At 58.7% G+C, this 461,373-nt stretch carries 405 protein-coding genes, 1 tRNA gene, 20 pseudogenes and 2 riboswitches (2 of these 428 only partly in view); of the genes and pseudogenes, 211 read left to right on the top strand and 215 right to left on the bottom strand.

All coding sequences use genetic code 11. The features are described from left to right. A protein-coding gene (gene mexE, locus AB4O11_RS22040) for a multidrug efflux RND transporter periplasmic adaptor subunit MexE (RefSeq protein ID WP_150734412.1) crosses the window boundary here: on the bottom strand, positions 1-724 show its 5' portion. It extends 536 nt beyond the left edge of the window; 724 of the gene's 1,260 nt are visible here — the first part of the coding sequence; its start codon is at positions 722-724; the stop codon falls past the left edge of the window. Positions 725-865: 141 nt separating this feature from the next. Further along, the gene (locus AB4O11_RS22035; protein WP_092280725.1) at positions 866-1,144 is read right to left on the bottom strand and encodes a LysR family transcriptional regulator; all 279 of its coding nucleotides are present in this window, start codon (positions 1,142-1,144) and stop codon (positions 866-868) included. A gap of 168 nt (positions 1,145-1,312) precedes the next feature. Between AB4O11_RS22035 and AB4O11_RS22030 the strand changes: the two genes are divergently transcribed. Beyond that, a complete protein-coding gene (locus AB4O11_RS22030; RefSeq protein ID WP_150734413.1) occupies positions 1,313-1,888 on the top strand; it encodes a TetR/AcrR family transcriptional regulator in 576 nt (191 codons plus the stop codon). A gap of 62 nt (positions 1,889-1,950) precedes the next feature. Here the strand turns inward: AB4O11_RS22030 and AB4O11_RS22025 are convergent, their stop codons facing one another. Genes AB4O11_RS22025 through AB4O11_RS22015 form a run of 3 tightly spaced genes read right to left on the bottom strand, consistent with a single transcriptional unit; the run spans position 1,951 to position 3,301 of the window. Further along, positions 1,951-2,280, bottom strand: coding sequence for a YciI family protein (locus AB4O11_RS22025; RefSeq protein WP_092280721.1), 330 nt, complete (start codon positions 2,278-2,280; stop codon positions 1,951-1,953). 47 nt (positions 2,281-2,327) lie between these two features. Beyond that, positions 2,328-2,657, bottom strand: coding sequence for a YciI family protein (locus AB4O11_RS22020; protein WP_092280719.1), 330 nt, complete (start codon positions 2,655-2,657; stop codon positions 2,328-2,330). Between the two features lie 41 nt (positions 2,658-2,698). Then, the gene (locus tag AB4O11_RS22015; protein WP_150734414.1) at positions 2,699-3,301 is read right to left on the bottom strand and encodes an NADPH-dependent F420 reductase; all 603 of its coding nucleotides are present in this window, start codon (positions 3,299-3,301) and stop codon (positions 2,699-2,701) included. Positions 3,302-3,411: 110 nt separating this feature from the next. Here AB4O11_RS22015 and AB4O11_RS22010 point away from each other — a divergent pair, with 110 nt between their 5' ends. After that, a complete protein-coding gene (locus tag AB4O11_RS22010; protein ID WP_212621874.1) occupies positions 3,412-4,047 on the top strand; it encodes a TetR/AcrR family transcriptional regulator in 636 nt (211 codons plus the stop codon). Here AB4O11_RS22010 and AB4O11_RS22005 read toward each other — a convergent pair. Beyond that, on the bottom strand, positions 4,044-4,955 hold the full coding sequence (locus AB4O11_RS22005; RefSeq protein WP_150734415.1) for a LysR family transcriptional regulator: 912 nt from the start codon (positions 4,953-4,955) through the stop codon (positions 4,044-4,046). The two genes, AB4O11_RS22010 and AB4O11_RS22005, sit on opposite strands and share 4 nt — an antisense overlap. Positions 4,956-5,105: 150 nt before the next feature. Between AB4O11_RS22005 and AB4O11_RS22000 the strand changes: the two genes are divergently transcribed. Beyond that, on the top strand, positions 5,106-5,771 hold the full coding sequence (locus AB4O11_RS22000) for a glutathione S-transferase family protein (protein WP_460128529.1): 666 nt from the start codon (positions 5,106-5,108) through the stop codon (positions 5,769-5,771). 48 nt (positions 5,772-5,819) lie between these two features. On the opposite strand, the gene AB4O11_RS21995 is transcribed toward AB4O11_RS22000, so the two are convergent. Next, entirely contained in the window at positions 5,820-6,797 is a 978-nt protein-coding gene (locus tag AB4O11_RS21995) for a zinc-dependent alcohol dehydrogenase family protein (RefSeq protein WP_150734417.1), read from the bottom strand. 126 nt (positions 6,798-6,923) lie between these two features. Between AB4O11_RS21995 and AB4O11_RS21990 the strand changes: the two genes are divergently transcribed. Beyond that, positions 6,924-7,517, top strand: coding sequence for a TetR/AcrR family transcriptional regulator (locus AB4O11_RS21990; protein WP_212621872.1), 594 nt, complete (start codon positions 6,924-6,926; stop codon positions 7,515-7,517). On the opposite strand, the gene AB4O11_RS21985 is transcribed toward AB4O11_RS21990, so the two are convergent. Next, on the bottom strand, positions 7,514-8,089 hold the full coding sequence (locus AB4O11_RS21985; RefSeq protein ID WP_150734419.1) for a TetR/AcrR family transcriptional regulator: 576 nt from the start codon (positions 8,087-8,089) through the stop codon (positions 7,514-7,516). The two genes, AB4O11_RS21990 and AB4O11_RS21985, sit on opposite strands and share 4 nt — an antisense overlap. Before the next feature lie 105 nt (positions 8,090-8,194). Between AB4O11_RS21985 and AB4O11_RS21980 the strand changes: the two genes are divergently transcribed. From AB4O11_RS21980 to AB4O11_RS21960, 5 genes are all read left to right on the top strand, one after another. Then, entirely contained in the window at positions 8,195-9,076 is an 882-nt protein-coding gene (locus AB4O11_RS21980) for an NmrA family NAD(P)-binding protein (RefSeq protein WP_460128527.1), read from the top strand. Between the two features lie 254 nt (positions 9,077-9,330). Continuing rightward, positions 9,331-10,338 carry an alpha/beta fold hydrolase gene (locus AB4O11_RS21975; RefSeq protein ID WP_460128525.1) on the top strand — a complete coding sequence of 336 codons (1,008 nt, stop codon included), beginning with the start codon at positions 9,331-9,333 and terminating at the stop codon, positions 10,336-10,338. 147 nt (positions 10,339-10,485) lie between these two features. Next, entirely contained in the window at positions 10,486-11,235 is a 750-nt protein-coding gene (locus AB4O11_RS21970) for an SDR family NAD(P)-dependent oxidoreductase (RefSeq protein WP_092280701.1), read from the top strand. Between the two features lie 48 nt (positions 11,236-11,283). Beyond that, positions 11,284-12,030: an SDR family NAD(P)-dependent oxidoreductase gene (locus tag AB4O11_RS21965; RefSeq protein WP_150734421.1), complete on the top strand. Its 747-nt coding sequence runs from the start codon at positions 11,284-11,286 to the stop codon at positions 12,028-12,030. A 314-nt stretch (positions 12,031-12,344) separates the two neighbouring features. Continuing rightward, a complete protein-coding gene (locus AB4O11_RS21960) occupies positions 12,345-13,637 on the top strand; it encodes an MFS transporter (protein WP_150652900.1) in 1,293 nt (430 codons plus the stop codon). A gap of 276 nt (positions 13,638-13,913) precedes the next feature. Here the strand turns inward: AB4O11_RS21960 and AB4O11_RS21955 are convergent, their stop codons facing one another. The 6 genes from AB4O11_RS21955 to AB4O11_RS21930 all read right to left on the bottom strand — a co-directional run bounded on the left by AB4O11_RS21955 (position 13,914) and on the right by AB4O11_RS21930 (position 19,005). After that, a complete protein-coding gene (locus tag AB4O11_RS21955; RefSeq protein WP_150652899.1) occupies positions 13,914-14,516 on the bottom strand; it encodes a terminase small subunit in 603 nt (200 codons plus the stop codon). A gap of 330 nt (positions 14,517-14,846) precedes the next feature. Further along, positions 14,847-15,179, bottom strand: a complete 333-nt coding sequence (locus AB4O11_RS21950; protein ID WP_008080174.1) for a phage holin family protein — start codon at positions 15,177-15,179, stop codon at positions 14,847-14,849. A gap of 529 nt (positions 15,180-15,708) precedes the next feature. After that, positions 15,709-16,068 carry a PA0613 family protein gene (locus AB4O11_RS21945; RefSeq protein WP_460128522.1) on the bottom strand — a complete coding sequence of 120 codons (360 nt, stop codon included), beginning with the start codon at positions 16,066-16,068 and terminating at the stop codon, positions 15,709-15,711. Continuing rightward, complete coding sequence (locus tag AB4O11_RS21940; RefSeq protein ID WP_460128520.1) at positions 16,061-18,280, bottom strand: VapE domain-containing protein; 2,220 nt, start codon at positions 18,278-18,280, stop codon at positions 16,061-16,063. The genes AB4O11_RS21945 and AB4O11_RS21940 overlap by 8 nt, the downstream gene beginning before the upstream one ends. Next, positions 18,270-18,494, bottom strand: a complete 225-nt coding sequence (locus AB4O11_RS21935; RefSeq protein ID WP_116254822.1) for a TraR/DksA family transcriptional regulator — start codon at positions 18,492-18,494, stop codon at positions 18,270-18,272. The genes AB4O11_RS21940 and AB4O11_RS21935 overlap by 11 nt, the downstream gene beginning before the upstream one ends. Then, complete coding sequence (locus AB4O11_RS21930; RefSeq protein WP_019649393.1) at positions 18,487-19,005, bottom strand: phage regulatory CII family protein; 519 nt, start codon at positions 19,003-19,005, stop codon at positions 18,487-18,489. Before AB4O11_RS21930 ends, AB4O11_RS21935 begins: the two co-directional genes overlap by 8 nt. Before the next feature lie 660 nt (positions 19,006-19,665). On the opposite strand from AB4O11_RS21930, the gene AB4O11_RS21925 reads away from it, so the two are divergent. The 6 genes from AB4O11_RS21925 (at position 19,666) to AB4O11_RS21900 (ending at position 23,393) form a co-directional block, all read left to right on the top strand. Next, the gene (locus AB4O11_RS21925; protein ID WP_108224734.1) at positions 19,666-20,448 is read left to right on the top strand and encodes a S24 family peptidase; all 783 of its coding nucleotides are present in this window, start codon (positions 19,666-19,668) and stop codon (positions 20,446-20,448) included. 254 nt (positions 20,449-20,702) lie between these two features. Further along, on the top strand, positions 20,703-21,293 hold the full coding sequence (locus tag AB4O11_RS21920; RefSeq protein ID WP_460128517.1) for a hypothetical protein: 591 nt from the start codon (positions 20,703-20,705) through the stop codon (positions 21,291-21,293). Between the two features lie 10 nt (positions 21,294-21,303). Then, complete coding sequence (locus AB4O11_RS21915) at positions 21,304-21,585, top strand: phage antirepressor KilAC domain-containing protein (protein WP_460128515.1); 282 nt, start codon at positions 21,304-21,306, stop codon at positions 21,583-21,585. Positions 21,586-21,743: 158 nt separating this feature from the next. Further along, entirely contained in the window at positions 21,744-22,100 is a 357-nt protein-coding gene (locus AB4O11_RS21910) for a pyocin activator PrtN family protein (protein ID WP_460128513.1), read from the top strand. Next, positions 22,087-22,323: a DUF4224 domain-containing protein gene (locus AB4O11_RS21905; RefSeq protein ID WP_460128511.1), complete on the top strand. Its 237-nt coding sequence runs from the start codon at positions 22,087-22,089 to the stop codon at positions 22,321-22,323. Before AB4O11_RS21910 ends, AB4O11_RS21905 begins: the two co-directional genes overlap by 14 nt. A 2-nt stretch (positions 22,324-22,325) precedes the next feature. Continuing rightward, a complete protein-coding gene (locus AB4O11_RS21900) occupies positions 22,326-23,393 on the top strand; it encodes a tyrosine-type recombinase/integrase (RefSeq protein WP_460128509.1) in 1,068 nt (355 codons plus the stop codon). Positions 23,394-23,596: 203 nt separating this feature from the next. Here AB4O11_RS21900 and AB4O11_RS21895 read toward each other — a convergent pair whose 3' ends face one another. From AB4O11_RS21895 to AB4O11_RS21880, 4 genes are all read right to left on the bottom strand, one after another. Beyond that, complete coding sequence (locus AB4O11_RS21895; RefSeq protein WP_460128507.1) at positions 23,597-27,445, bottom strand: glycosyltransferase; 3,849 nt, start codon at positions 27,443-27,445, stop codon at positions 23,597-23,599. A gap of 413 nt (positions 27,446-27,858) precedes the next feature. Continuing rightward, positions 27,859-29,841: a UvrD-helicase domain-containing protein gene (locus AB4O11_RS21890; protein WP_460128505.1), complete on the bottom strand. Its 1,983-nt coding sequence runs from the start codon at positions 29,839-29,841 to the stop codon at positions 27,859-27,861. Continuing rightward, positions 29,838-31,901 carry an ATP-dependent nuclease gene (locus AB4O11_RS21885; RefSeq protein ID WP_460128503.1) on the bottom strand — a complete coding sequence of 688 codons (2,064 nt, stop codon included), beginning with the start codon at positions 31,899-31,901 and terminating at the stop codon, positions 29,838-29,840. Before AB4O11_RS21885 ends, AB4O11_RS21890 begins: the two co-directional genes overlap by 4 nt. Before the next feature lie 656 nt (positions 31,902-32,557). Further along, entirely contained in the window at positions 32,558-32,938 is a 381-nt protein-coding gene (locus AB4O11_RS21880) for a hypothetical protein (RefSeq protein ID WP_099759015.1), read from the bottom strand. Positions 32,939-33,087: 149 nt separating this feature from the next. On the opposite strand from AB4O11_RS21880, the gene AB4O11_RS21875 reads away from it, so the two are divergent. Genes AB4O11_RS21875 through AB4O11_RS21865 form a run of 3 tightly spaced genes read left to right on the top strand, consistent with a single transcriptional unit; the run spans position 33,088 to position 34,638 of the window. Next, positions 33,088-33,195, top strand: coding sequence for a hypothetical protein (locus AB4O11_RS21875; RefSeq protein WP_460092206.1), 108 nt, complete (start codon positions 33,088-33,090; stop codon positions 33,193-33,195). A 47-nt stretch (positions 33,196-33,242) separates the two neighbouring features. Continuing rightward, complete coding sequence (locus AB4O11_RS21870; protein WP_460128500.1) at positions 33,243-34,454, top strand: MFS transporter; 1,212 nt, start codon at positions 33,243-33,245, stop codon at positions 34,452-34,454. Then, positions 34,429-34,638, top strand: a complete 210-nt coding sequence (locus AB4O11_RS21865; RefSeq protein WP_194935924.1) for a hypothetical protein — start codon at positions 34,429-34,431, stop codon at positions 34,636-34,638. The genes AB4O11_RS21870 and AB4O11_RS21865 overlap by 26 nt, the downstream gene beginning before the upstream one ends. A 241-nt stretch (positions 34,639-34,879) precedes the next feature. Here the strand turns inward: AB4O11_RS21865 and AB4O11_RS21860 are convergent, their stop codons facing one another. Beyond that, entirely contained in the window at positions 34,880-35,293 is a 414-nt protein-coding gene (locus tag AB4O11_RS21860) for a cupin domain-containing protein (protein ID WP_460128498.1), read from the bottom strand. Positions 35,294-35,416: 123 nt separating this feature from the next. Then, positions 35,417-36,316 (bottom strand): transcriptional regulator GcvA, encoded by a 900-nt coding sequence (locus AB4O11_RS21855; protein WP_460128496.1) that lies wholly within the window; start codon positions 36,314-36,316, stop codon positions 35,417-35,419. 107 nt (positions 36,317-36,423) lie between these two features. On the opposite strand from AB4O11_RS21855, the gene gstA reads away from it, so the two are divergent. Both gstA and AB4O11_RS21845 read left to right on the top strand, forming a co-directional pair. Next, complete coding sequence (gene gstA / locus AB4O11_RS21850; RefSeq protein WP_093433103.1) at positions 36,424-37,035, top strand: glutathione transferase GstA; 612 nt, start codon at positions 36,424-36,426, stop codon at positions 37,033-37,035. Between the two features lie 86 nt (positions 37,036-37,121). Next, positions 37,122-37,502 (top strand): RidA family protein, encoded by a 381-nt coding sequence (locus AB4O11_RS21845; RefSeq protein ID WP_093433106.1) that lies wholly within the window; start codon positions 37,122-37,124, stop codon positions 37,500-37,502. An 84-nt stretch (positions 37,503-37,586) separates the two neighbouring features. On the opposite strand, the gene AB4O11_RS21840 is transcribed toward AB4O11_RS21845, so the two are convergent. Continuing rightward, positions 37,587-38,096 (bottom strand): hypothetical protein, encoded by a 510-nt coding sequence (locus tag AB4O11_RS21840; RefSeq protein WP_093433109.1) that lies wholly within the window; start codon positions 38,094-38,096, stop codon positions 37,587-37,589. A gap of 209 nt (positions 38,097-38,305) precedes the next feature. Between AB4O11_RS21840 and AB4O11_RS21835 the strand changes: the two genes are divergently transcribed. Next, the gene (locus AB4O11_RS21835) at positions 38,306-40,294 is read left to right on the top strand and encodes a peptidase U32 family protein (RefSeq protein ID WP_320336892.1); all 1,989 of its coding nucleotides are present in this window, start codon (positions 38,306-38,308) and stop codon (positions 40,292-40,294) included. A gap of 114 nt (positions 40,295-40,408) precedes the next feature. Here AB4O11_RS21835 and AB4O11_RS21830 read toward each other — a convergent pair. Beyond that, positions 40,409-40,483 (bottom strand) — tRNA-Gln (locus AB4O11_RS21830). 320 nt (positions 40,484-40,803) lie between these two features. Between AB4O11_RS21830 and AB4O11_RS21825 the strand changes: the two genes are divergently transcribed. Further along, entirely contained in the window at positions 40,804-41,832 is a 1,029-nt protein-coding gene (locus AB4O11_RS21825) for an alpha/beta fold hydrolase (protein WP_460128493.1), read from the top strand. Between the two features lie 204 nt (positions 41,833-42,036). Here the strand turns inward: AB4O11_RS21825 and AB4O11_RS21820 are convergent, their stop codons facing one another. From AB4O11_RS21820 to AB4O11_RS21800, 5 genes and pseudogenes are all read right to left on the bottom strand, one after another. After that, a complete protein-coding gene (locus AB4O11_RS21820) occupies positions 42,037-42,393 on the bottom strand; it encodes a DUF6124 family protein (RefSeq protein WP_099759009.1) in 357 nt (118 codons plus the stop codon). A gap of 118 nt (positions 42,394-42,511) precedes the next feature. Next, positions 42,512-42,877 carry a DUF6124 family protein gene (locus AB4O11_RS21815; protein WP_093433121.1) on the bottom strand — a complete coding sequence of 122 codons (366 nt, stop codon included), beginning with the start codon at positions 42,875-42,877 and terminating at the stop codon, positions 42,512-42,514. A 597-nt stretch (positions 42,878-43,474) separates the two neighbouring features. Continuing rightward, on the bottom strand, positions 43,475-44,500 hold the full coding sequence (locus AB4O11_RS21810; RefSeq protein WP_460090756.1) for a GlxA family transcriptional regulator: 1,026 nt from the start codon (positions 44,498-44,500) through the stop codon (positions 43,475-43,477). A 109-nt stretch (positions 44,501-44,609) separates the two neighbouring features. Further along, positions 44,610-45,770 (bottom strand): radical SAM/SPASM domain-containing protein, encoded by a 1,161-nt coding sequence (locus tag AB4O11_RS21805; protein WP_460090755.1) that lies wholly within the window; start codon positions 45,768-45,770, stop codon positions 44,610-44,612. A gap of 124 nt (positions 45,771-45,894) precedes the next feature. After that, positions 45,895-46,789, bottom strand: a pseudogene (locus tag AB4O11_RS21800) (LysR family transcriptional regulator). Between the two features lie 115 nt (positions 46,790-46,904). Here AB4O11_RS21800 and AB4O11_RS21795 point away from each other — a divergent pair. The 8 genes and pseudogenes from AB4O11_RS21795 to AB4O11_RS21760 all read left to right on the top strand — a co-directional run bounded on the left by AB4O11_RS21795 (position 46,905) and on the right by AB4O11_RS21760 (position 53,676). Continuing rightward, entirely contained in the window at positions 46,905-47,297 is a 393-nt protein-coding gene (locus AB4O11_RS21795; RefSeq protein WP_116255582.1) for a RidA family protein, read from the top strand. 89 nt (positions 47,298-47,386) lie between these two features. Next, positions 47,387-48,106, top strand: coding sequence for an SDR family NAD(P)-dependent oxidoreductase (locus AB4O11_RS21790; protein ID WP_460090753.1), 720 nt, complete (start codon positions 47,387-47,389; stop codon positions 48,104-48,106). A gap of 129 nt (positions 48,107-48,235) precedes the next feature. Beyond that, on the top strand, positions 48,236-49,099 hold the full coding sequence (locus AB4O11_RS21785; RefSeq protein ID WP_093433140.1) for a putative selenate ABC transporter substrate-binding protein: 864 nt from the start codon (positions 48,236-48,238) through the stop codon (positions 49,097-49,099). Beyond that, entirely contained in the window at positions 49,096-49,893 is a 798-nt protein-coding gene (locus tag AB4O11_RS21780) for a phosphonate ABC transporter ATP-binding protein (protein ID WP_460128489.1), read from the top strand. The genes AB4O11_RS21785 and AB4O11_RS21780 overlap by 4 nt, the downstream gene beginning before the upstream one ends. Then, positions 49,887-50,711: a PhnE/PtxC family ABC transporter permease gene (locus tag AB4O11_RS21775; RefSeq protein WP_093433144.1), complete on the top strand. Its 825-nt coding sequence runs from the start codon at positions 49,887-49,889 to the stop codon at positions 50,709-50,711. The genes AB4O11_RS21780 and AB4O11_RS21775 overlap by 7 nt, the downstream gene beginning before the upstream one ends. After that, positions 50,708-51,475: a phosphonate ABC transporter, permease protein PhnE gene (gene phnE / locus AB4O11_RS21770; RefSeq protein WP_460128486.1), complete on the top strand. Its 768-nt coding sequence runs from the start codon at positions 50,708-50,710 to the stop codon at positions 51,473-51,475. Before AB4O11_RS21775 ends, phnE (AB4O11_RS21770) begins: the two co-directional genes overlap by 4 nt. Positions 51,476-51,663: 188 nt before the next feature. Beyond that, a pseudogene (locus AB4O11_RS21765) lies at positions 51,664-53,344 on the top strand (MFS transporter). A gap of 116 nt (positions 53,345-53,460) precedes the next feature. Further along, positions 53,461-53,676, top strand: coding sequence for a hypothetical protein (locus AB4O11_RS21760; RefSeq protein WP_460090751.1), 216 nt, complete (start codon positions 53,461-53,463; stop codon positions 53,674-53,676). A 185-nt stretch (positions 53,677-53,861) separates the two neighbouring features. On the opposite strand, the gene AB4O11_RS21755 is transcribed toward AB4O11_RS21760, so the two are convergent. The 3 genes from AB4O11_RS21755 to AB4O11_RS21745 form a co-directional block, all read right to left on the bottom strand. Then, positions 53,862-54,632, bottom strand: coding sequence for a DUF72 domain-containing protein (locus tag AB4O11_RS21755; RefSeq protein WP_460092205.1), 771 nt, complete (start codon positions 54,630-54,632; stop codon positions 53,862-53,864). 77 nt (positions 54,633-54,709) lie between these two features. Then, entirely contained in the window at positions 54,710-56,497 is a 1,788-nt protein-coding gene (locus AB4O11_RS21750; protein WP_460128483.1) for a thiamine pyrophosphate-requiring protein, read from the bottom strand. 271 nt (positions 56,498-56,768) lie between these two features. Next, positions 56,769-57,044 (bottom strand): DUF2798 domain-containing protein, encoded by a 276-nt coding sequence (locus AB4O11_RS21745; RefSeq protein ID WP_460128481.1) that lies wholly within the window; start codon positions 57,042-57,044, stop codon positions 56,769-56,771. A gap of 124 nt (positions 57,045-57,168) precedes the next feature. On the opposite strand from AB4O11_RS21745, the gene AB4O11_RS21740 reads away from it, so the two are divergent. The 7 genes and pseudogenes from AB4O11_RS21740 to AB4O11_RS21710 all read left to right on the top strand — a co-directional run bounded on the left by AB4O11_RS21740 (position 57,169) and on the right by AB4O11_RS21710 (position 64,802). Continuing rightward, positions 57,169-58,080, top strand: coding sequence for a LysR family transcriptional regulator (locus tag AB4O11_RS21740; RefSeq protein ID WP_460128479.1), 912 nt, complete (start codon positions 57,169-57,171; stop codon positions 58,078-58,080). Positions 58,081-58,168: 88 nt separating this feature from the next. After that, a pseudogene (locus AB4O11_RS21735) lies at positions 58,169-59,246 on the top strand (alpha/beta hydrolase family protein). Between the two features lie 2 nt (positions 59,247-59,248). Next, a complete protein-coding gene (locus AB4O11_RS21730) occupies positions 59,249-59,659 on the top strand; it encodes a GFA family protein (protein WP_099758983.1) in 411 nt (136 codons plus the stop codon). 48 nt (positions 59,660-59,707) lie between these two features. After that, the gene (locus AB4O11_RS21725; RefSeq protein WP_093433186.1) at positions 59,708-60,091 is read left to right on the top strand and encodes a hypothetical protein; all 384 of its coding nucleotides are present in this window, start codon (positions 59,708-59,710) and stop codon (positions 60,089-60,091) included. A 106-nt stretch (positions 60,092-60,197) separates the two neighbouring features. Then, positions 60,198-61,037 (top strand): glutathione-dependent disulfide-bond oxidoreductase, encoded by an 840-nt coding sequence (gene yghU / locus AB4O11_RS21720; protein WP_460128477.1) that lies wholly within the window; start codon positions 60,198-60,200, stop codon positions 61,035-61,037. 256 nt (positions 61,038-61,293) lie between these two features. After that, entirely contained in the window at positions 61,294-63,471 is a 2,178-nt protein-coding gene (locus AB4O11_RS21715; protein WP_460128475.1) for a TonB-dependent siderophore receptor, read from the top strand. Between the two features lie 137 nt (positions 63,472-63,608). Continuing rightward, complete coding sequence (locus AB4O11_RS21710) at positions 63,609-64,802, top strand: GAF domain-containing sensor histidine kinase (RefSeq protein ID WP_257354796.1); 1,194 nt, start codon at positions 63,609-63,611, stop codon at positions 64,800-64,802. Here the strand turns inward: AB4O11_RS21710 and AB4O11_RS21705 are convergent. The 3 genes from AB4O11_RS21705 to AB4O11_RS21695 all read right to left on the bottom strand — a co-directional run bounded on the left by AB4O11_RS21705 (position 64,799) and on the right by AB4O11_RS21695 (position 67,512). After that, the gene (locus AB4O11_RS21705; RefSeq protein WP_093433198.1) at positions 64,799-65,440 is read right to left on the bottom strand and encodes a LysE family translocator; all 642 of its coding nucleotides are present in this window, start codon (positions 65,438-65,440) and stop codon (positions 64,799-64,801) included. The two genes, AB4O11_RS21710 and AB4O11_RS21705, sit on opposite strands and share 4 nt — an antisense overlap. Before the next feature lie 999 nt (positions 65,441-66,439). Continuing rightward, the gene (locus AB4O11_RS21700; RefSeq protein WP_095126388.1) at positions 66,440-66,781 is read right to left on the bottom strand and encodes a hypothetical protein; all 342 of its coding nucleotides are present in this window, start codon (positions 66,779-66,781) and stop codon (positions 66,440-66,442) included. Between the two features lie 86 nt (positions 66,782-66,867). Beyond that, complete coding sequence (locus AB4O11_RS21695; protein ID WP_093433203.1) at positions 66,868-67,512, bottom strand: ATPase; 645 nt, start codon at positions 67,510-67,512, stop codon at positions 66,868-66,870. Between the two features lie 171 nt (positions 67,513-67,683). Between AB4O11_RS21695 and AB4O11_RS21690 the strand changes: the two genes are divergently transcribed. From AB4O11_RS21690 to AB4O11_RS21680, 3 genes are all read left to right on the top strand, one after another. Then, the gene (locus AB4O11_RS21690) at positions 67,684-67,932 is read left to right on the top strand and encodes a hypothetical protein (protein WP_093433206.1); all 249 of its coding nucleotides are present in this window, start codon (positions 67,684-67,686) and stop codon (positions 67,930-67,932) included. A 147-nt stretch (positions 67,933-68,079) separates the two neighbouring features. Beyond that, positions 68,080-69,237: a GGDEF domain-containing protein gene (locus AB4O11_RS21685; protein WP_460090743.1), complete on the top strand. Its 1,158-nt coding sequence runs from the start codon at positions 68,080-68,082 to the stop codon at positions 69,235-69,237. Between the two features lie 8 nt (positions 69,238-69,245). Beyond that, on the top strand, positions 69,246-69,740 hold the full coding sequence (locus AB4O11_RS21680; protein ID WP_320336918.1) for a PaaI family thioesterase: 495 nt from the start codon (positions 69,246-69,248) through the stop codon (positions 69,738-69,740). Positions 69,741-69,795: 55 nt separating this feature from the next. On the opposite strand, the gene AB4O11_RS21675 is transcribed toward AB4O11_RS21680, so the two are convergent. From AB4O11_RS21675 to AB4O11_RS21645, 7 genes and pseudogenes are all read right to left on the bottom strand, one after another. Then, on the bottom strand, positions 69,796-70,059 hold the full coding sequence (locus AB4O11_RS21675; RefSeq protein ID WP_093433215.1) for a PAAR domain-containing protein: 264 nt from the start codon (positions 70,057-70,059) through the stop codon (positions 69,796-69,798). 54 nt (positions 70,060-70,113) lie between these two features. Further along, the gene (locus AB4O11_RS21670; RefSeq protein WP_093433218.1) at positions 70,114-70,521 is read right to left on the bottom strand and encodes an Imm1 family immunity protein; all 408 of its coding nucleotides are present in this window, start codon (positions 70,519-70,521) and stop codon (positions 70,114-70,116) included. A 5-nt stretch (positions 70,522-70,526) separates the two neighbouring features. Beyond that, positions 70,527-75,254, bottom strand: a complete 4,728-nt coding sequence (locus AB4O11_RS21665) for an RHS repeat-associated core domain-containing protein (protein WP_460128471.1) — start codon at positions 75,252-75,254, stop codon at positions 70,527-70,529. Further along, positions 75,251-75,871 (bottom strand): hypothetical protein, encoded by a 621-nt coding sequence (locus AB4O11_RS21660; protein WP_460128469.1) that lies wholly within the window; start codon positions 75,869-75,871, stop codon positions 75,251-75,253. The genes AB4O11_RS21665 and AB4O11_RS21660 overlap by 4 nt, the downstream gene beginning before the upstream one ends. Positions 75,872-75,959: 88 nt before the next feature. Further along, entirely contained in the window at positions 75,960-78,176 is a 2,217-nt protein-coding gene (locus tag AB4O11_RS21655; protein ID WP_460128467.1) for a type VI secretion system Vgr family protein, read from the bottom strand. Positions 78,177-78,302: 126 nt separating this feature from the next. Further along, the gene (locus tag AB4O11_RS21650; protein ID WP_008084998.1) at positions 78,303-78,818 is read right to left on the bottom strand and encodes an Hcp family type VI secretion system effector; all 516 of its coding nucleotides are present in this window, start codon (positions 78,816-78,818) and stop codon (positions 78,303-78,305) included. Positions 78,819-79,271: 453 nt separating this feature from the next. After that, positions 79,272-81,477 (bottom strand): annotated as a pseudogene (locus tag AB4O11_RS21645) (OsmC domain/YcaO domain-containing protein). 221 nt (positions 81,478-81,698) lie between these two features. On the opposite strand from AB4O11_RS21645, the gene AB4O11_RS21640 reads away from it, so the two are divergent. Continuing rightward, the gene (locus AB4O11_RS21640) at positions 81,699-84,311 is read left to right on the top strand and encodes a bifunctional diguanylate cyclase/phosphodiesterase (RefSeq protein ID WP_460128465.1); all 2,613 of its coding nucleotides are present in this window, start codon (positions 81,699-81,701) and stop codon (positions 84,309-84,311) included. A gap of 44 nt (positions 84,312-84,355) precedes the next feature. On the opposite strand, the gene AB4O11_RS21635 is transcribed toward AB4O11_RS21640, so the two are convergent. Then, the gene (locus AB4O11_RS21635) at positions 84,356-84,571 is read right to left on the bottom strand and encodes a hypothetical protein (RefSeq protein ID WP_093433233.1); all 216 of its coding nucleotides are present in this window, start codon (positions 84,569-84,571) and stop codon (positions 84,356-84,358) included. 242 nt (positions 84,572-84,813) lie between these two features. After that, the gene (ppk2, locus tag AB4O11_RS21630) at positions 84,814-85,629 is read right to left on the bottom strand and encodes a polyphosphate kinase 2 (RefSeq protein ID WP_460128463.1); all 816 of its coding nucleotides are present in this window, start codon (positions 85,627-85,629) and stop codon (positions 84,814-84,816) included. A gap of 189 nt (positions 85,630-85,818) precedes the next feature. On the opposite strand from ppk2, the gene AB4O11_RS21625 reads away from it, so the two are divergent. From AB4O11_RS21625 to AB4O11_RS21615, 3 genes are all read left to right on the top strand, one after another. Then, positions 85,819-87,948 carry a TonB-dependent receptor family protein gene (locus AB4O11_RS21625; protein ID WP_460128461.1) on the top strand — a complete coding sequence of 710 codons (2,130 nt, stop codon included), beginning with the start codon at positions 85,819-85,821 and terminating at the stop codon, positions 87,946-87,948. A gap of 236 nt (positions 87,949-88,184) precedes the next feature. Continuing rightward, complete coding sequence (sseB, locus tag AB4O11_RS21620) at positions 88,185-88,976, top strand: enhanced serine sensitivity protein SseB (protein ID WP_460128459.1); 792 nt, start codon at positions 88,185-88,187, stop codon at positions 88,974-88,976. Between the two features lie 91 nt (positions 88,977-89,067). Then, the gene (locus AB4O11_RS21615) at positions 89,068-89,271 is read left to right on the top strand and encodes a hypothetical protein (RefSeq protein ID WP_460090735.1); all 204 of its coding nucleotides are present in this window, start codon (positions 89,068-89,070) and stop codon (positions 89,269-89,271) included. A 130-nt stretch (positions 89,272-89,401) separates the two neighbouring features. Here the strand turns inward: AB4O11_RS21615 and msrA are convergent, their stop codons facing one another. Further along, positions 89,402-89,908 carry a peptide-methionine (S)-S-oxide reductase MsrA gene (gene msrA, locus AB4O11_RS21610; protein WP_460128457.1) on the bottom strand — a complete coding sequence of 169 codons (507 nt, stop codon included), beginning with the start codon at positions 89,906-89,908 and terminating at the stop codon, positions 89,402-89,404. A 93-nt stretch (positions 89,909-90,001) separates the two neighbouring features. Here msrA and AB4O11_RS21605 point away from each other — a divergent pair, with 93 nt between their 5' ends. Beyond that, positions 90,002-90,379 carry a hypothetical protein gene (locus AB4O11_RS21605; RefSeq protein ID WP_460090733.1) on the top strand — a complete coding sequence of 126 codons (378 nt, stop codon included), beginning with the start codon at positions 90,002-90,004 and terminating at the stop codon, positions 90,377-90,379. Positions 90,380-90,523: 144 nt separating this feature from the next. Next, positions 90,524-90,991, top strand: coding sequence for a hypothetical protein (locus AB4O11_RS21600; RefSeq protein ID WP_099758969.1), 468 nt, complete (start codon positions 90,524-90,526; stop codon positions 90,989-90,991). A gap of 53 nt (positions 90,992-91,044) precedes the next feature. Here AB4O11_RS21600 and AB4O11_RS21595 read toward each other — a convergent pair whose 3' ends face one another. After that, the gene (locus AB4O11_RS21595; protein ID WP_460128454.1) at positions 91,045-92,262 is read right to left on the bottom strand and encodes an MFS transporter; all 1,218 of its coding nucleotides are present in this window, start codon (positions 92,260-92,262) and stop codon (positions 91,045-91,047) included. Positions 92,263-92,393: 131 nt separating this feature from the next. Between AB4O11_RS21595 and AB4O11_RS21590 the strand changes: the two genes are divergently transcribed. Then, entirely contained in the window at positions 92,394-93,008 is a 615-nt protein-coding gene (locus AB4O11_RS21590; protein ID WP_460128451.1) for a TetR/AcrR family transcriptional regulator, read from the top strand. Positions 93,009-93,182: 174 nt separating this feature from the next. Here the strand turns inward: AB4O11_RS21590 and AB4O11_RS21585 are convergent. Beyond that, positions 93,183-93,489, bottom strand: a pseudogene (locus AB4O11_RS21585) (hypothetical protein). Positions 93,490-93,722: 233 nt separating this feature from the next. Here AB4O11_RS21585 and AB4O11_RS21580 point away from each other — a divergent pair. The 5 genes from AB4O11_RS21580 to AB4O11_RS21560 all read left to right on the top strand — a co-directional run bounded on the left by AB4O11_RS21580 (position 93,723) and on the right by AB4O11_RS21560 (position 99,805). Further along, a complete protein-coding gene (locus tag AB4O11_RS21580; RefSeq protein ID WP_460128449.1) occupies positions 93,723-94,784 on the top strand; it encodes a fimbrial protein in 1,062 nt (353 codons plus the stop codon). A 284-nt stretch (positions 94,785-95,068) separates the two neighbouring features. Then, on the top strand, positions 95,069-95,617 hold the full coding sequence (locus tag AB4O11_RS21575; RefSeq protein ID WP_460128447.1) for a fimbrial protein: 549 nt from the start codon (positions 95,069-95,071) through the stop codon (positions 95,615-95,617). Between the two features lie 91 nt (positions 95,618-95,708). Further along, entirely contained in the window at positions 95,709-96,449 is a 741-nt protein-coding gene (locus AB4O11_RS21570; RefSeq protein WP_460128445.1) for a fimbrial biogenesis chaperone, read from the top strand. Positions 96,450-96,524: 75 nt separating this feature from the next. Continuing rightward, positions 96,525-99,029 carry a fimbria/pilus outer membrane usher protein gene (locus AB4O11_RS21565; protein WP_460128443.1) on the top strand — a complete coding sequence of 835 codons (2,505 nt, stop codon included), beginning with the start codon at positions 96,525-96,527 and terminating at the stop codon, positions 99,027-99,029. A 413-nt stretch (positions 99,030-99,442) separates the two neighbouring features. After that, positions 99,443-99,805 (top strand): DUF6124 family protein, encoded by a 363-nt coding sequence (locus AB4O11_RS21560; RefSeq protein WP_099758963.1) that lies wholly within the window; start codon positions 99,443-99,445, stop codon positions 99,803-99,805. 493 nt (positions 99,806-100,298) lie between these two features. Here AB4O11_RS21560 and AB4O11_RS21555 read toward each other — a convergent pair whose 3' ends face one another. From AB4O11_RS21555 to AB4O11_RS21540, 4 genes and pseudogenes are all read right to left on the bottom strand, one after another. Continuing rightward, the gene (locus AB4O11_RS21555) at positions 100,299-100,655 is read right to left on the bottom strand and encodes a DUF7079 family protein (protein ID WP_460128441.1); all 357 of its coding nucleotides are present in this window, start codon (positions 100,653-100,655) and stop codon (positions 100,299-100,301) included. After that, positions 100,640-101,422, bottom strand: coding sequence for a hypothetical protein (locus tag AB4O11_RS21550; RefSeq protein WP_460128439.1), 783 nt, complete (start codon positions 101,420-101,422; stop codon positions 100,640-100,642). The genes AB4O11_RS21555 and AB4O11_RS21550 overlap by 16 nt, the downstream gene beginning before the upstream one ends. Before the next feature lie 10 nt (positions 101,423-101,432). Continuing rightward, entirely contained in the window at positions 101,433-101,978 is a 546-nt protein-coding gene (locus tag AB4O11_RS21545) for a PAAR domain-containing protein (protein WP_460128438.1), read from the bottom strand. A 209-nt stretch (positions 101,979-102,187) separates the two neighbouring features. Continuing rightward, positions 102,188-103,350: pseudogene (locus tag AB4O11_RS21540) on the bottom strand (IS3 family transposase). Positions 103,351-103,568: 218 nt separating this feature from the next. Between AB4O11_RS21540 and AB4O11_RS21535 the strand changes: the two are divergent. After that, positions 103,569-106,583 (top strand): reverse transcriptase domain-containing protein, encoded by a 3,015-nt coding sequence (locus AB4O11_RS21535; RefSeq protein WP_460128436.1) that lies wholly within the window; start codon positions 103,569-103,571, stop codon positions 106,581-106,583. 237 nt (positions 106,584-106,820) lie between these two features. Here AB4O11_RS21535 and AB4O11_RS21530 read toward each other — a convergent pair whose 3' ends face one another. Further along, positions 106,821-107,624, bottom strand: a complete 804-nt coding sequence (locus tag AB4O11_RS21530) for a 2OG-Fe(II) oxygenase (protein WP_460128434.1) — start codon at positions 107,622-107,624, stop codon at positions 106,821-106,823. A gap of 267 nt (positions 107,625-107,891) precedes the next feature. On the opposite strand from AB4O11_RS21530, the gene AB4O11_RS21525 reads away from it, so the two are divergent. Continuing rightward, a complete protein-coding gene (locus tag AB4O11_RS21525) occupies positions 107,892-108,863 on the top strand; it encodes a helix-turn-helix transcriptional regulator (protein ID WP_460128432.1) in 972 nt (323 codons plus the stop codon). 352 nt (positions 108,864-109,215) lie between these two features. Here AB4O11_RS21525 and AB4O11_RS21520 read toward each other — a convergent pair whose 3' ends face one another. Next, positions 109,216-111,135 (bottom strand): tyrosine-protein phosphatase, encoded by a 1,920-nt coding sequence (locus tag AB4O11_RS21520; protein WP_460128430.1) that lies wholly within the window; start codon positions 111,133-111,135, stop codon positions 109,216-109,218. A 615-nt stretch (positions 111,136-111,750) separates the two neighbouring features. Between AB4O11_RS21520 and AB4O11_RS21515 the strand changes: the two genes are divergently transcribed. Then, positions 111,751-112,767: a CSS-motif domain-containing protein gene (locus AB4O11_RS21515; protein ID WP_460128428.1), complete on the top strand. Its 1,017-nt coding sequence runs from the start codon at positions 111,751-111,753 to the stop codon at positions 112,765-112,767. Next, entirely contained in the window at positions 112,760-113,335 is a 576-nt protein-coding gene (locus AB4O11_RS21510; RefSeq protein ID WP_460128426.1) for an EAL domain-containing protein, read from the top strand. The genes AB4O11_RS21515 and AB4O11_RS21510 overlap by 8 nt, the downstream gene beginning before the upstream one ends. A gap of 63 nt (positions 113,336-113,398) precedes the next feature. Here AB4O11_RS21510 and AB4O11_RS21505 read toward each other — a convergent pair whose 3' ends face one another. After that, positions 113,399-113,665, bottom strand: a complete 267-nt coding sequence (locus AB4O11_RS21505) for a hypothetical protein (RefSeq protein ID WP_093433290.1) — start codon at positions 113,663-113,665, stop codon at positions 113,399-113,401. A gap of 142 nt (positions 113,666-113,807) precedes the next feature. On the opposite strand from AB4O11_RS21505, the gene tspO reads away from it, so the two are divergent. The 4 genes from tspO to AB4O11_RS21485 all read left to right on the top strand — a co-directional run bounded on the left by tspO (position 113,808) and on the right by AB4O11_RS21485 (position 116,457). Then, entirely contained in the window at positions 113,808-114,248 is a 441-nt protein-coding gene (gene tspO, locus AB4O11_RS21500) for a tryptophan-rich sensory protein TspO (RefSeq protein WP_007916213.1), read from the top strand. After that, positions 114,248-115,249: an alpha/beta hydrolase gene (locus AB4O11_RS21495; protein ID WP_460128422.1), complete on the top strand. Its 1,002-nt coding sequence runs from the start codon at positions 114,248-114,250 to the stop codon at positions 115,247-115,249. The genes tspO and AB4O11_RS21495 overlap by 1 nt, the downstream gene beginning before the upstream one ends. A gap of 93 nt (positions 115,250-115,342) precedes the next feature. Then, the gene (locus AB4O11_RS21490; protein WP_414925870.1) at positions 115,343-115,969 is read left to right on the top strand and encodes a DUF3885 domain-containing protein; all 627 of its coding nucleotides are present in this window, start codon (positions 115,343-115,345) and stop codon (positions 115,967-115,969) included. Positions 115,970-116,046: 77 nt separating this feature from the next. After that, complete coding sequence (locus AB4O11_RS21485) at positions 116,047-116,457, top strand: hypothetical protein (RefSeq protein WP_095049920.1); 411 nt, start codon at positions 116,047-116,049, stop codon at positions 116,455-116,457. A 55-nt stretch (positions 116,458-116,512) separates the two neighbouring features. Here AB4O11_RS21485 and AB4O11_RS21480 read toward each other — a convergent pair whose 3' ends face one another. Next, entirely contained in the window at positions 116,513-116,707 is a 195-nt protein-coding gene (locus tag AB4O11_RS21480) for a hypothetical protein (protein ID WP_095049919.1), read from the bottom strand. A gap of 235 nt (positions 116,708-116,942) precedes the next feature. On the opposite strand from AB4O11_RS21480, the gene AB4O11_RS21475 reads away from it, so the two are divergent. Beyond that, positions 116,943-118,802, top strand: coding sequence for an ABC transporter ATP-binding protein (locus AB4O11_RS21475; RefSeq protein ID WP_116255724.1), 1,860 nt, complete (start codon positions 116,943-116,945; stop codon positions 118,800-118,802). A gap of 284 nt (positions 118,803-119,086) precedes the next feature. On the opposite strand, the gene AB4O11_RS21470 is transcribed toward AB4O11_RS21475, so the two are convergent. Next, positions 119,087-122,170: an autotransporter outer membrane beta-barrel domain-containing protein gene (locus AB4O11_RS21470; protein WP_460128420.1), complete on the bottom strand. Its 3,084-nt coding sequence runs from the start codon at positions 122,168-122,170 to the stop codon at positions 119,087-119,089. A gap of 401 nt (positions 122,171-122,571) precedes the next feature. Here AB4O11_RS21470 and AB4O11_RS21465 point away from each other — a divergent pair, with 401 nt between their 5' ends. Next, positions 122,572-122,973 (top strand): hypothetical protein, encoded by a 402-nt coding sequence (locus tag AB4O11_RS21465; protein ID WP_460090723.1) that lies wholly within the window; start codon positions 122,572-122,574, stop codon positions 122,971-122,973. 106 nt (positions 122,974-123,079) lie between these two features. Beyond that, positions 123,080-123,523 (top strand): GNAT family acetyltransferase, encoded by a 444-nt coding sequence (locus AB4O11_RS21460; RefSeq protein ID WP_186624211.1) that lies wholly within the window; start codon positions 123,080-123,082, stop codon positions 123,521-123,523. 133 nt (positions 123,524-123,656) lie between these two features. Here the strand turns inward: AB4O11_RS21460 and AB4O11_RS21455 are convergent, their stop codons facing one another. The 5 genes from AB4O11_RS21455 to AB4O11_RS21435 form a co-directional block, all read right to left on the bottom strand. Further along, the gene (locus AB4O11_RS21455) at positions 123,657-124,070 is read right to left on the bottom strand and encodes a PaaI family thioesterase (RefSeq protein ID WP_095049916.1); all 414 of its coding nucleotides are present in this window, start codon (positions 124,068-124,070) and stop codon (positions 123,657-123,659) included. A 134-nt stretch (positions 124,071-124,204) separates the two neighbouring features. Further along, positions 124,205-125,305 (bottom strand): choline metabolism transcriptional regulator GbdR, encoded by a 1,101-nt coding sequence (gene gbdR, locus AB4O11_RS21450; RefSeq protein WP_460128417.1) that lies wholly within the window; start codon positions 125,303-125,305, stop codon positions 124,205-124,207. Positions 125,306-125,392: 87 nt separating this feature from the next. Beyond that, the gene (gene gabP / locus AB4O11_RS21445; protein ID WP_093433314.1) at positions 125,393-126,793 is read right to left on the bottom strand and encodes a GABA permease; all 1,401 of its coding nucleotides are present in this window, start codon (positions 126,791-126,793) and stop codon (positions 125,393-125,395) included. Between the two features lie 300 nt (positions 126,794-127,093). Next, on the bottom strand, positions 127,094-132,562 hold the full coding sequence (locus AB4O11_RS21440) for a trifunctional serine/threonine-protein kinase/ATP-binding protein/sensor histidine kinase (RefSeq protein ID WP_460128414.1): 5,469 nt from the start codon (positions 132,560-132,562) through the stop codon (positions 127,094-127,096). Between the two features lie 48 nt (positions 132,563-132,610). Beyond that, the gene (locus AB4O11_RS21435; RefSeq protein ID WP_258709754.1) at positions 132,611-133,282 is read right to left on the bottom strand and encodes a response regulator transcription factor; all 672 of its coding nucleotides are present in this window, start codon (positions 133,280-133,282) and stop codon (positions 132,611-132,613) included. 202 nt (positions 133,283-133,484) lie between these two features. Between AB4O11_RS21435 and AB4O11_RS21430 the strand changes: the two genes are divergently transcribed. From AB4O11_RS21430 to AB4O11_RS21410, 5 genes are all read left to right on the top strand, one after another. Continuing rightward, positions 133,485-134,492 carry a GlxA family transcriptional regulator gene (locus tag AB4O11_RS21430; protein WP_186624206.1) on the top strand — a complete coding sequence of 336 codons (1,008 nt, stop codon included), beginning with the start codon at positions 133,485-133,487 and terminating at the stop codon, positions 134,490-134,492. A gap of 130 nt (positions 134,493-134,622) precedes the next feature. Next, positions 134,623-134,988: a response regulator transcription factor gene (locus AB4O11_RS21425; RefSeq protein ID WP_460128412.1), complete on the top strand. Its 366-nt coding sequence runs from the start codon at positions 134,623-134,625 to the stop codon at positions 134,986-134,988. 217 nt (positions 134,989-135,205) lie between these two features. Then, positions 135,206-136,408 carry an NAD(P)/FAD-dependent oxidoreductase gene (locus tag AB4O11_RS21420; RefSeq protein WP_460090719.1) on the top strand — a complete coding sequence of 401 codons (1,203 nt, stop codon included), beginning with the start codon at positions 135,206-135,208 and terminating at the stop codon, positions 136,406-136,408. A gap of 54 nt (positions 136,409-136,462) precedes the next feature. Continuing rightward, a complete protein-coding gene (locus tag AB4O11_RS21415; RefSeq protein ID WP_460128409.1) occupies positions 136,463-137,392 on the top strand; it encodes an MBL fold metallo-hydrolase in 930 nt (309 codons plus the stop codon). 159 nt (positions 137,393-137,551) lie between these two features. Continuing rightward, positions 137,552-138,025 carry a short chain dehydrogenase gene (locus AB4O11_RS21410; protein WP_460128407.1) on the top strand — a complete coding sequence of 158 codons (474 nt, stop codon included), beginning with the start codon at positions 137,552-137,554 and terminating at the stop codon, positions 138,023-138,025. 44 nt (positions 138,026-138,069) lie between these two features. On the opposite strand, the gene AB4O11_RS21405 is transcribed toward AB4O11_RS21410, so the two are convergent. Then, positions 138,070-138,504, bottom strand: a complete 435-nt coding sequence (locus AB4O11_RS21405) for an HhH-GDP family DNA glycosylase (protein WP_099758936.1) — start codon at positions 138,502-138,504, stop codon at positions 138,070-138,072. Positions 138,505-138,699: 195 nt separating this feature from the next. Here AB4O11_RS21405 and AB4O11_RS21400 point away from each other — a divergent pair, with 195 nt between their 5' ends. Both AB4O11_RS21400 and AB4O11_RS21395 read left to right on the top strand, forming a co-directional pair. Next, complete coding sequence (locus AB4O11_RS21400; protein WP_077572547.1) at positions 138,700-138,948, top strand: DUF6555 family protein; 249 nt, start codon at positions 138,700-138,702, stop codon at positions 138,946-138,948. Between the two features lie 2 nt (positions 138,949-138,950). Beyond that, positions 138,951-139,121 (top strand): hypothetical protein, encoded by a 171-nt coding sequence (locus AB4O11_RS21395; protein WP_175559598.1) that lies wholly within the window; start codon positions 138,951-138,953, stop codon positions 139,119-139,121. Here AB4O11_RS21395 and AB4O11_RS21390 read toward each other — a convergent pair. Then, positions 139,103-140,110: an NAD(P)-dependent oxidoreductase gene (locus AB4O11_RS21390; RefSeq protein WP_460128405.1), complete on the bottom strand. Its 1,008-nt coding sequence runs from the start codon at positions 140,108-140,110 to the stop codon at positions 139,103-139,105. The genes AB4O11_RS21395 and AB4O11_RS21390 overlap by 19 nt on opposite strands. Positions 140,111-140,604: 494 nt before the next feature. Here AB4O11_RS21390 and AB4O11_RS21385 point away from each other — a divergent pair, with 494 nt between their 5' ends. Continuing rightward, positions 140,605-140,967, top strand: coding sequence for a DUF6124 family protein (locus tag AB4O11_RS21385; RefSeq protein WP_460128403.1), 363 nt, complete (start codon positions 140,605-140,607; stop codon positions 140,965-140,967). A gap of 132 nt (positions 140,968-141,099) precedes the next feature. On the opposite strand, the gene AB4O11_RS21380 is transcribed toward AB4O11_RS21385, so the two are convergent. The 4 genes from AB4O11_RS21380 to AB4O11_RS21365 all read right to left on the bottom strand — a co-directional run bounded on the left by AB4O11_RS21380 (position 141,100) and on the right by AB4O11_RS21365 (position 149,203). Continuing rightward, positions 141,100-145,473: a response regulator gene (locus AB4O11_RS21380; protein WP_460128401.1), complete on the bottom strand. Its 4,374-nt coding sequence runs from the start codon at positions 145,471-145,473 to the stop codon at positions 141,100-141,102. Positions 145,474-145,516: 43 nt separating this feature from the next. Further along, a complete protein-coding gene (locus AB4O11_RS21375) occupies positions 145,517-146,674 on the bottom strand; it encodes an HD-GYP domain-containing protein (protein ID WP_460128399.1) in 1,158 nt (385 codons plus the stop codon). A 366-nt stretch (positions 146,675-147,040) separates the two neighbouring features. Continuing rightward, positions 147,041-148,339, bottom strand: a complete 1,299-nt coding sequence (locus tag AB4O11_RS21370; RefSeq protein WP_460128395.1) for an SLC13 family permease — start codon at positions 148,337-148,339, stop codon at positions 147,041-147,043. 30 nt (positions 148,340-148,369) lie between these two features. After that, positions 148,370-149,203 (bottom strand): amidohydrolase family protein, encoded by an 834-nt coding sequence (locus tag AB4O11_RS21365; RefSeq protein WP_093433353.1) that lies wholly within the window; start codon positions 149,201-149,203, stop codon positions 148,370-148,372. Positions 149,204-149,416: 213 nt separating this feature from the next. Here AB4O11_RS21365 and AB4O11_RS21360 point away from each other — a divergent pair, with 213 nt between their 5' ends. Continuing rightward, a complete protein-coding gene (locus AB4O11_RS21360) occupies positions 149,417-150,154 on the top strand; it encodes a GntR family transcriptional regulator (RefSeq protein ID WP_093433356.1) in 738 nt (245 codons plus the stop codon). Positions 150,155-150,333: 179 nt separating this feature from the next. Here AB4O11_RS21360 and AB4O11_RS21355 read toward each other — a convergent pair. Beyond that, positions 150,334-150,480: pseudogene (locus tag AB4O11_RS21355) on the bottom strand (MFS transporter); the annotation flags it as partial. A 193-nt stretch (positions 150,481-150,673) separates the two neighbouring features. Between AB4O11_RS21355 and AB4O11_RS21350 the strand changes: the two are divergent. Then, on the top strand, positions 150,674-151,675 hold the full coding sequence (locus AB4O11_RS21350; protein ID WP_460128393.1) for an acyltransferase family protein: 1,002 nt from the start codon (positions 150,674-150,676) through the stop codon (positions 151,673-151,675). 135 nt (positions 151,676-151,810) lie between these two features. After that, entirely contained in the window at positions 151,811-152,272 is a 462-nt protein-coding gene (locus tag AB4O11_RS21345; protein WP_093433359.1) for a thiol-disulfide oxidoreductase DCC family protein, read from the top strand. Here the strand turns inward: AB4O11_RS21345 and AB4O11_RS21340 are convergent. The 7 genes from AB4O11_RS21340 to AB4O11_RS21310 form a co-directional block, all read right to left on the bottom strand. Beyond that, positions 152,256-152,747 (bottom strand): DUF2269 family protein, encoded by a 492-nt coding sequence (locus AB4O11_RS21340; protein ID WP_093433362.1) that lies wholly within the window; start codon positions 152,745-152,747, stop codon positions 152,256-152,258. The genes AB4O11_RS21345 and AB4O11_RS21340 overlap by 17 nt on opposite strands. 1 nt (position 152,748) lies before the next feature. After that, complete coding sequence (locus AB4O11_RS21335) at positions 152,749-153,876, bottom strand: saccharopine dehydrogenase family protein (RefSeq protein ID WP_460090708.1); 1,128 nt, start codon at positions 153,874-153,876, stop codon at positions 152,749-152,751. A 175-nt stretch (positions 153,877-154,051) separates the two neighbouring features. Then, positions 154,052-156,715, bottom strand: a complete 2,664-nt coding sequence (gene mdeB / locus AB4O11_RS21330) for an alpha-ketoglutarate dehydrogenase (RefSeq protein ID WP_460128391.1) — start codon at positions 156,713-156,715, stop codon at positions 154,052-154,054. Positions 156,716-156,751: 36 nt separating this feature from the next. Next, entirely contained in the window at positions 156,752-157,060 is a 309-nt protein-coding gene (locus AB4O11_RS21325; protein ID WP_095049901.1) for a putative quinol monooxygenase, read from the bottom strand. A 27-nt stretch (positions 157,061-157,087) separates the two neighbouring features. Next, positions 157,088-157,741 (bottom strand): oxygen-insensitive NAD(P)H nitroreductase, encoded by a 654-nt coding sequence (gene nfsB, locus AB4O11_RS21320; RefSeq protein ID WP_093433370.1) that lies wholly within the window; start codon positions 157,739-157,741, stop codon positions 157,088-157,090. Between the two features lie 54 nt (positions 157,742-157,795). After that, positions 157,796-158,968: an L-dopachrome tautomerase-related protein gene (locus AB4O11_RS21315; protein ID WP_460128389.1), complete on the bottom strand. Its 1,173-nt coding sequence runs from the start codon at positions 158,966-158,968 to the stop codon at positions 157,796-157,798. Positions 158,969-159,016: 48 nt separating this feature from the next. Further along, positions 159,017-160,024, bottom strand: a complete 1,008-nt coding sequence (locus tag AB4O11_RS21310; protein WP_460128387.1) for a zinc-binding alcohol dehydrogenase family protein — start codon at positions 160,022-160,024, stop codon at positions 159,017-159,019. A gap of 110 nt (positions 160,025-160,134) precedes the next feature. Between AB4O11_RS21310 and AB4O11_RS21305 the strand changes: the two genes are divergently transcribed. The 9 genes from AB4O11_RS21305 to AB4O11_RS21265 all read left to right on the top strand — a co-directional run bounded on the left by AB4O11_RS21305 (position 160,135) and on the right by AB4O11_RS21265 (position 168,941). Beyond that, positions 160,135-161,028: a LysR family transcriptional regulator gene (locus tag AB4O11_RS21305; RefSeq protein ID WP_460128385.1), complete on the top strand. Its 894-nt coding sequence runs from the start codon at positions 160,135-160,137 to the stop codon at positions 161,026-161,028. A gap of 46 nt (positions 161,029-161,074) precedes the next feature. Continuing rightward, positions 161,075-161,280, top strand: a riboswitch (cobalamin riboswitch). A 92-nt stretch (positions 161,281-161,372) separates the two neighbouring features. Then, positions 161,373-163,310, top strand: a complete 1,938-nt coding sequence (locus AB4O11_RS21300; RefSeq protein WP_460128383.1) for a TonB-dependent receptor plug domain-containing protein — start codon at positions 161,373-161,375, stop codon at positions 163,308-163,310. Beyond that, the gene (locus AB4O11_RS21295) at positions 163,310-163,669 is read left to right on the top strand and encodes a (2Fe-2S) ferredoxin domain-containing protein (protein ID WP_460128381.1); all 360 of its coding nucleotides are present in this window, start codon (positions 163,310-163,312) and stop codon (positions 163,667-163,669) included. Before AB4O11_RS21300 ends, AB4O11_RS21295 begins: the two co-directional genes overlap by 1 nt. Further along, a complete protein-coding gene (locus AB4O11_RS21290; RefSeq protein ID WP_460128379.1) occupies positions 163,666-164,586 on the top strand; it encodes an ABC transporter substrate-binding protein in 921 nt (306 codons plus the stop codon). The genes AB4O11_RS21295 and AB4O11_RS21290 overlap by 4 nt, the downstream gene beginning before the upstream one ends. Positions 164,587-164,636: 50 nt before the next feature. Continuing rightward, a complete protein-coding gene (locus AB4O11_RS21285) occupies positions 164,637-164,840 on the top strand; it encodes a PLD nuclease N-terminal domain-containing protein (RefSeq protein WP_007916127.1) in 204 nt (67 codons plus the stop codon). Positions 164,841-165,023: 183 nt separating this feature from the next. After that, positions 165,024-166,112, top strand: a complete 1,089-nt coding sequence (locus AB4O11_RS21280) for an NAD(P)/FAD-dependent oxidoreductase (RefSeq protein ID WP_460128378.1) — start codon at positions 165,024-165,026, stop codon at positions 166,110-166,112. Positions 166,113-166,150: 38 nt separating this feature from the next. Beyond that, complete coding sequence (locus tag AB4O11_RS21275) at positions 166,151-166,633, top strand: GNAT family N-acetyltransferase (RefSeq protein ID WP_460128376.1); 483 nt, start codon at positions 166,151-166,153, stop codon at positions 166,631-166,633. Between the two features lie 19 nt (positions 166,634-166,652). Beyond that, entirely contained in the window at positions 166,653-167,363 is a 711-nt protein-coding gene (locus AB4O11_RS21270; protein WP_460128374.1) for a phytanoyl-CoA dioxygenase family protein, read from the top strand. Positions 167,364-167,399: 36 nt separating this feature from the next. Beyond that, the gene (locus tag AB4O11_RS21265; protein WP_460128372.1) at positions 167,400-168,941 is read left to right on the top strand and encodes a methyltransferase regulatory domain-containing protein; all 1,542 of its coding nucleotides are present in this window, start codon (positions 167,400-167,402) and stop codon (positions 168,939-168,941) included. A gap of 34 nt (positions 168,942-168,975) precedes the next feature. Here AB4O11_RS21265 and AB4O11_RS21260 read toward each other — a convergent pair whose 3' ends face one another. After that, positions 168,976-169,443, bottom strand: coding sequence for an anti-virulence regulator CigR family protein (locus AB4O11_RS21260; protein ID WP_175559608.1), 468 nt, complete (start codon positions 169,441-169,443; stop codon positions 168,976-168,978). A 125-nt stretch (positions 169,444-169,568) separates the two neighbouring features. Between AB4O11_RS21260 and AB4O11_RS21255 the strand changes: the two genes are divergently transcribed. The 3 genes from AB4O11_RS21255 (at position 169,569) to AB4O11_RS21245 (ending at position 171,242) form a co-directional block, all read left to right on the top strand. Beyond that, the gene (locus AB4O11_RS21255; protein WP_460128370.1) at positions 169,569-170,030 is read left to right on the top strand and encodes a VOC family protein; all 462 of its coding nucleotides are present in this window, start codon (positions 169,569-169,571) and stop codon (positions 170,028-170,030) included. 66 nt (positions 170,031-170,096) lie between these two features. Beyond that, positions 170,097-171,005 carry an alpha/beta fold hydrolase gene (locus tag AB4O11_RS21250; RefSeq protein WP_460128367.1) on the top strand — a complete coding sequence of 303 codons (909 nt, stop codon included), beginning with the start codon at positions 170,097-170,099 and terminating at the stop codon, positions 171,003-171,005. 78 nt (positions 171,006-171,083) lie between these two features. After that, a complete protein-coding gene (locus AB4O11_RS21245; protein WP_093433404.1) occupies positions 171,084-171,242 on the top strand; it encodes a DUF2986 domain-containing protein in 159 nt (52 codons plus the stop codon). A gap of 126 nt (positions 171,243-171,368) precedes the next feature. On the opposite strand, the pseudogene AB4O11_RS21240 reads toward AB4O11_RS21245, so the two are convergent. Further along, positions 171,369-171,515 (bottom strand): annotated as a pseudogene (locus AB4O11_RS21240) (AraC family transcriptional regulator); the annotation flags it as partial. A gap of 175 nt (positions 171,516-171,690) precedes the next feature. Here AB4O11_RS21240 and AB4O11_RS21235 point away from each other — a divergent pair. Beyond that, positions 171,691-172,236 carry a GNAT family N-acetyltransferase gene (locus tag AB4O11_RS21235; RefSeq protein WP_460128365.1) on the top strand — a complete coding sequence of 182 codons (546 nt, stop codon included), beginning with the start codon at positions 171,691-171,693 and terminating at the stop codon, positions 172,234-172,236. 42 nt (positions 172,237-172,278) lie between these two features. On the opposite strand, the gene AB4O11_RS21230 is transcribed toward AB4O11_RS21235, so the two are convergent. The 7 genes from AB4O11_RS21230 to AB4O11_RS21200 form a co-directional block, all read right to left on the bottom strand. After that, entirely contained in the window at positions 172,279-172,995 is a 717-nt protein-coding gene (locus AB4O11_RS21230; protein WP_460128363.1) for a class I SAM-dependent methyltransferase, read from the bottom strand. 117 nt (positions 172,996-173,112) lie between these two features. After that, positions 173,113-173,544, bottom strand: coding sequence for an SRPBCC family protein (locus AB4O11_RS21225; RefSeq protein ID WP_320336949.1), 432 nt, complete (start codon positions 173,542-173,544; stop codon positions 173,113-173,115). Between the two features lie 65 nt (positions 173,545-173,609). Next, positions 173,610-173,996 (bottom strand): nuclear transport factor 2 family protein, encoded by a 387-nt coding sequence (locus tag AB4O11_RS21220; protein WP_095049886.1) that lies wholly within the window; start codon positions 173,994-173,996, stop codon positions 173,610-173,612. Between the two features lie 81 nt (positions 173,997-174,077). Continuing rightward, positions 174,078-174,821 (bottom strand): SDR family oxidoreductase, encoded by a 744-nt coding sequence (locus tag AB4O11_RS21215; RefSeq protein WP_460090698.1) that lies wholly within the window; start codon positions 174,819-174,821, stop codon positions 174,078-174,080. Positions 174,822-174,878: 57 nt separating this feature from the next. Further along, positions 174,879-175,982 (bottom strand): alkene reductase, encoded by a 1,104-nt coding sequence (locus AB4O11_RS21210; protein ID WP_460090697.1) that lies wholly within the window; start codon positions 175,980-175,982, stop codon positions 174,879-174,881. A 122-nt stretch (positions 175,983-176,104) separates the two neighbouring features. Continuing rightward, positions 176,105-177,361, bottom strand: coding sequence for a cation:dicarboxylate symporter family transporter (locus AB4O11_RS21205; protein WP_099758914.1), 1,257 nt, complete (start codon positions 177,359-177,361; stop codon positions 176,105-176,107). A 112-nt stretch (positions 177,362-177,473) separates the two neighbouring features. Next, the gene (locus tag AB4O11_RS21200) at positions 177,474-177,899 is read right to left on the bottom strand and encodes a VOC family protein (protein WP_026000724.1); all 426 of its coding nucleotides are present in this window, start codon (positions 177,897-177,899) and stop codon (positions 177,474-177,476) included. A 157-nt stretch (positions 177,900-178,056) separates the two neighbouring features. Here AB4O11_RS21200 and AB4O11_RS21195 point away from each other — a divergent pair, with 157 nt between their 5' ends. The 3 genes from AB4O11_RS21195 (at position 178,057) to AB4O11_RS21185 (ending at position 181,855) form a co-directional block, all read left to right on the top strand. Then, on the top strand, positions 178,057-178,935 hold the full coding sequence (locus AB4O11_RS21195) for a LysR family transcriptional regulator (protein ID WP_099758913.1): 879 nt from the start codon (positions 178,057-178,059) through the stop codon (positions 178,933-178,935). A gap of 136 nt (positions 178,936-179,071) precedes the next feature. Continuing rightward, on the top strand, positions 179,072-179,302 hold the full coding sequence (locus AB4O11_RS21190; protein ID WP_460128357.1) for a hypothetical protein: 231 nt from the start codon (positions 179,072-179,074) through the stop codon (positions 179,300-179,302). A gap of 168 nt (positions 179,303-179,470) precedes the next feature. Next, a complete protein-coding gene (locus tag AB4O11_RS21185) occupies positions 179,471-181,855 on the top strand; it encodes a DUF3772 domain-containing protein (RefSeq protein WP_460128355.1) in 2,385 nt (794 codons plus the stop codon). Between the two features lie 508 nt (positions 181,856-182,363). Here AB4O11_RS21185 and catA read toward each other — a convergent pair. From catA to AB4O11_RS21135, 10 genes are all read right to left on the bottom strand, one after another. Next, on the bottom strand, positions 182,364-183,281 hold the full coding sequence (gene catA, locus AB4O11_RS21180) for a catechol 1,2-dioxygenase (protein WP_460128353.1): 918 nt from the start codon (positions 183,279-183,281) through the stop codon (positions 182,364-182,366). Between the two features lie 172 nt (positions 183,282-183,453). Continuing rightward, on the bottom strand, positions 183,454-183,744 hold the full coding sequence (gene catC / locus AB4O11_RS21175) for a muconolactone Delta-isomerase (protein ID WP_116255671.1): 291 nt from the start codon (positions 183,742-183,744) through the stop codon (positions 183,454-183,456). A gap of 15 nt (positions 183,745-183,759) precedes the next feature. Continuing rightward, the gene (locus tag AB4O11_RS21170) at positions 183,760-184,881 is read right to left on the bottom strand and encodes a muconate cycloisomerase family protein (protein ID WP_460128351.1); all 1,122 of its coding nucleotides are present in this window, start codon (positions 184,879-184,881) and stop codon (positions 183,760-183,762) included. 22 nt (positions 184,882-184,903) lie between these two features. Further along, positions 184,904-185,665: a 1,6-dihydroxycyclohexa-2,4-diene-1-carboxylate dehydrogenase gene (locus AB4O11_RS21165; RefSeq protein ID WP_460128349.1), complete on the bottom strand. Its 762-nt coding sequence runs from the start codon at positions 185,663-185,665 to the stop codon at positions 184,904-184,906. A gap of 21 nt (positions 185,666-185,686) precedes the next feature. Continuing rightward, positions 185,687-186,700: a benzoate 1,2-dioxygenase electron transfer component BenC gene (gene benC, locus AB4O11_RS21160; RefSeq protein WP_460128347.1), complete on the bottom strand. Its 1,014-nt coding sequence runs from the start codon at positions 186,698-186,700 to the stop codon at positions 185,687-185,689. Between the two features lie 20 nt (positions 186,701-186,720). After that, positions 186,721-187,209, bottom strand: a complete 489-nt coding sequence (gene benB / locus AB4O11_RS21155; protein ID WP_460090686.1) for a benzoate 1,2-dioxygenase small subunit — start codon at positions 187,207-187,209, stop codon at positions 186,721-186,723. Further along, positions 187,209-188,564 (bottom strand): benzoate 1,2-dioxygenase large subunit, encoded by a 1,356-nt coding sequence (benA, locus tag AB4O11_RS21150; RefSeq protein WP_460128345.1) that lies wholly within the window; start codon positions 188,562-188,564, stop codon positions 187,209-187,211. Before benA ends, benB begins: the two co-directional genes overlap by 1 nt. 142 nt (positions 188,565-188,706) lie before the next feature. Further along, positions 188,707-189,663, bottom strand: a complete 957-nt coding sequence (locus tag AB4O11_RS21145; protein WP_186624174.1) for an AraC family transcriptional regulator — start codon at positions 189,661-189,663, stop codon at positions 188,707-188,709. 879 nt (positions 189,664-190,542) lie between these two features. Next, a complete protein-coding gene (locus tag AB4O11_RS21140; RefSeq protein ID WP_460128343.1) occupies positions 190,543-191,466 on the bottom strand; it encodes a bifunctional helix-turn-helix transcriptional regulator/GNAT family N-acetyltransferase in 924 nt (307 codons plus the stop codon). 67 nt (positions 191,467-191,533) lie between these two features. Continuing rightward, positions 191,534-191,809, bottom strand: coding sequence for a hypothetical protein (locus AB4O11_RS21135; RefSeq protein ID WP_186624172.1), 276 nt, complete (start codon positions 191,807-191,809; stop codon positions 191,534-191,536). Positions 191,810-191,946: 137 nt separating this feature from the next. Here AB4O11_RS21135 and AB4O11_RS21130 point away from each other — a divergent pair, with 137 nt between their 5' ends. After that, the gene (locus AB4O11_RS21130; protein WP_116255677.1) at positions 191,947-192,783 is read left to right on the top strand and encodes an AraC family transcriptional regulator; all 837 of its coding nucleotides are present in this window, start codon (positions 191,947-191,949) and stop codon (positions 192,781-192,783) included. Positions 192,784-192,838: 55 nt separating this feature from the next. Then, positions 192,839-193,435: a LysE family translocator gene (locus AB4O11_RS21125; protein ID WP_460090681.1), complete on the top strand. Its 597-nt coding sequence runs from the start codon at positions 192,839-192,841 to the stop codon at positions 193,433-193,435. 48 nt (positions 193,436-193,483) lie between these two features. Here the strand turns inward: AB4O11_RS21125 and AB4O11_RS21120 are convergent, their stop codons facing one another. Continuing rightward, a complete protein-coding gene (locus AB4O11_RS21120) occupies positions 193,484-194,401 on the bottom strand; it encodes a LysR family transcriptional regulator (RefSeq protein ID WP_460090680.1) in 918 nt (305 codons plus the stop codon). A gap of 103 nt (positions 194,402-194,504) precedes the next feature. Here AB4O11_RS21120 and AB4O11_RS21115 point away from each other — a divergent pair, with 103 nt between their 5' ends. The 3 genes from AB4O11_RS21115 to AB4O11_RS21105 all read left to right on the top strand — a co-directional run bounded on the left by AB4O11_RS21115 (position 194,505) and on the right by AB4O11_RS21105 (position 199,055). Continuing rightward, positions 194,505-196,247 (top strand): amidohydrolase, encoded by a 1,743-nt coding sequence (locus AB4O11_RS21115; protein ID WP_460128341.1) that lies wholly within the window; start codon positions 194,505-194,507, stop codon positions 196,245-196,247. 189 nt (positions 196,248-196,436) lie between these two features. Next, positions 196,437-197,174 carry a TorF family putative porin gene (locus AB4O11_RS21110; protein WP_257358355.1) on the top strand — a complete coding sequence of 246 codons (738 nt, stop codon included), beginning with the start codon at positions 196,437-196,439 and terminating at the stop codon, positions 197,172-197,174. A 228-nt stretch (positions 197,175-197,402) separates the two neighbouring features. Beyond that, positions 197,403-199,055: a phosphoethanolamine transferase gene (locus AB4O11_RS21105; RefSeq protein ID WP_437182489.1), complete on the top strand. Its 1,653-nt coding sequence runs from the start codon at positions 197,403-197,405 to the stop codon at positions 199,053-199,055. A gap of 127 nt (positions 199,056-199,182) precedes the next feature. On the opposite strand, the gene AB4O11_RS21100 is transcribed toward AB4O11_RS21105, so the two are convergent. From AB4O11_RS21100 to AB4O11_RS21050, 11 genes and pseudogenes are all read right to left on the bottom strand, one after another. Continuing rightward, positions 199,183-199,461: a DUF971 domain-containing protein gene (locus AB4O11_RS21100; RefSeq protein WP_460128339.1), complete on the bottom strand. Its 279-nt coding sequence runs from the start codon at positions 199,459-199,461 to the stop codon at positions 199,183-199,185. Beyond that, positions 199,458-200,420 carry a HEAT repeat domain-containing protein gene (locus AB4O11_RS21095; protein WP_460128337.1) on the bottom strand — a complete coding sequence of 321 codons (963 nt, stop codon included), beginning with the start codon at positions 200,418-200,420 and terminating at the stop codon, positions 199,458-199,460. The genes AB4O11_RS21100 and AB4O11_RS21095 overlap by 4 nt, the downstream gene beginning before the upstream one ends. Beyond that, positions 200,417-201,265: an ABC transporter ATP-binding protein gene (locus AB4O11_RS21090; RefSeq protein ID WP_427120567.1), complete on the bottom strand. Its 849-nt coding sequence runs from the start codon at positions 201,263-201,265 to the stop codon at positions 200,417-200,419. Before AB4O11_RS21090 ends, AB4O11_RS21095 begins: the two co-directional genes overlap by 4 nt. Then, on the bottom strand, positions 201,265-202,044 hold the full coding sequence (locus tag AB4O11_RS21085; RefSeq protein ID WP_460128335.1) for an ABC transporter permease: 780 nt from the start codon (positions 202,042-202,044) through the stop codon (positions 201,265-201,267). The genes AB4O11_RS21090 and AB4O11_RS21085 overlap by 1 nt, the downstream gene beginning before the upstream one ends. Positions 202,045-202,312: 268 nt before the next feature. Then, positions 202,313-203,737, bottom strand: a complete 1,425-nt coding sequence (locus tag AB4O11_RS21080; protein ID WP_460128333.1) for an ABC transporter substrate-binding protein — start codon at positions 203,735-203,737, stop codon at positions 202,313-202,315. Positions 203,738-204,013: 276 nt separating this feature from the next. Continuing rightward, on the bottom strand, positions 204,014-204,259 hold the full coding sequence (locus AB4O11_RS21075) for a 4Fe-4S dicluster domain-containing protein (RefSeq protein ID WP_460128331.1): 246 nt from the start codon (positions 204,257-204,259) through the stop codon (positions 204,014-204,016). A gap of 26 nt (positions 204,260-204,285) precedes the next feature. Beyond that, the gene (locus tag AB4O11_RS21070; protein ID WP_460131135.1) at positions 204,286-206,016 is read right to left on the bottom strand and encodes a fumarate reductase/succinate dehydrogenase flavoprotein subunit; all 1,731 of its coding nucleotides are present in this window, start codon (positions 206,014-206,016) and stop codon (positions 204,286-204,288) included. A gap of 9 nt (positions 206,017-206,025) precedes the next feature. After that, a pseudogene (locus tag AB4O11_RS21065) lies at positions 206,026-206,766 on the bottom strand (GntR family transcriptional regulator); the annotation flags it as partial. A gap of 221 nt (positions 206,767-206,987) precedes the next feature. Next, complete coding sequence (locus AB4O11_RS21060; RefSeq protein ID WP_460128329.1) at positions 206,988-207,956, bottom strand: Gfo/Idh/MocA family protein; 969 nt, start codon at positions 207,954-207,956, stop codon at positions 206,988-206,990. A gap of 10 nt (positions 207,957-207,966) precedes the next feature. Further along, positions 207,967-208,854 carry a Dyp-type peroxidase gene (locus AB4O11_RS21055; RefSeq protein WP_460128327.1) on the bottom strand — a complete coding sequence of 296 codons (888 nt, stop codon included), beginning with the start codon at positions 208,852-208,854 and terminating at the stop codon, positions 207,967-207,969. A gap of 454 nt (positions 208,855-209,308) precedes the next feature. Continuing rightward, positions 209,309-210,406: an AraC family transcriptional regulator gene (locus AB4O11_RS21050; protein ID WP_460128326.1), complete on the bottom strand. Its 1,098-nt coding sequence runs from the start codon at positions 210,404-210,406 to the stop codon at positions 209,309-209,311. 290 nt (positions 210,407-210,696) lie between these two features. Here AB4O11_RS21050 and AB4O11_RS21045 point away from each other — a divergent pair. The 3 genes and pseudogenes from AB4O11_RS21045 to AB4O11_RS21035 all read left to right on the top strand — a co-directional run. After that, positions 210,697-211,566: pseudogene (locus AB4O11_RS21045) on the top strand (SphA family protein); the annotation flags it as partial. A gap of 254 nt (positions 211,567-211,820) precedes the next feature. Further along, positions 211,821-212,015 carry a type II toxin-antitoxin system RelB family antitoxin gene (relB, locus tag AB4O11_RS21040; protein WP_122600383.1) on the top strand — a complete coding sequence of 65 codons (195 nt, stop codon included), beginning with the start codon at positions 211,821-211,823 and terminating at the stop codon, positions 212,013-212,015. Beyond that, positions 211,948-212,268, top strand: coding sequence for a type II toxin-antitoxin system RelE/ParE family toxin (locus AB4O11_RS21035; RefSeq protein ID WP_460131132.1), 321 nt, complete (start codon positions 211,948-211,950; stop codon positions 212,266-212,268). The genes relB and AB4O11_RS21035 overlap by 68 nt, the downstream gene beginning before the upstream one ends. A gap of 68 nt (positions 212,269-212,336) precedes the next feature. Here the strand turns inward: AB4O11_RS21035 and AB4O11_RS21030 are convergent. From AB4O11_RS21030 to AB4O11_RS20980, 11 genes and pseudogenes are all read right to left on the bottom strand, one after another. Next, positions 212,337-224,830 (bottom strand): annotated as a pseudogene (locus AB4O11_RS21030) (filamentous haemagglutinin family protein). Positions 224,831-225,046: 216 nt separating this feature from the next. Next, a complete protein-coding gene (locus tag AB4O11_RS21025; RefSeq protein WP_460128323.1) occupies positions 225,047-226,159 on the bottom strand; it encodes a substrate-binding domain-containing protein in 1,113 nt (370 codons plus the stop codon). A 96-nt stretch (positions 226,160-226,255) separates the two neighbouring features. Continuing rightward, positions 226,256-227,365 carry a substrate-binding domain-containing protein gene (locus AB4O11_RS21020; RefSeq protein ID WP_460128321.1) on the bottom strand — a complete coding sequence of 370 codons (1,110 nt, stop codon included), beginning with the start codon at positions 227,363-227,365 and terminating at the stop codon, positions 226,256-226,258. Between the two features lie 472 nt (positions 227,366-227,837). Continuing rightward, a complete protein-coding gene (gspF, locus tag AB4O11_RS21015) occupies positions 227,838-229,049 on the bottom strand; it encodes a type II secretion system inner membrane protein GspF (protein ID WP_016985711.1) in 1,212 nt (403 codons plus the stop codon). Beyond that, a complete protein-coding gene (gene gspE / locus AB4O11_RS21010) occupies positions 229,049-230,455 on the bottom strand; it encodes a type II secretion system ATPase GspE (protein WP_460128318.1) in 1,407 nt (468 codons plus the stop codon). Before gspE ends, gspF begins: the two co-directional genes overlap by 1 nt. Further along, positions 230,452-232,839 carry a type II secretion system secretin GspD gene (gene gspD, locus AB4O11_RS21005; protein WP_460128317.1) on the bottom strand — a complete coding sequence of 796 codons (2,388 nt, stop codon included), beginning with the start codon at positions 232,837-232,839 and terminating at the stop codon, positions 230,452-230,454. The genes gspE and gspD overlap by 4 nt, the downstream gene beginning before the upstream one ends. Continuing rightward, positions 232,836-233,384 carry a type II secretion system protein GspM gene (gene gspM / locus AB4O11_RS21000; protein ID WP_460128315.1) on the bottom strand — a complete coding sequence of 183 codons (549 nt, stop codon included), beginning with the start codon at positions 233,382-233,384 and terminating at the stop codon, positions 232,836-232,838. The genes gspD and gspM overlap by 4 nt, the downstream gene beginning before the upstream one ends. Further along, the gene (gene gspL / locus AB4O11_RS20995; protein WP_460128313.1) at positions 233,377-234,555 is read right to left on the bottom strand and encodes a type II secretion system protein GspL; all 1,179 of its coding nucleotides are present in this window, start codon (positions 234,553-234,555) and stop codon (positions 233,377-233,379) included. The genes gspM and gspL overlap by 8 nt, the downstream gene beginning before the upstream one ends. Further along, positions 234,552-235,511, bottom strand: a complete 960-nt coding sequence (gene gspK, locus AB4O11_RS20990; protein ID WP_460090658.1) for a type II secretion system minor pseudopilin GspK — start codon at positions 235,509-235,511, stop codon at positions 234,552-234,554. The genes gspL and gspK overlap by 4 nt, the downstream gene beginning before the upstream one ends. Before the next feature lie 8 nt (positions 235,512-235,519). Continuing rightward, positions 235,520-235,978 carry a type II secretion system major pseudopilin GspG gene (gspG, locus tag AB4O11_RS20985; protein WP_008087930.1) on the bottom strand — a complete coding sequence of 153 codons (459 nt, stop codon included), beginning with the start codon at positions 235,976-235,978 and terminating at the stop codon, positions 235,520-235,522. 142 nt (positions 235,979-236,120) lie between these two features. Continuing rightward, positions 236,121-237,038: a halovibrin HvnC gene (locus AB4O11_RS20980; RefSeq protein ID WP_460128310.1), complete on the bottom strand. Its 918-nt coding sequence runs from the start codon at positions 237,036-237,038 to the stop codon at positions 236,121-236,123. A 253-nt stretch (positions 237,039-237,291) separates the two neighbouring features. On the opposite strand from AB4O11_RS20980, the gene gspI reads away from it, so the two are divergent. After that, positions 237,292-237,678: a type II secretion system minor pseudopilin GspI gene (gene gspI / locus AB4O11_RS20975; protein ID WP_460128307.1), complete on the top strand. Its 387-nt coding sequence runs from the start codon at positions 237,292-237,294 to the stop codon at positions 237,676-237,678. Positions 237,679-237,996: 318 nt separating this feature from the next. Here gspI and AB4O11_RS20970 read toward each other — a convergent pair whose 3' ends face one another. Further along, positions 237,997-238,455, bottom strand: a complete 459-nt coding sequence (locus tag AB4O11_RS20970; protein WP_460128304.1) for a winged helix-turn-helix transcriptional regulator — start codon at positions 238,453-238,455, stop codon at positions 237,997-237,999. A 96-nt stretch (positions 238,456-238,551) separates the two neighbouring features. Between AB4O11_RS20970 and AB4O11_RS20965 the strand changes: the two genes are divergently transcribed. After that, entirely contained in the window at positions 238,552-239,493 is a 942-nt protein-coding gene (locus AB4O11_RS20965) for an aromatic alcohol reductase (RefSeq protein ID WP_460128300.1), read from the top strand. Between the two features lie 177 nt (positions 239,494-239,670). Here the strand turns inward: AB4O11_RS20965 and AB4O11_RS20960 are convergent, their stop codons facing one another. Next, a complete protein-coding gene (locus tag AB4O11_RS20960; protein ID WP_460128297.1) occupies positions 239,671-240,030 on the bottom strand; it encodes a DUF6124 family protein in 360 nt (119 codons plus the stop codon). A gap of 1,064 nt (positions 240,031-241,094) precedes the next feature. Between AB4O11_RS20960 and AB4O11_RS20955 the strand changes: the two genes are divergently transcribed. Further along, entirely contained in the window at positions 241,095-241,484 is a 390-nt protein-coding gene (locus AB4O11_RS20955; RefSeq protein ID WP_257358318.1) for a hypothetical protein, read from the top strand. A 157-nt stretch (positions 241,485-241,641) separates the two neighbouring features. On the opposite strand, the gene AB4O11_RS20950 is transcribed toward AB4O11_RS20955, so the two are convergent. The 3 genes from AB4O11_RS20950 to AB4O11_RS20940 all read right to left on the bottom strand — a co-directional run bounded on the left by AB4O11_RS20950 (position 241,642) and on the right by AB4O11_RS20940 (position 244,342). Then, positions 241,642-242,001 (bottom strand): DUF6124 family protein, encoded by a 360-nt coding sequence (locus tag AB4O11_RS20950; protein WP_460128294.1) that lies wholly within the window; start codon positions 241,999-242,001, stop codon positions 241,642-241,644. A gap of 513 nt (positions 242,002-242,514) precedes the next feature. After that, the gene (locus tag AB4O11_RS20945; RefSeq protein WP_460128291.1) at positions 242,515-243,228 is read right to left on the bottom strand and encodes a putative phage abortive infection protein; all 714 of its coding nucleotides are present in this window, start codon (positions 243,226-243,228) and stop codon (positions 242,515-242,517) included. Between the two features lie 640 nt (positions 243,229-243,868). Then, the gene (locus tag AB4O11_RS20940; RefSeq protein WP_427119450.1) at positions 243,869-244,342 is read right to left on the bottom strand and encodes a hypothetical protein; all 474 of its coding nucleotides are present in this window, start codon (positions 244,340-244,342) and stop codon (positions 243,869-243,871) included. Between the two features lie 496 nt (positions 244,343-244,838). Here AB4O11_RS20940 and AB4O11_RS20935 point away from each other — a divergent pair, with 496 nt between their 5' ends. Continuing rightward, positions 244,839-245,831 carry a hypothetical protein gene (locus tag AB4O11_RS20935; protein ID WP_460128289.1) on the top strand — a complete coding sequence of 331 codons (993 nt, stop codon included), beginning with the start codon at positions 244,839-244,841 and terminating at the stop codon, positions 245,829-245,831. 569 nt (positions 245,832-246,400) lie between these two features. Here the strand turns inward: AB4O11_RS20935 and AB4O11_RS20930 are convergent. The 3 genes from AB4O11_RS20930 to AB4O11_RS20920 form a co-directional block, all read right to left on the bottom strand. Further along, a complete protein-coding gene (locus tag AB4O11_RS20930) occupies positions 246,401-248,275 on the bottom strand; it encodes a UvrD-helicase domain-containing protein (RefSeq protein WP_460128288.1) in 1,875 nt (624 codons plus the stop codon). Further along, a complete protein-coding gene (locus tag AB4O11_RS20925) occupies positions 248,272-250,581 on the bottom strand; it encodes an AAA family ATPase (protein WP_427119446.1) in 2,310 nt (769 codons plus the stop codon). The genes AB4O11_RS20930 and AB4O11_RS20925 overlap by 4 nt, the downstream gene beginning before the upstream one ends. A gap of 453 nt (positions 250,582-251,034) precedes the next feature. After that, positions 251,035-251,466: a type II secretion system protein N gene (locus AB4O11_RS20920; protein WP_460128285.1), complete on the bottom strand. Its 432-nt coding sequence runs from the start codon at positions 251,464-251,466 to the stop codon at positions 251,035-251,037. A 118-nt stretch (positions 251,467-251,584) separates the two neighbouring features. Here AB4O11_RS20920 and gspH point away from each other — a divergent pair, with 118 nt between their 5' ends. After that, on the top strand, positions 251,585-252,031 hold the full coding sequence (gene gspH / locus AB4O11_RS20915) for a type II secretion system minor pseudopilin GspH (protein ID WP_064392940.1): 447 nt from the start codon (positions 251,585-251,587) through the stop codon (positions 252,029-252,031). Further along, positions 252,028-252,636, top strand: coding sequence for a prepilin-type N-terminal cleavage/methylation domain-containing protein (locus AB4O11_RS20910; protein ID WP_460128284.1), 609 nt, complete (start codon positions 252,028-252,030; stop codon positions 252,634-252,636). The genes gspH and AB4O11_RS20910 overlap by 4 nt, the downstream gene beginning before the upstream one ends. Before the next feature lie 131 nt (positions 252,637-252,767). Here the strand turns inward: AB4O11_RS20910 and AB4O11_RS20905 are convergent, their stop codons facing one another. The 4 genes from AB4O11_RS20905 to AB4O11_RS20890 all read right to left on the bottom strand — a co-directional run bounded on the left by AB4O11_RS20905 (position 252,768) and on the right by AB4O11_RS20890 (position 256,935). Next, positions 252,768-253,841 (bottom strand): hypothetical protein, encoded by a 1,074-nt coding sequence (locus AB4O11_RS20905; RefSeq protein ID WP_093437958.1) that lies wholly within the window; start codon positions 253,839-253,841, stop codon positions 252,768-252,770. Between the two features lie 910 nt (positions 253,842-254,751). Next, positions 254,752-255,690 (bottom strand): FecR family protein, encoded by a 939-nt coding sequence (locus AB4O11_RS20900; protein WP_460128281.1) that lies wholly within the window; start codon positions 255,688-255,690, stop codon positions 254,752-254,754. Positions 255,691-255,721: 31 nt separating this feature from the next. Further along, a complete protein-coding gene (locus AB4O11_RS20895) occupies positions 255,722-256,273 on the bottom strand; it encodes an RNA polymerase sigma factor (protein ID WP_093437948.1) in 552 nt (183 codons plus the stop codon). Further along, positions 256,270-256,935, bottom strand: coding sequence for a secretin and TonB N-terminal domain-containing protein (locus tag AB4O11_RS20890; RefSeq protein ID WP_095122850.1), 666 nt, complete (start codon positions 256,933-256,935; stop codon positions 256,270-256,272). The genes AB4O11_RS20895 and AB4O11_RS20890 overlap by 4 nt, the downstream gene beginning before the upstream one ends. 207 nt (positions 256,936-257,142) lie before the next feature. Between AB4O11_RS20890 and AB4O11_RS20885 the strand changes: the two genes are divergently transcribed. Continuing rightward, on the top strand, positions 257,143-257,457 hold the full coding sequence (locus AB4O11_RS20885; RefSeq protein ID WP_460128279.1) for a hypothetical protein: 315 nt from the start codon (positions 257,143-257,145) through the stop codon (positions 257,455-257,457). Positions 257,458-257,910: 453 nt separating this feature from the next. On the opposite strand, the gene AB4O11_RS20880 is transcribed toward AB4O11_RS20885, so the two are convergent. Continuing rightward, entirely contained in the window at positions 257,911-258,351 is a 441-nt protein-coding gene (locus AB4O11_RS20880; protein WP_008087990.1) for a carboxymuconolactone decarboxylase family protein, read from the bottom strand. Positions 258,352-258,662: 311 nt separating this feature from the next. Here AB4O11_RS20880 and pdxR point away from each other — a divergent pair, with 311 nt between their 5' ends. From pdxR to AB4O11_RS20855, 5 genes are all read left to right on the top strand, one after another. Further along, positions 258,663-260,096 (top strand): MocR-like pyridoxine biosynthesis transcription factor PdxR, encoded by a 1,434-nt coding sequence (gene pdxR, locus AB4O11_RS20875; RefSeq protein WP_460128277.1) that lies wholly within the window; start codon positions 258,663-258,665, stop codon positions 260,094-260,096. A 123-nt stretch (positions 260,097-260,219) separates the two neighbouring features. After that, the gene (locus tag AB4O11_RS20870; protein WP_093437926.1) at positions 260,220-260,513 is read left to right on the top strand and encodes a putative quinol monooxygenase; all 294 of its coding nucleotides are present in this window, start codon (positions 260,220-260,222) and stop codon (positions 260,511-260,513) included. A 239-nt stretch (positions 260,514-260,752) separates the two neighbouring features. Continuing rightward, a complete protein-coding gene (locus tag AB4O11_RS20865; RefSeq protein WP_116255707.1) occupies positions 260,753-261,157 on the top strand; it encodes a cupin domain-containing protein in 405 nt (134 codons plus the stop codon). A gap of 216 nt (positions 261,158-261,373) precedes the next feature. Further along, complete coding sequence (locus AB4O11_RS20860) at positions 261,374-262,087, top strand: ATPase (RefSeq protein WP_460090631.1); 714 nt, start codon at positions 261,374-261,376, stop codon at positions 262,085-262,087. A gap of 366 nt (positions 262,088-262,453) precedes the next feature. Continuing rightward, positions 262,454-263,752, top strand: a complete 1,299-nt coding sequence (locus AB4O11_RS20855; protein WP_460090630.1) for an NHL repeat-containing protein — start codon at positions 262,454-262,456, stop codon at positions 263,750-263,752. 61 nt (positions 263,753-263,813) lie between these two features. Here AB4O11_RS20855 and AB4O11_RS20850 read toward each other — a convergent pair. Next, positions 263,814-268,710, bottom strand: a pseudogene (locus AB4O11_RS20850) (NAD-glutamate dehydrogenase). A gap of 504 nt (positions 268,711-269,214) precedes the next feature. On the opposite strand from AB4O11_RS20850, the gene AB4O11_RS20845 reads away from it, so the two are divergent. From AB4O11_RS20845 to AB4O11_RS20810, 8 genes and pseudogenes are all read left to right on the top strand, one after another. Further along, a complete protein-coding gene (locus AB4O11_RS20845) occupies positions 269,215-269,568 on the top strand; it encodes a hypothetical protein (RefSeq protein WP_320337003.1) in 354 nt (117 codons plus the stop codon). A gap of 272 nt (positions 269,569-269,840) precedes the next feature. Next, positions 269,841-270,800 carry an AAA family ATPase gene (locus AB4O11_RS20840; RefSeq protein ID WP_007913915.1) on the top strand — a complete coding sequence of 320 codons (960 nt, stop codon included), beginning with the start codon at positions 269,841-269,843 and terminating at the stop codon, positions 270,798-270,800. Positions 270,801-270,805: 5 nt separating this feature from the next. Then, on the top strand, positions 270,806-271,750 hold the full coding sequence (locus tag AB4O11_RS20835) for a DUF58 domain-containing protein (RefSeq protein ID WP_093437905.1): 945 nt from the start codon (positions 270,806-270,808) through the stop codon (positions 271,748-271,750). Beyond that, positions 271,747-272,244 (top strand): DUF4381 domain-containing protein, encoded by a 498-nt coding sequence (locus tag AB4O11_RS20830; RefSeq protein ID WP_460090629.1) that lies wholly within the window; start codon positions 271,747-271,749, stop codon positions 272,242-272,244. The genes AB4O11_RS20835 and AB4O11_RS20830 overlap by 4 nt, the downstream gene beginning before the upstream one ends. Further along, entirely contained in the window at positions 272,237-273,316 is a 1,080-nt protein-coding gene (locus AB4O11_RS20825; protein WP_093437901.1) for a vWA domain-containing protein, read from the top strand. The genes AB4O11_RS20830 and AB4O11_RS20825 overlap by 8 nt, the downstream gene beginning before the upstream one ends. Next, positions 273,313-274,663: pseudogene (locus AB4O11_RS20820) on the top strand (tetratricopeptide repeat protein); the annotation flags it as partial. The gene AB4O11_RS20825 and the pseudogene AB4O11_RS20820, both read left to right, overlap by 4 nt. Before the next feature lie 178 nt (positions 274,664-274,841). After that, positions 274,842-275,051 (top strand): annotated as a pseudogene (locus AB4O11_RS20815) (hypothetical protein); the annotation flags it as partial. Further along, positions 275,048-276,685, top strand: coding sequence for a BatD family protein (locus AB4O11_RS20810; RefSeq protein ID WP_460128274.1), 1,638 nt, complete (start codon positions 275,048-275,050; stop codon positions 276,683-276,685). The pseudogene AB4O11_RS20815 and the gene AB4O11_RS20810, both read left to right, overlap by 4 nt. A 112-nt stretch (positions 276,686-276,797) precedes the next feature. Here the strand turns inward: AB4O11_RS20810 and AB4O11_RS20805 are convergent, their stop codons facing one another. The 5 genes from AB4O11_RS20805 to AB4O11_RS20785 all read right to left on the bottom strand — a co-directional run bounded on the left by AB4O11_RS20805 (position 276,798) and on the right by AB4O11_RS20785 (position 280,000). Further along, a complete protein-coding gene (locus AB4O11_RS20805; RefSeq protein WP_460128272.1) occupies positions 276,798-276,989 on the bottom strand; it encodes a hypothetical protein in 192 nt (63 codons plus the stop codon). A 213-nt stretch (positions 276,990-277,202) separates the two neighbouring features. After that, the gene (locus tag AB4O11_RS20800; RefSeq protein ID WP_460090623.1) at positions 277,203-277,643 is read right to left on the bottom strand and encodes a hypothetical protein; all 441 of its coding nucleotides are present in this window, start codon (positions 277,641-277,643) and stop codon (positions 277,203-277,205) included. A gap of 211 nt (positions 277,644-277,854) precedes the next feature. After that, a complete protein-coding gene (locus tag AB4O11_RS20795; protein ID WP_175554550.1) occupies positions 277,855-278,157 on the bottom strand; it encodes a hypothetical protein in 303 nt (100 codons plus the stop codon). Positions 278,158-278,443: 286 nt separating this feature from the next. Then, positions 278,444-278,785 carry a hypothetical protein gene (locus tag AB4O11_RS20790; protein ID WP_134173654.1) on the bottom strand — a complete coding sequence of 114 codons (342 nt, stop codon included), beginning with the start codon at positions 278,783-278,785 and terminating at the stop codon, positions 278,444-278,446. 738 nt (positions 278,786-279,523) lie between these two features. Further along, positions 279,524-280,000 carry a hypothetical protein gene (locus AB4O11_RS20785; protein ID WP_427119435.1) on the bottom strand — a complete coding sequence of 159 codons (477 nt, stop codon included), beginning with the start codon at positions 279,998-280,000 and terminating at the stop codon, positions 279,524-279,526. Between the two features lie 211 nt (positions 280,001-280,211). On the opposite strand from AB4O11_RS20785, the gene AB4O11_RS20780 reads away from it, so the two are divergent. Genes AB4O11_RS20780 through AB4O11_RS20770 form a run of 3 tightly spaced genes read left to right on the top strand, consistent with a single transcriptional unit; the run spans position 280,212 to position 285,675 of the window. Beyond that, positions 280,212-281,456, top strand: coding sequence for an exonuclease SbcCD subunit D C-terminal domain-containing protein (locus AB4O11_RS20780; protein WP_460128269.1), 1,245 nt, complete (start codon positions 280,212-280,214; stop codon positions 281,454-281,456). Continuing rightward, positions 281,453-285,094, top strand: coding sequence for an SbcC/MukB-like Walker B domain-containing protein (locus AB4O11_RS20775; RefSeq protein ID WP_460128265.1), 3,642 nt, complete (start codon positions 281,453-281,455; stop codon positions 285,092-285,094). Before AB4O11_RS20780 ends, AB4O11_RS20775 begins: the two co-directional genes overlap by 4 nt. Then, positions 285,091-285,675 (top strand): glutathione S-transferase, encoded by a 585-nt coding sequence (locus AB4O11_RS20770; RefSeq protein WP_460128263.1) that lies wholly within the window; start codon positions 285,091-285,093, stop codon positions 285,673-285,675. Before AB4O11_RS20775 ends, AB4O11_RS20770 begins: the two co-directional genes overlap by 4 nt. Before the next feature lie 137 nt (positions 285,676-285,812). Here the strand turns inward: AB4O11_RS20770 and AB4O11_RS20765 are convergent, their stop codons facing one another. The 8 genes from AB4O11_RS20765 to AB4O11_RS20730 form a co-directional block, all read right to left on the bottom strand. Continuing rightward, the gene (locus AB4O11_RS20765; RefSeq protein ID WP_093437845.1) at positions 285,813-286,070 is read right to left on the bottom strand and encodes a hypothetical protein; all 258 of its coding nucleotides are present in this window, start codon (positions 286,068-286,070) and stop codon (positions 285,813-285,815) included. After that, the gene (locus AB4O11_RS20760; protein WP_093437841.1) at positions 286,067-286,279 is read right to left on the bottom strand and encodes a hypothetical protein; all 213 of its coding nucleotides are present in this window, start codon (positions 286,277-286,279) and stop codon (positions 286,067-286,069) included. The genes AB4O11_RS20765 and AB4O11_RS20760 overlap by 4 nt, the downstream gene beginning before the upstream one ends. A 360-nt stretch (positions 286,280-286,639) precedes the next feature. Continuing rightward, positions 286,640-286,819, bottom strand: coding sequence for a hypothetical protein (locus AB4O11_RS20755; protein ID WP_007917967.1), 180 nt, complete (start codon positions 286,817-286,819; stop codon positions 286,640-286,642). A 156-nt stretch (positions 286,820-286,975) separates the two neighbouring features. Beyond that, positions 286,976-288,151 carry a lactonase family protein gene (locus AB4O11_RS20750; protein WP_460128260.1) on the bottom strand — a complete coding sequence of 392 codons (1,176 nt, stop codon included), beginning with the start codon at positions 288,149-288,151 and terminating at the stop codon, positions 286,976-286,978. Continuing rightward, on the bottom strand, positions 288,138-288,449 hold the full coding sequence (locus tag AB4O11_RS20745) for a DUF5629 family protein (protein WP_186624256.1): 312 nt from the start codon (positions 288,447-288,449) through the stop codon (positions 288,138-288,140). The genes AB4O11_RS20750 and AB4O11_RS20745 overlap by 14 nt, the downstream gene beginning before the upstream one ends. A 100-nt stretch (positions 288,450-288,549) precedes the next feature. After that, positions 288,550-290,130 carry an aldehyde dehydrogenase (NADP(+)) gene (locus tag AB4O11_RS20740; protein ID WP_460128256.1) on the bottom strand — a complete coding sequence of 527 codons (1,581 nt, stop codon included), beginning with the start codon at positions 290,128-290,130 and terminating at the stop codon, positions 288,550-288,552. Positions 290,131-290,139: 9 nt separating this feature from the next. Next, positions 290,140-291,132 carry an AraD1 family protein gene (araD1, locus tag AB4O11_RS20735; protein ID WP_460090616.1) on the bottom strand — a complete coding sequence of 331 codons (993 nt, stop codon included), beginning with the start codon at positions 291,130-291,132 and terminating at the stop codon, positions 290,140-290,142. Positions 291,133-291,285: 153 nt separating this feature from the next. Further along, entirely contained in the window at positions 291,286-292,608 is a 1,323-nt protein-coding gene (locus AB4O11_RS20730; protein WP_038368111.1) for an MFS transporter, read from the bottom strand. 193 nt (positions 292,609-292,801) lie between these two features. Here AB4O11_RS20730 and AB4O11_RS20725 point away from each other — a divergent pair, with 193 nt between their 5' ends. After that, positions 292,802-294,538 carry an IlvD/Edd family dehydratase gene (locus AB4O11_RS20725; protein ID WP_093437804.1) on the top strand — a complete coding sequence of 579 codons (1,737 nt, stop codon included), beginning with the start codon at positions 292,802-292,804 and terminating at the stop codon, positions 294,536-294,538. A gap of 185 nt (positions 294,539-294,723) precedes the next feature. Further along, on the top strand, positions 294,724-295,443 hold the full coding sequence (locus AB4O11_RS20720) for a FadR/GntR family transcriptional regulator (protein ID WP_093437799.1): 720 nt from the start codon (positions 294,724-294,726) through the stop codon (positions 295,441-295,443). Between the two features lie 277 nt (positions 295,444-295,720). Here the strand turns inward: AB4O11_RS20720 and AB4O11_RS20715 are convergent. Together AB4O11_RS20715 and AB4O11_RS20710 are read right to left on the bottom strand one after the other, a co-directional pair. After that, a pseudogene (locus tag AB4O11_RS20715) lies at positions 295,721-298,106 on the bottom strand (efflux RND transporter permease subunit). Then, positions 298,103-299,146, bottom strand: a complete 1,044-nt coding sequence (locus AB4O11_RS20710) for a WD40/YVTN/BNR-like repeat-containing protein (protein ID WP_093437789.1) — start codon at positions 299,144-299,146, stop codon at positions 298,103-298,105. The pseudogene AB4O11_RS20715 and the gene AB4O11_RS20710 overlap by 4 nt, the downstream one beginning before the upstream one ends. A 438-nt stretch (positions 299,147-299,584) precedes the next feature. Here AB4O11_RS20710 and AB4O11_RS20705 point away from each other — a divergent pair, with 438 nt between their 5' ends. From AB4O11_RS20705 to AB4O11_RS20675, 7 genes are all read left to right on the top strand, one after another. Next, complete coding sequence (locus tag AB4O11_RS20705) at positions 299,585-300,175, top strand: amino acid synthesis family protein (RefSeq protein ID WP_460128248.1); 591 nt, start codon at positions 299,585-299,587, stop codon at positions 300,173-300,175. Positions 300,176-300,205: 30 nt separating this feature from the next. After that, positions 300,206-301,039, top strand: a complete 834-nt coding sequence (locus AB4O11_RS20700; RefSeq protein ID WP_320337015.1) for an alpha/beta fold hydrolase — start codon at positions 300,206-300,208, stop codon at positions 301,037-301,039. Next, on the top strand, positions 301,036-302,517 hold the full coding sequence (locus tag AB4O11_RS20695; RefSeq protein ID WP_093437780.1) for an aldehyde dehydrogenase: 1,482 nt from the start codon (positions 301,036-301,038) through the stop codon (positions 302,515-302,517). Before AB4O11_RS20700 ends, AB4O11_RS20695 begins: the two co-directional genes overlap by 4 nt. Positions 302,518-302,529: 12 nt before the next feature. Beyond that, the gene (locus AB4O11_RS20690; protein WP_093437777.1) at positions 302,530-303,015 is read left to right on the top strand and encodes a flavin reductase family protein; all 486 of its coding nucleotides are present in this window, start codon (positions 302,530-302,532) and stop codon (positions 303,013-303,015) included. Positions 303,016-303,150: 135 nt separating this feature from the next. Beyond that, positions 303,151-303,540 (top strand): carboxymuconolactone decarboxylase family protein, encoded by a 390-nt coding sequence (locus AB4O11_RS20685; RefSeq protein WP_007968634.1) that lies wholly within the window; start codon positions 303,151-303,153, stop codon positions 303,538-303,540. A 58-nt stretch (positions 303,541-303,598) separates the two neighbouring features. Beyond that, complete coding sequence (locus AB4O11_RS20680) at positions 303,599-304,351, top strand: GntR family transcriptional regulator (RefSeq protein ID WP_116256671.1); 753 nt, start codon at positions 303,599-303,601, stop codon at positions 304,349-304,351. 1 nt (position 304,352) lies between these two features. Next, complete coding sequence (locus AB4O11_RS20675; protein ID WP_414925801.1) at positions 304,353-304,916, top strand: NUDIX hydrolase; 564 nt, start codon at positions 304,353-304,355, stop codon at positions 304,914-304,916. Between the two features lie 123 nt (positions 304,917-305,039). On the opposite strand, the gene AB4O11_RS20670 is transcribed toward AB4O11_RS20675, so the two are convergent. After that, complete coding sequence (locus tag AB4O11_RS20670; RefSeq protein ID WP_460128240.1) at positions 305,040-305,336, bottom strand: DUF1330 domain-containing protein; 297 nt, start codon at positions 305,334-305,336, stop codon at positions 305,040-305,042. Positions 305,337-305,404: 68 nt separating this feature from the next. Between AB4O11_RS20670 and ribBA the strand changes: the two genes are divergently transcribed. From ribBA to AB4O11_RS20645, 5 genes are all read left to right on the top strand, one after another. Then, positions 305,405-306,514, top strand: coding sequence for a bifunctional 3,4-dihydroxy-2-butanone-4-phosphate synthase/GTP cyclohydrolase II (ribBA, locus tag AB4O11_RS20665; protein WP_460128236.1), 1,110 nt, complete (start codon positions 305,405-305,407; stop codon positions 306,512-306,514). A gap of 380 nt (positions 306,515-306,894) precedes the next feature. Next, on the top strand, positions 306,895-307,920 hold the full coding sequence (locus AB4O11_RS20660; RefSeq protein WP_093437763.1) for an ABC transporter substrate-binding protein: 1,026 nt from the start codon (positions 306,895-306,897) through the stop codon (positions 307,918-307,920). After that, complete coding sequence (locus AB4O11_RS20655; protein ID WP_414926168.1) at positions 307,917-308,864, top strand: ABC transporter permease; 948 nt, start codon at positions 307,917-307,919, stop codon at positions 308,862-308,864. Before AB4O11_RS20660 ends, AB4O11_RS20655 begins: the two co-directional genes overlap by 4 nt. Before the next feature lie 6 nt (positions 308,865-308,870). After that, positions 308,871-309,680 (top strand): ABC transporter permease, encoded by an 810-nt coding sequence (locus tag AB4O11_RS20650; protein WP_007918021.1) that lies wholly within the window; start codon positions 308,871-308,873, stop codon positions 309,678-309,680. A 17-nt stretch (positions 309,681-309,697) separates the two neighbouring features. Continuing rightward, positions 309,698-310,852, top strand: coding sequence for an ABC transporter ATP-binding protein (locus AB4O11_RS20645; RefSeq protein WP_099758787.1), 1,155 nt, complete (start codon positions 309,698-309,700; stop codon positions 310,850-310,852). Positions 310,853-311,054: 202 nt separating this feature from the next. On the opposite strand, the gene map is transcribed toward AB4O11_RS20645, so the two are convergent. From map to AB4O11_RS20630, 3 genes are all read right to left on the bottom strand, one after another. Beyond that, on the bottom strand, positions 311,055-311,846 hold the full coding sequence (gene map, locus AB4O11_RS20640) for a type I methionyl aminopeptidase (protein WP_460128232.1): 792 nt from the start codon (positions 311,844-311,846) through the stop codon (positions 311,055-311,057). Then, complete coding sequence (locus tag AB4O11_RS20635) at positions 311,843-312,070, bottom strand: ParD-like family protein (RefSeq protein WP_007918027.1); 228 nt, start codon at positions 312,068-312,070, stop codon at positions 311,843-311,845. Before AB4O11_RS20635 ends, map begins: the two co-directional genes overlap by 4 nt. Positions 312,071-312,134: 64 nt before the next feature. After that, complete coding sequence (locus AB4O11_RS20630; protein ID WP_427119426.1) at positions 312,135-312,992, bottom strand: LysR substrate-binding domain-containing protein; 858 nt, start codon at positions 312,990-312,992, stop codon at positions 312,135-312,137. A 109-nt stretch (positions 312,993-313,101) separates the two neighbouring features. Between AB4O11_RS20630 and phnD the strand changes: the two are divergent. The 11 genes and pseudogenes from phnD (at position 313,102) to AB4O11_RS20575 (ending at position 324,439) form a co-directional block, all read left to right on the top strand. Then, positions 313,102-313,969 (top strand): annotated as a pseudogene (gene phnD / locus AB4O11_RS20625) (phosphonate ABC transporter substrate-binding protein). Beyond that, positions 313,966-314,757 carry a phosphonate ABC transporter ATP-binding protein gene (gene phnC, locus AB4O11_RS20620; RefSeq protein WP_460128229.1) on the top strand — a complete coding sequence of 264 codons (792 nt, stop codon included), beginning with the start codon at positions 313,966-313,968 and terminating at the stop codon, positions 314,755-314,757. The pseudogene phnD and the gene phnC overlap by 4 nt, the downstream one beginning before the upstream one ends. Before the next feature lie 2 nt (positions 314,758-314,759). Beyond that, positions 314,760-315,578, top strand: a complete 819-nt coding sequence (phnE, locus tag AB4O11_RS20615) for a phosphonate ABC transporter, permease protein PhnE (RefSeq protein ID WP_460128226.1) — start codon at positions 314,760-314,762, stop codon at positions 315,576-315,578. Positions 315,579-315,688: 110 nt separating this feature from the next. Next, positions 315,689-316,780, top strand: a complete 1,092-nt coding sequence (psrA, locus tag AB4O11_RS20610; protein WP_093437740.1) for an iron-containing alcohol dehydrogenase PsrA — start codon at positions 315,689-315,691, stop codon at positions 316,778-316,780. A 130-nt stretch (positions 316,781-316,910) separates the two neighbouring features. After that, a complete protein-coding gene (locus tag AB4O11_RS20605) occupies positions 316,911-318,206 on the top strand; it encodes an MFS transporter (protein ID WP_093437737.1) in 1,296 nt (431 codons plus the stop codon). Between the two features lie 10 nt (positions 318,207-318,216). After that, positions 318,217-319,086 (top strand): LysR substrate-binding domain-containing protein, encoded by an 870-nt coding sequence (locus tag AB4O11_RS20600; RefSeq protein ID WP_460128220.1) that lies wholly within the window; start codon positions 318,217-318,219, stop codon positions 319,084-319,086. Positions 319,087-319,160: 74 nt separating this feature from the next. Beyond that, complete coding sequence (phnX, locus tag AB4O11_RS20595; RefSeq protein WP_257358284.1) at positions 319,161-319,988, top strand: phosphonoacetaldehyde hydrolase; 828 nt, start codon at positions 319,161-319,163, stop codon at positions 319,986-319,988. Between the two features lie 347 nt (positions 319,989-320,335). Beyond that, entirely contained in the window at positions 320,336-321,271 is a 936-nt protein-coding gene (locus tag AB4O11_RS20590; protein ID WP_460128216.1) for a Ppx/GppA phosphatase family protein, read from the top strand. Positions 321,272-321,313: 42 nt separating this feature from the next. Then, a riboswitch (cobalamin riboswitch) is annotated at positions 321,314-321,507 on the top strand. 144 nt (positions 321,508-321,651) lie between these two features. Further along, complete coding sequence (locus AB4O11_RS20585; protein ID WP_460128212.1) at positions 321,652-322,665, top strand: ABC transporter substrate-binding protein; 1,014 nt, start codon at positions 321,652-321,654, stop codon at positions 322,663-322,665. 8 nt (positions 322,666-322,673) lie between these two features. Further along, positions 322,674-323,678 carry a FecCD family ABC transporter permease gene (locus tag AB4O11_RS20580; protein WP_175559651.1) on the top strand — a complete coding sequence of 335 codons (1,005 nt, stop codon included), beginning with the start codon at positions 322,674-322,676 and terminating at the stop codon, positions 323,676-323,678. Beyond that, positions 323,675-324,439 (top strand): ABC transporter ATP-binding protein, encoded by a 765-nt coding sequence (locus AB4O11_RS20575; RefSeq protein WP_460128209.1) that lies wholly within the window; start codon positions 323,675-323,677, stop codon positions 324,437-324,439. The genes AB4O11_RS20580 and AB4O11_RS20575 overlap by 4 nt, the downstream gene beginning before the upstream one ends. Here AB4O11_RS20575 and AB4O11_RS20570 read toward each other — a convergent pair. Both AB4O11_RS20570 and metE read right to left on the bottom strand, forming a co-directional pair. Then, positions 324,423-324,929: a GNAT family N-acetyltransferase gene (locus tag AB4O11_RS20570; RefSeq protein ID WP_116256659.1), complete on the bottom strand. Its 507-nt coding sequence runs from the start codon at positions 324,927-324,929 to the stop codon at positions 324,423-324,425. The two genes, AB4O11_RS20575 and AB4O11_RS20570, sit on opposite strands and share 17 nt — an antisense overlap. A gap of 207 nt (positions 324,930-325,136) precedes the next feature. Continuing rightward, positions 325,137-327,425 (bottom strand): 5-methyltetrahydropteroyltriglutamate--homocysteine S-methyltransferase, encoded by a 2,289-nt coding sequence (gene metE / locus AB4O11_RS20565; RefSeq protein ID WP_460128204.1) that lies wholly within the window; start codon positions 327,423-327,425, stop codon positions 325,137-325,139. A 424-nt stretch (positions 327,426-327,849) separates the two neighbouring features. On the opposite strand from metE, the gene AB4O11_RS20560 reads away from it, so the two are divergent. From AB4O11_RS20560 to yecR, 4 genes are all read left to right on the top strand, one after another. Then, complete coding sequence (locus tag AB4O11_RS20560) at positions 327,850-329,226, top strand: pyridoxal-phosphate dependent enzyme (protein WP_460128200.1); 1,377 nt, start codon at positions 327,850-327,852, stop codon at positions 329,224-329,226. Beyond that, entirely contained in the window at positions 329,223-330,395 is a 1,173-nt protein-coding gene (locus AB4O11_RS20555; RefSeq protein ID WP_099758775.1) for a cystathionine gamma-synthase, read from the top strand. The genes AB4O11_RS20560 and AB4O11_RS20555 overlap by 4 nt, the downstream gene beginning before the upstream one ends. A 508-nt stretch (positions 330,396-330,903) precedes the next feature. Next, complete coding sequence (locus AB4O11_RS20550; protein ID WP_116256656.1) at positions 330,904-331,218, top strand: hypothetical protein; 315 nt, start codon at positions 330,904-330,906, stop codon at positions 331,216-331,218. A 32-nt stretch (positions 331,219-331,250) separates the two neighbouring features. Next, positions 331,251-331,559, top strand: a complete 309-nt coding sequence (gene yecR / locus AB4O11_RS20545; protein ID WP_007918065.1) for a YecR family lipoprotein — start codon at positions 331,251-331,253, stop codon at positions 331,557-331,559. An 85-nt stretch (positions 331,560-331,644) separates the two neighbouring features. Here the strand turns inward: yecR and AB4O11_RS20540 are convergent. After that, positions 331,645-333,273 (bottom strand): annotated as a pseudogene (locus AB4O11_RS20540) (ATP-binding response regulator). A 114-nt stretch (positions 333,274-333,387) separates the two neighbouring features. Between AB4O11_RS20540 and AB4O11_RS20535 the strand changes: the two are divergent. After that, a complete protein-coding gene (locus AB4O11_RS20535; protein WP_099758772.1) occupies positions 333,388-333,993 on the top strand; it encodes a LuxR C-terminal-related transcriptional regulator in 606 nt (201 codons plus the stop codon). A gap of 19 nt (positions 333,994-334,012) precedes the next feature. Here the strand turns inward: AB4O11_RS20535 and AB4O11_RS20530 are convergent, their stop codons facing one another. After that, positions 334,013-335,011: a bile acid:sodium symporter family protein gene (locus tag AB4O11_RS20530; protein WP_460128190.1), complete on the bottom strand. Its 999-nt coding sequence runs from the start codon at positions 335,009-335,011 to the stop codon at positions 334,013-334,015. An 84-nt stretch (positions 335,012-335,095) separates the two neighbouring features. On the opposite strand from AB4O11_RS20530, the gene AB4O11_RS20525 reads away from it, so the two are divergent. After that, positions 335,096-335,884: an AraC family transcriptional regulator gene (locus AB4O11_RS20525; protein WP_322374359.1), complete on the top strand. Its 789-nt coding sequence runs from the start codon at positions 335,096-335,098 to the stop codon at positions 335,882-335,884. On the opposite strand, the gene AB4O11_RS20520 is transcribed toward AB4O11_RS20525, so the two are convergent. Beyond that, positions 335,885-336,829 carry a Dyp-type peroxidase gene (locus tag AB4O11_RS20520; protein WP_460128186.1) on the bottom strand — a complete coding sequence of 315 codons (945 nt, stop codon included), beginning with the start codon at positions 336,827-336,829 and terminating at the stop codon, positions 335,885-335,887. Positions 336,830-336,993: 164 nt separating this feature from the next. On the opposite strand from AB4O11_RS20520, the gene AB4O11_RS20515 reads away from it, so the two are divergent. Beyond that, positions 336,994-337,968 carry a TerC family protein gene (locus AB4O11_RS20515; protein WP_460128183.1) on the top strand — a complete coding sequence of 325 codons (975 nt, stop codon included), beginning with the start codon at positions 336,994-336,996 and terminating at the stop codon, positions 337,966-337,968. A gap of 126 nt (positions 337,969-338,094) precedes the next feature. Here the strand turns inward: AB4O11_RS20515 and AB4O11_RS20510 are convergent, their stop codons facing one another. Continuing rightward, complete coding sequence (locus AB4O11_RS20510) at positions 338,095-339,195, bottom strand: polyamine ABC transporter substrate-binding protein (RefSeq protein ID WP_099758767.1); 1,101 nt, start codon at positions 339,193-339,195, stop codon at positions 338,095-338,097. 248 nt (positions 339,196-339,443) lie between these two features. Then, a complete protein-coding gene (locus AB4O11_RS20505; protein WP_102902122.1) occupies positions 339,444-340,850 on the bottom strand; it encodes a purine-cytosine permease family protein in 1,407 nt (468 codons plus the stop codon). 324 nt (positions 340,851-341,174) lie between these two features. Between AB4O11_RS20505 and AB4O11_RS20500 the strand changes: the two genes are divergently transcribed. Together AB4O11_RS20500 and AB4O11_RS20495 are read left to right on the top strand one after the other, a co-directional pair. Beyond that, complete coding sequence (locus tag AB4O11_RS20500; RefSeq protein WP_016987069.1) at positions 341,175-341,660, top strand: flavin reductase family protein; 486 nt, start codon at positions 341,175-341,177, stop codon at positions 341,658-341,660. Between the two features lie 152 nt (positions 341,661-341,812). Further along, positions 341,813-342,856 (top strand): LLM class flavin-dependent oxidoreductase, encoded by a 1,044-nt coding sequence (locus AB4O11_RS20495; RefSeq protein WP_460128175.1) that lies wholly within the window; start codon positions 341,813-341,815, stop codon positions 342,854-342,856. A 116-nt stretch (positions 342,857-342,972) separates the two neighbouring features. Here AB4O11_RS20495 and AB4O11_RS20490 read toward each other — a convergent pair whose 3' ends face one another. The 3 genes from AB4O11_RS20490 to AB4O11_RS20480 form a co-directional block, all read right to left on the bottom strand. Continuing rightward, positions 342,973-343,137 carry an Imm74 family immunity protein gene (locus tag AB4O11_RS20490; protein ID WP_080761988.1) on the bottom strand — a complete coding sequence of 55 codons (165 nt, stop codon included), beginning with the start codon at positions 343,135-343,137 and terminating at the stop codon, positions 342,973-342,975. Continuing rightward, positions 343,106-343,630 carry a hypothetical protein gene (locus tag AB4O11_RS20485; protein ID WP_016987067.1) on the bottom strand — a complete coding sequence of 175 codons (525 nt, stop codon included), beginning with the start codon at positions 343,628-343,630 and terminating at the stop codon, positions 343,106-343,108. The genes AB4O11_RS20490 and AB4O11_RS20485 overlap by 32 nt, the downstream gene beginning before the upstream one ends. A 224-nt stretch (positions 343,631-343,854) precedes the next feature. Beyond that, entirely contained in the window at positions 343,855-344,304 is a 450-nt protein-coding gene (locus tag AB4O11_RS20480; protein ID WP_460128167.1) for a winged helix-turn-helix transcriptional regulator, read from the bottom strand. A gap of 186 nt (positions 344,305-344,490) precedes the next feature. On the opposite strand from AB4O11_RS20480, the gene AB4O11_RS20475 reads away from it, so the two are divergent. Continuing rightward, positions 344,491-345,309, top strand: coding sequence for an alpha/beta fold hydrolase (locus tag AB4O11_RS20475; protein WP_320337039.1), 819 nt, complete (start codon positions 344,491-344,493; stop codon positions 345,307-345,309). A 119-nt stretch (positions 345,310-345,428) separates the two neighbouring features. Here the strand turns inward: AB4O11_RS20475 and AB4O11_RS20470 are convergent, their stop codons facing one another. Beyond that, positions 345,429-351,374 (bottom strand): peroxidase family protein, encoded by a 5,946-nt coding sequence (locus tag AB4O11_RS20470; RefSeq protein WP_460128159.1) that lies wholly within the window; start codon positions 351,372-351,374, stop codon positions 345,429-345,431. Positions 351,375-351,447: 73 nt separating this feature from the next. Between AB4O11_RS20470 and AB4O11_RS20465 the strand changes: the two genes are divergently transcribed. Then, entirely contained in the window at positions 351,448-352,926 is a 1,479-nt protein-coding gene (locus AB4O11_RS20465; protein WP_320337041.1) for a sensor histidine kinase, read from the top strand. Here the strand turns inward: AB4O11_RS20465 and AB4O11_RS20460 are convergent, their stop codons facing one another. After that, positions 352,927-353,625, bottom strand: a complete 699-nt coding sequence (locus AB4O11_RS20460; RefSeq protein WP_320337042.1) for a response regulator transcription factor — start codon at positions 353,623-353,625, stop codon at positions 352,927-352,929. A gap of 315 nt (positions 353,626-353,940) precedes the next feature. On the opposite strand from AB4O11_RS20460, the gene AB4O11_RS20455 reads away from it, so the two are divergent. The 7 genes and pseudogenes from AB4O11_RS20455 (at position 353,941) to argE (ending at position 362,291) form a co-directional block, all read left to right on the top strand. Beyond that, positions 353,941-355,677: a type I secretion system permease/ATPase gene (locus AB4O11_RS20455; RefSeq protein ID WP_460090588.1), complete on the top strand. Its 1,737-nt coding sequence runs from the start codon at positions 353,941-353,943 to the stop codon at positions 355,675-355,677. Beyond that, complete coding sequence (locus AB4O11_RS20450; RefSeq protein WP_460128150.1) at positions 355,678-357,024, top strand: HlyD family type I secretion periplasmic adaptor subunit; 1,347 nt, start codon at positions 355,678-355,680, stop codon at positions 357,022-357,024. 10 nt (positions 357,025-357,034) lie between these two features. Then, positions 357,035-358,369, top strand: a complete 1,335-nt coding sequence (locus tag AB4O11_RS20445) for a TolC family outer membrane protein (RefSeq protein ID WP_460131128.1) — start codon at positions 357,035-357,037, stop codon at positions 358,367-358,369. A gap of 187 nt (positions 358,370-358,556) precedes the next feature. Continuing rightward, positions 358,557-359,875 (top strand): annotated as a pseudogene (locus AB4O11_RS20440) (flavin-containing monooxygenase). Positions 359,876-359,932: 57 nt separating this feature from the next. Next, positions 359,933-360,349, top strand: coding sequence for a RidA family protein (locus tag AB4O11_RS20435; RefSeq protein ID WP_007910844.1), 417 nt, complete (start codon positions 359,933-359,935; stop codon positions 360,347-360,349). A 119-nt stretch (positions 360,350-360,468) separates the two neighbouring features. Then, entirely contained in the window at positions 360,469-361,146 is a 678-nt protein-coding gene (locus tag AB4O11_RS20430; RefSeq protein WP_257358262.1) for a DUF1028 domain-containing protein, read from the top strand. After that, on the top strand, positions 361,143-362,291 hold the full coding sequence (gene argE / locus AB4O11_RS20425) for an acetylornithine deacetylase (RefSeq protein ID WP_460128144.1): 1,149 nt from the start codon (positions 361,143-361,145) through the stop codon (positions 362,289-362,291). The genes AB4O11_RS20430 and argE overlap by 4 nt, the downstream gene beginning before the upstream one ends. Before the next feature lie 18 nt (positions 362,292-362,309). Here the strand turns inward: argE and AB4O11_RS20420 are convergent, their stop codons facing one another. Beyond that, positions 362,310-363,221, bottom strand: coding sequence for a LysR family transcriptional regulator (locus AB4O11_RS20420; RefSeq protein ID WP_116255455.1), 912 nt, complete (start codon positions 363,219-363,221; stop codon positions 362,310-362,312). Positions 363,222-363,454: 233 nt separating this feature from the next. On the opposite strand from AB4O11_RS20420, the gene AB4O11_RS20415 reads away from it, so the two are divergent. Beyond that, positions 363,455-364,870 carry a purine-cytosine permease family protein gene (locus AB4O11_RS20415; RefSeq protein WP_460128140.1) on the top strand — a complete coding sequence of 472 codons (1,416 nt, stop codon included), beginning with the start codon at positions 363,455-363,457 and terminating at the stop codon, positions 364,868-364,870. Positions 364,871-364,969: 99 nt separating this feature from the next. Continuing rightward, entirely contained in the window at positions 364,970-365,593 is a 624-nt protein-coding gene (locus tag AB4O11_RS20410) for a glutathione S-transferase (RefSeq protein WP_460090583.1), read from the top strand. A 6-nt stretch (positions 365,594-365,599) separates the two neighbouring features. Here the strand turns inward: AB4O11_RS20410 and AB4O11_RS20405 are convergent, their stop codons facing one another. Next, the gene (locus AB4O11_RS20405; RefSeq protein WP_460090582.1) at positions 365,600-366,097 is read right to left on the bottom strand and encodes a winged helix-turn-helix transcriptional regulator; all 498 of its coding nucleotides are present in this window, start codon (positions 366,095-366,097) and stop codon (positions 365,600-365,602) included. A gap of 98 nt (positions 366,098-366,195) precedes the next feature. Here AB4O11_RS20405 and AB4O11_RS20400 point away from each other — a divergent pair, with 98 nt between their 5' ends. Next, complete coding sequence (locus tag AB4O11_RS20400; protein WP_093437504.1) at positions 366,196-366,834, top strand: cysteine hydrolase family protein; 639 nt, start codon at positions 366,196-366,198, stop codon at positions 366,832-366,834. Further along, the gene (locus AB4O11_RS20395) at positions 366,831-368,396 is read left to right on the top strand and encodes an aldehyde dehydrogenase (NADP(+)) (RefSeq protein WP_460128136.1); all 1,566 of its coding nucleotides are present in this window, start codon (positions 366,831-366,833) and stop codon (positions 368,394-368,396) included. The genes AB4O11_RS20400 and AB4O11_RS20395 overlap by 4 nt, the downstream gene beginning before the upstream one ends. Before the next feature lie 27 nt (positions 368,397-368,423). Here AB4O11_RS20395 and ptrR read toward each other — a convergent pair whose 3' ends face one another. Beyond that, complete coding sequence (ptrR, locus tag AB4O11_RS20390) at positions 368,424-369,302, bottom strand: putrescine utilization regulator PtrR (protein ID WP_093437993.1); 879 nt, start codon at positions 369,300-369,302, stop codon at positions 368,424-368,426. A 103-nt stretch (positions 369,303-369,405) separates the two neighbouring features. Between ptrR and AB4O11_RS20385 the strand changes: the two genes are divergently transcribed. Further along, positions 369,406-370,797, top strand: a complete 1,392-nt coding sequence (locus tag AB4O11_RS20385) for an aldehyde dehydrogenase family protein (RefSeq protein WP_320337052.1) — start codon at positions 369,406-369,408, stop codon at positions 370,795-370,797. Between the two features lie 114 nt (positions 370,798-370,911). Here AB4O11_RS20385 and AB4O11_RS20380 read toward each other — a convergent pair whose 3' ends face one another. Continuing rightward, on the bottom strand, positions 370,912-371,109 hold the full coding sequence (locus AB4O11_RS20380) for a hypothetical protein (protein ID WP_460090578.1): 198 nt from the start codon (positions 371,107-371,109) through the stop codon (positions 370,912-370,914). A gap of 58 nt (positions 371,110-371,167) precedes the next feature. Here AB4O11_RS20380 and AB4O11_RS20375 point away from each other — a divergent pair. Then, positions 371,168-371,278: pseudogene (locus tag AB4O11_RS20375) on the top strand (LysR family transcriptional regulator); the annotation flags it as partial. 4 nt (positions 371,279-371,282) lie between these two features. Here the strand turns inward: AB4O11_RS20375 and AB4O11_RS20370 are convergent. Beyond that, on the bottom strand, positions 371,283-372,449 hold the full coding sequence (locus AB4O11_RS20370) for a DUF1624 domain-containing protein (RefSeq protein ID WP_460128133.1): 1,167 nt from the start codon (positions 372,447-372,449) through the stop codon (positions 371,283-371,285). A 218-nt stretch (positions 372,450-372,667) separates the two neighbouring features. On the opposite strand from AB4O11_RS20370, the gene AB4O11_RS20365 reads away from it, so the two are divergent. Both AB4O11_RS20365 and AB4O11_RS20360 read left to right on the top strand, forming a co-directional pair. Beyond that, complete coding sequence (locus tag AB4O11_RS20365) at positions 372,668-373,264, top strand: paraquat-inducible protein A (protein WP_093437478.1); 597 nt, start codon at positions 372,668-372,670, stop codon at positions 373,262-373,264. Further along, entirely contained in the window at positions 373,261-373,950 is a 690-nt protein-coding gene (locus AB4O11_RS20360) for a paraquat-inducible protein A (protein WP_095125707.1), read from the top strand. The genes AB4O11_RS20365 and AB4O11_RS20360 overlap by 4 nt, the downstream gene beginning before the upstream one ends. Here the strand turns inward: AB4O11_RS20360 and ydiJ are convergent. Further along, positions 373,883-376,909, bottom strand: a complete 3,027-nt coding sequence (gene ydiJ, locus AB4O11_RS20355; RefSeq protein WP_460128130.1) for a D-2-hydroxyglutarate dehydrogenase YdiJ — start codon at positions 376,907-376,909, stop codon at positions 373,883-373,885. The genes AB4O11_RS20360 and ydiJ overlap by 68 nt on opposite strands. 157 nt (positions 376,910-377,066) lie before the next feature. Here ydiJ and AB4O11_RS20350 point away from each other — a divergent pair, with 157 nt between their 5' ends. Next, positions 377,067-377,951 carry a LysR substrate-binding domain-containing protein gene (locus tag AB4O11_RS20350; RefSeq protein WP_093437464.1) on the top strand — a complete coding sequence of 295 codons (885 nt, stop codon included), beginning with the start codon at positions 377,067-377,069 and terminating at the stop codon, positions 377,949-377,951. A gap of 111 nt (positions 377,952-378,062) precedes the next feature. On the opposite strand, the gene AB4O11_RS20345 is transcribed toward AB4O11_RS20350, so the two are convergent. Together AB4O11_RS20345 and AB4O11_RS20340 are read right to left on the bottom strand one after the other, a co-directional pair. After that, the gene (locus AB4O11_RS20345) at positions 378,063-379,337 is read right to left on the bottom strand and encodes a glucarate dehydratase family protein (RefSeq protein WP_460128127.1); all 1,275 of its coding nucleotides are present in this window, start codon (positions 379,335-379,337) and stop codon (positions 378,063-378,065) included. A 30-nt stretch (positions 379,338-379,367) separates the two neighbouring features. Continuing rightward, positions 379,368-380,735 carry an MFS transporter gene (locus tag AB4O11_RS20340; protein WP_460128125.1) on the bottom strand — a complete coding sequence of 456 codons (1,368 nt, stop codon included), beginning with the start codon at positions 380,733-380,735 and terminating at the stop codon, positions 379,368-379,370. Between the two features lie 118 nt (positions 380,736-380,853). On the opposite strand from AB4O11_RS20340, the gene AB4O11_RS20335 reads away from it, so the two are divergent. Next, positions 380,854-381,753: a LysR family transcriptional regulator gene (locus AB4O11_RS20335; protein WP_460128122.1), complete on the top strand. Its 900-nt coding sequence runs from the start codon at positions 380,854-380,856 to the stop codon at positions 381,751-381,753. Between the two features lie 126 nt (positions 381,754-381,879). On the opposite strand, the gene AB4O11_RS20330 is transcribed toward AB4O11_RS20335, so the two are convergent. From AB4O11_RS20330 to AB4O11_RS20305, 6 genes are all read right to left on the bottom strand, one after another. Further along, positions 381,880-382,485 (bottom strand): DUF6338 family protein, encoded by a 606-nt coding sequence (locus AB4O11_RS20330; RefSeq protein ID WP_460090572.1) that lies wholly within the window; start codon positions 382,483-382,485, stop codon positions 381,880-381,882. 102 nt (positions 382,486-382,587) lie between these two features. Beyond that, positions 382,588-384,201 carry a GMC family oxidoreductase gene (locus AB4O11_RS20325; RefSeq protein WP_460090571.1) on the bottom strand — a complete coding sequence of 538 codons (1,614 nt, stop codon included), beginning with the start codon at positions 384,199-384,201 and terminating at the stop codon, positions 382,588-382,590. A 163-nt stretch (positions 384,202-384,364) separates the two neighbouring features. Then, positions 384,365-385,582, bottom strand: coding sequence for a mandelate racemase/muconate lactonizing enzyme family protein (locus tag AB4O11_RS20320; protein ID WP_116255444.1), 1,218 nt, complete (start codon positions 385,580-385,582; stop codon positions 384,365-384,367). Between the two features lies 1 nt (position 385,583). After that, positions 385,584-386,903, bottom strand: coding sequence for an MFS transporter (locus tag AB4O11_RS20315; RefSeq protein WP_460128118.1), 1,320 nt, complete (start codon positions 386,901-386,903; stop codon positions 385,584-385,586). Positions 386,904-386,985: 82 nt separating this feature from the next. Then, positions 386,986-388,410, bottom strand: a complete 1,425-nt coding sequence (gene aldA, locus AB4O11_RS20310) for an aldehyde dehydrogenase (RefSeq protein WP_460131126.1) — start codon at positions 388,408-388,410, stop codon at positions 386,986-386,988. Positions 388,411-388,644: 234 nt separating this feature from the next. Further along, the gene (locus AB4O11_RS20305) at positions 388,645-389,577 is read right to left on the bottom strand and encodes a LysR substrate-binding domain-containing protein (RefSeq protein WP_320337061.1); all 933 of its coding nucleotides are present in this window, start codon (positions 389,575-389,577) and stop codon (positions 388,645-388,647) included. Between the two features lie 186 nt (positions 389,578-389,763). Here AB4O11_RS20305 and AB4O11_RS20300 point away from each other — a divergent pair, with 186 nt between their 5' ends. Next, positions 389,764-390,942 (top strand): hypothetical protein, encoded by a 1,179-nt coding sequence (locus AB4O11_RS20300; RefSeq protein WP_186623579.1) that lies wholly within the window; start codon positions 389,764-389,766, stop codon positions 390,940-390,942. 208 nt (positions 390,943-391,150) lie between these two features. Beyond that, positions 391,151-392,026: a LysR substrate-binding domain-containing protein gene (locus AB4O11_RS20295; protein ID WP_093437416.1), complete on the top strand. Its 876-nt coding sequence runs from the start codon at positions 391,151-391,153 to the stop codon at positions 392,024-392,026. A 205-nt stretch (positions 392,027-392,231) separates the two neighbouring features. Here AB4O11_RS20295 and AB4O11_RS20290 read toward each other — a convergent pair whose 3' ends face one another. The 5 genes from AB4O11_RS20290 to AB4O11_RS20270 form a co-directional block, all read right to left on the bottom strand. Further along, positions 392,232-393,596 (bottom strand): MFS transporter, encoded by a 1,365-nt coding sequence (locus AB4O11_RS20290; protein WP_116255441.1) that lies wholly within the window; start codon positions 393,594-393,596, stop codon positions 392,232-392,234. Between the two features lie 169 nt (positions 393,597-393,765). Continuing rightward, a complete protein-coding gene (locus AB4O11_RS20285) occupies positions 393,766-395,199 on the bottom strand; it encodes an NAD-dependent succinate-semialdehyde dehydrogenase (RefSeq protein WP_460090569.1) in 1,434 nt (477 codons plus the stop codon). Further along, on the bottom strand, positions 395,196-396,230 hold the full coding sequence (locus AB4O11_RS20280) for an aldo/keto reductase (protein WP_093437404.1): 1,035 nt from the start codon (positions 396,228-396,230) through the stop codon (positions 395,196-395,198). The genes AB4O11_RS20285 and AB4O11_RS20280 overlap by 4 nt, the downstream gene beginning before the upstream one ends. A 10-nt stretch (positions 396,231-396,240) precedes the next feature. Beyond that, complete coding sequence (gene fae, locus AB4O11_RS20275) at positions 396,241-396,753, bottom strand: formaldehyde-activating enzyme (RefSeq protein WP_093437400.1); 513 nt, start codon at positions 396,751-396,753, stop codon at positions 396,241-396,243. A 333-nt stretch (positions 396,754-397,086) separates the two neighbouring features. Continuing rightward, positions 397,087-397,422, bottom strand: coding sequence for a hypothetical protein (locus AB4O11_RS20270; protein WP_099758716.1), 336 nt, complete (start codon positions 397,420-397,422; stop codon positions 397,087-397,089). A 184-nt stretch (positions 397,423-397,606) separates the two neighbouring features. Here AB4O11_RS20270 and AB4O11_RS20265 point away from each other — a divergent pair, with 184 nt between their 5' ends. Then, positions 397,607-397,846, top strand: a complete 240-nt coding sequence (locus tag AB4O11_RS20265) for a hypothetical protein (protein WP_016983018.1) — start codon at positions 397,607-397,609, stop codon at positions 397,844-397,846. A gap of 67 nt (positions 397,847-397,913) precedes the next feature. Here the strand turns inward: AB4O11_RS20265 and AB4O11_RS20260 are convergent, their stop codons facing one another. Next, entirely contained in the window at positions 397,914-398,111 is a 198-nt protein-coding gene (locus tag AB4O11_RS20260) for a DUF2188 domain-containing protein (RefSeq protein WP_116255438.1), read from the bottom strand. A gap of 224 nt (positions 398,112-398,335) precedes the next feature. On the opposite strand from AB4O11_RS20260, the gene AB4O11_RS20255 reads away from it, so the two are divergent. Then, complete coding sequence (locus tag AB4O11_RS20255) at positions 398,336-398,698, top strand: NUDIX hydrolase (protein ID WP_093437386.1); 363 nt, start codon at positions 398,336-398,338, stop codon at positions 398,696-398,698. Between the two features lie 4 nt (positions 398,699-398,702). Here the strand turns inward: AB4O11_RS20255 and AB4O11_RS20250 are convergent, their stop codons facing one another. The 3 genes from AB4O11_RS20250 to AB4O11_RS20240 all read right to left on the bottom strand — a co-directional run bounded on the left by AB4O11_RS20250 (position 398,703) and on the right by AB4O11_RS20240 (position 401,033). Beyond that, positions 398,703-398,945: a DUF1652 domain-containing protein gene (locus AB4O11_RS20250; RefSeq protein ID WP_093437383.1), complete on the bottom strand. Its 243-nt coding sequence runs from the start codon at positions 398,943-398,945 to the stop codon at positions 398,703-398,705. A gap of 109 nt (positions 398,946-399,054) precedes the next feature. Continuing rightward, positions 399,055-399,954: a polysaccharide deacetylase family protein gene (locus AB4O11_RS20245; RefSeq protein WP_460128114.1), complete on the bottom strand. Its 900-nt coding sequence runs from the start codon at positions 399,952-399,954 to the stop codon at positions 399,055-399,057. A gap of 131 nt (positions 399,955-400,085) precedes the next feature. Beyond that, the gene (locus tag AB4O11_RS20240; protein WP_460128112.1) at positions 400,086-401,033 is read right to left on the bottom strand and encodes an ABC transporter substrate-binding protein; all 948 of its coding nucleotides are present in this window, start codon (positions 401,031-401,033) and stop codon (positions 400,086-400,088) included. A gap of 294 nt (positions 401,034-401,327) precedes the next feature. On the opposite strand from AB4O11_RS20240, the gene AB4O11_RS20235 reads away from it, so the two are divergent. The 4 genes from AB4O11_RS20235 to AB4O11_RS20220 all read left to right on the top strand — a co-directional run bounded on the left by AB4O11_RS20235 (position 401,328) and on the right by AB4O11_RS20220 (position 404,528). Continuing rightward, on the top strand, positions 401,328-402,308 hold the full coding sequence (locus AB4O11_RS20235) for an aliphatic sulfonate ABC transporter substrate-binding protein (RefSeq protein ID WP_116255436.1): 981 nt from the start codon (positions 401,328-401,330) through the stop codon (positions 402,306-402,308). A gap of 62 nt (positions 402,309-402,370) precedes the next feature. Further along, positions 402,371-403,213, top strand: a complete 843-nt coding sequence (locus AB4O11_RS20230; RefSeq protein WP_460128109.1) for an ABC transporter permease — start codon at positions 402,371-402,373, stop codon at positions 403,211-403,213. Positions 403,214-403,242: 29 nt separating this feature from the next. Beyond that, the gene (locus AB4O11_RS20225) at positions 403,243-403,923 is read left to right on the top strand and encodes an SOS response-associated peptidase (protein WP_460128108.1); all 681 of its coding nucleotides are present in this window, start codon (positions 403,243-403,245) and stop codon (positions 403,921-403,923) included. A 332-nt stretch (positions 403,924-404,255) separates the two neighbouring features. Then, positions 404,256-404,528, top strand: a complete 273-nt coding sequence (locus AB4O11_RS20220; RefSeq protein ID WP_093437355.1) for a hypothetical protein — start codon at positions 404,256-404,258, stop codon at positions 404,526-404,528. A 45-nt stretch (positions 404,529-404,573) separates the two neighbouring features. Here the strand turns inward: AB4O11_RS20220 and AB4O11_RS20215 are convergent, their stop codons facing one another. The 3 genes from AB4O11_RS20215 to AB4O11_RS20205 all read right to left on the bottom strand — a co-directional run bounded on the left by AB4O11_RS20215 (position 404,574) and on the right by AB4O11_RS20205 (position 405,793). After that, on the bottom strand, positions 404,574-404,720 hold the full coding sequence (locus AB4O11_RS20215; RefSeq protein ID WP_177413101.1) for a hypothetical protein: 147 nt from the start codon (positions 404,718-404,720) through the stop codon (positions 404,574-404,576). 63 nt (positions 404,721-404,783) lie between these two features. After that, positions 404,784-405,095: an AzlD domain-containing protein gene (locus AB4O11_RS20210; protein WP_174244501.1), complete on the bottom strand. Its 312-nt coding sequence runs from the start codon at positions 405,093-405,095 to the stop codon at positions 404,784-404,786. Next, positions 405,095-405,793: an AzlC family ABC transporter permease gene (locus AB4O11_RS20205; RefSeq protein ID WP_194934375.1), complete on the bottom strand. Its 699-nt coding sequence runs from the start codon at positions 405,791-405,793 to the stop codon at positions 405,095-405,097. Before AB4O11_RS20205 ends, AB4O11_RS20210 begins: the two co-directional genes overlap by 1 nt. A gap of 153 nt (positions 405,794-405,946) precedes the next feature. Here AB4O11_RS20205 and AB4O11_RS20200 point away from each other — a divergent pair, with 153 nt between their 5' ends. Further along, positions 405,947-406,321, top strand: coding sequence for a DUF2784 domain-containing protein (locus AB4O11_RS20200; protein WP_093437340.1), 375 nt, complete (start codon positions 405,947-405,949; stop codon positions 406,319-406,321). On the opposite strand, the gene AB4O11_RS20195 is transcribed toward AB4O11_RS20200, so the two are convergent. Beyond that, positions 406,322-406,846, bottom strand: a complete 525-nt coding sequence (locus AB4O11_RS20195; protein ID WP_099758710.1) for a DUF3087 domain-containing protein — start codon at positions 406,844-406,846, stop codon at positions 406,322-406,324. It lies immediately after the preceding gene. A gap of 223 nt (positions 406,847-407,069) precedes the next feature. Between AB4O11_RS20195 and ppnN the strand changes: the two genes are divergently transcribed. Further along, complete coding sequence (gene ppnN, locus AB4O11_RS20190) at positions 407,070-408,443, top strand: nucleotide 5'-monophosphate nucleosidase PpnN (protein ID WP_034152412.1); 1,374 nt, start codon at positions 407,070-407,072, stop codon at positions 408,441-408,443. A 200-nt stretch (positions 408,444-408,643) separates the two neighbouring features. Here the strand turns inward: ppnN and AB4O11_RS20185 are convergent, their stop codons facing one another. The 3 genes from AB4O11_RS20185 to AB4O11_RS20175 form a co-directional block, all read right to left on the bottom strand. Further along, positions 408,644-410,071: an FAD/NAD(P)-binding protein gene (locus AB4O11_RS20185; protein ID WP_460128100.1), complete on the bottom strand. Its 1,428-nt coding sequence runs from the start codon at positions 410,069-410,071 to the stop codon at positions 408,644-408,646. 186 nt (positions 410,072-410,257) lie between these two features. Continuing rightward, positions 410,258-410,599, bottom strand: a complete 342-nt coding sequence (locus AB4O11_RS20180) for a hypothetical protein (RefSeq protein WP_460128098.1) — start codon at positions 410,597-410,599, stop codon at positions 410,258-410,260. Between the two features lie 160 nt (positions 410,600-410,759). Next, positions 410,760-411,323: a helix-turn-helix domain-containing protein gene (locus AB4O11_RS20175; RefSeq protein ID WP_186623556.1), complete on the bottom strand. Its 564-nt coding sequence runs from the start codon at positions 411,321-411,323 to the stop codon at positions 410,760-410,762. Between the two features lie 85 nt (positions 411,324-411,408). Between AB4O11_RS20175 and AB4O11_RS20170 the strand changes: the two genes are divergently transcribed. The 7 genes from AB4O11_RS20170 to AB4O11_RS20140 all read left to right on the top strand — a co-directional run bounded on the left by AB4O11_RS20170 (position 411,409) and on the right by AB4O11_RS20140 (position 418,649). Continuing rightward, entirely contained in the window at positions 411,409-412,344 is a 936-nt protein-coding gene (locus AB4O11_RS20170; protein WP_460128092.1) for a DMT family transporter, read from the top strand. Positions 412,345-412,591: 247 nt separating this feature from the next. Continuing rightward, complete coding sequence (locus tag AB4O11_RS20165; RefSeq protein ID WP_093437315.1) at positions 412,592-415,510, top strand: monovalent cation/H+ antiporter subunit A; 2,919 nt, start codon at positions 412,592-412,594, stop codon at positions 415,508-415,510. After that, entirely contained in the window at positions 415,510-415,854 is a 345-nt protein-coding gene (locus AB4O11_RS20160; protein ID WP_007910763.1) for a Na+/H+ antiporter subunit C, read from the top strand. The genes AB4O11_RS20165 and AB4O11_RS20160 overlap by 1 nt, the downstream gene beginning before the upstream one ends. Continuing rightward, on the top strand, positions 415,851-417,530 hold the full coding sequence (locus AB4O11_RS20155; RefSeq protein ID WP_038366448.1) for a monovalent cation/H+ antiporter subunit D: 1,680 nt from the start codon (positions 415,851-415,853) through the stop codon (positions 417,528-417,530). The genes AB4O11_RS20160 and AB4O11_RS20155 overlap by 4 nt, the downstream gene beginning before the upstream one ends. Then, positions 417,527-418,015 carry a Na+/H+ antiporter subunit E gene (locus AB4O11_RS20150; RefSeq protein WP_460128088.1) on the top strand — a complete coding sequence of 163 codons (489 nt, stop codon included), beginning with the start codon at positions 417,527-417,529 and terminating at the stop codon, positions 418,013-418,015. Before AB4O11_RS20155 ends, AB4O11_RS20150 begins: the two co-directional genes overlap by 4 nt. Then, complete coding sequence (locus AB4O11_RS20145; RefSeq protein ID WP_007910754.1) at positions 418,012-418,290, top strand: K+/H+ antiporter subunit F; 279 nt, start codon at positions 418,012-418,014, stop codon at positions 418,288-418,290. Before AB4O11_RS20150 ends, AB4O11_RS20145 begins: the two co-directional genes overlap by 4 nt. Next, on the top strand, positions 418,287-418,649 hold the full coding sequence (locus AB4O11_RS20140; RefSeq protein ID WP_093437301.1) for a Na+/H+ antiporter subunit G: 363 nt from the start codon (positions 418,287-418,289) through the stop codon (positions 418,647-418,649). The genes AB4O11_RS20145 and AB4O11_RS20140 overlap by 4 nt, the downstream gene beginning before the upstream one ends. 157 nt (positions 418,650-418,806) lie before the next feature. On the opposite strand, the gene AB4O11_RS20135 is transcribed toward AB4O11_RS20140, so the two are convergent. Then, positions 418,807-419,247, bottom strand: coding sequence for a DUF3995 domain-containing protein (locus AB4O11_RS20135; RefSeq protein ID WP_093437296.1), 441 nt, complete (start codon positions 419,245-419,247; stop codon positions 418,807-418,809). 94 nt (positions 419,248-419,341) lie between these two features. Between AB4O11_RS20135 and AB4O11_RS20130 the strand changes: the two genes are divergently transcribed. Together AB4O11_RS20130 and AB4O11_RS20125 are read left to right on the top strand one after the other, a co-directional pair. Further along, entirely contained in the window at positions 419,342-419,731 is a 390-nt protein-coding gene (locus tag AB4O11_RS20130) for a DUF2946 domain-containing protein (RefSeq protein ID WP_016982997.1), read from the top strand. A gap of 92 nt (positions 419,732-419,823) precedes the next feature. After that, positions 419,824-421,956 carry a TonB-dependent receptor gene (locus AB4O11_RS20125; RefSeq protein ID WP_186623552.1) on the top strand — a complete coding sequence of 711 codons (2,133 nt, stop codon included), beginning with the start codon at positions 419,824-419,826 and terminating at the stop codon, positions 421,954-421,956. Between the two features lie 96 nt (positions 421,957-422,052). Here the strand turns inward: AB4O11_RS20125 and AB4O11_RS20120 are convergent, their stop codons facing one another. From AB4O11_RS20120 to AB4O11_RS20110, 3 genes are all read right to left on the bottom strand, one after another. Next, positions 422,053-423,069: an ABC transporter substrate-binding protein gene (locus AB4O11_RS20120; protein ID WP_186623549.1), complete on the bottom strand. Its 1,017-nt coding sequence runs from the start codon at positions 423,067-423,069 to the stop codon at positions 422,053-422,055. A gap of 127 nt (positions 423,070-423,196) precedes the next feature. Then, positions 423,197-423,394 carry a hypothetical protein gene (locus tag AB4O11_RS20115; RefSeq protein WP_116255428.1) on the bottom strand — a complete coding sequence of 66 codons (198 nt, stop codon included), beginning with the start codon at positions 423,392-423,394 and terminating at the stop codon, positions 423,197-423,199. Continuing rightward, a complete protein-coding gene (locus AB4O11_RS20110) occupies positions 423,391-423,840 on the bottom strand; it encodes a hypothetical protein (RefSeq protein WP_186623547.1) in 450 nt (149 codons plus the stop codon). The genes AB4O11_RS20115 and AB4O11_RS20110 overlap by 4 nt, the downstream gene beginning before the upstream one ends. 419 nt (positions 423,841-424,259) lie before the next feature. Between AB4O11_RS20110 and AB4O11_RS20105 the strand changes: the two genes are divergently transcribed. Continuing rightward, the gene (locus AB4O11_RS20105; RefSeq protein WP_116255426.1) at positions 424,260-424,511 is read left to right on the top strand and encodes a hypothetical protein; all 252 of its coding nucleotides are present in this window, start codon (positions 424,260-424,262) and stop codon (positions 424,509-424,511) included. Positions 424,512-424,561: 50 nt separating this feature from the next. Next, complete coding sequence (locus tag AB4O11_RS20100; RefSeq protein WP_116255425.1) at positions 424,562-424,798, top strand: DUF2789 family protein; 237 nt, start codon at positions 424,562-424,564, stop codon at positions 424,796-424,798. Between the two features lie 6 nt (positions 424,799-424,804). On the opposite strand, the gene AB4O11_RS20095 is transcribed toward AB4O11_RS20100, so the two are convergent. From AB4O11_RS20095 to AB4O11_RS20085, 3 genes are all read right to left on the bottom strand, one after another. Then, on the bottom strand, positions 424,805-425,008 hold the full coding sequence (locus tag AB4O11_RS20095; RefSeq protein ID WP_116255424.1) for a hypothetical protein: 204 nt from the start codon (positions 425,006-425,008) through the stop codon (positions 424,805-424,807). A 113-nt stretch (positions 425,009-425,121) separates the two neighbouring features. Then, positions 425,122-426,345, bottom strand: a complete 1,224-nt coding sequence (locus tag AB4O11_RS20090) for a methyl-accepting chemotaxis protein (RefSeq protein ID WP_460131124.1) — start codon at positions 426,343-426,345, stop codon at positions 425,122-425,124. A gap of 608 nt (positions 426,346-426,953) precedes the next feature. Then, positions 426,954-427,358, bottom strand: a complete 405-nt coding sequence (locus AB4O11_RS20085) for a TraR/DksA family transcriptional regulator (RefSeq protein ID WP_003225981.1) — start codon at positions 427,356-427,358, stop codon at positions 426,954-426,956. Positions 427,359-427,759: 401 nt separating this feature from the next. Between AB4O11_RS20085 and AB4O11_RS20080 the strand changes: the two genes are divergently transcribed. From AB4O11_RS20080 to AB4O11_RS20065, 4 genes are all read left to right on the top strand, one after another. Beyond that, a complete protein-coding gene (locus AB4O11_RS20080) occupies positions 427,760-428,668 on the top strand; it encodes a MurR/RpiR family transcriptional regulator (protein WP_460128083.1) in 909 nt (302 codons plus the stop codon). 61 nt (positions 428,669-428,729) lie between these two features. Then, a complete protein-coding gene (locus tag AB4O11_RS20075; RefSeq protein ID WP_460128081.1) occupies positions 428,730-429,335 on the top strand; it encodes a glutathione S-transferase in 606 nt (201 codons plus the stop codon). 2 nt (positions 429,336-429,337) lie between these two features. Continuing rightward, positions 429,338-430,444: a DNA alkylation repair protein gene (locus AB4O11_RS20070; protein WP_460128079.1), complete on the top strand. Its 1,107-nt coding sequence runs from the start codon at positions 429,338-429,340 to the stop codon at positions 430,442-430,444. Positions 430,445-430,838: 394 nt separating this feature from the next. Then, positions 430,839-432,002, top strand: a complete 1,164-nt coding sequence (locus AB4O11_RS20065) for a hypothetical protein (RefSeq protein ID WP_460128077.1) — start codon at positions 430,839-430,841, stop codon at positions 432,000-432,002. A gap of 378 nt (positions 432,003-432,380) precedes the next feature. Here the strand turns inward: AB4O11_RS20065 and AB4O11_RS20060 are convergent, their stop codons facing one another. From AB4O11_RS20060 to dapF, 9 genes are all read right to left on the bottom strand, one after another. Beyond that, positions 432,381-436,061, bottom strand: coding sequence for a YobI family P-loop NTPase (locus tag AB4O11_RS20060; RefSeq protein WP_460128076.1), 3,681 nt, complete (start codon positions 436,059-436,061; stop codon positions 432,381-432,383). 331 nt (positions 436,062-436,392) lie between these two features. Beyond that, on the bottom strand, positions 436,393-437,049 hold the full coding sequence (locus AB4O11_RS20055; protein WP_460131122.1) for a DUF2931 family protein: 657 nt from the start codon (positions 437,047-437,049) through the stop codon (positions 436,393-436,395). Positions 437,050-437,059: 10 nt separating this feature from the next. Further along, positions 437,060-437,719 carry a DUF2931 family protein gene (locus AB4O11_RS20050; protein WP_460128073.1) on the bottom strand — a complete coding sequence of 220 codons (660 nt, stop codon included), beginning with the start codon at positions 437,717-437,719 and terminating at the stop codon, positions 437,060-437,062. A gap of 11 nt (positions 437,720-437,730) precedes the next feature. Beyond that, positions 437,731-438,387: a DUF2931 family protein gene (locus tag AB4O11_RS20045; protein WP_460128071.1), complete on the bottom strand. Its 657-nt coding sequence runs from the start codon at positions 438,385-438,387 to the stop codon at positions 437,731-437,733. After that, positions 438,387-439,928 (bottom strand): phospholipase effector Tle1 domain-containing protein, encoded by a 1,542-nt coding sequence (locus AB4O11_RS20040; RefSeq protein WP_460128069.1) that lies wholly within the window; start codon positions 439,926-439,928, stop codon positions 438,387-438,389. The genes AB4O11_RS20045 and AB4O11_RS20040 overlap by 1 nt, the downstream gene beginning before the upstream one ends. Before the next feature lie 140 nt (positions 439,929-440,068). Further along, complete coding sequence (locus AB4O11_RS20035; RefSeq protein WP_016982978.1) at positions 440,069-440,431, bottom strand: DUF6124 family protein; 363 nt, start codon at positions 440,429-440,431, stop codon at positions 440,069-440,071. 394 nt (positions 440,432-440,825) lie between these two features. After that, the gene (locus AB4O11_RS20030; protein WP_026000442.1) at positions 440,826-441,332 is read right to left on the bottom strand and encodes a GIY-YIG nuclease family protein; all 507 of its coding nucleotides are present in this window, start codon (positions 441,330-441,332) and stop codon (positions 440,826-440,828) included. Between the two features lie 180 nt (positions 441,333-441,512). Next, positions 441,513-441,875: a DUF6124 family protein gene (locus tag AB4O11_RS20025; RefSeq protein ID WP_016982978.1), complete on the bottom strand. Its 363-nt coding sequence runs from the start codon at positions 441,873-441,875 to the stop codon at positions 441,513-441,515. 567 nt (positions 441,876-442,442) lie between these two features. After that, complete coding sequence (gene dapF / locus AB4O11_RS20020) at positions 442,443-443,261, bottom strand: diaminopimelate epimerase (protein WP_460128067.1); 819 nt, start codon at positions 443,259-443,261, stop codon at positions 442,443-442,445. Positions 443,262-443,487: 226 nt separating this feature from the next. Between dapF and AB4O11_RS20015 the strand changes: the two genes are divergently transcribed. Continuing rightward, positions 443,488-443,889, top strand: a complete 402-nt coding sequence (locus tag AB4O11_RS20015; RefSeq protein WP_460098701.1) for a carbohydrate-binding module family 20 domain-containing protein — start codon at positions 443,488-443,490, stop codon at positions 443,887-443,889. Positions 443,890-443,913: 24 nt separating this feature from the next. Here AB4O11_RS20015 and AB4O11_RS20010 read toward each other — a convergent pair whose 3' ends face one another. From AB4O11_RS20010 to AB4O11_RS20000, 3 genes are all read right to left on the bottom strand, one after another. Further along, the gene (locus AB4O11_RS20010; protein WP_460128064.1) at positions 443,914-444,408 is read right to left on the bottom strand and encodes a GNAT family N-acetyltransferase; all 495 of its coding nucleotides are present in this window, start codon (positions 444,406-444,408) and stop codon (positions 443,914-443,916) included. 13 nt (positions 444,409-444,421) lie between these two features. Next, positions 444,422-444,634: a DUF4287 domain-containing protein gene (locus AB4O11_RS20005; RefSeq protein ID WP_150730017.1), complete on the bottom strand. Its 213-nt coding sequence runs from the start codon at positions 444,632-444,634 to the stop codon at positions 444,422-444,424. Positions 444,635-444,864: 230 nt separating this feature from the next. Beyond that, the gene (locus tag AB4O11_RS20000) at positions 444,865-445,413 is read right to left on the bottom strand and encodes a cytochrome b (protein WP_460128061.1); all 549 of its coding nucleotides are present in this window, start codon (positions 445,411-445,413) and stop codon (positions 444,865-444,867) included. A 208-nt stretch (positions 445,414-445,621) separates the two neighbouring features. Here AB4O11_RS20000 and AB4O11_RS19995 point away from each other — a divergent pair. The 8 genes and pseudogenes from AB4O11_RS19995 (at position 445,622) to AB4O11_RS19960 (ending at position 452,684) form a co-directional block, all read left to right on the top strand. Next, positions 445,622-446,298: pseudogene (locus tag AB4O11_RS19995) on the top strand (thermostable hemolysin). After that, entirely contained in the window at positions 446,288-447,769 is a 1,482-nt protein-coding gene (locus AB4O11_RS19990) for an AMP-binding protein (protein ID WP_460128059.1), read from the top strand. Before AB4O11_RS19995 ends, AB4O11_RS19990 begins: the two are co-directional and overlap by 11 nt. Continuing rightward, positions 447,766-448,440 carry a TenA family transcriptional regulator gene (locus tag AB4O11_RS19985; RefSeq protein ID WP_186623509.1) on the top strand — a complete coding sequence of 225 codons (675 nt, stop codon included), beginning with the start codon at positions 447,766-447,768 and terminating at the stop codon, positions 448,438-448,440. Before AB4O11_RS19990 ends, AB4O11_RS19985 begins: the two co-directional genes overlap by 4 nt. Then, positions 448,427-449,236, top strand: coding sequence for an SDR family oxidoreductase (locus AB4O11_RS19980; protein WP_460128057.1), 810 nt, complete (start codon positions 448,427-448,429; stop codon positions 449,234-449,236). The genes AB4O11_RS19985 and AB4O11_RS19980 overlap by 14 nt, the downstream gene beginning before the upstream one ends. Beyond that, a complete protein-coding gene (locus tag AB4O11_RS19975; RefSeq protein WP_460128055.1) occupies positions 449,233-449,877 on the top strand; it encodes a tetratricopeptide repeat protein in 645 nt (214 codons plus the stop codon). The genes AB4O11_RS19980 and AB4O11_RS19975 overlap by 4 nt, the downstream gene beginning before the upstream one ends. An 11-nt stretch (positions 449,878-449,888) precedes the next feature. After that, positions 449,889-450,551 (top strand): response regulator, encoded by a 663-nt coding sequence (locus tag AB4O11_RS19970; RefSeq protein ID WP_007910671.1) that lies wholly within the window; start codon positions 449,889-449,891, stop codon positions 450,549-450,551. After that, entirely contained in the window at positions 450,548-451,963 is a 1,416-nt protein-coding gene (locus AB4O11_RS19965) for an ATP-binding protein (protein WP_460128053.1), read from the top strand. Before AB4O11_RS19970 ends, AB4O11_RS19965 begins: the two co-directional genes overlap by 4 nt. Before the next feature lie 157 nt (positions 451,964-452,120). Further along, positions 452,121-452,684: a GNAT family N-acetyltransferase gene (locus tag AB4O11_RS19960; RefSeq protein ID WP_099758680.1), complete on the top strand. Its 564-nt coding sequence runs from the start codon at positions 452,121-452,123 to the stop codon at positions 452,682-452,684. A 94-nt stretch (positions 452,685-452,778) separates the two neighbouring features. Here the strand turns inward: AB4O11_RS19960 and arsH are convergent, their stop codons facing one another. From arsH to AB4O11_RS19940, 4 genes are all read right to left on the bottom strand, one after another. After that, a complete protein-coding gene (gene arsH / locus AB4O11_RS19955; RefSeq protein ID WP_401042606.1) occupies positions 452,779-453,471 on the bottom strand; it encodes an arsenical resistance protein ArsH in 693 nt (230 codons plus the stop codon). Positions 453,472-453,483: 12 nt separating this feature from the next. Then, complete coding sequence (locus AB4O11_RS19950; protein ID WP_460128050.1) at positions 453,484-453,954, bottom strand: arsenate reductase ArsC; 471 nt, start codon at positions 453,952-453,954, stop codon at positions 453,484-453,486. A gap of 13 nt (positions 453,955-453,967) precedes the next feature. After that, positions 453,968-454,315, bottom strand: coding sequence for a metalloregulator ArsR/SmtB family transcription factor (locus AB4O11_RS19945; RefSeq protein ID WP_460128048.1), 348 nt, complete (start codon positions 454,313-454,315; stop codon positions 453,968-453,970). 173 nt (positions 454,316-454,488) lie between these two features. Beyond that, positions 454,489-455,388 carry a LysR family transcriptional regulator gene (locus AB4O11_RS19940; RefSeq protein ID WP_099758677.1) on the bottom strand — a complete coding sequence of 300 codons (900 nt, stop codon included), beginning with the start codon at positions 455,386-455,388 and terminating at the stop codon, positions 454,489-454,491. Between the two features lie 133 nt (positions 455,389-455,521). Between AB4O11_RS19940 and AB4O11_RS19935 the strand changes: the two genes are divergently transcribed. Both AB4O11_RS19935 and AB4O11_RS19930 read left to right on the top strand, forming a co-directional pair. Then, positions 455,522-457,186, top strand: coding sequence for a GMC family oxidoreductase (locus AB4O11_RS19935; protein WP_460128047.1), 1,665 nt, complete (start codon positions 455,522-455,524; stop codon positions 457,184-457,186). Between the two features lie 134 nt (positions 457,187-457,320). Then, on the top strand, positions 457,321-458,943 hold the full coding sequence (locus AB4O11_RS19930) for an MFS transporter (RefSeq protein WP_460128044.1): 1,623 nt from the start codon (positions 457,321-457,323) through the stop codon (positions 458,941-458,943). A 54-nt stretch (positions 458,944-458,997) separates the two neighbouring features. On the opposite strand, the gene AB4O11_RS19925 is transcribed toward AB4O11_RS19930, so the two are convergent. Beyond that, positions 458,998-459,366, bottom strand: a complete 369-nt coding sequence (locus AB4O11_RS19925) for a DUF427 domain-containing protein (protein WP_093437143.1) — start codon at positions 459,364-459,366, stop codon at positions 458,998-459,000. A gap of 291 nt (positions 459,367-459,657) precedes the next feature. After that, positions 459,658-461,064: a serralysin family metalloprotease gene (locus tag AB4O11_RS19920; RefSeq protein WP_460128042.1), complete on the bottom strand. Its 1,407-nt coding sequence runs from the start codon at positions 461,062-461,064 to the stop codon at positions 459,658-459,660. Positions 461,065-461,341: 277 nt separating this feature from the next. On the opposite strand from AB4O11_RS19920, the gene AB4O11_RS19915 reads away from it, so the two are divergent. Then, on the top strand, positions 461,342-461,373 hold the beginning of the coding sequence (locus AB4O11_RS19915; RefSeq protein WP_460128041.1) for a DNA topoisomerase III. Its footprint extends 1,912 nt past the window's final position; only the first 32 of its 1,944 coding nucleotides appear in the window; it begins with the start codon at positions 461,342-461,344; its stop codon lies beyond the right edge, outside the window.

Below are 461,373 nucleotides of genomic sequence, written 5' to 3'. Positions count from 1 at the left end.
GGCCCATGTACACCGGAGTGGCTTGACCGCGCTGTCCTTGGCGGGAAAGCAGACTGTATTTAAGGAACATGCGCTCGTCAGCATCGAAATAGGCGTAGACCTTATCGGTGGAGACAACGCTGGTAAGCGGCGTGGTGTCAGCGGTGACGATGTTGCCGGCGGTGATTTCCGCCCGACTGACTCGACCGGTGATCGGTGCGGTAACGCGGGTGAAACTGAGGTTCAAGCGTGCGAGATCCAGCTGCGCCTGAATGGCATCGACACCGGCCCGCGCTTCTTGTGCAGTGGTAGTACGAGTGTCGGCTAACTCTGCGGAAATCGCGTTGCTGCTTAACAAGCGCTGGCCGCGCTGAGCTTCATTGCCTGTGCGAACCAAAGTTGCTCGGGCTTGTTGCAGCTGCGCTTCGATGCGATGGACTTCATGTTCGAACGGACGTGCATCAATCTGAAACAGCAAATCACCTCTTTTTACCAGCGCACCATCGGTGAAGGCCACACGGTCGATCTGACCCGAAACCCGAGGACGAACCTCGACGGTTTCTGGCGCCTCCAGTCGAGCGGTGACTTCATCCCACTCGGTGATGGGCTGTTCGAGCACCTTGGCAACGGTGACGTGTGGCGCTGCTGAAGCCAACGCTGCATCAGGTGTGCGGTCACACGCTGCCAGAACTGTCAGGGCCAACGCAGCAAGAGGATAACGCAAAGGTTTTAGTGACTGTTCCATGGGATGTGTCCGCCAGACGGGTTTAGGGATTTGTGGATTCTCGGCCTCACGCGAGGCCTCGACGAATTGAACGGAGTGAACTTAGGTATCACTATTAATTATAGGCATCATGTTTAAAGCCGAAAGAAGAATTGGCCCTGTTCAACCCTTGGTATCCGCAAGAGCAACACAAACAGAATCAAGCGCCGGGCCCAGCATTTGCGCTGCACTTAAAGCTCTAGGCGTTGGCACCATTGTGCGACCATTGCGCTCAAACAATGGGTCGTTGAACAGCCTACGAAGTCGGATCAACGCAGCGCTCACCGCTGGCTGGCCGAGCGATAGCCTCTTACCTGCACGAGTTAAGTTACGTTCCTGGATGAGCGTTTCGAAGACAACGAGCAGGTTCAAATCGATACTGCGCAGCTCATTACGTTTCATGGGACAGATCCCCGTATAGATTTTGACTAGAGTCGCAGACTCGGGACACGCCTAGCATCGCGGAGGCCCGATAGACGTTCGTCTACGACGTTATATGATCACCGTAATCAATGCTAGCATCGCAGCAAACCGGTCCAAGCAGGTTCGCCTGTCCTAGAGGAACACCTCATGAAAGTCACGAAAGAACAAGCGGCGGCGAATAAGGAGGCGATCCTCACCGCTGCATCCCGCCTATACCGCGAAAAAGGTATAGATGGAATTGGCATTGGTGAACTCTCACGATCAGTGGGTCTGACCCATGGCGGATTTTACGGACAGTTTCCTGGCGGAAAAGAACAGCTAGCATCGGAAGCCGTCAGCAGAACCTTCGAGTCAAACATCCAGGAGTGGCAGAGCGCAAAATCCATCTCGGAACTCATACAGGGTTACTTGACGCAAGCGCATCTGGATAACTGGATGGAGGGCTGCCCCATCCCCGCTTTAGGTGCAGACGTCGCTCGCACTGGCGGTGCAGTCAGCAGTGCGTTTACCAAAGGTATTGAGGACTTGATTGAAACGCTGATGGCGCTGGTCAAAGGCGAAACTCATGACGAGAAGTACCGGGAATCTCTTCGCATACTTTCCTCAATCGCTGGTGCAATGCTGATTGCCAGAGCGCTGGACAGCCCTCAATTATCTGAGCAGTTCTTGCAGTCGGTCATCAGTGGCTGGCCTGCCGCGCCTGAAAAAAAGAGCGGGCTGTAAAGCGCCGCTCAAAGGATGAAAACTAAACCCCGAAGAACATCATATGAGTCTTCCTGGGCTTATCAGGTATGGAACGGCACCCACATCATCTTCACTTCGACATTCAGTAGGCCTGACTTAACCGTTGGATCGTCAGTGCCGATCTTGATGGCTTCTTCGAGGTCAGCGGCCTTGAAGATCGTCATGCCACCGTCTGCCAGCACACCGTTGAGGCCACCGGCTTTCTCCATGAACGGCCCGCTGAGCACGGTGAGACCTTTCTCCTGCATTTCGATCATGTAGCCCACGTGATCCATGAACCCAGGCTGTTCGTTGTACTTAACGCCTTGAACCCAGTTCGGGCCCGGCGATTGGAAGGCGACAAAGTAGTGCGGGCCGTTTTCGTCAATCATGATTGTTACTCCAAAAGGAAAATGGGGGATTCAAAAGCGATGTGCTGTCAGGTATGGAATGGGACCCACATCATTTTGACTTCGAGGTTTAGGAAGCCGGACTTGACCGTTGGATCGTCGCCGGCGATTTTTTTTGCGTCTTCAAAATCAGCGGCCTTGAAAATCGACATGCCGCCGTTTGCCAACACTCCATTGAGCCCGCCCGCCTTTTCCATGAAAGGGCCGCTGAGCACAATCAGCCCCTTCTGATGCAGTTCGATCATGTAATTCACATGAGTCATAAATTCAGGTTGTTCGTTGTATTTCACGCCCGGTACCCATTTCGGCCCTGGGGTGTGAAAGGCTACAAAATAGTGTGGCCCGTTTTCGTCAATCATCGTTTTGCACTCCAGAAGGATAGTTTGTTTAGAAAGAATGATTATTGAGGGAGTAAGAAGTCGTGCCCGGCCAGAGGGCCGCCGGCCTGTTGCATTTTTCCACCCTCTTTGAGTTCCCCGAGATCGACGGTGCGAAAGCCAATCTTGTGAATAAACTCGGTCACGAATTCTTTGGCTTCGCTGTCATCGCCTGACACGAACAGCACCCTTCGGCCTTGGTTGTGGACGGGGCCAGCATTGAAGTTAGCCATTTCAAGATTGTTGAACGCCTTAACCACCCTCGCTCCCGGTGCCAGTTCGGCAACAATTTCACTCGCGCCACGCCCTCCAAGGTCGTCAAACACCCACTCGGGCGTTGTCTCCAAAAACGGGTTAGTAGCATCAATTAGGATTCGGCTGTTCCAAGCTGGCAGTCCGTTGAGAACTGTCTTGATAGTTGTCCAAGGCGTAGCTAGCAGCACCACTGGTGCTGCGGCGGCTTCGGCGAGCGTGACGACGGAAGCCTTAGGCCCCAACTGCGACAGTGCATCGCCCAATTTAGTCGCTCCGCTGCGATTACTCAGCAAGACCTCATGGCCCTGATCAATCGCGTGCTTAGCAATGGACAGCGCCACAGTGCCCGAGCCCAACATCCCAATTTTCATAAAAGCGACCTCATAAGCGATGCGTTAAATCGGGGGAAATGTTTTTTGGAGTGATCACTCCGATATGCAATACTATGGCGATGGAAATCCCCTCGTCAAGGAATATTGGAGTGATTGAACCAAAATTATCTGAACCCAAAAAACGTGGTCGCGGGCGGCCATCGAATTTCGACCGGGCGATTGCCGTACACCAAGCAATGAAATTGTTTTGGGAGTCAGGCTACGAAGGCACATCCTTCGAAAGCCTGATTGCGGTTATGGGAATCAGTGCGTCGAGCTTTTACAACTCGTTTGGGGGTAAAGAGCAGCTCTACGCAGAGGCGACTAATGCCTATCTGGCAGCGTCAGGTGAGTGGTTTCTCGGCATCTTGAATGATGCGACTGACACGCGAACCGCCTTCAGACGATTGATGGAGGCGACCGCTACCGAGTTCACCCGAGACGATCTACCCTCCGGCTGCATGATTTCCGTAGCATGCGTTCACGTTCCTCCAGCGTTGCATTCGGTTCGCGAAATGATGACCGAGCACAGATCGATGGCACGCCATGCAATGGAGGCGAGGATTCAGCGCGGCATCGATGAAGGTGACGTGTCCGCCGACACCAATGTCAAAGCATTAGCCGCCTACTTCAATGTGCTGGCCCGAGGATTGGCTGTGCAAGCCAGAGATGGTGCAACTTCTGACCAACTTCTGGAGATCGTGCAGATCGCCATGCAAGCGTTTCCAGCTGGCCCAGAGCTTTAGTCTGGCCCTCTAAGCCACGGATTGTTCTGGAACTCTTCCACTAGGAAATCCACCATCACGCGGGTCTTCTGTGGGATCCAGGATGAGGCAGGCATCACCGCATAGATGGGAACGAAAGCGGCGTCGTAATCTGTCAGGAGCCTAACCAATCTACCGGCCTCCAGATCCTCGCCGCAGGCCGACAATGGCGCTCTCAAAACTCCAAGCCCTGCGATCGCGGCTTCGCAAAGCGCTTCAAACACGTTCACCCGATAGGATCCCTGAACTTCAACCGACACTATCTCACCGTTGACATCGCTGAACGTCCACTCGAAAGGCGTCGGGTTGCGCAGGTAAATCAGGCACGGTACGCGAGCCAAATCGCGAGGATGAAGAATCGCTGGATGGTCCTCCAGGAACGCCGGCGAGGCTACGGTGACCGGTTGCAGAGCACCAAGTTTTCGCGCTTGGTGAGAGCTATCTTTCATTTCGCCAACGCGGATAGACACGTCTACGCCATCGCGAATCAGATCTGTCGCCGAATCACTCAGGAAATGCTCCAACACAATGTCGGGGTAGCGCTGGAAAAAGCGCGGCAGTAACGGAGTCAATTGCTTTCGCCCGAGCAGAATTGGTGTAGCGATACGTAAGGTGCCTGAAGGCGTCTGACGGGTATTGAATACATCTCCTAAAGCCATGGCGTATTGCTCAAGAATAAGCTTCGCCTGCTCATAAAACCGCTCACCGGCATCGGTCAAAAACAACCGGCGGGTGGTACGTGAAAATAGCTTCGCCTGTAACTGTTTTTCCAAATCGGTAATTTGCTTGCTGACCGTAGATTGACTGATCGACAGCTCAATCGCCGTGCGCGAAAAGCTGCCGATCTCGACAACCCTCACGAAGATTTCTAACGCCGAAAATCTGTCCACACCGCCCCTCTACCGCTGTCATACCCGGCCTGCATATATATTCCGGCCGGCGATAAATTTTATCGCCGGCCAACCAATTATCACTTTTGAACCGCTCTATTAGTCTGGCTCTGCGCAACGCCCTTAACATTCAGTTTTATGGAGTCAGTCATGACCATCAGCATCTACGGCGACAGTGGTTCCGGCAGTTTTCGCCGCGTATGGACCGCTGCAAAACACATGGGCATTCAGTTCGAACATATCCCGGTCGACTTGTTGAAAGGCGAAAGCCAAGCGCCGGAATTTCTGGCGATCAGCCCGGTCGGTCGCGTACCGGTCTTGGTCGATGGCGATATCGTCATCTCCGAAGCTTCGGCCATCAACCTCTACTTGGCGGAGAAGTTCGACTCGCCGCTGTTGCCCAAGGGCACCGCCCGGTATGAAACCTTGCAGTGGATGTTCTGGTCCACTGAACACTGGCGCGTATTTTCGTCCTACCTGTTCAACGAACGCATCGGCAAACGCGTGATGGGCGTGGCGGAAGACCCGACTATGGTCGAGTTCATCTTCACCAACATCCGCAGCAACGCCGCCATGCTCGACAAACACCTCGAAGGCAAAAAATACATCGTCGGTGACCAGGTGACGCTGGCGGACTTCGATATCGCAGCACCGTTCTCGCAGATGGCCAGAACCAAAACGCCGTACGATGAATTCCCGAACATCATGGCTTGGCAGCAACGCCTGCTGGATGAAGTTCCGGCCTGGAAAGAAACCAAAGAGCTGCTGGACGACCGCATGGACCGAGCGTTTTCCGCGTTCGGTATCACGTTCTGATCTGACTGTGCGGGGGCGCCGAACATCGGCGCCTCCTCAACCAAACCGTCAGTGAGCCCCGTTGATCTCTAACAACACCTTGCCGCCTTTTTGAGTGTGGACGATGGCGTCCTTAAAGGCTGCCAGCGGATACACCTTTGCAACCGGTACTTGCAGACTTCCGGATCTGATCAACTCGACCGCTTCATGCAATATTTCAGGCACTTTCACCCTGAATGCGGGTTTGTTCTGATAAAAGTTGTGCATCGTGATGCTCTTTCTCATCAGCGGCCTGAGATCTCCCGGTGCAGACATGTCGCCGCTCATTTGTGCGTAGTTGACCAACGATCCCCCAGCCGATAACGCGCTAACCAATCGCGCAGTCGCCACTCCGCTGATGCCGCAGAGCGCCAAGCGCACTGCACCGTCACCGACCATGTCTTGAACGCGCTCAGTCGCATCATTTTCATCCACCAAAACAATGTCTCCACCAGCCGCTTCCACCTCAGCGACTTGCTCCTGTCGCCGCACAAAATTGACCGTCCGTAACCCGCGCCCCTTGGCGATGGCGATCACCGCCCTACCCACCCCGGAGTTCGCGCAATTCTGCACCACCCAATCGCCGGGTTTTAGGTCAACGAATTCACTCAGCAAAAGTGCCGCTGTGGGCGGATTGATACGCAACATGGCGAGCTGCTGAATATCCGCGTCCACGGGCAAAGCGAAGAGATCTGCGGCGGGAATGACCATCCGCTCGCGCCAGGTAAAGCTATAGAGCGGTGGCGTCACGCGATCCCCGACCTTTACATTGTCCACGCCCGCTCCAACGACCAACACGATACCAACGCCTTCGTTGCCGACAACACTCGGTAATGGCGGATGCACCGGAAACTTACCGCCAAACAACAGTAAATCGTTGTGGTTAACTGGGGCGAACTCTAGACCGATCAGCACCTCGCCCGATCCGGGTGGCGGTGGCTCAGCGATGTCGACCAACTCCAGACTTTCGAGGGGGTTGCCGTAAGCGTTGATCTGGATCGCTTTCATGTGGGAGTACCTGCGTGAGGGTTTAAATGTCCATGCCGGACACCTATCATAGTGATCGCCCGCAAAAGTATCCATTCTATTGGAAGCGATCACAATGAATGGATCAGTGTAGTTCAGGAGTGATGCGTGAAGGTTTCAAAAGAACAAAATGCTTACAACCGTGAAGCGCTCACTGCTGCGGCTTCCAGCCTGTTCCAGACGCAGGGCTTCGCCGCCACTGGCGTCGCGCAAATCAGCGAGGAGGCGGGACTGACCCAGGGTGGTTTTTACGGACATTTTAAATCTAAGAGCCGGTTGGTCGAAGCTGCTTGCCGGAAAGCTATGGCCAACGGTCGCGACTCATGGCGCGCCATGATGGGCACGGCTGCGAACGACTTGGAAACGCTAATTGACGCCTATGTGTCCCCCGAGCACGTCGAGGCCGTCGCTGAGGGCTGTCCGATGGCTGCTTATACATGCGAAATCAAAAGTCAGGATGAAGCCATCCAAAACACTTTCACCCACGGTTTTGAGGACATGGTCGCAATCCTCCAGGAAGTGCTGGCTCGGGATTTCGCGGATGAAACTGCTCGTCGCGAAGCATTGTTTTTCATGTGCAGTATGGTCGGCAGTGTCGCCATCGCGCGGGCGACCAAAACCACGAACCCTCTGCTTGCTGATGAAATCATTACGGCAACTAGACAGAATCTGAAGGCGGTTGCCAACTCAGCCGGTTCCTAAGCATCTGACAGCTCGGCGTGAGTCAGATGAGTTACCGCTGTCTCCAAAATTTCAGCTGACAGCGCCGAGCGCGATGCCATTCTCGACAAGGTGAGCGCCCCCATCATCGTGCACATCGCGACGAGTGCACGAGCGCGTTCCGACTCGCCTTTCTCAGATTTGGACTGAGCGACCAATAACTCGATGATCCTTTCCAGACCTTGGGTCGCGACCTGCTTTACCTGCTCGTTGCTCCGGACCAGTTCGCTCCCAAGCGCCGCATAGGGGCAGCTTTGCTCCAAGGCATCCCGGTGTAGAGGCGAAAGGTAATGGCCCACGATTGCATCAAAGCCTCCGTCGTCAGCGACCTTCTCCAGCTCTGACATTAGTCCGTCAACTGCTGCGCCGCATGCCTCTGCCACGACCTGATCCTTGGATTGAAAGTGGCGGTAGAAGCCGCCGTGCGTCAGGCCCGCCGCAGACATCAAACCAGAAAGTCCCGTCCCGCCAATACCGTTCTTGCGAAACTCGACGCTGGCAGCATCAACGATTCGTTGCCGGGTCTCGCTGGTTTCCTGCCGTGATTTGCGCATGCCAAAAATCCTGATCAATGGTGTTTGACTTAGATGTTACTTAACATCTATATTTATGACGAGCGTAATATTTAACCTTTCGCACCATAACCTGAGGCTACCAACATGACGCAAGCTATCATTCTCGTAACAGGCGCTACTGGTTACACCGGTCGTAGAACCGTCGAAATCCTTACCTCTAAAGGTGTTCCGGTTAGAGCCTTGGTGCACAAGGAAGATGAACGTTCGGCAGAGCTTCGTGCAATGGGCGCCGAAGTGGTGCTCGGTGATCTGCTGGACCTGAATGCCGTGCGCAGCGCACTCGAAGGTATTCGCACCGCCTACTTCGTGTACCCGATTACTCCGGGTTTGATTGATGCGACCGCTCGTTTCGCTCAAGCAGCGAAGGAAGCCGGCGTCGAAGCCGTCGTCAACATGTCGCAGATTTCCGCGAGACGCGAAGCCAAGAGCAATGCGGCGCTTGATCATTGGACGGCAGAGCGGGTTTTCGATTGGTCAGGACTGGCAATGACTCACCTACGCCCAACCTATTTTGCACAGTGGCTGATCTATCCCCATTTCCGCTCGCACATCCTGGAAAAAGGTGAGATCCGCCTACCGTTTGGTGAAGGCCGGCACGCCCCAATCGCCGCTGAGGATCAAGCTCGTCTGATTGCCGCCATTCTCGAAAATCCGAGCCAGCATGAAGGCCAAACCTACACCCTGCATGGCCCTACCGAGTTGAACCAGCAAGGTGTCGCCGACGCTATCGGCGAAGTGCTGGGGCGCAAAATCGCCTATCAGCAAATCAGCCTTGAAGAATACAAACACGAACTGCTTGAAGCAGGTTTACCTCCATTCGTCGTTCAACATCTGGTCGAAGTAGCGTTGGATTACCAGCATGGTGTGTTCGAAGGCGAAGACAAGATCATTCGAGAAGTCACCGGACAAGCGCCAATGACCGTGCAAGAGTTCGTCACTCTTCACAAAGATCTGTTCGACGTATGAAGACGGTGAGTTGAGCCTGTGTCATGCGCGGGCTCATCCTCTCTGAAAAACTTCGCGCTTGATCACGTTGATCGCGGGGCGCCCCGATGACGACGTTCTGCCTTGACACATTCATAGTGACCGCCTTCAATAAATCATGAAGGCTATTGCTCGTTACCTGTTGCTGAGCAATCGCAGGTGCTGCTGGATTTCCATTGAACTGGAAACCCATTCCCAAGTGGCTGATTTGCACGGGAACAAAACGGGGAAGAAAAATGAAAAGCCTCAAGCGCAGTGAGTTGTCACGCCGCGACGTACTCAAGCAATCCATGCTCTTGGCCGCAGCAATGGCGGCGATCAATCATGGCTCCGCTTGGGCAGCCACTTCAGAGTCGCCGGCACCTCCCAGTAACCCAAAACTCGCATCAGGTTTCACTGAAAAAATCGTATTGAGGGACAACCATCGAATCTACGTTCGCGACTATCCCGGCAAAGAACCTGCTTATGTCCTTCTGCATGGCTTTCCCGATAACTGTCGTATCTATGAAGACTTGGCCCCACGTCTGAGCGCCGCTGGCAGACGCGTCATCGCTTTCGATTTTCTTGGCTTCGGCGCGTCCGACAAACCAACAAACTTCCGCTACGACTTTGAACAGCAATTGGCCGACTTCAACGCTGTAGTCAATGATCTAAAATTGAATTCAGTCATCCCGGTCGGGCACGACGCAGGGGGGCCGGCAGCGGTCAACTTCGCACTGGATAATCAGGATCGCGTGGACTCGCTTGTTCTGCTCAATTGTTATTACGCCAACGCCTCAGTGCTGGCCTTTCCCGACTTCATTGAACTGTGCTGCAATCCGAAAACCAAACTTTTGGCCCACGCGATGATGACGGACCCTAAGCAAGCAGCTTACCTCTTCAATTTTCAGCAGGGCCTACTGTTGGCCAACATGACGCCGGCAATGAGGACGCGCTTCGAAACGGTGTTGCAACCTATCATTGCGCACAACTTCACCCAGCAGCCGAGTGCAATGCCCGCTTTCCTGGCCATGACCGGGAATGCGTACGCAAACCTTGCGGCAAATGACCGGCGCCGTCCTGAACTGGCTAAATTCAATAAGCCGGTCAAACTGATCTGGGGTGGTCTGGACAAATACCTCAACACGGCCGTCGCTAAAGATATCGCCAGCCATTGCCCTCACGCGACGCTGACGACACTCGATGCAGAACATTGGCCGCAGTTCGATCTGCCTGACGAGGTCGCCAAGCACATGCTGGCCTGACATAACCGGCCGTATTCATGTCATGTTGATTTATTCCGCCTATCGATAGGTTTTATCGTGGCTCGGGCAATTATCACCCGCCCTTCTCCCGGTTATTTTTGGCTCAAGACTCATCAACGAAAGTCTTCAGCCATTACGGGATTCAGCATGACAAAATTATTTACCGGCAAAGTCGCCTTGGTAACTGGCGGGTCGCGTGGCTTAGGCGCAGCGACCGCCAAGGCCCTCGCCGAGCAAGGCGCCGACGTAGCCATCAGTTACGTGTTCGCCGAAGAGCAGGCACTCAACGTGATCGAGTACGTGACCGCTCAAGGCGTGCGAGGCGAAGCATTTCAAGCGGATCAGGCGGACGTCGACGCCGCGCAATCGCTTATTGATCGAGTAATGGCCAAGTTCGGCCGTATCGACATCCTCATCAACAACGCCTCCATCGATCAGCTGGGCAGAGTCGATGATCCCGCCCGCGACGCCGAAGCATTCGATCGCTTCTGGGCCGTTACGCTTTCGGGGTTCATGGCGACTGTGCGCGCGGCGTCCAAAGTACTCAGCGACCAAGGCCGAATCGTGATGATCGGCTCTAACCTAGGTAACCGACCTGGCATGTCGGGTATCGCCGATCTCGCGGCATTGCGTGCAGCCATCGATGGCTATTCCAGGGGGGTCGCCCGTGACCTGGCCGAGCGCAACATTACCGTCAACGTGGTGCACGCTGGGTTTATGAAAACCGACCTCAACGCACATCTGCGGGACGCTTTGGCGCCTTTGGTAGAGCGCTTGTGTTTCCCGCGATTTGGCCGACTGGAAGAAGTCGTTGCACCCATTCTCTTTCTAGCCAGCCCTGCCGCGTCCTACATCACTGGCACGATCATCGATGCCGATGGCGGCTACAACATCTAGTCGCCGCAGCACGCGGATGACTCGGCTGAAATTACTGGGGAATACAGCATGAAAAAACTTGAAGGGAAAATTGCACTCGTCACCGGTGGCACCTCTGGCATTGGTTTGGCGACAGCACGCTTGCTGGTCGAAGAAGGCGCGCACGTATTCATCACGGGTCGTCGTCAGGCTAATCTGGATGAAGCTGTCCGTTCGATTGGTCGCAATGTGACGGGGGTCCAGGGCGACACGAGTAATCTTGATGACGTGGATCGGTTGTTCAAACTCATCACCGAAGAGAAGGGCCGGCTCGACATGGTATTTGCCAATGCGGCAGCTCAAGCCAGCGCGCCGTTGGGTGCGATAGACATCGAGCAGTACAACCGCGTTTTTGACGTGAATGTGCGCGGCACTTTGTTTACCGTACAGGGCGCTTTACCGTTGTTGTCTGACGGCGCTTCCGTTCTGCTGATGGCATCCGTCGCTGGGTCAAAAGGCAACCCCGGTCGCAGCATCTACGGAGCTTCGAAGGCGGCGGTTCGATCATTTGCACGGTCTTGGGCCAATGACCTCAAGTCTCGTAATATCCGTGTTAACGCAATTAGTCCTGGCCCCACTGATACTCCCGCATTCGATTCACCGGGAGGAGCCGAGCAGACCGCTCAGATCAAGACCCGGATTGCATCGACTATTCCACTAGGTCGAATGGCCCGTTCTGAAGAAATCGCCAAAGCAGCCGTGTTCCTACTTTCCGACGACAGTAGCTTCACCACGGGCTCGGAAATGTTCGTGGATGGCGGCTTCACCCAGATCTAGAGTGCTATCGGCCAATCCCCGTTATACGCTTGGCAAATACCTAATTTAGAACAGTAGAAGGCTTGGAGGCGCCGTTTCAACAGCGGCTGCTTCCACCAAGTTGCCTTCAGGCTCCTAGGTTTTCAGCGACCTTTCAGATTCTGTCCCACCTCTCGCACTAGTTACTGGAGTATCAGGGACGGATCGCTCGCCCTTATAAGAAAGAATTTCGGCAATAAAGTCCCGCTCGGGCCATTAACGGGATTGCTTTCAATCAAACCAAGCCACCTGGCAGTTCTTTTTCTAATCTCCAAGTGAAAATTTAAGGGGTACCTATGCTTTCAGAATGGCTCTCCAACCTCCTCGCGCGACGAGGTTCCCACTATGCCTGGGCCATGATCGCCGTAACATTTATGGCTGCCCTGGTAAGTGCAGCAGCGGTAGGTGCGCCCGGCATTTTCATCGTACCCATGCAGATGGAATTTGGCTGGAACACTACGGACATCTCATCAGCACTTTCGATTCGATTTGTCTTGTTTGGACTGACGGCTCCGTTCGCTGCTGCATTAATGAGCAAATATGGGCCGCGCAATGTCACGGTTGTAGCTATCACCTTGATAATGACCTGCCTTCTTGTGTCGCTCAATATGACGCAGGTCTGGCAGTTAATTGCATTATGGGGAGTGGGTGTTGGTGTAGGCGCAGGCATGACCGCCTTGGTACTAGGGGCTGTCGTGTCATCGCGTTGGTTCGACCAGCGCCGAGGTCTTGTGATCGGTGTGTTGACCGCGAGTAACGCCACAGGTCAACTTGTATTCATGCCGCTGCTCGCAAGCGTTACCGAACATTATGGCTGGCGTTGGGCGCTCGTTTTGCTCTCTACGCTGCTTGCGCTGGCGGCGTTCGCAGTGCTCATGTTCATGCGCGACCGTCCGAGCGATCTAGGACTGCGACCATACGGCAACACGAACACAGGTCCAATCGTCGAGCCCGTCGCAAGTGGCGAGTCAGTGTTTATGGCGACTTTGCATACACTGCGTGATGCATCCAGAACACGTGTCTTCTGGGTTCTATTCGCCACCTTTTTTATCTGTGGCGCGAGTACCGCTGGCTTGGTCCAAGTGCACCTGATTCCGCTGTGCGGTGACTTCGGTATTAACCAGATCCAAGCTTCGGGGCTGCTAGCAGCCATGGGTGTTTTTGATCTGATTGGCACTGTTCTCTCAGGCTGGCTTTCAGACCGTTACGACAGCCGGCACCTGCTGTTTTGGTACTATGGATTGCGCGGCCTATCGCTGATCGCGCTACCGTATTCAGACTTTACGATCTTCGGTTTGTCGGTCTTCGCAATATTCTACGGACTCGACTGGATTGCCACCGTGCCACCCACAGTTCGCCTCGCCGTCAACAAGTTCGGGCCAGAGCGTGCTGGCTTGGTGTTCGGATGGGTATTCGCCGGCCATCAGATTGGTGCTGCGGTAGCCGCTTACGGAGCTGGGTGGTCCCGAGTAAATCTGCTTAGCTACCTGCCAGCGTTTTTCACGGCAGGTGTACTGTGCTTGTTTGCTGCAGCTATCATCATGACCATTAGACAGAAGAAACCTGTGTCTGAATTCGCTACCACTTGAGATTTGCTAGAGACGGGTGCCCGCTCAGCGAATGCGATTTTCGTTGAGCTGGCCAACCATCGGGCAGTGCGATTCAACTGCATTCTGCGAGCCGAAGTCATTTTGTTGCATGACGCGATTCCCGCGCCATCGGATTTCAGATCCAACTGCCGATCTTAATACAGCTTTCGAAAAGTGAATAAGTCTCGATGAAGAATGAGACGCCAGAACGTCCACTTCTTGCCGAAAGCGAGCGGTGCTAAACGATCATTCCGGACGAATAAGATCGGCACATCATCAGCAATCGTCCAATGCTAATCCAAAGTCGTCGCTGGACACCTGAGCCGCCTCGTTGAGCCGCTGGCGCAGCGCGGCGGTTAGCTGCCGCTCTACTTCCCATGGATCAGATAGGGCAGCTAACAGCGGTGCCAATTGGGGCGACAGGCTCATCAACGAATGATTGAGCGAACGCGCCGTTTCAAAAGCGGCTTTCTGCACAAAGCTCATTTCCACCAGTTCCCCCTGCGCCTTGCGAAACTCCATCTCCGCCATCCGCGCCAGGTAATGCTCGCGATGCGCTCGTGCTTTCTGAAAGTCTGGGGTCTGCCCTTGCGCAGGATCAGCGGGCGGCGGCGCAGCCATGTTAGTCGGTTCGGATTGTGCAGCGACGTGGCTGTACACATCACGCTGAAGCCGCTCCTGTTGGTGGCGAGCAGCGACGGCAGCCTTGCTCGGATCAGCGGTATCGCGGATCAATGCTTCGGTGGCCAGAACGTCGACCTGCTTGCCATTTGGAGACAGGACCAGTCGGCCGTTTTCCTTGAGCCAGGTGATGTAGCTCGGTGATCGGCCGATGTGCGCAGCGAAGGCGCTCTTTGACAGGTATGTAGCTGTGCTCATAAGCCCTCCTTTTCAGCTGCTTTTCAATGAATCTTTTCAAGATTTCAGTGGATTGAAATTTCAGTAAGCTGGTGGGCCTCCCACTAACAAGATCCCGCGGGTTTCCGACCCCGTACCCTTTGAAAGTCCCCGGGGTCCCCGGCGGTTTTCTGTCCGGTTCAGTCGGTCGACTCGGCATTCGAGTGCCATGCCCTGCCCCCATCCCTTTGGAAAGACGGACATCCCTGCAAAGGTTTCAGCTAGAGAGATTCCGCGAGTTCGATAACCCGTGTAGGGGGCGGCCCTCGGGGAGGACCCGTAAAAATCGGCGCCCCACCTGGCCTGCCCTGCTCATGCCTTCGGCTCGGCCTCGCTCAGGTCCAGACGCTTGGCCACCCAGCGTTCGTACAAGCCGATGGCGACATCGGCGCCGGCCATTGCGGTCAGGCAACCCAGGGCGCCCGCTGTCCAGATCGACAGGCCCGCACCGAATAGCAACATCATCGCTGACACGCCGCAGACGATGCAGGCGCCGGACCGAAGTGCGAGGCGCCGCAGTAACGCCCAGCCTCTTGCCCCATCCTTGTCAGCGCGCCACATCTCGCCGGACACGCCGCCAACCAATGACAGGGCAATCACCAACCAGATCGGCATCTCTGCCAGTGCCTGTTGCTCGTTCGTCATGGTCCTGCCCCTTAAACAAAAAGACCCGGCGCTATGGCCGGGTCAGGTGGTGGGTGGCCAGCCGCGCTTTGCGGTCGCACCCATCGAAGATGGCCCCTTTTTACAGGTCGATTCTGGTGGCAGCAAGACCGGTTTAATGCCATCCGGTGAATGTGTGGCTTACGCCCGGTGAACGGCTGGCGAATGTCGGTGAATATCTATCCCGGCTGTCTTTTGCTTCTCTGGCGTCCCATGCGTCCCACCTCTCTAAAACAAGGTGGGACGTCTGAAAGCCCCGCAGATTGGGGCTTTGCCCCACCGTCCTACTTTTATCTCTCTTTTCTCGTGTATAGAGAGAATATTTAAAAACACGCGTGCGCGTGAACACGCGCATTGATGCCCGCTACGCATACACGGGCGGGAGGCATGAAAAAGGTGGGACGGTGGGACAGCCCAACAACGACGCGGCCTGCGCCCGTCCCACCACCGCAAAAAGCGGTGGGACGGAGGCAGGCCGGTGGGACGGCGTGAGCCAGAGTAATGCCCACGATCAAGCCGCTTCCCCCAGAAGGAAGTGCTCGACCACGATGTGAGCGTCATGCAGGCGCTGGTAGTAGAGGTAGCGTGTACAGCCACTCTGAGCCAGACGCGCAGTCAAGGGCGCATCAGGCTGAAAGTAATGCACCTTGACCACCGTCATCAACTCGGGATCAAGGCGTTTCTTGACGATGCGCTCAATGTCCAAGGAGGCCTCCAGCGGCACCCTGCTCCCGCGCCTGCCGCGCACCAGCTGACCGCCACTCTCCATCATCATGGCGACCATGTTGCCGCCTGAGTAACCGGCGGCGACCTCGTCGCTGTGCAGCTCCTGCGCCCATTGCTTGAGGGCCATGTCGATCGCTTTAATCATCGAAGCACGGCTCCTCAAACTCAGGTTGTTCCAGCGCAGGCGCCCTGCCCCAACCCTCCGGTTTCTTGTACGCCCATGGCCGCTGGCCGCTCTTGCTCAAGGCGCCCAAACGGAAACGTCGCCAGCCCAGTCGATGCAGGATTGCACCCACGCGCATCTGCTCGGGTTTGCCCCAATGACCGGGATCGAGCTTGAGCGCCTGACTCATCACCTCGCTACCGGTGGTGGTCTCGCCGATCTGCGACTCTTCGAGCCAGGTCAGAATGGGCGTTTCCCATTCGTCCACCACAAAGCGTTCGTCCTGTTCCTCGCTGAACATTGGCGCTTCCTCTCGCGTCACCCACCAGAGGTCGCCGGCATCAAAGCAGAACATCGCTTCGGCCCACAGCTGGTCGCGGATCTCGCGCAGCAACGCCACGTCGACCTTGGTACAGGCCACCGGCCAATAGCGACGGTTGCCGGTGGCGTCCTTGAGGTACTCGTCCTGGTTGGTGGTACCGACGAATACACACTGGCGTGGCACGTCCAGGGTTCTGCGGCCATAGCTTTCGCGGTAGGTATCGGTCGACGCCGAGAAGAACTGCTTGGCCTTGGTGCTCTCGGCCTTGTTGAAGCTGTCCAGCTCGCCCAGCTCGACGATCCACTTCCCACGAATCGCCTGAAAGCCGTCCTTGTCACCGAGGGCAAACGGCGTATCCATGAACCAATCGCCGCCGAGCACGCTCATGGCAGTCGACTTACCGGCGCCTTGTACACCTTCGAGGATCATCACCGAGTCAGCCTTGCAACCTGGCTTCATCACACGCGCCACGGCCGAGATCATCCAGCGTTTGCCGACCTTGGAGGTGTAATCCGTTGCCTTCACTCCCATGACATCCGTCAGCCAACGTTCCAGGCGCGGCACACGATCCCATTCGAGTTTTTTCAGGTACTCGCGCACCGGGTGAAAGGCGTGGTCGTACGCCACGACGCTGACGGCCTCAATCACGTGCGAGGACTTCACGCGCAGGTTGTACTGCTGCGCGAGCCACTTCATGACGCGCACATCATCGATGTCGGCCCACTCACCGGTACCGCCGCCATAGGGCGCTGCACGCAGCTTGACGATCTTCGAGCTGAAGGCGCAGTAGCTGATCACCCCGGCCCAGCGCTCGTCGTTAGCCAGGATCAGTTCGACGTTCTGCATGTGCGCGATCAAGGCGCCGCTCTCACTGCGAGCCAGCTGATCTTTCCAGCCACCGGCAGCGGGTGGGCGGACCACAGCGAGCACTTGTCGGCGAACCGCGTCGAGGCCTTCGGCGACGTGCAGGTCGTTAAAGTCGGTCCACTTTTCGTGACGCTCGACCGAGAAGATCGGCGCAACGACCTGGGCACCGACGACAAGCGCGGCATTGCTGGCCTTCTCCTCGCCCGGGTTCCACGCATCGCCGTTGGGCTTGGTGGTCTTCCAGTCGTCATCGCGGCAGATGATCAGCGGGCATCCGGCGAAGCGCTCGCGCATGACCTTGCACACGGCCAGCAGATTGCCCGCATCGAAGGCCACGGCCACAGCGAGCGACGTCGCCATGTGCAGGCTGGCGCCGGTGGCGTAGCCCTCGCACACCAACACCGGTTCACCCGGTACCGGATGAGGACCGAGCAGGTGAAAAGTACCCTCCTTCGCCATCCCGTAAGGCCAGTAGGATTTGTCGCGGCCGGTGTCTTCCTGCTTGTTAGGGAAGATCACCTGCAGGCCCATGATCTGATCACGAGCATTGTTCATCGGGACCAGTACCGCACCGGTGCGCGGCGCGTAACGCACCTTGATACCGACGATCTGTTTGCGGTCCAGGTAGTCGCTGCGCCCGGTGGTCGGCATACGCTCGAACAAACTCTGCGCCCTTTTCGCGGCCCGACGCGCAGCGTTACTCGCGATTTCGGCGGCACGGCGCTTGGCTTCTTCTTGGCGGGCGCGCATCACTTCGCGCTCTTCGGGGGACATGCGACCGGCCTTGACCTTGATCTTCTGCGTCTCACCCGAACGCCAGTCACCGAAGGCCCCAAAGATCAGGGTGTCGCCCTTCTCCGTGCGCTGCTCGTGCACCACGTACCAGCCGTTCTTTTCTTTGCCCTTGTCCTGCGAAGTCTTGCAGCGGGTCAGCTTGCCGAACACCAGCGGTTGCGCTGGCTCCAGACCGTAATCGGCGAATTGCCCCAACACTTCATCGAGCATGCTGAATCCCCCGCTCAGAGAGTGATTGGCAGCTGATGCACTGCGAGCAACCCGGTGAGGCCAGGCGACGGGCTTCCGGAATCGGATCGTCACACGCTTCACAGAACAGCAAAGAATGGGCAGCGCTTTCTGCTTTGGCAGCGCTGCGCGCGGCCATGGCCTGATCGATGCGTTCCTGCACCAGGTCGTTGGCGAAATCGGCGATGTCAGCCACGGTCAGCACCTCGCGTCGTCTGGTTGACGTAGGTGGCGCGGTTGAACAAACCCAGCAGACCTTGAATACCCCGGAACACCTGCAGACGAATCGCCGCGAGCTCCTGATCAGTCACCACACCGTCGCCGATGCTCTTGGCCCAAGTCTCGGCCAGATCGGCGACCTGGCGAAAGTATTCGGCGATGCCCGTCGTGAGCGTTTCGGGCATGTCGTGGGTATAGGTGTCGGCCAGTTCCTGCCAGATCGTGTCGCCGACCAGCGCATGCACCGCATCGAGAATGCGGCGGTCCTTGGTCAGTTCGAGGATCTCGCCGAATTCCTGAATGTTAATGGAGTGGCTAGGGTGGGTCGGCGACAACTTGTGCTGCAGCGTGGTCGGGTTACGACCGGTCGTGGCTGCGATGGCAGCAGCGCCGCCCGGGTAATCGCGAGCGGCGTGGTACAGCGCTAAATCGAGCGGCAGGATTTCCCGCTGCGCCCGTTCCAGAGAACTGAGAGCGATACGGCTCATGGCATTAATCCTAAAAGTTGCCAGTGCCGCGCGACAGAAGTTGGTGATACATTTGCCGCGTGGTCTGGAGAGGCCCAAAGCCGGCTAGGTTCGTAAGACCGACACCGGCACCGTGCCGGGGCGAACAATCCGTTGTTCACCCCTGGCGCAACAGCTGCCAGCTCTGTGGTAAGAACGGCAGCAACACCAAGGCTTCCAGCCTTGGAAACGCGATGAAAGTCGGCGGCATGTGGTGTGTTCACCTTCCGACATCGCGACCCGAACGCATTGTGGTGATGCTATCGGGAGGAACTGGGCGACCCTTGGGTCGCCTTTTTTCTATGCAGCTTGTATTTCAGCGTCGGATTCGGCAGGGAATATCTCGGGTAAATCCGGCCTAAGCTGATGAGGTAGCAGCGCTCCAGAAAGTGCTTTCGATAGATGTCGAACCTGTGCGACTGGAATACCTCGTCGACGCCAATTGAAGAATCTCTGAGGGCTGATTTTGCACTCTCGCGAAAGCTGGGAAGGGCTTTTGCCGGAGGCCTCAGCAACCTGCAGTACTAAATCGAATATCTGAGCAGGTGTACTCATGACGTTATCCATACCAAACAAATTGAGCGGCAAGACCAAACAATACGTTTGTTATCATCTGAATGCAAGCGCTGTAACATTCTGTTTATGAGTAAACAAACGCAAAACCTCAAAGGCCAACGCTTCCGTGAAGCGCTCGAAGACTCCGGATTGACGGGGGCCCAGCTCGCTCGAATTCTCGATCTCGAGAACGACCAGAACATCACGAACTGGAAAGCTAGGGGCGTCCCCGCGTATATGGTCGGCGAAGTTGCGCTGACACTTGTCGTGGAGCGCGAGTGGCTAGAAGGGAAAGATGTACCAATGCGGACCAAGAGCACTGAGCGAAACCCATTACGCCCGGCTGCTAACGATTCGCCGCTTTACGTGCTGGAGCCAATGGCTCCTTGGGACTCAGAAACACCAATAGACAATGACGAGGTGGAGTTAAGGTTGTACAAGGAAGTGGAGTTGTCCTCTGGACCTGGAAAGGTTGCGCGTACAGAGGTTCAGGAGATCGCTGGGCCGAAGCTTCGTTTTTCACGAGCTACGATGAGGACTTGCGGAGTAGATCCCTCAAACGCTGTATTTGCCACCAACAGCGGGAACAGTAATCACCCACTGATTCTTTCGGGAGCGACCGTCGGCATTGATACGGGAATGACACGAATCGTTGACGGCGAAATGTACGCAATCGACCACGACGGGCATTTTCGGATTAAATTTCTTCAACGCACTGCCAACGGCATCAAGATGAGGAGCTTCAATTCACAGGAATACGCTGACGAAGACTATGACTTCGATCAGATCATGGCTCAGCGGGTGGTAATTCTTGGCCGCATATTTTGGTGGTCTTCAATACGTCCATTGAAAGGCCCCTCTCTGATCTGACACCAAACAAAATGTGTTGACCAAAAACCAAACAGATTGTTTACTTGCCTCACTCTCCAACCACAGTGAGGCATCACCATGCGCGCCACCGCATCCCTACATGTCCATCCTGCATGCGTCAGCAATCGCAAACTGATCGAACAGCTGCAACTCGCCACGGGCTGTCTGGTCGTCATTCATAACAGCAAACCAAAGCTTGTCGCCAAGTCCTGCCAGCCCTCTCCTATCGATCCGAAAGGTGGAGGGCACGCAGCATGATCAAGTACAAGATCGACAACCGCACCCTGCAGTTGCTCAACGCCCAGGTCAACCTGAGCGAGACCTTCAACCACATCCTGCGCACAGCACCGAAGCGTGATTGCCTGGCGTTTCGCCTCAAGGCTGAGCGCGGCACAGTGGAAAGCACTTTTGTCGTCGAGCTGGGCAGCGAACGCCACTCGCTGACCCTGCAGAACGACAAGAAGATGCACCTCAAACTCGCCGACTTCATCGAAGAGATTGCCAACGGTCCGTTCGACGCGAGCAACTCCAGCGACCTGGTGCATCGCCCGCATGCCGATCGTCAATACGGCCGTTTTGATGTGCAGGACAAGCAGCGCGTATTCGAACTGGTCCACGCCGGCGGCGTGCTGAGCCTCGACATGGGTTTCGAGCTTCCCCTGCATGTGGCGCTGCATCGCACCCATTCACGCCGGGGCGTCACCGCCATCTTGAGCATCGGCAACAAGAGCCCTCATACGCGTTGCTTCACCCTTTACGACCCCGATGCCGAGATCTACGCAAAGCTCATTGAGTCAATAAACCACTTTGCTGCAGTAGCCACTCCTGCTGCGCATGCTGCTTGAGGAACCGTTTATGGAACGCACCCTAGCCCAAGCAGCCGCTCAACTCGGCCTCACTCGCCCCAAACTGATCGCTCTCATGCGGGAGAAAGGTTTGCTCAAGGGAAACCTGCCGGCAGATCTAAAGCGCGACAAGGAGTACCTGCGGGTCAAGGACAGCCCTTGGTATGACGAGAAACACGGAATGCAGTACAGCCAGTCGACCCGGGTGAAGCAGGCCGGTATCCGTTGGCTGGCCGAGCAGTTGGACATCGATCTTCCTGCCATCCCGGCAGATCGCCGTGACGTGGCCTAGGGAGTACGCCCGCCAGATCATTGCCATGCGCACACGTGAGGAGCGCAACGCCGCGCTCCTCGAAGTGCCCGAACATCTGCGCGAGTTGACCAGACGCCACTGCCTGAACGCTTGGAACCACCCGGCACGACAACAACGCAAGGAGGCTCGACAAGGCCATGAGTAACGCTGCACAGAACCCGCTCCGCCTGCATCCGGCGCCCGAATCGGCCACCGTCGAACTGCTCTATCGAATCTTCGGTGACGTCCTGATCCCGCTGGAAAAAGTACGCGAGCAGTATTTTCGCAATCTCAACGAGCAGTCGTTCGTGACGGAGATCAACAGCGGCCGGATCCAGCTTCCCATAACCACGCTGGACACCAGCCGTAAAGCCCTCAAATACGCCCACATCCGGCACGTCGCCTCGCTTATCGACATCCGCGCCTACAAAGCCGACGAGAGCATGCAGCGCCAACAGGGTGGCCCCATACAAGCAGAAGCGAATTTAGAAAGGGATAAACATGGAAATTCATAGCGAAACTCTTGCCGAGGACGAGCTGGTCGCAATAACCGGATATCAAAGACCTTCATTACAGTTGGACTGGCTCAATCGAAATGGCTGGAAATACGTACTTACAGGTGCGAGACGACCCGTTGTTGGTCGCGTGTACGCCCGAATGAAACTGTCCGGTGTGAAGCCTTCATTTGACAACATTGCGGCTGAAGCCTGGTCGCTAGATCTTTCACGCGTGGGGTGAAAATGCGACCAAGAAAGGCTGCAAATCGGGACCTACCACCTCGAATGATTAGGCGGGTTAGGTCAATGAAAAACGGCTCAGAGTGGGTCGGGTACTATTACGATGGGAGAGATGATCAGGGGAAGAGGAAGGAAATTCCGTTGGGCGGCGACTTGGATGTCGCCAAAGCGGAGTGGGCGAAACTCGATTGCAAGCCAATTCCGCAAAAGAACACCCTTCTGGGAAAAGTTTTCGACAGATACGAAGCCGAGATCATTCCGGCGAAAAAACCTAGAACCCAAAAGGACAACTTGCTTTCACTGACACAGCTCAGGAAAGCATTCAGTGAAGCGCCGATCAATGCGGTGACACCACAGGTGATAGCCCAGTACCGCGACAAACGGACCGGGAAGGTTCGGGCAAATCGCGAGATCTCACTGCTCTCGCACATCTATAACATCGCCAGGGAATGGGGTATCACTGACAAAGAAAATCCAGCCTCCGGTGTGCGCAAGAACAAAGAGACACCACGTGACTTTTACGCTGATGCCGCGATATGGAATGCCGTCTACGGTGTTGCCGTGCCAGAACTCAAAGACGCCATGGACCTGGCATATCTTACAGGCCAGCGCCCTGCTGATGTCCTATCCATGCGCGCTACGGATATCACCGACAGCTTTCTGCAGGTTGCCCAGGGCAAGACCTCGAAAAAGCTCCGCATCCGGCTCGATGCCGGCGAGATCATTAACGGTTTAGGTGAGCTGATAGAAAAGCTGCTCGCACAGCGGAAGGCGCGCGCAGTACGAAACCCTTATTTGATCATTACGGAGGATGGTCGCCGCGTGACCGCGCCAATGCTTCGCCTACGGTTCGACGATGCACGCAATGTTGCTATCGCGAAAGCTCTCGAGGACGAAGATGCGCAACTCGCTTCAAGCATCCGACAGTTCCAGTTCAGGGATATACGGCCGAAGGCAGCCAGTGAGATTGACGATCTTGGTCATGCCAGCCGACTGCTTGGGCATACCGATAAACGCATAACAGAAACAGTTTATCGACGCGTCGGCGAGATCGTGAAACCCACACGATGAACCCAACATAATTGGTTAATCACTCAGGAGCGCTCTAACCGTTCACCTGGAACACTAGAGCTGCCCTCCGCGACATACGGCTCCCGGCAAATAGCGGACGTTCACAAACGACCGCTACCGGCCATAAGCAGACGCTCACAAACGATCGTTAATGGCGAACAGCAGACCATAAACGAGGCTACTCATTGTAGTTATCAAAAAAATTAAAATTCAATATTTTTTCTTCGAAAAATCTCAACCACCCATATAGGAAACCGCCCTTGATTTAGAGTACGGTGGTGTTCAAGTTTTTCACGCCATTTAACAGTTGCAACGTTGGAGTCAGCGTTTCTGTCGGATAATGCTGCCAGTATTAAAAAAGCCCATTTATAGGAGTGCTGCTGAGGAACATCTAACGTCACCCAGTGTTTCAGTGCAACTTTCACCGAGTCTGGATTGTCCGTTATGCAGGATATCAAGAAATATTTATTAAAATTCAAGCTGCGCTGATGGCGCTCATTGTCAACAACAGGCGTAATTTCTTCTGGAAGAATAGCTGCGTTTAGATCAGAAGCCAGCCAACTCCAGAGCGACAAGGCTAATCTAGCGTTTTCTAGCTCAAATTTATATCGTGAAAGTTTAAATTCGGCGAGCTCCTCATAAATGGCCAAAGCTTTTTTTTCTTGAAGAGCAGCTTCAGCTAGTTCTCCATGTACTGCCAAATGCAATGCGTAATTGTTTATTGAGTTACCAAGGTGAGGCTTGTATCTCTCAGGCTTATCTTCCGCCAGTTCGTACATTATATCTAAAGCCTGTCTTGAAGCCTCAAGCCCCTCTTCGAGCCGACCTAAAATAGTCAAGTATGTGGCGTAATTATTTAGCGAGGCCGCCATATCATATTTATATTTTTCAGATTTGGCTAGCGGGAGTTCTTGATAAATAAGCAACGCCTGCTTTGCCGCCTCCAATGCCTCTTCAGTGCGACCGAGATCGTCAGAAAAGTTTGCAAAATTATCGAGAGCAGTTGCCATTCTAGGCTTAGCACTTTCCGGATCAGATAGCATCAGCTCTTTGTAAATATTCAAAGTTCTCACTATCACCGGCAGCGCGTCTTCCGTTCTCCCCAATATACCCAGACGAATCGAATGATTGTTGAGTGCCATGCCGAGCCCTTGCTTGAAGCGCGCAGGTTTAATTAAAACAAGTTCATTAAAAATATTTAGGCACTTTTCGGAAGCTAATAATGCATCGTCATGGTTACCTTTACGCTTTAAAGCAAGCGACAAAACGGACAAAGCTTCAGCGTGCTTCTCAGAATTATCTAGCGATGGTTTTTTTATACATAACTCTGCTACCTTATTTACGTTGCTATCAGCTATGAGAGCTGCTAAATCAGCCAAAGGAAAATTTTCATACCTGAAACGCGGGCCAAGAATACCAGCCACCTGCCACTGATGAGTGTTAGGGAGACGTAAAAATGCTCTCTCGATAGTTAGTGGTAACTCACTTGGCGTTTCGATACATACTGTTACTAGGTCGTCAGCACAAACCATGAAGTTTTTTACAAGTACATCTTCAAGCACAGTTGAAATATCTGTACGGTTGCGTAACAATCTCGCTAGCACAGTAAGACATGCTTGACGCACATGCGCCCCTCCTTTGCTTAAAACTGTATCGAGCAAATCTGCTCCACCGAATCCTAGCAAAGTCCCTGCTACCAGCGCCTCACCTATTAAATCTGGACGTAAACCTTGTAGACCTTGGCGGTCGGGATAAAGTGGGCATAAAACTTTAAATATGTCTTTGAGATAACGTTTATCCTCACCCAGTTGCTTCCATATTTCCTCTATTGAGCGCACGGTAGCGATACCATTGCTCAACGTAGCAAGCGTCATTAGAAGAGCTGCCTCTCGCTCAAGATTACTGCCTTCGGGGCCCAAAACATCCAATGCCCTTCCCCAATATCGTCTTTCATGATTAATAAGAGCTCGGGGAAGTGCTTCGGCCGATTTTGGGCGTTCTCCACGCAAGGCCATCAACGCAGCCATTTGAATATAAAGCGGGAGTGAAAAATGCGCATCATTAAGATTGGGAAGATGCTCGGGTGGGTTAATCATTAGAACACTAGCGAAAGTGCATAATGCTAGTTGGTAAGCTTCTCGACGCTCAACCTCGCTATTATGTAATTGAGGCATGAGGAACGGACCGCTACTGGCAGGCCCATCTAGCAGAGACTCACAAATTGAATCTTTTGCTGGCAGTGCACCCCACCACTCTCCACCATCTCGCGCGAGTAAAAGCACCCTAACTATTAATTTGCTTTTGCGCTCCAATAGCGATTTAAGTAATGCAAGCAACAGTGGCTGCCGGGTTTCAGCATAGTCAATCACAATGCAGCAAGGCTTATTAGCAGACTCTATCGAACTCAAAATTTTCGGAGTCTCGCTGGTTGCGCACTCGCCAGTTAAGAAACCCGCATACCAGCCCAGGTCCACTACTCGTCTACAGAGTTCCAATGCAAGCCTGGTTTTACCTACACCACCAGCTCCAGTTAAAAGACGAACCGATAGAGGTTCTTGGCTAGATAGTGCCCAGTCAATTTGCGCTTCCAAGAAAGGTTCTGCGCTGGAGTCAAAGGGCACGATCGCTTCTTCAGCACGCAGTAATCTGCTATCACTCAAGCCACTACCCGGTCGCCAGCTAGGAGTAGGGAGTTCAATTAATTTATTATTTTGACCTTGAGACAGTGGTGCTATTTTTTTTATATCAATTGAGCCAGCAACAACTTCCTGCTTTTCCTCTACAGTCCAACCTAATGCGTGAAAAACCTGTCTTGCACAATTAGCCCATGTAAAGTTATTGCTCATAACCTCGCGTAAGCGAGCAGCTTTTTGTCGCGCCTCTAAAGGATTCTTAGCAACACCAATGACCGCTTGGGCTAAGGATTCGACGTCTTTTTCTAAAAAAAATGGCTCGCTACTGCTACCTTTCACATCGATTTGTATTACACAAGAAGTATAGACGCCGTCGTCGAACTCCTTAAGCATCCTGAATGCACCGCTTTTTGTACTAATAATGAGTGGTACACCAGCAGCAATTGCTTCCCACGCAACTAATCCAAAACCTTCATGCCAAGAAGGCATCATAGCAACGCTAGAGCTCCTTAAGTCATCAAATAACGATTGTCGATCTGTAGTGAAAGGTAATGCATGTAAGTTAAAAGCACGACCTGCGTATTCTTCTGAAAAGTTCCTAAGATTCGCCTCCGCTTCAGCATGCTGGCCACTATGACTTTTTTCAAAGTCAATACCGCGCAACGTAAGCATTGGTTCGTTCTCTCCCCGTAGTGCATCAGGTAGCCCCGGGATTTCATCAGCTTGGCGGATTGCATCTGCAAACGCTGCAACACCTAAATGTGCCTGCTTAATTCGTTTCGCATCGTCGCTGAGCCTGCCGCTTATAAAACCTCTAAAATTTCGCGGGGCGGGTTTTGCTATGATGTCCGGTAATCCGGGAATTAGCACGGTTACAGTTGGATCATCCCGTATGTCAGTGAGTGCATCACCTAAAAGAGGTCCGACCGCCATTACTATATCTGCACCTTGGAATAACTGTTTTTGTTCAGTTTCTTTCCTTTTGGCAGTATCACTATTTTCAGCAAAGGCTTCGTAACGACTGTAGCTCATATGATGAATTACAGCTGATTGCCCTCCGCGCTTTTTGCTGGCAGCGCAAGCAACTGCGCCGGTGATGCGATCGTGTCCTAACCATATCGTCTGTTCAGGGAAAAGTGGTATTTGTTTCGTTTTAAGCGCGTGCCAAGAATCATCTTCTAAATCAGACGAAAATGTATCTTGGTCGGGGCGACCCAGCGAGATTAAAGTCACCTGCTCAGCGTGGGCGCTTCTCTGCTCTGCCTCAGTTGCACTTAAAACCACACAAACCGTTACGACTTGCTGATAAAAAGCAGCTGCAAAGGCACTGACTAGATCCTGATTAAAACTATTGATGCCTCCAAACTGGGTGCCCCAGCGAGTGGCGAAAGCTATCATCGTTTTTTTAGGAGAACTCATGTCGCACCGTCGAAAAGCTGCTTAGGAACGCCTAGATTACATGGATTTTTTCTACGCATAAAAGTACGAGCTCGCTTTTGACACCTCTGGATGTAAAAAGCCGTTCTGGACGTATATGAAAAATGACGATCAGCCGTGAGAAAGATATTGCTTTCACCTTGATCGTTCTGAAACACCTCAAGTGATTTAGCATCAAACAAGATGATTCTTTACCACAGTCCAACTGATCGCTTTTTGACCAATTATGGTCGATCACGAATGGGGGGTGCGAATGACCAGACGCTGACCATAGTAGGCCGCTTCTGGCCGAAAGCGGTCATTCATAAACGTCTGCTTTCGGCCAAAAGCGGTCGTTGAGTGTTTAGGAAACTAGGGGCGATTCACTGATCTAAACGGCGAACCACGTGCTCGTATCAAATGTCGATAATTGCCCAGCCTGCCTGCTGCAGTGCTGTCCTCCTCTTGGTCTCGGCTTTACCCTCACCCATCGAGCTTTTGCGCATGGCCAAACAGAGCATATGAGTCGGCCTGGTCATCCCCACGTACATGAGCATCATGCTCTTCTTTGCCGCCTCGTTCGGACGCTTCGCAGCTGAGGCTTTGCCTTCAAGCCACGGCAAGAGCTTGTTGATGAAGTGAGTGCGGTTGTACGTTTCCAGAATCAGGGTGGCAGCATGCGTTTTACCCTTCTCGGCGTGAATCGAAGACAACCGGATGTTCACGTTCTCAGAACCGGTCTCAAACCTGTACGTGTTGAGCAGCGCACCAACGTTGTCGCCAGGGTCTTCTACTTGAGGAGCAGTTGACCAGGCAAGGTAGGCTTCAGCATCCGTTGCCGCCATCAGTTGATCAGAAAACACCAACTCCGCCGCAAGATCCATTAAGTCTGAGGCAACCGTTGCATCCCATTCCGCCTGGGTAAAACCAGCGGGGCTAAACAACAGCCGTTCGAGCCAGCCACGATATGCAGCGGCCACTCCAGGACGCCCGGCAAGATGCTGTTCGACGCATTGATGACTGCGAGACCTCGCCACAATCGCGTCACTGGGAAACGCCAGCCGCACCAGGGTCAACAAGCAGGACGCAATCAGTTCCACGCCTAAAGCCGCAGTTGCATCCTTAGCAACATATCGACGAGCGATGTGCACACCCTCTGCAAATGTACGTGGCTTGAAGGAAGGCTTATCAACCTCTGACTGATACGGTGCCCAGTAATGCTCAACCGCTTTGGGGTAATGCTCTGGCTTGTCATTGTCCAGCCGATGTACCGCTCCAACCGCATAGACACCTGACCTCCGCACACCTGCAGGTAGGTGCTGGATCAATAGCTGCCCATAGGTATCCAGCACATTGCTCACATCGCCATCAGGGAAGACAATGATGGTATTAGGAGCAGGCAGGCTGACACCACTCTGCCTTAACCCTACCAAACCACCAGTGATCGGCAGGTAAGCAAAGGGATTGGCGATTGACGCGATCGACTGATTGAAACGGAAGCTACTGACGATCTCCATGGTGCTCGACTGATCGGGAAACGGCTCCGGCAGTTCCACCTTCTCTTCAAAAATTTCCTGGTTGGGATCCCCAACCCTGATGACACAAACATCTGGATCCTGGCGCGGAAAGACCTTGCTCAGAATGTCGGCCTGCTCGTACCGCGTATCTTGCATCTCATCGACCAGAACGCAGGGAAAACGCGCTCGCAAAGCGCTCGCTACCGCAGGCTTTTGAGCCAGCAGCGCATCAGCCAACACGAACACTTCATCGAAGCAAAAATGCCCCGTCTTCGCTGCATGAGTCATCGCTTTGCAGACCCTTTTGTAGGTGTCTGTGTGGGCCCCGAACTTGAAACTGGAACCTGTGAGCGGGTTGTCGAAATCGACAGTGCGCAAGCGCAACTTTTCGAGTTTGAGGTGCGCCGATTCAAAAGCTGTTTTGATGCCCACGTATTCCCAGGGCTTCAGTGCATTCCTACGAGCAGCATGCGTGAGTTCATCGTCGATGGCCGTGAGGGCAATGCCTTCGGATCGCAGCCATGGTGAAGCAAGGAATCGCCCAGTGAAGCCATGGATAGTGTCGATGTAATGTGGGTAGCGAAGCAGACGTTGCCCAATCTCAGAGCCTCCCAAGCGATGCTCAATTTCCTCCCGCGCTGCGTTGGTATGTGAAAGGACACAGATACCCTGAGTTCGGCTCTTCCAATGGCGAGCGAGGATCGCCAGCTTGGCCACCACCAATGTGGTCTTGCCGCTGCCAGGGCAAGCTGAGACGTCCAGTGAGCTCATGGACTTCAGGAAGCTGCGCCTAGGATCGTCCAATGTCTCCAATTTCATGAGGTTGGTGACCCACTCTACATCGTCATCGGTTATCGGATCAATGAGCTGGGTCAGGTTCATTCCTCGCTCTCCTCAACAGCCGCTGAAGTGCCAGCTACAGTGCCCATGGCAACCGGCGTGACCGTAGACCCCGTCGTCGGTACTGCTGAGCCACTGGTGGCGTATTCGATCGCGTGAATCACAGACTTTGATAGCGAGCCACGCAGAGTTGCCGCATCCAGCGTCCTAGCTTCGAAACGCTCTTCTATCAGGTCGATCAGGTGCTGGGCAGTAATGGTTTTGGAGGCCTTCTTGACCAGCTTGTAGACAGCAGAACACCTCGCCTCCTTGGTGGAGTGGGCTGCCTCAATCGCCTTGAATGCGGTTTCAGCCTCAACCAAAAGAGCTGCTCTAGTCACCTTCCCCTGATCAACCTTTTCCTCGTTGATCGCTAGGTAAGCTGCCGCGTGCACTTCACGCGCAAGACCGGAGAAGGCCAGGTCATATTCGAGTGTCCAGTGGTCTGCTACGAAGGTTCGAACGCACTGTCCGTCGCTTACCATCCGCTTCTGGCGATGCTCAGCCATACCGGCTTCTTGCTCTTCAGTATTCGCGCCGAAATCACGCACAGCCTTCCAGCGGCGGGTAGTACTGCTCCACTTGGGATCAGTCGGCCCCGTTACCAATTCGTGAATCTCAGGCGCGCAGTCAGGCATGACATCCATGTCGGTAATACACGCCGTAGGAATGGAGATTTCACCCTTGCTCGTATCTCGACGCTGCATGATCTTGGAGTAGCGCCGCAACCCTACGCCGCCCACATTGATCACCGACACACCATGCTTGGTCAGGTCTTTTCCAAGCCTACGCGCAAGGGCTGGCAGAAGGATCGCTTCGGCATCGCCCTCCACCACCAACAACCCTTTGGCGAAGAACAATCCTGCTTTCGTGACATCTAGGAATCGACTCAGGAACCGATAGTCATCAGCGCCCAAGCAGGTCTGATCTTCAGCCAGGGAGAACGCGTGCCCTCGATGCATGAGCACTAGATTCTGGATCGGAATCTTTGAGCTCAAATTCGGGCTGTGTGTGGTCAGAACCACCTGTACCGGTCTCAAACCATCCGCAGGTTTCGCGGCTTTCTCAAGAAACTCCATAAGCTGCAGTTGCCGCTGCGGGTGCAGGTGAGCCTCAGGCTCTTCAACCAATAGCAGCGGCAGGCCGTCCGGCTCTTTTCCAAGCAGGAGGAGCTCGCAGGCCATAAACAGTACGTTGTTCGAGCCCAAGCCATACACGCCCCGAGACTCCCCTGAAGCGTGATTAAGCAGTCCGAGCTCTAGACGCTCAAGGATCTGTTTCAGCCTCGCATCCTCGGTACCCCCCTCGCCGAAACTGATGCGGCTTGTCAGGGGCTGTCCCGCAAGAGAAAGCGGGGCCAGGTAGTTTTGGTTGATGGCATGTTCAGCGCTGACGATAGCGCTGTGCTTGTTCACCAGATACCGCATGTAGTCGCCCATACCAGCAATGCTCAACGCTTCTGCATCAACGGGGCTAGCAGGCGGGGTCGCGGTATCGAAAGCGTTTCCGACATCGATGCTTGGGAAGCTGCTCAAGACCTGAGAGAGCCGAGAATTGCGGCCTGGCGACATCTCGCGCTCTGCATCACGTAATGGTTTCAAGTACGCAGTGGCGAGCAGAAGACGGGCCCCTGCATCCAGGGACGGCCCTTCCCCGTTCTCTCCGGAACGCACTGAAATATCCACCCATCTGCGGGTGAGCGTTGAGCCTTGGACGCGCGTGGCTGACCAATGGATGTGCAGCCGACCTACGCTGTTCTTGTAGGTAACATACTCAGCGAACGCACCCAGTTCGGCCTTACTCAAACCATCTAATGTGCACCTCAGCGTAATGGTGCTGGCCTGAGCTCCGCTGTCATCGATATGGAAGTCTTCTAGTTGCAGCTTCAGGTATTCGGCATCACGGGTTTGCAGTACATAACGGATCGCATCGATGACTGCCGTTTTACCTGCATCATTTTCCCCAACCAGCGCGGTGACACCTGGGTTGAAGGTGACCTCCAAGCCATGGTTGGCCTGGCCAAACTGGCGGAAATTTTCTAGTTTCAAAACAGATAGGTACACAGCGACGCTCCCTGTTACTCATGACGAGGGCAGGGACGCCTATCTTGGCCATTTCTGCCAACGCGGTGCTAATCCCTGATGACTGGTAGCTTTATGACATGATCTAGCGGGCGAAAACAATCTCTTGGGATGACTGTCCGCTCCTGGCCGTGGCGGTCTTTTCCGAGCGTCCGCTACTAGCCGTGTCCTGCCTGTACGGCTGGCCAGGTTGGCTGCAAATCTCACTTCAGATGAAAGTCGCTTTCCATAAAGCGCAGTCTCTCGATCGCAGCTTGAAGTCTAGGACGATCATGAGCCTACCCAGAACGCCAGAAAACCGGCCAACTTCGTTTCCGCAAATAAGTATCCACCCTTTGATTTCAGAGGCCTCCAGAGCATTAATGAATACTGCCTAGCGGAAACGAATACAAGTTAAGGCATTGAAATATATAGATTAATCTTCGGACTTGAAAACCGTCGACTGTAACAGGTCCATGAGTTCGAATCCCATCGCCTCCGCCATATTTTGTACCGACAAAGCCCTGATTATTCGGGGCTTTGTCGTTTCTGGAAGTCACGAAATTTCCGTGTCCTTCTCATCGTGTTCCATGACTTTACTGGACGTAGAAGTGAAGATCACACGTTGCACCAGACGTGTTTCAGCCCAGCACCCGCTTTCACTCCGCCGAACGCCGCATCTCCTCCCGTGTAGGCATGGTCCAGTCCGAGGCGCGTCGTTCATAAATAGAGTCGGGCTTCTGCTCTTCGTAGCTGAACATCAACAAGTAGAGCCCCAGCGCCACTGCAGCCAACAGTGCCCTGCCGATCGGATTGGCATCCCTCGGCAGTCCACCGGGGCCGATTGCTACCCAGCCCCCGCGAAGGTAAGCAAACACGGCTTGGGTAAACCACGCTTGCGCTCCTACGCATGTCCAAAACTGACTCCAGCCGCCTGTAAAGCGCCAGAACGCGCTGACCAGGGAGGCGATCACCATGACCGCCAGGATCAAATAACGAAAACGCTTGAGAGCGCTCAGAATGCGGCTGTCCTGCTCCATATCTGCCCTGTTTTCACTTCAAGAAAAAAGATCCGATTATACCGTCGAGACTGCAAATATCGGCCAGCCGCCGGCAAACAGCTCGTTAAAATTGCAGTCACTCAACCGACGTTTTTTTTCTTGTACTCGACCAACACGATCGTCATTACCTGCGCGAGGGCAAGGAGCAAGACCTGATCCTCGCCAGCGTATTCAACCCGCCCAAGCGCGGGGATGAGCGGCATAATCTCAATGACAGCCTAGGATCGGCATACTGAAGCACAGCTGGCCGCAAGGCCTGACCGTCAATAACAAGGAGTTTACTTTGCGCAAGGACTACCTCGCCTTTTTCACCTCGCTGTTTCTGTCGCGGCTGGCAGATCAGATCCTGCTGTTCATCGTGCCGTTGGTGGTGTTCCAGACCACCAACAGCGCCTCCTGGGCAGGTCTGGCGTTTTTCGTCGAATCGCTGCCGCGGTTTCTCGCGTTTCCGCCGTGCGGAGCCTTGTGCGACAAGTTTTCGCCCATCCGCATCCTGCACATCAGCCAGGTTTACCGGGCACTGCTGTGCCTGATCGCGGTGGCAATGTTTGCCCTCTTCGGCGGTATCGCCTGGGTCGTCGTGCTGTCGGCGCTGTGTGGCGTGCTGACCACCCAGGGCATCATGGCCCGCGAGGTGCTGATGCCGCATATTTTCCAGCACTACAGCTACACCAAGACGTTGTCCTATTCGCAGATCGCCGATCAGACTGGACTGGTTCTCGGGCCGCTGGTGGCTGCGCTTTTGCTGGAGGTATGGGCGTGGCATTTGGTGGTGCTGTGGGTCGCCGGGCTCTTCCTGCTGGCGGACCTGAGCATGCTGGTATGGCAACGCCTCAGCCGTATCACCCTGGAAGTGTTCGAGCAGCATTCGGACATCTGGCTGCAACCGCTGCGTATCGCTTTCGGGCATATACGTGAGCTGGCGGAACTGAAAAAAATCATCCTGTTGGCCGTCGGCGTCAATCTGATCGTCGGCGTCACGCTGGCCACTTCGGCGGCGATGGTGATCGGCGAGTTCAGTGCCGGCAAGGATGCCTACGCCGGTCTACAGGCAGCGGGCGCGGTCACCACCATCGTGATTCTGTTCTTCCTCGCCCGGGTTGAGATCCCGCAACGGTTACTGGGCGGGCTCGCTTACTCGATGATCGCCGCTGGCGCCCTCATCAGTGCACTGAGTCCGAATCTGGCCGGCTATGTGCTGGGGTTCCTGCTGATCGTCGGTTTCGACAAGATGTTCAACATTTACATGCGCAGCATCCGCCAGCGGGTGATTCCGGCCAAGGATTTTGGCAAGACCGTGGGCGTGATCACCTTGCTCAATAACCTCTCGCAACCCTTGGCGGGTTTGCTGGTGGCGCTGCTGGCCACAAACGTGGGCACACAAGGAGTGATCCTGATTCTGGCCGTGCTGACTATGCTGTTGGGCGCCGCAGCGGTATGGTGGTTTGCCGTCAGCAGAGGAACCTTGAATGCCGAAGAAACCACCGGCCCCTGAACACAAAGCCACCGCCGCAGACATCGAGCGTTCGATCCAGGCGTTGAACAAAATGGCCGAGCGCCTCTGGGGCGAAGGTCGAGAGGCCGAGGCCAAAGCCCTGCTCGATGCGCTCGATGCGTTGAACCGGGCGCTGGACAGAATCAGGATTGGCGAGAGTCGTCGGGTTATGACGCTTCACTAAGAAGCCGTGCCTAGAACCAACGTTATGAATCAGCTGTGCCCAATTGGCAGGGCCAAGGATGAAGACAGATGCGCGCGATAAAAACTTTCTTCGGCATTTTGTTGCTGCTATTCGGTTTCGACTTCACCTACGAAAAACCCCGCCGAGTCTTCACGGCGGGGTTTGTCCGATTTTGCATGGTGGTCGCTTTTGCGGAATTGCTGATACTGCATATGATTTATAACGGCCCGACGCGTTAGCTCTACGGTTTTAGAATCAGCAACGGCTCGCCCTTTTTGACGATGTAAGTCGCCAGTTCCGAACCCTTGTCCGTACCCACGTTCTTGGCCACATGCGCCACCCCTTGCGGAATAAACAGCGAATCCCCCGCCTTCAACGTCACCGGCGCCCTGCCCTCCAGTTGATATTCGAACGTGCCGCTGATCACGTAAGCGACCTCGACACCCGGGTGCGCATGCCGGGGCGAGGTCACGCCCGGTTCGAAATCGACTCGCGCCTGAATCACTTCGCGCTCGGCAGCACCGAGGTCCTCGCGCACCAGATCGGTCCGGCTCAAACCTTGTTGCCAGCTCTTGGCTGGCGCGTCAGCCGCGTGGACGATGCCGATCATTGAAGCGAGTAGCGCAGCGCTGGCCAGTAACAGTGGACGATGCATGATGTTGCCCTCTCAAACGCAGTGGTGGTGTGACCGCTACTTTGGGAGTCGCGTGTATGGCTGATGTGTCGTAAATCCCGGGTTTATTGTTCGCGTGTGTCTGCGCAGCAACTTGATACACGGCTATACAAAGGTGTCTTTGCCGGGCGGCAGTGCCAACAGCCATGTCCTGAATGCCACGATCTTCTTCGATTGCGCCGTTTCATGGGGCGCTACCAGATAAAAACCCAGCTCATCTTGCAAGCGCAGATCGAACGGAGCCACCAGACGCCCGGCCCGCAGATCGTCCTCGACATAGGTTGAACGGCCAATGCACACACCCTGCCCGTCAACCGCTGCCTGTACCGCCATCAGCGCCAGATCGAAGGTCAGGCGCGGGCCTTCGGCGAGTTGCGGCGGTTGACCGGCGGCACGCAGCCAGGCGCTCCAGTCACCGGCCGTCGCGCCACTGACTTGCAGCAATGCGTGATTGGCCAGGTCTGCGGGCGTTCGCAACGTCTTCGCCAATGCCGGACTGCATACCGGGAAAATATCATCGGACATCAGAAAATCGCCACACAACCCCTTCCAGTCGCCGCGCCCATAACGGATCGCCGCATCGATAGCGCCCTTGCGAAAATCGACTAATTCAGTCGACGCGCTGATTCGCACATCGATAGCGGGACACGCCTGCTGAAAGGACGGCAAACGCGGCAACAGCCACTTCGATGCAAACGACACCAGCGTACTGATCGTCAGCACGCTCTTATCGCGAGACGCGAGCAACTGCTCAGTCGAATGGCGCAGCTCATGAAACGCTGCACGCACACCCGGCAAATAGGCGTGCCCGTCCTCGCTCAGCACCAATCCCTCGTTGAGCCGCAAAAACAGTGGCCCGCCCAGCTCGGCTTCGAGTCGGCGGATCTGGTGACTGACAGCGGTCTGGGTGACATTGAGTTCTTCGGCAGCCTTGGTGAAGCTCATGTGCCTGGCGACCGCTTCAAAGGCGCGCAAGCCGTTCAGCGAGGGAAGTCGGACCGTCATGGTTCTGAGTGCTCATGAGATTTTGTCATACGCTAGCACCGTAAATGACCTTTGCGAAAGCCGCTTCGGCAATGGAATCTGGCGCTCTCTCTCAGCAAGGAAGTGCCATGAAACTGTATTTTGCGCCCATGACCTGTTCGCTTTCCCCGCACATTGTGCTGCGAGAACTGGGTTTGCCGTTCGAACTGGTTCGCGTCAACAACCAGAGCAAACGCACCGCCGATGGCCGCGACTTTCGCGAGATCAATCCGAAGGGCTACGTTGCAGCGCTGGTTCTGGATAACGGCGAGGTACTGACGGAAGGGCCGGCGATCCTGCAGTTTCTACTCGATCAGGTGCCCGCCAACACGCTGGCGCCACCCTTGGGTTCATGGGAGCGCACGCGTTTGCAGGAACATCTGAACTTCATCAGTACGGAAATTCACGGTGGCAGTGCACCGCTGTTCAATGCGCAGATCCCGGAATCGGTCAAAACGATTTTCCGCCACACACTGTTCAAGCGCCTCGACTACCTGAATCAGCAACTGTCGGCTCGGAACTATCTGATGAGCCAATTCGGCGTCGCCGATGCTTACCTGTTCACCGTGCTGAAGTGGCTGCCGACCTTTGCCATCGACATACAGGACTGGCCGGCACTTGCCAGCTACATGCAGCGCATCGGCGCCCGCCCCTGCGTTCTTGCAGCCATCGCGGCGGAAGCCGCGACGCAGCCGGTCTGACCGGCCTCTGTTGCCACGGAGCGGGCCATGTCGACGCTGTATCTGTAAACTGCGGCCATCTTCACTCGCTCACTCAAAGGATCAGCATGGCTAACCAAGACATCACCTTCACTCCAGATCCGGACGCCGACTCGATTTCCTCGGACGTTGCCACATTCAACGGCATCATGGTTTCCACCCAGATTCCAACCCGTGCCGACGGCAGTCTGGAACTGGGCGATATCACCGCGCAAAGCGAATGCACCCTGCAAGCGCTGAAAGTTGCGCTGGAACGTGCCGGCAGTTCGATGGATCGGGTGATGCACTTGACGATCTACCTGACCGACATGGCCGATCGCGCCGCATTCAACGAGGTGTACAAGCGCTACTTCGCCAAGCCTTGGCCGGTGCGTGCGGCGGTGGGTGTGGCGTCGCTGGCGGTTGAAGGGATGCGCGTGGAAGTCACCGCGATGGCGGCCAAAGCCTGAGCGCCACTCCTTTCAGGTCATCAGCCGCCGCCTCATAGAGGCTTAAAACCCGAGCCAAGCCTGTAAAGGCTGGCTCGCGTCTTTTCAGGATCGCTTCCGGGCTTCAAGTGGCCCAGTGGCAACAAGCGATAACTTTCCTTCCTTTACGCGATATTTTTTGACTTCACCTTGGTCTTCAAACTCAAAGTCGAAGTGGAAATTGGCGGTTATCGAACCGTTCGCGTCATTTCTCTGAAACTTAATTTTTCCCGCCTTGGCATAGATGATATTTGGGGTCATTGTGATGAGCCCTTGAACACTACTACCCAGCCCCCCTATGTCGTGTTCTCCATCGGGTAGCTCGTTATCAATAACGAACGACATTATTTCGATAATGTTGTTCGCATCCTCTCGATGGTGCGCGATAAGGCTAAAGGTTTCGGCGGATCCGAAGTACAGAGCTTTACCTTCTTGGGTTGCCTGAAATACCGGCCCGACAAGGTGCGGATGGGCAGGGTCAATCACTGCTTTGTAGTAAATTTCCGGCGCGTGGGCCCCTCTGTTCAAATTATTTTTGTTGATACCTAAATAACGAAAATGGTCTTTATCGTTCATAGCAACATGTCCTTTTCGTAATGAATGGTCGGCGAATGACTTCGTTACTATTTCCAACTTACGTCTGAACAACAACTGACAGGTCTGACAGTTGTGCGAATCCGCGAAACGTGCCAAGCGCGATTTGCAGACCATCGGTACATAGGTGCCGACATGTCGTTTCACGGGTAGAATGCGCGCCTAACCGTGACAGCCTGACTAAAAAAACTATGTCCTTGCCCAAGCATCACCTGGAATTGCTCAGCCCTGCCCGCGATGTCGCCATCGCCCGTGAGGCGATCCTGCACGGCGCCGACGCCGTGTACATCGGCGGCCCGAGCTTCGGCGCGCGCCACAACGCCTGCAACGAAGTCAGCGAAATCGCCGAACTGGTGGAATTCGCCCGCAAGTATCACGCGCGCATTTTCACCACCATCAACACCATCCTGCACGACAACGAACTGGAGCCGGCGCGCAAGCTGATCCATCAGTTGTACGACGCTGGTGTCGACGCGCTGATCGTTCAGGATCTGGGCGTGATGGAGCTGGACATTCCGCCGATCGAGCTGCACGCCTCGACGCAGACCGACATCCGCACCCTTGAGCGAGCGAAGTTCCTCGATCAGGCCGGTTTCTCGCAACTGGTATTGGCCCGTGAGCTGAACCTGCAGGAAATCCGCGCGATCGCCGACGAAACCGACGCCGCCATCGAGTTCTTCATTCACGGCGCGTTGTGCGTGGCCTTCTCCGGTCAGTGCAACATTTCCCACGCGCAAACCGGGCGCAGCGCCAACCGTGGCGACTGCTCGCAGGCTTGCCGCTTGCCGTACACCCTCAAAGATGAAAAGGGTGGCGTGATCGCCTACGAAAAACACCTGCTGTCGATGAAAGACAACAACCAGAGCGCCAACATCCGCGCCCTGGTTGAAGCCGGTGTGCGCTCGTTCAAGATCGAAGGTCGCTACAAGGACATGGGTTACGTGAAGAACATCACCGCCTATTACCGCCAGCGCCTCGACGACGTGCTCGAAGATCGCCCGGACCTAGCCCGCGCGTCCAGCGGCCGCACCGCGCACTTCTTCCTGCCCGACCCGGAAAAGACTTTCCACCGTGGTAGCACCGACTACTTCGTCACCGATCGCAAGATCGACATCGGCGCTTTCGATTCGCCGACCTTCACCGGCCTGCCAGTCGGCACCGTCGAGAAAGTCGGCAAACGCGACATGCAGGTCGTCACCCAGGAGCCGCTGTCCAACGGCGACGGTTTGAACGTGCTGGTCAAGCGCGAAGTGGTCGGTTTCCGCGCCAACATCGCCGAAGCCAAAGGCGAGTTCGAAGAAGACGGCGAGAAGCGCTACCGCTATCGCGTCGAGCCGAACGAGATGCCCGAAGGCTTGTACAAGCTGCGCCCGAACCACCCGTTGAATCGCAACCTCGATCACAACTGGCAACAGGCGCTGCAGAAGACTTCTTCCGAGCGTCGCGTGGCCCTGAGCTGGGTCGCTCGTCTGCGTGAAGAACAGCTGGAAGTGACTGCCACCAGTGAAGAAGGCATCAGCGCCAGCGTCACCCTCGCCGGTCCGTTCGGCGTGGCCAACAAGCCTGAGCAAGCGCTCGAACAGCTGCGCGATCTGCTCGGCCAGCTCGGCACCACGCAGTACCACGCCACCGACGTCAAGCTGGATGCGCCACAGGCGTTCTTCATCCCCAACTCGCAGCTCAAGTCGCTGCGTCGTGAAGTGATCGAAGCCCTGACCGCTGCCCGTGTCGCCGCTCATCCGCGTGGCGGCCGTAAAGCCGAAACCAGCCCGCCGCCGGTGTATCCGGATTCGCACCTGACCTTCCTCGCCAACGTCTATAACCAGAAGGCGCGCGACTTCTACCACCGTCACGGCGTGAAGCTGATCGACGCTGCGTACGAGGCTCACGAAGAGCCGGGCGAAGTGCCGGTGATGATCACCAAGCACTGTCTGCGCTTCTCTTTCAACCTGTGCCCGAAACAGGCGAAAGGCGTGACCGGCGTGCGCACCAAGGTTGCACCGATGCAGTTGATCCACGGCGATGAAGTGCTGACGCTGAAGTTCGATTGCAAGCCGTGCGAAATGCACATCATCGGCAAGATGAAAGGCCACATCCTCAACCTGCCGCAACCGGGCAGCGTGGTCGGCCACATCAGCCCCGAAGACCTGATGAAAACCATCCCGCGCGCACCGCACTGAGTGGATGACGTGCGCGGTGCTTCGGCGCCGCGCACGCCTGCCCTGCACCACCGGGCTAAATCGCAGGCATAAAAAAACGCCAACTTCTTGCGAAGTTGGCGTTTTTTTCGAATATGGCAGGGGCGGCTGGATTCGAACCAACGCATGGCAGGATCAAAACCTGCTGCCTTACCGCTTGGCGACGCCCCTACTGCTCTTTCCAGCTACTCCGTTAGTTTCGCTGTGAGAACGGGGCGCAATTTACCAAGGTTTTTTTGCTTTGGGAAGCGCGAAGTGAAATATTTTTTGTTTTAAAACAGCGACTTAATATTTTGGCCTGAATCAGGTCCAGGGGGAGTCGGTTTCGCCGCCGTGTATCACACTGTGTACGCCCCCCCGCCGCGACACATCGACTTTCAACAAAGCCGTTCTTCGACACAGGCCAGATACGTCTCCGCGCTCAAATGCACTCAAGGTTTCAGGTGTTCATTCAGAACCCTTGGCCAAAGGCTCGCAAAGGAGACGTCACCATGAAGATGGCACTGCACACCCGCAAAACTGCATTCGGCTTGTCGATTCTGGCTGTGGCGCTGTTCGGCGCTTTTGGCAGCGCTCAGGCGCAAACCACTGAACCGGCCGCCGTCAGCTATTCCGCGCCCTCACCCTTCGGCCCGCTCAAGCATGTGAAGGCTGGCGTGCTTGACGTCGCCTATGCCGAAACCGGCCCAGCAGACGGCCCGGTGGTGATCCTGTTGCACGGTTGGCCCTACGACATTCACAGCTACGATGAAGTCGCGCCGCTGCTCGCGGCCAAGGGTTATAGGGTGTTGATGCCGTATGCGCGCGGTTATGGCGATACGCAGTTCCTCTCCAAAGACACCCTGCGCAACGGTCAACCAGCGGCGCTGGCCAGTGATGTCATCGACTTCATGGATGCGCTGAAGATCAAACAAGCGGTGCTCGGTGGTTATGACTGGGGCGCGCGTTCGGCGGACATCGTTTCGGCGCTGTGGCCGGAACGCGTGAAGGCATTGGTTTCGGTCAGCGGTTATCTGATCGGCAATCAGGCCGCCGGGCAAAACCCGCTGCCGCCCAAGGCTGAATTGCAGTGGTGGTATCAGTTCTACTTCGCTACCGACCGTGGTCGTGCCGGTTACGAGAAAAACACTCACGACTTTGCCAAGCTGATCTGGCAACTGGCCTCGCCGCAGTGGAAATTTGACGACGCCACGTTCGATCGCAGTGCCAAAGCGCTGGAGAACCCCGATCACGTCGACATCACCGTGTTCAACTACCGCTGGCGTTTAGGCCTGGTTCAGGGTGAAGCGAAATACGCCGCGCTGGAACAGAAGCTCGCTACCGCGCCGTCGATCAACGTGCCGACCATTACCCTCGAAGGCGATGCCAACGGCGCGCCGCACCCGACGCCGGAGGATTACGCCAAGCGTTTTACCGGCAAGTATCAGTTCCGCTTGATCAATGGCGGGATCGGGCACAACTTGCCGCAGGAGGATCCGCAGGCGTTTGCCAAAGCGGTGATTGATGCGGATCACCTGTAGAAACAAAAAGGCAGTCAGCCGCTCAGGCTGACTGCTTGATTATTTGAGGGTGGAGGGATGGTCACGTTTTGCAGATGCTTTGCCTGAACGGACGCCATCGCGAGCAGGCTCACTCCTACAGGGGGAACGCATTTCAAATGTAGGAGTGAGCCTGCTCGCGATCACGCCCGACCAGACACCCTCAACCCCGACTAACGTGCGCGATCACTCGGTTGGCACAACCAGATCCAGCGCCTTGTTCACCGCCAACTCCCCCAACATGACCACTTGCGCAATACCCAGCAGGGTATGACGATTTGCGCCCTCCAGCATTCCGGCAAAATTACCGAGCATGACCGACGCGGACGCCAGGGAGCCGCAAGCATTGGTCAGCAGCGACTCCGTGTCTGCTTGCGGGTTGGCCATGAACAGAGCATTGGGCGTATAGGGTGTGGCCATGATCGCGGCAGGCAACAGGTAATGGTCGAGTGCACGCTCTGCCGCTTCGTGGAGCTTTCTTGAATTGGGCGAGGCGTACGGCGATATCAGGTCAGTGACCGGTGGTTCGGGTGGCTGGGACATCAGCTGAAACTCCAGACAAGAACCGTTGGCGGCTCTTTGATAGAAGGCGTGAAGCGCCGCGATTACAGACGCTTCTGTGCAATGAGGGAGCGAGCCCCCTCACCCATCTGCTCCGCGACTAGTGCGGCAAGCGCTGGTTGTCCAGAACTCGGCCGACCACCAGCTCGCTGAGCATGATCACCTGTTGCAGGATCAGCATCTTTTTGCGCTGTGAGGGTTCTATCGAATCGGCGAGTTCACGGGCCATGTCAGTGGCGGAGGACAAGGTTTCAGTGGCTTCGACGAGCAGGGTTTCGTTATCCACTGTGGGGTCGATGAGGTAGATCTTGCCGGTCTTGCGGGTGGGTACTGAGGTCTTCAGCGCTGAGGGGTTGAGATAGAAGTTGATCGCGCGGTCGGTGGCCTCTTTGATGTTTTGAGGTTCGAGTGCGGCGTCGTAGGGGATTGGATCGGTTTCTGGCGGGTTTGGCGTAATTTTGAACATAGATGACACTCGCTTAGCAAAAAATAAGGAGCCATCACTCACGCTACCAAACGAGGTGGTGACCATTGCGCAGGTTGGTAGACCGGTCTAAGCGAGTAAACCCCGGCGCTCCCGAAGGAGCCCCACGCATGGCCACCATAAAAAACCGAGCCCCGAAAAGAGACTGCATATAGCGGCGCATAACGCTTAGAAAACGGGCTACCAAACCCGATCACTGTTTTGCAGTGACAGGGAAACGATACAGCCCGCCTCAAGGCGCGTAAGCCGGCGGATTCTGGCGTACGCGTAGGCAACGGCGCAAGGTGTTGTAGCCGTTATGGCGTAACAGTGCGTGTAAGTTAAACGTGCGTGGGTGATAGCGTTTAAAAGCCCCTCACCCTAGCCCTCTCCCAGAGGGAGAGGGGACTGACCGGGGTGTTTGGGAGAGCTACGCCGACGTGGGATACCGAGGTGAATTTTGGTGACGAAGCGGTTGGTGCCGCCTGCAAGTTCCCTCACCCTAGCCCTCTCCCAAAGGGAGAGGGAACTGACCGGCTGTTTGGGGGAGGTACGCCGACGTGGGATACCGAGGTGAACTCAGGTGGGTGACGGCTTGGGTTATTTGACCAGGCGTTTTTCTTTGGAAGGTCTGTAGCCGAAATATGAGCTGTAGCATTTGCTGAAATGGCTTGGGGAAACGAAGCCGCACGCGACCAGCACTTCCACTTGTGAAAGCTCAGTGTGCTGCAACAACCGTCGCGCTTCGGTGATGCGCAGTTCCAGGTAATAGCGCTGCGGCGTGGTGCCCAGTTGCTCCTTGAACAAGCGCTCCAACTGCCGACGAGAACGGCCGGCATACACCGCCAGTTGCTCCAGCTCCAGCGGCTCTTCCAGATTGGCATCCATCAGCTTCACCACTTCACGCAACGGCGCACTGACGCAGATGTTCTCGTCTGGTTTGATGCGCCGGTAACGCGATTCCTCGAAGGCGAGGATGTCTTCGATCCCTTCGACCAGGGCTTTGCCGTGCAGACTCTTGATCCAGTCCAATGCCATGTGGAAAGCGCCGGACGGACTCGATGCCGTGAGCCGGTCGCGGTCGATCACGTAAGGCTCACTGCTGACATGGGTGGTTTTGGCGATTTCAGTCAGCGCCGGGCGATGTTCCGGGTGGATCGCGCAGCGATAGCCGTCGAGCAATCCGGCGCGGCCGAGGAACCACGAACCGTTCCACAACCCGGCGAGGCTGATGCCCCGCTCCGCTGCAACCTGAAGCAAATGAATAAACTCCTCACTCGCCCGCAACTCAGTGCGATACCCGCCACACACCACCAGCAGATCCAGTTGCGCCAGCGCGGCTGAATCCAGACGTGCGTCAGGGCGGATGACCAGCCCCAGATCACTGATGACTTCGCCGTCGCCCAAACCAAACGTGCGCGAGGAAAACAGCCCCGGACGCAGCAGGTTGGTGGTGACAACGGTGTCCAGTGCTTGGGTAAACGCCGGTAGCGAAAAGTGTTCGAGCAGCAGAAAACCGGTGCGGGTCATGCGCGTTTCATCCGCGCTTTGCTCATTCAGATAGCGGAGGTTTTTCCCCTTCATGCCTCCGCTGAATTGGCGTCGTTCGATCAAGTTGTGGTCCATCGGTCATGTTGTTGTGCGCCGATAGTTGGCTTGATCCGCCAAAGAGTCAATCACGCCGGTGAATGGCGAACAGTTTCAGTGGGGGGTTGTCCGCCAATCCATCTCTGACTCAAACAGCCGAGAAAACCCCGGCGCCTAAACGCCCCTCAAGACGCCCACACAGCACGTAGTGCTGATAGCCGCTGGAGAACGATCCTTGGGAAATCGCGATCCTGACATCGTCATTCAATCGAAGGTACTGGGCTTCATCAAAGTTTTCTGCGCTGACTTCGCCCGCACGCCCGAGACGCTCGCTGTCCACCGTGAGACCCTGGCTGGCGAAGTGCTCGAAATCGATGATGCGATTCACCGCGTGCCGCTCCAGCACACCCTGATTGGGATGCATCGAGTAGATATGCAGGCCCTTACTGGCGCAGCGGTCGCACATGTCGACACAGTTTTTCTGCGTCGATTTACGCCGCGTCAGCTCTTCAAGCGGCATGTCGAGGTACTTGCCAACCTGATACTCGGTCTGATTGAAGATCGTGCAGCAAAGCACCGTGTTGCCATTGCAGTCGATGACCAGCCAGTCATCCTTGAGCGTGCACGCCATCTTGGGAAATTGCTGGATGACGTTGACGAGATCGTCGTACGGCGGCAATGCGAGGCGTTTCAGGGTGTCAATGTCCGTAGCCGTGACAGACGGGTCACGCTCGACAATGGCCAGTGTCTTCTCCAGCGGCATCATCACCGAATACCCGGTGGTGAAGATGAAGCCAAGACGCTCACTGAACGCGCGCATCAGTGATTCTTCTTCGATGTTATCCAGGTAGCGGTGATAGTAAACATCCACACGGGTTCTCAGACCCAGGCGCTGTTTGATCTCCTGCAGGGCGATCATGTTTTGTTTTACAACTTCGATATCGCCGCCGACATGGCCCTTTTCGTAGGTCTTCTGGTAAAAACCCGAGAGCGAAATACGGAAGTAACTCGGCTCGGCCATCAGGGCCTTTTCCATATTCTTGGCGAGATTAAGGTTGGTGCTGATACCGCTGCCCATGCCGGCAGCATTAATGATCTCGATAAATTCGCCAATTTTTGGATGAATCAGCGGCTCGGTCCAGTTATAGAGGTAGATGGTGTCGACGCCCTCTGTCTTGGCCTTATCGACAATCTGCTTGAACATGTCGAGCTGCATGGCTTTTTTGAAATTGAGATTTTCCGAGTTGCCCATTGGGCAAGACGGGCAGCTCAGATTGCACGCACCGACGATATCGATGTACATATTCATGCGGGTGAAGCTCCTAGAATTGAAAGCCATGCATCTCATCACTACGGGCTTTCAAGTCGCCTGATTGTGTTGGTATTTTGACGGCACTGGCACAGCAGCTAGCAATAACTGCACCACAATGCTTCTACGCCATTAACTCAACGACCCAATCGATGAACACGCGCAATTTCAGGCTGACATGCCGGTTCGGCGGATAAGCAATGTAGAGCGGCATCGGCGCGAGTTTCCAGTCTTCGAACAGCGGCACCAGCTCGCCACGCGCTTGATGGGCGGCAGACATGTATTTGGGTAACCACAGCACGCCCATGCCCGCCAGACCTGCCGCGAGATAAGCGTTGCCGTCATCGACTGCCAATACGTGCCGTCCCTTGATTTGCAGGTTTTCAGTGGCGTTGTGCAAGGCATATGGCACCGGTTTGCCGGTGCGTGCCCAGAGAAAACCGACCACGCGATGGTGGCTGTCTTCCAGGTCTCTCGGGTGCGCGGGGATGCCCGCGCGCGCCAGGTATTGCGGTGCGGCAAACACCCCCAACTGCAGATCGGCGACCTTGCGTGCCATCAGCGACAGGTCCATGAGTTCGCCGCCGCGCACCACGCAATCGACGTTCTCATCAATGATGTCGACGATACGGTCACTGACGCCCATGTCGATCTGGATATCCGGATAGCGCGCGTGAAACTCAGGCAGGGCCGGCACCAGAATCAACCGTGCGAGCGGACTCGGGACGTCCACTCGCAGCCGGCCCGAAGGTGATGCCGCCGCGCTCTGGCAGGCTGGTTTCGGCATCATCGAGGTCGGCGAGCAAGCGGATCACGCGTTGGTAATACGCCGCGCCATCGGCGGTGACGTTGACCTTGCGCGTGGTGCGATTGAGCAACTTGACCCGCAGGCGCGCCTCCAGTTGCTGAACCAGTTGGGTCACGGTGGTCTTGCTCATGTGCAAGGTTTCCGCCGCTTTGGTGAAACTCCCCGCCTCGACCACTCGGGCGAAGGCCTGCATTGCGTCAAAACGGTCCAAGGTGTGCCCTCGATTGTTTGGATTTCACAAACAGTGAACGCCAAGCTTGCGCGTTTATCGCTGGCCTGCAAATACCTACAGTGGCTCCATCAACTCAAATGAAGGAGACACTCCCATGACTCAGCGCGATGTTGTTTTTCCATCCGCACGCCGCACGCTTTACGAACGCCACCGTTACTCGCCCGCCATTCGCTCCAACGGTTTTCTGTTTGTCTCAGGACAGGTCGGCAGCACCGAGGACGGCACGCCGGAGCCGGACCTGAAAAACCAGGTGCGTCAGGCGTTCACTAACCTCAATGCAATCCTTGCAGAGGCCGGTGCCAGCTTCGATGACGTGGTCGATGTCACCGTGTTCATCGTCGACCCACCGTCGAAATTCGAGACGATCTGGAATGTGGTGCTGACCGAGTTCTGGGGCGAGGCGCCGCATCCGACGGTGACGGCGGTTGGTGTGACGTGGCTGTATGGGTTTGATTTCGAGATCAAGGTGATTGCCAGGTTGCCGTAAATATCCGGACACACCCATTCGTTTGCCATTTCAGAGGTCGTCTGTTTGCATGCTGCCCCACATCAGCATTCAGATCAGGGAGAGGATCGATGAACATTTTGGTCGTGGGTGCCAGTAAAGGCTTGGGCCGAGCTTTTATCGAAGGTTTGGGTAACGCGGGAGACACACTGATTGGTGTGTCCCGCACGCGTCCCGAAGGTTTGGTGTGCGAGGCAGAGCATCCAGTACGCTGGGTGGAAGCCGATCTGATGAATCCGGCCAAAGCCGCGCACGCCATCGAGCATGCGGTCGTCGACGATGGGCTGGATACGCTGATCTACAACCTCGGTATCTGGGAAGAGTCGGCTTTCGATCCAGCCTATGACTTTCTCGACAGTCCGGACGACGAATTGCAAGCCATCGTCAGTTGCAACATCAGCGCAACAATCCTGTTGATCAAACGCCTGCTTCCGCTTCTGCTGAAAAGCCCCCTTCCCAGAATCATCCTCACCGGATCGACTTCAGGCCTGCCGCAAAGCGGGCGTCCGGAAGTCGCCTTCGGCGCCTCCAAATTCGCCCTGCGCGGGATTGCCGATACGCTGCGCGAAGGCTACCGGCAGCAGCGTCTGGCGGTGACTTGCCTGAATCTGGGGTATCTCAACACCGAGGATCGGCTGAGCACGCCGCGAGATCTGGCTGCGCAGCGTGGCGAGGGTCAGCTGATTCCAGTTCACGATGTCGTTCAGGTGGTGCGCATGATTCTGAGTCTGTCTTCGGCCAGCTACGTCAAGGAACTCACCCTGCCGGCAATCCTCGACGAACGCTTTTGACCGTTCCTGCCCTGATGGCGCTGGCCTTTACGCGTGCGAATACGTATAACCTCGCCGATTCGTCTACCCTCACGTTGCGCCCTGGTTCAGCACTTCACACTTTTTGACGCTCACGAAACGGAGAATTCCATGCTCAAACGTACACTGGCACTGACCGCCGGCCTGGCCCTGTCCTTTTCTACTTTGGTGGTGCAAGCCGCTGACGTTTTGCGCGTCAGCGCGATTCCCGATGAAGCCCCGACCGAGTTGCTGCGCAAGTTCGAACCACTGGGTGCTTATCTGGAGCAGCAACTGGGCATGAAGGTGCAGTTCGTGCCGGTGGCCGACTACCCGGCAGTGGTTGAAGCACTCGCGACCGATCGCCTCGACATGGCCTGGCTCGGCGGTTTCACGTTCGTGCAGGCACGTTTGAAAACTGACGCAACGACGCCGGTCATTCCGTTGGTGCAGCGTGAACAGGATGCACAGTTCACCAGCAAATTCATCACCGCTGACCCCAATGTACATAGCCTCGCCGACCTGAAGGGCAAGACCTTCGCTTTCGGTTCGGTGTCGTCGACTTCCGGCAGCCTGATGCCGCGTTACTTCATGCTGAAAAACGACAACATCAAGCCTGAGGGCTATTTCAGCCGTGTCGCCTACTCCGGCGCCCACGACGCCACCGTGGCCTGGGTGCAGGCTGGCAAGGTTGACGCCGGTGTGCTGAACGCCAGTGTCTGGCAGAAACTGGTTGACGCCGGCAAGGTCGACACTAACAAGGTCAAAGTCTTCGCTACCACCCCGACCTACTTCGATTACAACTGGACTGTGCGCGGCACCCTCGACCCGGCACTGGCCGCGAAGATCAAAAAAGCCTTCCTTGATCTGAACCCGGCCAACCCTGAGCAGAAGAAGATTCTTGATCTGCAGGCCGCCAGCCGCTTCATCGAGACTAAACCCGAGAACTACAAGGGCATCGAGGAAGCCGCCCGCGCCGCCGAACTACTGAAATGACCCTACGCCTCAAACAAGGCAACCTGCGCCACGCCAATGGAGTCGACGCCCTGCGCGGTGTCAACTTGCAGATTGGCGTCGGCGAACAGGTCGCCATCATTGGCCCGTCCGGGGCCGGAAAATCGAGTTTGCTCAACCTGCTGGCCACCGCCCTGCGGCCCAGCAGTGGCGAGATTGAAGTGCTGGGCGAACGCGCCTGGCACTTGTCCGCCCGCCTGCGTCAGCGTCTGCGCGCGCGGATCGGCCTGGTGCATCAGGCGCCGCCACTGCCACCGCGTCAGCGCGTGGTGACGGCGGTGCTGGCCGGCAAGCTCGGCCAATGGAGTCTGGGTAAAAGTCTTTTGAACCTGTTGCATCCGCTGGATGTGGCCGGTGCACGCGCGGCGTTGGCGCGACTGGACCTGGGCGACAAATTATTCGCGCATTGCCAGCAATTGTCTGGCGGCCAGTTGCAACGCGTCGGTATCGCCCGCGTGTTGTATCAGGCGCCGGAAATCCTCTTGGCCGACGAACCGGTGTCAGCCATGGACCCGGTCATGGCCGGGCACACGCTGTCGATCCTCTCGCGACATGCCCGCGAACGTAACGTCACGCTGGTGGCGAGCTTGCATGCGGTGGATCTGGCGCTGTCGCACTTCCCGCGAATCATCGGTCTGCGCGACGGGCAGATTCTGTTCGACAGCGCCTCCGCTCAAGTCAGCCCCGAGATGCTCGACGCGCTGTACGCCAACGAAAAGCTGCAATCGCCGACAGCTGCGTTGGCGCCTTTGACTGTGCAGATTCCACGATGCTGAAAGCCGATTCACGCGATCCCGCTGCATGGCCACGTCTGCTGCTGACGTTGCTGGCGATTGCTTTGCTGTGGCCGGGCATTCAGCTCAGCGAGCTGAATCTGGGCGTATTGCTCCCCGACAGCCAGAATGAAATGGGCCGTTTTGTCGCGCAGTTCTGGCCACCGGCGCACGACGAAGCGTTTCTGCAGTTACTGCTCAAAGCCACCCTGCAAACTCTGGCCATCGCCACCGCCGGCATGGCTCTGGCGCTGGTGTTGGCGATACCGGCGGGCCTGGTCGCCAGTCGTGCGCTGTCGCTGTCTGCCGCGTCACGCGGTGGCGTGCCGAGCCGACTGGGGCGTCTGTTGCGCTGGCCGGTGCGCGGACTGTTGATTTTCCTGCGCAGCGTGCCGGAAATCGTCTGGGCGCTGCTGTTTGTGCGCGCCGTAGGGTTGGGGCCGGCGGCCGGTGTGCTGGCCATCGCCATCACCTACAGCGGCATGCTCGGCAAAGTCTATGCGGAGATTTTTGAATCGACCGATCAGCGTCCGGCGCACGCACTGTTGCAGGCTGGCAGCGGGCGTCTGGCGGCGTTTGCTTACGGCACGTTGCCCAACGTCGGGTCAGAACTGCTCTCGTACACGGTCTATCGCTGGGAATGCGCGATCCGCGCGTCAGTGGTGATGGGGTTTGTCGGTGCGGGAGGTCTGGGTCAGCAGATCGACCTGTCGATCCGCATGTTCGCCGGCGGTGAAGTCGCCAGTATTCTGCTGTGCTTCCTGGTGCTGGTATTGGCCGCCGACCAACTCAGCCGCTTGCTGCGCTGGAGGCTGACATGAACCGGCTGATCAACTTGCTGCTGATCGCCGGTATTGCGCTGGCGGTCATCGCGTCTTTCGCTTATCTGGGGCTTGATCTGGGTGAGGTGTGCAGCGCCACCAGCCTCAAGCAGATGGGCGCGTATGTGCAGCGTTTTCTCAGCCCGGACTTGAGCGCGGATTACCTGAAAGCCATCTTGCATGGTTCGATGGAAACTCTGGCGATGTCGGCCCTCGGCACCCTGCTCGCTGCTGTGTTCGGCATCGTTCTCGCCCTGCCCGCCGCCGGGCGTTTCGGCTGGCCACTGCAAAGTGCCTCGCGCCTGCTGCTCAATGCCTTGCGGGCGATACCGGAACTGGTCTGGGCCGCGCTGATGGTGCTCGCCGCCGGCCTCGGCCCGAACGCCGGTACCCTCGCCCTCGCCCTGCACACCACCGGGGTGCTCGGTCGTTTGTTCGCCGAAGCCTTGGAAAACACGCCACCGCAACCGGCCGAAGCCATTCGCTTGCAGGGCGGCAACCCGATTCTGGCCTTCTGCTACGGCACCCTGCCGAACCTTGCGCCACAACTGCTCGCCTACGTTCTGTACCGCTGGGAAAACAACATCCGCATGGCCAGCGTGCTCGGCTTTGTCGGCGCTGGCGGATTGGGACAGATGCTCTATGTGAGCCTCAGCCTGTTTCAGGAAGCGCAAGCCAGCACGGTGATTCTGGCGATGCTGGTGCTGGTGTTTGTGGTCGACTGGTTGAGTGCGTGGAGCCGGCAACGCTGGGTCAAGGCCTAGTACGCAGGCTGGCGAGTGGATATCTGGCAGAAGCTGATTATGCTTCAGGAAAGCTTGCACATTTGCGCGATGGCGGCACTGTGCAAGCTTCACGCAACAGCGCTTCCGGCATATGCCACAAGGCCAGAGTGAGACGAGCAATAACGGGGGACTCCGGCCTACAACAATAAGCACGACGGAGAACACCCATGGCCACAACCTACACAACGTCCACCGGCAGTCCACCGCGCAGCGGCGGCATCACCAAGGAAGAGCGCAAGGTCATCTTCGCTTCGTCCCTTGGCACGGTTTTCGAGTGGTACGACTTTTATCTCTACGGTTCACTGGCGGCGATCATCGCCAAGCATTTCTTTGCCGGTGTCAACGAAACCACCGCGTTTATCTTCGCCCTGCTCGCCTTCGCCGCCGGGTTTGCCGTGCGGCCGTTCGGGGCGATTGTGTTTGGCCGGCTCGGCGACATGATCGGGCGCAAACACACGTTTCTCATCACCATCGTGATCATGGGCGTGTCGACCGCGATAGTCGGTCTGTTGCCCGGCTACGCGACCATCGGCGTCGCCGCACCGGTCATTCTGATCACCCTGCGCTTGCTGCAAGGCCTGGCGCTCGGCGGCGAGTATGGCGGCGCCGCGACCTACGTGGCCGAGCACGCGCCACGCAACGAGACGCGGGTTCTTCACCTCGTGGATTCAAACCACCGCGACCCTCGGCCTGTTTCTGTCGCTGCTGGTGATCCTCGCCTGCCGCACGGCGCTGGGCACTGAAGCCTTCGAAGCCTGGGGTTGGCGGATTCCGTTTCTGTTGTCGATCCTGCTGCTGATCGTTTCGGTGTACATCCGCCTGCAACTGAGCGAGTCGCCGGTGTTCCAGAAAATGAAGGCCGAAGGCAAGGCGTCGAAAGCGCCGCTGACAGAATCCTTCGCGCGCTGGGACAACCTCAAAGTGGTGATCATGTCGCTGCTTGGCGGCACGGCCGGGCAAGCGGTGGTCTGGTACACCGGGCAGTTCTACGCGTTGTTCTTCCTGCTGCAAACGCTGAAGATCGACCCGCAAACCGCCAACCTGTTGATCGCCGGTTCGCTGCTGATCGGCACGCCGTTCTTCGTGATTTTCGGCAGCCTCTCCGACCGCATCGGGCGCAAGCCGATCATCATGGTCGGGTGCATGCTGGCGGCGCTGACGTACTTCCCGATCTTCCACGCGCTAACCCAGTACGGTAACCCTGATGTGTTTATCGCCCAGGAGAAGAACCCGGTCAAAGTGATCGCCAACCCGGATCAGTGCTCGTTCCAGTTCGACCCGGTGGGGAAGGCCAAATTCACCAGTTCCTGCGACCTGGCGAAGACCCTGCTGGCAAAACGGGCGATCCCGTATGAGAACGTGATTGCCGAGCCGGGCACCGTCGCACAAGTGCGCATCGGCGATAAAGTCGTCGAGAGTTTCGAAGGCAGCGCCCTGCCGGCCGCCGACTTCAAGACCCGCAACGATGCGTTCACCGCGACTCTCGGCACCGCGCTCAAGGAAGCCGGTTATCCGGAGAAAGCCGACCCGGCGAAAACCAACTACCCAATGGTGTTGCTCCTGCTGACCGTGCTGGTGATCTACGTGACCATGGTTTACGGCCCTATTGCCGCGTGGCTGGTCGAGCTGTTCCCGACCCGCATCCGCTATACCTCGATGTCGCTGCCGTATCACATCGGTAACGGCTGGTTTGGTGGCTTCCTGCCGACGGTGGCGTTTGCCATGGTCGCCGCGACCGGGGATATCTATTACGGCTTGTGGTATCCGATCGTGATTGCGGTGATGACAGCGATACTGGGCACGTTCTTCCTGCCGGAAACCAAGGATCGCGACATTCTCAAGGATTGAACACCGTGCGCGCCCTCTCCATCGCGGGAGGGCGCCATTCGGCATGACCTGGCAAAAATATCGAACGCCTGCCGCACTGCCTGCCTCCAATGTTTACACCACTGGAGGTCAGCAAAATGAACAGCGACGATAAAACCCCGCACGCCCCGCCCACCGATACGTCCGGCAAACCGGTAAACGTTGTCGAGCGCGATCTTGAAGACCGGGACGATGACAGCGCAGCCGTGGATGAAGTCATCACGCCCTCGTCCACAAGAGTGAAGGAGCAGGACGCCGAGACGCTGCAGCGCAAGATCGATGAGATAGAGCGCAAAGTGGCCGATGGTAATTAGTGGTATTGAAGGAGATCGCGGCAGTCTGTTCGATCTACCCCCTCACCCCAGCCCTCTCCCCCAGGGGGCGAGGGGGAAAGGGAGCCGATCTGTGTGTTCTTTAAATCTTGCGTTCAACTCGGTATTTCAAGTCGGCGTTACTTGCACAAATACCTCGGTCAGTCCCCTCTCCCTCTGGGAGAGGGCTAGGGTGAGGGTTTCTTCGCCGGGTTGAGTTTCACGGCCGCACATATCTGCTCCCAATCGGCCGTCAGCGTCGCCAGCGCCAAGGCATTGCCCAGCGCCGCGCCGCTGGCGGTATTGTCGAAAATGCACCAGGTCGTGGCACCTGCAGCGGTCGCTGACAGCAAGGCGTGTGCGAGGTGTTGCAGATAAGGTGAATCGTAGGCGCTGTGGTAAATGCGCGGTGAGCCGTGCAGGCGCCAATACTGGGTGCCCGCCCAGCCGGCTGGCGAAATATCACGGCGGATGCGCGAAGGATCGACTGCTGCTTGGGCGATCTGATGAGTCATTAATATCGGCTCGGCGCTGACCCACGATTCATGCCTTGGCTCAAGCACCACCGCGCCGGAGAACCGCTCGCGCAATGTCGTGAAAAAGGTTTCGGCGATGGCGGCGTCAAACGCCAGCGAAGGTGGTAACTGCACCAGCAAGCAGCCCAAGCGTTCGCCCAGACCGCCGCATTCAGCCAGAAACCTGTCCAGCGCCGCCTCGCAACCTGCCAGGCGTAACTCATGGGTGATGTGTTTGGGCGTTTTCACCGAAAACCGGAAGGCCTCCGGTACACCATCGGCCCAACGCTCATAGGTTTGCCGGCGATGCGGACGGTAGAACGAGCTGTTGATTTCCACGCCGTTGAGTCGCGTGGCGTAGCGTTGCAAATGCGTGCCCTCCAAGGGAAATACCGGCCAGTGTTCGCGCCCCAGACTCCAGCCGGCACAACCGATGAAAATCAAAAGCACACCTCCGGGTTTCTCCTGCCTGATCGTTCCTACGCTCTGCGTGGGAACGATCAAACCTGTGCGTTTACCGGTTATTTTTTCCCGGGTAACACCGCGCCGAGCACCTGTTTGGCGGTTTGCACGATCACCCCGGCTTCATCCGGATCGCCCTTGAGCAATGTCGTGGCGAATTTCTTCGCCTGCTCAAGCTTGATGTGCGGCGGCAAGGGCGGCACGTTCGGGTCGGTCTTGAACTCGATCACCACCGGCACTTCCGAGGCCAATGCCTTTTCCCAGGCTGCGGCGACGTCTTCTTCGCGATCGACAAAAATGCCTTTCAGGCCAATGGAAATGGCGAACAAGTGGTAAGGCACGTCCGGGATACTTTGCGAGGCTTCGAACTTCGGATCGCCCTCCATCACCCGCTGCTCCCACGTGACCTGATTGAGATCCTCGTTGTTGAACACCGCACAGATCCATTTCGGACTCGCCCACTGCCGCCAGTATTTGGCGACGGTGATCAGTTCGGCCATGTTGTTCATCTGCATTGCGCCATCGCCCACCAGCGCAATCACCGAACGCTCGGGATAAGCAAACTTCGCGGCAATCGCGTAGGGCACTGCGGCGCCCATGGACGCCAGGCCACCAGACAACGAGCACTGCATGCCACGGCGGATTTTCAGGTCACGGGCGAACCAGTTGGCGCAGGAGCCAGAGTCGCTGGTGATGATGGCCTCATCGGGCAAGCGTGGCGACAGCTCATAGACCACCCGTTGCGGGTTGACCGGGTCGGCTTTGGCCATGGCGCGTCTTTCGAGGGTTTTCTCCCAACTGCTGCGCCAACCTTCGATTTTCTTGCGCCACTTGTTGGAGGTTTTCTGTTCGAGCAGTGGCAATAAAGCGGCGAGGGTTTCCGCCGAGTCGCCGACCAGATTGACTTCCATCGGATAACGCAGGCTGAGCATGTCCGGCTGCAAATCGATCTGCACACCGCGCGCCTGACCTTCCTTGGGCAGAAATTCCGAGTACGGAAAACCCGAACCGATCATCAGCAAAGTGTCGCATTCGTTCATCAGTTTGTAGCTCGGTTCGGTGCCGAGCAGGCCGATGCTGCCGGTGACCCAAGGCAGATCGTCCGGCAACGCGGCTTTGCCCAATAATGCCTTGGCGACGCCGGCACCGAGTTTTTCCGCCACGGCGATGACTTGATCGGTCGCCTGCAATGCCCCGGCGCCAACCAGAATGGCGACCTTCTCGCCCGCGTTCAAAACCTCGGCGGCACGCTGCAGATCCTCGTCATAAGGCAGCACTTTGGGTTTCGTGTAACCCACCCCGGAATGCGCGGTGCCATGGGCGCGCGCCGGTGCTTCGTATTTCAATTCCTGCAAATCGTTTGGCAGAATCAGCGCCGTTACCCGCCGTTCGCCCACGGCCGTGCGCACTGCGCGATCGAGCAAATGCCGCACCTGCGAAGGCGCCGACGCCTGCTGCACAAATGCCCCGGCGACATCCTTGAACATCGACACCAGATCCAGCTCTTGCTGGTAGTGACTGCCCAGCGCCGTGCGTGCCTGCTGGCCGACAATGGCCAGCACCGGCATGTGGTCCATGCGCGCGTCATAGAGGCCGGTGATCAGGTGCGAGGCGCCGGGGCCGGAAGTGGCAATGCACACCCCCAGCTCACCGGTGAACTTGGCGTGTGCCGAGGCCATGAACGCGGCCATTTCTTCATGCCGCGCCTGAACGAATTCGATTTTGCCCTTGGCCCGACTGAGCGCGCCGAACACGCCGTTGATGCCGTCACCCGGATAACCAAAAATTCGCGTAACGCCCCATTCACTGAGCCGCTCGACCAGAAAATCTCCCACTGTCATCGTCATCTCGATCCTCGTCTTTCTCCGCTGCATGGAGCTGTCCCGGCAGCACATCCGCCGAGAGGTCTAAGGGTCTGGACAGTTGGGTTGTTGGCGAAGTTTCGATTGGTTTCCTCAGGCCAATCCTTGTTTGTTTTTCTGAGTCCCCCACAAGACCTGTCGATCGGTGGTGAGGCCACTCGCGAGCAGGCTCGCTCCCACAGGGAATTGAGTTGCAAATGTGGGAGCGAGCCTGCTCGCGAAGTCGGTAGAACAGACACTGATGACGCGGAGGCTTTCAACGATGCGGATGCACCGTGAACGCCACCAGTTTGATCACGATCGGCCGCACGACCAGGATGCACAGGAACGCCACCGGCATCGCCAGCTTGTAAGCGTGCAAGGCATTACCCAAGTAATCATTATCAATGCCCGAATTGGCAGCGGTGATCACCAACGACATCAGGAACGCCATGATCGTCGCCATGTACAACGCAAACACATACGGGGTGGCGCGCGGCGACAGCTTGCGTCGGCTAAGGATCAGTGCTTCGGAGCTTGTTGGTTGATTCATAAGGCGCTTCCATCCATTGACAGGGAGACCGCACGTTAGCAAAGCCGGTCTGCCGCAACTAGACGCTCAGTCGCAGGTACTTTATAAAGCAGAACTTACGAATCAACCCTGAACGGGACGATGGATGAATCTGTTAGCGGCGATTGCCAGTTTTATCAAAGTGGTCGAAGCCGGCTCGATTGTCGGCGCCGCCAAGACCCTCGGTATCAGTGCGGCAGCGGTCAGCCAAACGCTCAATCGGCTAGAAGCACACCTCGGCGTACGTCTGCTGCAACGCACCACGCGCAGCATGGCACTGACCGAAAACGGCGCGGTGTACTACGAGAAAGTCCGCCGGATTGCGGCGGATCTGGAATCGGCGCAAAGCTTGATCAGCAGCGATGCAACCGAGCTGCAGGGCCGGCTGAGCATCGCCTCGACATCTGCCTTTGGCCGCCATGTGCTGGCGTCGCTGATTGCCGGCTTCACCGCACAGCACCCGCGCCTGCGCATCGAACTGTCGACCACCAATGGCAAGATCAACCACATTCAGGACGGTATCGACCTGAGCCTGCGGATCAAGCCGCAACTGGAGGACGGCATCGTCGCGCGCAAGATCGTTTCGCTGCCCTTCATCATGTGCGCCGCGCCGGCCTATCTTCAGCGCGCCGGGTGGCCGCAATCGCCGGATGATTTGCAAAACCATGCCTGCCTGGCCTTTCGTTATCCACTGGACGGGCGTTTTCTGCGCTGGAGCTTTATCCGCGACGGGCAGCGTTTCGACGCCAATATCAACGCCACCGCCATCAGTGATGACATTGATGCACTGGCGCAAATGGCGGTTCACGGTGCAGGGATCACGCGACTGGCGGAATTTGTTGCAGCGCCTTTCCTGGCGACCGGGCAACTGGTGCCGCTGTTTGAACACAGCGTCGTCCAGCCAATGGACATCTATGCCTGCGTGCAAGAACGCGCGGCGATGACGCCGAAGGTCAAAGCCTTTCTGGATTATCTGACAGCGCATCTGGCCACGCGCTGGCCGATGGAAAATGTTTAAGATTCTGGGTTCAAAGAGGCTCGCTGAAGCGCGCGAAATCGGGCAAAGTCCACCTCGCCCAATCGGCCTATCACGGAAGATAACAACAATGAAAAAAACGCTCGGTGCCCTGATACTGATCTGCTTGAGCAGCCACGCCTTCGCTGACGCCCAACCCGTTGGTTTCCAGTACGCCACGCTGGCGGATCCGCGCAATGAGCGCCCGGTAGAAATGGTCGTCTGAGTACCCGAGTGCGACCACCGCTGCGACACCACAATTGTTCGGCGACAACCCGGTATTCGTCGGCGCCCCTGCGGTGCTCAACGCCCCGGCCGCCAAAGGCGAGCATCCATTGGTTGTGCTATCCCACGGCAATGGCGGGAGCTGGATCAACCAGACGTGGTTGGCCAGCGCGCTGGCCCGTCAGGGTTACATCGTCGCAGCGGTCAACCACCCCGGCACCACCAGCCGTGATCGCAGCCCGCAAGCCGCAGCGCAGTTGTGGCAGCGCCCCGTTGACCTCAGCCGCGCCATTGATGCGGTGACGGCGCAACCGGAAAAATTCGGCGCAGTGACCCAGGATCGCATTGCCATAGTCGGCCATTCGCTCGGCGGCTGGACAGTGCTCGAAGCCGGCGGCGCGCGCTTCGACCCCGAACGATTTGCCAAAGACTGCAAGGTCCACACGCAACTCGCCAGTTGCACCGCCTACCAACAAATGAACACTGCAAACACCGCGCAAGCGAAAGCTCAATTGGCCGCCGACTGGCGTGACAAGCGCGTCACTGCCGTGGTTTCACTGGATCTGGGCCTGTCGCGCGGGATGACCGACGCCAGCCTCGCGGCCTACCCCGTGCCGATCCTGGTGATCGCTGCTGGCGTGCCGTCGAAAGAACTGCCCGCTGAACTGGAGTCCGTCGACCTCGCGAAACGTCTGCCAAAAACCTCATCGCGTTATGTCGAGATCAGCGACGCCAGTCACTTCAGTTTCATGGCAATCTGCAAACCTGGCGCCGTGGCGATGCTCGACGAGGATGTACCGGGCGACAGCATCATCTGCACTGATGGCGAGGGCGGCCGCCCACGCGCGCAGATTCAACAACAGGTGATTTCCCTGATTACCGGGTTTCTGTCGCAGTCACCTGCCCCCTTGAAACAAGCCATTACCTACAAGGATTCGCAATAACAATGCTCACGCCCTCCCCTCAGACCTTCCGGGGCAGTTGCCTGTGCGGAGCGGTGAAATACCAGATCCGTTCACGGCCCAAGGCGCTTTCGCATTGCCATTGCAGCCAGTGCCGCAAAAGCCACGGCGCGGCGTTTGCCAGCTATGGCAGCGTGCAGCGCCAGAACCTGGAGTTGCTGGAAGGTGCTGACCATCTGAAGTCGTATCAATCGTCTGAATCGGTACAACGCCAGTTCTGCACGCACTGCGGCTCGTCGCTGTTCTGGGCAAGCAATCAAGGGGAGTTCAACGGCTGGATCTCGGTTGCGCTGGGCACGCTCGACACGACGTTCACCACGGAAAAACAGCAACATGTGGAAGTCACGTCGAAGGCGCCGTGGTTTGAAATCAAGGATCAATGGCCGCAGCGCTGAGGCTGAAAGATTCATTTATCAGACGTTGCTTCACCCGTTGGAGATCAGATGAAACGCTCAAAAATTGCGGCGTTGGCTGCGCTGGTAATGGCCGCAATAACCGTCATTTCACTGCAGATGTTTCTGTACGACGCCGAGATAACCATGGCTCAGGCATCCATGGGCAGCGTGCCTGTCCAATTGGTCGCACAAATCCTGATCACCATCGCCACTCATCTGTTCGTCGTCCTGATGGTGCCAACGCTCTTGATCGCCTACAGGAGGTACCTCGCCGGCTATGCGGTGCTTGCCCTGTCCCTCGCGGCCTACGCCCAGATGACCACAGGGCTGGGTGTGATCGGGCCGATGATCGCGGTCATCGCCGTCTCGATCCTGGGTTTTTATGGTTTCAGAAAAGCCAGCGAATGGATTCGCTACCTGCGCGCAAAATGACTGATCAGACCGATCAATCGCACTCTGGATCAGGAAGCGGGTTCTGTGGTGTGCTGTCTATTATCAGCGAGGTATTTTTTCCACTTGCCAAGATGAGGCCCCTTACATGAGCAAAGCACCGTACGTTCCGCCCCAGGTCTGGAAAAACGAAGCCCCGTCCGGTGGCCAGTTCGCCAGCATTAACCGGCCAGTTGCCGGGCCGACCCATGACAAGACCTTGCCGGTCGGCAAGCATCCGTTGCAGCTCTACTCGCTGGCCACGCCCAACGGCGTCAAAGTGACGATTATGCTGGAGGAGCTGTTAGCGCTGGGGCACAGCGCTGCCGAATACGATGCGTGGCTGATCCGCATTGGCGAGGGTGACCAGTTCTCCAGCGGCTTTGTCGAGATCAACCCTAATTCGAAAATTCCGGCGCTAATGGACCGTAGCGTTGAGCCGCCGATTCGTGTGTTCGAATCCGGTTCGATCCTGCTGTACCTGGCGGAAAAATTCGGCGCATTCCTGCCGAAGGATCCGACGGGCCGCACCGAAACCTTGAACTGGCTGTTCTGGCAGATGGGCTCGGCGCCCTACCTGGGCGGCGGTTTCGGACACTTCTATGCCTATGCGCCGGAGAAGATGGAGTACCCGATCAACCGCTTCACCATGGAAGCCAAGCGGCAACTGGACGTGCTCGACCGGCGTCTGGCCGAAAGCGCCTATCTGGCCGGCGACAGCTACACCATCGCTGACATCGCAGTCTGGCCGTGGTACGGGCAATTGGTGCGCAACAACGTTTATTCGGCGGCCGAGTTTCTCGCCGCTCACGAGTACACCCATTTACAGCGCTGGGCCGAGGACATCGCCCAGCGGCCGGCGGTCATTCGTGGGCAACGCATCAATCGCACCTGGGGTGATGAAGCAACCCAAGTACCCGAGCGTCACCAGGCTGAAGATTTGAACTGACAGCCCTTTCATCACGTTCAGCAGCGGGCCGATCACAAGCGTTTGAGATCGGCCCGTTTTGCTTCTATCTCGCCCCCGAAAAACCACGACTCTGCGCCAACCCGCGCCGTAGAGCGCCCGCCCGATTGTGAAAAATTCGTTAACTAACTGAGCCGTACGCCTTTCTTCACCCGGAATGATCTGACAGACTAATGCGAATAATTCCTACACGCACTCGCACTGGATTCGTTTTCGTATCATTTGGGGAAGCAGATTGATGTCGTTTTGCACCATACACCGCCGCTCAAACCGTTCACCAAACCTGTTGGCACTCGCCATTTGCATGGCCAGCATCACACCGGCGCTGGCCGACGAGGCAACACCTGCCACGTCTGAAACAGCCGCGCCGGCCACGCTGGAACTGGACGCGACGGAGATCGGCGCGACCCAGATGAGCAGCACCACCGAAGACACCCAGTCCTACACCACCGGCCCGATGCGGACGGCGACCAAGCTGTCGCTGACCATGCGCGAAACACCCCAAGCAGTAACAGTGATCACCCGTCAGCGCATGGACGACCAGAACATGACCAGCATCAACGACGTGGTGAAAGGCACGCCGGGACTGTTCCTCAGTCAGGCCAGCGGCCCGGGTCGGCAGACCTACAGCTCGCGCGGTTTCGACATCGACACCATCATGTACGACGGCCTGCCGAGCTCCTATTCGCCGTTCTCGATGGCGGTGCAACCGAACCTGGCAATGTTCGACCGCGTCGAAATTGTCCGTGGTGCGACCGGCCTGGTCACCGGTGCCGGCAACCCTTCGGCGGCGATCAACCTGGTGCGCAAACGCCCGACGGTCGATCAGCGTGTAACCCTCACTGGCGCCGCCGGCAGTTGGGATGACTACCGTGGCGAGATCGACGCCTCCAGCCCGTTGAACGAAAGCGGCACCCTGCGTGGCCGGGTGGTCAGTTCCTATCAAGGCGCCGACAGCTTCCGCGACAAGGAAGAAAACGACCATGGCCTGTTCTACGCCATCGGTGAAGCCGACCTCAGCGACAGCACCACCGCGACCCTCGGCTTCTCGCGTCAGAACGAACAGACCAACTATTTCTGGGGCGGCCTGCCGATCGGCACCAACGGCCACCACCTCGACCTGCCCCGCTCCACCTACCCGGGCACCGACTGGGAAAACCGCAAGCTGCAGATCGATACTGTGTTCGGCGAAGTCGAGCATCGTTTCGACAACGACTGGAAACTGCACGTCGCCGGCTCATCCTCGACCCTCGACGGCGAGTTCTCCGGGACTTACCTGTCGCGTTACGCCGGCCCGCTGGAAACCACGGCCTATCAATCCCATCACACCGACAAGCAGCGCTCGCTCGACGTGTTCGCCAGTGGCCCGTTCGAAGCGTTCGGCCGCAGCCACGAACTGGTGGTCGGCGCCAGCAACCGGGTGTATGACGCGACCACCAAGGAATACGATCCGTACACCACGGCCTGGCCGATTGGCGCGCCCAAACCTGATTTCGTACGGGACGGCAAAACCCGCGCCGTCACCACTCAGGACGCGGTGTACCTGACCACTCGCCTGAGCCTGGCCGATCCGCTGACGCTGATCCTCGGCGGCCGTCTCGACTGGTACGACTACGATGACCGCACGGCCGATGGCGACTACAAAGTCACGCGTAACCTGACCCGTTATGCCGGTCTGATCTACAAACTCGACGACCATCATTCGGTGTACGCCAGCTACACCGACATCTTCACCCCGCAAACCCAGAAGGACCTCGGCGGCAAGGTGCTCGAGCCAATCGTCGGCGAAAACTACGAGGTGGGCATCAAGGGCGAGTACTTCGACGGCGCCCTCAACGCCAGTCTGGCGGTGTTCCAGATGGACCAGACCGGTCGTGCCACCCAGGCCGACAATCAGTTCGGTTGCCCGGTCCTGACCTGCTACGGCTCATCGGGCAAGGTACGCAGCCAGGGCGTGGACATGGAACTGCAAGGCGCGCTGACCGACAACTGGCAGGTCGGCGCTGGCTATACCTATACGCGCGCGCACTACATCAAGGACGAAAACCCGGCCAACAACAATCAACGTTTCGAAACCGACACGCCAGAGCATCTGTTCAAGGTGTCCACCGTCTATCGCTTCCAGGGTCCGCTGCAACACTTGCGCGTGGGTGGCAACGTTTACTGGCAGAGCCGCATGTACAACGACGTCGCTCTGGCCAATAACGGCAGCTACCGCCTTGAACAGGGCAGCTATGCGGTCACCGACCTGATGGCCGGGTACGAGGTCAACAAACACCTGGATCTGCAGGTCAACGCGAACAATATCTTTGATCGCGTCTACTACTCCGCCATTGGCTCCAATGTCACGTGGGGCTCCAACGACAACTACGGCAACCCGCGCAGCTATATGCTGACGGCGAAGTACAAGTTCTGAGTCGCTGACCTTCTGATCAGCAACAAACAAGGGCGCCGGGGAAAGCCACGGCGCCCTTGTACTTTCTGGCCTCTTCATTAGTCATGAGCAGCAATAACCGTTAGTCTCTGAGCGAACTCTTCACGAAGCATCGCGCCATGACCAATCCGGCCTTTACCCCTGACATTGACGCGATCCGCAGCATTGACGCAGTGCCAGTCATCCTGAGCATGGTCAAACACCTCACTGGCATGCGTTTCGCCGCAGTCGCGCGGGTCACCGAAAGCAACTGGGTGGCATGCGCTGTCGATGACTCCATTGATTTCGGGCTCAAACCCGGTGGCGAACTGGTACTTGAATCGACCATCTGCCACGAGATCCGCCAGCATAAGCAGCCGGTGATCTTCGGGCACGCCAGTGCGCACCCGGTCTTTTCGCTGCACCACACGCCGAAAACCTATGGGCTGGAAAGCTACATCTCCATTCCCATCGTCAAAGCCAATGGCGACTTCTTCGGTACGCTGTGCGCCATCGACTCGGTCCCGGCCAATATCGACGAACCGGCCATCACCAAAACACTGACCCTGTTCGCTCAATTGATCGCCATGAACCTGGACACGCAACGCCATCTGGAAGCGACCCGAATCGAGCTGAACAACGCCAATGAACTCGGGCGCCTGCGCGAGCAATTCATCGCCGTTCTCGGCCACGACTTGCGCACACCACTGAGCGCGGTGCGCATGAGCGCTGACTTGCTGGAAAGCAAAACCGAAGACAAACGTTCGCTCAACCTGATTGCGGCGATTCGCAACAGCTCGGTGCGCATGGGGGTGTTGATCGAAAACATCCTCGACTTTGCCCGAGGACGCCTGGGTGGCGGGATTCCGGTGCAGCGCAAGTTGGTGGACGACTTGCAGCACACCCTGCAATTGACCCTCGCCGAGGTACAAGCGTCCCATCCCCAAGCGGTGTTTATCCATGAACTGGATGTGCCGGCGGGCATTTATTGCGATGCGCTGCGCATCAGCCAATTGCTTTCCAATCTGCTGGGCAACGCGGCCACCCATGGCTCGAACAGCGCGCCAATCGTCCTCAAGGCGTATGCGGAAAATGACGAGATCGTGATCTCCCTGACCAACCAGGGCACACCGATTCCAGCGCAACTGCTGCCACTGCTGTTTGAACCGTTCTCCCGCGCCGAGGCCGGGCAACGTTGCGAGGGTTTAGGGCTGGGGCTGTATATCGCCTCGCAGATCGCGATGGCGCACAACGGTACCTTGAGCGTGACCTCAGGCGCCGAGTCGGGAACCTGCTTCGTGGCGAGACTCCCGGCCCGGTACAAATGGCTTTAAGCCGCCTGCCGCCGCATTGTCAGAATCGCCGCGCCAAAACCGATAAAGGTCGAACCGACCACACGACTGACCCAACGGGACAACGCCGGACGGGTCAGCACGCCCTTCGCGCGCGAAGCCAGCGCGGCGTACACACTCAGTGACGACACTGACAACGCCATGAAGATCGAGGTCAGGATCAGAAACTGCGGCAGCAACGCCGCGCCCTGATCAATGAACTGCGGAAACAACGCAGTAAAAAACATCGTCGCCTTGGGATTGGTCACCGCCGTCAGGAACGCCGACTTGTACAGCTTGCCGCGAGTCGGTCGCACCCTGCCCGCCTCACCTTCAATCCCATCCGGCAGCATCGGCCCCTTTTTGAACAATTGCTTGACCCCGAGGTAGAACAGATACCCGGCCCCGATGATCTTCACCGCGTTAAACAGCACTTCAGAACTGGCCAACAACGCCCCCAGCCCCAACATCGCCGCCGCCGACAAACAGAAAAGCCCACTGGCATTCCCCAGCGACGACCAGATCGTACTGCGCTGCCCATGCGCGAGACTGTTATTGATCGCCATCAGCGTCGCCGGCCCCGGACTGGCGATGGCAATTGCGGCGACCAGAGTGAAGGTCAATATCGAGTGAGAATCCATTTTCGCTGCTCGCAAGGTTGAAGATGCCGCATCTTACAACAACCGACTGCATAGCCCAGATCAAAAGCCCCTCACCCTAGCCCTCTCCCGGAGGGAGAAGGAACTGACCGAGGTGATTGCCAGAGTCATGCCGACGTGAAATACCGAGCCGAACTCAAATCCAGAAGCAGATCAAAAGCCCCCTCACCCTAACCCTCTCCCGGAGGGAGAGGGAACTGATCGAGGTGATTGCGAGAGCTACGCCGACGTGAAATACCGAGCCGAACTCAAATTCGGAAACAGATCAAAAGCCCCTCACCCTAGCCCTCTCCCCGAGGGAGAGGGAACTGATCGAGGTGATTGCGAGAGCTACGCCGACGTGAAATGCAGAGCCAAACTCAAATCCAGAAGCAGATCAAAAGCCCCTCACCCTAACCCTCTCCCGGAGGGAGAGGGAACTGACCGAGGTGATTGCGGGAAATACACCGACATGAAATACCGAGCTGCACTCAAATTCGGAAGCAAATCAAAAGCCGCACCCACCCCGCTCTCTTCACCACTCCACAGGATGAGCGTTAGCTCGGCTGCAGCTCTTGATCTTGCCGTGCTGGCCCCTTCGGCAGGCTGAGTGGAGGGATTGATCCGGGGGTGGGAGCGCAGCGACCGTTTGGCGAAGCCAAACACAGCGAGAGGAGGTGCAGCGAAGCAAACCGTAGGCGCTGCGCCCGGATCGATCCCGGAGCGAAGGAACCCCGAGCCCCAGCGAGCGGGCCGAACGCCGGGGCCCAGCCTTTTGCTTACTTTTCGGCGTCTGGAAAAGTGAGTCGCTGTAAGAGCGAAACCGCCAGCGGCGACACCCGCAGAAACGGATATTCACAAAGAACACCCAGAGCATGGTCGGCCCAAAGGCCGCCAAGCCAAAACAAAAAAAAGCCCCGCAACCACACAAGGGCGCGAGGCAAAAAATTGGTTGGTTGCGGCCAACCAAAGGAGCTCAGTCAATACGTAAAAAAGCCAAAGTCAGATGCAATCCTGCGCCGCCCGCTCAAAACTCGAAGGCAAAAGATTCGAAGCCAGCAAATGGCGCTCATAGATAAACACCTTGCCGCCATTACCGGCCTTATAAGCCTCCAGCACGTTGTCAGCAGAAATCTTGCTCGGCACCACAATCCGATAACTACGCTGAGTCTGCGAAACCGTCGGGTTCAACGCACTGCCCTGCAACTTCGGCACAACACAATCGGCGTACTGCGCAGGCGTCTTGCTGGTCTGCAACGTCAGGCTCGGATTGTTCGGCGCCGAAGCGCAACCGGCGAGCAGCAAAGAGGCAACGGCCAGAGCGGGCACAAATAAAAGACGCATCGGTGTCATCCTGAAAATAAAGGTTCGGTTCAACCGGCAACGGTTCAGCCTCACGGAGCCGCCGTCGCCATTTATGTTTTAAGTGATCAGCTCGACGCCACCAGCGCCTTGAGCGACACATCGAATTGCTTCAACGCGTTGAGTTGCAGGTCACGCTGCTTGCCGATCTGTGCAGCGATGGCCGGTGCCGCCTGGTTATGCACCCAGACCGAAGGCAACTGCTTCTCGACGGCGCCTTCTGCCTTGCCGATGTATTGCAGGTCGGCGTCGTAGAAGCGTGCGGTAAAACGCGCTTCAACCAGACTGTTGCGCTGCGTCAGCAAGCGGTTGAAGGTGTCGAGCTTCACCACCACGTCCGGATGCGCCTGTACCAAAGCATCAAGGTTGTCGTAAACGGTCACCGACAAGAACTGCTGTTGCAACGAACTCACCAGCCAGTCGATGGCCAGCTCCGGATCGGAACTGTCGACGAACGCTTCACGAATCCGCGAATCCAGCGCGTCTTTCGCGCCGTTGACCGCCATGTTGTGGTAACGCTCAAGGTATTGCAGGTTGTCCAGGGTGTTCTCGCTGAGCAACACACCCACGGTTTGCGAATGCTGCAACGTGGCGCTGCTGCCCGTGATGGTCTGGAAGTGACACGACCCGGCGTCGGCTGCGTAAGTCGGAGCTGTGAACAGTGCGCCGCCTGTCAGCAGGGCGACAAAAGCCAGTCGGGTCAGGGTGTTCATCGCGCAAATTCCTTGAGCTGCGTGTTCGATGGAAGCGATTTTCCGCCGAATGCCGACAAAGCAGAACTTGCGTTTCGTGATGGTCACTATTACTTCTAGCAATAGTTGCGCGACGTGCAGACTGCTACACACTCAACCACAACGAGAAAAACAGCCCATGAGGAGTTCGCCTTGAGAACGTTTGACCTGATCCGTGACGCCGTTCTGCCCGATTTTCGCGAGCGTGTGGCCGAATATCTGGTTCAGTACGAAAGCGTATTGCTGGACAAAGGCATTACCGACCCGCAGCTCATCCAAGACACCGCCAACCAGTTGCGCGGTTACCTGCGCGGGCTTAACACCACCCGGGTGCTGGGCATGGCCTATTGGGAAGAGCTGGATCGCCGAGTTGTCGACACTTGGCTTGAACCCAAGCCATGACCGATCGGCACGGCGGTCAGGGTGGCGGTGAGCGACCGCGCCCTCCCCGCTGCCAATGATCTGCGCGGCAACACGACCTCTGCGAAAAAACCGCCCGAACGCTTACAATCGCCGGTCAAACTGCCACTCAGACAGGCTCATCAAGAAATGCCGCTCGACCCACCTACGATGCTGACCCTTTCCATCGCCCTCGCAGCCGCCGCAGCGCTGTACCTGGCGATCGAATGGCGCAGCATTCGTGAGCCTTCGCTGCTGTTCTGGAGCGCCGGTTTCGCCACCATCACGGTCGGTTCCACCCTGGCCCTGCTACGCAGCAGCGGCTTTTTGCTGATCGGCATCTGGTTCGCCAACGGCCTGCTGGTGACCGCGCATTTCCTGTTTCTGCTCGGCGTGGCGCGTTTCACGCAGATACGCTTGTCGACGGCCTGGTACCTGATCTTTGTCACCTGGCTGGTCTTGCTGCTGTTGCCGGAGGGGCCGCTGTGGTCGAAGGTCATGCTGGCGGCCAATTCGTTGCTGGTGGCGCTGTCGACCCTCAAGGCCAGCTCGCTGCTGCGCCCCCATGGCAAATCGTTGAGCGTCGGCGCGGTGCAGTTGCGCTATGTGCTGCTCGGTCACGGTATTTTCTACGTGGCCAAAGCGCTGACAGTGGTGATCCCCGGCACGCTGATCGATCTGGCGGCGTTTCGCGGCGAGATCATTCAGATTTCCCTGGTCGAGGGCGCGATGGCAATCATGTTGATCGCCCTGTCGATGACCGGCACCGAGCGTTATCGCCGCGAAAAACAGATCGCCCGCCTCGCCGAACGCGACCCGCTGACCGCTTTGTATAACCGCCGCGCCCTGGAAAAACGCGCGCCGCGCCTGTTCGAACAGGTTTCGCCGGCGCATCCCGGCGCCTTGCTGCTGATCGACATCGACAACTTCAAACTGGTCAACGACCAATACGGCCACACCGCCGGCGATCGTTTGCTGATTACCTTGAGCGAGATGATCCGCTCGGTGCTGCCGCGCAATGCGCTGACCGCACGCCTGGGCGGTGACGAGTTCGTCATTTTGCTCAGCAGCACCTCAGGTGAGCGCGTCATGGAACTGGGCAACGCGTTGCGTGAGCAGTTTCTGATCATGACCTCCCAGACGTTCCCGACCACCGCTGCGGTGACCCTGAGCATCGGCGCCAGCCTGTTCGACAAGCCGCCCGCGCACCTGACGGCGCTGATCGAACAAGGTGACGCCGCCCTCTACGAATCGAAACGCGGCGGACGCAATCGTCTGCGCCTGACCGGACTCACTCCTCCAGGATAATAAAAACCATGTCCAGCCTCGTTACCCCTTTGCAAGACCTCGCAGCACCCGAAGGCGTTTGCTACGGCTGCGGTGGCCGCAACCCGCACGGTCTGCACGTCAAAAGCCGCTGGCACGAAGACGGCGTTCACGTGATCGCCGAACACCTGCCGGACGCCAAGTACTGCGGCTGGCCGGACCTGGTCTACGGCGGCCTGCTCGCGATGCTGGTCGACTGCCATTCCAACTGGACGGCCATGGCCTACCACTACCGCGCCGAACACCGCGAACCCGGTAGCCTGCCGCGCATCGACTGCGTCACCGGTAACCTCGGCATCAAATTCATCAAGCCGACACCGATGGGCGTGACGCTGACTCTGCGCGCGAAAGTCGAGGGTGACGTCGGGCGCAAGACCCGGGTGATCTGCGAGGTGTTTGCCGGGGAAGTCCTGACGTCAGTGGGCGATTCGGTGTTTGTGCGTGTCGATACCGGGCAACTGGCGGATGCGGCACACGGGCGATAAACCTGGCGAGCCTGCCTGGCTTGTCAAACCGTTACCGGCAGGCCCTGGCGACTGTTCAACTGACCACAGCCCCTTTGGGGCCGCTGGCAATCAGGGCGGCGCCACAAGCGGTTTTCATGCCGTCCAACGCCACAGGCGTGCCATCAACGGTGTAAGTGCTACTGCCCTCGGCGATGGGGAAAATCCCTTTGCACAGAGGGCAGCTTACCTTGTGTCCGACACCGGCAATGGGCTTGCCATTGAGATCGGTTTGAGAGAATGCCTCAAGGACCGTGCCACCATGCGTGGTGGAGTCACCCAAGCGAATCGCGTCTTTCACAGCATCACTCCTTTGCCGTTCAATCAGGCCCGACGGTCTGACCTTCGCGCCCCCTCATTCTTCAATCTCCCACGCCAATCCCGGGTCCGCTTTGCCGTGTTCGCAAAAATACAGCAACGCTTTCCGGGCACTTTCTTTGCCGACAACCTGGTTTTTCGGGTAACTCCCGGACTGCCCACCGACGACGACATCAACCGTCTCATCGCTTGATGCATCAGGAGTAGTCAGTGTGTACAGCTTCTCGTCGACGTTGACCGCGATAAACACAACATAGCGATGGTCGTTCCCCCCGCCCACGCTCATGTAGTTATCGTCATCGAGCAAAAACAGTGTCGAACTGCACGCCTTTCCATCCAGTCGATCCAGAGTTTCGAGTACCTTTGCGCGGTCGGGACTCAAGTGCTCTCGCTCTTTGAAAGTCTCGCCCTTTGCTTCGTCTTCTATGATTTTTTCCAGCTTCATGATCACTACTTCGTTGGTGTGTAAGTTCGGCTGCCACTGGGTGAATGCACGGTAATATTACATCCCAGATTTCGAGCCAGTGAACGAATACCCCCAGCGCCCGGCAACCCACAAGCCTTGCACGGATCGCGGTCGACCCACATTTCGGCACTTTCGGCTTTACCTGCCATGCCCGCATTCACGGCATGTTGCACCGCTTCAGCCTCCGCGTGGGTTTTGGTTTGCGCATTTACCCGATCGAGGGTAATCGCCGTCTTGGGATTCTGATCACCTGAGTTTATACCCTCGAAACTCTGACCATTGACCCTCAATAAAGACAATGTCGATGTGTCATTGGCAGAACCTGCGACGGGTAGACCCAAGGCTTTCCTGCGGTCAGCCAGTTGCTGCCGTGGATCACAGGTTTCCAGGCCCAGCGGATCGATCCAGCCCGTCGGGTTTGGTGCATAGACATAAAGATTCAAGCCACCGGCATAGCTGATCGGGTCTTTGCTGATGAAACGACCGACCTGCGGATCGTAGTACCTGTAGCGGTTGTAATGCAGGCCCGTCTCATGGTCATGGTACTGCCCCTGAAAACGCAGTGGATTCGTCAGCCCTTGTTGCCTGGCCCGATCTGAACGCTGTTCCTGAACTTGGCCCCACGCCTTGTATTGCGCACTCCAGACGATTTCACCTCGCTGGTCAGTCAGTTCCTGTGGCGTGCCCAAGTGATCGCACTGATACCAGCTCAACTCATCGATCGGTTGGGCCTTGGGTGCGTGGCTCCACAACGGATCATCGTCCAGTCGATATTCGTCGCTGTAGTCGGGCTGCTCCGACAGTTTGATTGCCTGATGCCGCAGTGCCTGAGCGACAGGCACAAAGGTGCCAGGCTCGTACACGTAATGCACGGTACGACCATAGTCACCATCCACCTGTGCCAGGCTACTTTCCCAGGCTAGAACGTCACCGTCCCAACCATATAACGTGAAGCCGCAACCCGACTCGCGCTGCTTGCGTGCGTATTCGTGATGGTTCCATTGAGAGCCGGCTTCAGGGTGCTGTTTAAAGTGCGCACGGGAGTGTTTGTAAACCCTGCGGCCCAGCGCATCGTAGGCGTAATCGACCTCCAGACGGGCGTCGTCAAAATGCACCAGACGGTCGAACAGATCCCAGCGCAGCCGGCTGTAAGTGCCGTTATGCCAGCGCTGGATCAGGTTGCCCCGCTCGTCATACTCATAATGAGTGCCGGCGTACTCGCGCAGCAGGTTATCCAGAAGCTTGCTGCGGGTCGGGTCCTGATCCAGCGGGCGTCGGGTTTGCCGGGCCGTATCGTCGAGCAGATTGCCAGCCGGGTCGAAGGCAAAGGTTTCCACACCCAGGCGACTGCTCGCCTGAAGCAGACGACCGACCGGGTCGTATTGATAAGCCAACGTCCCTCGGCGAGTATCGTCAATACCGCGCAACTGACCTGCCGCATCGTACTGATACTCGCGTTTGAGGACAGTGCGCTTATCGTCGGCGCGCCCCAGCAGTTGCTCCTGCAAACGTCCGGCGGGGTCCCACTGCTGGGTTTGCAACAGATGATTGCCCTGATGCCGCGCAACTTCACGATGCAGGTCGTCGCGCTCGAAACCGATAAGGTCATGTTCATCGAGGCGCATGCCCAACAGATGACCGCTGCCGTAAGTCAGCCAACTGACCCGATGACCGTCCGGACGCAGCGTGGCCACTCGCTGATTGAGCGCATCGTATTCATGTCGCCAGATCGCGACCGAGGGTTTTTCCAACCCCAGAAAATGCTGATGTTCGCGCAGCAGGTTGCCAGCCGGGTCATGGAACCACTGCAAGCGGCTCTGATCGTTACTGGCCAGCACCAGGTTGCCGTTACCATCGTAGGCGAAGGTTTCCGCTTGCGACTCGCTGCCCAGCGTCGCCAAACGGCTGATCATCCGGTTCATCGGGTCGAACTGGAATTCGGTGAGGCGCTCGCCGTCGCGAATGGAGGCCAATCGCCCGGTCTCGGTGTCATAGCGATAGTGTTTGCTGCGCCCATCGAAGCCGGTTTCATGGAGCAAGCGCCCTACCGGATCGTACTCGAACTGCACCCGCTGCTGGTTCTCGTTTTCCAGGGCGGTCAGCCGCCCCAGTCGGTCCCAGCGATAGCGCAACGTCTGTTCCGTGGCATCCACTCGCTCGGCCACCAGCCCCGCAGCCGTGTAACGCCAGGAGGTGCAGCGGTCCAGCCCGTCGACATGCGCCAGCAAACGACCTTCAGCATCGTAAGTGAAACGTTCTTCGGTTTTATCCGGATGCCTGATCAGCACCCGCTGGCCGGCACGGTATTGGTACTCGGTGCTTTGCCCGGCCGCGTCGGTGAAGCAAATCAACTGCCCAAGACTGTTGTACTCCCAGGTACTGGCCTTGCCGGAGCAGTCGGTATATTTCGTCAGTTGACCGGCATCGTTGTATTCAAGTTTCTTCTCGGCGCCGTTGGCGTCCTTGATCGCTTTGAGCAGGCCTGCCGAGGTGTAGGCGTATTCGGTCTGGTTGCCCAATGGGTCAATGGCTTTCTCCAGATTGCCGTGAGCATCATAGTCGCGCAGCCAGAGCCCGCCTTCGGCGTCGCTGATCTTGATCAACTGATCTTGATCGTCATACGCAAAATGCACGACGGTGTCGTCGGCACGAATATGCTCAAGCACATTGCCCCGTTCGTCATAGCTGAAGCGGTCGATGCTGCCGTCGGTGTGCACATGGCGCACGACGTTTTTCGCCTCATCGCGAAACAGCCATTCCGAGCGTTCATCCGGGTGTCGAATGCGATAGGTGTAGCCAAGGATGTCGTAGTAGTGCCAGGTCTCGTTGCCATGGGCATCGGTGACATACGTCAGGCGGATGTTTTCGTCCCATTCCAGCCGGGTATCGAAACTGCCGTCATCCGCCCATTCGCGGACGGCTTTGGCATCAGCGCCCTGACCTTGCCATTGCAGGTTCATCCCGCGCCCGGTGCGATCGGTGTAACGCGTGACCAGATGGTGCTGGTATTGATAATTCCAGGCCGCGCCGTTTTCATCCTGGGCCTGGATCAGATCACCGCTGGCGTCGTAGCGATAGGCACACAATTGACGCTTGGGTGCACCGTCGCGAATTTCCCAGAGACCGATCAGGTGCCCTTGCGCGTCGAGCAGGGTGCCGAGTTGCAAGTGGACGTTGCTGATATCGCCTTCGTAGGTAATCAGATCCGACAACACCGCCTCGTCGTCATGACGGTGTTCGTAGTGAAGCATGACCCCGGCACCGCTGCGCAGGACGATACCGATCAGTACGTAACGCTGACCGCGGCGCACGTAGGTTTCCTTGCGCTCGATACCGCTGCACAGCACCAGCCGGTTTTCGTCGACCCGCACCAGCGTCAGGCTTTCAACCGGGTCGTAATGGGCCTCACCGACTTTGGGCAGTGGGTAATTGTGGCTACGTCCATCTGCCGCGTGAAACACCAGGCCGTCATCGACGCGATCGAAACGGGTGGTGAATTCGGTAATCCAGCGAGCGCCCATGTCCCCTTTGTCATAGGCCTCCAGGCGCGAGTAATACGTGCGCGTCCAGTTGATCGGGAACGGGCCCGGCAGGCTGAAATCAGTGTGACGGAAAGTCTCCGAGCCCATCGAGAAACTGATGCTGTGCGCGGTAATCGGGCACACCACGTTTTTTCTGCAATTAGGGTCGGCTTTCGCCCCGGCTTGCTTGGACTGCATCTCAAGCTGACCTTCCCCGGCCTTGCGCTTGGCCTGGGTGGTGCCGCCGGGTTTGACGTTCGTACTCTGACCATGCGCCTTGCGCTTACGCCAGGTGACCACGGCGCCACCGAGCATCTGCAACAGCCAGCCGATGGAGTGTTGAACACCCGGATCGCTGAGCTTCTTCAGCTGTGTTCGCAGCTCTACGCCCAAAGTCCGCAGCATGGACGTATTGCTGAGCACCAATGCCTTGGCTTTTTCCGGCAGCAGGTTTTTCGCTGCGCTGTTGGCTACGCCTTTGCCGGCGGCCTTGTAGGCACTGAACGCTGCACCAAAGATGTTGCCGATGGCCGCTTTGGGGTCATGCAGTAACTGGCTGCGCGCCGCCGTGATCTTTGAACCCGCAGCGTTGAGGTCGCCCTTGGCATCGAGTTTGCCATTGACGACGGTTTCCAGCCCCTTGGCAATCTCGTTCACCGCGCTCTGGCCCAGTTTGCCAGCGTCGTCGAGAATGCCAGCGAGTTTGGGCTGCGCCTGTTTTACGAAGTCATCGATCGTGCCGACAATGGTCGCGTTCAAATGCCCGATCAACACTTCGATCAGCGAATCACCCAGAAGCATCTTCGCGCTGTTACGCAGTTCCTGGCGCACCAGGCCCAATGTCGGACGCAGCGTCATGCGTGCCGATGCCATGGTTGGAGGGGCCGGCAGTACGCCAATCAGGTTGATCCCCAGGCTGACCCAGTCCAGCACTTGGCGCTGCTTGCTTTTGGCCAGGGTCACGATGTCGCCAAGGGCGTCGACCAGCGCCATGATGTTACCCACCACCGGCAAGGCGCCGGCAACGTTCTTCACACGGTCGAGCGTGACAACCCCGCCACTGATCGACTGCAGCCAGGCATCGAATTTGGCGGCGCCGCGACCGACGTCTTGAATATCGATGGTGTTGAGCGGAACGACAGCAACCTGGGGTTCACGTTTTTTATCGGGCGCAGGAGTCGGAGTAGTCATGACATGAACTCATCTGGCAGCAAGCTTGAGGCCGGACTCAGGCCGGGCGTTTGAATCGCGTTTTTGGGCAACGAAACGGCAGGCAAACTCGGCAACTTGCCGTTCTTGCTCGCGGCGCCGAGGATGCTCGACGCACTCGGCAACGCCGCACTCGCCAATTTCGGCAATCCAGCCGCGCCACCCTGCACAACACCCTTAACCTGCTGCGCTGTTTGCATCGCACCTTGCGCCGTCTGCATCGCACTCATCCCTGTTTGCGCCATGTCCTTGCCCTTCTCCAACATGTCCCAACTCTTGCTCGGCAAGACCTGCGCGACCATCGCCTGCACTTGGCTCGGCACGTTTTCAGCCCCCGGCGGATTCAACGGCCACTCAGGTTTGCCGATGTAACTGCCATCGCTCCACGTATCCGCCGGATCCTTGCCGAACAGCACTTGCGCCGGCCCCGGTGCGGCGCCGGTGACGCTGGCGAAACCCTTGCCGTCGAGCTTGCCCTTGATGCTTTTGCCCAGCGCATCGATAACTTCGTAGTCGCCTTCCTTGATGCCCTGACGCCCGGCGTACTGGTTGAACAATTCAAGGTTGCCCTTGCCCGGTTTCGGCGGTTCCGGGAACACGCCCGCCGGGGATTTCGCGCCGGTGTAGGCGAAGTTCGCCGCGTGCGCGGTGTACGGGCCGCTGGTGGCGTGGGTGATGCCGCCGGCGTTATAGGTGGTGGCGCTGCCGCCGCCACTGGATCACCAGTTCGGTTTTTGCGGTGATGGTGATGCGGTCGGCGTTGGCGGTGATGTTGAGTTTGGCCAGCAGGTTGATGCTGTCCTTCAGCGCGCGCACATCGATGTCGCCGGAGGCCGCGACCAAGCGCCAGCCCATGCTTTGCACGAACAGGCGCATGCCGCGACTGGCGCTGGCCAGCAGGCGTTTGCCGATCGACAGGCTGGTGTGGCCGGTGCTGCTCAGGGCCAAGTGTTCGCCGGTGGCGATGTGTGTTGAGCGCGGAGTGGTCAGGGCGATGCCGGCCGGGCTGGCGAGGACCAGATGCGGCTCGGTGAACTCGGGAAATTCGTTGGCGGTGAGGTTGGCCGGACCGCTGCCGAGTACGCCTTGGTGCTGGGCGTGCAGCGCTTTGGCGACGTCGTCCTGATCGCCGGCCTCTTGGGCCTGAAGCTCTTTGGCCTGAACGGCAAAACCGTCCTGCTGATCGCTGGCCGTGGCGAGGCGCTCGGCAGTTTCCGGCAGATCCTTGTGGTGCTTGGATTCGTTCGGCCGTGGCTCGGTGGTGATCAACAGACCGGCCCCGGCACGTACTGCGCCGTGGCGGTCGGTTCTCAACTCAAAACCTTCGCCGCGCGGTTGACCGCCGCTCGGGCGCGGATGAGTCAGATAACCGAGGTTGATCGCGCTCGCGCCGTGGTCACTGCGCAGCGCAATGCTGATCTCGCTGGTGGTGTCGTCGATGCGCAATTCATTGGCACGGCTGCCCTTGTATTCCTTGCTCTTGACCGTGGCCAGGGTCTTGAAATCCGGCAGTTTGTACGGCGGCAGATTCGCGCCGTGGTACAGGCAACCGGTGATCAGCGGCTGGTCGGGATCGCCTTCAAGGAAGGTGATCAACACCTCCATGCCGACCCGTGGAATGTTGATCGAGCCGAAGGTTTCCGCCGCCCAACTCGACGCGACGCGCATCCAGCAACTGGTCATGTCGTCGTGTTTGCCTTCGCGGTCCCAGAAGAACTGCACTTTCACCCGGCCGTACTGGTCGCAGTAGATCTCTTCGCCTTCAGGGCCGCAGACCACCGCACTTTGCGTGCCGAGGACTTTCGGTTTCGGGTGATCGAGCGGCGGACGGTACGGCACGTCCCATGGGATCGCGCTGAAGCGGTTGCGATAGCCCTGGTGGAAATCGTCTTTGTTGTCGGTGGTGTCGCTGGTCACCGACTCTTCGAGCACCTGAGGCTGCTTGCCTTCGTGGAAGATTTCAGTGAGCAGCCAGAGGTCGTTCCAAGTCGGGTTGGCGTGCTCGGTCAGGGCGAGGAAATGCCCGCTGACCAGAATCGGCTGATCGCTGTTGCCTTCGGCCAGACGATAGTCGCTGCGATGGCGTTCCAGCGTGCGATTGGCCAGGTGTTTGCCGCGCTCGCGATCGACGAAACGGCCCGGGTAATCGTAGTCTTCGAGGTCGGGTTGCGCGCTGCTTTTGGCGTCGCTTTCCAGCTCGATCTTCGGTTTGACGAAGTCGTAATCGCGCCGCGTGGTGCGGCTGGTGCGGGTGGCCAAACGCAGGCCGAAGCGCTTGACCACTGGTTTGTCGGCGACCAGTCCGGAGTCCTGCTGATAGGCCACTGGCGCGAGTTTCGGGAACACCGTCTGGTCATCGCCGAAGGTCAGTTTGTGGCCGCTGGACGTGTGCTGGAAGTGGTAGTGAATGCCCTCTTCTTCACACAGGCGCTGGATGAAATCCAGGTCCGACTCGTCGTACTGCACGCAGTAGATCCGTTCCGGATAAATCGCGCTGAGCTGGAAGTGGTAATCGCTGGCGAGGATGCCGTGTTCTTCCAGGACCTGGCTGATGATCTGCTGCACGGTCATCTGCTGGAAGATGCGCTGATTGACTCGATGCGCGAGGTACGCCAGTTGCGGGCGCAGGGAAATCTTGTAGCGGGTCAGGCGCTTGCCCGCCTCGCCCTGGGCGATGCTGTAGACCAGCCCGTGAATGCCAGTGCCGGTTGGCGACAGCTGAAGAAACGCCAGTTTGTGCAGCACGCTTTCGAGGTTGATCGAGGCCTTTTCACTGACCAGTTCCAGCTCGAATTCGAACGGCGTGTTAAGGGCCTCACGACCGGTGAACGACAGCACCTGAAAGTCGCTGTCGACACCATCAACGGTCAGATTGAAATGAGGCTGGTTGGCCGGTGAGAACATTCCCTTGTCCCTCGCGCAGTGCTGCAACACGCCTCAGGGTGCAAGAGCCTGAGGCGAAGAATTGCTTGATCGAACAGTGAACTCGACCAGTCAGACTGGTCGAGTCGGTATCACTATCAGCCGCGATTAAACGACTGGAGCACGCCAGTCATCGGAACCCGAAGTACCGGAGACTTCGTGGGTCCAGGTGATTTTACGGTAGGTGAACTGCACTTCTTCCAGGTGGGTGAAGTGCGCGTTGCCTGGATCCTGGCAGTTGTGCATTTTGTTGTTGATGGCGACGATGATCGCGTCTTCCAGTTTGGTGGTGTAGTAATGCTCTTGGGTGCCTTGCGCCGAAGTGCGGTACCACTGGATAACGATTTCGCTCATGCGCTCGCCGGAGGTCAGCGCCGCTTGCAGCAGAGGCGAAGCCTTGTCGTAGACCTTGGTGATCACCACAGGCTTGTGCACGCGCTGACCGGTTGGCTGACCGGATTGCGGGTCACGCGGGATGATCACGTCATGGGTGAACGCCTGAACCATCACCTGGTCTTCGTGGCCTTCTTGAAAGGTGTTGCCAACGGAATCGGCAGTAAATGCGCCGGCAGTGATCAGGCCTTGTTTTTCGCCAGTGACGGACATGTACGCGGGGGTTGCCATGGAATGCTCTCCTTGCTCAAAAGACACAAGCGACAGGCACCATTGCCTGTCCGTGCGAATTTGGATATATCAACTTTCATGCCAGTCATTACATTGCCATTGTTCATCAACAACTTGTGTAAACAACTTCAACAAAAGTAGCTATTGCAGCCAGGAAGAGTCGTCGTAAGTGCGCAACTTCTTGCGCAGTACTGCGCAAGAAGTTGCGCACTTGGCTGCACGCCCTGAACGGCGTGGCCTGTAGCGATTTTCAGGAATGTTTTCTGGAAACAACTGCGCAACTTCTTGCGCAGTTGCTAAAAAGCGTTTTCATCGTCAATCGACGAAAAATCTCCAGATAGCCTTACTCTCGTTGACGTTGCATCAACGCAGTTTTGCTGAATAGGCAAAACATCGCGCGTAAAGAAAAGCCAGGCAACTGCCTGGCTTTTCTGGTCAGCGGAAATAATGTAGTCAGTGCGAAGAAGCCGTCACATTCGCCCGCGCCGTGTGCAGCTTTTTATAGCTCTCGATCAAGCGCAAATGCCGATCCAGTCCTTCCAGCTTCATGCTCGTCGGCGTCAGGCCATGGAAGCGCACGCTGCCGTTGACCGAGCCAATCGCTGCATCCATACGCTCGTCACCGAACATGCGGCGGAAGTTGGCTTCGTAGTCTTCCAGTTGCAGATCCTCGTCCAACTCCATCTCCAACACTACGTTGACCGCTTGATAGAACAAGCCGCGCTCGACGGTGTTGTCGTTGTATTGCAGGAACGCTTCGACCAGGTCTTTAGCCTGTTCGTACTTCTGCAGCGCGAGGCAGATCAGCAGGCGCAGCTCCAGAATGGTCAGCTTGCCCCACGGCGTGTTGTCGTCGAACTCGACGCCGATCAGCGTGGTGATCTCGGTGTAATCGTCCTGCTCGCTGTTTTCCAGGCCTTGGGCGAGGTTGCGCAGGCCGACCTTGCTCAGGGTGTGCAGGTTGAGGATGTCGGCGCGGAATTGCAGGGCTTTGTTGGTGTTGTCCCAGATCAGGTCTTCGACCGGGTAGATCTCCGAGTAGTCTGGCACCAGGATGCGACAGGCCTTGGCGCCGATGTGCTCGTAGACCGCCATATAGACTTCTTTGCCCATGTCTTCGAGGATGCCAAACAGCGTTGCAGCCTCTTCGGCGTTGGAGTTCTCGCCTTGGCCGGAGAAGTCCCACTCGACGAATTCGAAGTCCGGTTTGGCACTGAAGAAGCGCCACGACACCACACCGCTGGAATCGATGAAGTGCTCGACAAAGTTGTTCGGCTCAGTCACGGCCTGGCCGGAGAACGTCGGCTGCGGCAAGTCGTTCAAACCTTCAAAACTGCGGCCCTGCAACAGCTCGGTGAGGCTGCGCTCCAGCGCCACTTCCAGGCTCGGGTGCGCGCCGAACGAGGCGAACACGCCGCCGGTGCGCGGGTTCATCAGGGTCACGCACATCACCGGGAATTCGCCGCCCAGCGACGCATCCTTGACCAGCACCGGGAAGCCCTGCTCTTCCAGGCCTTTGATGCCTGCGAGGATGCTCGGGTATTTCTCCAGCACTTCTTGCGGCACGTCCGGCAGGGCCATTTCGCCTTCAAGGATTTCGCGTTTGACCGCGCGCTCGAAGATCTCCGACAGGCACTGCACTTGCGCTTCGGCCAGGGTATTGCCGGCGCTCATGCCGTTGCTGAGGTAAAGGTTTTCGATCAGGTTGGACGGGAAGTACACCACTTCGTTGTCGGACTGGCGCACGAACGGCAGCGAGCAGATGCCACGCTGGGTGTTGCCGGAGTTGGTGTCGAACAGGTTCGAGCCACGCAATTCGCCGTCACGGTTGTAAATCTTCAGGGTGTATTCGTCGAGAATTTCGCTCGGCAACTCGTCCTTTGGCCCTGGCTTGAACCACTTCTCGTCCGGGTAATGCACGAACTCGGCGTTAGCGATTTCTTCGCCCCAGAACTGGTCGTTGTAGAAGAAATTGCAGTTCAGGCGCTCGATGAACTCGCCCAGCGCCGAGGCCAGTGCGCCTTCTTTGGTCGCGCCCTTGCCGTTGGTGAAGCACATTGGCGAATGCGCATCGCGAATGTGCAGCGACCAGACATTGGGCACGATGTTGCGCCACGAGGCGATTTCAATCTTCATGCCGAGGTCGGCGAGGATGCCCGACATGTTGGCGATGGTCTGCTCCAGCGGCAGGTCCTTGCCGGCGATGAAGGTGCCTGCGTCCGAACCGGCCACCGGCATCAACAAGGCACTGGGCATCGGCGTCGAGGTTGTCTACTTCTTCGATGATGAATTCCGGCCCAGTCTGCACAACCTTCTTCACCGTGCAGCGGTCGATGGAACGCAGGATGCCCAAGCGATCTTTCTCGGAGATGTCCGCCGGTAATTCCACCTGGATCTTGAAGATCTGGTTGTAGCGGTTTTCCGGGTCGACGATATTGTTCTGCGACAGGCGAATGTTTTCCGTCGGGATGTTGCGCGTGTCGCAGTACAACTTCACAAAGTACGCCGCACACAACGCCGACGACGCCAGAAAGTAGTCGAACGGCCCCGGTGCCGAACCATCGCCCTTGTAGCGAATGGGCTGATCGGCGATCACCGTGAAGTCGTCGAACTTGGCTTCAAGTCGAAGGTTGTCGAGAAAATTGACCTTGATTTCCATGCGGGATTACCAGAATACGGCTAAACGAATGGCCGCCATTATCCGGTTTTTGCGCGGGAAGTCTTGCCCTTTCGGGATTGGCCGCTGATCGGCGCGCTGCACTCGGGGAGGCAAATCACGCGGGTTTCACTACGCTTTCAATGCAGTCCCCCAGAAGAATCTGAACATTGCGCCCGCGCCGTGGTTCTAGATTCAGAAGACAGCGGATCAAGGACGAGCACATGGACCTTTCCAGCTTTGCAGCCCCGCTTCCACCGCGCCAGAGCGCCGTCACCCGCCGCCTGGCCTTCGCGGTCGGTGCGCTGTTTGTCAGTGGCGTGATTGCCGCCGCCGTTGCCTTGCTCGGCATTGCCGAACGCCTCGACAACGACGAGATCAACAAAACCCGCTTCTATTCCGCTCGCGCGCTGGAAAACCGCATCACCGCCTCGAAAAACTACATCACCAGCTACGCCTACTGGACCACGGCCTACGAGCATTTGAGCGGTCAGGTCGACACCGACTGGGCCTACACCGAACAGAACCTCGGCAAGACCCTGTTCACCACCGACGGTTATGACGGCGTGTTCGTGCTCAACCGTGAAGGCACCCGTTACGCGGTGGTGCGCGGGCGAATGGTCGATGCCGAGTTGTCCGCGCTCGTGCAGGTGAGCGCCACGGAGTTACTCGATCAAGCGTTGGGCCAAGGTGATCTGACCAAGCCAGTCAGTCGCTATTCACTGTTCGAAGGCTGGCCGGCGCTGGTCTCGGCGGCAGCGATTATTCCCAACGATGAGCGACCACTCGGCGACCCGCAGAAAACTTCGGTGCTGGTGTTCGTCGACAAACTCACGCCGACCAAATTGCGTCTGATCGGCAGCGGTTACGGCTTGAACAACCTGACCCTGGCGCCGGACGAGACGCTCGACCCGCAGCGCCCACGAGTACCGCTGGACAACACCGGTTACAGCCTGATCGCCGATCTGGAGCGGCCCGGGCAACAGTTATTGTGGTCACTGTTGCCACCACTCGGCGCGACGATAGTGGTGCTAATGCTGCTGACCGCGTACTTCTTTCGCCATGCCTTGCGCTCATCGCAGTACGTCGATCAGAGTTTTGCTGTCATGCAGACTTCCAATCACGCACTGGAGAACGCCAACCGCGAACTGGAAGCCAGCGAAGAACGCTTTCGCGCGGTGGCCGAAGCCGCGTCGGACTGGATCTGGGAAGTCGACCGCACCCTGGCACTGACCTACCTTTCGGCACGCTTCAGCGCAGTGACCGGTTACCCGCAAACCCTCTGGCTGGGGCAAGACATCGGTCAACTTCTGTTTTGCGACACCACGCCTCTGGAACTGTGGCTGAGGAATCTCACCGAGCAAGACAGCGCCAGTGACTTGCGTTGCACCTACCGTGACCACGCCGGCCAGCAACGCCACTGTCGGCTCTCCGCCCGGCCGATCTTCGACAAGCACGCGGTCATCGGCTATCGCGGCACAGCCAGCGACATCACTGACGAAGTCGCCGCCCATGCGCAGATCCAGCATCTGTCGATGCACGACGCCCTCACCGGCCTACCCAATCGCAACAAACTCGCGCGTTATCTGGATGAAGCGCTGCTGCTCAAGGAGCACGCGCCGCCGCTGTCGCTGCTGATGATCGACCTCGACAACTTCAAGCCGATCAACGATTCGCTCGGCCATCCGGCCGGTGATGCCGTGCTGCAGGAAGTCGCCGTACGCCTGCGTGAATGCACACGCGAACTGGACATCGTCGCGCGTCTGGGCGGCGATGAATTCATCGTGGTGCTTAATGGCATGGACAGCCATCACGAAATCGACAAGTTCTGCACCCGCCTGATCGCCAGCCTGCATCAACCGGTGGTCTTCGAGCAGCATCCGCTGCACATCGGCGCCAGCATCGGCATCGCGCTCAGCCGGCGCCACAGTTATGTGCCCAGCGACCTGATCCGTTACGCCGACATTGCCCTGTATCAGGCCAAATCCGAGGGCAAGAACACCTGGTGCTATTTCGAAGCGCACATGAGCGATCAGATCCAGACCCGCCGACAACTTGAGGATGACCTGCGCCACGCGCTCAAGCACAACGAATTCATCCTGCACTATCAGCCGCGCTACAAGATCGATGGCAAGCACATCGTTTCGGTCGAAGCGCTGGTGCGCTGGCAACATCCGACCAAAGGCCTGCTCGGCCCTGACCTGTTCATTCCGTTGGCGGAGCAGACCGATCTGATCGTCCCGCTGGGTCGCTGGGTATTGCGCGAAGCCTGCGAAACCGCGCTCGGCTGGCCGGAAGACATCCTGCTGTCGGTCAATCTGTCGCCGGCGCAATTTGCCCTCAGCGATGTGGTCGAGGATGTTCGCGAAGTGCTGGTACAGACCCGTTTCCCGGCCAGTCGCCTGGAACTGGAGATCACCGAGAACGTGATGCTCAACGACACCGACTGCGCGCTGACCACCATGAATGCCCTGAAGGAATTGGGTGTGCGCCTGAACATGGACGACTTCGGCACCGGTTACTCATCGCTCGGTTACCTGCGCGCTTACCCGTTTGACGGGATCAAGATCGACAAGCGTTTTATCGCCTCGATCAGCAGCGGCACTAACGATCGCGCGGTGGTGCAGGCGATCATCGGCCTGGGCAAGGCCATGGGCCTGACCGTGACTGCCGAAGGGGTCGAAACTGAAGAACAGCTGGATATTCTCGGGGTCGATCAATGCAATGAGGTGCAGGGTTACTTCATGAGCCGGCCGATCGACAAAGCAGCGTTTGCGCGGTTGCTGCAGGATTCCAGAGGTGCACAGTTGAAAGCGAAGACAGGTCGTGTGACCTGAACGGCTACAGGGCGGATCCATCGCTGTAGCCGTTTGCGGCGGGTTCAACCGTTTGATCGCCCCGTATCCCCGATGAACACATTGCCCGCATCCCGCACCAGTTGCCGCCACTCGGCGCTGGTGATCAGCCCCTGCTCCTCCATTTCGTCGGCTGCCTTGAGCAGTTCGTCGTACTGTTCTTCCGGGTCCAGACGCATCTGCGATTGCGTCGCCAGCTTTCGCCATGCCGCCAGTTTTTCTTGTTTGCGCTGATCGAACATCGGGGATGATCTCGTGAGGGACTACACGGGTAGAAAGAAACGAGATCGCGATGGTTCAGCGCAGTCGACGGATGGACTACTCACTTCTAAGGGGTAGTACTGATCAGCAATGCAGGAAACTCCACCAAACCCTGTGGGAGCGAGCCTGCTCGCGAAAGCGGATTGTCTGCACCGAAAATATTGGCTGACACACCGCTATCGCGAGCAGGCTCACTCCTATAGGGATTTGTGCGGGCCAGCTGTCAGAACTTTGCCGCTACGCGTTTATACGGATAATCCGGATCCCGGTACTTGCCCGGTTTCTGCCGTTTGGGCAGCTCGATTTTCTCGCGTTTCACATCCTCATACGGAATGCGGCTGAGCACATCGGTGATGATGTTCAGCCGTGCGCGGCGCTTGTCGTTGGAGTCGGCCACCAGCCACGGCGCGTGTTCGGTGTCGGAGTGTTTAAACATTTCATCCCGCGCCCGTGAGTAGTCGTACCAGCGGCTGTAGGACTTCAAGTCCATGGGTGTCAGTTTCCAGGTCTTGCGACCATCGTTGATTCGCGCTTCGAGCCGGCGGGTCTGCTCTTCGGGGCTGACTTCCAGCCAGTACTTGAGCAGGATTACTCCGGACTGGACGATGGCGTGTTCAACCAAGGGAATCGATTTGAGAAATTTGTCAGCCTGCTCGTCGGTGCAGAAGCCCATCACCCGCTCGACACCGGCGCGGTTGTACCAGCTGCGATCGAAGATCACTATTTCGCCCGCTGCCGGTAGATAAGGCAGATAACGCTGCACATGCATCTGGCTTTTCTCGCGATCGGTCGGTGCCGGCAACGCCACCACGCGAAAGACACGCGTGCTGACGCGCTCGGTCAACGCCTTGATCGTGCCGCCCTTGCCGGCGCCATCGCGCCCTTCAAAAACGATGCAGACCTTGACGCCTTTGGCGATCACCCAGTCCTGCAACTTGACCAGTTCGACATGCAGTTTGCGCAAGTGGTCGAGGTAATCCTTGTTTTTCAGCTTCAGACTTTCAGGCGCTGTGGCGGCCTTCTTTTTGCCTTTTGCCATGACCTTGGCCCTCTCCAATAAATGCAGAAACAGACTGTTGATTGACGGGATACACCAGACACGTGAGGTTAGTTCATGCCGTGCTGTTTGCCATTGCCGGGCAAAAAGCAAAATTGCCATGTGTTTCCTTCGTTCTTTGTTGCGTCGCACTGTTCATTGCCCTGCCCTTGTCTGCCTGGAGTTTTCTCGATGCCCGCGTCCAAATCCCTGCCCGCCGCCCTGCTCGGTCTGGCTCTCGCCGGCCCGGCAATGGCCGAGACTCAAGGTCTGGAACTGGGGCAAGTGCTGATTTCGGCCGACGAGCAAAGCGGCTCAGACGCGAGCATTGAAGAGGCCAAAACCCGTCTTGAACAGGTCCCCGGCGGCACCAACGTGGTCGACATGCGTCAGCCGTTGCAGGGCCGCGTGGCGAGCAATCAGGATGTGCTGGCCTATCAGCCGGGCGTTTATGCGCAGTCGGCGGGCAACGAAGGCGTGAAGATCTCGGTGCGTGGCTCGGGCATTAACCGCGCGCCGGGCGCCCATGCGTCGGGGCTGTACACGATGCTCGACGGCCTGCCTCTGACTGGCCCGGGCGGCACGCCGTATGAATTGCTCGAACCGCTGTGGGTCGATCACGTTGAAGTACTGCGCGGCGCCAACGGCTTTGATCGCGGTTCGCTGGCACTGGGCGGCGCCATCGATTACGTCAGCCACACCGGCTACAACGCGCCGAAACTGCAAGTGCGTTATGCCACCGGCAGCCACGGCTATCAGCAGCGCCAAGTCAGTTCCGGACAAGTGCTCGGCGATTTCGATTACTACGTGTCGCTCACCGACTCCAACGCGGACGGCTATCAGGATCACACCGCCAGCGAAAGCAAAGGCGTGATCGCCAATTTCGGCTATCGCTTCAACCCGAACCTGGAAACCCGCTTCTATATCCGCTACCGCGAGACCGACAACGACCTCGCCGGCCGCGTGACCAAGCACTCCATCGAGCACTCGTCTCGCGCGGCCAATCCGTCCTATGTGGCACGCGATGACAGCCGCAAGCAGCCGGGCAGCACGTTCATCGGCAACAAGACCACTTATTACATCGACGACGATTCGAGCATCCAGACCGGCCTCGTCTATCACGATTACCCGATGGACCTGCGCGAAGGCCCGAACCGCTTGAAAGTCGCCTACACCGACGTCAGCGGCACCTTCGACTACAAACGCCGCGACACGATTTTCGGCATGGAAAGCCGCAGCAACGTCGGCCTGCGCGTGACCAAACACCTGCCCAACGACGGCGCCAGCGAGTTCGTGCGCATCCCCACCGCGCCCAACACCGTCAGCTACGTGCCCGGCACGCGCATGCGCAATTTCACCTATCAGGGTTCCGACACCGTTCTGCACTTTGGCAACGATCTGGAAATCGCTGACGACCTCTGGCTGACTACGGGTCTCGCCGCCATCTACACCCGCCGCGAAAGCGCCGTGACCTACCCGCAAAGCGGCGGCAAAACCAGCATGAACGACTGGGATTACGCGCCACGCCTCGGCCTGCGTTACCAGATCACCCCGGATCTGCAAGTGTTCGGCAACCTCAGCCGCTCGGTTGAAGCGCCGCATCCGTGGTCGCTGATCTACAGCTCCAACGTGCGCTTCCCCGCCGGCAATGGCGCGGCGACCGGCACGCAGAAAGACCCGATCAAACTGCAGAACCAGACCGCGACCACACTGGAACTGGGCGGTCGTGGTGACAGCACAATCGGCGATTGGAGTCTGGCGTGGTATTACGCGCAAATGCGGCATGAATTGTTGTCGGTGTTGCCGGATGCCAACGCCGTTACACCTTATGAGTTGAACGCCAGCCCGACCGTGCACCAAGGTGTCGAAGCGAGCCTCAACAGCAAACTCTGGTCGGCTGATGATGGCCGTCAGTTGAGTTTGCGTCAGGCGTATACCTTCAGCGATTTCCACTATCGCGACGATGATCGTTTTGGCGACAACCGCCTCCCCGGCCTGCCGATGCATTACTACCAGGGTGAGTTGCGTTACGACTGGCCGCAGGGGTTCTTTGCGGCGGTGAATACGCAACTGGTGTCGAAAGTTGCCGTGGATTACGCCAACAGCTACTACGCCGATCCTTACGCATTGTTTGGCGCGACGCTGGGCTACAACGCGCCGAAGGGTGACTGGCAGACGTGGGTGGATATGCGCAACCTGACCAACAAACACTACGCGGCAACGGTCACACCGGGGTATGACGACAAAGGACTGGATGCCGCGCGGTCTACGCCGGGTGAAGGGATGGGGGTTTATGTCGGGGTGTCGTGGAGTTTGCTCTGACACCTAACCCTGTGGGAGCCAGCCTGCTGGCGATGGCGGCGTATCTGTTGCGAAGAAGCTAGCTGACCCACCGCCATCGCTTGCAGGCAAGCTCCCACAGTGATTTGCGCTGTACCCGAATTTTGTGATCTATACACAAACCTTTGGCAACAGGTTTGCCCGTGTAGGCGTCAGCCGAACACGCGTCGATGTAACTGTTCTATGCCCTGTTTCAGAACGAGTCACGGATGAAGACCATGGATTCCCAACCAGAAAACCTGCTGGAAAAAAGCCTCAAACGCGCCGCCGACGAACCGGCACATCGTCCCGAGTTTTTCAACACCCTGTTGAACTCGAACGTTTACATCCTCGGCACCGCCGGAGAGGCAGACGGCCACGTCAATCTCCAAGCCGGCAGCAACATCAGCATTGCCCACTGGCAAAAACCGGACGGCACCCCGGTCATCCCGTTTTTCTCGTCACTGCAAACACTGCAACAGTCCATCGACAGCGAGCAGACCTACCTCGAAATACCCGCCCGATCGTTGTTCGAAATCACACTGGGCGCCCTGCTCTGCATGAATCCGAAGTCGCCGTACGGCAAAGAGTTTTTCCCGCAAGAGGTGCAAAATTTGCTCGCCGATGCCGTTGGCCAGACCGCCACGCAACGCACGGTCGAGAAAGAAACCAACGTGCTGCTCGGCCAGCCTGCCGAATACCCGTCACAAATGGTCCACTCGCTCACCCAACTGCTCGCCAAACATTCCAATGTGAAGCGCGGGTTTCTGGCGTTGATGCATGACACCTCGGTGGACGAAAAACCGCACTTGATCGTGGGCATTGAGGCGGACGGCGATATTGAGCGGGTTATGCGTGAGGCGGGCAATGTTGCCGGGGATACCGCGCCACAGGGCGAGCCGGTTGATTTATGCCGTGTGTCCCAAGGTGAAGCCGGCCTGAGTGATTACTTTCTCAGGGAAACCACGCCCTTCTATGAGCGCAAGTGGAGCCATAAACTGCGTTCTTTTCTGGGGTTTGGTAAAGCATGATTGAACATACACCGGGACCTTGGGTTCTGGACGAGACCGCCGAGGTCACCGGAACCCAACCCTCTCCAATGGCCGCCGAGTCAGGAAATGAATGAACTTCTCCGATGAAATGGCGGCCGCTTTTCCTGCGGGCAATCCGCTGCCCACACGCCTTCGCCAAGCACTTGAGTTGTTGGAAGAACATGGCTGCGTGCGCAGTCACCGCGATGGCACGCGCTACATGACGCTGCATCCGGACCCGGCACACAGCGATGTGGCAACAACCGCTTTTTACCTGCCAGGTTGTGCTGGATAAGTTGAAGAATCAAGCGCAGGGCCAAAACGGCGCCATGAGCGCTCGCCTCTTCGCGGGCTTGCCCGCGAAGTCGGAAACTCATTCAGCCTCGCAACCACTGAAGTGGCGCTGAATGAGCGGCGTGCACCTCTCACGCGCGCTTCGGCAGCTTCCAGTTCGGCCGAATGAAATGGCAGGTGTAGCCATTCGGAATACGCTCGAGGTAATCCTGGTGTTCCGGTTCCGCTTCCCAAAACGGCCCCGCCGGTTCGATTTCGGTCACCACGCGACCTGGCCACAGTTTTGAGGCGTCGACGTCGGCCGCGGTGTCTTCGGCAATGTCGCGTTGCGCTTCGCTGAGGTAGTAAATCGCCGAACGATAGCTGCGCCCGAGGTCATTGCCCTGCCGGTTGGCTGTGCTCGGGTCGTGGATCTGGAAGAAGAACTCGAGGATCTGCCGATAGCTGATCACCGCAGGATCGAAAACGATTTCGATAGCTTCGGCGTGGTCACCATGGTTGCGATAAGTAGCGTTCGGCACGTCGCCGCCGCTGTAACCGACGCGAGTCTGCAACACGCCGGGATAGCGCCGCAGCAGATCCTGCATGCCCCAGAAGCAGCCGCCGGCGAGGATGGCGGTTTCGGTTTGAGTGGTCATGGGTTGTGGCTCCTCTCGGAAGTAGTACGCGAGTGTACTTTTACAGGTCAGTGATGAGTACCATAAACGCAGATTCCAGACCAAGGAAACGCTATGCCGCTGCTCACATGGGACCCTTTTGACCTTATTACTGCGCTAGGCGTGATTCCCGATCAGGACGGGCATGGAACATCCCATCAATACTTGATCGAACAGGGTTCTATCAGCCTGAAGCTGACGATCTGGCAATACGATTCGGATGTAGAGATTCAGGTCTGGGAAAGATCATTACCCAACCCCATTATCAAATACACAATGCTGGGCTGCCCCGGTATCCGTGTGATTGACGATAAACGCGGGAAATTTGTTGAATTCGCCGCGTCGGACACCTTCACCGGGCGATATGACGGTTACTCAGTCATTCCCTTTGGCCTGAGATTGTGGGTGGATCCACAGATTTTTCTGGAGCCGTTCAGCTATCCAGCGGCCTAGGTTCAACAGCGTTTAAATACGCCTGGTGCAAGTCGGCCTTCAGTATCCCTCAAGGCTGGCGATAACCTGTTCGGTGGTTCAGTCGGGCGTGGGCATTTTCGCACTGATTCACCCGCCAATCCTCTATTGATCATGGACTCTCCAATGCTCCACCGTATCCACGCCGATTATCACCAGGCGAAATGCAACCGTAGCGCCTGCGCCTGGCTGTTTATCGACGGCATCCCCATCGAGCAATGGCTCAACGAGCATCTCGAATATCCCGACCTCGACTTGAATGGTTTGTCGTTGATGTGGTTGCTGGACGAGGAAGAAGACGCCCTCGCCCAACGCCGTTTCGCGCCTGCAGAACACGGTTCGTCCACGCTTGTACCGCTGCTGGTCTGCAGCGATGACATGAACTTCGATTGCTTTGTGCTGATGACCGAACAGGTGATCGATGGCGACACTTTGCACTGGCGTCGGTTTGGTTTGAGCGTTTCCAGCGGCCTGGAAGTCGGCATCAGCACGCGGTGGGACGCCGATAGCCGCCCGGCCAGTTTTTCCCTGGCACAGTTTCGCGGCGCGCTGGAGGATTTGTACAGGCTGATGAAAGCCGGGGGCGCCGAGTAACGGATAGGGCTTGCCAGCCTTTCCGCGTCACCACCGCCCAACACGTCCGGACATCAGTGCCCGACAACCGCCGCCGCTCCCGCCCCACGCGGCCCCGACCTGAATCCGTGCCCCCTTGCGGCGAACGCAATGGCAAACCCCACACTCACCAACACCACCATCGCCCAGGGAAACGAGGCAACGCCCCATCGATCCAGCAACACCCCGCCGACCAATCCGCTACCGGCAATGGCGCTGTTCCACGCCACCACATTCAACGACAGCGCGACATCGGCGCCATCACCGGCGGCATCTGCCAGCGCTGTCTGCAACAAGGTCGCCGCACCGCCAAAACTCAATCCCCACACCAACACGCCCAGATAAATCACCTCCGGCACCCGTCCGTAAAAGCCGAACCCTACGCACACCAGTGCAAACGTGGCCAGACTCACCAGAACGGTCTTGCGCAACAGCGGCTCAACCAGTTTCGCCGTCAGCCAGATCCCCGCCAACGCCGCGAGACCAAACACCAACAACACCAGATCCACGCGATCCGCCAGCCCCGCCGGAGCCACAAACGGCGCGATGTAGGTGTAGAGAATGTTGTGCGCCAGCATCCAGCTGATCACCACCGCCAGCACCGGCCGCACACCCGGCGTGGTCAACACGCGGCGCAACGACAGACGCTGATGCGCAGGCTGCGGCGGATAATCCGGCACCTTCACCATCACCCAGACGATCAGCATCAAGGTCAGGGCCGACATCAGCCCAAACGTCGTGCGCCACCCGACGAGGCCACCCAGCCAAGTGCCGAGCGGCACGCCCAGTGACAAGGCAATCGGCGTACCGACCATGGCCAGCGCCAACGCCTTGCCCTGCTGATCCGGCTCGACCATTCGCCGTGCATAACCGGCCAACAAACTCCACGCCAAGCCTGCCGCCACTCCCGCAAAGAAGCGCGCTACCAGCGTCACGCCATAGTGCGACGACAACGCCGTAATCGAGTTGAACAACAGAAAACCAACAATCGTCAGCAACAACACATTGCGCCGACGCCAGCCGCGCGTGGCGATGGTCATCGGGATCACCGCCAGCACCGAGCCCAGCGCGTACGCGGTGACCATTTGCCCGGCCATGGAAGGCGAAATTGCCAGGCCATCGCTGATCAGCGGCAACAGCCCGGCGGGCAAGGTTTCGGTCACGATGCAGATAAAACCGGTCATGGCCAGCGCCAACAGCGCGCCAATGGGCAGGCGTTTGGGCGCCGCCGTTAGAGTCAATGAAGGTGTCACGGGAAACTCCTTTTGAGCAAAATTTCAGACTTAAGTACCAATCGATATAAAATACTGGCGGCAGCCAAGGCACGTTGTCAACGACTTATGTATCGACTAGTATCCAAATCACTTTTCGAGGAGTTTCAGCTATGGCCAGAACCGGCCGCCCCCGCGCTTTCGATCGCGACGACGCCGTTGACCAGGCGATGCAATTGTTCTGGCAACACGGCTACGACTCGACCTCCCTCGCCCTGTTGAAGGCGCAGTTGGGCGGCGGCATCTCCGCGCCAAGCTTCTACGCCGCGTTCGGCTCCAAAGAAGCCCTGTTCGACGAATGCGTGCAGCGTTACCTGACGACCTTCGCCCAGGTCACCGAATGCCTGTGGGACGCAACCCTGCCGCCACGCCAAGCCATCGAGACCGCGCTGCGCCAGTCGGCACGCATGCAATGCGACGACGGCCACCCCAAAGGCTGCATGGTCACCCTCGGCGTCATGAGCGCGCCCAGTCCGGAAAACGCCGGTGTCGTCGAAGTCCTCACCCACTCCCGCGCCCGCACACGCGCCGGGATTCGAGCGTGTGTCGAGCGAGGTCTGCGTGAGGGTCTGTTAGCGGAGGACACGAACGTAGCCGCCATGGCGACGGTGTTCGACAGCTTCCTACAGGGGATTTCCATCCTGGCTCGGGATGACACGCCGCTGGAGAGCATTGATGCGGCGATTACGCAGGTGATGCGGACGTGGGATGTGATGGCGAAGAGTTGACGTCTACATTGCCCCCACTTAATCTGCGCCCATCTCGCCCAAGGCAGTACGCGGTCCTAACCATCCAGGACACGCCAAACCCTTGGGCGTTTTACTATCCGGAAGAAAGCAGGACCACTGCGGGATTGAATCTCAAGATGCGTTCAATGCGGAACAAGCAACAAACCTTGAGCGCTACGCGACCACCTCAACATAACTCGACTGCCCGCCCCCTCGGCCCCCGACAACCAACCCCACACAAACCGCAACGTCGCCCGCCCCGCCTCATCCCCCCCACAACGCCCCGCGACCAATCCGCACGAATCTCGCCATCCGTGGTGATGCACTGATAAAGCAGCTCGACACTGTCAGGCCCGGTCACTCGGCCAACCTGGTTACCCATGGGAATATGCCCACCCGCATAAGTCCCCCAAACTGCCGCGCCTTCGACGAAGTAGTGAAACACCGTGCGCGCATCGGACCACCCCTGAGCATTGCGGATTCTGGGCGGTGAAGCTGTTTACCACGCCAACGCGGTGACACTCACCCTGGGCGTCGGCGCCTGTCTGGCAGGGAAATTCTCTGGGAAATTTCCTACAAGCCAGCGGGAAGCCGGCTATTCAATGCGCGCCTCGTGATCCTGATAATTCAGCCCTTCGTTGGCCGACGCCAACAACGTCCAGATGCAGTCAGCCTGCATTGAATGGCCGTTTTCTTCTCAGGAGGGCACACACCATGAAGATCGGGTTAGGGATGCTGGGCGGGCTTGGCGCAACGGCGTTGATGCTGATGGCCGCGCCGGCGATGGCGGCTTGCACCTGGGCGACGGGCAACAATACGGTCAAGCAGTTGACGCTCACCGGCGGCGCGGTATTCGCGCCGCGAGACGTACCGATCGGCACCACGTTGAATACCAACGGCACCATGCGACAGCTGAATTTCGGTGACACCTTGCAGTGTTATGGCACCGCTTCCTATAACACGACACTGGTCGGTCCGGTGGCGGTGAACATTCCGGTGGACGTGATGAATGTGCCAGCCAATGCCTTACTGCAGACCAACGTGCCCGGCATTGGCCTGGCCATCTACATGACGGGTTTCGCTGCCGCCTGGATTCCGCCGCCGGGTAACCCCAGCCGATTCATTCCCTTCAACATGAATCGTACCGCTCCAAGCCAGGCGAACATGAACCAGGCGATGATGCGTTATGCGCTGATCAAGACCGGTGACATCGCGCCCGGCACCCACACCATCAATCAACTGGTCGCCACTGGCACTTCGGACATGGGTCCAATGTTCGACCTGACCTTCACCGCCACCGTAACCCTGGCCGGTTGTTCGATGCCGGCCGCACCGGGCAACCAGATCAACGTGCCGATGGGTACTTGGGAAAAACGCGTATTCAACGGCAAGAACTCCACCACCCAGGCCCAGCCGTTCGCCATTACCCTCAACGCCTGCATCGCCGGCAACAACTACCCGTCGAACACCAACGGCTACTTCAATGGCAACTTCGCCAACATTCAGATCGATGCCGACAAGACCTCAACCATCCTCGACGCGGCCAATGGTGTCCTGAGCCTGTCGCGCGATTCGACGGCGCAAGGCGTGGCCATTCAGGTGTTGCAGGACAACGGCACGCCGATGAATCTGGGCCAGCCCGTACGCCTCAATCGGATCGTCAACGGCGTGACTTCGGTGCCGCTCCGAGCCCGTTATATCCAGACCGGCGATGGGCCGACGCCGCAGCCCGGCACCGCCAATGGCCATGCGAGCTTCACCGTGACTTACCGCTGAAATCCACCAACAAGGGTCCACCTGTTTTTCCCGACGCTCCCCTTTGCCATCGCCCATTTCGCGCGGTGCCAAAGGCGGGGCGTTTTTTTTGGCGACGACTTATTGATCCCATAGCAGCGCTAGGAATTTTCCTACAAGCAAAGGGATTTTCCCTACATAGCGCCCGGATCCGCATCCCGATAATGAGCCTCAGACGCCACGCTCTACCCCCGAAGGGATGGCGACGTCGATCCGTCTCAGGGCCTTCGGGCTTCAGGACATTTACTCAATATCTGGAAGTGATCATGAAAAATTTTGCGCTCAAAGGTTTGTCCCCGGCCCTGGTTCTGGCAGCCGCTTCGCAAGCTGCAATGGCCGCTGACGGTGAAATCAACTTTGTCGGCAGCGTGACCGACAACACCTGCCCGGTAGTGGTTTCCGACCTCAACGGTTCGGCCGGTGCCGGCGACGTTGGCCTCGGCAGTGTGCCGGCGACCTCTCTGGCCACGGCTGGTGCAGTGGCGGGTGGCGGCGCGTTCACCCTGACCATTGACACCACCGCACCGGGCTGCAACGTCACCGGCAAGAAAGCCGTGGTCAAGTTCCTTTCGCTGAGCGGCAACGCCGGTTCCAGCGGCCAGTGGATCGGTCTGCTGCCAGAAGCCGGCGTGGCCACCAACGTCGCCGTGCAGATCAAGGATGCGTCCGGCAAAGACGTGCAACTGGGCCTGGAATCCTCGCCTTATCTGGACCTGACCCAGCCGCTGCGCTTCACCGCCAACTACGTCGCCACCGGCGCAGCCACTTCCGGTCCGGCCAACGCCAAAGCCGCGTTTACCGTCGACTACCAGTAAGTCCGGTCAGCCTCCGGCGGCGATTGGCGCTGCCGGATGCCCTTCCCTTTGCCACGGTTTTTGTGGCCGTGCCGACAAGAGGATGAACGCAATGAACTCAGTCATATCCCCCTTCAAAACCGCATCGGTATTGGCCATATTGCTGAGCGCAACGTTGCTCAGCAGTTTCAGCCAGGCCGGTGTGATGCTCGGCGGCACGCGTATCGTGTACGACGGCAACAAACGCGATGCCTCGATCACCGTCAGCAACACCACGGCCGAACCCTACGCGGTGCAAGCCTGGATCAACACCGAGGCCGACGACAACACCACCGCGACCCCGTTCGTGGCCACCCCGCCGCTGTTTCGTCTCGATCCGCGCAAAGAGCAAATGGTGCGCATCCAGAAAGTCCCCGGCGATCTGCCGCAAGACCGCGAATCGGTCTTCTACTTCAACGCCCAGGAAATTCCGCTGGCCGGCAAGGCCGACGCCAACACCCTGAAAATCGCCATGCGCACGCGGATCAAAGTCTTCTATCGCCCGCCCACCCTCAAGGGCAGCGCGATGGAGGCACCGCCGCAACTGCGCTGGAGCCTGCAACAGGAACAAGGCAAACCGGTGCTGGTGGTCAACAACCCGACAGCGTTTCACGTGTCCTTTATCGGCGTGAAAGTCGAGGCCGGTGCGCAAGTCCTTGAAGTCAACGAACCGAAAATGGTCGCGCCGATGAGCAGCCAGCGTTACGCACTGCCAGGTTTCAGCGGCCGCAGCGGCGCGGTGGTGTTCTCCGCGATCAACGACTACGGCGGTTACAGCGAGCCGAAAAAAGTCGAGCTGAGCAGCGCTCCGTAACACCGCCACCCCTTTCCTTGCGAACCTGCCTGCACGCTGCCGATGCCGCGTGGCGGCCGAGTGTTGAGTATTGTCATGCGAATCGAAGCCCTGAACCGTCATCGTCAGTCCGCGCCTTTTGTTCCATTGCATCTGTCGGTCGCCATCCTCGCGGCGCTGATGGGCAGCTCGGCGAGCGCAGATGAACCGGCAAAGTTTGATGCCAGCTTCATGCAGCCCTTCGGCGGCGCCAGCGCCGGGCCCAACCTCGATCTGGACGCCATCGCCAACAGCGGCAGCATCGGCCCCGGCACGTATCCGGTGGTGATCCGGCTGAACCAGAGCTTTTTCGACCGCCGCGACATGACCTTCGCCAAGGACGCCAAAAGCGCTGAAGTGCGCGCCTGCCTGTCCGAGGCGTTTCTCAAGGAACTCGGGGTCAAGGTCGATGCGTTCCTGACCCCGGGCGAAACATTCCCGGCGTGCATCGACCTTGCCGAACTGATCGAAGGCGCTTCGGTGAGCTTCGACGCCGGGCGTCTGGCCCTCGACATCAGCGTGCCGCAGATCGCTCTGCGCCGCGATGCCGCCGGTTATGTTGCCCCCGAAGAATGGGATCGCGGGATCAACGCGGCAATGCTCAACTATCAGTTCTCGGCGGCCAACACCCAGTCCGACGCCCGTGGCAACGGCACGCAATACAACCTCTACGCCAACGGCGGGTTCAACCTCGGCGATTGGCGTTTTCGCTCCAGCTCCTCGTTCCGTCAGGACGAAGACGGCCAGCAGGATTGGCAGCGCAGCAACACCTACGCACAGCGCGATTTGACCGCGATCAAAGGCACCCTGACCCTCGGCGAGAGCTTCACCCCGGGCGACGTGTTCGACAGCATTCCGTTTCGCGGCGCCCAGGTGGCGTCCGACATGGGCATGCTGCCGGACTCGATGCAGGGTTATGCGCCAATCATTCGCGGCATCGCCGAAACCCAGGCCAAGGTCGAAGTGCGCCAGAACGGCTACTCGCTGTACACCACTTATGTGGCGCCCGGCGCATTCGAAATCGACGACCTCAACGCGGCGTCGGGCAGTGGCGACCTCGAAGTGATCATCACCGAAGCCGACGGCCGCGAACGGCGCTTCACCCAGCCGTACGCCACGCTGGCCAACATGCTGCGGGAAAAAACCTGGCGTTACAGCGCCACCGCCGGTGAGTACAACGCCGTGGACGGCGGCCAGCGTCCGGTCTTCGCCCAGGCGTCGCTAGCGTACGGTTTGCCGTTCGATCTAACGTTATATGGTGGCCTGCTGGGCGCTGACTTCTATCGTGCCGGCGTCGTCGGCGTGGGCAAAAGCCTCGGCAGTCTGGGCGCCGTGTCGCTGGACGTGACCCAGGCCCAGACCGACGTGCCGAGCGGTTCCGGCGTCGCGGCCGGCAAACAGAAGGGCCAGAGCTTTGGCGTGCGTTACGGCAAAGCCTTCGAGACCGGCACCTCGGTACGCTTCGCCGGGTATCGCTATTCCACCGAAGGCTATCGCGACTTTGATGAAGCGGTGCGTCTGCAAGAGCCGAACGAATTCAACACCTTCTCCAAGCGCAGCAAAGTCGAAGCCAGCATCAACCAGGCGCTCGACAGCTACGGCTCGTTCTACCTGAACATGAGCAAGCAGAACTATTGGGGCACCTCGCGCGAAGACAAACAGATGCAATTGGGCTTCAACACTCAGTACAAAGGCGTGACCTACGGCGTTTACGCGAGCAAGACCCTGACCGACAACTTCGGCCAGAACAATCAAGTGGTGTTCACCGTGTCGATGCCCATCGGCCAGACGCGCAGCACTGGCACCTACACCGTCACGCGCAACAACGACGGCAGCCTCGACCAGCGTGCCGGCCTGAGCGGGCGCGACGGCAACCTCAATTACAACGTCAACGCCAACCGCTCCGACAACGGCGGCAACAACGGCTCGGCCCTGATCGGCTATCGCGCACCGTTCGCCCAACTCGGCGCGGGTGTCAGCGTCGGCAGCGGCTACCGCCAGACCTCAGTGAGCGCCGCAGGCTCCGTGCTCAGCCACAGCGATGGCCTCGAATTCGGCCAGACCCTCGGCGAAACCGTGGCCCTGGTCGAAGTCAAAGACACCCCGGACGTCGGCGTCCTCAACGCCCCCGGCACCCTGACCAACGCCAAGGGTTACGCCCTCGTGCCGTACGTCACGCCGTACCGCAAAAACCGCGTAGCCCTCGACACCGGCGAACTGGACAACAACATCGACATCGAAGAAGGCGTGACCAACGTCGTCCCCCGTCGCGGCGCCGTGGTCAAAGCCAGCTTCGCCGCGAGCCGCTCGGAAAAAGCCCTGCTCAACGTGCGTCTCAAGGACGGCAAACAACCGCCGTTCGGCACCCCCATCACCAACGAAAAAGGCGCCAGCGCCGGCGTCGTCGGCCAGGCCGGTCAAGTGTTGCTGTCGGTGGGTGAAGGCAAGGTCTACCAAATGAAATGGGGCGAAAAAGCCGAACAGAGCTGCCGCATCGAACTGGACGTGAGCAAAGCACCGCTGGTGGATGGTTATCGCGTGGCGGATGCCGTGTGTAAGTAAAACCGAGGGTTGATGCGCGTTGATGATCGACGCTGTTTAAGGACGCCAGGCCTCACACGCCTGGCATTTCAACGACCGGTTTAAAAACGTTCCGAGATACGTCCGACAGGCTACAACGCCTTGCGCCGTTGCCTACGACTACGCCAGAATCCGCCGGCTTGTGCGCCGGGTGGGCGGGTTCTATCGTGGGTCGGTCACTGAATAGCAGTGATCGGGTTTGGTAGCCCGGCATACCTGTCGCATCGCAAATCTATTTGCACGGACGTCTTCGTCCGCTGTTTATGGTGGCCATGCGTAGGGCGTCTTCGGACGCGCCGGGTATCCAGGTGACCGGTCTACCAACCTGCGTTTGGCCACCACCCTCGTTTGGTAGCGAAAGTGATGGCTCCACTTTTCATCCTGGAGTTTCATCTATGTTCAAAATTACGCCGAATCCACCAGAAACCGATCCAATCTCAGGCGACGAATCCCCCGACGCCAAGAAATTCAACGAAGCCGTCGACCGCGCCCTCTCCCATTACCTCGGCCCCGCCCCGGAAATCATGCTCACCCCGTACCAAACCAACAAAATGTTTATCGCCAACCCAAACACCAAGACTGAGGAATTGCTGGTGAATGCCAGTGAATCACTCGGCTCGGCCTCGGTGATGCTTGGGGATGTGATCGGGCTGGTGCAGGGACCGGCACGCAAGACACTGCAAGGCATTGCGCAGGTGGTGATGCTGGGGGAGTTGGCGGTGAATCGGGCGTTGGATAACGTGGTGCCGGTGGAGTAACGAAAATTCCTCCGTGACGGTTGGGATGCCGTCATGGAGGTTGATCGGACATACGCACGAAGACAGAATGATTACCACCACTCAAGCCAAGGCCGGTATGAGATATTTAATGTTCGCTTCTCTAATTTCGCTTTTGCTTATTCTGAATACAGGCTTCTATAACGAAGTTTCAGACAGCGAAATCACTCGAATATATTTCGTCAAAAAGCATCCGACCTTTCGAATGCAGTTTTTCAACATTCATGCGAATGACGGAAATTATCGACGTATAGAAAAACTCACTAACGAGCAGCGACAAGACATCATCGATTATTGTAAATACAGATTAGGCATCGACTCAGAGATAACCACCCAAGCCGACATCGAAACGTGCGCAAAGCGATAACACCAAAAAATAGACATAGATGAAATACGAAAAATTCGGAACAGGACCATTTCTTAACTATGTTTGGCATCGAGATATTGCCTCTGCGAACCCACCTTGTTCTGCAAGCTACAGCCTACTGGCGATCTCCTTCCAGATGTAGGCGTAGTTGTATTTCAACCAACGCACCAGCACCTTGTCGAACTGCCGACGAAACCAATTACGCTCTCTCGCAGCCAACCTTTCCTCAATCGACTCTCTGAGAGTTTCGGGGTCGAAGCCTGTCCACACCGGAGGTACAGCGGCCACAAGATTGGTGAAACACACCGGCGCGACCTCTGAATAGAGGATTTCGTAAAGAACGTCAGGGTCGACGCCTCCAACCTTCCTCGCCAGATAGTCATATTCGACCGGAAAGTCGTTGAATGGCTCGGAGAGTGCCGCTCTGACCTTGGTCAGTTGTGGCTCAGTCAGAAGATGTTCCAATGCGTGAACTCCTCAAGCTCTTCATCCAATGAACTCGCAACAGCTTCGCCCGCAACACCGCCTGCGACTGTTCCAGCAAAAACCACTGCGATTGCACAAATGGGAGCACCAGGTCCGCAAAATGCGCTGACGCCCAACCCCGCAAGAATCCCACCAAATGCTCCAGCACCGACAATGATTCCTTGGCGCGCAGCTTCCTTAGGTTTGTTTTCAGCATTCAATATCTGATATGTCGCCAGAGCAGCCGTGACGAGAACACCAAGCTTGCCCATGATCAGCATCTTTTTTGTACCGGCCGAGAACTTGGCATTATCCCGGCCCGAAGATTCCAGAATGGTGTAATGGACTTTGTTCTTCTCTACTTCCGAAAGGCTGTCGTAACCCTTTTGGAATAGGTTTTCAGAGTACATATTTAAAAGCGTTTTGAGCTCTGTCCCACCCTTTTTCTTCCTCTGGGCGATTGCCAGCCCCTGCGCAGAGGTGAATTTGCGATGCTCAACCATGATTTTGTTGCGCATCTCATGACTGAACTTCACTCCCTCTTGCGCCGTAATCTTTCCAGCTTTCACGTCATCGCGTGTTTGCTGAGACATGCGCTGGATGTTCTTGATATAGCTCGCTCGAGTTTTTTCATCAGATATCGCATCCAGTGAAAACCGCAGCGCAGAGCCCTCCATTAGCTCTAAAGCCCGATCAAGAGGAGAGTCTTGCAAGGCGTGCTCTCGCTGGACGACATAGCTGCCGGTGACAATGTACGGCTCCGTCATAGGAAGATCCTTATCCCAAAATCGTATTCAGTAGACTTTCGGTGAGAGATACCGCTTCTTCGGATGCTTGCTCTTCAAATTGGAGCATCACGCACGCCTTCCCCGATAGGTTCGAAAATTTAATGGCGTTGTCTTTATCAAATACACCGGGTAACGATGAGCCGTCATCAAAATGCGCGGTGCAGGATAGGCCTTCGTAGCTCTCGTCCGCAGGTATTCTGAAGCCGATCCAGCGCGCATGGCCCGCTAACGGCGCAGGAGGAACAAAGTCGCAGGGAGAGTGGGTATCACCGATTATCACCGTCCCCGACCCGCCAACAACGAAGCCGCCGTGAGTACCACCCGTGTCGATGGTTGCGGCATTCTTACCGTTGATGAACACAGTCGAAGATAGCCCAGATGACAGCGCACTCCCGCATGTGCACGCGTCACCTTGACGTGCAGCGGCGAGTCCGTCGAAAAACACGTCGGGAGAGCCGCCCACAATGGGGTTGGTGCCGTGCCCTGGCAATGGGCAACTGTATGGATCGCTTTTACGCGCTGCTGACTTAGCCACTATGACCTCCTGTCAAATCCTTGTGAGGGTCGTAAAGCTACCAGAACAGGTCACTTGTTAAAATCTATGTGGTGATGGGGGTGTGAAGGGAACACCGATAGCCCAAGCGTATGACCTGATCAACACTTGAGTCGAGACGTCACAATGAGTGTGAGAACACTGCCAATGATTGCAGGGTTAAAAGGCAGCATTCGATCAAAATGTAGTGGTCAACTAATCCCGGACACGACGTTAAGTTTTTTCTCGGCCTGAGCTGGGGACAGTCCGTTGTTGAATTGGTGCGGTCTAATCCAGTTGTACCGATGCATCAGGTAATGACTGATGTCGCGGTGCGCTTCTTGAGCTGTCGTGTAGCCCACGGTCGGTATCCATTCAGTTTTCAAGCTGCGAAACACACGCTCCATCGGCGCGTTATCCCAGCAGTTTCCACGACGGCTCATGCTTTGGCGCATGCGGTAACGCCAGAGCCGTTGGCGAAACTGGCGACTGCCATATTGCGAGCCCTGATCCGAGTGAAACAAAAGCCCTTGAGGCTTGCCACGCTGCTCGTAAGCCATGTCCAACGCCTTGATGACCAGATCCGTATCCGGCTTGTTCGACAGCGCCCAGCCCACCACTCGGCGCGCGTAAAGATCCATAACCACAGCCAGGTAATGCCATTTCCCTTGAGCCCAGATGTAGGTGATGTCGCCACACCAAACCTGATTCGGCGCCGGCACATCAAACTCTCGATTCAATATGTTCGGAATGTCAGGCCGCTCAACCGTCGCTTGTTTGTAGGCATGTGATCCAGGTTGTTTACTGACCAACTCCAGTTCCCGCATCAGGCCTCGCACCTTGAACCGCCCAATTTGCTCGCCGTCTTCCTGCATCATCGACACGATGCTGCGGCTACCGGCGGCGCTTCGACTTTGCGTAAACAGTTCGTTAACCCGGCTGCGCAACCGAAGCCGCTCAACGTCTGGAGTTCGGCGCCTGAGACGGTGGGCGTAGTAACACGAACGAGTGACATCAAAGACTGCGCAAAGCCAATCAACCGGCTCTTGGGGGCTCAGTTGATCAATCAGCGCGTGCGCTCGTGCTCTTCCGACATCAAGAGCGCGGTAGCCTTTTTTAAAATGGATTTCTCCCGCTCAAGTCGAGCGATTCGAGCTTCCAATTCCTGGATTTTCTGTTGCTCTGGCGTCAGCGCTTTACTCTGCGGAGTAACGCCGGTGCGCTCCTACTGAAGCTGATTAACCCAGCGGCGCAACGCGGACTCAACCACACCAAGCGAGCGGCTGGCTTCGATATGGCTATAGCCTTGATCGAGCACGAGGCCTGCGGCCTCGCGTTTGAATTCAGCGGAAAAAGAACGACGTTGTTTGGTCATCAGACACCTCTATCTGGCGAGCATTCTCGCCTAAATGGGTGTCCGGTTTCATTAGACCACTACAAAATGTGCCTTTAAAGCCTACTAGATTAGGGGCGGCTCGGAAGTCTAGTCATGACAATCAGTGAGTGGAGAAAAAGAGCTTTGCAATGCTTTAGCCCATTCATGCTTGCTTTATGTAATATCCGGGATATCTCAGGATTGTCGAAGGTTAAGAAATGGACTTCATCCAAATGTCGTTATCGCTGCACGACCTTGGTCTAGCCTACCGCAAGGCCAAGGTTGACCTCTACTACTCAACCAACCCATCCCTATTCGCCATTGCCGACTATGAAGACGACCTGAGCAAAAACCTCACTCGCCTAAAAGAACAGATCGAAGCGATTAGCGAGGACTGGGTGAAAGACCCTGCCTTTCTGGGTACTTGGACGCTGGCCCCAAAAGAAATACAAATTGCCAAAGAACAGCAGGATCCAAGTCTGATCTTCGCCTCACCGGAAGCCGAGTGGCTTAGCGCGACTGGGGTCGGCAACCACCCCACCGCCGTATTCCGCCTGATGGCCCGCTGCAGCATCGACTTTCACGTGCTCTCATCGCTATGGATGATGGAAGTCGGCAATCTCTTCGACAAGCAACTCAGCTGCAACGTCTTTGGCAGCCGATTGCGCCGAAACCGACACGATGCGATTAACACGTGGGCCCTTGGATCATTCAAGCCCTATCTCAGACCTTTCCGTGAATGGCGCGACGGCGGCATCAAGGCGATGCGCACAGCCCTGAGCGAGAAGAAAAAAGTATTGGCGCTGACAGCCGATGTAAGCAGTTTCTATCACGAGCTAAGCCCCGGCTTTATGCTCGACGACAACTTCCTCAAATTAGCCAAAGTCGAACTGAGCGAATCTCAGTCAAAACTGAACCGTCTGTTCATCTCTGCCTTGTTGGCCTGGGCACAAGAAACGCCACTGGGAAAAGGTTTGCCTGTAGGTTTGCCCGCATCTGCTGTGGTCGCAAATGCGGCGTTAATCAAGCTCGACCAATTCATTGAGCAACAAGTAGTGCCGCTGTATTACGGCCGTTATGTCGATGACATTTTGCTCGTCATGGAAAACGCAAGCGATATCAAAACCACTGAGCAGTTTTGGGAGTGGATCTTCAGTCGCGATGGTGGCAAGGAACTGCTCAAAAAAGATAATGGCAGCATCCTCTTTAAACCAGGCTATCTCAAAGAAGACCGTATCGCATTTGCAAACAGGAAAAATAAGCTGTTCATCCTTGCAGGGTCTACAGGTACAGCCCTGGTTAACGCAATTTCCGAACAAATCAACCAACGCGCAAGCGAATGGCGCGCGTTACCCGACCTTCCGAACTCACCCAACACAGTGGCTACTGACTTGCTCAAAGCCACCAACCTTGCTGGAGAACAAGCAGACAATCTGCGAAAGACCGATGCATTGACGCTGCATCGCGCAGGTTTTGCTCTTAGCCTCCGTAACTACGAAGCCTTCGAACGCGATATCCCTCCGCAGGATTGGCAAGCACACCGCCATGCTTTTTTCGCTGCAGTAATTGAGCATCTGCTTACTCCAATTAAGTTCTTCGAATTGGCTCAATACCTTCCACGCATCATCCGTATGGCGACGGCCTGTGAAGATTTTGAATACCTAAGCAAGATCATCAATGCACTGAATGACCTGATCAATAAAGTAGAGAGTGACTGCACTCTAGAGATAAAAAGTTTGGATGCTGCAAACGTGCCAACCGGAGCTCGTAATTTGTGGAAGCAATCCATCTGGGAAGTAACAACGCAGAGCATTGTCTCTGCGTTTCCTCCCCGTCTAAGCAAATCCGGGTCTACCGCCTGGAAGAACCAAATGGCCGGCCATATGGAGGTCCTTGCCTTCGTCATTTGGAATAACTACCTTGACAGGCCAATCAATATTACCAGCCAGCACATACAGAAGCTTCACGCTCGCTTCTTTAGCTTTGATCTCGCTCATATCCCTTTACGTTTTACAGGCCTGCCTCAGGAAATGGTCAGCCCGCGAGGTATTCCACTCCGTAAAAACCTCGCAACTTTTGACGCAGAAGAGCTATTGCCTGACGAGATGACCGACGGCATCGCCACATTAGCGAACTGGATCAAGCTTAAACGCGGCATACCGCCTGGACTATTATTCGCCACTCGTCCATTCAGCCTCAATGAACTCTACCTCATCGCCCCGACCCCTTTTGCCCCCTCCAGACGTCAAACACTGGGGTTAGTGGTGCAAGCACTGCGAGGTTTTGAGCTGACCGCTCATAAAATGCCGTACGTCGACAAAAAACAGGTCTTGCATATCCCGGACGGAAAACCCAATACCAAACAAACTATCGCTGTGGCGAGTTTAGAAACTAAAGATGAAAGTTTTATCGCGGCCATCATGGGGTTGCCCGACCCGGATGGCCTGCACCGCTACCAACGCATCAATCGCCTAATCAACGAACTGATATCTCGGCCTGACGGCGCTAGTTACTTGATCCTCCCGGAAGTGTCTCTACCACCCCAATGGTTTATGCGTATCGCCGACAAGCTTAAGGGCCGTGACATATCTTTGATCACCGGGGTGGAGTACCTCCACGCACCGAGAAAGTTTGTACGTCACCAAGTTTGGGCTTCGCTAACGCACAACGGTCTTGGATTCCCTTCGTTGATGCTCTATCGCCAAGATAAACAGCGTCCAGCATTTCATGAGGAGCAAGAACTCTTTCGCCTAGCAGGTCTGCAGATGCAGCCCACTCAAGAACAGCAATGGAAAAATCCTCCGGTAATCCAGCATGGTGATTTCCGCTTTGCCATCATGATCTGCAGCGAGCTGACCAATATTCGTTACCGTGCAGACCTACGTGGTCAGGTCGACGCGCTGTTTGTTCCAGAGTGGAACAGCGACACCGAAACATTCAACGCATTGGTGGAGTCCGCCGCTCTGGATGTTCATGCCTACATCATCCAATGCAACAACCGCCGCTTCGGTGATAGCCGCATCCGCGCACCATACAAGGACCGCTGGAAGCGAGACATATTACGAGTTAAGGGAGGTAACCACGACTACTGCATTACAGGTGAAATCGACGTACTGAGCCTGCGTCAGTTCCAGTCCAGTCATCGTTCTCCAGCTTCAGGTTTCAAGCCGGTGCCAGATGGCTTTAACGAGGACATGGCATCGGATAGGAAAATTTTACCAAAAGGTGCTTAGAGCTGACTCGATCAAGCAGGACTTACTGATCCTGATCTGTTCTGAGGTATGGGTTACTCCACAACCGGTATCCAATCACTAGCAGTGAATGCATCGCGTCTAGTTGTGCGGATACCTCTAAACCTTATATCTGGCAGCAGTACCTTGAGCAAACAGGTCAGCTTTCAGCCGAAAGCGAGCTAGCTGGTTCACCCACCCAGTACGTGAAAAATGGCTGTGACAGTCAACACGCCACACTCATCCTTTCTTCTTAAACAATTTATTCAAGTAATACCTCAAACTCCACCGATCCTTCGGTCGCGGCTTATAGTGCGTTTTATTCCTCTGCCCCGGCTCCCCACCCACCCCACTCGCCGTGTAGTAATAAAGCGCAATCGACCGCCGAGTGATGTGCTCCGGCGTAGTCAACGGCTCCGGATGCCCATGGTTACTGTCCTTATCCGTATTGAAAATCACGCACCGGTTATAAATCGGCAGCACCTTCTTCAGGCACTTCTTCATCCCCACATCCCAAAGCTCCAGGTTGCCGCCGTACGCCTCCTGCCAATCCTCGGTCAGGTAAATGATCACGTTCAACCGCCGCTCGACATTGAGCTTCTTGTTCAGCCGAAAATCCGAGTGCACGCCGAGGAAGCCGCCGGTTTTGGTTTCGTGTAATCCGCCGCCGGCGAAATAGGGATCAGGAATCAGCCCTTGGATGCCGGTGAGTTTTTCGAGGAATTCCAGCATGGGTGCGGAGTTGAAGGTGTTGAATACGTTCTTCAGGTACGGGCTGCAGGCGTTGGGGCTGATCTGGCGTTTGAGTTGGCCTTTGTAGCCGCGCTCGTAGGTTTGTTCGTTGTTGGTCGGTTCGACCGGGAAGTGTTCGCGGATGCTGGCGATGACGTCTGCTTGCAGGAAGTTGTCGATGACGATGTGCGGGAATGGTGTGGCCTGGGTGTATTCGTGGGTCAGCGATTCGCCGAAAGCGCTGGCGGCGGTTTGGTCGAAGTCGAGTTCGGGGGACAGGCTGATGGGGAGTGTTTGCGTGTTGGCTTGCATTGCCGCTCCAATTGACTTGAATGCTTTCAGGTCTCGGTAAACAAGGCTGGGCGCTCGGCGCGGTGCCTTGGTTTTTTTGCTGAGTACAGTTGCGAGCAGGTTGCCATGTTGGCCATGGCCTGCCGAGTGTCCGTTGCGTAAACGTGGGGCGGCCCTGTAACGACATGTTTCTGGCTGTCACAAACGCGTCATATTGCCTCTGCTAGTCTTCTCGGCGCCCTGCCCTACACCCCAGTCCTAGAGCCCCCAACCGAAGGTGCCGCCAAGGTGTTTCCGACTCCCGTTCGCCAGCAAATCATTCTGCGCTCCGACAATCTCCGTTCCGACGACTTCGGCGCGTTGTTCTCCCGATTCTTCGGCAACCGATATTCCGACTCCCCGCCGCTGCCGTCGAACATCATTATCGGCGGGGTTTACGGGCGGCACGATGGCGTCAGTTTCCGGCGCATGCATTACCACGGCGATTTCAGTGTTTCGTTTCCCGATCCGCAGGATGAGATCACGTTTGTGATCCCCACGGCGGGCAAGATTGTCTTCAACCACGCGACCGAGTCCATCGGTGTGACGCATGTGGGTCTGGCGGTTGATAAGGCCGATATTCGTTCGATGCGCTTTGTTGATGATCATGCGCATCACGGCATGTCGATCAATCGTCATCAACTCACCGAGCGGTTGTCGATGCTGTTGGATAAACCGATTCTGCAGAAGATCGTTTTTGCACCCAGCGTGGATCTGAACACTGCAGCGTTTCAGGGGATTCGGGCGTTGATTGATCTGGCGACGGGGGCGGAGTTTGATCTGCTGCTCAACAGCGGGACGTTGATGCCGTCGCGGTTGCGCGAGATGTTGATTGATGCGGTGCTGGAGGCGTGGCCGCATAATTTTTCCGAGGCATTGCAGCGGCCGACGCCGATGGTTGCGCCACGGCATGTGAAGTTGGCGGTGGAGTTTATTCAGGCGCATCCGGAGCAATTGGTCAGTGGCGTGGATCTGGCGCGCTTGAGCCATGTCAGTCAGCGCGCGTTGCAGGAGGGATTTCGGCGGTTTGTCGGGATGTCGATTGTGGCGTATCAGCGGCAGGTGCGGCTGGAGCGGGCTTATGAGGTTTTGAAGCGGCGGGGTTCGGGGTCGGTGACGGAGGTGGCGTTGCGGTTCGGGTTTAGTAATGTGGGGCGGTTTTGTCAGTATTTTCAGAGGGCTTTTGGGGTGAGTCCGGCGGATTTGCGCGGGCGGAATTGATCGGTTCATAAGTTGGAAAGCTGACTGTGGGAGCGAGCTTGCTCGCGAAGGCGGTGGGTCAGTCGATGTTGATGTTGACTGGTCTGGCGCTTTCGCGAGCAAGCTCGCTCCCACATTGGTTTTGGGTTGTTTTCTGGATTTGGGTCGTCACTAAACTGGCAGTTGGATTGCGTGGACAGGGTTGATCGGTTCATAAGCTGGAAAGCTAACTGTGGGAGCGAGCTTGCTCGCGAAGGCGGTGGGTCAGTCGATGTTGATGTTGACTGGTCTGGCGCTTTCGCGAGCAGGCTCGCTCCACATTGGGCTTTGGGGTGTTTGTTGGATTGGGGTCATCCTTGATCCCGTGTGTCTTTTAGAAGGCATAGCTGGCTTTTAGACCGCCGTTGAAGCCGTGGCTGTCGCCGCCGCCATTGGCGCCGATTTCTGCACCCAGGCTCAGGGCGCCGAGGCTGGCCATCACATTCACACCGCCGCTGAACTGGTCGCGATTATCAAACGCGGCGCGTTGTTCGATGTCGAGGCCCAGCAGGTGGCTTTGGCTGTCGACCTGGTTGTCGCCCAGTGTGCGTTCGTAACCCACTTGCACGCCCGGCACCAGTTGCCATGCGCCCATCGCCACTGGTGCGAAGCCGACGTTGAGGTTGGCGACGGCGCTGCGGCGGGTGGCGCTGTTGTCGTCGACGTCGAGGGACAGTTCGCTGCCCTTCTCTTTGAAGCCGTTGAGATCGAGGTGGCTGACTCGGAAGCCCAGACTTGGCTCGAAGATCATGCCGTTGACCGGGGCGCGGTAGCCGAGGGCGACGGTGGCGCCAGTGAGGTTGCCGTGGCTGTTGCCTTTCGCGGTGCCGAGGCCGCCGCCGAGGTCGCGTTTGCTGTCGTAGTCGATGTAGCCGGCGCTGGCGTTGGCGTCGAGGAACAGGCCTTGTTCGAGGCTGGTGAAGCCGTAGCGGGCGCCGATGTTGAGGAAGGTGAAGTCGGTGTCGGCTTCGCCACCCGCGCCGCCAACCGTGCCTTTGCTGTAGCCAAAGCCGCCACGTGCGCTGAGCTGTTCGCTGAAGCGCTGGGTGATGCCGACCATCAGGCCTTGGCTGTGTTCGTTGCTGCTTTCGGCGTGGGCCGAGCCGTCGGTGCCGAGGTAGCCGGCGAGCGCGGTGGTCCAGAGGCGATATTGGCCGACCTTGAGGTCAGTGCCGCTGGCGAATGGCGCGGCGGCTTGTTCGATCATCGCGTTTTGCCGCAGCAGGTAGCTGGCGGCATCGGCGTGCACCTGGCCGCCGACCTGCGATTCGACACCGCCAAGGGTGCCGGCGTCGATGGCGGATTGCAGGTAGTAGTTGTAGGCGCTGTAGGTGCCGGACAGGTTGGTGTTCTGCAATTGCCTGAGCAGTTCGGCGCCAGCGGCGGCGTTGCCGATCAGCCCGGCCTGACCCGGCAGGCTGTTGTATTCGACCAGTTTGCCGCGCAGCACATAGATGGTTTCCTGCGACAGGCCGAGGCCTTGTTTGAGGTAGTTGTCCATGCTGCCGTATTGCGCGGTGACTTCGTCGAGGCCGGCCTGCAGGTAGCTGGCCTGCACGCCGAGCAGCGGCTCGTAAATGGCGGCCATGCTCGGCGGCAGCGCTTTGAGCGTGGCGGCGACGCGGGCGGCGGTGTAGTCGTTGGTGGCGAGGTAATTGGCCATGATGGTCGCGTTGTCGACGCCGGCAATGCTCTGCAACACAGCGGCGGTCCAGCCGGTGCGATCCTTGCCGGCGGTGCAGTGGAACAGTTGCGCGGCATCGACGCTGGCGAGTTCATTGAACAGCTTGCCGAACTGGCCGCGCATGCCGGCGTCACTGACGAAAGCGCGGTTGGTCTGCTCCATCATGGCGATGGCGTCGGCGGCGCTTTTGAAGGAGATGTTAGTAATGTTCGAGCCGGAGGTGGTGCTGCCGATGATGTCGATGTTCTGCCAGGTTGCGCCGCTGATCATGGTGTCGGGGGTGGCGGCGATTTCGCTGGGGGTACGCAGGTCGTAGACGGCTTTGATGCCGAGGCTGTTGAGGATCGCCAGGTCGGAGGCCGTCGGAGTTACCGCGTTGGCGCGGTAGAACACGCCAGCGCGCATCGTGCCATCGTGTGCGGTGGAATACGCGGTGGTGGTGCCAGCGACATCACGGAAATTGTCCATGCCCTGAAGGCGCGGCGTGTCGAGCGGCACAGACTCGGCAGCATGGGCGGCGGCGATGGAAAGGCTCAGTACGGACAGCGAACACAGAAGACGTTGAAACACAGTGCAGCCTCATTTCGGTTAGCGTTGGGCTGCCTACTATCTGCACTGAACTGACACGAAATATGACAAATTCGCGTAGCGCGAAAATGCCTGCGCGAATGGGCCGTGGGGTGCGTGAATTGTCCATCGGGTCGGATGGTGGAGTTTGAGCGGCGACCCTGTGGGAGCGAGCTTGCTCGCGAATGCGGAGGGTCAGCTAAGGTGATATTGGCTGACAGGGCCCCTTCGCGAGCAAGCTCGCTCCCACTGGGTTCTTCGGGATGCTGGATATCTCGGTTTTCACACAAAAACAGTAGGAGTTCGGGATTGCTGGATATCCTGGATTTGACACAAATTTTGTAGGAGTGAGCCTGCTCGCGATAGCGGTGGGTCATTTAGCAATGATGTGGCAGATAGACCGCGATCGCGAGCAGGCTCACTCCTACAGGGTTCTTTGGGCTACTAAAGATCTGTGGTTTGCCACAAACCTGTGGGAGCAAGCCACAGGGATTGAAGGCCGGCATTGGAATAGTTGATCTACAACAATATCCGCCGATCCCGGCGGCGGTATTCTGAATGGGCTGAAAAAGCCGTGCTGTGCGCACGTCACAGGCCTTGTGGCCAAGGTGGCGCTAAATGAACAAAAAACGCATTGTCTGGGGGAGCATTCTCCTGGGCCTTCCGTGTGTCTTGCTTCCGCTCCTTTTGATGGGTTACGTCGCCTGGATGTTGAATCTGGCGGCTGCGCAGCAACGCCTGGAAACCCTCGCTTCCGTCGCCTCTAGTCGCGCCCACGGGACTTTCAGTGAAGCGGCCGGTGCACTGAAATCCATCGCTGGATCGCGTCTAGCGCCGTGCACCCCGGAAAGCATCGACGAGATGCGTCTGCTGACCATCAACACCCTCTCGGTGAAGTCGATCGGCTACGTCGAAGAAGAGATTTACGCCTGTGGTTCCTGGGGACCTGTCGGGCAGCACGCGACGCCATGGCGCGAGGATTTCACCACATCGGACGGCGTGCGCGTTTCACTCGACGTGCAGTCGCGCATCGTTGCGGCGAAACCGATGATGGCGCTGCAGTATGCGGCGTTCAACGTGCTGGTCGATCCCCAGCAGTTCCTGCATGTAACGCTCGATGAGGATCTGCACCTGGCCGTCGGCACCGCTGCCGGGCAACTGGTCAGCGCCTCGCGCCCAGGCGCGGAACACTTTCTTGCTCGCGTGCATTCCGGTCCGCACTCGGGGCTCGACGACGGCTATCTCTACACCCTCGTGCACAGCGGCGACTGGGTCGCCATCGCCGCGCTGTCGCGCCATGAGCTGATGCAAGGCTTGATCCGCCGGGAGTTACTGCTGTTGCCCATCGGTGGTTTGCTCGCCGGCGTGCTGGTGTTGCTGATCGTGCGCCGCACCCGGCAACGTCTGTCGCCGCTGGCGGAACTGCAACTGGCGGTGCGCAATCGCGAGTTCGTTGTTCACTATCAACCGATCATCCGCCTCAGCGACGGTGCCTGCGTTGGCGCTGAGGCACTGGTGCGCTGGCAGCATCCGGATGGCTCGCGGGTGTGCCCCGATGCGTTTATTCCGCTGGCCGAGCGCAGCGGTTTGAGTTCTGCCGATCACCGATCAGGTCATCGACAATGTGATGCGTGACCTCGGTCCGCTGCTGGTCAAGGAACGCAGTCTGCACGTGGCAATCAACCTGGCGGCGAAAGACGTCAGCAGTGGCCGCTTTCTGCCGATACTCGACGCTGCGTTACGCCGCGCCGACGTGCAACAAAAGCAGATCTGGCTGGAGGCCACCGAGCGCGGCTTCGTTGAGATTGATGCTGCCCGCGCCACCGTCAATCGCGCCCGTGAGCTGGGTTATCTGGCGGCTATCGATGATTTCGGCACCGGGTTTTCCAGCCTGCAGCATTTGCAGCAACTGCCGCTGGACGTGCTGAAGATCGACAAGTCGTTTGTCGACAATATCGATCAGGATGCCGCGACCGGCACCGTGACCGGCCACATCATCGAAATGGCCAAGAGTTTACGTTTGCAGATCGTTGCTGAAGGTATCGAGACCGAAGCGCAGCGCGATTACTTGCGCCGTCAGGGTGTGCAGTTTGGGCAGGGTTGGCTTTTTGCCAAGGCGATGCCGGCGGAGGAGTTTTTACGGTTCTATCGAGAGTGCGCGCAAGTGGAGCACGATGCGCAGGAAGCAGCGATGCCGGTTTAAGCGCGCATAAACACGCGGGCAAACCCATCTTCGGTGGCGCGATGGGTTTGCCGTCAGCCTGCTTCAATTGGTCTGGCTGACAACCTCAATGTCCGTAATCCCTACTCGCTCGGCATGTTCAAGAATCTGCTCGGGCGTTGAATCCGCTGTAGGCATGATCAAGCCGTTTTCCGCATCGCCCAGATGCAGTTCCAGCAAATGCATCGCGGCCTCGTGCTTGGCCAACTGCTGCTCCTTGAGTTCAAGCAGAAAAGTCCGAGGCTCGCCGTTGAATAGATATTTGATGTGATAGGTGTACATGATGTCATCCACGTCAGTAGGAAAAGGCACTGATTATCCTGACTCGATGGTCAGTTTTTAGTTCAAATTGAATCGCCTCTCTGACCAATCTGGAATTCATGGCAAACTTTTTCCTTGCCGAGGCGTCCCTTTCTTAAACCCCCAACCGGCTGATTTCAGCCAAGGACTGGCGATGACCTTTTTCATTTTTCTTCTGGCCTGCGCTGCGGCGGCAACCACCGGCGTGATGTTCAAACCAGGGCCGTGGTACGAAGGGCTGAACAAACCCGGTTTCACCCCGCCCAATTGGGCGTTCCCGGTGGCCTGGACGATTATCTATCTGCTGCTGGCCTGGGCCGGTTACCGCTTGAGCCTGATCCCCGGCAGCCAGACCGTGCTGGCGTTGTGGGCGGCGCAGATTGCGCTGAACACGCTGTGGACGCCGGTGTTCTTCGGCGCGCATCAGGTGCTGGCGGCGATGGTGATTCTCACCGTGTTGTGGCTGGTGGTCGCGGCGATGGTGGTGCTGGCGATACAACTGGACCTGATCACTGGCTTGATCCTGTTTCCTTATCTGGCGTGGCTGTGCGTGGCGGCGGCGTTGAATTTTTCCATCCTGATCAAGAACCGCTGATGACCAGTGCCAATTGGGGTACCGAAACACCGTGGCCGCAGGGCGAGCGCGAGTTGGCGCAGGTGCGCGCCTTCAACCGTAAACTCGCTTGGCTGCCGCGTTTCAAGATCCGCAATCGCCTGACGCCGCGTTTGATTCATGCGCTGTTGCGTGTCAGCCAGATCGGCGGCTCCGGCGTGTTGCGCAAATTTGGCCTGACAGCTGAGCGCCGACTGATCGATAAAGTGCCCGTGCGGATCATCCGCCCCAAGGGCCCGGCGAAAGGCGTGGTGCTGGATTTTCACGGTGGCGGCTGGGTGATCGGCAATGCGCAGATGGACGACAACTTCAACGCGGCCATCGTCGACAGCTGCCAGGTGACGGTGGTCTCGGTCGATTATCGATTAGCGGTCTCGACGCCGCTTGAAGGTCTGCTGGAGGACTGCCTCAACGCTACTCGCGGAGTATTGAGTGATGCCGAATTTGCCGGTCTGCCCGTCGTGGTGGTCGGTGAATCGGCGGGCGGTCATCTGGCGGCGGCGACCCTGTTGGCGCTGAAACAATGGCCCGATCTGCTGCAAAGAATTAGCGGCGCACTGCTGTACTACGGCGTCTACGACCTGACCGGCACGCCAAGTGTGCGCAGCGCGCCTGCCGACACGCTGGTGCTGGACGGCCCCGGCATGGTCGAGGCGTTGCGCTTGCTCACACCCGAACTGACCGACGAGCAGCGCCGTCAGCCATCGCTGTCTCCGCTGTACGGCGACTTCAGCGGCCTCCCGCCCGCGCTGCTGTTTGCCGGTGAACTCGATCCGCTACGCGACGACACACTCGACATCGCCAAACGTTGGGCGCAAGCGGCCCCGGTCGAAATGTACATGCTGCCCTCCTCGCCTCACGGTTTCATTCACTTCCCCACGGCAATCGCTCAAGGCGTGCTGGCCTACAGCCGGAAATGGATTTCGGCGCGCGTCGAGGCCGTTGGTTCGCCACAAACGCCAGCAGCGGCACCGTCTCATTGAGTCCACCGACTTAGCTCTAGAGTCGGGGTTAAAGTAAGATCTGTCCGCAACTCCTTGGTTGAGGAGACAGGCTAATGAATACGAAGGGATAACGTGAACCTACGAGATGAAATCGAGAGGACTTTTCAAGGCAAAGCCTTTGCCCGACCTCTTTTCTATTCCTGCCCCGGAGGTCTGCGCTTCGAGCTCTCCGAAACGGGTGGGATCATTGAGCAGTTCCTGACCGCCCTACGAAAATCGACAACGATCTGCAGCGATATCTTTTCTGACGCGGCAACGTTTGTGGCGTGTCTGCGCACTCACTCAGGCAACCATGGCTTTACTCATCGGGCCGCGATTCGGGCATTTCGATCTGCCGGCATTGATATTCCTCCTGAACGCTCAATCTGGAGCGAGGAGATAGATGTCGAAGAATGGTATTGCGAAGAAGAGCCTGAGTACTGGATCAACATCGCGTTCGAAGCGCCGATCACAAGCCTTCAAGCATTTCTCTGGTGCGCGTTGACTAAAGATTTTGGCGCTATTGAGCCCAATCCCCACTGTGATGTGTATCTGTTCAATCTGCCGAAACAGGTCATGGTTTTTCCCTACGACGACAGAGGCATGGATGTCGTCGGCCCTAATGCACCGCTGCTTTCGCAACTGTACGAGCGGCACAATCAATACCTGCTTGACTATGACCGCTCGGCCATGGACTCCACGTTCGCAGGGGCGCGTTAGTCGCTACACCGGACGCTGGCATCAGCGACGAATCCAAAAAGGGAGCTTTTGGGCGTGAGCAATACTGGGGGCGCAATATGGAAATAGATCGTCTGCTCAAGAAGCGGCAACTCAATGTGCAGGAACAGAATACGGTGACTGCCCATCGCCTGAAGGAAACCGCTCGATTCTGGCGTGATACCAATATTCCCGAGGCCTTGACACGTTTCGGCGAGCGCCAAGGTGTTGATTGGTCAGAAACCGTCGTACTTGATCTTGAAGTCGACTTTCCCGGAATGCCACGCCTGTATGGCTTGATCCTCGATCAAGCGGAACGGTTCATAGCGTTTCAAATTGACACCGACAGTGATCATCTACACGTAGAGTTCGTAAGCCAATGGGAGGATGTCTCGGCGCATCAGAACTATTCGGCTTCCGAGCGCGGCACTGGCAAAGGCTTTGCTGTGCTTGCGTTGCAGGTCAGGCGGGAAGTGCTTGCACAACGATAGGTGTCGGTTTTCAGGCATAGGTTTCCTCTCCCTGGAAGGCCGACAACCGCCGCGCTCAGGCGATGTAGAAAAAGTACAGCGCCAAACCCAGCAACTGCATGAGCAACAGGATGGAGAGCAAATGATTGCAGCCCTTCCACGCCTTGCTCACCGGTTGGTTTTTTGCCACTCGGTAGCGAAGATAACTGTCGAGCGAAAGCGACGCCGTGGGGATCAACACGAACAAAAACGTCAAAAAGAAATTAAACATTTCCTTTGTCCATCGACTCCCAACATGAAACCGGATTTGTTCGCTGCATCGCGCGCTGCTCAAGTCGTCTGAGCAGACAGCTTAGCTGATCGGCATGCCCCCGGAATCCGTGGGGTTCTCCGCCGCAGTGTCCCGGGGCGATAACACTGGGTGGGGACAAGTCGGTGACATGCAAACCCTCAAGTCCGCCATTCAATGGCAGAATCCCCTGACCCTGATGATTTCGGAGACCACAATGCTGCGCGTGTTTGAACAACGGCTCGACCCATTTCCTCCCGACGAAGCACCGCCTCCGCCCGTCGGCCTGATGCGGTTCCTGTGGGCCTGCACGCGCGGTGCACGCGGTTATATCCTCGCGCTGGCGCTGCTCAGTGCCGGCGTGTCGATCTACGAAGCCTGGCTGTTTTCCTTTCTCGGCCAGGTCGTCGATCTGCTCTCGACGTGGCAGGCCGGCGGTGGAGTCAACGCGCAGGAAAGTCGCGTGCTGTGGGGCATCGGTATTGTGCTGTTTATCAGCATCGGTCTGGTGGCGCTGCGCACCATGGTTCAGCACCAGATCCTGGCGATCAATCTGCCGTTGCGGCTGCGCTGGGACTTCCATCGGCTGATGCTGCGGCAAAGCCTTTCGTTCTTTTCGGATGAGTTCTCCGGGCGGGTCACGACCAAGGTCATGCAGACCGCACTGGCCGTGCGTGAAGTGTTGTTCACCCTCATCGAAATTGCACCGGGCATCGGCGTTTACTTCATTGCGATCATCGCCCTGGCCGGCGGTTTTGCCCTGAAACTGATGCTGCCGTTCATTATCTGGGTCGCGTTGTTCGGGCTGGCCATGGTGTACTTTGTGCCGCGTCTGGGCCAGGTCGGTCAGGAGCAGGCTGATGCGCGATCGTCGATGACCGGGCGGATTGCCGACGCCTACACCAACATCACCACGGTAAAACTGTTCTCGCACTCCAAGCGTGAAGCGCACTTCGCACGCGCGGCGATGGAGGATTTCAAACTCACCGGGTTCCGCCAGATGCGTCTGGTCAGCCAGTTCGAGATCGTCAATCAGGCGCTGGTGGTCGGGCTGATTATCGGTGCCGGCGGCTATGCCCTGTGGCTGTGGCATCTGGGCCAGGTCGGGACCGGTGCAGTGGCGGCGATCACCGCCATGGCGCTGCGCATCAACGGCATGTCGCACTGGATCATGTGGCAGATGACGTCGCTGTTCGAAAACATCGGCACCGTGCAAGACGGCATGGCCACCCTCACCCGTGGCCCCAAAGTGCAGGACGCACCGAACGCCGGCGTGCTGGTGCCGGCGGGCGGCGCGGTGACGTTCGACAAGGTGAACTTCAACTACAACGGTGAACGTCAGGTCCTCGACAACTTGAGCCTGAGCATCCGCGCTGGCGAGAAAATCGGCCTGGTCGGCCGCTCCGGTGCGGGCAAATCGACGCTGATCAATCTGCTGCTGCGCTTCTATGATGTCGACAGCGGTGAGATCCGCATCGACGGCCAGAACATCGCGCACGTGACGCAAGACAGTCTGCGCAGCGCCATCGGCATGGTCACCCAAGACACATCGCTGCTGCACCGCTCGATTCGCGACAACATCGCCTACGGCCGCCCGGACGCCACCGACGAAGATATCCGCCGCGCCGCCGCCAATGCGCAGGCCGACGGCTTCATCAGCCAACTGAGCGACAAGCAAGGCCACAGCGGCTACGACACGCTGGTTGGCGAGCGCGGCATCAAACTCTCCGGCGGCCAGCGCCAACGCATCGCCATCGCCCGAGTGATGCTGAAGAACGCGCCGATCCTGCTGCTCGACGAAGCCACCAGTGCGCTGGACTCGGAAGTCGAAGTCGCCATCCAGGAAAGCCTTGATGAAATGATGCAGGGTAAGACCGTGATCGCTATTGCCCATCGGTTGTCGACGATTGCGGCGATGGATCGACTGATTGTCATGGATGAGGGGCGGATTATCGAGCAAGGGACGCACACTGAGTTGCTGAGCAGAAACGGTATTTATGCGCGGCTCTGGCAGCATCAGAGTGGTGGGTTTCTCGGTGAGGATCAGGGTGTGGCGACGGCGATGGATCAGGCTTGAGGGTGTGGGGCTGAGTGGGGAGCAGTCGCTTGTGAGCGACTGCTGTCGTCCATTATCGGAAAGTGGTCTAAACGTCCAATGGCCAACAAAAACGTCAATTGCATATTAGTCATTTGCCCCAATTGCCTCAGGTGCGCTTACTTTCCTGGGAAGGAATCGTTTCTTGTTTGAGATAACGAAATGAACCTGCCGATTGTCATCAACAAAAATACAAACGAACAAGACCCGAATTCAAAGATCCGGGTCCTGTTCGGTTTATCTGAAACTGCCTTCAGGAGAGGCTTTTACCAAGCGTAGCGGTAGCCGAGGTTCACCGAATAAGGCTGTTCTATGCCATCGCCCTTGGTGTATTCCGCGTCGATGAAAAACTTGTGCTTCTCGGCGGTTTGCAGGATCGCCCCGCCACCGATTTCGGCCCGCGAACCTGGCAATTTGCTGTCCAGACTTACGTCGTTGACGCTCACATGGCTGTCACCGGCATGTTCGGTAATCCACGATGCTTTGGCGTATGGCTGCACAGTCATACCGTTATCCAGCTTCATGTTACGACCGAACAGGCTGCCAACTCGGCTCTGAACAGAAGTAACGGCGTCCTGTTCGACTTTCAAGCCATTGCTTGCGGTGTAGTCGCCACTGCCCACGCGGAATGCTTGCACTTCCAGTTGTGGTTCGACGAACCAGCCTTGTCCAAGATCGATTTGCTTGCCAACTTCTACGCTCGCCGCAATTGCGTGATTCTTGTATTTACCGTCGACCTTCTGGCCCATATTGCTGGTGATGTCGACCTTGTTGTCCAAATGGGTGTATTTCAGCACGCTGTCAACGTACACGCCGTTTTGGTCGATGTAGGTTGCATAGGTGCCGAGCATGGCGCTGTCGATGTGGCCTTTGCTGCCTTCGCCGAAGTTCTGACGAGCCTCACCTTGTCCGGCCATACCGCCGAGGTACAGCTTGCCGTTGTAGAAAGGAATGGCCTTGTCGGCGCCAATCTCGAAACCGTTGACCTGCTGCTCAAAGGCACGGCTGGAACCTGTATCGATGCGCTGCTCCTTGCCGAAGCCACGTGTCCACAGACCGCCCTCATCATTGCCCATACGCAACTCGCCCAGTCGTTTGGTCAAGGCATTCATCTGCGCACCGATGAGTCCCGTGGCCGCCGCCTGTTGAGCGATGGCAGCGTTCGCGCCCTTACTCAGGTTCTCTGGTTGAGGATTGCTGATAATGGGTTCAATGGGCGCAACGATGTCTCCGGCACCGCCAGCGGTATCACCCACTGGCTCCTCGCCACCGCCCGCATCCTGTGCAGTACCAGCCAGGTACCAGTCATCGCCACGCTGTTCGAGGCCATAACGGAAGGCACCCACGTCGACTTTGCCGCCGTACAAATCGAACTTGCCCGCGCCGCCGTTGGTATCCACCAGCATCAGTGCACCACCTTGGGCCTGGTGGCCGGAATCGGCAACGATCAGCGTGTGCTCCCCGTCAACTTGTCCTTCAACCTTGAGCAAGTCGCCTTGCAGCGTTGCCAGGTCAGTGTTGAGCAAGAAGCTGCCATTGCCCCTCAAATTGCCCACCGTCAGCGTTTTGAACAAGCCGTTGGCGTGGTCGAAATTGACACGGCCGTCGTTCAACGAAAGAGCACCCAACGAAGAGTCGCCAGTCATTGTCCAGGCGCTTCCACTGTTTACACCCAGTTTATCCAGCCATTGCGCTGCACCTTGCCAGGTCGAACCATTTTCAAGGTTGATGCTGCTGTCTAGCGTGTGATCATGATCGATCGACACGTCGCCTTTCAGTCGCGACCCATTGGTGGCGGCCAGTGTCATACGTTCGATTTTCTTGCCGCTAGTCTCCACGCTACGGGAGCCCATCAAGATGTTGCCTTCAATCGTTGAACCGTCAGCGGTCACATCAACACCGGCGAGAACCCCTCCCTTGATGGCATAGTCATTAGAGCTGACCAGGCTGTTTTTGAGATGAACGCTATGCTGGCCGGATGTCAGAGCGGTGATCCCGACAGCGGTCGTGCCATTGACCACAACACGTGAGTCTTCGAGGCTCAACGATGAACCGACGTCCGTGCCTACATAGACACCGTAGCTGCCATTACCATTGAGAGCGATATCGACATTCTTACCGATGACAGTACCCCCAGATGCAGAGTAGAGACCGATGCCGCCGTGCTCACCGTGGATGCGGACATTATCGAACGTTGCTTTCCCGCCATCGATTTTGCTGCTCCAGAGGCCGTGTTCCCCTAAATCCACTTCACTGTTAGTCAAGTTGAGGGTTGAGCCTGCAGATGCCCGGAGCATAGGTCCTGATCCGTCGCTGGTGATCTTCACATTGTTCGCATTGACCACACCTCCCTGTTTGGCCGAGATGGCAGTGGCCGTTGAGTGCAGGTTTGACGACTCAACATTCACCGTCCCTCCAACATCAGCAAATACGGCTTCGGCGTTAGAGTTGATGTCCATGTTCTTGACATCAACGGTCGCCCCTTGGGATGCCTGAGCACCATAGGCGTACCCTGATCCGGTAGTGGTTATGCTGCCGCCGTCCAGACTTATGTGAGCACCCTCTCCTGAGGCCAGCGCTCCACGACTGTTGTCCCCCGAAGTACTGATCGCAATATTGTCCGCCGACACCGTCCCGCCTGCGGTGGCGTATATTCCATAGCCCCTGCTATTGGTGGTTTTAATGGAGCCTCCGCGAACGTTGACGTTGCTGGTCCCCGTTGTTGCAATTCCATACCCGTTGGCTCCGAGGGTAACGATATCGAGATTGCTGACATCAGCCGTCGCATTCGTCACGAGCAGGCCCGAACCTGTGCTATTGATCTGCACATTGTTACCACTTAGCTGGCTTGCTTCTTTGATATCCAACGCGACGCTGTTGCCCAGCGTAGCGACCTCGGTGTTTTGAAGGTTTACCTTAGAGCCACCAGACGCCACCAACCCAGGCGTATTGGCCATGAGGGAATTCACGGTCATGCCGATCAAGTTCAGCGTGGAGCTGGTTTCTACCAGCACAGCGCCCAAGCCAGTGCCTGAAGTGCTGAGAATACCGTTGCTCCAAGTCGCATCACCGACATTCATAACCCGCAATGCAGGGTTGTTGTCACCTGATGTCACCATTTTCCCGGTACCGTTATAGATCGTACCGTCGACGAGCACACCAGTGGCGTGCCCCATGCTGGAAAAGGCCAACAACAAGCTGGCAGACAACGTGCTCAAGGGAAAAGCCGGGGCTCTTGAAGTTAAGCGCGCAACGCTGTTTCGCGATTTTAATACGCCAGACGCCGACTCCGACGGCACCGTAAAATAGGTGCACGTGCGATTCCATATAGTTCGGTAGATGCTGTTCATAAATCTCTCATTCATTGATTTTTTTCAGGACAGGCTTAAACAAGCCGGCGCTCGAAAGTCACTGAGGAGAAATTTGAACAGGAAATTTAGCGGCAAAAATTCAGGCTTTTCCGACGGAAATGTAGGACTTTTCCTACGAGTGAGCTGATCTTTTTGGCACTCAGCAACTCGTATCACCGTCTACTTCCAGATGAACCTAGCGGAATCGAGTGGCCAGTATTGGTTGTTTCCAGCCCTTGGTGATCGGCGACGATGGATCAGGCTTGAGGGTGTGGGGCTGGTTGGAAGCAGTAGCTTGTGGGTGACTGCTATCGGCCAGAAGCGGACGATCAATTAGGAGTTGTAACAAAGAGTTGTCCGCCATTTAATGAGTGATCGAACATCAGGTTGATGAACCGAAAATGAGTAAATTGGGTTGCACATGTGGCCATGTGATTACCGATCAGACCGACGGCTTGCCCTATAAGGCGAGCCTGCTTCGCGACGAGGTAGAAAATGAATTTTGGGATGAGGTGCACCGTGAACTCAAACCCCTGGTAGAGGCTGCGGAGTCCGGAGACAAGGCTGCGATCGCCGATGCATTTGGCGAGTTTTCACCCTGGTTCAGCGCTGCTGACAAGCTACAAGACCGGATATCCAGCCTCTACATTCGCCGAATGTCGAGTGCCTACGAGTGCCAGAACTGTGGACGCCTTTGGGTGCAAAAAGATGACAGTGAAAGATTTGTTTCCTATGTCCCTGAGGAAGGCGCATATGGCGCAATCCTGGCAATAGCATCAGGAGGATCTGAAAATCTGAATTAAGCGTTCGCGATTGGTCGGCAGCGGAGACTGCAATCGGCAGCAGTCGTCCAGTGGACACAGACCTTTACAGGGAGTTAGGGTCGCTCTTTAACTAAGAGGCTGCTCCATGGATGTTATTGCCGATTACTCAAACGAACACCATCGAATGCCTGTCATGGCGCTATGGGAAACCGTTTTCGGTTACGAAACCGCGCACAACACGCCGAGCCTGGCTATCGATAAGAAGCTGGCCGTCAAGGACGGCCTCTTCTTTGTCGCGCTGTCCGGAAATGAAGTAATAGGCACCGTTCTCGCGGGATATGACGGTCATCGTGGTTGGTTATATTCAGTTGCTGTGCACCCTGCACATCGCAGAAAGGGTTTGGGCGCACAACTCGTTAATCATGCTGAGCGCGCCTTGACCTTGCGCGGCTGCATGAAAATCAATTTGCAAATCGTCAACACCAATGAAAGCGTTAAAACCTTCTACGAATCTCTTGGCTACTCGACCGAACCGCGCATCAGCATGGGGAAAAAGGTCGATTCGAATATCGCAACGCCCGGGCGGTAGTTTAGAGAGCGTCCACTGGCCGACAGCAGTCGTTCGTGAGCGGATATCGCCTCATCCAAGACATGCAAACACTCACCCGCTATTGCCCAAGACGCAGTCCATCGATGATCCACCGCTTGATGAACACACATTTTCAACCCATTGGCACCGCAAACACCGCACTGGCCCGCGCCACCGTGCGCTCCCCAACATGCAAACTGACAGCAGCAAACGCCAGTTGCCGGCCTTTTTTCGAATACTCCAAACGCACTTCCAGCCACTCGTTCATCTGCACGGCGCCGAGATAATCCAGGGTCATGCTCGCCGTGATCAATGGCTGTGGAGGGTCGCTGGAAAACGCCATGGCGTAACCCATCCCGACATCGGCCAACGTCGCCAATACGCCGCCATGCAAGGTGCCACGGCCATTGGCATGGCGTGAGTCGGTTAACAAACCCAGTTCCAGTTGCAGCCCGCTGCCCCTCGCGTAGATCGGGCCCAGCAAATCAAGCAACGGGCTGCTGCGGGTAAACGCGGTGAAACCTTCGGGAATTGCGATGGCGTCCATGGTCCCTCCTGGTGCCGGTGACTCACCGGCTTCATTGACCTTAATGGGAGGGTTTATTAGCAATCGTCTGATGGGGCAAGAACTATACGGATGCGGAATCTCCAGTGATCAACTGTCGAAGCAGGACCGACCGATCATCCCGTGGACGCCAGATCGCCACGTTCCATCATTCGAACACTGGCAAACGTCGATTCGTTGCGCGCTTGGTCAAGCGTCGTCAGCGGCTTAATTGTTGACGGCTGCGCTACCGGTTTGCGACTCATCTCGGAGCCGGAGCGCTCATCACTCGGCGGCACGCCAAAATGCTCGCGGTAGCATTTGGAGAAATGCGGTGTTGAGACGAACCCGCACACGTACGCCAGCTCAACGATCGACAAGGACGTCTGTTTGAGCAGCTGTCGCGCCCGAATCAGCCGCAACCTCAAGTAGTAGCGCGACGGCGTGCATTGCAGGTATTTCTGAAACAGCCGCTCCAGCTGTCGACGTGACAGGTCGACGTATTCGGCCAGGTTATCCAGGTCGATCGGCTCCTCAAGATTGGCCTCCATCAACGCCACCACTTCTTGCAACTTGGGCTGATGCGTGCCGACCACATGCTTGAGCGGTACGCGTTGGTGATCCTGCTCATTGCGGATGCGTTCGTAGACGAACATCTCGGAGATGGCGGTGGCCAGTTCACGACCATGATCGCGCGCAATCAGGTGCAGCATCATGTCCAGCGGCGCGGTGCCGCCGGAGCTGGTGAAGCGGTTGCGGTCGAGGGTAAACAGACTGGTGCTGACATTGACGCGCGGAAAAGCTTCCTGCATCGCCGCCAGAAATTCCCAGTGCACGCTGCACTCGTAGCCGTCGAGCAACCCGGCTTTGGCGAGCGCCCAGCTACCGGTGCACACCCCGCCCAAGCGCTTGGACTGTCGCGCCAGGGCTTGCAGCCACGTCGTGTGCTCGCGGGTAATTGCGCTCTGGATGCCGACGCCACCGCAGACGATAACCGTGTCCGCCACGGAGGGATTGCTCCACGACCCATCCGGGGTGATCGGCACGCCATCACTGGCCCAGACCGCCCCGCCATTGGGGCTGAAGGTATGCCAGCGATACAGCGTTCGCCCCGTCAGTTGATTGGCCATGCGCAAGGGCTCGACGGCGGACGCCAATGACATCAGGGTAAATTTGTCCAACAGCAGAAACCCGACAGATTGGGTTGCACCGTCGGCTACGGATGGGGTCGATGACATCATGGCCTCATAAAAATCGGTCGCGACGCAGGCGTCTGCCATTCCCTCCGACATACGTGGAGGGAGTATCAGGTTCGGCGCAACCGCCTACCCCACCGACGTGACCCTCGCCGTCGGCGCGGGATGACGCGACGTCAACAGGCCAATGAAGGAAATCGCCAGCGCCAGGCCAATGGTTGTCGTGACTTCAGTGCGGTGTTGCGGGGTGATCATCATCACCGCCAGCGCGGCGCAGATGAATACGATCACCAGCCACGTCAACCAGGGGAACAGCCACATGCGGAAGGTCAGCTCGACGTTGCGCTGTTGCAATATCCGCCGCATGCGCAACTGCGACACCGCGATGGCGAGGTACACCAACAGGGCAATCGCTCCGGAGCTGGCCAGTAGGAATTCAAACAGCCCGGCAGGCATGAAGTAGCTCCACACAGTGATCGACGCACCGAGCACGGTGCTGGCGATAACCGCTGCGCGCGGCACACCTTCGGAAGAGGTCGCCTTCAGCGCTTTCGGCGCATCGCCACGCCGGCCCAGCGAGTACAGCATCCGCGAAGCAATGTAGATCGAGGAGTTCATGCAACTGGCCACGGCAATCAGCACGACGACGTCGACCATGAACTTAGCGTGGGGAATGTTCATGATTTCCAGAGCGCGCTGATAAGAGCCGACCGAGGCCAGCAACGGATCATTCCAGGGCACCACGGAGATCACCACGAAGATCGACAGCAGGTAAAACACGCCGATACGCCAGATCACCGAACGCGTGGCCTTGGCAATGTTTCGCGACGGGTCATTCGATTCGGCAGCGGCGATGGTTACCGCTTCGGTACCGATAAAGCTGAACATGATGGTGATGAACGCACCGACAACAGCCGACAAGCCATTGGGCGCAAACCCACCGTGCTCGGCCATCAGCCCGCTCAAACCGCTGACTTCTCTGTCGGGAATCCAGCCCATCAACACGGCAAAACCAACACCGATAAAACCAATGATCGCCACGACCTTGGCCATGGCGAACCAGAACTCGAATTCGCCGTACTTGGCCACGCTGAACAGGTTGGTCACCACCAGCGCAATGATCGAGCCCAACGCGAACAGCCAGGCATCGACCTGCGGAAACCATTGATTCAGCACATGGCCGGCGGCGAGCGCTTCGATGGGAATCACCAGAACCCAGAACCACCAGTACAACCAGCCGATAGTGAAGCCGGCCCAGCGTCCGATGGCCTGGTCGGCATAGGTCGAAAAAGAGCCAGTGTCGGGGTTAGCCACCGCCATCTCGCCGAGCATGCGCATGACCAGCACAACGAGCAAACCGGAGAACAGATAAGCCAGCAGAACCGCCGGCCCCGCCGCCGCAATGGCATGTCCTGAACCTACGAACAATCCGGCGCCGATAATCCCGGCAATGGACAACATAGTGACGTGACGAGGCTTGAAGCCCTGCGCCAATTGGCTACTCGAATCCGTTGAGTTCGGGCTGATCATTGGTTTTTTTATTCTCTGCTGAACGACATTCAAGCGAGTTGACCAAGGCAATCGAGCACTGTCGTTGCCTTCCGAGCCCCCCGAAAGAAGCCCCCTTCAACCGCCGCAGTTCTTATCAACCCCATGATCTGGATGGGATTATTTTGATGTGAAGACGCGTCACCTTACCCGGGCTGTCAGATGACTCAGTAGCCTGATTGCGTCATGGTTGTGTCTGATATCGACATATCGAAACCAATCGGTCGCAATGAATACCGATAAGTCACCCAGTATCTGACGACAGATACCCTCATCTCGCCCTCACCTCCCCGCACACCCCGGCAACGTAAACACCACACGCGCCCCACACGGCGCGTTCGCCTCCGCCCACAAGTGACCGCCATGGGCTTCGATGATCGACCGGCAGATCGACAACCCCATCCCCAACCCGGTGACTTTGGTGGTGTAGAACGCGGTGAAAACCTCCTCCACCTGATCGCAGGCAAATCCCGGTCCCGAGTCGCTTACGACAATCCGCACGTCTTTCCCGACAGACTCGCTGACAATGATTAACCGACGCTCGCCCTCTTCGATCACCGCCATGGCCTCCAGACCGTTGATGATCAGATTGAGCAGCACCTGTTGCAGCTCGACGCGGTCAACCAGCACGGCAGGCAAATCGTTGACAAGGCGCGTGGTGACCGCCGCGCCATAGCGGGCCGCTTCACCCCGGGTAAACCCGACCATCTCGCCCACTACCGCGTTGAGGTCCACCGGATGTCGTTGCGGCGGTGTTTTGCGGATCAATGCGCGGATACGTCCGAGCACGTCGGCCGCGCGGTTACCGTCGTTGATGATGCGTCTGAGGCCCTGTTCAACTTCATCGGTGTTCGGCGGTTGCGCGCCGAGCCAGCGCAACGCCGCGTTGGCATTGATCACGGTGGCGGCGATTGGCTGGTTGACTTCATGGGCAATGGACGCTGCCAACTGGCCCATGGTCGCCACGCGATTAGCGTGGGCCAGTTCCGCTTGTACCTGGCGATATCGGCGCTCGCCTTCGCGCACTTGCTCTTCGGCCTGTTTGCGTTCGCTCAGGTCAAGCACGAAGGCCACGCCCTGCTGCTGACTGGCTTCGAATGCGGCCAGACCGACGATCACCGGCAGGCGAGTGCCGTCCTTGCGGATGTATTCCTTCTCGAACGGCTGGGCGCGCCCGGTGCGGATTGCCGTCGCCAGCGCGGCTTCACTTTTCATGCGCAGTGGCGGCGGTGTCATGTCGCGCCAATGCACCCTGCCTGACAGCAGATCGTCGCGCTCGTAACCGACCATGCGCAGGAACGCGTCGTTGGCCTCAATGATTTCACCGTCGACACTCCAGACGATGATGCCGATGATATTGGCGTCGACCAACCGGCGAATCCTCGCCTCGCGCTCGGCGACGTCTCGATACAGCCGCGCGTTGTCCAGCGAGATCGCCGCCTGCGAAGCCACCAGTCGCAGTACGGCAATGCGCGCCGGACTGAACACACCCGCAGATAGATTGTTCTCCAGGTACAGCGCCCCGGCAATCCGACCCTGATTCATCAACGGCATGCACAGGATCGAGCGAGCGCCGCGTTGATGAATGTACAGATCAGCGGCAAATGCCGGATCGGCGACGGCATCGTCCAGACACAGGTTTTCACCGGTGCGCAGGGTCTGGTAGAGCACCGATTCGGCCAGCATCGATGAACTTACCGGCTCATGGCAAAGCAGCGCGCTGTCGTCACCGACACTGGTTTTCGCGGCGATATACGGCGCCTCGCCTTCGGTCAGAATCAGCCGGCCATGCTCGGCGCCGGCCTGTTCGATAGCGGTGCGCATGACCATTTCGATCAGTCGATCCAGCACGATCTCGCCTGAAACGGCCTGGGACACCTTGAGAACCGTGGCCAGATCCAGATGCTCGACCGGGGTGGCGATGGTCGCAGTCGGACCGGGCGCCGTATCTTCATTGCGCAGATAGCGGTGCTGTAGCTCCAGTTGCCGCACCTTGCCCTCAGCCCCCCAGCGCAAGTAACCGTAGCGCGCATCTTGCAGGTACAGGCGGGCGATTTTGCTCAGACCACGGGCACTGTAGAACCGCGCTGCGAGTTCGTTGGCCAAGGCTTCGACATGCACAAAGCCGTTGTCCCTGGCCAACTGAATCGCTTGCTCGTACAGCATCTCGGCTTCGATCAACTGCCCGGTGACCCGAGCGATTTCGGCTGCGACCAGCGCCGTCTGACTGGCGAAGGTTTCCGCACACTGTTGCGCCCAGGTTTGCAGTTGATCGTGGTGCTCGCCCAAGCGTTGCAATCGGTCGGTATCGGCATCGCCGTGGGCAGCCAACGTTAACGCTGCGTAAAAGTGAAATTCGGCCTCTTCAAAAAACGAGGAGATCACCCACAACAGTTCCCGGGCCTGCGCCGCGCAATCGGCGGCCGCTGCGTAATCCCCGGCCAGATAACGCGCCTGCAACTTGCGCACCCAGTACTTGCCCCGAGCCAAGGCCAGGTCCGGAGCAGCGAGGTTCGCCTCAAAGCGTGTCTCATCGAATTCTTCATCATTGAAACTGCCAAACACCGGGGTCTGCCCTCGCAACATGCGGATCAGTGCCCGTTGGCAACTCATGAAACTGATCACCAGACCGAAGCGGATTCTTTGCGAGTAAGCCAGACCCGTTTCAGCCTGCACCTGCACTTCCGCCAGCGGCTCGCCAATGAACAGCAAGTCGGAAATCAGGCTATTGCCAGCGTAGGCTGCATAGGGCAAATCGCCGGTGCGGTTGCCGGCGCTGAGCGCACGCCGCAGCAATTCGCGGCACTCGCGCACCGGGCGCATCCAGCGCACCACGAAGATCGAAAAGCACAGGTAGGTACGCGCTTCGTATTGCGCAAGGCCACGGCGGTCGACCAGATCGCAGCCCAAGCGGCCAAAGCGGTAACCGCTGGCATAATCGCCGAAGCGCCGCCCGGCAACCCGCACAACATTGGCGTAGAGCATGCAGGAGGCGTCGCAATTACCGTGCTCCAGGCTCAGGTTAACGGCTTTGCATATGGTCAGGCAGGCGAGGTTCGCATCGGACTGCAACGCCGGGGCCAGCAGTTTGCTCAACGCTTCCAGTGTCACCAGCGTGGCCGGATCCTCCATCAGTGGCAGGTCGATCAACTGCTCGATGCTGCGCTCACCCAGTTGCCTCCAGATCTGTTGGTATTCGGCGCGCACCTGCTGATCGTCCGGATGCGCCGTCCAGTCGATGCCGACCTGACGTAAATACGTCAGGCACACATTCACCGCACGGTCACTGCGGTCGAGCAGCAGGCAGACATCCATCAACAAACAGGTGACTGCCGCCCGCTCTACCGTGGTCTCGACGCGCTCGGCCAGGGCAGTCAGGCGCGCATCGGCCAGTGCCAGTTGCCCAGTGAGAAATTCGCACTCGGCGCGGTTCAGCTCCAGAGCAAACCCCAGTTCATGGCGACGGTCATCACCGTGCTCGCCGAGCAACGCCGCACCCGTGCCCAAGTAGCTCAATGCTGAGGTGTAAGCGGTCGAAGCCTTGGCACGCTGACCTGCGAGCAGGTTGAATTCGGCCAGCTGTTCGCGTTCGGCCCGCGCGCTAATCAGACTGGCGCCGCGATTGAGTTGCCCGACGATTTCGAAGATCGCGTCTTCACGCCCCTCCGCTGGCGTCTGCAGGGCGAGCAAACGGCCGATACGCAGATGAGTTTGCGCACGTTCGGTTTCCGCGGTTAGTGAGTATGCCGCCTCGTGGATACGGTCATGGACAAACGCACAAGTACCGTCGTGAAACTCCACCAGTTCCTGGCGCACCGCCGGCCACAGCGCCGCGTGCACCCGCGCCGTCGGCAGGTCAAGCACGGTGGCCAGCGTATCAATGCGCGCTACGTTGCCCAGGCAGGCCAATTGTTGCAGGGCCTGACGCGTGTCCAACGGCAGACGCGCCAGTTTGCCAACCATCAGATCGACCACGTTATCGGTGTAGCCCTTGGCGTTGATGAGTGCCAGATCCCAGCGCCAACGGTTGAATTGGTGGTCGTAGATCAGCAGCTGTTCTTCGGCCAACGCGTGAAGAAACTGGATGACGAAAAACGGATTGCCGCCGGTCTTTTCCAGCACCAGGCGCGCCAGGGCAACGATGCTCGCGGGTGGGCAGCGCAGGGATTCTGCGATCAGTTGCTCGATGTGCACGCTGGCCAGCGAGGTCAGGCAGATCTCGTCGATATGCACGCCGCCATTACGCAGCACTTTGAGTTTGCCGCTGAGCGGGTGGTCGGCATCGACCTCGTTATTGCGGTACGCGCCCACCAGCAGCAAATGCCCAAGCTCCGAGCGGGTCAGCAGATCTTCGAGCAGATCGAGGGTCGCTGCGTCGAGCCATTGCAGATCATCGAGAAACAGCGTCAACGGATGTTCCGGCCGAGCAAACACACCGATGAAACGCTGCAACACCGCCATGAAGCGCTGCTGCGCCTGCTGCGGTTCAAGCTCCGGCACCGCTGGCGGTTCACCGATAATCAACTTGAGTTCCGGGATCAGCTCGGTCATCAACCGTGCACTCGGTGACAGTGCCTGCAACAACGCCGCACGCCAGTCAGCGAGCACCTCGCGACGCTTGCCCAGCAGCGTTCGCACCAATCCTTGAAAGGCCTGGACCAGCGTCGCATAGGGGATGTCGCGCTTGTACTGATCGAACTTGCCAGCGGCGAACAATCCCCGCGACGGCACCAGCACTTTGTGCAGTTCACTGACCACCGAGGATTTACCAATGCCGGAGTAACCGGACACCAGCACCAGCTTCGGCGAAGGAGCCTGCACCACCTGGGCGAAAGCATCGATCAGGGTTTGCACTTCGCGTTCACGACCGTAGAGCTTTTCCGGGATCAGCAAGCGATCGATCGCGCCCTGCTCGTTCAACGTGAACACATCGATCCGCCGCGCCCGACGCCAGTCGTCCAGACAACGACGCAAGTCATGTTCGACGCCGGCGGCGGTTTGGTAGCGCGCTTCGGCGGTCTTGGCGAGCAGTTTCATGACTACCCGCGAGAGCATCAACGGCACCGTGGCCACGCGTTCGCATGCAGGCATCGGTTGCCGCGCAATGTGGCAATGCACCCACTCCATCGGGTCGTTGGCGTTGAACGGCAGCGAGCCGGTAAGCATCTGGTACAGCGTCACACCAAAGGCATACAAATCGCTGCGCGAATCGATCGAACGATTCATTCGACCGGTTTGTTCCGGCGCCATGTAGGCCAGGGTCCCGGCAATGGTTTCTGGCGGCGCGGGGGCCTGACGTTCGCGCGGCAGTCGCGAGGCTAGACCGAACCCCATCAACCGGGCTTGTCCGTCGTGGCAGTTGACAAGGATGTGCTGCGGTTTGAGATCCTTGTGCACCAGCCCACACAGGTGCAAACGGCCAAGCGCTACGGCTATGTTGATTGCGTGCAACAGGCAGGTTTCAGTGTCCAGCGGCGTGATCAGCAGACGCGACAGCGGCTCGCCGCCGGGGTCGTCGAATAACAAGTGCGTGGTTCCGCCCGCGCGTTCAAGGGCTTGCGGTTGCAGCGCCCATTCATTGTGCAGAGCGTCTTTGAGGCCGTATTCATGCGCCAGCCGGTCGAGGGTTGCGGGCAAAGGCTGAGCGATTGCCGGACGCACTATCAGCACGCTGGCGCTCTCCCCCTGTCCTCGTTTGCGGGAGAACACCCGCTCGCCGTCGTCCCACAAAATCTGTTGTTTGCTGGCCATCGGAGTCGACACCGCCAAAGGGGTTTCTGTCACGCGCTGAAGCTCGGTTCAGCTTGTCCGCCGCGCCGGCTCGATGCCCAGCGATTCGGCAATACGCACCAGATCGGCGACCGAACGTGCAGCGAGTTTCCTCATGACCTGCCCGCGATGGACTTTCACCGTCACTTCGCTGAGGTTGAGTTGCGCGGCGATCTGCTTGTTCATCAGCCCGCCAATGACGAAACCGAGCACTTCGCGCTCACGTGCCGTCAATGTTTCGTAGGCTTGACGCAACGCCGCGCCGGATTGTTCGGCGAGCAGTCGCGCACTGTCGCGGGCCAAAGCACTGGCCACCGCATCGAGCATGTCCTGATCACGAAAAGGCTTGGCCAGGAAATCCACCGCGCCGGCCTTCATCGCCTTCACGCTCATGGCGATATCGCCGTGACCGGTCATGAATACGACGGGAATGCGCAGGCCGTTTTTTTCCATCTGCTCCTGAAAGGTCAGGCCACTTTCGCCGCGCAAACGCACATCGAGCACCAGACAACCGGGCACGTCGCGTTTGGCCGAAGCGAGGAAGTCACGGGACGTTTCGAAGGTCTGCACCTGCAGGCCGATCGAACGCAGCAAACCGTCGAGGGCCTGACGCATGGAGGTGTCGTCGTCGACCACATAAACCACCGGTTCCCTCAGCACGGACGGGGCTGCGCTGGGGCTGGAATGCGACCACAGGGTCATCGTGAGTCCTCGGCGAGATCGCAACGTGTGCGATGTGCAGGTGAATAAATCTAGTCCATGATGGCGAACGCAGCCAGAGGCCAGCCAAACGGTCGCGCAGCAGGCTAGCAGTCGACGCGCATTGCCGACAGGCCAGAAACCCCTGAAAATCGGCCATGCCCTTTCCCCTCCTTCTTCAGCCGTTTGAACAGGCAGGATTTCAATGTCCAGCATTCCCTTCACCGCTACGCCCGAACCGCGCGACGTGGTGTTTATTGCCTACCCGCGAATGAGCCTGCTCGACCTCAGTGGCGCGCAAACGGTGTTCTGGGCCGCGAGCAAAGCCTTGGCCGAAAGATGCCAACCCGGTTATCAGTTGCACACCGCCAGCCTTGAGGGTGGTTTGGTCAATACCGTTGAAGGTTTGGCCGTGGACACCCGAGCGCTGCGCGAATTGGACATTGCCGCGCTGCACACCCTCGTCGTACCCGGCGCACCCGATATCTGCCAGACCCTCGACGAGCACGCCGAACTTACCGCGTGGTTGCGGCGTAATGCCCCTGTCGCGAGGCGAGTGGTGTCGGTGTGCAGCGGCGCTTTCCTGCTGGCCCAGTCCGGTTTGCTCGACGGCTGCCGCACCGCCACGCACTGGGCCATGTGCGACAACCTGCGCGAGCGCTTCCCGGCGATCGACGTGGATGCCGATGCGATCTTCATCCAGCAGGGCAAGGTCTGGACCTCGGCGGGGGTCACGGCCGGTATCGATCTGGCCTTAGCGCTGGTCGAGGCCGATTACGGCCGCGAGGTGGCGTTGCAGGTTGCCCGCGAGCTAGTGGTGTACCTCAAGCGCCCCGGTGGTCAGGCGCAATACAGCACATTGCTGCAAGCGCAGGTGCAGGACAGCCCGCAGTTCGACCCGTTGCACTTGTGGCTGATCGATCACCTCGACGATCCGAAGTTGACTGTAGAGCGACTCGCCGAACAGGCGAAAATGAGCCTGCGCAATTTCACCCGCGTCTACAAGCAGAGCACCGGGCGCACGCCGTCCAAAGCCATCGAACTGTTCCGCCTCGAAGCGGCCAGGCGCATGCTGGAGAACTCGGCGCACACCATCGACAAGGTTGCGCGTCTTTGCGGCTTCGGTGATGAAGAGCGGCTGCGCGCCTGCTTCCAGCGTCACCTGTCGATTTCACCGCGCGACTACCGCAGCCGCTTCAGCCGCGAAGGTTGATGCCGAAAACCGCTGACGCTCAAAAAGTCTCCACGGACTATACCTAGGTATAGTTTTGCGCCGGTGCTGAGGGCGTATGGTGCAAGAACGACAGGAGTCGCGATATGTGCCCGTCCGGCCAGGGAGCCCTATGCAGCATAAGGTTGTCATTGCGGTGGTTGACGACGACGAGGCCATTCGCGATGCACTCGCAGGTTTGCTTCGCGCCTTCGGTTATCAGGTGTTCACCTATCCGGGCGCGCAGGCATTCCTTGAGTCAAAAAGCCCGGCGCAGACACACTGCCTGATCTCCGATATCCAGATGCCTGGCATGAGCGGCCCGCAACTGCACGAAGCATTACGCGCACAAGGCTGGCGCATTCCGGTGATTTTCGTCACCGCCCATCCCGAAGAACTCCACACCCGCGCGCCCGGTGTCATCGCTTGTCTGCCCAAACCCTTCCCGCCCGACACCCTTCTCAACCACATCGACTTTGCCCTGAACCGTCCTCTGTAGCGTGTTCGATACCTTCGTATACCGCCCTTCGACCCATGCGTAATCCGCACACACCGATGGACAACTGCGCCCGCAGCGCCCACGCCATAGCATTGATTTCGACAGCGGACGATTAAGCGCCATGCAGTACGGCAAGCAGTTTGCGGCGGCCAGTGATCATCACGCCAGTGTCGGAAAAAACTCGGGTTATCCATCCATCAGCATCAGGGAGCACATTATGAAACAGCAATTATTGGTGATCGGTGCGGGGTTCGGCGGGCTGTGGAGCACGTTGAGCGCCGCGCGTTTGCTGGATATGCATGACCGCCACGATGTGGAGATCACACTGCTCGCCCCGCAAGCCGAACTGCGCATCCGTCCGCGCTTCTACGAACCCGATGTCCACAGCATGTACGCGCCGCTGGATGCGCTGCTCGCTGCCGTGGGTGTGCGTTTCGTCAAAGGCACCGCCGAGAGCATTGACAGCCAGGCACGCCGTGTCGGTTATCGCGATGAGGCCGGTCGCCCGGGTGAGCTGACTTACGATCGCCTAGTGCTGGCCAGCGGCAGTCAACTGGCGCGTCCGCCAGTGCCGGGCCTGAAAGAGAATGCGTTCGACGTCGACCAGATCGAGTCGGCGGCACGCCTGGAGCGCCACCTGCACGCGCTGGCCAGCCAACCGGCCAGCGCCGCGCGCAACACAGTGGTCATCGCCGGTGGTGGCTTCACCGGTATCGAAACCGCGACCGAAATGCCGAACCGTCTGCGCGCCATTCTCGGCGAGCTGCAAGACATTCGAGTGATCATCGTTGATCGCAGCAAAGACATCGCCGCGACCATGGGCGACGGCATCCGTCCGTCCATCATCGAAGCGTCAAAAGAACTGGGCATCGAGTGGATCATCGACGCCACGGTCGCCGCCGTGGATGCCAACGGCGTCACCCTCGCCGACGGTCGCCACATCGAGAGCAATACCGTGATCTGGACCGTGGGTTTCCGCGCCAGTCCACTGACCGAACAGCTCAATGCCGAACGCGATGGCCAAGGGCGTCTGCACGTCGACGGCAATCTCAAAGTGCAAGGTCTTGAGCACGTGTTCGCCGCCGGCGATGTCGCCCGTGCTGCCACCGACGACGTCGGCAATACCTCGGTGATGTCCTGCCAGCACGCGATCAGCCTTGGTCGTCATGCCGGCAACAACGCCATTGCTGATCTGCTTGGCGTGACGCCGACCACCTACCGTCAGCCGAAGTACGTGACCTGCCTCGATTTGGGTGCTTGGGGCGCGGTGTACACCGAAGGCTGGGATCGCCAACTGAAGCTGGTGAAAGCCGAAGCCAAGGAACTGAAGACGCAAATCAACAGTGTGTGGATCTACCCGCCGGCCGCTGACCGTCGCACCGCCCTCGCCGCTGCCGACCCGATGATTCCGGTGGCCTGATCTCGCCCCCATTGTCCAAGAACCGATGTCTTGCCTGATAAAAAGGAGAACACCATGACCATACATCTGGATTCCTTCACCGCCCACAACGCCACCCTGCAAACCCCGACCGAAGAGCTGGTGCCATCGCGTTACGCGCTGCGCCTCGGCAACATCGACGTGATGGTAATCAGCGACGGCGTCCTGCCGCTGCCGACCCAAACCATGTCGACCAACGCCGATCCCGCCGAGCGCGCTGCGTGGTTCAAAGAGATGTATCTGGGTCCCGACGCGTTCGACTGGGCACTCAATGTCCTGGTGGTGCGTAGCGGCGAGCAGGTGATCCTCGTCGACGCCGGCCTCGGCGGACAATTTCCCGGTTTCCCTCGCGCCGGGCAGTTTCCCAAACGCCTCGCGGCGGCCGGGATCGACCTCGCGGACGTCACCGATATTGTCATCACGCACATGCACATGGACCACATCGGCGGCTTACTCGTCGAGACGGTGAAAAATCGTCTGCACGACGACGTGCGCATCCACGTCACCGCCACCGAAGTCGACTTCTGGACCTCGCCGGACTTCACCAGCACCGACATGCCCGCGCCTGTGCCGGACGTGCTGCGGTCCACCGCCAACGCCTTCATCCAGCAATACCAAAGCAAACTGCACATCTTCGAGGACGCGTTCGAAGTCGCCCCCGGCGTGGTCGCAAAACTCACTGGCGGCCACACCCCGGGCCACTGCGTGGTTTACGTGAACTCCGGCGACGAACGCCTGACCTTTGCCGGCGACGCCCTGTTCCCGGTTGCCTTCGACCATCCGGACTGGCACAACGGCTTCGAGCACGATCCTGATGAAGCGGTGCGCGTGCGCGTGCGCCTGCTGCAGGAAGCAGCGGCCAGTGGCGAACTGTTTGTCGCCACACATCTGCCCTTCCCGTCGGTCGGCCGCGTTGCCGTCAATGGCGAGGCGTTCCGCTGGATTCCGGCGATCTGGGATTACTGATTGAGCTAGCGCCACACCGCTTCGCCCGGCCTTGGTCGGGCGAAGTTGTTTTCGCCTGTTACAGATCCGTTCCGGGACAACCGCTACCTTTCCTCCTTTACATGGAACGACGGTCGATCCTTGTTCTCTACCACTGAACCTACAGTGGAGGGATTGACCATGATTGCCCCTGAAACCGGTATGAAACCGGGTGAGCGTTACTGCATTGAAAGCGTCGAGCGCGCGCCGCAATTTCCTGGATTTTTCCTCGATGGCAAGTATTACCTGGGCCCCGAGTTGCAGACGGCCGTCGGCTGGCTTGAAGGACAGAATTTCCTGTATGACCAACTCGATCCCAATGGCGAGCCGGTTTATCCGGGCAGAATCGTTGGCACGATTACCGCGCGGACACTGGAACTGGGGGATGGGTTGCGTCTGAGCATCGAGGAAATGCCGTTTCAGGCAGAAGCCGTTTCACCATTGCGGACGTTTGACGAAGTGACCGTTGAAACCCGACCTCTGACGATATCGCAGCGGCATACAACAGCCGGCCGCCAGCCGATGCAACCTTCTGCGCTATTGGTTACAGGCGCGGCATTGCTGGTAGGGCTGTGCTTGTTGGCGATCAATCGTTCTGGCCGTCGAGGCAAATAGGCTTTGCACGACGCGGGCGGTGACCGTTTTTTTACGGCCCGCGATCAAAGGCTGATTACAGCGCTGGCTTCGCGCATGAAGATTTCCACGGTCTTCGGGCCGATGCCATCGAACTCCGCCAGTCGCTTCTCGAATGCCTGGCGATCAGGGCTTGCCTCGATCATATGGCTGACCTTGCCCGCGTACTCGTCGTTAAGCTTGCGTGCCAAGGCGTGCAGCCGCACGGCAGTGGTCTCGTCGTAACGCACGTAATGCGCCTCCCCTAGCATCGCGACCAGTTCACGATGGCTGCACGCAGCCAGTTTGCGCGGCGTATCGCGCCCGTGTTTATCGGCAATCACCCGATACGCTTCGGCGGCGATTTCAGCCTGTATCCGCTTGCCCATCAAGAAGCTCGCGAGCAGCCATTTGAACAAGCCACCGTCATCGTTGTGCTTAAGCTGAATGTTCAAATCCCTGGCGCTGATGGTCTTGTTCACCGCTAACCTCCGGAGTTGAAATCGTGGGGATTTTTCGTCCTTTGCCTGCCTGGTAAGTACTTGATCGTTAGGCTGCCGTCGGTTCCAACCGTTCAAAGCAAAACACCTACCAGCGGCCTGAAACGAACTCCCGAAAATCCTTTGAATTTTTTTCGTCGGCAAAACTCATTTGCGTATGAGCGTAAGGAGGAGCGCATGAGTAACGTCGACATCTTCGTCATCGAATACAAACTTCACGGCCAGCCAAAGTCATTCGTCATCCGCGCAAAAACCATGCGCAACGCTGACGCATGGCACTGGGCAAGTTGCGACGCCGGCATTGCGCCGATTCCAAAACCCGGCAAGCCTCCGTTGAAAGTCATCTCCAAACCCCAAGCCGAGCGGTTCGGTATCACCGAGGTGAAATGGCGCGAAACGGCGACGGTGGACTGGACGGAGGCTTAGTCATGTTCAAACAGATCGGTAAGATCATCTGGGTGAGGTGCCGGTGGCTGACGGTGGGGTTTGGCAGTCACCGTGAGCAAATCATCGCTGGCGAGCACTTAAAGGCTCGTCAGCGGCTCATTGAGCAAAATCAGCATTCCGAAAGAGGCCTGCCTTACTGCACATTCAGTTGAAGCAACTCACCACCCTCTTCACTCAGACGCTGCAGATATGCACCGGCGTCAAGCAACTGATAAGGAAAGTAAAGACCTGCCGGAGTCGGCGGCTGACCATCCAGCCCAAGCAATCGCTCCAGCAGCATGGCGACGCTCAGACCCGTCAACGCTGCAGCGCCTGCCGGGTGAACGAGAGCATGCCGGGTGTGCAACGGGCGCCCTTGATGATCCTCACCCAGCAGTTCGATGAGAATCTCGGTCGACATCGGCCGACCCGAGCGCCGCGATGAACTCACTCCGCTGGCGAGATTGAACTGAACATTTGGCGCATCGGTGGCCGCCGCCAGCCCGGTGACATCGATGGACGAGAAGCCGCTGGCTTGCATCGCCGTGCCGTCCAGTACTCGGAAGCTGACGTTCTTGTCCACCCCTTCGCGCCAGAGGTAATCGCCCTCGCGCCGAGTCAGGGCGGCGGGCAGCATCTTGTTCAGGTGTTCGAAATCCTTGGCCACCGCCGGCCCGCCGCCATCCTGCTCGTCGACCAACGCATCGATGCGGATGTCGCGCACCCGGGCAAACGCCTTGGCAAGATGCAGCGTCGCCACGGTCGTCGCGCCCACCATCCATTCGTAACCCAACACAATGGGCGACGCATCAGGTCGATGGATGAAATTGGCAATTTGCGGCGCTATCTCGAAAATGCCGGAAGAAATGCTCAGGTGCGGCACCCGTCGCCTCTGCGCGAAACGCAACCCGGCAAGGGAATGATCCATATAGAAAACCGCTACGGCGCTGACCGGGCGATCACCCAGCCCAAGGTCATCGGCAGCAGGGTCAATGACCACGCCCTGCGCCCCGCCCATTTCCTCGGCGGCTTGCTCAGCCTTGGCCAGGTCTCGGCCGCCGATCAGCAACGGGACGCCGGGATAAGCAGCACGCAACGCTTCGGCAGAACGGTGGCCAATGGCGCCGGAACCACCCAGGAACAAAATCGGGTGAACTGACATGGGTATCCTTCCTCGTCTTTTGGGGTTGTAACCTAGTGTTGGTGCGTGCCCTGTCGTGAGGGTTCCCCGCCACTGCCTGAGCTGGAGAGTGGACCGACGAATGTCATTTTGAACAGCGTGTTGATGAGCCGTGTTTAGGCGTCTTTCATGGTTGTTTAAAAGACACGTCGCGTTACCTGCTTAAGGCTACAACGTCTTGCGCCATTGCCTACGACTACGCCAGAATCCGCCGGCTTGTGCGTCTGCGGCGCGGGTTTTATCGTTCCTGGGTCACTGAAAAACAGTGATGGGGTTTGGTAGCCCGTTTCCATATGACGCATAACGTCACCGTGCGCAGATGCTTTTCAGCATTTGTCTTATGGTGGCCATGCGCAGGGCGCCCTCGGGCGCGCCGGATTTTCCATATGGGCCGGTCTACCAACCTTCGTATGGCCACCACCTTTCGTTTGGTAGCGAAGGTGATGGCTCCTTAAGTCCCATATGGAGCTTCATCTATGTTCAAACCAACGCCGAATCCCCCAGAAACCGATCCAGTCTCACCCTACAAATTTCCAGACTCGCGAACACTCAACGACGCCGCCGAACGCGCCCTCGATTACTACCTCACGCCAACACAACGCATCATGGGCAGCGACCAGAAACACGCTCCCATGTTTCAGGCCAACTCCGATTACGACAGCGAGTCCCTGCTCGTTAACGCCAGCGAATCTCTCAGTTCAGCCACCGAAATGCTCTGCAACTTCGCCGCCCTCCTCGACCCAGGCCACCGCAAAACTGCGCTGGGCATTGCGCAAGTGGTAATGCTGGGCGAATTGGCGGTAAATCAAGCGCTGGATAATGTTGTGCCGGTGGATTGATGAGTAATCCCTTTGTGGCGGCGTTCTGGCTGCTGTCACAAAGGGATCAGGATTGCATTTGGCGTCGGCTCTCGGCCAAAAGCCGTCAGCTGCAATTAAAACTAAACGGCTACGTGTTTACCCAACTCAATTTTACTGAAGGAGCTTCAAGGCGCGATCAAAGTCGAACAGCTCCACCTGCGCCGCGGCAAGTGCCAGACGTTCCGCCAGCGCTCGATCGAGTGGCCTGTTGCGCAGGGCCGCCAGCACGTCCAAAGCCGCCGTATCTCCTTCGTCCAGAAGAACAATAAGCCTGTTCAGTTGCTCGCTGATTCCCGAGTCGTCCAGCAGGTCACCCTCCGTGGAGGCCAGTGTGTCCGCCTCAAGGTTCGCCAGACTCGCGAGGGTCGGGAGCAAGTAATGCTCGACCTGAATCGCTAGCGCTTGTACGACTTCAGCCGGTTCGTTGTCCTGACAGGCCTGTTCTAACAACGTGCTGGCCTGCGCCACGGCCTTGGCGCCGATGTTGCCGGCGGTGCCGCGCAAGCTGTGCGCCAGTCGTGCGGCAGCAGCAGAATCCGGGTCGATTCGTGCGGCCTGGAATTGCTCGAAAAAATCTTTCTGAGTATCACGAAACTTGCAGAGCAGACGTAAGTAGAGATCCCGCCGCCCCATGCAGGTGGCGAGTCCCGCCGCCAGGTCAATGCCCTCAAGACGATCTGGCAATCCATCGACCAAACCTGCGTTCAGCGAAGCTTGAGCGGCTCGTGGCTTGATCCATTTTGCCATTGTGGCGAACATGGTTTCGACATTGAGTGGCTTGGAGATATGGTCGTTCATACCGCATTCGAGGGCGCGCTCGCGGTCACCGTCCATGGCGTTGGCGGTCATGGCGATTACTGGCAGAGTGCGGAAGCGCGGTTGCTGACGAATTTTCCGGGTGGCCGTGTAGCCATCCATCACCGGCATCTGGCAATCCATCAGCACGCCATCGAAGTCGTCATCCTCGCCGAGAATATCCAGGGCCTCTTGGCCGTGCGTGGCGAGTCGCAAGCGTATTCCGACGCTCTCCAGTAGCTCGCTGGCCAGTTCCTGATTCAGATCGTTGTCTTCGACCAGAAGCAGTCGCGCGCCATTGAGGCTGGCGACGGTGTTGGCATTGTGCAGGGAGCGTTCGCCAGCCCGAGTATCGCTGTGGGTGTCTCTGCCCATCACGACACCGATGGCTTCAAGTAACGAGGACGGCGTGACAGGTTTGGTCAGTACCACCGGCAACTGGATGCCCTGGCGCTCGGCTTCTTCGCGGGCTTCTTCGCGGCCAAAAGCGGTCACCATGATCACCGATGGCGTGCGCATCAGGCTGGCGGAATGCATTCTGCTCACAGCCTCCATGCCATCCATGCCGGGCATCCGCCAGTCCATCAAGACCAGATCGTAAGGCAGCACCTTGTGCTCGGCGTCGGCCAACATGCGCAGCGCCAGACTACCGCTCTGCGCGACATCCACTTCCAGACCAAAGCTGCGCGCCATGCCCGAAAGGATTTCACGGGCACTGGCGTTGTCATCCACGACAAGCACGCGCATGCCCAACAGCTCGCCAGCCTTGAACATGCGACGCGGCGGAACATTTTGCTGTACGCCGAGTTGTACCTGGAAGTGAAACGTGGAGCCGACTCCCGGTTGGCTTTCAACCCAGATTCGACCGGCCATCAGCTCCACCAGCTTCTTCGAGATGGACAATCCCAGCCCGGTGCCCCCGTACTTGCGAGTGATCGAACTGTCAGCCTGACTGAACGACTGGAACAGGCGTGAACACTGCTCGACGGTCATGCCGATGCCCGTATCGCGCACCCAGAAATGCAGTTGCACGTGTTCGTTGTGAGAAGCAACTTCTTCAACGCCGACCACGATGTCACCGTGCTCGGTGAACTTGGCCGCGTTGTTGCCGAGGTTGATCAGCACCTGCCCCAGACGCAAGGGATCGCCCAGCAGTGCCGTGGGCAGGTCGGGCGGGATCTGAAACAACAACTCCAGCCCCTTGTCCTCGGTCTTCAAGCCGATCATGGCAGCGAAGCTGTCGAGTACATCTTCCAGACGGAACGGGATCTGTTCGAGACTCATTCGGCCGGCTTCGATCTTTGAGAAATCAAGAATGTCGTTGATGATTCCCAGCAGGTTCTCCGCTGATCGGTGGACTTTTTCAATGTAGTTGCGCTGGCGCTTATCCAGTTCGGTACGCAGCGCCAGGTGGCTCATGCCGATGATGGCGTTCATCGGTGTTCGGATCTCATGGCTCATGTTGGCGAGAAACTCGCTCTTGGCCTGCGTGGCCTCCTCGGCCGCAGCCCTTGCCTCTGCCAGTGCGGTGACATCGATGTTGATGCCGGTTGCGCGCAATGGCTTGCCGTCAGGCGTGCGTGAAAAGCGATTCAGCGACCGGAACGTGCGCACCTGCCCATCGTTTTTACGCACAATCCGGAAGTCGAACTCGGCGCGATCATCGCCACTCTGGACGGCACTCTCGAACGTGCTGCTGACCCGCGCCAGATCGTCGGGATGCACCAGTGCCTTCCAGTGCGCCAGCGTACCGCCGAAGCCGCCTGGCTCCAGACCAAACAGGGTTTCGAGTTGGGGTGTCCAATAGTTTGTGCCGCTGACCAGGTCGACGTCGAACAGCCCGATGTCACCGGACTCCTGCGCCAGATTCAGACGATCGCTGGCCGTGCGCAGCCTGGCTTCCATCGCCCTGCGCTCACTGACATCGCGCACCGAGGCGCACACACAGACGCCACGCCCCTCCAGACGCGGTAGATGGGAAAGGCCGATTTCCACGGAAAACAAACTGCCGTTTTTGCGTACGCCGCTCAGATCGTCAAGATCGCCGCCCATCTGCCGGGTTCCGCCGCTGGCAATGAAGCCGTCGCGTAACCTGACATGGCGCTCGCGGGCAGCCTGCGGTACCAGACGCTCGATGCTGGCGCCAATCAGCTCGCCGGGGGCGTAGCCAAACAGGGTATCCATTTGCGGGTTGGTCATCAGGATGCGACCGTCGGCGCCCAGCACCAGCATGCCGTCCGGTGCTGCCTCGATGATGCCGCGGTACCAGGCTTCGGTGGCGCGCAATGCGGCCTGCTGGGCCTCCAGCTCGCTGGCCTGGTGCTCCAGTTGCAAAGCCTGCGCGCCCATTTCGTCTGCCTGACGGCGAGTTTCCAAGAGCAGCGCCTGAGCTGCCTCACTGCGTTCCATAATGGCCATGGCGCCGGCCAGCCGGGGCAGGACTTCTTGCAGCAGCAGCGCTTCATTCTCTTCCAGTTGGCGAAAACCGGCCATTTCCATCACCCCGAGCAGGCGTTCGCCACGCATCACGGGCTGAACCAACAGGACGCTGGCGGGGGCTGCGCCCAACGGCGTGCGCACATGCCAAAACGGCTCCGGTAGATCCTGAAGCTGGCGGGGCTGGCGATCCAGTGCGCACTGGCCAAGCAACCCTTCACCGAGATCAAGTTCAGCGGGGAGCGGGTGAACACTGTCCACCGCATAACCGCCAACCAGGCGCAGGCGTGCCGCGCCTTCATAGAGAACGTAAAGCGCTCCCTGGCACATGCCCAACTGCGGCGCGATGTGGCTGAAAAAAGCCTGGGCCAACTGCTGCGGCGTCTCCGCCTGTTGCAGATCCACTTGCAGGAGCGAGGTGTGGTTTTTGATCCAGCGCTGGCGCTCAAGCTGACAAGCTTCCAGCTGCAGCGTGGCGATGGCACGCGCCAGGTCGCCGGTTTCGTTGCGAAGATCGGTGTGCGGGATGTGACCGTCCAGCTTGCCGGACGCCAATTCGTCCACCGCCACGCGGACGCGATTCAACGGCACGCGAATGGAATAGCTGACCAGCCAGGTCAACAGCAAGGCCAGCGTCGACCCACCCAGCAGCAAGATGGACGTAATCGCAGTACTTCGCTCTGCGTACTCCGCCAGGTTCTTCGCTGTATCGTGGATGTCGGCTTCCTTGTTTTTCTCGATCTTGTTGAGCAGCCCGTCGCCGCCCTGTTCCAGCGCAAGAAAATCCTTACTGTTGAGCAACATCAAGGCCTGACCCAAGGAACCCTTGCCGGCCAGCTCCAGTGCCTCATCGCCGTCTTTTTGCAGACGCTTTAATACCATTTCGAATTCCAGCAGGCTGCTGATGCTGCTCTGCCTGCGCAGCGTTGGACGAACCTGCTCCAGCGCTTCGTGGAGTCGCGCCTGGGCGACATCCAGCTGGGCTCTGGCGCTGATACGGATGTCTGCGTTGTTGGTCGCGATTGCACGTTGCATGGCGAGCAACAGATGCGGCAACTGCACCCGAACCTCCTGCACATGCTGAATACCTACCAGATCCTGTTGGTACAACTGCTGCATTTCAGTTCTTAGCGAATACTGCGTGCGCAGGCTTTGCACGCCCAATATCAGGATCAATATCAGCAGCGCAGCGAAGCCGATGATCAATTTACTGCGCAGAGACAGGCGCTCGAGCATCTCGAACAGTCTGTTCATAAACGGCCTCTTTCAGCTGGATGTGCAGAGTAATGCGCGGGGTTCAGGGACGTTCGGCAATCTGCTCAAGCAGTGCTAACTGCCTGGCCATGTCCTGGTCGCTGTCGGCAAATCGCTCGGCAATTGCGCGGAACTGCTCGGCATTGGCGAGAAACGCGTCACAGATGTCCGGATCAAAATGCGAGCCCCGGCCTTCGCCGATGATTTTCACCGCCTGCTCGTGAGGCATGCCGGGTTTGTACACGCGGCGACTGATCAGCGCATCGTAGACATCTGCCACGGCCATTAACCTGGCGCTGATCGGGATATCGTCGGCGGCCACGCCTTGCGGATAGCCACTGCCATCCCACTTTTCCTGATGGCCGTAGGCGATTTCCTTGGCCAAATGAAGGAAATCGACGTTTATGCCTAATTGATCCTCCGCGTGCTGGATGGCGTCACGCCCCAATGTGGTGTGGGTCTTCATGATCTCGAATTCTTCAGCGGTGAGCCGTCCCGGTTTGAGCAGGATGCGATCGGGAATGCCAATCTTGCCGATATCGTGCAGCGGTGCCGATTTGAAGAGCAGCTTGATGCTGTCCTCGTCGAGGAAGTGCCGAAAGCGCGGGTGGTTGCGCAACAGTTCAGCCAAGCGTTTGATGTAGTGCTGGGTACGGCGAATGTGGTTGCCGGTTTCGTTGTCACGGGTTTCGGCCAGCGAAGCCATGGCGTGGATGGTGACATCCTGGATGGCGATCACCTCCTGGGTGCGGCGCTGCACTTCCCGCTCCAGAAACTCATTCTGATTGCGCAGGAAATCGGCAACGGACTTGAGCTTGATTTGGGTCTCGACCCCGGCCATGAGCACCGGGGGGATGATCGGCTTGGTGATGTAATCCGCAGCCCCGAGGCTCAAGCCGCGAATCTCGTCCTCCGTGGCGGTCATGGAGGTGAGGAAAATGATCGGTATATGGCGAATGCGAACGTCAAGCTTGAGCTGCTCGGCAATGTCATAACCGGACAAGCCCGGCATCATGATGTCCAGCAGGATCAGATCGGGAAGCGGGTCGGCCTGCAGAAGGCGTAGGGCCTTTTCGCCGCTGTTGGCGGCCTTGACCCGATATTTGTCCTTCAGCAACTCGGCGATCAACATCAGGTTGTCGGGGGTATCGTCGACCACCAGAACGGTCGCTGATGGATAAACGCCCTGAGTGCTATCCATGGTTGTTGGCTCCCTTGCCAGACAATTAAGGAGTTGGCGCACGTGCACCAGTCTCTTGCTGGCAAGCGTAGCTATAAAAGCTGCAATCGCTAGGCGGAGATCTGTAGGCTGGTTCCCGGCATCAGGTGGATCAACTCTGGATAGAGCGCTCGTAAATTAACGAGCATGGGCTTCAGCGTCCGGTTCAGATAGCGCGATAAAAGCCTTAACGTGCTGGGCGACGGCAAGCAACCCCATTCGATTTGACCGATATCGGATGGCTTGCACACTTCCCGGCACATCAATGATGGTCATTTTTCCCTATTGATTGATCGACGTGCCAAATGCAACGGCTCGGCGAAGGCGCCGGGCCGTGAAGAGCCGTGCTTAGAGGAACGTGAGGACAGCGTTGAACACCAGTGCCGCGACAAAGCCAAGTGGCGCTGCGCGAAACAGGAGCTGCTGGAACAGTGAGCTGCGACTCTGCTCCGTGACACATGAGCCTAATATCAAGCTACCACCAGAGGAGAACGGCGAGATGGAGGTGGCTTGAGCGCCGACGACAATGGCCACAAACAGGATCATCGGATCTAGCCCCAGTGCCGTGGCAAGCGGTGGCACCAACGGGAACAGCGCCGGCGTCACCACCCCCAGCGTGCTGGAGAACAGCGACATGAACGCCGCCACCACACCGAAGACAATCGGCACCATGATCGGCGCAATGCTATTGCCCATCCACGATGCCAGCAAGCCGATGGTCCCGGCCTTGATCGCGACCGAGATCAGCATGCCCACACCACAGATCATGATCAACGTGCCCCAAGGCACAGACGCCATTGCCTTGCGTTCGTCGCCCAGTTTCAGCAAGAGCGCGATCACCGAGAACAGGCTGGCGATCAAACCGATGTCCATCTTCGAATTGATGAAGCTCACCGTGGAATTTTCCGGGAAGACAATTTGCGCGACGGGTGCCGCCAGTACGATCAGCATCATCGCTAACGTCAGCCACAGGGTGATTGTCTGCTCGCGGTTCAGCGGCGTCGGCACGGCGACCGCATAAGCGGACGCTTTCATCGCCTTGCCATGGCCGGTGAGAAACACTAATACCGAAATCACCGCCAGCGGTATCACCAGGGTACTGGCGAAAATCGCTGCGGCGTTGATGAAGGCCTCGTTTTCCGGGATGCCAGCATTGGCCATCAAGCCACGAAAAATGATTCCACTCTGGCTGGAGACGAAGTTGGCTCCGCTCAAGGCGCCATAGTTGACCGCCATGCCGCCCGTGATCAGGCTCATCCCGGTGCGCTCGCACAGCAGCAGCGTGATGGGCGCCATGAACGCCAGCACTGTGTAGTAGCCCGCCCCCATCGCCGAGATGGTGGTTGCCGTGAAGAAGACCGCGAACGGCAACAATTGAGGCATCGACCGGCATCGATAAATCAGATGCTCCGCCAATTTTTCAAGCGTGCCATTGACGGTGGCAAAACTATAGAACAGACAAACCGAGAAGATGATGAAGAAAATCTTCAACGGCCACAGGCTGATGACGTCGGACGGGCTCAACCCCATGCCGTAACAGCCGATCAGGTAAGCAAAAGCGATGGCGAACAGACCTATGTTGATCTTGGTCTTGTAACCCAGGGCAACGGCGACAACGATTGCCGCGACGACGAGCAGGCTCATCATGATGAAAGTCCTATTGTTGTTATTGATCGTTTAGCAGCGTATTTCGAAGCCAAACAGCTTCGCTGGGTTGTCCTTCAGCACATGCGCCCGCTCGGCCGCGTCCGGCAGCAAGCCTTCGAGGAAAGCCACTTGCCGGGAATAGTCCGTCTGCTGTTCATACTGAGTGTTGGGCCAATCGCTGCCCCAGACGAGTCGCTGGAGACCGCCACTCGCGTCGCGCAACAGCGCCAGCCCATGCGATGCCTGGGCAAGATCGGATCGACTGCGGTACGGGGCGGAAAGCTTGAGCCACACCCCGTCATCCTTCAGCAACTCAAGAAACGCCTGATGGTTGGGGTTCCCGGCATCGATGCCCCCCGTCGGCAGGCCGAAATGATCGATGACCACGGTCACACCGCAGGCCCTGATGGCCGATACGATCGGCGCCAGGTCATCGATGCCGCGCTGAACTTCAACTTGCCATCCCCGCAGCGCCAACCGCTGGAACAGAGTGGTCCAGGCTGGGCCGCTGTAATCCGCCAGCGCCTTGCCAATGAGATTCAAACGGATACCAACCACACCCGCTTCGGCCAATTCGTCGAGCAGGGTTTCGCTGACGTCGACATCCACCACCGCCACCCCACGCAAGCGCTGCGGATAACGGCGCAACGCGTCGAGCATGAAGTGATTGTCGGTGCCCAGAAAGCTCGGCTGAATCAACACGCCGTGTGAAAAACCGTGGCGATCCAGGTGATCCACGTATTGCTCCACCAAAGCGTTGTAACGCGGGCTGTAGCGACGGTTGGCAACCATCGGCAGATCCTGGCGGAAGACGTGGGCGTGCGTGTCCACACCGGTGAAGGCAGGCGGGTGAAGGCTGGTCATAAACAGATAACCCCGTTCGTTTGTTGTTATGGAGAATCACCTGCCGCCATGAGAAATCAGGTTATTTGGCCCAATCCTGCAATCGTCAGCACGTGTACAGAAGCTGAAATTCATATATATGACTAGATCACCATATATTCAGGGATGGATATCTGTCAAACCTCACGCAGGTGATAAAGTGGCTGCGCATGCCGAAAAGGAATCAAAGAAAAAATGAACGCCCCTACCCTCGGATACGACGAGCGCTTGCCGCTCTATCAGCGCCTGCGAGAAGAAATGCTCGCCAAGATCGCCACCGGCGAATGGATGCCAGGCGCGCCCATCCCCACGGAGGCCGAGCTCACCAAACACTATGGTGTAGCCATCGGCACGGTACGAAAGGCCGTGGACACACTGGTCAATGAAGGCCTGCTCCTGCGCAGCCAGGGCCGGGGCACCTATGTGCGCCGTCCCAACTTCGATGCCTCACTGGCGCGATTCTTCAGGCAAGTGAATGCCGCTGGCGGGCGCGAAATACCGACCAGCCGCATCCTGGCAAAGAGCCGGCAAAAACCCTCTCAACCTGTGGCAACAGCCCTGAAATTGCAGGGCGACGAAGACGTCGTGCACCTGGAACGGCTGCGGATGGTTGAAAGCCGCACACTGTTTCACGAGGATATCTGGCTCCCCGCCACACGGTTCGGCGTATTGCTGGAAATTGAATCCGAAAGCTTCGGCGAACTGCTCTACCCGTTTTATGAAACCCAGTGCGGACAATGTATCGGCTCGGCGACAGAGACCCTCACCGTAGAGCAAGCCGACCGGGCCACCGCCAAAACCCTTTCAATCAAAGAAGGCGCCCCGGTCGTCACCATCGAGCGCACCGCCCTCGGCTATGACCGCTCCCCGCTCGAATACCGAATTTCCCGCGCGGCGGCCGAGGGGTTCAGGTACCAGATCGATATCTCATAAGCCCAGTGACAAGGGCTCCCACGCCCTAGCAGCCGGGGGTGTCGGGGTTACGCCGGCGGTCCAGCCGGGGGCGTAACCGGCTTGTTCAGGCTCAACCTGAGCCTCAGCTCTGTCATCTTTGGGGCGCCGGTAGCTGGCGGAGTAGATAGCCGCTATGGCGGATCGGCTCCGCTTGGAGAGCTAAACATTGCCCCACCAGGAGCTGCGCCTGTGGCGATGGCCGACTGTAGAGACGTTACCACCACCCGCCCGGCGCTTTCCGCTTGGTCGGGGACCGCGCTGGCGACCCAGTTCGACCACGCCAACGGCCCCCCCCAAAAAAGGCCAGGCCGTGTTTGGCTTGCTGCCCGCTGGGTACCTTCCGGCCAGCCTGTTGACGCCGATGGCGACCGGGCTGGGGGTATCCGAAGCGCTGGCTGGCCAAGCCGTGTGCCGCCCGAACGCAGAGAAAAACCTGTTATCCACCCATAAACCATCGTAATTTACCCGCCATAACTACAAGGTCGTTTGGGGATACACGTGGGAGCCTATCGTCTGTTGTTGGCCGTGCTGGTCGCTGTTTCGCATATGGGCAAGATGTTCATGGGGTTCAACCCGGGCGTGGTGGCGGTGATTTCTTTCCTGCTCATCAGTGGTTTTGTGATGACCTCACTGATCGAGCGCAACTACCAGGCGCCCGAGAAAGTTGGCCGGTTCTACCTGGACCGCGCCCTGCGCCTTTACCCGCAATTCCTGTTCTACTTCATCCTCTCTTGTGCGGTGATCTATTTCCTCCTGCCTGGCACGCCGCAATGGGCCGAATTGACCTTCAGAAACATCGCAGCCAGCCTGGCGATCGTGCCGTTGGGTTTCTATATGTTCGGCGCGAGCGGATCGTGGATTTTGCCTCCGGCCTGGTCGCTCGGGCTTGAGATGTGCTTTTATCTGGTGATCCCGTTCCTGCTCATCTACCGAGCACGGGGCGTGGCTTTCGCCTTGTCCGTTGCGGTCTTCATCCCCGCGTGCCTGGGTTTCGTCAACACCGACTACTACGGCTACCGCTTGTTGCCCGGCGTGCTGTTTATATTCCTGTGCGGCAGTTACCTCTACAAACCGCAGGCCAAGGGATTAATAATCGCCGCAGGTACCGCTGCGGCAGCGGCATTGATCTTTGCAGCGATCATGATGGGCTGGATCGAACGTCGGCCGTCCAACGCCGAAGTGGCCGCCGGCATTGCCCTGGGCATCCCTGCCGTGTACGGGCTGACAACACTCAAATTTCACCGGATTGACGAGTTTCTCGGGAACATCAGCTACGGCGTATTCCTCAATCACTTCCTGGTGATTTACTTCCTGCACGGCCTCTGGCCGATCACCTCATTCGATTGGTCCAAGGTTGCAACGGTGTTGGTGCTGTCGTTCTTGCTCAGTGGTGTTTCGTATTACTGCGTCGAGCGGCCAGCGTTGAAGTTTCGGCATAAACTTCGGGCCGGCGCCAAGGATCGAGTGGGGGCCGTTCGGGCAAGTGAGGCAACGGCTTGACGGCGACAGGCGACAGATCACGCTGCTGAACGTGGTCTGTCTCTCACATTCATGTGCCTAAGCGAGCGCGGTCATTCGCGAACCACTGCTGGCGGCGCTATGATCGCAACACCCGACGTCTTGAACACAAAACCCATGCCCACGCCAAAAACCCGCCCTACCCCCGCCCCGTTCCTCAACCCCGGCGAATCCGTGGTCCTGTTCGATGGCGTGTGCAAACTCTGCAACGGCTGGGCGCGTTTTTTGATTCGCCATGATCATCAACGTCGCGTGCGTCTGGCAGCGGTGCAGTCGCCGGAGGGACAAGCCTTGCTCGCGTGGGCCGGCCTGCCAGTCGACCAATTCGACACCATGGCGGTAATCCGTGACCGTCACTACTGGGAACGTTCAGACGCGTTCTTCGAAGTCATCAGCCAACTACCCGCCCGCTGGCAGCCATTGCGGCTGCTACGCGTATTTCCGCGCGGCCTGCGCGACTGGGCCTACGACCGCATCGCGCTGAACCGCTACCGACTGTTCGGCAAGTACGACACCTGCCTGCTGCCAACCCCGGATCATCAACAGCGCTTTCTGAAAATAACTACGCCAGAAAGCTAATCAACTGCACCGGTGTCATCTTCGTCACCATCATCAGCACGATGACAAACATTCCGGCAAACCCGAGCACGCCCATCCAGAACCACTTCCGGTAAACGGCTTGATACTGCTCATCAAGCCCCGTCCCCGCCTCGCTCGCACTCGACGCCATCACATACAGGCGCTTCTGCAGGAGCAACACCGGCAGCCACAGCGAGCCGACGCAGAAGAAGACGATCAGCGAGGTCAGCACCCACTCGGTGCTCATCGACAACCCCGAAAGCCGCATCAGCAGATAACCGGTGACGATCTGCACAAACCCGGCCGGCGTGGTGATCCAGGTGTCGAAGCGCACCACCATGCGCGCGACGTGCGCGATCACGTACGGATTGCCGGTGCGGCTGGCGGCGATCAGGTAGAGGTAGGAGCCCATGCCGAAACCGAACAGGAAGATCGCGGCGATGATGTGCAGGTACTTGAGGCACAGGTAGAGCATGTCAGCGCTGCCCGTCCGAAAAATGCACGGCCAGGCTCAGGTTGTCCGGGTCGTTGATCGCGGCCATGTACTCGGCGACGCTGATTTCGCCCACGCACGGTCTGGCGCCGGCGGTTGGCACGTAACCCTGGGCCATTTTCGTGGCCAGGGCCACGGCGGCGCAGCTGGGGATCTCCGGGCCTTTGTCGTTCAAAGCGGTGAGTTGCGCGGTCATCGACAGCGCTTTGCCATCAACACCAAGGCCCTGCACGTCGATGTACATCGCACTTTTGCCATCGCCGAATCGCTCAAATCGCATGCCCAACCGATGCAGTCTTCCGGCCCACAAGGCATGGTCGCGCACCAGCCCGACTTTCAGCGCCTGCGCCAGCAAGCCGTTGGCGATACCGCCGAGCTTGAGACCGGCGCCGGCCTTGAAGCTCAGGGTTTGCGCACCATAACGACCGGCGAAGATGTCCATGTCCGGGACATCGACGTTGGCCAGCAATCGCGTGCCCATCTGCGGCATCTTGCGCAGGGTCAGGTCCAGCCAGCCCGACACTTCATGGACTTTGCCGTTCTTGAGTTGCTTGATCGGTTTGCCGGCGTAAGCGAGTACGCCTTCGATGGTCGACAGCCCGGGCATTTTTGCCGAGGAAGAAATGCCATGCTCGATCGAGTCAATGCGCGAAAAGCGCTGGCGCTGCTCATCAATGATCGCGGAAGACAGCGTCGGCACCGAACTGCAACCACTGAGGATCGCCACGCCCGCTTGTTTCGCCCGCGCGTCGAGCACGTCGATGCCGTTGACGAAGGTGCGGCAGTCCGCGAGGTCGCAGTAGTTCACGCCGGCATCGATGCAACGCTGCGCAACGGCATAGGCTTGCCCCTGAAACGGCCCGCCGGTATGGACGACCAACTGAATGTTCAGCGCACGCAAAGCGGCTTCGAACTCCGTCCCCATGGCATCGCCGCACCAGCCTTCGCAGACGTTTCCCGAATGGCTGTTGAGCTCATCGAGTTTGCGCTGCAACTTGCGCGGATCACGACCCGAGAGCACCAGCCCGATGTCCGGCATCAGCGCCAGATGTCTGCACACGATGCTGCCGAAATTTCCGTAGCCCCCGACCACCATCACCCTGAACGGCATGCAATTCTTCCCTAAGTCATTTCATCAAACAGGCGGGAAGGATATAGGGCCGAACGTCAGCAGGCCATTCAGATCAGTTGTTCGCCAGCCGACGCGATCCATTTGCGCAGCAGACAGCCAGAGTGTGCCGTCGCGATTGTTGGTTGATGAAAGACGCAACACAAGACGTGAAAACTCAGCAATTCCAGGGGGCTTCGGCGTCGGCGTCGATGCCGTATTTCGCCCGAGCCTCGGCATGTGCCTGCGGATCGACTGAAGCCAGCGCCGCCAAAACGATGTGATAGCGATCCACTTCAAAGAAGCTGCGCAACGCCGAACGTGTGTCGCTGCGTCCAAATCCGTCGGTGCCCAGGCAGATGCACGGCGCCTGTAAATACGGCACCACCAATTGTGCATAGGCACGCACGTAATCACTGGCCGCCACGACTGGAGCGTTACCGGGCAGACAATGCAGCAGGTGACTCTGGCACTCGACATCGCCGCCGAACACTTGCTGACGCTGCACCTCGCGGGCATCCCGGGCGAGTTCGGAGAAGCTGGTCACGCTCCACACTTCGCTGCTGACTTGCCACTCTTGATCCAGCATATGTGCGGCGGCAATCACCTCGCGCAGAATCGCTCCCGAACCCAGTAAACGAACCGCCGGCACCCCCTCGCCATAGCGGGCATAGAGGCGCATGCCGCGAATCACGTCCGCGTGTTCGTCTGGTTCAAGTGAGGCCTGAACGTAGTTCTCGTTGGTTACCGTCAGGTAATAGAACTCATCCTCTTGCTGCTCCAGCATGCGCCGGGCGCCATGGTCGATGATCACCGCCGCCTCGCTGGCAAATGCCGGGTCGTAGGCGCGGCAGTTGGGCACAGTGGCTGCCATCAACTGACTGGAGCCGTCCTGATGCTGCAGTCCTTCACCCGCGAGCGTTGTGCGCCCCGATGTGGCGCCGATCAAAAAGCCTCTGGCGCGCTGGTCGGCGGCAGCCCAGATCAGGTCGCCAATGCGCTGAAAGCCGAACATCGAGTAGTAAATGTAGAACGGCAGCATCGGCTCGCCATTGACGCTGTAGGACGTCGCCGCAGCGATCCAGGAAGAAATCGCACCGGCTTCGGTGATGCCTTCTTCGAGCAGTTGGCCGTCGGTCGATTCCTTGTAATAGAGCAGCGCGCCGGCATCTTCTGGCTCGTACAACTGGCCGACGGATGAATAAATCCCGATCTGCCGGAACAGATTCGCCATGCCGAATGTGCGCGCTTCATCGGCGACAATCGGCACAATGCGCGGCCCCAATTGTTTGTCCCGGATCAGATGGGTGAACAGTCGCACCACCGCCATGGTCGTCGAGTTTTCACGCTCATCGGCCTTCAGCGCAAAACGGCCATAGCTGTCGAGCGGTGGCACTGCTATTGGTGCTGCCACACCGTTGCGCTTGGGCAAGTAACCGCCGAGTGCCCGTCGCTGCTGATGCAGGTATCGCAACTCGGGGCTGTCGTCAGCCGGTTTGTAGAAGCGCATTTCTGCCACGGCCTCATCATCCAGCGGCAAGGCGAAACGATCACGGAATGCCTTGAGCACCTCGATATCGAGTTTTTTCTGCTGGTGCGAGGTGTTGCGCGACTCGCCGATCTGGCCCATGCCGAAACCTTTCTTGGTTTTGGCGAGCACCACGGTTGGCCTGCCCTTGTGCTTGCGCGCGGCCTCGAACGCGGCATGCAACTTACGAAAGTCGTGACCGCCCCGGCGCAACGCGTCGATCTGCTCCGGGCTCATGTCTGCAACCAACGCCTGCAACTGCGGGTCCTGGTCGAAGAAATGGCTGCGGTTATACGCACCGTCATTGGCCCCCAGATTCTGGTACTCGCCATCCACCATCCCGGCGAAGTGGCGCAACAGTGCATGGCCGTCATCGCGGGCAAACAATGGGTCCCAGTCCGAACCCCACAGCACCTTGATCACATTCCAGCCAGCGCCGCTGAACAGTGACTCCAGTTCCTGAACGATTTGCCCGTTGCCGCGTACGGGGCCGTCGAGACGCTGCAGATTGCAGTTGATCACGAAGGTGACGTTGTCGAGATTCTCCCGCGCTGCCAGCGAAAGCGCGGCGATGGACTCCGGCTCGTCCATCTCGCCATCACCAAAGACGCCCCAGACATGCCGCCCCTCCGTCGAGGCAATCCCACGGTGCTGCAAATACCGCAGGAACCGCGCCTGGTAAATCGCATTGATCGGGCCAATACCCATTGAGCCCGTGGGAAACTGCCAGAAGTCGGGCATCAGCCAAGGATGCGGATAGGAACACAATCCGCCGCCCTTCACTTCTTGCCGGTAACGCTCCAGTTGCGACGCCTGCAAACGCCCTTCAAGAAAGGCCCGCGCGTACACGCCGGGGGCAGAGTGCGCTTGGAAGTAAACCAGATCACCGCGCCCGGCTTCGCTGTCCGCACGGAAAAAGTGATTGAAGCCGACCTCGAAAATTTCCGCCGCCGAGGCGTAACTGGCGATGTGACCACCCAATTCGCCATAGGCCTTGTTCGCCTTCGCCACCATGGCCAGGGCGTTCCAGCGAATGATCGAGGTGATGCGCTCCTCCATCACCAGATCCCCGGGATAAACCGGCTGCTGTTCGAGCGCGATGGTGTTCTGGTACAGCGAATACGCACTCGCCGTCGTTTGCACGCCGAGACGGCTGGCCTGCTCGGCCAGTCGCAGCAGCAAGAACCGCACGCGCGGTCTGCCGCCGACTTTCGCGACACCTGCCAGGGCTTCCAGCCACTCGTTGGTTTCAATGGCATCGATGTCTTCGTGAACCGGCGTACCGTGGGTTGGCCGTTGCGCGGTATCTTTCATGGCTGCACACCCTGACAGGTTGAATGGACGACTGGATCAGTTCGACACGTGCTCAAGAAATATCAGTTGCAACGGCTCTTCCAGCAGGTCATCCGCCGCGGCGGCAAAGCGCTTGAAGTAAGGCATGGCGAAATGCGCATCCAGTGCCGCCTGATCCTTGAAGGCCTCGCGCATGTAGAACGTGCCGCGCTGGTCGCGCAGTTCAAACAACACATAGTCGAGATTGCCCGGCTCTGCGCGTGTCGGCTCAACCAGCGCCAGCAAGCCTTCTTTCAAGGCCTGTTCCTGGCCTGACCTGGCCTTGAGCACGGCAATCGAGATCAATGTTTCTGTGGACTGGCTCATCTTCAATACTCCTGGGACCGGGTGCCTTCAGAGAAAGGTAAACAGCGACTGGGACGGCAAGCGGGACTTGGGCAGGCCTGCGTTGAAGTCTTCGCTGCTGTGATAGCCCAGGCTCACCACGACCAGACTGGTGAAGCCCTGTTCGCGCAGGCCCAGTTCACTGTCGAGGACTTTGCTGTCGAAACCTTCCATCGGCGTCGCGTCGATACCCAGCGAGGCGGCACCCAGCAGCAATGTGCCCAGCGCGAGGTAGGTCTGCTTTTCCATCCAGTGCTGCAGGTCTTTCTGATCGAAGCGATGCAGATCGACAAAACCGCGCCGTCCACGCTCCTGCCCTGCTCGCGCCTCGGCATTGTGAAAACGCCCGTCCATGGCTTCCTGAGCCAGCAACGCCTGCAGGTATTCCTCGGGCAGATGCGTGCGAGTGCAGAAGACGATGACGTGCGACGCGTTGAGTATTTTCGGCTGGTTGAAGCTGAACGGCCCCTGAGTACTGTGGGCGATTCGCGCCCGGCTCTGATCACTCTCGGCAACCACGAAATGCCAAGGCTGGGAGTTGACCGACGACGGGCTGTTGCGCAGTTGTTCCAGCAGCGACTCCAGTGTGTGCCTGGGGATCTTGCGGTCGGCATCGAAAACTTTTGTGGTGAAACGGCGCTTGGCCAGAGAAACGAGATCCATGATTGAACTCCTGATCTGAAAAGTGAAAACGTAGAACTCAATGCCGCTTGGAAATCAGCGCGTCGGCGCCGGCGCTGCGTCGATCTTCAGACGCATCAGGCTGTAAGGTTTTTGCCGCTGATCCTGCCCGGAACGGAATGCCGCCTGGCGGTGCAACTGGTTGGCGATGAAATACAGATAGCCGTCGGGGCCAATCGACAATGTGTCTGGCCAGAGCAGGCGCGGGTCGTGTACCAGCGTTTGCCATTGGCCGTCCGGCAGACGCTTGCGGATCGAGTTGTGCTCGTAATCGCCGGCATAGACGGCGCCGGCGGCGTCAGCCTCCAGACCATCGGACGCGCCCTTCTCCCCCAGGTCCTGCACGGCGGCCGTCAGTTGCTGTTCACTGAAGTTGGCGTCACGCAGCAACGCGGTGGACACCGAATACAGGTGCCGACTCGACAGCGGTGTGAAATACAGTGTCTTGCCGTCCGCCGACAGCGCGATGCCGTCCGAGGCCACGCCCAGCGGTTTGCGCTTGCCGTCCGGACCTTCAACGGTGAGTGGCAGGCCTTCAACCACCGGGACAAAGGTCGGGTCAACCGAGGTCGCCGGCACACCGCTCAAGCGGCGCATGGCACTGCCGCTGGCGATGTCCATGACGATGATCGCGCCCGGTCCGCGCAGGGACGAGTCAGTGAGATAGACCGTTCCCTCCGGGCCTGTGCGAAAGTCGAAACGCATGTCGTTGACGTAGGTGCTCGGCAACATGACGTTGTCCGGGAACACCAGGCGCTTGACGATCTTGTTGCTGACCAGATCCACCGCGATCAGCTTCGCGCCTTTGGGTTTTGGGTCTGCGAAACCCGGCGCGGCGGTATCGAGCAACCAGACACGACCCCGCCCGTCGGCCACCACGCTCTGTACGCTGATCAGACCATTACTGGGATCGTTGAGGTTTTCCTGGTTGATCGCCGCGTTCGGGTAAGCCACGACTTTGCCGTCGCGGATCTCGCCCACGGTGAACGGCACGTTGTCGCCCCAACGCGGGAAGTTGACGAAGATGCGCCCGGTCTCGGTGACGGTCACGCCGGTGGGCATCGCGTCGTAGAACGCATGGACCTGTTCGAGCTTGCCGAAGGATCGGTCGGCGGGGGCATTGGCCGGCAACGCGACGGCGTTGATTGCATGGGCGAACGGCGCTGCCATGACCATGACCAATGCAGCAGAAAGCTTTTTCATACGCATGAGCTGCTCCTGACCGGCCCGCGTGCAGGCCCGTCTGAATGAATGAAATCAGAAACCTTCGAGTACCAGTTTGCCTCGGGCCTTGCCGCTCTCGACCAAGGCATGGGCACGGCGCATGTTTGCCGCGTTGATCGCGCCAAAATGTTCACCGACGGTCGTTTTCAAAATGCCCTGGTCAATCAGATCGCTGACGCGATTGAGCAGGTGATGCTGCTCAATCATGTCCGGGGTTTCGTACAGCGAACGGGTGAACATCAGCTCCCAGTGCAGCGACAGCGACTTGCGCTTGAGCGGCATTACGTCGAGGCTTTCAGGATCGTCGATCACGCCCAGACACCCTTGTGGTTGGAGCACTTCAATCAGCTGCGCAAAATGCTCCTCGGTATGGGTCAGGCTGGCGACATGGCTGACCTCGTCGATGCCCAGTGCCTGCAACTGTGCGAGCAGCGGCTGACTGTGATCGATGACGTGATGCGCGCCCAATTGCCGGACCCAGTCAGCCGTTTCCTGCCGCGAGGCGGTGCCGATGACGGTCAGCTGCGTCAACTGTCGGGCCAATTGCACCAGCATCGAACCGACGCCGCCCGCTGCCCCCGTGATCAACAGGCACTTGCCCTGCCCTGAACCTTCGGTGACACCGAGACGGTCGAACAACAGCTCCCAGGCGGTGATCGACGTCAACGGCAATGCCGCGGCATCCGCAGCACTTAACGAACGCGGTTTGTGCCCGACGATTCGCTCGTCCACCAGGTGAAATTCGCTATAACTGCCGGTGCGGGCAAGGGAGCCTGCGTAGAACACTTCGTCGCCAGGCTGAAACAGCGTCACTTCAGTCCCGACCTCGCGGACGATGCCGGCGGCATCCCAGCCGAGGATTTTCGGTTCTTTGGTGAAAGTGCCGGCGCGTACTTTGGTATCGACCGGATTGACCGACACCGCACGAACTTCTACGAGCAAATCCCGGGGGCCGGAAGTTGGCACCGGAAGGTCGATGTCCTGCAACGATTGCGGATCTTCAATGGGCAAAGCGTGTTGGGTGAAGGTGATGGCTTTCATGGAAACTCGCTGTCTGAAGAGCTGATGTGCTCGCTTGCCGCCATCTTCGACTTCCCAAGCACAAAGAAAAACCAGCAGAATGCGCCAACACTTTCACTGCAGGAGTGAAAATGATCCGCATCGATGATCTTGGTTTGTTCACCCGCAGCGCCGCGCTGGGCAGCTTCACCGCTGCCGCCCATGAGGCGGATTTATTGCCCGGCCAGGTTGCCGCGGCGATCAAGCGTCTGGAGCGTGAGCTGGACGTGCGCCTGTTTGCGCGCACCACCCGCAGCCTGCGATTAACCGCCGAGGGCGAGCAATACTTGCCCACCGCCCACTCGGTGCTGGAGGCGCTCAAGCAAGGCAAGGAAAACCTGCGCGGTGAAAACGCCACGTTGCGCGGCGTGTTGCAAGTGACGGCGCCGTCCGATCTGGGGCGCAACATTTTGCTGCCGTGGCTCACACTGTTTCGCCGCCAGCACCCGGAACTGACCTTGCGCTTTTCCCTGTCGGACCAGATGGCCGACTTGTTTCGTGACCCGGTAGACGTGGCGATTCGATACGGCTCGAATGAAGATGCCAACTACGTGGCGCTGCCGCTGGCACCGTGGAACCGGCGGGTGCTGGTCGCCGCACCGGAATACGTGGAGCGCCACGGATACCCGCGAACGCCGGATGATCTGCACAACCACGCTTGCCTGCTCTACCAGCAAGGCGGCCGGATCTACGACAAGTGGAGTCTGGGCAGTGAAACGATCCAGGTCTCGGGACCGATGTTCAGCGACGACGCCGACATCGTGCGCCGCTGGGCGTTGAGCGGCGAAGGCATCGCCAACAAATCCTGGCTGGACGTCAGTGCAGACGTGATCGCAGGGCGACTGGTCGTGCTACTGAAGGATTTTCCCGGCAATGCCTCACCGTTGAGTCTGGTGTGCCCGCATCGCAAGCAGATCACCCCGGCGGTGTCTCAGCTTTATGCGTGGTTGAGTGGCCAGTTTGTCGCTCTGGAACGTATCCAATAGCTCCCCCTGGTGGTTGCCGCATTGACGAGACGCTACTCGAATGTTCAGATGCCGGCCAGTTTCAGGTGTCCCATGCCGCCGTGCATGGGGTGAAACGGGAAACCGGTACGTTCTTTTCGAACAAGTCCGGTGCTGCCCCCGCAACGGTATGCGCGTGATGTTTTCAATACACCACTGTGGCCAGACGGCCATGGGAAGGTGAAAACCTCGATACGCGCGAGCCCGGAGACCGGCCTGGAATTTCGTTTGGCAAAATCCTGCGGTGGGCGGGCATGGGCCGGTATTGGCTGTGCGCGATGCCTTCTCTTGCATGCTCTTCTGCGAAGATCCTTTTCGAGAAGACAATGATTCGACCTTTCAACACTTCTGCTCCAACCCTGTTCCTTGGCTGCCTGTTCAGCCCGCTGCTACTGGCCGACGACGCGCCGCTGGAACTCAATCAACAAATCGTTACTGCACCGTCAGTGGAATCCACCACCGTCGCCGAGATGGCCAGATTCGGCAGCAAGGTCGAAATCGTCAGCCGCGAGCAGATCGAACGCGCCGGCCCCAGCGCCGATGTCAGCCGGGTGATGCAGATGTTCATTCCAGGCTTGTATGTGGCGCCGAAAAACGGCCCTTTCGACTACGGCACGTATTCGCTGCTCGGCGGGCGCAACGACGACACGCTGATCCTGCTCGACGGCGTGCGCCTGAACAATCGCCTGTACGGCGGCCTCTATCTGGACACTCTGCCGGCCAACGCCATCGAACGCATCGAAGTGCTCAAGGGTGGGCAGAGCCTGTTGTTCGGCACCCAGGCCGTGTCCGGCGTGATCAACATCGTCACCCGCAGCCCGCAATCGCGCAAAGCCGCCGGCGAGGTGAATCTGGGCGTCGACAGCTTTGGCGGCACCACCGAAGACGCCCGCGTCGAGAATATCTTCACTAACGGTTTCGGCGACCTCGGTTTGCTGGCGTACGTCAGCCATAACGTCTCCGACGGTTACCAGCCCTATCGCAACCGCGACATGAAAAACGATTCCGGCAAGGATCGCGCCTACGAAGTCACCACGTTCGGCGGCAAGGCGATTCAGTCATTCGGCGATGATTCGCGGCTGGAGCTGTTTTACCAATACGCCGACGCCAACCTCGATTTCGCCCGCCCGGTCGACAACCACAAGACCACTAACGACCGCGTGCAGCAGATCGCCACAGCGACCTTCGAGCAGACCGTCAATGAGCGCCTGAGCTACTTCGTCAAAGGCCATATCAACGACTGGGACACCCGCTACACGCGTGTCAACAACGTCGCCGGCGGCGGCACCAAGGTCATCAACCACAATGACTATTGGGGCTTCACCGATTGGGGTGTGCAGGCCGAAGGCAAGGCTGAATTGCCCGGCGATCATGTACTGGTGTTTGGCACCGACAATCAATGGTTCAAGGGCCAGGATGATGTGTTGATCATCGATAACGACAAGGCCGAAGCCCACGCTTTCTACACGCAACTGCGCCCGCAGATCGACGCCCTGCCCGACTGGCACCCGAGCATCGGTGTGCGTCACGAAGCCATGAGCGGTGGCGATGGTGCCACCGTCGGCATGCTCACTTCGCTGTATGACCTCAATGACAATTGGTCGGTGCGCGGCCAGTACGGCAGCGCCTACAAACTGCCAAACGCCGAGCAATTGTTCGTCAATGAACCGGGCGACGAGATCGGCAATCGCAACCTGAAGCCGGAAAAAAGCCGCAATGCGGAGCTGGGTGTCGACTACAAAGGCTTTCTGCTCGACCGCGAATTCAGCGCCAGCGTGACCCTGTTCAAACGCAAGATCGACGACTTGATCACCCTCGACGACATTCAATGGGTCAACGGTGAAGGCCAGGTGCGTATGCGCGGTTTCGAGGCCGACGCCAAACTCGCGCTCAACGATCAGTGGAGCCTGCAAGCGGACATGACCCGCAACCTCACCGAAACGCGCAGCGGTGTAACCCTCAACGATATCCCGAGCTTCTTCGCCCGTTCACGCGTGGGTTATGAATCGGAAAATCGCCTGTGGGGCGCCGGCGGTGCGATCCGCTATATCCGCGACATCAAAAGCTCGAAGCAAGTCGAGTACGGTAACTATTCCGTGGTCGACGCCGACGCTTATCGCTACCTCGACAACGCTCATCAGCACCGCGTGAGCCTGCTGGTGGAAAACCTGTTCGACCGCGATTACGTCACCAGCCGTTCGAGCAACGTCGACAACCTCGGCCGGCCGTTCACCTCCGAAGTGCGCTACACGTACCGCTTCTGATGAGTGGAATCAAAACCGTCGACGGCGTCGACACGCACCCGGACTGGTCAAATGTGCCCGAGCATGCGCGCCATGTATTCCTCTGCACCGGCCCGCGTTGCACCCAGCGCCGCGCCTTGCAGTTATGGAAAACCCTGCGCCGGCATTTGCTCGCGCACGATCGCATCGAGACGCCGGATGGCGTCTTGCTGACGCGTACGCACTGCCAGTTTCCGTGCAATCTGGGGCCGATTGTAACGGTGTATCCGGAGCGCTGCTGGTATGGCGTGCGCAGCCATGAAGATGTGCAGCGGCTGGTCGAGGGGCATCTGGTGGGCGGTGAAGTGGTTGCGGATTTGCTGATCAAGGTGCAGACATGAGATCGATTCTGTACGTACTTGGCGCCCTGCTCTGCTCAATGCCTGTACTCGCCGACAGTTACCGCAATTGCGGCGAAGAATGGAGCGCCGATCAATCTTCGCGCATCGTCGCGCTCAATCAGCATGCGGCCGATCTCGTCCTCGCACTGGGTGCCGGGCCAGCGCTGGTCGGCGTGGCGTATCTGGATGACACCGGTGCCGGTCAGCGCCAAGCCGAGTATTTCGGCGTACCGGTAATCGCGCGGCAGTACCCGGCCAGCGAAGTGCTTTACGCTGCGAAGCCGGATCTGGTGATCGGCGGTTTTGCCACGGCGTTCGGCGACGGGGTGACCTCGCGCTCGGGGCTTGCGCGCAATGGCGTGGGTTCGTATCTGCTGGAGTCCGCCTGCAACGGGCACTCACTGGATTATTTCGCGCATGTGCGCAATGACTTGCTGACCTTGGGCAAGCTGCTGCACCAGCAGCAAAAAGCCCAAGCATTGATCGACTCCATGGAAAAGGACATTGCCAGCGCCCGAGCCTTGGCCGGTGTAGGTAAACCGTTGTCCGTGTTCTATCTCGACAGCGAAGTCAAAGGTCTCGACAGCGAAGGTCGACGTGGCTTTGTCACCCAGCTGTTGGCCGCTGCCGGTGCGCGCAATGTGTTTGCCGACATCAACCTCTATCGAGTGACCGTGAACAGCGAAACCCTGCTGGCCAGCGACCCGGACGTGATCCTGCTGGCCGACGCCGAATGGTCGCCCGCCCGCCGCAAACGCTACCTGTTGGCCCACGACCCGGTCCTCTCGCAACTGCGCGCGGTGCGCGAGAACCGCATCATCGACATCCCGTTCACCCACCTGCTACCGACCTTCAACAGCGGTCGGGTGGCGCTGGAGCTCGCTCGCCTGCTCAATGCCCTGAATAAAAATAAATGAACCCGCCGCACCCTACGCCACCTAACGAACAGACCATCAGGAGGTAGCCAATGCAAATCGAAACCGTGTGGATCGTACTGGCGGCAGTTCTTCTGCTAATCGAACTCTGGGCCATCAATCGGGTGCGCAAGAGCGAGGGGAAAGCGAGCAATAAGGGTGTGTGGATTGTGCTGATCGTGTTTGTGCCGTTGTTCGGGTTGATTGCCTGGGCGCTGGCGGGGCCCAAGCATGTCAGTCAGCATTCGGCGTCGTAACCTGATCCTTGATCCATAGCGACTGAGCATCCGTCACGGACCGGCAGGCCTAATGCCCGCCGGAGATATGCTTGCTTAACCCGTTGCCAGCGTACGAGCCCGGCTTTTGGCCGGGCTTTTTTCTGGTTGCTCGCTGCGTCTCCCTGCTGCAGGATCAGCCGATCGACAACAGGGAATGTTGAAATGAACCAGGCAACACATCGACGAATTGTGGTGGTGGGTGCGGGCATCGTCGGCGCCTCGCTTGCGTATCACCTGTCTGGCAGAGGTGCGCAGGTCACGTTGATCGAGGCCGGCGAGATCGCGAGCGGCGTGACGGCAAGCTCTTTCGCCTGGATCACTGCCACGCACGCCGGCGCTGAGCCGATTGCGCAATTGCGCGGTATGGCCATAGAAGCCTACCAGCGACTCGAAACCGAGCTGCCGGATTTGCAGATTCGCTGGACCGGAGCGCTGTCGTACAGCGAATCAGCAGAGTATCCGGCGTCGGCGACATTGTTATCGTCTGCCGAAGTGCTTGCCCGCGAGCCCAACCTGAAAAATCCCCCATCCTGCGCGTTATTTCTTGCTGAAGAAGGCGCACTCGACGCCGTGCAGGCCACCCACGCCTTGATTGCCGGCGCCCAGGCGCTGGGGGCGCAATTGCTCACGCAAACCCGAGTGACCGCTTTCAAAACCTGCAACGCAGATGTCACCGGCGTTGAAACCACAGCGGGCACGTTTGATGCTGACCTTGTTGTGCTTGCTGCGGGGACTGGCACCCGACAGTTAACACAGATGCTCAACGTCTCCCTGCCCATCGACGCCTCGCCCGCCATTTTCATCCGCTACCAGACCCAACCGGGCCTCGTTAAAGGCATCATTTCCAGCCCTGTCATGGAAATTCGGCAAAGCGTCGACGGCACGTTGCTGGCCGCTGAAGATTTTCTGGGAGAGGCGCCGGGCAACTCGCCGACTGACATCGCCCGGCAAACCGCCGAAGCCATACAGAGTGAACTTCACGGTGTGGTTTCCATTGCGCCGCAAACCGTCGCCGTCGGGCTTCGGCCCATGCCCGCTGATGGCCTCCCCGTTGTCGGTTACTTGCCTGGGGTCGGTGGAGTTTACGTTTGCGCGATGCATCCCGGTGTGACGCTGGCGGCAATCGTCGGGCGCCTCGTCAGTGAAGAGCTGCTGGATCACCAGTCATCTGCTGCCCTTGCACCGTGCCGCCCAGAGCGTTTTTTTCAGAATTGCGGCAAAGTGACAAACAACGCTGCTCTTACCCGCTGAGAACCTGCGGCAATATCTACAACAAAGAGATTTTTATCATGGAAGAAGTCATCACCTATCGCATTGCCACTGCTGACGATGCGCCGGTAATGAGCGCATTGGGCCAACTGCTCAACTCGGTACACCACGCCGCTCGCCCCGATATCTACGCCGCCGCCACCGAAGATTTTGCCCGCGATTTGCCGCACTGGACCGGGGTATTCGAAAAGCCTGGCCAGATCGTCTTCATCGCCAGCGCCGGTGAACGGCCCGTGGCGTTCATTACGGCCATCCTGTCCGCCAGTTCCGGCCCGCTGATGCAACCGCAGAATGTGGTGCGCATCGGCTCGGTGTGTGTCGCCGAGCCGTTCTGGGGCAAAGGCATTGGCCGCGCACTGATTCAACGGGTGAAAGACTGGGCTATCGAGCAAGATGCTCAGGACTTGCGCCTGACGGTATGGCCATTCAACGAGCGCGCGGTACGCATGTATGCCGAGTTCGGCTTCGAAACCCGTGCCCTGGAGATGGGCGTGCGTTTGTGAGGAGCGGACACGTCCGATCATGAATAACCGTGAACAGCTCCATCAACAAGGTTTCGCCCTGCTCCGTCATGCCATACCCGCCGAATGGCTGAACGACCTGCGCCAGGCGTTCGATGCGGGTGTGCTGCCGTCAGATCGCTGGCCCGTCCCACGGGGTCAGGACTGGCGTCATTCGCTGTTGGATGAGCAGGCGACCGTGCGCGCGGTGTGCCGCTTGCCAACGGTGTTGGCCGTGGTCGGTGAGCTGATCGCCGAGCGCTTCTTCCTGTCCCAGGTTGAGGGTCGCGAACCGCTTGCGGGGGGTGGCCATCAGCAGCTGCATCGCGACTTGTCCGCGCAACGCCCCGGCGACTGTGCGGTGGCCCTGGCTTTTTTCGATGACTATGGTGCCGACAACGGCGCGACCCGCATCGTCCCCGGCAGCCATCGCCCGGCGCCGGGAGCGCCACCGGTAGACGTCAATGATGAGTCGGGATCAGTCCAGCTCACGGGCCGTGCGGGCGATATTCTGGTGTTCGATGTCGACCTGCTGCATGCCGGCACCAGGAATCTGCTGGGTGGGCGCCGGCGTTCGGTTCTGATCAACTATTGGGCCGAGCCGCTGTACGCATCTCACCGGCAAACCGTGGGCCTGCGAAATATCCGCATGGACCCTATCGAATGGTTCGATCCTGCCGACAACATCCTGGTGGACACCGAGGGGTTTAACGGCGCAAGTTTCCCCGTATAAAAGCCACTTTCTATTACGATTCAAGAGGCTGCACCCATGAGCAACGCCTGGAACGAAGGTTATTTCACCGACGAAGGCTACACCTACAGCTATAGCCGGGAAATCAATCCGGTATTCCAGCGTTACTGCCTGTTGTTGCGCGGCGTTGCCGGTCTGGACAATCCCGACGGTTATCACTGTGAACTCGGCTTTGGCCAGGGTGTGTCGATCAATATCCACGCCACGGCGAGCCCTGCCGGCTTCGTCGGGACGGACTTCCACCCCGGTCAGGCGGCCCATGCCATTGAGTTGGCGGAACTCAGCAACAACGGCGCAAAACTCTATGACGACAGCTTTGAGCAACTGCTGGCGCGCCATGATTTGCCGCAATTCGACAGCATCAGCCTGCACGGCATCTGGACCTGGGTCAGCCGTGACAACCAGAAGCTGATTGTCGAATTCGCTCGGCGCCACCTCAAACCGGGTGGTCATCTGTACGTCAGTTACAACGCATTCCCGGGCTGGTCGCCTGCGGCGCCGTTGCGCCAATTGTTCAGCCTGCACGACCGCTTCGCCAATCACTCGACGCGCGCAGATCAGCGCATCGACGCCGCGTTGCAGTTTTCCGAAGCGCTGCTGGCGGCCAACCCCAAGTACGCCATCGCCGCGCCAAGTCTGGGCGCCCGACTGCAGACCATCAAAGGTCAGGACCGCCAATACGTCGCCCACGAATATTTCAATCGCGACTGGAACTGCATGTATTTTGCCGACATGGTGGATGCGCTGACCCCGGCCAAGCTCGATTACGTCACGACAGCGGTGCCGCTGGATTCGGTTGATGCACTCAATCTGAGTGCCGAAGCCCTGACCTTTCTCGACGGTATCGAGCACCCGGTGATGCGCGAGCAGGCACGTGACTACTTCGTCAATCAGTCTTTCCGTCGTGATCTGTACGTGCGGGGTGCCAACCGGCTCTGCGCCGCCGAGCGCCGGGCGCGCATGCTCAAAACACGCTTTGTCCTCATGCAACCAGCAGAAAACGTAGCGTCCAGCGTCACCGGCCCCGCTGGCGAAGCGTCTTTGCAAGCGGAAATCTACGGCCCGCTGCTCGATGCCCTCGCGGGCCAGACGTATGAAGCCAAAACGATGCAGCAGTTATTCGATGCGGTGTCGCCAATCGCCTATGACGATCTGGAACAGGCGCTCGCCATCCTGGTCGGCATGGGTGCGGTAGCCCCGTGCCAGAGCGAAGCCGCCGAGGCGCGGGTGTACGAACGCTGCGCCGCGTTCAACCTGCAACTGTGCAAGCGCGCGCTGTTCAACGCCGACATTCAGGTGTTGAGCAGCCCGGTCACCGGCGGTGGCGTCATGGTCAGCCGCTTCCAGCAACTGTTCCTGATTGCAATCCGCCAGGGCAAACAGCACCCGGCGGAGTGGGCGCAACTGGCGTGGAGCGTCATCGCTGAACAAAACGAAGTGTTGGTCAAGGACGGCAAAACGCTGACCACCGCCGAAGCCAACATCGCCGCACTGACCGAGCAAGCCCAGGCGTTTGCCGAGCAATCGCTGATCGTGCTGAGCGCTTTGAAAATCGTCTGATCGGGGTAGGTGGTGCGCAGCGCGGCAGGAAATCTTAATCAAACGCCCCGTTGAGCACCTCGTAAATCAGGCCGGTGGCCAGCGCAACCAATATCAGATCCGTGCCCGCCTGCTGCCATTCGTAGCCATCGTAATGCGGCAGATGACCGGCCAAACGCCCATCGAGCTTTTTCGCGATACCGGGCGGCAATGGCTTGCCGCGTGCAAGATTCTTTTGAATGCCCGGTGGTAGCGCAGGCCCCGGACTCCAGTAGTCGCGGTAGCCACCAACAATCCCGAGCACATTGCCGCGATCGATATTTGGGCCATGACTCCAGTCACCACCCGAGTTGTTGCCCTTGTTGCCGTTACCTTTCTGGTTACCGTGGCCCTGCACATTCTGCGAATTACCCTTGCCATTGCCCTGGCCCTTGCCATTACCGGGATCAGCCAATGCCATCGCCGAGCTGAAAACCAGCGCAAGAGAGGAAATCGTTGCAATCAACGTGCGTGACTTGTTCATGCGGCGCGCCTTCATGGTGGGTTGCTCCTGTGTCATCTTGACGTTACACATCAGCTTAGTTTATTCCGGCTGACCGATCGTCGATTACGCCCAGCCCATCGACACTGCCTGACAGGAGCTATTTCATGGATTTGAAGTTCAGCCACATCGACGTACTGGTCAAAGACCTTGAAGAAGCCTGTGCCTATTACGCGCAGATCCTTCAGGCGCGGATCTCCACAACGCAGACCTGGAATCGCGGGGGTCTGCACGTACGCTATGCCGTGGCGTTGATCGGTCAGGAACGCTTTATGCTGGTCCAGCCGCTGGCGGGGAATCTCAAGGAACTGTTGGATACGGTGGGCGAAGGCATGATTTACCGTCATTGCTACACGACCCCTGATATCGAGTTGGCCTACGACGAACTGCTCGCCAACGGAGTTCAGCCGGAAGACGAGAACGGCCAGCCGTTGACCCGCGAGAACCTGCAATCGCCCTCCGGAACCCGCATCATCTGGTTGCCCAAGCGCTTCGGGCATTTCTCGATCGAAATCCTCGAAGAGAAGGCGCTGGGGGCATTTATCGAGGCGGCGTTTGCTTGCGGATGAAACTCCGCCGCCCCTGATCGATACGTCTACGCTCTCTCCATCGCCACCACACCTGGAGACTTCGCCATGACCCGCCTGCTGCTGACTGGCTTCGCCCTGCTCGCCCTGAGTTTCCAGGTCCACGCCGACATCACCCCCTTCCCCGCCACCTTCCACACTCAGGACATCAAAGTCGAAGGCGCGACAATGCATGTGCGAGTTGGTGGCAAGGGTCCGGCCGTGGTGCTGTTGCATGGTTTCGGTGATACCGGCGACATGTGGGCACCGCTGGCGGCGGATCTGGCCCGCGACCACACCGTAGTGGTGCCGGATCTGCGCGGCATGGGTTTGTCATCGATTCCGCAGGACGGTTACGACAAGAAGACCCAGGCCGGCGACATTCGTCAGGTGTTGAGCGCGCTGAAGATCGAACATTCGGTGGTCATCGGGCATGACATCGGCACCATGGTCGCGTTCGCCTATGCCGCGCGCTATCCCGAGCTGACCGAGCGCCTGGTGGTGATGGATGCGCCCGTACCCGGCATCACACCGTGGAACGACATCGTTCGTTCGCCGATGCTCTGGCACTTCGACTTCGGCGGCGCGGACATGGAGCGTCTGGTTGCCGGGCGCGAACGCATCTACCTCGACCGTTTCTGGAACGAGTTCGCCGGCACCCCGGCCAAAATCGATGAAGGCACCCGCCAGCATTACGCCAAGCTCTACGCCCGCCCCGGCGCCATGCACGCCGCTTTTGCCCAGTTCCGCAGCATTCGTCAGGACGCCCTCGACAACGCCCCCGTTCTGCAGAAACACCTGGCCATGCCGGTGCTCGCCGTGGGCGGTGAAAAGTCCTTTGGCAACAACGAAGCAATCGTCATGCGCAATGCCGCGGACAACGTTACCGAGGTGGTGATTCCGGCAGCCGGACACTGGTTGATGGAAGAGACGCCGGCACCGACCATCAAGGCAGTGCGCGACTTTATCGCAATGTGAAGAATGGGCATTGCCTTGGCCCGACGCTTACGTCAGGATTCGCCCCTTTTGCGCGCAAGAGCAGGCCGGACAGAAAACATGAATCGTCAAAAGAAACTGCAGCAGTTGTTCAAGGAAAAGGCCAAGAAGGCCAGCGCCAAACTGGCGCCGAAAAAGCCCAAGTACATCAGCAAGGCTGAGCGGGCGAAACTGGAGGCTGAGGCGGCGGTGGAATCAACCGATACCCGCGAGAGCTGATCCCTGCCCTACAAGAACGGCGCAATATTCGCCAGCGCCCGCTCAATGTAGCGGTCTTTCTCCGCCACCGGCGCCACGTCATGCAGCGCATCGCGTGCAGCTTGCAAACCGACAAGCCGTGCGATGAACCAGGCCGTTCAATGACCGCGCCTTGGCTGTGGGACTGGCGATGGACACGCGCCAGTCCGGCTGCCGAACCCGGTTGAGCATGGCGTAGGCAATCAGTGAATCGAGTTCGTTGAAACCTTCGACAGTCAGAATGGCAATGTGCATGCCGAGCCTCGAGCGAGATAGCCGAAAGCTCATCGTAGAGTCGCAAAATCAACACAATCAATAAATTGTCATGGGTACAACCGTTGGCTCCATGAATTCCCACCGAATTGGATCTTTCCTTAGCCTGTTGCCACCCTAGACTGGTCACACTCCTCAGATCGATCAGGAAGAAACCATGCCGGTATGCGAATTCGACTGCCAACCCGTTCTTCAGGGACGCACGCTAAAGCTCAGGGCGCTGACCGCCAGTGACTTTGAAGCGTTGTTTTCAGCGGCGAGTGACCCGCTCATCTGGGCCGGCCATCCTGCCCGCGATCGCTATGAACGGCAGGTGTTTGAAAGGTACTTTGCCGCTCGACTGGCCAGCGGAAAAGCACTCGTCGTTATCGATATCGAATCGGGGCAAATCGTCGGTATGTCGAGCTACTACACGCCACCCGATCAGCCCGAAAGTATTGCCATCGGCTACACCTTTCTGGTGCGGGCAAAATGGGGTGGCGATGCCAATCGTGAGTTGAAGGCACTGATGCTGGAACATGTATTCGAAGTCTACGGCACCGTCTATTTTCACATTGGTCCCGCCAATATCCGCTCGCAAAAAGCGGCGTTGAAAATCGGTGCCGTGCACTTGTACGACGCCGAGTTGAACCTCTCCAGTGCACCGGCCCTGTGCAAGTGCTATGGGCTGACCAAGGAACAATGGATCGAACGCCGACGGTGACGTTAATGGCATGTCTGAGCGCACCTTGCGAGCCAGTCCGCATCAAGAATACGTTTTACACGCCAGCCAAGCCCCCCAGAACAAACTGCTGAAAAACCGCGTCGCCTCGCCAAACCCGGCCTCATGCAACAACGCCTGAACCGCCGCTTCGGAATGCGGCGGGTCCGCGCCTTGCAGAATCTTGCCCAGCTTGGCCTTCACCTCCTGCGCACTGACGCCCTGCTGCCGCCAACGCTGCCCCCACGCCTGGAGCATTAATGGCTGACTGGCATAGGCGTAATGGTTGCCGGCGACAATCAGCGGTGCGCCCGGTTTGAGCCGCGCCTGAATCGCTTGCAGGATCTGGCGCTTGGGCTCATCACCGTTCAGATGATGGAGCACGCCGATCAACGTTGCCGCATCAAATGAGGCAGCAGCCGGCAGATCTTCGACGTGGCCGAGATGCACCTGGGTTCGGTGCAGCAAGTCGTTGGCCTGCAGTTGCGCTGTCCCGGTTTCCAGCATCGGTACGGAAGGGTCGACTGCGGTGAAATGCCATTGCGGCTCCAGCGCCGCCATCGCAATGATTTCCTGCGCCGTGCCGCCAGCGCCGACCACCAGTATGTTGGCCGGACGCGAACCCAGGCTCGCCGCCAACATGCAGGCCGCCAGATCATGACAGGCGTCGTAGCCGGCCAGCGCGATGCGGCTTTGGCGGGCGTATTCGCTGGCGCGGGAGGTGTCGAATTTTTCTGCGGGGCTGGTCGAGGTTTGGCTCACGGCAATGCTCCTGGTTTTTCGAGCACGCTACGCCGAAGAGCGCGAGAGGGAAAATTCATTCGCTTCATGCCCCGCATTCCTTGCGGGAATGCGGGGCATGTGAACCTGGGTTTTGTATTACCGAGCAAGCAGCGCCTGCAGCCCACCATGGCCGTCGACGATCAGGCTGCGAATCAGTGCCTGATAGTGCTCGGCACTGTTCGGTTCTCGAAGATCGAAACTGGCCAGCCAACTGACCAGTGTTCTGTCCTGGCCTGACAAAGCAACCAGTTCCACGCTGGCCACGTAGTTGTCCAGCGGTAAGGGCGACTCTTCAAAACGGTAGGACAGCCTCAACGCCGAGTCATCAACCGACAACAAGCGCTCTCTGACAACGGCGCCATCGCTCAACGTGAGCGTGCGAATGCAGCCCACAATCTCGGGACCTGCGCCTTCGATATGACTGTCCACAATCGAAGGGTGCCAGTTCTTGATCTCGCCAAACTGCTTCACCACGTTCCAGACCTGTTGTGCAGCGCCTTCCACGACAGCGGAAAACTTAACCTTCATCTCGTATCCCCTTGTAATTGATCATCCGCCGATCCCGGCAACGGACTACCGGGATCGACCGAGACTCAGGCCTCGAACTGGTGATAAACCTTGGCGATGACCTTCCAGACGCCGCCAATTTTGATCAGGGTCAGGTAGTCGTTGTAGTCAGCACCGATCGCATCGGTTTCCATGTCCACGCGCACCACTGCGGTGGTCGGTGTGATCGCCAGCACGTCAAGACGTGTGCTGATTTGCGGGGCAGCACCGTTTTTCTCGACGAAATCAAACAGGTTCTTGATCGGGCCGCCGAGTAATTCGCCGTTGGTGAAACCGTACATCACCGCCTCTTTATGGAAGGCTTGAGCAACGCCTTGAGCATCACCGACCCGAAGACCTTCGACGTATTGATTGGCGGTGGCGATGACAGCGGTGTATTCGGCGGTCGGTACAGCCTTGATGTTCTTCGACATGGTTGTTTCCTTTCGTTGGGGGTGAGTTACAAAGGCCACCGGAAGCCAAGGCTGGCACCCGGTGGCTGCAGCAGCCAACACTCACCAGTCCTGGCGCGTCGGCGAAATGATGAGGTCGTTGACGGTGACGTTTTCCGGTTGGTTGAGCGCATAGATCACCGCACGGGCAACATCGTCAGGCGCGATGGCGATGCGGTTGAGTTCCTGGGCGGCCTTGCGCCCTTGCAGATCACTGACCTTGTCCGCCCAACCGGTATTGATAACGCCGGGGCTGACCGTGTTGACGCGGATGCCATGCTGTACGCCCAGTTCCTTGCGCATGGACTCGGTCATGGCCTGCACAAAAAATTTGGTAGCGCTGTAAACACCCGCCGCCGGCCCGACCTGATGGCCGGCCACCGAGTCCATATTGAGGATCTGCCCGGACCGCTGCTCCAGCATCACAGGCAGCACTGCCGCGGTAGCGTTGAGATAACCCTTGATGTTCACGTCGATCATCTTTTCCCAATCCTCCACGACCAGATCGACCCAATTGGAGAACAGCATCAGCCCGGCGTTATTCACCAGAATGTCGACACCGCCATAGGTGTCCTGCGCGAACCTGGCGAGTGCTCTGGTTTGCTCAAGCCGGGTCACATCAGCAGTAAAAGCGACCACGTCATGGCCGGCCTCACGCAACTCGGCGACGAAAGCCTGTAAGCCCTTTTCGTCCAGCGCAGCGACAACCACACGAACCCCTTGTGCCGCCAGCGCACGCGTCGTGGCCGCGCCGATCCCGGAAGATGCACCGGTGACGATGGCGACTTTGTTGTGTAGATAATTCATGTTTCGTTCCTCTTTGCAGTGAATGCGATTGCGCCCGGTCGGTGTCAGGGTTGCCATTCAGGCGTTAGCGGTTGGCCAATCGATGTAGCCTTTCGCGCCACCGCCGTAGTAACTCTCACGCGGGGCAATGGTCAGTTCGAGACCATGGCGTAAGCGCTCGACCAGGTCGGGGTTGGCAATAAACAAACGCCCAAACGCCACCGCATCGATACGGCCCTGCGCCCGACGCTCAAGCGCCATCGCCAGGTCATAGTTGTTGTTGCCAATGAACGCGCCGTCGAACTGCGCACTCAGCGCGTCAAGATCCACGCCCGCAGGAACGCTGCGAGAAGTGGCCGTGGCGCCTTCGACGAAATGCAGGTAGGCCAGATTGAATCGATTGAGTTGCTGGATCAGGTAGCCGTAAGTCGCCATGACGTTGCTGTCGGGCGGCGTATTGCCGGCATCGGGCGTTACCGGAGACAGGCGGATACCGACACGGTCGCTGCCCCAGATGGACGCCACCGCTTCCGTCACTTGCAGCGTCAGCCGCGCACGGTTCTCGATGGAGCCGCCATAGAGGTCCGTGCGCTGATTGGTCGAATCACGCAGAAACTGGTCGAGCAGATAACTGTTGGCCGAATGCACTTCGACGCCATCGAAGCCGGCTCGCTTGGCATTCTCGGCGGCGAGTTTGTACTGCTCGATGATTCCGGGAATTTCCGCGATCTCAAGCGCGCGAGGCATCGATACCTCGACAAAACCTTTCTCGGTATACGTGCTGCCCTCAGCCTTGATGGCCGAGGGTGCGACCGGCGCTTCGCCATTGGGCTGCAACTCGACACTGGAAAAACGCCCCACGTGCCACAGCTGGCAGACGATTTTTCCGCCGGCCGCGTGCACCGCATCGGTGACTTGTTTCCACCCGGCGACCTGCGCTTGCGACCAGATGCCCGGCGTCATCGCATAGCCACGTCCCTGAGCGGAAATGTTCGTCGCCTCGGCGATGATCAAACCTGCACTCGCACGCTGAGCGTAGTAAGTCGCATGCATTTCATTCGGTACGCCGTCGTCGGCCATCCGGCTGCGCGTCACGGGGGCCATGACAATTCGATTGGCCAATTGCAGCGCGCCCATCTGCATGGGCGAAAAAAGGTCGGTATCAACAGCGTTATCAATCATAAGCACTCCTATTCAATAGACCGGTCGTCTAGTAAAGCAACCCAAAAAAAACGCCCCTGCGCCAGCGGGCGTGCACTCGTTATCGGTGCGGTTTCAAACGTGAGGGTCCGACGCTTGAAGGCTCACACTTCGGCAGCGGGATGAACACCTGACGGTTCAAGCGCTGCCCTTTCCCACTTGGCAATCACCAGCGGTGCGATGGCATTGCCCAATACGTTCAGCGTGGTCGTACCGCTGTCGATGATCCTGAAAATACCCGCGATCAATGCCACGCCTTCCAGGGGCAGACCGGCCGAAGCCAACGTAGCGGAGAGGATGATGATGGCAAACCCGGGCACCCCCGCCGCGCCTTTGGACGTCAGGACCATCGTCACCACTAGCAGGATCTGCTGCGACAGCGACAGGTCGATGCCATAGAGCTGCGCGACGAAGATCGTCGCGACGCCGAGGAAGATCGAAGCGCCATCCAGATTGAATGCATAACCCACCGGCACCACGAAACTGACGATCCGCCGCGGTACACCGTAGCGCTCCAAACGGCTCATCAACTGCGGCATGACGGCGGCGGATGCGGCACTTGAGAACGCCAGAATCAATTCACTGCGGAAGTAGCGAATCAATTTGAAAATGTTCTCCCCAATCAAGTAGCAAATGCCGCCGAGTATCACCAGAGCGAACACAATCAGCGCCAGATAAACCACCCCGATCAACTTGAGCAATGGCAACAGCGAGGCAAAACCAAAGGTCGCGACCGTGGCGCCAATCATGCCGAAGACACCAACCGGCGCGTAGGCCATGACAATAGAGACCACTTTGAACATCGCATCGGAAATGCTCTGAACCACCGCGATGGCTGGCGCACTTTTTTCTCTTGGCAGCGCATTCAAAGCGAGGCCGAACAGCACGGCGAAGAACAGTACCGAGAGCAATTTCGCTTCCGACATCGCCACCAGAACATTATCCGGCACGATGTTCTGCACGATCACCAGCGCGCCTTTCGAGGGCTCCATGTTGATCGATGCCGTGCCATGCGAAAGGCCGGAAATATCGGTGCCGCTACCCGGTTCAAAGAGGTTTGCGAAACACAAGCCGATGACAATGGCCAGCGCGGTAATAGCAAAGAAATAACCCAGCGACTTGATGCCCATGCGGCCAAACGACTTGTTATCGCCACCGCCAGCGATGCCCAGAATCATGCAACAGAAGACAATCGGTACAACCACCATCTTCATCATCTTGATAAAGATGTCACCGAGGGGCTTGAGGATCTCTGTACTGACCCACGTTTGATATTGCGGATGGGTATTGAAATACCAACCGACGAGCACGCCAAGCAACAGCCCGGCAACGATTTGCCACACCAGGGGAATACGTTTCATGTCTAGCCTTTTTGTTGGAAGGAAAGGTCTGCGTCAGCGGCAGTTGCTAGAGTCATGAGCTTCCAGCTCACTAGGGACCAAATGGCACAACCGGGTTGTGCCATGACGGTTGTCACTTGGCGAAGAGCTGGCTCATATCCTTGAACGCCTTGAACTCTAGGGCGTTACCGCAAGGATCAAAGAGGAACATGGTGGCCTGCTCACCCACCTGCCCTTGAAAGCGGATGTAAGGTTCGATCACAAACTCGGTGCCAAAGGACTTCAGACGTTCGGCCAATGCTTCCCACTGTTGCCATCCCAAAATGATGCCGAAGTGCGGAACAGGGACGTCGTGACCGTCGACCGGGTTGCTGTGAACGCTTTCCTGGGACGCGGTTTTCGGGTGTTCATGAATCACCAGTTGGTGGCCATAAAAGTCGAAATCGACCCACTGAGTACTGGAGCGCCCTTCTTCAAGACCAAAGACTTCACCGTAAAAGGTGCGCGCTGCAGCCAGATCGTAAACGGGGATAGCGAGGTGAAAAGGCGAGAGGCTCATCAGAAACTCCAATCATGTTTTTTTTGGTTGGTGAACATTCCTGCCGTCATCGGCGCCTTGGGTTCAGCCGCTGCCGGGGGATGGGAAACATCCTAGGGCGGAAAACCAAACATAAAAATCAATATATATTTCTTAGAAACACAATTAATATTTGTGAATGATCAAAGAACTGAAGACACTCATCGCCGTAGCACGCGAAGGTACTTTCGCTGCAGCCGGCAACAGGATCGGCCTCACGCAGGCTGCCGTCAGCGCCCAGATCCAGCGCCTGGAAGCCGAACTCGGCTTCGAGCTTTTCGACCGAAAGGGGCGCTCGGCACACCTCAACAGAATGGGCCACCAGATACTGCTGCAAGCGCAAGAACTGCTCAGGCTCTACGACAGCCTCGGCTCGACAACGGTGGGGCTGCCGCCCAGCGTGCTGGTCAACATTGGCGCCATTGCGTCGGTGCAGCGCTCTTATCTACCCGATGCACTCGCGAAGTTTCACCAGCACTGCCCGCAGTGCAGATCCCGGATCGTTCCGGGGTTGTCGATGGAACTGGTCAACCTGGTGGATGCTGGCGAGATCGACATGGCCGTGATCATCCGACCCCCCTTCTCACTGCAAAGTGATCTGCGCTGGACCACGCTGGCGCTGGAGCCTTACCGGTTGATCGTGCCACGCGATGTGCCGGGCGATGACTGGACCCAATTGCTTTCCAGCCAGCCATTCATTCGATACGACCGCTCCTCTTTCGGAGGCAGGCAGGTCGACCGCTTTTTACGGCAGATGCATTTCACCCTGCACGAGGTCTGCGAGCTGGATGAACTGGAGGCAATTATCAAACTGGTCGAAAACGGTGTCGGCGTGGCGCTGGTGCCGCAGACGGCGCCCGACTTTGCCTGGCCTGCCGGCGTCCGGGTGCTCGACCTCGGTCAGCACACGTTCCACCGCGATATCGGGCTGGTGCACCGATCGCGCCAGACCTTCACCGAACCTGTACGGATGCTGGCCGAGCTGATCAGTGCGCAGGTCAAGATCGGCTATGACTGAGTGCAGGGTTGCGCCTTCACAAAGCACAGCCATTAACCGTATCAATAACAACCATTGATTCAATGAAGTTCTCTTATCAATAGCACGGCGTAACATCGGCTCCAGACCTGACCACTACCCCAAGGAGCACACACTCATGAAACGCCAAGCCCTTCTCAGCATCGCTTTCTCATTGTTCGCCCTGAACGCTGTTGCCGCTCCCGCGACTCAAACCGATCCGCTGTTCAGCGACGCAGTAGCCGCCGCCACCCAGACTGATCCGCTGTTCAGCGATGCCGTTGCCGCCGCCACCGAAACCGACCCACTGCTCAGCGATGCCGTTGCCGAAGGGGGTTCCGACCGTTTGCTCGAACGCCGCGCCGTCTGAATGCAGCGTTTTACTGCCGTCACCGAATAAAGGCCCGACCTCACCCGTCGGGCTTTTTGCGCCTGCACGTTCTGCTCACCTACCCTGCTCTGCCGGAAACTTTTCCTCGCCAATCGCCTCGATCACCTAACCTCATAGACTGTGTGATCCATTCGAGCCGCCTCACCCATGCGCAACACATTGAAGTCGTTGTTTTTTGTTGCATTCATGCTGCTGGTTGGCGGCAGTCCGACGCTATTGGCCGCCGACTTGCCGCCGCCGGCAACCACCGCCGCCGCGCCGCTGCCGGTGATTTCACAAAGCGAACTGCAGGCGCTGCAACAACGCCTCGACGGCCTCAAGCAACAGATTTCCGCAGCGAACAATTACAACCAGCTCGAAGGCCCGCAGGATCGGGTGCAGGCGTTCATTCTGGATGTCGATCGGTTGTCGACGGCGTTGTTGCCGCAGCAGGCGCAACTGGCGGTGCAGTTGGGGGTGCTCGGCGCGGCGCCGGATGCTGATCTGGCGGCGGAACAGGCGGATATCGTCGTGCAACGGGCAGCGCTGGCGGAGCAGAAAAGCAAGGTCGACGGAACCCTGAAGAGCCTGGCGGCGTTGAAGCAGAGCGCGGCGGACCTGATTACGCAGATCGCCGGCATTCGTCGCACGTTGCTCGAGAGCGAGTTGACCTTGGGCACTGACAGCGTGCTGAGTCCGAGTTTCTGGTCACCGCTGGTGAATCCGACCGACGATGATCGTCAGCGTCTGCGTTTTTTCGTCGATCAAGTACGTGATACCTGGGCCACGGTTTGGGCGCCAGGCGAACGCCTCTTCACCAGTATCCTGGTGCTAGTGGCGCTGATCATCTGGACCTTCGGTCGCCGGCTGGCCGAACGCGGTCTGACCTGGGTGTGCATTTACCGCATGCCCGAGGGACGTCTGCGCCGCAGTGCGCTGGCGTTCGCCTCGGCGCTGGCGACCATCGCCACCACCGCCATTGCCCTGCAATTACTGTTCTACGCCTGCACCCGTCATCAACCTTTGCCGCCAGTGCTGGAAACCTTCTCCGAAGAGTTCGAAAAGGTCGTCTATGCCTGCGTACTGCTCACCGGGTTGAGCCGCGCATTGCTGTCGACCGAACATCCCTCATGGCGCCTGCCGGCGATTGCCGATCAGGTGGCGCTGGCGCTCAGGCCCTATCCGCGCATTCTGTCCTGCACGTTATTGGTGCTGGTGACACTGGTGCAGGTGAGCAATGCCACCGGCATGAGCAGCCAGATCGTGATTGCCGGACGCGGGGTCATTTCGATCGTTGTGCTGGCGATCGTGACGGTCCTGTTGTTGCGCGTCGGCAAAGTGCGCAAGGCGCTGGTCGCGGCCAATGATGCGGCAGCAGCGAACAGTACATTTGCCGGGGTGATTTACACCATCGCCAGCGTCTCGATGTTTGTCTCGGCGATCGCCTTGCTCGCCGGCTACGTGTCGCTGGCGCGATTCATCAGTTATGAGCTGGTGTGGGCGTACATTGTCTTATCGGGTTTCTACCTGCTGATCCAGTTGATCAAGGACTCCTGCGAGCACGTATTTTCACCCAGACATGCGAGCGGCAAGGCGCTCAAACAGTTATTGGGCATCGGTGATCGCCGCCTCGATCAGATCTCGATCCTGCTGTCCGGCTTCAGTCGGGCCGCGCTGATGCTGCTGGCGGTGATCGCTCTGTTTGTCGGTGGCATCGGCACCACGCTCGGGCAACTGGCGAGCAACATCATGGCGATCCTTGGCGGCGCCGGGTTGCGCAAGCTGAACATCGTCCCCGGCCACCTGCTCAATGCCGTGCTGGCGCTGATGATCGGCATCTGGCTGATCCGCGCCCTGAGTCGCTGGCTCGACAACGAGTTCCTGCCCGGGACCGACATGGACCCGGGCATGTGTGCCTCGTTGAGCACGCTGTTTTCCAACATCGGTTACGCCTTCGTGATTCTGCTGACGCTGTCGTCGCTGGGCGTGCAGTGGACCAATCTGGCGTGGATCGTCAGTGCGCTGTCGGTGGGCATCGGCTTCGGTTTGCAAGAGATCGTGAAGAACTTTGTCTCGGGGCTGATTCTGCTCACCGAACGACCGGTGAAGGTCGGCGACTTGATCAGCATCAGTGGCGTCGAAGGCGACATCCGCCGCATCAACGTGCGCGCCACGGAAATCCAGCTCAGCGACCGCTCGATCGTCATCGTGCCCAACTCGCAACTGATCTCGCAGAACCTGCGCAACGTCACGCTGGGCGGCAGCGCGCAAGGCGTGGCGTCACTGGAACTGGTGTTCCCGCTGGATATCGATCCCGAAGAGGTCAAGGAACTGTTGCTCAACACGTACAAGGAGAACGAAACCATCCTCGATAAGCCAGCCCCTTTTGTGCGCTTCAGCAAGTTGTCGCCGGACGGGATTACCTTGACGGTGACTGGTTATGTGGGCAGTCCGAGGATTGTCGGGGTGACCAAAAGTGATTTGTTGTTCGAGATTCTCAAGCGCCTTGGAGCGGCGGGAATCGCGCTGGCGAAACCGGCCGGGACGACCTGATCGGGTTATTCCCGAAGCGCCTAAATGCCTGCCTTTTCGGTCTTTATTGGCGGTCAGAGCGCAACCTTATACTCAAGCGGTTCACCCGTCGTCCAATAAGGATGTTCCATGCCTCAACGTCTTTTACTGACGGCCTTGTTCCTCGCTGTCGCCGGTTGCGCCAGCCCTCCTCCTGCGTCCGTTCACACCCATGATCCCGCCAGTTCGTCCTTGCAAGGTGATATTTCGCGGCCGGCGGAGGTGTCCTTCTAGAATCAGAAGCCCCTCACCCTAGCCCTCCCGAAACGTCGGACCGCCCAAAGGGAGAGGGCACCGATCCGGGGATATTGGAGGGATACGCCGACCTGAATTTGCTTCACCGAATCCATAAACGACCTCGACCTGTATTTGCCTCACCGAATCCATAATCAACTCGGTCTTTCAGGTCGACGTAGCGCTCAAGATCACCCCGGTCAGTCCCCTCTCCCTCTGGGAGAGGGTTAGGGTGAGGGAATCAGACGACTCGGTATCAAGCGTCCTGCAACGCACGTGGCCGTTGGCTGCGTTGTTCGGCACTGGCGTCCGGCGCCGGTTGCAGCTGGAAGTCGAACTTCAGCTCGGCATAACGCCCCGACGCTGCGTCTTCACGGAACACAACCTCCCCGACCAAGCCTTCACGGGTCGCGTAGGCGAAGTCATCCCACAGGTATTGATCACCCGACAGATTGATCTGCGTGGTCAGGTGCCGATGCCCCGGCGCGCTGATAAAGAAATGCACATGGGCCGGACGCTGGCCATGGCGGCCGAGTTGGTTCAGGCATTCCCGGGTCGGCCCTTGTGGGTCGCAGCCATAACCGGACGGCACGATGCTGCGAGCGCGGTAGCGGCCTTCGGCGTCGGTGATGATGCGTCGACGCAGGTTGTACTCAGACTGGCTCGGATCGAAAAACGAATAGGTGCCCTTGGTGTTGGCGTGCCACAGATCAACGGTGGCACCGGCCAGCGGCAGGCCATGCAGATCGAACACCTGGCCTTCGAGGTGCATGACGGTGGCGACGCCCTCTTCGCTGCAGTCATCCATTCGGCATTCACCTTCGCACAGGGGCGCGCCGGCAACGTACAGCGGGCCTTCGATGGTGCGTGGTGTGCCGCCGGTCAAGCCGATCTGTGCATCCTTGGCGTCCTGCAACAGGTCGAGGAAGTGCTCGATGCCAAGGCCGGCGACCAGTAATCCCGCCTCCGAACGAGCGCCCAGACGATTGAGATAGTCGACCGCTTTCCAGAACTCGTCCTCGCTGATTTCGAGGTCTTCGATGATTTTCGCGCTGTCCTGCAAGATCCGCAGAACGATGGTTTTCAGCCGGGAGTTACCCTCGTCGTTGGCGAAACCGGCGGCTTCTTTGAAGAAGGCTTGCAACTCGGCGGTGTGGGCAATTTTCACGGTCATGGTGGTTACCTCATCTTGTTGTTTTGTTGGCGCAGTTCTCTTATTCAGCGCACTTCCCCTGTGGGAGCGAGCTTGCTCGCGAATGCGTTGTGTCATTCAGCATCTATGGTGACTGGCTCACCGCTTTCGCGAGCAAGCTCGCTCCCACAAGGGAAATGCGGCGAGCTCAGAATTAGCGGTCGTCGCTGTGGATCGACGACGGATGCCGGCACAGGCCGTCGACCTCGATGTCCATGTAGGGAAACAACGGCAAGCGCATCAGCGTGTCGTGCAGGGCCTCGACGCTCGGCACATCGAACACGCTGTAATTGGCGTAATGCCCAGCGATGCGCCACAGGTGTCGCCATATGCCTTCGCGTTGCAGCCGTTGGGCCAGTTCCTTCTCGTCAGCCTTGAGCCGGGTGGCCAATGACGGGTCCATGTCGACGGGCAATTTCACCGTCATTTTTACGTGGAACAGCATGGTGACTCTCCTGATTCAGTGGCGACGAAAACGCGCCAGACGCTCTTCGTCCAGCGTCAGACCCAGGCCTGGAGTTCGCGGGACGTGCAAGTGGAAATCGCGGTACTGCGGCGTTTCGGTGACGATGTCTTCGGTCAGCAACAACGGGCCGAACAGTTCGGTGTCCCAGGTCAGTTGCTTGAGTGTGAGGAAGGCGTGCGCCGAGGCCAGCGTGCCGATGGAGCCCTCGAGCATGGTGCCGCCGTAAAGCGCGACGCCGGCAGCCTCGGCGATCTGCGCGGTGCGCAACACAGCACGCGGGCCACCGTTCTTGGCGATTTTCAGGGCGAACACACTGGCGGCGCCGTCGGCGGCGAGGCTGAAAGCATCCTCGACGCTTTCGATCGATTCGTCGGCCATGATCGGCGCCGGGCTGCGCTGATTCAGGCGAATCTGCCCGGAGCGGTTGACCCGCGAAATCGGCTGTTCAATCAGGTCGATACCGTTGTCACCGAGCACCTGACAGCCGCGAATCGCTTGGGATTCATCCCAATACTGGTTGACGTCGACCCGCACACTGGCGCGCTCGCCCAAGGCTTTTTTGATCGCCACGACGTGCTTGAGATCCTGCTCCAGCGGGTTGGCGCCGATCTTCAATTTGAAGATGCGATGGCGACGTGCTTCGAGCATCTGCTCGGCTTCGGCGATGTCGCGGGCGGTGTCGCCGCTGGCCAGGGTCCAGGCCACTTCAAGGCTGTCTCGCACTCGGCCGCCGAGCAACTCGCTGACCGGCAGACCGAGGCGCTTGCCCCGGGCATCGAGCAGTGCACTTTCGATGCCGGACTTGGCGAAAGTATTGCCCTTGGCGATCTTGTCGAGCCGCTGCATCGCCACGTTGATGTTGTTGGCGTCCATACCCACCAGCGCCGGCGCCAGATGCGCATCGATATTGGCTTTGATGCTTTCCGGGCTTTCATAACCGTAAGCGAGACCGCCGATGGTGGTGGCTTCGCCGATGCCTTCAATACCATCGCTGCAGCGCAGTCGCAGAATCACCAGCGTCTGCTTCTGCATCGTGTGCATCGCCAGTTTGTGCGGGCGAATGGTCGGCAGGTCGACGATGATCGTCGTCAGGTTTTCAATCAGAATTCGCTGCATGTCTGTGTCCTTTACAGAGTGATCAACCAAGGTCGCCGCCACCGACCGGCAGGGTCACGCCGGTGATGTACGAGGCGTCATCGGAAGCCAGAAAGAGGATCGCGCCGACCTGTTCGTCGAGGCTGCCGTAACGTTTCATCAGGCTGCTGTCGAGGGTTTGCGCGACGATCTCTTGATACCAGGCCTGCTCCTGCGCTGACGGTTCGGCGGCATTGCGCGGGATGCGCCGGGGCGGCGCTTCGGTGCCGCCCGGAGCCGTGGCGTTGACGCGAATGCCGCGCTCGGCGTTTTCGAAGGCCAGACATGCTGTGAGTGCGTTGATGCCGCCCTTGGCGGCGCCGTACGGCACCCGATTGACGCTGCGGGTGGCAATCGATGAAACGTTGACGATGGCGCCGCGCCCTTGCTTGAGCATGTACGGCAGCGCTGCGTGGCAGCACCACAGCGTCGGGAACAGCGAACGGCGCACTTCCGCTTCAATCTGTTCGACTTCGTAATGCTCGAACGGCTTGGCCCAGATCGTGCCGCCGACGTTGTTGATCAAAATGTCGAGACGGCCGAAGGTGTTGATGGCTTCAGCCATGACCCGCGCGCAATCGGTGTATTGCTCAAGGTCGGCGGTCAGCGCGAGAACGCCCTCGCCTTGCAGTTCGTGAACCAGTTCAGAGCGATCGACGGCGACGACTTGTGCGCCTTCGTTCACCAGGCGTTCGCAGACGCGGCGGCCGATACCCTGCGCCGCGCCGGTGACCAGCGCGACCTTGTTGGAGAATCTGTTGTTCATGACAACCTCGAAAGAAGGGTTTCAGGCAGCCGCAGCAGCGAACTTTTCGTAGTAGAAGTTCACCGGGGTGATGCCCCGCTCGCGGATGTATTGGCTGACCGCTTCGACCATCGGCGGCGGGCCACACAGGTACACGTCGACATCGCCTTCATTGAGGTGGCGCGGTTCAATGTGCTGGGTGACGTAGCCCTTGAGTGGATGCGCACTCAGCGGGTTGGCCACGCAGGCGCCGAAACTGAAGTCGGGAATGCGGGCGGCGAAGGCTTCGAGACGATCGAGTTCGACCAGATCGAAATCGTTGGTCACGCCGTAGATCAAATGCACGGGATGATCGCAGCCCTGCTCGGCGATCTTTTCCAGCATCGCGGTGAACGGTGCCAGGCCTGTGCCGCCCGCCAACAACAGCAGCGGCCGCTTGATTTCGCGCAGGTAGAAACTGCCCAACGGCCCGGCCAGGTTCATGCTGTCGCCGGCCTTGGCCAACCCGGTGAGAAAGCTGCTCATCAAGCCACCAGGCACGTTACGAATCAGAAAGCTGACCTCGCCGTTTTTCTGCAATGAGCTGAAGGAATAAGCGCGGGTCTGCTCGCTGCCGGGCACTTGCAGATTGACGTACTGGCCCGGCAGAAACGCCAGTTTGCTCAGCGCCTCGCCCTTGATCGACAGCGCGATAGTGCTCTCGGACAATTGCCGGACAGTGCTGATCGATGCCTGGAAGTTCGCTTGTTCGGTCTTGCACACCTGCGAGCCGGCCGGCACTCGCACCACACAATCGCTTTCAGCGCGCATCTGGCAGGTCAGCACATAACCTTGCGCGAGTTCATCGGCGCTCAAGGCGTCTTCGATGAAATTGTCACCCATGTCGTAACGCCCTGCCTCGGCGAAACATTTGCAGGTGCCGCAGGCGCCATCGCGGCAGTCCAGCGGGATGTTGATGCCTTGGCGATACGCCGCATCGGCCACGGTTTCATGGCCGCCGGCCTCGATGAAACGGGTGACGCCGTCTTCGAAATTAAGCGCAATCTGGAAATTCATGGTGCACCTCGCCGTGTCGACTAGATGTGGTAGATGTCGATGACCTGACGGACGTAATCGTTTTTCAGCAGGACTTTCTTGGCCTTGATCAGCGGCTGTTCGCCACGCAGATCGAGGGTGTAGAAACTGCTGCCGAAGTAGCTGTCGGTGACCTGATAGCGGAAGCTCAAGGTGTGCCAGTTGAAACGCACTTGGCATTGCCCTTCGCTGTGCTCGACGATCTCGATGTTGCTCAGGTTGTGTGAGGTGCGAGTGTCGGGAATGGTCGCGCTGGAGCGCTCGGTCTTGATCCGGAAGATGCGGTCTTCGAGGCCGCCACGGTTGCCGTACCAGATCAGCGAGATTTCGCTTTGCGGGTCTTCGGTGAGGGTGTCGTTATCGTCCCAGGCCGGCATCCAGAAGGTCGCGTCGGCGGCGTACAGCTCCAGCCATTGATCCCACTGGCCGTCATCGAGATAGCGCGCTTCGCGGTAGAGAAAATCGCGCACGCTGTCGTAGAGGTTGCTCATCACACGGCCTCCACAGGGATCAGTTGTGATTCGCTGGCAGCGGCTTTGAGCATGGTTTCCTGCCAGTACTTGTGTTGCAGCACGAACAGGCCTTCGTCTTCGGTGCGCATGCCGGAGAGCAGTGGTTTGAGGTCGATTTCTTCGGCTGCTGCGTCGGCGCCTTCAACCCAGTGGGTCGCGCCCCGGGACATGTCGTTCCAGCCACGCCCGGCGCCGTAACCGGTCTGGCACGAGCGGAACTCTTCCAGATCATCCGGCGTGGCCATGCCGCTGACGTTGAAGAAGTCTTCGTACTGCCGAATGCGTTTGGCCCGGGCCTCGGCGCTCTCGCCTTTGGGGGCGATGCAGTAAATGGTGATTTCAGTCTTGTCGACCGAGATTGGCCGGGCGATGCGGATCTGCGAACTGAACTGATCCATCAGATACACGTTCGGGTACAGGCACAGGTTGCGCGAGTTTTCGATCATCCAGTCGGCTCGAGCCTGACCGAAATCACGGGCGAGTTCGTCGCGGCGCTCGTAGGCGGGACGGTCTTCGGGGTTGGCCCAGCGGGTCCAGAGCAGCAGATGGCCGTGGTCGAAGGAGTAAAAACCGCCGCCCTTTTTCGCCCAACTGCCGGCGCTCATGGTCTTGATCGCTTCACCCGCTTCGCGTTGCTGGCGCTGGTTCTGGGTGGCGGCGTAGTTCCAGTGCACCGAGCTGACGTGGTAACCGTCGGCACCATTTTCAGCGGTGAGTTTCCAATTGCCTTCGTAGATGTAGGAGCTGGAACCGCGCAGCACTTCCAGGCCTTCTGGCGACTGGTCGACGATCATGTCGATGATTTTTGCCGATTCGCCCAGATGCTCAGCGAGGGATTTCACATCAGCATTGAGGCTGCCGAACAGAAAGCCGCGATAGGACTCGAAACGCGCGACTTTGGTCAGGTCATGGGAGCCTTCGCAGTTGAAACCTTGCGGGTAACCGGCTTCGCTCGGGTCTTTGACCTTGAGCAGTTTGCCGCTGTTGTTGAACGTCCAGCCGTGAAACGGGCAGGTGTAGCTGGAGCGGTTGCCGGACTTGTGCCGGCACAACATGGCGCCGCGATGGCTGCAGGCATTGAGGAACGCATTGAGCACACCGTCCTTGTTGCGCGCGATGAAGATCGGCTGACGCCCCATGGTCGTGGTCAGAAAATCGTTGTTGTTGGGGAGCTGGCTTTCGTGGGCGAGGTAAATCCAGTTGCCTTCGAAGATGTGCGCCATCTCCAGTTCGAACAGCCGCGGATCGGTGAACATCTCCCGCTTGCAGCGGTAGGCGCCCTTCTCCTTGTCTTCTTCAAGCATGGCATTGAGGTAGTCGATTCCCAGGGACATGGCCGGGGCCTCCATTGTTATTGTTCAGGCCAGGTCAGATTAGGGAGGCGATGCAGGAGGCAATAGCCGAATCCTGCAGATCGCTATCCGATTTGTGCAGGATGGCGCGGCAGGTGATTCGGGGAAGTTTCAGCGGGGAGTGTTAGTGGCGGCGTTTGAAGGTCTGCGACGGCAGTTCACCGAACTGCTGGCGATAGCTTTCGGAGAAACGGCCCAGGTGCAGGAAGCCGTAGTCGAGCGCCAGCTCGGTGAGGTTGCGCACCGGGCAGCTTGGGTCACTGAGGCAGGCGTGGATGCGCGCAAGCTTGCGTTGGCGGATGTATTGCATCGGCGTAACGCCCAGTTGGCGTTCAAACAAGGTGTACAGCGAGCGCGGGCTCATGCTCGCCTGTGCGGCCAAATGTTCAGCCGGCAAATCCAGTTTCAGGTTGCGGTCGATGTAATCGACGATGCGTTCGAAGCTGATGTTCGGTGCACTCAGGCATTCACGACTGACGTTGGTGCTCATCAGCGAGATCAGTTTGCTGCCGATGATCTGCGCGTAATGCTCCTGCACCCGCAGCAACGGATCGCTGGCCTCGGCTTCTTGACAGATCATCGCGAGCAGGTTGGTGAAGCCTTCCAGTTCATCCAGCCGATAGTGATTGCGCAGGAAACGGATACCGCTTGCCGGACGCTGCCAGCGCTGCTCGTCACACACCGATTCAAGCACGCTGACCGGCACCTTGAGGATGAATTTCTCGCAATCATCCGAGTAAGTCAGATCGACCGGATCATCCGGGTTGATCAACAGCAACTCGCCCGGCACCAGATGCTGCTCGCGCTTGTGCCCGCGCCACAGGCAATTGCCTTGCAGCAGCACTTGCAGATGGTAAACGGTCTCCAGGGCCACGGAGGTCACGCGTACGCTGCCGCCATAGCTGATGCGGGCCAGATCGAGATCGGCGAGTTTGCGATGGTTGAGGCTGGCTTGCGGGTGGGTGGTTCTGGACAGGCCGATGAAGTGCTGGCCGACGTGCTGATTGACGTAGTCGGAGACGGCATAAGGGTCAGCGTGACGAAATACGCTGCTGCGATCGCTCAGCAGATGGCTGTCCATGGGGCGTTGCTCGTTGTTGTCGTTATTTTGGTTTCATGGGGTTTCAGGCACATCGAGCCACAGTACGCCGGAGTGTCGGAGGGGGCAATTGGACGAAGGTTTGGGTACTCGATAATCGAACACTTTTTGCGGATTACAGACTGGTTTGAACTTCGCCTACACTTGCCGAAGAAATCCCCTACACGCCAAAAAACCCGATACAAAAAAATCCTACTTATGACAGTTTTATAAAACAAAAAAAGCCCGTTTCAGTCGAAACTGAAACGGGCTTCTCCCACCTCAACGGCCGTTACTTCAGGTCGTCAAAGTGGTCTCGCAGGAACTCGTAAAAGCGAAAGGCTTTAAACAATCTCCATACAAGGCTCAGCGTACGCAGCAAAAGCTTCATACGTTTTGGCCTCCAGGGCTGGGGGCCAAACCTCCAGCAAGCTTACCGGACCATGCTTGCTTTCAGCCTGAACGTCAGTTCGACTAGTGAGGCGGCCGGTTGAAAGCCCTCTGAGCCATCATCCCGGCACGGGTGCAAAACCGTGTCAAAGGGAATGAAACTGTTAAGTTTTCCAGCCAGACCTCACTACCGAACTAACATATGAGCGCCTGCATCATAACCTCAATAAAAAGATTTCATGCAGAGAGTTCTATTGCCTTTGTAAACCGTTATTTCTGCCTGTTTATTAAAATAAACAGATCTGGAAAAAGTCGTTCAAAAAAAGCTATTACCGTTGCAAGGTGGCGCAAAGGCTCATACTATCCTCACACGTCAGTTCGGCTAGTGAAGCAACAAACCTCGGTCGCAAACCAGGGTTTACAAAAAAACCGCCCCGCAAAGGCGGTTTTTTTTCGTCTGCCTTTTCACTGCACCCGCCGACGAAAAACAGCTCACAATGCGCGCGCCCACGTCTGACTTACCAGGTCCTTGCCAAAGCTGTGAACCGCCTCCTCCTCCACCAACTCAAACCCGGCCTGCTGATAAATCTTGCGTGCAGCCGTCAGGTTGCTGGTCGTCCACAAGGTCATTTTCTGGTAACCAACCTGACGGGCGAAACGCAGGCACTCCTCGACCAGACGACTGCCAATACCTAAGCCCCGCGCACTGGCGTCGACGTAGAGCATGCGCAGTTTGGCGGTCGTTTCATCCTGGCGGACGATGAACACCGAACCGATGACCTTGCCGTCCTTTTCGGCAATCCAGCAGCGCTCACAGGTGGGGTCGTAATCGCGCAGGTACTTGGCGACCACCTCGGCCACCAGCACCTCGAACTCCGAATTCCAGCCGTATTCGCGGGTATACAGTGCGGTTTGCTGTTGCATCACCGTACCCATGTCGCCGGGTTGCGGATCGCGTAATACGTAGGTTGAGTCTTTGTTGCCTTGCAGCAGTGTCTGGATCAGCGTCATGGCGCCGATCAGTTGTTTCTGCTGCGGTTCTGGCAATCGCTCGAGCATGGCGACGATCTGTTCGCGGGAAGCCTTTTCCAGCGGGACCAGAATTTCGCGCCCGAGGTTGGTGAGGTGCAATTGCGCAGCGCGGCCGTCCGTAGGCGACGGCACTTTCTGGATCAAGCCGCGCTTTTCGAAACCGCTGATGATGCGGCTCATGTAGCCGGCATCGAGGCCGAGCATCTGGCGCAGTTCAGCGCTGGTCAGGTCACCGCGCGACGCCAGTTCATACAAAATGCGCAACTCGGTCAGCGAGTAGTCGCTTTGCAGCAGATGCTCCTGCAATACACCGATCTGATGGGTGTAGAAGCGGTTGAAACCGCGCACGACGTCGGCTTGCTCGAGGAGATGGCTGCTGGACATGACAAATGCTCAGTTAATTGCTTAAAGCAACTATATATTTGCCAAAAGCAACCATGTCAACAGAAAGCTATCGGCACTTGGCCAACACCACCTGACAGGTATCCGGCGTGCCCCCGGAGCGTCCGGCATAGCGAATGCAGTTGTTCATCGACTTCTGCCGGGCCATGTTCAAACTGGAACCCCAGGCCAGACCGCCCTCACCGACCGACGGCAAGGCTTTGGCGTAGCAGGCGTCCCCGACGCCGGAAGGCGGATAGTGTTTGCGGCCTGAGCAGCCTGCCGTGAACGCCAGGCTGAGGGCGATCAAGGTGAGTAAAACCCCGCGCGAGCATCGGTTAATCATCGTATTCCACCTGCCGCCAAAGGGGTCGTGACCTGCAGAGTCTAGCCCCCTCATCTGCACAAATCTTCTAAACCTCGATGAGCATTGCGCGGTATTTTATGGGGCCGCACCTTTCAATGGCGAACACTGGAGCTTTCGTGGATAAACGCAACTGGATCGAGCTGTCCCAGGATGCCGACACCGGGATTGAATCGATTCGTGCTCATTTTCAGGGGCATGCCTACGATCCGCACTGGCATGACAGCTTCCTCGTCGGCGTCACCGAGCAAGGTGTGCAGCAGTTCAACTGCCGCCGCGTGCGTCATCGCAGTACCCCGGGCAATGTGTTCCTGCTGGAGCCGGGGGAAATCCACGATGGCCAGGCGCCGACCGAGGAAGGTTTTACCTATTCGATGCTCTACCTCGATCCGCACTGGCTGGAGCGTGAAATGCACGCGCTGTTCGAAGACGCACCGTCCGACAGCCAGCCCGGTTTTGCCGACACGCTGAGTCAGGATCCGCGTCTGGCCACAGCGATCAATCACGCTTTCCATGCCTTGCATGACGGCGATCTGCGCATCGTCCGGCAGACCGCCATCGACGGTCTGCTGAACTCGCTCACGCGTCATCTCGACTGGCGCAAGCGCCAGGTTTTCGATCCGCGCCTGCCATTGGTGGCGCAACTGGCGCGGGATTACCTGCACGCGCACACCTATGAAGATATCGGTCTCGATGATCTCGCGCGGGTCTGCGGGGTGGACCGTTTCCGTCTCAGCCGGGCGTTCAAGTCTGCCTTCGGTCTGGCGCCGCACGCCTACCTGATCCAGTTGCGCCTGGCCAAGGCTCGGCAGTTGCTGGCGCGCGGTGAAACGCCGGCGCAAGTCGCCAGCGTGCTCGGTTTTGCCGATCAGAGCCATCTGGGTCGCTGGTTCCGACGCGCCTATCAACTGACGCCGGCGGATTACCGCAAACGCTGCTCAAACCTTCCAGACTGACGCACGCCGTCTGGCGATCATGGATACCTGTGTTGATTTTCAGGGAATCCCGATCATGGCGTCATTACTGCCCTTCCTGCTGTTTGCTTTCGTTGCCTCGATCACGCCGGGGCCGACCAATATTCTGGTGTTGAGCCACAGTTCGCGCCAAGGCCTGCTCGCCACGTTGCCGATCATTTTTGGCGCCTGCGCGGCGGCGGCCCTGATCGTGCTGGTGGTCGGCCTCGGTGCCGGCGAAACGTTGCTGCGCTACCCGCGTGTGCAGCAAGCCATGGCCTGGGGCGGCGTACTCTGGTTGAGCTGGCTGGCGTGGCAGATCTTTCGCAGCACGCCGCCATCACTGAACCCGGCGGATGCCCAGGAAGAAAGTTTCAGCGTGCTGGGCGCTGCCATGCTGCAACTGGTCAATCCCAAGGTATGGATGATGGCGGTGGCAGTGGTCAGCGTGTTTGTGGGCGGGGGTGACAAGCCCCTGCGGCTGCTAGTGTTGTCACTGGCGTTTTTGCTGGTGTCGCTGCCGTGTATGACGTTCTGGGCATTGCTGGGTGTGGGCAGCGCACGGTTGATGGGTTCGCCACGGGCGTTCAAACGCATGAATGCGGCACTGGCGTTGTTGCTGCTGCTCTCGGCATGGCTGACCGTCCTGGCATAACGCCCCGTCAGGAGCTGCCGAAGGCTACTTCTACGCAGGAATGGGCTGTCAGCTCAGGCCACGTTCGGTGAGGAATGCCGAGATGTAATCGATGAACGCCACCACCTTCGCCGTGGCCCGCCGATGGCTCGGGTACACCGCGAGAATATGCGGGCCGAAGGTATCCGGGTCGATGTCGTAATCAGCCATGACCCGCACCAGTCGCCCGTCGGCAATGTACGGTGCGGCGCTCCACAGCGGCGTGTGTAGCAAACCGCGCCCGGCCAAAGCACTGGCCAGCAGCAAGTCGTAATTGTCGCTGCGCAACCGCGGCGCCGCCGGTTGCGCCAGACTCAAGCGCTGCCCGTCGCGCTCGGCCCACCAGAATTCGCGGCTGAGCAACGGGTGCTGATAGAGCAGCCACTCATGCTGCTCAAGGGTTTGCGGAGTCACCGGCAAATCCTTGCGCGCCAGGTACTCCGGACTGCCGCACAGGGCCAGTCGATTGCTACCCACCACCCGCGCAATCAGCCCCGGCAAGTCATCGTGGCCTTCACGCAGCGCCAGGTCATAACCACTTTCCAGCAGGTTGACGAAGGCATCGCACAGGTCCACTTGCAGACTGATCTGCGGATATTGCTGCAGAAAGCCGTCACACACCTGATCGAGAAACGCCCGTCCATACGCCAGCGGCGCGGTGATTTTCAGGTTGCCGCGCAAGCCGTGCTGCAACTGCTCGATTTCCTCGTTGGCCTCGTCCAGCCGCTGCAACACCAGCCGTGCGGTTTCCAGGTACACCCGACCGATTTCGGTAAGCAGGATCCGCCGTGTGCTGCGCTCAAACAGGCGCGCACCCAGCTCAGATTCCAGGTGATTGACCGCTTTGGTCAGCGCCGACGGGGTCTTGCCCAACTGCTCGGCGGCGCGGCTGAAACTGCCGAGCTGCGCGGTGACCACGAACATTTTCAATGCACCCAGCTTATCCATACTTTTTCCATTCAGGCAAAAACGTTTTTCGTGAGGGAGGCGTTCTGTCGGCCGCTGTCAGCCACTAATCTCGCCATCAGACGCAATAACAAGGAAATCTTCAATGAAAAGATTCATCCCGAGTCTGTTGGTAGTCGCTGTAAGTTTTGCCTCGATGGAAGCCATGGCCGCTGCTGATCTGATCCTGCTCAACGGCAAGATTTTCACTGCCGACCGCGCACAACCCAAGGCGCAAGCCCTCGCCGTAGAGAACGGCAAAGTGCTGAAGGTCGGCACCGACGCGCAGATCAAAGCCCTGATCGAATCCGGCACCCAAGTCATCGATCTCAAAGGCAAAGCGCTGATGCCCGGCCTGATCGACAGCCATTCCCACGCGATTTTCGGCGGACTGGAAATGGTCTCGGCGAACATGGAAGACGAAGTCGTCAGCCTCGACGAACTGCAAAAACGCCTGCGTGGCTGGCGTGCAGACGGCAAGGCCAGGCACGGCGATGTGCTGAGCATTGCCGGCATGAGTTCGGTTTACTGGGCGCAGGCCGAAGCCTTGGGCAACACCTTCAACAACGGCGAATGGGCCAATGTGCCAGTGGTGTTTATCGGCAGCGACCACCACACGGCGTGGGCCAACAACGTCATGCTCAAGCGCGCCGGGATTGATGCGGCTCTGCTGAAAACCCTGCCCGACGCAGAAAAAGACACCATCGGCAAACTGGCCAACGGTGAGCCGAACGGCTTTGTGGTCGACGCCGGTTGGGACCGGGTCGCCTCGAAAATGCCAGTGCCAAGCCCTGCCGACATGTTGAACGCCGCCAAATCAGCGGTGCGCTACAACAACAGCCTGGGCATCACCGCGTGGATGGATCCAGCCGCCAACGCCGCACCGGGTGAAGCGGTGTTCGCCCTCAAACCGACCGAGAAAACCGTCGGCGTGCTGCCGGCCTATAAAGCCCTGTCGGAAAGCGGCGACATGAGCGTGCACGTCGCGGCGCTGTTGGTGGCCAACCCGAAAAGCCTACCCGCCGACCTCGATACGCTGGACAAGGTGCGCCAGCAATTCCAGGGCATTCCCAACCTGACCCTGCCCGGGATCAAGATCTTCGCCGACGGCGTGATTGAATTCCCGGCGCAGAGCGCAGCGATGATCGACCCGTACAGCAACTCGCACAAACAGGGCGAACTGCTGATCGATCCGCAGCATTTCGGCGAACTGGTCAGCGCCATCGACCAGCGCGGCTGGCTGGTGCACATCCACGCGATCGGCGACCGTGCGGTGCGGGAATCGCTGAACGGCATTGCTCAGGCGCGCAAGGATCGTCAGAGCGGCGTGACCCACTCGATCACTCACCTGCAAATGGTCAACCCGCAAGAGTTCGCCCGCTTCAAACCGCTCAATGTCATTGCCTCAATGCAACTGCTGTGGGCCAGCGCCGACGACTACACCACCGACATGATCAAGCCCTACGTCAGCGCCCTCGCCTTCCGCTACCAGTACCCGGCGCATTCGCTGCTGAAACAGGGCGCGACGATCGCCGGCGCGAGTGACTGGCCGGTGTCGACACCGAATCCGTTCAACGCCATGGCCCAGGCGATTACCCGTGTCGGACCGTTGGGTGTGCTCAATGCCGATGAGCGTCTGGACCGTGAAACCATGTTCTACGCCTACACCGTCAACGCCGCGCGGACCATTGGCCTGGAAAAGCAGATCGGCTCGCTGACGCCGGGCAAGCAGGCTGACTTTATCGTGCTCGACCGCGATGTGTTCAGCGTCGACAACAAAGCCCTGCATGACACCCAGGTTTTGCAGACCTGGTTCGGCGGCCGTCAGGTCTATACCGCCACCCAATAACAACAACCATCCCACCCTGTGGGAGCGAGCTTGCTCGCGAAGAGGCCAGTCCATTCAACATCTTCACTGACTGACCCACCGCCTTCGCGAGCAAGCTCGCTCCCACATGTTTTGTGAGAGTGGCCGATATGGCATTCCCACACACAGTTTTCGTACTGCCCAAAAACAATCACAACATCGGGACCTCACATGAAAGCCTTGCCCCTGTTCGCCCTGAGTTTCTTGAGCGTGCTGCCCTTGAGCAGTTTTGCGATCCCCTTGAACGATGACTTTGCGCTGGAGGTAGACCTGGCCCTCGCCAGCGACTACCGCACGCGGGGCATCTCGCAAACGCAAAACGACCCTGCCGTGCAAGCCGGTCTCACCCTCGCGCACAGCAGCGGTCTGTACCTCGGCGCGTGGAGTTCCAACGTCGATTTCGGTGGTGGTCTGAAAACCCGTCAGGAAGTCGATTACTACGGCGGCTGGCTGTGGCAGGCGACCGAGGAAGTCAGCCTCGATCTGGGCTACATCAAGTACGCCTACCCCAAGGAAAGCCAGTTCAACCAGAGCGAGGTCTACGGGATTCTCGGGGTTTACGGGGTGAAGCTGGCGGCGTATTACTCCAGTGATGCGCCGGGGATCGATAGCAAGCAGAGTTCGCTGTACAGCTACATTGGTTATGAAACCGAGTTGCCGTTCGACTCGGGACTGAAGCTGCGTTACGGCAATATGGACTTCAAGGATCCGCATCTGTACTCGGCGTCCGGGCAGGCCGAGGACAGTTATCGCGAGTGGGAAGTCAAACTCACCCATAACCTCGCCGGCGTGGTACTGGGCCTGAGCTACATCGACACCGATCTCTCACAAACCCAATGCCTGAGCAATTGGGGCTTCAAAGATGTCTGCACGGCAACCGTCGTCGCCAGCGTCAGCAAATCTTTCTGACCCCACCGAGATCCATTGTAGGAGTGAGCCTGCTCGCGATAGCGGTGTGTCAGACAACACATCGACACCTGACACACCGCTATCGCGAGCAGGCTCACTCCTACAAGGATTTGCTTCGAATTCGTTAGTTGTTACAGGATGTTTACGAATTTTTTACTAATGTTCTTCTACAGTTACACGCGCAACCGCGTGGTTTTCTATTCAAGTAGAGGAATGTTTGACATGGCTTTGGGCAACGGACTGCGTTTACCGTCCATCACTCCTACCCGACTGGTGCTGCTGTTTTCTCTGGCGCTGGTGGCGTTGTACAACCTGGCGACCTGGAAGGCGCTGGGCACCCTGATCACTTTGCAAGGTGCGCACAAACTGGCGTTTTTCGCCTCGTTCGCGCTGTTTTTGTGGGCCGCGATCACCCTGCTGCTGACCCTGGTGTCGTTTCGCTGGACACTGAAACCGGCGCTCACCCTGGTCGCTCTGCTCTCGGCCTGCGCCGCGTATTTCATGAACGAATATGGCATCACCATCGACACGGTGATGATTCAGAACGTCTTCGAAACCAACCCCGCCGAAGCCACCGCGCTGTTCAGCGGCAAGCTGTTAGCTTACCTGCTGCTGCTCGGGGTGTTGCCGGCGGCGCTGATCTGGCGCTGGCCGGTGAGTTATCGACCGTTCTTTCGCGGCCTGCTCAACAAGGTGCTGGTGATCATCGCCTGTGTGCTGGTGATCGCCGCGTCGGTGGGCGCGTTCTATTCGACCTACGCGCCAATCTTCCGCGAAGAAGACAAGCTCACCCACTTCATCAACCCGACCAACTACATCTACGCGATCAGCAAGTACACCAAGCAACGCCTGGGCATCAAAAAACATTTCGTGGTGCAGGCCATCGGCGAAGACGCGGTGATGAGCGCCAACGCGGCCAGCCGCGAGAAGAAATCGCTGATGGTGTTTGTGGTCGGTGAAACGGCTCGCGCCGATCACTTCTCGCTGAATGGCTACGAGCGCGAGACCAATCCCGAACTGAGCAAACTCGACATCCTCAACTTCACCCAGGTGCATTCCTGCGGCACGTCGACGGCCGTCTCGGTGCCGTGCATGTTCTCGATGTTCCCGCGTGAGGATTACAGCGACAAGAAAGGCAAAACCTACCAAGGCCTGCTCGATATCCTCCAGCGTGCCGGCGTGCAAGTGCTCTGGCTGGACAACAACAGCGACTGCAAAGGCACCTGCCTGCGCGTACCGCATCGCGACATTTCGAAGAATCAGCCGGGGCCATTCTGCGATGGCAACAACTGCCTCGACGAGGCGCTGTTGCAAGACCTGCAAAGCTACATCGACAGCCTCAAGGGCCACGCGATCATTGTCCTGCACGCCGATGGCAGTCACGGCCCGGAATACTACGAGCGTTACCCGAAAGAGATGGAGCGCTTCAAACCGATCTGCCACACCAACCAGTTGGGCAGTTGCAGCCGCGATGAACTGGTCAACGTGTACGACAACACGATTCTGTACACCGACCATTTCCTTGCCAAGGTCATCGAACTGCTCAAGCGCAATCAGGACTCACTGGACACGTCGATGGTTTACGTTTCCGATCACGGCGAATCGCTGGGCGAGAACGGGCTGTACCTGCATGCGGCGCCGTATGCGCTGGCGCCGCAAGCGCAGACCCATGTGCCGATGGTGATGTGGTTTGGCAATGGCACGCTCGCCAGTGAAGGGATCGATCGCGGTTGTTTGCAAGGCAAGACCGGGCAGGCCGATCTGAGCCACGACAACCTGTTCCACTCGGTGCTGGGGTTGTTTGATGTGAGGACGTCGGTGTATCAGCCGGGGCTGGATATTTTTCATGGCTGCCGGCCTTCGATGACGGCTGCCCAGTAACTCGCAGACACTGCAAAACCCTGTGGGAGCGAGCTTGCTCGCGAATACGGTAGATCAGTCAAAACAGATGTCGACTGACCCGCCGCCTTCGCGAGCAAGCTCGCTCCCACAGTTGATTTTGGTGGACCTAGGGGATGAGGTTTGCCAAATAGGCCCACGGGTAGATGCCGCGTTGATGGCCGTCGCTGAAGATCAGTTGCACGCCGTAGCCCTGCGGGTTGAGTTCGATCAGGCACACGCGATCATCCACCCGTGGTGTCATGCCTTGGAGGCGAAACGCGCGGCATTGCGAGCATGGGCACTGACGGCGCAGTTCGGCGTGATTGAGCTGTTGTTCGCGGCCATCCGGCCAGCTCAAGCGCAAGGCGCCTTCGCTTTGCGAATTAGCCATCGACAGCGGGTTCATTGCAACTGACTCAAGGCGATGCGCACGGCTTTGCGCACCTCCGGGTCGCCGTCGTCCTGCGCGGCCTGCAACGCGGCCACGGCGCCGCGATCATGCAGTTCGCCCAAGGCCAGCGCGGCCTCTTTTCGCAGGTTACTGATGCGATGGCCGAGGGTGTCGATCAGGGCGTCCAGCGCCGGGGCGAAACGCAAACGGCCGAGGCTGCGAGTGGCGCGCAGGCGCACTTGCCAATAATCATCGCTCAAGGCTTCGACGAGCGCGGAACCAGCGTCAATGTGGCCGACCTTGCCCAAGGTCGTCGCGGCTTCTTCGCGTACTTGCCAGGCGTCATCCCGCAAGGCCTGGCGCAGGGCTGGCAACACTTCGGCGCTGGAGGCCAAGCCCAAAGCGCCAGTCGCAGCACGGCGTACTTCGGTGTCGGGGTCAGCGCTGGCCAATCGTGCCAGGGCGGGCAAAGCGTCGAACTGCTTGAGCCAGCCGAGCACGCCCACGGCTTCACGACGAACGCTGGCGTCGGCATCGTTCAGCGCCGAAACCGCTGCCGGCGCGGCGGCGGCGAAACGCAACTCACGCAAGGCACGGAATGCGGCGATACGCACGCTGACGTCGGCATGATCGGTCCACGGCAAAATCACCTGCCCCGCCGCTTCCGTTTTGAGCAAGCTCAGGCTCTGCGCGGCGGCCGATTGCACGGCGAGCGACGGGTCGGTCAAGGCTTCACACAAGGCCTGCACGACGTCCTCATCCTCCCAGGCCTCCAGCAAACGTGCGGCTTCAGCGCGAACCTCTTCGGCGGGATCTTGCCTCAGGCGATCAACCAGCCAGAGCAAGCCATCCGGTTCTTCCAGATCCGCCAGATCAATCAGCGCAATGCGCCGCACACCGGCGTCTTCAGCGGCGAGGCGCGGTTGCAGATCGAGAATGTCCTGGTTATCGGTCACAGCAAAAATAGAGGTCATAGGGCAAATCGCGGCAAAGGGTTTTCAGGAGGCAGACCGAGCGGGTTGAGGCGCGGCAGCGGTCGGTCGTTGTCGTGGCGCAGCAGATCGAGGCAGTGGCGTTTGAGTCGGGAGAATTCAGGGCTGGTGACCAGTTCGCTGGTGCGTGGCCGGGCGAAATCCAGACGCAAGTCTTCGATGATTCGCCCCGGCCGCGCGCTCATCACCAGCAAGCGGTCAGCGAGAAACAGCGCCTCGTCGATGTCATGGGTGACGAACACCACCGTGGTGCGGATCCGCGTCCAGATGTCCAGCAGCAGTTCCTGCATGTTCAGCCGGGTCAGCGCATCCAGCGCGCCGAACGGTTCGTCCATCAGCAGCAAGCGCGGACGATTGACCAACACTCGGGCGATCTCGACGCGTTGCTGCATGCCGCCGGAAAGCTGATCGGGCCAGCGTTCGGCAAAACCTTCGAGGCCGACCAGTTTGAGGATGTCATCGGCGGCGCGGTGGCGCTCAGCCTTGCCGATGCCACGCATTTTCAGGCCGAAAGCCACGTTGTCACGCACCGTGCGCCACGGAAACAACGTGTGGTGCTGGAACACCATGCCGCGCTGTGGAGACGGCCCGGACACCGCCGCGCCATCGACTTTCAGACTGCCGGCATGAGCGCTGAGGTGCCCGGCCAAGGCGCCGAGCAAGGTCGATTTGCCACAACCAGACGGACCAAGAATGCACACGAACTGGCCCGGCTCAATCTGGCAATCAAGTTCACGCACGGCTTCGAACGCTTCACGCCCTGCGCCGAGGACGATGGACAACTGGCGAATGTCGATCCGCCCTTCCGGGGTTTGCATCACGCTCATCAGGCTTTTCCTCGCGGTCGATGCCAGGGCGTGAACAGCCCGCCGAGGCGTTTGATCAGCAGGCTGCTGCCCATGCCCAACACGCCGATCAGCAGCATGCCGACGACGATGTCGGCGTAGTTCTGAATCGTGTAGGACTCCCAGGTGTAATAACCGATGCCGAACTGACCGGAGATCATTTCCGCGGTGACCAGACAGAACCATGAGGTACCCATGCCGATCGCCAGGCCCGTGATGATGCTGTGTGCGGCGCCGGGCAGGATCACTTCCAGCAGGATCGCCCGGCGCCCTGCCCCGAGGCTTTTCGCCGAGGCGATCAGGCGTGGGTCGACGCCTTCGACGCCGTGTACGGTGTTGAGCAGGATCGGGAACAGCGCGCCGGTGAAGGTGATGAAGACCATCGACAGTTCGGAGGATGGGAACATCAGGATCGCCAATGGAATCCACGCAACGGCGGGGATTGGGCGCAGGACTTCCAGCGGTGGCAGCAGCAGGTCTTCGGCCCACTTCGAACGGCCAATGGCTAAACCGAGGGCGATGCCGATGACTAGCGCCGCGAGATAGCCGGCGAAGACGCGGCTGAGGCTGGCGGTGAGGTGCTGGAGCAACTTGCCAGAATCGCCCAAACCGAGCGCCGCTTCGAGCACCGCGATAGGTGTCGGCACGTTGGCGAAGGTGACCAGGCCGAGGTTCCAGTGGTGGCTGGCGGCGAGTTGCCAGAACAGCAGGCAGAGCAGCAAGGATGCGGCTCTTGATGTCCAGCGGATGGGTGTTTTCATGGAGCGGGTTTCCGGTTCTGGATCTGTGTGATGGCTGATATTTACCCCCCTCACCCCAGCCCTCTCCCCCCAAGGGGGGCGAGGGGGAAAGGGAGCCGATCTTCGTGCTTTTCAAAACCTGCGTTCGGCTCGAAAGGGAGCCGACCTGCGTGCTTTCCAAAACCCGCGTTCGACTCGGTATTTCAAGTCGGCGTAGCGAGTCCAAACACCACGGTCAGTCCCCTCTCCCTCTGGGAGAGGGCTAGGGTGAGGGGCTCTTGATCTTCAACTAGCGGGCGACGACCGCCTGGGTCGTGGCATCCGTAAAATCGAAAACCTTGCCACCCTGCGCCGACGCATATTGCTGAGCCTGCCCCTTAAGCAAAAACGCACTCAACCGGCCCTTCGCATCACTGGCAAACCACGCCTGCTCAGCCAACAACTTGATCCCGCTGTCACTGGCCTGTGCATACACGGCACGGATGTTTTTGCCTTCCTGCTTCAACGCCGCCAACGCAGTGAAAGCGGACTCGGCGGAGGCATAGCGGCGCACTTTGTCCTCACCGCGCACCCAGATTTCCGCGACATGACTGAAGTCAGTAATCGCTTTCCCCGTCGTCGCATCCGTAGCCTTCAGTGGCGTCTGTGCGTAGTTGGCCAGTTGCGCCGTGTAGTCCAGACCCGACGCCTTGAACGCGGCGCGGATGTATTGATCGTCGATGAACGTATTCAGATCGAGGCCACGATCAGCCTTCTTCAACAGCTTCAACGTATCGATGGCCGTACCAACCGCCTGACGATATTCCGGCTTCCAGCTCAGGTCGCGGGTCTGCACGCCGAGCGGGCCGTGGAACAGGTAATTCACTTCGGCATCGACACCGGTGACTTTGGCGATCAGTTCGCTGTACTTCTCAGGCTCGGCGGCGAGCAGTTGATTGGCCTCGATGCTCGCCCGCAAATAGGCGACGACGACTTCCGGGTACTTCTTCGCGTACGCCTGATCCACCAGCGCACCATGGAACGTCGGCGCGTTGGCCTGGGCGCCGTCGTAGATCTTGCGGGCGAAGCCCCGGCTCGGAAACAGCTCGGCGAACGGCACGAAATCAGCGTGGGCGTCGATCTTGCCGGCCTGCAACGCCGAGCCGGCGACTTCTGGTGGCTGGGCAATGATGTTGACGTCCTTGAGCGGATCCCAGCCCTGCTCCGCCACCGCGCGCAACAACATGCCGTGGGCGGTGGAGGCGAACGGCACGGAAATGGTCTTGCCCTTGAGTTCGCTCAGCGATTGCACGCCGGACGCACTCGGCACGACGATGCCGTTGCCGCTGCCCTTGGTGCTCCCCGACAGTACGCTGATGAACAGGCTGTGCTTGCCGGCAGTTTCGAACGCAACACCGTTGAACGCACCTGGGAAATCGGCCATGGCGCCGAAGTCTAGTTTGCCGGCGACCATCTCGTTGGTCAGTGGCGCGCCGCTGGTGAAGTTTTTCCACTGCACGTCGTACTTGGCGTCTTTGTAAGTGCCGTCGTGGGGCAGGTATTTGTCGAGCAGACCGAGTTCACGAATCAACAGACCGCCAGCGGCGCAATTGATGGTGGTGTCCTGGGTGCCGATGGCGATGCGGATGGTTTCGGCTGAGGCCGACAAAGTGAACGAAGCCAGTACCAGACCGGCGATTGCTGCACGCAACATGAGTGTTTCCCCTCGAATCATTTATTTGAGTTCGTCTCCGCCGCGATCAGGGCGCGGTGGGAAACGAGGGGTTGTCGGTGAATCCAGCGTCCGGGGTTGTCGGATGGCTTTGGGTTGTCTGGGGTGGCCTCTTCGCGAGCAAGCTCGCTCCCACAGGACTTCTGGCGAATTCAGTTTGTGCAGTAACTCGATCTACTGTGGGAGCGAGCCTGCTCGCGAAAGCGGTGTGTCAGGTGTCGATGTGCTAGCTGGATCACCGCATTCGCGAGCAGGCTCGCTCCCACAGTGGTCCGGGTTTCAACGCAGGAGATAGGGGATGTCGACCTTGACGGCGCCGGTCGGGCAATCCTTCTCGCACGGCATGCGGTACCAGCACTCGTCGAACGCCATATAGGCCTTCTGCGTCGCCGGGTTAATCGCCAGCAAGTCCATCGGGCAGACGTCGACACACACGGTGCAGCCCTTTTCGGCGATGCATTTGTCCTCGTCCACGGTGACGGGGGCGTTGGAGCGGAAGAAGATTTCCTGAGCTTGATAGGCCATGGTCCGGATTCTCTTTTAGGGGTGCATCAAGCGGCGAAAGCGCCAACCCGCAAGCGGTCGTACGCCTGCATTTCTTCGGCATCGAGCGGAATGATGTAAGGCTCGACGGCTTTCTTGAAACTGATCATCCGGCCGTCCTCGCCCTTCTTCAGATGGCAGTGGCAGAACCACTCGCTGTCGTTGCGCTGCGGGTGATCGACGCGATAGTGGTACAGGCCCCAGCGACTTTCGGCGCGAAACAGCGAGGCGCGTGCAGCCATTTCGGCGCAGTCGCGAATCACGCTGGTTTCCATCGCGCGCATCAGTTCATGGGCGTTGTTGGCCTTCATCTGCTCGAGATCGCGCTCGATGTCGCTGAAGCGTTGCAGGCCGATCTGCATTTTCCTGGTGACTTTCGGCGGTTGCAGGTAATCGTTGACGAAGCGCCGCAGCTTGTACTCGACCTGCGCCGGCGGCAGACCGTGTTCGCGATCCAGCGGGGCGTAGACCCGGGCCTTTTCCTTTTCGATCTGCGCGGCATCCAGCGCAGAAAACTCGCGCCCGGCGACAAAATCCGCCGCGTTGTGTCCGGCAAACCAGCCGTAGGTGAAGGCGCCGAGCATGTAATTGTGCGGCACAGCGGCCATGTCACCGGCCGAATACAAGCCTTTCACCGAGGTCTCGGCGCGTTCGTTGACCCACACCCCGGAGGCCGAGTGACCGCTGCAAAAACCGATTTCGGAGATGTGCATTTCGACCATTTGCGTGCGGTAATCAGTGCCGCGATTGGCGTGGAACTGGCCGCGACTCGGGCGCTCGTTGCTGTGCAGAATCTCTTCGATGTTCTGGATGGTTTCCTCGGCCAGGTGATCGAGTTTGAGGAACACCGGGCCGTTGCCGCTTTCCAGTTCCTGGTGGAATTCCCACATCATCTGCCCGCTCCAGTAGTCGCACTCGATGAAGCGTTCGCCCTTGTTGTTGGCGGTGTAGCCACCCAGCGGACCGGTCACGTAGGCGCAGGCCGGGCCGTTGTAATCCTTGATCAGCGGGTTGATCTGAAAGCACTCGAGGTTGGCCAGTTCGGCACCCGCGTGATAGGCCATCGCGTAACCGTCGCCAGCGTTGGTCGGGTTCTCGTAGGTGCCCATCAGGTAGCCCGACGAAGGCAGACCGAGTCGCCCGGCAGCGCCACAAGCGAGAACTACAGCCTTGGCCTTGATCACATGGAAATCGGCCGTGCGGCAATCGAAGCCCATCACACCATTGACGGTGCCCTCCTCGTCGGTCAGCAACCGCGTGCAGACGAGACGATTGGTGATGCTAACCCGCGCACGTTTCAACTGCCGATAGAGGACTTTTTTGATGTCGTGCCCTTCCGGCATCGGCAGCACGTAGGCACCCATGTGGTGGACTTTTTTCACCGCGTAATCGCCGGTTTCGTCCTTCTCGAACTTCACGCCCCAGCGATCAAGCTGTTCGATGGTTTCGAAGCTGTGGGTGGCGTAGGCGTAAACGGCGGCCTGATTGACGATGCCGTCGTTGGCGATGGTGATTTCCTTGGTGTACTGCTCGGGCGTCGAGTGGCCGGGAATGATCGCGTTGTTCAGGCCGTCCATGCCCATGCTGATCGCGCCGCTGCGTTTGACGTTGGCCTTGTCGACCAGCAGCACGCGCAAGTCGCGGTTCTTTTCCTTGGCCTTGATCGCGGCCATCGGGCCTGCGGTGCCACCGCCAATGACGACGATGTCGTATTCCTGTTCGAGCACGTTGCGGGTCATGCCTGCTCCCCCTTTTTGCCGGTCGATCCGCAGGCGGTACTGGAACGCATCGCCACGGTAGTAAAGGTGTTCGAAGTCCAGCGGCTGGCCTTGCGCGTCGTGGGTCAGACGCTCGATGCGCATGATCGGCGAGCCGGCCTCGACGTTCAGCGCCTGGGTCAGATCGCTGTCAGCCAGCACTGCGTCGATGGCCAGATCGGCGTGGCCGAGGGCGATGCCGCAGTCGTTTTCGAGGATCAGGAAGATGTCGCGGGTGACCAGATCGGCCTTCTCCAGCCGCTCGCCGACGGCTTTGGGCAGGTAGGTGATTTCCAGCGAGATCGGTTCACGATTGATCAGGCGCACGCGTTTGATCTGCGTAACGATCTCGCCCTCGGCGACTTGCAAACGCTCGGCGACGCGCTTGTCGGCCGGGATGAATTTGAAGCTGCGCAGGCGGTTGATCACCTCGTAGCCACGGCCGGTCATCGACTCGGCGAGGCCTTGCAGGCTGCTGACGTTCTGAAAGGTTTTCGGTTTGGCGACGAAGGTACCTTTGCCGTGGATCTTGAAGATCAGCCCTTCTTTTTGCAGATCGCCCAGCGCCTGGCGCACGGTGATGCGGCTGACTTTGAACAGCGCACCGAGTTCGCTTTCGGAGGGCATCTGGCTGTCTTGCGGGTATTCGCCGTCGAGAATCCGCGCACGGAGGACGTCGCGCAGTTGGGTGTGCAGCGGGACACTGCTTAGGGAGAGAACGTTATCGGTCATCACGGGATCACTTGTTATAACGAGTTATGACGTGATCTTAGAGATGTTATGACGAGGTTGAGAAATATTGTTTGGGCATAACCTTAGATGCAGGACACACGCGATTCCCTGTGGGAGCGAGCTTGCTCGCGAAGGCGGTGTAACAGTCACCAGATTATTGACTGACAGGACGCTTTCGCGAGCAAGCTCGCTCCCACAGGGGACGGTGTACACATGGAGGATCAGTGGCGTTTGAGGATCTGGTCCATGACCCAGTCGGTTTTGAGGGCTTGTTCGGCGACGGCGGGATGTTTGGAATCTCCACGAATATGCGCATTCATTCCGAGCACGTGATGCCACTGAATGTGCTCGTGATGGGGGATTTCCGGGCTGAGGTGTTCATCGGCATGCAACTGCACGGGATGCTCATCAAACACCGAAAAACTGATCCGCCCGAGGCTGCCAATGATCTCGACCCGATCCTCACGCCGATCCGCGACAAAGCTCCAGCAGCCCATGCCCAGCGCCCCGGAGGCGAACCGCCAACTGGCGCTGACGGCATCTTCCGCTGCATACAAACCGGCCTGACGCGCGGTGAATCCAGCGACTTCAACGATGTCACCGAGCAGATACTGAAACAGGTCAAAGCCGTGGCTGGCGAGGTCGGCGAAGTAACCGCCACCGGCCACTGCCGGATCGGTGCGCCAGTTGTTGCGACCGTCCAGATCCGCCGACGAAGGCGCCTTGGTCAGCGTCCAGCTCAAGTGCCGTACGTCACCGATGCACCCCTCCTCCAACCATTGCCGCACCTGTGCAAAGCGCGGCAACGAACGGCGGTAGTAGGACACGAACAAGTGCAAACCGGCGTCGGCAAACGCTTTTTGCATCTCGCGACTTTGCCCGGCATTCAGCGCCATGGGCTTTTCCACGCAGCAATGTTTGCCGGCCGCAGCGACTTTCAGGCTGTAGGCGTGGTGGCTGTCGGGCGGCGTGGCGATGTACACCGCGTCCACCTCGGGATCGTTGATCAGTGCATCGACGTCGGTGTAGACCCGCTCGATACCGTGGCGCGCGGCGTAGTCAGTCACGGCCTCAAGGCGTCGGCCCATTACCGCCACCAGTGCCGAACCGGGCGCCTTGTAGAAGGCCGGCCCGCTCTTGCGCTCGGCGACGCTGCCACAACCGATCATGCCCCAACGCACCACGTCCATGTCTCTTCCTTTAGCCGATGCGCAAGGCGCGCAGATCGAGGTGACCGTCCTTGAGCGGCGGGCACCAGTAGTAGCCGCCAGTGATTGGGCGGCTGATGCGATAGAGGCCATCGGTGATGCCGTCTTCCGGGCCGCTCATACGGCGCAGTTGCGCTTCGAAGGCATCCAGCGAGAAACCGAAGGCGAGGAACATCAGACCGGCACGATCACCTTCAATCCACGGCATCGAGCGGCGCACGACGAACGCTTCTGGGGCAAAGCTTTCCTGCGCGGTGCGTTTGACGTGGGCGGAGACTGGCGCGTCGTCGATCTCTTCGTTGTCGCTGAGGCGACGGCCCATGATGTTGTCTTTGTCCTCGGCGGACAGTTTGTGGAAACCCTTGAGGTCGTGCTGCCATTGCTGGATCGCGGCGAAACTGCCACCGACCATGCCGTCAGTGCCGGCACTTTGCAGGGCGGCAGCGATGGCGGCTTCGTCGTGGGGGTTTTCGGTGCCGTCTTCATAGCCGGTCAGGTCGTGGCCGTCCTTGTGGCGGAAGGCTTCCTGCATCTCGACCAGACGCAGGGCTGGTGCGAGTGCGGCTTCGAGAGCGTTGCAGCGATTGAGCAGTTCACCACGGTCGACGCCGTGCAGCCACACCCACAGTGCGTGCTGGGTCGACGGGTTCTCGACGCCAACACCGGTCAGCGCCGGGAAGCTGCGCAGGCCGCCGATCTGCACGTTGAGCGCCTTGACCAGGGATTCACCAAAACCGACCACCGCCGACTTGCCGTCCACCAGACTCAGCAGATTGTCGATCGCCTGTGGCAGTGCTTCAACCGATTCAAGGGCGAAAAACAGGTGACGCGCTTGCGCAGGAACAGGGGTGGCGAGAATGCCCGGCTGGTAGTAACTCATGTGAACTCCTTGGGAAAGTGCGCGGGAGTTTACCTGTGGCCGGAGGGTTTGTGTGGGTTTGGATGGAAGTCAAAAGCACCCTCACCCTAGCCCTCTCCCGGGGGGGGGAGAGGGAACTGATTCGGGGATATTAGAGATCTACACCGACTTGAACGTGCATCGGTGAATCCATAATCGACCAAGATCTTTCAGGTCGATGCAACTCGCAAGACACCTCGGTCGGCCCCCTCTCCCTCCGGGAGAGGGCTGGGGTGAGGGAATAAATAGAGGTAAGACATCGACCCGAACGTGCAGCTATAAATCCATAATCAACGCAATCTTTCAGGTCGATGTAACTCGCAAGACACCCCGGTCGGCCCCCTCTCCCTCTGGGAGAGGGCTGGGGTGAGGGGATGATCGAGGTAAGACACTGAATTGAGCGTGCATCGGTGAATCCATAATCGACAAAGACCTTTCAGGTCGATGTAAGACGCAAGACACCTCGGTCGGCCCCCTCTCCCTCCGGGAGAGGGCTGGGGTGAGGGTTAGCGTCATTACGCCAAGCGCTAGGGCTCAGCCCCGTCCAGCGCTTGAACGCCCGGCGAAAACTGCGCACATCGCTGTAGCCCACCTCTTCGGTAATCCGTTCAATCGGCATATCCGGATTGGCCAGCAGACTCAAGGTCCGCGCCTGCCGCACCTGCTCCAGCAACGCCTCAAACGTCAACGCATGCTCAGTCAACCGCCGGCGCAACGTGCGACTGCTCATGTTCAAATCACCGGCAATCTTTTCAATGTGACTGCCGCTGCTCAGGTCCCGGGCAATCGCCCGCTCCACCGCTTGAATCAGATCGAGCTTCTGATGCACCTGCGCTGCTTCCAGCTCCAGCAATGCAACGGCCTGACGCAACGCCAGCGAATGATGATTAGGCAGGTGCACGTCCAGCCATTGCGCGTCGATCAACATGCGATTGTGCAGACAGCCGAAGCGCACCTGCGGCCCGAGCAGGCGGTGGTATTCACTGAGGTAATCCGGCGCGGCATGCACAAATTCCACGGCAATCGCCTTGAACTCAGCCCCCACCAGTGCGCGGCCATACACCAGCAAACTGGCGAAGAACTCCTCGACCGCAAACACCTGCACGTCGGCAAATGGCAAGCGGCATTCAGCATCGAGATGCACCTGCCCGCCGACCACATCGACGCTGGACACGACGATCCCGCCCGACGTGTGCTGGTGACGAATGCCGAGCGCAAAGGCATCGCGCAAGGTCTTGCACAGTGACAACACGTGCCCGAGCAGGCCCAGTGTGCCGAGTACGTTCTGCGCCCCGACCCACAGCCCCAAACCCTGATTGGGCAGCACTTTGAGTGCGCGCTGAATCATCGCTACGGCCTGGCGATAGGAAATCCGCTGCGCCGGATCCTGCAGATCCTCAAGGGTGAAACCCAGACCACGGCACAGGCTCTGGGAATCGACTCCTCTGTTCTGCACGACTTCGGCGAGGGTTTGCAGGAGAAACGGCGAGACCAGCGCCAATTCAAAGGTCGGGTCTTGGACTTTTACGTTCATGGGGGCTGACATTCCGGATCACGCTTGATTGTTATTTTTGTAACCGGCTGTGTCGATGGAAGTTAGCACAAGGTTTACGGACTGTCCGCAGATGCCCCCCTCAGTGTCCGCCAATACCCTGCCCCAACGTACGCCAAACGCTTATTTCTAGCGTACCGGCGCTCCGAGCGACCGATACCGGGTCCCAATCACAATAATAATGAGGACAGTCATGAGCCCGAACCGCGTGAAATCCTTCTTGCCCCGCGCTCTTTTCATCGCGGGGTGCGCGCTGACGTTGCCCGCCACTGGCCACCGAAGCCGGCGTTGACAACATCGGCCCCGGCACCGACGGCTTCTTCATGCTGCCGCTGGAAGTCGACAGCCTTCCGGAGAACATGGTCGCGTTCAACCTCTACTACAACCATTACAAATCGACCAAGCTCAACATCAGCTCGCTGGGCGGCAAGGTGCCGAAGGTCGAAATCGAATCCACCGCGGTGATTCCGCGTCTCGATTACTTGAGCCCGGTGCGTGTGTTCGGCGGACGTCTGGCGGGCTACATCGCCCAGCCGTGGTTGAAGCAGGAAGTCGCGGTGTTCGGCCTGAGCGACACCCGCGAAGGCATGGGCGATACCACCTTCGCGCCGATCATTCTGTGGGACATGGGCAAAAACCTGACCCTTGGCGCCGCCGTGGAAGTCACCGTGCCCACCGGCGAATACAGCGTCGATCGGCTGGCCAACACCAGCAACAATTTCTACACCTACAAGCCGCTGTTCTCGTTCACCTGGCTGCCGACTGAACGCACCGAAGTCTCGATGAAGACCACCTACAGCTTCAACGAAAAGAACAAGGACACCGACTACAAATCAGGACAGATTTTCCACTTCGATTATTCGGCCAGCTACAAGATCACCGACGACCTGATGCTCGGCGTCAACGGCTATTTCCTCAAACAAACCACCGACGACAAACAGTTCGGCCACACCGTGCAGTTTGCCGGGCAGGACGTTGATGATGGCGTGCGCGGCAAGGTGTTCGCGATTGGCCCGGCGCTGCACTTCACCTTTCTCAAGTACGCCAGTGCGGAGATTCGCTGGGCCAAAGAGTTTGATGTGGAGAACCGGCCGGAAGGGGAAATGTTGTGGGCGAAGGTGAGTATTCCCTATGCGTTCTGAGTGTATTTGTAGGAAAGAACACCCGGTTTTGTAGCCTGAAAACCTGAAAAACGGAGGGGAGGAATACGCCTACAGCGGCGGTCGAGATTACCGGACAACAGGGGGAAACGTCTGGCAGATTTAAAGGGTGCGCTTGCAGATACTGGGCTCCGTTATCCCATGGATCTTCAAGGGCTCATGGGGTGCATCGTCTGCCAGTGACGACAATGGGCCATTCCCCCCTTAAACTGCTGAGATTGATCACGGAGATCACTATGAGCATATTACTTTCCCCGTTTTACTCTGACTTCGAATCCGAAGAAGAGGCCGAGAGCTACGATCGCTGGTTTCGGGCAGAGGTACAGGATGCACTCGATGATCCTAGTCCTGGTATTCCCCATGATGAGGCTATGGCGATGCTCGACCAGATGCTGGAAGAGATGCGCAGGAAGCGCCGCTCTGCTGCTTGAATGGAGCAGCAAGTCCTCGCGTCAACTGGCTGACATCTTCAAGTACATCGAGCAACACAACACCAACGCTTCAATTTCGCTAAGACACAAGGTTGGTGCGGCAGCACAACGGCTTTCATCAATACCTTACGGTTACCGACCTGGCCGAGTGCCTGGTACTCGTGAGATGGTGATTCATCCGAACTATCTGCTGGTCTATCGAGTGAATGGGCGCATCAGAATACTGAGGGTGCTTCACGCCCGACAAAAATAACCTTCAACTTCATCAACATAAAAAAAGGGCGACCAACCGGCCGCCCAAACGTACTGCACGAGAGTCTTTTACAACGTCAGTTGCCCACGCTCCTCCTCGGTCAACTGCTGCTTCGCCTGTTCATCCAGTGCCCCGGCGCCCAACACCTGCACCGGGCTGTTCGGGTTGTAACCCGGGGCCGGTGCGCGGCTGGCGCCATCGCGGGTCGGCGCGAGTTGTTCGTTGCCGAAACTCAACACCTGCACGGTAAACACCGAGGCCTGATTCTGCCGCGACGCTGCTTGCTGCTGACGCGCGACATCTTCCGCCGCTTGTGTGGCCGACGATGCCGCCGAACTGGCCGAAGTAATCGCCCCGGTGTTCACCGCCGAGACCACCGGCACACCCGTTGCCTTGCCCTGCACCGAGATGTTCGCGGCGTTGACCACCGTCAGCGCGGCGATGTTGACGTTACCCGACACGCGGATCCCCGCCTCACCGGCATCGATGGTGCCCAGCGGCGCGATCAGGTCGATGTCTCCCGGCTTCACCTCGGCGATCGGGTTGAGCGTGGCGATACCGGCGCCGGTGCTCGGCACCGATGGCGACAGGGTGACGTTGCCCCAAGTGTCGTAAACCCGTTTCGGCGGGGTGTAGACCACGGTGGTTTTCGAGCCACGACCGGCGTTGATATCGCCCTCGGCCGACCAGCCGAGAATCGAGCCGCCGAAGGTGGTCATGATCCGGCTCTGGCCGAGCAAAATGCTGCCCTGCGAATAGAGCTGAATGTTGCCCGAGCCCTGGGTGATGATCCCCGCCGTCGATGGCGGCGCCGCACCTTCGATGCCGAACACCTGACCGCCGCCGGGAGTGAGCATCTGGATGTCGCCGCCGAACAGGGTCTTGACCCCTGCTCCGCCGTACAGCGTGATATCGCCGTCGTAGCGGATTGGGTTGCCCGCCACATCTGTGCTCGGGAACAACGCGGCGATAGCGTTGCGACCACGCAGATAACTGCCTTTGCGCGGGCCATCGACATCGTTGTATTCCAGGCCACCGGCGCGCAGTTCGGCGAAGTACACCTGGCGGGCGAAGATGGCCTGTTCGGTGCCCGGCAGTGCGGCGTAGAACGCCTGTGCCTGTTCAGCGCTGCCACTGAAGCCGTAACCCAAGGTCAGCCAGCTCTGCAATTCGTCCTGGTAACTCTTGACCACTTTGCCCGGTTGCGCGCTGAGGGCTGCGTCCGCGCTCGCCACGTTCTGCGGGTTCAGGTAGTGCGCGATAAACCGCGAATAATCCGGCCCCTGCGCGCCCGCGCCGGCCTGCAAGACCACGCTGGCCCCCGGACGCTGATCACCGGCCAGCAACGAGCCAAGGCTGGTGATGCTGGCACGGTCCTCCATCAGAATATTGCGCCCGGCATTGATCTCCAGCGTGCCGGGACCGGCGACGTCGAAGCTGCTGTAAAGGATGTCGCGCCCGGCCGACACTCTCGACACATCCCTCGGGTCGTTATGCACGAACAGGTTGCCGGTGGAGTAAATCGTGTCCTTGGTGGTGCCGACGCCATCTTTCGGCGAAATCGTCGGTTGGCCCAGGTCGGTGCCAGAGGCGACGATGTCGCGACCGGCCATCATCCACACCGGCCCGGCGGCTTCGTACCAGGTTCGCTGCGAATCGCTTGCGCGCAGTGACTCGCCACTGCGGATGCCGACCAGATCGCCGGTCAACGCGTAGATTCGCGCCGGCCCCATGACATCGCTGAGGCCGGAGTACGAGTTGCTACCGAAGGCGAACAATGGGAAGCGCAGATTCGGTTCTGCGGCGACACCATCGCTGCCGCTGTTGGAGATGAACGGGGTTTGCGCCGAGTTGCTGGCATAGCCGTTGAATGCCGGCGCAAACGGCGTGGCAATCGCCAGTGGACTGGCCCCGGACTGGTTGATCGCATAGCCGCCGGCATAAATCGAATCACCGGCCAACAGCTCCAGCTGACCTGAAGCCGAAGGCGCCAACAGCAGCGAGTAAGCGGTGGCGGGAGCGGTATTGCCGACGCTGTAAGCCGCCGATGAACCTGCGTAGATCGAGCCTTGACCGGCGACGGCGCGCAGAATCGACGGATAAACAAAACGACTGTCAGTCGGTGAAGTGTTCTGCCCTTTGATGGGCCCGTTGGTGTCCGTCTCGGCCAACTGGGTACTCGGCGTGAGGTTGCCACCCGCCGAGAACAGATCGATGGCCGTGTGCTCGGTCCACAGCGAGAAGCCACTCAAAATCCCGCCCTGGCTGACGTTCCCCGCCTCGTCAAACAGCGGCGTGGCGTTCTGCAAACGCACGCGGCCCGGGTCCGCCGCGCCGCCCAGGACCAGATCGCCACGGGTGTTGATGCGCATGCCCGAATCGCCGGGGATCAGCACCAGCCCGCCGGAGGCATTGCCGGTGGTCGCGGTAAACGGGTCCAGCGCGCGGGTTTCCCGAGCATCATGCAACACGCTGTTGGCGCCATATTGCAGATTGATGCCGCCGACCGCACTGCCACTCACCTGTGCCGCGCCGCGCAGGTTGATCAGCGCGCCTTGCAGATCATGCTTGGGTGGCGTGATCCCATTGTTGCCGGCGCGCGCTTGCAGGGACGGATTGAGCGAACCACCGATGCGAATGTCCATGTCGCCGCCACCGGTCAATTGCAGGCTACCGTCGCTGCCGACACGACCGGTGCTACCGACCGCCACGATCAGGCCCTGGCTGCGTGGGTTGGTCCGCGCATCCCCCATCGGCCTGAGCATGCCGGCATCTTCTCCGGCGCGCAGGCTGATGTTGCCACCGCCCAAAGTGCCAAAACCGGTGAAGCCCACCAGGTACGGCGCCGCGTCCATGTCGGCGTCGGGCAGCGGCTGCGTCGCATAGCTGCCGAAATTGATCCACCAGGCGGTCGGCACGTCATCACTGCCGGTGCCCTGACGCCATAACCAGTTGCCCACCGCCACGCCAGGCACCTGTTCACGGTAACCGCCGGTATTGGCGGTTTTTCGCCCAAGAGTGTCACCGGAGACAGAGCCACCGGCATTGATCGTCAGGTTGCCGCCGAGCTGCGGATACCAGGCTTGATAGAGACTGTCGGTACCACCGTTGACCCATTTTTCCACGTCGCCACCGGCACTGCCCAATACCGAATCCTTGTCCGACAAGCGTCCGCGCATCTGCTTGAAGCGCGGATCGACATCGGCCGACTGGGTGCCAGCGGTGTACACACCAAACGGCGAAGCCATGCTCAAATTGCCGGCAGCGAGCAAATCAAGATCGCCGGTACCGGTACGCAGGACACTGAACATCTGGCTGTGGATGCTGGCGCTTTTCGCCGGATTGCTCTCGACGCACACCTCGGGGTAACTGTCGCACAGCGTCAGGTATTCCTCGGGAATCGGCGCGTAATCCTGAAAGCCGAACTGGTTGCCGGGGCCCAGGTCCAGCGCGCCATCGGGGCGCAGGCACCGGGATCGGTTTCGCAGAGAATCAGGTATTCCTCGGGCACTGGTTCGAAGGCGGGGAAACCGTACTGGTTGGTTTCCGACCACACCGCGCGTGGATTGCCTTCGGTGATCTTTGCACCGTAATGAGTGTCCGCCAGACGCAAATTGCCCTCGGTGGTGAGCGGTTTCACCGCACGACTATCGGCGGCGGAAAGATCCGCCCCCGCCACCGCGCGGATCGACCACGACGAACTGCCCGACGGCAACATGCTCGCCAGTGCCCAGTTGGCGCCCTGCTGTGTGCCATTGAATCCACGCAACTCGACAAACGCGGCGCCGTCAGCGAGCACCACATTGGTCATCGACGGAATCAACGAACCGCGCAACAGCGCCAGTGAACTGCTCAACATCAAATTCTTGCTGCTGCCAGTGTCGGCATCGAAGGCGCCCGGCAACGGCACACCTTTGGGCCAGTTCATCGCCTTCAACGCGGTGTTGCGATTCAAGCGAATCCCGGCACCCAGTCGGCTGCTGGCCGGCACGGTCAGGTCACTGTCGAGCAGTGTTCCGGCGGCATACAAAAGATTGCCCGAGGCGTCATGCACCGCCCCCGCGAGCACGGTGCCGGCACTGAAGGTGTACGGCGCGGCCAGCTCCACCTGAACCGGCAACAGCGTACCGCTGACCAACGTCGTGTCCTGAATCGGCAAATCGTAATTGAGGGTCACGCCCGACGGGAATTGCGTGCCCGGCGCCAGCGTCACCCCGCTCCCCGGTACAACCAGATCGCCGCCGAATGGCTGCACGCCTGGCAACAGTTTCCAGCCAGCGTCGTCGACGGTCTCCGGTGGCGGCGCGAAACCGTCGTTGATGCTGCCGTAAATATCAAGATTGCCGCCGGCACGGATCACCAGGCTGGCGGATTCACCGGAACCGTAGACGCCATCGACTTTGCCCGTGTGCCGATTGAGGCTGGCGTAGCGGTAGCGCGACAGATCGATATCACCCTCCACCACCAGGTCGCCGTCCGCTGTCTTGCTGGCGATCTCCACGCCGGGGCGCAGGTGGAAGGCATCGGCGTAGGTCGCGTTGTTCAGACCCGCCAGCTTGCGTTGCAACAGATCGGCGTTTGTCAGCGCGGCGTCGATGAACGTGGTGTTGTCGCCGTCGATGCGGGTCAACAGCGCCTGATCGATCACCTGATACGGCCGGCCACTGACCGCCGGATCGACACCATCACGCGCATCGGTGTAACGGCGCGTGCCATTGAGGCCGATGGAACGCGCGCCCTGAATATTGACCGTGCCGCTGGCATCGATGGCGATGTCGCCGGCGCCCAGACGCGGCGCGTTGAGCTCCAGGGTGCCGCGCAACATCTGATCATTCTGCCCGGCGAGAAAGCCCGGCACTGCATCGGTGCCATGGCGCAAGTCGATGCGCGTACCGGACGCCAGGGTCAACACCCCGGCCCCGGAATTCAGCTCGACCATGGCCCGGTTTGGCGCGTCGATGATCTTGCCGTAACTGTCGACCCGCAGTACGCGGCCGTGGGCATCGAGCACACTGTCGCCGGCCAGGGTCAGGCCGTTCTGCGCCGCCAGACGAATGCTGCCGACCCGTTCGCCACTGGCATCGATCAAGCCATTGACCGTCAGGCTGCCATTGTCCACCGAGACATTGACCTCGCCGGCCTTGAGCCCGTCACCGATCAACAGATCACCTTGCTTGAGTTGCAGACTGCGACTGCCGAACACTTTGCCTGCGTTCAAGCGTTGGTTGAGTGCCGCGAACTGGGCGCTCGCCTCACCGCCCAGTTGCTGCGCGCGAATGTCCACGCCACCGGCCTTGTACGGCACCAGCGTGCCGCCGGCATCGTAATAACCGCTGCTGGCACCGAGAATCTCGCCCTGCAGATCGACGATGCCGGCATCCGCTGCCAAGGCAACGGCGCTGAGGTTGCCGGCCTGATTGTTTTTCGCCGACAGATCGATGCGCGAGCCAGCGAGCTGGCGTATATCGCCTGCGGCGCTCAACAGCGACACATCGCCTCCCCAGCTGTACTTGCTCACGTCGTTGAACGGCAAAGTGCGTCCGGCCATGTCCAGTTGCGCGCCGCCGGCCAGGGTCAAGTCGTGCTCGGCCTTGGCCGTGAGCTTGCCGCTGGCCAACGCGATGCGGCTGTCGAGCACAATGTCGCGGGCTTGCAGATTGAGTTCTGCGCCGAGGGCATCGGCCACGCCAGCAGCACCGGCACCGCTGAGCGTGAGCCTGTTACCAGCCTTGAGCAGGTTGACCGACGCCGCTTCACCGGTGAGCAACGGTGTGCGCAGCGTGAGATTACCGCCGCTGTAGGCATAGCCTTTGACCGGATCGAAGGCGCCCTGCTGTTGATACACCGCCAGGCTGCCCTTGTGATTGGCGGTGATGCGCTCGCTGGCGCTCAGATTGACGTTGGCAAAACCCAGCGCCAACCGGTTGTTCTGATCGAGGCCGTTGGGTTGTGGCATCGGGCCGTAACCCAATTCGATGCGTTGTGCCTGAATATCCAGCGTGCCGCTACCAGTACCGGCGCCGCCATTGATCACACTGCCCGGATCCTGAGTGGCGCCGTTCCAGATCAGTTGGGCGGTGCGGATCGTCGCCACATCGTCGGCATCGCCCGCGCCGTAAATCGCCGGGGTGGCGAGCACCAGGTTCTGCAATTTGCTCTGACCGGTCTGCGCATCGAACGTATCGAGGGTCACGCTGCCGTACAGATTGAAGGCATCGCGCGTGGTCAGGCTCAGCGTCTCCAGGGCTGGCGCACCAAACTGATTATCGCCGCGCAGCAAACGATCCAGCACATTCTGATTCAACGTCAGACCGGCCGGTACACGATTGCCTGCAGCAGACAACGCTTCGGCACTGCCTGCATTGACCGCCCCCACGGCCAGCGCGAGATGACGCGTGCCGAAACGCACGGCTTCACCGAGTTCGAACTGATTGTCCGTCGCGGCGGTGATGCTGCCATTGGAATACAACAGCGCCGGACTGCTGCAAACCGCCACGGCGCAGGTGCCGATGCGAATGCTGCCGGCGCCGGTGAAACCGCCGCCCGCCTCCGGCGCCAGGACATTGGTCCAGCCGTTCGACACCACCACCACGCTGGACGCGCCCGGTTGATAGATGTACCCGACCGTCGAGTCATACGCCACGTTGCCGCGCCCCAGAGAGTTGATCCCAGCGCCCGCTTCAACGGTGATGCCGCCATTGATCGAGTTGGTACGCAACAACACTTCCGGTGCCGCCAACTGCGCACCGTCACGCAGGACGATGCTGGCGGTGTCGCCGGTGAAGCCAATGATATTGCCCGCCGTGCTGTAGCTGACGGTCGGCATCGCACCGATGGTCAAACGCCCGGCGTTGAGGTTATTGAGCGTGTCGGCATACAGCGAAATGCCGCTGAAGCCCTCGGTGGGCGCCTGCCCGGTGCCGAGAATTTCAAAACTGCTGCGCGCGTTGCCGCTGCGCACCACGGCCGTTCCGACCAGCCCGCCCGCCGCAGCGTCGAACCGCGCCTGGCCCTTGAACAACAACGCGACATCCTGCTCGCCACCGTCAACCAGGCGCAGATCCAGCGTCTTGCCGTCCTGCGGTGCCAACGCTCGAGGCACCCCGCGCCGCACCGCATCGCTCTGGATGAATTGGCTGAGACTGGTTTCGTTGTATTGCGAGTAACGGCGCAGTACATCGGCCGAGGTCAGAATGACCTGTTTGGCCAGACTGTCCCGCTGGCCGGTGTTGGCAATCGACAACTGTCCGCTGCCGGTCCATGAACCGTTACGCAGTGGCAGCGCGCCCGTGGTTGTGCCCGCTGTCGCCTGACCATTGACCTCGACCCGGAAGGCGCCCGGCAGCAACGCGAACGTCGACGGCAACAACGTATAAGTACCCGCTGCCAGCCCCGGAACCCCGGCGCCGAGGGTGATCTGCTGGCCAATGCGCGGATCCACCGCGCCCGCCTCGGCCAGCACTGGCGCGTAGGCGCTTTGATTACCCGGCACGATGGCATACACGGGATTGCTGGCCAGCCCCGGCAGGCTGAAGGTGCCGTCGGTGGCATTGCGCACTAGCGGGTTGAACCGCGCATCCGTGGAACCACCGCGCCCGGAAACAAAACCGGCGCCGCGCAAATCGCCACCGCCGGACAGATCGATGACCGCACCGCTCTGCACATCAATGAACTGGGTGCTCATCGACACACCCGATGTTTCACCGGTGATGCCATTCAACACCACCGATTTGCCGCCAAAGCGGTAGTCGATACCGTCCGTGGTGCCACCGTACGGCATGACCAGCCCGGCGCCGCTGACCGACGTCAGACTGCCCGGCAGCAACCGCACTTCGCGGGTGGTGGTCAGCAGGTCATCGCCGAGGACAATCTTGCCCAGCGGCGCACGCAACACGCCCCCCTGTTCAATGTGCGCGGCCGAGAACGTCAACTGGCCAAACGCTGAGTACGGCGCGGCCACCGGCGCCGGGCCGTGACCGCCGATCCGCAGGGTATGCTCGGCCACCGCCTGCGCGCCCTGATACCCGACACGCACTTCAGCCTGCACATCAGTAGCGGGGTAAATCTGCGCCGCACTCAAGTTCAAATCGCCCGGCGTCCACAGGCGGCTTTTCTGATCGCCATCGGTTGGCGCCAGGAAGCGCAGATCACCACGGCTATCGAGGCTGACGTCAGCAAATGCGCGGCGACTGTATTCGGCGGCCGGCGCCTTGAGTTGCAGGATCGAACCTTGCGTGCCGAACGACAGGCTGTTGCCCACATCCAGCAGGTTCGCCGTCGCGCTGAAGCGAGCGTCCGACAGTTTACCGGTCGGGTTGTTGGTCGGGCGTGGGCGCACGGTGCCGACCACACTGTAATAGCTGCCGACACCGGACAAGCGCAGGTACGGCGCCTGCAAATCGACCCGTGCGGTGCCTTTGGAAGACTCGGCAAGGGACAGCGCACCGGCATACAGGCTCAGACTTTGATTCATGTGCAGATTGACGTCACCGTCGAACGACAACAAGCCGTTGCTCAACAAGCTCAGGATGTCGAAACCGCCGGACATCAGGCTGTCGGCATGCAGCCGCGCCTGACCATAACGCAGACCGGTATCGCTCTCGCCCGGACGCAAACCGGCTGCAAGTATCTGCTCCGTCGCGCGCTGATCAATGATCAACTCTCGAGGTGCGCGAACGTTGTTGTCCGCCGATTCGAGGTACAACGGCGTCTCCAGCGCCACCTCCAGACGACCGCCCGCCGCGCCGACACCGCCCGCTGCTGCACGCAGGTCACCCTCGATAAACAGACCCTTGTAAGAGCCGATGCCAATGCGCCCGCCGTCAGTCGCCACGCGCGTCGGTCCCTGGCCAGCGATATCCAGCAGTGCCTCGGCACCGGAGGCATCCAGCCGCGCACCTTGCCGCACAATCACGTAAGCATCGGCGGCGGTGGCCGTGGCGAGTTTCGCGTCGATCTCACCGCCGAGAATGATGCTGCCGCCCTTGCCGACCTGCCCATAGGTGCGACCCAAGGCATCGACTGCCGTGTTGGCTCGCCCGGCCACGTCCAGCACCGCATGCTCGCCGACCCAGATCGAACGGTCATGCGCGTTCGGGTCGGCCAACTGATTGGAGGTGGCCGGTTTGATCGAGCCGAACTGTTGCTGGCGAATATCGATCGTGCCGCCCCAGGCGTTGAGTGCACCGTCAACGGTGATCTGTCCGGCGCCGCGCAGCTTGATGCTCTGACCCGGATCGACGCTGATACGCGAATCGCGGCCCAGGGTCAGCGTGCTGTTGGCCGCGTCGATCAGGTTGATCAGGCTGGCGCCGCCTTGCAACGTCAGGCTGGCACCGGCGCGTTGCGTCAGCACGCCTTGGGTCGGATTTTCCTGAAACAGCGTTGGCGTCCACAGCTCCAGCGCCGCTTGCGGATCGACACCGCTGGCCATGCCTGGCGCAGCGTCGGCAAAACGGTAAACCGGCATCGTCACCTCGACGGCGGTGCCTTCGGCCACGTCCAGACCATTAAGGCCAATCAGGTTGTATGCGGAGAAGCCTTTTTTGAACAGATCGGCGGACAGCTGCAGCGTGGTGTCGGCCAGCAGCTTGTCGGTCTGGCCAATGAGGATCTTGTTGGCCTGTACCGTAAGGGTGCCGCCACCGGTCACGCCGTAGCCACGCAGATCGCCATCGAGGCGCAAATGCGATTGGCCCGGCGCGGAAATCGCGCTGGACTCCAGCGTCAGATCGCCACCCTTGCCGCCCCGGGTCTTGCCGTTGGCGAGTACCGCGCCGCCGGAAGAAACGTCGAGCAGACTGCCAGCACCGATATCGATATCGCCACTGCTACGGATCGAGATCAAACCACCGTTGAGGGAGGCCAGACTCGCGCCATCATCCGGGTCGGTGCGCAGATTGCTCCACACTCCACGGGTATCCAGTTGCACGCCGGCAGCCACGAGGACTTGCGTCGCCTTGTCGGCTTTCGCCGTGAGCCGAGTGTCGCTGCTCTCGGAGCCGGTGAACTGATTGAGAACGTTGCCCAGTCGCAGACTGCCGCCACGCGCCGTCAGGTCGGCGCCGACCTGCACATCCGGGGCATACAAGGTGATATCGCCACCGGCATCGACGATGAGCGCGCCGTCAACGACAACCTGATCCCTGGCCGCCACTTTAAGCGCGCCGAGACGGAAACCGTTGAGCTGCTGGTTATCGAGATACAACGTGCCCTTGCGCGCCTGCGACACGGCGCCGGCCAGATCTTGATCATTGTTGGCCACCGGTCGTTCGCCGCCGATCTGCACCTGGTCCAGCAGCGGATTGAGCGCATACAAAACGCCACCCGAAGCCGCCACATACGCCGGGTCATAACTGCCGACAATCAACTGCGCGCGACGGGCCAGCGCGGTCTGACTCTGTTCATAACCATCAAGCACTGGTTTCGGCGCCTGGTTCTGCCGCTCGCCCTGATACACCTCGCCGAGCATCTGCCCGTCGAGTACGGCGTTGGCCGTGGCAATCACCAGTTGTCCGGCATCACGCCCCACGATGTAACCCGACTCGAAACGCGAACGCGGGGCAATCAGCGGGTTGTAGAAGTAGCTGGTCTGGCCCCAGCGCTCGCTGCTGTCCTCGTAACCTTTGTACAGCCCGGTGTAGAGCAGATCGCCCGGCGCACGGGACACTTCATACAACTTGCCGTCCGCACCGCGCAACCAGCTCTGGCGGATCTCGCCGCTCTGCACATCGAGAGTGCCGCCGGACAGATTGATCAACGAACCCTTTTCGGTGACTACGTCGTTGCCGGCAAAACTCACCGTACCACCCTGCGCCATCCACTCACCCACACTGTGCGCCTGAGTGCCGAGATAACCGCCGACTTCCAGCAAGCCGCCGGCCGTGTACCAGCGATCGGTGGCATAGCCGTTGGTGCCGGCCGGCACGTAGACCAGCTCTCGCACATCGACCCAGATGTCGTTGCTGTTGAGCGCGCCTTTGTCGCGGTTGACCGAGGCGTCGCGCTGCTCGTTGCCTTGCACGTTGATCTTGATGTTGTTGTTTTCCATTGCCACTTTGACGCCGAGGGCACCCGAGACATCGATCATCGCGCCGTCGCGCACCAGACTGCGACGCTGCGCGCTCACTGCCACCTGGCCACCGGTGGCGAGAGTGATGGAGCCATTCTGGAACTCGACGCTGCCGCCGCTCTGCATCTCGATGCGCGACTGATCGCCACGAATGCGGTTGTTCGCAGTGACCGCGCTGAGGGCGGCCTGATGCTGACTGTCGAGCGCCGTCAGATCGCTGCTGTCGAGCATGATCGCCGTGGCACTGCCTTGCGCCAGGGTGACACTGCCGCCGCTGTCGCTCGCGAGATTGGACAAGTGAATCGTGCCGCGAGACGCCACTGAGGTGCTGGCGAGCAATACGCCGTTCTGCACGACTTCGTGGCCGGTCAGAGTGATGTCGCCAGTGGCGGCCTGAATCAAGCCGTTGTTGCTGACCTTGCCGCTGACATCGCCGGCCTTGAAGCCCGGCGTGACTTCGTTGCCGAACGTGGTCGACAGCGCATTGCCCTCGGTGCCCGCGCCTTTGCGGATGTAGAAGCGGTCACCGGCGCCGAGCACGGTCTGGCCCTTGGCGGTACTGATATTGCCGTCGTTCTGCACTTCGCTGCCGAGCAGCAAGGCATAACCACCGGCATCGGTCGACGTCGCCGGTTTATGAGTCGTGATACTCGCACCGCGCTCGACCAACACCTTGCCGGCGGCATCGGTGAAGGTCGGCTGAGTACCGTTGCTGTCGAAATACAGCCCTCGGTCGCGGAACTGGATATCGGTAATGTTCGCTGCCGCTGCCACCAGGTTACGTACGTTGACCTGGCTGCTGCCGCTGAAAACGATGCCGTTGCGGTTGATCAGCATCACCGTGCCGTCGCCCTTGATCTGCCCCTGAATCTGGCTCGCCCGCGCATTCGGGTCGTTGACCCGGTTGAGCACCGCCCAGTTCGCCTGCTGGGCAAACTCGACGCTGGTGTTGCGCCCGACGTTGAAGGTTTCCCAGTTGAGGATCGCCTTGTCGGCGGTCTGCTCGATCTTCACCGTGGTCTTGCCGTCGGCCTGGGTTTGCTGCGGGCCCTTGGCGTTCTGCCAACCTTGGGTCAGGCTGTTATCGACCTTCAGACCGCCCTCGCCCAGACCGTCCGGGACAAACTGCACCGTGCCCAATGCAGCCGCGCGCCCGGCCGCCTGAGCCGCCTGCTGCGCGGCAATCGCGGCGACGGTGTTGTTCAAGGTCTGAATCGAGCGCTGCAATTGCTGATTGGCTTTTTGCTGCTGCGCCAAGGGTGGCGTCATCCCCGGCAAACTGCCAGTGCTCGGCCGTGCGGCAGCGGCTTGCTGCGCCGCACCTTTGGCGGCGAACCAGTTGGAGCTGAACGCCGTTGCCGCGTGCGCATTGCCCGCCACCAGACACAACGCCACCGCCTGCGCCAGTGGTTTGAGCAGCCACAGCGCCGGCTCCACGGCTTCACGTTTGAACGACTGGACGTTGGTACGACGGGATGGGCGAGCGAGCATCACTACGAGATCCTTTTGGTTGCCACACTTTGGTTGCCACACATGCCGCAGGCGTGCAAAAACCTGCTGTTACGTCATAGGCAGTTGGCGGCGGTCGCGACCGAACGGATGTCACACAAACTTCATGTTGGGGGAGTATTCGCGCCGGGCCGTTCTGCGCCTTCAAAAAAATGGCAGCCCTATATGGGGCTGCCATCGGTTTGGCGGCAGTCACTTTTAAAGAGGACGACCGATGCCGTTGCACACGGCCGGGTTGTTGATGTCGAGGTTGTTGCCGGTGGTGTTGGTGATGAAGTTGGCAGTGACGGCGTTTTTCCAGCTCAGTGGCATCACCAGTAACTTGTGCGCCACCACCGCGGCATTGTTGCCAGGATTGCTGTAGTGGGTGGTCAGGAAGGCACGAATCTCGTTGGCCACGTTGGCATCCCTGTAGCACTGCCCGATGATCAAATTGCTGTAGGCGACCATTTTGTAGCCGTTGACAGGGTTCGCCACCACGGGCGACCAATTGGCGGGATTGGCTGCCTGAGACGCTGACGCCGGTGGCGCAACCGACGACAGTCCGAGCGCGACGTTGATCAGGGTTGGCAACACACCATTAAGACGCGCAACGACAGTGTTATCGCTCACCAGTACACCGTCCGGGCCGGAGTAACCGATTGAGCCGTCGACCTGATTGATCGTAGGCAGGACATCACTGTCGCTCGACACGCCGACCCAGTTGCTCGGCACTGTCGAACCTGACGGCTGGCGCGCCGCAGTGAACAGGGAATTGGTCGCGAACTTAACCGGGCAAACAGAGTTGAGGTAGCGAGTGAGGATTTCCGAGGTGCCGCTGGCGTTGTTCCGGTAGACCACGCGAATCGGTGTGGTGTCGGCAGTCCCCAGTAGCAGCCCCCACGTTGGCGCGTCACCCGACAGCGCCCTGCACAACTGGCTGCTCGTCAGATTGAGATTGCTGATACCGCTTTTCTTATAGGACACGGCGATTGCAGTGCCAACGGATGGCAGTTGAATCAGCGGGCCATAACTGGCGTTAAAAGCGCTCTGGTATTGGCTGATTTCGCTTGCCGTCAGGATCGAATCGCTGCCAGTGAAATGCACAGTGCCTGTAGTGCCGAACGGCGCAGCATTGTTGCTTAAAAACGCCGCTTTGCCTGCCCCGCTGCCAACAGCGGCGTAGCTGAAACTGGCGGGCAAAATGCTGTTGGCCGAGCCCTTGTACAGCGCGGCTGGCAACGTCGCCCCGCCACCGGTCACCGCCAATGCCTGCCCCGAAATCAGTACCGTCGCAGACAGCAGCGCAACCCTTCCAATTCGTTTGAACATGTCCAATCTCCTTATTGAATGCTCCGCTCACGGGAGCCAAAAAAAAATGGCAACCCCGAGGGGCTGCCATTCGTGTTGCGGTGTGAATCGAGCGCCTTACTGAGGACGACCGATGGTGTTGCAGACGTTGGTGTTGTTGATGTTCAGGTTGTAACCGGTAGCGTTGGAAACGAAGGTCTCATACACCTTGGTTTTCCAGGCCGATGGCACGGTGACGAAACCGTGGTTTTTGATCGCCAGGTCGTTGTTGGTGGTGTTGTAGTGAGTGGTCAGGAACGCCTTGACGTCGTTGGCCACGGCTGCGTCCTTGTAGCACTGACCGACGATGAGGTTGGTATAGGCAGCCAGTTTGTAACCGATGGCCGGGTTAGCCACCACTGGCGACCAGCGGGTTGGGTCAGCGGCCAGTACGGCGGTCGATGGTGGAGTCACCGAGGCAAGGGCCAATGCGACGTTGGCGGAGGTTGGCTGTACGTTGTTGACGCGAGCAACCACGGCGTTGCTGGTAGCGTCTACGCCGTCCGGGCCGACATAACCGAGCGAACCGTCAACAGCGGCGACGGTTGGCGCAACGTCAGCGGTGCTGGCAACACCGACCCAGTTCGACGGCAGGGTCGAACCGACTGGACGCGCGTTGACGAACGTCGAGTTGGTGGTGAACTTGGTTGGGCAGACGGCGTTCAGGTGACGTGTGAGGATTTCCGAAGTACCGCTGGAACCGTTGCGGTAAACGATGCGGATCGGCGTAGCGTCAGTCGTGCCCAGCAGGCCGCCCCAAGTGGTCACGGTGCCCGAGAACGCGTCGCACAGTTGAGCGCTGGTCAGGTTCAGAGCGGTCTGGCCGGATTTTTTGTAAGGGATGGCAACCGAAGTGGCAACCGAAGGCAGTTGGATCAGCGGACCGAACGAAGCACCGAACGCGGTGTTGTAAGTGCTGATCTCCGAAGCGCTGAGTACCGAGTCGCTACCGGCGAAGTGCACGGTACCGGTGGCGCCGAAGCCGGCTGGGTTGTTGGTCAGGAAAGCAGTCTTGCCACCACCGCTACCGATGCCGGCGTAGCTGAAGTTGGCTGGCAGGATGCTGTCGGCAGAACCTTTGTACAGAGCGGCTGGCAGAGTTGCACCACCACCGGTAACGGCCATGGCTTGAGCGGAGGCCGGGGCGGCGACGGTCAGGGAAGCTGCGATCAGAGTGCGCTTGAACATGAAGAATCTCCTTTTCAACTAGGTTTGGGAACACAGGTTTTCGGGTGACTTGCATGACACTGGGAGGACTCACCGGGGCCCTCGCTAGCGTTGGCCTTGGTTAAGTCGCACTGAGAAATTCGCAGTTTCCGGTGACAGATAAAGGAAAAAACCTCGGGAGCTGAGAGCTGTTTCCGAAGGGATTTTCTCGGGTGTTTGTCGGCTACTGCGCAGTGTCTGGATCGCGGGTTTGGCTGAATCGGGCTGGAGGCGTTGGCGGGTGGTTGCAGATGACAGAAAGGAGAACCCGAGGATGGGTCTTTTGAGGGTCGGGTGATGCCAATGGTTTGGAAAAAAATCTGGATTATTTATTACCCTGACTGGCCCCTTCGCGAGCAAGCTCGCTCCCACATTTGAAATGCGTTCCCCCTGTGGGAGCGAGCTTGCTCGCGAAGGGGCCAGCCCAGCTACCACCATGACATCAGATACACGACTACTGGACCAATTGGTTGATCTCAATGATCGGCAACAACACCGCCATCACAATCACCAGCACCACCCCGCCCATCACTACGATCATCAGCGGCTCCAGCAGCGCGGTCATGCCCATTGCCCGGCGTTCGATATCACGGGACAACGTCTGCGCAGCGCGCTCAAGCATTGGTGGCAGCGATCCGGTTTTCTCACCGCTGGCGATCAGATGAATCAGCACTGGCGGGAATACGTTCTCCACCCGTAATGCAGCGGCAAGGTTGACCCCTTCGCGCACCTTCGCCGTGGCCTCAGTGACACTCAAACTCAAGCGGTCGTTGGACAAGGTCTGCCGCGCCGCCTCCAGCGCACGCAAGAGCGGAACCCCGGCGCCGCCGAGAATCGCCAGCGTCGAGGCAAAACGCGCGGTGTTCAGCCCCAAGATGAAACGCCCGAATAACGGCAGTTTCAACACCCGGTGATGCCAACTCAAACGTGCCGCCGGATTGCGTAGATACAGGCGCCAGCTCCAAAACGCGCCCGCCATGATCCCTGCGCACAGCCAGCCCCAACTGCGGATGAAATCACTGGCGTTGAGCATCGCCAAGGTCAACCCCGGCAAATCCTGCCGCGCCTGGGAAAACGCACTGACCACCTGCGGCACCACATAACTGAGCAGGAAAATCACGATGCCGATCGACACCAGCCCGACCACACCGGGATAGATAAACGCGGTGAGAATCTTGCCGCGCAGGTTGTTGCGTTCTTCGATGTAGTCGGCCAGCCGCTCCATGACCTGCGCCAGATCACCGGACTCTTCCCCTGCGGCAATCAACGCGCGATAGATCTCGGGGAAATCCCGTGGCCGCGCCGCCAGTGATTCCGCCAGTCGCATGCCGCTGCGCACATCGGCGCGCACGGCACTTAGGGTGTGGGCAATGTGCTTTTTCTCGGCCTGCTCGACCGTGGCACTCAGCGCTGCCTCCAATGGCAGACTCGCGCCCAACAGACTCGCCAGTTGCCGCGTGGCCCAGGCCAGATCGTTGTCCGAGAGTTTGGCGCTGAACAATCCACCACCGCCGTGCTGAGCAACGTTGCTTTCCTTGTGCACCGACAACGCGGTCAAACCGCGCCCGCGTAATGTTGTGAACGCGGCAGCCTGGCTGTCGGCCTCAAGGTGCCCGGATTCAATCTTGCCGGTCGCGTCGGCGGCTTCAAAACGATAGCGATTCATCAGGCGTCCCGTGTCACACGGAGGATTTCTTCAGGCGCGGTGGCGCCGCTGCGGATCCAGCGCTCACCGTCCTCGCGCAGGCTGAACATCCCGGCCTTGGCGGCTGATGCGCGCAAGGCCTGCTCGCCTGCCCCTTGGTGAATCAGCGTGCGGATGTCGTCGTCGATGCAGAACAATTCGTGGATGCCGGTGCGGCCGCTGTAGCCGGTTTGATTGCACGCTGCACAGCCGACCGGGCGCCAAGTGCCGGGTGTCGCCGGGTCTTCCTGCTTGCACTGATTGCACAGTCGCCTCACCAGTCGCTGCGCCAAAACCCCGAGCATTGAAGACGCCAGCAGAAACGGTTCGACGCCCATGTCGATCAAGCGGTTGACCGCCGACACCGCGTCGTTGGTGTGCAAGGTTGCCAGCACCAAGTGACCGGTCAACGAAGCCTGCACGGCGATTTGTGCGGTTTCGAGATCGCGAATCTCGCCGATCATGATGATGTCCGGGTCCTGGCGCAGAATCGCCCGCAGTGCCAGGGCAAAGGTCATGTCGATCTTGGCGTTGACCTGAATCTGGCTGATGCCCGGCAGGTCGTACTCCACCGGGTCTTCAACAGTAAGGATGTTGCTGGTGCTCGCATCGAGCCGGGCCAGTGCGGCGTAGAGGCTGGTGGTTTTGCCGCTACCGGTTGGCCCGGTGACCAGCACGATGCCGTGGGGCTGGCGGATCAGGTGATCGAGTTTGGCCAGCACCTGCGCGTCCATGCCAAGGGTTTCCAGATGCAGACGCCCGGCCTGTTTGTCGAGCAGACGCATCACCACCCTTTCGCCATGCCCGGTCGGCACGGTTGAAACACGAATATCGATCGGCCGCCCCGCCACGCGCAAAGCAATGCGACCATCCTGCGGCAGGCGTTTTTCGGCGATGTCGAGTTGCGCCATGATCTTGATCCGCGACACCAACGCACCGTGCAAAGCCTTGCGCGGCGAGACCACGTCACGCAGCGTGCCGTCGACGCGATAGCGCACCACCGAATGGGTTTCGAACGGTTCGATGTGAATGTCGCTGGCCTCGTCGCGCGCCGCTTGGGTGAGCAAGGCGTTGATCATGCGGATTACCGGCGCGCCGTCCTGGGTGTCGAGCAGGTCGGTGATTTCCGGCATGTCCTGCATCAGGCGATCGAGGTCGACTTCGTTTTCCGCCGCCCCAACCACCGCCGCCGCGCTGCCGGTGTCGGCATAGGCAGCGGCGAGCAAGCCATCGAGTTCGTCATCGCGCACGCGTTGTATGGTGGTCGCGCCGAATTGGCGCCGCGCTTCGCTGATCGACCAGCCCGGCGTTGACGGACACACCGTCAGCACGCCATCGCACAACAGAATCCGCTGCGCCTTGGCCCGGGCGTAAGGCAAGAGACTCACAGACGCGGGCCTCCCTCAATCGGCACGGCTTTGATGGTCGCACGGGGGCCCGAAGCCGGAACCGAACTTGGAACCCCCTGCGCCGCCGTCGGCAACTGCGGCGCCTGCATGTCTGGCATCGCCCAGCTGCGCTCCGGCTGCAAACCACCTTGCGCGCGGCGCATGAAGTCATAGCGATTGAGGGTGATGCTGCGCCCCGCTTCGCTGTCGCGGATGATGTACGGGCGCAGGAAGACCATCAGGTTGGTCTTGGTAATCGCCCGGCGCTCGTTGCGAAACAGCGCGCCGATGCCCGGCAGGCTGCCCAGCCATGGCACCGCGTCGTTACTCTGGCTGTAGCCATCCTGCAGCAACCCGCCGAGCACCATGATCTGCCCATCATCGAGCAGGATGCTGGTATCGATCGCGCGTTTGTTGGTGACGATCCCCGCCGAATTGGCACTGGCCGAAGCCCGCTCATCAATGCTGCTGACTTCCTGATAGATATCAAGCTTGACCGTGCCGCCCTCGGAAATCTGCGGGCGCACATTGAGCTTCAAACCGACCTCTTCACGGGTCACAGTCTGGAACGGGTTATTACTGGTACCGCCACCGCCAGTCACGTAACTGCCGCTGACAAACGGAATGGTCTGGCCAACAAAAATACTCGCCGCTTCGTTGTCGAGGGTCAGCAGGTTCGGCGTTGACAGCACGTTGGTGCCGCCCTTGCTCTTCAACGCCCGGGCCAGCACTTTCAGGTCGAGAATCTTGCCGATCCCGGGAATGTCGACGGTGCCGTTGACGTAGCCCAGGTTCAAGCCTTGCGGCAGCACATCGATGCTGGTCTTGCCGTTGACGTTGATCCCCGAACCACCGAGATTGGCCCCGCCGATCACGCCGTTGCCACCGAGATTGCCGGTCTGCCACTGCACACCGAACTCACTGGCATCGTCCTCGCCGACTTCGACGATCAGGCTTTCGATCACCACTTGCGCGCGACGCTGGTCGAGCAAGTCGATCACCTCGCGCAAGTTGCGATACAACGGCTCCGGCGCGGAAATCAGCAAGGTGTTGGTGGTGGCGTCAGCCTGAATGGTCACGCCGCCGGCACTGAAGGCAACGTTCTGTTCACTGTTCTGCGCACCGCCGCTACCGGTTGTGCTGCCACTGCTGCCCTGGGCGTAACTGCCGCCCGTGCTGCCGCTGCTGTTAGTGGTCGACGTGCTGCCGCTGCTTTGCGTGCCGCTCTGGCCATTCTGCCCAGCGCTGCCGCCGGTACTTGCGCCCATCGCACTGAGCACCGAACGCGCACTGTCACTGGTGCCGCTGTCACTTTCGCCAGTCAGCAAACCACGCAGTGCCTGCGCCAGTTTCGCCGCTTGCGCGTTACGCAGATAAACCACATGCAGATTGCTCGGATTGCTCTGCGCGTTGTCGAGTTTGTAGATCAGGTTGCGCGCCAGCTCGGTACGCTCCGGGCTGCCGGCGCGAATGATGATGGTGTTGGAACGCGGGTCACCGATCACGGCGATTTTCTGCGTCGGATCATTACCCGGCGCATCGAGCAAATCCGCCACCATCGGCGCGATGTCAGCGGCAATGCCGTTCTGGATCTGCACCACATCGGTGTCAATCGCGCTCGGCGAATCAATACTCGCGATCAACTGCGCAACGCGGGTCAGGTTCTCGGCGTAATCGGTGATGACGATGGTGTTATTGCCCGGATAAGCGTTGATCGGATTGTTCGGCGAAACGATCGGCCGCAGCACCGGAATCAGGTTGACTGCGTTCTCGTATTGCAGACGAAACGTGCGCGTGAGCATGCCGTTGCCCGCCGGTTTGTCGGCGCTGTAAATCGGCCCGCCAAGCAACTTCGCATCCGCCTCCGGCACCACCTGCGCCACACCGCCAACATCGACCACGCTAAAACCCTGCATGCGCAACGCCGCCAACAACATGTCGTAAGCCTGCCGCGCCGGCACCTGACCCTCCGAAACCAGGGTCAACGTGCCCTTCACCCGAGGATCGACCAGAAACTGCTGCCCGGTGGAACGCGACAACGCGCGCACCACCGCTTGAATATCGGCGTCGACAAAATTCAGTGTCACCGGTTGATCACCCAAAGGATTACTCGGCAAGGCAATGCCCGACGGTGCCGCACCGCTGCGCCCACGCTGGGTGATGTTGTGCAATTGCTTCGGCACGGGTCGCGCCTGAGCCTGCGCGCGCTCGCGATCAAGCACCGCGTCGCCGCTGCGCTGGGTGTTGGCCAGCGGCCGGCCCAGCTCACTGTCGACCAACAACGGCGGCTGGTTTTGCGGTGTGCTGGTGTTGCTGCACGCGCTCAACGCCATCAGCAACATCGGCAACGCCAGACGTGCCGGTTTGGATCCTGACCCCTTCATGAAGCTTCCTTAGCGCCCAGCGCCTGATCCATGCGAACGGTGCCTGACAAAGTGCCGGCGGTGACTTCGGTCGAGGGGTTGTCTGCGCGTTGCAAACGGGCCTCGACCACTTGCAGAGAAAGTTGTGCCGGGTTGCTCAACAGCCAGTCGAGTACGGCGTCGGCCGGCGCCGCGTCGAAGGTCAACTGCCAGGCGCCCGCCTCCCCGGCTTGCAACTGATAGTGCCCGGCGAGGCCGCTGGCCTGCAGAGTCTGCTCCAGCGACTGCGCCACGCTTTGCCCGGCGGGACGCACGCTAACTTCGCGCAGCAATACTTCCAACGCTTCGGTCTGGGCGCGCAGCTTTGGCGTCTCGGCTTCCCAATAAGCGATTTTCTTCAGCGGTGGCTGGATCAGCGCAACCCACAGCAGCAGGCCGACCAGCGCAACAGCCATGCCGGCAACCATGCGTTTTTCACGCAGCGCCAACGGCTGCCAACGCGCCTGCAACTGGGCGTTAAAGCGTTGCCACTTGGCGCGGTAGATCGCGAGCGAGGGCTTATTCATCTTCTTCTGCTCCGCCGCTGTCGTCGCTTTCACTTGAGGTGGCTTCAGTGGCCGGACGCAAGGTCCAGCCCTCGTCGTCTGCCGTCACGCTGATACCGGCCTGGGCCAAGGTGCTTTGCCACTCCTGATCATTGCCGCCGCGACGGGCTTCACTCAGCAGACTCAGTTGCAAGACGCCATCGACAAACGCCAACCGCTCGACACTGCCGGCCATCGAAGGCATGCCGCTGCCGGCCTGCAACACCAGACGATTGAAGGTCTGCGCCGGATCATCCGCCGCGCCCTTCTGCCGCGCCGCCAGTTGCTGACGGGCCTGTTGCAACGGGTTGAGGATCACCGGCAACTCGGGAAACGCCTGCTTTACCCGCAGGTTCATCTGGGTTTTCAGTTGCTGGCCCTGCCCGGCCTCGCGAGCGGCGTAAAGGTTCAAACCGATCACCCAAATGGCCACGGCCAACGCTGACAGGGTGATCGCCCTGCCCCAGCCGCGATGCTCGGTTTGTTGTTGCTGGACCGCGCCATGCAGCCCCCAACCCGGAAGCGGCCCGGTCCAGCGCTGCGCCTCCGCCATCGGCAGTTCAGCGCCCGGCGGCGGTTGCTCACCGATCCAGTGCAAAGTGACGCCCGGTTCCCACATAACACCGTCGAAACCGTCATCGAACAACGGCTGCACCCGCGCCGCTTGCACGCTATCGCGCAGCAACAAATGCCCGTCCTGCACGCAAGCGACGGTGCCGGGCAACACCGGCAAACTGTAAGGCGCCGGGTAGAGACCGCGCAGGTTCAGCCCAGCGCTTTTCAGCAACTGACCAAAACCCAACAACTGTTGCCGAGGCGCCCAAGCAATCTGTACCTGCCCGGCCTCGTCCCGCGAGCTGTGCGCGATGTGCATCTCGCTGCTGTCGCCGAGCATCAAGGCCTGCGCCGCACACTGCACCGCCGCGACAATCTTGTTGGCCGGCAACGGCGGTAAATCGAGACTCGCCAACAGGCTGTCAGCCGGGTGCAGAAAACACACCAGCGGCGGCAGTTTCGACTGCTGACTCAACTGGCTCAGACTGAGGCGTTCTTCCCGCGTGACCACGCCCTGACGATCCAACCAGGCGCAGTACAATTGACTGTGCAGATCCAGCTCCGCCAAGGGCGGCAACGCCACCTTCAACTGGCTCATACGCCCACCCGCGACCAGATCACCTGCGGCAAGCGGTCTTGGCTGCGATGCAGCAACGCCTCAAGACTGACCCGACGCTGATCACGCCGCGCCTCACCGCGCAGGCGAAACCAGTCACTGGTGATGCCGACCCTGACGCTGGTCAGCTCCAGTTGCGGCATGCGCAAGCGGTTGACGAAATCGCCACGGTTGATAAACCAGCGCCCAGCATCGCGCTCGGCAATCAACGCATTGGCACGCTCCAGCGACAGCCCCGGCACGTAAGCGGCTAAAACCGGCGCGGTGGCAGTGTTGCCATTGAGCCAGGTCGTCGCGGGGATCACCGTCAGGTACGGCGCCAGTTTGCCGATCAGCGCCTCATTAACGCCGTCGACACTGCGCAAATCGTCGATGCTGCGCAGCATCGGCAACGTCGGATTCTGCGGTTTGTGTGAAGCGTTCGGCGAGGTCGCGCGGCCACTGTCGAAACCACTTTTCGGCGCCTCGGCAATCTGCGCATTCAGCAGTCGCGGATAAGAGGCAATCACCCGCTGACTGATGCGCTGACTCAACCCGGCACTGACCCCGATCAACTCGCACAAGCGCTGAAACGCCGCCACCTGCGCCTCATCGACCCGCTCGTTGGCCACCAGATTGCGCAAGTTGAACTTGCCCTGCTCATCCTCCAGCCGCCCTTCAAAACCTTGCGCGGAGAGACGCTGCGCCCACGGCTGATCGAGCCGGGTCAACGGATCGCGCTGACGCGCATCCCAGAGCAACTGACGGCTGATCTCCAATCCGCCCTGCACCACCCACCGCCCCTGCACACGCTGCTGATCCGCCTCCAGCGCCCGGGTCGACACGCTCTGGCGCGTCAACATGCCCGCCGCAATCACCGCCACCACGGCCGCAATCAACAACGCGCTGATAATCGCCATGCCCTGTTGCTTCGCCCCCTCAGGCGAGCGGCTGTTCATGGCCGGCCTTACAACTGCCAGGAACCGATATCGGCATTCACGCCGTCGCCGTCCGGCTGACCGTCGGCACCGAGGGAAAAGATGTCGATCTCGCCATTCGCGCCGGGGTTGAGGTACTGATAAGGACGCCCCCACGGATCGTTCGGCAAGCGCTCCAGGTACGAGCGCCAATTGCTGTTCTTCGCATCCGCCGGCCGCTCCACCAAGACCTTCAGGCCCTGGTTCATGCTCGGGTAAGTGCCGTGATCGAGGCGATACAGCTTCAACGCCTGCATCAACCCACCAATATCCTGCTTCGCCGCCGTCGCCCGCGCCTGATCCGGCCGGTCGAGCACTTTAGGCACCACCATCGCCGCGAGAATCCCCAGAATCACCACGACCACCATGATCTCGATCAGGGTAAAACCCTGCTGACCACGCGGCGTGCGCAACGGTTGCTGACGCGATTTGAAAGGTGCGATATCCATCTCGACAATCCCTGGCTTGATTCGATTCGACGCGCAGTGTTGCAAGAAGATATGTCAGTGATGTTGAAAATCCTCGGGTGAAACAGTCACGAAATAGAGATTCGAGCGGTGCCCCGGCGGGCACCGCCCAGTACGCTGCTACTCACAGAGCCTTGGCGTAATCCGCCTTCGCAGGCTCAGTTGGCTGCCAACGTCCCACGACCTGTTCACCACTGAAAAACTGGAAGCTGGCGCTCCCTCCCTGCGTCGCCGGCATCGTCACGCGGATGATCGGCGCGACGATGCCACCGGATGCATAAAAATCCCGCTGGTTGTCTTGCGCATCAGATAAGCCGCTACCCGTATAGAAAAAGGCCCACAGTGGCACGGTTCTGTGGATGTTCTGCGGCCAGATGCCGCTGACGATCTCGTTCCAGCCCTGAAACGAAGTGCCCCCCAGCAGCGCCATTGCCCGAATACCTTCGATATAGGCAGATGCCGAGTGATCACCCGAAGTGGCTTCGCGAACATTGAACCCGCATTGGGCATTGTTGGTGCGGTAGTTATTCAGCCACTGTTGGGCTGTGGTAATGCCTGACAAATGACAAGGGCGACTGGTCAGTGGCTGTGATGAAACGTTCCCGCAACCATTTTCCGTCCGCCCGTTCGTACTGGCATTCAGCGGGAAAACGCAGAAAACATCGATATCGATCTTGTCTGCCGGGCTGTCGAAAATCGGGTAGGTAAAATAGCCGTTGTTGTACAGAAACGTTCGAAATGTCGAATCGCGGCGCAACCAGGACCAGGACACGCCACCGCGGCTCACGGAGGTCGGGCTCGGATTCCAGACATGATATGCCGTCGATTTCACTGTCGCTCTACCCATGATGCCCGAACAAAGAAAGGCAGGACGTCGAGGTCCGCCACAATCGATACGGGTGTCGTTGTAAAGCGCCTGCAGTTTGGTCGCCGTGGCCGCACCGTCAATTGCCGCTTGCTGGATGTTGAATTCATCGGGCGCTTTGTATCGGGCGCTGCAGCCTGCCAACACGCACAAAAACACAACCATAAAAAGTCTCATCGGTTAAATCCTCACTACGATAGATTTCACCAGCGACCGACAGACTTCCGACTGGCAGGTATTGACCGGCCGTCCACAGCGTCACACCTCAATGGACTGGCAAGCCACATCCATCAAAACAGAGCCTCTAAACGTGTCGCTACTGTCAGATCTGACAGTAGCGACCAACGGTCCAAGGCCGCACGGGATCTTTGGTCAGCAATTGGTCACCTTGGTTGCTTACATTGCTGTTCTTTGTCTTTGAGATGAATTGATGCGTGTCAATCGCCGCGAGGCCGGTTTCACCCTGATTGAAGTGCTGGTGGCGCTGGCGATTATTGCCGTGGCGATGTCGGCGGCCGTGCGTGTGGCGGGGTTGATGACGCAGAGCAGTGGGGTTTTAAGGGATCGTTCGATTGCGCTACTGGCGGGACAAAGTCGTATGGCCGAGTTGCGGTTGGAGGGCCGATTGCCGCTGGGGATGAAAGCGATGGACTGTGATCAGGGGCGGTTGTTGTTGCGGTGTGAGCAAGTGATTGGTCCGGCGCAGAATGGGCGCTTGCTCAAGGTTGGGATTCAGGTGTTTGACCGAAATCAGGACGCGCCACCGTTGGCCCGGCTCGAGACCTTGCTGTCCCGAACGGAAAGCCCCTCACCCTAGCCCTCTCCCAAGGGAGAGGGAACCGATTCGGGGACATTCGAGAGCTACACCGACTTAAACGTCTTTCATTGAATCCAAAATGGCCAAGCTCACAAAGCCAAATCGAAGGCCTTTCACAAAAGCCATAACCGCCAAGGTCTTTCACCAAAGCCATAATCACCAAGGACTTCCAGGTCGATGTACCCCGCAAGACACCTCGGTCGGCCCCCTCTCCCCCCGGGAGAGGGCTGGGGTGAGGGCCGCTTCTGCTTGCACCCCCCCCAAACCCGGCAACAGACTGGCAACGTTCCAGGCAATGGCCTGAACCAAAGCAACCAATCAATCAGACCCATCCAAATCAACCAGCCCCACCACCGGAACCTGCCAAGCAGGCTTTTTCCCACTCTGACCATCAAACACCCGACGCGCCTCGCGAAAATCATCCACGTGCTGCACAACCCAAGTCCAAATCGGCGACATACGAACCAACAGCTCCATCCCCAACGCCGTCAGCTCGTACTCAACATGGGGCGGCACTTGATCCAACTCCCGCCGTATCAGCAGACCATCGCGTTCCAGTGCACGCAGCGTCTTGGTCAACATGCGCTGAGTCACGCCCGTCATTTGCCGTTTGATCTCGGCATGACGCATCGTGCCGTACACACCCAGGGCATGCAGGATACCCAGTGACCAGCGGCTACCGGCGTGAGCCAGGACTTCGCGCCGCACGCCATCATCGTCTCGTCTTAGCGTCTGGCAGATCGCTTCTGCCTGGCTAAGGGTTTCCTCATCGGTCATGTGTCCCCCTGGTATCACGCGTGTGCCTTCTTCTGAGCGCTGCGCAATCGTGCCAGCATCAACAAATCATACAGACGACGGATCTCAGGAGACATCATGACCGCAACGACCCACCCTTCCCCCCAATCCATTCTCGTACTCGGCGCCGGCGAACTCGGCCTGCCGGTGCTGCGCAATCTTGCGCGGGTAGCAAAACGCTCGCCCGGCAGCACCCTCAGCGTCCTGCTCAGGGATTCGACCATCAACACGCAAGCCCCCGAGAAAAAACTGGAAGTCGATGAACTGCGCAGTCTGGGCATCCAGCTAGTCGCTGCAGACCTGGTTAACGATTCCATCGATCAACTGGCCGAAGTGTTCGCAGCATTCGACACCGTCATAGGCTGCGCAGGCATGGTCGCGGGCCGTGAAACGCCGATGAAACTGGCCACAGCAGCGCTAAAGTCCGGCGTGAAGCGCTACTTCCCCTGGCAGTTTGGCGTCGATTTCGAAGTGATTGGCCGGGGCAGCCCGCAGGACTTGTTCGATGCGCAACTCGACGTGCGCGAGTTGCTCCGCGCCCAGGATAAAACCGAATGGGTGATCATCTCGACCGGCATGTTCACCAGTTTTCTGTTCGAGCCGGTCTTTGAAGTCGTCGATTTTGAGAGCGACACCGTCAACGCCTTGGGCAGCCTGGAAACCAGCGTGACGCTCACGACACCGGAGGACATCGGCAAGCTGACTGCGGACATCGTTTTCTTCGAACCGCGCTTTCGCAATGAGATCGTCTACCTGTCTGGCGACACGGTGACGTACGGGCAGGTGGCGAACCTGCTCGAGCGTGTGCTGGGGCGGCCGTTCAAGCGTAACGTCTGGACGGTTCCGTACCTGATGCAGGAACTGGAAAAAGACCCCACCCACCACATCAAAAAATACCGCGCCGTATTTGCCCAAGGCAGAGGCGTGTCGTGGCCGAAAGCGGGGACGTTCAACGAACAGCATTCGATTCAGGTCACTACGGCTGAACAATGGGCTCGGGACAACCTGGCAGTCGATTGACGCAAAGAAAGCCCCCCACTCGCAGGTACAGATACGCTCACATCGTCTCGACATTTATCGCGGCTGAAGAGCCAGCGCACTCCCACCTTGGAACACGCTCAAAGGTGGGAGCGAGCCCGCTCGCGAAAGCGCCAGAATGAACACCCGATCAATTACCAGGTGATCCCGACACCCGCATCAACCCGGCAATTGCAAATTATCGAGCGCCCGATTCACCGCCAACTCCCCCAGCATGATCAACTGCGCAATCCCCGCCAGCGCATGGCGCTGCGATGCCGGCAACAGGCTGGAGACGTTCTGGGCGATGGTTTTGGCCGAAGCGAGTGTTGCACTGGCATCGACCAGCAGTTCTTCTGTTTTGTTGTCCGCAGTGACGGCATACATCCCACGGCTTTTACGTGGCGGCGGCGTGGAACCGGGCGGACAGAGGTAATGGTCGAGCGCGCGGTCGGCGGCTTCGTGGAGTTTTTTGGAATCGATGGATTCGTAGGGGGAAACCGAGGCGGTTTCGGGCGGGTTGGGTGTTGGTTTGATCATGGTGAAGCTCCTTGATGACTGGAGCCGCCACCGTTCGCGGTCAAACAAACAGGGTGGCAGCTGTACGCGGGTTGACCGACCGGACATCAAGGAATCCGGCACACCAGAAGGTGTCCCACGCACAGCCACCGCGACATGATTTCAGACAATGCCTGAACACGTGCAGAACGCTGGCGCGCCTTGATATTGGGCGGACGGTCAAATCCGATCGCTGATTCGTCAGCGACCGCACCACAATAGAACCCGTCCCCAAGGCGCACAAGCCGGCGGATTCTGGCGTAGCTGTAGGCAATGGCGCAAGGATGTGTAGCCTGGGAGAGTGTTTGGAGATGTCTTTTTAAACGCTAGTGTTTATCGAGGCCTTATTGCGGCACCCAACCACTTAAACAAATCTGCCCCATTACCCGCAATTTTTCCCGCGCACAAAACGTATACCCAGTCGGGGCGTAAAGGCATTGCGAGCGACTCGACAGAAGCCACTCACCAACAGTCAATCAAAGGACTGTAGGAAATGTTGAGCGCAACTTTTGCCTCAGGCATTCTGTGCGACGCAAATGTACATGGACGGTAGATTTTTGGCGGTACTGTTAAATGAAACTAAAAATATTAGCCATCAGCCTTTTATGTTGCGTCAGTTTATTCTCAAGCGCAGCAGACGTTCCTATCAAAGAGGGAATGCCATTTTCGAAAGCCCGAAAAGCTTTGATCAAAAATGGCTGGAAGCCGAATCAGTCCTACTCAGGTGAGTTCGGGGTTGAAAACGTCATCCAAAGAAAAAGGCTTCAATGAAATCGAGTCTTGCACGGAGGGCGCCCGTTTCTGCAGCTTCAACTACATCAAGAACGGAGATTGTTTAGGTGTAGGAACTGTCGGCGAAGAAGTCAAAGACATGAAAATTTATTCCTGGAATTTCAAATGCCCTGAAAAGGATTGAAACCAGAAATCGACAACAAAGTGGGCGGCGCTTCCCGAAGGTCCAGGCAAGAAGAATCACTATCCTCCGCAACCTTACGCCGAGTATCCAGACTTTTTATCGACCTACAAATCTGCGGAGGAGCTGTCCAATGAAGGCCTCAACCCTCGTACTTGTCGCAGTTTATTGCATGGGTATCAGCGCAGCGTTTGCCGGTGGCTCACAGGCGTCACACGAAAAGCGCGGGCCAGCAGGCATTGTCGTCGGTGAGCGTTTGGCTGCGGCCAAGTCCAAGCTCGTCAAACAAGGATGGAAGCCGACGCGGATGCACACCACCGACGGTTATGAATACAGTGGTGTGGAAAAGGAGCTGGCTGCACACAAGTTCTTCGAACTGGACACCTGCTCGTTTGATAGCTCGCGCTGCATCTTGTACTACGCGAAGAAAGGAACTTGCCTACGCGTCGATACCCTCGGTGAGCAATTCAATGACATGACGGTGACGCGATGGACCCGCGAATGTCCTGAAGCGACTCAATAACCACACGAAGACGGCACAGTAATAATCAACTGCTCCCACAGGTGTCAGCGTCGTACACAACATCTGCAATCAGCATAAAACCCTGTGGGAGCGAGCTTGCTCGCGAAAGCGCCAGAGTGAACACCCGATCAATCACCAGGTGATCCCGACACCCGCATCACTCCGGCAACTGCAAATTATCCAACGCCCGATTCACCGCCAACTCCCCGAGCATGATCAACTGCGCAATCCCCGCCAGCGCATGGCGCTGCGATGCCGGCAACAGGCTGGAGACATTCTGGGCGATGGTTTTGGCCGAAGCGAGTGTTGCACTGGCATCGACCAGCAGTTCTTCGGTTTTGTTGTCCGCCGTCACGGCGTACATCCCACGGTTTTTACGTGGGGGTGGCGTGGAACCGGGCGGACAGAGGTAATGGTCGAGCGCGCGGTCGGCGGCTTCGTGGAGTTTTTTGGAATTGATGGATTCGTAGGGGGAAACCGAGGCGGTTTCGGGCGGGTTGGGTGTTGGTTTGATCATGAGTGAATCTCCAAATCATAGAAAAGGAGCCATCATCTTTCGCTACCAAACGAAGGGGTGGTGGCCATACGAAGGTTGGTAGACCGGTGACTTGGAGAACCGGCGCGCCCGAAGACGCCCTGCGCATGGCCACCATAAATACACAGCCCCAAAAAGGCCTGTATCGGTGACGCTATGCGCCAAGTCTAAGCCGGGCTACCAAACCCGATCGCTGATTCGTCAGCGACCGGACCACAATAGAATCCGACCCAAAAGCGCACAAGCCGGCGGATTCTGGCGTAGCTGTAGGCAAAGGCGCAAGGATGTGTAGCCTGAGAGAGTGTTTGGAGATGTCTTTTTAAACGTTGGTGTTTACCGAGGCCTTACTGCGGAAATCTCCCCTAAATAGGCCCATTCCCTTATTGGGCCAGCTGACTTGCGCGTGTTGAGCTACATTCACACACGATGGCTGCTGTCGGCCAAAAGCTGCCGCTTGAGTTCGCCTAAGAAAGCAGTGGCGATTCAACTTGAGATTTAAACTTTTGGCGAACTCACCGTGAAAGAATCATATATCGCCAATATTTCATCGCTGTTCCCATACGCAGCTCTGTTTAAAAACTTTACATCTCCTTCATCCAAAAGCATTCGCGGATCTAGATTATTAAATATTGCAAATTCATCAACATATTTTTTAAACTTGCATCCGCGCTCGCTTAAGCAGTTATAGAAAAGTACAACAAGTTCAAAATCTGACAAAAACGATCTAGCAACAACACCAAACTTCTTGCTTTCTCTATGCTCACTTTCTGACGCAAAGCGAAAGACCGAATATAGGCTTCTGAAATATAAGCTCAGATCACCTTGATGCCGAGACCACATCGCCTCATAGGCAATCACCATTCTAGTTTGGTGACTGGCTCCAGAGTTGGAATAGGACTCTCTAAGCTGCTTAACCCATGTTTTAAAGCAATCTCTACCCACCATGGTAACTCTGCCATTTCTTTTTAAATCAAAGCCCTGGACTACGTTATGCTGAAGCGTCAGCATATTATAAAACTGAGACTCAACCTGCTGACTTTTAATCTGCCTTTGAGTTTCAGAAAGATCTTTTCTTTGCCAAAACAATGTCAACAGAACACCCGAAAAAGCCAAGCCAGAAAAAAAAGCATTTAGCGTTCCAAAGCTATCACCAAACGTCCCCTCCCTAACAGACGCGGGCAATTTCTTGATTGGAATTTCCGAAGTCAAAAAAATCAAAAAACAAAAAATAAGCACCTAACACAAGCATAACAACGAAAATACTGAATAACCAATTCGACACAAATCCAACTACACAGTTAAAATATTTCAGAAGCATACGTAGTCACTCGTCAAAGACAGCCGTGAAACCTCTCATATTTTTATTGTATCTTCTACCATTTAATTTCGCCTATAACCTTCTAAAAAATACAGACCGATATAGGTTGCCTTCAACGAATCACGCCAGCCGGCGAAGCAGGCACCTGCTTTGGAGAGCGCCATGACCACATTCGCAGTGTTTGGCATGACCATTGGCATCGCCACCGCCGAAGCACGCAATAAAGACCGGCACCGGTAAGAAACTCAAGGCTCCAGGCGGCGTCGAGCCATTACCGGAGCCTGTGTGGCTTGAGATGGTTCGCAAGCGTTCGGAGAGGATCATAGGGTCTACAGTGTGTCAGCTCTGGCCATTGTTCGACGCGCCGCAGTACGCCGAGCGGTTCCTGGAGCTGGCTCGCAAGACTTTGCGCTGTCGTAATCTGAAGATCAGGGCAAAGGCGTTACTGACTGACGCCAAGGGAAAGCCAATCAAACCGAAAACCAACGCGCCAAAGGTTGATTTTTTCCGAGTGGCCACCGAAGCCCGCTATCAAAGCACATAGGACTGAACGGTCGTTGGACCGGACAGTGCCAGCGCACAGACCAAGCACATTTCAGCCGCGCGTTTCCGAAAGTTAGAGCTGGTGAAAATCGGTTTGCGCTGTTTTGTCATCTTCTTTTTTCCCATGACTGGCTGATTTTTCGGGGTTTCCCGAACATGTGTTTGTTTCTTATGCGGAGGGGTATCGACACCCTCTGACCGTGCAACTGCAGTTTTATTGACGCTGCCACTGATGTTTGGAACTACAGTGACGTTGTTGTCCCCAAAGAGGCTGAATGCTTCAACCCTAATCGAAGATGATACGCCTGCGACTGAAGGTGCTTGGTCTTGTCCACTCCTATGTGCTCTGCGGTTAAAAAAGGATACTCCGGTTAAAGGCGTTTCTAAACATAAACACGATGTATGTGTGAAAAAAACAACAACAATTTCGGCGGACGGATCACCTGGAAATTTCACGACCATCCGGCCACTGATTCCACGCACATTGGGCCACTCTCAACGCAGGCAGCGAAATTAGGGGACACACGATATCGCGACAGAAAATCCTGCCCTCCACACATAACGCTAACTTAACCCGATCCGACCCTGCCGTCATCGAGCCACTCCATACTCTGACAACCTTCAACTCATTCAACCCCACACGCCACTCAAGCCCGCGCTCAGCCCGATCAGAGCCATCCCATCGTTTTAGCGTTGCACCCATGATTGATTAGGCCTAGGCGCCCGCCTGCCCCTAAGCAAGCCTGTCCATGCCAAAAAAAAACAATGCGTTGTAGCAATTTCTAAGCATCCGCACGTACCGCCCACAAAGGGCGCTACCGGTACTATGCTTTACCTTTTTCTATTCGGCGATGTCAGCCATTAGTAAATACCGATCCGTACCTCGCACTTGGTATGTCACAAACTAGTGTGAGAAGCTCACAGACTTTAGTGGATTTCGATCAGCATGGGAGGCAGTGTGGCTCAGTTTCCAGTTTCCGAATTTGAAAAAATACCGTTTATCGATGCCAGTTCGCTTGATGGAAGAGTATTTACAAGTTTGACATTCCATCATGAAGGAAAATGGAGGATGTGGTTAGCTGTAGGTCCCAACTTGATGGAAATTCAGGGTTTTCCATCAGAAGCATCTTATTTTTCAAAGCAGCCTGAAGACCCTGCCGATCTTTATCTCCATTTTATTGATTTTATTGCTCAACATGCGTCATTTCCTGGAGTAATAAAGCCGCTTTTTGGACTAAAGGATGATATTTATAATCTTTGCGCCGTTATAGCAAAGCTTGAATATTTTAAAGGAGCTATGGCTGCGGTGGGGCATGGAATAAGCAGGATGATTGTAACGGAAATCGAGTATCTATTTTCTGTTTGCAGAAGTATCTTTGATCTTTTGCATGAGGTCAGTTGTTGTATCTGGGAGGTTACTCAGTTTCAAGATGGGGTAAAGCGGAAAAAACTTCCTAAACAGTTGACCAAGGTTATGAGGTTTAATGATGAGTACTCAAACGCACAAGAAATGAAAACACGTTTCTTAATGCCTGAGCCTTGGGCTCTATGGTATGAACGGCATATTAGCTTCTTCTCTTCTCTTCGGGAATTTCGAGATAATATCGTACATCATGGGTCTGCTGTTTCATCAGTGTTTGTCGATGAAAAGGGGTTTTCTGTATCTCGACATGATAAGCCCTTTGATAAAATGGATATTTGGACACCTGCGGAAATTTCCCCTAATGATGTGGTGCCGCTGGAGCCAGCTGTGTCTTATGTTGTGTGGAAAACTTTATCTGCATGTGAAGATTTTAGTAAAATGTTGCAACAGTGCATTCTATTTCCTAAGGCATTAGCTCCAGAAATGCATATGTATATGCGTGGAAATTTCACAAAGCAACTTCAGGCGAGTTTGATTGGTATTGGAAAAAAAATGGCAGATATGCATCAAGAATCAAAAGCAGATTGAGCAGGCAACCTAAATAACTAAAATTCTGGTTCTATCTATGGGACGGCTATGGTTGCCTCGAACGCTCCGGCCTGCTAAAGCGTCAGGCAGTAAATGCGAACATTCCCGTCTGGCAGTATCTTGAACGGAGTGGATCTTGGCTATATAGATATGGCGCATGAGAATTCAATGGACTGACGGCGCACGTAAATGCGTCTCTGGATCTGCGCAAACTTTGATGGGTGTGATGCATGTCCAAGCATTGGCGCAGTAGTCCGCTCCTGGCCAAAAGCGGCAGCTCACGGCCAAAAGCAGACGTTAGCGAACGCACGGTATCGCCCCAAACGGGTCGATCGCGGCGTCTATGAAAACCGAGGTTATTAATTGTGCCTTGATCGGTAGATCTAATAACTCGTCCTCTGGATTCCCTGTGAGCCGCTTTCCTGCTTGCATATGTGCGATGAAACAGTTCTTCGGAAAGGACGGCGCATTGGTGTTTGAGATCCGTTTGCATGACTCTTCAGTGGAGAAAGTACGTTAGTGACATAATGTGGGCCTGAGCGCCTGTGCCTGTCCCCTCAAGAGTTGCTTTAAAGCACTACGACCTCTTCGGCTGTCAACCAGCCAGCGTCAATGACTCTCTCCCTCGCAACCTCCGGCTGAGCGCTGTAGACCACGATGGCCAAGCTCTCCTCTGCGCGACTGCAGGTGACGTACAGAAGCCTTCGTGTGCGTGAAAGCGACGTGTCTTTACCCTCGCTCTCATTCTTCATATCTGTGGCGGAGGCAGGTGTAACACCTAGCAATTTCTCATAACTGAACAGAAAACCACCGGCTTCTTCGTCGTTCAGGATGACCATCACCCGGGGAAACTCTAGGCCTTTGACGCCCTGGTGGGTACCGTACGGCGAGAGGCCATTTGCGTATCCTGCGAAGGCTGCCATTTCTGAGTAACGACGCCCCAGGACAACCCGATAAGCATGGATTTCAAGCGCCTCACGATCGGACGTTTCTGGTGCTGGGTCTGCAGTGGCACCTTGATCCATTGCAGCAACGAGTCGATCAGGCAGCGCAAGCAAACCCGAACTCTGGAGGAGTTGAGCAACCTCTTCAATCAAGGGATTGTTATCTTTGAGCATCTCGCAGAGTGCATGGGTCGCCACTCCAACAGACTCCAGCAGCTCGAATTGATTGTTGCCAGCAGCCTCCAGGTACTTAGGATCAAGCAAAGGAGAGCGCAGCCGCACCGCCTCCATGAGCGTGAAATCATCCGAACGGGCTGCGGCGACGATTGGAGCGACCCCATCGAAGAAAACCTTGAGGATGGGTAGCGTACCGTCCATCAGCGCGGTATTCAGATGTGCAACGGCATAGAGCGGAGCGAACACGCCTTCAAACCCCATCCGACGGGCAGCCATCTTGTGCTCTAGGATCAGCGTCTTGCGGCCATCTTTGCCGGTGGCCCACTGAGCATCACCTGTGATCTCTTCCATTTGCTCAGCGATCTGGTCTTCCAAGCTGAAATCCTGCCCGGGCGCTTGCCGGGTGCAGAACATACGCACGGTACCTTGGGCAGCTTCCTGCGTTGGTATCTGCAGATGATCATCGGCACCGGCGCGGATATCATTGATCAATTTGACAACTCTAATCGGGCAACGGCGATTGATACGTTTTCCAGGCTTGGCCCAATCTGATGGTATCGCCTCATCAAGCCCTAGCTTCCCGTCGTTATAGATACGCTGCATCGTATCGCCGAGCAGTCCTAGGCAAAATCTCCCAGGAATCGCTGCCTGAGCTTTCAGAAATGCATCCATGAGCGCGCCATTCGTATCTTGGCTTTCATCGATGAGCAGCACCGGATGCCGATCCGCCATAACATCGAGTAAAGGCGGCTGGGGTAAAAACGCTGCAGCCATCTGGATGACTTCACTGTGGTTCAGCGATTGCCTACTTACGTTGTCTCCTGTCGGACTGTAGGTAAATTCAGGAATTTCATCCAGGACCGCCAAACGACGAGCTTTGCTATCCCGGCTCGACTGGTTAGCCTGGGACGTCTTGTTCACTGATCTTGCCCGACCGAGCCTGTCGTCCAATTCAGCAATGTCGCTCGCAAGCTTGATACGTAACCATTCACGAATATCGTCGTTGAAGCCCTTGATCATCTTCCAAGAGAAAGCATGAATGGTTGAAACCTCTACCAGCGGATCGTGCTCAAGGCGACGTGCGATTTCCTCACAGGCTGCGTTGGTGTACGTGATGATCGCTATTTGCCGCCCCTCAAACGTGAGGCGCTGACGCTCACGTTCCTTGAGTGATTTCACCGCTACGACGAGTGAGTGGGTCTTACCTGAGCCGGCACCGGCGTATAGGAAGAAACTGCGTGGCGTCTCCAGATTCAGGCATTCCTGGATAACGTCATCCGCAGTCAGCGTTACTTCATCGGCGACATCCTTTATGGCACTCATTCAGGAGTCACCTCAACACTGGCCGTCGGGATAATCAAGAGCTCCTTGCTCTTCTTCTGCAGCTTTTCCTCTAACCAGACGAGCCCTTCCCGGATGTACTCTGGAACAGCGACCTTGGCGAAGTCGGGATCTCCAAGCACCTGTAGCGCGAACTCCGCCTTGTCACCCGACCTGAGCGCATCGAACAAAGCCTTACCTAGGTCGTCTACAGTTGCAGAATCACGCAGCGCTTTGGCGAAGGCCTTGGTCAGACCCCGCCCCTGCTTCGTTGCAAAGTGCTGCACATTGCTCAGCACCAGACTGTCCTCAAACGTGTTGGGTAGCGCCTGGGCTTCACCTTCAGTCTTAGGCAGAACGATGTGGATGGGTGTCTGATACGCAATGCGGATCGCAAACAAGTGATCTATCTGCTGCGATTTTTGCTTCTCATCCAGATCCAGCAGGGTGTCGACATCGTGCCCTATTCCAAGGGCGCTCACCCAACTACGCAAGGTGGGGTTGTTGGTTTCTTGTTTGGCCTTGCGTTTGACGGGTACCGCTGTTTTCTTCAATCCGGCGTCCAAATCCGTGATGACCAGGGTCACAATTCCCAGCGCATCGACTAATGGCCTCAGGCGATGTGCGTGACTGCCTCCAATATCCAGGATGGTAATGTAGCAACGATCAAGGAACGGAAATTGACTGCGTAAAAAATGCGGCAACATCATTCTCTCCGCAGCGCCTTCAACCAAGATCACCGCGTCAGCGAAGAACAGATCGGCATGCTGCGCCCGCAAGTAACGAGTCACGAACTCCTTGGTTTGCCTGTGACGGTTTTTGTCGCCGAACACTGCGCTCAAGTTAGAAACGGTGGACACCGGGATGGGTACACCGGCCATTCCTGCGGGTAGCCTTCGGAAATACCGAAGGTTCGCATAATCCGTCTCGTGAGCGACATGGCTGGAGTGAGAGCTGACCACCAGCTGTGTTTTGAGCCTCGGGTATTTCTTGAGAAGCGGCTCATTACATAGGACGTGATAGGCGTGTTTGATGAATGCCTGCTGCACTTGGACATGAAGATGAGCCTCAGGCTCCTCAACCAGCACGAGGTGGATCGGCTCGATGCCTGCGTCGGACTGCTCCTCGGTATTTTTGTACTTCCTCAGCCACTCATCCCGAAATGCCATCAACTGGAAAATCATCGAGATCAGGTTCTGATAACCGAGGCCGTTGGATGTTTCGGGGAGGCGCATGGGAGGAGCGCCGGGTGCGCCTGCGACTGAATCCAACTCGAACAGCACCGCAGCTTCATGGTTCATGCCGTCCGTAGGAGAAAGCCGGGTTTCTACCCTGATTGCCGGGTCAGTAGTGTTCGGATAGCCCAGACCTGCCACCTCTATAAGGGCCGGAGCGAAACTGGAGGTTAGTCGGGAGTCGAATGCCGACTGTGCAGCTTGAATGGCTGTAAGCGCCTCCAAGTCCGAAATATCCGGGCTGTCACCAGGATCGAGATGCCGACTGTAGTAAGCACGCAACTGCTCAGTCAGTTTTTTCCCTGAACCACCTCGCCCCTCAGTGATGGACTCCTCGGCGCTATCACCGAAGCCGCGCTGCGCATTGATCTCGTGCACGCGTATGAGATCGGTCAGCGGATTACTCTCCAGCGGAAGTGCATTCGCAGACAGTGCTTGCAGGCTTGCGTGACGAGTCTTGGGATCCGGTTCGCAGAGCTGCGCCGGGTCGAGACGATACCAGCGTATGGTAAACATCGCCCCCAAGCGCCGGTTAAGGTAGTCATGCAGGCTTTGCGGCCAAAGTGACAGCGTGGGCGGGTTTTTTCCTTCCTCGGTCTTGCTCAAGATCTCCTGCAACAGCGTTTTGACCCGATTACGCTCTTTCCGGTAATCGGTGAAGAGTTTGGCCATGTCCTTGGGCTCAAGTCGAAAACGCATCCCGACGCAGCCACCTTTCCAGGCAAAATTGGGAATCAGATCCTTGATGTAGTGCAGCTCCCCTTTCGAGGCTTCCACCCATAAATCGAGAGTGGGTAACCAATGCGTCCACTGGTTTGCCGCTGGTATCTCGAAGGTTTCGTCAGCCTCTTCCCACTCGGCACCAATGTCATTAATGGTCGTGAGGTGAGCAAGCGTTAAATCCTGGAGGCGAAAAGCAGTCGCTTTCGAGAGCAGGAATTTACGCAACGCCAACATTGCGGAGGACTTACCACTGTTGTTGGCCCCGACCAACAGGGTAGTGGTGCTCGCCAGGTCGATTCGAACGGACAGGAGCTTGCGGAAATTCGCGATCTCCAAATACTGGATCTGCATAGCCTCTTCCTTGTAACGGCTGAAGGTAATTCGCCGGGCTGATGATTTCTGAGACTCTAGCCCAGCACCTGCCGCGCTCCAATAGACGTAGTGAATTTCTGCCACTGCGTTGTGGTAAGAGGACGGCAGTGATCACGAGCCAATTTCAATCAGCGCGCACATGCACGGATGACGCACCTTGCGCCCGCCGTACACTGATGTCAGACGCGCTTTGCCTGGGTTTCTACTACCCCTCCGCCAGTAACTCAAGCATAGCTATAAATGAGTTATCGCTCAGTCCATCGGCTGCTTTTGGCCGACAGCGGTAGCATGCCAATGTGCGCTTTTGGCCGATAGAGAGCACTCTAGACTACCCGCATCAGGTCGGGAGCGACAAGCACCCGCTTGCGTCCCGACTCCCTGCTTTTGGAGGCCCTTCAACTGAACGGCAAATAACGACTTCAACCCTACAGATCAGGGCCTCGTAAGTCTCGGTAACACCACTCCCTCCCCCAACTTCTCCACCCCCAACCGCACCCTCTCCCCACCCTGCTCAATCACCACGCCATCCCCCTCCACCGCCACCAACTTCACCCCAGGCCCCACCTTCTCCCCCTGCAAAAAACTCCTCGGCGGCCCATCGTTCAGACTCAGTATCGCCACCGCCCCCCGACTCCCCGCCATCACCCCGCTCACCTTGATATCCATCGGCGCCGTTTGATTGGAAAACCACTGCAACGCCGGGCTATCACTGCGCGCCGCCAGCAACTGCGGGGCCGCTGCCGGTGTGTGTGATTCGGCAGAGGTCAGTAGCAGCGACGACCATGTCGCCACGCCGACCAGCGCTGCGAGCAGTGCGAGTGCCTGGACCATTTGGGGCGGGGAAAATCGTGCGGTGAAGGTCATGGGTTGAATCTCCTTTTTATCCCTGCTGTCAGCCTACGCGGCAATTCTCTCCGTTTTATTTCACACGCCTTACATGTTGGCCGTGCACGATGGCGCAGGACGCAAAGGAGCGCGCGCGATGAACAGGCAAGAGGGTTTTACGCTGATCGAGTTGATGGTGGTGCTGGTGATCATCGGCATCGCCAGTGCGGCGATCAGCCTGAGTATCAAGCCCGATCCGTTGCAGTTGCTGCGCAAGGATGCAGAGCGTGTGGCGCAGTTGCTCCAGGTGGCGCAGGCCGAGGCTCGCGCCGATGGTCGGCCGATTGTGTGGGTGAGTGATGCCAAGGGGTTTCGCTTTAGTCGGCGCAGTGACAGTGGCAAGGGGTTTGATCATTTCGCGCAGGATCCGCAGTTGCGACCGCGTGCCTGGCAGAGTCCGAAGATGGAGGTGCGGGTGGAACCGAAACAGAGGGTTGTGCTGAACGCTGAGTGGATTAATCCGCCGCTGCAGTTGACGTTGTCGGATGGCTTGAATCGCTTGAGTGTGCTGCGTGATGGTAGTGGCAGGATCAGCCTGCAATGAAGCGCCAGCAAGGGTTTACGTTGATTGAGGTGATGGTCGCGATTTTGTTGATGGCGGTGGTGAGTTTGATTGCCTGGCGAGGGCTGGACAGTGTGACGCGGGCGGACAGTCATTTGCAGGCGAGCAGTGAGCAGAGTGACGGTTTGTTGCGGGCGTTGAATCAGTTGCAGCGGGATGTGGAGATGCGGGCGGGGATTGAGTTGACCGAGCCGAAGAAGGTTGGGGTGGATGATGAGCCGCCGAGCGCCCCGCCCGCTCTGACTGTGCGCAGTAGCGACAGTAAGGGTTTTCGGCTGGATATTATTCGGACGGCGGCGGACCAGCCGGGGGCGTTGCAGCGGGTGCGGTGGTGGGTTAAGGGCGACACGTTGTATCGAGCGGTGGCTGAGGCGCGGAGTCGGTATCCGTTGCCGGCGCCTAGGAATGGGGTTGCTGTTTTGAGTGATGTCAGTGATGTGCAGGTGCGGGTTTGGGAGGTGGATAAGGGGTGGCGGCAGTTGAGTGGGAATCGGCGGGAGGATCCGTTGGGGTTGGAGATATACCTGACCCGCCAAACACCCCAAGGGCCTGAAAAATACCGTCAAGTGATTGGTCCACTGCAATAAACCAGCATCACCGCACAAGTCCGAGGGAGCGGGCTTGAATTCCTCACGCCCTTCGTCTTGGAAATGTCACTACGTTGACGGGCCGACGAAGACCGAGCTGGCCTTCATGGACTGACCGGCGTCATAGGCGATTACAGGATGCCGCTCAGCACTTCTTCCAAGCTGTCACCATCTGAGTTCTCAAAAAGACCGCCCTCACCAAACAACACCTGAATGTTGGCCTGTTTGAAGAAGTCCGCTGCTGCAAAATCTGATGCTGTGCTCGCCGGCAGCACCAATATGAGCTTGGTATCAATATCTCCGAAACGATGCCGGTAGTAGGCAAGCTGGCCAAATCCAGCGTAGAGCTGTGCTGACATGGCGCTGCTGGTTTTGACCTCAAAAATCACCTTGGCCTTTTCTGTGGCTCTGCTGACTAGCGCCAAATCGACACGGTGCTTGCCAACCTTGAGCTCGGAATTTCCCTTAACGAGTTCATCCAGCTTGCGATGGAGGGCATTACAGAGCGGTCCGTGTAGATACTGGTATTCGCATTTGTCCTGCCTAGGTACATAAGACTTGCTGCCCTCAAACTCTTCTTGCTCCCGCCACTTCGAGCTAGATTCGACTTCAACTTCATCTTCGTCGTAGGGAGCCGGAACTGGGTTCTCGGCATAATCTCCCAACTCCGCCTTCCTTTGCTCCTTCAGCCGCTTCACCTTGAAGAGGAACTCGGCAATGTCATTTGCGATACTCGGGGAGTTTGTTGAGGACACAGCGATTACGTCCGCATTCCTACCGTCGTCTTCTACCTCTATCAACCAATCCTGAAAGTGCTCAAAGGCGTATGTGCGGGGCACCCGGCCACGGAATGCCGTGAAGGTGCCGCGATGACCGATTAGAGTTTCGCCGTCAGGACCAGCTATCAAAACCCCTGAAACCTTGCGGTTGAGGCCGTCAGGAATGTTGATCTCAGCATCCGGAGAAAGTGTTCCGCCCTCAAAACCCAGCTTGAATAGGTGTGCTTGTCTCCCATCCCAGGGCGGAGGAATAGCGAATAGCATTTCCCCCAGATCGGTTTCCAATGCATAGGTAAGGCAAAGTGCTTTATCTCCACTCGGAAATGCCCACACCTCTTTCCCGCGGGGCTTTGCCTGATCGATCAGAACCTTTTGGAAAGATCGAATGCCTCTACGAAGCCGAGCGTTCACTGTAATGACCTGCACCACTCTTTCTCCCCGTTCACCTAGGAGGCCACGGGATCCTCGAAAGAATCAGTGGCCATCAAATCTCGGAATGCTAGCACTTTGACACATCGCTGTATCACCTGCTGTACCGCAATTCGAGAGCTGTATTAGGCCAGTTCACCTGCTCGAGTAAGACGTGGCCCCGCTGAAGAAGGTATGACTGCAGTCAGTTGGGGATCGGTTGACTGAGAGGCCGCCTTCGCGAGCAGGCTGGCTCCCACAATTGGATTGGGGGTAGTTAGTTGGGGATTGGTTGGCTGGTAGGTCGTCATCGCGAGCAGGCTCACTCCTACAATTGGATCGGGTGCAGTCTGCGAGAGATTGGTTGGCTGGAGGGCCGCTTTCGCGAGCAAGCTCGCTCCCACAATTGGATTGGGGGTAGTCAGTTGGGGATTGGTTGGATGTGAGGCCATCTTCGCGAGCAAGCTCGCTCCCACAGTGGGATTGGGTGGAGTCAGTTGGGGATTGGTTGGCTGGTGGGCCGCCTTCGCGAGCAGGCTCGCTCCCACAGTTTTTAATCTGCGTACACCGCAGCGGCAAAGCCGCCCCACTCAACAGGATGAGCGTTAGCTCGGCTGCGGCTTTTGATCTTGATCCACGGGCGACGTCGGAAGGCTGAGTGGAGGGATTCATCCGGGGGTGGGAGCGCAGCGACCGTTTGGCGCAGCCAAATGCATCGAGAGGAGGTGCAGCGAAGCAAACCGTAGGCGATGCGCCCGGATGGAGCCCGGAGCGAAGGAACCCCGAGCCCCAGCGAGCGGGCCGCACGTAGGAGCAAGCGTTTTTTTGCTTACTTTTTTTAGGCGTTTGTAAAAAAAGTGAGTCGCCGTAAGGGCGAAACCCTAAGCAGCCATAACCGCAGCAACGGATATGTCCCCAATAAAACCCACTAACTCAAAACGACAACGCCGCCAGGCAGCTCAGTGCATTTGACGCCATAAGCATCGCGAATCAGCAATGCAACGCCAGCAAGTTGATCAAGGCTAAAACGCGCCTGCACCCGCCGCTGCCCAAGCTCACGGTTGAGCAGCAACAACATCCCCGGCCGATACCGATTGATCTCATCAATCATCTGGCTCAGCGTAGCGCCGTTAAACACCAGCACCTGCTGACGCCAATTCATCACCGCTGCCGTGTCGACACTCTGCACACTGCCAACCTGCCGCGTGTCGTAAGTCACCTGCTGCCCCGGTTCAAGCCGCAAACTACGACCTTCAACATCCACTTCAACCGCACCATCAAGACAAGTCACACAGACTTGCTGATCAGTATTACGCAAGTTGAACCGCCCCTGACTCGCACGCAACCACCCTCCCCCAGCCTGCATCGCCAACGGCAACCGCGCGGTCTGCACTTCAACTTCACCACTGACCAGTTCAAACCCCTGCACACCGTCAGACACCGCACGCTGATTAATCCGCGTCTGAGTGTTCAGCTCCAGGCTCACACCCTGCACAGGTTCAAAACGCCGCTGCTGGCCAACTTCAGTGATGTAGTCAGCGCCCAGCCCTTCAAAACCACCAGGAATCGTCCCGCGCACCAGCAAAAACGCCGCCGACGCAGCAATCGCCCCACCGAGAAACGCACGACGACCAAACCCACGCGGCGCCTGCATTTGCTCCACGGCCGGTTGCAGGTTGTGCCACAACACCTTGGCCTCTTCGAACGCGCGGGCATGCTCGGCGCTCTGCGCGCACCATTCGCGCAGGGCGCGGGCATCGGCCACGGTGGCGCGGCCAGAGGTCAGCAGGACCAGCCAGTCGCGGGCTTCGCTGTGCAAATTGTCGACCGCCGATGGCTCGGCAGGTGTCAGTCGAAAGATGTTCAAACGCGCAGATTCTCAACGAATTGATCGGGCACTATTCAGAAGACGGTTTTCCGGCCCCGCGACCGAACCGCTGAAACACTTTTCTTTCCAGTTTCGCGGCGCAGAAGCCCAACGCGGCTTTGATTTCCTTCTCGACCATGCGCGTGGAAATGCCGAAGCGCTGCGAGATTTCCAGATGCGGCGCCTCTTCCAGACGCGCCGCGATAAAGATCTTCCGGCGCCGTGCGGGCAGCTCGTACAACGCACTGAGCAGTGACTGGATTTCCTTTTGCCCGCCGACCACCCGCGCCGGATCGAGGGCTTCGTCGCCGATTTGCAGCAGCTCCTCGACTTCCTCGCCGGTGAGCAGGCGCGCATCGGCCTGGCGGCGGTCGGCGGCGATGTTCAGCGCCATGCGATAGAGGTAGGCATTGGGCCGCAGGACGTTCGGCGGCGTCTCCATGCGGTCGACCCGCAGGTAGGTTTCGTGCAGCACGTCGTTGGCCAGATCTTCCGAACCGAGACGCCTGCGCAGGCGCACCCGAAAGTCCTCGTAGGAGGCCAGGAACAGTTGGACCATCGAACCTTGTCCGGCGTCTTTCATCCCCCGGAAACTCCTTCCCATTTGGTGCATTCCATGCGTTTCCCTGACGACTCCGGTAACAACAGCAACGTGACCGGCTGACGCAAGGCGCTGGGCGTCGGCCGGTCGATTTTGAGGTTGCGAAAACTTTCCACCAGCGCGTTGTCGCGCCGTACATCACCGGTCGAAGTGACCAACCGGTTGTGCTGCACCAAGCCGTCGCGGCCGACCCAGACCTGCAACACCGCGCGATAACTGCCCGGCCGGGTCAGCGGCGAGCGGCACAGGTTGCGCTCGATCGCTGCCTGCACCGCCGTCGCGTAACTGCGGTTGACCGCCACGCTTTCGGGCGTCTGTTTTTGCGGCGGCGCCGGCACGTCTTCGACCTGCGCCACTTGCAAGGTAAACGCATCGTCGCGGGCATACCGCGCCATCAAACCACTGCCGCCGAGCAATCGACGCAGGGCATCGGCGGCGGTGTATTCACCGTCCACCGCCAACGAACGACGACCGCGACTCAACTGACTGTCGACCAGCACCGCAACGCCAGTGGCGTGGCTGTACTGATCCAGCGCGTGCGCCAGATCCTGTGCCGGAATGTGCAGCGTCATGCGCAGGTCCGCCGGCACCGCGTCAGCCATGGCGTGGCCCGCCGCACAGCCAAGCAGCCACCCCAGACACATCCGGCGCACAAGCCTCGTTGAACGCTGAAAACCGTCCGTGGAATTGCCTCGCTGCACGGCTGACGAATCCTTGGAAATCGTCATCCTGAGGGCTGTTTATGAATCTGGTGTGACGGGCGGTGCAAAAAAACCATCACGGGAATTGCGCAAGGCTTGCACTAGACTCAAGCCATAGCGCGGCCCCATCGGGCCGGCCAGGAGGCGAGCATGAACACATTGTGGCGATTGAGCCTTGGCGGGCTGATGTTGATGGCGTTGTCGAGCGCTTATGCCGAGGAACCCTTGGGCTGTGTCGAGGTGACGGTCGGCGGCTACAAGGCGCCGAATTACGATTGTCTGAGCCAGCAGATGGGCAACAACCCGGAAGGCGCGGCGGCGGCGGAAAAGAATCGGGAGGCGCTGAATGTGCCGGTGAACAAACGGCCGCCGAATCAGGTTGGACTGGCGACGCCGGCCGCGACCAGTACGCGGATGGGCAATACCTTCGGCACCTCAGTGAAACCGCAACGCCCACCGCAATGACACCCCACCGATCGTTCCTACGCTCCGCGTGGGAATGCAGCCCGGGACGCTCTGCGTTCCATCCAGAACCGAACGCAGAGCGTCCGTTGAGGCATTCCCACGCAGAGCGTGGGAACGATCCTACGCCCACCGCAATGACACCCCACCGATCGTTCCCACGCTCCGCGTGGGAATGCAGCCCGGGACGCTCTGCGTCCCATCCGGAGCCGAACGCAGAGCGTCCGTTGAGGCATTCCCACGCAGAGCGTGGGAACGATCCTGTGGTGTTCAGTCGCTTACCGATCGTTCCTACGCTCCGCGTGGGAATGCAACCCGGGACGCTCCGCGTCCCATCCAGAGCCGAACGCGGAGCGTCCGTTGAGGCATTCCCACGCAGAGCGTGGGAACGATCCTGTGGTGTTCAGTCGCTTACCGATCATTCCCACGCGGAGCGTGGGAATGATCAGGGCGGGCTCAGTCGCTGGGGGTTTGGCGGAAGCTCACCGCGAGGCGATTCCAGCTGTTAATGGTGGTCACGGCCATGGTCAGGTCGACCAGTTCGCCTTCGCTGAATTGCTCGCGCGCTTGCTGATACACCTCATCGGGCACCCGGCTCTCCGCTAACAACGTCACCGCCTCCGCCCAAGCCAACGCCGCACGCTCACGCGGGTTGAAGAAATTGCTGTCGCGCCACACCGCAATCGCATACAAACGCCGATCACTCTCCCCGGCCCTCCGCGCATCCACCGAGTGCATATCGGTGCAGAACGCGCAGCCATTGAGCTGCGAGGCACGGATCCTGATCAGTTGCAGCAGCGGCTGCTCGATACTGAGGTTGGCGGTCAGCGCCTCCATGGCAATCATCGCTTTCATCGCTTTGGGCGAAGCGTTGTAGTAATCCAGGCGCGGGGACATGGGCAGGTCTCGGTAGACGGAATAATGAGTTCACCGTAAACGCCGACAGCCATGCATTACAGCCCCAATTTGTCGAATTGTGGGTACACCACTGAATCGCGGATATACACGATACCTGTGGGAGCGAGCTTGCTCGCGAAAGCGCCAATCCAGACACCCTATTTGGCGACTGACACACCGCATTCGCGAGCAAGCTCGCTCCCACAGGGGATCTAGGCCAATTTCGGGTTTTTCGGATAGGCAACTATTGCCGATCCCGCAACAGCGGTAATCTGGCAGGCACGCCAATTACCCCCAGGAGCCTCGTCGGTATGGAACTTCACGTCGTGATCAACGGCCGCAAGGATCTTGCCGGTCAGTTGTATCAGCAACTGCGCGGGGCCATTGAATCCGGGCGTCTGGCCGCCGGCACGCAGTTGCCACCCAGCCGTCTGCTCGCCGAGCAACTGGGCATCTCGCGCAAGACCATTTCCGACACCTACGCACAGCTAACCTACGAAAACTTCCTCACCGGGGTGATCGGCAAAGGCACTTACGTCAACGCGCGTCCGGCGCAGATCCAGCGCAAACAGAGCCACACCGAACTGGCCGGCGCCGAGGTGATCGAGAGCTGGCGCAATCTGCCGGTGTTTCTGCGTCACCCGACGCTGGAAGGTTCGCTGCGCTATGACTTTATCGGCGGCGCCACCAGCAAGGGCCAGTTCCCGCAGGATGACTGGCGCCGCTGCGTGTCTCACGCGATGCGGCAGATGGCGCAGTCCAAGGGTTTCTATAGCCTGCCCGAGGGCTTGCCGGCGCTGCGCAATGCGATTGCCCGGCACATCGCGTTTTCTCGCGGGATCAACTGTCAGGACGAAGACATCGTCGTGTGCAATGGCGCGCAACAGGCGCTGGACCTGATCACCCGCGTATTGATCAGCCCCGGCAGTCTTGTAGCCATGGAAGATCCCGGTTATCCGCCGGCGCGCCTGCTATTCGCCACCCATGGCGCCGAGGTGGTCGGGATTCCGGTGGATGCCGAGGGCATTCAGGTCGAACACATTCCCGAGGGCACGCGCCTTATCTATGTCACGCCGTCGCACCAGTTCCCGCTGGGCATGCCGATGAGTCAGGCGCGCCGTGAAGCCTTGCTGGCTCGCGCGCATGAGTTGGGCGCGATCATCATCGAGGACGACTATGACAGTGAGTTTCGCTATGAAGGCCGACCCACTGATTCGCTGTTCAACCTCGACCAGCGCGGCATCGTCGCTTACGTCGGCACCTTCTCGAAAACCCTGCTGCCGGAGCTGCGCCTGGGTTATGCGATCCTGCCGCCAGCGATCCTCGAGGCGGTGATCCGCGCCAAGCAACTCACCGACCTGCACGCCTCGACCTTGCCGCAGTGGGCGCTGGCCAAGTTCATCGCCGAGGGTTGCCTGCTCAAGCACATCCGCCGCTGCCACACCATTTATGCGCAACGCCGCGAGCGCATTCTGGCGCGCATGGCCGACGATCTTTCGCCGTGGCTGCAGGCGGTGCCGCCGAGTGCCGGGTTCCACATGGCGGTGTTCTGCAAGGTGCCGATCGACCTGCCGCTGGTGATCGAACTGGCGAAAAAGGTCGAAGTCGGCCTGTATGCGATCAACGGTTTCTATTACCAGCAAACGCCGAAAAACGGCCTGTACTTCGGCTTCGGCGCCATCGAGACCCTCGATATCGATACCGCGCTGGATCGTCTGCGCGACATTCTGCAACAAGTTACCTGAATGATTGGTCTGGGCGATTAACCGCCGATTGGTTATTGGTGATCGACAGGTGCAGGCCTATTCTGCACAGGCGTTATCCCTCAATGAGCAGGATTCGTCCGGCCTGATTCAGGAGTGTGAGCAATGTCCAACGAAGTGATCAATACCGTGCAGGTGCAGGCTGCGGCCGGCCGCTCGGATGAACTGGGCAGGCAACTGCAGAAGATCGTCGAAACCCTGCGCGAAACACCGGGCTGCGATTCCTACCTGGTCGACCGCTGCCCCGAGGACGGCCACCGCTGGACGGTCAGTGCCCGCTGGCAGTCGGAAGCGGCGATGCAGGCGCATTTCAACCGGCCCGAAGCGCAGGGGTTTATTGACCTGATCGATAGTCGGTTGGCCAATAGCGTCGACTTCAATAGCTTCCCTATCGTCTGATCTGGCCCCTTCGCGAGCAAGCTCGCTCCCACAGGGTTATTGGTTGTTCACAAGATAGGTGAACAACCGCAGAACCTGTGGGAGCGAGCTTGCTCGCGAAGACGTATTCCGCCACACCAATAACCTTTCTGACGCCCCGCAAATTGGTCACCTGATCTTCCCGAATATTGGCCGTTTGAATGCTTAGCCCTGCGGACTACTGTGATCAGCAACACCCCGATCATCACAGGTAACCCGCCATGAAAGCCCTGCCCTTCTTCGCCGCTGCCCTTGCCCTGAGCCTTTGCACTTCGGCCGTTTTCGCCCACGACCCGTCGGAAAAAGTCACCGTCCTGCAAGACCAGATGCTGAAAAACGCTCCCGGCAAAAAAGCCATGATGATCGAGGTTGATTACAAACCCGGCCAATCCTCGATCGCCCACAAACACGACGGCACGGCGATGGCTTACGTGCTCGAAGGTGAAGTGATTTCCCAAGTGAAGGGCGAACAGGCGATTACCTACAAAAAGGGCCAGTTCTGGTACGAGCCTGCTGGCTCCGAACATCTGGTGTCAAAAAATGCCAGCAAAACCAAACCCGCCAAGTTGCTGGTGTTCATGGTGCTGGCCCCGGACGAACAAGTGTTGATCCCACTGAAAAACTGATGGCTGTTTAACCAGCCATAAATAAACGGGCGCAAATCGACGATTGGCGCCTTTTTATTTCCCGGCGTCATTAACCGCTGCGGGTTACAGCAAATGAAACTATTCAAAGGCCGTTAGCTCAGCAAATTGTCAGGTTGGCGGGTTTAGTCTGAATTAACGGTCGTGATTTACGACTTTTAAACTTTCCGACTGATGTTGTTTCACGGGAGAAACACCATGAAACTTGCCTTTGCCAGTGTACTGGCGATATCGGTTTTAGCTCTGTCAGCCTGTTCGGTACCCACCGCGCCCCAAGCCGTTTCCTCACTGGACACCCTGCTCCCCCATCCCACCGGCCGCAGCAGCGCCACTCAGGTTAAAAGCGGTCCCGGCGTGTCGCTCGGCGTGGTCTACAGCCCAAGTACCCAGACCAACCGCGAATACCTGCGCGACTATCAAACCAACGCCGGCACCGGTTTCGGCCAGAGCCTGTTGGTGCAACCGATCCATGACGCCTACGTCGCCAGCTCGAAACCGGACATGGCGGTGGAATGGGTCAACGCCTCGCTGCAGCGTCAGTTCGGCTCGGTGACGGTGTATCCGGACATGCAAAGCCTGCGTGCGGCCAGACCGGATGTGGTGGCGATCGTCGACACCCATAACCAGTTGATTACTTCGCGCAGTTCCGACATCAAGGCCGACGTCAGTGCCGATTTTTATGATGCGCAGCTGAACTATATCGGTACGGCGAAAGGCTCAGAGGCGAGAGAACTGACACCGGTGTGGGCGGACTTCAAGGGCTCGGAAGAGATAGTTGCCGATATTAACCAGCAGCAGGATGTGCAAGTTCGGGCGTTGCAGAAGTTTGACCAGTCGCTCAACAATTTAGTGGCCAGACCTTCGGACAAAGTTTCGATGCTGGATAGTAAACAGTCATCTAAGTTGTATTGAATGTAAGGGCCCTTTCGCGAGCAGGCTCGCTCCCACATTTGAAATGCATTCCACCTGCGGGAGCGAGCCTGCTCGCGATGGCGCCGCATCAGGCACCAAAAAACCCTCAGGCATAAAAAAGCCCCGGCATCTCACGATACCCGGGCTTTCTCGTTCAACCACTGCCCAAGCCGAGTAAAACTCGGCATTGGCAGCAAAGGCGAGATACCGCGCCCTCAAACTTCACACATATGCTCATCTGTCTACTGTCAACCCTGACAGTAGACCGTCTCGCCAAATTGGCTTCCAATAATCTGACTGTATTGATCTCTCGATCCCAGGTCGGTTATCGGCGTATGCAGAAACCACAGGTTTGAGGAGCAGGCAATGTCTAACATTATCAATAGCGCTAACGTGGAAGCTCTCGATCCAACTTTCGGATCTGATGATTCAGGCGTGAGTTGGTTAGAACATCCGGATGGCACCAATGGATTTGTGTGGGGCATCACCGTCGCGCCGGATAACAAACTGTTGATCGCAGGCAGAGCTGGAAAACGTTTCTCAATCGTGCGCTTGAAGACTGATGGTGGAAAAGATGCCGATTTCGGTGATCAAGGAAGTGTCATTGGTGAGTTCGCAGTCGGCGATCTATCAACGGGCATGGGCGTTCGCGTACTCAAAGACGAGACAATACTGCTTGAAGGGTGGTTCGAGTACGATCCTTCGACCCCACCGCTGCGTGGTTTGGCTCTCTTTGACGATAAAGGATTGCCCGTCAAGACATTTGGAAACGATGGGGTACTGATCGTTGATCCCATTTCGACACCCGCCTACCGATTATCCAATGAAGAGATCGCCAATAAAGACGCATCGGCGTCCCTCGAAGGTGGGCACTCCATTGAGTTGCCCGACGGCAAGCTGATGATTATCAGCAATCATCTATATAGCTTCAGCGACAATATCGGTTTATTAGTCAGGCTGAAAAAGGACGGTTCGCTGGACATGGATTTTCATGAAAAAGGCTATGTCGCTGTCCAGTATCTTGCTAATTACACAACGGCTACCTCACTGATAAGGCTCCAGGACGGATCGTTTACCGTTGGTGGAAGCACTCTCGTGAATGGCAAAATGATGCCGATGATTTGTCGCTTCAATGCACAGGGTGACATCATTAAAGATTTCGGAAACGAAGGCTTCGTTGTGATTGAAACTGATCAGCATCGTGGCGGTACAAGTCAACTTATAGAATTACCTGACGGCAATATCCTGGGGGTCGGTAGCACGTCGTCACACGCGATTCAAAGTGGCCTATTGTTTTGTATCGACAACAAAGGCGCATTGGTCTCTTACTTTAATCAAGGCGAGCCATTGATTACCTCATATCCACGGGCGCCGATGGGTATTCAATGGCATCAAGGTACCCTGCGACAGGGTAAGCACATAATGGTTATCGCTGACACCTTAGGAGAGGAAAACTCAAAAACGATCATTGCCAAGTTCGACCTGGACGGTGTTCAAGACATGAATTTTGCAGATAATGGTTTTTTGACCATTAATCTAACTGATGTTCTCGATTTAGGCGTATCCATAGCCACCCAAAATGATCAGATTATCGGGGCTGGCACTTCCTTGCCTCATGCCGATGGCGTACGCGGTTTCGCCTTTCGTTGTTCGGAACTGGTGTAAATAAGGAAAATGAAAAAGCCCCGCCTCTTCCGAGAGCGGGGCTTTTTCATTCAGCGCTTACTTACGCCAGTTCAGCCTCGGCATTCGCAGCCACCGCAGGCACTACCGCTTGCCCACTCAACGCCAGATCCAGCAGTTCACGGTTGGCCACGGCATACATGGCGTAGTCCGTGCCGCTTGCCGCGCGGATTTCCACCAGCATGGCGCGCCAGCGCGAGATCATGCTTTCGTGCTGTTCCATCCACAGCGCCAGACGTGCTTCCACGTCCTGAGTGCCGTCGCCCTGTTGCAGGACGGAGATGGTGATCGCGCGTTGCTGCCAGTCGACGTCATCACGGAACGCTTCACGGGCCAGGGCTTGCCAGTTGTTCTCAACCGGCAGCGCGCTGATCTGTTGCAGGTACCAGGTGATGTCCAGCGCACTGCCTACGGCGAAGTAGGCCTTGGCCACTTCGGCAGGGTTCTGCCCGGTCACGTCGGACGCTTCGATGATCGGCAGCAAGGTGTACAGGTGCGAGGTGCCCGCAACCATACGCGCCAGCAATTCCGGCACACCGGCTTCGACGTACGCCTGATAACGCGCCTGCCAGTTTTCACGGATTTCGCCGCTCAGCAGTTCGTCGAGCTTCAGACCCAGCTCTTTCAGGTGCGGACCGAAGTGCGCGGTGTCACGGGCAGCGTTCTGCTCGTTGCGACGGGCACGCAGGAACCAGCGCGTAGCGCGACGGCCCAGACGCATCAGCTCGTCCATCAGCTCCAGCTGTACGTCAGCGCTGACTTGGTAGTCCAGCGCTTCGATCTGACGGAACCAGTGCGGGAGGTGGAAGATGTCACGCACGATCACGTAAGCGCCAGCGACGTTCGCCGGGCTCATGCCGGTCGACTCTTTGAGTCGTTGAACGAAGGTGATGCCCATGTGGTTGACCAGGTCGTTGGCGATCTGGGTGCTGACGATCTCGCGCTTCAGACGGTGACGACGCATGGCTTCGGAGAACTTGCTGACCAGGGTCGGCGGGAACGCCGTTTCCATGTCGCGGGTCAGGTAATCGTCGTCCGGTACCAAGGAGCCCAACAGCTGCTCTTTAAGGTCGATTTTGCTGTACGAGATCAGTACCGACAGCTCAGGACGAGTCAGACCGTGGCCTTCGGCAATGCGCTCGTTGATCTGCTCTTCGGTCGGCAGGAACTCGATGGCACGGTCCAGCTTGCCACGGCCTTCCAGATCACCCATCAGACGCTTGTACTCAGCGATGCGTTCGTAGGCACGACGCGCCGCCAGGGACAGGGCCTGAGTCTGCTTGTAGTTGTTGCCCAGCACCAGGTTGCCGACTTCGTCGGTCATGCTCGCCAGCAACTGGTTACGTTGCTTGTCGGTCATGTCACCGGCCTGAACCACTTCGTTCAGCAGGATCTTGATGTTCACTTCGTGGTCGGAGCAGTCCACGCCACCGGCGTTGTCGATGAAGTCGGTGTTGGAACCGCCGCCATTCAGACCAAACTCCACTCGACCCAATTGGGTCATGCCGAGGTTACCGCCCTCACCCACGACTTTGCAGCGCAGCTCGTTGCCGTTGACGCGCAGTGCATCGTTGGCCTTGTCGCCGACATCGGCGTGACTTTCAGTGCTGGCTTTGACGTAAGTACCGATACCGCCGTTCCACAGCAGATCCACCGGCGCCTTGAGCAAAGCGTTCAGCAGTTCGGTCGGGGTCAGTTTGTCAGCCTTGATGTCGAAGCGTTCCTGCATCTGCGGGGAGATCGCGATGCTCTTCGCGCTGCGCGAGAAGATGCCGCCACCTTCGGACATGATGCTGGTGTCGTAGTCGGTCCAGGCCGAACGCGGCAGGTCGAACATGCGCTGACGCTCGACGAAGCTGGTTGCCGGGTTAGGGTTCGGATCGATGAAGATGTGCATGTGGTTGAAGGCAGCGACCAGTTGCAGCTTGTCGGACATCAACAGGCCGTTACCGAACACGTCACCGGCCATGTCGCCGACGCCGACAACAGTGATGCTGTCTTCCTGAACATTGATGCCGCGCTCGCGGAAGTGACGTTGTACGCCAACCCACGCGCCTTTGGCGGTAATGCCCATTTTCTTGTGGTCGTAACCGGCCGAACCACCGGACGCAAACGCGTCACCCAGCCAGAAGCCGTAATCGATGGCGATGCCGTTGGCGATGTCGGAGAAGGTCGCAGTGCCCTTGTCCGCTGCTACTACCAGGTACGGGTCATCGTCGTCATGACGCACGACGTTGGCCGGCGGTACCAGCGCGCCGTCTTTCAGGTTGTCGGTGATGTCCAACAGACCGGAAATGAAGATGCGGTAGCAGGCGATGCCCTCGGCCGCGATCTCGTCACGGCTGCCGCCCAGTGGCAGGCGACGCGGCAGGAAGCCGCCCTTCGCGCCCACCGGCACGATGACCGAGTTTTTCACTTGCTGGGCTTTTACCAGGCCGAGGACTTCGGTACGGAAGTCTTCTTCACGGTCGGACCAGCGCAGACCACCACGCGCGACGTTACCGAAGCGCAGGTGCACGCCTTCAACGCGTGGCGAGTAGACGAAGATTTCGAACTTCGGCACTGGCTTCGGCAGTTCAGGGATCGCGTGCGGGTTGAACTTGAAGCTGAAGTACGACTTGTTCTGGCCGTTGGCGTCAGTCTGGTAGAAGTTGGTACGCAGGGTCGCTTTGATCAGGTCGAGGTAACGACGCAGGATGCGGTCTTCGTTGAGCACCTGGACATCGTCCAGTGCGGTCAGAATCGCCTGTTCCAGACGCAGTTGCTTGTCTTCCAGATCGTCGTCGCTGAGCTTGCGCGCCAGATAGAAGCGGGTCTTGAACAACCGGGTCAGTTCACGAGCGATGTCGGTGTGGTTGTTCAAGGTACTGGCGATGTAACCCAAGTCGAAGCCCAGACGAATCTGCTTCAGGTAACGCGCGTAAGCACGCAGCAGTGCCACGTCGCGCCATGGCAGGCCGGCGGTCAGTACCAGACGGTTGAACGCATCGTTTTCGGCGTCGCCGCGAACGATGTGGACGAAGGCGTCCTGCAGGGTGTCGTTGAGTTGCTGGATGTCGAGGTCCAGGCCTTCAGCGGCAGTGAACGCGAAGTCGTGGATCCAGAACTCGCGGCCATTGGTGTGACGCAGACGGTACGGGAATTCACCCAGTACGCGCAGACCGAGGTTTTCCAGAATCGGCAAGACGTCGGACAACGCCAGCGGGGTGTCGGCGTGATACAGCTTGCAATGCAGCTCGCGCTGGCCGGAGACCTGACCGAGCGGCTGATAGAAGCTCATCACCAGCGGATTTTTTTCGTTGAGGCTCAGCAGGTGCTGCATGTCGACCACGGCCGAATGCGCTGCAAAACGCTCGCGGTAACCGGCCGGGAAGCCTTTCGGGAAGTCGGCCAGCACGTTGGTGCCGTGGGCTTCGCCGAAGCTTTCGACGGTCAGTGCGGCGTAGTCGTCCTGCCAGCTGCGGCACGCTTGTACGACTTCTTTTTCCAGCAGCACGGTGTCGATGTCGAGACGGTTTTTCGGGTCGACACGCAGGATCAACTGCACGCGCGCCAGAACCGACTCGGAGAAGAACGTCCAGAACTCGCAATCGGAAGCCTTCAGGCGCTCCATCAGCACTTGCTGGATCTTCTGGCGAACTTCGGTGGAGTAGATGTCGCGTGGCACGTAGGCCAGTGCAGTAGCAGAAACGACCGTACGGGTCTTTGCGCAGGAACACGCGGATCTTGTTGCGTTCCTGGATCTGCACAATCGACATCACGGTGGTGAACAGTTCGTCGACCGGGGTCTGGAACAGGTCATCACGCGGCAGTACTTCAAGCACCTGCGCCAGTTCCTTGCCCAGGTGAGCCTTGGACTGGAAGCCAGAGCGACGCTCGATTTCTTCGACCTTGCGGCGGATGAACGGGATGACCCGCACGCTCTCGCCATACACCGAGGAGGTGTACAGGCCCATGAAACGGTGTTCCTTGATGACTTTGCCGTCGGCGTCGATCTCACGGATCGACACGTAGTCCGGGTAGGCCGGACGGTGAACACGGCTTGGGTGCGCAGCCTTGGCGAACGACAGCAGGGTCGGTTCGCGCAGGTAGCTGACGGCGTAGTCTTCGATGCGCAGGTCATCGTAGGTCAGGCCGGTGCGCAGCAATTTGGTCAGGCCGAGGAAGGAATTCTGGTCGTACTCGATGTGGCCGCCATCGGCCTGATCGGTGACCACGAATTCTTCGTAGCCGAGGAAGGTGAAGTGGTTGCCCACCAGCCATTCCAGGAAGCTTTTGATTTCGTTCTTTTCATCGGCGTCGACGGCGAAGGCGCTGTTGTCGAGCTGGGTGAGGATGTCCTGCACCTTGGCTTTCATCGGTTCGAAATCGGCGACCGCGACGCGGACTTCACCGAGAACCTGTTCCAGCTCTTTGCTCAGCACATTCAGTTCGGCCGCGTTGGCGCAGCGATCGATTTCCAGGTACATCAGCGATTCGTGCAACACGCCTTCGCCGGTGCTGCCCTTCGGAAGGATTTCCAGCAGCTCGCCCTTGCTGCCACGACGTACGCTGAGCACGGTGGTTTGCAGGGTGTGGATGCTGTAGCCGCGACGGTTCAGCTCGGTACGGACCGAGTCGACCAGAAATGGCAGGTCGTGGTGCAGGACTTCGACCGCGGTGTGGGTCGACTGCCAGCCATGACGCTCGTAATCAGGGTTGTAGACGCGCACTTGCGGTTGCGCGTGATCGAAGCGCTCAAGCAGGCGCCACGCAGAAAGAGTACAGCCAGCGAGGTCGGAGAGGCGACGTTGAGTCAGCTCGTCCAGAGAAATGATGCCGAAGAATTGTTCAGCGAACAGCGCCACTTGTGGCAGTGCCTGTTCACTGATGTGCTGCGCCAGTGCCGCTTGCAGTTGGTGCTGGAAGTCGGCTTTGCTGGCTGCGGTGAAGAACGCCATCTGTGGTACTCCGCTTAAGCTTGTTATTGATGGAAAGCGTCGCGTGCAACACCCCTTTCGGGGCTTGTGTCGCCCTGTTCCTGATTCTCGGGCAGAGGAAACAGGGGGACAGGTGGGTGAAGCTGGACGGGACACTCAGGTCACATTCACCTTCCATAGAATGAGCATCTGCAAAAGCGACTGCCAGCGGTGCCGACAATGCCTTTACGGGTGCTCATCCGTTGCGCAGCTTAAAGGGTGCGACAATGTGTCTGCTTGCGGTGCTGCGACATATTCGGTCATTGGCACGTAAACCGAGGGTCTGGCACCGGTAAACACTAGCAGTCGTGGCGGAAAATGCTGGTCTGAATGCCCGTTTTTACGGTACATGCGTGCCAGAAATGACCATTGATCCATGTCGCGTTCACGACACATCCTCTGACACTCTCACATGCAGAAATTCCCGAGGACTGGCAGAATCGCGCCCATTAGCGACCAACACGCCCCCAGAGGCAGGAATTGACCATGCAAATGACCACCGCCCTACTGATCGTCAACCCGTGCGATGACGAAGAAGACAACATGGCTATGCTCTGCTGCCACAGCGACAAGGGCGACATGTTCCTGATGAGCCGCTACCCGGACGAGGATGAGCTGGAGATCACCCTGGATGGCGAACCTTCGACGCTGGACGGGGTGAAAGTCACCCTGACCTCGAACCTGTTGAAGATCGAGATTGGTGCGGCGGATGCCGATGCGTTGAACGGGGATGATGTGCTGGAGATCAGCTTTAACCCGGATATGGTGGAAATGGATGAGGTGGTCGAGACCTTGACGAATATCCTTGATGGGACGGGTACCTTCATTAACGAAGTTTGATGGTGTCTGAATAGGCCTCTTCGCGAGCAAGCTCACTCCCACATTGACGGATGTACGCCGCTCAAAATGTGGGAGCGAGCCTGCTCGCGAAGAGGCCCGAAAGAACACTACCCCTCCCCGCTTCTACAAAATTCCAACAAATGCCCCAGTCATTTCCCGCACTTTGCGCAAAATGCCGTTAGTCGCCACCCCCCGCGATGGATTAAAGTAACGCCCCCAGCCCCGGCGTTATCCGAACGCCTGTGGCCACCCCTTTCCAGGAACAGTCACCGATGGAACATCGTGAAGCGCTGCTGGCGCTGCGAACCTTTCTTTCAACGCAGATTCTCGGCCAGGAAAAACTCATCGAGCGTTTGCTCATCGCCCTGCTCGCCGACGGCCACATGCTGGTCGAGGGCGCTCCGGGTCTGGCCAAGACCAAAGCGATCAAAGAACTCGCCGAGGGCATCGAAGCCCAGTTCCATCGCATTCAGTTCACCCCGGACCTGCTGCCGGCCGACATCACCGGCACCGAGATCTATCGCCCGGAAACCGGCAGTTTCGTGTTCCAGCAAGGGCCGATCTTCCACAACCTGGTGCTGGCGGACGAAATCAACCGCGCCCCGGCCAAGGTGCAATCGGCGCTGCTCGAAGCCATGGCCGAGCGTCAGGTCAGTGTCGGCCGCAGTACATATGAGCTGTCGCCGCTGTTTCTGGTGATGGCCACGCAGAACCCGATCGAGCAGGAAGGCACCTATCCGCTGCCGGAAGCACAACTCGACCGTTTCCTGATGCACGTGAAAATCGGTTTCCCGGACGCTGCCGTCGAACGCCGCATCCTCCAGCAGGCCCGTGGCGAAGCGCTGAACGGCGAGACCAAGCCTGAACGCCGCGTCAGCCAGCAGGCGATCTTTGCCGCACGCAAGGAAATCCTCGGTCTGTACATGGCCGACGCCGTGGAGGAATACCTGGTGCAACTGGTCATGGCCACGCGCAACCCGGCCAAGTTCGACCCGGAAATGGCCGAGTGGATCGCCTACGGCGCCAGCCCGCGCGGTTCCATCGCCCTCGACCGCTGTGCCCGCGCCCACGCCTGGCTGGCCGGTCGCGATTTCGTCAGCCCGGAAGACATTCAAGCGGTGCTGTTCGACGTGTTGCGTCACCGCATCATTTTGTCGTTTGAAGCCGAAGCCGCCGGCATCGATCAGGATCGGGTGGTGCAGCGGATTCTCGACGTCGTAGCCGTCGCTTGACCCCGATGAACGCCCCCCTGCCGTCCGAACCGGGCATCCGCGTCAGCCTCGCCGAGCTGATCGAGATGCGCCACCGCGTGCGTGAAGTGCAGCTGTTTTCCACGCCGAGCCAGCGCAGCCCGCTGATCGGCCTGCATCACTCGAAATTCCGTGGTCGCGGCGTCGACTTCGATCAGGTGCGGGTCTATCAGGCCGGCGACGATGTGCGCACCATCGACTGGCGCGTGACGGCGCGCACCCAGGAGCCGCACACCAAGCTGTTCCATGAAGAACGCGAGCGGCCGATTTTCATCATGGTCGAGCAAAGCACACGGCTGTTTTTCGGCTCCGGGCTGATGTTCAAATCGGTACTGGCAGCGCAAGTAGCGGCGCTGATCGGCTGGGCCGCGCTCGGCCATAACGACCGGGTTGGCGGGCTGGTGTTCGGCGACAACGAGCACTACGAAATCAAGCCACGGCGCAGCAAACAAAGCCTGCTGCAACTGCTCAACCGTTTGGTCAAGGTTAATCAGTCGCTGCACAGCGAGCGCGAGCCGGATCGCGATGCGTTTGGCGTGGCGCTGCGTCGTGCCCGTGAAGTATTGCGCCCGGGCAGTCTGGTGATCGTCATCTGCGACGAGCGCGCGTTGTCCGACAGCGCTGAACAACAATTGAGCCTGCTCTCGCGCCATTGTGATTTGCTGATGCTGCCGCTGTCCGATCCCCTCGATCACGCCCTGCCCGCCGCCGGTCTTCTCCGATTCGCCGAACGCGGCGCGCAACTCGAACTCGATACGCTGAATTTCGACCTGCGCCAGACCTATCGCGCCCAGGCCGAAGCACGCATCGCGCGTTGGGAATTGCTCGCGCAAAAATTGCGGGTATTGCTGATGCCGCTGAGCACGCAAAGTGAAATGGTCGAGCAGATGCGCGAATTCCTCAATCCGCAGCGTCCGGGGAAAGGTCGATGAACGGCCTCGAACAACTGCAACCGCTGATCTCGCCGCCACCGATTGCCTTCTGGCCACCGGCTCCGGGCTGGTGGCTGCTGCTTCTGTTGCTGCCGCTGCTGGGCTACGCCGTATGGCGTCTGCGCCGTTTCATCCCGATGAAGAAACGCCCGATCGTCCGTGCCGAACAGCCGCTCGACCCGGTGCGCGTCGCCGCCCTCGCTGAACTCGCACAAATGCCCAAACCCTACGACGGCGCGCCGGCCGGGGCGTGGTTGCAGCAACTTAACGGCCTGCTCAAACGCCTGTGCCGCAACCACTATCCCTACAGCCAGAGCCACACCCTCAATGGGCGTAAATGGCTGGCGTTCCTCGACAACCGTTGCCCGGCTGCCGGCCTCACCCGTTGGATGGTGCTGGTTGAAGGCGCGTACAAACCGGAATGCAAACTCGACGACAAAGCCATCGCCGGCCTGACCCAAGCGGTCGACACGTGGATTCGCAAACATGTTTGAGTTCGCCTGGCCGTGGATCTTCGTGCTGGTGCCGCTGCCGTGGCTGATGCGCCTCGTGCTGCCGGTGGCCGACAGTGGCGAGCCAGCCCTGAAAGTCAGTTTCCTCGCCGATCTGGAAGGCCTCGCCCGCCGTCGCGCTCGCGCCAACCTTCCGGCGTGGCGTCAACAGGCGCCGTTCATGCTCTTGTGGCTATTGCTGCTGACTGCCGCCGCCCGCCCGCAATGGCTCGGCGAACCGCTGCCGATTGCTGCCAGTGGGCGTGATCTGCTGGTGGCGGTGGACGTGTCCGGTTCGATGGATTTCCCGGATATGCAGTGGCAGGACGAAGAAGTCAGTCGTCTGACCCTGGTTCAGCACCTGCTCGGCGATTTCCTTGAAAGCCGCGATGGCGACCGTGTCGGCCTGATCCTGTTTGGCAGTCAGGCCTATTTGCAAGCACCGCTGACCTTTGATCGCCGCACCGTGCGCGTCTGGCTCGACGAAGCGCGGATCGGCATTGCCGGCAAAAACACCGCCATCGGCGACGCCATCGGTCTGGCGCTGAAACGCCTGCGCCTGCGTCCGGCGCAAAGTCGTGTGCTGATTCTGGTCACTGACGGCGCGAACAATGGCGGCGAAATCGATCCGCTGACGGCGGCAAAACTGGCCGCCAGCGAAGGCGTAAAAATCTATCCGATCGGTATCGGCGCCAATCCCGAGGACAGTGGTTCGACCGGTTTGCTTGGAGTCAATCCAAGTCTGGACCTCGACGAGCCAGCGCTCAAAGCCATCGCCGAAGTCACCGGCGGCCAGTACTTCCGTGCCCACGACGGCAAGGAACTGCAAGCAATCAAAGATACCTTGGACCAACTCGAACCCGTGACCCAACAACCGACTCAGGCCCGTCCGGCACAAGCCTTGTATCACTGGCCTTTGGCGCTGGCGCTGTGGCTGAGTCTGTTGCTGGTCGCGCGTGAATTGTGGCCGGACAACCCGCTGCAACGCCTGTTCACCAAGGAGCTGTATCTGCAAAGTCCGTTGCCTGATTGGCGCGAGCGCCTCAAGCGTCTGCGTCTGCGGAGGCGCCGATGATCGCGCTCTGGCCGCACTGGTTCCGTCCGTGGTGGTTGCTGTTGCTACCGCTGCTGGGCTGGCTGATCTGGCAACTCTGGCATCGGCAGAAGCGCGCCGGGCGCTGGCAGATGATTTTGCCGCCGGCGTTTCATGCCACCCTGCTCAGTGGCGGCAATGGTCGTGACAGCAAACTGCCATGGGTTGCCCTTGGCGTGGCGTGGCTGCTGACGGTTCTGGCGCTGCTCGGACCGAGTTGGGAGCGCGTCGAACAGACCAGCCAGAAACCCGCCGATCCGTTGGTGGTGGTACTGGAGCTGACCCCGGAAATGCTCGCCACCGACTCGCCGCCGACACGACTGGAACAGGCCCGGCGCAAGCTGTTCGACCTGTTGCAGGCGCGCAGCGATGCGCAGACCGCCATCGTCGTCTACGCCGGCAGCGCGCACACGCTGGTGCCGCTGTCGGATGACCTGGCGACCAGCCGCAATCTGCTCGATGCGCTCAAGCCTTCGTTGATGCCGGAAAGCGGCCATCGCGCTGATCTGGCCGTGAGTAAAGCGCTGGCCTTGCTCAAACAAGGCGCGCTCGGTCAGGGGCGGATTCTGTTGATCGGCTCGTCATTGAACGAAGAGGAACGCCAGGGTATTCGGCGTGCCCTCAACGGTGAGTCGGCACAACTGCTGATGCTCGGCGTCGGCACCGCCGAAGGTGCGCCGATTGCCCAAGAGGACGGCAGTTTCCTCAAGGACGAGCAAGGCGCGATTCGCGTGCCGCAACTCGACAGTCCGGGCCTGAGCGCGTTTCTCAACAGCGTCGGTGGCGAATACCACCCTGCTCGCCTCGACGAAGCGGATCTTGGCGCGCTCGGCCTGCTCAACGGTCCGCGCAGCCTGCGCGACGACGGCCAGACCGTGCGCCTCGATACCTGGGCCGATCAGGGTTACTGGCTGCTGTTGCCGCTGTTGTTGCTCGCCGCTTGCGCCGGGCGGCGCGGCTGGTTGTTCTGCCTGCCTTTGCTGTTCTGCCTGCCGCAGCCCAGCTACGCTTTCGACTTCGAAGACCTGTGGCTGCGTCCCGACCAACAGGGCCTGCATTTGCTCAAGCAAAAGCGCCCGGTCGAAGCCGCCCAACATTTCGAAGATCATCAGTGGCAAGGGGTGGCGTTGTACGAGGCCGGCGACTACAGTGGCGCCGCCCAGCGCTTCGCCGAAGGCAGCGACGCCCGCGCCCACTACAATCGTGGCAACGCCTTGGCGCAAAGTGGTGAGCTGGAAGCGGCAATCGACGCCTATGAACAGGCACTGGAACTGCAACCGGATTTGCGCCCGGCGCAGACCAACAAGGCGCTGGTGGAAAACCTGCTCAAGCAGAAAAACACACCGCCGCCCGCCGAGCCGGACACCAAACCGAGCGAACAGCAAAGTCTGCCGGGCGACGAACCACCGCCAGCGACCGCACCGCCACCGGCGGTAAAAGTGAAACCCAGAGCGAGGCGCAACCGACCGAATCGGCCAGCGAACCGCCACCGACCACACCGCCGCAGCCCGGCCCCAACGAGGTGCCGGGCAGCGACGAAGAAGAGCAAACGGACACCGTGCCGACGCTGCGCCCGAGTGAAGACAACCTCGAAGGCGAGCAACGTCAGGCACTGGAACAATGGCTGGGCAAGATCCCCGACGATCCGGGCGAATTGCTGCGACGCAAATTCTGGTACGAACAGCAACAACATCAGGATCAGGAAAACACTCGATGACCCGCTTCACCGCTCTCTTGCTGCCCCTGCTGCTCTGCACGGCCACCGCCCACGCGGCCGAGCTCACAGCCAGCGTGGATCGCAGTCGCCTGAACTCCGGCGAGACGGTCGAACTCACCCTCGAAACCAGCGACGTCACCCAGTTCGGCAAACCCGACCTGACCGCGCTGGAAGCGTTGTTCGAAGTGCGCGGCACGCGGCAAGTCAACCAGCTCAACACCCTCAATGGCGACAACCGCGCGACCACGCGCTGGATCATCACTCTGCTGCCGAAAGAAAACGGCAGCGTGGTGATCCCGCCGCTGCAACTGGGCGACGCGCAGAGCCAGCCGATCACCGTGCAAGTGGTCGAGAGCGACACCCGCGAGAACCAGAACAGCCTTGATCCGGTGTTCATCGAAGCCAGCCTCGATCAGTCCAGCGTCTACGTGCAGGCGCAGGCGATCCTGACTTTACGCATCTACCATTCCGTTTCGCTGTACGACGACAGCAGCCTGACGCCGCTGCAAATCGCCGATGCGCGCATCGAACAGCTCGGCGACACGCGTACCTACGAAAAAGACCTCAACGGCGTGCGCCATGGCGTGATCGAAATGCGCTACGCGATCTACCCGCAGCACAGCGGTTTGCTGACCATCGCGCCGCAGACCTTCAGCGCGACACTGGTCGATACGCAGCCGTCACAGGATGCCAATGCGCAGGGGCCAAAGCCGGGCAAACTGATGCGCGTCAGTTCCGCCGAAATTCCCCTGATCGTCAAACCCAAACCGCTGACCTATCCGGTCGACGCGCCATGGCTGCCCGCGCGCAGCCTGAGCCTCAGCGAAAGCTGGAACCCGGAACCGGAACACACGCAGGTCGGCGATTCCATGACGCGTAGCCTGACCCTGAAAGTCGAAGGCCTCGCCAGCTCACAACTGCCAGCGCTGCCCGCCACCGACGTCAACGGCCTGCGCCGCTACCCCGATCAACCGGTGCTGAGCAACCAAAGCACCGACCGGGGCATCGTCGGCAGCCGCGAAGAACGCGAAGCGCTGGTGCCAAGTCGCAGCGGCGCCATCGAATTGCCGACGGTGGACTTGGTTTGGTGGAACACCTTCGAAGACCACCTCGAACACAGCAGCCTGCCGGCGCGCACTCTGCAAGTGGCCAACAACCCGAGCCTGCAAGTCGACACCCCGACCGGCAACCTGCAACCGAGCATCGTCGATAACGATGTGTTGTGGTGGTGGAAACTCAGCACCCTGATCCTCGCCTGCACCACCCTCCTCGGCTTCGGCCTGTGGTGGCGCGCACGCTGGCAACCGGCGGTGCATCGCGCCGCCCAAACCGGCCCGAGCCCGCGCACGTTGATGGATGACATCAAGCGGGCGAGCCAGGCGAATGACCCGCAGGCGACGCGGCAGGCACTGGATGCGTGGGCGCGGCAGCAGCCAGAGACACTGGCGGACATGGCAGCGCGGTTTGTGCCGTTGTCGGATGCGCTGGACGGGTTGAATGGTGCGCTGTACAGCGAGACGGGGCAGCACTGGCAGGGTGAGGATTTGTGGCGGGCGATTCGGACTATTCCGGCGGCGGAACGGGTGCAGGATCCGGTGGGTGATAGTGGATTGCCGCCGCTTTATCCGAAGTAAAAGCAAAAGATCGCAGCCTTCGGCAGTTCCTACAGAGGGTATGTGTAGGCGCTGCCGAAGGCTGCGATTTTTCGATTTTGCTTTAGGGAAAAAAGGCTGAAGACAATCAGAATCAATAGTCGAATTTCGTTTTCACTTGTTCGCCTTCGCGATAGGAGAGAACAAATGCCTTCCAGGGCTCACCGCGAGCGACTGCATGCACGTGTAATTTTTCTACAAGCGCATAGATTTTCGAATGATTGAAATCAGTTTCAGCGTCCCAGATTTCTGAGCCATTTTTTTCAACGGCGAGGTCTGCCTCCATATAGTTCCCCCCCATTCAACGCGGTATCGAAAGGCGTCATAACCGTGAACAATTCCGGCCTCAACCAGCTGAAAAATGGCTGCCACAAGTTCAAAATCTTCAGCAATCACTCTCTCTCCTCCGGAAATTGATTGTTCCAATCATCCCCTCTTCTAAGTGGATCCCTCAGGGACAGACCACGTTTTTACTTAAACGAGGTCTGTCCCAGTATCCTCAGTGATCAAACACAGAACGAATATGTTCCGTGAGTCCAATTAAATCCTCGTATGCCACTGGACCAAGTAAAGGTTCATGAATGGACAAATAGGCCGCTGCCGTCATGTTTGCTTGCAAAGCACATTCACCCACGTCCCACAACCTTGACGGTGCAATCATCCAGTTAATCCCAGGTAGCCCTTCTCGTGACCGGCCAACAAGCGACCATGGTAAAGACCCCTTGTAGCCTTCCACGGCGGCCTTTAACTTGTCGATATCAACCTTGCTAATACACTCAAACCTGAAAGCGATGAAGGGTGGCAGCGCAGAATCATCCTCCCGCTGCATTTCATTCGCGACCCTTACTTTTGGAAAACGCTGTTGATACTTTTGCCACTCCAATACGCCAATTTCAGCAATAACATTCAGGAGATGGCCTTCTTCATTTTCAACTGTCATAAATTAAAGACCTTTGATCCCTCGAGACAGACCGCGTTTATTTAAACGGGGTAAAACGGGGACAGAATACGTTTTTGGAACACTTTCTTAACGTGGTCTGTCCCATTATCCTCCGTCCGAGCGCAGTCTATCTGTACCTGTCAGGTAAACGACAAGAGGCGGCAAGTGCCGCCTGCTGCAATCCCGGGATGCCAGAATGTGTCATCTCGAATCAATACTGGAATTTCGTTTTCACTTGCTCGCCTTCGCGATAAGACATGACAAATGACTTCCATGGTTCTCCACGCTTGTCTGCGTTGGCCTGTAATTCGCCTACAAGACGCAGAATTTTCGCGTCGTTCATATCGGTCTCGACGTTCCAGTCCTCCACTCCGTCCTTCTCAACACCCAGCTCCGTCTCAATGTATCCCTCACCCAACTCGACACCGTAGCTGAATGCATCGTAGCCATGGACGATACCGGCTTCGACTTCCTGGAAGATTTCCTGGACGATTTTTATATCTTCAGTAATCACTATATAACCTCCGGAATTTGATGGGGCTCGTTTTTAAAGAGTACGGTTTTAGCCTTCCCATCAATTATGTAAGTAACTCTCATCGCGTCAGGACGGACTGACCCAGGGTCTTCACGCACGAACCTGACGGTCGTTACACCAACTTTTTTTGATGGATCGTCCAGCGCCTCTCTAACCCTGTTTTCATAGAACACTTTGCGCAGAACCGGGGACAGACCACGTTTATTTAAACGTGGTCTGTCCCATTATCCTCGCGGATCCCCTCGGAATAAAACCACACTGCCCGTTAATTCGCGCTTTTTCCATAATCAAACCCTTCAGGAATATCTGGCCAGACTGGTTTTACGAGCAGCGCATCCAGATCGTCAAAGATGTCCCTGAAAAAATTCGCGAGATCCATGAAGTTCATCCGTGAATGCACCAGCGCCGCCGTCAACATGACATCATCGCCACTCTCCCTGGCGGAGGCCATTTTAGACATACTGAAAAGAGCAATCTCGAGCCTTTCCGCCAACTCGGACTCCCAGTTCAGTTTGTAATCAGCCTCCCAGCTATCGCCATCAAAATCACCGGTCTTTTCTTTTACCAATTGGATGATAAGGTTTTTAACCGACTCGAAATCATTCATCTCAACGTTCTCTTTTTGCACACGGGTATTTTTAGATAGAACCGGGACAACGCCCGGTTCAAACGTTATCTGCCTCCGTTTAACCCGCATGAACCGAACGTAAAAGCCAACGTTATAAAAGGACTTCAATCAAGCGGCGCCCAATACCCACGAAAAGGAGGATCGGGCGCAACCAAACGCCAGACCACTGCGCTGTCGGTGCATTTGTACCAACACTCATCAAACCCCGGACCGGCGAAGCTGTCTGTTACCGGAACGCGTTCCGCAGCCCCACTACTTGATGATTGATCCAAACCACAAAACGATCATATTCGCCCAGCGAATAGAACTGCTCGATTACACACCATTCGCAACCCACCGTGCATACTCCCACCTGACACGAATATTTTTTGAAGCTTGTCGGACAACCACCAAGTGCTCGGCTATCTGAAGACAGAACCGGGACAGAACCTCCCTCCACGCCAGATTCACACCGCCTAAGGCCCTTCGGAAATGATGTCCAACTCGTCCCACAGCATTGAAAGCCCCAGGCTTTTCATGTAAGTACCAAAATCCATAAAAGGTTCAACGCCAACTTTCTCAATTGCAAACCAGATGGCGTCACACTCTGGACATATAAATAGCTCAGTCCCGGTAGCCCTGATACTGGCACCGACAATGTGGTCCTGCTCGCACCTCGGGCAAAGTATCTTCACTGTCCGTATTCTCCGGGCGGAAAGCCTGCCAACCCACTATCAATCATTTCTTCACCTGATAAAACGTAACCACCGGGCCGTAATTCTCATCGGAGTTCGACACCTCGACACTGAATAACTTGTCCGGGAATTTTTCCTTCAGCACCATGCGCCAGGCAAACCCAATGACCTCGCACAACTGAAGAAATATGGCGGTCGACACGCCATCCCCGTATTGACCAAAAACATCGTAGAGCTTCACATAATTCAACAGCCGTTCAGCCTCTGCCATGTCGTGAGAGGCCAGGCTCAAGCAGCGCGCCAACGTTTCTACTGAAAAATTTCGCTCTAGAAAAACGCCCCCTTGAGACAGGACGAACGTCGGGAAGAACAATGTCGAAAACACCAGCATCTGTTCCGGGTGGCATTGATCATTGATATACGAATGCATATCCAACCTCTCCTGATTCGCCCACTGTTTCTTCCAGGCATCATATTTTTCAGTGTCGGTAACCGGGGGAATAGAATTGATCAGTTGCACTGCGTTTGCTCCATGCGGTCGAGGCAATATCAATATGATGGCCAGATACTAGATAGCTGCTGTTTGGGCGTCAATGAAGGGATTCGTCGAAATGCCCGGCTACGTCCCGTCCGGACAAGCCCCCCGCCGCAATAATCTGTAAACTCTCCCCTCTTTCGCCGCCCTTCATTTCCTCGCGGCCATCACCTCTTTATATGTTGCGGAGTCCACCTTGCGTCTGTTCCACACCTCCGACTGGCACCTTGGGCAAAACCTGCACGGCCAGGAGCGCGATTTCGAGCATGCGTGCTTCCTCGAATGGCTGCTGCGCCAACTGCAACTGGCGCAGCCGGATGTGCTGCTGATTGCCGGGGACATCTTCGACACGGTCAATCCGCCGGTCAAAGCCCAGGAACGCCTCTACGATTTCATCGTCAGCGCCCACGAGCAGCAGCCGTTGCTGACCATCGTGATGATTGCCGGCAACCATGATTCCGGCTCGCGGATCGAACTGCCCGCGCCGCTGATGCGCCGTCTGCGCACGCATGCGCTGGGCCGGGTGTTGTGGCTGGATGACGGGCAACTGGATGCCGAACGCCTGCTCCTGCCGTTGCCGGATAAAACCGGCGAAATCGCCGCGTGGTGCCTGGCGCTGCCGTTCCTGCGCCCAGCAGAGGTGACGGGCGCGCATCTGGGCGACAACTATTTGCGTGGCATCGGTCAGGTGCACGAATGGCTGATCGAGGCTGCCAACGCCAAGCGCCAACCCGGTCAGGCGCTGATCGCCATCAGCCATGCACATATGGCCGGCGGTTCGGTGTCAGAAGACTCCGAGCGCAGCCTGATCATCGGTAACGCTGAAGCCCTGCCCGCCAGCCTGTTCGGGCCGAGCATCAGTTATGTCGCCCTCGGCCATTTGCACAAACCGCAGAAGGTCAACGGTGAAGAGCGCATTCGCTATAGCGGTTCGCCGATTCCGTTGTCGTTCTCGGAGATCAGCTATCAGCACCAGATCCTCGACGTCACTCTCGACGGCGAAACCCTGGTCAGCGTCGAGCCGAAACTGATCCCGCGTTCGGTCAATCTGCAGCGCATCGGCCCGGCACCGCTGGCCGAAATCCTGCTGCAACTGGCCGACCTGCCGAACATCGACCTGCTCGCCGAAACCCAACGCCAGCCGTGGCTGGAAGTGCGCGTAACCCTCGACGAGCCACAGCCGGATCTGCGCCATCAAGTCGAAAGCGCCCTGCAAGGCAAAGCTGTGCGCCTGGTGCGCATCGCCGCCGAGTACGCCGGCAACCGAGGCGCTGACGGCGTCGAAGACGGCACCGCACTGATCGAACTTGACCAACTCACCCCGCAAGAACTGTTCAGCCGCGCCTGGCTCGACAACTATGGCAGCGAGGTCGACGAGCAAACGCTGAAGGACTTCGCCGAACTGCTGCAAGACGTACAACTGGAGGGCGAGCAGCCATGAAGATTCTCGCCATTCGCCTGAAGAACCTCGCCTCGCTGGCCGGCCCGTTCGAAATCGATTTCACTGCTGAACCGCTGGCCAGTGCCGGTTTGTTTGCGATTACCGGCCCGACCGGCGCGGGTAAAAGTACTTTGCTCGACGCCTTGTGCCTGGCGCTGTTCGGCGCGGTGCCGCGCCTGAACAACACCGGCCGTGACGCCAAAGTCCCCGATGCCGACGGCGAAATTGCCACCGGCGACCCGCGCACCTTGCTGCGTCGCGGTACCGGCGAAGGTTATGCCGAAGTGGATTTCGTCGGTGTCGATGGCCGTCGCTATCGGGCACGTTGGGAAGCTAATCGCGCCCGCGAGAAGGCCGGCGGCAAGCTGCAGGCCAGCCGGCAGAGCCTGCGCGACATCGATCAGGATCAACTGCTCGCCAGCCAGAAAGGTGAATACAAAACTCAGCTGGAAGCTGCGCTCGGCCTGAACTTCGAACAGTTCACCCGCGCCGTGCTGCTGGCGCAGAGCGAGTTCAGTGCGTTCCTCAAGGCCGACGACAACGACCGCAGCGAACTGTTGGAAAAACTCACCGACACCGCCCTGTACACCCGTCTCGGCCGCCGCGCCTTCGACAAGACTAAAGAAGCCCGCGAAGCGCATAAGCTGTTGCAGGATCAGGCGACCGGCGTGACCCCGTTGGCGCCCGAAGCGCGGGCCGAGTTGGATGAGCGCTTCAACGCCGCGCAACAGCAAATGAAGTTGCAGCAGGCGCAGCTCAAACAGCTTGAGCAACAGCACGGCTGGCTCAAGGATTTGCGTGTGTTGCAGGACGCGCAGCAAGCGGCCGCCGAGCAATTGCACAGCGCGCAACAGCATTCGGAAAGTCTGGCCGGCGAGCGGGTAAAACTGACGCGACTGGAGCAGCTCGGCCCGCAGCGGCATCAGTTCGCGCGCAAAAGCGAACTCGATGCCCTGCTGACGCCACTGGCCGCGCAAATTGCCGCGCACACCCGGCAACATGCCGAACTGACTGAGCGCCAGACGCAACTGGAGCAGAATCTCGAAGCAGCGAAAGTCGCTCTGAGCGAAGCGCAACAACGGCAAAGTGAAAACGCGCCGCTATTGCGTCAGGCCTTCGAAGAGCAAAGCACCCTCGCCCGTCTGGCCAAGGATGTCGCGCAAAGTACCGAAGCCAGGCTCAATGCGCAGCAGGCTTGCACCGAGGGCCAGAATGCCATTCAAGCCTTGCTGGATAAACAGACCCAAGTCGCCGAACGCCTGCAACGCATCGCCGCTGAGCTGGAGCAAAGTACCCATCTGGCACCACTGAGTGATGCGTGGAATGCCTACCGCGATCGCCTGCAACAGTTGATGTTGATCGGCAATCGCTTGAACAAGGGCCAGACCGAACTGGCGAGCCTCGAAGAAAACGCCACGCGCAGCGCCGCAGAGCTGACCACGCAAAAGCAGCAACTGGAAGTACTGTTCAAAGAGGCCGGCGCCGAACCCGACGCCGTCGCTGAGCAGATCGGCATCCTCGGCACGCTGTTGCAGGACAACCGCAAGCAACTGCGCGCCTTCGAAGATTTATCACGCCTGTGGGCCACGCAACAGGATCTGGAAAAGCGCAGCGCCGAGTTGCAACAGCGCCAGCTCAGCGCCCAGCAGGAACGCGAACGTCTGACTCAGGACGGCGTGAAAACCAAAGCCGAGCTGACCGTCGCCGAGCAAACCCTCAACGTCACTCGCGAACTGCTTGAACGCCAGCGTCTGGCGCGCAGTGCCAGTGTCGAAGAATTGCGCGCGCAGTTGCAGGACGATCAGCCGTGCCCGGTCTGCGGCAGCAACGAGCATCCCTATCATCAGCCCGAAGCGCTGCTGCAAAGCCTTGGTCGTCATGATGAAAGCGAGCAGGCCAACGCCCAGCAAGTGGTCGATCAGCTCAAGGAAAAACTCACTGAACTGCGCGCCGAAGTCGTTGGCGTCATTGCTCAGCAGAAAGAACTGCTGCAACAGCAGGAACAACTGGCCGCCCAGCAGCAAGCGTTGGCGCCGAGCCTCGACGCGCATCCGCTGTCCACGCAGTTGTTCAATCAGGACGCCGACAAACGCGATGCCTGGCTCGCCCGGCAAAACGAGCAACTGAACCAGAGCATCACTCAGGACGAACAACGCCAGAACGCCCTGCTCACCTTGCAACAGGATGCCGCGCGGCTGACCCAGCAATTGCGTCAGGCCGAAACCGCGCACCAGCAAGCCGCGCAGCACCTGAGCAATCAGCAGCGCGAGCTGAGCAGCGACCGTCAGCGTCTCGACGAAGAACTCAGCACGTTCGGCAGTTTGTTGCCGGCCGACACCCTGGAAGCCTTGCGCCAGGAACCAGCCGCGACCTTCATGCAGCTTGACCGGCAGATCGCCGAGCGCCTGGCGCAAGTCGAGCAGCAGAAAGAAGAACAGGCCGAGCAGCAACAGCGCCAACAGACGCTGGAGAAAGAACAGGATCGCCAGCAGACCCGCGCACAGCAGTTGCTCAGCGCCGAACAGCAATTCACGGCACTCACCGAGCAACAGCAAACCTGCCAGCAAAAACTCGCCCAGTTGCTTGGCGAGCACAGCAGCGCCGAGCACTGGCAGCAGCAGCTTGAGCAAGCGGTCGAACAGGCGCGCAACGCCGAAACCGCTACCGCGCAGGAACTGCAGAATGTGCGCACGCAACGGGTGCAGATCGCCGCCGAACTCAAGGCGCAACAAGAGCGTTTGCAGGCACTGGAAAACGAAGAGCAGGACCTGGCCGGCAAGATTGCCGAGTGGCGCGCCCGCCACCCGGAGCTGGATGACGGTGGCCTCGAAGATCTGTTGCGAGTCGATGACGGGCAAGTCGCCGAACTGCGCCAGCGCTTGCAGCACAACGAAAAAGCCATCGAACAGGCCAAGGTGTTGTTGCAGGAGCGTGATCGCTTGTTGCTCGATCATCAGGCGCAGCACAACGGCAATCTCGATGCCGAACAACTGGCCAGCGCCCTCGCCGACCTGCAGAACCAGTTCACCGTCAGCGAACAGCAATGCGCCGAACTGCGTGCCGAACAGGTCGAAGACCAGCGCCGGCAAAACGCCAATCAGGCGCTGGCGCAGCAGATCGCCTCGGCCTATGCCGTGTATCAGCGCTGGGCGCGATTGAGTGCCTTGATCGGTTCTGCGACCGGCGACACCTTCCGCAAGATCGCCCAGGCCTACAACCTCGATTTACTGGTGCATCACGCCAACGTGCAGTTACGCCAACTGGTCAAGCGCTATCGCCTGAAACGCGGCGGCAGCATGCTCGGCCTGCTGGTGATGGACACGGAAATGGGCGATGAGCTGCGCTCGGTGCATTCGTTGTCTGGCGGCGAGACGTTCCTGGTGTCGCTGGCCTTGGCGTTGGGGCTGGCATCGATGGCGTCGAGCACGCTGAAAATCGAATCGCTGTTTATCGATGAAGGTTTTGGCAGCCTTGATCCGGAGTCGCTGCAACTGGCGATGGATGCGTTGGACGGTTTGCAGGCGCAGGGCCGCAAAGTTGCGGTGATTTCCCACGTGCAGGAAATGCACGAGCGGATTCCGGTGCAGATTCAGGTACAGCGTCAAGGCAACGGTTTGAGCACACTGGAGGTGAAATGAACACGCTGTACTCCTTCCGCCGCTGCCCTTACGCGATGCGGGCGCGGATGGCATTGCGTTATTCGGGTGTGCCGGTGGACATCATCGAAGTCAGCCTCAAGGCCAAGCCGGCCGAGATGCTGGCGATCTCGCCCAAGGGCACTGTGCCGGTGCTGGATGCCGGTGGGCAGGTGATAGACGAGAGTCTGGAGATCATGCGCTGGGCGTTGGCGCAGAATGATCCGCAGGATTGGTTGCTTGATGGCGACTCGCGGATTGCTGAATTGATCGAAGCAAATGATCAAGGGTTCAAAGTGCATTTGAATCGCTACAAGTACGCCGAACGTTACCCGGAGCAACCGATGGAGATTTATCGGGCTGAGGGGGCGCTGTACTTGCAGAGGCTGGAGGAGCTGCTGACCGATCGCGATTACTTGCTAGCTGATCATCCGAGCCTGGCGGATATCACCCTGCTGCCCTTCGTTCGGCAGTTCGCCCATGTTGATCGTGAGTGGTTTGCGCAGACGCCTTATGTTCGGTTGCAGGCCTGGTTGCAGCGCTTCCTTGAGTCCGAGCTCTTCACTTCGATCATGAAGAAATAACCCTTACCTTCCTGCTTTGATCGTTCCCCACGCTCTGCGTGGGAATGCCTCAAGGGACGCTCTGCGTTCCAATCGGACGCGGAGCGTCCGGGGCTGCATTCCCACGCGGAGCGTGGGAACGATCAACTCCTACAGGGTCAAGCCAGCGCTTGGCACATGCCCAGTGCCATGCAATCTATCTCGAACGGCCCGAGAAAATCAGCCGAGACTTTTACCGGTGGATTGCCGGCCATCAGCCCCAGGGTATTCGCCCGTTCGATGTTGTGCGCGATGGTGTGATTGGCCTCTATGGCGCGGGCCAATGCACCCACCGAGCCTTGGCCGATTCCCAATAATGAAGCGCCGTTGGTGAAGAACGCTAAACCGGCGACAACCCAAAGTCTGTAGCCTTTCATGCTCCGCCAACTCCTGCGAGCTCAGCCCGGTCGACCATCACGCTTTGCGAGCGAACTTCGAACTGCACGCCGGGGTGGGCGACTTGAATCGGCGCTTCAAAACTGTGTTCCATCTGCGAGGCGATGCTGACGACCAACACCACGGCCAGGTAAAGACCGATGGCCAGATAGGCGCCGCGTTTGGCTGAATGAAGGATTGCGCTGGCCATGGTGTTCTCCCGTGGGCATGTTTCGATGCCCACAGAATCAATCAAAAAAGCCGTGGCAACCACTCAGGGTTTGCCATAGTAAACATCAGCTTCGTTGATTATTTAGCCAGTCTATTTACGTGTTGAAGAAAACCTATCAGGCCCATTTTTCGATTCGCCCACACACAAAAGCTGCCGAAGGCTGCGATCTGTTGAGTTTGCTGTACGGATCGTTCCCACGCTCTGCGTGGGAATGTAGCCCGTGACGCTCCGCGTCACTGGACGCAGAGCGTCCCTAGAGGCATGCCCACGCAGAGCGTGGGAACGATCAACAAATTCAACAGATCGCAGCCTTCGGCAGCTGTGGTCGAGGCGAAGATTTCAGTGTTGGGCTTTGTGATCCAGAGCGGCGTAGAAGTTGGCGCTCTGTTGCAGGTATTTCTGGGTGTAGCTCTGGGTGTGGGATTTTTTGCTGTTGATTTCAACGTTGGCACTGGCTGGCAGTACAACGGTAGCGGAGATGGCGGAAGCGGCAATCACGGAGAAGAGATTGAAGTTCATGGCGGTAACCCTCGTGTTCGGTTGGCTTGTTTGCCCGGTTGGGCCGTGAAGCAAACTTAACGCTCGAGGGTTGATCGCTTGAAATGCTTTGTAGCATTACCCGATATCAGCGCGATTAATACAAAGAGGCAGGCCCCGTAAACCGGGGCCTGTGGCTTATTGTCGCACTAGAAACTTGAGGTCGCTCGGCGCGTCCATCGGCAGTTTCTGCACGGTTTTGCCGAGCAGACCGGTCTTGCCATCGCGCTCGACGACGACAATTTCGTTGCTCTTCTGGTTGGCAATCAGCAGGAACTTACCGCTCGGATCAAGGCTGAACTCGCGCGGGTGATCACCTTCCACCGAACGCTTTTGCAGTTCCTTGAGCTGGCCGCTCGCCGGATCGATCGCAAAGACCAGCAGTTGATTGGCGGTGCCACGGTTGCTGACGTAGAGGAACTCGCCATCCGCCGAGGCGTGCAGCGCCGCCGCAGCCTTGTCCGAAGTCGGCTGGCCGGCGGCCAGATCGACCAGTTGCGTCTGGGTCAGCACGCCGTCGTCGTAGTCGAACACAGCGACTTGCGCGCTCATTTCCATGGTCAGCCAGGCGTGTTTACCGTCAGCACTGAACAGCAGATGACGCGGGCCGCTGCCGGCAGGCAATGCCACGGATGCGGTTTTCGCTGGGGTCAACGGCAGCTCCGGGTTGGCCTTGGGATCGAATTGGTAGATGAAGACCTTGTCTGCGCCCAAGTCATTGGAGAACACGTAGCGTCCGTCCGGCGAAGAGACCGTCGAATGGACGTGATTGGAGGCCTGGCGCTCCGGGTTGACCCGGCTCGCCGGGTGCGCGCTCATCTGCACCACCGGTTTGAGTTTGCCGTCAGCACCCACCGGCAGTACCGCCAGCGTTCCACCCGGGTCTTCCACCACCGAGTAGTTGCTGACGAACAAGTGGCTGGCGTCACCGCTGAGGCTCGAATGAGTCGGCTCGTTGCCCAGGCTCTGCACCTGATTGATCAGGCTCAGGGCGTGAGTCTTCGGGTCGATCGAATAGCTGCTGACACGCCCGACCGGGTCTTTCTGGCCGGGGCCGTTTTCATTAACCACGAACAAGCGATGCTGGTCTTTGGACAGGGTCAGCCACGACGGGTTTTCGCTCTTCACCACTTGCAGCGGTTTGGCGGCGATCTGGCCGGTGGCGCTGTCGAAGTTCATGCGATAGATGCCCTGGCTGGTGCCAGCGGTGTAGGAGCCGACCAGCAACTGGAAGCTTTCGGCGTACGCCGTGGACAGGCCCATGGCACCGACGCTGCCGGCCATCAGCAGCGGCCAGAATTTACGCATTTTCATTAGTGTCATCCTCGTCGTCGCTGCTGCTGACTACATCGCCAAGGCAGACCAAGCGGTGTTCGCCAGTGGTTTTGGTGTCGCTGGCATAACCAATGACCAGCCAGCTCTGCAGGTCTTCGTCAAACGTTGCCGCTGCAACCTGCGCCGGCGTGAATTCCCAATGCTTGGCCGCGCGGCCATCGATGCATTCGATGTGCAGATTGTCGTCTTCGTCGAGGGCGAATTCGAAGGCGTGCAAGCCGTCGATTTCGACCATGCCGCAGTGTTCGAGGGCGTTGAGAAGGGTTTGGGCAGTCATGGCAGTAAAGTCTTTCAGGGGGAAACCGGCAATGATAGCTCATTGTGGACTCAATCCCTGTGGGAGCGAGCTTGCTCCCACAGGGGATATTGGCTGTCAGTTACAACGCGTCGCGTGAGGGCTTGCCGTCGACGAGGCGCTGGATGCGCAGCGGGTTGGCGTTCTTCAGCGGCTCGGGCAGCAAGCTGTCCGGGTAATTCTGGAAGCACACCGGACGCAGGAAACGGTCGATGGCCAGCGTGCCCACCGATGTGCCACGGGCATCGGACGTCGCCGGATACGGCCCGCCATGCACCATCGAATCGCACACCTCGACACCCGTCGGATAACCGTTAAGCAGGATCCGCCCGACCTTCTGTTCCAGCAACGGCGTCAGCTCAGGGAAACGTTCAAAGTCCGCCTGCTCGCCAATGATCGTCGCGGTCAGTTGCCCGTGCAGGCCATGCAGCGCAGCGCTGAGTTGCGCCTTGTCCGCCACTTCGACAATCACCGTGGTCGGGCCGAACACTTCTTCCTGCAGCACTTCATCGCCATCGATCAACAGGCTCACATCGGCCTTGAACAATTGCGGCTGCGCCTGATTACCCTGCTGCGGATTGCCGGCCAGATGCTCGATGCCGGGATGCGCCAACAGCTTCTGCAAACCTTTGCCATAACTGCCGAGGGTGCCGGCGTTGAGCATGGTTTGTGCCGGTTGATCGCCGATCAAACCCGCAACCTGCTGCACGAACGCGCTGAACTCTGGCGAGCGGATGCCGATGACCAGGCCCGGATTGGTGCAGAACTGACCGCAGCCCTGCACCACTGAAGCAGTCAAGTCGCGGGCAACCGTTTCCGAACGCTCGGCAAGGGCCTGCGGCAGGACGATCACCGGGTTGATGCTCGACATCTCGGCAAACACCGGGATCGGTTGCGGGCGCGCAGCGGCCATGTCGCACAGTGCGCGTCCGCCTCTGAGCGAACCGGTGAAACCGACTGCCTGAATCGCCGGATGCTTGACCAGCCATTCACCGACGCCCCCGCCGTAGATCATGTTGAACACACCGGCAGGCATCGCGGTTTTTTCCGCTGCACGAATCACCGCGTCAGCGACCAGCTCAGCCGTGGCCATATGACCGCTGTGGGCCTTGAACACCACCGGGCAACCGGCGGCCAGCGCCGCTGCGGTGTCGCCGCCGGCCGTGGAAAACGCCAGTGGAAAGTTGCTTGCACCGAACACCGCGACAGGACCGAGGCCGATGCGGTATTGGCGCAGATCAGGACGTGGCAATGGCTGGCGATCCGGCAACGGCAGATCAATCCGCGCACCGTAGAAATCGCCACGGCGCAGCACTTTGGCGAACAGACGCATTTGCCCGCTGGTACGCCCGCGCTCGCCTTGAATGCGACCGGCCGGCAACGCCGTTTCGCGGCAGACCACGGCGACGAAATCATCACCGAGGGCATCGAGTTCATCGGCAATTGCGTCGAGAAACTGCGCGCGGCGTTCGGCGCTGAGGCTGCGATAGGCCGGGTACGCGGCAGCGGCAGCTTTGGCCGCTGCGTCGACTTCCTCAACCGTGGCCTGAATGAAATCGTGCGGCAACTGTTCGCCCGTCGTCGCATCGACGGAGTGCAGTTTGACGTCGCCAGCGGCGCTGCGCTGACCACCAATGTAGTTGTGACCGAGAATCTGAGTCATGGGATCTCCTTAAAGGGTGCCGATGCTGTCCGGTTCAAATGCCGCTGGAACCGGGACGATGCCGTTGACCAGCGGGGCGCCGAATTCGGCCTGGCTGATTTCGAAGACGTCGCCCGGCTGGGTGCGGATGCCATCGGCGAACGACAGGGTCGCGGTGCCGAAGAAATGAATGTGCACATCCCCCGGACGCAGGAACTGGCTGTACTTGAAATGGTGGTATTCGAGGTTGGCGAGGCTGTGGCACATGTTCGCCTCGCCGCTGAGAAACTCGTTCTGCCAGAGCACTTCACCGTCACGCAGGATGCGACTGGTGCCTGCCAGATGTTGAGGCAGTTCACCGGTGCGAAGTTCCGGGCCGTAACTGCAACTGCGCAATTTCGAGTGCGCGAGGTACAGGTAATTCTTGCGCTCCATGATGTGATCGGAGAACTCGTTGCCCACCGCAAAGCCCAGGCGATAAGGCTTGCCGTCGTTGCCAATGAGGTAGAGGCCGGCCATCTCTGGTTCTTCGCCAGCGTCTTCAGCAAACGGCGGCACCGGGAACGGCTGACCCGGGCGAACGACGATACTGCCGTCGCCCTTGTAGAACCATTCTGGTTGCACACCGGCCTGCCCCGCCGCCGGTTTGCCGCCCTCCACACCCCATTTGAAGATGCGCATGGTGTCGGTCATCGCCGCTTCGTCGCCGGCCTGCTGGTGCATTTTGTCCCGCGCCGAGGCGCTGCCCAGGTGGGTCAGGCCAGTACCGCTGACCAGCATGTGCGCCGGGTCCGGATGGTCAAGGGGCGGCAGGATGCGTAGTTGCGACAGCAACTCGGCGTAGTCGTGGCTGATGCCGAGGCCGAGGGTTTGCACTTGCTGCTCGAGGGTGTTGCCGGCTTCGATGGCGGCGAGCGCCAGCTCGCGCACGCTGCGCGCGTCTAGCACTTCGCGCACCAGATCGTTGTCGACCACGCCGACGCGGCGTTCGCGGTTGCTTAATTCGAATTGAACCAGATGCATGATTTTCTCCTATTCCCTCTAAAAACACCGCCGTTCCACTGTGGGAGCGAGCTTGCTCGCGAAAGCGGTGTATCAGTCACTCACAATGTTGAATGTGATGGCCTCTTCGCGAGCAAGCTCGCTCCCACAAGGGATTTGCGTGAATTCCAGCAGTTAGGTGCGGGTGGCGCCACGGGCGCTGGCGGCGAATTGGTCGACTGGCAGGACGTGTTTGCGTTCCAGCACGCGGTAAACCACGCCCGTCAGGATCAAACCGAACACCATCACTCCAGAGAGGAAATACAATCCCGAAGCCAAATTGCCGGTGTACTCCTTCAACGCCCCAATCACGAACGGCCCGATGTACCCGCCCAGGTTCCCTACCGAGTTGATCAAGGCGATCCCCGCCGCCGCACTCGCGCCGGCAAAGAAGCGCCCCGGCAAGGTCCAGAACACCGCCGTGCAGGAAAACAGCGCAAACGCCACCAGACACAACGCCGCCAATTGCGCCACGGGCAGCGACAGCCACGCACTCAGGAACAGGCCAATCGCGCCCAGCACATACAGAACCGCCAGATGCCCGTAACGATCATTCAAACGATCGGAACTGCGCGGCACGATCAGCAAGCCGATGATCCCGAAGATATACGGCACCGACGACACGAAACCGGTGACCAGATCGCTGCCGCCAAACTGTTTGATCAGCGTCGGCAGCCACAGACCGAGGCCATAAATGCTCAACGTCACCGGCAGATAAAACAGCGCCAGCAACAACACACGTTTGTCTTTCAGCGCATGCAGCGGATTGCCGTGGCGGGTCTGGCCGTACTCCTGCAGATCCTTTTTCAACTCACCGGTCAGCCAGTCTTTCTCGGCTTGATCCATCCATTTCACTTGTTGCGGGCCGTCCGGCAACCAGCGCAGCACTGGCCAAGTCAGGAGGATCGCCGGGGTGCCGATGACGATGAACAGCCACTGCCAGCCATGCAGGCCGAGGACGCCGTCCATGCCGAGTAAGCCGCCGGACACCGGGCCGGTGATCATCATCGCGATCGGCTGGGAGAGGATGAACAGGCCAAGGATCTTGCCGCGATGGCGCACCGGGAACCATTGGGTGATGTAGTAGAGAACGCCGGGGAAGAACCCCGCCTCGGCCGCGCCGAGCAGAAAGCGCATCACGTAGAAACTGTGCGGGCCCTGAACGAAGGCCATGCCGATGGTGATCGCGCCCCAGGTGATCATGATCCGCGCGAACCAGCGCCGTGCGCCGAAGCGTTCGAGCATCAGGTTGCTGGGGATTTCGAGAAGGAAGTAGCCAATGAAGAACAGCCCGGCGCCGAGGCCGTAGGCGGCGTCGCCGATACCGATGTCGGCGCCCATGTGCAGCTTGGCGAAGCCGACGGCGGAGCGATCCACATAGGCGATCAGGTACAGCAGGATCAGGAAGGGAATCAGTTTCAGCGTAATGCGCCGGATTAGCCGCAGTTCCTGGCTCATGAGATCGGTCTCCGATTGTTGTTTTTATAGAACCTCGGGGGACGCCTCTCACGGAAAACCGCCAGGGCCATCCCTCCGTCGAAAACGACTATATAGTATTACTAATTCACCAACAACACTTCCAAACCTAGGATTTTGCGCTTAGATTAGGCCGTAGCTGGAACACTATAGTCATACAATAAGAGAAACGATCATGTCTGATAAGAAACCCACCCTGCGCTCCGCCCAATGGTTTGGCACGGCCGACAAGAACGGCTTCATGTACCGCAGCTGGATGAAGAATCAGGGCATCGCCGACCACCAGTTCCACGGCAAGCCGATCATCGGCATCTGCAACACCTGGTCGGAACTGACCCCGTGCAACGCGCACTTCCGCCAGATCGCGGAGCACGTCAAACGCGGGGTGATCGAGGCCGGTGGTTTTCCAGTGGAATTCCCGGTGTTCTCCAACGGCGAATCGAATCTGCGCCCGACCGCCATGCTCACTCGCAACCTGGCGAGCATGGACGTTGAAGAGGCCATTCGCGGCAACCCGATCGACGGCGTGGTGCTGTTGACCGGTTGCGACAAAACCACCCCGGCGCTGCTGATGGGCGCGGCGAGTTGCGATGTGCCGGCGATTGTTGTGACTGGCGGGCCGATGCTCAACGGCAAGCACAAAGGCAAGGACATCGGCTCCGGCACGGTGGTCTGGCAGCTCAGCGAGCAGGTCAAGGCCGGCACCATCACGATTGACGATTTCCTTGCGGCCGAGGGTGGTATGTCGCGTTCGGCAGGCACTTGCAACACCATGGGCACGGCGTCGACCATGGCCTGCATGGCGGAAGCACTGGGCACTTCCCTGCCGCACAACGCGGCGATCCCGGCGGTGGATGCGCGACGTTATGTGTTGGCGCACATGTCCGGTATGCGTGCAGTGGAGATGGTTCGCGAAGACTTGAAACTGTCGAAGATCCTCACCAAGGAAGCCTTCGAAAATGCTATTCGTGTGAACGCAGCTATCGGCGGTTCGACCAACGCGGTGATTCACTTGAAAGCTATCGCTGGACGCATCGGCGTCGAGCTGGATCTGGACGACTGGACCCGTATCGGTCGTGGCATGCCGACCATCGTTGACCTGCAACCGTCGGGGCGTTTCCTGATGGAAGAGTTCTATTACGCCGGTGGTTTGCCGGCAGTGCTGCGGCGTCTCGGTGAAGCCAATCTGATCCCTAACCCGAATGCACTGACGGTGAACGGCAAGTCGATCGGCGAGAACACCAAAGATGCGCCGATCTATGGCGAGGACGAGGTGATCCGCACGCTCGACAATCCGATTCGCGCCGATGGCGGGATTTGTGTGTTGCGCGGTAACTTGGCGCCGCTGGGTGCTGTGCTCAAACCGTCCGCCGCGACGCCGGAACTGATGCAGCATCGCGGCCGTGCGGTAGTGTTCGAGAACTTCGACATGTACAAGGCGCGGATCAACGATCCGGAACTGGAGGTCGATAAAGATTCGATTCTGGTGATGAAGAACTGCGGGCCGAAGGGTTATCCGGGCATGGCCGAAGTCGGCAACATGGGCTTGCCGGCCAAGCTGTTGGCGCAGGGTGTGACCGACATGGTGCGCATTTCTGATGCGCGGATGAGCGGCACCGCCTACGGCACGGTGGTTCTGCACGTGGCGCCGGAAGCGGCGGCCGGCGGGCCTTTGGCGACGGTGCAGGAAGGCGACTGGATCGAGCTGGATTGCGCCACCGGGCGTCTGCACCTGGATATTCCGGATGCCGAACTGGCGGCACGCATGGCCGATCTGCAGCCGCCGCAGCAGTTGTTGGTGGGCGGCTATCGTCAGTTGTACATCGACCACGTGCTGCAGGCGGATCAGGGCTGTGACTTCGACTTCCTGGTAGGTTGCCGAGGCGCTGAAGTGCCGCGTCATTCTCACTGATCACACAAATCCCTGTGGGAGCGAGCTTGCTCGCGAAGACGGCGGTACATTCAACAGTTATGTTGTTTGACCCACCGCTTTCGCGAGCAAGCTCGCTCCCACAGTTGTTCTTTACCCGCCTCAAGATTGCGCCGTGCCTGCTATGATGCGCGGCATCTCCATCGCTCAGGATCGCGCCACCCCCCATGGATTACCGCAAACCCTCCGACCGCAAAAGCATGCACTCGCGCATCGTCCAGGAACTGGGCATGCAGATCGTCTCCGGACGCTTCTTGCCCGACGACAAACTGCCCGCCGAAGCCCTGCTCTGCGAGGAGTACGCGGTCAGCCGGCCGGTGTTGCGTGAAGCCACGCGGGTGCTGGTGGCCAAGGGGCTGGTGTATTCCAAGCCTCGGGTTGGCACGGTGGTCAAGGCCCGGCGCGAATGGCACATGCTCGACCCGGACGTGCTGCACTGGCTGATGCAAAGCAGCCCGCAGAATGAATTCTTCAATGTGCTGACCAGTGTGCGCAGCATTATCGAACCGGCGGCTGCCGCCCTCGCTGCTCAACATGCGACTGAGGCGGATATTGCCGCGATTGGTGAGGCGTACCAGCGCATGGAAGCGGCGCCGACACCGGAAGCCTTGTTGCAACCGGATCTGGATTTCCATAGCCGGATTGCCGATGCGACACACAACGACTTGTTGGCGAACCTGTGCAATATGTTGTCGGTGGCGATTGCCGAGGCGTTGAAGCATTCGAATCAGCGGCCGAATCTGCATGAGCTGGCGTTGCCGCGGCATAAGGCGATTTTGACGGCGATCGAGAATCGTGATGCGCTGGGGGCTCGGCATGCGACGTTGGTGCAGTTGGATGATGCGCGTAGTGCTTTGAGTGTTGTGCTTGGCGCTGAACTCTCCTAAGGCTGGAGACCGCTTACCCTCACCCTAGCCCTCCCGAAACGTCGGACCGCCCAGAGGTAGAGGGAACCGATTGGGGGATATTCGAGATTTACGCCGACTTGAACGATTTGCTGTGAATCCATAATCGACTCGGTATTTCAGGTCGATGTATCAAGCAGCACACCTCGGTCAGTCCCCTCTCCCTCCGGGAGAGGGCTAGGGTGAGGGGCTCTTGATCTTAAAACACAAAAAAAGCCGCAACCCTAAGGTTGCGGCTTTGTCGTTTCAGCCCTTCAGATCAATGCGCAAACAGCGAATTGCCCTTCTGCCCCGCCAGTTTCTCAGGTTTGATCAGGAACTTCGCCAGTGCCGGCAACAGCCACAGCGCACCGAACATGTTCCACAGCAGCATGAAGGTCAGCATCAGGCCCATGTCGGCCTGGAACTTGATCGCCGAGAAGATCCAGGTGCACACACCGATCGCCAGGCACAGACCGGTGAACAGCACGGCTTTACCGGTGGATTTCAGCGTCTGGTAATAGGCTTCCTGCAACGGCAGCCCCGCGCGCAGGAAACTCTCCAGACGGCTGTAGATGTAGATGCCGTAGTCGACACCAATCCCCACACCCAGCGCCACCACCGGCAAGGTCGCGACTTTCACGCCGATGCCCATGAACGCCATCAGCGCGTTGCCGAGTACCGAGGTCAGCACCAGCGGCAGGACGATGCACAGCGTCGCCGCCCACGAACGGAAGGTGATCATGCACATCACTGCCACGCAGATGTACACCAGAATCAGGATGGTCAGCTCAGCCTGCTTGATGACTTCGTTGGTGGCCGCTTCGATCCCGGCGTTACCGGCGGCGAGGATGAATTCCAGACCGTCCTTGTTATTGTCCTTGGCGAATTCCTGCACCGCGTGTACCGCCCGATCGAGGGTTTCAGCCTTGTGATCGTTGAGGAACACCAGCACCGGCGCCAGCGAGCAACTGTTGTTGTACAGACCGTCGGCGCGGGCAATCGAGTTGTTCAGCACGTCCGGGTTGCGTGACAGGGTTTCCCATTTCAGGTTGCCCTCGTTCATGCCCTTGATCATCTGCTTGGACACGGTCACCAGCGAGATCGCCGACTGCACGCCCTCGGTGTTCTGCATCTTCCACATCAGTTCGTCGATCGGCGCCATGGCTTCGAAACGTGAGCAGCCTTCGGCCTTGGTCTTGACCATTACCACCAATACGTCAGAGCTGGTGGAGTAATTGCTGATGATGAAGTTGTTGTCCTTGTTGTAGCGCGAGTCCGGACGCAGTTCCGGCGCGCCTTGGTCGAGGTCGCCGATTTTCAGGTTCTGGCTGTACCAGAGGCCGCCGCCGAAGGCGATCAGCGCCAGCACCACAGAGACGCGTGCGACTTTCGGATTGGCGAAGTTCGACAGCAGGCGCCAGAACGGGTGTTCGCGGTTGGCGTCCTTCTTGCTCCTCGGCAATCGCGCGTTTACTGATGCCGACATAGGAGATGGCGACCGGCAGCAGAATCAGGTTGGTGAACACGATCACTGCGACGCCGATCGACGCACCAATGGCCAGTTCACGGATCACGCCGATGTCGATGATCAGCAGCGTGATGAAGCCCACCGCATCCGCGAGAATCGCGATCATCCCCGGCAGGAACAGTTGCCGGAAAGTGCGCCGCGCTGCGGTCAACGCGTTGTCGGCCTCGCTGGATTGCAGGGCGATGCCGTTGATCTTCTGCACGCCGTGGGAAATACCGATGGCGAAAATCAGGAATGGCACCAGCATCGAATACGGATCGAGCCCGAAACCGAAGAAGTGCATCAAGCCGAGCTGCCAGACCACCGCCACCAGCGTCGTACTCAACACCGCGATGGTGCTGCGTACGCAGTTGGTGAACCACAACAGCAGAATCAGGGTGATGACAAACGCGATGCCGAAGAACAGCACGACCATCACCAGACCGTCGATCAGGTCGCCGACCTTCTTGGCGAAACCGACGATGTGGATCTTGACGTTGGGATTCTGCGCTTCGAACTTGTTGCGGATCTTGTCTTCGAGTTCATGGGAGAACTTGCGGTAGTCCAGCGCGAGCAACTTGCCCTGATCTTCCGGGTCCGGGTAGGACTCCAGCAGCGGGATGTCGACGATGCTCGACTTGAAGTCGTTGGCCACCAGCCGCCCGACCTGGCCGGACTTGAGCACGTTGTTGCGCAGCAGATCGAGACTGTCTTGCGAGCCGTTGTAGCTCTGCGGGATCACTTCACCGCCGGCGAAACCCTCTTCGGTCACTTCGGTCCAGCGTACGCTCGGGCTCCACAGCGACTTCAGCCCGGAGCGGTCAACGCCGGAGATGTAAAACACCTCGTCGTTGATCTGGCGCAGAGTCTCCATGTACTCCTTGGAGAAGATGTCGCCGTCCTTGGCTTCCACCGAAATGCGCACGGTGTTGCCCAGGTTCGCCAGATCGTTGCGGTGCTCCATCATCTTCTCGATGAACGGATGCTTGAGCGGGATCATTTTTTCGAAACTGGTCGACGGCCGGATCAACGTGGCCTGCCAGAACAGGAAAATACTCACCACCAGGCAGATGAGGATCACTGCCGGACGGTTGTTGAAGATCAGGCGCTCAAGAAACGTCGCCTTGTCCTGCTGAGGAGTGATCAAGGAAGTCATAGCCCCGCCTTCTTATTATTGATCTCGGCACCGTTTGGCAGCGTGGTGTGAACGCCACCCTGCCCGCTCAGAATCAGATTGCCGTCGCCGGCAGCGGTGACCGACGACAAGGAAATACGATCCGGACGGTTGAACACGCTGAAGGTCTCGCCGTTGTCGCTGCTGCTGATCACCGAACCGCCGTTGCCAACGATCACGATCGAGCCATCTTCGAGCAGGGTCGCGCCGGACAAGCCGAATTCCAGCGATCCGCGCGCGGCTTTCAGCTCGACCTGCTCCCAGGTGCTGCCGAAATCCGTCGAGCGATAAAGGTTGCCGCGCAAGCCATAAGCCAGCAGGGTCTGCGGTTGCGCCGTGCCGATCACGCCGAACAGCGAGCCTTCGTACGGGCCTTCGAGTTTTTCCCAGGTCTGGCCGTCGTCGGCGGAGCGGAACATGCTGCCCGACTCGCCGACGATGAACAGCCCAGCGTCCTTCACCGCCGCGATGGCGTTGAGGTGGAATTGATCTTCGTTGTCGAGGCGGTCGCTGACGTCTTCCCAGTTTTTGCCGCCGTCGGTGGTTTCCAGCAGTGCACCGTACGCTCCCACGGCGAGGCCGCTGTTGACGTCCTTGAACCAGACGTCGAGCAGCGGCGATTCGCGTTTGAGGTCTTCGAATTGCTTGGTCCAGGTCAGACCGCCGTCTGCGCTGGCGAGGATTTGCGCGTCATGGCCGACCGCCCAGCCGTGCTTGTCGTCGACAAAGTACACAGCCGTCAGCAGTTGCCGGCTCGGCACTTTGGCTTGCGTCCAGGTTTTGCCCTGGTCATCGGAATAGAGAATGTGCCCACGATCGCCGACCGCGACCAGGCGTGCGCCAGCGTGGACGACATCGAGAATCAGGCTTTTCGCGGCTTTGGCGGATTCGGTGGCATAGACCACATCGGCTGGCGCCTCGGCAGCAATCACAGGTGCCGATAACGTGGCCAAGCCCAGCATGGAGAGTGCTGTGGCCAGCAACGCGGTGTTGCGTAACGCCGGCGGGCGGCAACGACTCATAGACCTTCCCCTATTTATTATTGTTAGGCCATTGGCCTTCAAGGGCGCCGCAAGTGTGCTCCGCTGATGACTGGTCAGAAGCATAGTCCTGAAACCCGCAATCCAGAGCCACTTCGGAAGCTGGCTCATCCTATCGGGCTTTCGAAACGTCTGACAATCGGCGCCACGTTATCTTTTGTTAACCGCATTGCCGACGGATTCCCCCCTGTAGGAGTGAGCCTGCTCGCGATAGCGGTGTATCAGTTAGCAATTGCTCAGCTGACACACCGCTATCGCGAGCAGGCTCACTCCTACAGGGAGTTGTGGGGGCTTTGGGATTTGAATACATGACCATTCGCCGGGGTGATGCGGCAAAAGTTACCGGAGGGACTTGCACGATCGGTATTATGGTATACCATCAGACGCACAGACACTCTCAATCCCCCTACGGAGCAGCTCATGAGTTTCGAAATTCGCAAGATCGTCAGCTATGTCGAAGAAACCTTCATCGAAGGCGGCAAAGCCACTGACAAGCCAGTGACCATGGTCGGCCTCGCCGTGGTGATGAAAAACCCTTGGGTGGGCAACGGTTTCGTCGAAGACCTCAAGCCGCAGATCCGTGCCAACTGCTCCGACCTCGGTGCGCTGATGGTGGAGCGTCTGGTCGGCATCATCGGCGGTGCCGAGAAGATCGAGGCCTACGGCAAAGCCGCTGTGGTCGGCGCTGACGGCGAGATCGAGCACGCCTCCGCCGTGATCCACACCCTGCGCTTTGGCAATCACTACCGCGAAGCGGTCAACGCCAAGAGCTACCTGAGCTTTACCAACAAGCGCGGCGGCCCGGGCACTTCGATCCAGATCCCGATGATGCACAAGGACGACGAAGGTCAGCGTTCGCACTACATCACTCTGGAAATGCAGATCGAAGACGCACCGCGTGCCGAAGAAATCGTTGTCGTGCTGGGTTGCGCTGACGGTGGCCGTCTGCACCCGCGCATTGGCAATCGCTACATCGATCTGGAAGAGCTGGCCGCCGAAAAAGCCCAGTAATCACAATAAAAGGCATTGCAGGAGCGCTCCATGATTCGGCTCACCGCTGAACTCACCCCGGCTGGCACCAGTTACCTGGCGACCGGCCAAGGCCAGCCCGTGGTATTGATCCACGGCGTGGGCCTGAACAAAGAAATGTGGGGCGGGCAGATCGTCGGTCTGTCCAGCCAGTACCAAGTGATCGCCTACGACATGCTTGGCCATGGCGCCAGCCCGCGACCAGCCAGCGGCACCAACCTGCTCGGTTACGCCGATCAGTTGCTGGAGCTGCTCGATCACCTGAATCTGCCGCAGGCAGCGGTGATCGGTTTCTCCATGGGCGGTCTGGTCGCGCGGGCCTTTGCCCTGCATTACCCGCAGCGCCTGCAAAGCCTGGTGGTGTTGAACAGTGTGTTCAACCGCAGCGAAGAACAGCGTGCCGGCGTCATCGCCCGTACCGCGCAAGCCGCCGAACATGGCCCGGACGCCAATGCCGAAGCGGCGTTGTCGCGCTGGTTCAGCCGCGAGTATCAGGCGGCCAACCCGGCGCAGATCGCCGCATTGCGCCAGACCCTCGCCAATAATGATCCGCAGGGTTACCTGACCACCTACGAATTGTTCGCCACCCAAGACATGTACCGCGCCGACGACCTGGGCAGCATTCAGGCGCCGACGCTGATCGCCACCGGTGAACTCGATCCGGGTTCGACCCCGGAAATGGCCGAGCAACTGGCCCGACGCATCCCCGGTGCGAAGGTTGCCGTGCTGGCCGAGCAACGGCATATGATGCCGGTAGAGTCGCCGCGCCTGGTCAACCAGACGCTGCTGGAATTTCTGCAATTCGCACACTCCCGACAAAACCATATAAAGGGGATCGTTGCATGACACTCGCACGCTTCCAGATGTGCATCGGCGGAGAATGGGTCGACGCCCTCTCCGGCAAGACCTTCGAAAGCCTCAACCCGGCCACGGCGCAAGCCTGGGCCGAACTGCCCGACGCTGATGAGGCGGACGTCGAACGCGCCGTGCAATCGGCACAGACTGCTTTCGACAGCCCGGCCTGGCGTGGTCTGACCGCCACTGCGCGCGGCAAACTGCTGCGCCGTCTCGGTGACTTGATCGCCGAAAATAAAGAACAACTGGCGCAGCTGGAAAGCCGCGACAACGGCAAGCTGATCCGCGAAACCCGTGGGCAAGTCAGCTATCTGCCGGAGTTTTTCCACTACACCGCCGGCCTCGCCGACAAGCTCGAAGGCGGCACGCTGCCGCTGGATAAGCCCGACCTGTTCGCCTACACCGTGCACGAAGCAATGGGCGTGGTCGCCGCGATCATTCCGTGGAACAGCCCGCTGTACCTGACCGCAATCAAACTCGCCCCGGCCCTCGCCGCTGGCAATACGATTGTGATCAAGCCGTCCGAGCACGCTTCGGCGACCATTCTTGAACTGGCACGTCTGGCGCTCGAAGCCGGGATTCCGCCGGGCGTGGTCAACGTCGTCACCGGTTACGGCCCAAGCACTGGCGCCGCCCTCACCCGCCATCCGCTGATCCGCAAGATTGCCTTCACCGGCGGCGCGGCGACAGCACGGCATGTGGTGCGCAGCAGCGCCGAGAACTTCGCCAAGCTGTCGCTGGAACTGGGCGGCAAATCACCGAACATCATCTTCGCCGACGCCGATCTGGACAGCGCGATCAACGGCGCGATCGCCGGGATCTACGCGGCCTCCGGACAGAGCTGCGTATCGGGTTCGCGACTGTTGGTGCAGGACGAGATCTACGACGAATTCGTCAGCCGACTGGTCGAACGCGCCCAGCGCATTCGCATCGGCAACCCGCAAGAAGACCACAGTGAGATGGGCCCGATGGCCACCGCGCAGCAATTGGCGGTGGTCGAAGGTCTGGTCGCCGACGCCATCGCTGAAGGCGCGCGTTTGCGCACTGGCGGCAAGCGCCCGGCGGATCTTGGCGAAGGCTGGTTCTACGAGCCGACGCTGTTCGAATGCGACCGCAATTCGATGAAGATCATGCAGGAAGAAGTCTTCGGCCCGGTGGCGTCGGTGATTCGCTTCAAAGATGAAGCCGAAGCACTGGCGATCGCCAACGACTCACAGTTCGGCCTGGCGGCTGGCATCTGGACCCGTGATCTGGGCCGTGCTCACCGCCTCGCTCGCGATGTGCGCTCCGGGATCATCTGGGTCAACACCTACCGTGCGGTGTCGGCAATGGCCCCGATCGGCGGTTTCAAGAACAGTGGCTATGGACGCGAAAGCGGCATCGATTCGGTGCTGGCCTACACCGAACTGAAAACGGTGTGGATCAACCTTTCTCAGGCACCAATGCCTGATCCGTTTGTGATGCGCTAGGAGTCCTGCGAAATGATCGAACCCGGCATTTACAAAGACGTCATGAGCTCGTTCCCGTCCGGCGTCACGGTGGTCACCACCCTTGACCCTGAGGGTGGGATCGTCGGCATCACCGCCAGCGCTTTTAGCGCGCTGTCGATTGACCCGGCGCTGGTGTTGTTCTGTCCCAACTATGCTTCCGACACTTACCCGGTGCTACGTGACAGCAAGAAATTTGCGATCCATTTGCTGTCGGCTGACCAGACGGCTGAGGCCTATGCTTTCGCCAGTAAAGGCAAGGACAAGGCCAAGGACATCGCGTGGCATTTGAGCGAACTCGGTAACCCGATTCTGGCCAAGGCCACCGCGATCATCGAGTGCGAGTTGTGGCGTGAGTACGACGGTGGTGATCACGCGATTATCGTTGGCGCGGTGAAGAACCTGATCCTGCCCGCGCAACCGGTGACGCCGATGATTTACCACAAAGGCAAGCTCGGCCCCCTGCCGACTCTGGCCTGACGGATTCACACAAATCCCCCTGTAGGAGTGAGCCTGCTCGCGATAGCGGACTGACATTCAACATTGATGTCGACTGATCCACCGCTATCGCGAGCAGGCTCACTCCTACAAGGGATCGTGGTCACAGGAGGAATGATGAGTAACGAAAAGTATGAGAAGGGCCTGAAGATCCGCACTCAGGTGCTCGGCGAAGCCTACGTGCAACGTTCGATAGAGAACGCCGACGACTTCACCCGCCCGCTGCAGGAAATGGTCACCGAATACTGCTGGGGTCATGTCTGGGGCCGCGAGGGTTTGTCGCTCAAGGAGCGCAGCATGATCAACCTGGCGATGATCTCGGCGCTCAACCGTCCGCACGAACTCAAGCTGCATGTGCGTGGCGCCTTGCGTAACGGCCTGAGTCGTGAGCAAATACGCGAAATTCTGCTTCAGGTCGGCATTTATTGCGGCGTTCCGGCAGCCGTGGACAGTTTCCGGCTGGCCCGTGAAGCCTTTGCCGAAGCCGACGCCGAGGCCTCCAGTTAAACCCTCGGCTGTTTAGATGCCCGTCTGGCATGGACAGCCAACTTAAAGAGCGGACCCCATGAAACGCCAGCCACTCGACGACAGCTTCAAGGTCAATCGCAACCCCGTTACCCTGCGCGAAATCGTGCTGGATAAACTGCGTAGCGCGATCATGAATTTCCAGCTCATGCCAGGCGATCGTCTGGTCGAGCGCGATCTGTGCGATCGCCTCGGTGTAAGCCGTACGTCGGTGCGTGAAGCCTTGCGTCACCTGGAATCCGAAGGTCTGGTCGAGTTCGCCGATGCCAAAGGCCCGCGCGTGGCGATCATCACCCTCGCCGATGCGGTCGATATCTACGAGCTGCGCTGCGTACTCGAAGGCCTGATCGTCCAGCTGTTCACCCTGCGCGCTAAAGCCAAGGACATCAAAGCCCTGGAAAAAGCCCTCGACGACAACCGCAAGGCGCTCAAGGACGGCGAGTTGCAGCAAGTGATCGACTCGGTGCAGGGTTTCTACGACGTGCTGCTCGAAGGTTCGGGCAACCATGTGGCGGCGACTCAACTGCGCCAGTTGCAGGCGCGCATCAGCTACCTGCGCGCGACCTCGGTGTCCCAGGAAAACCGTCGCGGCGCGAGTAACCACGAAATGGAAAAAATGGTCGAGGCGATCAAGAGCGGCGATCCGCTGGCGGCGCATCAGGCCTGCGTCGATCACGTTCGCGCCGCTGCTGCGGTGGCGCTCGATTACCTCAAGCGCAAACAGGAAGAGACCGGCGCCACGCCGAACATCACCCTGCCCATCGCGCTGAAAGAACCCCGTATAGGTCACTGATATGTTCAGCCCGAGCTATTGCCCGAAATGCGGTGGCCCTGACCTCGGTCAGCAGGTGCCGCCGGGCGATACGCACGAGCGCCTGATGTGCCGCGGCTGCGGCTACATCCACTACGTCAATCCGAAGATCATTGCTGGCTGCATCATCGAGCAAGACGGCAAATACCTCTTGTGCCAACGCGCGATCCCACCGCGCCCGGGCACCTGGACGCTGCCCGCCGGGTTCATGGAAAGCGGCGAGACCACCGAGCAAGCGGCCATCCGTGAAGTCTGGGAAGAAAGCGGTGTGCGCGCGGAAATCGTCTCGCCGTATTCGATTTTCAGCGTGCCGAAGATCAGCGAGGTGTACATCATCTTCCGTGCGATCGCGCTGCAGATCACCGGGCAGTACGGCCCCGAAACCATGGATTACAAGTTCTTCGCGCCGGAAGAGATTCCATGGGAACAGATCTATTACCCGGCGATCCGGCAGATTCTCGAGCGCTATATCGAAGAGCGTCAGGCTGGGGTTTATGGGATCTACATGGGTAATGACGACAGCGGCAAGATCCACTTCATCCGCTGAAGATTGCCTATCCCCCTGTGGGAGCGAGCTTGCTCGCGAATGCGGTCAGACATTCAACATGTGTATCGACTGACACGACGCCTTCGCGAGCAAGCTCGCTCCCACAGTGTTTAGTGGTGTTGCTTAAATTGGGGCGATGCCTTCAACGATGACGATTTCCGCCCTCGCCCATTCCTCGCGATAACGTTTCGCTTCCTGGTACGCCGCCGAGTGGTAGCACGCCACGGCTCTTTCGTAGCTCTCGAACTCGATCACCACGCTGCGTTGCGGCGTCTGGCGCCCTTCCATCGCCTCGCTGCGCCCGCCTCTGGCCAGAAACTTCGCGCCAAACGCAGCGAACGCTGCCGGCGCGCGCTGGGTGTATTGGCTGTAGTGATCGGCATCAGCTATATCCACATGAGCAATCCAGTACGCCTTCATAATGACCTCTTTGTTGATTTTGTATTATGGTATACCAATATATTTCCAACGAACCCTGAGAGTCCAGCATGGCCTTCAACAGCATCGAAGAAATCATCGAAGATTATCGTCTTGGCAAAATGGTCTTGCTGGTCGATGACGAAGACCGCGAAAACGAAGGCGACCTGCTGCTGGCCGCCGACCATTGCACGCCCGAGGCGATCAGCTTCATGGCCCGCGAAGCGCGCGGTCTGATTTGCCTGACCCTGACCGACGAACATTGCCAGCGTCTGGGTTTGGAGCAGATGGTGCCGGCCAATGGCAGCGTGTTCAGCACCGCGTTTACCGTATCGATTGAAGCAGCGGTAGGCGTGACCACCGGCATCTCCGCAGCAGATCGCGCTTGCACCGTGGCCGCCGCCGTCGCGCCGAATGCCCGCACTGAAGATCTGGTGCAGCCCGGCCACATCTTCCCGCTGCGCGCCAAGGAAGGTGGCGTGCTGACCCGCGCCGGCCACACCGAGGCCGGTTGCGACCTGGCGCGTCTGGCCGGTTTTACGCCGGCCTCGGTGATCGTCGAGGTGATGAACGACGACGGCACCATGGCCCGTCGCCCGGATCTGGAAGTGTTCGCGCGCAAGCACGGGATCAAGATCGGCACAATCGCCGACCTGATCCACTATCGCCTGAGCACCGAACACACCATTGAACGCATCGGCGAACGGGAGCTGCCGACGGTGCATGGCACGTTCCGCTTGATCACCTTTGAGGATCGCATCGAGGGCGGCGTGCACATGGCGATGGTCATGGGCGATCTGCGCCGTGAAGAACCGACACTGGTGCGCGTGCATGTGATCGATCCGCTGCGGGATCTGGTTGGCGCGGAATATAGCGGGCCGACGAACTGGACGCTGTGGGCGGCGTTGCAACGGGTCGCGGCTGAGGGGCACGGGGTTGTGGTGGTGCTGGCCAATCACGAGTCTTCGCAGGCGCTGCTGGAGCGGGTGCCGCAGTTGACTCAGCCGCCGAGGCAGTTCAGCCGTTCGCAATCGCGGATTTATTCGGAGGTCGGGACTGGGGCGCAGATTCTGCAGAATCTGGGGGTTGGCAAGCTGCGTCACCTGGGCCCTCCTCTGAAATACGCCGGGTTGACCGGGTATGACCTGGAAGTGGTCGAGAGTATTCCGTTTACCGAGTGAAGCTGCCCTCACCCCAGCCCTCCCGAAACGTCGGACCGCCCGTAGGGAGAGGGAGCTGACCGAGGTGTTTAGTCGCTATACGCCGACTTGAGATACCGAGTCGAACTGAGGTTTTGAACAGCCTCCAATCGGCCCCCTCTCCCGAAGGGAGAGGGCTGGGGTGAGGGGCTGGATCTGACATTCACAAAAAACATCCAAGCCGAACGCATCAAATAACCGCCCGGCCAGATAACCGGTAAGGCAAAGTGCTTGCACAAAGTTTGGAATACCATAATATGATATTCCATAGACCGGACATTCCAACGAAGGTCCATCTACTGCTCCCGACAGGCGGGCAACAACGCAAGCCCGCTCAAAAACACAACAATGAGGGCGTAAAAATGGTGTTGAACAAAGCTGCAACCGCGATCTTTTTTGCGGGACTGCTCAGCGTTACCGGCCAGGCTGCAATGGCTGCCGAGAGCGTGAACTTCGTCAGCTGGGGCGGAAGCACCCAGGATGCGCAGAAACAGGCCTGGGCCGATCCGTTCAGCAAGGCCAGCGGCATCACCGTCGTGCAGGATGGCCCGACTGACTACGGCAAACTCAAAGCCATGGTCGAGAGCGGCAACGTGCAGTGGGACGTGGTCGATGTCGAAGCCGATTTCGCCCTGCGCGCCGCCGCTGAAGGCCTGCTCGAACCCCTCGATTTCAAAGTGATCCAGCGCGACAAGATCGACCCGCGTTTCGTCAGCGATCACGGCGTCGGCTCGTTCTTCTTCTCCTTCGTCCTCGGCTACAACGAGGGCAAACTCGGCGCCAACAAGCCACAGGACTGGAGCGCCCTGTTCGACACCAAAACCTACCCGGGCAAACGCGCGCTGTATAAATGGCCAAGCCCTGGCGTGCTCGAACTGGCGCTGCTGGCCGACGGCGTGGCGGCCGACAAGCTCTACCCGCTGGATCTGGATCGCGCCTTCAAAAAACTCGACACCATCAAGAAGGACATCGTCTGGTGGGGCGGCGGCGCGCAGTCGCAGCAACTGCTGGCGTCAGGTGAAGCGAGCATGGGCCAGTTCTGGAACGGTCGCATTCACGCCCTGCAAGAAGACGGCGCACCGGTCGGCGTGAGCTGGAAACAGAATCTGGTCATGGCCGACATTCTGGTGATTCCAAAAGGCTCGAAAAACAAGGACGCGGCGATGAAGTTCCTCGCCGCCGCCAGCGGCGCCAAAGGCCAGGCCGACTTCTCCAACCTGACCGCCTACGCCCCGGTCAACCTCGACAGTGTGGAGCGTCTGGATTCGACGCTGGCCCCCAACCTGCCGACTGCCTACGCTAAGGATCAGATCACTCTTGATTTCGCGTACTGGGCCAAAAACGGCCAGGCCATCGCGACACGGTGGAACGAATGGCTGGTCAAATGAAAATGGCGGCCACCGCGTCCCGTCCCTCCACTGCCACCGGGGGCGCCACCGGCGCTGCCGGTTCGGCCCACGGAACACAGGCGGTTGCGATGCAGCAAGCCCCGTCCCTCAGACAACGCTGGCGCGGCGCCGGCAACCTCGCTCCGGCGCTGTTGTTCATCGGCCTGTTCTTTCTCGCGCCGTTGATTGGCCTGCTGTTGCGCGGCGTGCTCGAACCGACCCCGGGCCTTGGCAACTATGAACAACTGTTCGCCAACTCGGCGTACGCCCGAGTGTTGCTCAACACCTTCTCGGTGGCCGGGCTGGTAACGCTGTTCAGCCTGTTGCTGGGCTTTCCGCTGGCCTGGGCGATCACCCTGGTACCGCGTGGCTGGGGGCGCTGGATTCTCAACATCGTGCTGCTGTCGATGTGGACCAGCCTGCTCGCCCGCACGTATTCGTGGCTGGTGCTGCTGCAAGCGTCGGGCGTGATCAACAAGGCTCTGATGGCGATGGGCATCATCGATCAGCCGCTGGAAATGGTCCACAACCTCACCGGCGTGGTGATCGGCATGAGCTACATCATGATCCCGTTCATCGTGTTGCCGTTGCAGGCAACCATGCAGGCCATCGACCCGATGATTCTGCAGGCCGGTTCGATTTGCGGAGCCAGCCCGTGGACCAACTTCTTCCGGGTGTTCCTGCCGCTGTGCCGGCCGGGTCTGGCCTCCGGTGGCTTGATGGTGTTCGTCATGTCGCTCGGTTACTACGTGACCCCGGCGCTGCTCGGCGGCGCGCAGAACATGATGCTGCCGGAGTTCATCATTCAGCAGGTGCAATCGTTCCTCAACTGGGGCCTGGCCAGTGCCGGCGCCGCGTTGCTGATCGCGATCACTTTGGTGCTGTTCTACTTCTACCTGAAGCTTCAGCCGGAATCCCCGGTTGGCGCCAGTAACGCGAGGTAAGCCGACATGCTCCTGACCCCCAATGCGATGAGCCGGCGCATGCGCTTCGGCTTGTATGCAACCACCGGGCTGATCGGTCTGTTCCTGCTGTTGCCGATCGTCTTCATCGTGCTGCTATCGTTCGGCTCCTCGCAGTGGCTGGTGTTTCCGCCACCGGGCTGGACGCTGAAATGGTACGGCCAGTTCTTCTCCAACCCCGATTGGATGAACGCCGCAGCGGCCAGCCTCAAGGTCGCCGTGCTGACCACGATCTGCGCCGTGGCCCTCGGTCTGCCGACTGCGTTTGCGCTGGTTCGCGGGCGTTTTCCCGGTCGGGAAATGCTCTACGGCCTGTTCACCCTGCCGATGATCGTGCCGCTGGTGATCATCGCCGTGGCGGTGTACGCGCTGTTTCTCAAGCTCGGTTACACCGGGACGATGTTCGCGTTTGTCGTCAGCCATGTGATCGTCGCGCTGCCGTTCACCATCATCTCAATCATCAACTCACTGAAGCTGTTCGATCAGTCGATTGAAGACGCGGCGGTGATTTGCGGTGCTTCACGCCTGCAAGCGGTGTTCAAGGTGACGTTCCCGGCGATTCGTCCGGGCATGGTTGCCGGCGCCCTCTTCGCCTTCCTCGTGTCGTGGGACGAAGTGGTGCTCAGCGTGATGATGGCAAGTCCCACACTGCAAACGCTTCCCGTGAAAATGTGGACCACCTTGCGCCAGGACCTGACGCCAGTGATCGCCGTCGCTTCGACGCTGCTGATCGGCTTGTCGGTTTTGGTCATGGTCATCGCCGCCGCGCTGCGCCGGCGCAACGAAATCAGCGCCTGAGCGCCCAGGAGTACGACATGAGTGCCGTGATCAAAGACGCTTCCCAGCAGAATGACAAACCCCTGGTCAGCCTGCGCAATCTGAACAAGCACTACGGCGACTTTGCCGCCGTCGACAACATCTCGCTGGACATCAAGGACGGTGAATTCCTGACCTTCCTCGGCTCCAGCGGCTCGGGCAAAAGCACCACGCTGTCGATGCTCGCCGGCTTTGAAACGCCGAGCAGCGGCGAGATCCTCGTCAACGGTCAGTCGCTGGTGAATGTGCCTCCGCACAAGCGTGACATCGGCATGGTGTTCCAGCGTTATTCGCTGTTCCCGCATCTGTCGGTGCGCGACAACATCGCCTTTCCGCTGGCGATCCGCAAACTGGCCGCCGCCGAACGTGACAAACGTGTCGATGCAATGCTGAAACTGGTGCAGTTGGAACAGTTCGCGCATCGCCGCCCTTCGCAACTGTCTGGCGGCCAGCAGCAACGTGTCGCCATTGCCCGGGCGCTGGTTTACGAACCACGCATCCTGCTGATGGATGAACCGCTGGGGGCGTTGGATAAAAAGCTGCGCGAGGACTTGCAGGATGAATTGCGCCAACTGCATCGCCGTCTGGGCATCACCATTGTTTACGTGACCCACGACCAGGAAGAAGCCATGCGTTTGTCGCAGCGCATTGCGATTTTCAGTCACGGCAAGATTGTGGGTCTGGGCAGTGGTTATGACCTTTATCAGAACCCGCCGAATGCGTTTGTGGCGTCGTTCCTGGGTAATTCGAACTTCCTCAAGCTCAAGGCGCAGGGCAATGCGGCGGCTTCGTTTGAAGGACAGTCATTGTCGATTCGACTGACCGCTGGGCTGCATACGGATCAGGATGTATTGCTGATGGTGCGGCCGGAAAAAGCCTTGGCGTTGAGCGTGGCGCAAGCGATCAGCGAACCGCTGCCGTCGGGGTGGAATGAGGTTTCAGCGAAGGTGGTGGAGGTGTTGTTTCTGGGTGAGAGCCAGACTTGCAGTGTGGTTACGTCGGGCGGCACATCAATGACGGTGAAAGCGTTGTCGGCTGCTGGCATGCCGCTCAAGGCTGGCGATCCGGTGCAAGTGCGCTGGGCCACCGCAGACGCCTGCGTTTACACCGAATGGACCGACAGCGACCTGAACAAGGCTGCGGGTTCTCACTGATAGCGTGTTGTCTGTGAGATTTACCCCCTCACCCCAGCCCTCTCCCCCAAGGGGGGCGAGGGGGAAAGGGAGCAGATCTTCATGCTGTTCAAAACCCGAGTTCGACTCGGTATCCCAAGTCGGCGCACCTCATCCAGACAACCCGGTCAGTCCCCTCTCCCTCTGGGAGAGGGCTAGGGTGAGGGAAACAGTCGACGCGGTATCAGACAATAGCGCGGTAGCCTTCAATCTCATCTGGCCACGCGGTCAAGATCTCAAACCCCGTCTCCGTCACCGCCACCATATGCTCCCACTGCGCCGACAACGAGCCATCCTTGGTCAGCACCGTCCAGCCATCCGGCATGTTTTTCACATGACGCTTGCCGGCATTGAGCATCGGCTCCACGGTAAAAATCATCCCGGCCTTGAGCTTCATGCCCTGATTCGGAAAGCCGTAATGCAGGATCTGCGGCTCATCGTGATAGACCTTGCCGATCCCGTGCCCGCAGTACTCGCGCACCACGCTGAAGCCTTCTTTCTCCGCCAGGCTCTGGATCGCGTGGCCGATATCGCCCAGCGTGGCGCCCGGTTTCACCACGCGGATGCCCGCGCACATCGCCTCGTAGGTGGTCTTGATCAGGTGCTGCGCTTCAGGTGTCGCCTCACCGACCACGTACATGCGGCTGGTATCACCGAACCAGCCGTCCTTGATCACGGCGATGTCGAGGTTGACGATGTCGCCATCCTTCAACGGCGTCCCCGATGGAATCCCGTGGCAGACCACGTCATTAACCGAGGCGCAGACGGTTTTCGGAAAGCCGTGATAGCCGACGTTGGCCGGCACCGCTTTCTGCACGTTGACGATGTAGTCGTTGCACAGCCGATCCAGTTCATCGGTGGTCACGCCGGCCTTGACGTGCGGCACCAGCATTGCCAGCACTTCAGCGGCGAGTTTGCCGGCAGCACGCGATTGCGCGATGTCGGCCGGGGTGTTGATCTTGATCTGGTTTCTCATGCGCTGACGGCTTCCTGAGTCAGTTGTTGCAGATCCAGCCCGCCGTTCTGTTCGGCGCGGATCAGCAAGCGGCAAATGGCGCTGTGGTCGAGGTTGGGATGCAGTTCGGCGAGCATGCCGATGCGCATCCAGTGCTCGGCCTGCGCGTTGATCGAGCGGCTGAGGGCGTTGCTGGAGATACGCAGGTTCTCGTGCATGTCCTCTGAAATCTTTACGATGCCCATATATGAATCCGATACGATATGTATATGGATCGTATATTAGCCAAGGCTTAAGCGAAATTGCAAATCAACCCAGCGCCGCATCGAAAAACGATGAGATAAGCCGACTGGAACGCCGCTCCGCCAAGCAGTACAAATAAGTCTCGGTAAAGAGTTCTTCGCCCTCGATTCTGATCGTGCGGATGTTCGGGTCGGCAATGAACTCCGCTTCTGACACCACCCCCAACCCCAGCCCGCGCACCACCGCCTCACGCAACGCCTCACGACTGCCAATTTCCATGGCGATCCTCGGTTTCACCTGCGCCGCATTCAGAGCCTGTTCCAGCACCAGTCGTGTGGTCGAACCGGGCTCGCGTTGCAGCAGCCGCTGCCCTTCCAGTTCCTCCAGCCGCACGCTGCCACGATTGGCCAGTGGATGTTCATGGTGGGCGAACAAGATGATCGCGTGCCGCGCATAACGCACCGAACACAACGCCGGATCATCCTGACGCCCGGCCAGCACGGCGATGTCGGTCACATAGTTTTCCAGGTCCGACAATACCTGCGCCGAGTTGCCGACGCGGATCGACACATCGATATTCGGATGCTGTTGCAAATAGCTGTCGACCATTTCGATCACATGAAACGGCCCCACCGCACCAACCTTGAGCTGGCCGCTGTCGAGCCGTCCGGAGTCGCGCAGCAGGTTGTGCGCTTCCAGTTCCAGCAAGGCAATCCGTTGCGCGATCGGCAGCAACTGCCGCCCGACATCGGAAAGCTCGATCCGCCGCCCGCGCCGATGGAACAGCTCAACATTGTGCTGGCGTTCCAAGGCTTGTACTTGCGTGGTCAGGGTCGGCTGGCTCAAGCCTGACGCCCGCGCCCCGGCACTGAAACTGCCGTGACGGGCGACGGCGAGAAAGGCCCGCAGTTTGGCGCTGGACATCCATAGACTCCATCAATAGTTAGCTGTCGTTTCGCATATTGAATTGATTGAATGACTGTCACGTGACAGACCTAGCCTGTGGCAACTCCCAACCACACCGTGGAATGCCATGAAAACAATCAAACAGTTTCTGCGTGTCGCCAGCCTCACCGTCATTGCCCTCGGCGCCAGCCAGGTCTGGGCCAAGGACAAACTGACCATTGGCTTGATCCCCTCGGAAGATTCCCAGTGCGATGATCGAATCGAGCAAACAGGTGCTCGACGATCTGCAAGCCAAAATCGGCATGCCGGTGGTGCCGTTCGTGGCTACCGACTACAACGGCATCATCGAAGCGCTGCGTTCGGGCAAGCTCGATGTCGCCTACCTCGGGCCGTTCTCCTACGTGCTGGCGACCTCGGTGGCGGATGTCGAGGCGTTCTCGGTGGCGGTGACCAAGAAGACCGGGCAGAGCGCGTACAAAAGCGTGATTCTGGCGCGCAAGGACAGCGGCATTCATTCGCTGGCCGACCTCAAGGGCCATACGTTTGCATTCGTCGACCCGAGCTCAGCGTCCGGGCATCTGTTTCCCAAGGCTGGCCTTGAGCAGGCCGGTTTTGCTCCGGACAGCCTGTTCAAACGGGTGATTTTCTCCGGCTCCCACGACGCCAGCATCCTCGCGGTGGAGAACAAGAAAGTCGACGCGGCAGCCGTGGCTGACCGCATCTTCGCCAGCGCCGTGGCCAAGGGCGTGGTGAAGCAGGATGACTTTGAAATCGTCTGGAGTTCCAAGCCGATTCCTGAGTCGCCGATGGTCTGGCGCAAGGCGCTCGATCCGCAACTGAAGAAGAAAATCGCCGACGCGCTGGCTTCAATCAAGGACGTGCCGTGGGGTGATCAGGGCGTGCTCAATGGTTTCCAGCCGACCACCGACGCGTCGTATGACGTGGTGCGCGAAACCGCCAAGGTGCTCGATCTCGATTTGCGGAGCATGAAATGATCAGCATCCGCCAACTGACCAAACACTACGGCAGCAACCCGGTGTTGCGCGGCATCGACCTTGAAGTCGCTGCGGGCGAATTCGTCGTGGTGCTCGGTCAGTCCGGCGCTGGCAAATCGACCTTGCTGCGTTGTATCAATCGCTTGGCGCAGGCCGACAGCGGCACGCTGAACGTGGCCGGCATCGACGCCCTCCCCTGCCCTGACACCAGCGTTCTGCGCCGTGAAGTGGCGACGATTTTTCAGCACCACAACGTCGTGCCTCGCTTAAGCGTTTTGAAGAATGTGCTGACCGGTCGCCTCGGTTCCGTCGGCACCCTTGCCTCGATTCTGCAACTGTTCCGCCGTGACGATGTGGCGCTGGCGATGCAATGCCTGGAGCGCGTCGAACTGGCGCACAAGGCTGGCGAGCGCACCGATTCGTTGTCTGGAGGACAAAAACAGCGCGTCGGCATCGCCCGCGCCTTGGCGCAACGACCGCAGGTGATTCTGGCCGATGAACCGATTGCCAGTCTCGACCCGAAGACCGCTCGCCTGGTGTTGCAGTACTTGCGCGATGCTACCCGCGAACTGGGCATCACCGTGCTGTGCAATCTGCATCAGGTCGAATACGCCCGTGAGTTCGGCGACCGCGTGGTCGGCCTCGCGCACGGCAGTCTGGTGTTCGATGGCAAAGCGTCGAGCATGACCGACGCCGATCTGGCGCGAATCTATCCGGGGCAATCAACAGAGTCCTCCGCTGACGTCCCGACGACCACCCTGTCCTACCGCACTGTATCGAGGGCCTGAGCATGCAATCGCAAAACTATCAGTGGGTCGGCGATCGTCCCCGTGGCCCGCGCAGTTGGCTGACCACCGGCGCCGTCGTCCTGATCGTGCTGTGGACGCTGAACTGGAGCGCACAAGGCGCGCAGCTCAGCCTCGGTGAACTGGCCGCCGGGTTGCCCCAGATCGGCGACTTTCTCTCGCGCACCTTTCCGCCGGACCTGAGCATCCTGCCGCGTCTGATCGCGCCTGCGGTGGAAACCTTGCAGATCGCCATTTGGGGAACCCTGCTTGGCGTCTTACTGGCGATTCCAATGTCGTTTCTCGCCGCGCGCAATTTGAGCCGCAACCGCTGGCTGTTTCACGCCACCCGCCAGGCACTGAATTTCACCCGCAGCATCAACGAACTGATCCTCGCCCTGATCTTCGTCTCGGCGGTTGGCCTCGGCCCGTTCCCCGGCGTATTGGCGCTGGCTCTGCATGGCCTGGGCATGCTCGGCAAATTCTTCGCCGAGAGCATCGAAGAGATCGACCAAGGCCCGATTGAAGCGCTGCAAGCGACCGGTGCGCGGCCGTTGCAGGTGATTGTGTTTGGTGTTTTGCCGCAGGTCATCACCGCGTGGATTGCGGTGATCCTGTACCGCTTCGAGGTCAACCTGCGCTCGGCCACGGTGCTGGGCATGGTCGGTGCCGGCGGTTTGGGGTTCGAGCTGGTGAGCAGTCTCAAGCTGTTCAAATATCAGGAAACCGCGACCTGCATCATCGTCGTCACCTTCATGGTGATAGTCGCCGACGCCATCTCCAGCCGCCTGCGCGCGGCGATCCAGAGCGGTTCGGCGCACTAGCGTAAAGCTGCTATCGGCTCAGCCGATTCAAACCTGCGATTTATCGATTTGTGCCGTTGTCGGTCGCCCTCGACTATGTGACCACACGACAACAACAAGAAGGATTGACCATGACTGCCCGCTTCCAGAACCCCGTCGATACCCGTTTCGGCTGGGGCAGCCTGCAAGACCTTGCCGCCATCACCGAGCAGCAGCGCGTCGCCCTCGTAACCTTCCCTGAGGCCCGAGGGCTGGGCTTGGTGGACCGTTTGCAAAGCTTGCTCGGCGAACGCCTGATCTACGTTTTCGAAGACGTCCAGCCCAACCCCGACGTCGCCCATCTGCGCAGCACTTACGAGCACTTCTGGCAACACGCCGCTGATTGTGACGTGGTCCTCGCCGTGGGCGGCGGCAGCGCCATCGATACCGCCAAGGCGTTGATCGTCGGCACCGAATCCGGCCGTTTCGATGAACTGCTGAGCCTGCTGGCGACAGGCAAACCGTTCACCCCGGCCCGTTGCAAACAACTGATCGCCGCACCGACTACTGCCGGCACGGGCAGCGAAGTCACGCCGTGGGCGACGATCTGGGACAGCGCCAGCCAGAAGAAATACTCGCTTCATCTGGATTGCACCTGGCCACGGGTGGCGATCATCGACCCGCAACTGATGCTCACCGTGCCGGCCGGCGTCACCGTTTCCACCGGGCTCGACGCCCTGTCGCACGCGCTGGAGGCGATCTGGAACGTCAACGCCAACCCGGTCTCAGACACCTTTGCCATTTCCGCAATTGAAGACATTCTCGAATGCCTGCCGCGTTTGCACAAAGATCTGTCGAGCCAAGAGTTGCGCACGCGCATGGCACTGGCCGCACTCAAGGCCGGGCTGGCGTTTTCCAACACCAAAACCGCGCTGGCGCACTCGATTTCCTATGAGATGACCTTGCGCCACGGTTTGCCCCACGGCATCGCCTGCTCCTTCACCTTGCCGCTGGTTTTGGGTTTGGCCTGGGGCCACGACGCTACTCGCGACCGTACCTTGCAACGGGTATTCGGCGCGGACCTGAGCAAAGCCCAACAGCAACTGCGCGAGTTCCTGCACAGCCTCGGGGTGAAGACCGAGTTTGCCGATTACGGCGTCTCGGCCAAGGACGCCGAAGCCATCATCCAGCTCGCAATGCAAGGTGCGCGCGGCAAGAACTTCATCGGTTCACAAGCCGCCTGACGCCTGATAACACCCGAGTCACCCAAGCACCACCAGCGGCATGCAGCCGCGGTGATTTCCTGTCGCACCAAAAAAGAGTGCACCCCGCCGACGACACCCGGCGGGAACCGACAACAATAAGGAAAAGATCATGAATCGTGCCGAAACAATGCCTGGTCTCGCCGTCCGTTCTGCCTCGTTCCGGGTCGCGCAGTGGCGCATGCTGCTGGCGGCGATGTTCTGTTACCTGTTTTTCTACACCGGGCGGCAGACCTTCGGTTTTGCCATTCCGGGGATTCAGGCCGAGTTCGGCCTGAGCAAGGAAACCCTCGGCTGGGCCTCTGCAGCGATGCTCTGGGCCTACGCGATTGGCCAGGCGATCAACGGCAACCTCGCCGATAAATTCGGTGGCCGACGGATCATGACCCTCGGTGCGGTGCTGTCTTGCGGTGCCAACTGGGTGACCAGTTTTGCCGGTGGGTTCACCAGCCTGATTCTGCCGTGGGGCGTCAACGGTTACTTTCAGGCCTTGGGCTGGGCGCCGGGTGGTCGACTGATTGCCAATTGGTGGGCAGCAGGTGAGCGCGGCAAGGTCTATGGTTTTTACACCTTCGCCGCCGGTTGCGCGTCGATTCTGTCGTACGTCACCTCTATCGTCGTGCTCGAAGTGCTGCAACTGGAATGGCGCTGGATCTTCCGTTTGCCCGTGCTGCTGATGCTCGCCGGCGGGATCATTTTTTATCTGGTGGCCCGCGAACGCCCGCAGGATCTGGGCTTCGAACCGGTGGGTGATACCGGTGTGGCCAACGCTGACGACAAACATCAGGAAGCCGCGCAGGGCGAAGTCGAGTCCTCGGCACAACGCTATAAAGCGGTGCTGAAGAATCCCCGCCTGCTGATCGCTGCGCTGTCCCTGGGCTTTCAGAACGCGGCGCGCTACGGCTTGATCGTCTGGGTGCCGGTGCACTTTCTCGGCGCCAACTGGAAAAGCGGCGACAGCATGGTCGACCCGAAATGGATCACCGTCGCCCTCCCCGTCGGCATGGCGGTTGGCGCGTTGAGCAATGGCTGGGTGTCGGACAAGTTGTTCGGCTCCAAGCGGTATCTGGCGATCATGCTCTATATGGTGCTGGGCGCGGCGACCAGCCTGTGGATGTGGAGCCTGCCACCACACAGCGTCATCGGCCTGATCGCCCTGTTCCTGTGCGGCTTCTTCGTCTACGGCCCGGCCTCGAGTTTCTGGGCGCTGTGCCCCGATCTGGTCGGTGCCAAACGCGCCGGTACGGCGACCGGAATCATGAACTTTTCCTCCTACCTGTTCGCCGGCCTGGCCGAGCCGATGATCGGTCGTTTGCTTGACACCACGGCAAACACGTCTCTCATCTTCATAGTGGTCACCAGCGCCTGCCTGTGCAGCGCGGCAGTGGCATTGTTCATTCGACGCTGACGGGGCTTGCATGTACCAGTATCACAAGTGGTTGCGTTCGTTTCATGCGGTGGCCAAGACCGGCAGTTTTACCCTTGCGGCAGAGTTCCTCAGCGTCGGTCAGCCGACCGTCAGCGAACAGGTCAATGCGCTGGAAAACACCTTCTCGGTCGAGCTGTTCCATCGCCGTGGCCGCTACATCGAAATGAGCGCCGCCGGGCACAAGCTCTATGCGATCACTCAGGGCCTGTTCGGCCAGGAAGATGAAGCCGTGCAACTGTTGCAGAGCTTCAAGCAGCGCAAGACCGGCATGCTGCGCCTCGGCGCGGTGTCACCGCCGATTGCCATGAACCTGACCTATGAGCTGATGCAGCGCCATCCGGATATCGAACTGGAAACCTCGTTTTCTTCGGAAAAGGACACCCTGGCGCGGTTGTTCAACTTTGATATCGACGTGGCGATTCTGGCTTTGTCGGAATTCGATGAGCGCTTCCACACGCGGTTGTATCACCGCTATCCGATCATCGCCGTGGTGCGTGATGACCATCCGTGGGCCCGCCAGGCGCAGGTTCACATCAGTGAAATCAGCGGCGAAAAATGGGTGATGCGCGAATCCAGTGCGCGCACCCGGCAACTGGTGGAAGAAAGCTGCAAGCGCCTCAATATAGATCTCAACTGCGTCATGCAACTCAACAGCCGCGAAGCCATCGTCCACGCGATCGTCAAAGGCATCGGCATCGGATTTGTCTCGGCGGTCGAGTACGCCGAAACCCCGGGCACCACGCCGATCACCTTTGTCGATCACCCGTTTTTCATCGAATACCACCTGTGCTGCCTCGGCATCCGCCGGAACCGGCCAGTGATTGCCGAACTGTTTGATGCGAACCCACCGCTGACCTGATCAGCACTGACCCTTGAACCGCCTACCTCATTGCCGAGGGACGGCCCACGCTTACCTGAAAACGGAGATTGACCATGCAGTACCAACAACCGACTCACCTGCAAGCCGCGATCCTCGACTGGGCCGGCACCGTTGTCGATTTCGGCTCGTTTGCGCCAACGCAAATCTTCGTCGAAGCCTTTGCCGAGTTCGGCGTCGCGGTATCGCTGGAAGAAGCGCGCGGGCCGATGGGCATGGGCAAGTGGGATCACATCCGCACCCTGTGCAACCTGCCGCAGGTTGCCGAGCGTTACCGCGCGGCGTTTGATCGCTTGCCGAGTGACGAAGATGTAACGGCAATCTACGAGCGTTTCATGCCGCTGCAGATCGAAAAAATCGCCCTGCACTCGGCGTTGATCCCGGGTGCGCTCGAGGCGATTGCGGCGCTGCGCGACAAGGGTTTGAAAATCGGTTCGTGCTCCGGTTATCCGGCGGTGGTGATGGCCAAGGTTGTCGAACTGGCGCGGGAAAATGGCTATGTCGCCGATCATGTCGTTGCCACCGATGAAGTGCCCAATGGCCGGCCGTATCCGGCGCAGGCGTTGGCCAACGTGATTGCTTTGGGCATCGATGACGTGGCCGCCTGCGTCAAGGTCGACGACACCTGGCCGGGAATTCTCGAAGGCCGCGCCGCCGGGATGTGGACGGTGGCGTTGACCTGCTCCGGCAACGCACTGGGCCTGACCTATGAGCAATACAAGGCGTTGCCGTCGGATCGACTGGCGGAAGAACGCGCGCGGATCGGCAAGATGTTCGCCCCTTCGCGCCCGCACTACCTGATCGACACCATCGCCGAGCTGCCCGAAGTGATCGAAGACATCAATGCGCGCCTGGCCCGGGGCGAAACTCCACAGTCCTGCTGATTGATCGTCCGCACCCTGCGCTGATCGTTCCCACGCTCTGCGTGGGAATGCAGCCCGTGACGCTCCGCGTCACTGGACGCGGAGCGTCCCTAGAGGCGTTCCCACGCGGAGCGTGGGAACGATCAACAGCCAAATCGCGGGCAAAAAAAAGCTGCCAAAACTGGCAGCAAAAACTTTAAGAACACGCGATGTATTGACCTCAGCATAGACGCCGGATAATGACAGTGTCGTGACAGTCGCAAATTCATTCAATCGCCCCGCCCCCGTCATCAGGATGTCATCAAGATCACGGCAGAATCCTCGCAAACCGTCTTGAGCCTCGCGACGGATGCTCTGCAAGGATTCCCATGAAAGACGACGCCTCGCTGTTTGCCGCCATCGACCTGGGTTCTAACGCCTTTCGCCTGATGATCGGCCAGTCGGTGCGCAGCCGCAAAGGCTTGCAGATTCAGGAAGTGAAAACCCTGCGCGAACCGGTGCGCCTCGCCGAAGGCTTTGATGGCGGCGCACTGGATGCCTTGGCACTGGATCGCGGCTGGCAGGCGTTGGCGCGGTTCGGCAAGAAGCTGCGCGGTTTCGAGGCCGGCCGGGTTCGTGCGGTGGCCACCAGCGCGGTGCGTGAAGCGGACAACGCGCAACTGTTTCTGGCCAGTGCCGAGCGGCATCTGGGCTTTCCCATCGACGTCATTTGCGGCCATGAAGAGGCGCGGCTGGTCTACGCCGGCGTAACTCACGCCTTGCCCAGCGCCGACGACCTGCGCCTGGTGGTCGACATCGGCGGCGGCTCCACCGAGCTGATCCTCGGCCAGGGCTCACAACCCTTGTTAACCGAAAGCATCGCCATCGGCAGCGGCACCTTGAGCACGCGATTCTTTCGCGGCGGCGATGTGTCCGCCGGCGCGCTACAGGAGGCCGAACGCTTCGCCATCCTGCAGTTTGAAAAAGTTGCCCGGCGCTACCGTGCTCAGGGCTGGCAGCAAACCATCGGCTCTTCCGGCACCGCGCGCATGCTCGCCAAAGTACTCAAGACCAATCGCCTCAACGACTTCGGCCAGGACGGCATCACCTACGGCGGCCTGCTGCGCCTGTCGCTGCTGTTGTTGAAGGTAAACAACGTGCAACAGCTCAAGCTCGCAGGCCTGCAACCACACCGCCAGAGCATTCTGCCCGGCGGTCTGGTGTTAATACTGGCGGCATTCAAAGTGTTCGGTATCGCACAAATGCTGCCCTCCGAACCGGGCCTGCGTCTGGGCGTGTTGCACGGTTTGATGAGCCAGCACTAATCCTCGCCGCAACAGATTCGTCTCCCCTTCGGCGGCTTGATCGACTACCATGCCGCCGCTGGTTCCCGAACGGGACTAATAGGGAATCCGGGGTGCTTGCACAGCATTGACCGGAACTGCCCCCGCAACTGTAGGTGCCGAGCCTGCTCCACGACTGCCACTGGGTGAATCCCGGGAAGGCCGGAGCCAGGCGATGACGCATCAGTCAGGAGACCTGCCGGCACAGTGATTACTAACCGGCGGGGTGTCCGGGAAGGACATCGTGCCGTGCGCGTCTTCGTTGGCTGCTCGGCCTTGCGCTGTTTTCCTGACCGCGTTCGATGGTGTGTTTCCAGACCGTACTCTCCCGCTCCCCGTACGGTTCCCCTGGAGACTGCCCCATGCTGCTGCCCCGCATCGCCACCCTCATTACCGGCCTGAGCCTTGGCGCCCTGGCGCAGGCGGCACCGACTGTCTATCCACTGACGGTCGAGAACTGCGGCAGCACCCTGACCTTCCAGTACGCACCGACGCGCACCGTGACCATCGGCCAGGCCGGCACGGAGATGCTCTACGCCATGGGCCTGGGCGACAAAGTCGTCGGCACCTCACTGTGGTTCAACAATGTGCTGGCCAAATACAAGGCACAAAACGACCAGATCGAGCGCCTGGCTGACAACGAGCCGAGTTTCGAATCGGTAATCGGCAAGCGTCCGGAACTGGTCGCCGTGGAACTGGAATGGATGGTCGGCCCGCAAGGCGCGGTGGGCACGCGCGAGCAGTTTCATGAACTGAAGATTCCAACGTACCTGCTGCCTTCCGATTGCGAAGCCAAGGACAACCTCGTCGGCGCCGATGGCACGCGACTGGCGCCGTTTCGCATCGAGACGATTTACAAAAGCGTGAGCCAACTGGCGCAGATCTTCGATGTTCAGGAGCGTGGCCAGCAGCTCAATGATCAACTCAAGGCGAGTCTCGCCAAATCGATTGCCACCGCCCAAGGCAAACAGCTCAAAGACGCCAGCGCGCTGGTGTGGTTCTCCAGCGCACAAATGGACATCGAGCCGTTCGTGGCCGGGCACAAAGGCGTTCCCGATTTCATGCTCAGCACCCTCGGCGTGCGCAACGTGGTGGCGTCCGATGAGGAGTGGCCAACCGTCGGTTGGGAAACCATCGCCAAGGCCAATCCGACCTTCCTGGTCATCGCGCGCATGGATCGTCGACGTTTCCCCGCCGACGACTATGAAAAGAAACTCGCCTTCCTGCGCAGTGATCCGGTGACGCGCAACATGGACGCGGTGAAACACAACCGCATCATCATTGTCGACGCCATGGCCCTGCAGGCGAGCCTGCGCATGTTCGAGGGCATTGAGCAATTGGCCACGGCCATCAACGGCTATGACCTGTCGCAATGAGTGCCAGCCTGATCCGCACGCTCCTGGCCCTGGCGACCCTGTTGATTGCAGTGGTCGCCGGCGTGGCCATCGGTGAAACCTCGATTGCACCGGACGTGGTGTTGCAAGTGCTGGCGAACAAATTGTGGGGCGCCGGGCATGTCCTCGACCCGATCGATGAAGGCATCGTCTGGAACTACCGCCTGACCCGGGCATTGGTCGCGGCCGCATGCGGTGCAGGGTTAGCGACCTGCGGAGTGATTTTACAGTCGCTGCTGCGCAATCCGTTGGCCGATCCCTATCTGCTGGGCATTTCTGCCGGCGCCTCGACCGGGGCGGTGATGGTCGCACTGCTTGGCGTAGGTGCCGGGATCATCTCACTTTCGGTCGGTGCCTTCGCCGGCGCGGTCACGGCGTTCGTGCTGGTGATTGTGCTGGCGCGGGTCAGCGGCTCGGCCAGCGGTACCGGGCAGATCATTCTCGCGGGGATTGCCGGTTCGCAGCTGTTCAATGCGCTGACAGCGTTTCTGATCACTCGCTCGGCCAGCTCCGAGCAGGCGCGCGGGATCATGTTCTGGTTGCTGGGCAATCTTGGCGGCGTGCGCTGGCCATCGGTGTGGCTGGCGGTGCCAGTGGCCGTATTGGGGTTGGTTGTCTGCCTGTGGCATCGGCGGGCGCTGGATGCGTTTACCTTTGGTGCGGATTCGGCGGCGTCGCTCGGCATTCCGGTGCGGCGTGTGCAGATTCTGCTGATCGGTTGTGCAGCGCTGGTGACGGCAGTGATGGTGTCGATTGTCGGCTCGATCGGTTTTGTCGGTCTGGTCATTCCTCATGCCGCGCGTCTGTTGCTGGGCACCGGTCATGCGCGGTTGCTGCCGGCCAGTGCGTTGGGTGGCGCGGTGTTTCTGATAGCCGCCGATGTGCTGTCGCGCACACTGATCAAGGGCCAGGTGATTCCGGTCGGGGTGATTACCGCGCTGGTCGGCGCGCCGGTGTTCGCCTTGATTCTGGTCGGCCGCAGGTCGGCACGATGAACAGTGTCTTGAGTTGTTCCGGCCTGAGCTTCAGGGTGCGCGGCGCCGAGTTGCTCAACGGTGTCAGCCTTGAGGTTCAGCGTGGCGAAACCCTGGGCATTGTCGGGCCGAATGGCGCGGGCAAATCCACTCTGTTGAAGTTGCTGGCCGGGCTGCGTGAACCGAGCGCTGGCCAGGTGCTGCTTGAAGGTCAACGCCTGGGCAAAATGGCTCGACGGAGCATTGCGCAAAAGCTTGCGGTGGTTGAGCAACAAGCTGATACCGACGATGGCATTCGCGTGTTCGACGCAGTGGCGTTGGGGCGTACGCCGTGGTTGTCGGCGCTGCAACCGTGGTCGCAGGCCGACGACGCGATTGTTCAGCAGGCGCTGACCGACGTTGACGCAATGCACCTGCGCACGCGTCTGTGGCGCAGCCTGTCCGGCGGTGAACGGCAGCGGGTGCACATCGCCCGGGCACTGGCGCAGCGGCCGCAGATTCTGTTGCTCGACGAGCCGGCCAATCACCTCGACATTCAGCATCAACTGACCATTCTCAACGTGGTGCGGGCGTTGCCGGTGACCACGCTGATCGCTCTGCATGATCTCAATCAGGCGCTGAAGTGTGATCGTCTGGCGGTGCTGGAACGCGGGCGGCTGGTGGCGTTGGGCGAACCGTTGGCGGTGCTGACGCCGCAGCGCTTACAGGAGACGTTCGGGGTCAGGGCGCATTACCTGACGGACCCGTTCGATGGGGCGCAGATTCTCAGATTTCACTCATGACGTTGTGCATGTGGGTTGTTTGCCAGACCGGGTCAGCGTCGACGTCGATAATCTTGAAGCCTTGGCGCTGCCAGAATTCGATGGCGCCCGGCAGAAATGGATGGGTGTGCAGGTAGATCACCTCGACGCCGTCGGCGAATGCCAGGTCTTTGAGTGATCGGTACAACGCCGCGGCCAACCCGGAACGCCGTTGTGAAGGCACGACGAACAGGCGCACGATTTCCACTACCTTGCGGCCGGGATAATCAAGGTTCGGGAAGCGTCGGTCGTAGGAGAGATAGCCGATCGAGGCCACAATCTGCCCCGCATGACGAGCGATCAGAAAGCGCCCTGCCCCACGCAGATAAACCTCGGCAAAACGCGCCAGATCGTCGGGTATGCCGGTCGCGCTGAGCTTGGGGAAAAGCTCGGCGCGGGCGTTTAGAACAAAATCCAGCACCTCGGGAATGTCTGCGTCAGACACGGTTTGGATAACGGGTTGATGATTCATGCAGCGGCAAACACCTGGATTGCGGCTGGCCACAGTAGCAACAACAGGTCCCGCGAGGCCATCCAGAATTTCATGACTTGCCCAAAACCCTGTGGGAGCGAGCTTGCTCGCGAAGGCGGCAGATCATCCAACATTGATGTTGACTGAAAGGACGCTTTCGCGAGCAAGCTCGCTCCCACAGGTGTTGTATTTCATGCAAGCCGAGCGTTATGCCAGCTCTTTGCGCAGTTGCCGGGCGGCGGTAACCATGTGCACCAGCGCCGCTTCGGTTTCTGGCCAGCCACGGGTTTTCAAACCGCAATCCGGGTTGACCCACAGCCGCTCGGCCGGAATCCGCTTGGCAGCCTTGCGCAGCAGATTAGCCATTTCCGAAGCATCCGGGATGCGTGGCGAGTGGATGTCGTAGACGCCCGGGCCGATTTCGTTCGGGTAGGAAAAAGCCTCGAAGGCATCCAGCAACTCCATGTCGGAACGCGAGGTTTCGATAGTGATCACGTCGGCATCCATCGCTGCAATCGACTCAATCACATCGTTGAATTCGCTGTAGCACATGTGCGTGTGGATCTGCGTTTCGTCACGCACACCGGAGGCGCATAGGCGGAATACTTCCGTCGCCCAGTCCAGATAAGGCTGCCACTGCGCCTGACGCAACGGCAGACCTTCACGGAACGCCGCTTCGTCGATCTGCACGATCTTGATGCCGGCGGCTTCCAGATCGACCACTTCATCGCGGATCGCCAGCGCCAGTTGCCGGGCCTGCACTTCACGGCTGACATCCTCACGCGGGAACGACCACATCAGCATGGTCACCGGGCCGGTCAGCATGCCTTTCATGACCTTGTCGGTCAGACCTTGGGCGTAGCGAATCCACTCGACCGTCATGGCTTTCGGGCGGCTGAGGTCGCCGAAGATCACCGCCGGTTTCACGCAACGCGAACCGTAGCTCTGCACCCAGCCAAACCGGGTGAATACGTAGCCGTCGAGTTGCTCGGCGAAGTACTCGACCATGTCGTTGCGCTCGGCCTCACCGTGCACCAGCACATCGAGGCCCAGACGTTCCTGGATTTCCACCGCGTGGCGAATCTCGCTGTGCATGGCTTCGGTGTATTCGGCTTCGGTCAGCTTGCCCTGTTTGAACGACTGACGAGCGAGGCGGATCGACGCGGTTTGCGGGAACGAACCGATCGTCGTGGTCGGGAACAGTGGTAGATCAAGACCTGCGCGCTGTTTGGCGATGCGCTGGGCAAACAGCGACTGACGCTGGCTGTCCTTGGCCGTGATCGCCGCAACTCGCGCCTGAACCGCAGGTTTGTGAATGCGCGGGGAAGCTGCACGTGCAGCCTGCACCGAGCGACTTTCAGTCAATGCACGTAGCACTTTCGGCGCTTCCGGCTGATTGACGGCATGCGCCAGAATTGCCACTTCTTCACACTTCTGGACGGCAAAGGCCAGCCAGCTTTTCAGTTCGGCATCGAGTTTGTCTTCACGGCCCAGATCCACCGGGCTGTGCAGCAGCGAGCAGGACGGCGCGACCCACAGGCGATCACCCAGACGCTCATGGGCATGGCGCAATGTCGCCAAGGCGTTTTCCAGATCGCAGCGCCAGACATTCCGGCCATTGACCACGCCCAGGGACAACACTTTGTAGGCCGGCAGACGATCGAGAATGGTCGGGTACTGCTCCGGTGCGCGCACCAGATCAATGTGCAGACCATCGACAGGCAGGTTGGCAGCCAGACCAAGGTTTTCTTCCAGACCACCAAAGTAAGTCGCGAGCAGTTTCTTCAGTGGATCACGCTGAATCTGGTTGTAGGCACGCTCGAACGCGTTCTTCCATTCCTGCGGCAGATCAAGGACCAGAATCGGCTCGTCGATCTGTACCCATTCCACACCTTGAGCGGCGAGGCGCGCGAAGATCTGGCCGTACAGCGGCAGCAAACGATCGAGCAATTCCAGCTTGTCGAATTCCGCGCCCTTGGCCTTGCCCAGCCACAGATACGTCAGTGGGCCGATAATCACCGGTTTGACGTTGTGGCCCAGCGCACGGGCTTCTTCGACTTCTTCGAACAACTGCTCCCAGCCCAACTGGAACTGTTGATCCGCACTGAATTCCGGGACCAGGTAGTGATAGTTGGTGTCGAACCACTTGGTCATTTCCTGGGCGTGCGCACCGCCGCAGCAACTGTCGCTGACGCCACGGGCCATGCCAAATAGGGTTTGCAGATTGGCTTTGCCGTCGTGTGGACGGAAGCGCTCAGGGATTACGCCAAACATCAGCGAGTGCGTCAGCACTTGGTCGTACCAGGCGAAATCGCCGACCGGAAGCAATTCGATACCGGCGTTTTTTTGCAGGTCCCATTGGGCCTTGCGCAGTTCACGGCCAACATCACGCAGGCCGGCCTCGTTCAGTTCTCCTTTCCAGAACGCCTCTTGCGCTTTCTTCAGTTCGCGGTCGCGACCGATGCGCGGAAATCCAAGGGAATGGGCCAGTGCCATAACAAACAACTCCAATGTCCTGTTGATGGCGGCCATTGTCGGCATCGGTCACTGGTGAGACAAACTCATTTTAATCGCGATCAACACGAGTTTCCCTCATGATCAAAAGATTGCTGCTTGTCGCTTGTAAACACTCCGTAGCCGAGAGCGCGCGTGAAGGATGAACGGTTTTTTGCGCCAGGGAATTTCTCGCCAATTCAAGCTGTTCGTCGCCCTGAAGACGCCCTTTGAAAACTCAATGACGCCTCTGTGTAAACGTACTCGAACCCGCCCCGGCAGGTCTCTGATTTCGATCTATGGTTAGATCGAAATGGCAGCATTTGCGGCCGACTAAAGGTTGCGACAGCTGATGTCTGAGCCTATGTTGCACGCGAGTCTTTTCCCCGCGATTGGAACGCGATCAACACCATTAAGAGGTGAAGAAATGTCAAAGGAATCACGCCCTGCCGTACTTGGGCTGATAGGCAACACTCCGCTGGTTCAAGTCACTCGTTTCGATACTGGCCCGTGCACACTGTTTCTCAAGCTCGAATCGCAGAACCCCGGTGGTTCGATCAAGGACCGTATCGGTCTGGCCATGATCGACGCTGCCGAGCGTGATGGTCGTCTGCAACCCGGCGGCACCATCGTTGAGGCCACCGCCGGCAACACCGGCCTGGGCCTGGCACTGGTGGGCCGCGCCAAAGGTTATCGCGTGGTGCTGGTGGTGCCAGACAAAATGTCCACCGAGAAAGTCCTGCACTTGAAGGCCATGGGCGCCGAAGTGCACATCACCCGCTCCGACGTCGGCAAGGGCCATCCCGAGTATTACCAGGATGTCGCCGCCCGTTTGGCGAAAGACATTCCCGGCGCATTCTTCGCCGACCAGTTCAATAACCCGGCCAACCCGCTGGCCCACGAATGCAGCACCGCGCCGGAGATCTGGGCGCAGACCGAACATGACCTCGACGCGATCGTCGTCGGTGTCGGTTCGGCCGGTACGCTGACGGGCCTGAGCCGCTTCTTCAAACGCGTGCAGCCGGATCTGGAAATGGTCCTCGCCGATCCGGTCGGTTCGGTGATGGCGCAATACAGCCGCAACGGTTCTCTGCCCAAGCCCGGTTCATGGGCCGTGGAAGGCATCGGCGAGGACTTCATTCCGTCGATCACCGACCTCTCCAGCGTGCGCCACGCCTATTCGATCAGCGATGAAGAAAGCTTCGCTCACGCCCGCCAGTTGCTCAAGGCCGAAGGCATTCTCGGCGGCTCGTCGACCGGCACTCTGCTCGCTGCGGCGCTGCGTTACTGCCGCGAACAGACCGAGCCGAAACGTGTGGTCAGCTTCGTTTGCGACACCGGCACGCGTTACCTGTCGAAGGTTTACAACGACCAGTGGATGACCGATCAGGGCCTGTTGCAGCGCAAGGGCTACGGCGATTTGCGCGACTTGATCGCCCGGCGTTTCGAGGACGGCCGCGTGATCAGCGTAGGCCCGGATGACACCCTGCTCACCGCATTCCAGCGCATGCGCCTGGCGGATGTCTCGCAACTGCCGGTGCTGGTGGAAGGCAAGCAACTGGTCGGGGTGATCGACGAATCAGACATCCTGCTGGCGGTGCACGAAGACGCCGCCCGCTTCAGCCAATCGGTGTCCAGCGTGATGACCGACAAACTGCAGACCCTCGCCCCTGGCGCCAGCCTCGCTGAACTGGAAGCGGTGCTCAGCCGTGGCCTCGTCGCAATCATTGCCGATGCATCGGGCTTCCATGGCCTGATCACCCGCACCGACATGCTCAACCAATTACGGAGATCCCTCGCATGAGTCAGCACGACGATAAATCCCAAGGCTTCGCGACCCGGGTGATCCACGCCGGGCAGGAACCGGACCCGACCACCGGCGCGCTGATGCCGCCGATATACGCCAACTCCACCTATCTGCAAGACAGCCCCGGCGTGCACAAGGGTTTCGATTACGGCCGCTCGCACAACCCGACGCGTTTTGCCCTGGAGCGTTGCGTGGCGGACCTTGAAGGCGGCACCCAGGCGTTTGCGTTCGCCTCCGGGCTGGCGACGATTTCCACGGTGCTCGAACTGATCGATGCCGGTTCGCACGTGATCTCCGGCAATGACTTGTACGGCGGCACGTTCCGCCTGTTCGACAAGGTCCGTCAGCGCAGTGCCGGACACCGTTTCAGCTACGTCGATCTGACTGACCTGGCGGCGTTCGAAGCGGCGCTGCAGGACGACACACGCCTGGTGATTGTCGAGTCACCGACCAACCCGCTGCTGAGCCTGTCGGACCTCGCCGCTATCGCCCGTATCTGCCGCGCTCGCGGGATCATCAGCGTGGCCGACAACACCTTTGCCAGCCCGTATATCCAGCGGCCGCTGGAGCTGGGTTTCGACATCGTGCTGCACTCGACCACCAAGTACCTGAACGGTCACTCCGATGTAATCGGCGGCATCGCCGTGGTCGGCCAGAACCAAGAACTGGCCGAGAAGCTGGGCTTCTTGCAGAACGCGGTTGGTGCGATTGCCGGGCCGTTCGATGCATTTCTCACCCTGCGCGGGGTGAAGACTTTGGCCCTGCGCATGGAGCGTCATTGCAGCAACGCGCTGGATCTGGCGCAGTGGCTGGAGCAGCAACCGCAGGTCAAACGGGTCTACTATCCAGGGCTGCCGTCGCATCCGCAGCATGAGTTGGCCAAGCGCCAGATGCGTGGTTTTGGCGGGATGATTTCGGTTGATCTGAACAGCGATCTGGACGGTGCGCGACGCTTTCTCGAGAACGTGAAAATCTTCGCCCTGGCGGAAAGTCTGGGCGGCGTTGAAAGCCTGATCGAGCACCCGGCGATCATGACTCACGCGACCATTCCGGCTGATACCCGGGCGAAACTGGGGATTGGCGATGGCCTGGTGCGTCTGTCGGTGGGCGTCGAAGACGTCGAAGACCTGCGTGCCGATCTGGCGCAGGCGCTGCAAGCGATCTGACCTGGCAGGAACGACAAAGCCCGCACGAAGCGGGCTTTGGTGTTCGAGCAGGCGGCCAGTGCTGGTCTCTGGCTTACAAGGTTTATCGGGCTTCCCACAGTACCGGGTCAAATTGAAAGTTAGTGCCTCGGCTGCTTCACACGGCATAAGGGCTGGATCTCAGCGCGGAGATCTTTCTAACCGTGTACCTTTCGGAGCGCGCCCCACGCCCCCTTGCTATCCGATTGCGCATCAGTCTGCGTCTTCGCCTACATCTTTGAGCCTAGCAAAGCCTCGCCAACGCGGGTCAGTGTTTTTAGACTGATTCGAGCTTTGCCCGAATCGGGCAGGAAGAGAAGCGCCTAACGGCCGTCGATCCCCCACTGCACTAGCACATTTGTGCTAATCGACCGCCCTGTCCGCTGGCGTTATATTCCCCCGCACCCCTCGATGTTCCTCAACGTTGCCTGTTCGCAGCGTGCGGGATCGTTGTGCCTGGAAATCAGAACAACACCAAGGAAGAAACACCATGAAACTCCATGCAAACCTCTGCAAGATCGCCTTGGTCGGCGCTGTGCTGCTCGGCGTGGCCGGCTGCCAGACCGTCAAACCCACTGAAGCGAGCATGAAAGAACGCGCGCAAACGGTGATCGGTAAACCGGTGTCGAAAATCGACAACATCCGCAACGACAGCACCCTCACCTACTACACCGCCTACACCCCGGCCGGGGAATACAACTGTGAATTGCCCAGCGGCGTAATCATCGCTGTGGCGAGCATGGGCATCATGTCGCCGCCGCTGTCATGCCTGCCGAAAGGCGCCTCGCCGATTCCATTGCAGTAACTTCCCCGCCCGGTAAAGGACACCGTTTACTTATGAAAACCCTGATCGCAACACTCACCCTCAGCGCGCTGTTCCTCACCGGCTGCGCCACGCCGAAACAATGGGAAGCCACTGGCGGCAGCAAAAACGATGGCGTCGTCCAGGTCTCCTATGAACTGGGCCAATTCGAAAGCGGCCAGACCAGCGCCGAACAAGGCCTGACCGTCGCCGCACAACGCTGCAAGACCTGGGGCTACAAAAACGCCGAAGTCACCGGCTCCGAGAAAAACATCTGCCGCACCATGGGGCAGTACAACTGCCTGCAGACCACCATCACCCAGGACTACCTGTGCAAGCGCTGATCTGAAAATGTGGGACCCAGCCTGCTGGCCAAATCGCTAGCAGGCTGGCTCCCACAGGGATCTTGGCTGTGTCCGCGATGATCATTCACGAAACGCTTTCAGCGGGTTCGGGTTGTCGGTCGCGCAGGGCTCTCAAGGTCGCGCGCAGCTCGGCCGGGCGCACCGGTTTGGACAGGATGGCAATGTCGCGGTCGTGCAGGGCTGCCTGGATTTTTTCGACGTCGTGCCCGCTGATGATCATCGCCGGCACTCCCCAGCCTCTCTGCTTGCGCACATCGTCGATGCATTCGATGCCGGTAGCGTGAGTCCCAAGGTCATAGTCGGCAACGATGATATCGCAGTCTGTGATCAGATCCTCAGCCGTCGACTCGGCCTGAACCGAGCAGCCCCAGCGCTCCAGCAACGCTCAAGTCGCCAGCAACACATTACGATCATCCTCCACCAGGCACACCTTCAACCCGGTCAGCAGACCGACCTGACGCGCCTCATCACGATTGACAGTTACCTGCGGCGGCGCAGCGATTGGCAAGCCGTACAAGCTCACCGCCGTTCCCCGCCCGAGCCGCGAACGCAGAGTAACGCCGACACCAATCAACTCCCCCAGACGCTTGACGATCGACAGTCCCAGCCCGACGCCTTCGACATCCTTGTCGCGCACTTGCCGCACCCGATAGAACTCCTCGAACACCTTGCCCAGATGCTCTTCGGCAATGCCGTTGCCACGGTCATAAATCACGATGGCCAGCCCTGCCCCACGCCGGCGCACGCCGATCAACACCGGCCGCTGCGCACCGTATTTGAAGCAGTTGGACAGCACGTTCTGCACCATAGTCGCCAGCAACGCCGGGTCGGTCTGAACCCAGTAGGAACAAGGACGCAAACGCAGCTCGACCCCGGCCCAACGCGCCGCCTCGGCGTTCTGACGGATCAGCTCCACCAGCCATTCGCCGAGATTCACGCTTTGCAGTTTGGGCAACACGCGCCCGTTGTCGAGGGTGTACAGGTCGAGAATCGAGCGGAACAGTTGAGAGACGTTGAGCAACGAACGGTCGATGTTGTCGACCAACCGCCGCTCGTCCTCACCCAAGCGCGACTCACGCAGGCACGCAGTAAACAGTCCAATCGAATGAATCGGCTGGCGCAAATCATGACTGGCCTGAGCGAGAAATCGCGACTTTTCCAGATTCGCCGCCACCGCTTCTTCGGAGGACTTGCGCGTGCGCTCCAGCAACAAGTGCGCATAAAACGGAATCACCGTGCTGGTGAGCATCAGCATCAACACCATGAACGGTTGCGCTTGCCACACCGGCGTCAGCCGATAAACACACAGCAACGCCACTAACGCCAGCGCCGTGGCAATCGCCAGATAGCGCGAGCCATAGCGCATGCCGTTGCCGAGATTGACCCAGATAATCACCGCATACAGCGGCAACGCCGCCTCACCACCGATCACCAGCCCGAAGCAGGTGCCGGTGTAATCGTGGACCATGGCGAAAATCCGCCGTGCCGGGTAATGCCCCGGCCAGCGCGCAATCGCCTGGCGCAAGCCGATCGAGGCCAGCAAAAACACGATGATGTAGGTGATCACCGGCAAATAGGTATCGAAGCGCTGCCCCGGCAAAAAGCCGAGTATGAGCATGTAAACCACGGCAATGCTGGCGATGATAATGCGCAGATTGGCCTGATCGAGTTCAGTGTTTTTCTCGAACTTCATGGTAAACGTCCTTGTGCGGCAATCGTCAGATTCCGAATCAGCCTACAGGCAACCCGTGCGCTCGGTGCTAATGTGCAGACCTTGAGCCACGCCTGACCCAGGGAGGGTCATGCCATGACCTGCCGAATTATCATAGCCGACGATCACCCTTTGTTTCGTGAAGCGATGCTGCGCACGGTTGAGCGTTTGCTGCCTGACGCCGTCCTTGAGGAAGCCGGTGACCTCGACGCCGTACTGGCCCTTTTGCCTTTGGATGACGAGCCGGACACGCTGATTCTCGATCTCAGATTCCCCGGCCTGACCTGCGTCAGCCAGCTCGCCGAGCTGCGTCGACGCTTGCCGCGCACGACATTGATCGTGGTGTCGATGGTCGACGATCAAGCATTGATCAATGAAGTGATGGCCGCCGGTATCGACGGCTTTATCGGCAAAAACATCGCCCCCGATGAAATCGGTCAGGCGATTCTGGCGATTCGTGAAGGTGAGGTGCTGGTGAAGTTTGCGCCGTCCGGCTTGCTGCCGCTGGAAACCGGCGCCGCCCTCACGCCTCGTCAGCAAGACGTGCTGCGCTTGATCGCCCAAGGCAAGACCAACAAGGAAATCGCCCGCGAACTGGATATCTCACCGTTCACGGTGCGTATTCATGTGTCATCGCTGTTGCGCACGCTCAACGTACCCTCTCGGGCGGCTGCCGCCGTGAAATACACGGGGACTCTGTAAGAGCTGCCGGTGGGCCGTGTTATGGATCGACTTGCGCCATGAGCTCCGGCACCGATTCCGGCCGTTTCGCATAGCGCTGAGCGAGCACCGCGCAGACCATCAGTTGAATCTGATGGAACAGCATCAACGGCAGAATCAACACGCCAATCGTGCTGCCAGCGAACAATACCTGCGCCATTGGCACGCCGGTGGCCAGACTCTTTTTCGAGCCGCAGAACAGAATGGTGATGCGGTCTTCCTGGCTGAAGCCGAACGCCTTGCCCAACAGCGTCGACGCCAACAGCACCAGCGCCAGCAGAATGCAGCAGACCACCACCAGCCCCAGCAGATCGACCACGGGAATCTGATGCCAGATACCTTCGTTGACCGCCTCGCTGAACGCGCCGTAAACCACCAACAGAATCGAACCCTGATCGACAAACTTCAGCCAGTTCTTGTTGCGTCCGACCCACGCACCAATCCAGCGACGGGCGATCTGCCCGGCAATGAATGGCAGGAGCAATTGCACGCTGATTTTCAGGATCGCATCCAGCGTCGAACCGCCATCACCGTGGACGTCGAGCAACAGCGTCACCAACAGCGGCGTGAGGAAAATCCCGAACAAACTCGACGCCGCCGCGCTGCAAATCGCCGCCGGAATATTCCCCCGGGCCAGCGAGGTGAACGCGATCGCCGACTGCACCGTGGCCGGCAACGCGCACAGGTAAAGCATGCCCATGTACAGCTTGTCGCCGATCAGCGGGGACAACAGCGGTTTCAGCGCCAGCCCGAGAATCGGGAAAAGGACAAACGTCAGGCCGAACACCAGCAAATGCAGGCGCCAGTGACCGGCGCCGGCGATGATCGATTCGCGGGACAGCTTGGCGCCATGCAGGAAAAACAGCAGCGCGATGGCGAGGTTGGTCAGCCAGCCGAAGCCGACGGCGACCTCGCCGCTGGCCGGCAGGAAGCTGGCCAGCAACACGACGCCAATCAGCGTCAGGGTAAAGTTGTCAGGCAAAAAACGTGGGCGAGTCATGGTCGGTTCATCCGGGGGTTGCCAGTGCGTGCCGACGACTCTAACGTGACTGCCAATTACCGACTAACGCCGAAGGGCCACAAGATGCCGCCTAAAGGACATGACAAAAGCGTCCGTCGCAGCATTCCCGGGCTGCCCAGCCTGCCGCGTCCTCTCTACGGCCGCACCGAATCGCTGCCCAATCGCGCCCTGACCCGGCGGCATAGTCACCCGTGGGTGCAGCTGTCCTACGCGATTCAGGGCGTGCTGGAAATCCAGACCAGCGCCGGCCGCTTTGTCGCTCCGCCGGAGCGCGCCGTGTGGATCCCGGCGGGCGTGCCGCATCGGGTGTTCAGCTCGCCGCACACGGAAATGCGCAGTCTCTACATCGATTGCAGCGTCGCCGGATGGGCGCTTGAGCGCTGCCATGTGCTCGGTGTCAGCGATCTGCTCAGGGAACTGATCCGCGCGTTCAGTGAGGTTCCGGTGGAATACGAGCAAAGCGGCCCGCACGGACGTCTGGCCCAGGTCATCCTCGATCAATTGGCCGAGGCGCCGCAGATCGATCTGATGCTGCCGTTGCCACAAGACGCCCGCTTGAAGCAGATCTACCAGAGCCTTGAGCAACACCCGGAACAGCAGACCACACTGAGCCACTGGAGCGAGAAGTTCGGCGTCACCGAAAAGACCCTCACCCGCCTGTTTCTGCGCGACACCGGCCTGACCTTCCGCGCCTGGCGCCAGCGTTTGCGCCTGCTCGGTGCACTGACACCGCTGGAAAAAGGCGAACGCGTCACTGACGTTGCGCTGGCCTGTGGTTACGACTCGACCTCGGCGTTTATCGCCGCGTTTCGCCAACAGTTTGGCGAAACGCCGGGGGAGTTTTTTCGCTGATCAGCGATCCGCCAGTGCTTCCAGCAAGTCCGCTGACGGCACGAAATACAGGCTGCCAGTGACGGCGGTACTGAAATCCAGCAACTTGTCGTAGTTACCCGGTGGCTTGCCGACGAACATGTTTTCCAGCATCTGCTCGATCGGCTCGGGCGAGCGCGCGTAACCGATGAAGAAAGTGCCGAACTCCCCTGCCCCCGGCCGACCGAACGGCATGTTGTCACGGAGAATTTTCACTTCCTCGCCGGCTGCGTTGGTGATGGTGGTCAGCGCGCTGTGCGAGTTGCTCGGTTTGACCGCGTCATCCAGTTCGATATCGGAGAGCTTGGTGCGACCGATAACGCGCTCCTGTGCTTCAACACTCAGGCCGTTCCACGCGGTCATGTTGTGCAGGTATTTCTGCACCAGCACGTAGCTACCGCCGCTGAACTCGGGGTCTTCGTCACCGACGATAGTGAAGTTGAGCGCTTTGCGCCCGACCGGATTTTCCGTGCCGTCGACAAAACCGATGATGCTGCGCATGTCGAAATAGCGAAATCCTTGAACCTCATCGACCACCGTCACCGCATCACCGAGAACCGCCATGATCTGCGTGGCCAGTTCAAAACACAGATCCATTTGATCGGCGCGAATGTGCAGCAGCAGATCGCCCGGGGTTGCCGGAGCGTGCCGCCCTTTCTCGCCAAACTCGCGAAAATCGTGCAGCGACGCCGGGCGCGGATGGCCAAACAGGCGATCCCAGGCGTTCGAGGAAAAGCCGCAGATGCAGGTCAGATTGCCGGTCGGTACGCGCTTGCCAACCGAACGCACCAGCCCGGCGACATCGCCGCACCAGTCTTTGACGGTTTGCGCGGTTTCAGGCCCGGCATTCAGCGTCGCGACGATGAAAATCGCACTGCTGGTGATCGGACTGCACACCGCTTGAGGTTCGAGAATGTCGGTATTCATCGCTGAAAACATTGCTCCGTAAAAAATGCCCGAGCTGATAACGAGGGCAGATAGTTCGTTTTTATCGAACTGTTGCGTAGAAATAAACGATTTTTCTTTGCCGCAAACTCGTCGCTAGCATGGCCTCGTCTGACCCCAATCCAAGAATAGACAGGGAGCGTGACATGCCAGCCACCAACATCAATATCGGCGAACCGTGGATGTGGGCCGCCTTCATCGTCTTCGTGCTTGCCATGCTGGCATTGGACCTGTTTGTCTTCGGTGGGCGCAAGGCGCATCGGGTGTCGGTTCGCGAAGCCTTGTCCTGGGTCATCGCCTGGTGCCTGCTGGCACTGAGTTTCGCGGCGCTGCTCTGGTGGTATTTGCACGGTGCGTTCGGCGCCGAGATCGCCCGGCAGAAAACCCTCGAATTCCTAACCGGGTATCTGATCGAGCAATCGCTGTCGATCGACAACATGTTCGTCTTCGTGATGATCTTCAGCTACTTCGCCGTACCGCCGGAGTTACAGCGGCGGGTGCTGCTGTACGGCGTGCTCGGGGCGATTGTGATGCGCGCGGTGATGATTTTCGCCGGCGTGTGGCTGGTGTCGCAGTTCGAGTGGCTGCTGTACGCGTTCGGCGTGTTCCTGATCATCACCGGGATCAAGATGCTGGTGTTTGCCGACCACCAGCCAGACTTGGACAAGAATCCGTTGCTGCGCTGGGTGCGCGGGCATATGCGCATCACCAGCAGCTTTCATGGCGAACGGTTTTTCGTCTTGCAGAATGGCGTGCGCTGGGCCACGCCGATGTTTCTGGTGCTGGTGCTGATCGAGGCCAGTGACCTGATGTTCGCGGTCGACAGCATCCCGGCGATCTTCGCCGTGACGACTGATCCGTTCATTGTCTTCACCTCGAATATCTTCGCGATCATGGGCCTGCGCGCGCTGTATTTTCTGCTGGCAGATATGGCGGACCGCTTTCACTTGCTCAAGTATGGGTTGGCGATTGTGTTGGTGTTTATCGGCGGCAAGATGGTGTTGATGCCGTGGTTGCACATGCCGGTGGAATGGTCGCTCGCGGTAGTGGGAGGGGTCATCCTGAGTTCGGTTTTGCTGAGCCTTGTCATCACCCGAAATGCTGAACGCAGCACCGAATGACACCCTACATAAACCTGTGGGAGCGAGCTTGCTCGCGAAAGCGGTGTGTCATTCAACGATGATGCTGGATGATCCGACGCCTTCGCGAGCAAGCTCGCTCCCACAGGGATTTCGTTCAGCCCATATCTATTTGTCAGACTTGATACTGGTCCAAACGCGAGTACGCACGCGCTCGAGCTTCTGCGGCAACGGCTGCACGACGTAGAGGTTTTTCAGTGCTTCCGGGGTCGGTGTAAGGTTCGGGTTACCGGTGATTTCCTTGTTGATCAGCGGCATCGAATCCTTGTTTGCATTCGGGTAGCCGAGGAAGTCGCTGATCGGTGCGATCACTTTCGGATCGAGCAGGTTATTGAGGAATTCATGCGCCTCGGCGACGTTTTTCGCGCTCTTCGGAATCGCGAAGGTGTCGAACCAGATCGGCGCGCCTTCCTTGGGCAGACGCCAGTCGACCACTACGCCGTTTTTCGCCTCTTTGGCGCGGTTGCCGAACTGATAGAAGCTGCCGGAGTAACCGATCGCCACGCAGATGTCGCCGTTGGCGATGTCGGTCATGTACTTGGCCGAGTTGAAGTAGGTCACGTACGGGCGAACCTTGAGCATCAACTCCTTGGCCTTTTCATAGTCGGCGGGGTTCTGGCTGTTCGGGTCGAGGCCCAGGTAATGCAAGGCCAACGGGAGGATTTCCGTCGGCGAGTCAAGCATCGCCACACCGCAGGATTTGAGTTTTTCCATATTCTCCGGTTTGAACACCAGATCCCAGCTGTCCACCGGCGCGTTGTCGCCCAGTGCCGCTTTGACTTTGGCCGGGTTGAAGCCGATCAGCACAGTGCCGACCATGTAAGGCACGCCGTACTGGTTGCCCGGATCGTTCTTGCCCAGCAGTTTCAACAGTTCCGGATCCTGATGGCTCCAGTTCGGCAGTTTCGATTTATCCAGTTTCTGAAATACGCCAGCCTTGATCTGCGTTTCGAGGAACTGGTTCGACGGCACCACCAGGTCGTAACCGGAGTTGCCGGTCAGCAGCTTGGCTTCGAGGGATTCGTTAGTGTCGAAGGTGTCCCAGGTCACTTTGATGCCGCTTTTTGCGGCGAAATCCTTGGGCACGGACGGCAGGATGTAGTCCGCCCAGTTGTACACGCGCAGTTCGCGTTGCTCAGCCTGGACAGCGCCGGCCAGCAGCGTCAGCCCACACACAGTGGCACCCAGAATGCGTTTCATCGTGACCATGGTTGTTCCCCAAAAGGCAGCGTGAGTTCGATGGTTTTTATGTTCTGTACACGGCAGCGGCTGTAAAGGTAGCCAAGGGTAAAAAGGGTCGAGCGTCTTTTTGTGGTTTTGATTCTTGCTGACAGCGTAGCTGGAGCACAGTGGGGGATGGGCCAAAAGGGGATCGATGTGGCCAATTTGATTGACCGCCGGGATGCGGAAACAACAATGCCCGGCACTTGGCCGGGCATTGTCGAGTAACGGTCAGCTCAGTCGGTGTAACCCAATCTCGCCGCCCTGCTCTGCTGAGTCTGGCCGCGTGTGGCCAGGCAGTAATACAACGGCACGGTGACAACCAGGCCCACCAGCCAGGACAAGTCCGCGCCCTCGACCAGATTGGCGTACGGCCCGACGTATAGCGAGGTGTTGGCGAACGGCAACTGCACAATAATGCCGATGAAGTAGGCAATGATCGCGTGCAGATTAAAGCGCCCGTAAACCCCGCCATCAGCGCGGAAGATCGAGGTGATGTCGTAGCAGCCGCGCTTGATCAGGTAGAAGTCGATCAGGTTGATCGACGCCCACGGCACCAGCACCAGCAGCAGCGCCAGAATCAAACCGATGAACTCGGAAATGAAATCCGCCGACGCACCCAGCGCAACCACGCAGCATCCCGCGAGCACCACGCTCGACAACACCACACGCACCTTGATGCTCGGCGTCCATTGGCTGGCGAAGGTCTGGATCGAGGTGATGATCGACAACACCGCGCCATACAGATTCAGCGCGTTGTGGCTGATGATATTCAGCAAAAACAACACCATCAGAATCGGCCCGAGCCACCCGGTCGATTGCTTGACCGCGACCATCGCTTCAGTGCCTTCCGGGGTCGCCAGCACCGCCACGGCGCCAAAGCTGAACGACAGAATCGTGCCCAGCGTTGCGCCCAGATAAGTCGCCCAGAACGGCTTGGCAATGCCAATGTCCGCCGGCAGGTAACGCGAGTAATCGGACACGTACGGCGAGAAACTGATCTGCCAGATAATCCCGAGCGACACCGTCGCCAGCCAGCCGGACAGATTGAAACTGCCGCGAGTGAGAAAGTCCGCCGGCAAGTCATGGGCAAAGATATAGATGAACCCGGCCAGCAACGCGCTGCCCATCACCCAGGTGCCAATGCGGTTCAGCGTGTGGATGAAGTTGTAGCCGATCACGCCAATCGCCGTGGCCGCCAGTGCGCCGATCAGAATGCTCAACGGCGCCGGCACCGACGGCGCGATGCCGACGATGGATTTACCCGCCAGGACGATGTTGGAAATAAAGAAACCGATGTAGATGAGCGCGGCGAAGAACACGATCAGCAGCGCGCCGTAACGCCCGAACTGGCCGCGACTCTGGACCATCTGCGGAATGCCCATGCGCGGGCCTTGCGCCGAGGCCAGCGCGATCACCACGCCGCCGATCATGTGCCCCAGCGCAATCGCCAGCAGCCCCCAGAGCAAATCGAGATGGAACACCTGAACCACCATGGCGCCGGTGACGATGGGCAGTGGCGCAATGTTGGTGCTGAACCAAAGAGTGAATAGGTCGCGGGCCTTCCCGTGGCGTTCCGCGAGTGGGACGTAGTCGACCGTATGGTTCTCGATCAACGGATCTTGCCGGGACATCTGGGACATATGCATGAACTCGAGTTTGTCTGTTCTTATCGTTGTACGAAGCCAAACCGGGGGGACTCTGTGGCCGCCCCTCAGATGCAGACCATATTATGGTATTCCAAACAATTCACAAGACTGATCCGTAGTTTACGGCGCCAGCTGATACACCATCCTCGCTGAAACCGTGGCCTGCAGACCAGCCGAAAGCCCCGTAAATACTGAGTTTCCGACGAACGCGGCACGTTTATCGGTTCAGCTTAAAAGGCCTTGCAAAGATCGAATACTGGTATACCATCAGACCAACAAACACATAAAAACAGCAGCACCACACCCGAGGACCGACCAATGATCGATGCCGCCATCTACAAACAAGTCATGGGCTCGTTCCCGTCCGGCGTAACCGTTATCACCACGCTGGACGATGACGGCCAGATCGTCGGCCTGACGGCCAGTGCGTTCAGCTCGCTGTCGATGGACCCGGCGCTGGTGCTGTTCTGCCCCAACTACAGCTCTGATTCCTACCCGGTGCTGATCAAGAACAAGCGCTTTGCCATTCACGTTCTCTCCGGCGGCCAGCAAAGCGAAGCCTACGCCTTCGCCCGCAAAGGCAAAGACAAGGCGCAGGGCATCGAGTGGACCTTGAGCGAACTGGGTAACCCGATCCTCGCCAACGCGACAGCTATCATCGAGTGTGAACTGTGGCGCGAATACGAAGGCGGCGACCACGCCATCATGGTCGGCGCGGTGAAGAACCTGATCGTCCCCGAGCAAATCGCCGGACCGCTGGTGTATTGCCACGGCAAGATGGGCGCCCTGCCCGTCCTGGCCTGATCGTCAGCCCCGCACAAATCAACTGTAGGAGTGAGCCTGCTCGCGATAGCGATTTATCCGATGTCGATATGTTTTCTGACACACCGCCATCGCGAGCAGGCTCACTCCTACAAGTTTTGTAGCCTCAACAACAAAAGATCCGAGGAAGCGTCATGAAATTTTCCCTGTTCATCCACATGGAACGCTGGGACGAAAGCGTCAGCCACCGCCAACTGTTCGAAGACCTCACCGAACTGACCCTGATGGCCGAAGCCGGCGGTTTCAGCACCGTGTGGATCGGCGAACACCACGCCATGGAATACACCATCTCGCCAAGCCCGATGCCGCTGCTCGCCTACCTCGCCGCGAAAACCACGACCATCCACCTCGGCGCCGGCACCATCATCGCGCCGTTCTGGCACCCGCTGCGGGTCGCCGGTGAATGCGCGCTGCTCGACGTGATCAGCAACGGTCGCATGGAAGTCGGCCTGGCCCGTGGCGCCTATCAGGTTGAATTCGATCGCATGGCCGGCGGTATGCCCGCCTCATCGGGCGGTCAGGCATTGCGCGAAATGGTCCCGGTGGTCCGCGCCCTGTGGCAAGGCGACTACGCCCACGACGGCGACATCTGGAAATTCCCCACTTCCACCAGCGTACCGAAGCCGATCCAGAAGCCAAACCCGCCGATGTGGATCGCCGCCCGCGACCCGGATTCGCATAACTTCGCCGTGGCCAACGGCTGCAACGTGATGGTCACGCCGCTGATGAAAGGCGACGAAGAAGTCCTCGACCTGAAGAACAAATTCCAGACTGCGCTGGACAACAACCCAGACGTGCCACGTCCGCAATTGATGGTGCTGCGCCATACCCACGTGCACACCGCTGATGACCCGGACGGTTGGAAAGTCGGCGCGAAAGCCATCTCACGTTTCTATCGCACGTTCGATGCGTGGTTTGGCAACAAGCAGACCCCGGTCAATGGTTTCCTCGCACCGAGCCCGGAAGAGAAGTTTGCCGGGCGTCCGGAGTTTGAGCTGGAGAGTTTGCACAAGACGGCGATGATTGGTACGCCGGAGGAAATCATTCCGCGGATCAAGTACTACCAGGAGCTGGGGGTGGATGAGTTCAGTTTCTGGTGTGACAACAGCTTGCCGCATGACGAGAAGAAGAAGTCGCTGGAGCTGTTTATCAAGCATGTGGTGCCGGCGTTTCGCTAAGCACTCAGCATCCAGTGTTCGGTAAATGAAAACGCCCCGAAATTGTTCGGGGCGTTTTCTTTGGCCACAGGCAAGAAGCTACCAGAGACGCTTCCAGGATAGCCCGCTCCGCCGAGTCACTTCTCGACGTCAAGCATGTGTCCCGTTCTGGAGAGTTCCACCTCGACTTCATCAATAACCCGCTGAACTTCTTCTTCAGTCAAAGCTTGATTTTCATTGGGTGCATCCCAGTTCTGCTGGAGGCTGCAACTACGACTGCCAGAATGTGAGACAAACGCCATATTCGTCGAGCAGATCGTCAGCGATTTCAAACTGAAACACCTTCCCTGGAAAGCAGTCTGATAATGCGCGCTTCCAATATCCAGTGAGGTGTTCGGCAAACAAATGACAAAGACGATAGTCTTCTTCCGACAGACCAACCTTAAATACGGGTCGGTCCGGCGCATCTTCCCACTTTGAAAAGAACTGATTTACTGAAAAAACATTTCTGTATCGTTCAACATCTCTACGCAATGCACTTTTTTCCAACACACCCGTTTCAGTCTCGACCAGCCCCTTCAAGGGAAATTTTTGCGGGTCGTATTGCTCAGCGTTAGGCAACCAGAAAACGTGGCCGTCAAGCTCAATAAAATCAGGAGAAAGCAAACCTAGAACAGAAATGGTTTGCTCCAGTGAAACCAGATTCCCGACATACGAAAAAAACTCCCCGGAACCAATATCCGATACGAACAGGTTCAATGACTTTTTAGAAATACTACCTTTATAAATTTTCATCAGTTCAATCCCAAGCTATCCAGAACCGACTGAGGAACAGTTGGGGGCTGCCGGTTGCGCAGGCTTGGCGTCCTTTCCGGGCAGTTCCTTGAGCCCTGCTGCTCTTCGAGCAGGCGATTCTGGCGGTTACGGATAAGGTCAGTGTCACCGGGTGTGGGAGCCGCAAGGGCCCGTTTTCATTGACTTGGCGGCAGCGATTAACTCAGTTCAAGCAGCCCCGCCTTTCAGTGTTCAACGCCCAGTCGCGTAGCGACGTCCTCGGGGGCCAGCGCGCGACCATCGGCCGCCGTTAAAGTCAGCTTGCGAATCGGTTGACGGTTCTTCGCATCAACCATCACCGACCCCGGCTCACCCGGCGCGTACATGAATTCACCGCCCCACTGCGACAGCGCGACGATCACGGTCTGCAAGGCTTTGCCGCGCTCAGTCAGCACGTATTCCTTATAAGCCCCGCCGTCGGCGGCTGGCAGCGCTTGCAAAATCCCCTGCTCCACCAGCCCCTTGAGGCGCGCGCTGAGCATGTTTTTGGCGATATCCAGACTCTTCTGGAAATCATTGAAACGCCGGATGCCATCCAGCGCATCACGAATGATCAGCAGCGACCACCAGTCACCGATCAGGTCCAGCGTGCGGGCGACCGGGCAGGCATTGCCCTGCAGACTTTTGCGTTTCACGTAAACGTACTCCCTCGATTCAGTGGGCGACCGGGCGGCCTTGAGTTGCATCATACAACTCTGGCGCGGATCCACGACCTAGCTGACCTAAAACCAGCACCTGCATACAAGTAGCCGGATCGCTTTGCGTTGATAGTGAATGTCGCCATTTCGGCATCACTCGCGATCCCTGACGCAGGAGTTTCCATGAGCACCTTCACCACGCAAGACGGTACCGAGATTTACTACAAGGATTGGGGCAGCGGTAAACCTGTGCTGTTCAGCCACGGCTGGCCGCTGGATGCCGACATGTGGGAATACCAGATGGAATACCTGAGCAGCCGTGGCTATCGCACCATTGCCTTTGATCGTCGCGGTTTCGGCCGTTCCGATCAGCCGTGGACCGGATATGACTACGACACCTTCGCCGATGACATCGCGCAGCTGATCAACCATTTGGACCTGCGTGACGTGACGCTGGTGGGCTTTTCCATGGGCGGCGGCGACGTCAGCCGCTACATCGCCCGGCATGGCAGCGAGCGCGTTGCCGGTCTGGTGTTATTGGGCGCGGTGACACCGCTGTTCGGCAAGAAAGCCGACTTCCCGCAGGGCGTCGATACTTCAGTGTTTGACGGCATCAAGGCCGGCCTGCTGCAGGATCGTGCGCAGTTCATCGCCGATTTCGCCGCGCCGTTCTATGGCACCAATCAAGGCCAGAAAGTCTCCGACGGCGTGCTCACGCAAACGCTGAATATTGCTCTGATGGCCTCGCTCAAAGGCACCGTGGATTGCGTCACGGCGTTCTCGGAAACCGATTTCCGCCCGGACATGGCCAGGATCGACGTGCCGACGCTGGTGATTCATGGCGACGGCGACCAGATCGTGCCGTTCGAAACCACCGGCAAACAGGCGGCGGCGCAGATCAAGGGCGCTGAACTGAAGGTTTACGCCGGGGCGCCACACGGTTTTGCGGTGACGCATGCGCAGGCCTTGAATGAGGATCTGCTGGCGTTTCTCAAGCGCTGAGAGGCATTGCGTCTGGATTTGATTCACCGTGCGCTGGGTCCGATTCCTTGATTGCCAAACGCCGTCCACGAAAAAGGCGCCCCCTTCCTGAGGTGGGCGCCTTTTTACCGGTTGCCGATTCAAACCACGCCGACAAAGTCACTCGCTGTCAGCGCAACATGCCCAACCAGATCGATTTGAATATCCGCTCCAGATCCCGTGTTTACATTGCCCTCCACATAGGTGTGATCCACGCCGCCAACGTTCACGAAGTGATACTTCAGTTGTGACTGATTACTGAACTCGGTACCCACGCCATTCCATTCGCCGAGGAACGTGAAATCCTGATTACCGGCCGAGCCGGCGCCGGAAGTTCGCGAGTCAATCAGTGACAGATCAATATGATCCTGCCCCTGAGTGAAATCATTGATGACATCGCGCGTGAAAATCGTCGTTCCCGAGTCGCCTGTGGCAGAGAACACAAACAAATCATTGCCTGCGCCGCCAGACAGGATGTCGCGATTGCCGCCGCCTTCGAGCGTGTCATTGCCACCTCCGCCGGCGAGCGTGTCGCTGCTGCCCTGCCCCGTCAGGACGTTGTTGCCAGCATCGCCAGTCAAGGTGTTGGCACCGCTGCTGCCGATCACGTTTTCAACGTTGATCAGTGTGTCGCTACCGGTCTGCGAGCTGCTCGCCAAGCCGGTCGCCAGGTTGACCGTGGCATTGGCCGACGTGCCCGACAAGTCGTATGTATCGTTGTCGCCACCGCCGTCATAGGTGTCATTGCCGTCGCTGACCGACGCGCGCAGAGTGTCATTGCCCTGGCCACCAAACACACTGTCCAGGCCTTGACCGCCGACCAGCGTGTCGTTACCGCTGCCACCGTCCAGCCAGTCATTGCCGCCCTGACCTTGCAGCACGTTGCTGGCGCCGTCGCCCTGGATATGATCATTGCCGGAACTGCCGTTGATGTTCTCAATGCCGGTCAATGTGTCACTGCCGGTCTGTGTGCTGGTCGAGGTGCCCGCCTGCAAGTCCACAGTGGCTGCCGCCGAAGTGGCTGACAGATCATAGGTGTCGGTGCCGGTGCCGCCGTCATAATGGTCATTACCATCGTTGAGCGACGCCAGCATCGTGTCGTTGCCAGCACCACCGGACAGCGTGTCATTGCCGGCCAGCCCGGTGAGCTGGTTGTTGCCACTGTTGCCGGTGATGACGTTGTCCAGAGCGTTCCCGGTGCCATTGATATTGGCCGAGCCGAGCAAGGTCAGGTTCTCGACGTTGGCGCCCAGGGTGTAACTGATCGACGACGTCACAGTGTCGGTGCCCTCATTGAGGTTTTCCTGCACCACATCGCCATTGGCGTCGACCACGTAGATGTCGTTGCCGGCATTGCCACGCATCGTGTCGTTGCCGCTACCGCCATCCAGCAGATCCGAGCCGAGGCCACCATTGAGCACATCGTTGCCCGAGTAGCCCATCAGGATGTCCTGATAGTTGGTGCCATTGAGGGTGTTGCTGAAGAAGTTGGTGCCTTCGATAAAGCGTCCGACCGCTTCCGTCGGATCTGAAGTCAATTGCTCCACGGTGCCGTTATTGTCGGTGTAGGTGGTCAGCACTCGCACCTGTTGACCGAACTGTGCCGAAGTCGGAGCAAATGTCGAAGCATTCGCGCCGGCGATGTTCAGCCACGCAGCGCCTGCCAGTGCCTGCCATTGATAGGAGAAGCCGCTTGGTCCGGGTAAACCGTCGGCATCCTGAATCGCCGAGGTGTTCGCGGTCAGCCGGTATTGCGCCGGCACCGGCCGAGCAGGCGTGGTCGGCGCGGTGGCAAATCCGGACACAGCGACATTGCCGGTCGGTAGATGGTTATTGATGCTCAGATTGACCGTGCGATCGGCAAAACGCAGTTTTTCCACACCGATCACGATGTCAGTGCCGTCGACATTGGCCGCCCCCACACGAAGATCGACGACTTTGAACGCCGTGATCAACTCGCCACCCGGACGGGTGTCGGTGAACTTGGTGATGCTGTAGTCGGCGAAGTTGCCACTGAGGATTGCGGTATCGGCTGCACCATCCGCCGTGCCGGGTGCGGCGTGATTGTCGCCCAGAATGAAATCCGGACGGCTGGCCTGCAGGCTGGTGAAATGCTCGGCAAAGCCCTGGCTGGCGAGCAAGTGATTGAGGTCGGCAAGTTTGATCGAATCGCCGACGATCACATCATTGCCGCCGTTGCCTTGGGCGACATCATCGCCGCTGCCGCCAATCAGCCAGTTCTCGGTCGTGTTGCCGATCAGGCCGGCCGTCGGATTGGCCGGCGAGGTGCTGTTGGGCCGACTGTCACTGAAGCGCGAACCGATCAGCCCTTCAATGTCGGTGAGCAAGGCGTTGAACGGCTGGAACAGCACGCCGGTACCCGGAGCGGCGACGATGTTCTGGTTGTTCAGGTCCGCCGCCGCATCCAGCGCGATGTTCACGTCGCTGAACGCGGCAATGTCGAAGCCGACATCACCAATGGCCTCATCGCCATCGCCCTGGCCGGGAGCACCACCGAGCCCCGGCAGCAAAATGTCGTCGCCGGCACCACCAAATTCCTGGTCACCAGTGGAGCCGCCGGAAATGATGTCGTCGCCGTCTTCGCCGAAGAGGATGTCCGGGCCGTCGCCGCCATAGATTTCATCGTTGCCGTCGCCGCCATGCACCAGGTCGGTGTCGCCACCGGCGTCGATATAGTCGTTACCAGCGCCACCGTACAGCTCATCAATACCGGCTTCGCCATAGAGGTGATCATTGCCGTTGCCGCCGATGACCACGTCCAGGGCTCCAGCGCTGGTACCGGCATAGATCGTGTCGTCACCCTCACCGCCATCGAGGAAGTCCTCGATGTCGCCACCGTAGATCACGTCGTTACCGTCGCCGCCGTAGATATGGTCGGCGCCGGCCTTGCCATCAAGGATGTCGTCGCCGCCCTCGCCGTAGATCGTATCGTCGCCGTCACCGGCATCGAGCCAGTCGTTGTAGTCAGTACCGACCAGCACCTCGTGAGAGTTGTAGCCCACGGCTGCGGTGCCGTCAGGGTTCTCGCCCTGATCCGGCCGATAGTCACGGATGTAGGTTTGCGCGGTGTGCGTTTCCGGATTGCTCAGGCTCACCAGCAAGCCGTTGCCACCGATCCCGCCGACGCCCCCGGTGGAGTAGACCCCCATGTGATTGGCTTCGATCAGCGTGCCGTACTTGTGTTCGCTCTTGTACGCGGTCGCGCTGGAACCGGAGTCGGTGTAGCTCAACTCGACGTAGCTGTCGGCATAGCCAAACACATCACCGGCCAGGTGCCGCGCGTCGGTGGTGCGTTCGATGATGTCCTTGAACTGCTCGGTGACCACCTGCTCGTTGAGGTTGGTCATCGCTGGCAAGCCGAGGTCGAGGCGGAACAGGTAGTAGAAGCGGTCGCCGTCCATCAGCCGTTCCATCTGGTCTTCGAAGATGGCGTTGAAGGTGGTGCCCAGTTGCCCGGTGTACACATGTTTTTCCGCCAGCCCGCCGATCCACAGATCGATCGCGTTGTAACCGTCATAACCGGCCACGTGATTGCCGGCAGGATCTGCCGCACCGGAGAGGAAATAGGCCGCTTGCTCTGCCGTCACACTGCCGCCGGCATAGTTGGTGGTCAGGCCGGTTGCATCTGCATCGATAATGGCCTGGGCGTGCGCAATATCACCGTCGAACGAATAGGCCGCAATGAAGTTCACCAGCGACTCGGGGTGAATCATGTTGTTGGCGAAGTCGCTCCAGCTGGTATAGGGCGTCAGGCCGTCAACGATCAGGTTGGTGTGGTGCTGCGCACCGGCCGGTGACGCCCGTTCGGCGATCAACGCATCGTGGATCTGCTGCCGCGCCTGGTTCAGGGTTGGCAGCCCCAGATCCCGACCGCGTGCCAGGTTGATGGTCGCCAGATCCAATGGCTGGCCGAGCAAACCTTGCTGCAGCGCCGGGGTAACGAACTCATCGATTTCGTTGCTGATCTGCCGGGTCATGCCCAGCGCAATCGCGGTCGGCCCCACTTCGGCAAAACCACCCGGATTGAGGAAGGCCTGCTCCAGCGCATAGTGGGTGATTGCGCCCGTCAGGTCGTAGCCGCCACTGGCGTTTTTCTCCAGCGCGTCGATGGTTTCGCGCAGTTGCGAGTGGCCGAAGCGGAACGCGGCCTGACCGTATTCCAGCGAGATATTGGTGTTGATGCCCGAGTCATAGGTGACGAATTCGGGCAGATCCGGCGTGATCAGCCGAGCGTACTGGTCGATCGCCACATGCTGATATTCCATCTCCACGGTGAGCTTGGCGGCATAGAACAGCTTGTCCTGATCCCAGGACACCGTAACGCCATCGGCCAAGCTGAAGTTGCCATTGGCATCGGTGTAAAAACCGCCGCTGCCATTGCTGATCTGAACTTGCCAGTTATGCCGGACATTGACGTCGGTCTGGCTCAGCACTTCGTTCTGCAGGTTGATCAGCTGCACGTTGTGGTCTTCGTGGAACACGTGATGGATCGCCGTGAGACCGAAGTTTTCGTTCACCCGCCCGTCGCCGGCAATGTAGTGATCACCGACCGACTGCAGCAACAACTCGTTGGCCACCGCGTAATCGGCACTGCCCGGCGCCGAGCTGATGGTGAAATCGGCAAAGTTGACGAAACTGAACAGATTCTTCGGCCCGGCATTATCGTAATTGACGACCATGCCGTAAGGGTTATTGGCGTCGAAGGTGATGCTGGTGATATGTGAGTCCAGCGACATCAGGCGGGCCTGGTCGATATGCACGTCATCGAAGTGCGGGTTCATGTCCAGCAACAGCGCCTCACGGGTGTACACCACCTGCACCCCAGCCGTGTTGGGATCGGCATCGAGCACATGGCCATGGGCATCGCGCACGCGGAAGTTGGCGATGTCGTCCCAGGTCAGATCATCACGACCGGTGGCCAGCACATGGGCACGCAATTCGCTCAGCGTCGGCAGGGTTTGGTGGGTCAGCACGCCGTTGAGTGTCCAGGCCGCTTCATCGCTCAGGGTCGTGCCATCGAACAGCGCTGCGCCGGCGATAAATTGCCCCGGATGATTCGGATCCGCCACCCACTGGCGCAACAACTGCGTGACGGCGTCATTGGAGCCGTAGGTCTGGTTTTGATCAATGTAGGGCGAGTCGAGGTTGACGTACTGCGCCTGCCCTTGGCCGTCCACTTCAGCCACGGAGGCCCGATGAACCTTGATCGAATACACCGGCTGCCCGTCCGGCCCGATCGTACCGTAGAGCGGATCGTCCGGCGCCAGTGGAATGGTGATCGTCGCGTTCTGATTGGGCTTGTTGATGAAGTCCAGCCCGTGGTCGAAGAACTGTCCGAACAGGGTGAACCAGCCCGTGGTCGACGGATCGCCCGACACAGTGTTCTGGTTACGGATGTAGTACTGACCGGAGTCTGGAGCACTGGTGTCGACTTCACCAATGGTGCCGAGGATGCCGGGATCGGTGACGATCGCCACGCCCGTGGCGGTGTGCTGGATATGGCCATTGGCATCAGTGGCAAAGGTGACGCCGCCGCTGACGATGGTCTGGCTGATCATCCGTGGCGTGTAGTCCACCAGCGATGCTGTCGGATCGCTATAGAGTGAACTACTGTCAGACATGGGCGTGGCGCCTGCCGGAACGCCAGCGCCGGTCAAGGCGTCGTTACTCAGGTTTTGCTGAACGTAGTGACTGTAATCGGAATGGGTCAGCCGGATGAAGTTCTGACCGAAACTGCCCCAACTCTGTCCATCCTGGGTCAGGTTGTTGAAGTGGCCCGAGACGTTGCGCAGACCGATCGGATCGCGGGCGCCGTTGTACCAGACAGTTTCCCCGGGCGGTGTGTCGAGGGGATTGAAACTGCCAAGCAAGCCGAGCACATGGACGTTGCCATCGGAACCGTCATAGCCGTAAAGCGGCTGGCCGGCGCTGTCGTAGCCAACGATATGGATAGTCGGAAATGACACTTGCTGCTCAAGGAACGAAACATCGTTGGCATTGAGGGTGAAGCGCTTTAGCTGGTACATGGCAAACTCCGGATATCCGTTGGCTCGCAAGGTTTTTCAACCGACTTACCACGATCATCAGGAAATCGACGCAATGGCAAAAGATGCAAAAGTCCAATCAAAAAACGAGACTTTTGTCGCCGATGAAACCGAGACTTTGGTCGAACCGGAACCCGCTCACAGAGGGGCCTGGCATTTGCGTGTTAGGTCGCGCGCGCGCCATCTGAGCCGCTCTACGCAGTTTGTACTGGCCGCTGCACTGATACTGGGGTTGACGATGTTTTTCGTCGGCAAACTGGTAAGTGCACGTATTGAGCGTGCAGCCGTACAAAGCGCTGCCGAGGCTGGCGCGCATTACATGGAAGCGTTTCTGGAGCCTTACGTGCAGGAGATGAGTCGCGATAACGGCCTGTCCCCCACCAGCGTCAAATCCCTGGACCGGCTGATGGAAAGCCGCTCGCTGAAGCGCCACATTGTCTCGATCAAGATCTGGCGAGCCGACGGCACGGTGGTTTACAGCACGGACAAATCCATCACCAACCGCCAGTTCCCGATGGATGAAATTGCCGAGGCGGTCAAAGGCAACGTGGTCACTGACCTTGAAGACCTGGATCAGGAAGAGAACGAATTCGAACGCAAGCTCAACGTCCCGCTCTACGAAATCTATGCACCGCTTCGCGAGTTCAATACCCGGAAAATCATCGCCGTGGGCGAGTTCTACGAAAAAGCGGAAAGCCTCGAACAGGAAATCAATCGGGTACGCCAACAAGTATGGCTGGTGGTCGGAACGGCCACGCTGGCAATGCTGACGCTGCTGTTTTTCATCGTCCGGCGCAGCGACCAGATCATCCAGCGTCAACAGGTCACCCTGCGAATGCGGCTGCTGGAGCAGACCCGACTGCACATCAGCAACGCGGCCCTGCATCGCAAAGTCAACACCGCGACCCAAGAGTTCTCGCGCATCAACGAATTGACCCTGCGCCGCATTGGCGCCGATCTGCACGACGGGCCGGCCCAACTGCTGACCCTGATTCTGATCCGCCTGGATGACTTGGCCGAGCACTGCACGACACTGGATCAAGAGTCGCTGGAAACCATCCGCGGCGCCGCCACCGACGCCCTGCGTGAGGTGCGCGACCTTTCACGAGGCCTGGCCCTTCCGGAAATCAATGATTTGACCTTGACGCAAGAACTGCAGTTGGTGGCTCAGCGGCATGAGCAACGCACGGGCAGCAAAGTGCAACTGGATGTCGCGCCATTGCCCGACTCGGCACCACTGCCGGTCAAACTGTGCCTTTACCGATTTGTTCAGGAGGCATTGAACAATGCCTACCGACATGCCCAAGGCAAAGGTCAGACGATCACCGCGAATCACCAGGAAGGAACACTGACCATCACCGTCAAAGACGATGGGCCGGGCATGGCGGCCGACGCTTTAGTGGTCGATGGTCACGGCCGAAACCGCCTCGGACTGGCCGGCTTGCGCTATCGCGTGGAGTCACTGGGCGGCGCGTTCAGTATCGAGTCCTCGCCGGGCGTCGGCACTGCTGTCAGCGCGCAATTGAAGTGGTAGTCAGGAGCCCCCGTGAACATCCAGCGGCGTCGGCACCGGGTTGATGTGCAAGCGTCCGACAGCCTCGCGTTCCCAGTGACGCCTGAGCGCCGTGACCGCTTCCACACGATTGCGTGCGTGCAACTTCTGCATCACGCAGGTCATGTAGTACTTGACGGTTTTTTCACTGATAAACAGCTTGGATGCCACCTCTTTGTTGGTCAGGCCTTTGGAGACTTCGCGAATGATCTGCTCTTCCCGATGGGTGAGATCGATCTTGCGCACTTCAGCTTCATGCTTTTTGAAATTGCTCAGCAGCCTGTTGGCAAACTCGGGCGTGATAAAAGTTTCGCCTCTGGCAATCGAGCGGATCGCCAACACCAGGTCCGGCCCGCTGACCCCTTTCAACACATAGCCGCGCGCGCCCGCTTCCAGGGCTGAATAGGCGTCATCCTCAGACTCTGACACCGTCAGCATCAGCACTTTCACCTGCGGTAATTGCGTGGAGATGAACTTCACTGCGGCAAACACGTCACCCGGCATGTTGACGTCCATCAACATCACGTCCGGTCTCATCCGCTGAGCAATATCCCGTGCCTCGTCTGCACTGCCGCCCTGTTCCACGACTTGCAGGTCTGCCCTTTTCCTCAGCGTGTTGGCAACACCTTCACGCAGCAGAGGATGATCATCGGCAATGCCGATGCGGATGAAAGGATTCATGACGCGCTCCTGAAAAGGCCATGCGTTTTAACTCCCATTGATTAATAGCAGCTAACCGGCCCAGCCGTCGGGCTTCGATCCGGTGCAAACAGGGTCGCCAGCGCCAAAATTAGACTTAAGTCGGGCGATTTTTCGCCGTCAACAAGCCATCCGCGTAACAAGCGACCACAAAACAGGCCGGCAAACCGTTGTTTCTAAATCAATAAAAAACCGTCAGAAATATAGCGCCAGCAAAAACCCGGCCCTGGTGGCCATCCGACCAACAGTCGCTCTCCTACGCTGAGGTACATCAGGCCACGGCACTGGAACTTTGCGATGAACAAGAAAAATCACCCGCGATCCGAGTTTGCCGACGTGTTTTTTCGGCTGCGCCACACGCTTTATTCCCTGGCCGGATTCAGTGGTGTGATCAACGTGCTGATGCTCTCTCCTGCCATCTACATGCTGCAGGTGTATGACCGGGCGCTGGTCAGCAGCAACCTCACCACCCTGTTGATGCTGACCTTTTTGATGATCGGCCTGTACACCTTGCTGGCGATGCTCGAAGTCGTGCGCACTCGTGTGATGATCCGGGTCGGCAACCGCCTCGACATGGCCCTCAATCGTCGAGTGTTCACCGCCGCGTTCGAGCGCAACTTGCAACGCGCCGGCGGCAACCCCGCCCAGGCGCTGCAGGACCTTGCCCAGGTACGCCAGTTTTTGACCGGCAACGGACTGTTCGCCTTTTTCGACGCGCCGTGGACGCCGATCTACCTGTTTGTCGCTTACCTGATTCACCCGTTGCTGGGCATCGTCACCCTGTGCGGCTCGCTGATCCTGGTGGCGCTGACCTGGCTCACCGAAATCGCCACGAAGAAGCCCTTGGCCGAAGCCAATATGGCGGCTCAGGTCTCAGGCACATTCGCCAACAACAATTTGCGCAATGCCGAAGTCATCGAAGCGATGGGCATGCTGCCGGCAATCACCGGCCGCTGGTTTGGCAGCCATCTGCAGATTCTGCAAATGCAGACCCTGGCCTCGGATCGCGCGGCCTACATCAGCGGGCTGGGGCGTTTTGTGCGCATTACCTTGCAATCGCTGATCCTCGGCACCGGCGCCTTGCTGGCCATCGAAGGTTCGATCACACCGGGCATGATGATCGCCTGTTCCATACTCAGTGGTCGGGCGCTGGCCCCCGTTGAACAGCTGATTGGTGCCTGGAAACAACTGCTGACCAGTCGTCGTGCCTGGGCGCGCCTGAGGAGCCTGTTGCAGGACTTCCCGGCCCGCGCCGATGCGATGAAACTGCAAAAACCGTTGGGCATGATCTCGGTGGAACACCTGCACGCGGGTGCGCCGGGCATGACGCAAGCCATCATTCACGGGCCTAACTTCAACCTTTCACCGGGTGAATCACTGGGCATCATCGGACCTTCGGCGTCGGGCAAATCGACCCTGGCGCGTTTACTGGTCGGTATCTGGCCGGCGCTCAGCGGCAAGGTGCGACTCGACGGCGCCGACGTCTACCTGTGGAACAAACAAGAGCTGGGCCCGTGGATCGGCTACCTGCCGCAGGACGTGGAATTGTTCGAAGGGACCATCGCCGACAACATCGCGCGTTTCGGCAACCTCGACAGTGAAGCGGTGATCATCGCCGCCAGGCGCGCCGGCGTGCACGACATGATCCTGCGCTTTGCCCGAGGTTACGACACCACACTGGACGTCGACGGTAACCCATTGTCCGGTGGTCAGCGTCAACGCATCGGCCTGGCCCGAGCGCTGTATGGCGAACCTTCGCTGATTGTGCTCGATGAACCCAACGCCAACCTCGACGATGCCGGCGAGAAAGCACTGATCGAAGTGCTGGAGGACCTGAAGCAGCGGCGCTGCACCACGGTGTTGATCAGCCATAGGCCGAGCATCCTCGGCACCGTCGATAAAATCCTGATGCTGCGCGAAGGCAGCACCCAATTGTTCGGCCCACGGGAAGAGGTATTCGCGGCGTTGCGCCAAACCAGTGTGCTGCCGACCGTGGGCTCACCCACCCTGTCAGCCGTGCGCGGGAGAGAGTAAATGGGGGCCTTGAGCGTTGACCCGCATGGCCAGGAACTGCTACGTGCAGTGGCCGAGATCGACGTCGACGACCGACGCCCGGCGCGCTGGGGCGTGCTGTTGGTGATCGTCGGCTTCGGCAGTTTTTTACTCTGGTCATGGCTCGCGCCGCTGGACGCGGGGATCGTTGCCACCGCCACGGTCAAGGTCACCAGTAACCGCAAGGCCATTCAGCACCAGACCGGCGGCACCATTGACGCAATTCTGGTACGGGAAGGCGACAACGTCAGCAAGGATCAGGAACTGGTCAGGCTCGATGCCACTCAGGCGCTCTCCGAGCAAGGAGTGGTCAACGCCCAATTCATCGCCACGAAAACCATGGAAAACCGTCTGCAAGCCGAGCGCGACGGTTTATCGGAGGTGGTCTTCGACCCGCTCATGCTGCAGCGCTACGCCGACAATGAGCACCTGAACGAGGCGATCCGCCTGCAGCGTCATCTGTTCGAAACGCGCCGCGCCAGCCTCGCCGGCGAGCTCGATATTCTGCGCGAGTCGCTCAACTCCGCCGACGCGCAAATCAAGGGGCTGCAGCGCGTCTACAACGCCCGCTCATCACAGATCGGCTTCCTCAATCAGGAACTGACAGGCGTGCGCCAACTCGCCACCGAAGGCTACGTGCCGCGCAACCGCATGCTGGAACTGGAGCGTACCGGTTCCGACCTGAATGCCTCTCAGGCCGATAACCTCAACAACATCGCCCGCGCCCGGGGCCGGGCCGCCGATATCAAGTTACGCATCATTCAGCGCGAGTACGACTACCGCAAGGAAGTGCAATCGCTGCTGGCCGATGTGCAGAAGGAAAACAGCGCCCTCACCGATCGCTTGCAGGCGCTGGACTATCAGGTGCGGCACACGGTGATCCGCTCGCCCATCGACGGCATCGTCCAGGGCTTGAGTGTGTCGACCGTCGGCGGAGTCATCGCCCCCGGATTCAAGATCATGGAAGTCGTTCCCGCCCATGAGCCGCTGCAAATCGATGCGATGATTCCGGTCCAGGCCATCGACCGCATGAACCCCGGGCTGCCGGTGATGATTTCGTTCCCCGCGTTCAACCATGTGCAGACGCCCAACATTCCCGGCAAGGTGCTGACCATCTCTGCCGACCGCCTGATGAGTGAGGACAACAAGCAGCCCTATTACCTGGCCCAGATCGAAGTGACTCAAGCCGGTATGGCCATGCTCGGCGACAATCACATCCGTGCCGGCATGCCTGCTTCGGTCACCATCAAGACCGGCGAGCGCAACCTGCTCAGCTACCTGTTGAAACCCCTGCTCGACCGCGTCAACAGCGCGTTCAAGGAGCAATGAGGTGAATGGCATGCGGCGGGTGATCGCGATGGCCACGCTACTGGGGCTGGCGCAATCAGCTGCAGCGCTGGACCTGCGCGAATCCTGGAACCTGATGCAGTTCCAGGGTCCGACCTTCCTGTCTGCCGGGCACGAGCGAGATGCCGCGTTGGAAAACCGCGCCATTGGCAAATCCGGCCTGCTGCCGAAAATAGGCATCACCGCGTTCGACAACCACATCAACGGCACGCAGCAACAGCCGGATTTCTACGGTAACAACCACACCAACGACCTCAACTACGCCTCACGCGGCGCCACCCTGCAACTGCGCCAGCCGTTGTTCAACAAGCAGAAAATGGCCGAGTATCGCCAGGGCCAGTATCAGGCCGAGTACGGCAACGCGGTATACGACGGCAAGGCCCAGGATTCGGCGGTGCGCCTGGCCGGGCGCTACTTCGACGTGCTTCTGGCCCATGAAACCGTCAAGCTGGCAACGGCCAAACTCAACGCACTCAATGAACAGGTGGCGTCAACTCAGCGCCGTCGGGAACTAGGCGATGGCACCATCACCGATGTCGACGAGGCCGTGGCCAGACGCGATCTCGCTCAGGCTGAACTGATTGAGGCGCAAGACAGCCTTGTCGTCGCCAGACGCCAGTTGCAGGAGTTCGTCGGTGAGGCTCCTGAGCAGATCGCGACGTTGCAGGAGAGCTTTCCCACGCCACCGTTGCAGCCCGACAATCTTCAGGAATGGATCATTCGCGCAGGCACCGACAATCCTTCGGTTCGCGCCCGCCGCCTGAATGTAAACACCGCCGATAAAGAGGTGGCCAAAGCCAAGGCGGGCCACTGGCCTACCCTTGATCTGGTACTGGGCTACACCGCCGCCGACAGCGAAACCCTGTCTACCCAGAATCAACGCAACCGTTACACCTCGGCCGGCGTGGAGCTGAACATTCCGCTGTACAGCGGTGGTTATGTGAGTGCCCGGGCCCGGCAAAGTGTGGCCACGCGCGACCAGGCTGAAGAGGATCTGAATGCCACCCGCGAAGAGATCATCTCGGGTACGACCCGAGAGTTTCGTGCAGTACAAAGTGGTGAAGCGCGAATCCATGCCCTGGAAAAAGCCGTCAGCTCCAGCGAGCGCTCGCTTTTGTCATCAAAGAAAGGGTTCCAGGCCGGCAGCAGCACCAACATCGACATCCTCAACGCACAGGAACAGATCTTCAACGCACGCCGGGACCTGTTCGAAGCCAAACTTCGCTATCTGCTGGCCAGGCTGCGTCTTGCCGCCGACGTCGGCGCGCTGGGCGACGACGATATCGCCGACGCCAATGCCTATCTGGGTCCACGTTTGACGTTCTGAGTCACCCCGACTGACCCTACAGCCCTTGATATACGCGGACTTTGGGTTTCTGCATCAGAATTTTATCTTCACATCCCAGCTTAATAATATTTTACCGATATCCCCCCTCTCCCTAGTCTGACCTCAAGCCAAACGGACAAGCCAACAGCGGCCCGAATCCCACTGCCTTGCTAGGAAGGATGTAGAGATGACCCCTGCAATAATAAAAACAGACACGCTGATCGTGGGTGCCGGCCAAGCGGGCGTGGCGATGAGCGAGCACCTGAGCAAACTCGGTGTGCCGCACCTCGTGCTGGAGCGCAATCGCATTGCCGAACGCTGGCGCAGCGGGCGCTGGGACTCGCTGGTGGCCAACGGCCCGGCGTGGCACGACCGCTTTCCCGGCCCGGAATTCGATGACGTCGATCCCGACGGTTTCGCCCCGAAAGAACGTGTAGCTGACTACTTCGAAGCCTACGCAAAGAAATTCAATGCACCGGTCCGTACCGGTGTGGAAGTGAAAAGCGTGGTACGCAATGTCGGCCGCCCGGGTTTCACTGTCGAGACCTCCGAAGGCGTGATCGAAGCCAGCCGCGTAGTCGCCGCGACCGGACCATTTCAGAAACCGGTGATCCCGGCGATTGCCCCGCAAGACCAACGTCTGTTGCAGATCCACTCCGCTGACTATCGCAACCCGCAGCAACTGCCGGCAGGCGCAGTGCTGGTGGTCGGTGCCGGTTCTTCCGGCGTGCAGATCGCCGATGAGCTGCAACGTTCCGGCAAACAGGTTTACCTGTCGGTCGGCGCCCATGACCGCCCGCCTCGCGCTTATCGCAACCGCGATTTCTGCTGGTGGCTCGGCGTGCTCGGCGAGTGGGATCAAGCGGCGATGAAACCCGGTCGTGAGCACGTGACCATCGCAGTCAGCGGCGCACATGGCGGTCGCACCATCGATTTCCGTGGTCTGGCCCATCGCGGCATGACCCTGGTCGGCGTCACCGAATCGTTCAATAACGGCGTGGTGACTTTCAAGCAGGACCTGGTCGGCAACCTCACTCGCGGCGACGAGAATTATCTGGCGCTGCTCGATGCCGCCGATGCCTACATTGAGCGCAACGGCCTCGATCTGCCGGAAGAACCAGAAGCGCGCGAAACCTATCCCGACCCTGAGTGCGTGAAAAATCCGCTAGTCGACCTGGATCTGGCCAAGGCTGGCGTCACCGCGATCATCTGGGCCACCGGGTTTGCCGTGGATTACTCGTGGTTGCAGGTCGCAGCGTTCGATGACAAGGGCAAGCCTGTGCATCAGCGCGGCGTGTCGAGTGAGCCGGGGGTGTATTTCCTCGGTCTGCCGTGGCAGTCGCGCCGGGGTTCGTCATTTATCTGGGGGTTTGGCACGACGCCAAACACGTCGCCGATCACATCGCCACCCAGCGCAAGTATCTGGACTATCGGGATGCCGAGCAGCGTGAAGCCGCATTGCACTCGGGTACCCACAGCAAAGCCGCCGACACCGTCGACGCTTGATAGCCCTTTACGCCCCGGCGCCGATTGCGTCGGGCATACCTTCTTCAGGAGCTTTCCATGAGCCAGCCCACTCACACTCGCATCCGCATGTTCAACACCAAAGACACCTACCCGAACCAGACGCTGGACAATGACCTGTGCCAGGCCGTGCGCGCCGGCAACACGGTGTATGTACGCGGCCAGGTCGGCACGGATTTCGACGGCAATCTGGTCGGCCTCGGAGATCCGCGCGCGCAGGCTGAACAGGCCATGCGCAACGTCAAGCAACTGCTCGAAGAAGCCGGCAGCGACATGAGCCATATCGTCAAGACCACCACGTACCTGATCGACCCGCGTTATCGCGAGGCGGTGTATGGCGAAGTCGGCAAGTGGCTTAAAGGCGTGTTCCCGATCTCCACCGGACTGGTGGTGTCGGCGTTGGGGCAGCCGCAGTGGTTGATGGAGATTGATGTGATTGCGGTGATTCCTGAGTAAGGCATCACACCGAGTCGCGGCCTTCGCGAGCAAGCTCGCTCCCACAGGGGAATGTATTTCAATGTGGGAGTGAGCCTGCTCGCGAAGAGGCCAGTCCAGACACACAAGGAGTTCAATAGATGACCTTTTCAATCGCAGCCCGCTGCGCCGAAACCGGCCAGTTCGGTGTCGCCATCAGTTCCTCCAGCATCGCCGTCGGCGCCCGCTGCCCGTGGCTGCTGCCGGGTGTTGGCGCGGTGTCGAGCCAGAACATCACCCTGCCGTCTCTCGGCCCGGAAGTCCTCGCGCTGATGGAGCAAGGTCTGGCGCCGGACGATGCGCTGGACAAAGTCCTCACGCGCAACGGCTACAGTCAGTACCGGCAGATCACCGCGATCAACCACCTCGGCCAGACCGCACATTTCAGCGGTGCGCAAACCCTCGGCGTGCACAATGCCGTCACCGGCGAGCAGTGCGTCGCCGCTGGCAACATGCTCGCCGGGCGTTCGGTGATCGAAGCCATGGTCAGCGCCTTCGAGGATGGCGAAGGGCAACTCGCTGATCGTCTGCTCAAGGCCCTGCACGCCGCGCAAGCCCTCGGTGGTGAAGCCGGCCCGGTGCATTCGGCCGCTGTCGTGGTGGTCGGCGAGCAGACTTGGCCGATCGTCAATCTGCGCGTGGATTGGGTTGATGAAGACCCGATTGGCGAGTTGCAAAAACTCTGGAACGCTTACGAGCCGCAGCTTCAGGACTATATCGACCGCGCCCTCGATCCGGCCAAGGCACCGGGTTATGGCGTGGCCGGTGATGACCGATGAACAGCGTCGAGTTGCTCAAAGTGCTGGTGGGGTTCGATACCACCAGCCGTGAATCCAACTTGCAACTGATCGAATTCGTTCGCGATTACCTCGAAGGTTTCGACGTGCCATGCGCACTGATCTACAACGATGAGCGCAGCAAAGCCAACCTGTTCGCCACGATCGGCCCGGTGGATCAACCGGGCATTGTGCTGTCCGGGCACACCGATGTGGTGCCGGTCGATGGCCAGCCGTGGACGCTGCCGCCGTTCGAACTGACCGAGCGCGACGGCAAAGTGTTCGGCCGTGGCACGGCGGACATGAAGGGCTACATCGCCTGTGTGCTCGCACTGGTGCCGTCACTGGTTAAAACGCCGCTGCGCATGCCGGTGCACATTGCTTTGTCCTATGACGAAGAAGTCGGCTGCCTCGGCGTGCGTTCGTTGCTCAAGGTTTTGCAGCAACGCCCAATCAAACCGTTGCTGTGCATCATCGGCGAACCGACCGAACTGAAACCGGTGCTCGGCCACAAGGGCAAACTGGCGATGCGCTGCGATGTGCAGGGCCATCCGTGCCATTCGGCGTACGCGCCGCTCGGGGTCAACGCGATTGAATACGCCGCCGAACTGATCGGCGAACTGGGTCGTCTCGGTCAGCAACTGAGAGCGCCGGAGCATCACGATGCGCGCTTCGACCCGCCCTACAGCACGGTGCAGACCGGTGTGATCAGCGGCGGCAAGGCCTTGAACATCGTGCCGGCCGATTGCCGTTTCGATTTCGAAATCCGCGCCCTGCCCTCGCAGGATCCGGCGCTCGTTGCCGAAGCGCTGCAAGCCTACGTCGAACGCGAAGTGCTGCCACGTATGCGCGCGGTCAGTGCGCAGAGTGATATTCGCTTCAGCGCCTTATCGGCGTATCCGGGGCTGGTCACCGATGCGCAAAGCCAGGCCGCCGAGTTGATCTCTGCGTTCTGCGGTTCAACGGATTTCGGCACCGTGGCCTTCGGCACTGAAGGCGGGTTGTTTGATGCGGTGGGCATTCCCACGGTGGTCTGCGGTCCAGGCAGCATGGATCAGGGTCACAAGCCCGATGAGTTTGTCAGCCTCGATCAGTTGCAGGCGTGCAATGAAATGCTCCAGCGCATGCTGGCGTTTATCAGTCTTTGACAGGCGGCTTGGCGGCACTCACGAGTGCAGTCGGGCCAACTCTTCGCGGCAATGATCGACAAACAACTGCGCCGGTTTGGTCAGTTGCACCCGCCGCAGCCAGGCCGCCGACAATCCCGAACCGGTGACGTTTTCCGCCAGCGGCACGCACACCACTTGCTGGCCGTCGTAGGTGTAGTCGCTGAACGGTTTGGTCACCAGAATCGAAAAGCCGAAACCATTGCCGACCATGCCGCGCACCATCTCTATCGACGGTGAGCTGAAGACAATATTCGGCGTCAGCCCGCGCTCTTCGAAGATGCTCACGAAATAGGTGCGGCTCGGCACCACGTCGAGCAGGATCATCGGTTCCAGCACCAGATCAGCCAGCGAGACCTTTGCCTGTTGCGCAAAGCGGTGGCTGGCCGGCAGCAACGCATAAGGCTGCTGCGGCGGCATCAGCGGCGTGGTTTCGATGGTGCTGTCCAGGTCGTGTTCAAACATCATCGCAACGTCGATGCTGCCGGCGGTGAGGGCCTGCACCAACTCTTGTTGTTCGCCATCACGAATGCGGATTTCCACCCCTGGCCAGCGCGCCTTGAACCCGGCGATCAAGCGCGGCAGGTACAGCGGCGCGACGGTTTCGAAACAACCAATATCGATCTGCCCCGCGACCACATCATTGTCAGCCAGCGCGTTCTGCTCGAACTCGTGCGCCACCCGTAGCAACTCCAGTGCCTTGCGATAGAACCGCGAGCCACTCGGCGTCAGCGAAACCCCTTGGGCGTGATGGCGGATGAACAACTGCACACCGAAACTTTCTTCCAGATGCTTAATGGCCGTGGAGACCGACGGTTGCGCGATATAGAGCTTGCGCGAGGCCTCGGCAACGCTGCCGCAGTCGGCGGTGGTGACGAAGTATTTGAGCTGGCGCAGGTTGTAGGCAGCCATGTGAGTCTCCCGAAGAGCGCGAGTGTTCGCCCTGTTTCCCTGGCGCACGATCAAGCTTGAACATACCGGACGCAGGCGCCAGCCGAAGCATATTTTTTAAGGTCTGTAGCAACAAACTTACTAATTTATCTATCCCGACGCTTTGCACATGATCACTTCAACAAGAAATGCGCCGCCCGTGCCGGCGCTTGCCGAAGTACGTCCACGTACTCATCCTTGCCTTGGAGTTCGTCATGGCTACCCCAACAGCATCCTCCGCTCCGCTGATTGAAAAACACACGATAGGATACGTGCCCCCCGAAGATCGCCACGGAAAGGTCAGGGATCTGTTCACGCTCTGGTTCGGCGGCAATATCGCGCCGTTGCCCATCGTCACCGGTGCACTGGGCGTGCAGTTGTTTCACTTGAATCTGCTCTGGGGCATCGTCGCGATTCTCGTCGGCCATCTGGTCGGCGGCGTGTTGATGGCGCTGCACTCGGCGCAAGGCCCGCAGATGGGCATTCCACAGATGATCCAGAGCCGTGCGCAGTTCGGCTCCCTCGGCGCGCTGTTGGTGGTGTTGATTGCCGGCGTCATGTACATCGGCTTTTTCGCCTCCAACATCGTGCTGGCCGGCAAGTCGTTGCATGGCGTGGTCGACAGCGTTCCGGTGCCGGTCGGCATCGTCATCGGCGCAGTCGGTTCGGGAGTCATCGGCATCATCGGCTACCGCTTTATCCACGTGCTCAACCGCATCGGCACCTGGGTGTTGGGAGTCGGCATCGTCGTCGGTTTCGGCTACATCTTTACCCACATTCAAACCGATGATTTCCTCACTCGTGGCAGCTTCAACCTGTCCGGCTGGCTGGCCACTGTGTCGTTGGCGGCGTTGTGGCAGATCGCGTTTGCGCCCTACGTGTCTGATTATTCGCGTTACTTGCCGGCCGACGTCAAAGTCTCGTCGACGTTCTGGACCACGTATCTGGGTTCAGCGCTGGGGTCGAGTCTGGCGTTCATCTTCGGTGCCGTCGCAGTGCTGGCGACACCGGTGGGGATGGACACCATGGACGCGGTGAAACTCGCCACCGGTTCCATTGGCCCGCTGATGCTGGTGCTGTTTCTGCTCAGCGTGATCAGCCACAACGCCCTCAACCTCTACGGCGCGGTGCTGTCGTTGATTACTCTGGTGCAAACCTTCGCCTACCGCTGGATCCCCACCGCCAAGAGCCGCGCGGTGATCTCGATCATCGTCTTGCTGGCCTGCTGCTTTGCCGCCGTCGGCGCCTCGAAAGACTTTATCGGCCACTTCGTCGACATGGTGCTGGTGTTGTTGGTGGTGCTAGTGCCGTGGACCGCGATCAACCTGATCGACTTTTATGCGATTCACAAAGGCCAGTACGACATCCAGTCGATCTTCCAGGTCGACGGCGGCATCTACGGCCGCTACAACCCGCAGGCGTTGCTGGCTTACGCGATCGGCATCGCCGTGCAGATCCCGTTCATGAACACGCCGCTGTACGTCGGCCCGGTGTCGGCGCACATCAACGGTGCGGATCTGTCATGGCTGGTGGGACTGCTGGTGACCTCGCCGCTGTATTTCTGGCTGGCGAATCGGGACACCTCCTATCGTCGGCGGATGATGGGCGGGAAACTGGCGAGCAGTCTGTGATTTGACCTGATGAACAACCAAGGCCCGCCCAGTGCGGGCCTTGTCTATTGCGGTGTGGTATTACTTCAGGCCTGACGATTATTGGGTAAGGGAAATCCAATGCTGCGAATACTGGGTAAAGCCTCATCGATCAACGTGCGCAAAGTCCTGTGGACTTGCGCTGAATTGCAGATTCCCTTCGAGCGTGAAGACTGGGGTTCGGGATTCAGATCGACGCACGATGCGCAGTTTCTCGCGCTCAATCCCTGTGCCATGGTGCCGGTGATTCAGGACGGCGATTTCACGTTGTGGGAATCGAACACGATCATTCGTTATCTGGTGTCGAGCTACAACGGTTCGCAGCTTTATCCCCTTGAGTCGATGGCGCGGGCGCGGATTGATCAATGGATTGACTGGCAGGCTTCGGAGCTGAATCGCTCGTGGTCGTATGCGTTTCTATCGCTGGTGCGTCAGTCGCCGGGGCATCAGGACAGCACGGCATTGGCTGCAGGGATCAAACAATGGTCGAAGAACATGGCCATCCTCGACCGGCAACTGGACAAGACCGGCGCCTACGTCAGCGGCGAACAGTTTTCCCTGGCGGACATTCCCATCGGGCTGTCGGTGAACCGCTGGTTCGAAACCCCACTGGCTCACCCGGATTTTGCCGCAGTGAAAGCCTATTACGAACGTTTGAGCCTGCGCCCAGGCTACTTGCTGCACGGTCGCAACGGCACGCCGTAATCGCGGTTATTTGCTTTTGAACGCCTCACGCCGCGCCAGCCGTTCGGCGGCGTAGGCTTCTTGTGGCTGGCTGATCAGATCTTGCCGACGCAACGGTTCGCCGCAGTGCTCGCACAGCGGCCCGAGGCCGGCGCTATGGTTGCAGTTTTTGTGGGTCATGTTCACCGCCAGCCCCTCTTCCGGTGATTTGCACCAGGTCTCTCCCCACGCTCGCAACGCAATGATCACCGGGTAGAACGCCTCACCTTTCGCCGTGAGGTGGTACTCGTAGCGTTTCGGCCGTTCGTTGTACAACCGGCGCTCAACCAGCCCCTCCGCTTCCAGGCATTTCAGACGCGCGGCAACCATCTGCGGCGTACCGCCGGTCTGCGCCTGAATCTCGTCATAGCGATGATTGGCCATGAACAACTCGCGCAAAACCAGCACGGTCCAGCGGTCGCCGACGATCGTCTCGGCCCGGGAAATCGGGCACAGCGTGTCGGGAAGGCTATCGTTTACTGCCATCAGGGCTTGCCTCTTTTACAGTTACTATGATTATCATATCTACACGATGCCGGGACAAGCCCTGTGCACCGATAATCCCATTGCCGGAGCAAGCAGCCATGTCGAATATCCCCTATCCGCTGGACAGAACCGCCTACCTGTTGGTCGATCCGTACAACGATTTTCTCTCGGAGGGTGGCAAGATTTTCCCTTTGATCAAACCCATGGCCGAGCAGAACGGCCTGCTCGACAACCTGCGCAAACTCGACCGCACGGTGCGCGACCTGAACATTCCGGTGGTCATCGTACCCCATCATCGCTGGGAAAAAGGCGACTACGAAACCTGGGACCACCCGACCCCGACCCAATGCAAAATCATGCACATGCATCATTTTGCCCGGGGCGAATGGGGCGGCGAATGGCACCCGGATTTTGCGCCGAAGGACGGCGACATCGTGGTTCAAGAACACTGGGGTTCCAGTGGTTTCGCCAACACCGACCTGGATTTTCGCCTGAAGCAGCAAGGCATCACCCACGTAATCATCGTCGGCCTGCTGGCCAACACCTGCATCGAAGCCACCGCGCGCTATGCCTCGGAACTGGGCTACCACGTCACCCTGGTCCGCGATGCAACAGCGGCCTTCAAAGCGGAAATGATGCACGCCGCCCACGAACTCAACGGCCCGACATTCGCTCACGTGATTGCCAGCACCGACGAACTGATTGCCAACCTCAAATCCCAAGGTGAATCGAAATGAGCCTGACCGGCCATTTGCTGATCGGCGCGGCGGATGTCGCCGCCACCGAAGGCACGATGAAAGCGCTGAACCCGGCCACCGATCAACGGATAGAACCGGACTTCGCTTTCGGCGGTGCGGCACAGGTTGATCAGGCTGCAACACTCGCCGATGCCGCGTTCGACCACTACAGCCACACCTCGCTGGCCGAGCGTGCCGCGTTTCTCGAGAGCATCGCTGACAACCTCGATGAGGTGCGCAGCGAACTGGCGGCACGCGCGGCACTCGAAACCGGGCTGCCCGAAGCTCAGCTTGAGGGCGAAGCTTTGAGAGCCGCGATCCAGTTCCGCCAGTTCGCCGATGTGGTGCGCCGGGGCCGCTTTCTACAACTGGCGATCGACCCGGCACAACCCCAGCGTCAGCCGCGTCCACGGATGGATCATCGCTTGCAAAAAATCGCCATCGGCCCGGTGGCGATTTTCGGCGCGAGCAACTTCCCGATTTCCTACTCGGTGGCGGGTGGCGATACCGCGTCAGCATTGGCGGCCGGCGCTACCGTGATTCTCAAGGCGCACAACGCCCACCCCGGCGCCTCGGAAATCCAGGCGCGAGCCATTCGTAAAGCCGTGCAGGCGCATGGCTTGCCCGAAGGTGTTTTCTCGATGGTGCGTGGTGGCGGCAATGCCATTGGCGAAGCGCTGGTCGATCATCCGTTGATCAAGGCTGTGACCTTCACCGGCTCCGAACCGGGTGGCATGGCGCTCTACCGCCGTGCGCAATTGCGCCCCGAGCCGATCCCGGTGTTCACCGAAATGACCAGCGTCAACCCGACCTTCATCCTGCCCGAGGCGCTGGCGGCTCGCGGCGCCGAAATCGGCGACGGCTTTATCGAGCGCATGCTGGTCAACGTCGGGCAGGCCTGTTTGTGTCCGTCGATCCTGATCGCCATCCGTGGTGCGGGGTTTGAAGAGCTGCGCAACGCCATGCGCAATCGGGTCAGCGCGGCACCGGCGCGGACAATGCTGACGCCGGGCATTCATGGTGCCTACGTCGAGGGTCTGATTGCGATGGAAGGTACCGGCGCGCAGGTGATAGCGGCAGGCACGCCGGCCGATGCCACATTCGCTGGACGCGCTGTGTTGCTGGAAGTCGAGGGCCACCAATTACTCAGCGAGCCGGCATTGGCTCATGAGGTGTTTGGTCCATCGGCGCTCCTGGTTGCTGTCAACGATGAAGCCGAGCTGCTGGCAGTCGCCCGTTCGTTCAAGGGACAGCTCAGCGCGGCGATTCACCTTGAAGGTGGCGATCTGGGATTGGCGCGGCGCCTGCTGCCGATTCTCGAACGCCGCACTGGACGCATCGTGGTCAACGCCTTCGCGCATCCACAGGAAGTGACCTTTGCTACGGTGCACGGCGGCCCTTTTCCGGCTACATCGGACAGCCGCTTCACTTCCGTGGGCATGACCTCGATCGAGCGCTTCTTACGGCCCGTGGCTTATCAGGGGTTTCCGGATGAGTTGTTGCCAGAGGTGTTGCGCGAGAGTAATCCGCTGAATCTGCCGCGCAGCATCGACGGGCAATAACGGCAACCCAGTGCGCGGCAGACGCGATCATGCATCTGCACGCACCACCCCGCGCTCTTCCAGCAAGCGCACAAACATGCTCAAACTGCGCGATACCGTGCCCCGCCGCCATACCAGCCACGTGGTCAGATAGCGAAAATCCGCCGCCAATGGCCAGACGCTGACGGTCGCGCTGCCGGGCATGCTCTGCAGCATTTTGCGCGGCATCAGCGCCAGCCCGGCGCCTGCACTGACGCAGGCGAGCATGCCGTGATAGGACTCCATTTCGAAAATCTTGCCCGGTACGGCGGCGTCGGTGCTGAACCATTTTTCAAAGTGGTGACGGTAGGAACAGTTGGAACGGAAGGCATAAATATTCTCGCCGTTGACATCCGCCGCGCGCTTGACGGGCGCGTGGTTGAGCGGCGCGATGATGACCATTTCTTCCTCGAATGCCGGCACACCTTCCAGCGTCGGATGCAGCACCGGGCCGTCGACAAACGCTGCAGCCAGACGCCCGGACAGCACGCCGTCGATCATCGTGCCCGAGGGGCCGGTGGACAGGTCGAGATCGACCTTGGGGTGCAATTGATTGTACGCCGCGAGCAATTCGGGAATGCGCACCGCCGCCGTGCTTTCCAGTGAGCCTAGCGGAAACGCGCCCTGCGGTTCCTCTCCCGCCACCGTCGCCCGGGCCTCTTGCACCAGGTCGAGAATTCGCCGCGCGTATTCAAGGAAACTCCACCCGGCCGGGGACAAACGCAAACGGCTTTTCTCACGGATAAACAGATCAACCCCGAGATCCTGCTCAAGTTGCTTGATCCGCGTGGTCAGGTTCGACGGCACGCGATGAATCTGCGTGGCGGCGGCGCTGATGCTGCCGTGCTCGGCAACGGCTTTGAAGATTTCCAGCTGCACCAGATCCACAGTCATTCTCCAATCGTGAAAGAAACGATCTTTATTATTCAGTTTCCAGAAAACAAACACCACCCTACTCTAGGCCCATCCGACGAACATGCAGGACGATGCCATGAGCCAGATTTCCAGCCAGACCCACGCCATCTCGATCAACCCCGCCACCGGCGAGCAGATCGGTCACTACGCGTTTGAGTCCGCCACTGCCCTTGACGCTGCGCTGACCCGCGCCGCCTATGGCTTTGGCAAGTGGAAGCGCAAGCCGCTGCAAGATCGCTCGCGCTTGTTGAGCGCCCTGGCCGGTGCGTTGCGTGAAACCAGCGAAGCCATGGCCACGATGATCACCCAGGAAATGGGCAAGCCGATTGCTCAGGCCCGTGGTGAAATCGAGAAATGCGCCAAGCTCTGCGAGTGGTACGCCGAGAATGGCCCGGCCATGCTTGACGCTGAACCGACCCAGGTTGAAGGCGGCAAGGCGCGCATCGAATACCGTCCGCTCGGCCCGATCCTCGCGGTAATGCCGTGGAACTTCCCGATCTGGCAAGTGCTGCGCGGTGCCGTGCCGGCGCTGATCGCCGGCAACACTTACGTGCTCAAACATGCGCCGAACGTGATGGGCAGCGCCTATCTGCTGCGCGACGCCTTCACCCGCGCAGGTTTCGCCGATGGCGTGTTTGAAGTGATCAACGTCACCCCGGAAGGCGTTTCCACTGCCATCGCCGACTCGCGTATCGCCGCCGTGACCCTGACCGGCAGCGTGCGTGCCGGCATGGCCATCGGCGCTCAGGCCGGTGCCGCGCTGAAGAAATGCGTGCTGGAACTCGGCGGTTCCGATCCGTTTATCGTGCTCAACGACGCCGATCTGGATGAAGCCGTGCAAGCCGCTGTGATCGGTCGCTATCAGAACTCCGGTCAGGTCTGCGCAGCGGCCAAACGATTGATCATCGAAGCAGGCGTGGTTGAAGAGTTCACCCGCAAGTTCGTCGAGGCCACGCGCAAGTTGAAGGTCGGTGATCCGCTGTCTGCCGAGACCTACATCGGCCCGATGGCACGTTTCGACCTGCGTGATGAACTCGACCAGCAAGTGCGCGACACCCTTGAAGAAGGCGCAACGCTGTTGCTCGGCGGCGGCAAGTCTGAAGGACCGGGCAACTACTACGAGCCGACCGTGCTGGCCGATGTCACCGACCGCATGACTTCGTTCAAACAGGAACTGTTCGGCCCGGTCGCCTCGATCATCACCGCTCGCGATTGCGCGCATGCCGTGGCCTTGGCCAACGACAGCGAGTTCGGCCTGACCGCCACGATCTACACCGCCAACGTGGCACTGGCCCAGCAACTGACCAGCGAACTGGACACCGGCGGCGTGTTCATCAACGGCTACTCCGCCAGCGATCCGCGCGTGACCTTTGGCGGTGTAAAGAAGAGTGGTTTCGGCCGTGAGCTCTCGCACTTCGGCGTGCGCGAGTTCTGCAATGCGCAGACGGTGTGGCTGGATCGCAAATAATCCAGGCACCGAAACCCCTGTAGGAGTGAGCCTGCTCGCGATGAGGCCGGCCCAGTCAGCATCTCCATTGTCTGACTCACCGCTTTCGCGAGCAGGTTCGCTCCCACATTGGGTTTATGCAGCAGCCTGTTGTGGCTCGGCGACACTGCGATCCTTGCTCAACAATCCCAGCACCACCGCCGCCGATGCGAGGGTGATCACCGTCAGGATGTGCAGCAGATACTGAAACGCCGCCGCATAACCTTGCACCAAACGTTCATTGGCCAGACCTGGCACGGTGTTGATCGCATGCGCCATATCGCCGGTGGTCACCCGGTGCGCGTTCTCGGCGATCAGCGACGCCTCGGCACCCGCCACCACGTGCACGGCACTGGCAGACTGGTGCCCGTACTATCCGGGTCTGCACTTGTACTACCCGAGCCGCCGTCATGTGCCGGCAGTGCTGAAGGCGTTTATCGACTTCGTGCGCAACCGGCGTTAGGCGTTTACAGATACTTCAACCAAGCGATGTCACGGCGACGAGCCTTCAACGCAGAGAACCAGCGCACGGCCGGGAACAGCACAATCGCCAGAATGACTGCGGCCAGCCAGATTGCCGAGACGGACGAAAAGCCGAAATAGCTGCCCTGATTCAGCCCGAACAGCGCCACACCGATCAGGTACAACACCTTCAACGCGTACAGATGCAGCAGATAGAAAAACATCGGCGCCGAACCGAACACAGTCAGCCAGCGAATCCAGCGGCGATCCTGTACACGCTCGAAGGCCAGCAGCAGCAACAGCCCGACGCTCACGGTCAGCGCGATAAACAACAATGACGGCGGGTACTTGGTGATGTTGAAAAAACTCATCAGGGTTTGCACCGACGTGTCACCCACGGCCCATGGTTTTTCGCCATAGCCGTTGATCAGCCGCAGCCCGACAAAACCCAGCAGTCCGGCGCTACCCGCGATCAGCAGGTGGCACTGACGCAAACCTGCTTCAACGCCACGAGCAAACCACGGCCCGAGCGCATAACCCAGACCGATCACACCGATCCACGGCAGTAACGGATAGGAGGTGCGCAGGCGCAGATTTTCACTGACTTCGATCCAGCCACGATCATGCAAAATCGCCCACGGCACATGCAGCGCCGACTCCACCGGGAAATACACCGCGTCGAGCAGGTTGTGTCCGGCGATGATCGTCAGGCTCAACGTCAGCAACAGCCAGCGCGGCAGCCACACCAGCAGCGACAGGGCGATCATGCTCAAGCCGATCGCCCAGATCACTTGCAGATAAATCACACTCGGTGGCAGTTGGAAGGTCCACGCGAAGTTCACCAGCGTGAACTCCAGCACCACCAGAAACAGACCGCGTTTGAACAGAAACGCACTGACATCGGCCTTGCCTGCGTACTTTTCGCCGAACAACCACGCCGAAAATCCCGTCAGCAGCACGAACACTGGCGCACACAGATGCGCCAGCGTGCGACTGAAAAACAACGCCGGTTCAGTGCTGGCAATGTCCATCGGGTCGGCGACCTGGCGGTGCAGCAAAAAAGTTTCGCGCACGTGGTCCAGCAGCATGAACAGAATGACCAGGCCTCTGAGGGCGTCAATGGACAGCAGCCGGCCAGTGGGCGAGGCAGAATGGGGGAGCGCAATTGTCATGAGCGTTTCGCAATCGAAGGGTTAACAGCGGGCGCCGACAAGGACTGCCCTGAAAATGTTGCGTTACCTTATAACACTAAAAAGCAAAATCCAAAGCCCAATCGATAGCAATTCTCAGAAAACCGCAGCCGATCACACCGTCCAGGTTGCCCAATAGCCTCAGGCTTCTATAGTGATCAGGTCCCCCTGCCCTTGCGGCCTGTTGTCGAGCGTTGTCCATGGTCAACACCGAACACCTGATCATTTGCGAGCACTGCGACTGCGTGTACGAAAAAGCCGTGCTGGCCAAACACCAGAAAACCTCGTGCGTGCGTTGTGGCGGCGTGCTCCAGCGCTTCAACGGTTTGACCGTCGAACAGCGCCTGGCCCTGACCTTCACGGCGGCGATGCTGTGGCTGTTTGCCAATTTCTATCCGGTGATGAGCATCAGCCTCAAAGGCCTGAAAAACAGTGCGACGCTGTGGGATTCTGTGCTGGCGCTGAGTCAGGGGCCGATCACCTTCATAGCGATGGTCGCGGCAATTTCGATCATTATTGCCCCGGCATTTCAACTGGTCCTGCTGACCTGGGTGCTTAGCTTCGCGCTGTCATCGCGACGCGCACCGGGGTTCAAGTTGTGCATGCGCTGGCTGGAAACCCTGCGGCCGTGGAGCATGCTCGAAGTGTGCCTGCTGGGGGCGATGGTCGCGGTGTTCAAACTGGCGGGATTGCTCGACGTGTTGCCCGGCATCGGCCTGTTCGCATTGGCCGTGCTGAGTTTGATGATGATCAGGATTGCCGGCCGCGATATCCGCGACCTATGGGATATTCCATGAACCGACCCGCGACTGCCAGCGAACTCAACCTGTGCCTGTGCCACAGCTGTGGCCTGGCCTGCGACATGACCGACGAGCCACATGAATGCCCCCGTTGCGACGCGCCGCTGCATCGACGCAAGACTAATTCACTGGCGCGCACCTGGGCCTATATGCTCGCGGCGCTGGCGTTTTACGTGCCGGCCAATCTGCTGCCGGTGATGAACACCACCATGCTTGGCAGCGGCGCCGACAGCACGATCATGAGTGGCGTGCTGGAGTTCTGGCAGCATGGCGCGTGGGACATCGCACTGATCATCTTTATTGCCAGTATCGCCGTGCCGGGCGTCAAGTTCGTCGCCCTGTCGCTGTTGTTGATCACGGTGCAACGCGACAGTGGCTGGGCACGCCGAGAGCGCTCGAAAATGTTCCGCTTCGTCGAGCTGATCGGCTACTGGTCAATGCTTGATGTACTGGTGGTCGCACTGGTCGCAGCGTTGGTGAAGTTCCAGACACTGGGCGATATCGAACCGCGACCGGGCATCCTGTTCTTCGGCATGGTCGTGGTGCTGACCATGCTCTCGGCAATGAGCTTCGACCCTCGGCTGATCTGGGACAACGCTCCGGACGATGAACCACTCAGCGACGCAGAGCCGTCAGCAACACCTGCAACGGATGGCGCAGTGCCTGATCCGACTGGCGCTTGACCTGACTGCGGCAGGAATACCCCGTGGCCAACGCTTCACCCTGCTCTGCCGGCGCCGCCACCTGACGGGCCCACGACTGCTCGTAGATCACCGCTGAGGTTTCGCGGTTGCGCGCTTCGTGGCCGTAGGTCCCGGACATGCCGCAGCAACCGGTGGCTTGCGTGGCCAGTTTTAACCCTGCGCGCTCGAACACCTGTTCCCACTGCCGAGTCGCGGCCGGGGCGTTGGTTTTCTCGGTGCAATGGGCGAGCAGTCGGAACGAGGCGGTTTTATCCTGCGGCGCCTGCTCTGGCATGACCTTGAGCAACCATTCCTGCACCAGCGCCACCTCCGGGCATTGCTGCATGCCGGGGACTTTCAGGTATTCCTGGCGATACACCAGCGTCATCGCCGGATCGAGGCCCAGCAACGGCACACCGATGTCCGCCAATTCGCGCAACTGCCGGGCATTGCGCAGCGCCGCGCGGTTGAACGCCGAGAGGAAGCCCTGCACGTGCAGCGGTTTGCCGTTGGCGCTGAACGGCGCCAGATACACCTGATAACCCAGACGCGAAATCAGCTCGACCAGATCGGCCAACAGCGGCGCTTCGAAGTAGCGCGTGAAGGCATCCTGCACGATGACCACACTGCGTTCGCGTTGCGCTGGAGTCAGCGCCGCCAAGGTCGACACCGTCGCTGGCTGCACTTGCCAACGGCGCATCGCAGCGTGGAAATCGAAGCGACTGAGCAACGGCACATCGATCATGCCGCCGACGCGTTCCAGCAGCCCGCGAACCCATGCAGCGCCCATCAACCCGTTATACAGCGCCGGAATCCGCGCCATGTACGGGATGCTGTATTCCAGCGAGGCGATCAGGTAATCCCGCGCCGGGCGCAGATAACGGCTGTGATACAGCTCGAGAAAGCGCGAACGAAACTCCGGCACGTTGACCTTGACCGGGCACTGTCCCGCGCAGGATTTGCACGCCAGGCAACCGGCCATGGCGTCGTAGACTTCGTGGGAGAAGTCTTCGGCCTGCGCACGACTGTTGCGCCAGCGCTGCCACAACGTGCTGAAAAACGCCGGCTTGCGAATCGCCTCGGACAACACATCGACACCCGCCTCGCCCTGCAAACGCAGCCACTCGCGGATCAACGAGGCACGGCCCTTGGGCGACTGAGCGCGCTCGCGGGTGGCTTTCCACGACGGGCACATGGCGTCGTCGGGGTCAAAGTTGTAGCAGGCGCCGTTGCCATTGCAGTGCATGGCCGCGCCGTAGCTCTGCCAGACCTTTTCGTCGATCTGTCGATCGAGTTCACCGCGCAAAGTGACTTCATCGATTTTCAGCAGCGCCGCATCGGTGTTAGCCGGCGTGGCGATTTTGCCCGGATTGAACTGGTTGAACGGGTCAAATGCAGCTTTCAGCGCTTGCAGCGCCGGATACAACTCACCGAAGAATGCCGGTGAGTATTCCGAGCGCAGACCTTTACCGTGCTCGCCCCACAGAAGGCCACCGTAACGCTGGGTCAGCGCGGCGACACCATCGGACACCGGACGCACCAGCGCCGCTTGCTGCGGATCTTTCATGTCGAGGATCGGCCGCACGTGCAGCACGCCTGCATCGACGTGACCGAACATGCCGTATTGCAAACCGTGGCTGTCGAGCAGGTCGCGCAATTCAGCGATGTACTCGGCCAAGTGCTGCGGCGGTACCGCGGTGTCTTCCACAAACGGCTGCGGCCGCGCTTCACCGGCAACGTTGCCGAGCAGGCCTACCGCACGTTTGCGCATGCCGTAGACCTTGTTTACCGCAGCGTGCCCGACCGCCAGCGTGTGGCCCAAACGCTCGACTGTGCGGTCGCTGCTCAAGTGCTCGACGAACGCCTCGACCCGACCTCGCAGCTCTTCAGGATCGTCGCCGCAGAACTCCACCAGGTTGATGCCCGGGGTCGGCCGCTCGGCGCTTTCCGGGAAATACTCGGCGACGCCGTGCCAGACGATGTCCTGCATCGCCAGCAGCAAGACTTTCGAGTCAACGGTTTCGATCGACAACGGTTTGAGCGCCATCAAGGCGCGGGCGTCGCGCAGTGCGTCCATGAACCCGGCGTAGCGGATATTCACCAACATTGTGTGCTTGGGGATCGGCAAGACATTCAGCCGCGCTTCGACGACAAACCCCAGCGAGCCTTCGGCACCGCACAGCACGCTGTTGAAGTTGAAGCGATTGTCCGCCTCACGCAGGTGTGCGAGGTCATAACCGGTCAGGCAACGGTTGAGATCGGGGAAGCGCTGTTTGATCAGTTCACCCTGCTCATCAATGATCTGCCGGGCGCAGCGATAGACCTCACCGACGCGATCTTCGCGGGCGCACAGGGCTTCGAGTTCGCTTTCCGCAAGAGGCTGCCCGTGCAGGCGCTCACCGCCGCGCAAGATCATGTCGAGTTCGAGCACATGGTCGCGGGTCTTGCCATAGGTGCAACTGCCCTGACCACTGGCATCGGTGTTGATCATGCCGCCGACGGTGGCGCGGTTGGAGGTCGACAATTCCGGGGCGAAAAACAGCCCGGCGGATTTCAGCGCGGCGTTGAGCTGATCCTTGACCACCCCGGCCTGCACCCGCACCCAGCGCTCTTCAACGTTGATCTCCAGAATGCGGTTCATGTGCCGCGACAGGTCGACGACAATACCGTCCGTCAGCGATTGGCCGTTGGTGCCGGTGCCGCCACCGCGCGGGGTGATCACCACTTGTTGATAGGCCGGTTCGGCGATCAGCCGCGCCACCCGCGCCACGTCATCAGCGTCCAGCGGAAACACCGCCGCTTGCGGCAGGCGCTGATAGATCGAGTTGTCGGTCGCCAGCACGACACGGCTGGCGTAATCGGCGCTGATTTCACCGCGAAAGCCGCTGGCTTTCAGGGCTTTGAGGAACTGCTGGTAATCGCTGGTCAGGGCTTTGGCGGGGGACAGCTGGGCAATCATCGGTCAGGTTATCTCGGTCAAATCGGGCCGCGTGGCGGTGAACAGTTGTACGCAACGAATGATTGCGTCAGGCTCCGCCATCTCATGGTGTCCATGTTCATTGCTGGCGAACGCCGGGACAACCGTAAATTCGACCCGCTATTGATGACTTTTACGAATGAATCCGCGCACACTCACGCCTTCCATGTCGTTATTGCTGGCTTTCGAGGCCGCCGCACGCCACGAAAGCTACACCCGCGCTGCTCATGAACTGTCGCTGACGCAGAGTGCGGTCAGCCGTCAGGTGCAGATTCTCGAGAAAATGCTCGGCATGCGCCTGTTCACGCGCGAAGGCCGGCAAGTGGTGCTGACCGATGTCGGACGCATGTATCAGCGCGAACTTGCTGAAGCGCTTGGGCAGATTCGCAGCGCGACGTTGCAGGCCATGGCGTTTGGTTCGGGCATTCACAGCTTGCGCCTGGCAACGCTGCCGACTTTCGGTTCGAAGTGGCTATTGCCGCGACTCAAGGATTTCTACACCGCGCACCCGGGTATGACCGTGCATTTGCATTCGCGGATCGAAGCGATTGATTTCGATACCAGCGAAATCGATGCGGCAATCTGTGTCGGCGGTGGTGACTGGCCGGGGCTGACCGCCCTGCCCCTGCACACGGAAGAATTGGTGGTGATTGCCAGTGCGCAGCTGTCCGACGCCGAACGCGACGACGCCGAACAACACATCGCCGGGCAACTGCTGCTCAATGTCAGCAGCAATGCCCAGGCGTGGGCGGAGTGGTTCAGCCATCAAGGTCTGCCGCACCGCAGCATGCGTATCGGGCCGAGCTTTGAAATGACTTCGCACTTGATTCAGGCAGTGCGGGCCAATATTGGTGTGGGGTTGGTGCCGCGGATTCTGGTTGAGGATGAGTTGTTGAAGGGTGAACTGCTGCAGCTGGGTGAGGCGATTACCAGTCGGCGCAGCTATTACCTGGTGTATCCGCCGCGCAATGAGAATTTACCGTCGCTGAAAGCGTTTCGGGATTGGCTGGTGCATACACTCTGAAGGAATGAGTCGCCCCCTTCGCGAGCAAGCTCGCTCCCACAAAGGATTTGTGAACGCCACAGATCAAATGTGGGAGCGAGCTTGCTCGCGAAGAGGCCAGCGAGCACGACATCAAAATCTCGGCTTGACCGCCTTCCAGTCCGGCTTGTAGCGCTGCATCTGCCGCACATCATCGCGCTGACGAATCCCGCACGTCAGGTACTGATCATGCAGCTTGCCCAACTGATCCCGGTCCAGCTCCAGCCCAAGCCCCGGCGCGCGGGTGATCTTCACGCAACCATCGACAATCGGCAGTTTGCCACCCTTGATCACCTCCTCATCCGGCTCCTGCCACGGGTAATGGGTGTCGCAGGCGTAATCCAGATTCGGCACCGCCGCCGCGACATGCGCCATCGCCATCAGGCTGATACCCAGGTGTGAATTGGAATGCATCGACACACCGAGACCGAACACATCGCACATCTTCGCCAGCGTCTGCGTGTCGCGCAGGCCACCCCAGTAATGGTGATCGGCAAGCACGATCTGCACACTGTTCTGCGCAACGCTGCGACGGAACTCGTCGAAATCGGTGACCACCATATTGGTCGCCAGCGGCAGACCAGTACGCTTGTGCAGTTCGGCCATGCCGTCGAGGCCCGGGGTCGGGTCTTCGTAATACTGCAAATCATCGCCGAGCAACTCGGCCATGCGAATCGAGGTTTCCAGCGACCAGTTGCCGTTCGGATCGATGCGCAACGGGTAACCGGGAAAAGCCTTTTTCAACGCTTTGATGCACGCCACCTCATGCTCCGGCGGCAAGGTGCCGGCCTTGAGCTTGATGCTCTTGAAACCGTACGCCTCGATCATCCGCGCGGCTTGGGCGACGATCTGCTGCTCGCTGAGCGCCTCGCCCCAATTGTCCGGTTTGTACGGCGAATCAACATGCTGCGCATACTTGAAGAACAGGTAGGCGCTGAACGGCACTTCATCGCGAATGGCACCGCCGAGCAGATCCACCAGCGGCACATTGAGGTAATGCGCCTGCAAATCGAGGAACGCCACTTCGAACGCCGAATAGGCATTGCTCACTGCTTTACTGGCGTGGGAACCGGGCGCCAGTTCGGCACCAGCAATGCTTGCAGGTTTGTTCGCGGCAACGGTGGCCTGCACGATCGCGCGCAACTGGTTGAGGTTGAACGGGTCGAGGCCGATCAGTTGCCCCTGCAACTGCTGCTGGATCGCCAGCGCCGGGGCATCGCCATAGCTTTCGCCGAGGCCGATGTAGCCGTTATCGCTTTCGATCTCGATGATCGAACGCAGGGCAAACGGTTCGTGGATGCCGCTGGCGTTGAGCAGCGGCGGATCACGAAAGGCAATCGGGGTCACGGTGACACGGGTGATTTTCAAGATAACGCTCCTGACAGATCAACAATCAATTCAATGGCTCGCGGCCGGTCTGGCCGTCGCGACAACGGCGGTCTCGTCATGGGGCTTTGCCGGAGCTTTACCCTTGGCACCCGGGGCCGTGCGAGCAAAGAAGATCACCACCGCAGCGACCAGTGACGTCGCCGCCAGGCCATAAAGACCGCCCTCGATGGAGCCAGTGGTTTCTTCGAGGAAGCCGAACGCCGTCGGTGCAACGAAGCCGCCGAGGTTGCCGATGGAGTTGATCAGGGCGATCACCGCAGCGGCGATACGCGCATCCAGATAGCTTTGCGGAATCGGCCAGAACAACGCCGACGCAGCCTTGAAGCCGATGGCGGCGAAACAGATGGCAACGAAGGCGAAGATCGGCCCGCCAGTGGTCGACATGAACATGCCGATCGCCGCGATCACCAGTGTCAGCGCGACCCAGGCTTGCTGGAATTTCCACTTGCCGGCCATCGCCGCGAAACCATACATAGCAACAATCGAAATGATCCACGGAATCGAATTGAGCAGGCCGACCTGGAAGTCACCGAGGTTGCCCATCTTCTTGATCATGCTCGGCAGCCAGAACGTCGCGCCGTAAATGGTCAGGGCAATGGAGAAGTAGATGAAACAGAACAGCGCAATCTGCCGATCCGCCAACAGCTTGAACATCGACGGTTTGGCCACTTGCACCGCCTCACGAGCACGCTGCTCCTCGGCAATCGCCGCCACCAGCGCTTCGCGTTCCTCTTCGCTCAGCCACTTGGCCTGACGCGGATGCGATTGCACCCAGAACCAGACAAATGCGCAGAGCACCACCGATGCGGCACCCTCGATCAGGAACATCCACTGCCAGCCATGCAAACCCAGGCCACTGATATGCAGCAACGCACCGGACACCGGGCCGGAGATCACCGAAGCAATCGCCGAACCGCTGAGAAACACCGCCATGGTCTTGCCGCGCTCGGAGGCTGGCAGCCATTGGGTGAAGTAATAAATGATCCCCGGAAAGAACCCTGCTTCGGCCGCGCCGAGAATAAAGCGCAGCACATAGAAACTGGTTTCACCTCTAACGAACGCCATGGCCATGGCGGCCGCGCCCCAGGTGAACATGATCCGCGTCAGCCAGACCCGTGCGCCGTAACGTTGCAGGAGCATGTTGGACGGCACTTCGAACAGCGCGTAGCCAACAAAGAACAAACCGGCACCGAGGCCGTAAGCCGCCGCACCGATGCCGAGGTCGGTTTCCATGTGGCTGCGCACGAAACCGATGTTGACCCGATCGATGTAGTTGACGATGAACATCACCACGAACAGCGGCAGCACGTGGCGCTTGACCTTGGCGGCGGCACGGGCAAGCACCGTGACGTCCAGCGGACTCTGGAGGGTTTTCAAGGGGCGACTCCCGATCTTGTTTTTTTAGGGATGGCGTAAAGCGATGGGCCGATCATGGACGGGGTCATTGATCCCGTCTAATCTAACTTGGCATTCGATTGATACCCGGATTAGATCAATGTTCGAACTGACTCAACTGCGCTGCTTCACCACGGTCGCCACCGAACTCAACTTTCGCCGCGCCGCTGAGCGACTGAACATGACCCAGCCGCCACTGAGCCGGCAGATTCAATTGCTCGAGCATCACCTCGGCGTCGAACTGTTTACCCGCAGCACTCGTAGCGTCGCGCTAACGGCTGCCGGTCGGGCGTTCTTCGTCGAAGCACAGAACCTGCTGGAGCGCGCACAGCAAGCAGCCGTCACTGCCCGACGGTTCGCAGAGGGCGACATCGGTACGGTGAACATCAGTTTTGTCGGCAGCGCGGTGTATGAATTTCTGCCTAAGGTGATTGCCGAGGCGCGCCTGAAACAACCGCAGGTGAAAATCGATCTGTCGGAGATGAACACTTACCAGCAGCACGAAGCCCTGCGCGCGCGACGCATCGATTTGGGCATCGCCCGCGCGCCGCTATTGGAGCCTGGCTACGCGACTGAATGCCTGGTGCGCGAACCGTTTGTACTGGCGGTGCCGAGCGGACACCCATTGACGTCGGCGGCTGAAGTGGCGGTCAGTGATCTGGATAAACAACCGTTCCTGATGTACTCCCATGCCGCGTATCCGCCATTCAACGAATTGCTCACCGGAATGCTGCGCTCGGCTCGGGTTGCGCCGGATTATGTGCAGTGGCTGGGCTCATCGTTGACGATTCTGGCACTGGTGAATGCCGGGATGGGCCTGGCGCTGGTACCGCGCTGCGCCACCAGTGTGGTGTTCAAGAATGTGGTATTTCGCGATATCGATCTGGGTGAAGGCGTGCAGAGCGAGCTGCATCTGATCTGGCGCGAGAACAACGACAACCCGGCGTTTGCGATGTTGCTGGAAGCGATTCGCCGGGCGGTGGCTGAGGGTTGGGGCTAAGGAAATACTAGCTCTTCAGCGGTGGTGGAGCGCTCGGTGCTCTAGGCTGCGCATTTGCCACTGGCTTGCCATCTTTCGTGTAACGACGCGCTACCCATTCCGGCATTGGTTGCGGTGCTCTGGCTGTCATAAAGAAACCTCCGATTTCGGGCCGAATTCGACCCACTTGACCTTGCCGGAATCTATCAGCAAAAACTCAGCGCCAAAAGGCACTTCTGCCCCTTCGGCATCCAGCCAACAGGGATTCTGCATCACGAACTGGCCACTGCTGGATTCCGGTGGCCACTCCACGGGCCAGCCAAAAACGCGCCTTTCATCGTTCAAATGTAGCGTGACCAGACGATGATGTTGGGCAAAAACGCTGAACCATTCGCTGGGGTAGGAAGTTTGTTTCGTGACATTTCGACTGCGTAACCAGCCATGCAATTTGTCATTCGTGGCCAGGTAGCAGGAAAGCAACCCGAGCGTCACCGACACAACGAATGCCCAAATTGTTTCGGCCTTGGCATCCCAACGTCCTACAGAAAAGCCTTTCGAGCCTACCCACAAACACATCGCCCCAATCCCCAAAACCGCTCCCTGAATCACAAATGTAAAAATCAGCGCCTGGACAATCTGCCCGAACGTATCGGGTCGTCTGAAAGCCGTCAGCGAATAAAAAATCCACGCCGACAAAAAACCGGGAATCAGGTACTGCAACAGCGGAATTACTTCTTTGACCAGATCATCCATGATCCGAGGCTCCTTGAAAGACCGGCCGATCTGACTATCGACCGCCCCTCAAAAGCCTAGTGCACACGGCTGAAAACCCTCACGCGCAACTGTCACCACTCATTACGCATCCTGCAAAATCAGATCCGCGCCCTTCTCCGCCACCATCAACACCGCCGCGTGAGTATTGCCCGATGTCACGTTCGGAAAGATCGACGCATCAACAATCCGCAGCCCTTGGAAACCGTGCACCTTCAGCCGCTTGTCGACCACCGACGTCTGCTCGTCAACGCCCATCGCGCACGAACCGCAGAGGTGATAGATCGAGCCACAGTTATCGCGGAAGTACTGCAACATCTGTTCGTCTGTTTCTACCGCCGGCCCAGGCAAAACCTCGTCAACGGTAATGGCCTTTAGCGCCGGCGCATTCATGATCTTGCGCATCAGGCGACTGCCTTGTATCACCTCGTCGATATCCTTTTGCGTGCTCAGGTAATTCGGATCGATCAGCGCCGCGTCCCGGGGATTTTTCGAGGCGATTTCGATATACCCACGGCTGGTCGGCCGGCACGGATTGAAGCACAGCAGAAAGCCGGAATACGGCTCAGGCTTGAGGCTGGCCTTGTTGTTTTTCGGGATCTGGTACGACAGCGGGTTGAAATACAGCTGCAGGTTCGGGTGATTCTGCTGCGCGTCGCCACGGAAAAAACCACCGGCCTGATTGACGCTCATGGCCAAGGCGCCCTTGCGCGTCAGCAGGTATTTCACGCCGAGTTTGAACTGACCGAACAGCGAACTCAGTTCATCGTTGAGCGTCGGGATATTGGCCTTGTAGTAATAGCTGGTGCACAGGTGATCCTGCAGGTTCTGCCCGACTGCCGGCAGGTGTTTGACCAAGGGAATCTGATGTTTGGCCAGAAGCTCACGATCCGCCACGCCGGACAGTTGCAGGATCTTCGGTGTGTCGACGGCACCTGCACACAAGATCACTTCCTTGCGTGCAGTAAAGGTTCGTACCACGCCATGCTGAGTAATCGAGATCCCGGTCGCCTGTTGTTGCGCGTCATCAAACAACACCCGATCCACCAGCGCGAAGTGCTCGACCGTCAGGTTCGGCCGCTTCAGTGCTGGATGCAGATGCGCGAAGCTGCTGGAGCAGCGCTGACCGTTCTTGGTGTTGACGTCGTAGAGACCCGCCCCTTCGAACTTCGCTCCGTTGAAATCTTCACTGCGCGGATAGCCGAGTTCCGAGCAGCCCTCAAGAAACACATCGCAGATCGGATGGGTCTGGCCCTTCATCGGCGTAATACTGATCGGGCCGCTGCCACCGTGATATTCGCTGTCACCCAGTGGATGATTTTCCAGTTTGCGGAAGTACGGCAACACGTCCTTGAAGCCCCAGCCGTCGTTGCCATTGGCGGCCCAATCATCAAAATCATGAGCCTGGCCGCGCACGTAGATCATCGCGTTGATCGAGCCGGAGCCGCCCTGCACCTTGCCGCGCGGTGCGTAGATTTCGCGGTTGCTCAGTTGTTTCTGTGGCTGGCTGTAATACATCCAGTTGAAGGTCGGGTTGTAATACATTTTGGCGAAGCCGACCGGAATCTTGAACCACAGGGAACTGTCCTTGCCGCCCGCTTCCAGCAACAGCACGGTGTATTGGCCCGAGGCCGAGAGCCGGTTGGCCAGCACGCAGCCAGCGGCGCCGGCGCCAGCGATGATGTAGTCGTATGTCATGCACGGTTACCGCGTAAGTCGTTGTACAAAATTCGCCGCCCTTGTGGGAGCGAGCTTGCTCGCGAAGACTGCCTGTCAGCTCGCATTTTCATTGCCTGACACCCCGTCGGTTCGCGAGCGAGCTCACGCCCACAGGGGACTGGCCTGGCAATCAAAGCCTGTGTCAGCCGCGAGCTGGTGAGCTGTCTTTCACGTCCACCGGGGTCGGCGCCATCTGCAGGTGCAAACGCTCGCCGGTGTACGGCGAATGCTTGCGCACCACGTCCATGTTCAGCTCAACCCCCAGGCCCGGCTCGGTGGACGGAATGATGTAGCCGTCCTCCCACTGCAACGGTTTGGTCAGCACTTGCGCGTGGAAGCCACCCCACGTCTCGATGCTTTCCTGAATCAGGAAATTCGGCGTACAGGTCGCCAACTGGAAACTCGCCGCCGCGCCAATCGGCCCGTTGTACAAGTGCGGGGCGATTTGCGCGTAGTAGGCTTCGGCCATGCTGGCGATCTTCTTGGCTTCGAGCAGACCGCCGCAGCGCGCCACGTTCATCTGCAGAATCGACGCGCCGCCAGCCTGCAACAGCTTGAAGAATTCGTACTTGGTGGTCAGGCGCTCGCCAGTGGCGATCGGGATGCTGGTCTTCGCCGCGACCTGCGCCATGGCCTCTTCCTGTCCCGGCGGCACTGGCTCTTCGAACCACAGCGGGTCGTATTTCTCCAGACGCTTGGCCAGGCGGATTGCCGACGAGGGCACCATCTGCCCGTGGGTACCGAAGAGCAGGTCGCACTTGTCGCCGACTGCTTCGCGAATCTTGCGGCAGAAGGTTTCGCATCGCTCCAGCACTTCCAGCGAAATCTGGTGCCCGGAGTACGCGGTGTAAGGGCCGGCCGGATCAAACTTCACGGCGGTGAAGCCCTTGTTCATGTTCTCTATCGCGCACTCGGCGGCCAGATCCGGGTCGTCGTAGTCGTACTCGCCACGGCTGTTGATGGGGTACAGGTAGGTGTAGGAACGCAGACGTTCATTGACCTTGCCGCCGAGCAACTCGTAAACCGGTTTGTTCGCGGCTTTGCCGATGATGTCCCAGCAGGCCATCTCCAGACCGCTGACCACGCCCATCATGGTCAGATCGGGACGCTGGGTGAATCCGCTGGAATACGCCTGGCGAAAGAAGCGCTCGATGTGGTGCGGATCGTGATTGAGCAGGTAGCGTTCGAACACGTCCTCAATGATCGGCAACATGGCTTTCGGGCCGAAGGTCGCGGCGTAGATCTCGCCGACACCTTCAATGCCACAATCGGTCTTCAGCTTGACGAACAGCCAGTACATGCCGCCGATGTGCGGTGGCGGTACGGCAACGATATGGGTTTCAAGGGCGATGATTTTCATCTCAGGCACCTGCTTTTTTCGAAGATTGACGATTGATTCGGGCACGCAAGGTCACGGCAGCGAGGGTGCCGATCAGACCGATAGTCGCGATGTAGCCGAAGTAGAGCTTGTAGCCGAGGGCGCCGGGAAAGTGCTCAGTGAGGTAGCCGTTGATCAGCGGGATAAAGGCATCCGGCATGTAACCGACCACCGAGACGATACCGATGGCCAGACCGGTGATGCGCAGCGGAATGTTGCAGCTGTCGAGAATCGCCCAGTACAGACCACGAATCGCGTAAGTCATCAGGCCGATGAAAATCACCGTGGCAATCAACAGGCCAATGCTGTTGAGCGCGGGGAATACGATAAGCCCGACGATGGCCAGACTGGCCAGCAGCAGCGCGACGATCAGCACCGAGATATTCGAGAACCTGTCGCCCAGCCAGCCGCCACCGATGCCGCCGATCGGGCGCATCCACAACTTGATCGTGGTGATGGTGCCGGCCATGACCGCCGTCATGCCGCTGCCTTGCAAGTAATCGGAGAAACTGTAGGTCGCCCAGAAGATGTGATACCCGCAGAACACGATGGCGGTCACCAGCCACAGCTCCGGGATCTTCACCAGCGTGCCCAGATCGCTGAGCAGATTGAACTTGCCCTTCTCCACCGCGGGCGTGTCTTCCATCGACTTCGGGTCCTTGATCAGCACCAGCAAGCAGCCGATGGCGATACAGGTGAAGGCATACAGATAAACCACGTGTTTGAAGCCTTCGGCGGTCGACTCGCCCCGGGTCTCCGTGGCAAACGCGAACAGACCCAGCGCGACCGTCGCCAGCAACGCCTCAACCAGCCCGCGACCACCGTCGAGAATCCCGAAGAACCGGCCCTGTTCCGTGTGATGAGCAATCATCTTCACGCGCTTGAGCACCGAGGCCCAAAAGGTCAAACCGGTGGTCACCCCCCAGCAACCGAAGATGATCATCAGCCCGCTCATCGACGGTGCCGTCGAGTACCAAAGGCCCAGAGCACCAGTGGCCACCAGCGAGAAGAAAATCAGAAAGCGCGGCGCAACGCGGTCGGCCAGCCAACCGCTAGGTAGGTAGCTGAGCAGAAAAATCGTGCCAAGCATCGAGTACAGATAACCCAGCTCGCTGTGGTTGATCTGGAACACCTCGAGCATGGTCGTTTGATAGACCTGACGAAGATAGAGAATCGGATAGATTGCGCCGGCGGCGAGCACCAGCAACATCAATTGGAAATAGCGACTTCCCTTGTCGCTCTGGCTTTTCACAGCCGACGTGGAACCCTGAACAGCGGCAGCAGAGGATGCATGCTTGGACATTGAAGTGACCTCGGGCGACCCGTGCTCCGGGCGCCCCTGATAATTGTTTTTATAGGTGCAGCGTGAGGCGTGTTGCGGTGGATCAGTACTTCATGACCACGAGTCGGGTCTGGGTGAATTCGAGCATGCCGTGCTTGCCGTCATCGCCGCCCAGGCCCGAGCGTTTCCAGCCGGCGTGGTAGCCCTGATACGGGTCGGCCGGGGTGCGATTGACGTACAACTCGCCGGCCTCGATGGCGTTGGCGACTTTCTGTGCGGTGCGGTAGTTCTCGGTGTAGAGCACCGACGACAGACCGAACTGATGATCGTTGGCCATGGCCAGCGCTTCGTCGATGTCGCGGTATTTGAGTACCGGCAGCACCGGGCCGAAGATTTCTTCCTGAACGATTTCCATGTCCTGACGGCAACCGCTGAGCAGTGTCGGCGGGTAGAAATGCCCCGGGCCTTGCGGCAGCACGCCACCGCTTTCGAGCGTCGCGCCGGCAGCGATGGCGCGCTCGACCAAAGCGTGGATGTTCCGCTGCGAACTGGCGTTGACCAGCGGTCCCATCAGGTTGGCGTCGGTGGCGCGGTCGCCGAATTTCACTTCAGCGATTTTGGCCTTGAGCAGTGCGAGGAACCGGTCGTAGACACTTTCCTGCACATAGACACGCTCTACCGCCGTGCACAACTGGCCGCAATGCGTGGTTTTCGACGCGATGATTGCTGTCGCGGCCGCTTCCAGGTCGGCATCCGCTTCGATGATCGCCGGGGTCTTGCCACCCAGTTCCAGCGAAGGTTTGGCGATGTTTGCCTTGCAATAATCGAGAACGATGCGCCCGGCGTTGACGCTGCCGGTCAGGGTAATAAGGCCCACGGCCTTATGGGTGCAAACCGCCGCTGCCGTGGCGTGATCCATGGTCAGGATGTTGATCACACCGGCCGGCATGCCCGATTGCTGCACCGCTTTGGCAATTTCAAATGCCGAGGTCGGTGTGTTGTTGCTCGGGCGCACCACCACGGTGTTACCGGCGATCAATGCCGGGGCGATTTTGCGCAGCAACGTGTAAACCGGGTAGTTGAACGGGATCAGGCAGGCAACGACGCCGATCGGCTCGCGGTGCAGAAACAGGTTTTCGTCAGGGCTGTCGCTGGGGATGATTTCGCCTTCGATACGGCGCGCCCACTCTGCGTGGTAGCGAGTGATCTGCGCGGCGTAACGGGCTTCGTTGCTGGCATCGCTAACGCTTTTGCCGGATTCGGCGGCCAGTGCGGCACCGATGGTTTCAGCGCGATCTTCAAGGGCGGTGGCCAAGGCTCGCAGATGTTCGGCGCGCTCGATGCTGGTGAGTTTGCCCCAGACCTTTTGTGCCGCTGCCGCCGCATCGACCGCCGCGGTGGCTTCTTCGGCGGTGGCACCCGACACATGGCCGAGCAACGCTTCGGTAGCAGGGTTGTAGACCGCGATCAGCGCCGCGCTGGCAGGCTCGATAAATTGGCCGTTAACAAAATTTCGCTCGATTCGCATGTGCATCGCCCATCGTTTGTTTTTATCAATGCCACCAGTCTTGTCATCGATGGCGGGTTGAACAAACGATTTATCGGGCGGTTAAACATTCGAAAAATGCAGGTTACCCCCGCATCGGCACAAATCCCCTGTAGGAGTGAGCCTGCTCGCGATGGCGGTGTGTCAGCCACCTATTTTTCGCTGATACACCGCCATCGCGAGCAGGCTCACTCCTACAAGGGAATCTGGGCTGATTCAGATAGCAGCGGTCGAGGGCTCTAACTGGCGCTGCGCCAGCCAGATTTCCTCTTGCAGCCATTGCGAAAAAACCTGCAACTGCGGCATCTCGGTCTGCTCCGGCCGGGTCACCAGCCAATACGACTGGTGCCCCTCCACATGCACATTCAGCACTTGCGTCAACTGCCCGCTGGCCAGTTCCGCAGCGACCATGTGCCAGTCGGCTATGGTGATGCCCAGACCATCGGTCGCCGCCCGAATCGCCAGATCCAGCAGATCGAACTCGTAGCCGCCCTGGGTATCCACGCCGGTGATCCGCGCCGCATCGAGCCAATGTTTCCAGGTCAGATAACGCTGATCCTCTTTGGCCAATACGTGCAACAACGTCAGGCGATTGAGATCAATGCCCGACTCGCCACTTTCGCGGGCATACAGAGAGGGGGCGCACACGGCGATATGGCGCTCCTGAATCAAAAATGAACTGTCGAGACCGTCCCACTCGCCGTCGCCAAAACGGATCGCACAATCGAGCGTGCTGGTTTCCGCGAGGCTGTCCTGCAAGCGTGTGGTGATGCTCAACTCAAGCTCCGGGTGTTGCTCGCGCAAACGGCCCAGACGCGGCATCAACCAGCGGCTGGTAAAGGTGGGCGGTGCGTTGATGTGCAAGCGGTTGGAGTGGGTTTTCTGCTGAATGCTGCGCACTGTCAGCTCGATCTTGTCGAATGACTGGTGCAATGCCCGCAGGAGAATCTTGCCGGCACCGGTCAGCTCCAAATGGTGATGGCGGCGCTCCAGCAAACTCTCGCCGAGCTGTTCTTCCAATTGCCGCACCTGCCGGCTGACGGCGCTTTGGGTGACATTGAGCAACTCGGCGGCGCGGGTAAAACTACCGGTGCTGCCGGCCACCTCGAACGCTTTGAGTGCGTTCAGGCCGGGCATTTTGCGTTTCATATCAAGGCACTCGAAAACCACTGACAGGGCACAAAGCATCCCACGACTGTGCCGGACTGTCCTACAGGAATTTGCGAGTAACATGCATTCCATGCAGGTTTACTCACCGTTTTTATCGTTTGTTCAACCACCAGCGGATGGCAAAACTGCGCGGCATCTCTAATAAAAACAATCGAGAGCTGCTCCATGCCCTTCTCTGCTTCCTTTCGCTTGCGCACCACGTCCATCGTCCTGTTCTGCAGCATTGCCGCTCCGGCGATGGCTGTGCAGGTCACCGACAATCTTGATCTGGGCGGCGCCATTCGTGCGCGCTGGGACCTGGACCCGGATCGCGACATTCAGAAGTTCGGTCTCGACACGGTATTCCTCAGTGCCAAGTACAATTCCGACAGCTGGATCGGTGAAGCGCAGTACCGCTTTTACGGTCGTTCGTATCCCTACCAGTACACGAAAAACTACGGCGACATCCAGTTCGCCAAGTTCGCGTGGGTCGGCTACAAATTCAATCCCGGTCAGCAAGTGCAGGTCGGCCTGAACACCGTGCCGTTCGGCTTGCAGCCGTACTTCGGCAGCACCTTCTACGAAACCCTTGGCAACGTTATCGGCCTCGAAGACGTGCAACAGGTCGGCGCCAAGTACATCCAGCAAAGTGGCGACTGGAACGTCCAGGCCGGTTACTACCTGCGCCCGGCGTGGCAAGGCAAAGGCACCAGCAATGGCGTGAGCTACTCCAGCATCGTCTCCGAGGCCGACAGCTATGTCGCCGATGGCAGCGACAACCAGGAACGCAACACCGTGGTGCTGCGCGTGGCCAAGGCACTCGATCTGGGTCCGTGGAAGTCCGAGGTCGGCGTCTCCGGCCTGACTTCCAGCCTGCAGAACCGCGACACCCACAGCGATGGCCGGCGCAACGCCTTGGCCATCCACTATCTGGGCAAGAACGGGCCTTGGGGCGTGCAACTGCAAGCGGCGCGGCAACAGATGTCGCCGCGCAATCCCGGCAGTGATGAAGTGGTGACGTTGGGTGGGTATGACGGTACTTACAACGTCGCCAGTCGCGGCAATCTGTACGTGGCCGACCTGAGCTATGACGTCGGAGGCAAATACCTCTTTGATCAGGTCAGCGGGGTCAAGCTCTACGCCAACTACAGCGCCTTCGACAAATCCGCCAGCGGCTACAAGACGTCAGAGCGGATGATCCTCGGCAGCTCGTTTTCGGTGAGCAAATTGTGGGTCGCGGCCGAGTGGTTGTTTGGCCGGAATGATCCGTACATTGGCGGCAGCAGTTACACCCAGAGTCTGGCTGCGGGCGGGCTGGATCAGTGGGAGAACCAGGTGTATGTGAACGTTGGTTACTACTTCTGATCCCGACATGATTGCGCCGATGAGATAGCTTTCGCGAGCAGGCTCGCTCCCACATTGGAATGCATTCCAGGGTAGGAGCGAGCCTGCTCGCGAAGGCGCCCGCACAAACTCCACTTGCATCAAACTCTCACCAATAGTCAGATACCCCCTACAAACAAAACCTACAAAAACAAACCGAGCCAAACGCTCGATCCGGGGTTCTGCCTCCATGCGTCAACTGCCCTCCCTCAACACCCTGCGCGTGTTCGAAGAAGTCGCGCGTCATCGCAGCTTCAGCCAGGCCGCACTCGGCCTTAACGTCACCCAGGGCGCAGTCAGTCGTCAGATCAAACAACTCGAAGACTACCTCGGCGTCGCGCTGTTCGTGCGCACCCCGCAAGGCCTCTCGCTGACCGAAGCCGGCAGCAATCTCAAACCGCATCTGGCCGAAGCCTTCGATCATATGGAACGCGCCCTGCAAGCGGTACGCGTGCCCAATCTGCGCCAGCGCCTGCGCGTACTCGCCCCACCGACCTGGGCCACGCGCTGGCTGTCGCCACACCTGCGCGCGTTCTGCCAGCGCTACCCCGACATCAGCCTCAGCGTGACCAATCAGGCCAGTCACGACAGCCTCGCGGACATCGATTGCCACATTCGTTTTGGCCTCGCCGCGTCAACGCACTGCGCCAGTCAGCTATTGGTCATGGAACGGCATATTGCGGTGGCCAGTCCGGAGCTGTTTAACGGCGATCAAGCGCCAGACCTGCACGAGTTTCCGTTGTTGCACATTCTGCATGACGGCAAACGCCTGAAGGTCTGGGAGAACTGGCTGGCGGCGATGGGGCGAGAGGATATCGATGCGGGACAAGGCTTGGAATTCAGCACACTCGATCAGGTGATTCACACCGCACTGGCGGGTGGCGGACTGGCGGTGATTGATCGGCAGATGATCGAGAAGGAGTTGGCCAACGGCAGCCTGGTGCCGATCACTCCGATTGAAGTGATCGGGCCTTATGGCTATTGGCTGGATGTGGCGAATGACAAGCAAGGCCTGTCGAAAGTGAAGCTGTTCACCGATTGGCTGAGCCTGGTGAGCAATCCCTGAAAGAGCCCCTCACCCTAGCCCTCTCCCGGAGGGAGAGGGCTAGGGTGAGGTGATTATTCGAACTACGCCGACCTGAGATACCGAGTCGAACGTAGATTTTGAATACTACATAGATCGCCCCCCTTTCCCCCTCGCCCCTTGGGGGCGGTCCGACGTTTCGGGAGGGCTGGGGTGAGGGGGAGGGGGAGGTTTTAAGCCTTGCACATCAAATCGGCGTGACGACTTTGCTCACCACAATCGAACTCCCCTCCACCGTGGTCTGCGCCTTGCACGCCTGACTCAACGTCAGCGATTTGGTCTCCGGCGCCCACGCCCACGACAGCCATGCGCCAATCGCCAGAATCGCCGCGAGAATGCCCATCGTCGGGCTCAAGCCGATCCCGGCCACACTTACCGGCAGCAGGAACGTACTCACGGCCGACCCCAAACGACTCACTGCCGTCGCCAGCCCGATACCGCTGGCGCGAACCTCGGTCGGAAAGCTCTCCGCCGGGAACACCCCGACCAGATTGCTCACCGCCGACAACACCAACGTAAACAGACCAAACACCAGCACCATCAGCCACGCCGCACTGCCCGGCAGTACCGCCAGCAGAAACAGCGCCACCGCGAGAATGATGAACGAGTTGATGAGGAATCCACGCCGGGTGAATTTGATCGTGCACCAGATACCGATCAGCGCGCCGAGGATCAGCAGCATGTTCAACATCAACTCAGTGCCGAATCCTTCGGCCAGGCCCATCTTCTGCAAAATCGACGGCAGGAATGTGTAGATCGCAAAGTACGGCATCACGATGCACACGAAGAACAGGCAGTTGAACGCGGTGCGCTTGCGGTACTCACGGCTGAACAGCACCGCATACCCGGAACGGGTTTCCGTAGAGCGGGTTTCGTCGAGTTCGACGTTATCGCCCAAGTGTTTTTTGACGATCGCCCGCGCCTCGGCGATGCGTCCCTGATTGACCAGCCAGCGTGGCGATTCCGGCGTGCCGATGCGCGCGATCAGGATCAATGCCGCCGGAATCGCCGACGACGCCAGCATCCAGCGCCAGGCATCATCGCCAAGGCTGAGCATCGCCGTGCCGACGAAGGTTGCGGCAACGTAACCGAAGGTCCAGATCACGCTGAAAGAACCGAGCAAAACGCCGCGATGTTTCTTCGGCGAGAACTCGGCCAGCATCGCGTGGCCGACGCTGAAATCGCCGCCCAAGCCGATGCCGATCAGCACCCGGCAGAGAAACAGACTCATCGCTGTTTCGACATAAAACTGCATCACCGAGGCCACGGTGATCAGCACAAAACTGACCAGAAAGATTTTCTGGCGGCCGACCTTGTCGGAGATCCAGCCGAAAAACAGACTACCGAGAAACAGCCCGATCAACGCCGACGCGCCGATCAAGCCTTGCCAGAACGCATCCAGCTGCATCTGCGGACTGAGCAAGGTGAACGCGATACCGATCAGGCCGAGAATGTAGCCGTCGGTGAAGTGCGCGCCGAAGGTCAGGCCGGCGATCTTGATGTGAAACCGGCCGATCGGCAGGTCATCGATTTTTATGGGTTGAGCGGACATATTCGTCTCCAATTGTTGTTATTGACGGAGAAACCGATTGCTCTTGCTTTTGCTTTCTGTGGGAGCCGAGCTTGCTCGCGAAGGCGGCATGTCAGTCACATTACTTTCCACTGATAGACCGTCTTCGCGAGCAGGCTCAGCGCTCACAAAGATTGTTGTTTTCGGGGAATCAGAGACCACCCATCAACAGGTATTTGATCTCCAGATAGTCATCCAGACCGTACTTCGAACCTTCGCGGCCGAGGCCCGATTCCTTGATTCCGCCGAACGGTGCCACTTCCGTGGAGATGATCCCTTCGTTGATCCCGACCATGCCCGCCTCCAGGCCTTCAGCCATACGCCAGACCCGGCCGATGTCGCGGCTGTAGAAATACGCCGACAACCCGAAAGGCGTGTCATTGGCGCGTTCCAGCACTTCGGCCTCGTCCTTGAAGCGGAAGCACGCTGCCACCGGACCGAAGGTTTCGTCCTGGGCAATCAACATGTCGCCGTTGACCTCAGTGAGGATGGTCGGCTCGTAGAACGTGCCGCCCAAGGCGTGACGACGACCGCCACACAACAATGTCGCGCCCTTCTCCAGGGCATCGCTGACATGGCTTTCCACCTTGGCCAGCGCCGCGCTGTTGATCAGTGGACCTTGTTCGGTATCACCGTCCAGTGCACTGCCGACGCGCATCGCCGCCACCGCTTCCGCAAGCTTGCCGGTGAAGGCTTCGTAGACGCCGTCCTGAATAAAGAAGCGATTCACGCACACGCAAGTCTGCCCGGTGTTGCGGAATTTCGAGGCCATTGCGCCTTTGACTGCGGCATCCAGATCGGCATCGTCGAAGACAATGAACGGCGCATTGCCACCCAGTTCCAGCGAGACCTTTTTCAAGGTGTCGGCGGCCTGACGCATGAGCAACTTGCCGGTGCGAGTAGAGCCGGTGAAGGACAATTTGCGCACGATGCTCGATGCCTGCAGCGCGCCACCGATGGCGACGGCATCGCCGGACACAATGTTGAAGACACCAGCCGGAATCCCCGCCTGCTCGGCCAACACGGCCAAGGCAAAGGCCGACAGCGGCGTCTCTTCCGATGGTTTGAGAATCATCGTGCAACCCGCCGCCAGCGCCGGCCCGACCTTGCGAGTGACCATCGCCAACGGGAAATTCCACGGGGTGATCGCCGCGACCACACCAATGGCTTCCTTGACCACGATGATTCGCGCATCGGCCTTGTGGCTCGGGATCACATCGCCGTAGGCCCGCTTGGCTTCCTCGCCGAACCACTCGAGAAAACTCGCCGCGTAAACCACTTCGCCCATGGCCTCGGCCAGCGGCTTGCCTTGTTCACGACTGAGCAGCGTGGCCAGATCCTTCTGGTTGGCGAGCATCAATTCGCTCCAGCGCTTGAGGCGTTGACTGCGTTCCTTCGCGGTCAATTTGCGCCACGCCGGCAGTGCGCGGTTGGCGGCGTCGATGGCCAGGCTGGTCGCTTCGGCGCCAGCCTTCTGCACCTCAGTGATCAGCTCGCCGTTGGCCGGGTTGCGCACCGGATAGGTCGCGCCGCCCTGCCCCCACTGGCCATCGATGAAGTTGCCGTGACGGATCAAATCGCTCATGCCACCGCTCCCTGCAGAGTGAAACGCTCAAGCCCCGGACGCGCCGAGCGGAGGATGCGTTTGCCGGCGGTGTAATCGTTGATCACGTCGCACGGGGTGTAATTGCGTTCCAGCTCATGCAATTCATCAGCGTCGAGCCTGGTTTCAAGTGCGGCCAATGCGCTGTCGAATTGCGCGGTGGTGTCGGCGCCGACCAGCATGCAATCAACGCCCGGATGGTTCGCCACCCAAGCCTGGGCGATCTGCGCATTCGACACACCGCGAGCACGGGCTACGCGCTGCACCGAGTGGGCGATTTCGAACGAGGCTTCGTCGCTGTACATCTGCTGAGTGAAAAAGTCGGTCTGGTTGCGGGTCGACTGCACGTCACCGGTCAACAGACCACGCGCCAAAGGACTGAACACCGATACGCCGATGCCCTGATCGCGACAGAACGGAATCATTTCGCGCTCTTCTTCGCGGTAAGCACAGTTCAGTTGCAGCTGCATGTTGATCGGTTTGACCCAACCATTGCGCTCGCAGGCCATGAGGATCTTCGCCAGCTGCCCGGTGAGCATGGTCGAAACGCCGATGTAACGGGCCTTGCCGGAGCGCACGATGTCATTCAAGGCGCCCATGGTTTCTTCGACCGGGGTGTTCACATCGAAGTAATGCAGCATGAAGACGTCGACGTAATCCATGTCCAGACGCTTCAGCGAGGCATCGATGCTGTCCATGATGTGCTTGCGCGAATGGCCGCTGGCGTTGATGCCGCTGCGGGTGCCGTAACCGACTTTGGTGGTGATCACCAGGTCTTCGCGACGGGCCAGACGCTTGACGATGCGACCCACCACCTCTTCGCCGACACCGGCGGAATAGAAGTCGGCGAGGTCAATGAAGTTCACGCCGTTGTCCAGTGCGTGCGCGACGATCGGCTCACTCTGCTTTTCATTGAAGATCCACGGTTTCCAGTCCGGCGTGCCCATGTTCATGGTGCCCAGGCACAGACGCGAAACCTGCAGGCCGGAGTTGCCCAAACGGATGTATTGCATGGCGTCGACCTCAGGCTTTTGGCGTGTAGAAAGGATTGCTGATGTGCGCAACGACGTCTTTCAGTTGCGCGGTTTCCGGCTTGCCGGTCAGTGCCGCGCGGATCGCGGTGCGGCAGGCGTTGTAGTTGTTCAGGTACACCGCATCGAGGTCGTCGCACGCAGGATTGACCCAATTGGCAGTGACGATTGCCCATTCGTCTTCGGCTTCCGGCGGCAGCGTGCCGTCGAGCAGCGCTTCGAGCACGGCTTTGGCGATCCCGGCCTGCGAGGCGCCCCACGTGGCGTTGCCGTGCAGGTCGCTGCTGATCGCGGCTTTATTCACGTACAAGGTCATCGGTTTGACCGGGATGTTCGGTTGCGCGATCACCATGAACGGGCAGTGGCCCTGGCTAGGCGATGCGAGGCTGTTGGCGAACGCCTGCCCCGCCGGACCATTGCGCGGGCCGATCAGAATATTGATGTGTGCGGCGTTGACGCCCGGGCCTTCGAAACCTTCACCGATGTACAGGTCGAGTTCTTTCATCAGTCATTACTCTTGTGCGATACGAGGGATGTTCGATAGCTCACGCAGGCCGGACGACGAGCGCGGTCAATAACGGGCGTGGGGAGAGACGGCGGAAGAAACGGGACATGGCTGCAAACGCTCTCTGGTTGTTATTGATGAGCTGTGTTTGCGATTTTTTAACACCGGGGCTGGAGCCGGCTGTAACCATTAAAAATCATGGGGCAATGAGTTTTAGTCATAGCCCTTCTCGCGGGCAAAAAAAACCCGCTCAGTGAGCGGGATGGTTGAAGGCGATGCGTCCGGATTGGCCATTGATGGCCGGCGCTCGATGCACACCGCCTGCAGGCGTGGTTACAGGCAGTCACGCACCGATTGGCGCAACGACCCGGACTTGGCCCACGGCGGCCCCTGATACAACGAAACCCGGCTGCCATCCTTGTACTTGACGATGTCGAGGATCTCGTCCGCCGTGATGATGCTTGGCGCGGTGATGCGGTAGCCGTTGGAAATCGACGTCTGCGAAGTCTTGGCCACATCCTTCTGCCACAACGGTAATAAACACGCAGCATAGTCCTTGGGCGACTTGGTACTGGTCTTGCTGATATTCGGCTCACCCGGCACCAGCGAGGCCGGCAACGAGCAACCTGCCAACATGGCCAACGCCAGACTCCCGATCCATATCCGCATGGTGTATTCCTGATCTGAAAAAAGTGAATGTAGCGTGTAAGCGGCGCTACATCCATCGTGGCACCGCGCCCTTGGCGCAATCTGCACAACTTTTCACAACCGTTCAGCGTGCTGACGAACAGGCTTTGCCCATCGACGAAAAATGCGACTACTCTTTTCTACCGAGAATGTTCTGGAGGTGATCATGCGGCTCAATGAATACGAACACGAACTTCAACGCGACCTGCAAAGCGTTGCATCGGACTTGAGATGGTCGGCGGTCGACCTCAAACGTATCGCAGAACAACTGCGCAAATCCGGCAACGAGGCAGATGCGCAAAGCGTGCTGAGATCCTGTGAGGTGCTGCAAAGCGATGAGGAACGGCTGCAACTCTATGCCAAGGAAGTGAAAGCCCGCGCCATCAGCCGGACCAAGGTCCACTGAGACCCACCCACCTACCTCAAACAAAAGCCCCGACACATGCCGGGGCTCTTTCGTTACGGCCTGCCTGTCAGTGGGTTTTGTGACTTTGCGCGCGCGCCGAGCGTTTTTTGTAGCCAGGCAACGCAGCGGCATAGGCCAGTGCTTCCTCCCTGCTGCCAAACGACGCCAGCCGATCGCCCTGAGTGCAAACCCGCCATGGGCCATTGTTCACGCTAAGCACGTCATAGCCGTTCATGTGCATCTTGATCAACATCGGCATGCTCATGGACACCTCCATTTTCGCTAACGGTCAGATCCAGCTTCACGCTTTTACCTTACACCCTGATCCGCCCGAAATGCCGACCGAATGTCGCAAGCCGCGACCATCATGGCGCGGGCACTTTACGCTGCAGCCAACGCTCCAAATCCAAATGAAACCTTTGTTGCTGGCCCCGGCTCAAATATTGCAGTTTTATTACTATTTCGTGACAAGCAATAAACAGGTAACAGATGAAAGTACGCGCAACCGTTATATGCGAACAGGATCGCCACGTTCTCCTGGTACGCAAACCCCGCTGCCGCTGGACATTGCCCGGCGGCAAGGTCGAGCCCGGGGAAACCCGAGCGCAGGCTGCCGTACGTGAACTGCAAGAAGAAACCGGCCTGGACGCCGACGATGTGTTGTATTTAATGGAATTGCAGAGCGGCAGCACACAGCATCATGTCTACGAGGTCTCCGTGCTGGACTTCGAACAGGTGCGGCCGCAGAACGAGATCATTGATTGCATCTGGCATCCGCTGGACGCAGTGCGCAATCTGCACACCAGTGAGGCGACATTGCGCATTGTTGAAGCGTTTCGACGACGTTTATGAGGCGTTAACCAGCAAAGGCCCGGCGACCGGCGCTCATTTCGGTGCGTAACTCACCGATGAAGTTGGAAATGTCACGGATCGTGACGAGGTGTTCCGGGGAAACGCCAGTGAGCAGCAATTCGACACGCCCGCTGTCCGGCTCATAAACCTTGATTTGCAGCAGTCCCTGCGCACTCGGAATGCAGTCACACTTGAACGCAGGAAAGCCGGATTCGACAATCCGGCAAATATCGTCAATGGCAAGCATGAGTGCACGCCTCGCAGGCGTTGGTCGGTCGACTCGTTGAGCATAGATGAGCCATTTGTGGCTTGCCCGATACAAAATGCCAACCCGATCACAACAATCCACCTCGCCCTCAGTGTGCGTCGTGATCCCAGATCCAGTTCCACATCCCCGGCAAATTTACCGGCTCCGAACTTTTTTCCACCGTACGGGCCAATGCGGCTTTCTCAAGTTCAGCGTGATCATCGTAGAAAGGCTTGTCAGCCAGCTTCACGCCCGTGGCGGCGGCGCTATCGAGCAGAATCTGCAGGTATTCGCGCGTGTGCCGCGCGGTATAACGATTCAGATCATGAAACGTCACTACTACCGGAATCACCCCGTCAACGGTCGGAAATTCGCCAAGGGCAATCCGTTCACGAACTTCTGATAATTGTCGCAGCATGTTTGCCCGACGCCTCGGGCTGGCATTGAAGCCCCAGATCTTGCCATCGTTGGCACTTAAATCCGTGAGCAACACATGCAAATCATGCTGTTGATAAGCGGCAAAGGTACGTTTGTCGTAATTCCAGAACGGCGGGCGCAGCAACTTCGGCGGCGCGCCAGTGATGGCAGCGATATCAGCCGTGCCGTTGGTCAGCGATTCTTCGAGTTCTTGCGGATCGAGCAAGCGATGATTGGTGTGCCAGTGGGTGGCCGTGTGAAACGCCAGTATGTGGCCTTCCTCGTACTCACGCCGCATGATGCCGCGACCGATGTCACTGTTGCCAGCTCGCGGTGCGCGCGTCTGCACGAAGAACACCGCTTTGATATTCGGCATCAGCGAATTGTCCTTGAGGCTGTCGAGCACCGTCGCCGACGGATTCCAGAAACTGGATGCGCTGGGGCCGTCATCGAACGTCAACAGGAAGCGCACCGGTGCCTGAGTTTTCAGGCGCGTTTCGGTTTGCGCGGTCATTTCTATCGGGGCGGCGATACAACCGGCCAGCCCGAGGACGATGAGCGCTGCACAGAGAAGCTTGAATCCGGATGTCATGTTTTGCCTTGAGCACGGCGGCTGCCGTCATGTTGTCGATTGGCAAAACTCCCTCGCCCTTATCCATCCTTGCGCCCCGATCTGCGAGCGGAGGTTGGATAAGGTACACAGGGTTTGGTTCCGGCGCTCGCTCAGTGAGCCAATGCCTGTTGAAAGGACGTGTCGATAATCCCTGCGGTGACCAACGGTGCCGGCAGCGCTTTCACGTTGAACAGGAAATCAGCGGTACTTTGCAGGTCTGAAGCCGCCTGCTCGTCTACAGGTCCCAGAGTCATGTGCGCCTGACGCAACCAGTGGCGCGACACCTGCTGATCGAGATTGGCTTTCTTCGCCCACAGATCGGCGTATTCATCCGTGTGGCTGTCGACCCAGGCCCGCGCCTGCTTCAAGCGCCCGAGAAAATCCGCTATGGCTGCATGTTTGCTGTCGATGGACGGTGTCGACGCCGCGATAGCACTGAGGCCCGGCATCAGATTCTTGGCGGTCAGGATCGGCCGCGCGCCGGAAAATACGATCTGCTGGGAAATGTACGGTTCCCATACCGGGAAAGCGTCGATGCTGCCCTGTGGAAGGGCTGCGGCGGCATCGATCGGCATCAGTTTGACGAAATCGACGTAGTTTTCCGGCAGACCGCCCTGCTCCAGGGCGCGCAAGGTCAACTGCTGACTCCAGGCGCCAGGCCAATAAGCGACTTTCTTGCCCTTCAGATCAGCGATGGTTTTTACCGGCGAGTCCTTCGGCACGAGTAACGCGATGGTGTCCGGATTCTGCCGCGATACGCCAATCAGCTTCACCGGCGCCTGCTTGGCAGCCAGAAACAAAAAACCGGAATCGCCCAGAAAGCCCAGATCCAGCGAACCGGTTTGCAAGGCTTCCGCCAAAGGTGCAGCGGCCTGGAAGTGCTTCCAGTCGACGGTATAAGGCGCGTCTTTCAACACGCCGGACGCCTCCACCGAGGCACGGATGTTGTAGTAGTTCTGATCACCGACGTGCAGGACCAAGGGCTCGGCTGCGTAGGAAAGTGGCGAGATAAATAATGCAGTGATTAACGCACTGCGGAGGAAACGAGAAAGCTTCATGGCGAGTCCTGCGAAAGTAATTGCATAGACCATAACGCTGTTGATTCAAGGTTTTGAAATTCGATAAATGCATAAGCTCCTCACGGTTGATACTTGCTGTTTGCTTGCCAACAGTAGCGAATCACACTGTTTCCCCCGCAACAGCTGAAATCCTGCACCTGGCGTTAAAACCCTTATAAACCGGCGCTCTCAAGCACATGGCACAGAGCCTGCAATATTCCATTCATGCAGGAAGCATTCGATAAAAATATCTTTTTTGACATAAGAAACCTGTGCCTTTACCGGAGCGCCCCCATGACATCGTTCTTTCCTTATTTCAAAACACTGCTGGCCGCCAGCGCCGTGATGCTGAGTCTGCAACCGTTCGCCCACGCGACTGAGACCGCGCCGGCGGAAGTGCATCTCGACTACGCCTATTACTCGCCGGTCAGTCTTGTGCTCAAGCACTTCGGCTTCCTCGAAAAGGCCTTGCCGCAAACCAAAGTCAGCTGGGTACTGAGCCAAGGCAGCAACCGTTCGCTGGAATACCTCAACAGTGGCGGCGTGGATTTCGCTTCTAGCGCCAGCCTTGCCGCCGTGCTAAGCCGGGCCAATGGCAGCCCGATCAAATCGGTCTACGTCTACAGCCGCGCCGAATGGACAGCGCTGGTGGTGCGCAAGGATTCGCCATATCAGACGGTCGCCGACCTCAAGGGCAAAAAGATCGCCGCCACAAAGGGCACCGACCCGTACCTGTTCACCCTACGCAGCCTGCAACAGGCCGGACTCAAAAAAGACGATGTGGAACTGGTTCACCTGCAACATCCGGACGGCCGCACCGCGCTGGAAAAAGGCGATGTAGACGCCTGGGCCGGACTCGATCCGCACATGGCCGCCAGTCAGGTTCAGGCCGGCTCGCGCCTGCTCTACCGCAACCCCGCGTTCAACAGCTACGGCGTGGTCAGCGTCACCGAGCAGTACGCCAAGGAACACCCGCAGACCATAGACACCGTGATCAAAGCCTACGAACAGGCCCGCGACTGGGCGCTGAAAAATCCTGATGAGTTCGCTGCCCTCCTCGCCAAGGAGTCCGGCTTGCCGCTGGACGTAGCCAAGCTGCAACTATCGCGCACCGACCTGAGCAGCCCGCAACTGACCCAACAGGACATCAGCGCCTCCAAGGCTGCGGCGCCGATTCTGGTCTCTGAGGAACTGGTGCGCCGTGGGGTGAATGTCGATCAAGTCATCGATCAATTGCTCGACAGCGGTGTGCAGCAAGCCATCGCCCGCCAGTAACCGATCAGCCTCAGGACAAATCCGCGCCCGTCGCGGATTTGTTGTGAGCGGAGCCAAAAACCATGACCACTCACTGCAAAGACTTGCCCGCGCCACTTGCCGTTCCGCGCCAGCGTCCTGCGCGTTTAAATCCGGCATGGCAGCGCCGCTGCAAGGGCCTGGCCCTGCCGCTGCTGATCATCGTTGCGCTGGAAATTATCGTACGCATCGGGTGGCTGCCGTCCTACCAGATGCCGGCACCGAGCGAGATTGCTCTGACCCTCACCGACCTCGCTGAGGGTGCGCTGTGGAAACACATCGGCGCCAGCCTGATACGCGTGCTGCTGGGTTTTACCATTGGCGCCAGTCTGGCGCTGGTGTTTGCCGCCTGGGTCGGTTTGAGCCGCGAAGCCGAGGCCTATCTGGAACCGACTTTCGCCGCCCTGCGTTCAATCCCGAGCCTGGCCTGGGTGCCACTGCTGTTGTTGTGGCTGGGCATCGACGAGACCTCGAAAATTGTCTTGATCGCCATTGGTGCGTTCTTTCCGGTATACGTCAACGTGGTCGCGGCCATTCGCAACATTGATCGCAAACTGGTGGAAGTCGGCCGCATCTATGGCTTCAGCCGCTTGCAACTGGTGCGACGAATATTGCTGCCGGCCGCCCTGCCCGGCCTGTTCACCGGGCTACGCAGTGGCATGAGCCTGGCGTGGATGTTTCTGGTGGCGGCGGAACTGATCGCGGCCACCAAAGGCTTGGGTTATTTGCTCAGTGACGGCCGGGAAACTTCGCGGCCGGACATCGTGCTGGCCGCAATCATCGTGCTCGCCTTGCTCGGTAAACTCAGCGATGGCTTGCTGGCCGTGCTCGAACGCCGCGGGTTGAACTGGCGTGACACATTCACCGGCCAAGGCGCCAGCGACTAAGCTGAAATCTCCAACCGGAGATTCAGCCGATGTGCGGAAGACTCTCGCAGTACCGTGGCATTCACGACTTCGTCGCGGTGCTGAGCATTCCCGACGCGTTGATCAATCACGTCGGCGATGCACCGCTCGACCGCTACAACGCCGCGCCGACTACCACGCTGGCCGTCCTGCACCAACAAGGGCAACAGCTGCAGGCCGACAATCTGCGCTGGGGCTGGCGCCCGCACTGGGCCAAGGATCGCCCACCACCGATCAATGCCCGGGTCGAGAAAGTCGCCCATGGCCCGTTCTTCCGGACGATCTGGCGACATCGCTTGATTGTGCCCGTGGACAACTGGTTTGAATGGGTTGATAGCGAAGACAAATCCCGACAACCGTGGCTGATTCGTCGGGCGGATCATGGGGCGGTTTTCTGCGCTGCCATCGGCCAATTTCCGACAGCCGAAACAGCGACCCGGGACGACGACGGTTTCGTGATCATCACCGCCGATGCCGCCGGCGGCATGCTCGATATCCACGATCGTCGACCGGTGGTGTTCCGCGCAGAGTTGGTGCGCGAATGGCTCGACCCCGCAACCCCTGTTGAGCGCGCCGAGCAAATGCTGTTGTTCGAAGGTGAAGGCAGTGAAGTGTTCGAATGGTACAAAGTCGGCAAAGCGGTCGGTAACGCACGCAATCAGGGGGCCAGTTTGATTATTGAGCAGACTTAAACATCTGCCGACTTCACGCGTCTATCAATGTAGGAGCTGCCGAAGGCTGCGATCTTTTGACGCAGCGTTAGAAGAATAAAACTATTGCAACCTTCAGCGACTCAGAAAGGCGAATCACTGCCGTTACAAACTCTGTTTCATCTTTGAAACGCTGCAAATAAAACACACGTTCGAATGAACAAACCGCCTGTCTGACATTTCAACCGTCATACATACATTTAGATGCACTACGGCTAGCATGCGCGCCGCCTTTCCGATTGGTATACCAGTTGACCAAAGAGTCAACAAACCAGGAATCCCCATAACGTCTACAAGCCTTGCAGAGAAATAAGTTGCGCGACGATTTTGCAATCAAACAGGTCAGCGGCCTGGAGTGTATTTATCTGTCGATGACAGAACGCTTTGAACTCGACTGTTTTATCGGCCACTACATCAAGACCCGAAACCTGCGTGCCGTTCCCGATATCGAACGCATCCTGCGCACCACCCTCGAAGGGTATCCCGGCCACGCGCCGGTGATGGTCAACGAGCTGAACGCATGGATCGACCGAACATTGGGATATCGGGCTTCACACCCCGATTTCACGCAGCTGGACGATCTCTGACCCCCAAAAAAACCCCGCATGTGCGGGGCTTTTTCGTAAAAATCTTTAAAACTTGCGGTCAGGATCTGAAAGCTCTGTGGATTCATCGCGCTTCCAGGTCTGTTCGTTGTGTTTCTCCCGCTCTATTTCTTCTTGCGTCGGTTCATCCGTGTCTTGGTCATCCGCCTCTGGCTGCTTTGGCTCAGTCGTCATGTACACCTCCCGTCATCAGTTACCCGTCATCCTTGAAGCGTAGAACAGTTTCAAACGTACAACTTACAACCACCACCGCAGCAAAAAGAAGAACGCCATGCTTAACAACATACTGAGCAAAGTACTGCGCGTGTAAATCACCAAAGCGATCGCCACCAGCGAACTAAGCAGGTACGGATTGTCCCACTGCAGATTCAGCTGTTTGTCCGGCATGAAGACAATCGGCCCGCAGATCGCGGTGAGCATCCCCGGTACTGCAAAACCGAGAAACTGCCGCGCATTGCTACTCAAGCGCACCGGCAAACGCGGTTCAAGAAACACGTAGCGATTGAGAAACACCAGAATCCCCATGCCGAAAATCACCGCCCAAACCATCATGTGCGCTCCCGATACAGCTTGTTGCAGATAAACCCTGCGGTCATTCCTGCCAACCCCGACAACACCAGGGCCGAGCCCCATTGCCAGTAACTGAACAGCACCGAACAAAACAGCGACACTGCCACGCAAACCACTGTCGGCACGTTGCGCACTACCGGCGTGATCAACGCGATAAACGTGGCGGCAATCGAGAAGTCCAGCCCCAGGTGCTCAAGCCCCGGAATGCTGCTGCCGAGGACAATGCCGGCCAGGGTGAACAGATTCCACGCGATGTAAAACGTCAGGCCGACACCCAGCGCATACCAGCGGTTGAACTGCTGGCGATCATGTTGACTGGTCAGTGCAAACAACTCGTCGGTGAGCAAAAAGCCCAGCCCGATGCGCCAGCGCCCCGGCAGTGGCGAAATCACCGAACGCATGCTCATGCCATACAGCAAGTGCTGTGAAGTCAGCAGCAGCGTGGTCAACAGAATCGAAAAAATCCCCGCGCCGCCCTTGAGCATACCGATCGCGACCAATTGCGCCGCGCCGGCAAACACAATGCTCGACAAGCCCTGCCCTTGCAGCGGTGTGAGGTTGGCCTCGATCGCCATGGAGCCAGCCAGTAATCCCCAAGGCGCGGTGGCCAAAGACAACGGCATGATCGCGATAGCGCCGCGAAGGAACGCACTGCGCGGCATAAGTGAGTCAGACATATCGCTCTTCAACAGTGGAAACAGCAACAGACTCTGCCAGCAAATCCCCTTGTCCGGCTTGAACAATCTTGCGCAATTGCGCTAAATCGCGCCGACTGTGGACGGCCATCGGCGTACCATGTGAGCCATTCACAAATGCGTCAGGGAGACGACATGCTGTACCGAATCGCAGCCGACGGGCTGGTGCTGTTTCATTTGTCCTTCATTCTGTTTGTGCTGTTTGGCGGGCTGTTAGTCCTCAAATGGCCACGTTTGATGTGGCTGCATTTGCCGGCTGCGGCCTGGGGCGTGGCGGTCGAGGTGCTGCACCTGACCTGCCCGCTGACCTACTGGGAAAACCTCATGCGCCACGCGGCCGGGCAGACTGAATATGCCGGCGGCTTCATCGAGCATTACATCTGGCCAATTATCTACCCGGCAGGCCTTACCCCGCAGATTCAACTGGCGCTCGGCAGTGTGGTGCTGGCGGTCAACCTGTTGGTGTATGGCCGTTTAATCCGTTCGTGGAAACTGCGTCGAGCGGTGTAATCAACGCGAAGTCTTCAAGGCTTCCAGCCAGACCGGATCCAGGCGCGTCTGCTCGGTATCGAGTCCCAGCGCCTGCATCCGCTCCTTGTGCGTTTCAACTTCCCGCCACAGTTGCCCGTGATCACTGGAGTTGCCGTCCAGTTCGTGCATTTGCGTCAAGCCGAGATGGTAAAAGCGCAGAACCTTCATAGCCGTCGGATCATTCTGCTCCACGGCTGCAGTGACCTGATGCATGACATTGGTGATGCTCATCAGATTGCGCTTGAGTCGCCAGCTGTACACGGCTGGCGCCATCCAGCTCTGATTCCAGAAGCGCCCGCGCAGTAACGCTGCGGTCAGCAGAAACGCCACAAACACGCCGCCGACATTGAAGCGCAGGTTATCGCCGCCAGGCTCGCCGAACAGCGCCACCGCCACGCTGGAAAACAACATCGCCAGCACCAGGAACAGCACGGCGATGATGATCGTGCTGCGGCGGGTCTGCTGGCGAAAAGTGGCGGCATCCATCGGCTGAATCTCGAACATCACAAATGACTTCCTTGAGCGACAAAAGGGCTAACTGAAAAAACCGGCCGGCGCATTATCGCCTCTACCGCGGATTTAGCTATGCTGGGGCTCCTTTTCATCTTTTCAGCGTCCAACGGGGACATGGCGGTACAGCGCAGATCGTGCCATCTTCATTCATGGATACACACTATTCGGATGCCATCGCCTAGTCTTGAGATGACATCGTTTTAAGGATCATTGCATGACCCAACGACACGTAATCAATGCCTCGGTCAGCCCGAAAGGCAGCCTGGAAACCCTTTCTCAACGTGAAGTTCAGCAACTGAGCGAAGCCGGATCCGGCAGTACCTACACCCTCTTCCGCCAGTGCGCCCTGGCCATCCTCAACACCGGCGCCCATGTCGATAACGCCAAGACCATCCTCGAAGCCTACAAGGACTTCGAAATCCGCATTCACCAACAGGATCGCGGCGTACGCCTGGAGCTGCTGAACGCTCCGGCCGACGCCTTCGTTGACGGCGAAATGATCGCCAGCACCCGCGAAATGTTGTTCAGCGCCCTGCGCGACATCGTCTACACCGAAAACGAACTCGACAGCCAACGCATCGACCTGAGCACCTCGCAAGGCATCAGTGATTACGTTTTCCACCTGCTGCGCAACGCGCGCACTTTGCGCCCTGGCGTCGAGCCGAAAATCGTCGTGTGCTGGGGCGGCCACTCGATCAACACCGAAGAATACAAATACACCAAGAAAGTCGGCCACGAACTGGGCCTGCGCAGCCTCGACATCTGCACCGGCTGCGGCCCCGGCGTGATGAAAGGCCCGATGAAAGGCGCGACCATTGCCCACGCCAAACAGCGTATTCATGGCGGTCGTTACCTGGGTTTGACCGAGCCGGGCATCATCGCCGCCGAAGCGCCGAACCCGATCGTCAACGAGCTGGTGATCCTGCCGGACATCGAGAAACGTCTGGAAGCCTTCGTGCGCGTTGGCCACGGCATCATCATCTTCCCGGGCGGCGCCGGTACGGCTGAAGAGTTCCTCTACCTGTTGGGCATCCTGATGCACCCGGACAACAAGGGGCTGCCGTTCCCGGTGATCCTCACCGGGCCGAAACATGCCGCGCCGTATCTGGAACAACTCGACGCCTTCGTCACCGCGACTCTCGGCGAAGCGGCCAAGCAGCACTACGAAATCATCATCGACGACCCGGCCGAAGTGGCGCGGCAGATGACTCAAGGCCTGAAAGCGGTGAAGCAGTTTCGCCGCGAGCGTAACGATGCGTTCCACTTCAACTGGCTGCTGAAAATCGACGAAGGCTTCCAGCGCCCGTTCGATCCGACCCACGAAAACATGGCCAACCTCAAACTGCACCGCGACCAGCCACCGCACGAACTGGCGGCCAACCTGCGCCGAGCGTTCTCGGGCATTGTCGCCGGTAACGTCAAGGACAAGGGCATTCGCCTGATCGAAGAACACGGGCCGTACCAGATCCGTGGTGACGCGGCGATCATGCAACCGCTCGATGCGCTGCTCAAAGCCTTCGTCGCCCAGCACCGGATGAAACTGCCGGGCGGCGCGGCGTATGTGCCGTGTTATCGAGTGGTGGCGTAACCTTTAAGCCATCACACAATCCATGTGAGAGCTGGCTTGCCAGCGATAGCGGTCTTCCAGTCAACAGAGATGTTGAAGCAGATGACCCCTTCGCGAGCAAGCTCGCTCCCACAGGTTCTGTGGCGTGGCACAAATGGTATTTGCAACCTGAATCCCCTGTGGGAGCGAGCTTGCTCGCGAAGGGGCCCGATAGAACAACCTCAACCCGCCAATCGCACAGCCAGCGCCTTGGCCTGCAACGCGACATCCGTCACCGCCGTACTCTCCCACCACATCCCGCGCAATGGCGGCCCCATGGCAAATAACCGGTCAGCGGCACATCCCTCGGCATCCAGCACCGCGCCATCCACGGCCGCTGCGATTCCCAACGCCAACGGCCCCGGCTGCACCAAACCCCGCGCCAACAACTGCTGCGGCAACGGTCGCGCTACCCGGCGCCAGTCGTACTCGATGCCACTGGAGTTGATCAACGCGGCGCCCTGCACCACGCAGGTTTGCGACTCACCGCGACGCCGAGCGCGAATACTCACGCCACCTTCCACATTCGGCTCCAGCCCCTTGAAAGACGCCGCCTGAATCCGCAATCGCCCTTCTTTGTGCAACCGTTCAACCAGCGCCGCACTCAGCGGCGGCGAACGGTGATGGTGGCTTTCCCACCACGGCCGCACATGGCGTACGAATTGTCGACGCTGCGTGTCAGTCGCCTGGCTCCATAAGCGAGCGATGTGCACGCGAACCGTGTCCAGCGGCGCTTGCCAATCGATGCCTTGTGCGATGGCTGCCTGGCATTGCTGGCGTAATTCGCGCAACAGCTGCCGAGGCGTACGCAGGCTGTGATCGTCACCAAGAAAATCCACCCAGGCCGGCGGTTGTCGCCGCACATGGGGCAACAAACCATGGCGGGAAAATACTTCGATCGACCCGCGATGCCCGGCTTGCTCCAGCGACACCACGGCATCGACCATGGTCAGGCCGGAGCCGATGATCAGCACGGTCGACTGCGGGTCGAGCTGGCGCATGGCCGCGACATCCCACGGATCGAGCGCGGCGGCGTTGAGGCCGCTGGAGGTTGTCTGCGGGGTTCGCGCGGCCGGGAACATTCCAGTCGCCAGGACCGCGTAGCCACCGCGCAGTGCCTGACCATTGCTCAGTGTGAGCTGTACCGAATCGGCCTCGACTTGCAGGTCGACGACCTCCGCGCGAATGTGCTCAACGCTTGAGCCATTTCTCGCACCGACAAGGCGCGCTTCGGCCAAGCGCTGCTGCACATAGACCCCGAACAATCCACGCGGCGGAAACAGTTCACTGATCGGCACCTTCTGCTCGGCAGACTCTGGCCAGCCGCCAGCGGTAATGTGCTCGGTGAGCCACTGCGTCAGATCATCGGGATTATCCGGATCAACGCTCATGCGCGCGGCGTTGCCGTTGAGCGTGTGACCCAACTCGATGGCACTGTACGCTTCGCCCCGCCCCAGTTCGGCGCGTGGCTCGATGATCAGGATTTTTAGCTGGCCTGGCCGCCTCAGCAATTGCACCGCGAGCATCGTACCGCTGAGGCCGCCGCCGATGATCAGGATATCCGCGTTGCTCTGATGAGTTATTGCCTGTTCGCTGAGTACTTCGCTCATACCACTCGCTCGCTACCAAAATGGCCGACCACTGCTGCCATTACATCAAATGAAAAATGCGCAACTCGGGTCAGCAAACAACCGCGTGAAGAATATCTATAGAAAAAAGTATTTTTTCTATCCCATAACGAAAAAAATGCCCGACCGATACCAGCCGGTCGAGCATTTCAACTTTTCGTGTTTTTATCAGTGAAGGATACGGTAAAGGGTTTTTTCAGAAATGATTTCGTTTATACCACACGCAAAGTATGTGTACTGGAAAACCAAGGGTTCTGAACTCCCTGCAAAATCGATCAGCCACTCCCGCGGCAGGGTGAATTCATACACTCGATCAACAACTGGACCAAGCTCAATGTAGTCAGTCTTCATGTTTCCAACCAGAATCTGAATGCCATCGCCATCATCTTCAATTGGTTGCTTGGGAATAATGGCAGTCGGGCCATTGGGAATATCCTTCATGGATATAAAGCCTTCCTTTGCCTCTTTAACTCGAAGTGCTTCAGGCAATGCAGTTGATAAGTCCCGCATATCAAAACTCCTTTTGATGATTCAAAGAAACTTGAGCCGGCAAGGAAGATATCCGTGCCGGGAGCGAATAACGTTTGCATCCGCCAAGCCATCAAATGCTGGAAGGGTCAGTTCGTCTACTGTCAGAAATTACAGGTAACCACGATTTACCGACGAACGGTCATATGACCACATTGCGCACAAACCGCACCTCAACATCGCCATCATTGCGATAGGAGTGCGGCTGGTTACTGGCAAACATAAAAAACTCGCCCGTGCCGATGTGCTGCGGCTGGTCGCCGAGCATCAGGGTCAGGCAACCTGCAAAGACGAAAATCTGCTCACTCCAGCCCTCGGCATCCGCTTGCGAGGGATAGACCTCGCCCGGTTGCAGGCACCATTCCCATTGCTCGACTTCGCGCGTCGCCGTGGCTTTGGAGAGCAGCACCGCTTTACTGCCCGGGTGGGTGCCCGCCCAGGCCACCTCGTTGATGCGGCTCGGATCACGGGCATCCGGCGCCTGGATCAGATCGCTGAACGCGACATCGAGCGCTTCGGCGACGCGATCAAGGGTGGTCAGGCTGACATTCTTCTCGCCCGCCTCGATCGCCACCAGCATTCGCCGGCTGACACCGGACTTTTCTGCCAGCGCGGTCTGACTCAGGTCGGCGGCATGCCGCAGACGCCGGACGTTCTGGCTGACGTGTTGCAGGACGGATGCCCGTTGCATTGAATCTTTGTGCACTATATTGCTCACTCGGTGAGGTTGGGCAGTATACTGCGCAACGTTGGGCGCATTGTGCGGCCTCCTTTTTATAGTGCGCAAGGTCATGACGTCGCAGAACAGCTCCCCCACTCCCCTCCGTTTCTCTCGTTTCAGCAAAGCCGAGTGTGTGCTGGTGCTGATTACCATGGTCTGGGGCGGCACGTTCCTGCTGGTACAGCACGCGATGACGGTCAGCGGCCCGATGTTTTTTGTCGGCCTGCGTTTTGCGGCAGCGGCTTGTATCGTTGCGCTGTTCTCATGGCGTCATCTACGCGAACTGACCCTGTTCGAACTCAAGGCCGGCGCCTTTATCGGCGTGGCGATCATGCTTGGTTACGGTTTGCAGACGGTCGGGTTGCAAACCATTCCGAGTAGTCAGTCGGCGTTCATTACTGCGTTGTATGTGCCGTTCGTGCCGTTGCTGCAATGGCTGGTGCTCGGGCGTCGTCCGGGCTTGATGCCGAGCATCGGGATCATGCTGGCGTTTACCGGGTTGATGTTGTTGTCGGGGCCGTCCGGGGCTGCGCTGAATTTCAGTCCGGGCGAGATCGCCACGCTGATCAGTGCGATCGCGATTGCCGCTGAAATCATTTTGATCAGTACCTACGCCGGCCAGGTGGATGTGCGTCGGGTGACCGTTGTGCAACTGGCAACCACTTCCGTGCTGTCATTCCTGCTGGTGGTGCCGACCGGGGAAATGATTCCGGACTTTTCCTGGACCCTACTGGTGACTGCGCTGGGGTTGGGCGCGGCGAGTGCGGCGATTCAGGTGGCGATGAACTGGGCGCAGAAGAGTGTTTCGCCAACCCGGGCGACGTTGATCTATGCGGGTGAGCCGGTGTGGGCCGGGATTGTTGGGCGAATTGCTGGCGAGCGCTTGCCGGCGATTGCGCTGGTGGGCGCGGGGTTGATTGTGGCGGCGGTGATTGTCAGTGAGTTGAAGACCAAGGGGAAGGTTGCGGAAGCCGAAGCTGAGTTGGAGCAGGAAACCCAGGGTTAACCCGCATCACCTTCAGTGTCTGCCCCAACGCTTACGCGAGCAGGCTCGCTCCCACATTTTGAAATACATTCCAATGTGGGAGCGAGCCTGCTCGCGAAAGGGCCACCTGCCACAACATCGCTGCCCCTGAAACAATGCCAAACAGAAAATTCCAGACTACTTTGTAGGATTCTGAGACATCCTGGCGTTTGGTGATCGGGGAGCTGGCACGTATGATGCTTCACAAACTTCCGCAGATTAGAAGCCTATGTCCCTGATAGTTCTACTGCTTCTGCCATTCATTGGCAGCTGTCTGGCAGCGGTGCTGCCACACAATGCGCGTAATACCGAATCCCTGCTGGCAGGTCTGGTCGCTCTGATCGGCACCGTCCAGGTCGCGATGCTGTACCCGCAAATTGCCCACGGCGGCGTCATTCGCGAAGAGTTCATGTGGCTGCCCAGCCTCGGTTTGAACTTCGTTCTACGCATGGACGGTTTCGCCTGGCTGTTCTCGATGTTGGTACTCGGCATCGGCACGCTGGTTTCTCTGTATGCCCGTTATTACATGTCGCCGGACGATCCGGTGCCGCGTTTCTTCGCGTTTTTTCTGGCGTTCATGGGCGCCATGCTCGGCCTGGTCATCTCCGGCAATCTGATTCAGATCGTGTTTTTCTGGGAGCTGACCAGCCTCTTCTCGTTCCTGTTGATCGGCTACTGGCACCACCGCGCCGACGCCCGTCGCGGCGCTTATATGGCGTTGATGGTCACCGGTGCCGGCGGGTTATGCCTGCTGGCGGGGGTCATGATTCTCGGCCATGTCGTCGGCAGCTATGACCTCGACAAGGTCCTGGCCGCCGGCGACATGATTCGCGCACATTCCCTCTACCCTATCCTCCTTCCCCTTATTCTCATTGGCGCCCTCAGCAAAAGTGCGCAGTTTCCTTTCCACTTCTGGCTGCCGCACGCAATGGCGGCGCCGACACCGGTTTCGGCCTATCTGCATTCGGCCACCATGGTCAAGGCCGGGGTTTTCCTGCTTGCGCGTCTGTGGCCGTCGCTGTCCGGCAGCGAAGAATGGTTCTACATCGTCAGCGGCGCTGGTGCGTGTACGCTGTTGCTCGGCGCCTATTGCGCGATGTTCCAGAACGATCTCAAAGGTCTGCTGGCTTACTCGACCATCAGCCACCTCGGCCTGATCACGCTGTTGTTGGGTCTCAATAGCCCGTTGGCCGCTGTGGCGGCGGTATTCCACATCCTCAATCACGCGACATTCAAAGCCTCGCTGTTCATGGCCGCGGGCATCATCGACCATGAAAGCGGTACTCGCGATATCCGCAAACTCAGCGGCCTGATCAAACTGATTCCCTTCACAGCGACGCTGGCCATGGTTGCCAGCGCCTCGATGGCAGGTGTGCCGCTGCTTAATGGCTTCCTGTCGAAAGAGATGTTCTTCGCCGAAACCGTGTTCATCAATGCCACGGCCTGGGTCGAAGCGGCGCTGCCGATAGTCGCGACCATCGCCGGTACATTCAGCGTTGCCTACTCGTTGCGTTTCACCGTCGATGTGTTCTTCGGCCCACCGGCCACCGACCTGCCGCACACACCGCACGAACCGCCGCGCTGGATGCGTGCGCCGGTAGAGCTTTTGGTATTCACCTGCTTGCTGGTGGGGATTTTCCCGGCGCAGATCGTCGGCCCATTGCTCGCGGCGGCGGCATTGCCAGTGGTTGGCGGCACACTGCCGGAATACAGCCTGGCGATCTGGCACGGTCTGAACGCACCGATGATCATGAGCCTGATTGCCATGTCCGGCGGCATCATCGTCTATCTGTTGCTGCGCAATCAGCTCAAGCGCGGGCGTTTCAAATATCCGCCACTGGTGGGCCGCTTCAACGGCAAGCGCCTGTTCGAGCGCAGCCTCGTGGTGATGATGCGCCTGGCCCGACGCCTGGAGCGGCGCCTCGGCACCAAGCGTCTGCAGATGCAATTGTTCCTGATGGTATTGGCGGCGGTGCTCGCCGGTCTGATCCCGATGTTGCACAGCAGCCTGAGCTGGGGCGACCGGCCGAAAATTCCCGGCTCGATCGTCTTCGTGACCCTGTGGTTGCTGGCCATCGCCTGCGCCCTCGGCGCCGCGTGGCAAGCCAAGTATCACCGTCTCGCCGCCCTGACCATGGTCAGCGTCTGCGGGTTGATGACCTGCGTGACCTTCGTCTGGTTCTCCGCACCGGATCTGGCCCTGACGCAATTGGCAGTGGAAGTGGTCACCACCGTACTGATTCTACTCGGCCTGCGCTGGTTGCCACGCCGCATCGAAGAAGTCTCGCCACTGCCGAGCAGCCTGCGCAAAGCACGCATTCGTCGTCTGCGCGACTTGCTATTGTCGATTGCCGTCGGCGGTGGCATGGCGCTGCTGTCCTACGCGATGCTGACGCGGCAAACACCGAACGACATCTCCTCGTTCTACCTCAGCCGCGCCATGCCCGAGGGCGGCGGCAGCAACGTGGTCAACGTGATGCTGGTGGATTTCCGTGGCTTCGACACCCTCGGCGAAATCACCGTGCTGGTTGCCGTGGCGCTGACCGTGTTCGCCCTGCTGCGGCGCTTCCGCCCACCGAAAGAAAGCCTGCAATTGCCAGCTCAGCAACGCCTGCTCGCGCCGGACGTGGTCACCGATCTGGTCAACCCGCGTTCCGCCAGCGATACCGCGCTCGGCTTCATGATGGTGCCGGCAGTGCTGGTGCGTCTGCTGCTGCCGATTGCGCTGGTGGTGTCGTTCTACCTGTTCATGCGCGGGCACAACCAGCCGGGCGGCGGTTTCGTCGCCGGTCTGGTGATGTCGGTGGCGTTCATCCTGCAATACATGGTCGCCGGCACCCAGTGGGTCGAGGCGCAAATGAGCCTGCGGCCGTTGCGCTGGATGGGCACCGGATTGCTATTCGCCACCGCTACAGGTCTGGGCGCGATGCTGGTCGGTTATCCGTTCCTGACCACGCACACCTGGCATTTCAGCTTGCCAGTGCTGGGTGACATCCATGTCGCCAGTGCGCTGTTCTTCGACATTGGCGTGTACGGCGTGGTGGTCGGTTCGACGCTGTTGATCCTCACCGCCCTCGCCCACCAATCGGTGCGGGGTCACAAGACCGCGTCGCTGCCCAAGTCCGTCGCCAGTAAAGGAGCCGTCTGATGGAAGAAGTCATCGCAATCGCCATCGGCGTGCTCGCCGCCTCCGGCGTCTGGCTGATCCTACGGCCACGGACATTCCAGGTGGTCATGGGCCTGTGCCTGCTGTCGTATGGCGTCAACCTGTTCATCTTCAGCATGGGCAGCCTGTTCATCGGCAAGGAGCCGGTGATCAAGGACGGTGTCACCCAGGATTTGTTGCATTACACCGACCCGCTGCCACAGGCACTGGTACTCACCGCGATCGTCATCAGCTTCGCCATGACCGCACTGTTCCTCGTCGTTCTGCTCGCCTCGCGCGGCTTGACCGGCACTGACCACGTCGACGGCCGGGAGCCTAAAGAATGATGGCGATGACTCACCTGATCGCCGCACCGATTCTGCTGCCGTTGCTGACCGCCGCCATCATGCTGATGCTCGGCGAACGGCACCGGCCGCTGAAGGCGAAAATCAACCTGTTCTCCAGCCTCGTCGGCCTGTTCATCTCGGTGATGTTGCTGCAATGGACGCAGACCACCGGCGTGCCCGGCTCCATTGGCGTGTACCTGCCGGGCAACTGGCAGGCGCCGTTCGGCATTGTGCTGGTAGTCGATCGCCTGTCGGCGTTGATGCTGGTGCTGACCGGGATCATCGGCGTCAGCGCCCTGCTGTTTGCCATGGCCCGCTGGGACGGCGCCGGTTCGAGTTTCCACGCGTTGTTCCAGATTCAGTTGATGGGTCTTTACGGCGCGTTCCTGACGGCGGATCTGTTCAACCTGTTCGTGTTCTTCGAAGTCCTGCTGGCCGCGTCTTACGGCCTGTTGCTGCACGGATCGGGTCGGGCGAGGGTCTCGTCGGGGCTGCATTACATCTCGATCAACCTGCTGGCCTCGTCGCTGTTTCTGATTGGCGCGGCACTGATCTACGGTGTCACCGGCACGCTGAACATGGCCGATCTGGCGCTGAAGATCCCACTGGTGCCGGAAGCCGACCGTGGCCTGCTGCACGCCGGTGCGGGGATTCTCGCCGTCGCCTTCCTGGCCAAGGCCGGCATGTGGCCGCTGAACTTCTGGCTCGTACCCGCCTATTCTTCCGCCAGTGCACCGGTGGCGGCGATGTTCGCGATCATGACCAAGGTCGGCGTGTACACGTTGCTACGCCTGTGGACGTTGCTGTTTTCCGGGCAGGCCGGAGCCTCGGCATTCTTCGGTGGCGACTGGCTGATCTACGGTGGCATGGCGACCATGGCCTGCGCGGCGCTGGCGATTCTGGCCGCGCAACGGCTGGAGCGCATGGCCAGCCTGAGCATTCTGGTGTCGGCGGGAATTCTGTTATCGGCCGTCGGTTTCGCCCAGCCGAACCTGATCGGCGCGGCGCTGTTTTATCTGGTCAGCTCGACCCTGGCGCTGAGTGCACTGTTCCTGCTGGCAGAACTGATCGAACGCTCCCGCTCGGCCAACGAGATTCCGCTGGAAGATGAAAGCGAACTGCTGCCACGTCCGCAGGAATCCCTGCAACCGCCCAAAGGCATCAACCTCGATGACGAACAGAAAGCCGTCGTCGGTCAGGTCATTCCGTGGACCATGGCGTTTCTCGGCCTGAGCTTCATCGCCTGCGCCCTGCTGATTATCGGCATGCCGCCGCTGTCCGGTTTTATCGGCAAGCTCAGCCTGATCGGCGCATTGCTCAATCCGCTGGGTCTGGGCACTGGCGCGCCGATTTCCAACGCGGCCTGGGCGTTGCTTGCGCTGCTGATTCTCACCGGGCTGGCGTCGTTGATGGCGTTCTCACGTCTCGGTATCCAGCGCTTCTGGACCCCCGAAGAACGCCCTTCGCCGCTACTGCGCAAACTCGAATGCGCGCCGATCTTCCTGTTGTTGGGGCTGAGCATCGTCCTGACTTTCAAGGCTGAACCCCTGTTGCGTTACACCCAGGCCACCGCTGAGGCACTGAACAATCCGCAGCAATACGTGATGGCGGTGCTCGGCACCCGCGCCGTACCGAGTCCGGAAGCCAAATCGGCGATGCTGGAGGTGCAGCCATGAAGCGTGTGTTTCCTGCACCGCTGTTGTCGCTGGCGCTGTGCGCCCTGTGGCTGACCCTGAACCTGTCGATCAGCCCGGGCAATCTGCTGCTCGGCGCAATATTGGGTTTTGCTGCGCCGTTGATGATGCGCAAACTGCGTCCGAAACAAGTACGCATTCGCCGTCCGGGAACGATTCTGCGTCTGTTCCTGCTCGTCGGTCGTGACGTGGTGATGTCCAACCTGATCGTCGCGTGGGGCGTGCTCAACGCCGGTCGCCGCCCTCCGCGCTCGGGATTTGTCAAAGTCCCGCTGGACCTGCGCGATGCTCACGGCCTTGCAACGCTGGCGATGATCTGCACGGTGGTGCCCGGCACGGTATGGTCAGAGCTGGCGCTGGATCGCAGCATTCTGTTGTTGCACGTCTGGGATCTGGATGACGAAACGCAGTTCATCGAGCACTTCAAGAGCACCTACGAGCGGCCGCTGATGGAGATTTTCGAATGAGCCCATTACTGTCGAACGCGATCCTGCTGACGCTGTTCCTGTTCTCGCTGGCGATGGTCCTGACCCTGGTGCGCCTGTTCAAAGGCCCGTCGGCGCAAGATCGGGTCTTGGCGCTGGACTACCTGTACATCGTCGCGATGCTGATGATGCTGACCCTGGGCATTCGGTATTCCAGTGACACTTACTTCGAAGCGGCGCTGCTGATTGCGCTGTTCGGCTTCGTCGGCTCGTTTGCCCTGGCGAAATTCCTGCTGCGTGGCGAGGTGATCGAATGAATGCTGAATTGTCGCTATGGATCGAGATTCCGGTGGCGATCCTGCTGGTGCTCAGCGGCCTGTTTGCGCTGATCGGTGCGATCGGATTATTGCGTATGAAGGATTTCTTCCAGCGCATGCATCCGCCGGCACTGGCTTCGACGCTAGGCGCATGGTGTGTGGCGCTGGCGTCGATCATCTGTTTTTCGGCGCTGAAGTCCGGGCCGGTCATACATGCCTGGCTGATTCCGGTTTTGCTGGCGATTACTGTGCCGGTGACTACTTTGCTGCTGGCGCGGGCGGCGTTGTTCCGCAAGCGTATGGCTGGGGATGATGTGCCGGCCGAGGTCAGTAGTCGCCGGACTGAAAGCGGTAGCTAGTCCAGAGCTTTCGGTGTCTGGATTGGCCCCTTCGCGAGCAAGCTCGCTCTCACAGTGATTTCGGGTGTTCACAGATATGTGACTTCACCTAAAACCCTGTGGGAGTGAGCTTGCTCGCGAAGGGGCCAGCCAGGCCATCACAAATTTCAGATCAATTTCAAACCCAAGCCACCGCCAACAACCCCGCCCCCAACACCGCACACAACGGCGAATACACCCAGGTGTCCAGCCGCGCAAACCGCGAATCCTTCACGTCCTTGAAGAATCCGACCAGATTCGAATCACCAATCGCCCGGGCAAACATCAACAGCGCAATCGCGCTGATCACCCATTGCAGCGCTTTGTGTGTCACCGCCGGCACTCCCCAGCCAACCCGCATACACACCAACGCAGCAATCACCAACAATGCCGCCGCCACAATCAACGTGAGCCAGCCTGACGGCTTGAACGCCGGCCGTACCGTTGCGACAAATCCGCGCACCGGCACTTGCGGCACCACCACCGCTGCCGCCCACTGCCCACCCAGCGCCCAATACACGTGCATCAAGGCGATCACCGCAAACGTTGTCACCAGCCATTGAGCCAACACAAAGGTCATGGTTGAAATCCTTGGAAAGGGATTTGAACAAATCAGCCTAGTCGCATTTTTTCCAAGTGCACGACCGATCAGCGGTACGGTAAAGTGCCGCCCCATGAAATTCTCCCGTTCCGATCGCTCACTGCTGGCCTGGATGCTCTATTGCTGCGTCCTGTTCAACGTGTTCGCCTGCAGCATCGGTCACGGGCAAATGGTCGGCATGCAACTGAACGGTATCGGCGGCCAGTTCTGTACAGTCGACCCGGCCACTCAAGCGCCGCTCGCCAGCAACCCCACTGAAGAACAACTGCCGACCCTGTCCAAGGCATTTGGCTGCCCGCTGTGCTCGGTCGGCGGCGGCATGGGCCCGGCGTTCAACTCCAGCCTGACGCTAGCGATCCTGCCCGAACAACACAGCCCACCACTGGCGCCCATCGTCAGCGCCGACCTCCCTGCCCGCTTCACCTGGCCTTCGGCCAACCCTCGCGCCCCACCGCTCGCCTGAGTGTCCCTGCCTTTTTGATTTGTCAGCCCACTGCGCCAACGCGCCGCGTTCGCCTGTGCGCTGACTCCTAGACAAGCATTCAGGATTCAATGATGAAACAACTCACTCTGCTGGCGAGCCTGTGCGGCTGCCTGTCCGTTAACGTCTGGGCGCAATCCACCGTGGATCTGGCGCCGATCACCATCGATGGCGAGTCCGGCGCAGAACCGGGTCTGAGCCTCGACCAATCCAGCGGCATGGCCTCGCGACTGGGTTTGAGCGTGCGCGACACGCCGGCCTCGGTGGCCATCGCCAATCGCAACGACATCGAACGCCATGGCGCGCAGAACTTCCAGGACGCCGCCAACACCCTGCCCGGGGTCAACGCCAGCGCACCGCCGGGATTCGGCGGCTTCGTCTCCTATCGTGGCTTCACCAGCAGCCAGATCACCCAGATGTTCAACGGCATCAACGTCTCCGGCGGACTCGCGCGGCCCGTCGATTCATGGATCTATGATCGGGTGGAACTGGTCGGCGGCCCGTCGTCGCTGATCAACGGCGCAGGCTCGGTGGGGGGATCGCTGAACTACGTGAGCAAACTCGCCACCCGTGATGAACAAGCGGTTGAAGGCCGGGTCAGCTACGGCACCTACGACACCAGCGAAACCGCTTTCGGCCTCAACCACGCCCTCACCGACCCGAGCGCCGACGTGCAGCACTACGCGCGCCTCGACGTCAGTCACAACACCAGCAACGGCTACATCGACCGCCAAGAGCGCGATGCCTGGAGCGTGGCGTTCTCGCTGCTCAGCGACCTCACACCCGACCTGTCGCACACGTTGGCCCTGGAATATCAGGATGAACACGAAGACAGTCCGTACTGGGGCACGCCCGTGCTCAATCCCAAGGCCGGCGAGTTGAAGATCGATAAACATAACCGCTTCAACAACTACAACGTCGAGGACGGTCGTTACGAGCAGCGAACGATCTGGATTCGCTCGATCGTCGACTACCGGATCAACGACAACACCACCCTGCGCAACACGCTGTACCACCTCGACAGCCAACGCGATTACCGCAACCTCGAAACCTACCAGTACAACGCCGACAACACCGCGGTGAATCGCTCCACTGCGTATCAGGTGCGTCATCAAGGCGAGCAGAACGGCAACCAGTTCGAGTTGCGCCATGACAACACGCTATTCGGTCTCGATACGACGTGGTCGGGGGGCTTCGAATACAAGGTCAACCAGACCACCAATTCGCCACTGAACGTCAAAGGTGCGAGCACGGTGGATCCGGACAACTACCGTCCGGGGCACTTCTACGACATTCCCGGTACCAACCCGAAATTGATCAGCGACAAAACCAACGAGGTCACTACCAAGGCACTGTTCGTGGAAAACCGTCTGGCATTGACCGACAAACTGTCGCTGCTCACCGGTCTGCGCTATGACGACATTGAACTCGACGTGACCAACCATCGCACGGTAACCGCCACCAACCCGAAACACCTCAAGCGCAGTTGGGAACCAGTCACCGGCCGCGCCGGCCTGACGTACCAATTCATTCCATCGGCCAACGTCTACGTGCAATACAGCACCGCCGCCGAGCAACCGAACGGCACGCAGGACTTCGACGTTTCCACCGGCAAGCAATGGGAGATTGGCAGCAAATTTGATTATCTGAACGGGCGCGGCTCGGCGACGATTGCGGCCTACACCATTGAGCGAAAGGACTTCGCCGTGACCGATCCGCTGGACCCGACCAGCAGTATTCCGGTCGGTCAGCAGACGTCGAAAGGGTTAGAGATCGCCAGCTCGTTGCGGATCACCGACAAGCTGCTGGCTGAAGGCAACTTCGCTTGGGTCGATGCGCAATACGATGATTTCACCGAAAAGAATGCCGCCGGCGCGGTGGTATCACGCAAGGGCAACACGCCGACCAACGTGCCGGATCGGGTTGGCAATCTATGGCTGACTTATGATTTTTCGCCGCAATGGCAAGGTGGGGTGGATGCACGATATGTGGCGTCGGTGTATGCCGATACTGCGAATACCATGACCGTGCCGTCGTACACATTGTTCGGCAGCTTTCTCAGCTACAAGGTTGATTCGCATACCACCGTCACCGGGCGCGTGCGTAACCTGACCAATGAGGTGTATGCCGAGTTTGCGCATGTTTCGCCGGCGTATTACCTCGGAACACCGCGTACTTTTGAATTAGCGGTGGCTACCAAGTTCTAAAAGCTTCGCGAGCAAGCTCGCTCCCACAGTGTTGTGAACGACACATATCCATTGTGGGAGCGAGCTTGCTCGCGAAGAGGCCGGCCGCTGCTGCCTCTATTTCAGATCAGCCGAAACCTTATCCGCCACATCCTTCGGCAACCACGCCTGCCACACATCCGGGTGGGCCTTCATGAACGCCACCGCCGCATCACGCGGCGCCGTGTGCTTCTCGCTCATCTCGGCCAACGCCTTGTTCAACGGTTCGATCGGGAAATCCACCTTGCTGAAGAACTCGGCAATCTGCGGATACTTCTTCTGGAACGGCGTAGACACACCAATCGACAGCTTCGACGCCAGCGACCGGGTCGGTTTCGGATTGGGATTATCCGCATCGGTTAGCGTCTTCCAGGCTTCGGCATCAAATGGCGGCTCTTCCAGTTGCACCAGTTTGAATTTGCCCAGCAGCGGAGTCGGTGACCAGTAGTAAAACAGCACCGGCTTACCGCGACGAATCGAAGAACTGATCTCAGCGTCCAGTGCCGCACCGGAGCCACTGCGGAAATTGGTGTAATCGTCCTGCAGACCATAAGCCGTCAGCTTCTGCTTGTTGACCACTTCCGACGTCCAGCCGATCGGGCTATTGAGGAACCGACCCTTGCTCGGGGTTTCCGGGTCCTTGAACACGTCCTTGTACTTTTTCAGATCACTGACGCTGCGCAGATCCGGCGCCAGCGGCTTGATGCCTTTGGCCGGGTCGCCCTTGATCACGTACTCCGGCACCCACCAGCCCTCGGTAGCGCCTTTGACGGTATCGCCTAGGCTGACGACTTTGCCTTCGGCCTCAGCCTTGACCCACACCGGACTGCGACCGGCCCACTCCTCGCCAATGACCTGAATGTCATTGTTGGCCAGTGCGGTTTCCAGCGTGATGGTGGTGCCGGGCAACGTGTCGGTCGGCAAGCCGTAGCCCTTCTCGACGATGACCCGCAGAACATCGGTAATCAGGCTGCCGCTTTCCCAGTTCAGGTCGGCAAAGTGGATCGGGGCCTGGGCAGCCAGCACCGATGGCGCTGATGCCAGCAAACCAAACGTGGCCACGCTGGCGGCCAATAACCGTCGAAATCCGTTCATGCATTGCACCTCGTGCTGTTCACAGCAATGGCAGGATGGCCTGACAGAAGATCGCAAGCCTCTGAATACTCAGTCAACTGACTGTAGCCGAGGTTCCTGCTTTTTCCGGGTCACGCTGCGGACGAGGTTATGAATCAGACTTTTCCTGCAAGCTTTGCAGCTCGCGCCTGACCATGCTGGCGTATTCCGCGGGGCGCAACTGATAGATCTGCGCAGCCAGCCAATTCAGCCAGGCACCTTGCAATTCCGCCTTGGCGGCGAATAAACGCAGGGCTTCCTCGCGTGCAGTGTCGAGGTTCTGCGCATGGAAATCCGCGCGGCTCACTCGCTGGCCTTGAACGTCACCAGTTCACCCTTGCGCCACTTGGCGGCTTTGGCCGTAACGGCTTTCAGGGTTTTGGTCAGGCCTTCCTGCAATTGCTCATGGGCGGCGAACACGGTCACCACGCTATGGCCTTCCTTGAACAGGATGGCGTGCCCGTCAACGGTATCGACGAAAGCGTAATCGCCCAGTCCATAGACCGTGAGTTTGATTTCGCGAAAACGCAGATCCATCTTGCCGCCTTCGCGGCTGGGCAAGACCGATGCACTGAAATGATCGCCGACCTTGAGCTTGAGCCCCGGTTTGTCATCGACCACCAAGGCACTTTCGGTGTCGATCTCGGCCACGTAAATGCCTTCGGCGTTCTGCTCGGTGATGTAAACAAAACGCGACTGGAACAGCTTGACCAGCTTTGCACGCAAATCACCCAACACGAACAAAGCATGCATATCGAGATTACTGACTGCCAAAGAAACATCCCCACATCTGAAAAAACCGCACACGGAAAACGCGCACGGCAAAAAACGGCCAGGCCGATGTCACTGCAAATAAATCAATAAAGCCCGAATCGAGCAGAGTGCTCATTCAACGCGAGGTTGGTAAGACTACTGGATTGTTACTCGGGAAACTCATCCCGATGTCGCCAAAGCCTGAAGGAAAAATCCTCAGCGTCGACAAGAGCAGTCTGACTACGAACTTTAGGGAAAATTCTCACGAAAAAAAGCACTTCTCCGACATATCGCTGGCGAAAAATTGCTTTAGATAAGCCCTGTCGTCAACAGGTACTGGCGATTCTAGAGCAGCGATGCTCATTCCGACTACCCGAAACGGCCGGTAAATACCGGCCAACTGATGAAAAGGACTTCATATGTGCACTCGGACTCACTTTGCCATGACCGTTGACGCCCGGATCGAATCGTCGCTGATACTAAGTGCCACCACGATCAACGACGATTACCCGCGTTTCCAAGTGGTACCCGCCGGCAACGCTTTCTTCCATATAAAGGAAACATCGACCGGGCGCGTAAGAGGTTTCCGTGAAGATCACAACGAAGCCTGCGCCCTCGCCCGCTCACTTGAGTCAAAGATCGAACTCCTGGCGAGTGGATGCCTCAGATAAAGAGAGCGATCAACTGCGCCCTACCGGCGCAAATCAAAAAGGAGAACACGATGGATCTGGAAGGTTATAACTTGAAAACTCTGTTCGATCAGTTAGGTCTTCCTTCAGAAGGACCGGAGATCGACGATTTCATCGACGCGCATCCTCTTGACGCTGACACCAAACTGGTCGATGCCCCTTTCTGGTCGGACTCTCAAAGGCAAACGCTGCAAGAGTGGATCGGCAAAGACGATGACAGGGCAATCGTCTTCGACGAGCTGAACGTACGCCTTCACGACGGCAAGTAACCGAACTCAGTGCAGGCTGTCACCACACTCGGCTTGCAATTGCGCGAGCCATGCAGCCCTGCACTCCTCGGCCTCGTTGCGACTGGCAAACGCGGTACCGCGACGCTCGCCATTGAGCAAAACCACCCAGCACACGCTCTGCCCCATTGCGCGCAAACCGGCCGGCACGCCACTGCCGATCATCACAGCAACATCAACTCTGCACTGCATGCAGCCCTCCCGAAATCATTAGCAACCTAACTAAGTAGTCAGATTAATGGTTTCTTTCGAGCGGAAACAGCAAGCTCCGTGCACAGATTCATTGCATCAGAAGTAACAATCCCTCAGCGCGGTTTTTCCGGCTTATAGCCCAGACGCAATCCACCCCAGTGCCGGCCCTTGATCATGATCGGCACCGACAGGTCATGCATCAGTTCACCGGTGTCGCGGGTATAGGTCTGCAATAGCACCGGTTGCTGATGGCTGCCGCAACGGATGCCAGTGCGGTCGGCGAACTTGCGTTTGGTGCGATTGTTTACCGCATCGACCTGCACATCGCCGGTCAACGGCTGACTGAACAGCTGATTGTGCGTTGGCACGTAACCCTGCTGCGTACAGGCAATGGCGAACACCAGCCCCTCGTGACGCGGCAACAACGGTTCCTGAATCGCCGGCAGCACCTGATCGGTGTAACGGTCGAAACGGGTCTGAAACTTCGCCGGTTGGGTATTCGGGATCGGCTGATACTGGCGATCAAACAGATCCTCGAGGCTAATCTTTCCTTGTTCGACATCCGCCTCGAAACGTGCGGCAATCTGGCTCGCCCCTTCGCGGGCCAGATCGTAGATGCGCTGGTGATAGTCATCCAGACCGACTGCGGCCAGCCGCTCGCTGATGGTTTCCGCCTGCCCTTCCATTTGCACCGCCGCCTCAGCGAGGCGGCGAGTCTGTTGATCGCTGATCGCCAGATCGCTGCGCATCTGCTCGATGGCCTTGAACAGGCTGTCGAGTTGCTCGCGATTGGTTTCCGCGCCCTGAGCGATTTCACCGACCTGAGTTTCCACCCCGGCTGCCAGTCGCGCGATATTCTCCAAATGCTGACCGGTGTGCTCGACCTGCTCGACCCCCGTCTGCAGATCACTCGACAACTCGCGAATCTGCTCCACCACCTGCGCCGTGCGCTGTTGAATGTCAGCGACCATCTCGCCGACTTCACCGGTGGCCGACGCCGTGCGCGCCGCCAATCCACGCACCTCATCCGCGACCACGGCAAAACCGCGACCATGCTCTCCGGCTCGCGCTGCCTCGATCGCCGCGTTCAATGCGAGCAGATTGGTTTGACTGGCAATCGACTGAATCACCAGGGTCACGCGCTGAATATCGTCACTGCGCAGGCTCAAGGCTTCGATCAACTCACGGCTGGCATTGGCGCGCTGACTGAGTTGATGCATGCGCGCGATCGAATCCACCAGTTCCGTGCGCCCCGCCGCGCTGCTGTGATGCGCCTGACTCGCTGCTTCAAGGGCTGCACGGCTGAGCTGCGATGTGGCGTGTTCAGTCGCGATCATCACCTCGGCGTTGCTGACGATCTGCGCCGCCGCATCGAGTTGCGATTCGAGTTTGCTCGCCAGTTCCTTCACCGAAAACGCCACGCCGGCCGCCGACAAGGCGTTATGGCTGGTGGTGTAGGAAAGGTCGCGGGTCAGTTCGGACATGGCGTTGCCCGTGTCGGCAGGCTGGGCATCGGGGATGGCACGGGAACGCAAGCGCGGTAGCCAGACAATCAGCACCGCCAGCGGCATGCCAATGTACAGCGACCATCCACCCAGCGTCATGCCGGCCAGCAACAGCATCAGGGCGATGCTTTGCAGGGTCGGCGCGATCCAGCGGTTTTTCGGCAAAAGCACTGGTGCAGGCAAAGCCCCAACCAGAGATCCGTCTCTCGTCATATCAACACCCCACGCTTGTTCTCATTATTGTGACTGCATTAAACGCCACTACAACGCCATTATCCATGGTCCGTTAGTCGTGGGGTCTGTGGCAGGTCAATGGAACGGCGCGGGCTTATTGCAGACGAGCAAAAACAAAGATCGCAGCCTTCAGCAACGCCCATGTAGGAGCTGCCGAAGGCTGCGATCTTTTCAAGGTGCCCTGTTGAAAGGGTCACCCCACAGAATCAGGCCTGACGCTGGTGCTTGTCGATCTGCTCGTGACGCTCTTGAGCTTCGATGCAGTACTTGGTGGTCGGGCTGATCAGCAGGCGCTTCAGGCCAATGGCCTCGCCGCTGTCGTCGCACCAGCCAAAGCTGTCTTCCTTGATGCGCTCAAGGGCTTGTTCCAGTTGCGGCAGCATGCGCTGGTCGCGATCGATCGCGTTCACCAGCCAAGTGCGCTCTTCTTCAACCGAAGCCGCGTCTGCCGGGTCAGCCGGGGTGTCCAGGCTTTCGATGGCGATACGGTTTTGCTCAATGCGCTCGTGGGTTTCGACTTTCATGTTCTGCAGCAGCTCAGTGAAGAAAGCGTGCTGCTCTGCATTCATGTAGTCATCTGCCGGCATGGCCAGCAACTTGTCCTTTGTCATTGATATCTCTATAAAAAAACGTGCATTAAGGCGAATTAGGGAGCGTTTCGGCGAACCGCGTGCGGTCGGCGAAAAGGCATCGTTTATTGCAAATGCCACCCGGCACTCAATTTACGAGGGGCGGCAGTCTAAGGCCCGATCGAGGCCTCAGCAACTGTAAATACAGGGAATTTGTCCGACAACGCCCGGAAACTGCTCTGACACAGGGTTCACACGGCCATCGGAGTGCGTTTATAGCAAGAAATTCAGTCGAGCGGCTGTATATAGAAGACAAACGGCTAACCACGCAGCGCCCAGACGCAGTTTTTTACCACGCACTGCATCGTTTCAGCAAAGCAGAACTGCAAAAGCCCCCCTAATATCAGGCCCACCGTGTGATCAATCAGCCTGAAGGATGACCTATGCCCCGCCCCGATCTGCCGGCCATCGACGAGGTTTCACTCGCCAGCCCCCCGATCAATGCCGAGCGCCTGCTGCAACTGATCACCGACGAATACGACGCCCTGCCGCGCCAGCTCAAACGCATCGCCAGTTACATCAGCCAGCAGAGCGACCGGATCATGGTCGACCGCATCAGCGACATCGCCCGCGAGTGCGAAGTGCACCCGTCCGCCATCGTGCGCTTCTCGCAACGCTTCGGTTTCAGCGGCTTCAGCGAAATGCAGGCGCTGTTCCGCAGCGCCTACACGCACAAAGCCTCGCCGGTGCAAAACTACCAGCAACGCATCCGCAGCATGATCGCCGACCAGTCGCAGCAAGCCAGCGCCGGCGACCTCGCCCGCGAATGCATCGACGCCACCCGCTCCGGCATCGAACGCCTGGGCCGCGAACTCGACGACGCCGCGTTCGAAAAAGCCGTCGACCTGATCGTCAACGCCGACAACATTTATGTCGTCGGCGTGCGCCGCTCCTTCGCCGTCGCCGACTACCTCGTTTACAACTTGCAACACACTCAGAAGCGCATTCACCTGGTTTCGGGGCTAGGCGGTAGTTATCGCGAGCAAATGCGCAGCGTGCGCGCGAACGATCTGGTCATCGGCATCAGCTTCGTGCCCTACGCCAAGGAAACCCAACATTGCCTGCGCTTCGCCCGCCAGCAACAGGCCAACACCCTGATCCTCACCGACAGCCAGCTCTCGCCGCTGGCGAAACTCGCCAACAGCGTATTGCTGGTCAACGAAGGCAGCGCCCTCGCCTTTCGTTCGCTGAGTGCGACGTTGTGTTTGTGTCAGGCGTTGTTTGTGGCGGTGGCGTATCGGCTTGAGCTGAATGTTGATGAGATTCACGAACAACCCGGCTTCGACGACTGACAATTGCCTCTGCGTCGGCTAGGTTATGCCTTCCCACCGGTTTGACTTGAAGGAACGCGTCATGAAACTGATCGGCATGCTGGACTCCCCTTACGTGCGTCGCGTGGCGATCTCCGCCAAACGCCTTGGCATCGACCTCGAACACGAGTCAGTCTCGGTGTTCCGCCACTTCGAGCAATTCCAGCAGATCAACCCGGTGGTCAAAGCCCCAACACTGATCCTCGACGACGGCGTGGTCCTGATGGACTCGACCCTCATCCTCGACTACCTCGAAGCCAGCTCCGGCAAAAGCCTGCTGCCAACCGACCTGAAACAACGCGCCCACGCCCTGCGCCTGATCGGCCTCAGCCTCGCCGCCTGCGAAAAAGCCGTGCAACTTTATTACGAACGCAACCTGCGCCCAGCCGACATTCAATACCAGCCGTGGGTCGAACGCGTCGAAGGCCAACTCGCCGCCGCGTTCACCGCCCTCGAGCAAGAACTGGAAAAAACCGGCCTGCCCACCGACGGCACCCTCACCCAGGCCGGCATCAGCCTCGCCGTCGCCTGGAGCTTCACCGACCTCGTCGCCCCCGACCAGATCGACACCCGCCGCTACCCACACATCGCTCAATACACCGCCTACGCCGAAACCCTCGAAGCGTTCGTCAGCACCCCGATGACCTGACCATGAGCACCACCGACACCGCCGCCCCGGCGTTAAAGGAAATCTTCAACGCCGAACGCTTGCAGCACATCGCCAGCGAAATGAGCGCCGTGTACCCGGCGTTCAAGGCCAAGACGTTTCTCAAACACGCCCAGGACGGACTCGCCGAATTATCGGTGATGCAACGCATGGCGCGTGTCAGCGAAAGCCTGCACGCCGTGTTGCCACTGGATTACCAAGATTCCCTAGAAGTGCTTTTCGAACTCGCGCCAAGGCTGAACAGCGGATTCGTCAGCATGTGCCTGCCGCATTACGTCGCGAGCTACGGCGGCCACGCCTTCGACACCTCCATGGACGCCCTGAAGTACTTCACCACCTTCGGCTCCTCCGAATTCGCCATCCGCCACTTTCTGCGCAGCGACCTGGAACGCTCGCTGGAGCTGATGCACGACTGGACCCGCGATGAGAACCACCACGTTCGACGCCTCGCCAGCGAAGGCAGCCGCCCTCGCCTGCCTTGGTCGTTTCGGTTGGAAGCGGTGCAGGCGAATCCGCAGTTGGCGGCAGGGATACTGGATCGGTTGAAGGCTGATGAGAGTTTGTATGTACGCAAGTCTGTGGCGAATCATTTGAATGATGTGACGAAGGTGCATCCGGGGTGGGTGCTGGACACGATTGAAGGTTGGTCGTTGGAGAACAAGCACACGGCGTGGATTGCCAAGCATGCGTTGCGGAGTTTGATCAAGCAGGGGGATTTAAGGGCGCTGACGGTGATTGGTGCCGGGGCGAAGGCTGAGGTTGAGTTGTTGGATGTGCGGGTTGAACCGGCGGTGGTTAGGTTGGGGGAAGCGATTACGTTGTCGTTTGTGGTGAAGTCAACGGTGGCGCATGAGCAGCGGTTGGTGATTGATTATGCGATTGACTATGTGAAGGCGAATGGCGGGGTTTCGAGGAAGGTTTTTAAGTTGAAGACGGTGATTTTGGCGGGGTTCGAGAGTGTGGTTGTGGGGAGGCGGCAGGTGATTAGGGACTTTACGACGCGGAGGCATTTTGAGGGGCGGCATGGGGTGCGGGTTATGGTTAATGGGGAGGTTTTGGGGAGTGCCAAATTCGACATCGTCGCTGATTGATACCGCTAATGGATTCCGCTGATCTGGCAGTACTCGGACTGATAGGGAATTACGGATGGGGCAGCTTTCGGCCATTAGCAGCCATTCATGATCGGCGACATTTGCCAAACCAGACGTTTAAAATTTATCAGAAAGCAGGGGCCATATGCCTCCTTCTGGCCCGTCCTGGTGGTTACGAGACAGATACCAAATCATTGCCTACCACCAAGCCTGCAAGTTAACCTGCATAAACGCCAGCATGCTGGCAAAAGGACTTGTCGGCTCGGTCATGTTTCCAGCGTCAGTGACCATTTTGAACGCCGAAGCATTCGCGGCCGCCGACAAGCAATCTTATCCACCTTATGGGGCGCTTAGACAGACCATTTGGTGTCTACCCAAAGGTAGGCGGTAGAACATGTCAAAATCAACTCCACTTGCCACGCTCCTTCAGAATCGCGGCGCGCTCTTACAGATACTGGTCGCCGCAGTTATCTTGGCGATCGGCGTAAATCTGCTTTCATCGGCGATTGAAGATTCGCTATCGAGTAAGTCAGCTCTATGGGGCCTCTCTCTCCTACTCTTAGGGGTAAGCGCGATTTTGTTGGCAAAGCAAACAATTCCATCGCGGCACGTTAATCGCGACATGTCTGGATTTCTAATTTTTCATAGCGAAACAAAAGAGCTAGTGGGGGTCCCCCGATACGACTACAGTCAAAAACTTAAGTCGTTTCTTGAAGGACTGTTCGCTGAAAATTCTGCGCCCAAGGGATTGTGGAATTCAGATTTCGTGGATAAGGCGTTTAACATTGATGTCAAGACAGGTAAGGGAGGAATGAGGCAAACCGAAGCCGGGCAACTAATAGTCGAAGCTACAGAATACTATGTACTGGAACTGCTTTCGACGCACTTGACGGATTACTTCAACCAATCTGAACTTGCATCGGAACAGTTGCAGGAATTATCTCGCGAGGATGTTCCCGATATCTTATTCAAGAACCGATTCCTTGATACGTTTTCTCGGCCTATGCGAGAGCGAGCAGCATTCGTAAATGACTCAAAAGATGACTCCATGCTCTCGCGAGCGATTTTGTCTTACGGCCCAAACGGTATTCGCTATTCACGATTTGACCTAACATTGCCGGTGGGAGCTAAAGTAAAGCGACTCTCTCCTAGCTCTATTTCAATCGAAACTCCCAAATTCAAACTCAAGATGACTATTGATTTCAGGGGCTTTTCAGCAAGCCTTCCGTACGATTTTACCAATTTGTATTTGGGCGGAATAACTTTCTCAGATGTTCGTGCGTATGAGATCAAGTTATCAACAAATGTAGAGTTTAGACATCGGTCACTTCTGTCACGGTCAGGCTGGGACTACCACGCGTGGCTTGATTCGTTCCTGGCAAAGCTCGAGAGTCGATTTGACGGTGACGAGTTCCTTAAGGAAATAAACTGGGAAGCCGCTGCGACAGTCGCGCGAGTGGTACACCAAAAGCTACGGCCAATCGATTGTTACCCCACAAAAAACGGTCCAGCTTCGATGCAGAAGACAGACGGTGTAAGCGAGAGCGGAGCAGATTAGTAGCATAGTCTACGTAGGCGAATGTAATCGGACTGGCGATTATATATTTACCGCCAGCGTCAAATTCTCATGACGGCCGACTTAAAGATTGCAGTTGACCGATAGCTGTCACCCGTGGATGGCGGCTATCGGCCAATTGCGGTCGTTCGTGACAGGTTAAAATCGGCCAAAAACGGAGATTGCCTTGTTTGGATTGTAGTCTGACTACAAAGCGCAATACATATCGTTGATTTCGCCAACCTGGTCAGCCTATCGATGCGCCAGAGATACTTCTGAACGACAAATTATAATAGAAAGCTTCGCCTGCTGGCGGGTCAAGGGGGAGCGTTGTTAACAATGGCGATATAATCCTATCTGAAACAGCAGGTCGGAGAGAGTTTACCGATAAGTGTTCAGCCTAATGAATGAGCCTTCATCCTTTATAGATGAAATGATATTTCTTCTATCTAAAGACTCCGCAAAGCGTCTATTTCGTTCGGTGTTTTCCAGTTTGGGTCGTTTTTTACGCTGTGATAAATCCGAATAAGGATAATCCAAGCCTGACAATGCGCCGAGAATTTCTTCGACGGGAATTATATCAATAAAGTTATAAAGAATATCTTTGCGTTTGGTTTTTTCTTTGACATGGGTGAGACAATGGGAGATTAGTGAGAGATCGAATGCTCTCTCATTGAGATCTTCTCGCCCAAGTACTTGCCCGGCGTACTGGACGAGCGATGCGTCTGCATTGAGTTCATCCACGGTCAAATCACTTAACAAATAACACTTATGGTCTAACGGGAGAACGGACGCCAGAAGCAGCCCTTTAATTTCGGGACTTAGAGGATACTGTTTTATTCCGCTCTTATAGGTTTCGAAGTTCTTGATGATTAGCGTCTTTCTGAGTGCTGTTGAAGCATCGGTCATCGCAAAAGACTTTTCATTAAGGCGGACAATGAGTAAATCAGCCAAAACTAATAGCTGCTCTTCAGGAAGATCGCTTGGAAAGCTCACATAATGAAAGGGGATGCTTTTACAAAGATGTCGATAACTTTTATCGCTAAGCTCTGTATTGGAAATTATGAACCAGCTCAAATTTTTGGTTTGTGCGGAAGCATCACTTAATTGTGGGATTTTCTTTTCAGAAAGTGGTTGAAAGACATTTTCACGATTAAGAACTTCATTAAGTCGATCTTCGTTGAGTCCTTCAGCAGCGTGGAAGCATAGGATATTGACCCACGTCATGGCAATGTGCTCGCCATAAACAAGGTCGTCCCACAGATAGGTCGGTAAGCCATCGAATGTCGAGAAAACGTGATCTTGCTGTAAGACAAACTGAATTGCTAGGCTTTCATCAACTTCTGGGTGATTGACCAAGCTAAGTATCGCCTGAGGAGATTCTTGTACATTTCCTTCTATCGCGCATGCGACATCACGCAAATAATTATTGATCTCTCTGTCGATATAAGCTTTTAAGTAAGCGCTTCCGAAATTGGTGATTGCAGTATAATTTGATTTCTCGGGATCGAAGCGAGTAGCGCTTTCTTTGTATTCAGTAGTTGGTAAAAAAGCATGAGCCAGCAAAAATCTGACATTACCTACAGACAGTCGGTAAAGATCTTTTTCATGAACATATTCAAAAAGTTCGATGAGACTCGAAATATCGCTGAGGTGCTCAACTTTTACGCCCAGCAACCCAAGTACCTCGAACCCTTGTTCGAAAACCAAGTTCTCAGAAAATATTATTGCAGCTTGCGCGGAGATGTAGTTGGCTAATGCCAAATCAGCATTCATTTGGCTAGAGATATAAGACGGATCGAGGTGGGCAATGATTCGCGCGATGTGCTGTGTTGCAAGGGTCGTGTCGATAGACCCTACTCCGTAACCTGGCCAATGTGTAGCTACGGCCTGAGTCAACAACGACGAGTGCTTGCCGATGAGCCAGTACGCCTCGAAGAATTGACTGGTTTCCGGCAGGTGCTTCGACAAGTAGTTGATAATTAACTGCATCCTTGGTGAATCCGGAGCTCCGTCAAGTTGGTAATCAATGAGATTGACATTTAAAGTGGTTCCTGAACCGAAGTCTTCTTCGCGAAGCTCTTCTATAACCTCTGATGGGTTATCGATCATCAGTGTTGGATCAGATGTCCTGAAGTCGCGGATTGCCAGGATGAAATCCCAATCGTTACGGGACATCCGACCTTCGTGAAAAATGGATATATAGAGGTGATACGTCTCGTCAAGATAGCCGTTTCGAATCAAGTAATTAAGTAAGCGGCTATCTATAATCTGGTGTAGCTCTGTTACATCCCCTATCTCAAACTCTACCAAGCTCAGAAGATGATATAGCGGCTGTCGAGCCAAAGAAGATCTCTCCTCCTTCAGTTTTTCAATTTTTAAGTTGATTTCGATCCTGCTCTTTACAGACTTATTGATGATGTTTTTGTGTCGCTCTACAAAGGTGATGCCAGGTGTAATAGTTTCTTCAAGCGCTCTAAACGACAATGACAGATGGATTTTTTGCTCGTTATTGTAATAACTGCTCCTGGACTTACCGTGGACGGCTAAATTCGCCTCTTTGAAAAGTTGCTCAAAGTTATTCCATTCAAGTATTTGCTGGGCCGTAAATATGCTATCTCCCGCATACACACTAATAATGTCATATTCAGTGAAAGCGCTACACAAGTGCCCCCAAAATATCTTAATTAGCTCTATGACGTCTTTGCAATTTTCTTCTTCAGAGTCTGCAATGAGATTCCTCAAAGATTCAATTTCACTGTCTATTTTCTTTGCTGACTGGGTCAAGATGCATGTTCGCTGCTGGACGATTTCGAACAGCGCACCGTTTCCATGGTGTAGGTTTTCGAAGTCTTTGGGATAAGCATTTTTGTAAATGATCGCTGCTAGAAGCTTGCTGAAATTCAGTTTGCTCGACCCAACTTTCTTCTCATAGATAAAAAATTCGTTGCTTATGTTTTTAATTAGACGCATATCATCTAGATACAGCGCAACCTCTCCGATAAATCTGTCGCTTACATCCTCAGCATACCCCGCCACATGAATGCATTTTTTAAGAATCTCACGGGAGTTAGAATTATTGATTACCGGAATGACAGGAACGATAAAGTCGAAGAATTTAGCTCTATCCTTATTGAAAAAAATATCATCTTTGATTGCGTAAAAAAACTTCAGCGGCTGACTTCTTCTAATAGAAAAAAACAAGGGCGACCGTTGAGGCCGATCATTTATTATTTTATTTATTTCCCGTAGCTTTATAAATATCTCGGGATTCCCGAATCGATCCAAATCTTCAAAAACCACCAAATCATAATCATTTTCTTCGAAGAAATAGATGATTTCGTCAAGGTGTTTATTTAGTATTGAACTCTCAGGTATTCCGTCCAACTCCACCGCACCACTTTGCAGAGATAACTTCTTTACCGATATTGAGTGTGAAGCCCTCAAAGCTTTTGAGATCAACCTTGCCAAGTATAATAAGGTATAGGCAACAGTAAAAATCCAAGCCCAACTTAACGTGCCAGAGCTGAACGCTTTTAGTAACTCATCATGATTCTTGTACAGTAAACCGATGGCCACTGCCCAGCCTACAAATAGGATCGCGTTGAGTTCAATCCATCGGGGCCTGGAAATTCTTTTGAATCGTGAATACGGTAAGGTTCCGGCCCCGGCACCGTACAGCATTTGTTGGAGGATGCTGCGTTCGACCCTTACAGTTACATCCTTTTCCGGATCTTGATCTTGAGCGTTCAACGCATTGGGATCACTGAATGTCGCTAGGGATACATTCAGAAAGCGGTATGGAGAGTTTTTTTCGAAGGTCTTGATGACACTGGTCTTGCCTGACCCATAAGGACCTGTGATGGCGACGTTTCGCACCGTTGGATTGCGCATGGCAAACTCAAGCGCCGCTTGATAGAGGCCATCTTGATCAGCGGTATCGATAGGGGCTAAATCAAAAAATTCGTTGCGAAGAGATTGTTCAGTTTGAAATCGACGTGCCAGCATTTTAAAAATCGAAGTGCTTTTGAACAGTGCAAATACCGATTTCGATAGCTTCATTTCTACCTTCCTTGACCTCTATTGAACTGTCTTTCAGATGCCATCTAGTCATCTAAGCAGTTTCTCAGAGTGGCAGTATGCCTTCTCAATGCTGGGTAGTAATGTGCTTTCGAGCAGCCAGTGTCTGATCGCCGAGCTAATTGGCCTTCTCAACCGAGATTTCATCCTCACCTTTGAGTTCAATGGACCGTTTGGTGCCGTGCGCCGAGTGGCTGCTTCTGGCCGAAAGCGGACCTTCGTTGAAACCAAAATTGACGCGGTAGCTGTCAAAGATGATTACTCAAAACAGCGCCACTGAAAGACAGGCAAGAGAAGTGTCTCCTGCCTGCTGCTACCAACTCCCGTACGGTATGCCGTGTTTCTCGATATACCGCTTGGACTTTTCGCTGACGGGATACGCATAGCGCCCTTGGTTCTTACCTTGGCCAGGCCCTAGCGGTTCAACTTCTGCCTGTGCTCTGGCGACCTTGACAGGGCGATGGCACTCGTCCCGGATAAAAACCTGTACAACGCCCCCTGGAGCCAAACCCAAATAAATAGATGCGCTATAGCTGGCCTGTTCCTCCGGTGTTTCCGGGCACCGCTGACTGACCGATTGCACCATCAGTTGCCTCGCCTCCTCAGGCACATCCAACCAAATCTTGTAAGTTTGCGGCTCGACAATGGATTGCCAGCGCACGTAGATACGCGTGGGCAAGTCAGCGCCAATCACTGGTTTCGCAGCCGCGCCTACCGCATGCCAACCGCGCGCGGACTCTTTGCCATTTTCTGGTTCTCCGCCAGCGGACGTCCCTCCTCCCGTGCGCGTGAATAGCTTGCCGTTTATGTCTTCGACGGCACTGTCCTCAACCCAAACCTTCATGTAATAAGGTTCGGTGAAGCCTAGCTCCCACCAAGGAGATTTGGGGTCGTTTTTGGCTGATAGCGGATCGTTTGATTGGCAACCGCTAATCAACAGGGCACAAAGCATCGTTTTAAGTTGTTTCATCGGATGATGGTTACCAACTTCCATACGGAATACCGTACTTGTCGATATAGCGCTGGGCCTTTTCACTCACAGGGTAGGCATAACGACCACCGTTTTTTCCCCGCTCCGGGCCTAGCGGTTCGATTTCGCCTTGCGCTCTAGCAACCTTGATTGGTCGGTGACATGAATCCCTCACCCATACCTGAACAACACCACCCGGTGCGAGTCCCAAATAAACTGAAGCCATGAAACGCGCTGTTCTTTCCGGCGTTTCCGGGCAACGTCGATTTGTGGAGGTCACCATTATTTGTCTGGCCTTCTCCGGGATATCCACCCACGCTTGCCATGTTTTCTGCTCGACGATTGATTGCCAACGGACCCAGATGCGGACAGGTAAATCTGCGCCCACCACTCTCTTTCCGCTGCCACCTACCCCACCTGTCCAGCCTCGGGCGGACTCCGTTCCATTTTCAGGCTCTCCCCCAGCAGCGGTGCCGCCACCGGTTTTGTAGAAAATCCTGCCGTTAATGTCTTGAACAGAACTGTTCTCTACCCAAACCTTCATGTAATCCGGCTCCGTAAAAGCCAGTTCCCACCATTCGGATTTCGGGTCGTTTTTGGCTGATAGTGGATCAGCGACCTGGCATCCCGTGACTAGCAAGATGCAAAGCATCGTAATGAATTGTTTCATTGGCTGACGGGTTACCAACTCCCATAAGGTATGCCGTACTTTTCGACGTACAACTTAGCCTTATCACTCACTGGATAAGCATAACGACCACCGTTTTTCCCTTGTTGTGCACCTAGCGGCTCAATCTCGCCTTGGCCTCGAGCAACCTTGGTGGGATTTCGGCATGAGTCTTTTACCCAAGCCTGCAGAATACCGCCAGGGGCAAGGCCGACGTAAAGAGACGCCATGAATCGAGCAGTTTTATCTGGGGTTTCCGGGCAGCGTTGATGTGTGGATGTCACCATCAACCGTCTGGCTTCTTCAGGAATATCAATGAACCCGCGATAGGTTTTCTGCTCTGTGATGGACTGCCAACGTACGGAAATGCGTTTTGGAAGGTCGGCCCCTGTTACCGGCATACCTGATCCTGTTACAGCTCCCCAGCCACGTGCTGACTCGGTGCCAATGTCGGGTTCTCCTGAAGCGGCAGTGCTTTTGCCGGCTTTGGAAAATACCTTGTCGTTGATGTCCTGAACGGAGCTGTCCTCTACCCAAACTTTCATGTAGTTCGGCTCAACGAACACTAATTCCCACCATGGGTATTTTGGGTCGTTTCCGCCGGTTTCGGCTCCTCCGGACTGGCACCCCGACAACAGTAAAACGCCCAAGAGGGCAATCATTGATTTCATTACCAAAGCGTCCAGTCAGGTACATGGGGGTGTTGTACGCGAATCCCGTCTTCCGTGGGGGCATTGATATAAACGGCGTCGATACCACTTCCATCTCTTCTTCCGAGGGGATGATTCCAGTTTGCGGAGGTATGAATGTACTTCAGTTTAAGAAGTGCCTCTTCCTCTGGAGTGGTTGTGTAATCACCGGCGACAAATCGATCGCATAGCGGTTGGAGCTCTTCGGGTACGGAATACTCACCATCATCGGGAATGTCGATGAAGCGAACACCTTTTTCTTTTGCCAATTGATACATGACTTTTAAATAAACCCTCGAAAGCTTGCCGCTAACTGCGCGTTTGAGTTGCAGAGCTGCGAACACGCGCTTCTGACCGGGGGAAAGCCTGTCTTGATTTTCACGTGGGAGTTCTACAGACGCAGGAGTGACAATTTCCAACAGATGAGCAGGCCATCCCTTAGCAACCCATTCGCTTTTTGCTCGTGCAGCATCACGGTAGATCGAGGTACTTGCGACGTCGGTAAAAGTAGATACCGCCAGGGTTTGCATGGGGCTCACCAGCACGCACTCTTCAACTTCGTCGAGATAGCTGCCGCCGATATCAGAGTGGACGCCGGGAAAGGTGAACTCCGGGTGAGCGGGTTTCACCCGGCTGAGCGCAAAGTTTGCGCGGCATTCATCACGAGCAACCAAGTGGACAACGTCCTTGAAGTACTTCCTATCCAGATAGAGCTTCACACCGGGAGCGGTAGGACTTTTCACTCGCCCAAAATTCGTGAAACCGGCGATCGAGGGTACGGTGTCGAACAGCCCGATGAACCCCATGTTGATGCCGCTTCCGTATTGACTATCAAAGGTTCGGCTGAAGTCTCTGGCGCTGCCGTTTAGTAACGCTCCTAACGGTCCTTGCTTGCCCCTGACAACCTCGTTCGAAAAGTGCCGCGCTGCAGCGGCTCCGCGACTAAAGCCAAATGTATCAAAAGTCAAAGAAGCAATTTCGCTGTTTGAATTTTCCTTCAATGCTTCTTCAATAATGTGGTTGATCTGCGTGAAGGATGTCTGTACACGGCCGGCGACGCCTGTGTCACCACGCCCCATACCGGAACCCAGCGCACTGTCTTTTTTATCGTTCTCCGTACCGATACCGTCGATGTAGATAGCACGCGAAACGCGCCTCAAAGAACCTTCACCCCCGTCTTCTTTGATCTCTTCATACAATGAAAACAATTTTTTTACGTTGGTAGGCCCGGCGCCATAACTGCTGTCCGGATCCTTCATATAGGGCTGACAACTAGCCGGAATATCTGCCGGCGCAATCGGATGCTGCGCCCCACACAGCAATCCCGCCGCCGTGTTGTTCGCATTATTCCCAGTGCCATCAAAGAAAACTCCAATCCTCAACGCGATCCCGATTTTCTCAGGTTCGCGCGCAGGTTCTTTCCCGTGTTTCTCATATTCCGCCCAACGCTGGGCGTGAATATCGACGGGTTTGGCTTCTTCGTAGCGGTGGTTTTTCGGGGGGTTGGGTACGTAGCCACTCATCCGTGATTCCTGGTTCTGATCCTTGAGAACGGCCCGAAGGGTGACAGCCGAGGCTGGGGGGCGCAAGCCGTGGCCGTGTGCCAGCCAAGGTGTGACCGCGGGGTTCGACGAGGGTTTCCCCTCGTCGGGGTGGGGGTTGGTTAGCTGGCTATTTCGACGTTATCCAGCGCTTGGTTGACGGCGATTTCGCCGAGCATCACGACTTGGGCGATGCCCAGTGCGGTTTTGCGGTGGGGGGTGTCGAGCATGGCAGCGAAGTTGAGGAGCATTTCGCTGGCGGAGCCGAGGGTTTCGCTGGCGTTGGCGAGCAGGGATTCGCTGTTGTACTTCGGGTTGGCGAGGTACATGCGTTCAGGTTGTTGGGTGCTGGCCATGATTTGGCTGGCGGGTTTGAGGTAGTGGTCGAGGGCGCGTTCGGCGGCTTCGTGGAATCGCTTGGAATCGGGGGATTCGTAGGGGGATGTGGGGTCGGTTTCGGGTGGGTTGGGTGTTGGTTTGATCATTGATGAAGCTCCTACGTCAAAAAAAGGAGCCATCACTCTCGCTACCAAACGAGGGTGGCGGCCATGCGCAGGTTGGTAGACCGGGACGTAGAAAACCGGCGCGCCCGAAGACGCCCTGTGCATGACCACCATAAAAGCCGTGTCGAACAGACACTGCGAATCATGATGCTTATGCAATCTACGAAAACTCAGGGCTACCAAACCCGATCACTGTTTTTCAGCGACCGACAGACGATAGAACCCGCGACCTAGACGCACAAGCCAGCGGATTCTGGCTTAGTCGTAGGCGATGGCGCAAGGAGTTGTAGGGCGTAGCCAGCAACGAGAGACACCTATTAAACAAACATGTAGATCATCTGTTTAACAGGTCAGTTGAGATGCAGAGAATTCCGAATCAATGGGTCTCAAACGAATTCCACTGGTGAGTATCAAGATCCAGCGCGCAGTAGGGTTCGAAAACGTAAAGCACAAGCGGATTCTCAATATCTATCGCTGCCACCTGGAGTGACTTGAGATAGGACTGAGCCTCTGCGAATGATGTACCGAATAGAGGATCATCCATTGCCTTCGCGCGCGTCAGCTTGGAAATCGTTTGATCTGGATGTTTTGCCATCGCAATTCGAAAAGCCAGGCTAGCGTCGAAGTGTGTTTTACCGAAGACGTGCTGACGAAGCCGACTGATCACGCTTCTTGAAATACCAACATAGATAGGCACGCCGTTGTCGATCAACACGTAGCAGCCCGAAAAATCTTGCGCCAGTTTGAACTGCTTCAGCAACGATTTAACGCCAACACCGGGCACTGAAAAGTCCTTCATCTCTCGCGGAGTTTCAAGAGAGCTTTTCATTCTGCTCATATGGCCGGGCAGAACCGTTTTGGCTAACTCTTCAAATGTGTGCATGCATTCGTGTAACGCCATTGGAGAACCGCTCGGTCGAGAGATGGACGCCAACGCTATCGCGTCAAGTCAGGCCATTACAAGCGATGTAACTCTCGTCTATGTAAAGCGTCGCCTGAACAATGTGAGGTAATAAATCTCTGTAGCGAAGAACAGAGGAATCGCTACAGAGATCGTTCACATCTAGCTGGCGATTTCGACGTTATCCAGCGCTTGGTTGACGGCGATTTCGCCGAGCATCACGACTTGGGCGATGCCCAGTGCGGTTTTGCGGTGGGGGGTGTCGAGCATGGCGGCGAAGTTGAGGAGCATTTCGCTGGCGGAGCCGAGGGTTTCGCTGGCGTTGGCGAGCAGGGATTCGCTGTTGTACTTCGGGTTGGCGAGGTACATGCGTTCGGGTTGTTGGGTGCTGGCCATGATTTGGCTGGCGGGTTTGAGGTAGTGGTCGAGGGCGCGTTCGGCGGCTTCGTGGAATCGCTTGGAGTCGGGGGATTCGTAGGGGGATGTGGGGTCGGTTTCTGGTGGGTTGGGTGTTGGTTTGATCATGGTGAAACTCCTAGTTAATAAAAAGGAGCCTTCACATTCGCTACCAAACGAAGGTGGCGGCCATACGCGGGTTGGTAGACCGGTAACTAGGACCCGGCACACCCGAAGGTGTCCTGCGCATGGCCACCATTGAGCAGAGACCTGATGAGGTCTGCGAACGGTTCGCGATGCGACTAGTTATGGCGGGCTACCAAACCCGATCACTGTTTTTCAGCGACCGACAGACGATAGAACCCGCGACCTAGACGCACAAGCCGGAGGATTCTGGCTTAGTCGTAGGTAACGGCGCAAGGCGTTGTAGGGTTTCGGTGGTTACTTGAGGCTTCGTTTAAACAATGGCGGTTTTTACTGTTTATTTCGGTCAGTGGTTGATGGGGTGACTGGGCGGGCGTCTTCGCGAGCAAGCTCGCTCCCACAGGGGGGTTGTGGTGGATTTTGGAATTGTGGTGGTTGGGCTGGCGTCTTCGCTAGCAGGCTAGCTCCCACAGGGGTTTGTGGTTGGGTTGGGATTTGCTGTGGCTGGGCTGGCGTTATCGCGAGCAGGCTCACTCCTACAGGGGATTGTGTTCACTTGAGGTCGAGTAGGGTGTCTGGGAGGGTGCCGGAGAAAGTGGGTTCTACCGGGCCGCTCAGGGTTACGGAGCCTGAGCCATTCCAATGGACGGTGACGGGGCCGCCGTCGCATTCAACGTTGACGGTGTGGTCGAGCAGGCCTCGGCGGATGCCGTTGACGGCCGCGCCACATGAGCATGAGCCGGAGCCGAGCGGGATGGCGCCGTTTCGCTCCCAGATGCGCAGGCGGATGTGTTGGCGGTCGATGATCTGCACGAAGTGGACGTTGGTTTTTTGCGGAAATAACGGATGGGTTTCGAGGCTTGGGCCGAGGGCGGTGATGTCGACGGTGCTGAGGTCATCGACGAAATAGGTGCAGTGCGGATTGCCCATGTTGCACGCAGTTGGAGCGCCGGCGAGCGGTAGAAATAGCGTGTCGTGTTCTTGCGCCAGAGGGATGTCTTGCCAGTCGAACAACGGTTCGCCCATGTCGACGGCGATCAGTCCGCTGGGCCTGCGTTCGCAGGTGAGCAAGCCACGGTTTGTGCGCAGGGTAATCGAGGTTCGGCTGACTTCGCGCATCAACCTGTCCGCCACGCCACGGGTGGCGCTGCCACACACGTCGAGTGCTGAGCCGTCGGCGTTCCAGAACTCCACGCGCGCATCGGCGTCCTCGCAATTGAGTACTACGGCGAGCTGATTAAACCCGATGCCGCGGTGGCGATCGCCGAGGCGCCGAACCAGTTGGCTGGTGATCGGGTTAGCGTGGTTGCGCGCGTCGACCATGACGAAGTCGTCGCCGTTGGCGTGCATTTTATGGAAATCCAACGGCATTGATCGATCCTTGATGGAGTGAGTTTCGCGGTGATCTGGCCGGATTTTCGTCGCTTTTGCAAGGCAGGTTTGTGTAACGGTCCCGCGTCAGTAGCGGCTTCTCCCGACTATAAACAGGCAGTGCGATTATCGCGAAGAACTCTAAAGGACTGTCAGTTCTTACAGGTCATTTTTTGGGTGCGCGTGGCTAAGCTGGCCCGACTGAATACGTCCTGAGGAATTGAGCATGAGCCGCAATCGTTATCTGTTGCCGCTGGGTTTTGTGTTGTCGGCAATGCTGCCTGCTGTAGCTGATGCCGGTGCCACCTGGACTTATCTTTATCTCGAAGCAAACTTTCGCTGTGATAACGGCGTCACTGCACAGGGATACAGCGTCTATGCAGTGGGCAATGTCGCGGAGTTGGGCAATTGGGATACGGAAAAGGCCGTTCTGCTCGGCTCTGCTGCCTATCCCTCCTGGTCCGCAAAAATAAAATTCACCAAAGCGAAGCCTGGTGATGTCATTGAATGGAAATGCATCATTCGCAACGAGAAACCTCCATACGATGTAAAAACCTGGCAGTCGGGACCTGACAATCAGGTGACCATGACGTTTAGTGCATCACTTCAGACTACCGGTCAATTCTGAATCACGAGTGTGCATGGCCAGGATTCACAAACCTTGGGGCTGGCCTCTGTTGCGCGTCATGTTGATCAGCGCTGAACGTTTGCCACCCGGCGCCGGGCGTTCTTCGATGGAGAACGGCACGAAGCCAAGTTTCGGGTAGAGCAGCAGGCCGGCGGTGTTTTCATTGAAGCAAGACAGTTGCACTTCCTTGGCCTGGTATTTTTCGAAACCCAGCGCGGTCATGGTCTCGACAATGTACCGCGCCACACCCTGGCCACGGGCGTATGGCGCGACGATGACGTTGCCGATGCAGCAGATGCCATCGTGCTCAGCGCGGTAGAAGTTGGCGAAGCCGACGAACTCGCCGTTGGCCAGAAAAGCCGTGGAGTCGAAGCGCTGGCTGATTGCGCTGTGCATCTGTTCTTCCGTCAGCGGGAAGTTGGCTTTCGGGAACATGAAGAACAGTTCTTGTTCGCCCTGGGGAAAGCTGCACAGGGTGTTGACGTCGTCGGCCGTCACGGGCCGGTGGGAGAAATTCATCGCTGCCCTGCCCTCACTTTTTACCCGCCAGATGATGCGCAACCAAGGCGTTGGCATGGCCGTGGCCCATGCCGTGTTCCTCCTTGAGCCACGCCACCAGTTCCATGTGTTTCTTGTCGGTGATGCTGGCGAGCAGGTTTAGCCAGTGTTCGATGGGCTGGCCGTATTTTTTCTCGATGGAGGGGAAGTATGACGCCGGGCCTTTTACCTTGTTGTCTTCGCTCATGCTGCAAGCTCCCTGTGGTCACGACGGAGGGTCGGCGGACGCTCCTTGTCGGCAGGTCATAGAGTGGACGCGAAGTGCGGTTCCGGCAACTGCCCCGCTCTGCCAGACACCACAAAAACCTGTGGGAGCGAGCCCGCTCGCGAAGGGGCCGTGTCAGCCAACATCATCAGACGCTGACACACCGCTTTCGCGAGCAGGCTCGCTCCCACAAGGGTTGTAGTGGATCAGGGTTATTCGGTGCGGCCCGGCAGCATCCGCACCAGCGTGTTATCCCGCACCCAATAATGGTGAAACAACCCCGCCAGCGCGTGCAGCCCGATCAGCCAGTAACCGGTGCTGCCAATCAGTTCATGCCAGTACTTCAGTTGCTTGGCGAAGTCCGGGTCGATGGCCACCGGCGCGGGGACGTGGAAGCCGAAATACGGGAACGGTTTGTCAGCGGCAGCGAGCATCAGCCAGGCGAGGATCGGCGTGGCGATCATCAGCCCATACAGTGCCAGGTGCATCAGGTGCGAGACGCCGGTCTGCCATGCCGGTGGTTTGGGGGTGATCGGCGGGCGTGGGCTGAGGCGGCCGAGCAGGCGGATCCACACGAGGGCGAAGATGCTCGCGCCGAACAGGCCGTGGAAGCCCATCAGCAAGCCGCGTGCTTCGCTGCCCTTGGGCAGGTAGCCCTTGATTTCGACGCATGCGTAGACGCCGACGAACAGCGCCAGCATCAGCCAGTGCAGGGTGATTGAGAGTTTTCCATAACGGGTTACGGCGATGTCGCGGGTCATAAGCTGCGCCTCGTGATTGTCGTGAATGACAGTCGATTCGTTCGACCGTCTCGATCCGGTTGCCGGGCGAACCGACGGCGTTACCCTGCCCGCCCAGTCTTAAGAGAGTCTGAAGACAGACCCTCACGTTAACCTTTTTTCACCTTCAGACTTCGTTAAGAAATGCCTCCGATACTCGCCTCAAACCATTGAGGGAGGCGTTCTGCCCATGCCCGAATTTGACTGGAACATCCCCTTCCCCTGCGCTTCGGTCAAGCCGAAACGCCGCAGATGACATTGACCGGTGCCCGGCCCGACGATGCCCTGCGAGAGCCGTTCGAAGCCTTTATCCAGCAACGTTTTCGCAAGGCCCATGGCGCCGACATCCGTCATTTCATGCCCGAACTGTTCGGCATGCACAACGGCGACGGCGAGTTGTGCGCCGTGGCCGGGGTGCGTCGCGCGCATCTCGAACCACTGTTTCTCGAGCGCTATCTGGATGAGCCGATCGAGCCGTTGATCAGCGCGGCGGCAGATCGCCCGGTCGAGCGCAGCGCCATTGTCGAAGTCGGCAATCTCGCCGCCAACGACACCGGCAGTGCGCGCCTGAGCATCATCGCCATCACCTATCTGCTGGCCATGGGCGGCCTGGAATGGGTGACGTTCACCGGCAACATCGGCCTGGTCAACAGTTTCCATCGTTTAGGTTTGAAGCCAGTGACATTGTGCGCCGCTGACCCGGAACGATTGGGTGACGAGCGTCAACACTGGGGCAGTTATTACGAAAGTAAACCTTGGGTGCACGTCGGCAACATCCGCGCCGGGTTCATCCATTTGCGCAATATCGGCCTGTTTACCCGCCTGGGTTTGCCGAGTTCGATTGAAGGAGCCTGTCATGTCGCTTGAACTGCAACGCTTCCAGGAAACCCTGCGCGACCATGCCCGGCGCAATGACAACGCGACAGCCCTGTGGGGCGACACGTTGAAACTCGATTACGCCACGCTGTACGCCGAGGTGCTCTATCGCCAGGAGCGCCTGCGCGATGAGCAAGCGCAGGTGATTGCGCTGGCGTTGGACAACGGCGTCGACGCGATGCTGTGGGATCTGGCCGTGCTGTTCGAAGGCCTGACCTGCGTGACGCTGCCGCCGTTTTTCAGTGCGGCGCAACGCGCCCATTGCCTGCAACAGAGCCAGGCCGAACGGGTGATTGCCGAGCCGGAACTGGGAGTCGAATTGCTCGCGGCTGGTTATGAACAACGTGGCGAGTTCTGGTGCCGCGCGTTCAGTGGCCCCAGTCGCATGCCCGCCGGCACCGCGAAACTCACCTTCACGTCCGGCACCACCGGCACGCCGAAAGGTGTATGCCTGAGCGCCGACAGCCTGCTGCGGGTGGCGCGGGAGCTGGATCAGGCCAGCGAAGCGACCGGCCCGCAGCATCATCTGGCGCTGTTGCCGTTGGCGATTCTGCTAGAGAACCTCGGCTGCTATGCCGCGCTGTATGCCGGCGCAACGCTCAGTGTGCCGAGCCAGAAAACCCTCGGCATTCAAGGCGCCAGTGGCGTCGAGATTCCGCGCCTGCTCGGTTATCTGGCCAGCCGTGCGCCGGAGAGTCTGATCCTGGTGCCGCAGTTGCTGCTGTTGCTGGTCAGCGCCGCCGAACAGAAAGCCTTCGACCCGCAAACCCTGCGCTTTGCCGCTGTCGGCGGTGCGCGGGTCTCGGAGGATCTGCTGCACCGCGCGCAACGGGTCGGGCTGCCGGTTTATGAAGGTTACGGCTTGTCCGAATGCGCTTCGGTGGTGTGCCTCAATCGTCCCGGCGCACGCCGCCCCGGCAGCGTCGGCCGACCGTTGCCGCATGTTGAAGTGCGCCTGGCCGAGGACGGCGAGGTGCTGATCAAGGGTTCGACGTTGCTCGGTTATCTGGGCGACGCGCCGTACGCCGAAGAGTGGTGGCCGAGCGGCGATCTGGGCGAGTTCGACCCGGAAGGTTTTCTCTATCTCAAGGGCCGCAAAAAGCACCAGTTCGTCACCAGTTTCGGGCGCAACGTCAACCCGGAATGGGTCGAGTCCGAACTTACCCAGCGTCGCCACATTGCCCAGGCGTTCGTTTACGGCGAGGCCTTGCCGCATAACCACGCCTTGCTCTGGCCGCATCGCCCGGACTGCACCGATGCCGAACTGGCCGCTGCCGTCGCCGAAGCCAACGAGGCTTTGCCCGATTACGCCCAGGTGCATCAGTGGACGCGCCTGCCGCAACCCTTCACCGCCGCCAATGGCTTGCTCACCGCCAATGGCCGCCCGCGCCGCGAAGCCATCGTCGTGCAGTACCACAACCAATTGACCGAATCCGCTGTTTCCGAGGAGTCCGCATCATGAGTTTTTTCGACACCCTGCAAGAAGCCACGCAACAGGAACGCCACGAACTGTTCAACCTGCCGATCATCGTCGATGCCCTGCAAGGCAAGGTCAGCCTCGAAAGCTATCGGGCGTTTCTCGCGCAAGCGTATTACCACGTGCGCCACACCGTACCGCTGATGATGGCCTGCGGCGCGCGGCTGCCGACGCGTCTGGAATGGCTGCGCAAAGCGGTGGCCGAGTACATCGAAGACGAATACGGCCACGAGCACTGGGTGCTCAACGACATCGCCGCGTGTGGCGGTGATCGTGATGCGGTGCGCGACGGTCAGCCGTCGTTGTCGATCGAGCTGATGGTCAGCTTCCTTTACGACCTGATCTCTCGGGGCAATCCGGTCGGTCTGTTCGGCATGGTCAACGTGCTCGAAGGCACCAGCATCGCCCTGGCCACCCACGCGGCGGGCAGCATTCGCGAGCGTCTGGCGTTGCCGGAAACGGCGTTCAGTTACTTGAGTTCCCACGGTTCGCTCGATATCGAGCACATGCAAACCTATCGGCGCCTGATGAATCAGCTGGAAGATCCTGCCGATCAAGCCGCCGTGATCCATGCCTCGAAAGTCGTTTATCGCCTTTACACCGACATGTTCCGTGGCTTGCCGCGTGACGCGGAGGCTCAATATGCAGCTGCGTGATGCGCGGGTGGTGCTGACCGGTGCCAGTGGCGGCATCGGCCTGGCCATCGCCGAAACCTTGTGCGCTGCCGGTGCCCACGTGCTGGCGGTGGCGCGGCATCAAGAGGCGCTGGCGCCGCTGCTCAAGCGCTACCCCGAGTCGTTGTGCTGGGTCGCGGCTGACCTGACCTTCCTCAGCGATCGGCGCAAAGTGCTGGTCGCCGCCGAAGCCATCGGCGGCATCAACCTGCTGATCAACGCCGCCGGGGTCAATCACTTCGCCATGCTCGAACAGCTGGATGACAGCGACATCAATGCGATGCTGGCGGTAAACATCAGTGCGCCGATGTGCCTGACCAAACTGCTGTTGCCGCTGCTCAAGCAGGCCGACAGCGCGATGGTGGTCAACGTCGGTTCGACCTATGGCTCGATCGGCTACCCGGGTTACGCCAGTTATTGCGCGACCAAATTCGCTTTGCGCGGGTTTTCCGAGGCGCTGCGCCGAGAGCTGGCCGACACCCGCGTCAGCGTGCTGTACGTCGCGCCCCGCGCCACGCGCACCTCGATGAACAGCGCCGCCGCGCAAGCGTTGAACGATGCGCTAAAGGCCAACGTCGACGATCCGCAAACCGTGGCCTCGGCGGTGATCCATGCGATTGCCGGTGATCGTCGCGATCTCTACCTGGGCTGGCCGGAACGCTTCTTCGTGCGCCTGAACAATCTGCTGCCGCATCTGGTGGATCGAGGCCTGCGCAAGCAGTTGCCGCTGATCCGCCGCCTCAGTGAAAAACCTGACAACGAGTCGCCAAAGCCATGAAAAAACTATCCGCATGCCTGTTGCTCGCTGCCCTGAGTCAAAGCGTCTGGGCGCTGGAACCGGCCGACCAGAAACGTCTGGAGGGCATCCAGCAGAGTTGGGCGCACATCCAATATGAAGTGGCGGAAAAACAGCGCGCCGCCGCGTTCGAGCAATTGGCCAGCGAAACCAACGCGTTCACCACGCAGCGCCCGACGGTGGCCGAAGCGTGGATCTGGAAAGGCATCGTCACCAGCAGTTGGGCCGGTGCCGAGGGCGGCCTCGGTGCCTTGGGCAAAGCCAAGGACGCCAAGGCCGATCTGGAAAAATCCCTGACCCTCGACCCCAAAGCCCTGCAAGGCTCGGCCTACACCAGCCTCGCCGCGCTGTATGACCGCGTGCCGGGCTGGCCCATCGGTTTCGGCGACAGCGACAAGGCCGAGCAACTGTTCAAGCAAGCCTTGCAACTCAACCCCACCGGCATCGACAGTCTGTACTTCTGGGGCGATCACCTCTACCGTCAGAAGCGCTACGCTGAAGCCAAAGCAGCGCTGCTCAAAGCCCAGCAAGCGCCGCCGCGTCCGGGCCGGGAAAGTGCCGATGCCGGGCGCCGCAAAGAGATCGCCGCCCTGCTGGTGGACGTGAACAAGAAACTCGACTGACAGGAGTCCGCGTGCGTTTATTACTGGTTGAGGATGATGTGGCGCTGGGTGAAGGCATTCATCAGGCGCTGGGCCGCGAGGGTTACACCGTCGACTGGCTCAAGGATGGCAGCAGTGCGTTGCATGCGCTGCTCAGCGAAACCTTCGATGTCGCTGTGCTCGATCTCGGTCTGCCGCGCATGGACGGCCTGCAAGTGCTGCGCCGCCTGCGCGACAGCGGTTCGAATCTGCCGGTGCTGATTCTGACCGCCCGCGACGCCACCGAAGATCGCATCGCCGGGCTCGACGCCGGGGCCGACGACTACCTGATCAAACCGTTCGACCTGGACGAGCTCAAGGCACGCCTGCGCGCCCTGTTGCGGCGCAGTGCCGGGCGCGCCCAGGCGTTGATCGAGCATGCCGGCATCAGCCTTAACCCCGGCACCCAGCAAGTCAGCTATCAGGGCCAGCCTGTGGCCCTGACGCCCAAGGAATATCAGTTGCTCCACGAACTGCTGTCGCCACCGGGCCGGGTGATGACCCGCGATCAACTGATGCAACTGCTTTATGGCTGGAACGAAGAAGCCGAAAGCAACACCCTCGAAGTGCACATCCACCACCTGCGCAAGAAGTTTTCCACCGACCTGATCCGCACCATTCGCGGTGTGGGTTATCTGGTGGAGGAGCGTCGATGACCTCGATCCGCCGCCGCACGCTGACTCTGATTATCGGCCTGTTGCTGGCCGGCCTCGCAGTCCTCAGCACCTTCAACCTGCACGACAGCAATCACGAAATCGCCGAGGTCTACGACGCGCAATTGGCGCAGAACGCGCGCCTGCTGCAAGGCGTGATGCGCATGCCCCTGGCCAGCAAACAGCACGCAGAGCTTTACCAGGCGTTCAACTCGGCGCTGGGCGAAGCGGTGCCGCGCGGCGACGGTCATCCTTATGAACGCAAAATCGCCTTTCAGGTGTGGAATCCTGCCGGTGATGTGTTGGTGCACACCGCCAGCGCACCGTCCTTCAAGGCACCACCAACGCAGCCCGGCTTCAGCGATGTGGTGGACCTGAACAATCGTCACTGGCGCGCCTTTCTCCTCGAAGACACGCAAAACAACCTGCGCATCTGGGTCGGTGAGCGCGACGATGTGCGCGCCGATCTGGTCGACCGCATCGTCCGTCACACGCTGTGGCCGAACGTGATCGGCAGCCTGCTGCTCGCGGCGATGATCTGGCTGGCCATCGGCTGGGGCCTAAAGCCGTTGGCGAACATGGCCGAGACCCTGCGCGCCCGCCACAGCGGTTCGCTGGAACCGTTGCAACTGGCGCCGCTGCCCAGTGAGCTGGAACCGATGCAGGCGGCGCTCAACCGTATGCTCGCGCAAATTCAGGAAGTGCTTGGCCGAGAACGGCGCTTTATCGCCGATGCCGCCCACGAAATGCGCACGCCGCTGGCGGTGCTGCGGGTGCATGCGCAGAACCTGCAGGAGGCTGGCACCGAACAGGAGCGCCGCGAATCGCTGGCGTTTCTGATCGCCGGGGTCGACCGCACCAGTCGCCTGGTCAACCAGTTGCTGACCATGGCGCGCCTGGAACCGAAACCCAACCCGCCGCCGCTGCAACCCATCGACCTCAGCGAAACCGTGCGCAACAGCCTGGTGCAATTGACGCCATGGTTGCTGAGCAAACACCTGGAACTGGCCTTTGAAGACAGCGCCCAGCCGTTCAACATCATGGCCAGCCCCGGCACGATCGACATTGCCCTGAACAACCTGATCACCAACGCTGCGAACTTCTCCCCCGAACACGGCGTGATCACCGTGCTGCTCAGCCAGGCCGATGGGTTTTATCACTTGAGCGTTGAAGATCAGGGGCCGGGCATTGATGAAGCGGACCGGGCGCGCTTGTTCGAGCGTTTCTACAGTCGCGGCAATGCCCAAGGCGCGGGGCTGGGGCTGACCATCGTCAACACCATCGCCACGCGATTGAGCGGGCGAATCACTCTGGTCAATCGTGCCGAAGGTGGCCTGCGCGCAACGTTGTCGATCCCCGACGGGCACCCGCGCTCGGCTGCGCAACGCAGCACCCGCGAGCCGTCGCAGATTTGAGTCTGATTGCGACGCCAGGAGCGCCATCACCCGGTAAAAACAGTGGCCGCACGTCGTAATCTGATCCAGATCAGTTCCCGGGGCAAACATCGGCGTAGAACAGAGTTAGCGCACTCCCCTGCGCGTTGCTCGTTCAGCCCCAATGGAGGCTCAGCTCATGCTCACTGTCAAAGACCACAATGACCGCGCGGCGCCGGCCTATGCCGCGCACCCCGGTGAATACTGGATCGAGTCGCTCAAGGATGGTCGCCACGTCTTGATCCGCGCACTGGCAGCCAAGGATCGCGAACGCGAATACGCGTTCATCAAACGCTTGTCGCCCGAGTCCCGACACCTGCGTTTTCTCGCGCAGATCAGTGAGCCCGGCACCGCGTTGCTCGATCAGTTGATGGACGTCGACTGCAAGCAACGCGCGGCCTTCATTGCACTGGCTCACGAAAATGGTCAATTGACCGAGATCGGTATCAGCCGCTACGCCGCCACTGGCGAACAGGACTGTGAGTGCGCGGTGACGGTCGCCGATGAGTGGATGCATCTGGGCCTGGCCACGCTGCTGATGGAACACCTGATCAAGACCGCCCGGCACAACGGTTTCAAGCATCTGTATTCGGTGGATTCGGCCAGCAATACGGACATGCGCGACCTCGCCCGATCACTGGGCTTTGAAACCCACAGCGATCCTGACGATGCCCACCAGGTCATTCATCGCCTGAGTCTGTAGCGCCATTCCTGCGCCCCGTACCCGCCAAAGGTGCGGAGCGAGGCGCCCGCCGTTGCCGCATGTGAACGCAGCAGACCCTCGTTGCGGGACGGCCTCAGATCGAACGCTGGTTGACCCGTGCCATCAGTTGCTCGGCGCTTTCCTTGCGCTCGGAATAACGGTCAACCAGATGCGCCTGTTGATCGCGCAGCAGCACGGTGAACTTCACCAGTTCTTCCATCACATCGACCACACGGTCGTAGAACGGCGACGCCTTCATCCGCCCGGCGTCGTCGAATTCCATGTAGGCCTTCGGCACTGAGGATTGGTTGGGGATGGTGAACATGCGCATCCAGCGGCCCAACACGCGCAACTGGTTGACCACGTTGAACGACTGCGAACCGCCGCAGACCTGCATCACCGCCAGGGTTTTGCCCTGGGTCGGGCGCACGGCGCCGAGTTCCAGCGGGATCCAGTCGATCTGCGCCTTGAACACGGCGGACATCGCGCCGTGCCGCTCTGGCGAACACCAGACCTGCCCTTCCGACCACAGCACCAGATCGCGCAGTTCCTGCACTTTGGGATGGTCGACCGGAACGTCGTCGGGCAGTGGCAGACCGGACGGGTTGAAGATGCGCGTCTCGGCGCCGAAGTGTTCGAGCAGGCGCGCGGCCTCCTCTACCAGCAAACGGCTGAAGGAGCGTTCGCGGGTCGAGCCGTAGAGCAGCAGGATGCGCGGTTTGTGTTCGCCCAAAGGGGACGCTCCTTCGAACAGCGAATGATCAAGATGGGGCAGTTGTTCTGACATATGTCCTCCAGCTCAGAGAGAGCCGATACGATCCAGCTCACGCTGGAGATCAGCGCGGCTGAGTGCTTTGAATGGCAGGCCGAGAAAGGTCGCGCAGCGCCGTTCGATGATCGCCAGCGTGGCAGCAAACGCCGCGTCCACGGCGACATCGTCGCCGATCACATCCGAGGGATCTGCCAGGCCCCAATGGGCTTTGAGCGGGGGGCCGAAGTACACCGGGCAGCTCTCACCGGCGGCCTTGTCGCAGACGGTGATGACAATGTCTGGCGGATTGTCTTCGAACGCGTCATTGCCCTTGCTGGATAAACCATCGATGGCAATGCCAGCCTTTTGCAGCGTCGACAGGCTGCGTGGCAACACTTGGCCTTTGGGGAAACTTCCGGAACTCACGGCCTCGAATCCGGGGCGCGCCAGATGATTGAACATGGCTTCGGACAGGATGCTGCGGCAGCTGTTGGCCGTGCACATAAACAGGACTCGCATGTTTTCTCTTTCCTCAGCAGCAGGCAGCTTCGCGCATCGGACGCCCGTCCATGTTCTGCAGACGGGCGGCGTTGTCCTGGAGCCAATCGGCGTTGGCTTTGGACGTCACTTGCAGGATTTCGCGAACCCACGCAGGAAGATCAGGGTTGAGGCGGTAATAGACCCACTGGCCCTGACGGCGATCGAGCAGCAAACCATTGCTGCGCAGTTGCGCGAGGTGGCGGCTGATTTTTGGCTGGCTGTCGCCGAGTGCGCACATCAGTTCGCAGACGCACAGTTCACCTTGATCGGCGATGAGCAGCATGGCGCGGACGCGGGTTTCGTCAGCGAGGCTCTTGAAGACTTCGGTGGGGGTGATCATGGGACGGGCTCAATACATACGGAAAATCGAATATACGGATATCCATATATAAATCAACTTTGAATTTGTAGCCCTCCCTGTAGGAGTGAGCCTGCTCGCGATAGCGGTATGTCTGTGAGTCAGATGTCGACTGGCACACCGCTATCGCGAGCAGGCTCACTCCTACAAAGGATCTACGGTTGGCGGGACTGTCCGCGTAACAAGCCCTGCTCCGCCTCACACAACCCCACCACATAATCCCAGACCACTCGCAGCCGCACCGACTTGTGCAACTCGCGCCGGGTGCTGATCCAGTAGCTGCGCTCGATGCTTTCATCCGGCAGCAACGGCACCAGATCGGGATCCGATTCGGCCATGTAGCAAGGCAACACCGCAATGCCCAATCCCGACCGCGCCGCCTCCTGCTGCGCGATGACGCTGGTGCTGTGAAACACAACCCGAGGGCTGCGGCAGAAGCTGTTGAGAAACATCAATTCCTGGCTGAACAGCAAATCATCGACATAACCAATCCACGCATGCCGCCCAAGGTCTTCGCGGCTTTGCAGTGGCGGGGCTTTATCGAGATAGCGTTGGCTGGCGTACAACGCGAGTCGATAGTCGGTGAGTTTGCGCGTGACCAGCATGTCCGCCGCCGGGCGCTCCAGATGGATGCTGATTTCCGCCTCACGGTTGAGGATGCTGACGAAGCGCGGCACCGCGACCAGTTCCACTTCCAGCCCCGGATAACGCTCGAACAAGCCGATCATGCGGCTGGCGAGAAACTTGATGCCCAGCCCTTCGGTGACGCCGACACGAATCTTGCCCAGTGGCGCAGTGGATTGGGTGATCTCTTCCTGCGCCAGCAACGCCACGTTTTCCATCGCCTCAGCATGCTTAAGCAGCGCCTCCCCCGCCGGGGTCATTTCGTAGCCTTGGGCGTGCTGGACGAACAGCGCGGTGCCGAGGCTTTTTTCGATGGCTTCGATATGGCGGGCAACAGTGGCGTGGGTGGTGTTGAGGCGGCGGGCGGCGGTGAGCAGGCGGCCGCTGCGTTGCAGCTCGAGAAAAAACCGCAGGTCGTTCCAGTCGAACATGGCGTGTCCTTGTCGGCTATGGTCAATGCAGGCTGTTTAAAAACGCACAGCGGCTGCGCAAAAACTAACATTCTTTTAACGAAAGCTAACAACTAGAGTGTCCGACAATAAAAACAAAAAGCGAGGTCAGGGAATGCAGACTTCCCTTGATGAATACGACTACATCGTGGTCGGCGCCGGCCCTGCCGGGTGTTTGCTGGCCAATCGACTGTCGGCGGATCCGCAGCAGCGCGTGCTGTTGCTCGAAGCCGGCGGGCGCGACAACTATGCGTGGATTCACATTCCTGTCGGTTACCTGTTCTGCATCGGTAACCCGCGCACCGACTGGTGCTTCAAGACTGAACAACAACCGGGCCTCAACGGCCGCGCGCTGAGCTATCCGCGCGGCAAAGTGTTGGGCGGTTGCTCGTCCATCAACGGCATGATCTACATGCGTGGCCAGGCCAACGACTACGATCGCTGGGCGGCCGAGGGCAATCCGGGCTGGGCCTGGAATGACGTGCTGCCGCTGTTCAAACAGAGCGAAAACCACTTCGCTGGCGCGGCTGAATTCCACGGCGCCAAGGGTGAATGGCGGGTCGAGCAGCAGCGCCTGTCGTGGCCGATTCTGGATGCGTTTCGCAGTGCGGCTGAGCAAAGCGGCATCGCCAGCATCGACGACTTCAATCAGGGCGACAACGAGGGTTGCGGCTACTTCCAGGTCAATCAGAAATCCGGCGTACGCTGGAACGCGGCGAAGGCGTTTTTGAAACCAGTACGCGAACGGACGAATCTGACGGTGCTGACCGGGGTTGAGGTGGATAGGGTACTGCTGGAGGACGGACGCGCCTCGAAGGTCAGTGCGCGTCACGAAGGTCAAATCAAACAGTTCAAGGCACGCAAAGAGATCATCTTGTGCGCCGGTGCCGTTGGATCGCCGAGCATTCTGCAACGCTCCGGGATTGGTCCTCGGCCGCTGCTCGAACACTTGGGCATCGGCGTGATTCATGAGCTGCCGGGCGTTGGCGGCAACCTGCAGGATCACCTGCAACTGCGCCTGATCTACAAACTGGAAAACGCGCGAACGCTGAACCAGATCGCCGGCAGCGTCTGGGGCAAGATGGGCATGGGCCTGCGCTATCTGTATGACCGCAGTGGGCCGCTGTCGATGGCGCCGAGTCAGTTGGGCGCGTTTGCGCGTTCGGGGCCGGAGCAGACTTCGGCGAATCTTGAATACCATGTGCAGCCACTGTCGCTGGAGCGTTTTGGCGAGCCGTTGCACAGCTTTCCGGCGTTTACCGCTTCGGTGTGCGATCTGCGTCCGCAGAGTCGTGGGCGCATCGAAATCCGATCGGCGGATCCACAGGAAGCGCCGCTGATTCAACCCAATTATCTAAGCCATCCCGAAGACCTGCGCGTGGCAGCAGATGCCATCCGCCTGACCCGCCGCATCGTCAGTGCCCCGGCCCTGCGCGCATTCAAACCGGTGGAATATCTGCCCGGCGCCAGCCTGCAAAGTGACGAAGAATTGCAGCAAGCGGCGGCGAAGATCGGCACGACGATTTTCCACCCGGTCGGCACCTGCCGCATGGGCAATGACGGCGATGCGGTGGTCGACGCGCAGCTGCGCGTGCACGGTGTGCCCGGTTTGCGCATCGCTGATGCCTCGATCATGCCGCGCATCACCTCGGGCAATACGTGTTCGCCTACGCTGATGATTGCGGAAAAGGCTGCTCAACTGATCCGCAATTCCAAAGCTACAAACACCGTACCTGTGGGAGCGAGCTTGCTCGCGAAAGCGCTAGATCATTCAACATAGAGGTTGACTGACAGGACGCCTTCGCGAGCAAGCTCGCTCCCACAAGGATTTGCATCCCATTCAAGGCATCGCGCATCACCCGGACACGCAACACCAGTGGAACAACAAAAACAATCACTGTGAGGGATACCGATATGTCAGAACACGTTCAGCCGCTGGACGCCGTGCGCAGCGCGGAGACCAGCCCGGATACACGCAAAGTCATCTTCGCTTCCTCACTGGGGACGGTGTTCGAGTGGTATGACTTTTTCCTCTACGGCGCCCTCGCGGCGGTGATCAGCAAACAGTTTTTCGCCGGGGTCAACGACACCACGGCGTTCATCTTTGCGCTGATGGCCTTCGCCGCCGGCTTTATCGTGCGGCCGTTCGGGGCGCTGGTGTTCGGTCGGTTGGGGGACATGATCGGGCGCAAATATACCTTTCTGGCGACGATCATTCTGATGGGCGTGGCGACCTTCTGCGTCGGCCTGCTGCCGACCTACGCCAGCATCGGCATCGCCGCGCCGATCATTCTGGTGCTACTGCGCATGCTCCAGGGTCTAGCGCTCGGCGGTGAATACGGTGGCGCAGCAACTTACGTTGCCGAACACGCGCCAATCGGCAAGCGCGGTTTCCACACCAGCTGGATTCAGTCCACCGCGACTCTCGGCCTGTTGCTGTCGCTGCTGGTGGTGCTCGGTTGCCGCTACTTCACCGGCGATCAGTTTGAAGTCTGGGGCTGGCGGATTCCGTTCCTGCTGTCGATCGTGCTGCTGGGCATTTCCACCTGGATCCGCCTGAGTCTGCATGAGTCCCCGGCCTATCTGAAAATGAAAGAGGAAGGCAAAACCTCGAAAGCGCCGATCCGCGAATCCTTCGGCAAATGGGAAAACCTCAAGGTCGTGTTGATCGCCCTGTTCAGCATCAACGCCGGGCAAGCGGTGACTTTCTACGCCGCGCAGTTCTACGTACTGTTCTTCCTCACCCAGTTCCTGAAAATGGACCCGGCGGTGGCCAACACCTTGCTGATCATCAGCGTGGTCATCGGCGCGCCGTTCTTCATCTTTTTCGGCTGGCTGTCGGACAAGGTCGGCCGTAAACCGGTGCTGATGCTCGGCTTGCTGCTGGCCACAGCGCTGTATTTCCCGATCTTCAAATCCCTCGCGCACTACGCCAACCCGGCGATCGATCAGGCCAGCCGTCAGGCACCGATCACCGTGCTGGCGGATCCGGCGACCTGCACCTTCCAGTTCGATCCGGTGGGCAAAGCCAAATTCGACAGCCCGTGCGACAAGGTCAAAACCTTCCTGGTCAAGCAAGGCCTGCCCTACTCCAGCGCCGCTGCGCCTGCTGGCAGCGCCGTGCAGGTGAGCGTCGGCGACGTCAAACTCGACGGCTTCGATGAGGCTTCACTGCGCGGCGCGATCACCCTGGCCGGCTACCCGCAACAGGCTGATCTGCAGCAAATCAACAAACCGATGATCGTCGCCCTGATCGTGGCACTGATCATCATCTCGGCCATGTGCTACGGGCCGCTGGCGGCGCTGATGGTCGAACTGTTCCCGACGCGTATTCGCTACACCTCGATGTCGCTGCCGTACCACATTGGCAACGGCTGGTTTGGTGGGTTTCTGCCAACGGTGTCGTTTGCGCTGGTGGTGTACACCGGGGACATTTTTTATGGGCTGTGGTATCCGGTGTTGATTACCGGGGTGAGCCTGGTGGTGGGGATGATCTGTTTGCGTGAGACGAAGAATATCGATCTCGACAAGAACTGAAACTCAACCAGGCAACTCAATCGGCGAGGGCTTTGACCCTCGCCGTTTTTTTGCTCAGGCATCAGCCTTGATCACCTCGAACTTCACCTGATCGGGATAAAACGCCACGTAGTCCTTGATCGGCCCGACCGAGATTTTCGGTTTCTCATAAGTCCACACCGCGTTCGCCCCTTCATGCCCCGGCACTTGCAGACTGAAGTAATTGGCGTCGCCCTTGTACGGGCAATAACTGGTGTGGTCGGTGCGGGCGAAGTACTTTTCGTCGATGTCTTCGCGGGGGACGTAATAGACCGGCGGGTAGTTGGCTTCGTTGAGGATCAGTACGTGGGACGAGGCGGCGACCTGGATGCCGTGGAATTTCACTATCAGGCAGCCGGGAAGTTGTTCGAGGGCAATGACGGGACTAGGGCCGGAGCTTTTCATGGGGTTCTCCTGAATACGGCGAAGAGACCGGTTCAGGTATAGCTCATTGGTTCTGGTTGGGGTGGGTTTACAGCTGAACGGCCCCATCAACTTCAAAAGCCCCTCACCCCAGCCCTCTCCCCGAGGGAGAGGGAGCCTACCTAGGTGTCTTTAGTTCTACATCGACCTGAACGTGCGGTTTCGATTATGGATTCAAAGCCAATCGTTCAAGTCGGTGAGTTTCGCCAATATCCCCCAATCAGTCCCCTCTCCCCCTGGGAGAGGGTTAGGGTGAGGGCCGCTCTTCAGGCATCACGCAACAATATCAGTCGCCACCGCTTGCCCCACCACACCCACAGCAAAGTCCACCGAACCCTGCCCCGTCATGTCAACCATCAAACTGGTCTGATTGGTCTGGGCAAAGTAAGTCAGAATCGCATCACCCGCATGCCCGGTGAAGCCACTGACAAAATTCAGCGATGCCGCGCCCGTGGCGAAACCGGCGATGCCCGACAGGTCGATCTTGTCCAGACCGCTGGTGAAATCCATGATCCAGTCCGGCGCAGTCATGGTCGAATCGCTGGCAGCGCCGAACACGAAGGTGTCTGCCCCCTCGCCACCCCATAAGGTGTCCCCACCGCCACCACCATAGAGGATGTCGTTGCCGGCACCGCCGACCAGATCGTTGGCGGCCGCATTACCCATCAGCAGGTCATTGCCCGAACCGCCCAGCGCATTCTCCACGGTCACACCGTAAGCAACGGAAACGTTGCCGACCAAGCCACCAACATCGGAGAACGAACCTTCATTGAGGTTGATCTTCTGGTTCTGACTGAAGCCGGAGAAGTCCAGCGTATCGTTGCCGCCGCCGTCCCACACCGAGAACACCACTTTGGAGGACGCCGAAGTAGCGCTGTAAAAATCGCGCTCGGCATTGGAATTGAAACCGTACGTGGTGTCATCGGCACGGGTCGCGTAGTTGGCTCCATACAGTTTTTGCACCGCGACAATATCGTCGAGCAACGGTGCCGAGGCGTACGCGCCGCTGCCGTCCTTGCTGAAATTCTGATCGGTGTTGGCTTCGCTCCAGTAGCTCATCAGGCTGTAGCCACGGGAGTCTTCGGCGTACTTGGCGTCGTTATAGGTCGGGTTGCCGTTGCCAGCGTTGTAGGCGCCCGGGTGCGACAGGCCGAGGGTGTGACCGATCTCGTGGGTCAGGGTCTGGCGCCCGTAGTTGTTGGTGTCCGGGGTCTTGTTGACCTGATATTGATCGTTGATCAGGTACCACGACTGGCCGTCATAGCCACCGCCGCTGGGCAGGTAAGCGAATGCCGCACCACCGGTGCTGACGTCGTAGTTGCCGAACGTCATGTGGCCATCGCCGCCCTTGCCTTCGCTAAAGGTGACGTTGGCGACGTCGGCCCAGGATTGCATGGCCAGCACAGCCTGGGCTTTTTGCTGGGCGCTGAACTCGCTGAAGTTGCCCAGCTTGACGTTGTAATTCGCCGGTTTGTCGGTCAGAAAGCTGTAGCTGAGGTCGATCTTGCCATCAGCATTCTTGTCGCCCCACGACAGGCCTTTGCGCAGGATTTCATCAGCGGCCTGGTCAGCGGTAAATGAGGGTTTGCCGTTGACCAGCCCAACGCCACGGTCATACAAGTGGCTGAAAGCATCGACCTGGTCGAAAGCGCTGGTGGTTTTGGATTTGGCTTGAGCCATGGTGGACTTCCTTGTTTCTGAATAGTCAGTGTCGACAGACCACGGCGATCTTCTGGCGAGATCGTCCTGTCACTCGCGTGTTTGCATCGGCGAAAAACCTGACACAGGCGCAAACCGGGCGCTAATCAATTTCTCGATAGCCCGGGCTGCGTCCCTGTATTACCCGTCATGTGCTGCAATGCTTTTTATCTGTATATCCATACAGATAAAAGTTGCCGCTGACGCCAAGTCCGGCCATTCTGTGCACCTGTGCGGACCTTGATCGACGTGGGTGGTTATGCGGTTGTACCTCTGTGAAAAACCTTCTCA

It is taken from the genome of Pseudomonas sp. H1_D05, from assembly GCF_054682705.1.
The sequence above is the reverse complement of the archived record's forward strand: the minus strand, read 5'-3'. Positions and strand labels throughout refer to the sequence as shown.

Coding starts and splice junctions, on each gene's coding strand:
- AB4O11_RS22035 (WP_092280725.1), bottom strand. CDS start 1,144: ATGAAACGTAATGAGCTGCGCAGTATCGATTTGAACCTGCTCGTTGTC.
- AB4O11_RS22030 (WP_150734413.1), top strand. CDS start 1,313: ATGAAAGTCACGAAAGAACAAGCGGCGGCGAATAAGGAGGCGATCCTC.
- AB4O11_RS22025 (WP_092280721.1), bottom strand. CDS start 2,280: ATGATTGACGAAAACGGCCCGCACTACTTTGTCGCCTTCCAATCGCCG.
- AB4O11_RS22020 (WP_092280719.1), bottom strand. CDS start 2,657: ATGATTGACGAAAACGGGCCACACTATTTTGTAGCCTTTCACACCCCA.
- AB4O11_RS22015 (WP_150734414.1), bottom strand. CDS start 3,301: ATGAAAATTGGGATGTTGGGCTCGGGCACTGTGGCGCTGTCCATTGCT.
- AB4O11_RS22000 (WP_460128529.1), top strand. CDS start 5,106: ATGACCATCAGCATCTACGGCGACAGTGGTTCCGGCAGTTTTCGCCGC.
- AB4O11_RS21995 (WP_150734417.1), bottom strand. CDS start 6,797: ATGAAAGCGATCCAGATCAACGCTTACGGCAACCCCCTCGAAAGTCTG.
- AB4O11_RS21985 (WP_150734419.1), bottom strand. CDS start 8,089: ATGCGCAAATCACGGCAGGAAACCAGCGAGACCCGGCAACGAATCGTT.
- AB4O11_RS21980 (WP_460128527.1), top strand. CDS start 8,195: ATGACGCAAGCTATCATTCTCGTAACAGGCGCTACTGGTTACACCGGT.
- AB4O11_RS21975 (WP_460128525.1), top strand. CDS start 9,331: ATGAAAAGCCTCAAGCGCAGTGAGTTGTCACGCCGCGACGTACTCAAG.
- AB4O11_RS21970 (WP_092280701.1), top strand. CDS start 10,486: ATGACAAAATTATTTACCGGCAAAGTCGCCTTGGTAACTGGCGGGTCG.
- AB4O11_RS21965 (WP_150734421.1), top strand. CDS start 11,284: ATGAAAAAACTTGAAGGGAAAATTGCACTCGTCACCGGTGGCACCTCT.
- AB4O11_RS21960 (WP_150652900.1), top strand. CDS start 12,345: ATGCTTTCAGAATGGCTCTCCAACCTCCTCGCGCGACGAGGTTCCCAC.
- AB4O11_RS21955 (WP_150652899.1), bottom strand. CDS start 14,516: ATGAGCACAGCTACATACCTGTCAAAGAGCGCCTTCGCTGCGCACATC.
- AB4O11_RS21950 (WP_008080174.1), bottom strand. CDS start 15,179: ATGACGAACGAGCAACAGGCACTGGCAGAGATGCCGATCTGGTTGGTG.
- AB4O11_RS21945 (WP_460128522.1), bottom strand. CDS start 16,068: ATGATTAAAGCGATCGACATGGCCCTCAAGCAATGGGCGCAGGAGCTG.
- AB4O11_RS21940 (WP_460128520.1), bottom strand. CDS start 18,280: ATGCTCGATGAAGTGTTGGGGCAATTCGCCGATTACGGTCTGGAGCCA.
- AB4O11_RS21930 (WP_019649393.1), bottom strand. CDS start 19,005: ATGAGCCGTATCGCTCTCAGTTCTCTGGAACGGGCGCAGCGGGAAATC.
- AB4O11_RS21925 (WP_108224734.1), top strand. CDS start 19,666: ATGAGTAAACAAACGCAAAACCTCAAAGGCCAACGCTTCCGTGAAGCG.
- AB4O11_RS21920 (WP_460128517.1), top strand. CDS start 20,703: ATGATCAAGTACAAGATCGACAACCGCACCCTGCAGTTGCTCAACGCC.
- AB4O11_RS21915 (WP_460128515.1), top strand. CDS start 21,304: ATGGAACGCACCCTAGCCCAAGCAGCCGCTCAACTCGGCCTCACTCGC.
- AB4O11_RS21910 (WP_460128513.1), top strand. CDS start 21,744: ATGAGTAACGCTGCACAGAACCCGCTCCGCCTGCATCCGGCGCCCGAA.
- AB4O11_RS21905 (WP_460128511.1), top strand. CDS start 22,087: ATGGAAATTCATAGCGAAACTCTTGCCGAGGACGAGCTGGTCGCAATA.
- AB4O11_RS21900 (WP_460128509.1), top strand. CDS start 22,326: ATGCGACCAAGAAAGGCTGCAAATCGGGACCTACCACCTCGAATGATT.
- AB4O11_RS21895 (WP_460128507.1), bottom strand. CDS start 27,445: ATGAGTTCTCCTAAAAAAACGATGATAGCTTTCGCCACTCGCTGGGGC.
- AB4O11_RS21890 (WP_460128505.1), bottom strand. CDS start 29,841: ATGAACCTGACCCAGCTCATTGATCCGATAACCGATGACGATGTAGAG.
- AB4O11_RS21880 (WP_099759015.1), bottom strand. CDS start 32,938: ATGGAGCAGGACAGCCGCATTCTGAGCGCTCTCAAGCGTTTTCGTTAT.
- AB4O11_RS21865 (WP_194935924.1), top strand. CDS start 34,429: ATGCCGAAGAAACCACCGGCCCCTGAACACAAAGCCACCGCCGCAGAC.
- AB4O11_RS21860 (WP_460128498.1), bottom strand. CDS start 35,293: ATGCATCGTCCACTGTTACTGGCCAGCGCTGCGCTACTCGCTTCAATG.
- AB4O11_RS21855 (WP_460128496.1), bottom strand. CDS start 36,316: ATGACGGTCCGACTTCCCTCGCTGAACGGCTTGCGCGCCTTTGAAGCG.
- gstA (WP_093433103.1), top strand. CDS start 36,424: ATGAAACTGTATTTTGCGCCCATGACCTGTTCGCTTTCCCCGCACATT.
- AB4O11_RS21845 (WP_093433106.1), top strand. CDS start 37,122: ATGGCTAACCAAGACATCACCTTCACTCCAGATCCGGACGCCGACTCG.
- AB4O11_RS21840 (WP_093433109.1), bottom strand. CDS start 38,096: ATGAACGATAAAGACCATTTTCGTTATTTAGGTATCAACAAAAATAAT.
- AB4O11_RS21835 (WP_320336892.1), top strand. CDS start 38,306: ATGTCCTTGCCCAAGCATCACCTGGAATTGCTCAGCCCTGCCCGCGAT.
- AB4O11_RS21825 (WP_460128493.1), top strand. CDS start 40,804: ATGAAGATGGCACTGCACACCCGCAAAACTGCATTCGGCTTGTCGATT.
- AB4O11_RS21820 (WP_099759009.1), bottom strand. CDS start 42,393: ATGTCCCAGCCACCCGAACCACCGGTCACTGACCTGATATCGCCGTAC.
- AB4O11_RS21815 (WP_093433121.1), bottom strand. CDS start 42,877: ATGTTCAAAATTACGCCAAACCCGCCAGAAACCGATCCAATCCCCTAC.
- AB4O11_RS21810 (WP_460090756.1), bottom strand. CDS start 44,500: ATGGACCACAACTTGATCGAACGACGCCAATTCAGCGGAGGCATGAAG.
- AB4O11_RS21805 (WP_460090755.1), bottom strand. CDS start 45,770: ATGAATATGTACATCGATATCGTCGGTGCGTGCAATCTGAGCTGCCCG.
- AB4O11_RS21795 (WP_116255582.1), top strand. CDS start 46,905: ATGACTCAGCGCGATGTTGTTTTTCCATCCGCACGCCGCACGCTTTAC.
- AB4O11_RS21790 (WP_460090753.1), top strand. CDS start 47,387: ATGAACATTTTGGTCGTGGGTGCCAGTAAAGGCTTGGGCCGAGCTTTT.
- AB4O11_RS21785 (WP_093433140.1), top strand. CDS start 48,236: ATGCTCAAACGTACACTGGCACTGACCGCCGGCCTGGCCCTGTCCTTT.
- AB4O11_RS21780 (WP_460128489.1), top strand. CDS start 49,096: ATGACCCTACGCCTCAAACAAGGCAACCTGCGCCACGCCAATGGAGTC.
- AB4O11_RS21775 (WP_093433144.1), top strand. CDS start 49,887: ATGCTGAAAGCCGATTCACGCGATCCCGCTGCATGGCCACGTCTGCTG.
- phnE (WP_460128486.1), top strand. CDS start 50,708: ATGAACCGGCTGATCAACTTGCTGCTGATCGCCGGTATTGCGCTGGCG.
- AB4O11_RS21760 (WP_460090751.1), top strand. CDS start 53,461: ATGAACAGCGACGATAAAACCCCGCACGCCCCGCCCACCGATACGTCC.
- AB4O11_RS21750 (WP_460128483.1), bottom strand. CDS start 56,497: ATGACGATGACAGTGGGAGATTTTCTGGTCGAGCGGCTCAGTGAATGG.
- AB4O11_RS21745 (WP_460128481.1), bottom strand. CDS start 57,044: ATGAATCAACCAACAAGCTCCGAAGCACTGATCCTTAGCCGACGCAAG.
- AB4O11_RS21740 (WP_460128479.1), top strand. CDS start 57,169: ATGAATCTGTTAGCGGCGATTGCCAGTTTTATCAAAGTGGTCGAAGCC.
- AB4O11_RS21730 (WP_099758983.1), top strand. CDS start 59,249: ATGCTCACGCCCTCCCCTCAGACCTTCCGGGGCAGTTGCCTGTGCGGA.
- AB4O11_RS21725 (WP_093433186.1), top strand. CDS start 59,708: ATGAAACGCTCAAAAATTGCGGCGTTGGCTGCGCTGGTAATGGCCGCA.
- yghU (WP_460128477.1), top strand. CDS start 60,198: ATGAGCAAAGCACCGTACGTTCCGCCCCAGGTCTGGAAAAACGAAGCC.
- AB4O11_RS21715 (WP_460128475.1), top strand. CDS start 61,294: ATGTCGTTTTGCACCATACACCGCCGCTCAAACCGTTCACCAAACCTG.
- AB4O11_RS21710 (WP_257354796.1), top strand. CDS start 63,609: ATGACCAATCCGGCCTTTACCCCTGACATTGACGCGATCCGCAGCATT.
- AB4O11_RS21705 (WP_093433198.1), bottom strand. CDS start 65,440: ATGGATTCTCACTCGATATTGACCTTCACTCTGGTCGCCGCAATTGCC.
- AB4O11_RS21700 (WP_095126388.1), bottom strand. CDS start 66,781: ATGCGTCTTTTATTTGTGCCCGCTCTGGCCGTTGCCTCTTTGCTGCTC.
- AB4O11_RS21695 (WP_093433203.1), bottom strand. CDS start 67,512: ATGAACACCCTGACCCGACTGGCTTTTGTCGCCCTGCTGACAGGCGGC.
- AB4O11_RS21685 (WP_460090743.1), top strand. CDS start 68,080: ATGCCGCTCGACCCACCTACGATGCTGACCCTTTCCATCGCCCTCGCA.
- AB4O11_RS21680 (WP_320336918.1), top strand. CDS start 69,246: ATGTCCAGCCTCGTTACCCCTTTGCAAGACCTCGCAGCACCCGAAGGC.
- AB4O11_RS21670 (WP_093433218.1), bottom strand. CDS start 70,521: ATGAAGCTGGAAAAAATCATAGAAGACGAAGCAAAGGGCGAGACTTTC.
- AB4O11_RS21665 (WP_460128471.1), bottom strand. CDS start 75,254: ATGACTACTCCGACTCCTGCGCCCGATAAAAAACGTGAACCCCAGGTT.
- AB4O11_RS21655 (WP_460128467.1), bottom strand. CDS start 78,176: ATGTTCTCACCGGCCAACCAGCCTCATTTCAATCTGACCGTTGATGGT.
- AB4O11_RS21650 (WP_008084998.1), bottom strand. CDS start 78,818: ATGGCAACCCCCGCGTACATGTCCGTCACTGGCGAAAAACAAGGCCTG.
- AB4O11_RS21640 (WP_460128465.1), top strand. CDS start 81,699: ATGGACCTTTCCAGCTTTGCAGCCCCGCTTCCACCGCGCCAGAGCGCC.
- AB4O11_RS21635 (WP_093433233.1), bottom strand. CDS start 84,571: ATGTTCGATCAGCGCAAACAAGAAAAACTGGCGGCATGGCGAAAGCTG.
- ppk2 (WP_460128463.1), bottom strand. CDS start 85,629: ATGGCAAAAGGCAAAAAGAAGGCCGCCACAGCGCCTGAAAGTCTGAAG.
- AB4O11_RS21625 (WP_460128461.1), top strand. CDS start 85,819: ATGCCCGCGTCCAAATCCCTGCCCGCCGCCCTGCTCGGTCTGGCTCTC.
- sseB (WP_460128459.1), top strand. CDS start 88,185: ATGGATTCCCAACCAGAAAACCTGCTGGAAAAAAGCCTCAAACGCGCC.
- AB4O11_RS21615 (WP_460090735.1), top strand. CDS start 89,068: ATGAACTTCTCCGATGAAATGGCGGCCGCTTTTCCTGCGGGCAATCCG.
- msrA (WP_460128457.1), bottom strand. CDS start 89,908: ATGACCACTCAAACCGAAACCGCCATCCTCGCCGGCGGCTGCTTCTGG.
- AB4O11_RS21605 (WP_460090733.1), top strand. CDS start 90,002: ATGCCGCTGCTCACATGGGACCCTTTTGACCTTATTACTGCGCTAGGC.
- AB4O11_RS21600 (WP_099758969.1), top strand. CDS start 90,524: ATGCTCCACCGTATCCACGCCGATTATCACCAGGCGAAATGCAACCGT.
- AB4O11_RS21590 (WP_460128451.1), top strand. CDS start 92,394: ATGGCCAGAACCGGCCGCCCCCGCGCTTTCGATCGCGACGACGCCGTT.
- AB4O11_RS21580 (WP_460128449.1), top strand. CDS start 93,723: ATGAAGATCGGGTTAGGGATGCTGGGCGGGCTTGGCGCAACGGCGTTG.
- AB4O11_RS21575 (WP_460128447.1), top strand. CDS start 95,069: ATGAAAAATTTTGCGCTCAAAGGTTTGTCCCCGGCCCTGGTTCTGGCA.
- AB4O11_RS21570 (WP_460128445.1), top strand. CDS start 95,709: ATGAACTCAGTCATATCCCCCTTCAAAACCGCATCGGTATTGGCCATA.
- AB4O11_RS21565 (WP_460128443.1), top strand. CDS start 96,525: ATGCGAATCGAAGCCCTGAACCGTCATCGTCAGTCCGCGCCTTTTGTT.
- AB4O11_RS21560 (WP_099758963.1), top strand. CDS start 99,443: ATGTTCAAAATTACGCCGAATCCACCAGAAACCGATCCAATCTCAGGC.
- AB4O11_RS21550 (WP_460128439.1), bottom strand. CDS start 101,422: ATGACGGAGCCGTACATTGTCACCGGCAGCTATGTCGTCCAGCGAGAG.
- AB4O11_RS21535 (WP_460128436.1), top strand. CDS start 103,569: ATGGACTTCATCCAAATGTCGTTATCGCTGCACGACCTTGGTCTAGCC.
- AB4O11_RS21530 (WP_460128434.1), bottom strand. CDS start 107,624: ATGCAAGCCAACACGCAAACACTCCCCATCAGCCTGTCCCCCGAACTC.
- AB4O11_RS21515 (WP_460128428.1), top strand. CDS start 111,751: ATGAACAAAAAACGCATTGTCTGGGGGAGCATTCTCCTGGGCCTTCCG.
- AB4O11_RS21510 (WP_460128426.1), top strand. CDS start 112,760: ATGCGTGACCTCGGTCCGCTGCTGGTCAAGGAACGCAGTCTGCACGTG.
- tspO (WP_007916213.1), top strand. CDS start 113,808: ATGACCTTTTTCATTTTTCTTCTGGCCTGCGCTGCGGCGGCAACCACC.
- AB4O11_RS21495 (WP_460128422.1), top strand. CDS start 114,248: ATGACCAGTGCCAATTGGGGTACCGAAACACCGTGGCCGCAGGGCGAG.
- AB4O11_RS21485 (WP_095049920.1), top strand. CDS start 116,047: ATGGAAATAGATCGTCTGCTCAAGAAGCGGCAACTCAATGTGCAGGAA.
- AB4O11_RS21480 (WP_095049919.1), bottom strand. CDS start 116,707: ATGTTTAATTTCTTTTTGACGTTTTTGTTCGTGTTGATCCCCACGGCG.
- AB4O11_RS21475 (WP_116255724.1), top strand. CDS start 116,943: ATGCTGCGCGTGTTTGAACAACGGCTCGACCCATTTCCTCCCGACGAA.
- AB4O11_RS21470 (WP_460128420.1), bottom strand. CDS start 122,170: ATGAACAGCATCTACCGAACTATATGGAATCGCACGTGCACCTATTTT.
- AB4O11_RS21465 (WP_460090723.1), top strand. CDS start 122,572: ATGAGTAAATTGGGTTGCACATGTGGCCATGTGATTACCGATCAGACC.
- AB4O11_RS21460 (WP_186624211.1), top strand. CDS start 123,080: ATGGATGTTATTGCCGATTACTCAAACGAACACCATCGAATGCCTGTC.
- AB4O11_RS21455 (WP_095049916.1), bottom strand. CDS start 124,070: ATGGACGCCATCGCAATTCCCGAAGGTTTCACCGCGTTTACCCGCAGC.
- gbdR (WP_460128417.1), bottom strand. CDS start 125,305: ATGTCATCGACCCCATCCGTAGCCGACGGTGCAACCCAATCTGTCGGG.
- gabP (WP_093433314.1), bottom strand. CDS start 126,793: ATGATCAGCCCGAACTCAACGGATTCGAGTAGCCAATTGGCGCAGGGC.
- AB4O11_RS21440 (WP_460128414.1), bottom strand. CDS start 132,562: ATGGCCAGCAAACAACAGATTTTGTGGGACGACGGCGAGCGGGTGTTC.
- AB4O11_RS21435 (WP_258709754.1), bottom strand. CDS start 133,282: ATGACCCTGTGGTCGCATTCCAGCCCCAGCGCAGCCCCGTCCGTGCTG.
- AB4O11_RS21430 (WP_186624206.1), top strand. CDS start 133,485: ATGTCCAGCATTCCCTTCACCGCTACGCCCGAACCGCGCGACGTGGTG.
- AB4O11_RS21425 (WP_460128412.1), top strand. CDS start 134,623: ATGCAGCATAAGGTTGTCATTGCGGTGGTTGACGACGACGAGGCCATT.
- AB4O11_RS21420 (WP_460090719.1), top strand. CDS start 135,206: ATGAAACAGCAATTATTGGTGATCGGTGCGGGGTTCGGCGGGCTGTGG.
- AB4O11_RS21415 (WP_460128409.1), top strand. CDS start 136,463: ATGACCATACATCTGGATTCCTTCACCGCCCACAACGCCACCCTGCAA.
- AB4O11_RS21410 (WP_460128407.1), top strand. CDS start 137,552: ATGATTGCCCCTGAAACCGGTATGAAACCGGGTGAGCGTTACTGCATT.
- AB4O11_RS21400 (WP_077572547.1), top strand. CDS start 138,700: ATGAGTAACGTCGACATCTTCGTCATCGAATACAAACTTCACGGCCAG.
- AB4O11_RS21395 (WP_175559598.1), top strand. CDS start 138,951: ATGTTCAAACAGATCGGTAAGATCATCTGGGTGAGGTGCCGGTGGCTG.
- AB4O11_RS21390 (WP_460128405.1), bottom strand. CDS start 140,110: ATGTCAGTTCACCCGATTTTGTTCCTGGGTGGTTCCGGCGCCATTGGC.
- AB4O11_RS21385 (WP_460128403.1), top strand. CDS start 140,605: ATGTTCAAACCAACGCCGAATCCCCCAGAAACCGATCCAGTCTCACCC.
- AB4O11_RS21380 (WP_460128401.1), bottom strand. CDS start 145,473: ATGAACAGACTGTTCGAGATGCTCGAGCGCCTGTCTCTGCGCAGTAAA.
- AB4O11_RS21375 (WP_460128399.1), bottom strand. CDS start 146,674: ATGGATAGCACTCAGGGCGTTTATCCATCAGCGACCGTTCTGGTGGTC.
- AB4O11_RS21370 (WP_460128395.1), bottom strand. CDS start 148,339: ATGATGAGCCTGCTCGTCGTCGCGGCAATCGTTGTCGCCGTTGCCCTG.
- AB4O11_RS21365 (WP_093433353.1), bottom strand. CDS start 149,203: ATGACCAGCCTTCACCCGCCTGCCTTCACCGGTGTGGACACGCACGCC.
- AB4O11_RS21360 (WP_093433356.1), top strand. CDS start 149,417: ATGAACGCCCCTACCCTCGGATACGACGAGCGCTTGCCGCTCTATCAG.
- AB4O11_RS21345 (WP_093433359.1), top strand. CDS start 151,811: ATGCCCACGCCAAAAACCCGCCCTACCCCCGCCCCGTTCCTCAACCCC.
- AB4O11_RS21340 (WP_093433362.1), bottom strand. CDS start 152,747: ATGCTCTACCTGTGCCTCAAGTACCTGCACATCATCGCCGCGATCTTC.
- AB4O11_RS21335 (WP_460090708.1), bottom strand. CDS start 153,876: ATGCCGTTCAGGGTGATGGTGGTCGGGGGCTACGGAAATTTCGGCAGC.
- mdeB (WP_460128391.1), bottom strand. CDS start 156,715: ATGAAAGATACCGCGCAACGGCCAACCCACGGTACGCCGGTTCACGAA.
- AB4O11_RS21325 (WP_095049901.1), bottom strand. CDS start 157,060: ATGAGCCAGTCCACAGAAACATTGATCTCGATTGCCGTGCTCAAGGCC.
- nfsB (WP_093433370.1), bottom strand. CDS start 157,741: ATGGATCTCGTTTCTCTGGCCAAGCGCCGTTTCACCACAAAAGTTTTC.
- AB4O11_RS21315 (WP_460128389.1), bottom strand. CDS start 158,968: ATGCGTATGAAAAAGCTTTCTGCTGCATTGGTCATGGTCATGGCAGCG.
- AB4O11_RS21310 (WP_460128387.1), bottom strand. CDS start 160,024: ATGAAAGCCATCACCTTCACCCAACACGCTTTGCCCATTGAAGATCCG.
- AB4O11_RS21305 (WP_460128385.1), top strand. CDS start 160,135: ATGATCCGCATCGATGATCTTGGTTTGTTCACCCGCAGCGCCGCGCTG.
- AB4O11_RS21300 (WP_460128383.1), top strand. CDS start 161,373: ATGATTCGACCTTTCAACACTTCTGCTCCAACCCTGTTCCTTGGCTGC.
- AB4O11_RS21295 (WP_460128381.1), top strand. CDS start 163,310: ATGAGTGGAATCAAAACCGTCGACGGCGTCGACACGCACCCGGACTGG.
- AB4O11_RS21290 (WP_460128379.1), top strand. CDS start 163,666: ATGAGATCGATTCTGTACGTACTTGGCGCCCTGCTCTGCTCAATGCCT.
- AB4O11_RS21285 (WP_007916127.1), top strand. CDS start 164,637: ATGCAAATCGAAACCGTGTGGATCGTACTGGCGGCAGTTCTTCTGCTA.
- AB4O11_RS21280 (WP_460128378.1), top strand. CDS start 165,024: ATGAACCAGGCAACACATCGACGAATTGTGGTGGTGGGTGCGGGCATC.
- AB4O11_RS21275 (WP_460128376.1), top strand. CDS start 166,151: ATGGAAGAAGTCATCACCTATCGCATTGCCACTGCTGACGATGCGCCG.
- AB4O11_RS21270 (WP_460128374.1), top strand. CDS start 166,653: ATGAATAACCGTGAACAGCTCCATCAACAAGGTTTCGCCCTGCTCCGT.
- AB4O11_RS21265 (WP_460128372.1), top strand. CDS start 167,400: ATGAGCAACGCCTGGAACGAAGGTTATTTCACCGACGAAGGCTACACC.
- AB4O11_RS21260 (WP_175559608.1), bottom strand. CDS start 169,443: ATGAACAAGTCACGCACGTTGATTGCAACGATTTCCTCTCTTGCGCTG.
- AB4O11_RS21255 (WP_460128370.1), top strand. CDS start 169,569: ATGGATTTGAAGTTCAGCCACATCGACGTACTGGTCAAAGACCTTGAA.
- AB4O11_RS21250 (WP_460128367.1), top strand. CDS start 170,097: ATGACCCGCCTGCTGCTGACTGGCTTCGCCCTGCTCGCCCTGAGTTTC.
- AB4O11_RS21245 (WP_093433404.1), top strand. CDS start 171,084: ATGAATCGTCAAAAGAAACTGCAGCAGTTGTTCAAGGAAAAGGCCAAG.
- AB4O11_RS21235 (WP_460128365.1), top strand. CDS start 171,691: ATGCCGGTATGCGAATTCGACTGCCAACCCGTTCTTCAGGGACGCACG.
- AB4O11_RS21225 (WP_320336949.1), bottom strand. CDS start 173,544: ATGAAGGTTAAGTTTTCCGCTGTCGTGGAAGGCGCTGCACAACAGGTC.
- AB4O11_RS21220 (WP_095049886.1), bottom strand. CDS start 173,996: ATGTCGAAGAACATCAAGGCTGTACCGACCGCCGAATACACCGCTGTC.
- AB4O11_RS21215 (WP_460090698.1), bottom strand. CDS start 174,821: ATGAATTATCTACACAACAAAGTCGCCATCGTCACCGGTGCATCTTCC.
- AB4O11_RS21210 (WP_460090697.1), bottom strand. CDS start 175,982: ATGATTGATAACGCTGTTGATACCGACCTTTTTTCGCCCATGCAGATG.
- AB4O11_RS21205 (WP_099758914.1), bottom strand. CDS start 177,361: ATGAAACGTATTCCCCTGGTGTGGCAAATCGTTGCCGGGCTGTTGCTT.
- AB4O11_RS21200 (WP_026000724.1), bottom strand. CDS start 177,899: ATGAGCCTCTCGCCTTTTCACCTCGCTATCCCCGTTTACGATCTGGCT.
- AB4O11_RS21195 (WP_099758913.1), top strand. CDS start 178,057: ATGATCAAAGAACTGAAGACACTCATCGCCGTAGCACGCGAAGGTACT.
- AB4O11_RS21190 (WP_460128357.1), top strand. CDS start 179,072: ATGAAACGCCAAGCCCTTCTCAGCATCGCTTTCTCATTGTTCGCCCTG.
- AB4O11_RS21185 (WP_460128355.1), top strand. CDS start 179,471: ATGCGCAACACATTGAAGTCGTTGTTTTTTGTTGCATTCATGCTGCTG.
- catA (WP_460128353.1), bottom strand. CDS start 183,281: ATGACCGTGAAAATTGCCCACACCGCCGAGTTGCAAGCCTTCTTCAAA.
- catC (WP_116255671.1), bottom strand. CDS start 183,744: ATGCTGTTCCACGTAAAAATGACGGTGAAATTGCCCGTCGACATGGAC.
- AB4O11_RS21170 (WP_460128351.1), bottom strand. CDS start 184,881: ATGCAGCGAATTCTGATTGAAAACCTGACGACGATCATCGTCGACCTG.
- AB4O11_RS21165 (WP_460128349.1), bottom strand. CDS start 185,665: ATGAACAACAGATTCTCCAACAAGGTCGCGCTGGTCACCGGCGCGGCG.
- benC (WP_460128347.1), bottom strand. CDS start 186,700: ATGAATTTCCAGATTGCGCTTAATTTCGAAGACGGCGTCACCCGTTTC.
- benB (WP_460090686.1), bottom strand. CDS start 187,209: ATGAGCAACCTCTACGACAGCGTGCGCGATTTTCTCTACCGCGAAGCG.
- benA (WP_460128345.1), bottom strand. CDS start 188,564: ATGTCCCTGGGAATCGACTACCTCAATGCCATGCTTGAAGAAGACAAG.
- AB4O11_RS21145 (WP_186624174.1), bottom strand. CDS start 189,663: ATGGACAGCCATCTGCTGAGCGATCGCAGCAGCGTATTTCGTCACGCT.
- AB4O11_RS21140 (WP_460128343.1), bottom strand. CDS start 191,466: ATGTCCAGCAGCCATCTCCTCGAGCAAGCCGACGTCGTGCGCGGTTTC.
- AB4O11_RS21135 (WP_186624172.1), bottom strand. CDS start 191,809: ATGATTAACCGATGCTCGCGCGGGGTTTTACTCACCTTGATCGCCCTC.
- AB4O11_RS21125 (WP_460090681.1), top strand. CDS start 192,839: ATGGCGTCATTACTGCCCTTCCTGCTGTTTGCTTTCGTTGCCTCGATC.
- AB4O11_RS21120 (WP_460090680.1), bottom strand. CDS start 194,401: ATGGATAAGCTGGGTGCATTGAAAATGTTCGTGGTCACCGCGCAGCTC.
- AB4O11_RS21115 (WP_460128341.1), top strand. CDS start 194,505: ATGAAAAGATTCATCCCGAGTCTGTTGGTAGTCGCTGTAAGTTTTGCC.
- AB4O11_RS21110 (WP_257358355.1), top strand. CDS start 196,437: ATGAAAGCCTTGCCCCTGTTCGCCCTGAGTTTCTTGAGCGTGCTGCCC.
- AB4O11_RS21100 (WP_460128339.1), bottom strand. CDS start 199,461: ATGAACCCGCTGTCGATGGCTAATTCGCAAAGCGAAGGCGCCTTGCGC.
- AB4O11_RS21095 (WP_460128337.1), bottom strand. CDS start 200,420: ATGACCTCTATTTTTGCTGTGACCGATAACCAGGACATTCTCGATCTG.
- AB4O11_RS21090 (WP_427120567.1), bottom strand. CDS start 201,265: ATGAGCGTGATGCAAACCCCGGAAGGGCGGATCGACATTCGCCAGTTG.
- AB4O11_RS21085 (WP_460128335.1), bottom strand. CDS start 202,044: ATGAAAACACCCATCCGCTGGACATCAAGAGCCGCATCCTTGCTGCTC.
- AB4O11_RS21080 (WP_460128333.1), bottom strand. CDS start 203,737: ATGATTCGAGGGGAAACACTCATGTTGCGTGCAGCAATCGCCGGTCTG.
- AB4O11_RS21075 (WP_460128331.1), bottom strand. CDS start 204,259: ATGGCCTATCAAGCTCAGGAAATCTTCTTCCGCTCCAACGCCCCCGTC.
- AB4O11_RS21070 (WP_460131135.1), bottom strand. CDS start 206,016: ATGACCCGCAACGTGCTCGAACAGGAATACGACATCGTCGTCATTGGC.
- AB4O11_RS21060 (WP_460128329.1), bottom strand. CDS start 207,956: ATGGACGTGGTGCGTTGGGGCATGATCGGTTGTGGCAGCGTCGCCGAG.
- AB4O11_RS21055 (WP_460128327.1), bottom strand. CDS start 208,854: ATGAGTTACTACCAGCCGGGCATTCTCGCCACCCCTGTTCCTGCGCAA.
- AB4O11_RS21050 (WP_460128326.1), bottom strand. CDS start 210,406: ATGAACGTAAAAGTCCAAGACCCGACCTTTGAATTGGCGCTGGTCTCG.
- relB (WP_122600383.1), top strand. CDS start 211,821: ATGAGCATATTACTTTCCCCGTTTTACTCTGACTTCGAATCCGAAGAA.
- AB4O11_RS21035 (WP_460131132.1), top strand. CDS start 211,948: ATGAGGCTATGGCGATGCTCGACCAGATGCTGGAAGAGATGCGCAGGA.
- AB4O11_RS21025 (WP_460128323.1), bottom strand. CDS start 226,159: ATGTTCAAACGAATTGGAAGGGTTGCGCTGCTGTCTGCGACGGTACTG.
- AB4O11_RS21020 (WP_460128321.1), bottom strand. CDS start 227,365: ATGTTCAAGCGCACTCTGATCGCAGCTTCCCTGACCGTCGCCGCCCCG.
- gspF (WP_016985711.1), bottom strand. CDS start 229,049: ATGAATCGCTATCGTTTTGAAGCCGCCGACGCGACCGGCAAGATTGAA.
- gspD (WP_460128317.1), bottom strand. CDS start 232,839: ATGAAGGGGTCAGGATCCAAACCGGCACGTCTGGCGTTGCCGATGTTG.
- gspM (WP_460128315.1), bottom strand. CDS start 233,384: ATGAATAAGCCCTCGCTCGCGATCTACCGCGCCAAGTGGCAACGCTTT.
- gspL (WP_460128313.1), bottom strand. CDS start 234,555: ATGAGCCAGTTGAAGGTGGCGTTGCCGCCCTTGGCGGAGCTGGATCTG.
- gspK (WP_460090658.1), bottom strand. CDS start 235,511: ATGAACAGCCGCTCGCCTGAGGGGGCGAAGCAACAGGGCATGGCGATT.
- gspG (WP_008087930.1), bottom strand. CDS start 235,978: ATGGATATCGCACCTTTCAAATCGCGTCAGCAACCGTTGCGCACGCCG.
- AB4O11_RS20980 (WP_460128310.1), bottom strand. CDS start 237,038: ATGAGACTTTTTATGGTTGTGTTTTTGTGCGTGTTGGCAGGCTGCAGC.
- gspI (WP_460128307.1), top strand. CDS start 237,292: ATGCGTGTCAATCGCCGCGAGGCCGGTTTCACCCTGATTGAAGTGCTG.
- AB4O11_RS20970 (WP_460128304.1), bottom strand. CDS start 238,455: ATGACCGATGAGGAAACCCTTAGCCAGGCAGAAGCGATCTGCCAGACG.
- AB4O11_RS20965 (WP_460128300.1), top strand. CDS start 238,552: ATGACCGCAACGACCCACCCTTCCCCCCAATCCATTCTCGTACTCGGC.
- AB4O11_RS20960 (WP_460128297.1), bottom strand. CDS start 240,030: ATGATCAAACCAACACCCAACCCGCCCGAAACCGCCTCGGTTTCCCCC.
- AB4O11_RS20955 (WP_257358318.1), top strand. CDS start 241,095: ATGAAGGCCTCAACCCTCGTACTTGTCGCAGTTTATTGCATGGGTATC.
- AB4O11_RS20950 (WP_460128294.1), bottom strand. CDS start 242,001: ATGATCAAACCAACACCCAACCCGCCCGAAACCGCCTCGGTTTCCCCC.
- AB4O11_RS20940 (WP_427119450.1), bottom strand. CDS start 244,342: ATGGTCGTGAAATTTCCAGGTGATCCGTCCGCCGAAATTGTTGTTGTT.
- AB4O11_RS20930 (WP_460128288.1), bottom strand. CDS start 248,275: ATGAGTGCCATAAAGGATGTCGCCGATGAAGTAACGCTGACTGCGGAT.
- AB4O11_RS20925 (WP_427119446.1), bottom strand. CDS start 250,581: ATGCAGATCCAGTATTTGGAGATCGCGAATTTCCGCAAGCTCCTGTCC.
- AB4O11_RS20920 (WP_460128285.1), bottom strand. CDS start 251,466: ATGACCTTCACCGCACGATTTTCCCCGCCCCAAATGGTCCAGGCACTC.
- gspH (WP_064392940.1), top strand. CDS start 251,585: ATGAACAGGCAAGAGGGTTTTACGCTGATCGAGTTGATGGTGGTGCTG.
- AB4O11_RS20910 (WP_460128284.1), top strand. CDS start 252,028: ATGAAGCGCCAGCAAGGGTTTACGTTGATTGAGGTGATGGTCGCGATT.
- AB4O11_RS20895 (WP_093437948.1), bottom strand. CDS start 256,273: ATGAAAGACGCCGGACAAGGTTCGATGGTCCAACTGTTCCTGGCCTCC.
- AB4O11_RS20890 (WP_095122850.1), bottom strand. CDS start 256,935: ATGTGTCTGGGGTGGCTGCTTGGCTGTGCGGCGGGCCACGCCATGGCT.
- AB4O11_RS20885 (WP_460128279.1), top strand. CDS start 257,143: ATGAACACATTGTGGCGATTGAGCCTTGGCGGGCTGATGTTGATGGCG.
- AB4O11_RS20880 (WP_008087990.1), bottom strand. CDS start 258,351: ATGTCCCCGCGCCTGGATTACTACAACGCTTCGCCCAAAGCGATGAAA.
- pdxR (WP_460128277.1), top strand. CDS start 258,663: ATGGAACTTCACGTCGTGATCAACGGCCGCAAGGATCTTGCCGGTCAG.
- AB4O11_RS20870 (WP_093437926.1), top strand. CDS start 260,220: ATGTCCAACGAAGTGATCAATACCGTGCAGGTGCAGGCTGCGGCCGGC.
- AB4O11_RS20865 (WP_116255707.1), top strand. CDS start 260,753: ATGAAAGCCCTGCCCTTCTTCGCCGCTGCCCTTGCCCTGAGCCTTTGC.
- AB4O11_RS20860 (WP_460090631.1), top strand. CDS start 261,374: ATGAAACTTGCCTTTGCCAGTGTACTGGCGATATCGGTTTTAGCTCTG.
- AB4O11_RS20855 (WP_460090630.1), top strand. CDS start 262,454: ATGTCTAACATTATCAATAGCGCTAACGTGGAAGCTCTCGATCCAACT.
- AB4O11_RS20845 (WP_320337003.1), top strand. CDS start 269,215: ATGCAAATGACCACCGCCCTACTGATCGTCAACCCGTGCGATGACGAA.
- AB4O11_RS20840 (WP_007913915.1), top strand. CDS start 269,841: ATGGAACATCGTGAAGCGCTGCTGGCGCTGCGAACCTTTCTTTCAACG.
- AB4O11_RS20835 (WP_093437905.1), top strand. CDS start 270,806: ATGAACGCCCCCCTGCCGTCCGAACCGGGCATCCGCGTCAGCCTCGCC.
- AB4O11_RS20830 (WP_460090629.1), top strand. CDS start 271,747: ATGAACGGCCTCGAACAACTGCAACCGCTGATCTCGCCGCCACCGATT.
- AB4O11_RS20825 (WP_093437901.1), top strand. CDS start 272,237: ATGTTTGAGTTCGCCTGGCCGTGGATCTTCGTGCTGGTGCCGCTGCCG.
- AB4O11_RS20810 (WP_460128274.1), top strand. CDS start 275,048: ATGACCCGCTTCACCGCTCTCTTGCTGCCCCTGCTGCTCTGCACGGCC.
- AB4O11_RS20805 (WP_460128272.1), bottom strand. CDS start 276,989: ATGGAGGCAGACCTCGCCGTTGAAAAAAATGGCTCAGAAATCTGGGAC.
- AB4O11_RS20800 (WP_460090623.1), bottom strand. CDS start 277,643: ATGACAGTTGAAAATGAAGAAGGCCATCTCCTGAATGTTATTGCTGAA.
- AB4O11_RS20790 (WP_134173654.1), bottom strand. CDS start 278,785: ATGAATGATTTCGAGTCGGTTAAAAACCTTATCATCCAATTGGTAAAA.
- AB4O11_RS20775 (WP_460128265.1), top strand. CDS start 281,453: ATGAAGATTCTCGCCATTCGCCTGAAGAACCTCGCCTCGCTGGCCGGC.
- AB4O11_RS20770 (WP_460128263.1), top strand. CDS start 285,091: ATGAACACGCTGTACTCCTTCCGCCGCTGCCCTTACGCGATGCGGGCG.
- AB4O11_RS20765 (WP_093437845.1), bottom strand. CDS start 286,070: ATGAAAGGCTACAGACTTTGGGTTGTCGCCGGTTTAGCGTTCTTCACC.
- AB4O11_RS20760 (WP_093437841.1), bottom strand. CDS start 286,279: ATGGCCAGCGCAATCCTTCATTCAGCCAAACGCGGCGCCTATCTGGCC.
- AB4O11_RS20755 (WP_007917967.1), bottom strand. CDS start 286,819: ATGAACTTCAATCTCTTCTCCGTGATTGCCGCTTCCGCCATCTCCGCT.
- AB4O11_RS20750 (WP_460128260.1), bottom strand. CDS start 288,151: ATGAAAATGCGTAAATTCTGGCCGCTGCTGATGGCCGGCAGCGTCGGT.
- AB4O11_RS20745 (WP_186624256.1), bottom strand. CDS start 288,449: ATGACTGCCCAAACCCTTCTCAACGCCCTCGAACACTGCGGCATGGTC.
- AB4O11_RS20740 (WP_460128256.1), bottom strand. CDS start 290,130: ATGACTCAGATTCTCGGTCACAACTACATTGGTGGTCAGCGCAGCGCC.
- araD1 (WP_460090616.1), bottom strand. CDS start 291,132: ATGCATCTGGTTCAATTCGAATTAAGCAACCGCGAACGCCGCGTCGGC.
- AB4O11_RS20730 (WP_038368111.1), bottom strand. CDS start 292,608: ATGAGCCAGGAACTGCGGCTAATCCGGCGCATTACGCTGAAACTGATT.
- AB4O11_RS20725 (WP_093437804.1), top strand. CDS start 292,802: ATGTCTGATAAGAAACCCACCCTGCGCTCCGCCCAATGGTTTGGCACG.
- AB4O11_RS20720 (WP_093437799.1), top strand. CDS start 294,724: ATGGATTACCGCAAACCCTCCGACCGCAAAAGCATGCACTCGCGCATC.
- AB4O11_RS20710 (WP_093437789.1), bottom strand. CDS start 299,146: ATGAGTCGTTGCCGCCCGCCGGCGTTACGCAACACCGCGTTGCTGGCC.
- AB4O11_RS20705 (WP_460128248.1), top strand. CDS start 299,585: ATGAGTTTCGAAATTCGCAAGATCGTCAGCTATGTCGAAGAAACCTTC.
- AB4O11_RS20700 (WP_320337015.1), top strand. CDS start 300,206: ATGATTCGGCTCACCGCTGAACTCACCCCGGCTGGCACCAGTTACCTG.
- AB4O11_RS20695 (WP_093437780.1), top strand. CDS start 301,036: ATGACACTCGCACGCTTCCAGATGTGCATCGGCGGAGAATGGGTCGAC.
- AB4O11_RS20690 (WP_093437777.1), top strand. CDS start 302,530: ATGATCGAACCCGGCATTTACAAAGACGTCATGAGCTCGTTCCCGTCC.
- AB4O11_RS20685 (WP_007968634.1), top strand. CDS start 303,151: ATGAGTAACGAAAAGTATGAGAAGGGCCTGAAGATCCGCACTCAGGTG.
- AB4O11_RS20680 (WP_116256671.1), top strand. CDS start 303,599: ATGAAACGCCAGCCACTCGACGACAGCTTCAAGGTCAATCGCAACCCC.
- AB4O11_RS20675 (WP_414925801.1), top strand. CDS start 304,353: ATGTTCAGCCCGAGCTATTGCCCGAAATGCGGTGGCCCTGACCTCGGT.
- AB4O11_RS20670 (WP_460128240.1), bottom strand. CDS start 305,336: ATGAAGGCGTACTGGATTGCTCATGTGGATATAGCTGATGCCGATCAC.
- ribBA (WP_460128236.1), top strand. CDS start 305,405: ATGGCCTTCAACAGCATCGAAGAAATCATCGAAGATTATCGTCTTGGC.
- AB4O11_RS20660 (WP_093437763.1), top strand. CDS start 306,895: ATGGTGTTGAACAAAGCTGCAACCGCGATCTTTTTTGCGGGACTGCTC.
- AB4O11_RS20655 (WP_414926168.1), top strand. CDS start 307,917: ATGAAAATGGCGGCCACCGCGTCCCGTCCCTCCACTGCCACCGGGGGC.
- AB4O11_RS20650 (WP_007918021.1), top strand. CDS start 308,871: ATGCTCCTGACCCCCAATGCGATGAGCCGGCGCATGCGCTTCGGCTTG.
- AB4O11_RS20645 (WP_099758787.1), top strand. CDS start 309,698: ATGAGTGCCGTGATCAAAGACGCTTCCCAGCAGAATGACAAACCCCTG.
- map (WP_460128232.1), bottom strand. CDS start 311,846: ATGAGAAACCAGATCAAGATCAACACCCCGGCCGACATCGCGCAATCG.
- AB4O11_RS20635 (WP_007918027.1), bottom strand. CDS start 312,070: ATGGGCATCGTAAAGATTTCAGAGGACATGCACGAGAACCTGCGTATC.
- AB4O11_RS20630 (WP_427119426.1), bottom strand. CDS start 312,992: ATGTCCAGCGCCAAACTGCGGGCCTTTCTCGCCGTCGCCCGTCACGGC.
- phnC (WP_460128229.1), top strand. CDS start 313,966: ATGATCAGCATCCGCCAACTGACCAAACACTACGGCAGCAACCCGGTG.
- phnE (WP_460128226.1), top strand. CDS start 314,760: ATGCAATCGCAAAACTATCAGTGGGTCGGCGATCGTCCCCGTGGCCCG.
- psrA (WP_093437740.1), top strand. CDS start 315,689: ATGACTGCCCGCTTCCAGAACCCCGTCGATACCCGTTTCGGCTGGGGC.
- AB4O11_RS20605 (WP_093437737.1), top strand. CDS start 316,911: ATGAATCGTGCCGAAACAATGCCTGGTCTCGCCGTCCGTTCTGCCTCG.
- AB4O11_RS20600 (WP_460128220.1), top strand. CDS start 318,217: ATGTACCAGTATCACAAGTGGTTGCGTTCGTTTCATGCGGTGGCCAAG.
- phnX (WP_257358284.1), top strand. CDS start 319,161: ATGCAGTACCAACAACCGACTCACCTGCAAGCCGCGATCCTCGACTGG.
- AB4O11_RS20590 (WP_460128216.1), top strand. CDS start 320,336: ATGAAAGACGACGCCTCGCTGTTTGCCGCCATCGACCTGGGTTCTAAC.
- AB4O11_RS20585 (WP_460128212.1), top strand. CDS start 321,652: ATGCTGCTGCCCCGCATCGCCACCCTCATTACCGGCCTGAGCCTTGGC.
- AB4O11_RS20575 (WP_460128209.1), top strand. CDS start 323,675: ATGAACAGTGTCTTGAGTTGTTCCGGCCTGAGCTTCAGGGTGCGCGGC.
- AB4O11_RS20570 (WP_116256659.1), bottom strand. CDS start 324,929: ATGAATCATCAACCCGTTATCCAAACCGTGTCTGACGCAGACATTCCC.
- metE (WP_460128204.1), bottom strand. CDS start 327,425: ATGGCACTGGCCCATTCCCTTGGATTTCCGCGCATCGGTCGCGACCGC.
- AB4O11_RS20560 (WP_460128200.1), top strand. CDS start 327,850: ATGTCAAAGGAATCACGCCCTGCCGTACTTGGGCTGATAGGCAACACT.
- AB4O11_RS20555 (WP_099758775.1), top strand. CDS start 329,223: ATGAGTCAGCACGACGATAAATCCCAAGGCTTCGCGACCCGGGTGATC.
- AB4O11_RS20550 (WP_116256656.1), top strand. CDS start 330,904: ATGAAACTCCATGCAAACCTCTGCAAGATCGCCTTGGTCGGCGCTGTG.
- yecR (WP_007918065.1), top strand. CDS start 331,251: ATGAAAACCCTGATCGCAACACTCACCCTCAGCGCGCTGTTCCTCACC.
- AB4O11_RS20535 (WP_099758772.1), top strand. CDS start 333,388: ATGACCTGCCGAATTATCATAGCCGACGATCACCCTTTGTTTCGTGAA.
- AB4O11_RS20530 (WP_460128190.1), bottom strand. CDS start 335,011: ATGACTCGCCCACGTTTTTTGCCTGACAACTTTACCCTGACGCTGATT.
- AB4O11_RS20525 (WP_322374359.1), top strand. CDS start 335,096: ATGCCGCCTAAAGGACATGACAAAAGCGTCCGTCGCAGCATTCCCGGG.
- AB4O11_RS20520 (WP_460128186.1), bottom strand. CDS start 336,829: ATGAATACCGACATTCTCGAACCTCAAGCGGTGTGCAGTCCGATCACC.
- AB4O11_RS20515 (WP_460128183.1), top strand. CDS start 336,994: ATGCCAGCCACCAACATCAATATCGGCGAACCGTGGATGTGGGCCGCC.
- AB4O11_RS20510 (WP_099758767.1), bottom strand. CDS start 339,195: ATGGTCACGATGAAACGCATTCTGGGTGCCACTGTGTGTGGGCTGACG.
- AB4O11_RS20505 (WP_102902122.1), bottom strand. CDS start 340,850: ATGTCCCAGATGTCCCGGCAAGATCCGTTGATCGAGAACCATACGGTC.
- AB4O11_RS20500 (WP_016987069.1), top strand. CDS start 341,175: ATGATCGATGCCGCCATCTACAAACAAGTCATGGGCTCGTTCCCGTCC.
- AB4O11_RS20495 (WP_460128175.1), top strand. CDS start 341,813: ATGAAATTTTCCCTGTTCATCCACATGGAACGCTGGGACGAAAGCGTC.
- AB4O11_RS20490 (WP_080761988.1), bottom strand. CDS start 343,137: ATGGCGTTTGTCTCACATTCTGGCAGTCGTAGTTGCAGCCTCCAGCAG.
- AB4O11_RS20485 (WP_016987067.1), bottom strand. CDS start 343,630: ATGAAAATTTATAAAGGTAGTATTTCTAAAAAGTCATTGAACCTGTTC.
- AB4O11_RS20475 (WP_320337039.1), top strand. CDS start 344,491: ATGAGCACCTTCACCACGCAAGACGGTACCGAGATTTACTACAAGGAT.
- AB4O11_RS20470 (WP_460128159.1), bottom strand. CDS start 351,374: ATGTACCAGCTAAAGCGCTTCACCCTCAATGCCAACGATGTTTCGTTC.
- AB4O11_RS20465 (WP_320337041.1), top strand. CDS start 351,448: ATGGCAAAAGATGCAAAAGTCCAATCAAAAAACGAGACTTTTGTCGCC.
- AB4O11_RS20460 (WP_320337042.1), bottom strand. CDS start 353,625: ATGAATCCTTTCATCCGCATCGGCATTGCCGATGATCATCCTCTGCTG.
- AB4O11_RS20455 (WP_460090588.1), top strand. CDS start 353,941: ATGAACAAGAAAAATCACCCGCGATCCGAGTTTGCCGACGTGTTTTTT.
- AB4O11_RS20450 (WP_460128150.1), top strand. CDS start 355,678: ATGGGGGCCTTGAGCGTTGACCCGCATGGCCAGGAACTGCTACGTGCA.
- AB4O11_RS20445 (WP_460131128.1), top strand. CDS start 357,035: ATGCGGCGGGTGATCGCGATGGCCACGCTACTGGGGCTGGCGCAATCA.
- AB4O11_RS20435 (WP_007910844.1), top strand. CDS start 359,933: ATGAGCCAGCCCACTCACACTCGCATCCGCATGTTCAACACCAAAGAC.
- AB4O11_RS20430 (WP_257358262.1), top strand. CDS start 360,469: ATGACCTTTTCAATCGCAGCCCGCTGCGCCGAAACCGGCCAGTTCGGT.
- argE (WP_460128144.1), top strand. CDS start 361,143: ATGAACAGCGTCGAGTTGCTCAAAGTGCTGGTGGGGTTCGATACCACC.
- AB4O11_RS20420 (WP_116255455.1), bottom strand. CDS start 363,221: ATGGCTGCCTACAACCTGCGCCAGCTCAAATACTTCGTCACCACCGCC.
- AB4O11_RS20415 (WP_460128140.1), top strand. CDS start 363,455: ATGGCTACCCCAACAGCATCCTCCGCTCCGCTGATTGAAAAACACACG.
- AB4O11_RS20410 (WP_460090583.1), top strand. CDS start 364,970: ATGCTGCGAATACTGGGTAAAGCCTCATCGATCAACGTGCGCAAAGTC.
- AB4O11_RS20405 (WP_460090582.1), bottom strand. CDS start 366,097: ATGGCAGTAAACGATAGCCTTCCCGACACGCTGTGCCCGATTTCCCGG.
- AB4O11_RS20400 (WP_093437504.1), top strand. CDS start 366,196: ATGTCGAATATCCCCTATCCGCTGGACAGAACCGCCTACCTGTTGGTC.
- AB4O11_RS20395 (WP_460128136.1), top strand. CDS start 366,831: ATGAGCCTGACCGGCCATTTGCTGATCGGCGCGGCGGATGTCGCCGCC.
- AB4O11_RS20385 (WP_320337052.1), top strand. CDS start 369,406: ATGAGCCAGATTTCCAGCCAGACCCACGCCATCTCGATCAACCCCGCC.
- AB4O11_RS20370 (WP_460128133.1), bottom strand. CDS start 372,449: ATGACAATTGCGCTCCCCCATTCTGCCTCGCCCACTGGCCGGCTGCTG.
- AB4O11_RS20365 (WP_093437478.1), top strand. CDS start 372,668: ATGGTCAACACCGAACACCTGATCATTTGCGAGCACTGCGACTGCGTG.
- AB4O11_RS20360 (WP_095125707.1), top strand. CDS start 373,261: ATGAACCGACCCGCGACTGCCAGCGAACTCAACCTGTGCCTGTGCCAC.
- ydiJ (WP_460128130.1), bottom strand. CDS start 376,909: ATGATTGCCCAGCTGTCCCCCGCCAAAGCCCTGACCAGCGATTACCAG.
- AB4O11_RS20350 (WP_093437464.1), top strand. CDS start 377,067: ATGAATCCGCGCACACTCACGCCTTCCATGTCGTTATTGCTGGCTTTC.
- AB4O11_RS20335 (WP_460128122.1), top strand. CDS start 380,854: ATGTTCGAACTGACTCAACTGCGCTGCTTCACCACGGTCGCCACCGAA.
- AB4O11_RS20330 (WP_460090572.1), bottom strand. CDS start 382,485: ATGGATGATCTGGTCAAAGAAGTAATTCCGCTGTTGCAGTACCTGATT.
- AB4O11_RS20325 (WP_460090571.1), bottom strand. CDS start 384,201: ATGACATACGACTACATCATCGCTGGCGCCGGCGCCGCTGGCTGCGTG.
- AB4O11_RS20320 (WP_116255444.1), bottom strand. CDS start 385,582: ATGAAAATCATCGCCCTTGAAACCCATATCGTTGCCGTACCGCCACCG.
- AB4O11_RS20315 (WP_460128118.1), bottom strand. CDS start 386,903: ATGTCCAAGCATGCATCCTCTGCTGCCGCTGTTCAGGGTTCCACGTCG.
- aldA (WP_460131126.1), bottom strand. CDS start 388,410: ATGCGAATCGAGCGAAATTTTGTTAACGGCCAATTTATCGAGCCTGCC.
- AB4O11_RS20305 (WP_320337061.1), bottom strand. CDS start 389,577: ATGAAACGCAAAATGCCCGGCCTGAACGCACTCAAAGCGTTCGAGGTG.
- AB4O11_RS20300 (WP_186623579.1), top strand. CDS start 389,764: ATGCCCTTCTCTGCTTCCTTTCGCTTGCGCACCACGTCCATCGTCCTG.
- AB4O11_RS20295 (WP_093437416.1), top strand. CDS start 391,151: ATGCGTCAACTGCCCTCCCTCAACACCCTGCGCGTGTTCGAAGAAGTC.
- AB4O11_RS20290 (WP_116255441.1), bottom strand. CDS start 393,596: ATGTCCGCTCAACCCATAAAAATCGATGACCTGCCGATCGGCCGGTTT.
- AB4O11_RS20285 (WP_460090569.1), bottom strand. CDS start 395,199: ATGAGCGATTTGATCCGTCACGGCAACTTCATCGATGGCCAGTGGGGG.
- AB4O11_RS20280 (WP_093437404.1), bottom strand. CDS start 396,230: ATGCAATACATCCGTTTGGGCAACTCCGGCCTGCAGGTTTCGCGTCTG.
- fae (WP_093437400.1), bottom strand. CDS start 396,753: ATGAAAGAACTCGACCTGTACATCGGTGAAGGTTTCGAAGGCCCGGGC.
- AB4O11_RS20270 (WP_099758716.1), bottom strand. CDS start 397,422: ATGCGGATATGGATCGGGAGTCTGGCGTTGGCCATGTTGGCAGGTTGC.
- AB4O11_RS20265 (WP_016983018.1), top strand. CDS start 397,607: ATGCGGCTCAATGAATACGAACACGAACTTCAACGCGACCTGCAAAGC.
- AB4O11_RS20260 (WP_116255438.1), bottom strand. CDS start 398,111: ATGAGCATGCCGATGTTGATCAAGATGCACATGAACGGCTATGACGTG.
- AB4O11_RS20255 (WP_093437386.1), top strand. CDS start 398,336: ATGAAAGTACGCGCAACCGTTATATGCGAACAGGATCGCCACGTTCTC.
- AB4O11_RS20250 (WP_093437383.1), bottom strand. CDS start 398,945: ATGCTTGCCATTGACGATATTTGCCGGATTGTCGAATCCGGCTTTCCT.
- AB4O11_RS20245 (WP_460128114.1), bottom strand. CDS start 399,954: ATGACATCCGGATTCAAGCTTCTCTGTGCAGCGCTCATCGTCCTCGGG.
- AB4O11_RS20240 (WP_460128112.1), bottom strand. CDS start 401,033: ATGAAGCTTTCTCGTTTCCTCCGCAGTGCGTTAATCACTGCATTATTT.
- AB4O11_RS20235 (WP_116255436.1), top strand. CDS start 401,328: ATGACATCGTTCTTTCCTTATTTCAAAACACTGCTGGCCGCCAGCGCC.
- AB4O11_RS20230 (WP_460128109.1), top strand. CDS start 402,371: ATGACCACTCACTGCAAAGACTTGCCCGCGCCACTTGCCGTTCCGCGC.
- AB4O11_RS20225 (WP_460128108.1), top strand. CDS start 403,243: ATGTGCGGAAGACTCTCGCAGTACCGTGGCATTCACGACTTCGTCGCG.
- AB4O11_RS20215 (WP_177413101.1), bottom strand. CDS start 404,720: ATGACGACTGAGCCAAAGCAGCCAGAGGCGGATGACCAAGACACGGAT.
- AB4O11_RS20210 (WP_174244501.1), bottom strand. CDS start 405,095: ATGGTTTGGGCGGTGATTTTCGGCATGGGGATTCTGGTGTTTCTCAAT.
- AB4O11_RS20205 (WP_194934375.1), bottom strand. CDS start 405,793: ATGTCTGACTCACTTATGCCGCGCAGTGCGTTCCTTCGCGGCGCTATC.
- AB4O11_RS20200 (WP_093437340.1), top strand. CDS start 405,947: ATGCTGTACCGAATCGCAGCCGACGGGCTGGTGCTGTTTCATTTGTCC.
- AB4O11_RS20195 (WP_099758710.1), bottom strand. CDS start 406,846: ATGTTCGAGATTCAGCCGATGGATGCCGCCACTTTTCGCCAGCAGACC.
- ppnN (WP_034152412.1), top strand. CDS start 407,070: ATGACCCAACGACACGTAATCAATGCCTCGGTCAGCCCGAAAGGCAGC.
- AB4O11_RS20185 (WP_460128100.1), bottom strand. CDS start 410,071: ATGAGCGAAGTACTCAGCGAACAGGCAATAACTCATCAGAGCAACGCG.
- AB4O11_RS20180 (WP_460128098.1), bottom strand. CDS start 410,599: ATGCGGGACTTATCAACTGCATTGCCTGAAGCACTTCGAGTTAAAGAG.
- AB4O11_RS20170 (WP_460128092.1), top strand. CDS start 411,409: ATGACGTCGCAGAACAGCTCCCCCACTCCCCTCCGTTTCTCTCGTTTC.
- AB4O11_RS20165 (WP_093437315.1), top strand. CDS start 412,592: ATGTCCCTGATAGTTCTACTGCTTCTGCCATTCATTGGCAGCTGTCTG.
- AB4O11_RS20160 (WP_007910763.1), top strand. CDS start 415,510: ATGGAAGAAGTCATCGCAATCGCCATCGGCGTGCTCGCCGCCTCCGGC.
- AB4O11_RS20155 (WP_038366448.1), top strand. CDS start 415,851: ATGATGGCGATGACTCACCTGATCGCCGCACCGATTCTGCTGCCGTTG.
- AB4O11_RS20150 (WP_460128088.1), top strand. CDS start 417,527: ATGAAGCGTGTGTTTCCTGCACCGCTGTTGTCGCTGGCGCTGTGCGCC.
- AB4O11_RS20145 (WP_007910754.1), top strand. CDS start 418,012: ATGAGCCCATTACTGTCGAACGCGATCCTGCTGACGCTGTTCCTGTTC.
- AB4O11_RS20140 (WP_093437301.1), top strand. CDS start 418,287: ATGAATGCTGAATTGTCGCTATGGATCGAGATTCCGGTGGCGATCCTG.
- AB4O11_RS20135 (WP_093437296.1), bottom strand. CDS start 419,247: ATGACCTTTGTGTTGGCTCAATGGCTGGTGACAACGTTTGCGGTGATC.
- AB4O11_RS20130 (WP_016982997.1), top strand. CDS start 419,342: ATGAAATTCTCCCGTTCCGATCGCTCACTGCTGGCCTGGATGCTCTAT.
- AB4O11_RS20125 (WP_186623552.1), top strand. CDS start 419,824: ATGAAACAACTCACTCTGCTGGCGAGCCTGTGCGGCTGCCTGTCCGTT.
- AB4O11_RS20120 (WP_186623549.1), bottom strand. CDS start 423,069: ATGAACGGATTTCGACGGTTATTGGCCGCCAGCGTGGCCACGTTTGGT.
- AB4O11_RS20110 (WP_186623547.1), bottom strand. CDS start 423,840: ATGCATGCTTTGTTCGTGTTGGGTGATTTGCGTGCAAAGCTGGTCAAG.
- AB4O11_RS20105 (WP_116255426.1), top strand. CDS start 424,260: ATGTGCACTCGGACTCACTTTGCCATGACCGTTGACGCCCGGATCGAA.
- AB4O11_RS20100 (WP_116255425.1), top strand. CDS start 424,562: ATGGATCTGGAAGGTTATAACTTGAAAACTCTGTTCGATCAGTTAGGT.
- AB4O11_RS20095 (WP_116255424.1), bottom strand. CDS start 425,008: ATGCAGTGCAGAGTTGATGTTGCTGTGATGATCGGCAGTGGCGTGCCG.
- AB4O11_RS20090 (WP_460131124.1), bottom strand. CDS start 426,345: ATGATCGCGACTGAACACGCCACATCGCAGCTCAGCCGTGCAGCCCTT.
- AB4O11_RS20085 (WP_003225981.1), bottom strand. CDS start 427,358: ATGACAAAGGACAAGTTGCTGGCCATGCCGGCAGATGACTACATGAAT.
- AB4O11_RS20080 (WP_460128083.1), top strand. CDS start 427,760: ATGCCCCGCCCCGATCTGCCGGCCATCGACGAGGTTTCACTCGCCAGC.
- AB4O11_RS20075 (WP_460128081.1), top strand. CDS start 428,730: ATGAAACTGATCGGCATGCTGGACTCCCCTTACGTGCGTCGCGTGGCG.
- AB4O11_RS20070 (WP_460128079.1), top strand. CDS start 429,338: ATGAGCACCACCGACACCGCCGCCCCGGCGTTAAAGGAAATCTTCAAC.
- AB4O11_RS20065 (WP_460128077.1), top strand. CDS start 430,839: ATGTCAAAATCAACTCCACTTGCCACGCTCCTTCAGAATCGCGGCGCG.
- AB4O11_RS20060 (WP_460128076.1), bottom strand. CDS start 436,061: ATGAAGCTATCGAAATCGGTATTTGCACTGTTCAAAAGCACTTCGATT.
- AB4O11_RS20055 (WP_460131122.1), bottom strand. CDS start 437,049: ATGAAACAACTTAAAACGATGCTTTGTGCCCTGTTGATTAGCGGTTGC.
- AB4O11_RS20050 (WP_460128073.1), bottom strand. CDS start 437,719: ATGAAACAATTCATTACGATGCTTTGCATCTTGCTAGTCACGGGATGC.
- AB4O11_RS20045 (WP_460128071.1), bottom strand. CDS start 438,387: ATGAAATCAATGATTGCCCTCTTGGGCGTTTTACTGTTGTCGGGGTGC.
- AB4O11_RS20040 (WP_460128069.1), bottom strand. CDS start 439,928: ATGAGTGGCTACGTACCCAACCCCCCGAAAAACCACCGCTACGAAGAA.
- AB4O11_RS20035 (WP_016982978.1), bottom strand. CDS start 440,431: ATGATCAAACCAACACCCAACCCACCCGAAACCGACCCCACATCCCCC.
- AB4O11_RS20030 (WP_026000442.1), bottom strand. CDS start 441,332: ATGCACACATTTGAAGAGTTAGCCAAAACGGTTCTGCCCGGCCATATG.
- AB4O11_RS20025 (WP_016982978.1), bottom strand. CDS start 441,875: ATGATCAAACCAACACCCAACCCACCAGAAACCGACCCCACATCCCCC.
- dapF (WP_460128067.1), bottom strand. CDS start 443,261: ATGCCGTTGGATTTCCATAAAATGCACGCCAACGGCGACGACTTCGTC.
- AB4O11_RS20015 (WP_460098701.1), top strand. CDS start 443,488: ATGAGCCGCAATCGTTATCTGTTGCCGCTGGGTTTTGTGTTGTCGGCA.
- AB4O11_RS20010 (WP_460128064.1), bottom strand. CDS start 444,408: ATGAATTTCTCCCACCGGCCCGTGACGGCCGACGACGTCAACACCCTG.
- AB4O11_RS20005 (WP_150730017.1), bottom strand. CDS start 444,634: ATGAGCGAAGACAACAAGGTAAAAGGCCCGGCGTCATACTTCCCCTCC.
- AB4O11_RS20000 (WP_460128061.1), bottom strand. CDS start 445,413: ATGACCCGCGACATCGCCGTAACCCGTTATGGAAAACTCTCAATCACC.
- AB4O11_RS19990 (WP_460128059.1), top strand. CDS start 446,288: ATGTCGCTTGAACTGCAACGCTTCCAGGAAACCCTGCGCGACCATGCC.
- AB4O11_RS19985 (WP_186623509.1), top strand. CDS start 447,766: ATGAGTTTTTTCGACACCCTGCAAGAAGCCACGCAACAGGAACGCCAC.
- AB4O11_RS19980 (WP_460128057.1), top strand. CDS start 448,427: ATGCAGCTGCGTGATGCGCGGGTGGTGCTGACCGGTGCCAGTGGCGGC.
- AB4O11_RS19975 (WP_460128055.1), top strand. CDS start 449,233: ATGAAAAAACTATCCGCATGCCTGTTGCTCGCTGCCCTGAGTCAAAGC.
- AB4O11_RS19965 (WP_460128053.1), top strand. CDS start 450,548: ATGACCTCGATCCGCCGCCGCACGCTGACTCTGATTATCGGCCTGTTG.
- AB4O11_RS19960 (WP_099758680.1), top strand. CDS start 452,121: ATGCTCACTGTCAAAGACCACAATGACCGCGCGGCGCCGGCCTATGCC.
- arsH (WP_401042606.1), bottom strand. CDS start 453,471: ATGTCAGAACAACTGCCCCATCTTGATCATTCGCTGTTCGAAGGAGCG.
- AB4O11_RS19950 (WP_460128050.1), bottom strand. CDS start 453,954: ATGCGAGTCCTGTTTATGTGCACGGCCAACAGCTGCCGCAGCATCCTG.
- AB4O11_RS19945 (WP_460128048.1), bottom strand. CDS start 454,315: ATGATCACCCCCACCGAAGTCTTCAAGAGCCTCGCTGACGAAACCCGC.
- AB4O11_RS19940 (WP_099758677.1), bottom strand. CDS start 455,388: ATGTTCGACTGGAACGACCTGCGGTTTTTTCTCGAGCTGCAACGCAGC.
- AB4O11_RS19935 (WP_460128047.1), top strand. CDS start 455,522: ATGCAGACTTCCCTTGATGAATACGACTACATCGTGGTCGGCGCCGGC.
- AB4O11_RS19930 (WP_460128044.1), top strand. CDS start 457,321: ATGTCAGAACACGTTCAGCCGCTGGACGCCGTGCGCAGCGCGGAGACC.
- AB4O11_RS19925 (WP_093437143.1), bottom strand. CDS start 459,366: ATGAAAAGCTCCGGCCCTAGTCCCGTCATTGCCCTCGAACAACTTCCC.
- AB4O11_RS19920 (WP_460128042.1), bottom strand. CDS start 461,064: ATGGCTCAAGCCAAATCCAAAACCACCAGCGCTTTCGACCAGGTCGAT.